General features: G+C 57.9%; 442 protein-coding genes, 4 tRNA genes and 1 other RNA gene (1 of these 447 cut by a window edge). 216 read left to right on the top strand and 231 right to left on the bottom strand.

Annotation, left to right across the window (positions count from 1 at the left end):
- Positions 1-132 precede the first annotated feature (132 nt).
- The gene (locus tag AC2TDJ_RS04665; protein WP_480839700.1) at positions 133-942 is read right to left on the bottom strand and encodes a DUF2059 domain-containing protein; all 810 of its coding nucleotides are present in this window, start codon (positions 940-942) and stop codon (positions 133-135) included.
- Positions 942-1,784, bottom strand: coding sequence for a DUF2059 domain-containing protein (locus AC2TDJ_RS04660; RefSeq protein WP_480839698.1), 843 nt, complete (start codon positions 1,782-1,784; stop codon positions 942-944). The genes AC2TDJ_RS04665 and AC2TDJ_RS04660 overlap by 1 nt, the downstream gene beginning before the upstream one ends.
- 123 nt (positions 1,785-1,907) lie before the next feature.
- Between AC2TDJ_RS04660 and AC2TDJ_RS04655 the strand changes: the two genes are divergently transcribed.
- Positions 1,908-1,997, top strand: a tRNA-Ser gene (locus tag AC2TDJ_RS04655).
- Between the two features lie 228 nt (positions 1,998-2,225).
- Here the strand turns inward: AC2TDJ_RS04655 and AC2TDJ_RS04650 are convergent.
- Genes AC2TDJ_RS04650 through AC2TDJ_RS04630 form a run of 5 tightly spaced genes read right to left on the bottom strand, consistent with a single transcriptional unit; the run spans position 2,226 to position 5,814 of the window.
- Positions 2,226-3,284: a 2Fe-2S iron-sulfur cluster-binding protein gene (locus AC2TDJ_RS04650; RefSeq protein WP_480839696.1), complete on the bottom strand. Its 1,059-nt coding sequence runs from the start codon at positions 3,282-3,284 to the stop codon at positions 2,226-2,228.
- A gap of 7 nt (positions 3,285-3,291) precedes the next feature.
- Positions 3,292-3,777, bottom strand: coding sequence for a hypothetical protein (locus AC2TDJ_RS04645; protein ID WP_480839694.1), 486 nt, complete (start codon positions 3,775-3,777; stop codon positions 3,292-3,294).
- Positions 3,774-4,931, bottom strand: coding sequence for an aromatic ring-hydroxylating oxygenase subunit alpha (locus AC2TDJ_RS04640; RefSeq protein WP_480839692.1), 1,158 nt, complete (start codon positions 4,929-4,931; stop codon positions 3,774-3,776). The genes AC2TDJ_RS04645 and AC2TDJ_RS04640 overlap by 4 nt, the downstream gene beginning before the upstream one ends.
- A gap of 11 nt (positions 4,932-4,942) precedes the next feature.
- Positions 4,943-5,206 (bottom strand): hypothetical protein, encoded by a 264-nt coding sequence (locus tag AC2TDJ_RS04635; RefSeq protein WP_480839690.1) that lies wholly within the window; start codon positions 5,204-5,206, stop codon positions 4,943-4,945.
- Positions 5,203-5,814: a TetR/AcrR family transcriptional regulator gene (locus AC2TDJ_RS04630; RefSeq protein WP_480839688.1), complete on the bottom strand. Its 612-nt coding sequence runs from the start codon at positions 5,812-5,814 to the stop codon at positions 5,203-5,205. The genes AC2TDJ_RS04635 and AC2TDJ_RS04630 overlap by 4 nt, the downstream gene beginning before the upstream one ends.
- 341 nt (positions 5,815-6,155) lie before the next feature.
- Here AC2TDJ_RS04630 and AC2TDJ_RS04625 point away from each other — a divergent pair, with 341 nt between their 5' ends.
- The 8 genes from AC2TDJ_RS04625 to AC2TDJ_RS04590 all read left to right on the top strand — a co-directional run bounded on the left by AC2TDJ_RS04625 (position 6,156) and on the right by AC2TDJ_RS04590 (position 14,522).
- The gene (locus tag AC2TDJ_RS04625) at positions 6,156-6,644 is read left to right on the top strand and encodes a hypothetical protein (RefSeq protein ID WP_480839686.1); all 489 of its coding nucleotides are present in this window, start codon (positions 6,156-6,158) and stop codon (positions 6,642-6,644) included.
- 183 nt (positions 6,645-6,827) lie between these two features.
- The gene (locus tag AC2TDJ_RS04620; protein ID WP_480839684.1) at positions 6,828-7,856 is read left to right on the top strand and encodes an alcohol dehydrogenase catalytic domain-containing protein; all 1,029 of its coding nucleotides are present in this window, start codon (positions 6,828-6,830) and stop codon (positions 7,854-7,856) included.
- Between the two features lie 75 nt (positions 7,857-7,931).
- Positions 7,932-8,807, top strand: a complete 876-nt coding sequence (locus AC2TDJ_RS04615) for a branched-chain amino acid ABC transporter permease (protein WP_480839682.1) — start codon at positions 7,932-7,934, stop codon at positions 8,805-8,807.
- Between the two features lie 4 nt (positions 8,808-8,811).
- Entirely contained in the window at positions 8,812-9,909 is a 1,098-nt protein-coding gene (locus tag AC2TDJ_RS04610) for a branched-chain amino acid ABC transporter permease (RefSeq protein ID WP_480839680.1), read from the top strand.
- Complete coding sequence (locus AC2TDJ_RS04605) at positions 9,906-10,670, top strand: ABC transporter ATP-binding protein (RefSeq protein ID WP_480839679.1); 765 nt, start codon at positions 9,906-9,908, stop codon at positions 10,668-10,670. Before AC2TDJ_RS04610 ends, AC2TDJ_RS04605 begins: the two co-directional genes overlap by 4 nt.
- Positions 10,667-11,440 carry an ABC transporter ATP-binding protein gene (locus AC2TDJ_RS04600; RefSeq protein ID WP_480839677.1) on the top strand — a complete coding sequence of 258 codons (774 nt, stop codon included), beginning with the start codon at positions 10,667-10,669 and terminating at the stop codon, positions 11,438-11,440. Before AC2TDJ_RS04605 ends, AC2TDJ_RS04600 begins: the two co-directional genes overlap by 4 nt.
- A gap of 5 nt (positions 11,441-11,445) precedes the next feature.
- Positions 11,446-13,365 carry an AMP-dependent synthetase/ligase gene (locus tag AC2TDJ_RS04595; protein WP_480839675.1) on the top strand — a complete coding sequence of 640 codons (1,920 nt, stop codon included), beginning with the start codon at positions 11,446-11,448 and terminating at the stop codon, positions 13,363-13,365.
- Positions 13,362-14,522 carry an ABC transporter substrate-binding protein gene (locus AC2TDJ_RS04590; protein ID WP_480839673.1) on the top strand — a complete coding sequence of 387 codons (1,161 nt, stop codon included), beginning with the start codon at positions 13,362-13,364 and terminating at the stop codon, positions 14,520-14,522. The genes AC2TDJ_RS04595 and AC2TDJ_RS04590 overlap by 4 nt, the downstream gene beginning before the upstream one ends.
- Before the next feature lie 70 nt (positions 14,523-14,592).
- On the opposite strand, the gene rpsI is transcribed toward AC2TDJ_RS04590, so the two are convergent.
- Positions 14,593-15,078 carry a 30S ribosomal protein S9 gene (gene rpsI, locus AC2TDJ_RS04585; protein ID WP_424833688.1) on the bottom strand — a complete coding sequence of 162 codons (486 nt, stop codon included), beginning with the start codon at positions 15,076-15,078 and terminating at the stop codon, positions 14,593-14,595.
- A gap of 6 nt (positions 15,079-15,084) precedes the next feature.
- Entirely contained in the window at positions 15,085-15,543 is a 459-nt protein-coding gene (gene rplM, locus AC2TDJ_RS04580) for a 50S ribosomal protein L13 (protein WP_039536983.1), read from the bottom strand.
- Positions 15,544-15,786: 243 nt separating this feature from the next.
- Here rplM and AC2TDJ_RS04575 point away from each other — a divergent pair, with 243 nt between their 5' ends.
- A complete protein-coding gene (locus AC2TDJ_RS04575) occupies positions 15,787-16,167 on the top strand; it encodes a nuclear transport factor 2 family protein (protein ID WP_480839671.1) in 381 nt (126 codons plus the stop codon).
- Here the strand turns inward: AC2TDJ_RS04575 and AC2TDJ_RS04570 are convergent.
- On the bottom strand, positions 16,157-17,560 hold the full coding sequence (locus AC2TDJ_RS04570) for an aminotransferase-like domain-containing protein (protein ID WP_480839669.1): 1,404 nt from the start codon (positions 17,558-17,560) through the stop codon (positions 16,157-16,159). The two genes, AC2TDJ_RS04575 and AC2TDJ_RS04570, sit on opposite strands and share 11 nt — an antisense overlap.
- Before the next feature lie 99 nt (positions 17,561-17,659).
- On the opposite strand from AC2TDJ_RS04570, the gene AC2TDJ_RS04565 reads away from it, so the two are divergent.
- Positions 17,660-17,887 carry a DUF1127 domain-containing protein gene (locus tag AC2TDJ_RS04565; protein WP_480839668.1) on the top strand — a complete coding sequence of 76 codons (228 nt, stop codon included), beginning with the start codon at positions 17,660-17,662 and terminating at the stop codon, positions 17,885-17,887.
- Positions 17,888-17,947: 60 nt separating this feature from the next.
- Here AC2TDJ_RS04565 and AC2TDJ_RS04560 read toward each other — a convergent pair whose 3' ends face one another.
- Positions 17,948-18,391 carry a PaaI family thioesterase gene (locus AC2TDJ_RS04560; RefSeq protein WP_480839665.1) on the bottom strand — a complete coding sequence of 148 codons (444 nt, stop codon included), beginning with the start codon at positions 18,389-18,391 and terminating at the stop codon, positions 17,948-17,950.
- A 30-nt stretch (positions 18,392-18,421) separates the two neighbouring features.
- Here AC2TDJ_RS04560 and AC2TDJ_RS04555 point away from each other — a divergent pair, with 30 nt between their 5' ends.
- From AC2TDJ_RS04555 to gluQRS, 4 genes are all read left to right on the top strand, one after another.
- Positions 18,422-19,234: an enoyl-CoA hydratase gene (locus AC2TDJ_RS04555; protein ID WP_480839663.1), complete on the top strand. Its 813-nt coding sequence runs from the start codon at positions 18,422-18,424 to the stop codon at positions 19,232-19,234.
- A gap of 250 nt (positions 19,235-19,484) precedes the next feature.
- Positions 19,485-20,825, top strand: coding sequence for a methylenetetrahydrofolate--tRNA-(uracil(54)-C(5))-methyltransferase (FADH(2)-oxidizing) TrmFO (gene trmFO, locus AC2TDJ_RS04550; protein ID WP_480839661.1), 1,341 nt, complete (start codon positions 19,485-19,487; stop codon positions 20,823-20,825).
- A 37-nt stretch (positions 20,826-20,862) separates the two neighbouring features.
- Positions 20,863-21,477, top strand: coding sequence for a class I SAM-dependent DNA methyltransferase (locus tag AC2TDJ_RS04545; RefSeq protein ID WP_480839659.1), 615 nt, complete (start codon positions 20,863-20,865; stop codon positions 21,475-21,477).
- Entirely contained in the window at positions 21,474-22,319 is an 846-nt protein-coding gene (gene gluQRS / locus AC2TDJ_RS04540; RefSeq protein ID WP_480839657.1) for a tRNA glutamyl-Q(34) synthetase GluQRS, read from the top strand. The genes AC2TDJ_RS04545 and gluQRS overlap by 4 nt, the downstream gene beginning before the upstream one ends.
- 46 nt (positions 22,320-22,365) lie before the next feature.
- Here the strand turns inward: gluQRS and hisI are convergent, their stop codons facing one another.
- Positions 22,366-22,755, bottom strand: coding sequence for a phosphoribosyl-AMP cyclohydrolase (hisI, locus tag AC2TDJ_RS04535; RefSeq protein WP_480839655.1), 390 nt, complete (start codon positions 22,753-22,755; stop codon positions 22,366-22,368).
- Positions 22,756-22,803: 48 nt separating this feature from the next.
- On the opposite strand from hisI, the gene AC2TDJ_RS04530 reads away from it, so the two are divergent.
- Together AC2TDJ_RS04530 and AC2TDJ_RS04525 are read left to right on the top strand one after the other, a co-directional pair.
- On the top strand, positions 22,804-23,256 hold the full coding sequence (locus AC2TDJ_RS04530; RefSeq protein WP_480839653.1) for an iron-sulfur cluster assembly scaffold protein: 453 nt from the start codon (positions 22,804-22,806) through the stop codon (positions 23,254-23,256).
- A 59-nt stretch (positions 23,257-23,315) separates the two neighbouring features.
- Complete coding sequence (locus AC2TDJ_RS04525) at positions 23,316-23,954, top strand: MarC family protein (RefSeq protein WP_480839651.1); 639 nt, start codon at positions 23,316-23,318, stop codon at positions 23,952-23,954.
- A 185-nt stretch (positions 23,955-24,139) separates the two neighbouring features.
- Here AC2TDJ_RS04525 and AC2TDJ_RS04520 read toward each other — a convergent pair whose 3' ends face one another.
- The 5 genes from AC2TDJ_RS04520 to sciP form a co-directional block, all read right to left on the bottom strand.
- A complete protein-coding gene (locus AC2TDJ_RS04520) occupies positions 24,140-24,262 on the bottom strand; it encodes a hypothetical protein (RefSeq protein ID WP_480839649.1) in 123 nt (40 codons plus the stop codon).
- A 112-nt stretch (positions 24,263-24,374) separates the two neighbouring features.
- On the bottom strand, positions 24,375-26,465 hold the full coding sequence (gene recG / locus AC2TDJ_RS04515; RefSeq protein WP_480839647.1) for an ATP-dependent DNA helicase RecG: 2,091 nt from the start codon (positions 26,463-26,465) through the stop codon (positions 24,375-24,377).
- Positions 26,462-28,714 (bottom strand): NAD-dependent DNA ligase LigA, encoded by a 2,253-nt coding sequence (ligA, locus tag AC2TDJ_RS04510; protein WP_480839645.1) that lies wholly within the window; start codon positions 28,712-28,714, stop codon positions 26,462-26,464. The genes recG and ligA overlap by 4 nt, the downstream gene beginning before the upstream one ends.
- A 125-nt stretch (positions 28,715-28,839) precedes the next feature.
- A complete protein-coding gene (ctrA, locus tag AC2TDJ_RS04505; RefSeq protein WP_480839643.1) occupies positions 28,840-29,556 on the bottom strand; it encodes a response regulator transcription factor CtrA in 717 nt (238 codons plus the stop codon).
- Positions 29,557-29,640: 84 nt separating this feature from the next.
- Positions 29,641-29,934, bottom strand: a complete 294-nt coding sequence (sciP, locus tag AC2TDJ_RS04500; RefSeq protein WP_480840228.1) for a CtrA inhibitor SciP — start codon at positions 29,932-29,934, stop codon at positions 29,641-29,643.
- Between the two features lie 131 nt (positions 29,935-30,065).
- Between sciP and mnmA the strand changes: the two genes are divergently transcribed.
- Positions 30,066-31,211: a tRNA 2-thiouridine(34) synthase MnmA gene (gene mnmA / locus AC2TDJ_RS04495; protein ID WP_480839641.1), complete on the top strand. Its 1,146-nt coding sequence runs from the start codon at positions 30,066-30,068 to the stop codon at positions 31,209-31,211.
- Here the strand turns inward: mnmA and AC2TDJ_RS04490 are convergent.
- From AC2TDJ_RS04490 to AC2TDJ_RS04405, 18 genes are all read right to left on the bottom strand, one after another.
- Positions 31,208-31,789, bottom strand: a complete 582-nt coding sequence (locus AC2TDJ_RS04490; protein ID WP_480839640.1) for a hypothetical protein — start codon at positions 31,787-31,789, stop codon at positions 31,208-31,210. The two genes, mnmA and AC2TDJ_RS04490, sit on opposite strands and share 4 nt — an antisense overlap.
- Positions 31,789-32,946: a lipid-A-disaccharide synthase gene (gene lpxB, locus AC2TDJ_RS04485; RefSeq protein ID WP_480839639.1), complete on the bottom strand. Its 1,158-nt coding sequence runs from the start codon at positions 32,944-32,946 to the stop codon at positions 31,789-31,791. The genes AC2TDJ_RS04490 and lpxB overlap by 1 nt, the downstream gene beginning before the upstream one ends.
- Positions 32,946-33,740, bottom strand: coding sequence for an LpxI family protein (locus AC2TDJ_RS04480; RefSeq protein ID WP_480839638.1), 795 nt, complete (start codon positions 33,738-33,740; stop codon positions 32,946-32,948). The genes lpxB and AC2TDJ_RS04480 overlap by 1 nt, the downstream gene beginning before the upstream one ends.
- A 4-nt stretch (positions 33,741-33,744) precedes the next feature.
- Positions 33,745-34,530: an acyl-ACP--UDP-N-acetylglucosamine O-acyltransferase gene (lpxA, locus tag AC2TDJ_RS04475; RefSeq protein WP_480839636.1), complete on the bottom strand. Its 786-nt coding sequence runs from the start codon at positions 34,528-34,530 to the stop codon at positions 33,745-33,747.
- Positions 34,527-35,000 (bottom strand): 3-hydroxyacyl-ACP dehydratase FabZ, encoded by a 474-nt coding sequence (fabZ, locus tag AC2TDJ_RS04470; RefSeq protein WP_480839634.1) that lies wholly within the window; start codon positions 34,998-35,000, stop codon positions 34,527-34,529. The genes lpxA and fabZ overlap by 4 nt, the downstream gene beginning before the upstream one ends.
- A 72-nt stretch (positions 35,001-35,072) precedes the next feature.
- Positions 35,073-35,651: an OmpH family outer membrane protein gene (locus AC2TDJ_RS04465; RefSeq protein ID WP_480839632.1), complete on the bottom strand. Its 579-nt coding sequence runs from the start codon at positions 35,649-35,651 to the stop codon at positions 35,073-35,075.
- Positions 35,652-35,663: 12 nt separating this feature from the next.
- Positions 35,664-38,024 carry an outer membrane protein assembly factor BamA gene (gene bamA / locus AC2TDJ_RS04460; protein WP_480839630.1) on the bottom strand — a complete coding sequence of 787 codons (2,361 nt, stop codon included), beginning with the start codon at positions 38,022-38,024 and terminating at the stop codon, positions 35,664-35,666.
- 129 nt (positions 38,025-38,153) lie between these two features.
- Positions 38,154-38,297 carry a hypothetical protein gene (locus tag AC2TDJ_RS04455; protein WP_480839628.1) on the bottom strand — a complete coding sequence of 48 codons (144 nt, stop codon included), beginning with the start codon at positions 38,295-38,297 and terminating at the stop codon, positions 38,154-38,156.
- 76 nt (positions 38,298-38,373) lie between these two features.
- Entirely contained in the window at positions 38,374-39,726 is a 1,353-nt protein-coding gene (rseP, locus tag AC2TDJ_RS04450) for an RIP metalloprotease RseP (RefSeq protein WP_480839626.1), read from the bottom strand.
- Positions 39,727-39,731: 5 nt separating this feature from the next.
- Positions 39,732-40,904, bottom strand: a complete 1,173-nt coding sequence (gene dxr, locus AC2TDJ_RS04445; RefSeq protein WP_480839624.1) for a 1-deoxy-D-xylulose-5-phosphate reductoisomerase — start codon at positions 40,902-40,904, stop codon at positions 39,732-39,734.
- Complete coding sequence (locus AC2TDJ_RS04440; RefSeq protein WP_480839622.1) at positions 40,904-41,686, bottom strand: phosphatidate cytidylyltransferase; 783 nt, start codon at positions 41,684-41,686, stop codon at positions 40,904-40,906. The genes dxr and AC2TDJ_RS04440 overlap by 1 nt, the downstream gene beginning before the upstream one ends.
- Entirely contained in the window at positions 41,683-42,414 is a 732-nt protein-coding gene (gene uppS / locus AC2TDJ_RS04435) for an undecaprenyl pyrophosphate synthase (RefSeq protein ID WP_480839620.1), read from the bottom strand. Before uppS ends, AC2TDJ_RS04440 begins: the two co-directional genes overlap by 4 nt.
- Before the next feature lie 9 nt (positions 42,415-42,423).
- Positions 42,424-42,987, bottom strand: a complete 564-nt coding sequence (gene frr / locus AC2TDJ_RS04430) for a ribosome recycling factor (RefSeq protein ID WP_480839618.1) — start codon at positions 42,985-42,987, stop codon at positions 42,424-42,426.
- Between the two features lie 184 nt (positions 42,988-43,171).
- Entirely contained in the window at positions 43,172-44,167 is a 996-nt protein-coding gene (acuI, locus tag AC2TDJ_RS04425) for an acryloyl-CoA reductase (RefSeq protein WP_480839616.1), read from the bottom strand.
- A 56-nt stretch (positions 44,168-44,223) separates the two neighbouring features.
- Complete coding sequence (locus AC2TDJ_RS04420; RefSeq protein ID WP_480839614.1) at positions 44,224-45,318, bottom strand: dimethylsulfoniopropionate demethylase; 1,095 nt, start codon at positions 45,316-45,318, stop codon at positions 44,224-44,226.
- A 1-nt stretch (position 45,319) separates the two neighbouring features.
- On the bottom strand, positions 45,320-45,826 hold the full coding sequence (locus AC2TDJ_RS04415; RefSeq protein WP_480840226.1) for a DinB family protein: 507 nt from the start codon (positions 45,824-45,826) through the stop codon (positions 45,320-45,322).
- The gene (locus AC2TDJ_RS04410; protein ID WP_480839612.1) at positions 45,826-46,530 is read right to left on the bottom strand and encodes a DUF1326 domain-containing protein; all 705 of its coding nucleotides are present in this window, start codon (positions 46,528-46,530) and stop codon (positions 45,826-45,828) included. Before AC2TDJ_RS04410 ends, AC2TDJ_RS04415 begins: the two co-directional genes overlap by 1 nt.
- A 4-nt stretch (positions 46,531-46,534) precedes the next feature.
- Positions 46,535-47,344 (bottom strand): DUF2182 domain-containing protein, encoded by an 810-nt coding sequence (locus AC2TDJ_RS04405; protein ID WP_480839610.1) that lies wholly within the window; start codon positions 47,342-47,344, stop codon positions 46,535-46,537.
- A 70-nt stretch (positions 47,345-47,414) separates the two neighbouring features.
- On the opposite strand from AC2TDJ_RS04405, the gene AC2TDJ_RS04400 reads away from it, so the two are divergent.
- The 9 genes from AC2TDJ_RS04400 to AC2TDJ_RS04360 all read left to right on the top strand — a co-directional run bounded on the left by AC2TDJ_RS04400 (position 47,415) and on the right by AC2TDJ_RS04360 (position 54,417).
- A complete protein-coding gene (locus AC2TDJ_RS04400; RefSeq protein WP_480839609.1) occupies positions 47,415-48,146 on the top strand; it encodes a FadR/GntR family transcriptional regulator in 732 nt (243 codons plus the stop codon).
- Between the two features lie 129 nt (positions 48,147-48,275).
- On the top strand, positions 48,276-49,676 hold the full coding sequence (locus AC2TDJ_RS04395) for a selenium-binding protein SBP56-related protein (protein ID WP_480839607.1): 1,401 nt from the start codon (positions 48,276-48,278) through the stop codon (positions 49,674-49,676).
- Positions 49,677-49,689: 13 nt separating this feature from the next.
- Positions 49,690-50,340: a hypothetical protein gene (locus tag AC2TDJ_RS04390; protein ID WP_480839605.1), complete on the top strand. Its 651-nt coding sequence runs from the start codon at positions 49,690-49,692 to the stop codon at positions 50,338-50,340.
- Positions 50,341-50,401: 61 nt separating this feature from the next.
- Positions 50,402-50,764 carry a DUF4345 family protein gene (locus tag AC2TDJ_RS04385; protein WP_480839603.1) on the top strand — a complete coding sequence of 121 codons (363 nt, stop codon included), beginning with the start codon at positions 50,402-50,404 and terminating at the stop codon, positions 50,762-50,764.
- Positions 50,765-50,800: 36 nt separating this feature from the next.
- Positions 50,801-51,148: a transfer-messenger RNA gene (gene ssrA / locus AC2TDJ_RS04380) on the top strand.
- 98 nt (positions 51,149-51,246) lie between these two features.
- Complete coding sequence (locus AC2TDJ_RS04375) at positions 51,247-51,678, top strand: ester cyclase (RefSeq protein WP_480839601.1); 432 nt, start codon at positions 51,247-51,249, stop codon at positions 51,676-51,678.
- A 132-nt stretch (positions 51,679-51,810) separates the two neighbouring features.
- The gene (locus tag AC2TDJ_RS04370) at positions 51,811-52,626 is read left to right on the top strand and encodes a chromate resistance protein ChrB domain-containing protein (RefSeq protein WP_480839599.1); all 816 of its coding nucleotides are present in this window, start codon (positions 51,811-51,813) and stop codon (positions 52,624-52,626) included.
- Complete coding sequence (gene chrA / locus AC2TDJ_RS04365; protein ID WP_480839597.1) at positions 52,623-53,873, top strand: chromate efflux transporter; 1,251 nt, start codon at positions 52,623-52,625, stop codon at positions 53,871-53,873. The genes AC2TDJ_RS04370 and chrA overlap by 4 nt, the downstream gene beginning before the upstream one ends.
- Before the next feature lie 76 nt (positions 53,874-53,949).
- Complete coding sequence (locus AC2TDJ_RS04360; protein ID WP_480839595.1) at positions 53,950-54,417, top strand: SspB family protein; 468 nt, start codon at positions 53,950-53,952, stop codon at positions 54,415-54,417.
- Between the two features lie 28 nt (positions 54,418-54,445).
- Here AC2TDJ_RS04360 and AC2TDJ_RS04355 read toward each other — a convergent pair whose 3' ends face one another.
- Entirely contained in the window at positions 54,446-55,009 is a 564-nt protein-coding gene (locus AC2TDJ_RS04355) for a hypothetical protein (protein ID WP_480839593.1), read from the bottom strand.
- Between the two features lie 204 nt (positions 55,010-55,213).
- On the opposite strand from AC2TDJ_RS04355, the gene fumC reads away from it, so the two are divergent.
- The 4 genes from fumC to AC2TDJ_RS04335 are packed head-to-tail and all read left to right on the top strand — an operon-like array spanning position 55,214 to position 57,663.
- Entirely contained in the window at positions 55,214-56,608 is a 1,395-nt protein-coding gene (gene fumC, locus AC2TDJ_RS04350) for a class II fumarate hydratase (protein WP_480839591.1), read from the top strand.
- Complete coding sequence (locus tag AC2TDJ_RS04345; protein WP_480839589.1) at positions 56,608-56,784, top strand: DUF4169 family protein; 177 nt, start codon at positions 56,608-56,610, stop codon at positions 56,782-56,784. The genes fumC and AC2TDJ_RS04345 overlap by 1 nt, the downstream gene beginning before the upstream one ends.
- Positions 56,781-57,002 (top strand): ribbon-helix-helix domain-containing protein, encoded by a 222-nt coding sequence (locus AC2TDJ_RS04340; protein WP_480839587.1) that lies wholly within the window; start codon positions 56,781-56,783, stop codon positions 57,000-57,002. The genes AC2TDJ_RS04345 and AC2TDJ_RS04340 overlap by 4 nt, the downstream gene beginning before the upstream one ends.
- Positions 57,003-57,060: 58 nt before the next feature.
- Positions 57,061-57,663: a DNA-3-methyladenine glycosylase I gene (locus tag AC2TDJ_RS04335; RefSeq protein WP_480839585.1), complete on the top strand. Its 603-nt coding sequence runs from the start codon at positions 57,061-57,063 to the stop codon at positions 57,661-57,663.
- A 3-nt stretch (positions 57,664-57,666) separates the two neighbouring features.
- Here AC2TDJ_RS04335 and AC2TDJ_RS04330 read toward each other — a convergent pair whose 3' ends face one another.
- The 4 genes from AC2TDJ_RS04330 to AC2TDJ_RS04315 form a co-directional block, all read right to left on the bottom strand.
- Entirely contained in the window at positions 57,667-58,548 is an 882-nt protein-coding gene (locus tag AC2TDJ_RS04330) for a fructose bisphosphate aldolase (RefSeq protein ID WP_480839583.1), read from the bottom strand.
- 73 nt (positions 58,549-58,621) lie between these two features.
- A complete protein-coding gene (locus AC2TDJ_RS04325) occupies positions 58,622-59,971 on the bottom strand; it encodes a cytochrome P450 (protein ID WP_480839581.1) in 1,350 nt (449 codons plus the stop codon).
- On the bottom strand, positions 59,968-61,176 hold the full coding sequence (locus AC2TDJ_RS04320; protein WP_480839579.1) for a hypothetical protein: 1,209 nt from the start codon (positions 61,174-61,176) through the stop codon (positions 59,968-59,970). The genes AC2TDJ_RS04325 and AC2TDJ_RS04320 overlap by 4 nt, the downstream gene beginning before the upstream one ends.
- Positions 61,177-61,264: 88 nt before the next feature.
- The gene (locus AC2TDJ_RS04315) at positions 61,265-62,017 is read right to left on the bottom strand and encodes a cytochrome c biogenesis CcdA family protein (protein ID WP_480839577.1); all 753 of its coding nucleotides are present in this window, start codon (positions 62,015-62,017) and stop codon (positions 61,265-61,267) included.
- Between the two features lie 106 nt (positions 62,018-62,123).
- Between AC2TDJ_RS04315 and AC2TDJ_RS04310 the strand changes: the two genes are divergently transcribed.
- Positions 62,124-62,354, top strand: a complete 231-nt coding sequence (locus tag AC2TDJ_RS04310) for a sulfurtransferase TusA family protein (protein WP_480839575.1) — start codon at positions 62,124-62,126, stop codon at positions 62,352-62,354.
- 50 nt (positions 62,355-62,404) lie between these two features.
- Here AC2TDJ_RS04310 and AC2TDJ_RS04305 read toward each other — a convergent pair whose 3' ends face one another.
- The 8 genes from AC2TDJ_RS04305 to purC all read right to left on the bottom strand — a co-directional run bounded on the left by AC2TDJ_RS04305 (position 62,405) and on the right by purC (position 72,582).
- Positions 62,405-65,254 carry an Rne/Rng family ribonuclease gene (locus AC2TDJ_RS04305; protein WP_480840224.1) on the bottom strand — a complete coding sequence of 950 codons (2,850 nt, stop codon included), beginning with the start codon at positions 65,252-65,254 and terminating at the stop codon, positions 62,405-62,407.
- Positions 65,255-65,764: 510 nt separating this feature from the next.
- Positions 65,765-67,099 carry a sigma-54-dependent transcriptional regulator gene (locus tag AC2TDJ_RS04300; protein ID WP_480839573.1) on the bottom strand — a complete coding sequence of 445 codons (1,335 nt, stop codon included), beginning with the start codon at positions 67,097-67,099 and terminating at the stop codon, positions 65,765-65,767.
- 12 nt (positions 67,100-67,111) lie between these two features.
- Complete coding sequence (locus tag AC2TDJ_RS04295; protein WP_480839571.1) at positions 67,112-68,890, bottom strand: sensor histidine kinase; 1,779 nt, start codon at positions 68,888-68,890, stop codon at positions 67,112-67,114.
- A 36-nt stretch (positions 68,891-68,926) separates the two neighbouring features.
- Positions 68,927-69,595: a phosphoribosylformylglycinamidine synthase subunit PurQ gene (gene purQ / locus AC2TDJ_RS04290; protein ID WP_480839569.1), complete on the bottom strand. Its 669-nt coding sequence runs from the start codon at positions 69,593-69,595 to the stop codon at positions 68,927-68,929.
- An 11-nt stretch (positions 69,596-69,606) separates the two neighbouring features.
- The gene (locus AC2TDJ_RS04285) at positions 69,607-70,650 is read right to left on the bottom strand and encodes a zinc-dependent alcohol dehydrogenase family protein (RefSeq protein WP_480839567.1); all 1,044 of its coding nucleotides are present in this window, start codon (positions 70,648-70,650) and stop codon (positions 69,607-69,609) included.
- Positions 70,651-70,654: 4 nt separating this feature from the next.
- The gene (gene purS, locus AC2TDJ_RS04280) at positions 70,655-70,885 is read right to left on the bottom strand and encodes a phosphoribosylformylglycinamidine synthase subunit PurS (RefSeq protein ID WP_480839565.1); all 231 of its coding nucleotides are present in this window, start codon (positions 70,883-70,885) and stop codon (positions 70,655-70,657) included.
- Positions 70,886-71,006: 121 nt separating this feature from the next.
- Complete coding sequence (locus AC2TDJ_RS04275; protein ID WP_480839563.1) at positions 71,007-71,675, bottom strand: MarC family protein; 669 nt, start codon at positions 71,673-71,675, stop codon at positions 71,007-71,009.
- Positions 71,676-71,826: 151 nt separating this feature from the next.
- A complete protein-coding gene (gene purC, locus AC2TDJ_RS04270) occupies positions 71,827-72,582 on the bottom strand; it encodes a phosphoribosylaminoimidazolesuccinocarboxamide synthase (protein ID WP_480839561.1) in 756 nt (251 codons plus the stop codon).
- Between the two features lie 187 nt (positions 72,583-72,769).
- On the opposite strand from purC, the gene AC2TDJ_RS04265 reads away from it, so the two are divergent.
- Together AC2TDJ_RS04265 and bmt are read left to right on the top strand one after the other, a co-directional pair.
- A complete protein-coding gene (locus tag AC2TDJ_RS04265) occupies positions 72,770-73,090 on the top strand; it encodes a DUF1476 domain-containing protein (RefSeq protein WP_480839559.1) in 321 nt (106 codons plus the stop codon).
- 123 nt (positions 73,091-73,213) lie between these two features.
- Positions 73,214-74,230, top strand: coding sequence for a betaine--homocysteine S-methyltransferase (bmt, locus tag AC2TDJ_RS04260; RefSeq protein ID WP_480839557.1), 1,017 nt, complete (start codon positions 73,214-73,216; stop codon positions 74,228-74,230).
- Between the two features lie 9 nt (positions 74,231-74,239).
- Here the strand turns inward: bmt and AC2TDJ_RS04255 are convergent, their stop codons facing one another.
- The 10 genes from AC2TDJ_RS04255 to AC2TDJ_RS04210 form a co-directional block, all read right to left on the bottom strand.
- Positions 74,240-75,016, bottom strand: a complete 777-nt coding sequence (locus tag AC2TDJ_RS04255; RefSeq protein ID WP_480839555.1) for an enoyl-CoA hydratase-related protein — start codon at positions 75,014-75,016, stop codon at positions 74,240-74,242.
- Between the two features lie 73 nt (positions 75,017-75,089).
- Positions 75,090-75,545, bottom strand: coding sequence for a cytochrome c-type biogenesis protein (locus tag AC2TDJ_RS04250; RefSeq protein ID WP_480839553.1), 456 nt, complete (start codon positions 75,543-75,545; stop codon positions 75,090-75,092).
- Positions 75,542-77,506 (bottom strand): heme lyase CcmF/NrfE family subunit, encoded by a 1,965-nt coding sequence (locus tag AC2TDJ_RS04245; protein ID WP_480839551.1) that lies wholly within the window; start codon positions 77,504-77,506, stop codon positions 75,542-75,544. Before AC2TDJ_RS04245 ends, AC2TDJ_RS04250 begins: the two co-directional genes overlap by 4 nt.
- Before the next feature lie 75 nt (positions 77,507-77,581).
- The gene (locus AC2TDJ_RS04240) at positions 77,582-78,160 is read right to left on the bottom strand and encodes a holin family protein (protein WP_480839550.1); all 579 of its coding nucleotides are present in this window, start codon (positions 78,158-78,160) and stop codon (positions 77,582-77,584) included.
- Positions 78,151-78,762, bottom strand: coding sequence for a holin-associated N-acetylmuramidase (locus AC2TDJ_RS04235; RefSeq protein WP_480839548.1), 612 nt, complete (start codon positions 78,760-78,762; stop codon positions 78,151-78,153). Before AC2TDJ_RS04235 ends, AC2TDJ_RS04240 begins: the two co-directional genes overlap by 10 nt.
- Positions 78,763-78,908: 146 nt before the next feature.
- Positions 78,909-79,355 (bottom strand): cytochrome c maturation protein CcmE, encoded by a 447-nt coding sequence (gene ccmE / locus AC2TDJ_RS04230; protein WP_480839546.1) that lies wholly within the window; start codon positions 79,353-79,355, stop codon positions 78,909-78,911.
- A gap of 7 nt (positions 79,356-79,362) precedes the next feature.
- On the bottom strand, positions 79,363-80,391 hold the full coding sequence (gene argC, locus AC2TDJ_RS04225) for an N-acetyl-gamma-glutamyl-phosphate reductase (RefSeq protein WP_480839544.1): 1,029 nt from the start codon (positions 80,389-80,391) through the stop codon (positions 79,363-79,365).
- Between the two features lie 94 nt (positions 80,392-80,485).
- A complete protein-coding gene (gene murI / locus AC2TDJ_RS04220; RefSeq protein ID WP_480839542.1) occupies positions 80,486-81,295 on the bottom strand; it encodes a glutamate racemase in 810 nt (269 codons plus the stop codon).
- Positions 81,296-81,303: 8 nt separating this feature from the next.
- Complete coding sequence (locus AC2TDJ_RS04215) at positions 81,304-82,182, bottom strand: lysophospholipid acyltransferase family protein (protein WP_480839541.1); 879 nt, start codon at positions 82,180-82,182, stop codon at positions 81,304-81,306.
- A 78-nt stretch (positions 82,183-82,260) separates the two neighbouring features.
- Positions 82,261-85,680, bottom strand: a complete 3,420-nt coding sequence (locus AC2TDJ_RS04210; protein WP_480839539.1) for an indolepyruvate ferredoxin oxidoreductase family protein — start codon at positions 85,678-85,680, stop codon at positions 82,261-82,263.
- A 169-nt stretch (positions 85,681-85,849) separates the two neighbouring features.
- On the opposite strand from AC2TDJ_RS04210, the gene AC2TDJ_RS04205 reads away from it, so the two are divergent.
- From AC2TDJ_RS04205 to grxD, 7 genes are all read left to right on the top strand, one after another.
- A complete protein-coding gene (locus tag AC2TDJ_RS04205; protein WP_480839537.1) occupies positions 85,850-86,758 on the top strand; it encodes a LysR family transcriptional regulator in 909 nt (302 codons plus the stop codon).
- Between the two features lie 279 nt (positions 86,759-87,037).
- The gene (locus tag AC2TDJ_RS04200) at positions 87,038-89,284 is read left to right on the top strand and encodes a mechanosensitive ion channel family protein (protein WP_480839535.1); all 2,247 of its coding nucleotides are present in this window, start codon (positions 87,038-87,040) and stop codon (positions 89,282-89,284) included.
- A 150-nt stretch (positions 89,285-89,434) separates the two neighbouring features.
- Entirely contained in the window at positions 89,435-90,469 is a 1,035-nt protein-coding gene (locus tag AC2TDJ_RS04195) for a BamA/TamA family outer membrane protein (RefSeq protein WP_480839533.1), read from the top strand.
- Between the two features lie 88 nt (positions 90,470-90,557).
- A complete protein-coding gene (purL, locus tag AC2TDJ_RS04190; RefSeq protein ID WP_480839531.1) occupies positions 90,558-92,717 on the top strand; it encodes a phosphoribosylformylglycinamidine synthase subunit PurL in 2,160 nt (719 codons plus the stop codon).
- Between the two features lie 141 nt (positions 92,718-92,858).
- Positions 92,859-93,095 (top strand): BolA/IbaG family iron-sulfur metabolism protein, encoded by a 237-nt coding sequence (locus AC2TDJ_RS04185; RefSeq protein ID WP_152457878.1) that lies wholly within the window; start codon positions 92,859-92,861, stop codon positions 93,093-93,095.
- Positions 93,092-93,379, top strand: a complete 288-nt coding sequence (locus AC2TDJ_RS04180) for a hypothetical protein (protein ID WP_480839529.1) — start codon at positions 93,092-93,094, stop codon at positions 93,377-93,379. Before AC2TDJ_RS04185 ends, AC2TDJ_RS04180 begins: the two co-directional genes overlap by 4 nt.
- Positions 93,366-93,728, top strand: a complete 363-nt coding sequence (grxD, locus tag AC2TDJ_RS04175) for a Grx4 family monothiol glutaredoxin (protein WP_480839527.1) — start codon at positions 93,366-93,368, stop codon at positions 93,726-93,728. The genes AC2TDJ_RS04180 and grxD overlap by 14 nt, the downstream gene beginning before the upstream one ends.
- An 8-nt stretch (positions 93,729-93,736) precedes the next feature.
- Here the strand turns inward: grxD and AC2TDJ_RS04170 are convergent, their stop codons facing one another.
- The 3 genes from AC2TDJ_RS04170 to AC2TDJ_RS04160 are packed head-to-tail and all read right to left on the bottom strand — an operon-like array spanning position 93,737 to position 95,225.
- Complete coding sequence (locus AC2TDJ_RS04170) at positions 93,737-94,087, bottom strand: MliC family protein (RefSeq protein WP_480839525.1); 351 nt, start codon at positions 94,085-94,087, stop codon at positions 93,737-93,739.
- Positions 94,084-94,479: a cell division protein ZapA gene (locus tag AC2TDJ_RS04165; RefSeq protein ID WP_480839523.1), complete on the bottom strand. Its 396-nt coding sequence runs from the start codon at positions 94,477-94,479 to the stop codon at positions 94,084-94,086. The genes AC2TDJ_RS04170 and AC2TDJ_RS04165 overlap by 4 nt, the downstream gene beginning before the upstream one ends.
- Positions 94,479-95,225, bottom strand: a complete 747-nt coding sequence (locus AC2TDJ_RS04160; protein WP_480839521.1) for a hypothetical protein — start codon at positions 95,223-95,225, stop codon at positions 94,479-94,481. Before AC2TDJ_RS04160 ends, AC2TDJ_RS04165 begins: the two co-directional genes overlap by 1 nt.
- A 236-nt stretch (positions 95,226-95,461) precedes the next feature.
- On the opposite strand from AC2TDJ_RS04160, the gene tkt reads away from it, so the two are divergent.
- Positions 95,462-97,486 carry a transketolase gene (gene tkt, locus AC2TDJ_RS04155; RefSeq protein ID WP_480839519.1) on the top strand — a complete coding sequence of 675 codons (2,025 nt, stop codon included), beginning with the start codon at positions 95,462-95,464 and terminating at the stop codon, positions 97,484-97,486.
- 57 nt (positions 97,487-97,543) lie between these two features.
- On the opposite strand, the gene AC2TDJ_RS04150 is transcribed toward tkt, so the two are convergent.
- Positions 97,544-98,503, bottom strand: a complete 960-nt coding sequence (locus tag AC2TDJ_RS04150) for a DUF808 domain-containing protein (protein ID WP_480839517.1) — start codon at positions 98,501-98,503, stop codon at positions 97,544-97,546.
- Positions 98,504-98,682: 179 nt separating this feature from the next.
- Between AC2TDJ_RS04150 and gap (AC2TDJ_RS04145) the strand changes: the two genes are divergently transcribed.
- From gap (AC2TDJ_RS04145) to gap (AC2TDJ_RS04135), 3 genes are all read left to right on the top strand, one after another.
- Positions 98,683-99,684, top strand: a complete 1,002-nt coding sequence (gene gap, locus AC2TDJ_RS04145) for a type I glyceraldehyde-3-phosphate dehydrogenase (RefSeq protein WP_480839516.1) — start codon at positions 98,683-98,685, stop codon at positions 99,682-99,684.
- 71 nt (positions 99,685-99,755) lie between these two features.
- Entirely contained in the window at positions 99,756-99,899 is a 144-nt protein-coding gene (locus tag AC2TDJ_RS04140; protein WP_480839514.1) for a hypothetical protein, read from the top strand.
- Positions 99,900-99,979: 80 nt separating this feature from the next.
- Complete coding sequence (gene gap, locus AC2TDJ_RS04135; RefSeq protein WP_480839512.1) at positions 99,980-100,984, top strand: type I glyceraldehyde-3-phosphate dehydrogenase; 1,005 nt, start codon at positions 99,980-99,982, stop codon at positions 100,982-100,984.
- Here the strand turns inward: gap (AC2TDJ_RS04135) and coaD are convergent.
- The 3 genes from coaD to AC2TDJ_RS04120 all read right to left on the bottom strand — a co-directional run bounded on the left by coaD (position 100,976) and on the right by AC2TDJ_RS04120 (position 102,953).
- On the bottom strand, positions 100,976-101,467 hold the full coding sequence (coaD, locus tag AC2TDJ_RS04130; RefSeq protein ID WP_480839510.1) for a pantetheine-phosphate adenylyltransferase: 492 nt from the start codon (positions 101,465-101,467) through the stop codon (positions 100,976-100,978). The two genes, gap (AC2TDJ_RS04135) and coaD, sit on opposite strands and share 9 nt — an antisense overlap.
- An 85-nt stretch (positions 101,468-101,552) precedes the next feature.
- Entirely contained in the window at positions 101,553-101,990 is a 438-nt protein-coding gene (locus tag AC2TDJ_RS04125; protein ID WP_480839508.1) for a CBS domain-containing protein, read from the bottom strand.
- A gap of 60 nt (positions 101,991-102,050) precedes the next feature.
- On the bottom strand, positions 102,051-102,953 hold the full coding sequence (locus AC2TDJ_RS04120; protein ID WP_480839506.1) for a LysR family transcriptional regulator: 903 nt from the start codon (positions 102,951-102,953) through the stop codon (positions 102,051-102,053).
- Positions 102,954-103,056: 103 nt separating this feature from the next.
- Between AC2TDJ_RS04120 and AC2TDJ_RS04115 the strand changes: the two genes are divergently transcribed.
- Both AC2TDJ_RS04115 and AC2TDJ_RS04110 read left to right on the top strand, forming a co-directional pair.
- Positions 103,057-104,556 carry a CoA-acylating methylmalonate-semialdehyde dehydrogenase gene (locus AC2TDJ_RS04115; protein WP_480839504.1) on the top strand — a complete coding sequence of 500 codons (1,500 nt, stop codon included), beginning with the start codon at positions 103,057-103,059 and terminating at the stop codon, positions 104,554-104,556.
- A gap of 205 nt (positions 104,557-104,761) precedes the next feature.
- Positions 104,762-105,325 (top strand): L,D-transpeptidase, encoded by a 564-nt coding sequence (locus AC2TDJ_RS04110; RefSeq protein ID WP_480840222.1) that lies wholly within the window; start codon positions 104,762-104,764, stop codon positions 105,323-105,325.
- A gap of 66 nt (positions 105,326-105,391) precedes the next feature.
- Here the strand turns inward: AC2TDJ_RS04110 and AC2TDJ_RS04105 are convergent, their stop codons facing one another.
- Positions 105,392-105,868 carry a fasciclin domain-containing protein gene (locus AC2TDJ_RS04105; protein ID WP_480839503.1) on the bottom strand — a complete coding sequence of 159 codons (477 nt, stop codon included), beginning with the start codon at positions 105,866-105,868 and terminating at the stop codon, positions 105,392-105,394.
- Between the two features lie 71 nt (positions 105,869-105,939).
- The gene (locus AC2TDJ_RS04100) at positions 105,940-106,791 is read right to left on the bottom strand and encodes a class I SAM-dependent methyltransferase (RefSeq protein ID WP_480839501.1); all 852 of its coding nucleotides are present in this window, start codon (positions 106,789-106,791) and stop codon (positions 105,940-105,942) included.
- A gap of 132 nt (positions 106,792-106,923) precedes the next feature.
- On the opposite strand from AC2TDJ_RS04100, the gene AC2TDJ_RS04095 reads away from it, so the two are divergent.
- From AC2TDJ_RS04095 to AC2TDJ_RS04075, 5 genes are all read left to right on the top strand, one after another.
- Positions 106,924-108,039, top strand: coding sequence for a carboxylate-amine ligase (locus tag AC2TDJ_RS04095; protein WP_480839499.1), 1,116 nt, complete (start codon positions 106,924-106,926; stop codon positions 108,037-108,039).
- A 210-nt stretch (positions 108,040-108,249) separates the two neighbouring features.
- Entirely contained in the window at positions 108,250-109,392 is a 1,143-nt protein-coding gene (locus AC2TDJ_RS04090) for an acyl-CoA dehydrogenase family protein (protein WP_480839497.1), read from the top strand.
- Between the two features lie 7 nt (positions 109,393-109,399).
- On the top strand, positions 109,400-110,440 hold the full coding sequence (locus AC2TDJ_RS04085) for an enoyl-CoA hydratase/isomerase family protein (protein WP_480839495.1): 1,041 nt from the start codon (positions 109,400-109,402) through the stop codon (positions 110,438-110,440).
- A gap of 3 nt (positions 110,441-110,443) precedes the next feature.
- The gene (mmsB, locus tag AC2TDJ_RS04080) at positions 110,444-111,316 is read left to right on the top strand and encodes a 3-hydroxyisobutyrate dehydrogenase (protein WP_480839493.1); all 873 of its coding nucleotides are present in this window, start codon (positions 110,444-110,446) and stop codon (positions 111,314-111,316) included.
- A 107-nt stretch (positions 111,317-111,423) separates the two neighbouring features.
- Complete coding sequence (locus tag AC2TDJ_RS04075; protein ID WP_480839491.1) at positions 111,424-111,807, top strand: hypothetical protein; 384 nt, start codon at positions 111,424-111,426, stop codon at positions 111,805-111,807.
- A gap of 6 nt (positions 111,808-111,813) precedes the next feature.
- Here AC2TDJ_RS04075 and uvrA read toward each other — a convergent pair whose 3' ends face one another.
- Entirely contained in the window at positions 111,814-114,672 is a 2,859-nt protein-coding gene (gene uvrA, locus AC2TDJ_RS04070; protein WP_480839489.1) for an excinuclease ABC subunit UvrA, read from the bottom strand.
- Positions 114,673-114,928: 256 nt separating this feature from the next.
- Between uvrA and AC2TDJ_RS04065 the strand changes: the two genes are divergently transcribed.
- Complete coding sequence (locus AC2TDJ_RS04065) at positions 114,929-115,129, top strand: hypothetical protein (protein ID WP_480839487.1); 201 nt, start codon at positions 114,929-114,931, stop codon at positions 115,127-115,129.
- Here AC2TDJ_RS04065 and AC2TDJ_RS04060 read toward each other — a convergent pair.
- Together AC2TDJ_RS04060 and AC2TDJ_RS04055 are read right to left on the bottom strand one after the other, a co-directional pair.
- Positions 115,112-115,261, bottom strand: coding sequence for a hypothetical protein (locus AC2TDJ_RS04060; RefSeq protein WP_480839485.1), 150 nt, complete (start codon positions 115,259-115,261; stop codon positions 115,112-115,114). The two genes, AC2TDJ_RS04065 and AC2TDJ_RS04060, sit on opposite strands and share 18 nt — an antisense overlap.
- Before the next feature lie 112 nt (positions 115,262-115,373).
- Positions 115,374-115,450: transfer RNA gene (locus tag AC2TDJ_RS04055), tRNA-Asp, on the bottom strand.
- Between the two features lie 199 nt (positions 115,451-115,649).
- Between AC2TDJ_RS04055 and AC2TDJ_RS04050 the strand changes: the two genes are divergently transcribed.
- Both AC2TDJ_RS04050 and AC2TDJ_RS04045 read left to right on the top strand, forming a co-directional pair.
- Positions 115,650-115,724: transfer RNA gene (locus AC2TDJ_RS04050), tRNA-Val, on the top strand.
- A 127-nt stretch (positions 115,725-115,851) separates the two neighbouring features.
- Positions 115,852-117,438: an APC family permease gene (locus tag AC2TDJ_RS04045; RefSeq protein WP_480839483.1), complete on the top strand. Its 1,587-nt coding sequence runs from the start codon at positions 115,852-115,854 to the stop codon at positions 117,436-117,438.
- 46 nt (positions 117,439-117,484) lie between these two features.
- Here AC2TDJ_RS04045 and lon read toward each other — a convergent pair whose 3' ends face one another.
- From lon to AC2TDJ_RS04030, 3 genes are all read right to left on the bottom strand, one after another.
- Positions 117,485-119,893: an endopeptidase La gene (gene lon, locus AC2TDJ_RS04040; RefSeq protein ID WP_480839481.1), complete on the bottom strand. Its 2,409-nt coding sequence runs from the start codon at positions 119,891-119,893 to the stop codon at positions 117,485-117,487.
- 200 nt (positions 119,894-120,093) lie between these two features.
- Positions 120,094-121,224: a tRNA guanosine(34) transglycosylase Tgt gene (gene tgt, locus AC2TDJ_RS04035; RefSeq protein WP_480839479.1), complete on the bottom strand. Its 1,131-nt coding sequence runs from the start codon at positions 121,222-121,224 to the stop codon at positions 120,094-120,096.
- A 65-nt stretch (positions 121,225-121,289) separates the two neighbouring features.
- A complete protein-coding gene (locus AC2TDJ_RS04030; RefSeq protein WP_480839477.1) occupies positions 121,290-122,201 on the bottom strand; it encodes a nucleoside hydrolase in 912 nt (303 codons plus the stop codon).
- A 175-nt stretch (positions 122,202-122,376) separates the two neighbouring features.
- On the opposite strand from AC2TDJ_RS04030, the gene AC2TDJ_RS04025 reads away from it, so the two are divergent.
- The 3 genes from AC2TDJ_RS04025 to AC2TDJ_RS04015 all read left to right on the top strand — a co-directional run bounded on the left by AC2TDJ_RS04025 (position 122,377) and on the right by AC2TDJ_RS04015 (position 124,003).
- Positions 122,377-123,267, top strand: a complete 891-nt coding sequence (locus tag AC2TDJ_RS04025) for an SPFH domain-containing protein (RefSeq protein ID WP_480839475.1) — start codon at positions 122,377-122,379, stop codon at positions 123,265-123,267.
- Entirely contained in the window at positions 123,267-123,545 is a 279-nt protein-coding gene (locus AC2TDJ_RS04020; RefSeq protein WP_480839473.1) for an NfeD family protein, read from the top strand. The genes AC2TDJ_RS04025 and AC2TDJ_RS04020 overlap by 1 nt, the downstream gene beginning before the upstream one ends.
- Positions 123,546-123,640: 95 nt before the next feature.
- A complete protein-coding gene (locus AC2TDJ_RS04015; RefSeq protein ID WP_480839470.1) occupies positions 123,641-124,003 on the top strand; it encodes an SUF system Fe-S cluster assembly protein in 363 nt (120 codons plus the stop codon).
- Between the two features lie 236 nt (positions 124,004-124,239).
- Here the strand turns inward: AC2TDJ_RS04015 and AC2TDJ_RS04010 are convergent, their stop codons facing one another.
- Positions 124,240-124,575, bottom strand: coding sequence for a hypothetical protein (locus tag AC2TDJ_RS04010; protein ID WP_480839468.1), 336 nt, complete (start codon positions 124,573-124,575; stop codon positions 124,240-124,242).
- Between the two features lie 205 nt (positions 124,576-124,780).
- On the opposite strand from AC2TDJ_RS04010, the gene AC2TDJ_RS04005 reads away from it, so the two are divergent.
- Entirely contained in the window at positions 124,781-125,146 is a 366-nt protein-coding gene (locus tag AC2TDJ_RS04005; RefSeq protein ID WP_480839466.1) for a HesB/IscA family protein, read from the top strand.
- A gap of 127 nt (positions 125,147-125,273) precedes the next feature.
- A complete protein-coding gene (gene tpiA / locus AC2TDJ_RS04000) occupies positions 125,274-126,023 on the top strand; it encodes a triose-phosphate isomerase (RefSeq protein ID WP_480839464.1) in 750 nt (249 codons plus the stop codon).
- A gap of 9 nt (positions 126,024-126,032) precedes the next feature.
- Here the strand turns inward: tpiA and AC2TDJ_RS03995 are convergent, their stop codons facing one another.
- The 7 genes from AC2TDJ_RS03995 to AC2TDJ_RS03965 form a co-directional block, all read right to left on the bottom strand.
- A complete protein-coding gene (locus AC2TDJ_RS03995) occupies positions 126,033-126,479 on the bottom strand; it encodes a nucleoside deaminase (RefSeq protein WP_480839462.1) in 447 nt (148 codons plus the stop codon).
- A gap of 92 nt (positions 126,480-126,571) precedes the next feature.
- Positions 126,572-126,883: a DMT family transporter gene (locus AC2TDJ_RS03990; protein WP_480839460.1), complete on the bottom strand. Its 312-nt coding sequence runs from the start codon at positions 126,881-126,883 to the stop codon at positions 126,572-126,574.
- A 160-nt stretch (positions 126,884-127,043) separates the two neighbouring features.
- Positions 127,044-128,420 (bottom strand): TRAP transporter large permease, encoded by a 1,377-nt coding sequence (locus AC2TDJ_RS03985; protein WP_480839458.1) that lies wholly within the window; start codon positions 128,418-128,420, stop codon positions 127,044-127,046.
- Complete coding sequence (locus AC2TDJ_RS03980; protein ID WP_480839456.1) at positions 128,420-129,097, bottom strand: TRAP transporter small permease; 678 nt, start codon at positions 129,095-129,097, stop codon at positions 128,420-128,422. The genes AC2TDJ_RS03985 and AC2TDJ_RS03980 overlap by 1 nt, the downstream gene beginning before the upstream one ends.
- 116 nt (positions 129,098-129,213) lie before the next feature.
- Complete coding sequence (locus AC2TDJ_RS03975) at positions 129,214-130,215, bottom strand: DctP family TRAP transporter solute-binding subunit (protein ID WP_480839454.1); 1,002 nt, start codon at positions 130,213-130,215, stop codon at positions 129,214-129,216.
- 365 nt (positions 130,216-130,580) lie between these two features.
- The gene (locus AC2TDJ_RS03970; protein ID WP_480839452.1) at positions 130,581-131,810 is read right to left on the bottom strand and encodes a sigma-54-dependent transcriptional regulator; all 1,230 of its coding nucleotides are present in this window, start codon (positions 131,808-131,810) and stop codon (positions 130,581-130,583) included.
- Entirely contained in the window at positions 131,807-133,573 is a 1,767-nt protein-coding gene (locus tag AC2TDJ_RS03965) for a sensor histidine kinase (protein WP_480839450.1), read from the bottom strand. Before AC2TDJ_RS03965 ends, AC2TDJ_RS03970 begins: the two co-directional genes overlap by 4 nt.
- A 46-nt stretch (positions 133,574-133,619) precedes the next feature.
- Between AC2TDJ_RS03965 and AC2TDJ_RS03960 the strand changes: the two genes are divergently transcribed.
- A complete protein-coding gene (locus tag AC2TDJ_RS03960) occupies positions 133,620-134,801 on the top strand; it encodes a cytochrome P450 (RefSeq protein ID WP_480839448.1) in 1,182 nt (393 codons plus the stop codon).
- Positions 134,802-134,956: 155 nt separating this feature from the next.
- Here the strand turns inward: AC2TDJ_RS03960 and AC2TDJ_RS03955 are convergent, their stop codons facing one another.
- Positions 134,957-135,436, bottom strand: coding sequence for an Lrp/AsnC family transcriptional regulator (locus AC2TDJ_RS03955; protein ID WP_480839446.1), 480 nt, complete (start codon positions 135,434-135,436; stop codon positions 134,957-134,959).
- Positions 135,437-135,710: 274 nt separating this feature from the next.
- Here AC2TDJ_RS03955 and AC2TDJ_RS03950 point away from each other — a divergent pair, with 274 nt between their 5' ends.
- From AC2TDJ_RS03950 to AC2TDJ_RS03920, 7 genes are all read left to right on the top strand, one after another.
- Positions 135,711-136,025 carry a DUF2849 domain-containing protein gene (locus AC2TDJ_RS03950; RefSeq protein WP_480839444.1) on the top strand — a complete coding sequence of 105 codons (315 nt, stop codon included), beginning with the start codon at positions 135,711-135,713 and terminating at the stop codon, positions 136,023-136,025.
- A 65-nt stretch (positions 136,026-136,090) separates the two neighbouring features.
- Positions 136,091-137,755: a nitrite/sulfite reductase gene (locus AC2TDJ_RS03945; protein ID WP_480839442.1), complete on the top strand. Its 1,665-nt coding sequence runs from the start codon at positions 136,091-136,093 to the stop codon at positions 137,753-137,755.
- Positions 137,745-138,506, top strand: coding sequence for a phosphoadenylyl-sulfate reductase (locus AC2TDJ_RS03940; protein WP_480839440.1), 762 nt, complete (start codon positions 137,745-137,747; stop codon positions 138,504-138,506). The genes AC2TDJ_RS03945 and AC2TDJ_RS03940 overlap by 11 nt, the downstream gene beginning before the upstream one ends.
- The gene (locus AC2TDJ_RS03935; protein ID WP_480839438.1) at positions 138,503-138,910 is read left to right on the top strand and encodes a DUF934 domain-containing protein; all 408 of its coding nucleotides are present in this window, start codon (positions 138,503-138,505) and stop codon (positions 138,908-138,910) included. Before AC2TDJ_RS03940 ends, AC2TDJ_RS03935 begins: the two co-directional genes overlap by 4 nt.
- A 108-nt stretch (positions 138,911-139,018) precedes the next feature.
- Positions 139,019-139,852: a ferredoxin--NADP reductase gene (locus AC2TDJ_RS03930; protein ID WP_480840220.1), complete on the top strand. Its 834-nt coding sequence runs from the start codon at positions 139,019-139,021 to the stop codon at positions 139,850-139,852.
- 115 nt (positions 139,853-139,967) lie between these two features.
- Positions 139,968-140,558 (top strand): translation initiation factor IF-3, encoded by a 591-nt coding sequence (gene infC / locus AC2TDJ_RS03925; RefSeq protein ID WP_480840218.1) that lies wholly within the window; start codon positions 139,968-139,970, stop codon positions 140,556-140,558.
- Positions 140,559-140,798: 240 nt separating this feature from the next.
- Entirely contained in the window at positions 140,799-141,908 is a 1,110-nt protein-coding gene (locus AC2TDJ_RS03920) for an aromatic ring-hydroxylating oxygenase subunit alpha (RefSeq protein WP_480839436.1), read from the top strand.
- Positions 141,909-141,923: 15 nt separating this feature from the next.
- Here the strand turns inward: AC2TDJ_RS03920 and AC2TDJ_RS03915 are convergent, their stop codons facing one another.
- Both AC2TDJ_RS03915 and AC2TDJ_RS03910 read right to left on the bottom strand, forming a co-directional pair.
- On the bottom strand, positions 141,924-143,246 hold the full coding sequence (locus AC2TDJ_RS03915; protein ID WP_480839434.1) for an aspartate aminotransferase family protein: 1,323 nt from the start codon (positions 143,244-143,246) through the stop codon (positions 141,924-141,926).
- Positions 143,243-144,040, bottom strand: a complete 798-nt coding sequence (locus AC2TDJ_RS03910; RefSeq protein WP_480839432.1) for a beta-keto acid cleavage family enzyme — start codon at positions 144,038-144,040, stop codon at positions 143,243-143,245. The genes AC2TDJ_RS03915 and AC2TDJ_RS03910 overlap by 4 nt, the downstream gene beginning before the upstream one ends.
- A 64-nt stretch (positions 144,041-144,104) precedes the next feature.
- On the opposite strand from AC2TDJ_RS03910, the gene AC2TDJ_RS03905 reads away from it, so the two are divergent.
- Positions 144,105-145,004, top strand: coding sequence for a MurR/RpiR family transcriptional regulator (locus AC2TDJ_RS03905; protein ID WP_480839430.1), 900 nt, complete (start codon positions 144,105-144,107; stop codon positions 145,002-145,004).
- Between the two features lie 46 nt (positions 145,005-145,050).
- Here AC2TDJ_RS03905 and AC2TDJ_RS03900 read toward each other — a convergent pair whose 3' ends face one another.
- The 5 genes from AC2TDJ_RS03900 to AC2TDJ_RS03880 form a co-directional block, all read right to left on the bottom strand.
- Positions 145,051-145,842, bottom strand: coding sequence for an FAD binding domain-containing protein (locus AC2TDJ_RS03900; RefSeq protein ID WP_480839428.1), 792 nt, complete (start codon positions 145,840-145,842; stop codon positions 145,051-145,053).
- 95 nt (positions 145,843-145,937) lie between these two features.
- Positions 145,938-148,298, bottom strand: a complete 2,361-nt coding sequence (locus AC2TDJ_RS03895) for a xanthine dehydrogenase family protein molybdopterin-binding subunit (RefSeq protein ID WP_480839426.1) — start codon at positions 148,296-148,298, stop codon at positions 145,938-145,940.
- 80 nt (positions 148,299-148,378) lie between these two features.
- Positions 148,379-148,864, bottom strand: a complete 486-nt coding sequence (locus AC2TDJ_RS03890) for a (2Fe-2S)-binding protein (RefSeq protein ID WP_480839424.1) — start codon at positions 148,862-148,864, stop codon at positions 148,379-148,381.
- Positions 148,865-149,017: 153 nt separating this feature from the next.
- Positions 149,018-150,019, bottom strand: coding sequence for a molybdopterin-binding protein (locus AC2TDJ_RS03885; protein ID WP_480839422.1), 1,002 nt, complete (start codon positions 150,017-150,019; stop codon positions 149,018-149,020).
- Complete coding sequence (locus AC2TDJ_RS03880) at positions 150,016-150,984, bottom strand: XdhC family protein (protein WP_480839420.1); 969 nt, start codon at positions 150,982-150,984, stop codon at positions 150,016-150,018. The genes AC2TDJ_RS03885 and AC2TDJ_RS03880 overlap by 4 nt, the downstream gene beginning before the upstream one ends.
- Positions 150,985-151,190: 206 nt before the next feature.
- Here AC2TDJ_RS03880 and AC2TDJ_RS03875 point away from each other — a divergent pair, with 206 nt between their 5' ends.
- The gene (locus tag AC2TDJ_RS03875) at positions 151,191-151,691 is read left to right on the top strand and encodes a hypothetical protein (protein ID WP_480839418.1); all 501 of its coding nucleotides are present in this window, start codon (positions 151,191-151,193) and stop codon (positions 151,689-151,691) included.
- 3 nt (positions 151,692-151,694) lie between these two features.
- Here AC2TDJ_RS03875 and AC2TDJ_RS03870 read toward each other — a convergent pair whose 3' ends face one another.
- Both AC2TDJ_RS03870 and AC2TDJ_RS03865 read right to left on the bottom strand, forming a co-directional pair.
- On the bottom strand, positions 151,695-152,951 hold the full coding sequence (locus AC2TDJ_RS03870; RefSeq protein WP_480839416.1) for a vWA domain-containing protein: 1,257 nt from the start codon (positions 152,949-152,951) through the stop codon (positions 151,695-151,697).
- A gap of 58 nt (positions 152,952-153,009) precedes the next feature.
- Positions 153,010-153,918, bottom strand: a complete 909-nt coding sequence (locus tag AC2TDJ_RS03865; RefSeq protein WP_480839414.1) for an AAA family ATPase — start codon at positions 153,916-153,918, stop codon at positions 153,010-153,012.
- Positions 153,919-154,071: 153 nt separating this feature from the next.
- Between AC2TDJ_RS03865 and pyrC the strand changes: the two genes are divergently transcribed.
- A complete protein-coding gene (gene pyrC / locus AC2TDJ_RS03860; protein ID WP_480839412.1) occupies positions 154,072-155,109 on the top strand; it encodes a dihydroorotase in 1,038 nt (345 codons plus the stop codon).
- Here pyrC and AC2TDJ_RS03855 read toward each other — a convergent pair.
- Both AC2TDJ_RS03855 and AC2TDJ_RS03850 read right to left on the bottom strand, forming a co-directional pair.
- Positions 155,106-156,401 carry an MmgE/PrpD family protein gene (locus tag AC2TDJ_RS03855; protein WP_480839410.1) on the bottom strand — a complete coding sequence of 432 codons (1,296 nt, stop codon included), beginning with the start codon at positions 156,399-156,401 and terminating at the stop codon, positions 155,106-155,108. The genes pyrC and AC2TDJ_RS03855 overlap by 4 nt on opposite strands.
- Before the next feature lie 38 nt (positions 156,402-156,439).
- Positions 156,440-156,883 (bottom strand): type II toxin-antitoxin system RatA family toxin, encoded by a 444-nt coding sequence (locus AC2TDJ_RS03850; RefSeq protein ID WP_480839408.1) that lies wholly within the window; start codon positions 156,881-156,883, stop codon positions 156,440-156,442.
- 73 nt (positions 156,884-156,956) lie between these two features.
- Here AC2TDJ_RS03850 and hpt point away from each other — a divergent pair, with 73 nt between their 5' ends.
- Positions 156,957-157,499, top strand: a complete 543-nt coding sequence (gene hpt, locus AC2TDJ_RS03845; RefSeq protein ID WP_480839406.1) for a hypoxanthine phosphoribosyltransferase — start codon at positions 156,957-156,959, stop codon at positions 157,497-157,499.
- A 5-nt stretch (positions 157,500-157,504) separates the two neighbouring features.
- Positions 157,505-157,678, top strand: coding sequence for a hypothetical protein (locus AC2TDJ_RS03840; RefSeq protein ID WP_480839404.1), 174 nt, complete (start codon positions 157,505-157,507; stop codon positions 157,676-157,678).
- Here AC2TDJ_RS03840 and AC2TDJ_RS03835 read toward each other — a convergent pair.
- Both AC2TDJ_RS03835 and lipA read right to left on the bottom strand, forming a co-directional pair.
- Positions 157,668-158,819 carry an amidohydrolase gene (locus AC2TDJ_RS03835; protein WP_480839402.1) on the bottom strand — a complete coding sequence of 384 codons (1,152 nt, stop codon included), beginning with the start codon at positions 158,817-158,819 and terminating at the stop codon, positions 157,668-157,670. The two genes, AC2TDJ_RS03840 and AC2TDJ_RS03835, sit on opposite strands and share 11 nt — an antisense overlap.
- The gene (gene lipA, locus AC2TDJ_RS03830) at positions 158,816-159,766 is read right to left on the bottom strand and encodes a lipoyl synthase (protein WP_480839400.1); all 951 of its coding nucleotides are present in this window, start codon (positions 159,764-159,766) and stop codon (positions 158,816-158,818) included. Before lipA ends, AC2TDJ_RS03835 begins: the two co-directional genes overlap by 4 nt.
- A 251-nt stretch (positions 159,767-160,017) precedes the next feature.
- Between lipA and AC2TDJ_RS03825 the strand changes: the two genes are divergently transcribed.
- Positions 160,018-160,566, top strand: a complete 549-nt coding sequence (locus AC2TDJ_RS03825; protein ID WP_480839399.1) for a redoxin family protein — start codon at positions 160,018-160,020, stop codon at positions 160,564-160,566.
- A gap of 50 nt (positions 160,567-160,616) precedes the next feature.
- Here AC2TDJ_RS03825 and AC2TDJ_RS03820 read toward each other — a convergent pair whose 3' ends face one another.
- Both AC2TDJ_RS03820 and AC2TDJ_RS03815 read right to left on the bottom strand, forming a co-directional pair.
- A complete protein-coding gene (locus AC2TDJ_RS03820; RefSeq protein WP_480839397.1) occupies positions 160,617-161,540 on the bottom strand; it encodes a LysR substrate-binding domain-containing protein in 924 nt (307 codons plus the stop codon).
- Between the two features lie 59 nt (positions 161,541-161,599).
- Positions 161,600-162,721, bottom strand: coding sequence for a DUF6456 domain-containing protein (locus AC2TDJ_RS03815; RefSeq protein WP_480839395.1), 1,122 nt, complete (start codon positions 162,719-162,721; stop codon positions 161,600-161,602).
- Between the two features lie 252 nt (positions 162,722-162,973).
- Between AC2TDJ_RS03815 and AC2TDJ_RS03810 the strand changes: the two genes are divergently transcribed.
- Positions 162,974-163,261, top strand: coding sequence for a DUF6477 family protein (locus AC2TDJ_RS03810; protein ID WP_480840216.1), 288 nt, complete (start codon positions 162,974-162,976; stop codon positions 163,259-163,261).
- On the opposite strand, the gene AC2TDJ_RS03805 is transcribed toward AC2TDJ_RS03810, so the two are convergent.
- Both AC2TDJ_RS03805 and AC2TDJ_RS03800 read right to left on the bottom strand, forming a co-directional pair.
- The gene (locus AC2TDJ_RS03805; RefSeq protein WP_480839393.1) at positions 163,262-164,806 is read right to left on the bottom strand and encodes a trimethylamine methyltransferase family protein; all 1,545 of its coding nucleotides are present in this window, start codon (positions 164,804-164,806) and stop codon (positions 163,262-163,264) included.
- Between the two features lie 126 nt (positions 164,807-164,932).
- A complete protein-coding gene (locus tag AC2TDJ_RS03800) occupies positions 164,933-165,373 on the bottom strand; it encodes a GNAT family N-acetyltransferase (RefSeq protein ID WP_480839391.1) in 441 nt (146 codons plus the stop codon).
- A gap of 92 nt (positions 165,374-165,465) precedes the next feature.
- Here AC2TDJ_RS03800 and guaA point away from each other — a divergent pair, with 92 nt between their 5' ends.
- The 10 genes from guaA (at position 165,466) to AC2TDJ_RS03750 (ending at position 175,961) form a co-directional block, all read left to right on the top strand.
- On the top strand, positions 165,466-167,025 hold the full coding sequence (guaA, locus tag AC2TDJ_RS03795; protein WP_480839389.1) for a glutamine-hydrolyzing GMP synthase: 1,560 nt from the start codon (positions 165,466-165,468) through the stop codon (positions 167,023-167,025).
- 97 nt (positions 167,026-167,122) lie between these two features.
- Positions 167,123-168,028, top strand: coding sequence for a DMT family transporter (locus tag AC2TDJ_RS03790; protein ID WP_480839387.1), 906 nt, complete (start codon positions 167,123-167,125; stop codon positions 168,026-168,028).
- A gap of 122 nt (positions 168,029-168,150) precedes the next feature.
- On the top strand, positions 168,151-169,317 hold the full coding sequence (locus AC2TDJ_RS03785; RefSeq protein ID WP_480839385.1) for an OmpP1/FadL family transporter: 1,167 nt from the start codon (positions 168,151-168,153) through the stop codon (positions 169,315-169,317).
- Between the two features lie 101 nt (positions 169,318-169,418).
- Positions 169,419-170,315 carry a DMT family transporter gene (locus tag AC2TDJ_RS03780; protein WP_480840214.1) on the top strand — a complete coding sequence of 299 codons (897 nt, stop codon included), beginning with the start codon at positions 169,419-169,421 and terminating at the stop codon, positions 170,313-170,315.
- A gap of 49 nt (positions 170,316-170,364) precedes the next feature.
- Positions 170,365-171,237 (top strand): ATPase, encoded by an 873-nt coding sequence (locus AC2TDJ_RS03775; RefSeq protein ID WP_480839383.1) that lies wholly within the window; start codon positions 170,365-170,367, stop codon positions 171,235-171,237.
- A gap of 38 nt (positions 171,238-171,275) precedes the next feature.
- The gene (gene metA, locus AC2TDJ_RS03770) at positions 171,276-172,193 is read left to right on the top strand and encodes a homoserine O-acetyltransferase MetA (protein WP_480839381.1); all 918 of its coding nucleotides are present in this window, start codon (positions 171,276-171,278) and stop codon (positions 172,191-172,193) included.
- The gene (locus tag AC2TDJ_RS03765) at positions 172,183-173,136 is read left to right on the top strand and encodes an alpha/beta fold hydrolase (RefSeq protein ID WP_480839379.1); all 954 of its coding nucleotides are present in this window, start codon (positions 172,183-172,185) and stop codon (positions 173,134-173,136) included. The genes metA and AC2TDJ_RS03765 overlap by 11 nt, the downstream gene beginning before the upstream one ends.
- 48 nt (positions 173,137-173,184) lie before the next feature.
- Positions 173,185-174,054 carry a polyphosphate kinase 2 gene (gene ppk2, locus AC2TDJ_RS03760; protein ID WP_480839377.1) on the top strand — a complete coding sequence of 290 codons (870 nt, stop codon included), beginning with the start codon at positions 173,185-173,187 and terminating at the stop codon, positions 174,052-174,054.
- A 125-nt stretch (positions 174,055-174,179) separates the two neighbouring features.
- Positions 174,180-175,211, top strand: coding sequence for a sterol desaturase family protein (locus AC2TDJ_RS03755; protein ID WP_480839375.1), 1,032 nt, complete (start codon positions 174,180-174,182; stop codon positions 175,209-175,211).
- 135 nt (positions 175,212-175,346) lie between these two features.
- A complete protein-coding gene (locus AC2TDJ_RS03750; protein WP_480839373.1) occupies positions 175,347-175,961 on the top strand; it encodes a TetR/AcrR family transcriptional regulator in 615 nt (204 codons plus the stop codon).
- 6 nt (positions 175,962-175,967) lie between these two features.
- Here the strand turns inward: AC2TDJ_RS03750 and AC2TDJ_RS03745 are convergent, their stop codons facing one another.
- The 3 genes from AC2TDJ_RS03745 to AC2TDJ_RS03735 all read right to left on the bottom strand — a co-directional run bounded on the left by AC2TDJ_RS03745 (position 175,968) and on the right by AC2TDJ_RS03735 (position 178,307).
- On the bottom strand, positions 175,968-177,026 hold the full coding sequence (locus tag AC2TDJ_RS03745) for an adenylate/guanylate cyclase domain-containing protein (protein WP_480839371.1): 1,059 nt from the start codon (positions 177,024-177,026) through the stop codon (positions 175,968-175,970).
- The gene (locus tag AC2TDJ_RS03740; protein ID WP_480839369.1) at positions 177,023-177,391 is read right to left on the bottom strand and encodes a group I truncated hemoglobin; all 369 of its coding nucleotides are present in this window, start codon (positions 177,389-177,391) and stop codon (positions 177,023-177,025) included. Before AC2TDJ_RS03740 ends, AC2TDJ_RS03745 begins: the two co-directional genes overlap by 4 nt.
- A 223-nt stretch (positions 177,392-177,614) precedes the next feature.
- Positions 177,615-178,307: a Crp/Fnr family transcriptional regulator gene (locus AC2TDJ_RS03735; protein ID WP_480839367.1), complete on the bottom strand. Its 693-nt coding sequence runs from the start codon at positions 178,305-178,307 to the stop codon at positions 177,615-177,617.
- Between the two features lie 181 nt (positions 178,308-178,488).
- Here AC2TDJ_RS03735 and hemA point away from each other — a divergent pair, with 181 nt between their 5' ends.
- Positions 178,489-179,712 carry a 5-aminolevulinate synthase gene (gene hemA, locus AC2TDJ_RS03730; RefSeq protein WP_480839365.1) on the top strand — a complete coding sequence of 408 codons (1,224 nt, stop codon included), beginning with the start codon at positions 178,489-178,491 and terminating at the stop codon, positions 179,710-179,712.
- A 56-nt stretch (positions 179,713-179,768) separates the two neighbouring features.
- On the opposite strand, the gene AC2TDJ_RS03725 is transcribed toward hemA, so the two are convergent.
- The 6 genes from AC2TDJ_RS03725 to AC2TDJ_RS03700 form a co-directional block, all read right to left on the bottom strand.
- A complete protein-coding gene (locus tag AC2TDJ_RS03725) occupies positions 179,769-179,966 on the bottom strand; it encodes a nitric oxide reductase F protein (RefSeq protein ID WP_480839363.1) in 198 nt (65 codons plus the stop codon).
- Positions 179,967-180,061: 95 nt separating this feature from the next.
- Positions 180,062-180,610, bottom strand: a complete 549-nt coding sequence (locus tag AC2TDJ_RS03720) for a cytochrome c oxidase subunit 3 (protein WP_480839361.1) — start codon at positions 180,608-180,610, stop codon at positions 180,062-180,064.
- Positions 180,607-182,529 (bottom strand): nitric oxide reductase activation protein NorD, encoded by a 1,923-nt coding sequence (locus AC2TDJ_RS03715; RefSeq protein ID WP_480839359.1) that lies wholly within the window; start codon positions 182,527-182,529, stop codon positions 180,607-180,609. Before AC2TDJ_RS03715 ends, AC2TDJ_RS03720 begins: the two co-directional genes overlap by 4 nt.
- A 9-nt stretch (positions 182,530-182,538) precedes the next feature.
- Entirely contained in the window at positions 182,539-183,348 is an 810-nt protein-coding gene (locus AC2TDJ_RS03710; RefSeq protein WP_480839357.1) for an AAA family ATPase, read from the bottom strand.
- A 5-nt stretch (positions 183,349-183,353) separates the two neighbouring features.
- Entirely contained in the window at positions 183,354-184,721 is a 1,368-nt protein-coding gene (locus AC2TDJ_RS03705; RefSeq protein WP_480839355.1) for a cbb3-type cytochrome c oxidase subunit I, read from the bottom strand.
- A gap of 16 nt (positions 184,722-184,737) precedes the next feature.
- On the bottom strand, positions 184,738-185,187 hold the full coding sequence (locus AC2TDJ_RS03700) for a c-type cytochrome (RefSeq protein WP_480839353.1): 450 nt from the start codon (positions 185,185-185,187) through the stop codon (positions 184,738-184,740).
- Positions 185,188-185,518: 331 nt separating this feature from the next.
- On the opposite strand from AC2TDJ_RS03700, the gene AC2TDJ_RS03695 reads away from it, so the two are divergent.
- On the top strand, positions 185,519-186,568 hold the full coding sequence (locus AC2TDJ_RS03695; protein ID WP_480839351.1) for a Hint domain-containing protein: 1,050 nt from the start codon (positions 185,519-185,521) through the stop codon (positions 186,566-186,568).
- A 12-nt stretch (positions 186,569-186,580) separates the two neighbouring features.
- Here AC2TDJ_RS03695 and AC2TDJ_RS03690 read toward each other — a convergent pair whose 3' ends face one another.
- Positions 186,581-187,774, bottom strand: a complete 1,194-nt coding sequence (locus AC2TDJ_RS03690; RefSeq protein WP_480839349.1) for an NnrS family protein — start codon at positions 187,772-187,774, stop codon at positions 186,581-186,583.
- A gap of 245 nt (positions 187,775-188,019) precedes the next feature.
- Here AC2TDJ_RS03690 and AC2TDJ_RS03685 point away from each other — a divergent pair, with 245 nt between their 5' ends.
- The 20 genes from AC2TDJ_RS03685 (at position 188,020) to AC2TDJ_RS03590 (ending at position 208,493) form a co-directional block, all read left to right on the top strand.
- A complete protein-coding gene (locus tag AC2TDJ_RS03685; RefSeq protein WP_480839347.1) occupies positions 188,020-189,696 on the top strand; it encodes a cytochrome D1 domain-containing protein in 1,677 nt (558 codons plus the stop codon).
- A 124-nt stretch (positions 189,697-189,820) separates the two neighbouring features.
- Positions 189,821-191,608 carry a NapC/NirT family cytochrome c gene (locus AC2TDJ_RS03680; protein WP_480839345.1) on the top strand — a complete coding sequence of 596 codons (1,788 nt, stop codon included), beginning with the start codon at positions 189,821-189,823 and terminating at the stop codon, positions 191,606-191,608.
- Positions 191,609-191,665: 57 nt separating this feature from the next.
- The gene (locus tag AC2TDJ_RS03675) at positions 191,666-192,073 is read left to right on the top strand and encodes a cupredoxin domain-containing protein (RefSeq protein WP_480839343.1); all 408 of its coding nucleotides are present in this window, start codon (positions 191,666-191,668) and stop codon (positions 192,071-192,073) included.
- Positions 192,074-192,273: 200 nt separating this feature from the next.
- A complete protein-coding gene (cobA, locus tag AC2TDJ_RS03670) occupies positions 192,274-193,035 on the top strand; it encodes a uroporphyrinogen-III C-methyltransferase (RefSeq protein WP_480839341.1) in 762 nt (253 codons plus the stop codon).
- A 10-nt stretch (positions 193,036-193,045) separates the two neighbouring features.
- Positions 193,046-193,378 (top strand): c-type cytochrome, encoded by a 333-nt coding sequence (locus AC2TDJ_RS03665; RefSeq protein ID WP_480839339.1) that lies wholly within the window; start codon positions 193,046-193,048, stop codon positions 193,376-193,378.
- Positions 193,375-194,520, top strand: coding sequence for a cytochrome D1 domain-containing protein (locus AC2TDJ_RS03660; RefSeq protein WP_480839337.1), 1,146 nt, complete (start codon positions 193,375-193,377; stop codon positions 194,518-194,520). The genes AC2TDJ_RS03665 and AC2TDJ_RS03660 overlap by 4 nt, the downstream gene beginning before the upstream one ends.
- A gap of 4 nt (positions 194,521-194,524) precedes the next feature.
- On the top strand, positions 194,525-195,514 hold the full coding sequence (gene ahbB / locus AC2TDJ_RS03655) for a siroheme decarboxylase subunit beta (protein ID WP_480839335.1): 990 nt from the start codon (positions 194,525-194,527) through the stop codon (positions 195,512-195,514).
- Entirely contained in the window at positions 195,511-195,960 is a 450-nt protein-coding gene (locus AC2TDJ_RS03650) for an Lrp/AsnC family transcriptional regulator (protein ID WP_480839333.1), read from the top strand. The genes ahbB (AC2TDJ_RS03655) and AC2TDJ_RS03650 overlap by 4 nt, the downstream gene beginning before the upstream one ends.
- Positions 195,957-196,439, top strand: a complete 483-nt coding sequence (gene ahbB / locus AC2TDJ_RS03645) for a siroheme decarboxylase subunit beta (protein WP_480839331.1) — start codon at positions 195,957-195,959, stop codon at positions 196,437-196,439. The genes AC2TDJ_RS03650 and ahbB (AC2TDJ_RS03645) overlap by 4 nt, the downstream gene beginning before the upstream one ends.
- A 4-nt stretch (positions 196,440-196,443) precedes the next feature.
- The gene (nirJ, locus tag AC2TDJ_RS03640; protein ID WP_480839329.1) at positions 196,444-197,658 is read left to right on the top strand and encodes a heme d1 biosynthesis radical SAM protein NirJ; all 1,215 of its coding nucleotides are present in this window, start codon (positions 196,444-196,446) and stop codon (positions 197,656-197,658) included.
- A 76-nt stretch (positions 197,659-197,734) separates the two neighbouring features.
- Positions 197,735-199,258 (top strand): cytochrome D1 domain-containing protein, encoded by a 1,524-nt coding sequence (locus AC2TDJ_RS03635; protein WP_480839327.1) that lies wholly within the window; start codon positions 197,735-197,737, stop codon positions 199,256-199,258.
- A complete protein-coding gene (locus tag AC2TDJ_RS03630) occupies positions 199,215-199,478 on the top strand; it encodes a hypothetical protein (protein ID WP_480839325.1) in 264 nt (87 codons plus the stop codon). The genes AC2TDJ_RS03635 and AC2TDJ_RS03630 overlap by 44 nt, the downstream gene beginning before the upstream one ends.
- A gap of 89 nt (positions 199,479-199,567) precedes the next feature.
- On the top strand, positions 199,568-200,032 hold the full coding sequence (locus tag AC2TDJ_RS03625; protein ID WP_480839324.1) for a DUF2946 family protein: 465 nt from the start codon (positions 199,568-199,570) through the stop codon (positions 200,030-200,032).
- A gap of 44 nt (positions 200,033-200,076) precedes the next feature.
- On the top strand, positions 200,077-202,200 hold the full coding sequence (locus AC2TDJ_RS03620) for a 4Fe-4S binding protein (protein WP_480840212.1): 2,124 nt from the start codon (positions 200,077-200,079) through the stop codon (positions 202,198-202,200).
- A gap of 15 nt (positions 202,201-202,215) precedes the next feature.
- Positions 202,216-204,123: a TAT-dependent nitrous-oxide reductase gene (gene nosZ, locus AC2TDJ_RS03615; RefSeq protein WP_480839322.1), complete on the top strand. Its 1,908-nt coding sequence runs from the start codon at positions 202,216-202,218 to the stop codon at positions 204,121-204,123.
- 1 nt (position 204,124) lies between these two features.
- Positions 204,125-205,381, top strand: a complete 1,257-nt coding sequence (locus AC2TDJ_RS03610; protein WP_480839320.1) for a nitrous oxide reductase family maturation protein NosD — start codon at positions 204,125-204,127, stop codon at positions 205,379-205,381.
- The gene (locus tag AC2TDJ_RS03605) at positions 205,371-206,264 is read left to right on the top strand and encodes an ABC transporter ATP-binding protein (protein ID WP_480839318.1); all 894 of its coding nucleotides are present in this window, start codon (positions 205,371-205,373) and stop codon (positions 206,262-206,264) included. The genes AC2TDJ_RS03610 and AC2TDJ_RS03605 overlap by 11 nt, the downstream gene beginning before the upstream one ends.
- On the top strand, positions 206,261-207,082 hold the full coding sequence (locus AC2TDJ_RS03600; protein ID WP_480839316.1) for an ABC transporter permease: 822 nt from the start codon (positions 206,261-206,263) through the stop codon (positions 207,080-207,082). Before AC2TDJ_RS03605 ends, AC2TDJ_RS03600 begins: the two co-directional genes overlap by 4 nt.
- Positions 207,079-207,594 (top strand): nitrous oxide reductase accessory protein NosL, encoded by a 516-nt coding sequence (locus tag AC2TDJ_RS03595; protein ID WP_480839314.1) that lies wholly within the window; start codon positions 207,079-207,081, stop codon positions 207,592-207,594. Before AC2TDJ_RS03600 ends, AC2TDJ_RS03595 begins: the two co-directional genes overlap by 4 nt.
- Positions 207,591-208,493, top strand: coding sequence for an FAD:protein FMN transferase (locus tag AC2TDJ_RS03590; RefSeq protein ID WP_480839312.1), 903 nt, complete (start codon positions 207,591-207,593; stop codon positions 208,491-208,493). The genes AC2TDJ_RS03595 and AC2TDJ_RS03590 overlap by 4 nt, the downstream gene beginning before the upstream one ends.
- Before the next feature lie 314 nt (positions 208,494-208,807).
- Here AC2TDJ_RS03590 and AC2TDJ_RS03585 read toward each other — a convergent pair.
- From AC2TDJ_RS03585 to pyrH, 10 genes are all read right to left on the bottom strand, one after another.
- A tRNA-Ser gene (locus AC2TDJ_RS03585) sits at positions 208,808-208,897 on the bottom strand.
- A gap of 165 nt (positions 208,898-209,062) precedes the next feature.
- A complete protein-coding gene (locus tag AC2TDJ_RS03580; protein ID WP_480839310.1) occupies positions 209,063-211,501 on the bottom strand; it encodes a DUF3772 domain-containing protein in 2,439 nt (812 codons plus the stop codon).
- Positions 211,501-212,535: a cysteine synthase A gene (locus AC2TDJ_RS03575; RefSeq protein WP_480839308.1), complete on the bottom strand. Its 1,035-nt coding sequence runs from the start codon at positions 212,533-212,535 to the stop codon at positions 211,501-211,503. Before AC2TDJ_RS03575 ends, AC2TDJ_RS03580 begins: the two co-directional genes overlap by 1 nt.
- 68 nt (positions 212,536-212,603) lie before the next feature.
- Entirely contained in the window at positions 212,604-213,719 is a 1,116-nt protein-coding gene (locus AC2TDJ_RS03570; protein WP_480839306.1) for an NUDIX domain-containing protein, read from the bottom strand.
- 31 nt (positions 213,720-213,750) lie between these two features.
- Positions 213,751-214,191 (bottom strand): TrgA family protein, encoded by a 441-nt coding sequence (locus AC2TDJ_RS03565; protein WP_480839304.1) that lies wholly within the window; start codon positions 214,189-214,191, stop codon positions 213,751-213,753.
- A 16-nt stretch (positions 214,192-214,207) separates the two neighbouring features.
- Positions 214,208-215,416, bottom strand: coding sequence for a class I SAM-dependent methyltransferase (locus AC2TDJ_RS03560; protein ID WP_480839302.1), 1,209 nt, complete (start codon positions 215,414-215,416; stop codon positions 214,208-214,210).
- A gap of 69 nt (positions 215,417-215,485) precedes the next feature.
- Positions 215,486-216,910 (bottom strand): cryptochrome/photolyase family protein, encoded by a 1,425-nt coding sequence (locus tag AC2TDJ_RS03555; protein ID WP_480839300.1) that lies wholly within the window; start codon positions 216,908-216,910, stop codon positions 215,486-215,488.
- A gap of 47 nt (positions 216,911-216,957) precedes the next feature.
- Complete coding sequence (locus AC2TDJ_RS03550) at positions 216,958-218,184, bottom strand: aminotransferase class V-fold PLP-dependent enzyme (protein WP_480839298.1); 1,227 nt, start codon at positions 218,182-218,184, stop codon at positions 216,958-216,960.
- Between the two features lie 189 nt (positions 218,185-218,373).
- The gene (locus tag AC2TDJ_RS03545; protein ID WP_480839296.1) at positions 218,374-219,960 is read right to left on the bottom strand and encodes a BCCT family transporter; all 1,587 of its coding nucleotides are present in this window, start codon (positions 219,958-219,960) and stop codon (positions 218,374-218,376) included.
- A 208-nt stretch (positions 219,961-220,168) separates the two neighbouring features.
- Positions 220,169-220,930 (bottom strand): UMP kinase, encoded by a 762-nt coding sequence (pyrH, locus tag AC2TDJ_RS03540; protein WP_480839294.1) that lies wholly within the window; start codon positions 220,928-220,930, stop codon positions 220,169-220,171.
- 97 nt (positions 220,931-221,027) lie between these two features.
- Here pyrH and miaA point away from each other — a divergent pair, with 97 nt between their 5' ends.
- The 6 genes from miaA to AC2TDJ_RS03510 all read left to right on the top strand — a co-directional run bounded on the left by miaA (position 221,028) and on the right by AC2TDJ_RS03510 (position 230,074).
- Positions 221,028-221,921 (top strand): tRNA (adenosine(37)-N6)-dimethylallyltransferase MiaA, encoded by an 894-nt coding sequence (gene miaA, locus AC2TDJ_RS03535; RefSeq protein ID WP_480839292.1) that lies wholly within the window; start codon positions 221,028-221,030, stop codon positions 221,919-221,921.
- Between the two features lie 340 nt (positions 221,922-222,261).
- A complete protein-coding gene (locus AC2TDJ_RS03530) occupies positions 222,262-223,938 on the top strand; it encodes an ABC transporter substrate-binding protein (RefSeq protein WP_480839290.1) in 1,677 nt (558 codons plus the stop codon).
- A gap of 131 nt (positions 223,939-224,069) precedes the next feature.
- Complete coding sequence (locus AC2TDJ_RS03525) at positions 224,070-225,116, top strand: ABC transporter permease (protein ID WP_480839288.1); 1,047 nt, start codon at positions 224,070-224,072, stop codon at positions 225,114-225,116.
- A 12-nt stretch (positions 225,117-225,128) separates the two neighbouring features.
- Positions 225,129-226,592, top strand: coding sequence for an ABC transporter permease (locus tag AC2TDJ_RS03520; protein ID WP_480839286.1), 1,464 nt, complete (start codon positions 225,129-225,131; stop codon positions 226,590-226,592).
- 94 nt (positions 226,593-226,686) lie between these two features.
- Positions 226,687-228,774 (top strand): dipeptide ABC transporter ATP-binding protein, encoded by a 2,088-nt coding sequence (locus AC2TDJ_RS03515; RefSeq protein WP_480839284.1) that lies wholly within the window; start codon positions 226,687-226,689, stop codon positions 228,772-228,774.
- Positions 228,775-228,892: 118 nt separating this feature from the next.
- The gene (locus AC2TDJ_RS03510; protein WP_480839282.1) at positions 228,893-230,074 is read left to right on the top strand and encodes an MFS transporter; all 1,182 of its coding nucleotides are present in this window, start codon (positions 228,893-228,895) and stop codon (positions 230,072-230,074) included.
- 18 nt (positions 230,075-230,092) lie between these two features.
- On the opposite strand, the gene AC2TDJ_RS03505 is transcribed toward AC2TDJ_RS03510, so the two are convergent.
- The gene (locus tag AC2TDJ_RS03505) at positions 230,093-230,671 is read right to left on the bottom strand and encodes a lytic transglycosylase domain-containing protein (RefSeq protein ID WP_480839280.1); all 579 of its coding nucleotides are present in this window, start codon (positions 230,669-230,671) and stop codon (positions 230,093-230,095) included.
- A gap of 207 nt (positions 230,672-230,878) precedes the next feature.
- On the opposite strand from AC2TDJ_RS03505, the gene ssb reads away from it, so the two are divergent.
- Together ssb and AC2TDJ_RS03495 are read left to right on the top strand one after the other, a co-directional pair.
- Positions 230,879-231,364: a single-stranded DNA-binding protein gene (gene ssb / locus AC2TDJ_RS03500; protein ID WP_480839278.1), complete on the top strand. Its 486-nt coding sequence runs from the start codon at positions 230,879-230,881 to the stop codon at positions 231,362-231,364.
- 18 nt (positions 231,365-231,382) lie between these two features.
- The gene (locus AC2TDJ_RS03495) at positions 231,383-232,453 is read left to right on the top strand and encodes a site-2 protease family protein (RefSeq protein WP_480839276.1); all 1,071 of its coding nucleotides are present in this window, start codon (positions 231,383-231,385) and stop codon (positions 232,451-232,453) included.
- A gap of 10 nt (positions 232,454-232,463) precedes the next feature.
- Here AC2TDJ_RS03495 and aroB read toward each other — a convergent pair whose 3' ends face one another.
- Both aroB and AC2TDJ_RS03485 read right to left on the bottom strand, forming a co-directional pair.
- Positions 232,464-233,576, bottom strand: a complete 1,113-nt coding sequence (gene aroB, locus AC2TDJ_RS03490; protein ID WP_480839274.1) for a 3-dehydroquinate synthase — start codon at positions 233,574-233,576, stop codon at positions 232,464-232,466.
- Positions 233,577-234,164 carry a shikimate kinase gene (locus AC2TDJ_RS03485; protein ID WP_480839272.1) on the bottom strand — a complete coding sequence of 196 codons (588 nt, stop codon included), beginning with the start codon at positions 234,162-234,164 and terminating at the stop codon, positions 233,577-233,579.
- Positions 234,165-234,243: 79 nt separating this feature from the next.
- Here AC2TDJ_RS03485 and AC2TDJ_RS03480 point away from each other — a divergent pair, with 79 nt between their 5' ends.
- The 9 genes from AC2TDJ_RS03480 to AC2TDJ_RS03440 all read left to right on the top strand — a co-directional run bounded on the left by AC2TDJ_RS03480 (position 234,244) and on the right by AC2TDJ_RS03440 (position 245,924).
- Positions 234,244-234,393 carry a hypothetical protein gene (locus AC2TDJ_RS03480; RefSeq protein WP_480839270.1) on the top strand — a complete coding sequence of 50 codons (150 nt, stop codon included), beginning with the start codon at positions 234,244-234,246 and terminating at the stop codon, positions 234,391-234,393.
- A complete protein-coding gene (locus AC2TDJ_RS03475; RefSeq protein WP_480839268.1) occupies positions 234,383-235,909 on the top strand; it encodes a hypothetical protein in 1,527 nt (508 codons plus the stop codon). Before AC2TDJ_RS03480 ends, AC2TDJ_RS03475 begins: the two co-directional genes overlap by 11 nt.
- Positions 235,910-235,911: 2 nt before the next feature.
- A complete protein-coding gene (locus AC2TDJ_RS03470) occupies positions 235,912-236,868 on the top strand; it encodes a tyrosine recombinase (protein ID WP_480839266.1) in 957 nt (318 codons plus the stop codon).
- Positions 236,869-236,931: 63 nt separating this feature from the next.
- Positions 236,932-238,239, top strand: a complete 1,308-nt coding sequence (locus tag AC2TDJ_RS03465) for an HlyC/CorC family transporter (RefSeq protein ID WP_480839264.1) — start codon at positions 236,932-236,934, stop codon at positions 238,237-238,239.
- Between the two features lie 220 nt (positions 238,240-238,459).
- On the top strand, positions 238,460-240,877 hold the full coding sequence (locus tag AC2TDJ_RS03460) for a GcvT family protein (RefSeq protein ID WP_480839262.1): 2,418 nt from the start codon (positions 238,460-238,462) through the stop codon (positions 240,875-240,877).
- A gap of 31 nt (positions 240,878-240,908) precedes the next feature.
- On the top strand, positions 240,909-241,508 hold the full coding sequence (locus tag AC2TDJ_RS03455) for a nucleotidyltransferase family protein (protein ID WP_480839260.1): 600 nt from the start codon (positions 240,909-240,911) through the stop codon (positions 241,506-241,508).
- A 777-nt stretch (positions 241,509-242,285) separates the two neighbouring features.
- The gene (locus AC2TDJ_RS03450) at positions 242,286-243,722 is read left to right on the top strand and encodes a DegQ family serine endoprotease (RefSeq protein ID WP_480839258.1); all 1,437 of its coding nucleotides are present in this window, start codon (positions 242,286-242,288) and stop codon (positions 243,720-243,722) included.
- 158 nt (positions 243,723-243,880) lie between these two features.
- Entirely contained in the window at positions 243,881-244,561 is a 681-nt protein-coding gene (locus tag AC2TDJ_RS03445) for a response regulator transcription factor (RefSeq protein WP_480839256.1), read from the top strand.
- A complete protein-coding gene (locus AC2TDJ_RS03440) occupies positions 244,554-245,924 on the top strand; it encodes a sensor histidine kinase (RefSeq protein ID WP_480839254.1) in 1,371 nt (456 codons plus the stop codon). The genes AC2TDJ_RS03445 and AC2TDJ_RS03440 overlap by 8 nt, the downstream gene beginning before the upstream one ends.
- On the opposite strand, the gene AC2TDJ_RS03435 is transcribed toward AC2TDJ_RS03440, so the two are convergent.
- Genes AC2TDJ_RS03435 through AC2TDJ_RS03420 form a run of 4 tightly spaced genes read right to left on the bottom strand, consistent with a single transcriptional unit; the run spans position 245,921 to position 248,846 of the window.
- Positions 245,921-246,388: a CYTH domain-containing protein gene (locus AC2TDJ_RS03435; RefSeq protein ID WP_480839252.1), complete on the bottom strand. Its 468-nt coding sequence runs from the start codon at positions 246,386-246,388 to the stop codon at positions 245,921-245,923. The genes AC2TDJ_RS03440 and AC2TDJ_RS03435 overlap by 4 nt on opposite strands.
- On the bottom strand, positions 246,385-247,140 hold the full coding sequence (locus tag AC2TDJ_RS03430; protein WP_480839250.1) for a ParA family protein: 756 nt from the start codon (positions 247,138-247,140) through the stop codon (positions 246,385-246,387). Before AC2TDJ_RS03430 ends, AC2TDJ_RS03435 begins: the two co-directional genes overlap by 4 nt.
- Positions 247,141-247,143: 3 nt before the next feature.
- Positions 247,144-248,664: a CHAD domain-containing protein gene (locus AC2TDJ_RS03425; protein ID WP_480839248.1), complete on the bottom strand. Its 1,521-nt coding sequence runs from the start codon at positions 248,662-248,664 to the stop codon at positions 247,144-247,146.
- Positions 248,661-248,846 carry a ribbon-helix-helix protein, CopG family gene (locus AC2TDJ_RS03420; protein ID WP_480839246.1) on the bottom strand — a complete coding sequence of 62 codons (186 nt, stop codon included), beginning with the start codon at positions 248,844-248,846 and terminating at the stop codon, positions 248,661-248,663. Before AC2TDJ_RS03420 ends, AC2TDJ_RS03425 begins: the two co-directional genes overlap by 4 nt.
- Before the next feature lie 123 nt (positions 248,847-248,969).
- Between AC2TDJ_RS03420 and AC2TDJ_RS03415 the strand changes: the two genes are divergently transcribed.
- Positions 248,970-249,317, top strand: a complete 348-nt coding sequence (locus AC2TDJ_RS03415) for a TfoX/Sxy family protein (protein ID WP_480839244.1) — start codon at positions 248,970-248,972, stop codon at positions 249,315-249,317.
- 57 nt (positions 249,318-249,374) lie between these two features.
- Here the strand turns inward: AC2TDJ_RS03415 and ndk are convergent, their stop codons facing one another.
- Positions 249,375-249,797, bottom strand: a complete 423-nt coding sequence (ndk, locus tag AC2TDJ_RS03410) for a nucleoside-diphosphate kinase (protein WP_068334875.1) — start codon at positions 249,795-249,797, stop codon at positions 249,375-249,377.
- Positions 249,798-249,912: 115 nt separating this feature from the next.
- The gene (locus AC2TDJ_RS03405; protein WP_480839242.1) at positions 249,913-251,115 is read right to left on the bottom strand and encodes a multidrug effflux MFS transporter; all 1,203 of its coding nucleotides are present in this window, start codon (positions 251,113-251,115) and stop codon (positions 249,913-249,915) included.
- Between the two features lie 242 nt (positions 251,116-251,357).
- On the opposite strand from AC2TDJ_RS03405, the gene AC2TDJ_RS03400 reads away from it, so the two are divergent.
- The 9 genes from AC2TDJ_RS03400 (at position 251,358) to AC2TDJ_RS03360 (ending at position 259,030) form a co-directional block, all read left to right on the top strand.
- Positions 251,358-251,630: a hypothetical protein gene (locus AC2TDJ_RS03400; protein WP_480839240.1), complete on the top strand. Its 273-nt coding sequence runs from the start codon at positions 251,358-251,360 to the stop codon at positions 251,628-251,630.
- Positions 251,631-251,691: 61 nt separating this feature from the next.
- Positions 251,692-253,545, top strand: coding sequence for an ABC-F family ATP-binding cassette domain-containing protein (locus AC2TDJ_RS03395; protein ID WP_480839238.1), 1,854 nt, complete (start codon positions 251,692-251,694; stop codon positions 253,543-253,545).
- Entirely contained in the window at positions 253,542-253,934 is a 393-nt protein-coding gene (locus tag AC2TDJ_RS03390; protein ID WP_480839236.1) for an ACT domain-containing protein, read from the top strand. Before AC2TDJ_RS03395 ends, AC2TDJ_RS03390 begins: the two co-directional genes overlap by 4 nt.
- Positions 253,931-254,551: a MarC family protein gene (locus tag AC2TDJ_RS03385; RefSeq protein WP_480839234.1), complete on the top strand. Its 621-nt coding sequence runs from the start codon at positions 253,931-253,933 to the stop codon at positions 254,549-254,551. The genes AC2TDJ_RS03390 and AC2TDJ_RS03385 overlap by 4 nt, the downstream gene beginning before the upstream one ends.
- A 44-nt stretch (positions 254,552-254,595) precedes the next feature.
- Positions 254,596-255,177, top strand: a complete 582-nt coding sequence (locus AC2TDJ_RS03380; RefSeq protein WP_480839232.1) for a retropepsin-like aspartic protease family protein — start codon at positions 254,596-254,598, stop codon at positions 255,175-255,177.
- A gap of 59 nt (positions 255,178-255,236) precedes the next feature.
- Complete coding sequence (locus AC2TDJ_RS03375; protein ID WP_480839230.1) at positions 255,237-255,857, top strand: ImuA family protein; 621 nt, start codon at positions 255,237-255,239, stop codon at positions 255,855-255,857.
- Between the two features lie 64 nt (positions 255,858-255,921).
- Positions 255,922-257,136 carry an MFS transporter gene (locus AC2TDJ_RS03370; protein ID WP_480839228.1) on the top strand — a complete coding sequence of 405 codons (1,215 nt, stop codon included), beginning with the start codon at positions 255,922-255,924 and terminating at the stop codon, positions 257,134-257,136.
- Positions 257,133-257,726, top strand: a complete 594-nt coding sequence (locus tag AC2TDJ_RS03365) for a YceI family protein (protein ID WP_480839226.1) — start codon at positions 257,133-257,135, stop codon at positions 257,724-257,726. Before AC2TDJ_RS03370 ends, AC2TDJ_RS03365 begins: the two co-directional genes overlap by 4 nt.
- 80 nt (positions 257,727-257,806) lie before the next feature.
- Positions 257,807-259,030 (top strand): MFS transporter, encoded by a 1,224-nt coding sequence (locus tag AC2TDJ_RS03360; RefSeq protein WP_480839224.1) that lies wholly within the window; start codon positions 257,807-257,809, stop codon positions 259,028-259,030.
- Between the two features lie 33 nt (positions 259,031-259,063).
- On the opposite strand, the gene AC2TDJ_RS03355 is transcribed toward AC2TDJ_RS03360, so the two are convergent.
- Both AC2TDJ_RS03355 and AC2TDJ_RS03350 read right to left on the bottom strand, forming a co-directional pair.
- The gene (locus AC2TDJ_RS03355) at positions 259,064-260,734 is read right to left on the bottom strand and encodes a flotillin family protein (protein ID WP_480839222.1); all 1,671 of its coding nucleotides are present in this window, start codon (positions 260,732-260,734) and stop codon (positions 259,064-259,066) included.
- A gap of 32 nt (positions 260,735-260,766) precedes the next feature.
- A complete protein-coding gene (locus AC2TDJ_RS03350) occupies positions 260,767-261,483 on the bottom strand; it encodes an OB-fold-containig protein (RefSeq protein WP_480839220.1) in 717 nt (238 codons plus the stop codon).
- A 257-nt stretch (positions 261,484-261,740) separates the two neighbouring features.
- Here AC2TDJ_RS03350 and metG point away from each other — a divergent pair, with 257 nt between their 5' ends.
- The 3 genes from metG to AC2TDJ_RS03335 all read left to right on the top strand — a co-directional run bounded on the left by metG (position 261,741) and on the right by AC2TDJ_RS03335 (position 268,058).
- A complete protein-coding gene (gene metG / locus AC2TDJ_RS03345) occupies positions 261,741-263,459 on the top strand; it encodes a methionine--tRNA ligase (protein ID WP_480839218.1) in 1,719 nt (572 codons plus the stop codon).
- A 279-nt stretch (positions 263,460-263,738) separates the two neighbouring features.
- The gene (locus AC2TDJ_RS03340) at positions 263,739-264,917 is read left to right on the top strand and encodes an efflux RND transporter periplasmic adaptor subunit (RefSeq protein ID WP_480839216.1); all 1,179 of its coding nucleotides are present in this window, start codon (positions 263,739-263,741) and stop codon (positions 264,915-264,917) included.
- A gap of 3 nt (positions 264,918-264,920) precedes the next feature.
- Positions 264,921-268,058, top strand: coding sequence for an efflux RND transporter permease subunit (locus tag AC2TDJ_RS03335; protein WP_480839214.1), 3,138 nt, complete (start codon positions 264,921-264,923; stop codon positions 268,056-268,058).
- A gap of 59 nt (positions 268,059-268,117) precedes the next feature.
- Here the strand turns inward: AC2TDJ_RS03335 and AC2TDJ_RS03330 are convergent, their stop codons facing one another.
- Positions 268,118-268,483 (bottom strand): DUF2087 domain-containing protein, encoded by a 366-nt coding sequence (locus tag AC2TDJ_RS03330; RefSeq protein WP_480840210.1) that lies wholly within the window; start codon positions 268,481-268,483, stop codon positions 268,118-268,120.
- 426 nt (positions 268,484-268,909) lie between these two features.
- Entirely contained in the window at positions 268,910-270,499 is a 1,590-nt protein-coding gene (gene glpD / locus AC2TDJ_RS03325; RefSeq protein WP_480839212.1) for a glycerol-3-phosphate dehydrogenase, read from the bottom strand.
- Between the two features lie 193 nt (positions 270,500-270,692).
- Between glpD and AC2TDJ_RS03320 the strand changes: the two genes are divergently transcribed.
- From AC2TDJ_RS03320 to AC2TDJ_RS03295, 6 genes are all read left to right on the top strand, one after another.
- Positions 270,693-271,454, top strand: coding sequence for a DeoR/GlpR family DNA-binding transcription regulator (locus AC2TDJ_RS03320; RefSeq protein WP_480839210.1), 762 nt, complete (start codon positions 270,693-270,695; stop codon positions 271,452-271,454).
- Between the two features lie 110 nt (positions 271,455-271,564).
- Positions 271,565-271,720 carry a DUF5993 family protein gene (locus AC2TDJ_RS03315; RefSeq protein WP_480839208.1) on the top strand — a complete coding sequence of 52 codons (156 nt, stop codon included), beginning with the start codon at positions 271,565-271,567 and terminating at the stop codon, positions 271,718-271,720.
- Positions 271,721-271,730: 10 nt separating this feature from the next.
- Positions 271,731-272,300 (top strand): disulfide bond formation protein B, encoded by a 570-nt coding sequence (locus AC2TDJ_RS03310; protein WP_480839206.1) that lies wholly within the window; start codon positions 271,731-271,733, stop codon positions 272,298-272,300.
- Between the two features lie 28 nt (positions 272,301-272,328).
- Entirely contained in the window at positions 272,329-272,700 is a 372-nt protein-coding gene (locus tag AC2TDJ_RS03305) for a DUF3302 domain-containing protein (protein WP_480839204.1), read from the top strand.
- A 21-nt stretch (positions 272,701-272,721) separates the two neighbouring features.
- Complete coding sequence (locus AC2TDJ_RS03300) at positions 272,722-273,867, top strand: HlyD family secretion protein (protein ID WP_480839202.1); 1,146 nt, start codon at positions 272,722-272,724, stop codon at positions 273,865-273,867.
- Between the two features lie 11 nt (positions 273,868-273,878).
- Positions 273,879-275,429: an efflux transporter outer membrane subunit gene (locus AC2TDJ_RS03295; protein ID WP_480839200.1), complete on the top strand. Its 1,551-nt coding sequence runs from the start codon at positions 273,879-273,881 to the stop codon at positions 275,427-275,429.
- A gap of 3 nt (positions 275,430-275,432) precedes the next feature.
- Here the strand turns inward: AC2TDJ_RS03295 and mprF are convergent, their stop codons facing one another.
- Positions 275,433-278,042, bottom strand: coding sequence for a bifunctional lysylphosphatidylglycerol flippase/synthetase MprF (gene mprF / locus AC2TDJ_RS03290; protein WP_480839198.1), 2,610 nt, complete (start codon positions 278,040-278,042; stop codon positions 275,433-275,435).
- Positions 278,043-278,168: 126 nt separating this feature from the next.
- Positions 278,169-278,597 carry an Lrp/AsnC family transcriptional regulator gene (locus tag AC2TDJ_RS03285; RefSeq protein ID WP_424830805.1) on the bottom strand — a complete coding sequence of 143 codons (429 nt, stop codon included), beginning with the start codon at positions 278,595-278,597 and terminating at the stop codon, positions 278,169-278,171.
- Positions 278,598-278,683: 86 nt separating this feature from the next.
- Here AC2TDJ_RS03285 and rocF point away from each other — a divergent pair, with 86 nt between their 5' ends.
- The 3 genes from rocF to AC2TDJ_RS03270 are packed head-to-tail and all read left to right on the top strand — an operon-like array spanning position 278,684 to position 281,575.
- A complete protein-coding gene (gene rocF, locus AC2TDJ_RS03280; RefSeq protein WP_480839196.1) occupies positions 278,684-279,604 on the top strand; it encodes an arginase in 921 nt (306 codons plus the stop codon).
- The gene (gene ctlX / locus AC2TDJ_RS03275) at positions 279,604-280,524 is read left to right on the top strand and encodes a citrulline utilization hydrolase CtlX (protein ID WP_480839194.1); all 921 of its coding nucleotides are present in this window, start codon (positions 279,604-279,606) and stop codon (positions 280,522-280,524) included. The genes rocF and ctlX overlap by 1 nt, the downstream gene beginning before the upstream one ends.
- Positions 280,525-280,534: 10 nt before the next feature.
- Complete coding sequence (locus AC2TDJ_RS03270) at positions 280,535-281,575, top strand: ornithine cyclodeaminase (protein ID WP_480839192.1); 1,041 nt, start codon at positions 280,535-280,537, stop codon at positions 281,573-281,575.
- A gap of 50 nt (positions 281,576-281,625) precedes the next feature.
- Here AC2TDJ_RS03270 and AC2TDJ_RS03265 read toward each other — a convergent pair whose 3' ends face one another.
- From AC2TDJ_RS03265 to AC2TDJ_RS03255, 3 genes are read right to left on the bottom strand one after another with little or no spacing between them, the layout of a single operon-like run.
- Positions 281,626-283,029: a TRAP transporter large permease gene (locus tag AC2TDJ_RS03265; protein ID WP_480839190.1), complete on the bottom strand. Its 1,404-nt coding sequence runs from the start codon at positions 283,027-283,029 to the stop codon at positions 281,626-281,628.
- Between the two features lie 3 nt (positions 283,030-283,032).
- Positions 283,033-283,662, bottom strand: coding sequence for a TRAP transporter small permease subunit (locus tag AC2TDJ_RS03260; RefSeq protein ID WP_480839188.1), 630 nt, complete (start codon positions 283,660-283,662; stop codon positions 283,033-283,035).
- A 57-nt stretch (positions 283,663-283,719) separates the two neighbouring features.
- Complete coding sequence (locus AC2TDJ_RS03255) at positions 283,720-284,736, bottom strand: C4-dicarboxylate TRAP transporter substrate-binding protein (RefSeq protein WP_480839186.1); 1,017 nt, start codon at positions 284,734-284,736, stop codon at positions 283,720-283,722.
- A 411-nt stretch (positions 284,737-285,147) separates the two neighbouring features.
- On the opposite strand from AC2TDJ_RS03255, the gene acs reads away from it, so the two are divergent.
- The 8 genes from acs to AC2TDJ_RS03215 all read left to right on the top strand — a co-directional run bounded on the left by acs (position 285,148) and on the right by AC2TDJ_RS03215 (position 294,544).
- On the top strand, positions 285,148-287,112 hold the full coding sequence (acs, locus tag AC2TDJ_RS03250; RefSeq protein ID WP_480839184.1) for an acetate--CoA ligase: 1,965 nt from the start codon (positions 285,148-285,150) through the stop codon (positions 287,110-287,112).
- Between the two features lie 7 nt (positions 287,113-287,119).
- On the top strand, positions 287,120-287,803 hold the full coding sequence (locus AC2TDJ_RS03245) for an adenylate kinase (RefSeq protein ID WP_480839182.1): 684 nt from the start codon (positions 287,120-287,122) through the stop codon (positions 287,801-287,803).
- Positions 287,804-287,987: 184 nt separating this feature from the next.
- Entirely contained in the window at positions 287,988-288,272 is a 285-nt protein-coding gene (locus AC2TDJ_RS03240; protein WP_480840208.1) for a DUF4212 domain-containing protein, read from the top strand.
- Between the two features lie 5 nt (positions 288,273-288,277).
- Positions 288,278-290,062, top strand: a complete 1,785-nt coding sequence (locus tag AC2TDJ_RS03235; protein WP_480839180.1) for a sodium:solute symporter family protein — start codon at positions 288,278-288,280, stop codon at positions 290,060-290,062.
- Positions 290,063-290,171: 109 nt separating this feature from the next.
- A complete protein-coding gene (locus AC2TDJ_RS03230; protein ID WP_480839178.1) occupies positions 290,172-291,995 on the top strand; it encodes a DUF294 nucleotidyltransferase-like domain-containing protein in 1,824 nt (607 codons plus the stop codon).
- A gap of 27 nt (positions 291,996-292,022) precedes the next feature.
- Positions 292,023-292,541 (top strand): hypothetical protein, encoded by a 519-nt coding sequence (locus AC2TDJ_RS03225; RefSeq protein ID WP_480839176.1) that lies wholly within the window; start codon positions 292,023-292,025, stop codon positions 292,539-292,541.
- 5 nt (positions 292,542-292,546) lie between these two features.
- Positions 292,547-293,956, top strand: coding sequence for a 3'-5' exonuclease (locus AC2TDJ_RS03220; RefSeq protein ID WP_480839174.1), 1,410 nt, complete (start codon positions 292,547-292,549; stop codon positions 293,954-293,956).
- Positions 293,957-294,043: 87 nt separating this feature from the next.
- On the top strand, positions 294,044-294,544 hold the full coding sequence (locus tag AC2TDJ_RS03215) for a flavin reductase family protein (RefSeq protein ID WP_480839172.1): 501 nt from the start codon (positions 294,044-294,046) through the stop codon (positions 294,542-294,544).
- A 3-nt stretch (positions 294,545-294,547) separates the two neighbouring features.
- Here the strand turns inward: AC2TDJ_RS03215 and AC2TDJ_RS03210 are convergent, their stop codons facing one another.
- From AC2TDJ_RS03210 to AC2TDJ_RS03200, 3 genes are read right to left on the bottom strand one after another with little or no spacing between them, the layout of a single operon-like run.
- The gene (locus tag AC2TDJ_RS03210) at positions 294,548-295,027 is read right to left on the bottom strand and encodes a DUF6505 family protein (protein ID WP_480839170.1); all 480 of its coding nucleotides are present in this window, start codon (positions 295,025-295,027) and stop codon (positions 294,548-294,550) included.
- Positions 295,024-295,722 (bottom strand): biotin/lipoate--protein ligase family protein, encoded by a 699-nt coding sequence (locus tag AC2TDJ_RS03205; RefSeq protein ID WP_480839168.1) that lies wholly within the window; start codon positions 295,720-295,722, stop codon positions 295,024-295,026. Before AC2TDJ_RS03205 ends, AC2TDJ_RS03210 begins: the two co-directional genes overlap by 4 nt.
- Positions 295,719-296,780 (bottom strand): Mrp/NBP35 family ATP-binding protein, encoded by a 1,062-nt coding sequence (locus AC2TDJ_RS03200; RefSeq protein ID WP_480839166.1) that lies wholly within the window; start codon positions 296,778-296,780, stop codon positions 295,719-295,721. The genes AC2TDJ_RS03205 and AC2TDJ_RS03200 overlap by 4 nt, the downstream gene beginning before the upstream one ends.
- 129 nt (positions 296,781-296,909) lie before the next feature.
- Here AC2TDJ_RS03200 and AC2TDJ_RS03195 point away from each other — a divergent pair, with 129 nt between their 5' ends.
- A complete protein-coding gene (locus tag AC2TDJ_RS03195; RefSeq protein ID WP_480839164.1) occupies positions 296,910-297,638 on the top strand; it encodes a c-type cytochrome in 729 nt (242 codons plus the stop codon).
- On the opposite strand, the gene AC2TDJ_RS03190 is transcribed toward AC2TDJ_RS03195, so the two are convergent.
- Positions 297,632-299,587, bottom strand: coding sequence for a 4Fe-4S binding protein (locus tag AC2TDJ_RS03190; RefSeq protein WP_480839162.1), 1,956 nt, complete (start codon positions 299,585-299,587; stop codon positions 297,632-297,634). The genes AC2TDJ_RS03195 and AC2TDJ_RS03190 overlap by 7 nt on opposite strands.
- Before the next feature lie 259 nt (positions 299,588-299,846).
- Between AC2TDJ_RS03190 and AC2TDJ_RS03185 the strand changes: the two genes are divergently transcribed.
- From AC2TDJ_RS03185 to AC2TDJ_RS03140, 10 genes are all read left to right on the top strand, one after another.
- Positions 299,847-300,401 (top strand): DUF3305 domain-containing protein, encoded by a 555-nt coding sequence (locus AC2TDJ_RS03185; RefSeq protein ID WP_480839160.1) that lies wholly within the window; start codon positions 299,847-299,849, stop codon positions 300,399-300,401.
- The gene (locus AC2TDJ_RS03180) at positions 300,398-300,970 is read left to right on the top strand and encodes a DUF3306 domain-containing protein (RefSeq protein WP_480839159.1); all 573 of its coding nucleotides are present in this window, start codon (positions 300,398-300,400) and stop codon (positions 300,968-300,970) included. The genes AC2TDJ_RS03185 and AC2TDJ_RS03180 overlap by 4 nt, the downstream gene beginning before the upstream one ends.
- Positions 300,971-300,973: 3 nt before the next feature.
- Entirely contained in the window at positions 300,974-301,585 is a 612-nt protein-coding gene (locus tag AC2TDJ_RS03175; RefSeq protein WP_480839157.1) for a TorD/DmsD family molecular chaperone, read from the top strand.
- A gap of 61 nt (positions 301,586-301,646) precedes the next feature.
- Positions 301,647-301,835 (top strand): ubiquinol-cytochrome c reductase iron-sulfur subunit N-terminal domain-containing protein, encoded by a 189-nt coding sequence (locus AC2TDJ_RS03170; RefSeq protein WP_480839155.1) that lies wholly within the window; start codon positions 301,647-301,649, stop codon positions 301,833-301,835.
- Between the two features lie 105 nt (positions 301,836-301,940).
- Positions 301,941-304,835 carry a formate dehydrogenase subunit alpha gene (locus tag AC2TDJ_RS03165; RefSeq protein WP_480839153.1) on the top strand — a complete coding sequence of 965 codons (2,895 nt, stop codon included), beginning with the start codon at positions 301,941-301,943 and terminating at the stop codon, positions 304,833-304,835.
- A gap of 12 nt (positions 304,836-304,847) precedes the next feature.
- Entirely contained in the window at positions 304,848-305,441 is a 594-nt protein-coding gene (gene fdh3B, locus AC2TDJ_RS03160) for a formate dehydrogenase FDH3 subunit beta (protein ID WP_170742543.1), read from the top strand.
- A 73-nt stretch (positions 305,442-305,514) separates the two neighbouring features.
- Positions 305,515-306,717, top strand: coding sequence for a formate dehydrogenase subunit gamma (locus AC2TDJ_RS03155; RefSeq protein WP_480839150.1), 1,203 nt, complete (start codon positions 305,515-305,517; stop codon positions 306,715-306,717).
- Positions 306,718-307,980 (top strand): c-type cytochrome, encoded by a 1,263-nt coding sequence (locus AC2TDJ_RS03150; RefSeq protein WP_480839148.1) that lies wholly within the window; start codon positions 306,718-306,720, stop codon positions 307,978-307,980.
- A gap of 13 nt (positions 307,981-307,993) precedes the next feature.
- Positions 307,994-308,119, top strand: a complete 126-nt coding sequence (locus tag AC2TDJ_RS03145; RefSeq protein ID WP_480839146.1) for a hypothetical protein — start codon at positions 307,994-307,996, stop codon at positions 308,117-308,119.
- Positions 308,120-308,992: a substrate-binding domain-containing protein gene (locus AC2TDJ_RS03140; RefSeq protein ID WP_480839145.1), complete on the top strand. Its 873-nt coding sequence runs from the start codon at positions 308,120-308,122 to the stop codon at positions 308,990-308,992.
- A gap of 54 nt (positions 308,993-309,046) precedes the next feature.
- On the opposite strand, the gene AC2TDJ_RS03135 is transcribed toward AC2TDJ_RS03140, so the two are convergent.
- From AC2TDJ_RS03135 to AC2TDJ_RS03095, 9 genes are all read right to left on the bottom strand, one after another.
- Positions 309,047-309,862, bottom strand: coding sequence for an ABC transporter substrate-binding protein (locus tag AC2TDJ_RS03135; protein ID WP_480839143.1), 816 nt, complete (start codon positions 309,860-309,862; stop codon positions 309,047-309,049).
- A gap of 21 nt (positions 309,863-309,883) precedes the next feature.
- Positions 309,884-310,618: an ATP-binding cassette domain-containing protein gene (locus AC2TDJ_RS03130; RefSeq protein ID WP_480839141.1), complete on the bottom strand. Its 735-nt coding sequence runs from the start codon at positions 310,616-310,618 to the stop codon at positions 309,884-309,886.
- On the bottom strand, positions 310,611-311,324 hold the full coding sequence (locus AC2TDJ_RS03125) for an ABC transporter permease (RefSeq protein ID WP_480839139.1): 714 nt from the start codon (positions 311,322-311,324) through the stop codon (positions 310,611-310,613). The genes AC2TDJ_RS03130 and AC2TDJ_RS03125 overlap by 8 nt, the downstream gene beginning before the upstream one ends.
- Before the next feature lie 156 nt (positions 311,325-311,480).
- Entirely contained in the window at positions 311,481-312,470 is a 990-nt protein-coding gene (locus AC2TDJ_RS03120; protein ID WP_480839137.1) for an ABC transporter substrate-binding protein, read from the bottom strand.
- A 60-nt stretch (positions 312,471-312,530) separates the two neighbouring features.
- Positions 312,531-313,376 carry an ABC transporter permease gene (locus tag AC2TDJ_RS03115; protein ID WP_480839135.1) on the bottom strand — a complete coding sequence of 282 codons (846 nt, stop codon included), beginning with the start codon at positions 313,374-313,376 and terminating at the stop codon, positions 312,531-312,533.
- A complete protein-coding gene (locus AC2TDJ_RS03110) occupies positions 313,373-314,305 on the bottom strand; it encodes an ABC transporter permease (protein WP_480839133.1) in 933 nt (310 codons plus the stop codon). Before AC2TDJ_RS03110 ends, AC2TDJ_RS03115 begins: the two co-directional genes overlap by 4 nt.
- Positions 314,306-314,329: 24 nt before the next feature.
- A complete protein-coding gene (locus AC2TDJ_RS03105) occupies positions 314,330-315,127 on the bottom strand; it encodes an ABC transporter ATP-binding protein (protein WP_480839131.1) in 798 nt (265 codons plus the stop codon).
- Between the two features lie 55 nt (positions 315,128-315,182).
- Positions 315,183-316,637 carry a dihydropyrimidinase gene (gene hydA, locus AC2TDJ_RS03100; protein WP_480839129.1) on the bottom strand — a complete coding sequence of 485 codons (1,455 nt, stop codon included), beginning with the start codon at positions 316,635-316,637 and terminating at the stop codon, positions 315,183-315,185.
- Between the two features lie 92 nt (positions 316,638-316,729).
- Positions 316,730-317,980, bottom strand: a complete 1,251-nt coding sequence (locus AC2TDJ_RS03095) for a Zn-dependent hydrolase (RefSeq protein WP_480839127.1) — start codon at positions 317,978-317,980, stop codon at positions 316,730-316,732.
- 170 nt (positions 317,981-318,150) lie between these two features.
- On the opposite strand from AC2TDJ_RS03095, the gene AC2TDJ_RS03090 reads away from it, so the two are divergent.
- Positions 318,151-318,759: a TetR family transcriptional regulator C-terminal domain-containing protein gene (locus AC2TDJ_RS03090; RefSeq protein WP_480839125.1), complete on the top strand. Its 609-nt coding sequence runs from the start codon at positions 318,151-318,153 to the stop codon at positions 318,757-318,759.
- A gap of 58 nt (positions 318,760-318,817) precedes the next feature.
- On the opposite strand, the gene preA is transcribed toward AC2TDJ_RS03090, so the two are convergent.
- The 4 genes from preA to AC2TDJ_RS03070 all read right to left on the bottom strand — a co-directional run bounded on the left by preA (position 318,818) and on the right by AC2TDJ_RS03070 (position 323,150).
- On the bottom strand, positions 318,818-320,122 hold the full coding sequence (gene preA / locus AC2TDJ_RS03085; protein ID WP_480839123.1) for an NAD-dependent dihydropyrimidine dehydrogenase subunit PreA: 1,305 nt from the start codon (positions 320,120-320,122) through the stop codon (positions 318,818-318,820).
- Positions 320,123-320,140: 18 nt separating this feature from the next.
- Positions 320,141-320,977 carry a methyltransferase domain-containing protein gene (locus AC2TDJ_RS03080; protein WP_480839121.1) on the bottom strand — a complete coding sequence of 279 codons (837 nt, stop codon included), beginning with the start codon at positions 320,975-320,977 and terminating at the stop codon, positions 320,141-320,143.
- A gap of 46 nt (positions 320,978-321,023) precedes the next feature.
- Entirely contained in the window at positions 321,024-322,358 is a 1,335-nt protein-coding gene (locus AC2TDJ_RS03075) for an NAD(P)-dependent oxidoreductase (RefSeq protein ID WP_480839120.1), read from the bottom strand.
- Between the two features lie 159 nt (positions 322,359-322,517).
- The gene (locus AC2TDJ_RS03070) at positions 322,518-323,150 is read right to left on the bottom strand and encodes a cupin domain-containing protein (protein WP_480839119.1); all 633 of its coding nucleotides are present in this window, start codon (positions 323,148-323,150) and stop codon (positions 322,518-322,520) included.
- Positions 323,151-323,303: 153 nt separating this feature from the next.
- Here AC2TDJ_RS03070 and AC2TDJ_RS03065 point away from each other — a divergent pair, with 153 nt between their 5' ends.
- The 3 genes from AC2TDJ_RS03065 to AC2TDJ_RS03055 all read left to right on the top strand — a co-directional run bounded on the left by AC2TDJ_RS03065 (position 323,304) and on the right by AC2TDJ_RS03055 (position 326,375).
- Positions 323,304-324,299, top strand: coding sequence for a hypothetical protein (locus tag AC2TDJ_RS03065; protein WP_480839117.1), 996 nt, complete (start codon positions 323,304-323,306; stop codon positions 324,297-324,299).
- Between the two features lie 72 nt (positions 324,300-324,371).
- Positions 324,372-325,664: an O-acetylhomoserine aminocarboxypropyltransferase/cysteine synthase family protein gene (locus AC2TDJ_RS03060; RefSeq protein ID WP_480839115.1), complete on the top strand. Its 1,293-nt coding sequence runs from the start codon at positions 324,372-324,374 to the stop codon at positions 325,662-325,664.
- Positions 325,665-325,667: 3 nt separating this feature from the next.
- Positions 325,668-326,375 (top strand): GNAT family N-acetyltransferase, encoded by a 708-nt coding sequence (locus AC2TDJ_RS03055; protein WP_480839113.1) that lies wholly within the window; start codon positions 325,668-325,670, stop codon positions 326,373-326,375.
- Positions 326,376-326,377: 2 nt separating this feature from the next.
- On the opposite strand, the gene AC2TDJ_RS03050 is transcribed toward AC2TDJ_RS03055, so the two are convergent.
- On the bottom strand, positions 326,378-327,073 hold the full coding sequence (locus AC2TDJ_RS03050) for an SIMPL domain-containing protein (RefSeq protein ID WP_480839111.1): 696 nt from the start codon (positions 327,071-327,073) through the stop codon (positions 326,378-326,380).
- A gap of 164 nt (positions 327,074-327,237) precedes the next feature.
- Here AC2TDJ_RS03050 and AC2TDJ_RS03045 point away from each other — a divergent pair, with 164 nt between their 5' ends.
- Positions 327,238-329,328: a hypothetical protein gene (locus AC2TDJ_RS03045; RefSeq protein ID WP_480839109.1), complete on the top strand. Its 2,091-nt coding sequence runs from the start codon at positions 327,238-327,240 to the stop codon at positions 329,326-329,328.
- Positions 329,321-330,028, top strand: coding sequence for a class I SAM-dependent methyltransferase (locus tag AC2TDJ_RS03040; protein ID WP_480839107.1), 708 nt, complete (start codon positions 329,321-329,323; stop codon positions 330,026-330,028). The genes AC2TDJ_RS03045 and AC2TDJ_RS03040 overlap by 8 nt, the downstream gene beginning before the upstream one ends.
- Here AC2TDJ_RS03040 and hppD read toward each other — a convergent pair.
- Positions 329,965-331,062, bottom strand: a complete 1,098-nt coding sequence (gene hppD, locus AC2TDJ_RS03035) for a 4-hydroxyphenylpyruvate dioxygenase (RefSeq protein WP_480839105.1) — start codon at positions 331,060-331,062, stop codon at positions 329,965-329,967. The genes AC2TDJ_RS03040 and hppD overlap by 64 nt on opposite strands.
- A gap of 147 nt (positions 331,063-331,209) precedes the next feature.
- Here hppD and AC2TDJ_RS03030 point away from each other — a divergent pair, with 147 nt between their 5' ends.
- Both AC2TDJ_RS03030 and AC2TDJ_RS03025 read left to right on the top strand, forming a co-directional pair.
- Positions 331,210-331,665, top strand: coding sequence for an Lrp/AsnC family transcriptional regulator (locus AC2TDJ_RS03030; protein WP_480840206.1), 456 nt, complete (start codon positions 331,210-331,212; stop codon positions 331,663-331,665).
- A gap of 19 nt (positions 331,666-331,684) precedes the next feature.
- The gene (locus AC2TDJ_RS03025) at positions 331,685-333,568 is read left to right on the top strand and encodes a monovalent cation:proton antiporter-2 (CPA2) family protein (RefSeq protein WP_480839103.1); all 1,884 of its coding nucleotides are present in this window, start codon (positions 331,685-331,687) and stop codon (positions 333,566-333,568) included.
- Positions 333,569-333,598: 30 nt separating this feature from the next.
- Here the strand turns inward: AC2TDJ_RS03025 and cobT are convergent, their stop codons facing one another.
- The gene (gene cobT / locus AC2TDJ_RS03020) at positions 333,599-334,612 is read right to left on the bottom strand and encodes a nicotinate-nucleotide--dimethylbenzimidazole phosphoribosyltransferase (protein WP_480839101.1); all 1,014 of its coding nucleotides are present in this window, start codon (positions 334,610-334,612) and stop codon (positions 333,599-333,601) included.
- 79 nt (positions 334,613-334,691) lie between these two features.
- Between cobT and cobS the strand changes: the two genes are divergently transcribed.
- On the top strand, positions 334,692-335,456 hold the full coding sequence (gene cobS, locus AC2TDJ_RS03015; protein ID WP_480839099.1) for an adenosylcobinamide-GDP ribazoletransferase: 765 nt from the start codon (positions 334,692-334,694) through the stop codon (positions 335,454-335,456).
- Here the strand turns inward: cobS and AC2TDJ_RS03010 are convergent.
- The 6 genes from AC2TDJ_RS03010 to AC2TDJ_RS02985 form a co-directional block, all read right to left on the bottom strand.
- Positions 335,453-336,223 carry an ion channel gene (locus AC2TDJ_RS03010; RefSeq protein WP_480839097.1) on the bottom strand — a complete coding sequence of 257 codons (771 nt, stop codon included), beginning with the start codon at positions 336,221-336,223 and terminating at the stop codon, positions 335,453-335,455. The two genes, cobS and AC2TDJ_RS03010, sit on opposite strands and share 4 nt — an antisense overlap.
- Positions 336,224-336,336: 113 nt before the next feature.
- Positions 336,337-336,846, bottom strand: a complete 510-nt coding sequence (locus AC2TDJ_RS03005) for a CarD family transcriptional regulator (RefSeq protein ID WP_170792284.1) — start codon at positions 336,844-336,846, stop codon at positions 336,337-336,339.
- A 283-nt stretch (positions 336,847-337,129) separates the two neighbouring features.
- The gene (fdxA, locus tag AC2TDJ_RS03000; protein ID WP_480839095.1) at positions 337,130-337,468 is read right to left on the bottom strand and encodes a ferredoxin FdxA; all 339 of its coding nucleotides are present in this window, start codon (positions 337,466-337,468) and stop codon (positions 337,130-337,132) included.
- A 66-nt stretch (positions 337,469-337,534) separates the two neighbouring features.
- The gene (locus tag AC2TDJ_RS02995; RefSeq protein ID WP_480839093.1) at positions 337,535-337,900 is read right to left on the bottom strand and encodes an RNA-binding S4 domain-containing protein; all 366 of its coding nucleotides are present in this window, start codon (positions 337,898-337,900) and stop codon (positions 337,535-337,537) included.
- 6 nt (positions 337,901-337,906) lie between these two features.
- Positions 337,907-340,720, bottom strand: a complete 2,814-nt coding sequence (locus AC2TDJ_RS02990; protein ID WP_480839091.1) for a helicase-related protein — start codon at positions 340,718-340,720, stop codon at positions 337,907-337,909.
- 21 nt (positions 340,721-340,741) lie between these two features.
- Positions 340,742-341,311, bottom strand: coding sequence for a tetratricopeptide repeat protein (locus tag AC2TDJ_RS02985; RefSeq protein WP_480839089.1), 570 nt, complete (start codon positions 341,309-341,311; stop codon positions 340,742-340,744).
- A gap of 69 nt (positions 341,312-341,380) precedes the next feature.
- On the opposite strand from AC2TDJ_RS02985, the gene AC2TDJ_RS02980 reads away from it, so the two are divergent.
- From AC2TDJ_RS02980 to AC2TDJ_RS02970, 3 genes are all read left to right on the top strand, one after another.
- Positions 341,381-341,671, top strand: coding sequence for an SCP2 sterol-binding domain-containing protein (locus AC2TDJ_RS02980; protein WP_480839087.1), 291 nt, complete (start codon positions 341,381-341,383; stop codon positions 341,669-341,671).
- Complete coding sequence (locus AC2TDJ_RS02975) at positions 341,671-342,651, top strand: alpha/beta hydrolase (protein ID WP_480839085.1); 981 nt, start codon at positions 341,671-341,673, stop codon at positions 342,649-342,651. Before AC2TDJ_RS02980 ends, AC2TDJ_RS02975 begins: the two co-directional genes overlap by 1 nt.
- An 87-nt stretch (positions 342,652-342,738) precedes the next feature.
- Positions 342,739-344,559, top strand: coding sequence for a M3 family oligoendopeptidase (locus AC2TDJ_RS02970; protein ID WP_480839083.1), 1,821 nt, complete (start codon positions 342,739-342,741; stop codon positions 344,557-344,559).
- Positions 344,560-344,615: 56 nt separating this feature from the next.
- On the opposite strand, the gene AC2TDJ_RS02965 is transcribed toward AC2TDJ_RS02970, so the two are convergent.
- From AC2TDJ_RS02965 to AC2TDJ_RS02940, 6 genes are all read right to left on the bottom strand, one after another.
- The gene (locus tag AC2TDJ_RS02965; RefSeq protein ID WP_480839081.1) at positions 344,616-345,287 is read right to left on the bottom strand and encodes a Crp/Fnr family transcriptional regulator; all 672 of its coding nucleotides are present in this window, start codon (positions 345,285-345,287) and stop codon (positions 344,616-344,618) included.
- Between the two features lie 264 nt (positions 345,288-345,551).
- Positions 345,552-346,451, bottom strand: a complete 900-nt coding sequence (locus AC2TDJ_RS02960) for a DMT family transporter (protein WP_480839079.1) — start codon at positions 346,449-346,451, stop codon at positions 345,552-345,554.
- A 19-nt stretch (positions 346,452-346,470) separates the two neighbouring features.
- Positions 346,471-346,740, bottom strand: a complete 270-nt coding sequence (locus AC2TDJ_RS02955; protein WP_480839077.1) for a DksA/TraR family C4-type zinc finger protein — start codon at positions 346,738-346,740, stop codon at positions 346,471-346,473.
- Between the two features lie 66 nt (positions 346,741-346,806).
- Positions 346,807-347,781 (bottom strand): Gfo/Idh/MocA family protein, encoded by a 975-nt coding sequence (locus AC2TDJ_RS02950; RefSeq protein WP_480839075.1) that lies wholly within the window; start codon positions 347,779-347,781, stop codon positions 346,807-346,809.
- Between the two features lie 166 nt (positions 347,782-347,947).
- Positions 347,948-348,844 carry an RNA polymerase sigma factor RpoH gene (gene rpoH / locus AC2TDJ_RS02945; RefSeq protein WP_480839073.1) on the bottom strand — a complete coding sequence of 299 codons (897 nt, stop codon included), beginning with the start codon at positions 348,842-348,844 and terminating at the stop codon, positions 347,948-347,950.
- 147 nt (positions 348,845-348,991) lie between these two features.
- A complete protein-coding gene (locus AC2TDJ_RS02940) occupies positions 348,992-350,026 on the bottom strand; it encodes an RluA family pseudouridine synthase (protein WP_480839071.1) in 1,035 nt (344 codons plus the stop codon).
- Between AC2TDJ_RS02940 and AC2TDJ_RS02935 the strand changes: the two genes are divergently transcribed.
- On the top strand, positions 350,025-350,327 hold the full coding sequence (locus AC2TDJ_RS02935; protein WP_480839069.1) for a DUF6476 family protein: 303 nt from the start codon (positions 350,025-350,027) through the stop codon (positions 350,325-350,327). The two genes, AC2TDJ_RS02940 and AC2TDJ_RS02935, sit on opposite strands and share 2 nt — an antisense overlap.
- 11 nt (positions 350,328-350,338) lie before the next feature.
- Here AC2TDJ_RS02935 and AC2TDJ_RS02930 read toward each other — a convergent pair whose 3' ends face one another.
- The 9 genes from AC2TDJ_RS02930 to AC2TDJ_RS02890 form a co-directional block, all read right to left on the bottom strand.
- Entirely contained in the window at positions 350,339-351,145 is an 807-nt protein-coding gene (locus AC2TDJ_RS02930) for a hypothetical protein (protein ID WP_480839067.1), read from the bottom strand.
- Positions 351,146-351,206: 61 nt separating this feature from the next.
- On the bottom strand, positions 351,207-352,187 hold the full coding sequence (locus tag AC2TDJ_RS02925; protein ID WP_480839065.1) for a glycosyltransferase family 2 protein: 981 nt from the start codon (positions 352,185-352,187) through the stop codon (positions 351,207-351,209).
- Positions 352,188-352,313: 126 nt separating this feature from the next.
- Positions 352,314-354,308, bottom strand: coding sequence for a hypothetical protein (locus tag AC2TDJ_RS02920; RefSeq protein WP_480839063.1), 1,995 nt, complete (start codon positions 354,306-354,308; stop codon positions 352,314-352,316).
- The gene (locus AC2TDJ_RS02915) at positions 354,305-355,252 is read right to left on the bottom strand and encodes a hypothetical protein (protein ID WP_480839061.1); all 948 of its coding nucleotides are present in this window, start codon (positions 355,250-355,252) and stop codon (positions 354,305-354,307) included. The genes AC2TDJ_RS02920 and AC2TDJ_RS02915 overlap by 4 nt, the downstream gene beginning before the upstream one ends.
- A gap of 5 nt (positions 355,253-355,257) precedes the next feature.
- Entirely contained in the window at positions 355,258-356,241 is a 984-nt protein-coding gene (locus tag AC2TDJ_RS02910) for a glycosyltransferase family 2 protein (protein WP_480839059.1), read from the bottom strand.
- A 114-nt stretch (positions 356,242-356,355) separates the two neighbouring features.
- Positions 356,356-357,492, bottom strand: a complete 1,137-nt coding sequence (gene nagA, locus AC2TDJ_RS02905) for an N-acetylglucosamine-6-phosphate deacetylase (RefSeq protein WP_480839058.1) — start codon at positions 357,490-357,492, stop codon at positions 356,356-356,358.
- Positions 357,489-358,517, bottom strand: a complete 1,029-nt coding sequence (locus AC2TDJ_RS02900; RefSeq protein WP_480839056.1) for an SIS domain-containing protein — start codon at positions 358,515-358,517, stop codon at positions 357,489-357,491. The genes nagA and AC2TDJ_RS02900 overlap by 4 nt, the downstream gene beginning before the upstream one ends.
- A 12-nt stretch (positions 358,518-358,529) precedes the next feature.
- The gene (locus AC2TDJ_RS02895) at positions 358,530-359,285 is read right to left on the bottom strand and encodes a GntR family transcriptional regulator (protein WP_480839054.1); all 756 of its coding nucleotides are present in this window, start codon (positions 359,283-359,285) and stop codon (positions 358,530-358,532) included.
- Positions 359,272-360,159: a glucosamine kinase nucleotide-binding domain-containing protein gene (locus AC2TDJ_RS02890; protein WP_480839052.1), complete on the bottom strand. Its 888-nt coding sequence runs from the start codon at positions 360,157-360,159 to the stop codon at positions 359,272-359,274. Before AC2TDJ_RS02890 ends, AC2TDJ_RS02895 begins: the two co-directional genes overlap by 14 nt.
- 161 nt (positions 360,160-360,320) lie before the next feature.
- On the opposite strand from AC2TDJ_RS02890, the gene AC2TDJ_RS02885 reads away from it, so the two are divergent.
- From AC2TDJ_RS02885 to AC2TDJ_RS02845, 9 genes are all read left to right on the top strand, one after another.
- Positions 360,321-361,244, top strand: coding sequence for an N-acetylmuramic acid 6-phosphate etherase (locus AC2TDJ_RS02885; protein WP_480839050.1), 924 nt, complete (start codon positions 360,321-360,323; stop codon positions 361,242-361,244).
- Positions 361,241-362,494, top strand: a complete 1,254-nt coding sequence (locus tag AC2TDJ_RS02880; protein ID WP_480839048.1) for an ABC transporter substrate-binding protein — start codon at positions 361,241-361,243, stop codon at positions 362,492-362,494. Before AC2TDJ_RS02885 ends, AC2TDJ_RS02880 begins: the two co-directional genes overlap by 4 nt.
- Before the next feature lie 68 nt (positions 362,495-362,562).
- Positions 362,563-363,477, top strand: coding sequence for a carbohydrate ABC transporter permease (locus tag AC2TDJ_RS02875; RefSeq protein ID WP_480839046.1), 915 nt, complete (start codon positions 362,563-362,565; stop codon positions 363,475-363,477).
- Between the two features lie 10 nt (positions 363,478-363,487).
- Entirely contained in the window at positions 363,488-364,327 is an 840-nt protein-coding gene (locus AC2TDJ_RS02870; RefSeq protein WP_480839044.1) for a carbohydrate ABC transporter permease, read from the top strand.
- On the top strand, positions 364,324-365,355 hold the full coding sequence (locus AC2TDJ_RS02865) for a Gfo/Idh/MocA family protein (protein WP_480839042.1): 1,032 nt from the start codon (positions 364,324-364,326) through the stop codon (positions 365,353-365,355). Before AC2TDJ_RS02870 ends, AC2TDJ_RS02865 begins: the two co-directional genes overlap by 4 nt.
- Positions 365,352-366,347: an ABC transporter ATP-binding protein gene (locus AC2TDJ_RS02860; RefSeq protein WP_480839040.1), complete on the top strand. Its 996-nt coding sequence runs from the start codon at positions 365,352-365,354 to the stop codon at positions 366,345-366,347. The genes AC2TDJ_RS02865 and AC2TDJ_RS02860 overlap by 4 nt, the downstream gene beginning before the upstream one ends.
- A gap of 344 nt (positions 366,348-366,691) precedes the next feature.
- Positions 366,692-367,636: a hypothetical protein gene (locus AC2TDJ_RS02855; protein WP_480839038.1), complete on the top strand. Its 945-nt coding sequence runs from the start codon at positions 366,692-366,694 to the stop codon at positions 367,634-367,636.
- A gap of 654 nt (positions 367,637-368,290) precedes the next feature.
- Positions 368,291-368,734: a hypothetical protein gene (locus AC2TDJ_RS02850; protein ID WP_480839036.1), complete on the top strand. Its 444-nt coding sequence runs from the start codon at positions 368,291-368,293 to the stop codon at positions 368,732-368,734.
- A 9-nt stretch (positions 368,735-368,743) separates the two neighbouring features.
- Positions 368,744-369,115, top strand: coding sequence for a hypothetical protein (locus tag AC2TDJ_RS02845; protein ID WP_480839035.1), 372 nt, complete (start codon positions 368,744-368,746; stop codon positions 369,113-369,115).
- 79 nt (positions 369,116-369,194) lie between these two features.
- On the opposite strand, the gene AC2TDJ_RS02840 is transcribed toward AC2TDJ_RS02845, so the two are convergent.
- From AC2TDJ_RS02840 to AC2TDJ_RS02810, 7 genes are all read right to left on the bottom strand, one after another.
- A protein-coding gene (locus AC2TDJ_RS02840; RefSeq protein WP_480839033.1) for an IS3 family transposase occupies positions 369,195-370,546 on the bottom strand; the annotation gives its coding sequence in 2 pieces (ribosomal slippage) (positions 369,195-370,210 and positions 370,210-370,546; 1,353 coding nt in all).
- A 53-nt stretch (positions 370,547-370,599) separates the two neighbouring features.
- Positions 370,600-371,463 carry a TniB family NTP-binding protein gene (locus AC2TDJ_RS02835; protein WP_480839031.1) on the bottom strand — a complete coding sequence of 288 codons (864 nt, stop codon included), beginning with the start codon at positions 371,461-371,463 and terminating at the stop codon, positions 370,600-370,602.
- A gap of 95 nt (positions 371,464-371,558) precedes the next feature.
- Complete coding sequence (locus AC2TDJ_RS02830; RefSeq protein WP_480839029.1) at positions 371,559-373,421, bottom strand: Mu transposase C-terminal domain-containing protein; 1,863 nt, start codon at positions 373,419-373,421, stop codon at positions 371,559-371,561.
- Positions 373,418-374,125: a hypothetical protein gene (locus AC2TDJ_RS02825; RefSeq protein WP_480839027.1), complete on the bottom strand. Its 708-nt coding sequence runs from the start codon at positions 374,123-374,125 to the stop codon at positions 373,418-373,420. Before AC2TDJ_RS02825 ends, AC2TDJ_RS02830 begins: the two co-directional genes overlap by 4 nt.
- A gap of 160 nt (positions 374,126-374,285) precedes the next feature.
- On the bottom strand, positions 374,286-378,596 hold the full coding sequence (locus tag AC2TDJ_RS02820) for an NACHT domain-containing protein (protein WP_480839025.1): 4,311 nt from the start codon (positions 378,594-378,596) through the stop codon (positions 374,286-374,288).
- Positions 378,597-378,873: 277 nt separating this feature from the next.
- The gene (gyrB, locus tag AC2TDJ_RS02815) at positions 378,874-381,291 is read right to left on the bottom strand and encodes a DNA topoisomerase (ATP-hydrolyzing) subunit B (RefSeq protein WP_480839023.1); all 2,418 of its coding nucleotides are present in this window, start codon (positions 381,289-381,291) and stop codon (positions 378,874-378,876) included.
- 125 nt (positions 381,292-381,416) lie between these two features.
- On the bottom strand, positions 381,417-381,989 hold the full coding sequence (locus AC2TDJ_RS02810) for a TetR/AcrR family transcriptional regulator (protein WP_480840204.1): 573 nt from the start codon (positions 381,987-381,989) through the stop codon (positions 381,417-381,419).
- A gap of 98 nt (positions 381,990-382,087) precedes the next feature.
- Here AC2TDJ_RS02810 and AC2TDJ_RS02805 point away from each other — a divergent pair, with 98 nt between their 5' ends.
- On the top strand, positions 382,088-382,654 hold the full coding sequence (locus AC2TDJ_RS02805) for a carboxymuconolactone decarboxylase family protein (protein ID WP_480839021.1): 567 nt from the start codon (positions 382,088-382,090) through the stop codon (positions 382,652-382,654).
- On the opposite strand, the gene recF is transcribed toward AC2TDJ_RS02805, so the two are convergent.
- The 6 genes from recF to mutM all read right to left on the bottom strand — a co-directional run bounded on the left by recF (position 382,651) and on the right by mutM (position 389,264).
- Entirely contained in the window at positions 382,651-383,748 is a 1,098-nt protein-coding gene (gene recF / locus AC2TDJ_RS02800; protein ID WP_480839019.1) for a DNA replication/repair protein RecF, read from the bottom strand. The genes AC2TDJ_RS02805 and recF overlap by 4 nt on opposite strands.
- Positions 383,749-383,807: 59 nt before the next feature.
- Complete coding sequence (dnaN, locus tag AC2TDJ_RS02795) at positions 383,808-384,929, bottom strand: DNA polymerase III subunit beta (protein ID WP_480839017.1); 1,122 nt, start codon at positions 384,927-384,929, stop codon at positions 383,808-383,810.
- 226 nt (positions 384,930-385,155) lie between these two features.
- Positions 385,156-386,541 (bottom strand): chromosomal replication initiator protein DnaA, encoded by a 1,386-nt coding sequence (dnaA, locus tag AC2TDJ_RS02790; RefSeq protein ID WP_480839015.1) that lies wholly within the window; start codon positions 386,539-386,541, stop codon positions 385,156-385,158.
- A 534-nt stretch (positions 386,542-387,075) separates the two neighbouring features.
- A complete protein-coding gene (rpsT, locus tag AC2TDJ_RS02785) occupies positions 387,076-387,339 on the bottom strand; it encodes a 30S ribosomal protein S20 (RefSeq protein WP_480839013.1) in 264 nt (87 codons plus the stop codon).
- 231 nt (positions 387,340-387,570) lie between these two features.
- The gene (locus tag AC2TDJ_RS02780; protein ID WP_480839011.1) at positions 387,571-388,347 is read right to left on the bottom strand and encodes an enoyl-CoA hydratase; all 777 of its coding nucleotides are present in this window, start codon (positions 388,345-388,347) and stop codon (positions 387,571-387,573) included.
- A 65-nt stretch (positions 388,348-388,412) separates the two neighbouring features.
- On the bottom strand, positions 388,413-389,264 hold the full coding sequence (gene mutM / locus AC2TDJ_RS02775) for a bifunctional DNA-formamidopyrimidine glycosylase/DNA-(apurinic or apyrimidinic site) lyase (RefSeq protein ID WP_480839009.1): 852 nt from the start codon (positions 389,262-389,264) through the stop codon (positions 388,413-388,415).
- Between the two features lie 86 nt (positions 389,265-389,350).
- On the opposite strand from mutM, the gene ubiE reads away from it, so the two are divergent.
- Together ubiE and ubiB are read left to right on the top strand one after the other, a co-directional pair.
- Complete coding sequence (gene ubiE / locus AC2TDJ_RS02770) at positions 389,351-390,103, top strand: bifunctional demethylmenaquinone methyltransferase/2-methoxy-6-polyprenyl-1,4-benzoquinol methylase UbiE (protein ID WP_480839007.1); 753 nt, start codon at positions 389,351-389,353, stop codon at positions 390,101-390,103.
- Between the two features lie 3 nt (positions 390,104-390,106).
- Positions 390,107-391,636: a 2-polyprenylphenol 6-hydroxylase gene (ubiB, locus tag AC2TDJ_RS02765; protein WP_480839005.1), complete on the top strand. Its 1,530-nt coding sequence runs from the start codon at positions 390,107-390,109 to the stop codon at positions 391,634-391,636.
- Positions 391,637-391,733: 97 nt separating this feature from the next.
- On the opposite strand, the gene AC2TDJ_RS02760 is transcribed toward ubiB, so the two are convergent.
- Entirely contained in the window at positions 391,734-392,909 is a 1,176-nt protein-coding gene (locus tag AC2TDJ_RS02760; RefSeq protein ID WP_480839003.1) for an acetyl-CoA C-acyltransferase family protein, read from the bottom strand.
- A gap of 117 nt (positions 392,910-393,026) precedes the next feature.
- Here AC2TDJ_RS02760 and AC2TDJ_RS02755 point away from each other — a divergent pair, with 117 nt between their 5' ends.
- From AC2TDJ_RS02755 to AC2TDJ_RS02725, 7 genes are all read left to right on the top strand, one after another.
- Entirely contained in the window at positions 393,027-393,593 is a 567-nt protein-coding gene (locus AC2TDJ_RS02755) for a helix-turn-helix domain-containing protein (RefSeq protein ID WP_480839001.1), read from the top strand.
- 108 nt (positions 393,594-393,701) lie between these two features.
- A complete protein-coding gene (locus AC2TDJ_RS02750; protein ID WP_480838999.1) occupies positions 393,702-394,889 on the top strand; it encodes a glycine C-acetyltransferase in 1,188 nt (395 codons plus the stop codon).
- Complete coding sequence (locus tag AC2TDJ_RS02745) at positions 394,886-395,836, top strand: PLP-dependent cysteine synthase family protein (protein WP_480838997.1); 951 nt, start codon at positions 394,886-394,888, stop codon at positions 395,834-395,836. Before AC2TDJ_RS02750 ends, AC2TDJ_RS02745 begins: the two co-directional genes overlap by 4 nt.
- A 19-nt stretch (positions 395,837-395,855) precedes the next feature.
- Positions 395,856-396,884, top strand: coding sequence for an L-threonine 3-dehydrogenase (gene tdh / locus AC2TDJ_RS02740; RefSeq protein ID WP_480840202.1), 1,029 nt, complete (start codon positions 395,856-395,858; stop codon positions 396,882-396,884).
- A 63-nt stretch (positions 396,885-396,947) separates the two neighbouring features.
- Positions 396,948-397,835, top strand: a complete 888-nt coding sequence (locus AC2TDJ_RS02735; RefSeq protein WP_480838995.1) for a tryptophan 2,3-dioxygenase — start codon at positions 396,948-396,950, stop codon at positions 397,833-397,835.
- 3 nt (positions 397,836-397,838) lie between these two features.
- On the top strand, positions 397,839-398,666 hold the full coding sequence (locus AC2TDJ_RS02730; protein ID WP_480838993.1) for an alpha/beta hydrolase: 828 nt from the start codon (positions 397,839-397,841) through the stop codon (positions 398,664-398,666).
- Between the two features lie 213 nt (positions 398,667-398,879).
- Positions 398,880-399,764 carry an ankyrin repeat domain-containing protein gene (locus tag AC2TDJ_RS02725; protein ID WP_480838991.1) on the top strand — a complete coding sequence of 295 codons (885 nt, stop codon included), beginning with the start codon at positions 398,880-398,882 and terminating at the stop codon, positions 399,762-399,764.
- Positions 399,765-399,956: 192 nt separating this feature from the next.
- Here AC2TDJ_RS02725 and infB read toward each other — a convergent pair whose 3' ends face one another.
- From infB to pip, 7 genes are all read right to left on the bottom strand, one after another.
- On the bottom strand, positions 399,957-402,431 hold the full coding sequence (gene infB / locus AC2TDJ_RS02720) for a translation initiation factor IF-2 (RefSeq protein WP_480838989.1): 2,475 nt from the start codon (positions 402,429-402,431) through the stop codon (positions 399,957-399,959).
- A gap of 8 nt (positions 402,432-402,439) precedes the next feature.
- Positions 402,440-403,063: an RNA-binding protein gene (locus tag AC2TDJ_RS02715; RefSeq protein WP_480840200.1), complete on the bottom strand. Its 624-nt coding sequence runs from the start codon at positions 403,061-403,063 to the stop codon at positions 402,440-402,442.
- A gap of 22 nt (positions 403,064-403,085) precedes the next feature.
- Positions 403,086-404,699 (bottom strand): transcription termination factor NusA, encoded by a 1,614-nt coding sequence (gene nusA / locus AC2TDJ_RS02710; protein ID WP_480838987.1) that lies wholly within the window; start codon positions 404,697-404,699, stop codon positions 403,086-403,088.
- Entirely contained in the window at positions 404,699-405,289 is a 591-nt protein-coding gene (gene rimP / locus AC2TDJ_RS02705; RefSeq protein WP_058282170.1) for a ribosome maturation factor RimP, read from the bottom strand. The genes nusA and rimP overlap by 1 nt, the downstream gene beginning before the upstream one ends.
- Positions 405,290-405,443: 154 nt before the next feature.
- The gene (locus AC2TDJ_RS02700) at positions 405,444-406,070 is read right to left on the bottom strand and encodes a CDGSH iron-sulfur domain-containing protein (protein WP_480838985.1); all 627 of its coding nucleotides are present in this window, start codon (positions 406,068-406,070) and stop codon (positions 405,444-405,446) included.
- Between the two features lie 70 nt (positions 406,071-406,140).
- Entirely contained in the window at positions 406,141-406,962 is an 822-nt protein-coding gene (locus AC2TDJ_RS02695; RefSeq protein ID WP_480838983.1) for an ABC transporter substrate-binding protein, read from the bottom strand.
- Positions 406,959-407,936 (bottom strand): prolyl aminopeptidase, encoded by a 978-nt coding sequence (pip, locus tag AC2TDJ_RS02690; RefSeq protein WP_480838981.1) that lies wholly within the window; start codon positions 407,934-407,936, stop codon positions 406,959-406,961. Before pip ends, AC2TDJ_RS02695 begins: the two co-directional genes overlap by 4 nt.
- A 48-nt stretch (positions 407,937-407,984) precedes the next feature.
- Here pip and ubiG point away from each other — a divergent pair, with 48 nt between their 5' ends.
- Entirely contained in the window at positions 407,985-408,731 is a 747-nt protein-coding gene (ubiG, locus tag AC2TDJ_RS02685; protein WP_480838979.1) for a bifunctional 2-polyprenyl-6-hydroxyphenol methylase/3-demethylubiquinol 3-O-methyltransferase UbiG, read from the top strand.
- Here ubiG and AC2TDJ_RS02680 read toward each other — a convergent pair.
- The 4 genes from AC2TDJ_RS02680 to AC2TDJ_RS02665 are packed head-to-tail and all read right to left on the bottom strand — an operon-like array spanning position 408,728 to position 411,102.
- Positions 408,728-409,168 carry a MarR family winged helix-turn-helix transcriptional regulator gene (locus AC2TDJ_RS02680; RefSeq protein ID WP_480838977.1) on the bottom strand — a complete coding sequence of 147 codons (441 nt, stop codon included), beginning with the start codon at positions 409,166-409,168 and terminating at the stop codon, positions 408,728-408,730. The genes ubiG and AC2TDJ_RS02680 overlap by 4 nt on opposite strands.
- A gap of 14 nt (positions 409,169-409,182) precedes the next feature.
- Complete coding sequence (locus AC2TDJ_RS02675; protein ID WP_480838975.1) at positions 409,183-410,013, bottom strand: carbon-nitrogen hydrolase family protein; 831 nt, start codon at positions 410,011-410,013, stop codon at positions 409,183-409,185.
- On the bottom strand, positions 410,013-410,270 hold the full coding sequence (gene grxC / locus AC2TDJ_RS02670; RefSeq protein ID WP_480838973.1) for a glutaredoxin 3: 258 nt from the start codon (positions 410,268-410,270) through the stop codon (positions 410,013-410,015). Before grxC ends, AC2TDJ_RS02675 begins: the two co-directional genes overlap by 1 nt.
- Positions 410,271-410,307: 37 nt before the next feature.
- Positions 410,308-411,102: a double zinc ribbon domain-containing protein gene (locus AC2TDJ_RS02665; protein WP_480838971.1), complete on the bottom strand. Its 795-nt coding sequence runs from the start codon at positions 411,100-411,102 to the stop codon at positions 410,308-410,310.
- Here AC2TDJ_RS02665 and AC2TDJ_RS02660 point away from each other — a divergent pair.
- Together AC2TDJ_RS02660 and hemH are read left to right on the top strand one after the other, a co-directional pair.
- On the top strand, positions 411,053-411,883 hold the full coding sequence (locus tag AC2TDJ_RS02660; RefSeq protein WP_480838969.1) for a class I SAM-dependent methyltransferase: 831 nt from the start codon (positions 411,053-411,055) through the stop codon (positions 411,881-411,883). The two genes, AC2TDJ_RS02665 and AC2TDJ_RS02660, sit on opposite strands and share 50 nt — an antisense overlap.
- A gap of 56 nt (positions 411,884-411,939) precedes the next feature.
- Entirely contained in the window at positions 411,940-412,989 is a 1,050-nt protein-coding gene (hemH, locus tag AC2TDJ_RS02655; protein ID WP_480838967.1) for a ferrochelatase, read from the top strand.
- A 73-nt stretch (positions 412,990-413,062) separates the two neighbouring features.
- On the opposite strand, the gene AC2TDJ_RS02650 is transcribed toward hemH, so the two are convergent.
- Both AC2TDJ_RS02650 and AC2TDJ_RS02645 read right to left on the bottom strand, forming a co-directional pair.
- Complete coding sequence (locus tag AC2TDJ_RS02650) at positions 413,063-413,245, bottom strand: hypothetical protein (protein ID WP_480838965.1); 183 nt, start codon at positions 413,243-413,245, stop codon at positions 413,063-413,065.
- Between the two features lie 139 nt (positions 413,246-413,384).
- Complete coding sequence (locus AC2TDJ_RS02645; protein WP_480838964.1) at positions 413,385-413,984, bottom strand: L,D-transpeptidase; 600 nt, start codon at positions 413,982-413,984, stop codon at positions 413,385-413,387.
- Between the two features lie 168 nt (positions 413,985-414,152).
- Between AC2TDJ_RS02645 and dalA the strand changes: the two genes are divergently transcribed.
- Entirely contained in the window at positions 414,153-414,668 is a 516-nt protein-coding gene (dalA, locus tag AC2TDJ_RS02640) for a divisome-associated lipoprotein DalA (RefSeq protein WP_480838962.1), read from the top strand.
- Between the two features lie 71 nt (positions 414,669-414,739).
- Here dalA and AC2TDJ_RS02635 read toward each other — a convergent pair whose 3' ends face one another.
- The 7 genes from AC2TDJ_RS02635 to AC2TDJ_RS02605 all read right to left on the bottom strand — a co-directional run bounded on the left by AC2TDJ_RS02635 (position 414,740) and on the right by AC2TDJ_RS02605 (position 419,524).
- Positions 414,740-415,204: a PTS sugar transporter subunit IIA gene (locus AC2TDJ_RS02635; RefSeq protein WP_480838960.1), complete on the bottom strand. Its 465-nt coding sequence runs from the start codon at positions 415,202-415,204 to the stop codon at positions 414,740-414,742.
- Between the two features lie 60 nt (positions 415,205-415,264).
- Positions 415,265-415,828: a ribosome hibernation-promoting factor, HPF/YfiA family gene (gene hpf, locus AC2TDJ_RS02630; RefSeq protein WP_480838958.1), complete on the bottom strand. Its 564-nt coding sequence runs from the start codon at positions 415,826-415,828 to the stop codon at positions 415,265-415,267.
- Between the two features lie 252 nt (positions 415,829-416,080).
- Entirely contained in the window at positions 416,081-416,839 is a 759-nt protein-coding gene (gene lptB / locus AC2TDJ_RS02625) for an LPS export ABC transporter ATP-binding protein (RefSeq protein WP_480838956.1), read from the bottom strand.
- Positions 416,839-417,330 carry an LptA/OstA family protein gene (locus AC2TDJ_RS02620; protein ID WP_480838954.1) on the bottom strand — a complete coding sequence of 164 codons (492 nt, stop codon included), beginning with the start codon at positions 417,328-417,330 and terminating at the stop codon, positions 416,839-416,841. The genes lptB and AC2TDJ_RS02620 overlap by 1 nt, the downstream gene beginning before the upstream one ends.
- Before the next feature lie 3 nt (positions 417,331-417,333).
- Positions 417,334-417,933 carry an LPS export ABC transporter periplasmic protein LptC gene (locus tag AC2TDJ_RS02615; RefSeq protein WP_480838952.1) on the bottom strand — a complete coding sequence of 200 codons (600 nt, stop codon included), beginning with the start codon at positions 417,931-417,933 and terminating at the stop codon, positions 417,334-417,336.
- Positions 417,934-417,944: 11 nt separating this feature from the next.
- The gene (locus tag AC2TDJ_RS02610) at positions 417,945-418,913 is read right to left on the bottom strand and encodes a KpsF/GutQ family sugar-phosphate isomerase (RefSeq protein ID WP_480838950.1); all 969 of its coding nucleotides are present in this window, start codon (positions 418,911-418,913) and stop codon (positions 417,945-417,947) included.
- Complete coding sequence (locus AC2TDJ_RS02605; protein WP_480838948.1) at positions 418,910-419,524, bottom strand: ribonuclease D; 615 nt, start codon at positions 419,522-419,524, stop codon at positions 418,910-418,912. Before AC2TDJ_RS02605 ends, AC2TDJ_RS02610 begins: the two co-directional genes overlap by 4 nt.
- A gap of 130 nt (positions 419,525-419,654) precedes the next feature.
- Here AC2TDJ_RS02605 and AC2TDJ_RS02600 point away from each other — a divergent pair, with 130 nt between their 5' ends.
- From AC2TDJ_RS02600 to AC2TDJ_RS02565, 8 genes are all read left to right on the top strand, one after another.
- Positions 419,655-419,912, top strand: coding sequence for a metal-sensing transcriptional repressor (locus AC2TDJ_RS02600; RefSeq protein WP_480838946.1), 258 nt, complete (start codon positions 419,655-419,657; stop codon positions 419,910-419,912).
- A gap of 3 nt (positions 419,913-419,915) precedes the next feature.
- Complete coding sequence (locus AC2TDJ_RS02595) at positions 419,916-421,235, top strand: MFS transporter (RefSeq protein ID WP_480838944.1); 1,320 nt, start codon at positions 419,916-419,918, stop codon at positions 421,233-421,235.
- A 55-nt stretch (positions 421,236-421,290) separates the two neighbouring features.
- On the top strand, positions 421,291-421,719 hold the full coding sequence (locus AC2TDJ_RS02590) for an Lrp/AsnC family transcriptional regulator (RefSeq protein ID WP_480838942.1): 429 nt from the start codon (positions 421,291-421,293) through the stop codon (positions 421,717-421,719).
- A gap of 73 nt (positions 421,720-421,792) precedes the next feature.
- Positions 421,793-422,491 carry a transglycosylase SLT domain-containing protein gene (locus AC2TDJ_RS02585; RefSeq protein WP_480838940.1) on the top strand — a complete coding sequence of 233 codons (699 nt, stop codon included), beginning with the start codon at positions 421,793-421,795 and terminating at the stop codon, positions 422,489-422,491.
- Between the two features lie 69 nt (positions 422,492-422,560).
- Complete coding sequence (flhA, locus tag AC2TDJ_RS02580) at positions 422,561-424,588, top strand: flagellar biosynthesis protein FlhA (RefSeq protein WP_480840198.1); 2,028 nt, start codon at positions 422,561-422,563, stop codon at positions 424,586-424,588.
- Positions 424,585-425,358: a flagellar biosynthetic protein FliR gene (locus AC2TDJ_RS02575; protein ID WP_480838938.1), complete on the top strand. Its 774-nt coding sequence runs from the start codon at positions 424,585-424,587 to the stop codon at positions 425,356-425,358. Before flhA ends, AC2TDJ_RS02575 begins: the two co-directional genes overlap by 4 nt.
- Positions 425,355-426,443, top strand: coding sequence for a flagellar type III secretion system protein FlhB (flhB, locus tag AC2TDJ_RS02570; RefSeq protein ID WP_480838936.1), 1,089 nt, complete (start codon positions 425,355-425,357; stop codon positions 426,441-426,443). The genes AC2TDJ_RS02575 and flhB overlap by 4 nt, the downstream gene beginning before the upstream one ends.
- A complete protein-coding gene (locus AC2TDJ_RS02565; protein WP_480838934.1) occupies positions 426,440-426,835 on the top strand; it encodes a hypothetical protein in 396 nt (131 codons plus the stop codon). Before flhB ends, AC2TDJ_RS02565 begins: the two co-directional genes overlap by 4 nt.
- A gap of 37 nt (positions 426,836-426,872) precedes the next feature.
- On the opposite strand, the gene AC2TDJ_RS02560 is transcribed toward AC2TDJ_RS02565, so the two are convergent.
- Genes AC2TDJ_RS02560 through AC2TDJ_RS02520 form a run of 9 tightly spaced genes read right to left on the bottom strand, consistent with a single transcriptional unit; the run spans position 426,873 to position 431,406 of the window.
- Positions 426,873-427,373, bottom strand: coding sequence for a flagellar basal body-associated FliL family protein (locus tag AC2TDJ_RS02560; protein WP_480838932.1), 501 nt, complete (start codon positions 427,371-427,373; stop codon positions 426,873-426,875).
- Positions 427,374-427,382: 9 nt separating this feature from the next.
- The gene (flgH, locus tag AC2TDJ_RS02555) at positions 427,383-428,114 is read right to left on the bottom strand and encodes a flagellar basal body L-ring protein FlgH (RefSeq protein WP_480838930.1); all 732 of its coding nucleotides are present in this window, start codon (positions 428,112-428,114) and stop codon (positions 427,383-427,385) included.
- Positions 428,114-428,527, bottom strand: a complete 414-nt coding sequence (gene flgA, locus AC2TDJ_RS02550) for a flagellar basal body P-ring formation chaperone FlgA (RefSeq protein ID WP_480838928.1) — start codon at positions 428,525-428,527, stop codon at positions 428,114-428,116. Before flgA ends, flgH begins: the two co-directional genes overlap by 1 nt.
- Positions 428,527-429,312: a flagellar basal-body rod protein FlgG gene (gene flgG, locus AC2TDJ_RS02545; RefSeq protein ID WP_480838927.1), complete on the bottom strand. Its 786-nt coding sequence runs from the start codon at positions 429,310-429,312 to the stop codon at positions 428,527-428,529. The genes flgA and flgG overlap by 1 nt, the downstream gene beginning before the upstream one ends.
- Positions 429,313-429,332: 20 nt before the next feature.
- A complete protein-coding gene (locus tag AC2TDJ_RS02540) occupies positions 429,333-430,043 on the bottom strand; it encodes a flagellar hook-basal body complex protein (RefSeq protein WP_480838925.1) in 711 nt (236 codons plus the stop codon).
- Positions 430,043-430,315 (bottom strand): flagellar biosynthetic protein FliQ, encoded by a 273-nt coding sequence (locus tag AC2TDJ_RS02535; RefSeq protein ID WP_480838923.1) that lies wholly within the window; start codon positions 430,313-430,315, stop codon positions 430,043-430,045. The genes AC2TDJ_RS02540 and AC2TDJ_RS02535 overlap by 1 nt, the downstream gene beginning before the upstream one ends.
- A gap of 3 nt (positions 430,316-430,318) precedes the next feature.
- Positions 430,319-430,609, bottom strand: coding sequence for a flagellar hook-basal body complex protein FliE (gene fliE / locus AC2TDJ_RS02530; RefSeq protein ID WP_480838921.1), 291 nt, complete (start codon positions 430,607-430,609; stop codon positions 430,319-430,321).
- A gap of 12 nt (positions 430,610-430,621) precedes the next feature.
- On the bottom strand, positions 430,622-431,008 hold the full coding sequence (gene flgC, locus AC2TDJ_RS02525) for a flagellar basal body rod protein FlgC (RefSeq protein WP_480838919.1): 387 nt from the start codon (positions 431,006-431,008) through the stop codon (positions 430,622-430,624).
- An 11-nt stretch (positions 431,009-431,019) separates the two neighbouring features.
- The gene (locus AC2TDJ_RS02520) at positions 431,020-431,406 is read right to left on the bottom strand and encodes a FlgB family protein (RefSeq protein WP_480838917.1); all 387 of its coding nucleotides are present in this window, start codon (positions 431,404-431,406) and stop codon (positions 431,020-431,022) included.
- A 106-nt stretch (positions 431,407-431,512) separates the two neighbouring features.
- Here AC2TDJ_RS02520 and AC2TDJ_RS02515 point away from each other — a divergent pair, with 106 nt between their 5' ends.
- From AC2TDJ_RS02515 to AC2TDJ_RS02490, 6 genes are all read left to right on the top strand, one after another.
- Positions 431,513-432,832 (top strand): FliI/YscN family ATPase, encoded by a 1,320-nt coding sequence (locus tag AC2TDJ_RS02515; RefSeq protein ID WP_480840196.1) that lies wholly within the window; start codon positions 431,513-431,515, stop codon positions 432,830-432,832.
- Between the two features lie 88 nt (positions 432,833-432,920).
- On the top strand, positions 432,921-433,760 hold the full coding sequence (locus tag AC2TDJ_RS02510; protein WP_480838915.1) for a flagellar motor protein MotB: 840 nt from the start codon (positions 432,921-432,923) through the stop codon (positions 433,758-433,760).
- A 97-nt stretch (positions 433,761-433,857) separates the two neighbouring features.
- Complete coding sequence (locus AC2TDJ_RS02505) at positions 433,858-435,153, top strand: flagellar hook protein FlgE (protein WP_480838913.1); 1,296 nt, start codon at positions 433,858-433,860, stop codon at positions 435,151-435,153.
- 32 nt (positions 435,154-435,185) lie between these two features.
- On the top strand, positions 435,186-436,637 hold the full coding sequence (flgK, locus tag AC2TDJ_RS02500) for a flagellar hook-associated protein FlgK (protein ID WP_480838911.1): 1,452 nt from the start codon (positions 435,186-435,188) through the stop codon (positions 436,635-436,637).
- Positions 436,638-436,639: 2 nt separating this feature from the next.
- Entirely contained in the window at positions 436,640-437,647 is a 1,008-nt protein-coding gene (locus tag AC2TDJ_RS02495; RefSeq protein ID WP_480838909.1) for a flagellin, read from the top strand.
- Entirely contained in the window at positions 437,644-438,738 is a 1,095-nt protein-coding gene (locus AC2TDJ_RS02490; RefSeq protein WP_480838907.1) for a flagellar basal body P-ring protein FlgI, read from the top strand. Before AC2TDJ_RS02495 ends, AC2TDJ_RS02490 begins: the two co-directional genes overlap by 4 nt.
- 53 nt (positions 438,739-438,791) lie before the next feature.
- On the opposite strand, the gene AC2TDJ_RS02485 is transcribed toward AC2TDJ_RS02490, so the two are convergent.
- The 8 genes from AC2TDJ_RS02485 to glf form a co-directional block, all read right to left on the bottom strand.
- Entirely contained in the window at positions 438,792-439,439 is a 648-nt protein-coding gene (locus AC2TDJ_RS02485; RefSeq protein ID WP_480838905.1) for a DUF1523 family protein, read from the bottom strand.
- 11 nt (positions 439,440-439,450) lie between these two features.
- Positions 439,451-439,717, bottom strand: coding sequence for a hypothetical protein (locus AC2TDJ_RS02480; protein WP_480838903.1), 267 nt, complete (start codon positions 439,715-439,717; stop codon positions 439,451-439,453).
- On the bottom strand, positions 439,718-441,055 hold the full coding sequence (locus AC2TDJ_RS02475; protein ID WP_480838901.1) for a DUF6638 family protein: 1,338 nt from the start codon (positions 441,053-441,055) through the stop codon (positions 439,718-439,720).
- A 348-nt stretch (positions 441,056-441,403) separates the two neighbouring features.
- A complete protein-coding gene (locus tag AC2TDJ_RS02470) occupies positions 441,404-443,335 on the bottom strand; it encodes an AAA family ATPase (protein WP_480838899.1) in 1,932 nt (643 codons plus the stop codon).
- A gap of 92 nt (positions 443,336-443,427) precedes the next feature.
- Positions 443,428-444,546 (bottom strand): hypothetical protein, encoded by a 1,119-nt coding sequence (locus AC2TDJ_RS02465; RefSeq protein ID WP_480838897.1) that lies wholly within the window; start codon positions 444,544-444,546, stop codon positions 443,428-443,430.
- On the bottom strand, positions 444,539-444,964 hold the full coding sequence (locus tag AC2TDJ_RS02460) for a hypothetical protein (protein WP_480838895.1): 426 nt from the start codon (positions 444,962-444,964) through the stop codon (positions 444,539-444,541). Before AC2TDJ_RS02460 ends, AC2TDJ_RS02465 begins: the two co-directional genes overlap by 8 nt.
- Positions 444,961-446,040 (bottom strand): hypothetical protein, encoded by a 1,080-nt coding sequence (locus AC2TDJ_RS02455; protein ID WP_480838893.1) that lies wholly within the window; start codon positions 446,038-446,040, stop codon positions 444,961-444,963. The genes AC2TDJ_RS02460 and AC2TDJ_RS02455 overlap by 4 nt, the downstream gene beginning before the upstream one ends.
- 261 nt (positions 446,041-446,301) lie before the next feature.
- On the bottom strand, positions 446,302-447,459 hold the full coding sequence (gene glf, locus AC2TDJ_RS02450) for a UDP-galactopyranose mutase (RefSeq protein WP_480838891.1): 1,158 nt from the start codon (positions 447,457-447,459) through the stop codon (positions 446,302-446,304).
- A 474-nt stretch (positions 447,460-447,933) separates the two neighbouring features.
- Here glf and AC2TDJ_RS02445 point away from each other — a divergent pair, with 474 nt between their 5' ends.
- Positions 447,934-449,718 carry an ABC transporter ATP-binding protein gene (locus AC2TDJ_RS02445; protein WP_480838889.1) on the top strand — a complete coding sequence of 595 codons (1,785 nt, stop codon included), beginning with the start codon at positions 447,934-447,936 and terminating at the stop codon, positions 449,716-449,718.
- Between the two features lie 360 nt (positions 449,719-450,078).
- Here the strand turns inward: AC2TDJ_RS02445 and AC2TDJ_RS02440 are convergent, their stop codons facing one another.
- A complete protein-coding gene (locus AC2TDJ_RS02440; protein ID WP_480838887.1) occupies positions 450,079-450,336 on the bottom strand; it encodes a hypothetical protein in 258 nt (85 codons plus the stop codon).
- A 14-nt stretch (positions 450,337-450,350) separates the two neighbouring features.
- Positions 450,351-450,918: the 3' portion of a NapC/NirT family cytochrome c gene (locus AC2TDJ_RS02435; RefSeq protein ID WP_480838885.1), read on the bottom strand. Its footprint extends 134 nt past the window's final position; the window shows 568 of its 702 coding nt (coding positions 135-702); its start codon lies off the right edge, out of view; its stop codon occupies positions 450,351-450,353.

The raw sequence follows: 450,918 nt of genomic DNA, 5'->3' as shown, positions 1-450,918 counted from the left end.
CCCTTTTCGGGCTGTGTGACGACCCCGGAGCGAACCCCTCAGGTCAAATAATAACGAGACCCGGCGCGGAGATTCCGGCCGGGATGCGCGCTTATCCTGAGTTTGCTTGTAAAAGTCAACCCAAAACCCGGGTTAAAGGTCGGATGCATTCAGCGCCTGCGCCACGGCCTTTCCGAGTTCGAACGAGATCGTATCGTACATGTCGTCAAAACCTTCAAAAATGGCGAGGTTCAAAGCCTTGCCCGCCTCGGTTCGTGAGAAGGCGATATTCTCTCGCATCTGTGCTGAGGTCAGTGGTTGATAGGCCAATAGCAAAAAGGAATACACCCACTTTTCTGTCTCCGCCTTGGTGTCGTCTTGTTGTGCCAACAACTCGGCTAACAGGGTGCTTTCGTCCGCTGGGCTACCTTGGCCAGCCGAAACTCCACGATAGAAATTATAGTCGGAGCTGAGCGAATTCTGAACATTCTGTTCGATCAGGTCGTTGACCTGAATATACTCGTCGACCAGCCGATAATTCACAGAGTCCCTGTCGACCTTCCGATAGGCAGTGCGCGCAACTTCTTCGACTGCCTCGTCCGCAAATGCACGGCGCGCCGAGTTTTCCAATGAGACGATCGTTTGCCCAAGGTCACTTTCAAAGAAGATGGCAGCCTGTTCCATCTGAGTGTCTGTCATGGATGCGGCAAAAGCATGCTCAATCTTTTCCTTCATCCACTTGGGATCATACAGATCCTCAACCTGCGAAAGGAAGAAAGCCCCACCCTGCCCGTCCAGCAGAGCCTCATCCAGTTCACGCCCCTGAACCATCCCTTCCTGGCTGAGAATTCCCACGACATCATCCATATGCAACGCGCGCGTCAGACGGCCAACATACTCGTTGGCTTGCAGCGGGCCCACCCAAACCGTCAAAGCAATGGTGAAAGCGATCAACTGCCGCATCAGATGTCCTGAGCCGGCCTCAGCTCGGCCATGCGTGACGCGAGAACTTCGAACCGCATTGCCATGATCTCGTACTGAATGGCGTTCAGCAGTTCATAGACCTCTTGCATAAGGGGTTGTTCCAGAGCCTCGACATACGCATCCACATCGTCGTCAGAAAAGTCCTGATAGGTATAAGCCGCCCCTGCAAGCGCGGACAATTGCAAGGACCGGCGCATGTCACCCTCATTCGCGCGCAACATCTCGCGCAGCTCGTCGCCGTTTAGCTGCAGTTCGATGACGCCCGAAGCACTGGCTGCCAGCAGAAAGCGCACTTGAATTTCCTGCAGTGCCCGCAGCGATGTGCCACTGGCGTCAACCGCGCGATTCATCCGCTTCAGGCTTTCAACCCGCGAAGAGCCTTCCTTGATCAGGCTGGAGACTATTTTCTGGCCTTCAGCTTGCTTGGCATCGTCATCCTCATCCATGTGCGCTGCATTCTCGGCCACGACCAGCCGTTGCCCCAGATCCGACGCATAAAAGTCGACCGCGTGATTGAGCGCTTCATCGCTCAGCGTCTGTTCCAGAATCGATACGGCGGTTTCGTGCATTTGTTCCGTATCGAAAACTTCTTCTGTCAGCCTCGCCCAGTCCGACCCGAATCCATCCGGATCTATCCCCAGCATCTGAGGGGCCGAGGCGGACGCAAACGCAATGCTTTCCAGCGCGACATCAAATCCGGTGGTGGTCAAAAAGGCTTCGATCCGGTCTCGATTGGCAGCCATAGACGGAGCCGCTGCAATGCACATGACAAACGTTGCGAACAGAAGCGGGAAAACAAGTTGGCGCAGATGATAGGTCATGAAACAAAGCCTAGGGGTTTTACGCCCGCTGGCAATGGAAAATGCCGGTGTCGGTGAATTGAGGAATTTTCTGCTTGCACCCCTGCACGTTCCTCACTAAATCCCCCCCTCACAGACCCCCGCGGAGAGGTGCCGGAGTGGTCGAACGGGGCGGTCTCGAAAACCGTTGTGGGTGCAAGCCCACCCAGGGTTCGAATCCCTGTCTCTCCGCCACTTAACTTGCTTCAAGCAAAGTTTCATTAAGCCACGCCCATAACCCTGACGCTCAGCTTGACTGCCAGCACGCAAGTCGAGGGAGTTGGTCCATTCGCCGAAAGCAAAGGTAAAAAACAGCGGCTTGCGCTTAGGTATTGAAAACTGCCCTTCGAGCCAAGACTGTGCCACCATCAGAGTGTTGGTGTTCACAGGTGCTGGGTCGGCAACAGGATGCCAGGCTTTCCACTAACGTTTGACGGCAAAAGCTACTTCGCTGTTCAGAGGGAAACTCTGGCACGTCAGTATTTCGTCGTTCGCGATGTCTTTGTCTTCCAGCGCCATACGGGCAGCCATGTGTACTTTGCCTTTTGTCAGGCTCGCTTTGCAGGCTCCGCAAACCCCGGACTGGCAGCTATATGGCGGTCGCAGACCGGCTTTCAGGGACGCGGCTAGCAGTGTCTCTCCGGCGTTGACGGGCACGCTATGGGTGGCGCCATCCAGCGACACCCGTGCGGTGGCGGCGACACCATAGGGCTGTGATTCATTGATAACAGTGCCACCGAAGCTTTCCATGTGAATGCGGTTGGCCGGTACGTCCAGCGACATGAGCGCCGCTTTCACGTCACTGTTCATTGTACCGGGGCCGCAGATCCAATAGTGCGCATCCTGCGCGACGGGTGGGGTTTCACCAATTGCTTCCTGTATGGCGGATGCGTCGATGCGGCCTGACTTCCACGGGGTAAACCAGCTCCAAATCGAAGGTGCTGACAGTACGTGGCGCACCGTGAGACGTTCGGGATGGGATGAGACCAATGTTTCGAAGTCTTCAGAAAACAGTATGCTCTTTGCCCCCGCGTTTCCGTAGACCAAATGAGCCACGGAGTGAGGTTCGTCGCTTAACACCGCCTTAATCATTGCAAAATGCGGAGTGATCCCGCTGCCAGCAGCAAAGAAATAGTGCGTTCGGCGCTTGGTGGCTCCGGGTGTCAGGGCGAAATTCCCGAACGGTGGCATGACATCGATAAGGTCGCCAACGCGAAGGCTGTCGCCAATATAGTTGGACACCTTGCCACCCTTTATTCGTTTCACCGTGATCCGCAAGGCAGCGCCGGGTGGATTGGATATGGTATAGCTGCGACGTTCTTCATTGCCCTGAAGTGTAAATCGTACTGTCACATGCTGACCTGCCTTCCATGTGAATACATCGCGCAGGTCAGATGGGATGTCGAAAGCTACGCTGGTCGCCGCACCGCTGATTTCGGGGGTGATCTCGGACACGGCCAGAGTATGAAAGTTTCGTGTCATCAGAGCCTCAGCGATAATCTATGGTTGTTTCCAGTGATTTGATTTTGGGAGTGCCGAGCCAGGTCACGACGAGGAACTGGTCCATCTGGCTGGCTTGGCCGGAAACCCCCTGCCAATCATAGTCGATCCGGGAAACAGCCGTGACCAAGGTGCCGTTGTCGACTGTTTCTGACGAGATTACCGGCCCGTTTCGTGCCGTTTCGACATACCCCTCCGTCGCCTCTTCAAGCGATGGTTCCTGGCTCCAAATCGGCAAGCTTTTCCAATCGGAAATAGCGTAACCGAAAGCATCATCCGCTTGCCCCCGGCCATATTTGATTGTGATGGTATGACGCGCACCGGGATGCCAGTCGACCAAATTGACCATGCTCCCGGTCATCTTGATGGTCAAAAAGTAACGTTCAACCAAATCTTCGGGCAAGTCCGCTGGAGCGGCGTAAGACAACCCTGCGGCAAGAGTTGCGCCCAATGCCGTCGCGGAAATACGATTCACGTTTCCTGCGCCTTCATGAAATCGAGTATGGCCCTCTGATGGCCAGTGATCGGGCTTTCACCGGTCGCGGCAGGCCCGATCTCCAGATACGGGCTGGTCAGGGATTTTTGTTGCTGTTCACAGGCATAGATATCCTCGGTGGTAAAATCGCCGGATGCCATCGGGTCGTCTTCACCAGTGGCGTCATGTTCGTCGTATTTTGGACCCCCGAAGCCCTTCCAGAATTGCGAGCTGCTCCAGCCTTGTTTGGTGAATTCCCAGTCCGAAGCATTCGCAAGTTTGGTTCGATTCTCGACACGAGTCAGGTCCGGCCCAAGCGGTGTGACAATGAAGATGTTCCAACTGTCTTCGCTTGCGCCAAGCCCGATACCGGGAAACAGCATGGGTACCCACGTGCCGAAATGCGGTTCGGGGATGACGCGCGGGGTGGGCAGGTTCCTTTCCAGATCTTTGGCGTATTCCGGCGAAGGTGGCTCCCAAAAGTGGTAATGAGGTCCCTTCCAGCCATATTCAGCCTTGGCGTGGTCATACATGTGCAGTGTGTTGGAGTGCAGATGGCTCAGGTGATAGACGTCGATGTAATTCTCAACCACGATCTTCCAGTTGGCCTTGATTTCATAGCTCTTGCGCGCATCCGGGAATTCCACCAGTTCCTCGGGTTTATGGGGTCCCAGCAGCGGATCGACATCCCCGAACCATTCGGCAAGCGTCGGCGCATTCGGATCAGGGTGCACAAACAGCATGCCGCGCCAGACATCCACGGCCGCCGGTTTCAGGCCAAGGCAGGACTTATCAATTCCGTTTGGATATTCACGGGTTTCATCTGGCACCGAAATAAGGTTGCCTTCCAGATCGTAGGTCCAGTCATGATAGGGACATGTCAGCGCTTTTTGAGCTTTGCCGACGGCACGGATCAACTGCGTGCCGCGATGGCGGCAAATGTTGTGGAATGCGCGCAGGCGATGGTCACGGCCCTTGACGATGAAAATGTTGTTCAAACCCGCCTGCACCGAGATATAGCTACCTGGTTCGGACACGTCCTCGGTCAGTCCCGCATAGCGCCATGAGCGTGAAAAAATCAAAAGCTGTTCGCGATCGAACCAGGCTTGCGAGGTATAGGCCTCGGCTGGAAGCAGGTGGTATATGGTTTTCATGAAACAGGTCCTCAGACAAGCAAGGGGGCATATTGCGGAAGGATTGAAGCGACGATCATCAATACTCCGATCAATGCCCAAAGGATGACGACGGCCCAAAACAGGATGGGGTCTTCATCCCTGTTGACTTCGAAGACCAACAGGGTTTGGCCAGCCATAAGTGACGGAACCACCCACCAAAGAAACAGCAAACCCCAAACCCAATAAAGGCCCAGCAGAGCCGCAACCAGTAGGATCGGAAAAGCAACGTAGTTGAGAATTCGCGGAGTGGTCATTTCGTGGCCTCTAGGCTTTCTGCAAGGATCAAAGCTGCCTGTTTCACCTCTTCTCGCCAGGCGCAGGGCGGAGCTAGCGGCGTCAAAGCGTCGAGATTGATGTACGAAGCGGCAATGCCCTGCGTAACGGCGCGCACAAGCGCTTGATCGGCATCCGGTGAAACCCGTTGCAACGTGATCTCGATCATGTCCAGAAAACGTTCCAGGCTCCCCAAAAGGGCAGAACGCATGGCCGGGTGATCTCCCACCGAAGTCGTCAATGCCTGCCATGCAAGCATCAGCCTCGGGTCGGATCCGGAGTTCTTGTCAAACAGCAACTCGACCAGCTCATTTGCGAGAGAGACCTGTTGAAAGGCTGCCTCCATGGCGTCAGTCGCGGCCGCAAATTCCTCAACGACGAGGTTGGTCAGGGCCTGGATCATTTCGTCTTTGTTGCCAAGGTAGTGGCGGAGAAGCGGACGTTTCACACCGGCTTCGGCGGCGATGCGCTCCTGCGTTGCTCCTTCAAGGCCGAACTGGGCGACGCAGGTCAGATATGCGTCCAGAATTTCCTTTGTCCGTTGGTCTTTGAGGCTGGGTCGCGGCATGGTTGTCTCGAATATTGTCATCAATGACAAATAACCATTCCGGGTTAATTGTCAACACTGCCAATTAATTTCCTGATCCCATCTAAGAAACCTCATCGTTTCTTCGCCGTTGACAGCAAGGCTTATCGACAAACCGCCGCGGGTTCATACAAAAGCCACCCAAGTTATGGCCTCGCTTCCGCATCGATCCACGCAGATGACAAGCGGAAAAGATGTGGGCGGCGTGAATCTGCCTGAATGAATCAGCCGGATCAGCACGCAGTGGCTCAAACCTGGATTCTGCAAAGATTGCTCCGGTTTTCCCCTTTGCAATCAGGTAGTTTTTACCCATCTGGGCGGAAGATCTTTCAAAGGAGATACCTATGTCCCGTTTATTGCTTATCATTGTCATCGCCGCCATTGGCGCCGGTGCATATTACTACATGACACAACCCGAACCCACGCCAGCCGAACAGCTACAATCCGCAGCCGAGGATGCGTCGGATGCGGTTGGCGAGGCCGCGTCAGCGGTGCAGGAGGCGGCAAGTGACGCTGCAAATACAGTTACGGAACAGGCCGCCGAAGCCGCGTCTTCGCTGACCGATCAGGCCAACGATGCTGCGGCCGAGGCCGGAGAGCAGGTTGCCGCACTGACCGCTCAGGGGCAGGAATTGTTCAACTCCTGGCTGCAGGAAGGCAAATTGACGGCCCAGCAGTTCGACTATGACGCTATGGTCGCATCGGTTCGGGACAGCGCGCTGACGCAGGAAGTAAAAACGCAGGCCATCGCGATCCTAGACACGATAAAAGCCTCGCCCGAGACCATCGCTTCAGAAATCCAGAAACTGCGCACCCTGTTGACGCAGCAGTAATAAAAGCGGGCCGACCCTTTTGGTCGGCCTGTTCCGTCAGGTCACGGCGGCAGGCGATTGACGCTGACCGAACCATTTGGTTGGCTCGCCTTTAGTCCACGTTTCAGTTCGCCGCCCACTGTCCTTTCATCGATACTTGCGGGACCGGTGGGCTTGAACAACCGATCCACAAAGGAAAAACAAATGCCCGACCTGCCCTCGTCCATGTTTGCCGTCATTCAGAAACACGATGGGTACTCAGGTGCGGCAACTGGACCGACCATTGATGACGCCAAGGATTGGTTGGAAACGGCCGAATTGCCCTTACCTACTCCGGGGCCCGGGCAGGTCCTGATCCGGCTGCGCGCGGCATCCGTGAATCCTTCGGACATCCATTTCATCAAAGGCGAATATGGTCAGCCCCGGATCAAAGGCGCTCCGGCCGGATTCGAGGGGTGCGGAGACGTGGTCACAACCGGCAAGGGTGCAGAGGCTTTGCAGGGCCAGCGCGTTGCCTTCGTGGCGGCTGGTTCGGGGGCCTGGGCAGAATTTGTCGTCACGCAGGCCCAGATGTGTATCCCACTGCGCCCTGACATTTCGGATGATGACGGAGCAGCGCAGATCGTCAACCCTCTGACCGCGATGGCGATGATTGATATCGCCGGTGGCGACGGGGACGCTTTTGTCGTTTCGGCTGCAACCAGTCAATTGGGCAAACTGATGTGCAGTCTGGGTCGCGATTTGGGGCTGAAACCGATCGCGTTGGTACGTCGGGCCGAGGCTGTCGACGCTCTGATGGACATTGGCGCCGCCGTAGTTCTCGATACGACGCAGGCTGATGCTGTTCAGCAATTTGCGGATGTTTCGGCCGGCCTGGAACCACGTGTTTTTCTTGATGCTGTCGCCGATCAGATTTCGGAACAAGTGTTCTGCGCCATGCCAAACGGTGCGAGGTGGATTTGCTATGGCAAGCTGAGCGCCGAACTGCCGCGTCTGACACAGATGGGGCAGCTGATTTTCATGGACAAGCGGATTGAAGGCTTCTGGCTGACGAAATGGATGATGTCTACGCCGCCCGCGGATCAGATGCGGGTAGTGACCGAAGTGCAGGCCCGCTTTGCCGATGGGCGCTGGAAAACCGATGTATCAGAGCGGCTTTCCCTGCGGGACGTTGTGCCAAATCTCGCGAACGCGCTGAAAAAGAGTGACGGAAAGGTGATTATCACGCCATAGTAGATTCACGCCCCGGCAATCAGAGGAGACCGGGGCACCAACGACGCCGGACATACCGGCACAGGGAGGGAGAGTTTGGATAACGCGCAGCTGCTGATCAGCGGTCTGGCCAACGGATGCGTCTATGGCCTGATCGCGCTCGGCTTTGTGCTGATTTACAAGGCGACCGAGGCGGTGAACTTCGCGCAGGGCGATTTCATGATGCTTGGGGCCTTTGTCACCATCGGCCTGACAAACACCGAGTATATGGGCCTGCCCTTTTGGTTGGCCTTACCGATTTCCCTGGGGATCATGGGCGCGCTCGGCTACCTGGTCGACCGTCTGATCATTCGCCGCCTGTTTGGTGAAAGCCAAACCGCAGTGGTCATTCTGACGATCGCTCTGGGGTTTGTCATCCGGTTTGTGGCTGGTTTGATCTGGGGGCATGAGCCGCAAACCCTGCAGAACCCTCTGGCAGGGAAAGACGTTCGGTTCGGAGGGCTGGTGCTGGGGCTTGAGGACGTCGCCGTCATTGTCGTTACAGTGGTTTTGACGTGGGTTTTGTACCTGTTTTTCAGCAGGACGAAGGTGGGGCTGGCCATGCAGGGCGCGTCGCAGAACCAACTGGCCGCCTATTACATGGGCATTCCGGTCAAACAGGTTCAGGGCTTTATCTGGGCCCTTGCAGGTGTTGTCGCGGGGATTGCCGGAATTCTGTTTGCCGCCAAGGGCTCGGTAGATCCCACAACGGGACTGCTGGGCATCAAGGCCTTTGCCGCAGCGGTTATCGGCGGATTCGGCAGCCTGCCCGGCGCCCTGGCCGGCGGCCTGATCGTCGGTGTGATCGAACCGTTCGCGAGCCGCTATATCGCTGCCGGCTACAGCCAGATTGCCCCCTATGCATTGCTGCTTGCCGTTCTGATATTTCGCCCGCACGGGCTGTTCAGTCAGGTTCGGATCAAAAAGGTCTAGGCGCATGCGGATCGTTTTCAAAACCGACTACATGCAGGATATTCGCCCCTGGAAAGATCGGTATCAACTAATCCTCTATCTGATCCTGCTGGCCGTCGTCACAGCAGCCCCGTGGTGGCTGGACGAATTCTATCTGGGAGAACTGACCAACGTCCTGATCTGGGCCATCGCTGGATTGGGCCTGATGATCCTGACCGGGCACACCGGTCAGGCCAGCCTGGGCCACGCAGCTTTTCTCGCCTTTGGGTGTTACGCCAACGTGGTCCTGATCGAGTCCGGTGTCCCGTTTCTGGTCGCCTTCCCGGTTGCCGGAGTTTTGACTGGACTCGCTGGCGTCACAGTTGCGATTCCCGCTTTGCGCCTGCACGGAATATACCTCGCCATTTTTACGCTGGCACTATCGATATTGATGGACGACATCATCGTACTGGCCGAACCGATTACCGGAGGAGTCGCCGGTAAGTATTTGGGTGGCGTCGAGATTTTTGGCGTACTGGTCGATCGCTGGGCCACGCCTGATCAGTTTTTCTGGCTGGTTCTAAGCGTCACCGTTCTGGTGACGTTGGGCTATGTCAATCTTCTCAGAACCCCCTTGGGTCGCAGCTTTATTGCAATTCGCGATTCCGAGGTTTCGGCGCAGGCCATGGGGGTTGATCTCGCCCGGACAAAAGCAATCTCATTTGCATTGTCCTGTGCCGTAACCGGCTGGGCCGGAGCCTTGATGGGCCTTTATGCAGGGGCTTTCAACAACGAAACCTTCAGCGTTCTGATCTCAATTCAATTGCTGATGATGATCGTTATCGGGGGATTGGGATCGATCCACGGCGCCTTTTTGGGCGCCGTTGTGATCGGGTTCCTGCCGCAGTTTCTTTCGATCGCAAAGGAATATATCGGCGCCATATTCGGAGGTAACACCGTCGCCATACCAGGATTGGAATTCGGCATATTTGGCATGATACTGATTGCCTTTATCCTGTTCGAACCCATGGGCATTTATGGCCGCTGGCTGAAAATCCGCACGTGGTTCGAGCTGTTCCCGTTCTACCGCAAAGACATGTTCAAACGGCAAAAGAGCTACCTCAGGACGGAGCGGCTGAGATGAGCCTGCTGGAATTCAAAAACGTCACTCTGAAATTCGGTGGCCTGACTGCGGTGAACGATCTGTCCTTTGCCGTCGAACCGGGTGAAGTCTTTGCCATCGTCGGCCCCAATGGTGCAGGCAAATCGACCGTATTCAATCTGATCTCACGGTTCTACGACCCTGACGCGGGTTCGATCACATTCGACGATCACGATCTGCTGCGGGTCAAACCCTCGGGCGTCGCGGCTTTCGGCGTGGCCCGGACATTTCAGAATATCGAACTGTTCGAACACGCCACCGTGCTGCAAAATCTGCTGGTCGGGCGTCACCGGCATCGGAAAACCAACCTGTTCTCAGACATTCTGTTTACTCGCTCCGCACGCCGGCAGGAGCTTGAGAACCGCGAAAAAGTAGAGGAGATCATAGACTTTCTCGACCTGCAGGCGTTTCGCGACAAAATGATCTCGGGCCTGCCCTATGGCGTGCGCAAAGTGGTTGAAGTGGCGCGCGCGCTGGCGACCGAGCCCAAACTGTTGCTGCTGGATGAGCCGGCCTCAGGCCTTTCCGTAGAGGAAACCACAGATCTGCGCTGGTGGATTGATGATATCCGGCGGCAGATCGGAACCACGGTTCTGATGGTCGAACACGACATGGGTCTGGTCTCAGCCGTTTCCGACCGGGTTCTGGCCATGGCGGACGGGGCGATGCTGGCGCTTGGAACCCCGGCCGAAGTCCAGTCGCACCCCGCTGTGATCGAGGCCTATCTGGGGAAAGCGTCATGACCGACCCCATCCTGAAAATCCGAAATATCGAAAGCTTCTACGGCCCGATAATGGCGATCCGCGGCGTGTCATTGGATGTGCATCAGGGTCAGATCGTTTCGATCCTTGGCGGAAACGGGGCGGGTAAGACAACGCTGATGAAAACGATATCCGGCGTGATGGACCCGGAAAAAGGAACAATCATGTTCGAAGGGCGTGACATTCAGGGGGCCGAGCCTCACAAGATCGTGCGCGACGGTATCGTACATGTTCCCGAAGGCCGCGAGGTCTTTCCCCTGTTGACAGTGGACGAAAACCTCAGCCTCGGGGCATATACTTTGACCGATAGGGCGCAGGTGAAACGGGACCGCGATCTGGTCTTCACGTACTTTCCCGCTCTGAAAGAGAGCCGCAATCAGGAGGCCGGAACCCTGTCCGGCGGGCAGCAGCAGATGCTTGCAATCGGGCGCGGTCTGATGGCCAGCCCGAAAGTCATGTTATTGGATGAGCCCTCGCTGGGCTTGTCGCCGTTGCTGGTGCAGGAGATTTTCGGCATCCTGAAGCGGCTGAATGCCGAGCAGAACATGACCATGATGCTTGTCGAACAAAACGCCAATGCAGCGCTGGAACTTGCCGATCATGGCTATGTCATGGAGGTTGGTCGAATTGTGATGAACGGCGCGGCAGATATGTTGATGCAGGCCGAAGACATCCGGAACTTCTACCTTGGCGTCCAAGAAGATGGCAGCCGCGAAAACCGCCGCTGGAAGCGGAAAAAAACGTGGAGGTAGCGCCAATGGATGCCAGCCCCCTACCTCCGCAGACGATGATCAACGGCGTCCGGTTCAACGCCACACCGGGCCAACGCCCGTTACGGGTGGATGGCTGCATCACGATCAGCGAGTTGTTTCAGAAACGTTGCGCGGAATTGGGCGACCGAACAGCGCATCGGGAAAAAGATCTCGGCATCTGGAAATCCTATTCCTGGACCGACTACTGGCGGCACGCCAAATGGATCGGTCTTGCCTTGCGCAAACTTGGATTGCGGCGTGGTGAGGTCGTCTCGATTCTGTCGGAAGATCGCAAGGAATGGGCCTGGTTCGACATGGGTATACAGGGCGTCGGCGGTATTGCGTCAGGCATCTACACCACAGATGCAGCAAGTCAGGTACAATATATCGTCACCGACAGCGACAGCCGGTTCCTGATTGTCGAAGACGAAGAGCAGTTGGACAAATTTCTAACCGTCGAAAACGCGTTACCGGACCTTCTTAAAGTCATTATCCTCGAAGACGAAGGTCTGCATAACCTGGATCACCCCCGCTGCATGTTGATCGATGATCTCTACGCGCTCGGCCGGCAGGCGGAGGCTGAAGAGCCCGGGGCCTTCGAGGCCGAGATAGCCCTGACCACACCGCAGGACACGGCCTTATTGGTTTATACGTCGGGCACCACGGGCAAACCCAAGGGCGCGATGCTGAGCAATGAAAACATCATGGCGGCCATCGAGGCCGGCGCGCACGCTCTGCCCGCTTTCGAGACAGATGAGCAGCTATGCTTTCTGCCGCTCTGCCACATTCTGGAACGAGACGTCTCGGTTTACTTCCCGCTCGCCTCGAAATGCACCGTCAATTTCGCCGAAAGCCCAGAAACGGTCTTTGCAAATCTTCAAGAGCTCTCTCCCGATACTTTCACGGCTGTGCCGCGGGTCTGGGAGAAGATCTATTCCCACGTTCAGTTCATGGAGAAAGAGGCGACATCGACAGGGCGTTTCGCCTTTCAACGGGCCATCGCGGCGGGACTGCAGCGGGCAGACAGCATCCTGCGTGGACAACCAGTTCCGCTGATCACAGCGGCCCGATACTGGTTTTGGGATCAGATGGTACTTCGCAATCTGCGGCGCATGTTGGGAATGGACAGGCTGCGGCGCGGCGGGTCCGGTGCCGCCCCCATCTCACCAGAGTTGCTGAAATGGTATTGGGCCATCGGCGTTCCGCTGGTGGAAGGGTTTGGAATGACCGAAACCTCGGGCATCGCATCGCTCAATACGCCCAAGATCAACAAAGTTGGCACGATCGGACGACCTGTGCCCGGCAATGACATTCGGATCTCGGATGACGGGGAAATCCAGATCAAAGGGTTGAACGTATTTCAGGGCTATTGGCGCGACAACGCAAAAACAGCGGAAACCTTCACGGCCGACGGATGGCTGTGCACCGGTGACATGGGGCGCATAGACGACGAAGGCTTTGTCACCATCACCGGCCGGTTGAAGGACATCATCATCACCGCTGGCGGCAAGAACATCACCCCGGCCGAAATCGAAAGCCGAATGAAGTTCAGCCCCTACATCTCGGACGCCGTTGTCATAGGCGACCGGCGCAAATTCCTGACGGCTCTGATCATGATCGACCAGGAAAACGTCGAGAAATTTGCACAGGAACAAAAGATACCCTTTTCAGACTTCGCGTCGCTTTGCGCCGCCTCGGACGTCAAAGCGCTGATTGGCACCGAAATCGCGCTTGTAAACCAGGACTTCGCACGGGTGGAACAGATCAAGGATTTCCGCCTGATCGATGTCTTGCTGACGGCGGATGATGACGAGCTGACCGCGACCATGAAGTTGAAACGTAATCTGGTGGAAAAGAAACACTCACATTTGATCGAAGATATGTACCATGAGACAGGGCTTGGCCCACAGGGAGGAGAGATATGAAGAATTTCATCGCAGGACTGGCTGCCGCGACGGCATTGACCGCTACGGCCTCATTGACTTTGGCTGACACCCAAGGCGTTACCGACGACGAAATCGTCATTGGATCGGTCAATGATCTGAGCGGCATATTCGCAGCTGTTGGCGTTCCGGCGACCAAGGGCGCGAATGTGGTGTTCGATCGGGTCAACGCCAATGGCGGCGTTCATGGTCGTACCATTCGCTATGTGGTGGAGGATAACGGTTACCAGATGCCACGCGCGATGCAGGGCTATAATAAGCTGCTGAACCGCGACAAGGTGTTTGCCATGCTGCAGTCGCTGGGTACGCCGATGAACCTGGCCGGGTTCAAGTTGCTGGATCCCAAGGGCATTCCAAACGTTGCCCCCCTGACCGCCGCGCGGCAAATGCTGCAAGAACCGATGAACAACAAGTTTACCTCATTCTCGACCTACTACGACCAAAGCCGTGTCGGCGTAAAATACCTGGCCGAGCAATTCGAGTCGCAATCCGTCTGCACCATGTACCTGCCAACGGACTTTGGTGAAGAAATCCTGGAGGGTAGCCAGGCCGGCGCCGAAGAAGCCGGGATCAAGTTCGTCGCGGAAACCACTCACAAACCGGACGAAACCGATTTCGTAGGATCGCTGAGCAAGCTCAAAGAAGAAGGATGCGATATTGTCACGATGGCGCTTGGGGTGCGTCAGGTGATCACGGTTGTGGGAACTGCCAAGAAGATGGGGCTTGAGGATATGCTGTTCCTCGGCACCTCGGCCAGTTTTCTGACGGTTGTCGCCCAGGTGCCCGGCGGTGTGACGGATGGGCTTTACGCGGCTGCGTCGTGGCAGGATCTCTGGGCACGTGCTGATGAGCCTGCACCTGCGGCCTTTATAGAAGAATACAAGGCGGCCACCGGCGAAGACCCGGTCGGTTTTGCAATGCTTGGGTACTCAGCCGCGGAACTGATGGTCAAAGCACTTGAGGCGGCGGGACCCGACCTGACCCACGAAAGCTTTATCGCCGCAATGGAAACGCTGGATTACCAGGATGATCTGGTGGGCAACCACATGACCTTTGGCCCGGATGATCACCAAGGCGCGGATTCCGTTTATGTCAATGTCGTGGAAAACGGCGCCTGGAAGCTGGTTTACGAAGAATAAGCCGAGGCTTTAGGCAACAATAAAGGGCTCGCAAATGCGAGCCCTTTGAAATTGCGCACTCGGCAGCGAATTAACGCTTCGAGAACTGGAACGAACGACGCGCTTTGCGCTTACCGTATTTCTTACGTTCAACAACGCGGCTGTCGCGGGTCAGGAAGCCAGCAGCTTTCAGAGCACCACGCAGCGACGGATCGTACAGCTGCAGCGCTTTCGAGATGCCGTGCTTGACCGCACCGGCCTGACCGGTCAGGCCACCGCCTTTGACAGTTGCGACAACGTCGAACTCACCTTCCACACCGGCAACCTGGAACGGTTGGCGCAGGATCAGCTGCAGAACGGGGCGTGCAAAATAAGTGTCCTGGTCTTTGCCATTCACGGTAACTTTGCCGGAACCCGGCTTGATCCAAACGCGGGCAACTGCGTCTTTACGCTTGCCTGTGGCGTAGGAACGGCCCAGCTCGTCACGTACGGGTTCACGCACGATGACTTCTTCGGCCACGGTTTCAACGCCTGCGACGGCGCTCAGCTCTTCGAGAGTATTGATCTGATCAGCCATCGGTCATTAGCTCCGGGTGTTTTTCTTGTTCATGGACTTAACGTCCAGAACTTCGGGGGCCTGGGCTTCGTGCGGGTGCTCGGCACCGGCGTAAACGCGCAGGTTGGTCATTTGCTGGCGCGCCAGACGGTTGCCCGGCAGCATGCGCTTGACCGCCTGGGTCACGACACGCTCGGGGTGAGCACCTTCCAGGATCTGCTGTTTGGTGCGCGACTTGATGCCGCCCGGGTGGCCAGTGTGCCAGTAGAAGTTCTCTTCGCGCTTCTTGCCGGTCATCTGGATTTTGTCAGCGTTGATCACGATGACGTTGTCGCCCATGTCCATGTTCGGGGTGAACGACGCTTTGTGCTTGCCACGCAGGCGCATGGCGACGATCGAGGCAAGACGGCCCAGAACAACGCCCTCGGCGTCGATCAGGATCCATTTCTTGTCGATGTCTGCAGGTGTTGCAGAAAAGGTTTTCATGGCAGGATAGTCCTGTTTGATGTGAAAGACCGCCCCAAGTCGGAGCGGTCCGAATTCGATGGATGGGTATTTAGAGACAGTCGATAATCACGTCAAGAACAACAGAGCGTATTTAATCGCTGCTTTTCAATGGCTTACCAAATAGGTATTATTTTACCCCAAAAATTTGCAACATTGTGAAGCACCAAAATTTCTCAGCTTCTTAAATCACACTATTCTTTTAGTCAGATTTGGAGTCCCGCCATGCAAAATCTACAACAAACAATCAACAACTACGAAGCCGCGTGGCAAGAAACCGACGAAGGGAAACGGCTTGATCTGCTGACGTACTGTTTTGCGGAAAACGGTCGCTATGTAGATCCGACTGCAGATGTCAGTGGGCGCGAGGCGCTGTCCGCCCATATTGGCAAGGTTTTAAAAAACTCTGATGGAACTGTCGAGATTACCAGCAACCCAACCAACCATCACGATGTGATCCATTTCACGTGGCACATGGTTGGGCCGGATGGAAATGTATATGTGGCCGGCCATGATTTTGTTCGGCTTGATGTCAGCGGCAAGATTGCCCATCTGGCTGGCTTTTTTGGCGACCCCGTCCCACTGGGGGAAAGCGTCAAACGCTGATCTGTTCCGGCGGATTGTCCAGCAACGCACGTAGCCGCAGCATCGCATCCTCGAACTGGTCCAGCGTCACGTGTCCGTTCATGGCGATGCGAACGGCATTTGGCGCCCTTCCATCCCTTAGCGCGAACTCATCGGCCGAACGTAGCTGAATCCCCTCACGCTCTGCTGCCCGGCTGAAGGCAGCTGATCGCCAACCGGATGGTAGGTTGAGCCAGACAAAAGGTATGTCTGCATCCCAATTCAGATCAAACCCACCTAGCGCATTCACGGCCACCCTTACATATTCGCTCATTTTCGAACGAACATCCCGGGCGAGTTGACGTGACCGGGGATCCATCAGCAGCATTCGGGTCAGTTCTGCCAGAGGCTGCGCCAGGCCAAAATACCCGTATTCTGCGGACCTGCGCAGGTCTCCACTTCGTTCTTTTGGCGCAATCGCAAAACCGACCCGCAAGGCTGGAGTCAGGGTTTTGGAAATCGATGACACATGCCAGCCCCGTTCTGGCGCCAGCGCGCGATAGCTTGGGGCGCGGGCCTCTCCCATCCGGTAGCAGTCGTCCTCGATGATCTGAAGGTCATGGCGGCGGGCGATTTCGATCACTTCTTTGCGGCGTTCAAGTGGCGAATGCCCCCCGGTCGGGTTTTGCACTTCCGGTGACACACAGATGGCCTGAGCGTGTGTGTGGCGTAAAACGTGGTCCAGCGCTTCCGGGTTGATCCCCCATTTATCCAGTTTCACGCCCATCACCTCGGCGCGCATCAATTCCCCGGCCCTGCGGAACCCGGCATATGACAGGTCTTCAACCAGAACGACGGGTTTAGGGCCGGTCAGAACCGTCTGGAACACGACGCACAGGCCGCTTTGCCCGCCATGAGTCAACACAATGTCGTCCGCGTTCAAAGCGCCGAGCGGCAGGTCCGACAACCAGTCCACCACAGCCTGCCTTACAGGCTGATAAGCATCCCGTGTGGGATAATTCATGAACATACGCGGATCGCCCTTGGCGATATTGGACAAGCATTCCCGGATCAGTGTCACCTGCCCTACATCCGGCAAGCGCGGGCTGAACAGACTGACATTGGCGTCATATTTGTCGTCCCGAAGGTGCAATTGCCGTGACCAGACATCGTCCAGGATCGGCGATCGCGGCGGCGCTACGAATGTACCACGTCCGACTTCGGCTTGTAGCAAACCTTCGTCAGTCAGGATCGTATAAGCCCGTGCAACCGTCCCTGGTGTGATTTGTAATCTATACGCAAGCTCCCGCACCGGAGGCAGTTTTGTTCCGACTTCCAGTGTTTTGTTTTCAATCGCTTTTCGGATCGTATCCGCAACCAGCGTATACTTTGGCCCCTTTGCTTTGGGGAGCGCCTCGGGCCAAATTGTATCCATTACAATTCTTCCTTTGCTTTTGACACAATCCTGAATGTATCAAACACATGTACCGAACATTTATACTTTGTGTCAATACAATTTTGAAAGGATGCCCAGATGACACGCTCAATGCACAACCCCGCCCTTTTGGTGCTGAACGACAGTCCCCGACTGCCGCTGATCGCCGCGCTGGCCGTGCGGTTTGCGGCGACGGTCACAAAATGGGAACAACGCCGTCGCAGCCGCGTCAATCTCGGTCGCCTGGATGACAGGCTGCTCCGCGATGTTGGTTTAACAAGCTATCAGGCGCGAGATGAATCCAAACGCTATTTTTGGATGGAGTAAGTAATCCCCAGTCCCATTTTTTGGGACCTCTTCCTGGGCCGGGGCTTGCCCCGGCCTTTTTTATCCAAAGGCAGCCGCTGCCGAGCCTTCGGGTGGGATCGAATAGGTCATGCTTGCCCGCGCCACCGGCTTGTCCGAGCCTTCCGAGAACATCAGGACGTCTCCGACCGCAAGGCTTCGCCCTAGCTTCAGCAGCCGGCATTCCGCAATCATATCCGCCGCACCTTGAGGTTTTCGCAGGAAATCCATCGAGCAGCTTGTCGTAACGGCCAACGATTGCCGTCCCTTGCGGGCAAGCACCATCGCATAGACGCTGACATCCGCCAGCCCGAACATGGACGGGCCGGACACTGTGCCCCCAGGGCGCAGGTGGCGGTCTTCGACAACGAGGCGCATGGTGATCGTGTCTTCGTTCAAATCTTCGACGACGAAATCCTTGTGAACCTGAGGAAAGACCTGAGCGAGATATTCGGTCAATTCTTCTTTGCTCATCGCCAATGACATACTTTCCCTCCCTGCCTTGCCGCCCTACAGTTGGCCGACACTCAGCGGGAGGGCAAGATGGCAATTCTGGAACGTAACGACACGGGCGCAATTGCGCACCTGACCATGAACGCCCCAGAGCGGCTAAATGCCCTGAGTGACGAGATGTTGGCAGCACTCCAAACCGAACTGGATGCCTTGCGAAATGACCGCTCGATTCGGGTTGTGGTGCTGTCTGGCGCAGGCAAGGCGTTTTGCGCGGGCCACGACCTGAAACAGATGACACAGGGCCGACAGGCCGAAGATGGTGGAAAGGCATATTTTCAAGACTTGTTCGCGCGTTGCGCACGGATGATGATGTCGATTCAGGCCCTGCCCCAACCCGTCATCGCCCGGACCCATGGCATCGCCACAGCCGCCGGTTGCCAACTGGTGGCCACTTGCGATCTGGCCGTAGCCGCTGAAGGAACGCGATTTGGCGTGAACGGCGTGAATATCGGGCTGTTCTGCTCGACGCCGATGGTGGCGCTCAGCCGGAATATCCCGCGCAAACAGGCGTTCGAGATGCTGACCACGGGTGACTTTATTTCTGCCGAGCGCGCCCAGGAACTGGGCTTGATCAATCGGGTCGTTCCCGAAGCGCTGCTTGAACAGGAAACTATCGCACTGGCAGAGCAGTTGTCGAAGAAACTCGGCGCAGCCGTCAAAATTGGAAAACAGGCGTTTTATCAGCAGCTGCAAATGCCATTGGACGAGGCATATGCCTATACCGCCGAGGTAATGGCGCAGAATATGCTGCACCGGGACACCGAAGAAGGAATTTCCGCATTTATCGAAAAAAGACCGCCAAATTGGCAGGAGTAACGCAAATATTCCAGATAAATTTAGCCACTGTTCGCATTTTTTCACTTTTCAAAAGGGCGACACTGTGGCAATGGTGGGTCAAGGCTAAGGCCTGAATTGTGCTTTTGGGTCGCCGTGGGCGGAAGGTCCCTCCAAGCTGGTTTCTCTCACCGGCGTTGACATTCCCGCAGCGGCGACCCCAAGACTTCCCGAAAAAACACCGTTGAAACGCGCGTTGCGTATGGCTGCGCTCTGCCCTATTTGGCTGCTCATGACACAGAGATTGCATATCGTTGGCGGCGGCATGGCCGGATCCGAAGCCGCCTGGCAGGCTGCTGAAATGGGTGTGGATGTCGTCATCCATGAAATGCGGCCCAAAGTTGGCACTTTTGCGCATCAGACCGGCAACCTGGCCGAGATGGTGTGCTCGAACTCATTCCGTTCCGACGATGATGAACAGAATGCTGTTGGGTTGCTGCATTGGGAAATGCGGGCGGCAAACGGGCTGATCATGACCACTGCGGATGCGCACCGCTTGCCCGCCGGTGGCGCGCTAGCGGTGGATCGGGATCCGTTCGCCGAAACCGTTACCGCCAAACTGCAGGCCCACCGCCGCGTTTCCGTGACAGCGGAAGAGGTGACGACACTGCCTGACGCTGGCAACTGGATCTTCGCCACGGGTCCATTGACCTCGCCGGATCTGGGTGCTGCGATCCGTTCCGAGACAGGAGCCGAGGCACTGGCCTTCTTCGATGCTATTGCCCCGATCGTTTACGCAGACAGCATCGACATGAGCCAAGCCTGGATGCAATCCCGTTATGACAAGGGCGAGACCGAAGAAGAACGCACCGCCTATCTGAACTGCCCGATGGATCGCGATCAGTACGAAGCGTTCATCGATGCATTGCTGGCCGCCGACAAAACGGAATTTCACGACGGTGAAACTGCGGGCTATTTCGACGGCTGTTTGCCAATCGAGGTTATGGCCGAACGCGGACGCGAAACGCTGCGTCACGGTCCTATGAAGCCGGTCGGACTGACCAACCCGCATCAACCCGATTTGAAACCCTATGCTGTGGTGCAATTGCGTCGGGACAACGCTCTGGGAACGCTGTTCAATATCGTGGGCTTCCAGACCAAGATGAAATACGGCGCGCAAACCGATGTTTTTCGTATGATTCCCGGTCTTGAAAGCGCCAGCTTTGCGCGTCTGGGCGGGATACACCGCAACACATTCATCAACTCTCCGACCCTGCTGGACGCACAAATGCGGTTGAAATCCCGGCCCAACATTCGTTTCGCCGGCCAGATCACCGGTGTTGAGGGCTATGTCGAAAGCGCGGCAATGGGATTGCTGGCCGGTCGGATGGCAGCAGCAGAATTGCTGGATCGTTCCCTGCCCGAAGTTCCGCAGGATAGCGCGATGGGTGCATTGATTCACCACATTACCGGCGGGGCCGAGGCCAAGACATTCCAGCCGATGAACGTGAATTTCGGCCTGTTCCGCCCGGTTGATGGTCTGAAAGGCGGGCGGCGCGGCCGAAAGGATCGTTACAAAGCCTACACTGATCGCGCCAAAGCCGCATGGACCGAATGGCTGACGAATTGCTGACTGGACGCAGCCCCGGGGCTGCGCCTAACATGGCTGAATGAGCGAAAAGTTTCTGAACAACACCTACAATCTGGATAGCGCTGAAGACACTCAGAAGCACTATCAGAAATGGGCAGCGTCCTATGACGACGAAGTCGCGGAAAACGGCTATATCACCCCGACCCGAGCTGCCGAGGCCCTTTGGTCCAAACGACCGGAACCGGAGATTCCGATTCTGGACTACGGTTGCGGAACGGGCCTGTCCGGTGTGGCCCTGAACAAGGTTGGTTTTCGCGCAATCGATGGCAAGGACCCGTCGCCTGAGATGTTGGAAGTTGCGGCGGCAAAGGGCGTCTATCGCACCCTGTCGGGATTCGAGATTTCCGATCCGAACCCGTTGGAACAGAACGAATATTCGATAATCACAGCGATCGGCGTGATCGGAACAGGTGCGGCACCACCCGAAACCTTTGATCTGCTGATGAAGGCGCTGCCACGGAATGGTCTTCTTGTGTTTTCATTGAACGACCACGCGCTGGCCGAGCCGGCCTATTCCGTTCGTCTCAACGACTGGTTGGATATGGGTGCTGCTCGCCTTCTGTTTCGCGAGTATGGCCCGCACTTGCCAGGTATGGACATGAAGTCTGACGTTTATATTGTTGAAAAAGCGTGACATTCATTACACGTTTCGCACCATCACCCACGGGACCATTGCATTTGGGGCACGCCTATTCCGCGTTGTTGGCATTTGACATGGCAGCGGCCCGCAGCGGCCAGTTTCTGCTGCGGATCGAAGATATTGATCAATCTCGTTCGCGTCAGCATTGGGAAGATCAGATATATGATGATCTAAATTGGTTAGGGCTGGTTTGGCAGCAGCCCGTCATGCGGCAATCGGATCGGCTGCAACAATATCGTGCCGCATTGGACATACTGATTGCGAAGGAGCTCGTCTATCCCTGCAGTTGCAACCGCGCGGACATTGAAGCAGCCGCCGGTGCGCCTCAGGAAGGCGTTCCGCAGTTTGGCCCGGACGGGCGCATTTATCCCGGAACGTGCCGACATCGCCTCATGTCCGATGCGGGGCCAAATGATGTCCTGCGCCTGAACGTCAAGAAAGCGCTGGAAACCCTTGATTTAAGGATTTTTCAAGAGACCGGCACGATGCACCTTGGACATCATTCGCTGGATCCAGAATGCCTGTTGCATTCCGTTGGCGATTTCATTCTGGTGCGCCGCAACATGGGCAGTTCCTACCATCTGTCCGTGGTCGTCGATGATGCCGATCAGAAGATCACCCATGTCATTCGCGGCGAAGACCTGTTTGATGCAACACAAATACACGTCCTGCTTCAGACCCTGCTCGGCTTGCCGACACCAGTCTATCACCACCACCGTCTGATCCGGGACCCATCCGGCAAGCGCCTCGCCAAACGGGATGACGCCCGCGCAATCGCCAAATATCGCGCCGAGGGTGCCTCGCCCGCGGATATCAAGGCCATGGTGGAGCTCTGACACCCGTCAATGATGAGCGCACCGGGGGAGCCTGCTGGCGCAAATCTCACCCCATGGGTGACATCAATTCCACCTCGACCCCGTCCCTTATGGCAGTGTAGAAGCAACTGCGCCGGTTTGTATGGCAGGCCGGGCCCGTTTGCCGAACCACAACCAATAGGCAATCCCGGTCACAATCGACCCGAAAGTCGACAAGCTCCTGCACGTGGCCCGAGCTTTCGCCCTTCACCCAAAACGCCTGACGGGATCGCGACCAATAGGTCACGCGCCCCGATGTCAGTGTCCGATCAACGGCTTGCGCGTTCATCCAGGCCATCATCAGAACCTCGCCTGAACTTTCATCCTGCGCGATCGCAGGTATCAGACCCGCTTCGTTGAATTTGAGCGTCGACGGGTCGAACGAGACAGTGTGCGACATGGCAAAAACCTTTTGCATCCCAGAGCGTGGCCACTATGTATGAGGAACAGTCAACGAGGGAAAGCCATGTCCGGCGAAACTGACCTGATCAAGCTTTATTCCGGGCGCATTCTGGCGCTTGCGGCGGATATTCCGCATCTGGAGCGGCTGGATAACCCTGATGCAACAGTGAAAAAGCGTGCCCCGTTGTGTGGATCGACAGTCACTGTCGACGTGAAAGTCCAAGACGGTCACATTTCCGAGTTCGGACAGGACGTCAAAGCTTGTGCACTGGGTCAGGCGTCGGCTTCGGTCGTAGGCAATGCAGTAATTGGCACCACGCGTGCTCAGGTGGAAACGGCCCGAGACCAGTTGTCCGCCATGCTGAAAAAAGGCGGCCCTGCCCCGGATGCTCCTTTCGACGGGCTGGAGGTTCTGATGCCCGCACGCGAGTACAAGAATCGCCATGCGTCGATCCTGCTGGCACTTGAGGCGACTTCCGAGGCGATGGAACAGGCTGAACAGGCCAATTGCGCGTAAACGTGGTGTTTCCCGGCAAACCCGTCTAGTCTCATGACAATTTTGAGGGAGGGACCGGTTTGAACAATCTGCTAGAGCATTTCGTGACGCTCTGGGTTGTCATAGACCCGATTGGAACGATCCCCGTATTCATTGCAGTCACAGCTGGTATCGAAGCGTCGGCACGGCGAAAAACCGCACTGCTGGCCTCTTTGGTCAGTGCCGGTGTGTTGATGTTCTTTCTGGTCTTCGGGCAATTGCTGATTGAAGCATTGGATATCGGCCTCAATTCCTTCCAGGTGGCCGGTGGGATCATTCTGTTCCTCTTTGCCCTCACCATGATCTTTGGTGAAAGCAAACAGGACATCGAACAGCGTCAGGCTGAGGAAGACCTTGAAGACAAGATGCACAAGACCAACCCGGCGATCTTTCCGCTGGCCGTGCCGTCGTTAGCCTCGCCCGGTGCGATGCTGGCAATCGTCATTCTGACCGACAACAACCGTTTCAGTGCTGCCGATCAGGGCATTACTGCGCTGGTGATGCTTTCGGTGCTTGCTATTGCCTTTGTTCTAATGCTGCTGGCAGAGCCGATCATTCGCTGGATCGGCCATTCCGGAGCCGCAATAATCAGTCGGATAATGGGCATGATCCTGGCATCGGTGGCAGTGAATTCGGTTTTGTCTGCCATGCTTGCAATCATGAAAACCGGTCAACTGTAAAAAAAAACCGCCGCTCCTTCCGGGCGAAAGGGCGGCGGCAGGTCATGCGTGTCTCGCGTGGGGTCCGGGTTTCCGCGTGGGGCCGAGGCAGGCCCCTACAAGGGATTTGGGACAGGCAGGTCACCCTTGACTGAAATGGGGATGACAACGCGGGCTTACCGGCACGAGATCGCAGGCAGAAAGGGTCAGAAACCAATCGGAAGGTGCAGGGCAACCATCAGCATAACCACCAAAGACGCGACACCCGCTGCATCCTGCAAAAGCGTGGCCTGCGAACGGCTGAAAGCGAACTTGATCTGGGTCAGCATGGTCTCACCTCCGGTCAGAGCATTAATCCTTTGTTGACCTTTTGTTCTCATATTTTCTTGAGTCGGTAAAGAACTTTTTGAGAACATTTGTGAACTTACGGGAACATATTGACTAACCCACTGAAATCAAACGGATCGCCTGATCCTGTTTCATCAACCACAACAGCACTCGTGCTGCCTGCCCCCGTTCGGAAGTCAGTTTGGGATCACCGGCCAACAAAGCCCGCGCGTCAGATTGTGCCACTGCCATCAACCCGGCCTGACGTTCCAGATCAGCGATACGAAACCTTGGAAGACCAGACTGGGCCGTACCAATCAGATCACCGGCCCCCCGCATCTGAAGGTCAGTTTCGGCGATGCGAAAACCATCCTCGGTCTCGCGCAATACCTCCAACCGCTTTCGACCTCCGTCGCTGAGTGGCGCCTGATACATCAACAGACAAGTCGAGGCATCCTCGCCGCGCCCGACGCGGCCCCGCAACTGGTGAAGTTGAGCAAGGCCAAAAATTTCGGCCCTCTCAATGACCATGATTGTCGCGTTCGGAACGTTCACCCCAACCTCGATGACCGTGGTTGCCACTAGAACCTTCGTCAGCCCGGTCTGAAACGCCGCCATGGCCGCGTCCTTTTCAGCCGGTGGCATCTGACCATGAACCAGCCCGACAACACATTCACCCAGCAATGCACGCAGTCGTTTGAACCGCTCTTCCGCGGCTGTCAGGTCCGACACTTCCGATTCGTCCACCAAAGGGCAAACCCAATAACATTGTTTGCCGTCCTCAATCGCCCGCCGGAGGTGGGCCACGACCTCGTCCATCCGCTGCGTGCTGACGATCGCCGTTTTGATCGGTTTGCGACCGGGCGGTTTTTCATCCAGGACTGAGACATCCATGTCGCCATATTGAGCCAGCGCGAGGCTACGCGGGATCGGTGTTGCGGTCATGACCAGAACGTCCGCGGCCCGCCCTTTTTCGGACAGTTCCATGCGCTGGCGCACACCAAACCTGTGCTGTTCATCGACAATGGCCAGACGCAGATCGTGGAAGTCCACATCCCCCTGAAACACGGCATGAGTTCCCACCAGTATATGGATATCACCCTTCTTGAGCGCCGCCAGTTTCGCCCGCCGCTCGGCGCCTTTGTCGCGTCCGGTCAGAATCTCCAAAACTACGCCGGCCTCTTCCGCCAATGGGCGTAACCCTTCAAGATGCTGTCGGGCCAGGATTTCCGTAGGCGCCATCATGACACCCTGCCCTCCGGCCTCTACCGCAATCAAAAGCGCAAGAAATGCCACAAGTGTCTTGCCTGCGCCCACATCTCCTTGCAACAGACGGTTCATCCGGGCCTCGGACGCCATATCGGCCGAGATTTCGTCAATTGCCCGAGTCTGCGCCCCAGTTGGACGATACGGGAGGCTGGTCAAAACTTTCGACTGCAGCTTTCCGCTGCCGACACTGACAATGCCACGCGCCTTTCGCTCGCGTTGGCGCGCCAGCGCAAGCGTCAGCTGATGTGCAAACAACTCGTCATAGGCCAGCCGCTCGCGCGCGGGCGCGAATAGGGCCACATCGTCCGCGCCTTTTGGATGGTGCGCGGCTTGCATGGCCGAATTCCAATCGAGCCAGCCCGCTCTGTCGACCTGCGCCGGGTCTGCCCATTCCGCCAGTTCAGGGGCTCGGGCCAAAGCGCTTTGCGCCGCTTTGTAGGCTGTTTTCTGGGTTACCCCTTGCGTCAGGTGATATACGGGTTCGAATTCCGGCAACTCGCCTGCCTCTTCAGGCGGTACGATGTGATCCGGATGCACCATCTGCGCCAAGCCATCGAAAAGCTCTAGCTTGCCCGACACGACCCGGCGCGCGCCCTGGGGCAGGATCTTCTGCAGATAGTCGCCCCGGGCATGAAAGAACACGAGCTGGAATTCGGTCTGGCTGTCCTCGACATGGATACGGTAGGCCCCACCGCGATTTCGGGCGGGGCGATGCGCGCCCACCGTCACCTCAACCGTTATCGTCGAGGGCAAGTCTGCCCCTTTGATCGTGTCGCGCCGACGTCTGTCCACCACCGCATATGGCAGCGAGAAGAGTACGTCACGCGGGGTCTCGATTCCCAGTTGCGCCATGTTCTGCGCAGTCTTGGGGCCCACCCCTTCAAGCGTTTCCAGCCCGGCAAAAAGCGGGAACAGTTTCTCGGGGCGGCCCGTCATGCGTCCCCGATAAGCTGCAACCAGCCGTCTTCATCCAGAGTTTCAATCCCCAGTTCGGCCGCTTTCTTGGCCTTCGACCCCGCGCCCGGCCCGGCAACCAGCAGGTCGGTCTTTTGGCTCACCGAACCGGACACTTTGGCGCCCAAGGCCTCGGCGCGGGCTTTGGCCTCGGCTCGGGTCATTTTTTCCAAAGTACCTGTAAAGACAACAGTCTTGCCGGCGACAGGGCTGTCCGTCGCCGGTGCGTCCGGAGCCACAATCGTTAAATTAGCGCGAAGATCGTCAAAGGCCTTCCGCTCATCCTCATTGGAAAAGGCATCGGACAGTGACAGACCGAGCGTCGCGCCAATTCCGTCAATTCCGGTCAGATCCGACCAGGCGCTGGACGCCGCCGCCGGTACGTTCAGCGCCATTGTTGCCGCATCACGAACCTCTTTGACCCGCGCCCGACGGTTCTCGGTCGACGCCGCAATCCTTTCGGCCTCTTCCGCCTCATCGGCGTTTCGATACGCCAACGCAGCAGGACGAGCGGTATCGATGGCCTGCGCCATGGCGTCCCAGTCACGATAATAAAGCGCCAGATCGCGCGCGCCGACCTCCCCAACATGCCGAATGCCGAGGGCAAACAAAAGGCGCGCAAATGGGATTGTCCGTTTTTCATCGATTGCGGCGAACAGGTTACTGGCCGAGGTTTCACCCCAACCATCCCGGTTCTTCAGCCGTGAAAGGTTCCGGGCATCCCGCGCTTGCAATGTGAAGATATCGGCGGGCACTTTTATGGGCAGGTCCGGATCGTCATAGAACATCTCGATCTGCTTTGCGCCAAGGCCTTCGATATCAAAGGCCTTGCGCGAGACGAAGTGTTTCAGCTTTTCCACAGCCTGCGCCGGGCAGATTAGCCCACCAGTGCATCGACGTACCGCATCACCATCTTCGCGAATGGCATCGCTGCCGCATTCAGGGCATTTTTCAAGAAAATCATAGGGCTGGGCGTCATCCGGCCTCTTGCTCAGGTCTACATCCGAGATCTTGGGGATCACATCCCCAGCCCGGTAGACCTGCACCCAGTCGCCAACGCGTATGTCCTTGCCTTCCCGGATCACTCCGCCTTTGGCGTCGCGTCCCGCGATGTAATCTTCATTGTGCAAGGTGGCATTCGAAACAACGACACCGCCAACCGTCACAGGGTGCAATCTGGCCACCGGGCTCAGCGCGCCGGTGCGCCCCACCTGAATGTCGATCGATTCAAGCCGGGTCCAGGCTAATTCGGCCGGGAACTTATGCGCAATGGCCCATCGGGGCGTTGTCGACCGAAACCCAAGCCGGGACTGAAGGCCCAGCTCGTTGACCTTATAGACGACACCGTCGATATCATAACCAAGAGTCGCGCGTTGCGCTTCGATCTGGCGGTAATGATCCAGCATTTGCTGAGTTGTGCCGCACAGGCGCGTCAAGTCGTTGACCTGAAAACCCAGTGCTTTCAGTCGTTGAATCGCCTCCATTTGTGTATTTGCCAAGGGCTCGGACAGCTCCCCCCAGGCATAGGCAAAGAACCGCAACGGGCGCGAACGCGTGATCGACGCGTCCAGTTGCCGCAATGAACCGGCCGCCGCATTTCTGGGATTGGCGAAGGTTTTGCCGCCCGTTTCGTTCTGCCGCGCGTTGAGCGCATCGAAATCGGCGTGAGACATATAAACCTCACCGCGCACCTCTAGCACGTCAGGCGCGCTGTCGATCTGGTGAGGAATGTCCGACACGGTCAGCGCATTGGCGGTTACGTTTTCACCAACTTCGCCGTCGCCACGCGTTGAGGCCTGAACCAGTTTGCCATTTTCGTACCTAAGAGACAGCGAAAGGCCGTCGATCTTCGGCTCGGCCGTATATGACAGAGGCGCATCGTCAGACAGACCGAGATACTTGCGAACAGAGCGATCAAAATCAGCCACATCCGACTCGTCGAACGCATTGCCCAGGGACATCATGCGAACGGCATGCGTGACCTTGGAAAACCCTTCTGCGGCGCGCGCGCCAACCTGATCAGTCGGGCTGTCCGAATGTTTGAGATGCGGAAAACGTTCTTCGATCGCCACGTTCCGACGTTTCAGAGCATCGTAATCCGCGTCCGATATCTCGGGCGCATCTTCCGCGTGATACAGTCGGTTGGCCCTGTTGATCTCAGTGGCGAGCCGCTCCAATTCGGCGCGCGCGGCGTCTTCGGTCAGCTCTGATACCGGAATGGATTCGCTCATGGCCTCGCCCTGTCACGTATTCTTGGACCCCAGTGATAGGGCGAGGCCATGGCTAGGTCCAGTACTGTGCTGAGCCGTGAGTGAGCTTGCCGCCCTGGACCAGAGACGGCAGTCAGTGACTGTAATCAGGCGCCGACCGCCATGCGGGTTTCGTCGACACTATTTGCCTGAGGATCGCGCAGGACATATCCGCGGCCCCAAACCGTTTCGATGTAATTTTCGCCTCCAGTTGCGTTGCTGAGCTTCTTGCGCAGCTTGCAGATGAAAACATCGATGATTTTCAGTTCCGGCTCGTCCATCCCGCCGTAGAGGTGGTTCAGGAACATCTCTTTGGTCAGCGTCGTTCCCTTGCGCAGGCTCAGAAGTTCAAGCATCTGGTATTCCTTACCGGTCAGATGAACTGTCTTGCCTTCGACCTCGACCGTCTTGGCATCAAGATTCACTGCGACACGGCCGGTTTGGATGATGGATTGCGAGTGTCCTTTGGACCGCCGGATGATCGCGTGGATACGCGCAACCAGCTCCTCTCGGTGGAACGGTTTGGTCAGATAATCGTCCGCCCCAAACCCAAAACCCTTGATCTTGCTTTCTGTATCGTCCGCGCCGGACAGGATCAGGATCGGTGTTTCGACCCTGGCAATCCGCAGTTGGCGCAGAACCTCATGCCCGTTCATGTCCGGCAGATTCAGATCCAGCAGTATCAGATCATAGTCGTAGAGCTTCGCAAGATCTATGCCTTCTTCGCCCAGGTCCGTCGCATATACGTTCAGGTTCGCATGTGTCAGCATCAACTCGATGCTTTTGGACGTTGTCGGATCATCCTCGACAAGAAGTATTCGCATTTCACTGCTCCAATTCAGTTCAATCTTTCCAATTAAAATCGAGCCTGAACAAAAATGGTTAATCCGACGTTACCGTTGAATCATTTATTCACTTTCCCCTTTAGGTTGTCGATATTTTTTTAGTGCGGTCACTTTCAACGCATCGACGCCGTGTTCGGCAACCATCGATACCCATGTGTTGAATTCTTCGTCGCTGATACCGTATTGCTTCTTCGCATCCGACAGGGATATCAGCCCGTAAAGCACGCCCCGCACCACCAGGATCTTGCGCGATGCGACCCATCTGCGCGTATCCGCCGGGGGCAGATCTGCGCGCGTCATGATCGATCCATCCGGCAGCGTGATCGACCTTGGCCCTTCCACTTTGTGCAAATACATCTTGTTACCCTTTTCCTGCTGCATCAAAGCTGGCACCAGCCTACTTAAAACAGAGTGAAACCGCCCCTTGAGAGTGTGTAGAATTTTCCTATATTCTGCCGGTCTTTCTTAACCCGGACTGGAACCGCCAAATGGCCCTTGATACCGAGACACCGCTGAACTCGCTTGGCTTCGCCAAACCGCCCTCGGAAACGCGGGTGGTGGTTGCCATGTCCGGCGGCGTGGACAGTTCGGTCGTTGCGGCCCATCTGGCGGATCAAGGCTATGACGTGGTGGGTGTGACGTTGCAGCTTTATGACCACGGCGCGGCCTTGGCCAAGAAAGGTGCGTGCTGTGCCGGGATCGATATCCACGACGCGCGACGGGTCGCCGAAGAGCGAGGCTTCCCGCATTACGTTCTGGACTATGAAAATATCTTCAAGGACGCGGTGATTGACGAATTCGCCGACAGCTACCTTGCAGGCGCGACCCCTGTTCCGTGTATTCGCTGCAATGAACGCGTGAAGTTCAAGGATTTGCTCGAGACCGCCAAGGACCTTGAGGCCGACTGCATGGCAACCGGTCACTACATCCAGCGCAAGATGGGCCCGAATGGGCCAGAGCTGCACAGTGCAGAGGATGCCAATCGCGATCAGTCATATTTTCTGTTCTCGACGACACCGGAGCAGCTGGAGTTCCTGCGCTTTCCACTGGGCCACCTGCCATCCAAGGACGCAACGCGCGAGATGGCCGCGCAATACGGTCTGGCCGTGGCGGACAAACCCGACAGTCAGGACATCTGCTTCGTACCCAATGGCAACTATGCCAGCGTGATCGAGAAACTGCGCCCCGGTGCGGCGGAACCGGGTGAGATCGTCCACGCCGATGGCCGCGTTTTGGCGCAACACAACGGCGTCATCCATTACACGATCGGCCAGCGCCGTGGTTTGGGCATCGGCGGCCTCAGCGACCCGCTTTATGTGGTCAAGCTGGACGTCGACACAAAGCAAGTTGTCGTTGGGCCAAAAGAAATGCTGGCCACGCGCATCGTTCCGGTGCGTGAGATCAACTGGCTGGGCGACGAACCCTTCACTTCGCGCGATGAATGGCATTTGTCTGTCAAGGTCCGCTCGACCCGCCCGCCGCGCGAGGCGATCATCCGGCCTTCGTCGGACACCACGGCCGAGGTCGAACTGCTGACACCCGAAGAAGGCATTTCGTCGGGGCAGGCCTGCGTTTTCTATGCGAATGAAGGCAGCCGCATCTTTGGCGGCGGCTGGATCTGGCGCGGGTATTAAACCGCGTCAGTCCACGAGTTGCTCAGGATATAAAGCCCGGCGCAGATCATGACAAAAGGCACGAGACGTTCCAGTCTTTGCGCTAACACACCGGTCATGAAGCTGGCCCGTGCGCCCATCAAGCCCAAAAGCGCCAATCCGAACGCCGCCAATGTCGCGCCAATCACCCCGGCCGCCCGAAAGCTGGGAACCGAATCCGCCAGCAGTGGAGCCAAAACGGCGAACGTGTCCATCGACAGGCTGATAAACAGCATCATGGTCATGAGCATCGATGCGCTTGCGGACACGCGCGGGGCTTCCTCGGACCGTTGGCCCCAAAATTGTCGGATCACGCCGATCACCCCGAGCGTCAGCGGGATCACTCCAAGATATCCGGCCCATTGCGGTACCACATCCTCGACCCCCAAGGCCAGCAACAGAGCTGCATAGATCACGATAATCTGCGCCAGCAAGAACCCGAGGACCGCACGCTGCGGACCGGAAACCATCATCAGCGCCAACAGAGCTGCCAGATTGTCGAGGTTCGTCAATACCTGCGCCATGAACGCCGAAGCGGCAAAGACCACATGATCCAGCATCACGTACCCATCCGTTCCAGAACCGCGCGGGCGGCGCGCAAACCCGGCGCCTCTCCTCCGCGTCCCAATCGTTCCATCGTCAGGGCCATGGCTTCGCGCTGGTCGTCAGGGTTGGCGGCGACCCGCGTCAGGGCCACAGCGATTTTGTCGGGCTGGCAGTCATTCAGCAGACATTCCGGCACCGCGCGGGTCTCGGACACCAGATTGACCAGTGTGACTGTGTCCAGCTTGACCATCCGCTTCGCAATCTGGTGCGTCAACCAGTTCAGGTTATAGGCAATCACCATCGGAGTCGCTTGCGCCGCCAGCTCCAGTGAAACGGTCCCTGACGCTGCCAATGACAGGTCCGCTGCGGCAAAAGCCGCGCGTTTTTGTGCCTGAGCCTGATCCGAAGGCAGGGACCGCGGGTCGACGACCACAGGTTTGCCCGGCCAGTTTTTCGTGTGTTCCGATACCGTCTCAACCATATGAGAGACCGCCGGTACGACGACACGCGTCGTCGGGCGATCCCTCAGGAACAGGGACAGCGCCTGCCCGAAGACCGGCGCAAGGCGGTCGACCTCTCCCCGGCGCGATCCAGGAAGAGCGAGAAGCAGCGGAGCATCGCCGAGATCATGGGCGGAACGAAACGCCGAGATATCCTTGGCCGTGGCGATGGGTTCGTTCACGACCGGGTGTCCCACAAAGTCACACTCCATACCGGCACGTTCCATATAGGGCGGTTCAAATGGCAGCAGGGCCAGAACGTGATCGATGACCTTTGCCATCTTGTCCGCTCTTCCAGGTCGCCAAGCCCAGACCGAGGGCGCGACATAGTGGACAGTGCGGATAGCGCTGGCGGCCTTGACCAGCTTGGCGACGCGCAGCGAAAAGTCCGGGCTGTCAATCGTGATCAGGACATCAGGTTGGGTATCCAGCACGGCCTGAGCTGTCTGGGAGATCCGGCGTTTGAGATGAAAGAACTTCGGCAGAACCTCGACCAAGCCCATGACACTGAGCTCGGCCATTGGAAACCTGCTTTGCAACCCTTGCGCCTGCATCAAGGGACCACCTACGCCGTCGAACTCAACATCCGGGACGAGAGCCTTCAAGCCCTCCATCAACGCACCGCCCAACCGGTCGCCCGAGGGTTCTCCGGCGACCAGAAAAACGCGCATCAGACAGCCCGCTCGCGAACGGTCAGGAACAGGCCCAGCCGATCACATTCCTCGATGACGCGATCCCGCTGCAGGACTAGAACTCCGCCCTTTTCGATGACGATCCCGGACAGCCCCGCGGCCACGGCACCCGACACGGTATCGGGCCCTATCGCCGGCAAATCCGCGCGCCGATCCTGATCAGGTTTGGGCCCCTTGAACAATACGCCACCCCCTGCGTCCGGTCGCTGGGTCAGGGATTGCAACATCCAGGCCGTGCCGAAAATGCTCTCGATGGCCAGCACCTGCCCTTTCAGGACAACGCAGGCCTGACCGACATCCGCAGCGCCCATTGCGCGCAGTACACCGGCTGCACGGTCGGCGTCTGTCAAATCTGCGTCAGACGGTTGGGCCTCGGTCAGGCAGCCCAAAGGTGGTAAAAGTTCGGGTGCTATCTGATGGGCCGCGCGAACATCCAGGCCCGCGTCCTCGAATATCCCGATGACGGCCCGCAGGGCACCGTCGTCCCCGGACATGATCGCTTTTTGCAGGATTGGAACCAAAGGCATCGTTGCGGCATCAATACGCGCGGGATCGACAACCGGTCGACGCACTGCCCCTGCCATGCAAATCTGCGCTACACCGCGCGACTTCAACTCGGCAATGAAACTGCCGAGTCGTTCAAGCGGAAAGACCAGCTCGGCCTTCAGGTGGTCGGGTTCGAACCCTTCCAATGCACAGATCAGCGGGCGCTCGGGCAAAACGGACACGATTTCATCCGGCAAAGCGCCCGTTCCTGCGATCAGCGCCAGCATGAAGTCATTTCCCCGGTGTCAGGAAAGAACGATCGGTATCACCGGTCACAAATTCGACAATCCGGCGCACATATTCGCTCTCGGCGTCCTCGCCCAGACGCTGCGCACGATCCATGAAAGTTCCCTCACCTTCGGACAGCTCTCGGAACGCTGCGCGCAGGGCCGAGATGTCGGCCCGTGTCACACCACGTCGCTTGAGCCCGACCAGATTCAGCCCATCAAGTTCGCCGCGAGGCGCCTGAACGAGACCATATGGGATCACATCCTTGGCGACCATAGTCAGAGCCCCGATGATAGCGCCCTGTCCGACCCGCACCCACTGGTGCAGGCCCGAGATGCCACCGACGATCACGTCATCCTCAATGATGCAATGCCCAGCTGCACCGGCATGGTTGACCATGATGACACGGTTACCGATCTGCACGTCATGCGCCACGTGAACGCCGGCCATCAGAAGACAGTCATCTCCGATCCGGGTTACGCCGCCGCCGCCCTCAGTTCCGGTATTCACCGTTACGTGTTCACGAATACGGTTGCGCTTGCCGATCTCAAGACGGGTATTTTCGCCGCCAAACTTCAGATCCTGCGGAATCTCACCGATAACCGAGAAGTTAAAGACCACGCTGTCGTCGCCAATCGATGTATCGCCGGTCACCACGACATGCGATTTCAGCTCCACCCGGTCGCCAAGACGCACCTGCGCACCAACGTAGCAGAACGGGCCGATCTTACAGTCCTGACCAATCTGCACGCCGTCTTCAACTATTGCGCTGGGATGGATTTCGCTCATGTCGTCTTTTCCATGTCCCAGTCTACATAGGCCGAGAATTCGGCCTCGGCCGCAACCTCGCCATCGACGGTTGCGCGACCGCTGAATTTGAAGATCTTGCCGCCTTTTTTGCCGCGCACCGTTTCGACGTGCATCTCAAGGACATCGCCCGGAATGACCTTGCGACGGAATTTGCACTTGTCGATGTTCATGAAGTAGATCAGCAACTCGCTGTCGATGACATCCATGCCGACGCCCAGCATGACGCCTGCGGTCTGCGCCATTGCCTCGACAATGGTCACACCCGGCATGATCGGAGTACCCGGGAAATGCCCCTGAAAATGCGGCTCGTTCATGGTGACGTTCTTGATACCAACCGCAGACTGATACCCTTCGATATCCACAACCTTGTCGACCAGGAGAAACGGGTAACGATGCGGTAGAATGCGCTGAATCAACTGAATGTCGGCACTCTTGGTTTCCGTGGTCATGGTGCAGATGTCCCGTTCTGAATTTTTCTGTTCCGCGTGGTTAGCAATACCAGTCCGCAAGGGCAAGCGGAGCTATTCGCTGCGCCCGTTTTCAAGCGCGCTCCCGTCACCGATCGCGGCATTGATCCGTGTAATTGCGGCGTCGGTGATGTCAGACGCGTCCGAACTCAGGAATACGCTGGACCGTTCGATAATGATCGAGGCGCCGGTTTCACGCATCAGCTCGATCAATACCGGCTGTGCCATCTCGACAAAGGTGTTGCGCGCCTCTTCGCTGCGTCTGGCCAAGGCATCAAGTTTTGCACGTTGGCTTTCGCGGTGCTTCTGAACCTTTTCGTCAAAGGCTTCTGCCAGAGGGCGAAACTCTTCAGCCGTCAGTTCAGCCCGCTTTTCTGTCAGTTCCCGTTCTTCCTTGCTGAGTGCCTCGATGATACGCTCGTTTTCCTCAGCCAATTCCGCGCTTTCCACTTCGATTTCGCGAAACACACGCTGTCCAAAGGCAGATCCGGAAAAAAGCCGTTCACCCGAAATCGTCAAAACGCCGGACTGCGGCACACCCAATTGCTGCGCGCTGCCCCCGCCGGCTGCCACCATCGCAAGAAAAGCACACAGGGCCCAGATCGGGCCCTGCAATTTCTTTAGCAAACTCATGAACATACGTCCTTAGAACTGAGCTTGAATGGTCAGGTCGAAGTTCTGCTCTTTGTCAAAGCTTTCTTTTTTCAAAGGTTGTGAGAAGTTGAACCGCAAGGGCCCAAACGGCGTAGTCCACAGAACCGACACTCCGATCACGTGACGGATGGATCCGTTCGCACCAACGATATTGGCTCCAGCCGTGTTGACATTGTCGATGTTGTAAAGGTTGCCGACGTCATAGAACACACCACCACGCAAACCAAGCTCTTCGGGCAGACCCAGCGGGAAATCGGACTCGAACCGGGCAACCCAGTAGTAGTTGCCACCGATAGCGTCATCCTGACCGTTCGACAAATCGCGCGGACCGAGACCGGCAGGTTCAAAGCCGCGGAACGTACTTGGGCCCAGAACAAAGCGGTCAAGAGTACGGCTGAAGTTGTTCCCGGTCCAATTCAGGGCCCCAAGCTCGAGCGTGGCGCGCAAAACCACCTCTTCGTTCAGCACTCTCTGCTGTGCGATCGCGCGGGCCGTCGTCTTGATGTACTCACTGTCGCCACCCAATCCGGCGGCATCGATATTCGCCTCAAGAAGCACACCCGCATTAGGGTTCAGTCCACCCAATCGGCTATCATAGACGTAGGAAAGACCAATTGAGCTGGCAGTCTGCTTACCCTGTGCAATTTCCGAAGCGATCACCGCTCCGCTGGTCTGACCGCTTTGCTGGGTCATTTCGCTGCGGTTCCACCCATACCGCAATCGAAGCGAAGACAATTCACCGATGGCGTAACTTAGCTGTGGATTGAAGAACACGGTTTTTGTGTCGAACGTCGCAAAGCTGGAATTGGTGGATGCCAAACCGGTTCCCAAATCGAACCGCAGCCTTCGTCCCAGAAGATAGGGTTCACTAAAGTTGATCGTGTATTCCTCGGCGTCCTGGGCAGTCGACAGCGTAACGCCAAGGTTCTGACCGCGACCCAGGAAGTTGGACTCGTTCAGACCGATTGCAATCCCGAAACCATCGGACACCGAGTAGCTGCCGCCCAAGCTAAGCGAGCCTGTCGGCTGTTCTTCTACATCCACGTCCACGATCACCTGGCTGGGGGTAGAGCCTTCGCGGGTTTCGACGTCGGCGACTGAAAAGAACCCGAGCGCCCGGATGCGTTCCGCGCTCTGGCGAATTTCGCGCGGATTGAACGGATCACCTTCGACCGTGTCAAACTGGCGGCGGATCACCTGGTCCAGAGTTGTGGTGTTGCCCTCGATATCGATACGTTCGACGAAGATCCGAGGCCCTTTTGTCAGAACAAACTGCACATCCAATGTAAGATTGCGTTCATTGCGGGTGACGCGGGGCTCGACGCGCAGGAAGTCGACACCCTGCTTGATGCCCAGACGTTCCTGACGCGCAATCGAGTTTTCGATCAGCGTTGGCGAATAGACTACATCCGGTTTGATCTTAAGCGCGTCCTGATAGGCTGCCGCGTCGACACCTGGAATCTCGCTGACAGTCGAAATCTGCCCGAACTTGAACTGCTGCCCCTCGGTGACATTGATGACCAGAAAGAAAGCGTCCCGTTCACGGGTCAGTTCCACATTCGCACTGTTGACGCGGAAATCTGCGTACCCGCGCGACAGATAGAAATCGCGCAGAACCTGTTTATCGAACTCGATCCGATCCGCGATAAATGTGTCGCCGCGCAGGAAGGTGCGTAGAAAATTGGCCTGCTTGGTTTCCAGTACGCGGCGCAGACGTCGGTCGGAATAAGCACGGTTGCCGACAAAGCTGACGCGCTCGATCTCGATAGTTGTGCCTTCAGCCACTTCAAAAACCAGATCGACCCGATTGTCGCTGCGGCGGATGATACGCGGAATAACAGTGGCGGCGATTCGACCCTGCGCAGAATACACTTCGGCAATCAAATCGGCGTCAGCTTCGGCCATTTGCGGGGTAAAGACACGTCTGGGCTGGGACGAAATCGCTTCCAGAAGGATATCGTCTTTGACGCGGCGATTCCCTTCGATGCTGATCTGGTTGATTGTGGGGTATTCCTCAACTTCGATGACCAGTGTGCTGCCGCGCGGGGTCAACTCAACTGTCTCAAAAACGCCACTGTCAAGCAAACGCTGAAAAGCGTCGTTTAGCTGCCCAGCCGTCACGGTCTGACCCGCTTCGATTCCCGTTCGCGCGATGATGGTCGAGGTTTCGATCCGGCGATTTCCCTCAACTTCGAAGTTGGTGATCGTGTAGGTTTGCGCCCGAGCCGCTTGCGGCAAAGTCAGTAAACTCAGCGCTACAAAGAGAAAAAGAAACGTTAGTGCTCGCCACAAAATCTTGCCTTGCGACAATTTCAAGCCGCAGGATGTGCCCGTGCCTCTGCTGTCCGCCATTTTATTTTTCTACCCAGAATTTTCAGACTTTAGCAGTTGAGTAGCGGGAATGACCTGTCTTGTCAAAAGACGAAACGGCACATGCGCACATTGATTTGTGCGCGCATCAAACTGACAATTTGGGAAGAATCAAAGACCTGCGAGATACGCACCAGCAGCCAGCGCCAACGCGGTTACACCAAAGCTCAGCAGCGTGTCCCAGTTCAGCATGAACAGGAAACTGAAACTCCGGTATGATTTTTGCAACGCCTTGGTCATTTCGACACGATCCATTGGTCTGACTTCAGTTGAAACAGTAACCCCAAAATGAGGCATTTTTGCGTCCCAACCGTGCAGGCAGCGCCTTAATTTAGCAGAACAGGTCGTTGCTGACCGAAAACAGCATCAGCGAAAGTATCAGAGTTATTCCAATCCCCATCAGCACACGAAGCGCTTTGTCGCTGGGCGGCTTTCCCGTCACTGCTTCATAAGCATAAAACACCAGATGCCCGCCATCCAGCGCCGGGATCGGGAACAGGTTGAGCAATCCGACGGCCGTCGACAGAACAGCGATGAAAAAGACGAAGTTTTGCGCGCCCTGGCTGGCCATCGCGCCTGACGTTTCGGCGATACCAATGGGACCGGATATGTTGCAGGTGCTGATCGCACCGGTGATCATATGCCATATGCCGGAAAGCGATCCCTCGATAATGCGGACCGTCTGACGTACTCCGCCGGTCAACGAATCCCAAACCCCGGCGGGAACCGTCTCTGGTTCCAGCATCATTCCACCGACAATGCCAATGCGCCAATGCGTTACGAATCCACCTTCCGCTTGCGGTTCATCCGTCCTTCTCGGAGCCAGAGCGAACTCGAGTTCGGCCCCGTCCCGCCAGACATTTAACAGCAACGGCCGCCCATCCGAGCTTTCGACATGTTCCTTGAGCTGTCCAAATGCAAATATCGGGTCGCCATCAATCGCGGTGATGACATCGCCCGCCTGCAATTGAATGTCCATCGCCGCACTGCGCGGCGCAACCTGTTGAATCAAAGGTGGAAACAGCCATGGCGCGGCCACGTCCAGGGTCTGCCCATTACGGATAACCGTATAGTCGAGGACTGGTTCGACGGGCAATTCGCTGGTGAACTCGGACCAGGTACTCTGATCATCGAAATCAGGGGTCGTGATGCCGGCAATGGCTACGATCTCGTCCCCTTCCTGAAGGCCCTGAACCGTCCCCGGAAGAGGATGCAGCGAACCAACGGTCAATGGCTCTCGCGACACGCCCTGTGACCAGAAGATCAGGCCAAAGACGAGGACGGACATTGCGAAATTGAACACAGGTCCGGCCGCGACGGTTGCAGTACGGGCCCACAGGGGCGCCCCGTGCATGGTATGTCGAAGCTCTTCCGGGTTTTGCTCGGAAATTTCGTCCATTGCAGCATCGTCTTTCCCGGATGCAGCGTTGGCATCACCCAGAAATTTGACATAACCACCAAGCGGCAACAACGCCACCTGCCATCGGGTGCCGCGTTTGTCGACGCGGCTCCAGAGCACGGGACCGAATCCGATCGAAAACACCTCGGCATGGATACCTGACCAGCGACCCACGATGTAGTGGCCGTATTCGTGCACGGCGACGATCACAGACAACGCCACCACAAAGGCCAGCACGGTATACAGCAAGCCACCAAATTGAGGGATAAAAGAGAATATGTCCAAAAGTCTTATCCTGCTCGTTCAAGTACGGCTTCATCGATCCACTTACGTGCCAGATGGTCCATTTGCTGCACGTTATCAAGGGTCAAAGCGGCGTCAATAAGGCCATCCGCGGCGTCGAACCGGTCGAGAACGGACGACACCATGTCAGCCATGTCCAGAAATCCCACACGGCGGGCAATGAAATGATCCAGAGCCCTTTCCTTGGACGCGTTGAACACCGCTCCGGATAATCCGCCCCGGTCCATCACGTCTTTCGCAAGGCGAAGGGCGGGATAGCGGGCTTCATCCGGGGCGAAAAACCGCAACTGCCCCAGTTCGGCAAGATCCAGTCGCGGAACCGGCAATTCCTGACGCTCGGGCCAATGTAGCGCGTAGCCAATAGCATGGCGCATGTCGGGCGCTCCAAGATGGCTCATGATGGCGCCATCACGGAAGCCGACCAGAGCGTGGACAATGGACTCGGGGTGAACCAGCACCTCGATCCTCTCAGGTTGAATCCCGAAAAATTCTCTGGTTTCTATGACTTCCAGTGCCTTGTTAAACATAGAGGCGCTATCAATCGTGATACGCTGCCCCATGTTCCAGTTCGGATGGCTGGAGGCTTGCTCAACCGTTGCATTTGCAAGATCGCGCAGGGGCCAATCACGAAAAGCACCACCGCTGGCGGTGATGATGATGCGTTCAACCGTGCCTATGTCCTCGCCCACCAATGCCTGAAAGACAGCGGAATGCTCGCTGTCCACTGGTAACAGGCGCGCGCCGTGTTTGCGGGCGGTCTCAAGTACCAGTGGACCAGCGCAGACCAAAGTTTCCTTGTTGGCCAAAGCCAAAGTCGCGCCCTGTTCAAGCGCGGCAATGCCCGGCGCCAACCCCGCTGCGCCGACAATAGCGGACATGACCCAATCTGTCGGGCGCGATGCGGCCTCGGTCAAGGCCGCCTGCCCGGCAGCCGCTTCAATCCCCGTTCCGGCCAACGCGCGGCGCAAATCGTCCAGCCGATCTCCGAAAGCAGTCACCGCCAGACCTGCGCCAAGCCGCTGCGCGTCCTCGGCTAATTGCGCGATGTTCCTGCCACCGGTCAGGGCCACAACATCATAGGAATCCGGATCACGTGAAATCAGATCGATCGTGTTTTGCCCAATCGATCCGGTCGCACCCAAAATCGACACTCTACGCATCACATTCCTCCGGGCGCATAAAACAACCCTGCGAGTAGTACAAACAGCGATGCCCCCATCATACCATCAAAGCGGTCCAGAAAACCGCCGTGACCGGGGATCAGGTTCGAGCTGTCCTTCACGCCAAACTTCCGCTTTGTCGCGCTTTCGACAATATCGCCAGCCTGGCTGGCCATCGACGCAAGAACCGAGATGCCGACAAACAGAAGGCCAAAACCCGTCTGACTTGCGAACACGGCGCCAACGATTGCAGCGGCCACCCAGCCACCTGCTGTCCCCGACCACGTTTTCTTGGGACTGACCCGAGGCCAGAATTTCGGCCCGCCGATCGCTTTGCCAACGAAATAGCCCGCCACATCTGTCGCGACCACGACGAGGATCAACCAGACCATCCAGCCAAAGCCCATGTTCTCGCGGATCGAGATAAAGCCCAGACCGGCTGCCGCGATCCAGAACGCAAACAGTACATATATGCCTTTCGCGCGTTTGATCTGCCCCGCCCCAACAAGCGCAGGAGCCAGAAGAAACGGCAATTTGTAAAGCGGTGGAAGGTGATAGCTCAGAACCACGGCGACACCAGTCAGTATCCCCAACTGGATGGCAACTCCGAACCGATCCGGCTCGATCATCCGCACAAGTTCCCAGGTCATCAGGCCACACGCGGCCGCTATGAACGCCTCGAACCACAGACCGCCCAGCCAAACCTCAACTGCGCCGATTACCACCAGAACCGCTGCAGACAAGACCCTGGTCGTCAGATCAGACCATCGGCCATCGCTCATGCGAGAACAGCCCCGAACCGTCGTTCGCGGGCCCCGAAATTGCGACACAGCCGTTCCAGTTCGGCTGCAGTGAAATCCGGCCACAGGGTATCGATGAATTCGTATTCCGAATATGCCGACTGCCAGAGCAGAAAATTGGAAATGCGCGCCTCTCCGCTTGTGCGGATCACTAGATCCGGGTCCGGCAGGACGCGCGTATCCAGATATTTCGGCAAGGTTTCCTCATCAACATCCTCTGGACGCAACCGACCTTCGGCGACATCGCGCGCAAGACGTTTTGTGGCCCGCGCAACTTCGTCCCGCCCGCCATAGTTCAGAGCAACCGTCAGGTGTACAAGATCATTGTCCTGCGTTTCCCGCTCAAGCGCATCCATCAGCCCGGTCAGCTTGGAATCCAATCGCACGCGGTCGCCAATGAACCGGACGCGAATACCGTTTTCCTTCAGCGTCTGCGCCTCTTTGGTGATGTAGCGGCGAAACAGGCTCATCAGCCCGGCCACCTCGGCCTGGGTCCGCTTCCAGTTCTCGGTCGAAAAGGCAAAAACCGTCAGATATTTGATCCCAAGGCCCGGGCAGGCTTCAACCACCTCACGCACGCGCCGTGCGCCTGCGTGGTGGCCGAACAACCGGGGCCGTCCCCGCGCCTGCGCCCATCGGCCGTTCCCATCCATGATGATCGCCACATGTGTGGGGCCGACGGCCGACGAATTATGAGGGTCCTTGAGCATATCCGGGGGTCAGACCTGCATGATCTCGGCTTGTTTGGTCTCAAGCGCGTCATCGACCGCTTTGATCATTTCGTCTGTCAGATCCTGTACTTCCGCCTCCCACAGTTTCTGATCGTCCTCGGACATACCGTCCGCCTTGGCTTTCTTGATCTGATCCATGCCATCGCGCCGTACGTTGCGGATCGAAACACGTGCGCTTTCTGCGTACTGACCGGCAACTTTGCCCAGCTCGCGGCGGCGCTCCTCGTTCAGCTCGGGGATCGGCAACATAATAATCGTGCCGTTTAGCTGCGGGTTGATGCCCAACCCGCTTTCCCGGATCGCCTTTTCCACCTTGCCGACCAAGGATTTGTCCCAGACATTTACAGTAACCATGCGGGGCTCGGGCACGTTGACAGTGCCGACCTGATTGATCGGAGTCATCGAGCCGTAAGCGTCAACCATGACCGGTTCCAGCATCGATGCCGACGCGCGCCCGGTCCGAAGTGACGCAAATTCGGTTCTGAGATTGGCCATCGCGCCGTCCATGCGGCGTTTCAGATCATCGGTGTCCAGTACGAAATCGTCAGACATTCTGCTCACTCCCCGTCTTCAGGTGCTATTGGGATGGGTCATAAGCCATCACAAATGGGATGTATAGCAATCATGAGCAGGAATTGTGTCATTGACCAGAGTTGTTTCCACTGCGGATGCAAAAACCGCTGAAATCGAAAACCGGCCACTCCGGGGAACGGCCGGTTTTCACGGAATAGGCTGCTCAACTGTTGACGTCCACGACGACGCGCCCTTTCACCTGACCCTGCAAAATGTCAGCGCCAAGCTTCGGTAAGTCGGTCAGAGTGGCCGGTTGCACCATGGCATCCAGCTTGTCCATCGGCAGATCGGTCGCAATGCGTTTCCAGGCGCGAACCCGGTTGTCATAGGGCTGCATCACGCTGTCGATTCCCAGAAGATTGACGCCACGCAGCAGGAACGGGATCACCGAAGCAGGCAGGGCGGCCCCGCCGGCCAGACCTACCGCAGCAACCGAGCAACCGTATTTCATTTGCCCCAGAATGCGCGCCAGCATGGCGCCTCCGACGGCATCGATGCATCCCGCCCATGTTTCGCTTTCCAAGGGGCGCTTGGTGGTTTCGTTCAACTCATCCCGAGGCACAATGGTCGTTGCACCCAGAGATTTCAGGTAATCTGCCGTCTCAGGCCGGCCTGTCACCGCCGCAACTTCGTATCCCAGGTTGGCCAAAATGGCCGTCGCGACCGAGCCAACGCCGCCGGCCGCACCGGTAACCAACACAGGCCCATGGCCGGGCTCCAACCCGTGATCCTCCAGCGCCATGACCGCAAGCATGGCCGTGAACCCGGCGGTGCCGACCGCCATCGCGTGTCGGGTATCCAGCCCATCGGGCAAAGGCACCAGCCAGTCAGCGCGTGCATTCGCTTTTTGTGAATACCCGCCCCAGTGAGCCTCACCCACGCGCCATCCGGTCAAAACAACCTTGTCACCTGCCTTGTAACGGTCATCTGACGAGGATTCGACCGTACCGGCATAGTCAACGCCCGGTATATGAGGGTAGCTTCGCACCAGCCCACCGCCCTTGGGCGACATGCAAAGGCCATCCTTGTAGTTGACCGTGGAATATTCAACGGCAATCGTCACTTCACCGGACGGCAGATCATCCAGAGAAACCTGCTTGACCGTCGCACTGGCAAGGCCGCTTTCTTCATCTTTTTCAACAAGTAGTGCATTAAACATCATGTCGTCTCCTTCGGTCGACCCGGCATCGGGCCATTATCCCAAATCTGCTTGCGTCAGCGCCAGAACGTTTCCTGAACCTCGGCCCATCGCATCCCGTGTTCCGTCAGCACCTCGACCCGCGACCCGGCGGCCCAATGCGCCCGGTCGACCATGCCAATAGCAACGTTGACCTCAAACTCCGGTGAGAACACGGCCGATGCGATCTGACCGACCTGCTGACCATCAGCCAATAGCGGCCAGGATTGGGTGCATGGGCCGATCTCTCCTTCAATCACAATCGGGCGGATCATCCGCGGCGGCCCGTTTTCCGCCTGGTCTGCCAAAGCGGCCTTTCCAATGAAATCCAGTGGAGAATTGCAAAACCGGACCAATCCACATTCATACGGCGTGTTTTCGCGCGTCATGTCGGAACCGAAACTGAGCAACCCGCTTTCAATGCGCTCGATACTGTTCGGACATCCGGCCCGCACTTTCAGGTCCTGCCCGTTGGCAAAGAGACAATCCCACAGCGGCATGCCGTAGTCATGACCTTCGACATAAATCTCGAAACCGCCCTGTTTCGACCAACCGGATCTGGCGACAACGAACTGCGTGTCTTCAAACGCCAGCCGCTTGTAGCGGAAGAATTTTATGTCCCTCACCTGTTCACCGAAAACGCGCGCCATCAGTTCATCTGCCTTCGGCCCCTGAACCGCCAAAGGCGAGACATCGGGCTCGGTGATTTCAACATTCAGGTTCAGCGCGATAGCAAGACCAAGGGCAAACTGCCACAAGTCTCCGTCGGCAACGGACAACCAATAGTGGTCATCCGCCAGTTTGATCGCCACCGGGTCATTCAACATGCCGCCATTGTGATCGACAATTGGCACATAGTAGCACTGATCTGCCTGCATTCGATCCATATCTCGCGGACTTAGCATGCGCATCAGGCGCAGCGCATCAGGACCCTTGATCTGCACCTGTCGCTCACAAGCGACGTCCCAGACCTGCACGTGTGCTTTCAGATGTGCTGCATCCGCCTCGACGCTTTCGAAGAACGTCGGCAGCAGCATATGGTTGTAGACCGTGTACCCACCGACACCGGCCGCTTCCACGCCGGGCGTGAACGGTGTCTTGCGTACGCGACGATTGGGAGTGATGACTGCCATCTCAATAACCCTCAGGCAGAAAAACCAGATCGCTGACCGGAGCTTTGGAACCCGTTTCGGTCAACATTTGATGCAATTGGCCGCGATGGTGCGTCTGATGATTGAACATATGCATGACGCATTGCGCGTAAGGTTTTGTAACATCAGCCTCTTTTGCAGCCGAATACCACGTGAAAGGTCCCGTTAACGGATCATCCCCCAGCGTATCGGCCCATGCGGCAATACGGGCGTCGATCTTCACGCGCATAGGCAGCCACTCCGCCAGGCCCGCGCAGATCGATACACTTTGCGGGATACCACCACCGGGTTCTTCGCCTTTGTCAAAGCGGGAAATCCAGATCCAATCGCCCCAGAGCAAATGGTTGGCCGTGCCCATGATCGATCCGAAAAAGGCACCGCGATCCCGTGTTAGCTCGGCCGGTGCGAGAGCCTGAAGAAAACCCGCCAACTGGTTGTTTTGCCAGCGACCATAACGCGCCATTTCCCGAGCATATGCGCCGGTGATCATCATTTTGGCCCTTGCCAGTCGATAGGGCAGATTTCAGCCGACTTACCGCCAAAGTCCCACACCCGGCCATAGTCGCGGACCTTTGATTTAGTTCCCCGAGCGACGATGATGTCCGGCCCCATCCAGTATTTCGAGTTGGAAACCATCACCGGATGCTCGGGGTCTTTGCCCGCCAGCATTTCGATTTCGCCCTGAATCTTCCGACCGATCACTATCCGGCGCTTGTTACCGTCGCGCTCGATCTGAACCGGAGCCCGTTCGGCACCGATGATCTCGCTGACCAGCATAGTAAACAAACCAGTTGTCCCCCCGGCCTGGCCGCTGAAGATTTGCAGCAGTCCGTTATAGGCTTTGCCGCTGGCGCGCTCATCAACATAGGCCGCCACCTTCCACTGACCTTCCCCCATGCGACCGGGGATATCGACCAGAAGTCCAACATTCAGGCCCGACAAGTCCTCGCCCTCGTAATGGCCTTCGTCGATGATGACCCCCATCCAGGCGTGGCAATGCCCCTCGGTCGGCGGGTGAGCGCCCAGGGACACAACGCAGGGGCAAAAGACATCGCAGGAACAGTTCAGGATCAGTTCACCTTTGATCGCCCAGTCTGTCGGACTCATTTCGCGCCGTTTGGGATTGGGCATGCGGCTGTCGATCCGTTGACTGATGGGCAATCTGTCCGCATCCTGTTTTTTGTTTTTTGCCATCAGGTTATCCTCCGTATATAAAGGGGTAAACAAACAGGCCGACACCGCCCGCGATCAAAGCAAACCCCAGTGGTCGCGTCACAATGTGACCGATCTGGGGAAGTTTTTCCAAGACCATGAACAGGGTCGCCAATCCCATCCACAAAAGGCTCATGACTCCGCCCACAAAGCCAAGCGCCATAAAGCCCCAACAGCAACCGACACAGAATGCACCCAGGCCGAGGCCCATACGCAGACCGCCCGAAAACCCTGTTTGCCAGTGGCCCAGAAAATAGGTCATCGGGGCATGGCACACGCCGTGACAGACCTCCTTCGTGCGGCTGAACTGAAACGCTCCGACTGCGATCATTAATGCTGCTGCAAGCGTCGGCGACTTGGCGATCCCAAGCATGTCAACAGCGCCACCAAAAAGCAGTGCCAGCTGCAAGCCAGCGATAAGGGCCGCAAATCCCACCCAGACGGCGAAGTATCCCAGCAGAACACCCAACCACCCTGCCCGCGTACCATTGGCGCTGCGGATCAGGTCATCATAACTGCGCAGCGTCGGCACCAGCGTCGGCAGCATCATCGCCGCCATCATGATCGCCCACATCCAGAACAGAGGGCCGAATTCCGCCATGGGCATGTACATGTCCATCCGCGGGTCCATCGCCGCCATGGCCTGCCCCATCGGACCCGGCCGACCGATCCAGTCCAGATCCATGTTCCGGCTCATCGAGACCATCATCCACCACGACCACAGGATCGCGAAGTAGAAGCCCAACCAAAGCCCATTGCGGAATATTGTGCGACTCACCTGTTCCTCCCGACTCATCGCCCTTGCTTTTCAAATGTCAGACTTTTAAATGTCAGACAAATAAAAATGTGCTCTGGTATCCGACAAAATGAGACTCGACCCGCAGAACCGCACCGACCTGTCCGCCCAAATCGCACAGGCGATCCGGGATGCTATCATCTCGGGTCAATTGATTGTCGATGAGCGTCTGCCTTCCGAGTCAGAGTTGGCCGATCAGTTTCAAGTGTCGCGACCAACGGTCCGGGAAGCCTTAAAAAGGCTTGCCGCCCAGTCTCTGATCCGCACGCAGCGCGGCGCAACCGGGGGCGCATTTGTCAATCGGCTGAGCTTTCAGGACGCATATTCGCAGCAAATCACAACGTCGACCCTGTTGCTGTCGATGAACGCTGTCAGCTTTGATACCGCATGCGAGGCACGCTATGCGCTGGAACGTGCCTGCGCCCCTCTGGCAGCCGAGCGTCGTACGCCGGACCAGCTTGCTTCGATGCGGGCCGAGATATTCCGACAATCTCAACCGGGACTGACGGATGAGGCTTTTTGCGCGTCAGATGTGGCGTTTCACCGAGCATTGGTGGACGGCGCGGGCAATCCAGTGTTGTCCTATCAACTGGCCGGGGCGGTCGAGGCAATGCAGCCGCTGATGAACATGATCACATTCACGGCACGCTCGCGCGAGGAAATCATCGCGTTGCACAGTAAAATCGCTGACGCACTGGATGCCCGGGACGCAGCAACGGTGGACGCGGCTCTGGTCGAACTGGAATCCTACACACGTCAGTTGGCGCGAGACGTTGCCGAGAAACGAAGAAAACCCGCCTAGGCAAACATCAGAATATGTCTTGACGTAAAGCAACGGCGAAAAGGAAAATCGGGCAGGCAGCATAGCATCCGGCAACAAGATCGGAACTCTCAATACGAATTGAATATCAATTACTTACGGGAGGACGTTATGAACCAAAGACCGGACCCAACCTTTTACCCATCAGCAAAACTGGCAATGGAGGGCCCGACCGAAACACTGGCCTTCACGCTGATGCTAAGCCCAGACTTTTCTCAACCGGACGGATTGGCAGTTGTTAACGTCGATCCGACATCGGACGATTACGGCAAAATCGTCCATCAGGTGATCATGCCGGAGAAAGGTGACGAGTTTCACCACTTCGGCTGGAACGCCTGTTCATCGTCCCTGTCGCCGCTCAGCGGTCATACCTTTCTGGAGCGTCGTTACCTGATCATTCCGGGCATACGGTCCAGCCGGATTTATGTCGTCGACGTCAAAAACCCACTGGAAGCCAAGCTGCACAAGATTATCGAACCCGAGGAAGTCTTTGCAAAGACAGGATATTCCCGCCCCCATACCATTCATTGCGGCCCCGAAGGAATCTATGTGAGCACTCTCGGCGGCGGTGGCAAGGATGGCACCGATGGCCCGCCGGGAATTTTCATCATGGATTGCGAGAGCTTCGAAATCATAGGCCGGTACGAGATCGAACGTGGAGTACAGGACAAGCATTATGATTTCTGGTGGAACCTGCCGCGCGATTACATGGTCAGTTCGGAATGGGCGCTTCCGCCGCAATTCGAAAACGGAATCGTGGCCGAGGATTTGCTGTCCAATAAGTACGGTCATCGCATCCACTTCTGGAACCTGCGCAGCCGCTCCAATATTCAGACCATCGATCTGGGGGAAAACCATCAGATGGCACTGGAGATCCGTCCTGCGCACGACCCTGTAAAACAGCACGGATTCTGCGGCGTCGTTGTGGATACGACCAACCTGCAGGGCGCGATCTTTACTTGGTGGCGCAATGATGATGGCACTTTCGAAGCCAAAAAGACGATCACGATTGACCCGCAACCGGCTGATCCGGACGACTTGCCTGATCTGCTCAAAGGCTTCTCGGCCGTTCCACCTCTGGTCACCGATATCGATCTCAGCCTGGATGACAAGTATCTTTATGTTTCCTGCTGGGGAACCGGCGAGATGCACCAGTATGATGTGTCGGACCCGATGAATCCCAAGCTGACCGGTGTGGTCGAAATCGGCGGTATCGTGAAAAAGACCAAACATCCAAACGGCAAGGACTTTGGTTACGGCCCGCAGATGGTGGAAATCAGCCGGGACGGTAAACGCGTGTACTGGACCAATTCGCTCTATTCCACGTGGGACGATCAGTTCTACCCCGGTGATCGCGGCGCGGCCATGGTCAAAGCCGATGTGGGTGATGACGGAGGGCTGACGCTGGATCCGAAATTCTGGGTCGATTTCCCAAAAGGGTATCGCAGCCACCAAATCCGGCTAGAGGGCGGCGACTGTTCGACGGACAGCTTCTGCTACCCCTCCGTCTGAGTTGGAAATCTTGATGACATCAACGGCCGGCCTCTGGCTGGCCGTTGTTCTGAGTGGCGTCTATCACGGCCTGAATCCCGGAATGGGATGGCCGTTGGCCGTGTCTGCAGCGTTAATGGAGCAGAAACAGTCCGCGCTCTGGCGTGCGCTGGCAGCTTTGGCCAGCGGTCATTTCATCGCCATGCTTGGGGTTTTACTGCCCTTTGCCATGATGGCTGCGCTTGTGGAATACCAGCGCGAAATCCGAATTGGCGCAGCGCTGATCGTCATCGCGATGGGCATTTATATTGCCATGACCCGACGCCATCCCCGGATGCTCTCTCGGGTTCCTCCCAGCAAGCTCGCCCTGTGGTCTTTCCTTGTGGCACTGGCACACGGGGCGGCGCTGATGCTGGTTCCGATCTATCTGGGACTGTGCGGACTGGATGAACTGGATGCGGGTCATCGTGCAGTGTCGCAGATCATGACGACGAACGGTTTTTTGGTGCTTGCTGTCGCTGCCATTCATACCGCGGCAATGATAGTCGGTGGCGGTTTTCTGGCCTTTGCGGTTTACCGCTGGCTGGGATTGCAGTTTCTGTCCAGGACTTGGTTCAATCTCGAATTGGTTTGGGCCCTGAGTTTGATATTGGTCGGAGTTTTAGGACTGTGGTCAGCTCTTTAGACGCTTTTCCTCAGACAACAATGCGCTAGCTTAGCCGGACGGAACGCGAGGACAGGTTTTCATGATAGCAACACTTAACGTGATAGCCGCAATATTGACGATTGGATTTGGCCTATTTGGGTTCCTTGCCCCGGCGTGGACCGCTGCCTCGCTGGACTTGACCCCAACCAACAGCACCATGGGGCTAAGCGAGATGCGTGCATCGGTTGGAGGGTTGTTTGTCGTCACGGGCCTTGCAGTCTTGTGGCTGAACAATCCAATGGCTTACATGATGCTGGGCGTTGTCTATGCGGGTGCCGCACTGGGAAGATTTGTGTCCATCGCCTTGGATAACCCGCCGCTGAGCAAAGCATTGATTTTTGGTGGAATCGAATTGGTTCTGGCGGCCTGGCTGATTCTCGCAAACATGAACAAGTCAGCATAAAGCCCTGATTTGAATACGATCATTTCACTACACTCTGGATTTGCATCTGACCTCCCGCTCGCCTATATAGGGAATGTCCTTCGGGACTATGGACATAAACGCGCTCGTAATAAGCGGATCGGACCCGGGGGCGGTACCCGGCGGCTCCACCAACCATCCTTCGTTTGGGGATCATGGGGCCGAAACAGGATCGACGAACGTCTAAAGGGGTTAGCTTTGTCTCGGCTGTCTGCCACCGTTATCGGCGAAACTAGTACAATTGCAAACGACAATCGTGCTCCGGTTGCAGTTGCTGCGTAAGCAGTAACAAGACCGAAACTTAAGCCCTTTCGCCTAGCCGCGTAAGGCGGGGTCCGCAGGTACCTGGCAACAGAAACCTGCATTTTCCCCAATATGTCTGCATATTTCTGACATCTCACCTGAAATTCAGAGTTTGTTCATTTCTCTGCGCCATCTTCCTGCAGACTGACAGGAGAACAGAGATGACGAAATCCGATAGGTTGCGCGCGTGGTATTCCGAGGTCTGGGAAAAGGGAAACACGGATGCGATTGATCAGTTTTTTGCCCCCGACACGATGGCAGAAGGTCTGATTCCGGAAATGCAGGTCGGCGCGGATGATTTTCGCGATCTTGTGATGGCGTTCCGGCACGTGCTGGGCGATATTTCTGTGGAATTGCCTAAAGTTATCGAAAACGGCGACTGGGTGTCGGGCATTCTGCACGTCCGCACATTTCGGGCTGACAATGGCGCCCCGCTTGAGGTTACGGGTCAGGTCATGGCGCGTTTCAAGGGCGACAAGATGGTCGAGGCGTATAATCAGTTTGATTTCATATCTCTCTTCGAGCAGTTGGGGCAGTTCCCGCAGGATACTCTGCCGGTCTGCATGACCGGGCAGCGGCTGGATTGGGCCTGACGCGGTCTCAGTGCAATCTTGACCCACTGCACTCTTCCACGCTAGCAGGAACGCAAGGGGTCAGCTTGCGAACACCCCGTGAGGCGGCAGCCCAAGTTTCGCATGTATCCGAATTGACGGAGGAAACATGCTATGGCTGCCCCAAATGCAATTACCACCCGACAACTGGCCCGGTTGATAGGCACACCGCACGCGCCTGTGCTGGTCGATATCCGCACCGATCCCGACTTTGACGAAGACCCAAGGGTCATTCCCTGTTCAATACGTCTGCCACGCAACGATATTGACGGTATCCGCGAACTGATTGATGAGAACCCCTGCGTGATAGTTTGCCAGAAAGGCAAAAAGCTCAGCCAGGGCGTCGTTTCCTGGCTTCGCAGTCTGGGGCACCAGGCGGAATACCTGGAAGGCGGCATTCACGCCTGGTCCGATCAGCCGGACGCGCCACTCATACTCATGACTACTGTGCCCCCCGCGGTGAATGGCGGCACATTATGGGTCACACGACACCGCCCGAAAATCGACCGGGTTGCCTGTCCCTGGCTGATCCGCAGATTTGTCGACCCGCACGCGCGATTCCTCTTTGTTGCACCAGCAGAAATATCGGGCGTTGTTGAGCACTTCGGAGCAACCCCGTTCGATACCGAAGAGTCGTTCTGGAGTCATCGTGGCGAGGCCTGCACCTTTGACACAATGCTCGAAGAATTTGGGCTACGATCTCCCGCATTGGGTCGGATGGCGACTGTTATTCGCGCCGCAGACACCAATCGTCACCAACTTGCGCCCGAGGCCGCCGGGTTGCTGGCCATTTCCGTCGGGCTGTCACGCCAATATCGCGACGATCATGCGCAACTGGAGGCAGGAATGCATCTGTATGACGCGCTTTTTCGTTGGGCGCGTGATGGTTTCGAGGAAAGCCACGACTGGCCAGTGGGCCATGGATCATGAGTCCGTCTGCGCAGGAATTGTTCAAAGTCTTCGGCCGCATCGGCCTGCTGTCTTTTGGTGGACCTGCGGCGCAGATCTCATTGATGCATCAGGAATTGGTAGAACGCAGGACATGGCTGGATGAACAGACGTATTTACGGGCGCTGTCACTCTGCATGTTGCTGCCGGGACCCGAGGCGATGCAATTGGCAACCTATGCCGGATGGCGTCTGCGCGGCGTTGTCGGAGGGTTGATTGCCGGCGGTTTGTTCGTGCTGCCCGGAGCCTTGGTAATCGCCATTCTGGTGGGTCTTTACGCAGCTTACGGAGACCTTCCGCTGGTTCAGGCGGCTTTCTTGGGCGTTAAAGCCACGGTAATCGTGATCGTGGTTCAGGCATTGCTCAACCTGTCCCGTAAAGCACTGGTTGGGACCGAGCCCCGTGTGATCGCCGGATTGGCGTTTCTGGCCATATTTGCACTGAACCTGCCCTTTCCGCTGATCATTCTGATCGCCGCGGCTTGGGGATTTGCGACATCTCAAGAACAAGCGGTTGCGGCCAACGCTCCATCCCCCGCTTTGGCACGACCGGGCAGAACTGCAGCCCTCTGGCTGACCCTATGGCTGGCCCCATTGATTGCTCTGGATCTGGGCGGGCAAGAGCTGCTGAGCGATCTCGGATGGTTCTTCGCCAAACTCGCCGTGGTCACCTTCGGCGGTGCCTACGCTGTTCTTGCCTACATGACGCAAACCGTGGTTGAAACCTATCATTGGATCAGCACCGATCAGATGATCGACGCCTTGGGATTGGCGGAAACCACACCCGGGCCCCTCATTCTGGTAACCCAGTTCGTGGCAATGCTCAGCGGACAACTCGCCGGTGGTCCTGCCCTCGCACTGGCTGCTGGGCTGGTCGCACTTTGGGCAACATTTGTGCCCTGTTTCCTGTGGATTTTCCTCGCTGCGCCATACTTGGACAGAATCGCATCCCGCCCCCGCCTGAGTTCCGCCCTGCGGGGAATCACGGCGGCGGTCGTGGGCGTGATTCTCAACCTTTCGGTGTGGTTCGGGCTCAACGTGCTTTTCAAACAGGTCTCCAGTTGGGCCTGGGGGCCGGTATCACTGCCCCTGCCCGATCTATCTACATTGGACTTCCCTGCCCTAGCTTTGACAATTGCCGCCGGACTGTTGATTTTCCGCCTGAAATCCGGTTTAGCAGCGACGCTGACGACGATGATGCTGGCCGGCATGTTTACGCAGGTTTTGTGACCAATACCCCTCATCCCGGCCTTTCGTTTCCGTTGGAATCCCTTATGCTGAGATTAACCACTTTCGAGGATTAACAATGTCGCAAGACATCGACTACGGGAATTTGATGCACACAGCGATGCGCGGTCTGATCAAGACCGTTCTGACTGGTGTGTCGAAAGATGGCCTGCCCGGCGCCCACCATTTCTTTATCACCTTCGACACCAGACAGGACGGCGTCGAACTGGCGGATTGGCTGCGTCAGCGGTACCCCGAGGAAATGACAATCGTCATGCAACATTGGTTCGAAAACCTCGAGGTTGGTGACGACGGTTTCTCGATCACACTGAACTTCGGCGACGCGCCCGAGCCATTGTATATTCCGTATCTGGCAATCAAGACTTTTGTGGATCCGTCCGTCGAATTCGGCCTGCGCTTTGAAAGCCCCGAGGACGAGGACGAGATCGAGCACATTCCCGAAGAAACGGTCGAAGTCGTCGAAGTTGAAGAGGCCGAGCCCCACCACGACGCCGACGTCGTGTCACTGGACAGTTTCCGCAAGTAGTCCCATCAAACGCCGCCCTGAGCGGGGTTTACTCTTTTTCCAAGAATGTCTCGACCGAGCGCGATTTCATACCGTTTCGGAACCGGGAAAAAGACAGATCCAATCCGCCCTCGGCCAGTGTACGGTCGTATTGCTGCAATTCGTACCCGCCGTTTTCATCGATAAACAGGGAAAAAACAGTTAGGGTTTCGCCCTCGATCCGCCCCCAGACAAATGGCTCGCCTTTCATCGGGTCCAAGGGAACCTCGTGCCCAAATACGTTGCGTTTCATCGCGGCCGAAAATACATCTGGCCGTGCGGAGGCCTGAAAATCCACCGAGAACTTCTCTTCCTTGACGCGCCCGTCCAGCTTGTACGTCGTCGTTGTCCAACTGACGTTGAAACCACCCTTGGTTTTGTGAATCGACACACTCATATCTCGTGGAGTTTCGGTTCCGTCTGCATCCACAACGTTGGCCGAACCGACATAGTCGCCAACGAAGGCGTCGATATCGGCAGCAACAGCCTGCAAGGTCAGCGCAGCAAGCCAGATAGAAGCTGCCAGCGCACCAAAGATGAAGTGCATCGGTCTACCGGTAAGTGATGCGCGCATGACAACCTCCGTCGCGGTTACATGTATATTAACTTTAGCCCGATCAGGCACAATGGCACTGTTTTCGCTAACGTCAATTATTTGCGCCAACACGCTGTCTATACCTCTGAGACACATAAGTTTATGGTGCGCGCAACTGGCCGATTGCGTCGCGTCACAGCTGAGGCTAAACGGCATACAACTGCATACCAGACGGAGTGACAGATGTCTCAGACCCGCACCGAATCCGACAGTTTTGGCCCTCTTGAGGTCCCTGCCGACAAGTATTGGGGCGCACAAACTCAGCGTTCGATCATGAACTTTCCGATTGGCTGGGAAAAACAGCCCGTGGCGATCATTCGCGCGCTGGGCGTGATCAAAAAAGCCTGTGCCATGGAAAACAAGGCCATCGGTAAACTGGACGGCAAGATCGCCGATGCGATCATTCAGGCCGCAGGTGAGGTCATCGAGGGCAAATTCGACGACAACTTCCCTCTGGTCGTGTGGCAAACCGGGTCCGGCACTCAGTCGAACATGAACTCGAACGAGGTGATTGCAAACCGCGCCATCGAAATTCTGGGTGGCGAGATCGGCTCGAAGGATCCGGTGCACCCGAACGATCACTGCAACATGGGGCAGTCGTCGAACGACACGTTCCCGACCGCCATGCATATCGCCACCGCGATGAGTGTGCGGGACGTCCTGTTGCCGGGATTGGAGAAATTTGCTTCGGCACTGGAACAGAAAGCCGAGGAATTTGAAGGCATCATAAAGATTGGCCGCACGCATACCCAAGATGCGACCCCTCTGACGCTGGAGCAGGAGTTCGGCGGCTATGCGCATCAGATTCGTCAGGGCATTGCGCGGGTCGAGGCTTCGATGCCGGGAATTTACGAGCTAGCGCAAGGCGGTACTGCGGTAGGCACCGGCCTGAACACCCATCACGGTTGGGATGAAGCCGTTGCAGCAAACATGGCTGAGATTACCGGCCTGCCGTTTGTCACCGCACCCAACAAATTCGAAGCCCTCGCGGCCCATGATGCAATGGTCTTCCTGTCCGGCGCACTGGCGACCATTGCAGGTTCCTGCTACAAAATAGCGAACGATATCAGGCTATTGGGATCCGGTCCTCGTTCTGGCCTGGGCGAGTTGATCCTGCCGGAAAACGAACCCGGTTCGTCAATCATGCCTGGTAAGGTGAACCCGACGCAGGCCGAGGCTCTGACGCAGGTCGCAGCCCATGTGATGGGTAATGACGCCGCGATCAAATTCGCCGGATCGCAGGGCCATTTCCAACTGAACGTCTACAATCCGATGATGGCATATAACCTGCTGCAATCGATCCAACTGCTGGGCGACGCCACCGACAGCTTTACCGAGCGGATGCTGCTGGGCATCAAAGCTAATGAGCCGCGCATCGACAAGCTGATGAAGGAATCCTTAATGCTAGTGACCGCTCTGGCACCGACCATTGGGTACGACAACGCCACCAAGGTCGCCAAAACCGCGCATAAGAACGGCACAACTCTCAAGGAGGAGGCAATTGCGTTGGGTTTTGTGGATGAAGAGACCTTTGACGCCGTCGTTCGCCCCGAGCACATGATCGGCCCCAAAAGCTGATGGGCAAACCGGTTAGCCTGAACCGGTATCGCAAGGCGAAGGCACGGGCCGAGAAAAAGGCCCGTGCGGATCAGAACGCCGTGAAATTCGGACGTTCGAAATCCGAGAAAGAAGCCCTGCGGCTTCGTCAGGAAAAACAACAACGTGACCTGGACAACCACGAGGTCGAGGAATGAGCGGCCGACCCATCAAGCGCTCCCTGACCCTCAAAGGACACCGAACTTCGGTATCACTGGAGGATGAGTTCTGGCAGGCATTCCGCGATATAGCACGTGAAAAAATGCTTCCAATTAACGTTTTGGCGTCTGAAATTGATGTTTCGCGCGATCCCGAGACCGGGCTTGCCTCTGCCATTCGCGTGTTTGTTTTGAACTGGTATCGCGATCAAAACTGACTCCTTGCCAGCCCCACATAGGTTTGGATAGTGTTGCAGAGAACAAAAAGGGTACACAATGAGCCAGACAATACCAGGTCCTGACGGTCAACCACGTTGCTCATGGTGTCAGTCGGCGCCCGAATTCTTCGACTACCACGACAATGAATGGGGCTATCCGGTTGCCGACGATCAGCGATTGTTTGAAAAACTGTGCCTGGAAAGCTTTCAGTCCGGTTTGAGCTGGCGCACAATACTCAATAAACGCGAGAACTTCCGACATGCCTTTTGTGGATTTGATTTCAACGCGATGGCCGACTTTTCCGAAGCGGATGTCGACCGTCTTTTGCAAAACAAGGGCATCATTCGTCATCGGGGGAAAATCGAGGCAGTGATCAATAACGCCTGCCGCGTGCAGGAGCTGATCGCGGCAGAGGGATCTCTGGCAGCTTTTGTTTGGAATTATGAACCCCAAACATCGGCAGCTCCGCAAGCGGCGTCGACCTCACCCGAGTCGGTGGCGATGTCAAAGGACCTTAAGAAACGTGGTTGGAAATTTGTTGGCCCAACGACGATATTTGCATTCATGCAGGCCATGGGGCTGATCAACGACCACGCCGAGGGATGCATTGGTCGAAAAAAAGCGGCGCAATTGCGCCGCTCTTTCACGAAACCCGGCTGAATCTCAGACCGAGGCGCGAAAAATCTTATCGATATTGCTGCCCAGAGCGGAATTGAACTCCGCATCGGATTGCTGTTTCGACAACCCTTCTGTCAATGCACGCGAAAAGGATGCGATCATCTTGCCGTTCTGACCCAAAAGATCGCAGGCCTCATCCGTGGAATAGCCTCCAGACAGAGCCACAACACGCACCACGCGCGGATGATCGGCGACCTCGTCGTACAAGTTCGCCTGACTGGGAAGGGTCAGCTTCAGCATAACCTCCTGCCCCTCGTCCAGTTGGTCGAGGTTTTTTAGCAACTCAGATTTCAGGATGTCTTCGGCCTGGGCTTTGGTCTCCGAGTGAATGTTCACCTCGGGCTCGACGATCGGGACCATGCCGGCGTCGGTTACGACACGGGCAACGTCAAACTGTTGTGCAACAACGGCCGCGATACCTTCGGCATTCGCCTCGTGAATTACAGATCGTTCCTTGGTACCGAAGACACCGTTGGCCTTCGCAAGAGTATCGGCCAAGCCAGGGATCGGCTTCATCATCTGAACACCGTTGGCAGTGTCCTCCAAACCTTTGTCGATCTTAAGAAAAGGTACGATGCCTTTGACCGACCACAGGTAATCCGCCACTTTGCGACCATCGATATCTTCGCCCAATGTGCGTTCGAACAGGATGGCGCCGATCACTTTTTTCTTGGTGAAATCGTCGGCCAGGATGATCCGCGCGCGCATTTTCTGGATTTCGCCGAACATCTCTTCGTCCGAGCTGTAATCCGACGCTTGGACGCCATACAGCGCCAGCGCCTTGGGCGTTGAACCGCCACTTTGATCCAGTGCTGCAATGAATCCCGCACCTTCGGTCATTTGCGCGCGCTGTTCTGCCTTGGACATAACTCTTTCCCGTTCAATATTGATTCCGCTTTTTTCAACCGCATACAGCAAGGGGGTGGACAATGGTAGGTTGTTAGCGCTGAACCAGACGCAGGCGGATGCCTTCTTTGGACCTGACCGTCAGATGTGCAACCGGAACCGGTGTTTCCCCCTCGATTGTTTCCAGACGGTAGTGTCGCAGCAGCATGGACAGGATCAACGGCCCCTCAACCATCGCGAACCCCGCGCCGGTACACACACGCGGTCCGGCCGAGAACGGGATAAAGGCATTTCGCTGACATGCCTTCCCGTTTTCGGTGTTCCAGCGGGTCGGGTCGAATTCATCCGGCATATCCCAGAGACGCTCATGTCGGTGCAAATGCCACGGGCTGAGAACGATTTGCGATCCTTTAGCGATATTGCGACCGCGGAAGTGTTCCGGACAGGTTGCCTCGCGCACCATCATGGGGACCGGTGGATACAGCCGCAACGCCTCGCGAAATACGTCCCGGCTGAGACGGAGTTTGGACATCACCGAGAAGGATGGATCGTCCAGCGCCCTGGCCTCCTCGGCCACTTTCTCCTGCCAGTCCGGGTAGCTTGCGAGCAGGTAAAGAGCCCATGCCAGCGCCGAAGCGCTGGTTTCATGGCCCGCCAGAAAGAAAATCGCGACCTGATCCACCATCTCGCTGGTTTCGAAACAGCGTCCGGTTTGCGGATCCGGTGTCGTCATGATCTTGGTTGCCAGGTCATCAGGTGCGCATCCGGCGGCGATCTGTGCCGCGCGCTCTGCGGTCAGACGGGCAATGAGTGTTCTTATTTCGCCAGCATTTCTGCGGGTCCGGCGAGAATGGAACCGGGGCATCCAACGCGGCAAGGGAACAAAAGCTGCAAGGTTCAACAGCGGCTGCGCCCTTTGATAGGCGCGGAACTTCTCGAAAACCTCTGCCGCGGTCTCATGCTCGATGGGAACCGAGAACAGGGTCCGAAAGATCACATCTGCAGCGACATGGCTGGTGATCTCTTCGCATTCCACGGCAGTTCCGGCCCGTGACTGCAACCGGTTCACGCAGGCCTGCGCGGCAGCCAGCATGGCGGGAAACGTGTCCTTCAATCGACCGCCTTCGAATGCCGGATCGATGATCCGGCGTTGACCTTTCCAGGTATCGCCATTGGTCAGGAACACAGAATTTCCCAGCAATGGCCGCAACCCTTCGCTGATCCGGCCGGATTTAGGAAAGTCATCCGGCCTTTTCTTGAGAACCGTGTCAATCAGGTCAGGTTGATTGATCATGTAGGATCGAAAGAATGGGGTCCGAAATTCGGCCATCCACGCGCAATACAGGCGTTGAGGCTGCGCTGACAGCATGTCCTGACGAAACAACCTCAGATAGCGCCAGAGCGATACCTGATCCGGGCGGGCCTGAGGTTTTGGCGGTCTCACAGGCGCACCGACGTGTATTTCGAAACCGGACGCTCGATCCGCGACGCCGAAGGCGCACGGTTGGCAAACCTCTGCCGTAACGTCACAGGCCCGGCGGTGATGCGGAAGTAATCATAATCTCCGGGATTGTCGAAAGCGCAGAGGTACTGAAAATGCAATCTGAAAAACCGCCAACGCAAGGCGCGCCAGCGCTCTGCTGTCAGGGTTTTCGTAAACGCGGCAGAAAGAACCAGAGGCCAACGCTTGTCGGACCCGGCCACGCCGCTAACCGCTACGGGATCGCACAATGCAAAAGCGCATCCATCACCGGGTGCTGACACATCCACCCATGACAAGTGCGAACACGTGGAAAGAAACCGCAAATCTGTGCGCAGTTGGTTCGCATTGGGCAGGAACGAGACCATAGGCACCACCTGCCCCAAAGTCAGAAAAGACAAAACCGGACCCGCCCCGTTCCGACGGCGCATCAGGTCGGCTAGCACCATAACACCCAGATGCGCGCCGGAACTGTGGCCTACGATCAGAACCTCATCTACATCCGTCTTCATGGCCTGTTCGATCAGGATTGTGAACTGGTCCAACCGTGACTGCAGGTCCGGCGCAACCTCACCGCGAAGCCGTGCCGAATGCGCGTAGTCATGCATCAGATAATAGGCGAACAGCCGGTTGTCGATCCGCCGAAACCAACGCATCACGGCATAGGCCAGAACCACTGCCGGTAACCATGCAACTGCCCCGATAGTCGAAACAAGGACTGCGGCTATCCCCCAGGCCGCCAACAACGCCACAGCAAGTTGCAACAGCAGCATACCGACCGGGTATAGCGCAGCGATGACCGGCCCCTTGCGCAATTGCATCAGGCGCCAAAGCGTACCGGTTGAAATATAGATCCACGCTGTCTGGGCCAGTTGCCAGTAGGTCGCCGGGATCGAACGGGCCATGCTGTCGCGGACGATATCCGACCAGACCAGCACCTCAATATCCGCCTGCACCGTCACCCCGTCCTGAACTGATGTAACGTGCCAACCGTAGGGGCCGTCGCCGGACTTGGCGCAGACCGCAATCTCATATCCAGAAATCTCGGCCTGGTCCTGCCCCTCCTTCCGATACAATTCACGATAACGGCGGGGGTGAATCGGGTCATAACCGGGGATGTAGAATACCCGACGGCGGCGCACCACGTGTTGCGGAGATTGACTGCTCATGCCCTTGCCCTTTGCCGCGCAGATTAGCGCAGCGTGCGGACCAAGGTAAGACCTTGTCGACAATACGTTCGGCTAAAAGCTCAGAGGGTTAACCCAAAGTTGCCAATGCCGGGAATGTTTCAAGCAGCCACCAGCTGAACTCGGTAAACAATCCGGTAATCAGCATGATGCCAACAAATAACAGCAGGCCGCCCATCACCTTTTCGATCGTGCCCATGTGGGGTTTAATCCGGTTCATCACCGCCATCGAGCGGTTCAGGAACATCGCCGCCAGCAGGAACGGAATGCCGAGACCTGCCGCATAGACCCCCAGCAATAGCGTGCCGCGCGCGACCGATGCCTCAGACGCTGCAAGCGAAAGGATTGCGCCCAGTTGCGGGCCGATGCAGGGAGTCCAACCAAAGGCGAAGGCCAGGCCCAGAATATAGGCCCCAAAGACAGAGCCTCCGGAATCTCCTGTTTCGACCCGCGCCTCGCGATCCAGCAACGGAATGCGGAAGACATTCAGAAAATGCAGGCCAAACACGATGACGACTGCGCCGGATATCTTGGCAAACAGCACCTGATTCTGCAGCACAAATGCCCCAAATGCCGATGCCGTGAAACCTAGCAGAAGAAACACAGTCGACAGCCCCAATACGAAGAACAATGCGGACAGCGTCGCCTTGCGTCGTGCCCTCGCCTGATCCTGCATTTCATTGATCGTGACGCCGCTCATATACGCCAGATAAGGCGGTACGATGGGCAATACGCAGGGCGACAGAAAGCTGATCAAACCGCCCAGCATGGCGATGAACATGGCGGGCAATAGCCCTGCGTCGATGATATCAATTCCGAACATGTCTCAGCACATATGTTATCACACGCGCCGCGTCACGGGGCCATTCGGTCACATCCTCGTGGTTGCCTGCTGGACAGTATCGCAAGTTGGACATATCCCGGTTCTCATGACCGAAGTAACCGAAACACTGGATGCATTGGGCCTTTTGTGCCCCCTGCCAGTCCTGAAAGCCCGAAAGCGGCTGAAATCCTTGCCATCAGGGGCGGTCCTTCGAGTGCTGGCCGATGATCCGGCGGCCATCATAGACGTTCCGCATTTCTGTGCCGAAACGGGTCACACCCTGATCGCGCAGGAATCTGAAGACAACCACCAGGTTTACGTCATCCGGAAATCATAGAGCGCAAAGCCGCCGCAAAGAAAAAGGCGGACACAAAGGCCCGCCCTGTCTTATTGACCGATCGACCACCAGCCGCGCCGTTTCGGCTTGGACGGTGCAGGCTCAGATTCCTCCGCGACGGATTCCAGAACCGGTTCGACTGTCTCGGCTTCAGGCGCCTCAGGGGCTGGCTCAGCGATTTCGTCTTCTTCGGCGGCCTCTGCCACCTCCGGCTCTGATGGCGCATCAACCGCTTCTTCGACCACTTCGGCCTCGATCTCCACCGCAGTTTCCTGGTCTTGCACTTCAGGGTCAACTTCAGAAACGGCTTCTGGTGCCGGTTCTTCGGCCTCCGATGTACCTGCATCAGCCTCGGGTGACTGAGCCACCTCGACCGGCGCTTCCGCCTCAGCATCCGTGTCAGCCGCGTTTACCGCCGGAGTATCCTCTACAGTGGGCTCACTCTCGACTGCGTCCTCAGCAGCCTTTTTGCGGCGACGAGGCGCACGGCGCTTCTTGGGCTTCGCCGCCTTCTCAGCGTCTTCAGCCGTCTCCACGGTTTCGTCGCTTTCGGGCGCAGTCACATCATCTTCGGCAACTACCGCCTCACCGCCCTCCGACGCTTCTACGCCCTCGCCATCAGCGGATTCGGGCGCATCTGCATTGCCAGAGGTCTTTTTGCGGCGGCGACGACGGCGTTTGCGCTTGGGTTTGGATTCCTCTTCGGGTTGAACGGTTTCTTCCTCTTCCTCATCCGAAGAATCCACCAGATCCATCAGCGACGCGTCCACGGACACGACAGGCGCAGACGCCTCAGGCACGATCCGGCTGGCCGTCTTGAATTTCTCCATCGAGAAATCGGGACTGACCAGATGCACATCTCCTTCGATCCGAACCGAAAGACCGTAACGGCCTTCGATCTGGGCAATATGTTCACGCTTCTGGTTCATCAGAAAGTTGGCGATGCCGACAGGGCAACGCACCAGCACCTCGCGCGAACGGCGACGGGTGCCCTCCTCTTCGATCTGACGCAGGATCGACAACGCCATATTGTCGTCCGACCGAATCAAACCGGTACCGTGACATGCCGGACACGGCTGCGTCGTGGCCTCGATCATGCCGGGGCGCAGACGCTGGCGGCTCATTTCGAGCAGGCCAAAACCGGAAATCCGACCGACCTGAATGCGTGCGCGGTCGGTCTTCAGCTTGTCTTTCAGGCGCTTTTCAACGGCCGAGTTGTTCTTGCGCTCGTCCATATCGATGAAATCGATCACGATCAAACCGGCGAGGTCCCGAAGACGCAGCTGACGCGCCACTTCCTCGGCGGCCTCCAGGTTGGTCTTCAGCGCGGTTTCCTCGATCGAGCCTTCCTTGGTCGCCCGACCCGAGTTCACGTCGATTGCCACAAGCGCTTCGGTCACCCCGATCACGATGTAGCCACCGGACTTAAGCTGAACGGTCGGGTTGAACATCCCGGCCAGATAGCTTTCGACCTGATAGCGCGCGAACAAAGGCAGCGCGTCCTCGTACCGTTTCACGTTCTTGGCGTGGGACGGCATGATCATTTTCATGAAGTCCTTGGCAATGCGGTAACCGCCTTCGCCTTCGACCAGAACCTCATCGATATCGCGATTATAAAGATCGCGGATCGACCGTTTGATCAGGTCGCCTTCTTCGTAGATTTTTGCCGGCGCAATGGATTGCAGGGTCAGTTCCCGGATTTGCTCCCACAAACGCTGCAAATACTCATAGTCGCGCTTGATCTCGGATTTGGTTCGTTTTGCGCCTGCGGTGCGCACGATCAGCCCGGCGCCAGTCGGGACATCGATTTCAGACGCGATCTCTTTCAGTTTCTTGCGGTCAGCCGCATTGGTAATCTTGCGGCTGATCCCGCCACCGCGGGCGGTGTTCGGCATCAGAACGCAGTAGCGACCAGCCAGCGACAGATACGTGGTCAGGGCGGCACCCTTGTTGCCGCGTTCTTCCTTGACGACCTGCACCAGCAGAACCTGACGAACCTTGATGACTTCCTGAATTTTGTACCGACGCGGGCGCGGCTTGCGCGGAGGACGAATGTCTTCGCTATCGTCTTCCTCAGCGACGGACTCGATTGTGTCATCCTTGGATGCAGCGTCCGTGGCCTTGGCTTCTTCTTTTACGTCGCCATTATCATTGGGATCGTCCTGTTCCGCATCCGAGTCAGTTTCAGCCTCTGGTTTTTCGTCAGCCGGTTCAACATCCGAAACGTCCGAATCCACCTCGTCAGAAGCAACTGCGTTTTCGTTGTCGGGCAGCTCTGTGCCCGCTTCGGCATCTGTCTCCGCCTGTTCGTCAGACGCAGATTCCGCAGCTTCCGCCTCGACCTCTGCAGGTTGTGCGACCGCTTCATCAACCGGTTCTTCCACCGGTGTCTCGGCCACCATTTCCATGGGCGACGTGCCTTCCGGCACGGGGACATCAGCCTCGTCACCTTCATCCAGATCGATGGTTTCCATACCATTCGGTTCGGTCGAAACGTCCATCGTTTCAACCGGGTCGTCGGTCTTGACGTCCTCGGCCTTACTGCGCGAACGCGAGCGGCGCTTTTTCGGCTTGGAGTCCTCGGCCTCATCCCGTGCCTTCAAGGCCTCGGCATAGGCGCGCTCTTCCTCCATCAACGCTTCACGGTCGGCAACGGGGATCTGATAATAGTCCGGATGGATCTCCGAAAACGCAAGGAACCCATGCCGGTTCCCGCCGTAATCCACAAACGCCGCCTGCAGAGACGGCTCGACCCGAGTTACTTTTGCCAGATAGATGTTGCCAGCAAGCTGGCGTTTGTTTTCGGATTCAAAGTCAAATTCCTCAACCTTGTTTCCGTCGACCACCACGACGCGGGTTTCCTCCGCGTGGGTGGCATCGATAAGCATTTTCTTAGCCATGTGTCCTTGGTGCACCGCGCCAAACGCGTTGTCCTTACCCGTCCTGGCGGACAGGCGCATTTGGGGTGGTGTCTTGTCAGGGCGATATCGGACGGCGCGCGGCAGGGTCTGGCGCTGTGGCCCCCTGCCCGGTCTCTCAATCGTTGCGCGCGCGTCATCGCGGTTCTTCTCCGACAGGCGCGGTTGGCCGCTGCCTGCCCATTATATCCTTTCGCCCGGAATTTCCGGGCTCAGGCGCTCTGCTGCCCCGCGTGTGGGGCACAATCGGCCTGCCGCGCAGCGTGGGATTGATCCTCAGCAGCAGCACAGCAGCGAAACTCAAAAAGACGGGACTTGCAGGCTTAATTTTGCCCGGCCCGTTGAGCCACAATAAAAGCAGTCCTGTGGAAAAGACAATGGGCAAACTGCATTGCGCGGTGCAACGGCACCCGGGATCACTTCATCTGGCCATAAATATCCCGGGGGTGAATTGGCCTGAAAGGCCAAGAGGGGGCTGGCCCCCTCCGCACGTTACAAATAATCCGACCGCTGCAGCCCGTATTTGGCCATTTTCTCGTTCAGCGTCCGGCGTGGCAGGCACAACTCATCCATCACTGAAGCAATCGAGCCCTTGTGCCGTCGCATGGTGTTGTCGATCAACATCCGCTCGAACGCCTCTACGTATTCTTTCAGAGGTTTACCTTCAGTTGTCATCACCGGCTGCATCTCTTCGTGATCCGACATCAGAAGCGAGGCGATTGTGCCCGACCCGCGACGCGACTGCAGCACGGCGCGTTCAGCAATGTTGATCAGTTGGCGTACATTCCCCGGCCACGGGGCTTGCAGCAACTGTGCGGCTTCCTGTGCGCTGACCTGAGGGGAATCGCAGCCATATTCCTCGGCAAACTGCTCGCTCAGGCGGGTGAACAGCGTCAGAATATCCTCACCGCGCTGGCGCAGTGGCGGCATGGTGATGCGCAGAGCTGCCAGTCGGTAGAACAAATCCGGTCGCAGCACGTCTTCGCTGGTCTTGCCGGCTTCCTGCAGGTTGGAAATTGCAACGATACGGGTTTCAGCGGGCGTACCTTGCTCGTTCATCACGCTCAGCAGACGGGCCTGCAAGGTGTCGCTGAGTGCCTCGACATCCTCCAGTACCAGCGTTCCGCCGCGCGCTTCCTCGATGGCAGGTAGCTGCGTGTCTTCGGGCATCATCGGGCCGAATAGCCGTTTGGACAGTGCGTCCTCTTCCAGCGCGGCACAAGAAACCAATACGAATTTCTTGCCCGCCCGGCTGCCGACGGCGTGCAACGCATGCGCAACGAGGGTCTTGCCGGTGCCCGTCTCCCCATCGATCAGCACGTGACCGTCCGCCTGCCCAAGATCCAGTATGTCCTCGCGCAGGCGCTCCATAACCGGGCTGGCCCCGATCAGTTTGTTCATGATTTGGGTGCCGCCAGACAGCTCGCGACGCAGGGCGCGATTGTCCAGTGTCAGGCGGCGCACGTTGCTGGCCCGTTTGGCCAGCTCCGACATGCGGTCCGGATTGAAGGGCTTTTCCAGAAAATCAAAGGCTCCGACGCGCATTGCCTCGACCGCCATCGGCACGTCGCCATGACCTGTGATCATGATGACGGGCAGGGTGCTGTCCGCCCCCATCAGCTTCTTCAGCAACTGAATGCCGTCCATCCCCGGCATCTTGATGTCCGAGATCACGATCCCCGGATAGTCCGGCCCCAGAACCTTCAGTGCATCCTCGGCACTGGCAAAGGTTTCCGTGTCATATCCAGACAGCGCCAGCCACTGGCTGATCGACTGGCGCATGTCCTGTTCGTCATCCACAATGGCAATTTTCATGGCCTGTGCCATATTCATTCCTCGTTATTCCGCGGCCTCAAGGCCGTCGCTTCCCAGTATCGGCAGTTGCATCTCGAACACCGCGCCGCCGTGTTGGGCGTTTCGCGCGGTCAGCCGTCCACCGTGGTCGTTCACGATCCCGGACGAGATGGCAAGCCCCAGACCGACACCGTCGCCTGGCTGCTTGGTAGTATAGAACGGCTCGAACAGGTTCTCGATGTCCTCGATTCCGTGACCGTTGTCGCGCACGGTCAACACGGCCGAGTCGCCCGCTGCCAGGATGATCTCGACATCCGGCTCTGCCACTGATTTGGTGGCATCCAACGCGTTTCGCAAGAGGTTTACCATAACCTGTTCGATCCGCATCCGATCCCCCATCACCACGACGGGCTCCTCGGGCAGAATTTGCGTGATCTTCACATGGCGCTGTCGCAATTGCGGCTCCATCATAGATACCGCCGACGCCAACGCTTCGCCAAGGTTTACAGGGGAAAACGCATCCGCCCCCTTGCGCGCATAGGACTTGAGTTGCCGCGTGATCGCGCCCATCCGTTCGATCAGCCCGTCAATACGGCCAAAGCTGGCCAGAGCCTCTTCCGAACGTTCCCGACGCAGCAGCAATCGGGCACCGGCCAGATAGGTTTTCATTGCCGCCAGCGGTTGGTTCAGCTCGTGACTTACCGCTGCCGACATCTCTCCCAACGCCGCCAGTTTCGAGCTCTGCGCAAGCGTTTGCTCGGCAACTTCCAGCGTCTTTTCAACCCGTTCCCGCTCAGCAATTTCCCGCTGCAACCTCGCGTTCAATGCGCGAAGCTCCGCCGACTCTCGTTGGAACAATGTCATCCGCAACGTGGCGCGGCGGCTTAGCGCATAGAAGGCCAGCGCCAGAAGAATCGCAAAGCCCATGATCTCGAGCGCCAGAACGCTGTTCACTTTCTCCCGAATCGAGGAATAGGTCGTGAATGACGTCATTTGCCATCCACGAAACGGTATGCGTGTTTCCATCCGCATCACCGCCTCGCCTTGCAGGTAGGCATCAGGCGGCAACGCCGTCCAGTCGGTCGTGGCCCGAATGGCGCGCTGGATGGCACCGTCCGGTGGCTGACGCAGCATCGCGGCCTGCTCGTCCAGACCACGCCATTGCGGTTCGGTCGCCAGAATGATGGTCCCGGTGCTGTCGGTCACCATCACGGCATCCGAGATCCCAGCCCATGCACGTTCGAACTTCTGAAGATCAACTTCGACAACAATGACACCGAGAATGTCCGAGCCACCCTCGATGCGTCTGGAATAGACAAAACTGTAACCACCGGACTCGCGCGGAATGACGGAAAAGATGGTCGCATTCGATCGGATCGCGTCAATGAAGTACGGGCTGCTTCGATGCCCCTCGCCCAGACGATTGCGATCCGTTGCAGCCACAGTGCGGCCGTCCCGATCCAGCAACACCAGTGAGGCGGCGCCGATTTCTTCCACAAAGGAAATCAACCGCTGCGTCGAAAGCGAGAAGTCACTGGATTGCAACGCTGAAATCAGCGTCGGATCGCGCGCAAGCAGCTGCGGCACAATCGCGTTTCGGCGCAGTTCGCTCAGCAAATTGCCGGAGTACAGGGCGAGCCGCACCTCGGCCCGGTTGCGTGTCGACTCTGTAAAGCGGCTGGTCAGAAGGCTGTTCGTGATCCACACTGTTGCCACTGTCGCAACCAGCAACAATATGATGGTCAGACGCAGCGGCCACCCCAGCGGCGCGGCGCGGAACCGGGCGAAAAACCCGGGCCGGTCTGGTTGAACTTCCGAATTCATGCCAAGACGCTACGCGCCCGAGCCGATGACCTCAAGTCACACTGGCGCCAGCACGCCCGCCAATGCGCGGAAGAGCGCCGTCCCGTCGGTGCCTCCGTGGCCCGAATCCGCCGCACGTTCGGGGTGAGGCATCATCCCCAACACGCGCCGGTTGTGAGATAGAATTCCAGCAATATCGTCGCGCGAACCGTTCGGGTTTTCGGCGTAGGTGAACGCGATCCGGTCTTCGCCCTTCAGTTCGGCAAGCGTTTCATCATCTGCAAAGTAGTTGCCGTCATGATGCGCGATCGGGATGCCGATGACATCGCCTGCATTGTAACCTTCCGTGAAAGCGCTGTCGCTGGTTTCCACCCGCAGCCCCACGGTGCGGCAGATGTACTTCAGACCGGCATTTCGCAGCAACGCGCCGGGCAGAATTCCGGTCTCGGTCAAAACCTGAAAACCGTTGCAAATGCCAACCGCATATCCCCCGCGCTCGGTGTGTTTCGCCACCGCCCTGCAAATAGGAGACTGCGCCGCAATCGCCCCGCAGCGCAGATAATCGCCATAGGAAAACCCACCGGGCACACCCACGATGTCGATCCCCTCGGGCAGCGCGGCGTCCTTGTGCCAGACCATATCGACCTGAAATCCAGCCTGTTCAAAGGCGACTGCGAGGTCTCGGTCACAGTTGGACCCGGGGAAAACGATGACGGCTGCGCGCATGGCGGACCCTCCTACGAGATAAAGTCGGTGACGACCGCGACGCCCGGAGGCGCCGGATTGTCAAAGGCGGCAAGCTCATCGCTTACCTGGTTCAGTGTTATTTTGCGGGTCACCAGTGGGCTCAGCTCCACACCGCCGCCTGCAATCAGTGACAACAGCGACGGATAGCGCCAACTGGGCATACCGCGCGTTCCATAAACGGAAAGCTGCCCGGAATACAGAAGATCCATCGGCAGTGACATTGCGGCATGGTCGCCCGCGGGCATACCGATCTGCACCATACGGCCCATTTTGCGCAAGGACCGCATGGCGGACACCGTGGTGGCCTCGATGCCGAGGGCTTCGATTGCCACATGCGCACCACCGCCAGTCAAATCCCTGACAGCTTGCGGCGCGTCGCAGGTGGCCGCGTTGATCACCGCATCGGCACCAAGGTTTTTGGCATAGGCCAGCTTGTCATCAACAATATCGACCACGACTACGCGCGCGCCCAGAGCCTTGCCCAGCAGAAGGGTCGAGATGCCAACGCCGCCACCGCCAAAGACGGCAAGCCATTCCCCGCCCTGCAACTGTGCCCGGCCAACCAGAGCTTGCCAGGCTGTGGTCACCCGGCATCCCAGTGCCGCAGCAACCTCGGGGGCAAGATTGTCCGGCAGCGCCGTTAGGTTTGCATCCGCGTGGGCAACGGAAATGAACTCGGCAAAGGCACCGTCGCAGGTGAAACCCGGCACGATCTGGTCAGCACAGGTGGTTTGATGGCCCTGCGCACAGTCCGGGCATCGCCCGCAGGCCAGAATGAACGGTGCGATCACCCGGTCCCCGACTCGCCAGCGTTTCACCTGTTTGCCAGCCGCGACCACCTCGCCACAATATTCGTGTCCGGGGGTTATGGGCAGATTGACATCCGGGTCCGAACCCGACCACGCGTGCCAGTCCGACCGGCACACACCGCACGCCAGAACCCGGACGACAACGCCGTCCTCGGTGGGTTCGGGATCGGGAACAGTCGGCACCTCGAGCGGCTGACGATACCCGACCAGACGTGCTGCGCGCATCAATTCAGACCAGTTCGATTTCGTAACGTTCGATGACCGTGTTGGCCAACAGCTTCTCGCACATTGCTGTCACGTCGGCCTCGGTCGAGCCTTCGGCCAGTTCCAGATCGATGACCTTGCCCTGACGGACGCCCTCCACCTGATCGAAGCCCATGGCGCCCAACGCGTGACGAACGGCTTCACCCTGCGGGTCCAGAACCCCGTTCTTGAGCATCACATGCACCCGTGCTTTCATATTCGCAACTCCAACCTGCAGACCCGACGACCAGGGCCTTTTTACGTTGCGCGCGGGATACCCTGCTTGCGATCATTGGACAACCCTTCTTCGGCAGGACGGATGACCGCAGGAGGTCCCTCTACCCACCGATCGTCGAGGACAGCCCCGGATAGTGTTTGTCGATGGCATTGAATGTTCCGGTCAGCACCATCTCGACAGCAACCGCCACCAGCAGAATGGCCATGATCCTGGTCAGAACATTGATCATTGTATCGCCCAGCAACCGCGAAATCTGATCCGCGAACAACAACCCCAATCCGACAATCGCGCAGGCAATCAAGACAGCCGAGCCCAGTGTCACGATCTCCGCGCCGTCCGACAACTGATGCGAGAAGACAATCGTAATCGCGATGGTCCCCGGACCGATGGTAAGCGGAATGGCCAACGGAACCACCGCAAAGTTCAGCTTGCGCTCCTGCCCGTCCGCCAAGGCGGCCTGATCCCCCGGGGGGCGATCCTCGGCGTTCAGCATTGCCATGCCGATTCCGAAAATAATGATACCACCTGCAATCCGGAACGAGGGCACATCGATACCGAAAATCGCCAGCACTTCTTCACCAATCAAAACGGCGATCAAGGCAATCACGGTCACCGAAACCATCACGATTAGGGCAACACGACGCCGTTCCCGCTTCGAGCAGTGGTGGGTCATACTGAGAAAGATCGGAATGTTGTAGAGCGGATTGAATATGGCCAGCACAGCAGCGAGAAATTTCAGGAAAACTGCGTGATCGAATAATTCGCCCATACCGAATATCACCTTGTTGGCAAACCGGGTCAGATATCAGCGCCGAGCATGCTGCATGACGGTTAAAACTGTCAAACACTTAAACGGAATGCAAAAAAGTGCTGCATCCATCGACGCAGCACTTCAGAACAGTTTAGCAAACACGTTCTGATCAGTTGATCAGCGTCGGCTTGGTCACGTTGCTTTTCGGCAAAACGCCGAGGCGCCGGGCAACTTCCGAATAGGCATCCGTCAGGTTACCCAAATCCCGGCGGAACACGTCTTTGTCCAGTTTCTGCCCGGTCTCGATGTCCCAAAGACGGCAGCTGTCGGGGCTGATCTCATCGGCGACGATCAGGCGCTGATAGTCGCCCTCGAAAACGCGACCAATCTCGATTTTGAAATCGACCAGCCGAATGCCAACGGCCAGCATCACACCACTCATGAAATCGTTCACGCGAAGCGCCAGGCTGAGAATGTCATCCATGTCCTGCTGGCTGGCCCAGCCAAATGCCGCGATGTGTTCTTCAGTGACCAGCGGATCACCGAGAGCGTCATCCTTGTAGCAGTATTCCACAATCGGGCGCGGCAGCTGCGTGCCCTCGGCGATGCCCAGACGTTTCGACATCGAACCGGCCGCGTAATTACGAACGATGATTTCCAGCGGTACGATCTCGCAATTGCGGACCAGTTGCTCGCGCATGTTAAGACGGCGGATAAAGTGGTTCGGAACGCCGATCTGGGTCAGACCTGTCATGAAGAACTCGCTGAGACGGTTGTTCAGCACGCCCTTGCCGTCGATGACGTCCTTTTTCTCGGCGTTGAACGCGGTGGCGTCATCCTTGAAATACTGAACGATTGTACCCGGTTCGGGACCTTCATACAGAATCTTGGCCTTGCCTTCGTAGATTTTCTTGCGACGCGACATGAGCGACCTTTCCAGTCCGTGGCGAGGGAATGAGTCCCTTCGCGTTGGCGCCCTCATAGTGCAAGGCCCGCCAACCCGCAAGTTTGGCGGCCCGAGAGGGTTTGACGCAGCGCAAATACCTTGCGCCCGCGCGCCCGTATAGTCATATCATGAGGAAAGAAGATGAAACCCAAGAGGTCCCCAACCAATGACCACATTTGACGAACGTGAAGCCGCGTTTGAAAACAAGTTCGCGCATGACGAAAAGATGCAGTTCATCGCCCGGATGCGCCGCAACCGGTTTATGGCCGTGTGGGCCTCGACACTGAAGGGCGAGACTGTGGAACAAGCCCGGGCATATGGTCAGGAACTGGTACACACCGACCTGCAGAATGTCAGCGAAGACGACGTTGTGGAAGCGGTGAAAGGTTATCTTGGCGACTTGGCTGACGAAGCGAAAATTCGCGAAAAAATGGCAGAATTGCTGGTTGAAGCAAAAGAGCAGGTCATGTCAGAGGCCGAAATCTGAGGCGCGTGCCGCAAGTCTCATGATCTTCATGAGAATTATGAGTTTGATTTGACGCTCCGGTCGTGGGACACGGAGCGTCTAAATTTTTTATCGGCCCTTTGGGCCAAAAATTGGAATACCCCAATGACAAATGCACTCAGCAAGCTTCTGGAAACCAATGACGCCCTTCTGGCGGATGGGGCAACCGGAACAAATCTGTTCAATATGGGTCTGCAATCCGGCGACGCGCCGGAACTATGGAACGTGGACGCCCCCGACAAGATCCGGGCCTTGTATCAGGGGTCTGTGGACGCGGGCAGTGATCTGTTTCTGACCAATACATTCGGTGGCACCGCCGCACGGCTGAAACTGCATGATGCGCATAACCGCGTGGGTGAGCTGAACCGCATCGGCGCAGAACTGGGCCGCGAAGTTGCGGACAAGGCCGGGCGCCCCGTTGTCGTTGCGGGATCGGTCGGGCCGACCGGTGAAATTATGGAACCCGTCGGCAGTCTGACGCATGCCGACGCCGTCGAGATGTTCCACGAACAGGCTGAGGCACTGAAAGACGGTGGGGTCGATGTCTTGTGGGTTGAAACCATCAGCGCACCGGAAGAGTTCCGTGCCGCAGCCGAAGCCTTTGCCCTGGCCAACATGCCCTGGTGCGGCACCATGAGTTTTGACACAGCCGGACGCACCATGATGGGCGTGACGTCGGCCGATCTGGCACAGATGGTTGAAACATTGCCCAACCCGCCGATTGCATTCGGCGCAAATTGCGGCACTGGTGCGTCGGACATCCTGCGCACGGTCCTGGGCTTCGCCGCTCAGGGGACCGAACGACCGCTGATTTCCAAGGGCAACGCCGGTATCCCAAAATATGTGGACGGCCATATCCACTATGACGGCACGCCGGAACTGATGGGTCAGTATGCCGCCATGGCGCGCGACGCTGGCGCAACGATCATTGGTGGGTGCTGCGGAACGATGCCCGACCACCTGCGTAAAATGCGCGAGGCGCTGGATACTCAACCGCGCGCAGAGCGCCCGACGCTGGATCAGATCACCGCGGCGCTGGGCCCGTTCTCTTCCGCCTCGGACGGCACCGAAGGGGATACCGCCGCGCCGGAACGCCGGTCGCGCCGCCGCCGTCGGGCGTAATCACTGCGATCAGCGCCCCTCGAAGACCGGGGGGCGTTTTTCCAGAAAGGCCACGACACCTTCGGCAAAGTCCCGGGTCCGACCACATTCGCCCTGTAAATGAGCCTCGGTCGCTAGCTGCTGCGGCAGGGTTTTTTCATAAGTGCCCCGGATCGCCTGCTTGATCGCGGCAAAGCCTGCCGTGGGACCCTTTGCAAGATAGGCGGCACGCTTGCGCCAGTGGGCCTCAAACGCGTCGTCCGAAACCGCTTCCCAGATCAAACCCCAGTCGTCGGCCTGTCGGGCACTGATCTTGTCGGCGAACAGGGCCGCACCCATGGCTTTTGCAAAACCCATCTGACGCGGCATGAACCACGTGCCTCCGGCATCCGGCAAAAGACCGATCCTCGCAAAGGCCTGCAGGAAATACGCACTCTCAGTTGCGATCACAACATCGGCGCACAGGGCAAGGTTGGCCCCTGCCCCTGCCGCAGGACCATTGACCGCGGCAATCGTTGGAACCGGACAGTCATAGACAGATTCCAGCATCGGTTCGTATTCATCGCGCAACGCTCGCTCAAGATCGATCTTGCCGGTGCTCGATGCATCGCCAAGATCCTGACCCGAGCAGAACGCCTTTCCCGAACCTGTCAGAACCACGGCGCGCGCGTGGCGGGCAGCATGTTTCATCGCGTGGGTGATCTCGGCGCGCATCTGCGTTGTCAGCGCGTTCATCTTGTCTGCCCGATTCAGCGTCAAAACCGCCAAACCATCCGTGATGTCGAGATGGACAGCTTCGTATTCCATGAAAAATCCTCACCTGCGCAGCGTTTGGGGAACCCTGACGCAATTGTGAAAGAAGGGAAAGGTGAACCGCGCGTCAGTCTTCCAGAATTTGACGCAGGCGTTCCTTTTCCTCTTCGCTTAGCGTATCGGTCTTTTCAGCCGTCTGGTGCTTTGCGCGCTTGCGCAGAAAGCTCCACCCCATGGCCGCCGCGATCAACAGCATGATCGGCCCGGCAAGCCACAACATCAGGTTGGCCCCGGTTGTGGTAGGTTTCAGCAGCACATACTCACCGTAACGATCGACGATGAAGTCCACCGCTTCCTGATCGGTGTCCCCGGCAACAAGTCGTTCGCGCAACAGGATGCGCAAGTCACGCGCCAGCTCTGCATTGCTTTCGTCGATGCTTTCATTTCGGCAGACAAGGCAGCGCAGCCCGGTGCTGATATCCCGCGCCCGCGCCTCAAGCGCCGGGTCGTCCAGAACTTCGTCAGGCTGCACCGCCATCAGAGGTGTGGCCAGCAGCATCAGGATCAGGACGAGACGCTTCATTCCGCAGGTACTCCAGATTGCGGGGTCTTGCGGGCACCGGCGGCAACACGGAAACGACGGTCCGACAGGCTGAGGACACCACCCAACGACATCAGGATACAACCGCCCCAGATCCAGTTGGTCAGTGGCTTGATATAGGTTCGCATGACCCATCCACCATCGGCTTGCTGATCCCCGATCACCACGTAGACGTCTCGCAGGAACCGATAATCGATTGCCGCTTCGGTGGTCGGCATCCGGGCGACCGGATAATCGCGTTTTTCCGGATGCAATGTTGTGATTTGACGTCCGTTCTTTTCAACCACAACATCCGCCATGGTCGAGAAGTAGTTCGGCCCCTGAACCCGGCGCACGTCCTGCAAAGTCAACGTGAACTGTCCGACTTCATAGGGCTGACCCTGCTGTGCGACGCGAATGTCCTCGACTTCCCAGGCGGTGAGACCGGCAATTGCGAACATGGTGACACCCAGCCCGGTATGGGCCACCGCTTTGCCCCAATCGGCCCGCGGCAGGCGGAACAGACGGGCCACGCTGCCTTTGCGGCCGGTACGGCTCCAGAGATCCACGATGGCGCCAAACGTAATCCAGGCCCCCAGGAAAAGCCCCACCGGACCCAGCGCACTTCGCCCTGTTTGCATGACCCAGACAAGAATGGCCAAAGCCACAGCCAACACGAACGCATAGCGCAGCGACCACGCCACCCGACGCAGCTTGCCCCGCTTCCAAGGCAGCATGGAGCCAAGCGGCAACGCGATCCCCAGGGCAATCATGAACGGTGTGAACGCGGCATTGAAAAACGGCGCACCGACCGAGAGTTTACGGTCAAATGCCATCTCGGCCACCATGGGCCACATGGTGCCGAAGAACACGACAAAGCAGCTGACCGCCAAAAGGATGTTGTTCAGTACCAGCGCGCTTTCGCGGCTGACCATACCAAAAACACCCTTGGCCTCCATCGCCTGCGCGCGGGCCGCAAACAGGGTCAACGCACCGCCGACGAAGATCACCAGAATAAACAGGATAAATACACCGCGCTCGGGGTCGTTAGCGAAGGCATGTACGGATGTCAGCAAGCCAGAGCGCACGATGAACGTCCCGATCAGCGAGAACCCGAATGCAATGATTGCAAGCAGAATTGTCCAGCTTTTCAAGGCTTCCCGCTTCTCTACGACAATGGCCGAATGCAGAAGCGCGGCCGCCAGCAGCCAAGGCATGAAGGATGCGTTCTCGACCGGATCCCAGAACCAGAAACCGCCCCAGCCAAGCTCATAATAGGCCCACCACGACCCCAATGCGATTCCGATTGTCAGGAAGACCCATGCAGCAAGCGTCCATGGCCGCACCCAACGACCCCAGGCTGCATCAACACGACCTTCGATCAGCGCCGCGATGGCAAAGCTGAAAGCCATGCTCAGACCGACGTAGCCCAGATACAGAAACGGTGGATGGAAAGCCAATCCGGGGTCTTGCAACAGCGGGTTCAAATCTCGCCCATCGAATGGCGGCACCGGAAGACGGTCAAAAGGGTTCGAAGTGAACAGGATAAAGGCAAAGAACGCCACTCCGATAGCGGCCTGAACCGCCAGAACACGTGCTTTCAGCGTCGGAGGCAGCCCGCCGCCAAAAAAGGCTGCCATGGCCCCGAAAATCGTCACGATCAGCACCCACAACAGCATGGAACCCTCGTGGTTCCCCCAGGTGCCGCTGATCTTGTATATCATCGGTTTTGCCGAGTGGCTGTTTTCAACGACAATCCGCAGCGAAAAGTCAGAGGCAGCGAACGCCCAGACCAAAGCGCCAAACGAAAACGTCGTCAGAAGAAACTGGGCGATGGCTGCCGGTTCGGCAAATGCCATCCACCCGGTCCAGCGATTGGCGGCCCCAACCAGGGGCACCACGGTCTGAACAATTGCGACCAGAAAGGCAAGGATAAGGGCGAAGTGGCCAAGCTCGGTAATCATGGGGCCGTTTATACTGCTGCGCCCCGACAAGTGCCATTCACATTCGCGATTTCGCGGGGCACAAAGTGTCGCGCCTTATGCCTTTTGCAGACGACGCCAATCTTCCAAAGCGCGATTCTCGTCCGGTCGAGAAATCCCTTGAGCCAACTCCGCATCCGTCCCCGGGTCTGCAACGCCGGGGCTGTCGCTGCGCATCAACCGCAATGCCTCAAGGTTGGCCATCACGGTCGGTGCGCGCAGCATTGTCGCGCCGATTTCACGCTGGAAATCCTGCACCTTGGCCTGATGCCGCGCTCCGAAATAGAAGGACACAATCACGCCCAGCAACCACCACAAAGGTTCAGGAACCAGCGCGATCCCTTGCATCCGCGCCGCAAACCACAGCGGATCGATCATCGCTGCCACGAACAAGGCCAACGTTCCCAAAGCCAGAGCCGGCCGTGGCAGGCGGTTCAGCCCATCCATGAACCTGTCGTATCGTCCCTTCGCACCGCCTTGAAATTCGGCCCCGAACTGCTGCATCGCCTGCCCACGCAACGCAACGGCGCGTTGAGCCCCCGCATCGGTGTTTTCGCGAAAGACTTCGGCCGTCTCGCGCACCACGTTCCGGCCTGTGCCAAACAGCATGCCCAAAATCCCCGCGATCAAACCCATGCTGCGACCCTTTGCTGAAATTCTTTGGTGGTCAGATGGTACGAGGCGGACAAGAACTCTTCTGCGCGTCGAATCCATCCTCCCTTATTGCCTGTGCGCGTACGCGCATACTTGCGCAACGACGAATGATGATCGGCCAGCTTGAAATAATAGTTCCGACGCGCGACCCCGTAGGCGTCCCGCAGAACAACTGGATCAGGTATTGCTGCAGCATGAGCGGCAGCAGCCGTCTGCTGACCGATCACGCCATCAACAACCACGTCAAATTCCATGTCATGCAGCAAGCGCTGCAGGATTCGCACCGCCTGCGCTCCTGAGTTGACATACATATCGAACAGCGATGCCCGCAATTCCTCGGGCAACAATGCAATGCGCGGTTTTTCAAAATAGTGTTCCAGAAATACTTCGATGGCCTGATCCTTGCTCAATGACTGAACATCGGCGCGAGTGATCCGTCCATCGCCCGTCACATCCAATCCGAGCCGGCGCATGGTGTGAATGGTGACACCGAACTTGGTGGGGCCTCCGGGATCGTCCGGGTCATCCACATAGCCGCCCTCTCGCGCTACTATGCCCATGGCAATCTGCCGAACTGTTTGCATGCGGTCCCCCTTTGACACGTTGCGGAAACGGTCAGGGAAAAACGTTAAACCTGAGAAACAGGAAAGGGCGTTGCGCACCATGTGAATGCAACGCCCTGTTCTTCAGACCCAGTTCGCCTCAGATTGAGGAAGAAAGGAGCCAACGATCAGCTATCGCCCGCCTCTTTGTAGACGCCCTGCTCTTTCAGCGCGTCCACGACTTCTTTTGGCATGTAAGTTTCGTCATGCTTTGCCAGAATTTCAGTGGCTTCAAAGACACCATTCACGTAACTTCCGGTACCGACCATACCCTGATTTTCAGAAAAAAGGTCGGGCAATACACCGGTAAAGGCCACAGGCACACTTTCGCCCCCGTCGGTTACGACAAAACGTACCGTTTCACCCTGCCCGCGAATGATCGAACCTTCTTCGACCAGACCGCCAATGCGGAACACTTCAGTCGGTTTCGGTGGCTCGGCAATCACCTGGCTGGGTGAACGGAAGAAGTTGATGCCATCCCGCATCGCATACCCGATCAACCCCGTCGCAAGCACCAAAGCCACCACGGCCAGCAAAATCACTTGTACACGACGACGTTTCTTGAGCGTTTTCATAGTTTCCTCACGGGAACAGAGGGGCCATCATCAGGCCCGCCGTTTCAGCTTCACCTAACATCAGGTTTGCGTTCTGCAAGGCTTGCCCGCTGCTACCTTTTGTCAGGTTATCCAAGGCCGCTACGACAATCGCGCGGCGTTCAATCCGGTCTTCAGCCACGCCGATATGACAGAAGTTCGAGCCCCGCACATGATGGGTCGAAGGGGTTTCGCCAAACGGCAGTACCTGAATGAACGGTTCGGTTTCATAGGCGGAACACAGCGTCTCAAAGACGCTATGCGGATCGCCCTTTACATAGGTGGTCGCCAGAATGCCCCGATTGGCCGGGATCAGGTGTGGCGTGAATTGCACGTGCACGGTCCGCCCGGCGAGTTTCGAAAATTCCTGATCGAACTCGCCAAGATGTCTATGCGTTCCACCAATGGCATAAGCATTGCAACCTTCGCTCAGTTCGGCATGCAGCAGATTTTCCTTCAGCGCCCGCCCGGCACCGGATACAGCGCATTTCAGATCAAGGATGATGTCCTCCAGATCAATCACGCCCGCCGAAATCAGCGGCCGCAGAACATATTGCCCCGTCGCCGCATTGCAACCCGTTCCGGCCACAAGGCGCGCAGACCGGATCTCATCCCGGTAAAACTCGGTCAGGCCATAAACGGCCTCTTCCTGATGGGCGACGGCGGAATGCGGATTGCCGTACCACTTTTCGTATTCTTCTGGGTCGCTCAGCCGGAAGTCTGCTGAAAGATCGATAATCTTCAACGTCTTCGGCAATTCGCGGATGACTTCCTGACTGGTTTTGTGCGGCAAAGCGCAGAAGCACAGATCAACCTGCGAAAAGTCGATCTCGGAGATTTTGCACAGTTCCGGCAAATCCAAGTGCCTCAGATGCGGAAAGACCTGCGCCATGGGCTGGCCCGCCTTGCGCTCGGCGGCGAGCGCTGTGATTTCCATATTCGGATGCTCGGCGATCAGCCGCACCAGTTCGGCGCCGGTATAACCGGATGCGCCCAGAATTGCGATTTTGTGGGTCATGCGAGACCTCTTTCACTTATATGCCACATCTTACGACCGCCGATGCGACGGTCATCGAACTAATGATTTGGTAAGAGACCGTCCTTGACTTAGGTCAGGCAGCCGCAAAGGTGATTTGTCGTCGGAGGAACTGGGTTGCACGATCACTGACGAAGGCCGGTTTCCCGGTTGTCAGAAACCCGCCTTCGCCCTCGCCCGTCATGTTGGGATGGCGTTGCAGGTAATCGGCCAAGCTTTCGGCAACCAGATCACCCTGGCTGTAGACTTTTACATCAGCGCCAAGTGCCTGCTGAAAGGTCTCCGCCATCAACGGGTAATGCGTACAGCCGAGAATCGCGGCCTGGGGGTCGGGCATCTTGCGCTTCAGCGCGTCGACATGGCTGCGCACCAACGCTTCGGCCAGGATCATGTCTCCATCTTCGATGGCATCGACGACACCGCCGCAAGCCTGTGCTTCGACATCCACACCGATGGCGCGGAAGGCCAGTTCACGCTGAAACGCGCGACTGGATACAGTCGCTGGAGTGGCAAACAGCGCCACATGCTGCACTTCGACCTCGCGCGGGGGCGAATTGTCGCCCCATTGCCGTTCGGTCAGCGCCTCAATCAGCGGTACGAACACGCCCAGAACCCGCTTGCCTTCGGGCACGCCTTCCTCCTGCATTCGGCGCAGGGCGGCGGCGCTGGCTGTGTTGCAGGCCAGAATCACCAGATTGCACCCGCGTGACCACAGATCATGCACGGCACGGCGTGTCAGTTGATAGATATCCTCGGCATCCCGCACGCCATAGGGCGCGTGCGCGTTGTCCGCATAATACAGGAAATCAACGTCCGACAGACGTTGCTGCGCGGCGTTCAGGACGGTCAGCCCACCCAACCCGGAATCAAAGATACCTACTGCCATTTGCCCCTTCAGGCGCGATGCCGTTCCTCGAATTCATAGCCGTAGTCATAAGACTTTAACGGCTTCGGGGACAGCTCATACGTGGCTTTGCGCAAGAAATCCATCATCTTGCGCGTATCCTTTGCCAATGGGTCCAAAACATCGCGCCCAATCGGTTCGCCAACAACAACTTTGACGGGGGTATCAACGCGTTTCTTGAACTCTTTGATCAGCAAACCCATCCGCAGCGTATAGTGTAAATGGCTGGCGATCTGGAACAAACGCGAGGTGTGACCGTCAAAGAAAACAGGCACAACCGTCGCATTCGACTTGGCCACCATGCGGGCGGTGAAACCGCGCCAGCCCGGGTCCATGGGGTGCGCAAACGGCTTGACTGCCGTGCTAACCGTACCGCCCGGGAAAATTCCGATCGCCCCGCCGTCGCCCAAGTAATTCAATGCGGTTTTTCGAGTTTCGAGGTTCAGCCTCATCGCTTCTTTCGTTTCATCGAATGAGATCGGCAGAATGATCCTGTTCAGGTCCTCTGCCTTGCGGAACACGCGATGCGCCAGAATTCGGAAATCGCCGCGGGTTTGGGACAAAATGTGCCCCATCATCAACCCATCCAGAATGCCATAGGGGTGATTGGCGATCAGGATCAACGGTCCGGCTTCCGGAACATTCGACAAGGACCCGCCGACGACATCCAAAGACAACCCGTACCGCTCGACCATCACCGACCAGAAATCGCGGCCGTTCGAAACTTCCCGCTCGTACCCATCTGCCCGTTTGATCAGGCGCAAACGTCCGGTGGTGTTTTCCATCAGCTTGATCATCATGCGCCCGCCTTTGGTTTCAGCGGAATAAGCATAGGAAATGTCACGAGCGACATCACGGGACGAAGGCATTGGATACTCCGCTAACAGGGCCTGTATTATTTATTAGGTAACAATTTTGCCCAAGTAACGTGACAACCTTGTGAAGCTTCACTCTGCCGCAGACTTTACCTGCGATCCGTCGGCACTGATTACTGCCAGAAGTTCCTCGCGTCGTTTGGCTGCTTTCGCTTCGTTTTCCCTCAGAACAGGACCGAACCCGCGGATATCCAGTGGCAAACGAGCCAAAGCTGCAACTGCATCGCGCGTTCCCATCGTCACTCTCGGCAATACCTGTTTCATATCCCTTTCGTATTGCCGGATCAGTGACCGCTCCATCTTGCGTTCTGTGCTGTAGCCGAACGGGTCGAATGGCGTGCCGCGCAGGAATTTCAGCCGCGCCAAAATCTTCAGTGGGCCCTGAAACCATTCCCCGAATGCGCGTTTGCGCGGACGCTCGCCGCTTGCATTGCCACCCAGCGCCGGCGGCGCAAGGTGGAAGGTCATCTTGAAATCGCCGTCAAACTCGGCTGCGGCCTTGCTGCGGCTGTCCAGCAGCAGTCGCGCGACCTCGTATTCATCCTTATAGGACAGCAGTTTATGGTAGCCCTTCGCGACGGCCTCTTTGATTTCTGTGTCTTCGATGCCATCAAGCATCTTGCGATACCGTTTCGCCAGACGTGGACCCTGATAGCTGCGCAGGTGATCCGCGCGGAAATCAATCATCTGGTCCAGCGTTTTCGGCATTTCAGTCACATTGGGCTTGAGGACCTTCGCCACCTCCTCTGGGAACAGAACGGCCCAGCGACCGATCGCAAACGCGCGTTTGTTGCGCTCGACAGCCGCACCGTTCAGTTCAATGGCCTGCAGGATCGCTTCGTGGCGGATCGGAAGCAATCCACGTTGCCAGGCGGCACCGAAGACCATCATGTTCGAATAAATGGAATCTCCCATCACAGCACGAGCCAGATCCGTGGTATCAAACAGGTCGACGCCTTCCTTCAGGCGGGCGCGCAATGCCAGTTCGAGCTGATCAGCCGGAATCCGGAAATCGGTGTCGCGCGTGAAGTCGCCCGTTATGATCTCATGACTGTTGACGACCGCGCCCGTCTGTCCCGTCTGCGTAAGACCCAACGTTTTTGCCCCGGCGGACACCACCAAGTCGCCTCCGATCACGGCATGCGCCTCTCCGGTCGCCACCCGGATGGCGCTGATATCCTCAGGACGATCAGCAAGACGACAATGGATATGAACCGCGCCGCCTTTTTGCGCGAGGCCCGCCATCTCCATCATTCCCGCGCCCTTACCATCAATCTGCGCCGCCTGAGCCAGAACCGCACCAATCGTGACGACACCCGTGCCGCCGACGCCCGTGATCACTACGTTGTGTGTGCCGCTAATCTGCGGCAAATCCGGTTCTGGCAGATCCGGCAGGTCGATTTCGGTTGTGGCTTCTTTCCGGATTTTCGCCCCTTCAAGTGTGACAAACGACGGGCAAAAACCGTTCAGGCAGGAAAAATCCTTGTTGCAGCTCGACTGGTCGATCGCACGTTTGCGGCCAAGTTCGGTCTCTTTCGGAACAATCGAAACACAGTTCGACTGAATGCCGCAATCACCACACCCTTCGCAAACATCCGTGTTGATGAAAACGCGCTTGTCCGGATCCGGGAAAGACCCGCGCTTGCGCCGCCTGCGCTTCTCGGCCGCGCAGGTCTGCACATAAACAATGACCGATACACCCTCAATATCACGGTATTTTTCCTGAACGCGCATCAATTCGGCACGTTCGTGAGTTTCCACTCCTGCCGGCAACGCCTTGAAGTTCACATCTTCCTTTTCGTCATAGACAACGGCCACATGCTTGACACCCATCGCAGTGACTTCGGCAACGATACGTTCTGCGGTCAGGTCACCTTCGTTTTCCTGTCCGCCCGTCATGGCGACGGCATCATTGAACAAAATCTTGAAGGTGATATTCGTGCCAGAGGACAGCGCAGCCCGGATCGCCTGCACGCCCGAATGGTTGTACGTTCCGTCGCCAAGGTTCTGGAATACGTGTTTGGTGGTCGAGAATGGCGCCTCTCCGATCCAATTCGCCCCTTCGCCACCCATCTGGGTAAACCCGGTCGTCTCACGGTCCATCCACTGCACCATGTAGTGGCACCCGATCCCGGCATAAGCCCGGCTGCCGTCAGGCAGTTTTGTCGAACTGTTATGCGGGCAACCGGAACAGAAATACGGCAGGCGGGCCGCGATTTCCTGCGCATTATCCGCACGGCGCGCGTCCGAGAGCTTGGCCAGACCAGCCCGCAGGCCTTCGGTATCGCGCCCCTCTTCAATCAGAATTTCGCCCAGCTTTTCGGCAATCATGATGGGATCCAGCGCGCCGCGAGTCGGGAACAGCTCTTCCCGGTGCAACGTCCCTGCACCGCCTTTGTACCAACCATAAACGCGGCGGCCGCGGCGGTCGTCAAAGATCGTTTCCTTGACCTGAACCTCGATCAGTTTTCGCTTTTCCTCGACGATGATGATCAGGTCCAGCCCTTCAGCCCAGTCGTGGAACCCCTTCATATCCAACGGAAAAGTCTGGCCGATCTTGTAGGTGGTGATGCCCAGGCGTTCGGCCTCGTTCGCATCGATGTTTAGCAGCGACATGGCATGAACGAGATCCAGCCAGTTCTTGCCTGCCGCAGCAATACCAATCTTGGCGCCGGGTTTTCCCCAGACGCGCTTGTCCATCTTGTTGGCGTGCGAGAACGTCTCTGCCGCAAATCGCTTGTAATCGATCACGCGCGCTTCCTGCAGATGCGGGGTATCTCCGAGACGGATATTCAACCCACCTTCCGGCATGTCGAACTGTGGAGTTGCGATTTCCATCCGGTCGGGGCTGCCATCGACCACGGATGTTACCTCGATCGTGTCCTTCATCGTCTTCAGGCCGACCCAGACACCGGCAAACCGGCTGAGCGCGAAGCCATAGATACCGTAGTCGAGGATTTCCTGCACACCCGCCGGGCTGACGACCGGCATATACATGTCCACCAGCGACCATTCCGACTGATGCAGCACGGTTGAGCTTTCACCGGTATGGTCATCCCCCATGGCCATCAGAACGCCGCCGTGTTTCGCCGTACCTGCCATGTTGGCGTGGCGCATGACGTCACCTGACCGGTCAACACCCGGACCTTTGCCGTACCACAGGCCAAATACACCATCGAACTTGCCGTCGCCCCGCAACCCTGCCTGCTGGCTTCCCCAAAGCGCTGTCGCCGCCAGATCTTCGTTCAACCCGTACTGAAAGGTCACGTCGTTTTCCGCCAGTTGCTTCTGCGCCCGCGTCATCTGCAGGTCCACTGCGCCCAGCGGTGACCCGCGATATCCGGTGACCAGACCGGCGGTGTTCAATCCGGCTTTGGTGTCGCGGGCTTTCTGCATCAGCATCAATCGCACCAATGCCTGCGTCCCGTTCAGCAGAACAGGACTTTTGGTCAGATCGAACCGGTCATTGAGCGAGATTTTTGGCTGACTCATCTGACGTCTCCCCTCGTCGGATTAGTGTGCTTCATTTCCACGCATTTTAGGTCATAATTTCTGACCTGTATAGCAATTTTCCCCTTAACTGTAACGATTTCACCGTTTGAATGTGGAATTTGTTACGTGTTTCATATAGGGCTGCGACAGGATAACGAAAGTTGCGAAGATGGATTGGGACAAGCTCAGAATATTTCACGCGGTAGCGGACGCCGGCAGCCTCACGCATGCCGGAGACAAGCTTAATCTGTCTCAATCCGCCGTGAGCCGTCAGATTCGCGCGCTGGAAGAATCACTGAATGCCACCCTGTTTCACCGCCACGCGCGCGGCCTGATTCTGACAGAACAGGGCGAACTTCTATTTGATGCCACCTCGGCCATGTCCAAACGCCTGGATACTGCCGCCGCCCGCATACGCGACAGCGAGGATGAGGTCTTTGGAGTTCTTCGCGTCACAACGACTTTCGGCTTTGGCACCCTGTGGCTGGCCCCGCGCCTGCCCAAGCTTTATGAGCAATATCCAGACCTCAACATCGATCTGATGCTCGAGGAGCGGGTATTGGACCTGCCCATGCGCGAGGCCGACGTGGCCATCCGCATGAAAGAACCCAGCCAGGCCGACCTCGTCCGCAAACGCCTGATGACGGTGCAGATGTTGCTTTATGCCACGCGCAGCTACCTGGATTCCCACAATGCACCTCTGGAAAAGCTTGAAGACATCTCGAAACACCGGCTGATCTGTCAGACCCCGGCTGCACCCCAGGTTGGCGCGAGCGCCGCCTTGGTGCGACGTTTGATGACGTATGAGCCCAGTTCACTGCTGACGGTGAACAATTACTTCGGTGTTCTTCAGGGCGTATTGCACGATCTCGGTCTCGGCGTGCTTCCGGATTACGTGACCGAAGATTTCCCCGACCTGGTGCCCGTTTTGTCCGATACTGAGAGCGCGGACGTTCCGGTTTACCTCGCCTATCCCGAGGAATTGCGCCATTCCAAACGCGTTGCCGCGTTTCGGGATTTCGTTCAGGACGAAATCATAGCCCACCGTAAGCAGTTGAGGCAGATGGGAAAACTCTAGCTATGCATTACGGGCATAGCGGAATTGACCTGATTAACGTGTAAAATTCCTTGATCGCACACAAAGTGATCCCTAAATGACCTCTCGAAGGCGGTGATGCTGAAACGCTCATCATCTTCATACCTCCCTGTTGGACTACGGCCGAGCTTAGTGCTCGGCCTTTTTTTTGGTTTTTTGCTCTTTCGCATCATCGCCCCGTTGAAACTTCTGGGAAAAATTGATGCCTGCCCGTATGATCCGGAAAAACAATCAAATTTTTTGTGATCGAGGGCAAAATCAATGTTCCATCCCTTTCGCTTGCTGATAGCGCTGCTTTCAGTGCTGTTGATTTCAGGGCCACTTCACGCGCAGGACAATGGCGCCTCAGCACCCGCTACTGTTTCCATACCCGAGGATCTGACGCCTGAGCAGGTTGATGATCTGGTTGCCCGGATGTCCGACGATCAGGTCCGCGCCATCCTGCTTGAGCGTCTGGATGCTGTCGCAAAGGAACAGGCGGCAGCCAAGGAAGATCATGAGGATCCGCTGACCGAGATCAACGAGATCTGGGCTGAAATGGTCTCGTCCTGGACTCACGTCCTGACCACGTTGCCAAATATTGTCACCGCTCAGATAACGGCGTTCAGCAATTTCACGGACACATTCGGCTCAGCGGGCGTGTTTGTCCTCATGGGCCTTACCTTGAGCGTGTTAATTGCCGGTTTTGTTGCTGAAAAGCTATTTGGTCTCTTCACTCGCAGGTGGCATGCAAAAGCTGGTGAAGGCGAAGACGCCGATTTGTGGGGCGCGGTTCGATATCTGTTCCGCCGTTTCTGCAATGAAATCGCAGGCCTGGTCGTGTTCTATGTCGTCATCCGTGCGCTTGGACGGGCCGTGCTGACACCTGAACAAATCGTATATGCCGCGCCGTTTGTGTTCTTCCTGATCTGGATCCCTCGTCTGGGCGCCGCCGTTTCCCGGTTTATTCTGGCACCCAATCAACCGCATTTCCGGCTGGTCAATGTAGACAACCATTGGGCGAAGTATCTGCACCGCAACCTGATCGGCCTGCTGATCCTGATCGGGTTCACGATGTTCATCCTCAGGTTCAATGGGCTGAATGGCATTACCGGCGGGGAAACGCGTATCGGTTTCTGGCTGAACGCCGCGATTCACATCTATATCGGTGTCATCGCCTGGACTGCGCGTGAAGGCCTGTCTCAGATGATGTTGGGCACCGATCCCGATCACACTAAATTCGACGAAGAGGTCGCCCAATATTATCCCTATTTCGCCATCGGCGTGTCCGCGGTGATATGGCTGCTGGTCGAATTCCTGGTTGCGCAGCGTGACCCGGCAATCATCGCATTGTTGGTAAACGGACCGCATTTCACTACCATGTTCTGGCTGCTGATCGCACCGGCGCTGGACACTTTGATACGCGGTCTGGTGCGCCATCTTCAGCCGCCGATGTCCGGTGAAGGTCCGCTGGCCGAACGCGCGTATAAATCAACCAAGCGCAGCTACATCAGGATCGGTCGCGTCATAGCGGGTTTGATCGTTGTCTTCATGATCGCGCGGGCCTGGCATCTGGACCTTCGTCACGTCGCCTCGGCCGGTGTCAGCGCCGAAGTTGGCGGGGCGGTGATCGAGTTCCTTCTGATCGTTGCCGTTGGCTACATCTTGAACGAGGTTGTTTCCCTGTGGATCAACCGCCGTCTTGCCAAGGAGCAGACTGCGGCCGAAGAGTTGGACGAAGAGGCAGGTGGCGAAGGCGGAGGAGCCGGCGGCTCGCGCCTGGCAACCGTACTGCCACTGATGCGGGTTACCGCACAGATCACGATCTCTGTCATCTTCGGTCTGTTGGCGCTCAGCGCATTGGGTATCAATATCACGCCGCTGCTGGCCGGTGCGGGTGTACTTGGTCTGGCGATTGGTTTCGGGGCGCAGAAACTGGTGGCGGATGTCGTTGGTGGGGTGTTCTTCCTGATCGACGATGCCTTCCGCGTCGGTGAATATGTCGACGTTGGCGGTACCACCGGGACGGTCGAAAAGATTTCCATCCGCTCGATGCAGCTGCGCCACCACCGTGGACCGGTGCACACCATACCATATGGTGAGATTCAGAAGCTGACCAACTACAGCCGCGACTGGGTCATCATGAAGCTGAAATTCACCGTGCCTTTCGACACCGACCCCAACAAGGTCAAGAAGATCTTCAAGAAGATCGGCGCCGAGATGATGGAAGATGAAACCCACAAGGATGGCTTCCTGCAGCCCTTCAAATCTCAGGGTGTATTCGACTTTGACGATGTTGGCATGATCATCCGGGGCAAGTTCATGGCCAAACCGGGCAAGCAATTCACCTTGCGCAAGGAGATCTTCAACCGCGTCAAGGCCGCCTTCAAGGAGAACGGTATTGACTTCGCCCGCCGTGAAGTGCGGGTTGCGATCCCGGGTCTGGAAGAGGCTGAAAACATTAGCGATGAGCAAAAGGCCGCAATCGGCGCCGCAGCCAGCGCCGAGGTTAACAAGGAACAAGGGTAAGCTTAAGCCCTATCCAACAGCTGGAGCCGGGTTCTGCCCGGTTCCAGTTCGCAAAGCTGAGAGAGTTTGGTCGTGAGACTTTCTGTATTCGTAACCTCTATCTCAGTCGTCAGTATTTCCGCGAAACTAGCCTTTGCCGGCTCCGTCACTGTGGAAACCAATGTCGATCCCTTTGACGAAGCCCAAAAGAAAGAGGCAATTGGCTTTCGAAACGGCTCTTTCATTGCCGTGCCAATACCTTTTTCCGACCCCACAATCGGATCCGGCCTGACGCTGGGCGCCGGGTACCTTTATCAACTTGATGAAGACTCCAAACCGTCCCTTTTCGGCGTCGCCGCTCTTCGGTCCAGCAACGGAAGCACGGCCTACGGCGGTGCGGCCAACTTTGCGTTCGATAGCAATCGCTGGCTGATCGAGTCGCTATACGCCAAGGCTAATATCAACTACGACCTGTTCACATCGGTCGGCCAGTTGCCCGTGACTCAGGATGGCACCCTGGGGCGCATAGAACTGTCCTATGGATTCACACCGCAGATATCCGCAGGCCTTGCCGTTCGCTATTTGGACACATCCGTAAGCCTAGACGGGATTGGTCTGCCGCCCATTCCGCCACCATTTGATCAGTTCCTGAATATGGAGATCGTGACACCGACACTGGTTGGATCCTGGGATCGTCGCGACGACACGATCTATCCGACTACCGGATCGAACCTTGAGGTCGAATTGGCATACAGCCATACGCTAGAGGGGGTTACAGGCGACTATTCAAAAGCCTTTGTGAACTACACGCATTACTTCAACCCCTTCCCCAAAGGCGTTGCCGCTGCGCGGGTTTCCGTTTGCGGGGCATCGCAGGAAACGCCTTTCTTCGACCAGTGCTCGCTTGGCGGCACGGACGCCTTTCGCGGTTTTCCCGTCACGCAGTTTCTTGACTTCAGGCTGATCTCATTCCAGGCCGAGTACCGCCATCAATTCACGAGCCGTTTGGGCGCGGTCGCCTTTGGTGGTGTTGGTCAGACCGGTGACAGTTTCTCGAACCTGTCCGCCGGCGGAACGCATACGGCATATGGTCTGGGTGCCCGTTACCGTGTCTCGAAGAAGTTCCCGGTCGATTTCTCGGTCGATTGGGCACACAACAATCTGGGCGAAGATCAGTTGTATATCTATGTCGGTCAGCGCTTCTGACACCCCTGCGCGGTCTTGACCCTTCCCACCGGCGCGCCCTTGCCCTAAAAGGCGCGCAATCTCGGCCACCTTCGACACAGGACAGACGATGCAAGAGCCCGCCATCACCCCGGATCTTATTGCCGCACACGGGCTGAAGCCCGACGAATACGATATGATCCTCGAGATCATCGGGCGCGAGCCGACATTCACCGAACTCGGCATTTTCTCGGCGATGTGGAACGAGCACTGCTCGTACAAGTCTTCCAAGAAATGGCTGCGTACCCTGCCCACTTCTGGGCCCCAGGTAATTTGCGGCCCGGGCGAAAATGCAGGCGTAGTCGACATCGGTGATGGTCAGGCCGTGGTCTTCAAAATGGAGAGCCATAATCACCCCTCCTACATCGAACCCTATCAAGGTGCGGCGACCGGGGTCGGCGGCATCCTGCGCGACGTTTTCACCATGGGTGCACGCCCGATTGCATCGATGAACGCACTGTCCTTTGGTGAGCCCAGCCACCACAAGACCCGACAACTGGTCAATGGCGTGGTCGAAGGTATAGGCGGTTACGGCAACTGCTTCGGTGTGCCATGCGTGGGCGGTGAAGTTCGCTTCCACCCCGCCTATAACGGCAACTGCCTGGTGAACGCGTTCGCGGCTGGTCTGGCTGACAGCGACAAGATTTTCTACTCTGCTGCCTCGGGCGTTGGTATGCCGGTCGTCTACCTTGGTGCCAAAACCGGTCGTGACGGCGTAGGTGGCGCGACCATGGCATCGGCCGAGTTCGACGACACCATCGAAGAAAAGCGCCCCACCGTTCAGGTCGGGGACCCCTTCACCGAAAAGCGCCTGATGGAGGCGACGCTAGAACTGATGCGAACCGGTGCCGTGATCTCGATTCAGGACATGGGCGCGGCTGGCCTGACCTGTTCCGCCGTGGAAATGGGCGACAAGGGCGGTCTTGGCGTCCGGCTTGATCTGGAGAACGTGCCACAACGCGAAGAGAACATGACTGCCTATGAGATGATGCTGTCGGAATCTCAGGAGCGCATGCTGATGGTTCTCAAACCCGAGCTTGAGGCCGAGGCCCGTGCCGTGTTCGAAAAATGGGATCTGGACTTCGCCATCGTTGGTGAAACAATTGCCGAAGACCGTTTTTTGATCATGCACAATGGCGAGGTCAAAGCCGACCTCGTCCTGTCCAAGTTGTCCTCCACCGCACCTGAATACGACCGCCCATGGGTTCCAACACCGCAGGCCGAGGAACTGGCCGAAGTCCCTCAGATCGATCCGATCGACGGGCTGCGCGCCCTGCTCTCATCGCCCAACTACGCAGGCAAGCAATGGGTCTATGAGCAATATGACACAATGGTCATGGCCGACACTGCCCGCACGCCCGGTCTGGGTGCCGGCATGGTTCGTGTGCACGGCACAGACAAGGTTCTGGCCTTCACCTCTGACGTGACTCCACGCTATGTGCGCGCCAACCCGGTCGAAGGCGGCAAGCAGGCCGTGGCCGAGGCTTATCGAAACCTGACTGCCGTCGGGGCAAAACCCCTTGCCACCACCGACAATCTGAACTTCGGCAACCCCGAAAAACCCGAGATCATGGGCCAGTTCGTCGGCGCGATTCAGGGCATCGGCGCCGCCGTTGGCGCACTGGACATGCCGATCGTGTCAGGCAACGTTTCCCTGTACAACGAGACCGACGGCCAGGCGATCCTGCCGACCCCAACCATTGGCGCGGTTGGCCTGCTTCAGCATGCGGACGAGATCATTGGCAACGAGGTACGCGAAGGACATGTCGCGCTGGTGATCGGCGAGACCAATGGCCATCTTGGCCAGTCGGCATTGCTGGCCGAGGTCTTCAACCGCGAAGACGGTGACGCGCCGCATGTTGATCTGGACGCTGAAAAGCGCAACGGCGACTTCATCCGCGCCAACCGCGAGATGATCAAGGCCTGTACCGATCTGGGTGATGGCGGTCTCGTACTCGCCGCGTTTGAGCTGGCTGAAGCGGCCGGGATTGGCGTTCATCTTGATGACGCATCGACCGAATTCCTGTTCGGTGAAGATCAGGCCCGCTATCTGGTCGCCTGCAACTTCGATCAGGCCGAGGCGTTGATGATCACCGCCGGTCAGGCGGGTGTTCCGCTGGTCTCAGTGGGCCGTTTCACCGGCGACAGTGTCAAGATCGGGGCATCCGAGGCGTCGCTTGATGAGTTGACCGCAATCTTCCGTTCAAGCTTTGCCGAGGCCGTCGCCTGAGCGTCTGATCCGTTAGCCAAACACAGAATCCTGCGTCCATACAGCGGTGCAGGATTTGCTGTTTCTGAGAGCGCAGCAAGCCCTTGCACGGGCTCCTGCATCGCTCTACATCTTGAGAAAGACCTTCAGGAGTAAACCTACATGCCGATGAGCGCCCACGAAATCGAACACCTGCTGCGCGAAGCCTTCCCTGATGCGGAAATCCAGGTCGGCGGCAACGACGGCGTGCACATGTCGGCCATGGTTGTGGATGAGAGCTTTCGCGGTAAGAACCGGGTGCAGCAGCAACGCGCTGTTTACGCGGCCCTGAAAGGCAAGATGGACGGCCCGGATGGCGAATTGCACGCGCTGGCGTTGACCACGAAAGTGCCTGAGTGACACTGATAAACGTAATAATTACGGTTGCGGTTTTGATCGCGGCCGCAGCAGTGATCGAAGCCTATGGGAAGCGGAACCGCAAACGCAACATTGCCGACATGCGCCCCGACCCGGACAAACTCAGCAAGGTGGGCGGCATCGAAAGATACGGGCTGGATCCGCTGGAGCTGGCCAAAGCCGAACATCGGCGACTAGAGGAAGAAGGATGGGCACCCGTCCCGTCACAGACTGAAACGATTGCCCCGGATGCGGGTGAAGAGGACAAGCAAGATGAGCGACGTTAAGACCCAGATCGACGAAACCGTCAAAGCCAACGATGTGGTGCTGTACATGAAAGGCACCAAGGAAATGCCGCAATGCGGGTTTTCTTCACGCGTGGCCGGCGTTCTGAATTATATGGGCGTGGAATTCACCGACGTGAACGTACTGGCCGATGAAGAAGTTCGCCAGGGTATCAAGGACTATTCCGACTGGCCCACCGTTCCTCAGCTTTATGTCAAAGGCGAATTTGTCGGCGGCTGCGATATCATCACCGAAATGACACTCTCGGGCGAGCTGGACACGCTTTTTGACGAAAACGGTGTTGGCTACAACAAGGAAGCGGCCGACAAAATCCGCGAAGCAAACGCGTAAGTGGTCGATTAACGACTCGAACAGTCCTTGAACAAGACCCGTTCAGGGGCTGTTGCACCAACAGCTTGGTAGGATATCGTCGCCTCCCAGCCCTTGGAACGGAGTGTATACGTACCTTCTGCTCCAACAGACTCGTAACGAATGCCAGACCCGCTCGGGGCCTGCCGCATCGCCACAAGTGTCTCGTCTATCAGCATCGCCGCAGCGCCTGATCCATCGGAGGCGTTGAAATACGACACTGGCACAAGTGTGTTGTTTTCACAGGTGAAAGTCACCGACAGAATATCGATCTCGGCCAGCCCTGCTGTGGCCACGACCGAAAAAACAGCGCTGCAAAGCGAAAGCCTCAACACTTTCATTTGCTGGCTTTCTCCTCGACAACCGCCGCAAGCGCTTCGGCGCGGGCTGCCATTTCGGCCAAAGTGTCCGTAACCGACGGAGGCACCACCGCGACTTCGATCCGCTCGGGCTCGGGTCTGGGTGCATTGCGCAGAGTTTGCAACTCGGCCTCTGTTTGCGCCAGCTTGGCTTCCAGCGATTTGATTTTGTCCTCTGTTGCTGCGGACTTGTCGGCCAGCATCAACCCAGCCATCAGCAGCATCCTTGATTCAGGCATGCGTCCGATCTGGTCGGACAGAACCTGCGCCTCCTCATCCAGCATCTTGGCGGCTGCCAGCAGAAATACCTCTTCCCCGTCCTGGCACGAGACGTCAAAGCCGCGCCCACCGATATGAATAGTGACCTCGGGCATTATTCAACCTCTCCTTCTGCCAGTTTGGCGCGCGACAACAGCGGTTCCAGTCGGGCAAGAACCGCGTGCGCTTCGGCCGCATCCGTGGCCTGCGCGGCACGTGTCGCCTCAAGCTCGGCCACCGTTGCGCGATTCAACAACTCGGCATCCGGTACGCCGTCCTGTGTCGCCGCCCTAAGTTCGTCAACCGACGCACGCAGTTGTTCGTTTGCCTTGCGCATGCGCTGCAAATCGTCGTCCAGGCGGGACATTGCCGCCCCATGGCTGCTGCGCTCGGCTCGTAGCATTTCCAGCTCAGCACTCAGTTCCGCCACGCGCTCGCTGTCCGCCAGTTCCGCGCGCAACTGAGTGTTTTCGGCCTTCAGTGCGTCTACCTCTTCGCTGTTGTCCAGCGCCGCTTTTGCATCTGCCAGTTCAGCGCGCGCAGCTTCGACCAACGCCAGCTTCGATGTTACCTCGGCCAGTTGCTCGCGCAGTTTTCCATTTTCCGGATCTTCTTCCGGTTCAGATTGCGCCTTTTCAACCTCGGCGCGAAGATTGTCTATTTCCTGATCGTGGCGCGTTTTCAGGGACTTGATCCGCTCTTCCAATTGCGCATTGGCGACGCGTTCCTCTTCCAAGGCGGCGCGCAAATCCTGTTCTGCAGAAGCTTCCGCCGGGGCAGCGTCTTTCAAAGCTTCAACCCCGGATCCGATCCGCTCCATCGCGGTGATAATACGTCGCTGTAATTCCTCGATCTGGCTCATGCCCCTGTCACCTCTTTACCAAGGTTCGTATTGCTGCGCGTCGGCCCGAATCATGGGCGGCAGCTCTCTGGGCTTAGTCTAACGGAATGTTGCGGAAAATACCCACTCTTTGCTTTCAACCACTTGGAGCACACTCTTGAAGCGAGTGGCCGCAGCGTCGGCCAGTTCCGCTTGCACTTTGAGGGGTGGATGGTATTGAGCGCGCAATCTGCTTGTAATCCAAAGGAACAACGCCCGTGGACCTGACTGCGCTGCGCAATGCCAACCCCGAACACTGGGACAAAGCTGCGGCCATCCGCACCCTGACCCTCGACGCCGTCGCCGCCGCCAATTCCGGCCACTCTGGCATGCCGATGGGCATGGCCGATGTGGCGACCGTGCTGTTCGAAAAGCACCTGAAATTCGATGCCTCGGCCCCGAACTGGCCCGACCGCGACCGGTTCATTCTGTCGGCGGGTCATGGTTCGATGCTGGTTTACTCGCTGCTGTATCTGACCGGGCATGCGGATGTAACGCTGGAAGAAATCAAGAACTTCCGCCAGCTTGGCGCCAAAACCGCAGGTCACCCCGAGAACTTCCTGGTCGAGGGGATCGAGACCACGACCGGCCCTCTCGGTCAGGGCATTTCGAACGCTGTGGGTTTCGCCATGGCCGAAGAAATCCAGCGTGCGCATTACGGCAAGAAAGTCGTGGACCACTATACCTATGTGATCGCCGGCGACGGGTGTCTGATGGAAGGCGTCAGCCAGGAGGCAATCACGCTGGCGGGCCGTCATGAGCTGAGCAAGCTGATCGTCTTCTGGGACAACAACAACATCACCATCGACGGAACCGTTGATATGGCGGACCGCACCGATCAGGTGCGCCGCTTTGCAGCTTCGGGTTGGCACGTGATTGAAATTGACGGTCATGATCCCAAAGCAATTGATGCCGCCATCACACAGGCCAAAAAGTCGAACAAGCCGACCATGATCGCCTGTGAAAGCCATATCGCTCTGGGCCACGCGGCACAGGGCACCTCGAAAGGCCATGGCGCACTGACCGATCTGAATCAGTTGAAAGCGGCCAAGGAAGGCTATGGCTGGCCGCATGACGCGTTCGAGATCCCGGCCAACATCAAATCCGCATGGGAGGCAATTGGCGCCCGTGGCGCCGCCGAGCGCGCGGCTTGGGAAGAGCGTTTCGCGCAGCTTTCCGAGCGCAAGCAGGCCGAATTCAACCGGGCTTATTCGTTCGAAGCCCCCAAGAAGCTGGCCGGAGCCATTCGCGCGTTCAAAAAGCAGATGTCGGAAGACCAACCGAAACTGGCGACCCGCGCCTCTTCGGAAAAAGTTCTGAACGTCGTGAATCCGATCATGACCGAAACGGTCGGCGGCTCGGCTGACCTGACTGGGTCGAACAACACCAAATCGGCAGATATGGGTGTGTTCCTGCCGGAAAACCGCAAGGGCCGCTATATCCATTATGGCATCCGTGAACACGGCATGGCCGCTGCAATGAACGGCATGGCATTGCACGGCGGCATCCGCCCCTATGGCGGCACGTTCATGGCATTCACCGACTATGCTCGCCCCTCGATGCGCCTCGCAGCGCTGATGAAAGTGCCCACTGTCTTTGTGATGACCCACGACTCGATTGGTCTGGGCGAAGACGGCCCGACGCACCAGCCGGTCGAACACCTTGCCATCTCGCGCGCGACACCAAACACTTACGTGTTCCGCCCTGCCGATACGATTGAAACCGCCGAAGCCTGGGAACTGGCGTTGACTTTCAAGGACAGCCCTTCGGTTCTTTCGCTGACCCGTCAGGGCGTGCCGACCGTGCGCACCCAGCACAAGGCCAAGAACCTGACCGCACAGGGTGCGTATGTTCTGGCCGAGGCCGAAGGCAAGCGTCAGGCCATTCTGATCGCTACCGGTTCCGAAGTATCGCTGGCCATGGAGGCCAAGGCCATGTTGGAGGCCGAAGGCATAGGCACCCGCGTTGTCTCCATGCCCTGCATGGAACTGTTTGCCGAGCAGGACGAAGCCTATCGCAAACGCGTCCTGCCCGCAGGCGCCGTGCGCGTCGGCATCGAGGCCGCCGTTCGCGCCGGAGGGTGGGACCGCTGGCTGCTGGGAGAGCGTGGCCGCGAAGCCAAGGCAGGCTTCATAGGCATGTCGGGCTTTGGCGCATCAGCCCCGGCAGGTGAGCTTTACAAGCATTTCGGCATCACCGCCGAGGCGACCGCAGCCAAGGTCAAGGAATTGTTGGGGCTGTAAAACTCAACCCCAATAAACGAGCAAAGGGCGGCACATGCCGCCCTTTTCATTTTGATTTCAATGCGATCCCGACTTTCCCAAAAGCGGCAGAATCACCTTGGTCGCCAGTGGGATCAAGACCAGCCCCCACGCCAAACCGAAGACACCATCCATCGTGGCTTTTGCAACCCATTCAACGATTCCGGTCCACTGCGCATTCACGACATGCCCGACGGTATAGGCCCAATCATGAATGTGATGACCCAGCCAGCCAAAACCCAGTTCCTCTAGCCCATGGATCATGATCGAACCGCCGACCCATAGCATCGCGGCAGTTCCGACGACGGACAGGATTTTCATCAAGACCGGCATGAACCGGACCAGGCCCCGCCCCAATCCGCGACCAATTGGTGTCGGCGCGTTTCTGGCCATGAACAATCCAACGTCATCCATTTTCACGATCACACCGACCGAGCCGTAAACGGCAACTGTAACGCCAATACCCACAACGGCCAGCGTCGCAGCCTGCATCCACAGGTTGGGCGCTTCGATGGCAGCCAGCGCGATCGTCATGATCTCGGCAGACAGTATGAAATCGGTTTTGATTGCGCCCCTGACTTTTTGCTCCTCCAGATGTCCGGGGTCGCGGTTCTTCATGTCCTCTTCTATGGCATGGCTGCCATGCGGGAAAAGCACGTGAAATATTTTTTCAGCGCCCTCAAAACATAAATAAGAACCGCCAATCATCAGCAACGGCGTTATCAGCCAAGGCGCCAGATTGGCGAGCAGAAGAGCGACGGGCAGCAACAGTACGATCTTGTTGAACATTGACCCGCGTGCGATACGCCAGATAATGGGCAACTCCCGTGCAGGTGCAAATCCCTGCACGTATTTCGGCGTGACCGCGGCATCGTCAATGATCACCCCTGCCGTTTTGGCCCCGGCTTTCCCGGCCGCTGCAACGACATCATCTACTGACGCTGCCGCGACCTTTGCTATGCCTGCCACATCGTCCAACAGGGCCAAAAGACCACTCATCGCGCATCCTCTCGTTTCACTGCCGATGCCGACACTACCTGATCCAACCCTTAGCGCAAGCGTTAGCGCAATCGGTCGAAGTTTGCGCTATCACCTTAAAAATATGCCATTTTTGCCCTTTTGAGATTCCATATTCACGGCTATATGGCCTGCGAAGCAAGCGCATTTGGAGACGTCAGATGACCATCAAGGTCGGTATCAATGGTTTTGGCCGGATCGGCCGCTGTACCCTGTCGCACATCGCGGCATCGGCCCGTAACGACATCGAAGTAATCAAGGTCAATGCGACCGGACCGCTTGAGACCTCGGCGCATCTCTTGAAATATGACAGCATTCATGGCCGTTTCCCACGCGACGTTTCCATCAACGGCAACACCATGGATCTGGGCCGCGGCCCGATGCAGATGTTCTCGACCTACGACATGAACGAGCTGGACTGGGAAGGCTGCGATGTCGTTCTGGAATGCACCGGCAAATTCAACGACGGCCTGAAGGCGAAAACTCACCTGGAGCGTGGCGCGCAGAAGGTGCTGCTGTCGGCGCCCGGCAAAAACGTCGACAAGACGATCGTGTTCGGCGTGAACCACAACACTTTGACCGCCAACGATAATATGATTTCGAACGGCTCGTGCACCACCAACTGCCTGGCGCCGCTGGCGAAGGTGCTGGACGAAGGTATCGGCATCGAACACGGCATCATGACAACCATCCACGCCTATACCGGCGATCAGCCGACGCTGGACCGCCGTCACAGTGATCTGTATCGCGCCCGCGCTGCTGCAATGTCGATGATTCCCACTTCGACAGGTGCCGCAAAAGCTCTGGGAGAGGTTCTGCCCAACCTCAAAGGCCGACTGGACGGGTCTGCCATCCGTGTGCCGACCCCGAATGTCTCGGCCGTGGATCTGACGTTCCGGGCATCGCGCGATGTGACTGTCGAGGAAGTCAACGCCATTGTCGAAGAAGCCGCAAAAGGTTCGATGCAGCGGGTTCTGGGTTTTGAGCCTGCACCGCTGGTTTCGACCGATTTCAACCATACCGAAGAAAGCTCGATCTTCGCACCTGACCAGACCCGCGTGGTCGATGATCGCATGGTGCGTGTTCTGGCCTGGTATGACAATGAATGGGGCTTTTCGGTCCGCATGGCAGACGTGGCCGTCGCCATGGGCCGCCTTAACTGAGCCTTCGGACTTCGCTTGTACCCTAATGCCCGCTCAGGTTATCTGGGCGGGCATTTTTGTTCGGGACGGCCATGACCAATCAAATCGCCATCTGGCTCGGAATTCTCATTCTTGGCGGGCTGATGCTGGATGCTGCCTTCTATGGCACCGAACACTTGTTGTTCCTCAGCAAGAAACTCTACGACTTTTTGGATTGGCTCGCTTTCTGGCGGTAACATAGGTTTTTCTTGACTTTTTGACCTGCATCAGGTTGTTAGCGCTAACCATTTTGAACCGTATTTTGGCGGAGCGCATTATGACAATCAAACTGGCAATAAACGGATTTGGAAGGATCGGGCGCGGTGTCCTGCGGGCCGCGATGGAAACCGGTCGCACCGATGTCGAAATCATCGCGATCAACGATCTGGCCAAGCCCGAGATGAATGCCCATCTGTTCGAATTCGACAGCGTTCACGGGCGATATACCAACCCGGTAACCCTGTCCCAAGCTGGTCTGGACGTCGGTTCAGGCCCGATCCGCCTGAGCAGCGAACGCGATCCCGAGGCGCTGGACTGGTCAGATGTGGATGTGGTTCTGGAATGCACCGGTGTGTTCCGAACGCTTGAGGCCGCGTCTCGTCACTTTGCCAATGGCGCGAAGAAGGTCCTGATTTCTGCTCCGGCCCGTGGCAGCGATCCCGTCAAAACCGTTGTGTTTGGCGTAAACGACCGCGAGTTGACGTCAGCCGATCTGGTGGTTTCAAACGCGTCCTGCACAACGAACTGCCTGGCTCCGGTTGCCGCTGTTTTGGATGCCGGTCTGGGTATCAGGCACGGCAATATGACAACTGTTCATGCTTACACGGCAAGCCAGCCCGTACATGATGCTGCAGGCAAAGACCCCTACCTGTCCCGCGCGGCAGCATTGTCGATGATCCCAACAACCACCGGGGCCGCATCGGCAGTCGGTCTGGTGCTGCCGCAATTGGCGGGAAAACTGACAGGTCAGGCCATTCGCGTGCCAACGCCAAATGTGTCAGTGGTCGATCTGGTCGCCGAGGTTTCGCGCCCCACGACCGAAGAAGAGGTCAACACGCTGTTCATCAAGGCAGCTGCCAACACCTCTGGCGTTCTGGCCACCGAAACGCGGCCTTTAATCTCGGTTGATTTCAACCACGACTCGCACAGCTCAACCGTGTCACTGGCAGAAACCAAGGTCACCGACGGCACTCTGGTCCGCGTGTTGGCGTGGTATGATAATGAATGGGGTTTCTCAAACCGGATGCTGGATACCGCCGCAGCGATGGGTGACCTATCCTAAACGCTGCCTCAAAGCCTCGTTGACACGGGGCGTGACGAATTTCGAAACATCACCGTTCAGTCGCGCAATCTCTTTGACCAGCTTGGAAGCAATGGCCTGATGCCGCGCCTCGGCCATCAGGAACACTGTTTCAATCGAGTCATCCAGCGCCCGGTTCATTCCGACCATCTGGAACTCGTATTCAAAATCCGCCACAGCCCGCAAACCTCGCACGATGATCTGCGCGCCGACATCGCGGGCGCAATCGATCAGCAGATTCTCGAACGGATGCGCCACGATCTCGGTTCCTGTCTGTTCGGTCAGATACGCGCATTCCGCCTCAATCATGGCAACGCGTTCTTCCAGCGAGAACAGAGGACCTTTGTCGCGGTTGATCGCCACTCCAATCACCAGCTTATCGACCAGCGCCGAAGCGCGCCGGATGATGTCAATATGACCCATGGTGATTGGATCAAAGGTTCCGGGATACAATCCAACCCGCATCAGGCTCTCCTGCGCAACATTATTTCTGCGCAAGCAAACATAACTTTGCCGCAGGTGCAAGAGGCCCGAACTGGCCTGCGGGCCATCAGTGACCCATAATCATGCCTTCAAGCGCATCTTTTTCCATCGCCAATTCCGACAGTTGCGCCTTTACAACGTCACCCAGCGTCACGATGCCAACAAGCTTTCCGTCTTCCAGAACCGGCATATGGCGAAAGCGGCCTTCGGTCATCTGCGTCATGATATCCTGAACCGTATCCTGACGGCTGGCGGTCACCAGTTCCCGCGTCATATAAGCGCTGACCGGCTTGTCGAGGCATCCGCTGCCGCTGGCGGCCAGCTCGCGAACGATGTCTCGCTCTGACAGAATACCGGCCGCCGTCTGGCCGCCGTCTTCTGACACAATGACCGTACCAATCCGCTTTTCAGCCAGGATTTTCGCCGCCTCGGACACCGTCGCAGCAGGCTCTACAGTCACAACCTCATGAGTGGCCTTTGACTTGAGAATGCCCTGAACCAGCATTTGCAACACCTCCGAAATAACTTCACGTTTTCCAAAGCGTTGCCGGAATGTCAGACCCTGTCAAGCACCTGCTTGACCTTCCAGCCGCGCAACTTCGTCACGGATACCGTGCTTCAATGCGTCGGCAAATCGGTTCAACCGTTCGTTGCGCTGATCGCCCTGGTGGCGCACCAGATAAAAACTGCGGGTCAGACTGACCTGATCCGTCAGGATTTTCTTCAAGCCGGGGTGAAACGGCAGCGTAAAATCGTGGGCAACACAAACGCCGGTGCCCAGCGAAACCTGCCGCAGCTGAACAGAAACCGAGTTTGATGCAAGCGCGACACGGTCAACCCCAATGTCGTTGAGATAATCCAGCTCGCGATCGAAGATCATGTCCGGAATGTAACCAATCATCCGGTGCCCTCGCAGATCGGCCACTGATCGGATTTCATCGTGACGATTCAGATAGTCCTGGGTTGCAACCATATGCAGGCGATAATCTATTATCTTTTGCACCAGCAGTTTGCCGGCAGTGGGCGCGCTGACCGTGATGGCCATATCGGCTTCGCGCCGGGACAGGTTGATGATGCGCGGCAGGGCGAGAATTTGGATGTCCAAATCAGGGTTGGAATCGCTGATCCGGGCGCAGACTTGCGGCAGCAAGTAATTCGCAGACCCATCGGGTGCGCCAATTCTGATCTGACCGCTGAGGGATTTCGTCGGCACCGAAACAACCCCGGCTGCGGCACGCATGGCTTCTTCGGCCTGTAGCCCATGATCCATGAGGCGTTCACCGGCCTCGGTCAGTAAGTACCCCTGCTGCGATTTCGTAAACAGAATCGCACCCACTGCCGCTTCCAACCTGGCAACCCGGCGCCCAACCGTGGCCGGATCGATCTTGAGAACCCGACCCGCCGCCGATAGGCTTTCCTCGCGTGCAACGGCCAGAAAGACCCTCATATCATCCCAGTTCGGGTTCATCCGTTTCCTTTTGCATTTTTGCAAAGCTCTTTTGAGACATTGCCTCTGTTCGCGAGATTTCTGCAAGCCTATTCTGCGCGCAAATTTACCGGAGGAGTTTGCAATGCAAGATCTGACCCACTTCATCAACGGCGAGAACGTGCCTGGCGCATCAGGCCGTTTCGACGATGTTTTCAACCCGGCCACCGGCGAAGTGCAATACAAATGCCCGATGGCCAGTGCCGCTGAAACCACTGCTGCCATCGAACACGCTGCTGCTGCTCAGGTCGCATGGGGCGCAACCAACCCGCAGAAACGTGCGCGTGTGATGATGGCGATGGTTCACCTGATGAACCGCGACATGGATAAGCTGGCCGAGGCGTTGAGCCGCGAGCACGGCAAAACCATCCCCGACGCCAAGGGCGACCTGCAGCGTGGTCTGGAAGTGATCGAATACTGCATCGGTGCACCGCAGATGCTGAAAGGTGAATTCACCGACAGCGCAGGCCCCGGTATCGACATGTATTCGATGCGTCAGCCTCTGGGTGTTGTCGGTTCGATCATGCCGTTCAACTTCCCCGCCATGATGCCACTGTGGCACGTTGGCCCGGCTCTGGCCTGCGGTAACGCCGTGGTTCTGAAACCGTCCGAGCGTGACCCCTCGGTGCCGCTGATGCTGGCCGAACTGTTCGTCGAGGCCGGTCTGCCCAAGGGCGTGTTCCAAGTTGTGAATGGCGACAAAGAGGCCGTGGACACCATTCTCGACAGCGAGATCATCCAGGGCGTCAGCTTTGTGGGCTCGACCCCGATCGCGCAGTACATCTACAGCCGCGCAACCGCCAACGGCAAACGCGCGCAGTGCTTCGGCGGCGCCAAGAACCACATGATCGTCATGCCCGACGCGGATCTGGATCAGGCGGCTGATGCGCTGGTCGGTGCCGGTTTTGGTGCGGCGGGCGAACGCTGCATGGCGATCTCGGTCGCAGTTCCCGTCGGAGAAGAGACCGCAGACGCGCTGATCGAAAAATTGATCCCACGGGTCGAAAAGCTGAAAGTCGGTCCCTATACCGCAGGCGATGACGTCGATATGGGGCCCGTTGTAACCGGCGCCGCCAAGGAACGCATCCTCGGCCTGATCAACTCGGGCGTGGAACAGGGCGCGAAGCTGGTTGTCGACAACCGCGATTTCAGCCTGCAGGGCTATGAGGACGGCTTTTTCGTTGGCCCGCACCTGTTTGACCACGTAACGCCCGACATGGACATCTACAAGCAGGAGATCTTTGGACCGGTTCTGTCGACCGTTCGCGCAGGCTCCTACGAAGAAGCGCTGAAGCTGGCGATGGATCACGAATATGGCAACGGCACCGCAATCTTCACACGTGACGGCGACACCGCGCGCGATTTTGCAAGCCGTGTGAACATCGGCATGGTCGGCATCAACGTTCCGATCCCGGTGCCGCTGGCCTATCACACATTCGGCGGCTGGAAGAAATCCATGTTCGGTGACCTGAACCAGCACGGCCCTGACAGCTTCAAGTTCTATACCCGTACCAAAACCGTGACCGCGCGCTGGCCGTCAGGTATCAAGGAAGGCGGCGAGTTCAACTTCAAAGCCATGGACTGAGCCACCGAAGCCATGCCAATTCAGGAAAACGGCCCGCTTTGGGCCGTTTTTCTTTTGCAAGTGGGCAACTCACAACAAATTCAGAGCGCGACCACTGGAAATCACAAGAAGACATCAATACTTTACCGGCAATTCTAGACCCGAGCAGATCATTTTCCCGGAGGCAGCCTTGTCCCAATCCCGTTTGACCCGCCGTTCTGCCCTGATGGGGGCCGCGTCCCTGCTGGTGACCCCTGCCCTTGTACGGGCACAAAGCGTGGATGCTTTTCCGCAGGACGAAGAAGCCATCAGCACTCAGCTTCCGGTGCGCCGCAACGTATCTTCGTTCTCGCAACAGAACTGGCAGGATCACTTTGACGAATTGGGTGTCGGATGCCTGTTGGCCGACATCACCAGCCGCGCCGTTCACTATTGGGGGCCGGACGGTGCATACAAACTGTATCCCAGTTCCGTCCCGATGAGCGAAGAACTAACCAAGCGCGGCTATACAGAAGTCGTCCGCAAGGCCGAAAACCCAAGCTGGACGCCGACGGCTTCGATGCGGGAACGAGATCCGTCGTTGCCGGTTCGCATGGAAGGTGGCGATCCGGGCAACCCGTTGGGCACACGGGCCATGTATCTGTCATGGCCGGCCTATCTGGTGCACGGCACCCACGATACACGCAAGATCGGACGGCAGAGCTCGTCTGGCTGCATCGGTCTTTATAACCAGCATGTCGAAGAGTTGTATCCGCTGGTTCAGATCGGTACGCAGGTCCGGCTGGTCTAAGCCCAATCTCCAGAGACAAAAAAGCCCCGGTCGCCGAGACCGGGGCTTTGCTGTTTATCGGGTGAGCTATTCCGGAATGATCACCGCGTCGATAACGTGGATGACACCGTTGCTGGCCTCGATATCGGCCTGAACAACCTCGGCTCCGTTTACTTTGACACCGTTTCGGGCATTCACGCTCAGACGGTCGCCCTGCACGGTCAGCACCTTGGCGCGTTTCCCGGCGATGTCTCCGGACATCACCTTGGCCGGCACGACATGATAGGTCAAAATCGAAACCAGTTGGTCCTTGTTTTCTGGCAGCAGCAGCGATTCCACCGTGCCTTCGGGCAGAGCTGCAAAGGCCTCATCCGTCGGCGCGAAAACCGTGAACGGGCCGTCGCCCTTGAGCGTGTCCACCAGGCCGGCGGCCTGTACCGCAGCGACCAGAGTGTTGAACGATCCGGCAGAAACGGCGGTGTCGACGATATCCGCGGCCTGTGCTTTGACAGGCAGGGCAAGTGCAAATGCGGCGGCAGCGCCCATGAAAGTGCGGCGGAACATGGCTGTTATCTCCTCTCCAGCTTGTTATGAAAAGGGTTACGGGCCTTTTCTCCGGCCGGATCACTTTGAGATCATTTTTCTTTGAACTGGATCCAGATGCTCTGCGCCCGACCATCCTTCAGAAACGGCAGGGCTTCTACCGCGTCAGGTCGCGCCTGTTGCAGGTAGTACCCCGGCCAGAGCATTGTAAACGAGCCGGATTGCAGCAACGCGTGTAACAAATACTGTTCGCCCCATCCCGGGCAGTCATAGAAAAAACGCTTGGGGTATTCGTAAGGCAGAAAAACGTCGTGCACATGTATCACGACGCCCGGTTTCAGCGCCGGAATGATGCGGCAGAACAGATGCGCCACATCATTGCTCATACGCACGACATGGCTGGAATCGATGAACAGGATGTCTCCGGCCTCTAGCTGATCAAAAAGCGCGGGATCGACTTCTTCCAACCTTTTCTGCTCGAACTGATCGACAACATGAGCGATATCTGCGCGCGGATAAGGGTCAATGGCAGTTATGGTCGTATCCAGCCCGCCATCGATGATCGCTTGCCGGGTAACGCGGGTCGAGTTGCCACACCCCACCTCGATCACACGCCTGGGCTGAAACCTGCGGATCATCAGGTACAGCGCATCGGCATCCGGGCTGTCATAGTAACCGTTGCCAAGCCGAAACCCTGTTTGATTGCGGGACGGATCTTTCAACGCATCAAGGGCCGCCGAATGCCGGCTGAACTCTTTCACCAGCTGAGTGATATCGAACTCTTCCATCCCCGGAGACAAAGCATAAGCCGGACGAGTCAACCCCCCTGCCTGTTCGAATGCTTGAAGCCGCGCGCGTTCTTCCTGCTCGGTGACTTTGTCGACCAGCTTCACCCCCAACTCATTAAGGGCGGCGTTGATCTTGGGAAATTTCCTTGGTTTCACGAGCGGCTCCACTTTCGTTGCGCCTGTTCCTTACCGTTGCTTGCACGGCCTTCGCAAGCTGCAGCGCGTCAAACCCTTGGCAAAATGGAAAATTCCGTATTCACTGATCCGAATGAAGCAACGAGGACCGCCATGCAGCAGGAATTCACGCTGGGGATCGAAGAGGAGTATTTGCTGGTTGATCGCGACAGCCTGCAACTGGCCGAAGCCCCCGCGGCCCTGATGGAAGCCTGCCAGGCCGATTTCGAGGGACAGGTCAGCCCAGAGTTTCTGCAGTGCCAAATCGAAGTGGGGACGCGCCCTCATACAACCATCAAATCGGCCCGAGAAGATCTGAAACGCCTGCGTTCGTGCGTGTCCAAACGCGCGGCGGACTACAATCTTTCTCCGATCGCCGTGTCCTGCCATCCCTTTGCCAACTGGAAGGACCAGCATCACACCCGCAAGGAACGTTATGACGAGCTGCAACATGCCCTTGGGGGCGTAGCGCGTCGGATGCTGATCTGCGGCATGCACGTGCATGTCGGGGTCGGTGACCCTGCCTTGCGCGCCGATCTGATGCCTCAGCTTTCGTATTTTCTGCCGCACCTATTGGCACTGTCGACCTCCTCCCCCTACTGGAATGGGGAAGACACGGGATTGTCATCCTATCGCCTGACCGTTTTCGACAACCTGCCTCGTACTGGTTTGCCCCCTGTTTTCAGCAGTTGGACTGAGTATGAGCGCACCACCGGCGTGCTGGTCGAGCTGGGCGTAATCGAGGACACAACGAAAATCTGGTGGGATCTGCGCCCCTCTCATCGGTTCCCGACGCTGGAAACCCGCATCATGGACGTGCAGCCCCGACTGGAACATACCTTGTCGCTGGCCGCGATGACTCAGGCGTTGACCCGGATGTTGTGCCGTCTGAAAGACCGCAACTTACGCTGGCGCCAATATGACAGGTTCCTGATCGGAGAAAACCGCTGGCGCGCTCAAAGATACGGCGTTGGCGAAGGTCTGATCGACTTCGGAGATCGCTCGATCAAACCGATGGCCGAACTGATCGGCGAACTGATGGGGATGCTTGCCGAGGATACCGAGGCGCTGGGCACAATGACCGAATTGGCGCGCTTGCGTCAGATTGCCGAGAATGGCACGTCGGCCACACGTCAGCGTCGTGTTTACGCCGAGGCGACGGCGCGCGGCGAAGACCCTGGAAAAGCGGTTGTTCGCCATTTGATCGAAGAATTCCACGAAGACCTATAAACATAACTCTTTCCGCGTTGTTGCCCGAAACGTTTACCGATTGTCACATTGCGTTCAGTGCTCCGCGTTCAGCCCATTTCAGCGGCGCAATCCACCTGAAAATCTTTGGTCCATCGCTGCCTGCAACGTTTGCTACAGCTGCAAAATTTCTGTAAGGATTGAAGAATAAAACGCTTGTTCAATTCTGCAGACAACAAAAGAAGGCCCGCCATGGATTTCGCGCTGACCGAGGAACAGACCGCTATTTTCGACATGGCTTACGCGTTCGGGCAAGAAAACATTGCCCCGCACGCGCGCCAGTGGGAAGCGGACGGCACCATCCCCAAAACACTCTGGCCGCAAATCGGAGAGTTGGGGTTCGGCGGGCTCTACGTCTCGGAAGACAGCGGCGGATCGGATCTGACCCGGCTGGATGCGACGTTGGTTTTCGAAGCACTTTCGATGGCTTGCCCGTCGGTCGCCGCCTTCCTGTCGATCCACAACATGTGCGCCAAGATGCTCGACAGCTTTGCCAGCGACGAGCTGAAGTCCCGCATCATGCCGGATGTTCTGAGCCTGAAGACGGTGCTCAGCTATTGCCTGACCGAACCTGGCTCCGGCTCGGATGCGGCGGCGCTTAAAACGCGCGCAGAACGCACGAACGAAGGCTACACCCTGAATGGAACCAAAGCCTTTATCTCGGGCGGCGGATATTCGGACGCCTATGTCTGCATGGTACGGACTGGTGAAGACGGACCCAAAGGTATTTCCACGGTCTATGTCGAGGACGGCACGCCCGGCCTTAGCTTTGGAGCCCTGGAACAGAAAATGGGCTGGAAAAGCCAGCCAACTGCGCAGGTTCAGTTTGACGATTGCAAAATTCCCTCTGGCAACCTCGTCGGAACCGAAGGGGACGGGTTCAAATACGCAATGATGGGTCTGGACGGCGGGCGTCTGAACATCGCCTCCTGCTCGCTGGGTGCCGCGCAGGCCGGGCTTGACATGACGCTTCAATATATGTCCGAACGAAAGGCCTTCGGGCAATCCATCGACCAGTTTCAGGCGCTGCAATTCCGTCTGGCGGATATGGAGATCGAGATGCAGGCCGCCCGAACTTTCCTGCGCCAGGCTGCGTGGAAACTGGATCAGGGAACGCCCGACGCGACCAAGTTCTGCGCGATGGCCAAGAAATTCGTGACCGAGACCGGTTCCAAAGTTGTCGACCAATGCCTGCAACTGCACGGCGGATATGGGTATCTGGCGGACTATGGCATCGAAAAGCTTGTGCGTGACTTGCGCGTGCATCAGATATTGGAAGGTACGAACGAGATCATGCGCCTGATCGTCGCGCGCCAGATGCTGTCCAATCGCTGAGGTTTCGATGCCCGATATCTACATCCGCACCACTGGCCGCGCCGGGCGTATCACCTTGACCCGACCGCAGGCCTTAAATGCGCTCAGCTATGACATGTGCATGGCCATCGACACCGCCCTTCGCAACTGGCGCGAAGATGATGCGGTCGATCTGATCATTTTCGACGCCGAGGGCGACAAGGCGTTTTGCGCAGGCGGCGATATTGCCGAGCTTTATGACACGGGCACCAAGGGAGATTTCTCTTATGGCCGTAATTTCTGGCGGGACGAATATCGCCTGAACGCCCTGATCTTCGAATACCCAAAGCCCGTGATCAGTTTCTTGCAAGGGTTCACGATGGGAGGTGGTGTGGGCATCGGGTGCCACGGTAGCCATCGGGTTGTCGGAGAAAGCTCGAAAATCTCGATGCCGGAATGTTCAATCGGTCTGGTTCCGGATGTGGGCGGCACGCTCATGCTGGCACTGGCGCCGGGTCGGTCGGGCGAGTATTTGGGCATTACCGGCCATCGCATGGGGCCCGGAGATGCAATCTATGCCGGCTTTGCCGATCATTACGTCCCACAGAAGATTTGGCCGGAATTGATCGAACTGCTCGAGGCATCGGGCCGCGCAGAGTTGGTACAGGAACATGCGCAGACACCTCCGGAAAGCCCACTGGCTGACCAGCAAACGCTGATAAACGCATGTTTCGATGGCGAAACTCTTGGAGATATCCTGAACGCCCTGCGCAACGGCGAAACAGAATTTGCGGCTAAGAATCTGACAGTTATGCGGCGCAATTCACCTCTTTCCATGGCCTGTGCGGTGGAAATGCTGCACAGGCTGCGCGGCGCAAGCCTGACTATGCGCAAAGCGTTGGAAATGGAATATCGCTTTACCTATCGCGCGATGGAGCACGGAGATTTCCTGGAAGGCATCCGTGCTCAGATCATCGACAAGGATCGAAACCCGAAATGGCAATATTCTGACATGAACGTACCGGCCGTGGCGGTTTCGAAGATGCTGCAACCGCTTGGGGCGGATGCGCTGAGTTTTGCAGAGGAGTAAGGGATGAAAATCGGATTCATTGGTCTGGGCAACATGGGTGCTCCGATGGCGGCCAACCTTGCGCGCGCCGGACATGAGGTCACAGGCTTTGACATGGCCGACGTTGCTGTGGAAGGCGTTTCGATGGCCGCATCGGGCGCTGAAACCGCAGCCGGCGCCGAAGTCGTCATCACGATGCTGCCAAATGGCCAGATTCTGCGTGCCGTTGCCAACGAGGTTGTCCCCGCAATGGAAGCTGGTTCGGCGTTGGTCGACTGTTCAACCGTGGATGTCGACAGCGCACGCGCCGTTGCCAAGCAAGCCGCCGCCGCTGGTTTGCTTGCCGTCGATGCCCCGGTCTCTGGCGGGATCGGTGGAGCGGCGGCCGGAACGCTGACCTTCATGGCCGGCGGCTCTGATGCAGCCTTCGCCAAAGCCGCGCCCTTGTTCGAGATTATGGGACAGAAAGCGGTTCATTGCGGGGAAGCTGGCGCTGGCCAGGCCGCAAAGATCTGCAACAACATGATCCTTGGCGTCACAATGATCGCCACTTGCGAAGCCTTTGCTCTGGCAGACAAGCTTGGACTGGATCGGCGGAAGATGTTCGATGTTGTAAGCACATCGTCTGGCTACAGCTGGACAATGAACGCCTATTGCCCTGCCCCTGGCGTTGGACCTGAAAGCCCGGCCGACAACGACTACATCCCGGGATTTGCCGCGGAACTGATGCTGAAGGACCTGCGTCTGAGCCAGCAAGCTGCCGACAGCGCCAATGCCGACACACCGATGGGTCAGGTGGCCACTCAGCTTTACGAGCAATTTGTCGAACATGAAGGCGGTTTGGGCCGAGACTTTAGCGCCATGCTTCCCCGGTTTGAGAAACGCGGCCGGTCCTAAGGTCGACGGCGGGAACCCGCACAAGCCACGCGCACAGACTGGTAAAACCACCTTTCGGCCACTTAATTGTGGTAACAGACCGTGCGCAGCGAAGTTGGAGTGTGCCGATGAAATCAGTTCTGAGCATTGCCGTGATGGCCGCCGTGGCCCTCGGGTCCGTTCCTGCGATGGCGGGAAATGGCAAGGGAAAAGGCAAATCCAAGGATTCGTTCGAAGTCCATCGCATCACTCCGAGCGCCGGGAAGAGCGGTCATTGCCCGCCGGGACTGGCGAAAAAAGCGGTACCTTGTGTTCCCCCCGGTCAGGTGAAGAACCGCTACCGGGTCGGGGACCGGATTGACAGTGACTATGCCTGGATCAACGATCCGTACCGCTACGGTCTGAACCGCGGCGGCAACTATATTCGCGCCGGTGACTATGTTTACCGTGTGGACCCGGAAACGCGAAAAGTGCTGAATCTGATCGGCGCAGTGGCCGACATCCTTTATTGACCCGACCTATTCGGCAGCCACGCGTTCCGGGTTCAACATCGGCTTGAGATACCGCCCCGTGTGGCTGCGGTCGCAACCCGACACATCCTCTGGCGTGCCTTCCGCCACAATCTGACCGCCTCCGTCCCCGCCTTCGGGACCGATATCGATGATCCAGTCGGCGGTTTTTACCACGTCCAGATTGTGCTCGATCACGACAACCGAATTTCCCTGATCGACCAGTTCATGCAACACTTCCAACAGTTTGCGAACGTCTTCGAAATGCAAACCCGTGGTCGGTTCATCCAGAATATACAATGTCCGGCCCGTCGAACGTTTGCTGAGCTCCTTCGACAGCTTTACCCGCTGCGCTTCGCCACCCGACAGGGTCGTCGCCTGCTGCCCGACCTTGATGTATCCCAGTCCAACGCGCGCCAGTGCGTCCATCTTGTCGCGGATTGACGGCACCGCCTTAAAGAACTCCTGCGCATCTTCCACAGTCATATCAAGGACATCCGCGATGGACTTACCCTTGAACTTGATCTCGAGCGTCTCGCGATTGTACCGCGCGCCCTTGCAGGTTTCGCAAGTGACGTAAACGTCGGGCAGAAAGTGCATCTCGATCTTGATCACGCCATCGCCCTGACACGCCTCGCACCGTCCGCCTTTGACGTTAAAGCTGAAACGACCGGGTTTGTATCCGCGCGCCTTGGCCTCGGGCAGCCCGGCAAACCAGTCGCGGATCGGGGTGAAGGCCCCGGTGTAAGTCGCTGGATTCGAACGCGGAGTCCGCCCGATGGGGCGCTGGTCGATGTCGATGACTTTGTCCAGATGCTCCAGCCCCTTGATCGTCTCACATGGTGCAGGCGTCTGCCGCGCGCCGTTCAGGCGCATCGACGCTGTCTTGAACAGGGTTTCGATCGTCAAAGTCGATTTGCCGCCCCCGGACACTCCGGTCACACAGACAAACTTACCCAGGGGAAAATCGGCCGTCACGTTCTTCAGGTTGTTGCCCGTGGCTTTAACCACCGTGACTTTCTGCTTCTTACCGTTACGCCGCTCGGTCGGCACAGGGATTTCCCGCGTCCCCGAAAGATACTGCCCGGTGATCGAGGCCGCATCACCCGCAATGTGATCCGGTGTGCCGTGGCTGACGACCTGCCCACCGTGTACCCCTGCGCCGGGGCCGATGTCGAAGACATAATCCGCGGCTCGGATGGCTTCCTCGTCATGCTCGACCACGATGACTGTGTTGCCTTGATCCCGGAGGTTCTTGAGCGTACCCAATAGCCGGTCATTGTCCCGTTGATGCAAACCAATCGACGGCTCGTCCAGAACATACAGAACGCCGGTCAGGCCCGACCCGATCTGACTGGCAAGTCGGATACGCTGGCTTTCGCCGCCCGAGAGCGTACCACTTGAACGAGACAGTGTAAGATATTCCAAACCAACATTATTCAGGAAACCCAACCGCTCACGAATTTCCTTCAGAATGGCACGTGCTATCTCGTTCTTTTGCGCGCTCAGATGGTTCGGTGCGTCCTCGATCCAGGCCAATGCCTCGCGGATCGACATTTCGACCACCTGCCCAACATGCAGACCTGCAATCTTGACCGCCAGAGCTTCGGCCCGAAGTCGGTAACCATGACACGTGCCGCAGGGGCGGTTGTTTTGGTAGCGTTCAAACTCTTCGCGTATCCAGGCGCTGTCGGTCTCGCGATAGCGGCGTTCCATGTTCGGGATGACGCCTTCAAAGCTTCGCGTGACCTGATAAACTCGCCCACCTTCGTCATAGCGGAATTGAATTTCCTCATCGCCTGATCCGCGCAGAAACACCTGCTGTACCTTTGCCGGAAGGTCTTTCCAGGGCGTGTTCTTGTCGAACTCGTAGTGCCGGGCAATTGCCTCGATCGTTTGCAGGAAATAAGGCGATTTCCCCTTACGCCACGGCGCCAGAGCACCGTCATAGAGTTTCAGCGTCTGATCCGGCACCACCAGCCGTTCGTCGAAAAACAGCTCAACCCCCAGACCGTCACAGTCCGGGCACGCTCCGAAAGGCGCGTTGAACGAAAACAGGCGCGGTTCGATCTCGGGGATCGTGAAGCCGCTGACGGGACAGGCAAAATTCTCGCTGAAGGTGATGCGTTCAGGGTCGCCTTCGCGTGGCGCAGTTTCGAGAACGGCAATCCCGTCTGCCAAATCCAGAGCGGTTCGCAGGCTGTCCGCCAAACGAGTTTCCATGCCTTCACGAACCACGAGCCGATCAACAATCACATCAATATCGTGGCGGAACTTCTTGTCGAGCGTCGGCGGTTCGTCCAATTCGTAGAACTCGCCATCCACTTTCACACGCTGAAAGCCCTGCTTGCGCAGTTCCAGAAACTCTTTTCTGTACTCCCCCTTCCGATCACGTACGATGGGGGCCAGAAGATAGCCACGCGTTCCTTCCTCCATCGTCATGATCCGGTCGACCATGTCCTGCACCTGCTGAGCTTCGATTGGCTGCCCGGTTGCAGGGCTATATGGCGTGCCGGCACGGGCAAACAGCAAGCGCAGATAGTCGTAGATCTCGGTAACCGTCCCCACGGTTGAACGGGGGTTCTTGGAGGTTGTTTTCTGTTCGATCGAAATCGCAGGAGACAGGCCACTGATGTGGTCGACATCCGGCTTTTCCATCATGTCCAGAAACTGCCGCGCATAGGCTGACAGGCTTTCGACATACCGCCTTTGCCCTTCGGCATAGATGGTGTCGAAGGCCAACGAGGACTTGCCCGATCCCGACAATCCGGTGATCACCACCAGCTGATCGCGCGGGATATCCACGTCGATGCTTTTGAGGTTGTGCTCGCGCGCACCGCGTACCTCGATATTCTTCAGTTCAGCCATCGCGGCCCCCAAAATGACAGTGTCCTAGAAATAGGCGAGCCGCTCTGAGTCTCCAACAGAAAAATTAGAACAAAGTGTGAACGGGCGGTTTTTCTCGCACCTATGGCTCAGTCCGGTGATTTGCGGGCTATAACCCACGCGCAAATGGGAAAATCAGGGTCGTTTTCCAAACTTTCCCGATCGGGTCAAAGCCGCATTCCGTCAGCAGATTCACGAGGCCTCTGGCCGACCAGCGTGAAAAACCATTTGGCGCCGCATGAAACGGGACGAAAAACGGGACCGCCAGCCAGAAATACCCACCAGACCGAAGCATTTCGAGAAAGTTGAGCGTGGCCTCAAATGGCCGGTCAAGATGTTCCCGGACCTGATTGGCAAGGATCAGGTCGAACTGTCGAACCTGTCCCTGCTCGTCCAGAACCAGCCCACTGCATATGTCATGCTACGCGTGCCAGAATGAGCTGTAGCTGCGAAACCCGAACTGCTTGCCCCAACTACCTGAAATCTCGGCCACATCCAGCGTGTCGGGCTGAAGCTCGCGAATCCACCGGAGGCTGTGACGGGCGATTACCACGCGATTCAAACTGGCCACATGTCACCTCGGGACTACTAAGTTTTTCGGCTTTACGATGGCAAACGATTCCAAAAACATCGACCAGGCGATGATTGTCTGTGCCATGCTTTGCAATCGTCGTGAAGGGAAATGGCGCGGTTGACGGGGCTCGAACCCGCGACCCCCGGCGTGACAGGCCGGTACTCTAACCAACTGAGCTACAACCGCCCGCTGCCCGTTCGTTGCTGAACGTTGGGGTGTATTATGGCTACGGTCGGGCAGCGTCAAGCGGCGTTTTGAAGTTTTTTCGAACAGTACCGGTTTTTGTTTCCGGCTGAGTAATTTCGTCGCCCTCGCCAACTGCCTTTCAATTATTGCGGCCCCCCACTTGTCGACGGTGGAAAAGCGCTGTAAGAGCCGTCGCTACGGGTGATTAGCTCAGTGGTAGAGCGCTTCGTTCACATCGAAGATGTCAGGAGTTCAAATCTCTTATCACCCACCATTCCCACAAATGTAGACTGGCGCGTGCTAAAGGCTTGAATCTGCAGGGCTTGCCAGCCAGCAATACTGCCGCGTATCGTTCCGGCATCAGCCGTGTGATCAACCGGCGCTGGTGGACGGGGTTGCGCATGGCCAAATTGAAACGGGATATTGGCCTGGTCGGCCTTACGTTCATTTCCGTCGGCGGCATTATCGGATCGGGCTGGTTGTTCGGGCCACTGTTGGCAGTACAGCATGCCGGTCCTGCGGCGACAGTTTCCTGGATCATCGGCGCAGTCGCAATGTTCATTCTGGCGATCACTTTCGCCGAAATCTCTGCCATGTTGCCGATTCCGGGCGGGATTGCCCGCGTACCTCAGTTTTCTCATGGGAACATCGTTGCCATGGCAATGGGTTGGACCGCTTGGATCGGATACAACACAACGGCCCCGATCGAGGTCGAGGCCATGCTGAAATACCTCGCACCCTACGCGCCCTGGCTGCACGCGGCTGACACTGGCGATCTGACCGGGGCCGGTACTGCCGTCGCGTTGTTTTTTATGTTGGTCTTCGTCGCCGTTAATGCCTTGGGCGTGAAGTTCTTTGCTCAGGTAAATTCGGTCCTGACCTGGGCCAAAATCGCCATACCTGTCATCCTGTCCGTTCTACTGATCGCAAGTCGTTTTGACGCGCAGAACTTTGTTCAACCAGACGGGTTTGCGCCTTACGGGTTGCAGGGCATCATGGCCGCCGTTTCCACCGGAGGGGTCATCTTTTCCTTCATAGGCTTTCGCCACGTGGTCGACATGGCCGGCGAGGTTCGGAATCCAAAGTTCGCAATCCCTGCGGCCTTGGTCCTTTCCATAATCCTGTGCGCCGCCATTTACCTGGGCCTTCAGGTTGCCTTCATCGGCGCCCTTGATCCAAAAATGATCAGCAACGGGTGGGCCAATTTGAGTTTTGGCGGACAAGGTCCGCTCGACGGCATCATCATGTCAGTCGGAATCCTGTGGTTTCTCAGTTTGCTAAATGTGGGTTCTGTCATTGGCCCCTTCGGCAATGGATTGGTTGCTACCGGCTCAAATGCCCGTATCGCACTGGCGCTGTCTCAGAACGGATTTCTGCCGCGCCGTCTTCAGATGCTATCGTCATTCGGCGTACCGCTCTGGGCATTGGCGTTGAACTTTCTGATAGGAATCCTGTTCCTGCTTACCGTTCCATTCACCACTGTCATTGCCCTCAACGGCGCTGCAATCGTCCTTTCCTTTGCGGTTGGACCAATTGCGGTGGTCTGCTTGCGCGACCTTTTACCCGACCGCCCACGTTCAATCCGCGTGCCTGCCGTCAAATTGGTCGGGGTGTCCGCGTTCGCCATCGCAACACTCGTCGTGTATTGGAGCGGCTGGGACACGGTGTGGCGGCTCGGTATCGCGTTACTTGTCGGGATGGCGTTGCTGCTGATCCGGTTTCACGGCCGCCTTGACGATATGGACGTGACCGAAGCACTGTGGCTGATGCCGTATTTCGGCGGAATTGGCCTGATCTCGTATCTCGGTCAATTTGGCGAAGGCGCGTTAAAACAGATTCCGTTCGGATGGGATATCGTACTTTGCATCCTCTTTTCCGCGGTGATCTTTGCACTGGCCATTCGGTCCGCACTTGCCGACAAAAAGTTCCAAAAATACATCGAAGAGGAAGAGGTATTGGATCCGGCGAAACCAATTATCGGCCTGTAAAAAAGGCGAGGTAAAACCCTCGCCTTTCTATTCGCAATAAGATGCCTTAGTGCGCTGTCGCGGACTGGCCTGCGCCGTCGCTGGACTTTGCCGCAGCTGCCGCAGCCTCTTCCGCAGCTTCATCCCATTCAACCGGTTCGGGCTTGTGGATCAGGGCTTGTTCAAGAACTTCCGAAACGTGTTTGACTGGAATGATGTCCAAACCGTCTTTCACGTTGTCAGGAATATCCGCCAGATCCTTTTCGTTCTCTTCGGGGATCAGAACGGTTTTGATCCCGCCGCGCAGCGCGGCCAAAAGCTTCTCCTTAAGGCCACCAATCGGCATCGCGTTGCCACGCAGAGAGACTTCGCCGGTCATCGCGATATCCTTGCGAACCGGAATACCCGTCAGCACGGACACAATCGATGTGACCATGGCCAGACCCGCCGACGGACCGTCCTTCGGCGTGGCGCCATCGGGGACATGCACGTGGATATCCAGCTTGTCGAACTGCGGAGGCTTCACACCAATCTGCGGTGAGATAGACCGCACGTAAGACGAAGCCGCATCGATGGATTCCTTCATCACGTCGCCCAGCTTGCCGGTGGTCTTCATCCGCCCCTTTCCGGGCAGTTTCAGCGCCTCAATATGCAGCAAGTCGCCCCCAACCGAGGTCCAGGCCAGACCGGTGACAACACCGACCTGATCATCCTGTTCAGCCAATCCGTAACGGAATTTCGGCACGCCCAGGAACTCATCAAGGTTTTCAGGCGTCACCGTCACGGTTTCCGCCTCTTTCTTGATGATCTTGGTCAGCGATTTCCGGGCAACCTTGGCGATTTCACGCTCGAGGTTCCGCACACCTGCTTCGCGGGTATAAGTGCGGATGATCTTTTGCAGCGCCTCATCCGTCAGCTCAAACTCCTTGGTTTTCAGCCCGTGGTTCTTGATCTGTTTGCCGATAAGGTGCTGCTTGGCTATCTCGCGCTTTTCATCTTCGGTGTAACCGGCCAGAGGGATGATCTCCATCCGGTCGAGCAGAGGCCCAGGCATGTTATAGCTGTTGGACGTGGTCAGGAACATCACGTTCGACAGGTCGTATTCGACTTCTAGATAGTGATCCATGAACGTGTTGTTCTGTTCCGGGTCCAACACCTCGAGCATTGCCGAGGCCGGGTCACCACGGAAGTCCTGCCCCATCTTGTCGATTTCATCGAGCAGGATGAGCGGGTTCGTGGTTTTCGCCTTCTTCAACGCCTGGATGATCTTACCGGGCATCGAACCGATATAGGTCCGGCGGTGGCCGCGAATCTCGGATTCGTCACGCACGCCACCCAGCGAGATGCGGATGAACTCGCGCCCCGTGGCTTTGGCAACCGACTTACCCAGCGAGGTTTTACCCACACCCGGAGGGCCGACAAGGCACAGGATCGGGCCTTTCAGCTTTTTCGAACGCTGCTGAACCGCCAGATATTCGACGATCCGTTCCTTGACCTTTTCAAGTCCATAGTGATCGTCGTCCAATATTTCCTGCGCACGGCCCAGGTCCTTCTTGACGCGGGATTTCGTGCCCCACGGAAGCGACAGGATCCAGTCCAGATAGTTGCGCACCACGGTGGCTTCGGCCGACATCGGCGACATGTTCTTGAGCTTCTTCAGCTCGCCTTCCGCCTTTTCGCGCGCCTCTTTCGACAGCTTGGTCTCGGCGATCTTGGCTTCCAGTTCGGCCACTTCGTTGCTGCCGTCCTCGCCGTCGCCAAGTTCCTTCTGAATGGCCTTCATCTGCTCATTCAGATAGTATTCGCGCTGCGTCTTCTCCATCTGGGATTTGACGCGTGTCTTGATCTTTTTCTCGACCTGCAGAACCGACATTTCGCCCTGCATCAGGCCATAGACCTTCTCTAGACGCTCGCTGACGCTGAGGGTTTCCAGCAGTTCCTGCTTTTGCTCGACCTCAATGCCCAGATGACCAGACACGAGGTCCGCAAGCTTGGCAGGCTCGGCAGTCTCACCGACGGCGGTCAGAGCCTCTTCCGGGATGTTCTTGCGCACTTTCGCGTAACGCTCGAATTCATCCGCGACAGTACGCAGCAACGCCTCGGTCGTTGTGACATCGCCGGGGATCTCGGTCAGGTATTCTGCCCGAGCTTCGAAAAACTCTTCGTTTTCAAGAAATTCCGTGATCTTGACCCGTGCCTGCCCTTCGACCAGCACCTTGACGGTGCCATCGGGCAATTTCAGCAACTGCAGCACATTGGCCAGAACGCCGGTTCGATAGATACCGTCGATTTCCGGGTCGTCGACGCTGGGGTCGATCTGACTGGACAACAGAATTTGCTTGTCATCCTGCATCACCTCTTCCAGCGCGCGGACCGATTTGTCACGGCCCACGAACAGCGGCACGATCATATGCGGAAAAACCACGATATCGCGCAGCGGCAGGACGGGGTATGAGGAATTCAGAGGCTCTTGCATGCTCTATCCTTATTGTTGGCAAGATGGCGCTGGTCCCTGATTCAGGCAACCTTTGGCCATCTCCTGTCTTGGACGGTACAGGTGGGGCGTTTTTGCCGATTTTCAACCTTGCCGCCGATTACACTTTCAAGAATGACCCGAGGTTCAGCCGACTGCAAGGCGCTAAGGTACATATCTGCGGAAATTCGTATTACCGCTTGTCAAAGAGGCTCAATGTCTCCTTGCGCACGCCGCGCATGAAAGCCGGCTTGCCACGCCTCGAAGGTACCTGCGGCGATCGCATCGCGCATGCCCTGCATGATTTCCTGGAAATAGTGCAGGTTGTGCCAGGTCAGCAGCATGCCCGAGATCATTTCGTTTGCACGAAACACATGATGCAGATAGGCGCGGGAGTAGTGCGAGCAGGCCGGGCAGCTACACGCCTCATCCAGTGGGCGCGGGTCGTCGGCGTGGCGGGCGTTCTTGATGTTGACCACACCAAACCGAGTGAAAACCTGCCCTGTGCGCCCCGAACGCGACGGCAAAACGCAATCCATCATGTCGATCCCGCGTGCAACAGCGCCAACAATATCATCCGGTTTGCCTACCCCCATAAGATAGCGCGGTTTGTCCTCCGGCAAAAAGTCCGGGGCATAGTCGAGGCAGGAGAACATCGCCTCCTGCCCTTCTCCCACCGCAAGACCGCCAACAGCGTAGCCTTCAAAGCCGATGTTCTTCAGGGCTTCGGCGCTTTCTTCGCGCAGGTCCTGTTCCAGACCGCCTTGCATGATGCCAAACAGCGCGTGGCCGGGCCGGTCGCCGAACGCCTCGCGGGACCGGTCGGCCCAACGCATCGACAGGCGCATCGACTCGGCAATTCGGTCACGGTCTGCCGGCAACGCCGGGCATTCGTCAAAGCACATCACGATGTCCGACCCTAACAGGCGCTGGATCTCCATCGACCGCTCCGGCGTCAGCTCGTGCTTGGACCCGTCGATGTGAGATTTGAACGTTACGCCTTTTTCCGTCAGTTTGCGCAGACCCGCCAGTGACATGACCTGAAAACCGCCGGAGTCGGTCAGAATAGGGCGCTCCCAATTCATGAACTTGTGAAGCCCGCCGAGGCGGTCGATCCGCTCTGCCGTGGGGCGCAACATCAGGTGATAGGTATTGCCCAACAGGATGTCCGCCCCGGTCGCGCGCACGCTTTCGGGCATCATGGCTTTGACCGTCGCCGCCGTGCCGACCGGCATGAAGGCAGGAGTGCGCACCTCGCCGCGCGGCGTGTGAATAACGCCAGTGCGGGCCTTGCCGTCGGTGGCTTTCAGATCAAAGGAGAAACGGTCGGTCATCTTGATGCCTCAGGGGTCGCGGAACCGGGCAGGATTTGCCCGATCTGCCTCGGCATTGCAACCCGTCAGGGCAGCGAGGAAACCCGCTCGGTAAACAGGCTCACAACCCCTGCCCCATCGACATCGCGACACACCAAAACCGGTGGGCGTGACGGATCGGTTCGGGTCGCCCCAAGCGCGGGGCCATCTGTCGTCACACGCAATCCGGTTTCCACCATCTCGAACATTGTCGCGTGAGTGCAGGCAATCACAGCCGTTGAATCGTGCAGCCCGCACCCTTCGAGGCCGCCGACATCCTTGTAGAACTTCAGGTAGAATCGGGAAATGTCTCGCAGGAACCCACCCATATCTGCCGAGCGTTCCGCCAAGACTTCAAAATCTGCCGGCTCATAGAGGGTTTTTAATGTAACATCCAAGCCAACCAGAACGGTCCGAGCCTGGGCTGCAAGGACCTCATCAGCCGCCTCGGCATCGTGATAGATATTCGCCTCAGCGTGTTCGGTGATATTTCCAGGGCAGAACACGGCCCCACCCATAATCACCAGATTCTTCAGATTCTGGGCGAATTCAGCGTCCAGACGCATTGCATCCGCAATGTTGGTCAATGGCCCGACTGCGCAAACGACCAGCTCCCCGCGGTGCATTCTTGCCATTTCAACCAGAAACTCGGCGGCGGACAGGGGGTGGTTCTCGCCGATTTGAGGAATCTCGGTCAGATCGCCAAAGCCTTCGGGCCCATGTACATGCTCGGAAGGCGCGTGGCGGTCGGCACCCAATGGGAAGGCCGCGCCTTGTGCAACTGGAATGGAAATCCCCAATTTATCCAGCAAAAACCGCGAATTACGGCTGGACTGGTGAACATGGGTATTGCCAAATACGGTCGTCAGACCAATCAGGTCGATTTCGGGCGCGGCTGCGGCATAGGCAATCGCCATCGCGTCGTCGATGCCGGGGTCAGTGTCAATTATCAGCTTCATCCGCCCCCGATAGCGCAATCATCTCGGGATGCAAAGCAGCCACAGGATAGAATTTCCGGCTTTAATTATCACTTTCACCGTTTTGCAACAGGCCCCGCTCAATCCATACCAGAGTTGAAAACGGGCGACTCAATCCCCAAATGTATACCAATGTACACAATAAATGAGGACAGACATGACCGAAGACCAGATTATCGGACTGCTCACGTCGAACATTATTTACCTGTTGGCTGCGGCCTTTATCGTGCTCGTCATCCTGAAGGGCATCAAGATTGTTCCACAGTCCGAAAAATACGTGGTCGAGCGGTTCGGGCGCCTGCATTCGGTGCTTGGTCCGGGAATCAACTTTATCGTTCCATTTCTGGATGTTGCGCGCCACAAGATATCCATACTTGAACGCCAATTGCCGAATGCAACGCAGGACGCGATCACCAAGGACAACGTGCTGGTACAGATCGACACCTCGGTGTTTTACCGTATTCTGGAACCGGAAAAGACGGTGTATCGTATCCGTGACGTCGACGGTGCGATCGCTACCACGGTGGCTGGTATCGTGCGGGCAGAGATCGGCAAGATGGACCTGGATGAGGTTCAGTCCAACCGCGCCCAGCTGATCACGCGCATTCAGGAAAGCGTCGAAACCGCTGTGGACGATTGGGGGATCGAAGTGACCCGTGCCGAGATTCTTGACGTAAACCTGGACCAGGCCACCCGCGACGCCATGCTGCAACAGCTGAACGCAGAGCGCGCCCGCCGGGCCCAGGTCACCGAGGCCGAGGGTCAGAAACGCGCAGTCGAACTGCAGGCTGATGCCGAACTTTACGCGGCCGAGCAGACCGCGAAGGCACGCCGCATTCAGGCCGAGGCCGAAGCCTATGCTACGGGTGTCGTCGCCAAGGCCATTCAGGACAACGGTATCGAGGCGGCGCAATATCAGGTCGCGTTGAAACAGGTCGAAGCGCTGAATGCGCTTGGCAACGGGACTGGCTCGCAGACTATTGTTGTCCCCGCCAACGCGCTTGAGGCCTTTGGCAACGCCTTCAACATGCTGAAAGGAGGCAAATGATGGCTGATCCCTTCTGGTTGACCTGGTGGATCTGGCTGGCCGGCGCTCTGGTACTTGCCATTGTCGAGGTCGCGCTGCCCGGTTTCATCTTTCTGGGCTTTGCGATTGGGGCCGCGATCACGGGGATCCTTCTTCTGATCCCTGGCCTCACGCCCAGCCTTCCGGTCCTGTTGCTGATCTTCGCGGTTCTGTCTTTGGTTGCGTGGTTGATACTGCGCCGGATGTTTGCCCTGCCCCAAGGACAAGTAAAGACCTTTAATCACGACATAAATGAGTAATCTGCGTCGGCGCCCAATACGGGCGCCACTGCACCTCTGGACGCTGCCACGTACTTTCCCTATATAATTCGTCAGGTAACAGACCCGAGGCATCAATGACCCACCCCAGCGAACAGTTTGAAGGCAGCCCGCTGATTGCGCCTTCAACCATCGAGCATCCCCTCTACGAACCCGTAGTGGAAGCCTGCAGGACGGTTTTTGACCCTGAAATCCCTGTCAATATCTATGATCTTGGCCTGATTTACACGATTGACATCAACAATGAGAACGCCGTCAAAGTCATCATGACGCTGACCGCCCCCGGTTGCCCCGTGGCCGGAGACATGCCCGGTTGGATCGTCGAAGCGATCGAACCGGTCGCAGGTGTCAAAGAAGTGGACGTCGAACTGACATGGGAGCCCCCTTGGGGCATGGAAATGATGTCGGATGAGGCCCGCTTGGAACTCGGCTTCATGTAATCTGGGTTTATCCACAGAAAACAAGCTTTTGTCATGAAACGGTAATTTGCCTGTTACCGTTTCGTTGGGCAATCGTCACAAAGATGCGGGAAACATTCGGCGCGTAGACGCCAAGCACATTTCGCACCACAGCTTATGCGTCGGGCAACTGGGCCGAATTCCTGTTTCCCGTCCCCAAACTCTGGCCCAAATCTTGGACCGCTCTTGCCCGAGAGCGGTCCTTTTCCTTTCAACGGTTATTTCACACCGCAGGTTGACTTGATCTCGGCCGCTCGGTCATCCAGCTGCTTGATGTAATCCCCTGACAGCATCTCAAGGCGCTTGTTTTCCGTCCCCGTCACAAGGCCCAGCAGCGCTCCGGCGGGCGTAACGGCAAATACACTTTCTGCCTGTTGCGTCTGGGCATGTTTTTTTTCGGCAGCAATTGCGCGAAGATCGCCTTCGGCGGTGGAACAATTGACCGGATGCCGCTCGGTATCGGCCAATGCGGTATGTGCGAACGCGCCCAGAAAAATGCAGGTCAGACCTGACACCATGCGCCGCGAGGGCTTTCTGAGTGATTGGATAGCCATGCAATACCGCCTTTCTTGAAATACATTACCTTGGCTGACTGCCATGCCTGACACGCTAAGGGCACCAATGGTCTTGTGGCAACCCGGAACCCGCCGCCCATTTAAGCGAGGCTTGGTGCCAATCGAAAAAGCATTAACCGCAATCCCTTGAGCCTGACGCCTCTCGGGCTTAAATTAGAGGCAAGACGCGAGAACGGAGCACACCATGTTTGGTATCCCCGGCAAACAAGCCGTAACCATGACGCCCAAGGCTGCAGAGCAGATTGTGCGCCTGATGACTTCGGGCGGCCATGCCGGCCTGCGCATCGGCGTCAAGAAAGGCGGTTGCGCCGGTATGGAATACACCATGGACTATGTCGACGAGGCTGATCCCAACGACGAGGTCGTTGAACAGGATGGCGCGCGCGTCATGATCGCACCCATGGCGCAGATGTTTCTGTTCGGCACCGAAATCGACTACGAAGTGTCCCTGCTTGAGTCAGGCTTTAAATTCCGCAACCCCAACGTGGTCGACGCCTGCGGATGTGGTGAGTCCATCAAGTTTGACGAGACGCTGTCGGTGCAGCGATAACCGCCATTTCCGATCCTTTTTCTGCCTTCTGAAACCGGCGAGGCATTGCGCCCGGGCAACCGGAATTGTCAGGCGTGACTGACGATGGTATCGGGTTGAAAACACTTCAGGCAGAGAGGGAAACCAGATGCGGCGCAAAATGGCGGCTGGAAACTGGAAAATGAACGGAACCGGGGCCTCACTAACGGAAATCACGGCCCTTGCCGACATGTATCCCGATCCATCAATCGACGTATTGATTTGCCCACCGGCAACCCTGTTGCATCGCGCGGCTCAGGCGGCAAACGGTTCAGGCGTCACAGTAGGTGGGCAGAACTGCCATTCGGCGGTGTCGGGGGCCCATACCGGTGATCTGAGCGCCGAAATGCTGATGGATGCGGGCGCGACTGCGGTTATTCTCGGCCACTCGGAACGGCGCGAAGATCACGCCGAAACGAACGAGGACGTCCGTGCCAAGGCCCGTGCAGCGATGGACGCTGGCCTTACAGCCATTATCTGCGTTGGCGAAAGTCTGGAACAACGCGAAGCGGCAAATACGCTCGATATCATCGGTGGGCAGTTGTCAGGTTCGATCCCGGATCAATCGACAGGAGAAAACCTTGTCGTTGCCTACGAGCCGATCTGGGCCATCGGAACCGGTAAGGTTCCGACACTGGAACAAATCGGCGAGGTTCACGACTTCATTCGCACGCGCCTGGAACGCCGCTTTGGTGAAGGCGTGGGCCGTTCGGTTCGCCTTCTGTATGGCGGCTCGGTCAAGCCGGACAATGCGGCCGAAATCTTTGGCGTTTCGAATGTAGATGGCGCGCTGGTTGGTGGGGCAAGTCTGAAGGCGAAGGACTTCTCGGGCATCGTCAACGCGCTGGAAGGCGCATGACAGCCGCCTTCATTCCGCGATATCTTCGGCCCACAATTCGGGCTTTTCCGCAATGAACCGCTGCATCAGCGCAATGCAGTCGGGGTCTTCCGCCAGTATGACCTCAACCCCGCGCTGGCGCAGAAACTCTTCGTTACCGCCAAAATTCCGAGTGTCGCCGATGACAACGCGTGGGATGCCGAACTGAACGATCGTTCCCGTGCACATCATGCAAGGTGACAGAGAAGTATAAAGCACCGTATCCCGATATGTCTTTTGCCGCCCTGCCCTGCGCAATGCATCCATTTCACCATGCGCAATCGGATCGCCTTGCTGCACGCGTTGATTTCGGCCTTGCGCAACCACTTCGCCATTCCGGGCCAACACCGATCCGATGGGGCAGCCGCCCTCATCAAAGCCTGCCTTGGCCTCATCATAGGCAATGCGCAACAGGCGCGCGTCTGTGTCACTCAACATTACGGGATGCCCTTTGTTGGATAGTTTTCTGCCGCCAGCCTGACGATTGCCCGATAAGGCGTCAACGTCAGGCTGGCGTGCGGCGCGGCGCTTTAGGCCAATTTCATGGTGACGATCCCGGCCGTTATCAGAAGCGCCGCCAATATGCGGGTGGCAGTCAGTGCCTCGCCCATCATCGTAACGCCGACCACGAAGGCGCCGACTGCACCGATTCCAACCCAGATTGTGTAGGCAGTGCTCAGCGGCAGATCCTTCATCGCCAAGGCAAGCAATCCGAACGAGCCGATCATCGATATTCCCATGATCGCAGTGGGCCAAAAACGCGTGAAGCCGACGGATTGCTTCATCGCACCCGCCCAGACAACTTCAAGTATTCCGGCAACAAGTAGCATGATCCATGCCATGAGGTGACCTCGTATCCTGTTCGGGTCGTCCCGAATGATGATCCAGTACGGAGAGGTCGTCCTCACACCTCATCTGGGAACTCGGCATCCCGTTTCAAGAGGGGTAGGCAGAAAAAACCGGGCGGACAACACCGCCCGGCTTTCGACACTTTGACAATGCCTAGTTGGTCACGATCTCCGGCCCCATGAAAGTATTGGGCAGGAAGGTCGAAATCCACGGGATGTAAGTTACCATGATCAGGAAGACAAACAGGACTGCAAGAAACGGCAATGCCGCCTTCACCACGCTCATCATCGGCATCCCGGCTACACCTGAGGTCACGAACAGGTTCAGCCCGACCGGCGGCGTGATCATACCGATCTCCATGTTCACCACCATGATGATCCCCAAATGGATCGGGTCGATACCCAGTTCGATCGCAATCGGGAACACCAGCGGTGCAACAATGACCAGCAAGCCCGAGGGCTCCATGAACTGTCCACCGATCAGAAGGATCACGTTGACCACGATCAGGAAGGTCACCGGACCAAGACCTGCGGACAGCATGGCGCTGGCGATGTGTTGAGGCACCTGCTCGTCCGTCAGTACGTGCTTCAGGATCAGCGCGTTGGCGATGACGAACAACAATGTCACTGTCAGCTTGCCGGCCTCGAACAGCGTATGCTTGGTATCCGGGTGGAAGAACGCCGTCACCAGCGCGTATGGCTTTTTCAGCAGGGGCAGGTTCGGCGTGCCTTCTTCGGTGCTGAGAGGCCCCATGTCCTTGTAGACAAAGCTGGCAATGAGGAACGCGTAGACAGCGGCCACAGCGGCGGCTTCGGTTGGTGTAAAGATACCGCCATAAATGCCACCCAGAATGATCACGATCAGGAACAGGCCCCAGCCGGCCTCGCGCGCCGATGTGAATATTTCGGCCCAGCCCTTCCAGTCGCCTTTGGGCAGGTCTTTGACCTTGGCCATCACATAGATCGTGACCATCAGCATCAGCCCGGCCAACAGGCCCGGAATGACGCCGGCCAGGAACATGCGCCCGACGGAAACCTCGACAGCCGCCGCGTAGACCACCATCACGATCGACGGCGGGATCAGGATGCCGAGCGTACCGGCGTTACAGATCACACCGGCGGCGAATTCCTTGGAATACCCGACTTGACGCATCCCGGCGATGACGATGGAACCGATGGCAACCACGGTGGCCGGGGACGATCCGGACAGAGCTGCAAACAGCATACAGGCAAACACGCCCGCAATTGCCAGACCGCCGGGCAAATGCCCAACGCAAGCAATCGAGAACCGAATGATCCGCCGTGCGACACCGCCCGTTGTCATGAAGGACGACGCCAGAATGAAAAACGGGATCGCCAACAGAGTAAAATGCCCCTCGAACGCCTCGAACAATGTGCCCGCGACCGAGGCCAGCGAACTGTCGGAATAGATCAGCAGGAACAAGGTCGAACTTAGGCCCAGCGAAACCGCAATCGGAACTCCGATCAGAAGCAGGCCGATGACCATCGAGAAAAGAAGTACTACGTCCATCAGTCATGCTCTCCTTGCTGAGCCCGGACCTCTTCGATCTCGTCCTCGACTTCGTGGCTGGCGACAAGCCGGTCGGTTTCACCGCGCCAGATCTGCACCCCAACCTGAGCAAAACGGATCACCAGCAGCAGCATCGACACCGGCAGCACCAGATAGGGCACCACTTTGGGCAATTTCTCGTAGCCCTCGCCGTAGTTGATCAGGTTTTCCAGAAAGCGCAGCGGTGCGACCATTGGGATATCGTCGACCTCATAGAAACTTTGGCTGCGTGCACCGGCATCGAACCCGGTCGGGAACCAACGGCCCGACGTCGGCAGCAAGTCGGCGAAGACAGCCCAATAGTCGTAGGACCCTTTCAGCAACAGCAGCGAAAACACCAGACAACAGGCTACCGAGATCAGCGCCAATATCCGGCGCGGTGCCGGGGCCAGCATGTTCAGGATCGCGTCGACCCCCAGATGAGCATGTTTTTTGACCGCATAGGATGCCCCCAACAGAACCAACCAGCCAAATGTGAATACCGTCAGTTCAAGTGCCCACAGGATGTTGGAATTAAACACAAACCGCGCGATCACGTTGGCGAAGGTGACAACCGTCATCAACCCCAACAGAAGCGCGATCATCGTCTCTTCGATATGGTCGACCAGCCCGCCCTGGCCGGATTTCGCACCAGACATCTCTCTGTCCCCGCATTGTTATTTGATGAGAGTAAAACCGGCGGGCCAAATCGTGGCCCGCCCTGGCCTGCGCGTCCCAAACTCCCCAGTCCCCGGATGCGCGGCCTGTGCCCGGATCAGAATCCGGCGTTGATGGCCTGTGCGGCGTCGATCTTGTCCTGCCCCACATCACCGGCGAACTTGTCCCAGACCGGTTTCATGGCATCGACCCAAGCCTGACGCTGCTCGGGGTTCAGCTCGCGGATGATGCCACCGGCGTCGGTGATCGAGGCTTTGGCCGCTTCGTTCACTGCAAAGGCTTCCTTGTTACGCGTCTCGGTGACTTCGGCGAGAATCGTCAGAAATTGATCGCGCACTTCCGGATCCAGGCTGTCCAGCCAATCAACCGAGGTCACAACCAGATAGTCGATGATACCGTGGTTGGTCTCGGTGATGCCGTCCTGCACCTCAAAGAACTTCTTGCCGTAGATGTTCGACCAGGTGTTTTCCTGTCCGTCCACAACGCCTTGTTGCAGCGCGCCGTAAACTTCCGAAAAGGCCATCTTCTGCGGGCTGCCGCCAATGGCTTCCATCTGCGCGACCAGCACGTCCGATGACTGCACGCGGAATTTCAGACCATCCGCATCCGACGGATCAACCAGCGGCTTGTTCGCCGACATCTGCTTCATACCGTTGTGCCAGAAGGCCAGCCCCTGCAGGCCACGGCGCTGCATGCTGTCCTTCATCGCCTGACCTTCGGCCGAGGCCTGGAAGGCGTCGACTGCGTCGATGTTCTTGAACATGAACGGTAGGTCGAACAGGCGGAACTGCTTGGTGAACTTCTCGAATTTGGAAAGCGAAGGTGCGGCCAGCTGCACGTCACCCTGCAGCATCGCTTCGAGCACCTTGTCGTCGTTATATAGCGTGGAGTTCGGATAGACCTCCATGCACATCACGCCCTGCATCTCGTCATTGACGCGCTGTTCAAGCAATGATGCAGCAATGCCCTTGGGATGTTTATCGGTGTTGGTCACATGTGCGAACTTCACCACAATCTCACCTTCTTCGCAGGCGGCGAACCCAGCGGTGGCGGTGACAGACAGGGCAAGCGCAGTGGCGGCTGTTGTCAGGAATTTCATATGTCTTTTCCTCCCAGACTTCTGTGAAATCTCTGCTGAACGCCTCGTCAGCGATCATTGTGCAAAGTGAAGCGAATCAGGGATTGGCTCTCAACGATTTGTTTAAGTACTGCATCCCTGGTTTTTTATATATTGTTATCAGTATCTTACAGGTTTAGACTGTGAATCGACCGCGAATCCGATCCTAGCGCGTGCGAAAATCCGCACACCACTTTCGTCAGTTGTGCGGAAAACCGCACAGTCATGATTCGCTTAATCGAATCACACCTGCCTCGCATCCGGCACCGACCGCAGCCCGCGTTCGCGGGCTGCCCGGCCCAACGGCACGGGCTGCATGCAATGCAGTCAATGCCGGCGGGAGCGCGCTATCTGCGATAATCCTCCGGACGTATCTGATAGCGCGAAAGTTTGTCATAGAATGTTTTGCGCGGCAATTTCAGGGCCTTGGCCGCATCAGAGGCCTTGCCATTGTGCCGTCCCAAGGCAGCGATCAACAGTGACCGCTCCACGCGTGCCATCTGTTCGTTCAGCCCCAGATCGGCCGCCTTCGCCACCTCTTCGGGCATCCCCAAAACAAATCGCATGGCCGCGGACATCAATGACCGCGCATTCCCCGGCCAGTCCTGCGCCATGAGCGAGGCCAAATGGTCTGATGTGATTTCCGGCTCGACGATTCCTGCCTGCTCTGCCGCCTGCGCAACATAGTGACGGAAGATCACGGGAATATCCTCAGGCCGCTCGGACAGAGCCGGTATCCGCACACGCATGACATCCAGCCGGTAAAACAGATCGGCATTGAATTTTCCGCCAGCGGAAAGATCTGAAAGATCGGCTGTCGTGCCAGCAATAATACGCGCACCGCTTCCCTTCTCGATCACTTCCAATGCAGCGTACTGGGTGGCATCGGACAATGCCGATACCTCATCGAGGAACAGGGACCCACCCGTTGCATCCTCGCACCCCTGTATCAGATCGTCAGGTGTCAGCCCGGACGCGGTACGTTTGACAAACGGACCCTGCCCGCCAGGCGACATCAGATGCACCACCTCGGCAACTTTCGAAATGCCGCTGCCGGCAGGTCCCGTGACCAGGACTTCGGCCCGCGTCGGAGCCACCGCCCGAACCCGTTCCCGTAGCGCTTCGGCCTGTTGCGAACGACCAAAAAGCATGCGCGCTGCCGGATCTCCTCTCTCCATTTCATGCTTCAGAGCACGGTGCTCCAGCACTTGCGAACGTGCTTCAAAGGCACGTTCGAGCACCGCCAGCAGATCGCCAGCCGCGCAGGGTTTTTCCAGAAAGTCGAATGCGCCCTGCCCCATGGCCTGAACCGCCATCGGGATGTCGCCCTCACCGGTCAATAGGACAACCGGCAGTTCGGGATCGGTGTCGCGGGCATAGGACAAAAGATGAAATCCATCGCGCCCCGGCATTCGGATATCCGAAACGACAACACCGGCAAAGTCCTTGCGGATATGGTCCTTGGCCGCGACAAAAGACCCTGCCGTCACCGGTTCGTAATCGGCCAGTTCCAAAGTCTGGGCCAGCGCCTCTCGCACGGCGGCATCGTCATCGACCAATAAAACCTTACGGATCATGCGGCCTTGCCCTCTTTGAAATACTCAAGTTCGACCGTGAAGATCGCACCTTTGTCTGCGTTGACGCCACGGATATTGCCACCAAAACTTTGCACAAGACCGTAAGAAATCGACAAGCCCAGGCCCATCCCCTCGGATGAACCCACGGCCTTTGTCGAATAGAAGGGTTCAAACAGTTTCTCGGGATCTTCGATACCCGGTCCGATGTCCCGCACAGTAACTGCCAACCGTTCGGCGGTCTCGATCACGATTTGAATATGACGTTCATCCTGATTGCTCATTGCATCAGCGGCGTTGTTGATCAGGTTGACGAAAACCTGCACCAGACGCACCTCGCCGCCCCAGGCGAAAACCGGTTCACCGGACGGCCTCCAATCCAAGGAAACGCCATCGGCCCGCAGGCGCGCCTCGGTCAGTTCGACAGCCGTATTGATGACCTGCACCAGATCGACCTTGCCCATGGGTTCGCTTTCATTGCGTGCAAATGCCCGCAGGTTTTTGATGATCCGCGCCATGCGCGCCGCCATGTCCGAAATTCGCCCAAGGTTCTCACCGGCTTTGTCGTCCTTTCCCCTTTCCAGAAACGCTGCACCGTTTTCGGCAAATTGCTGAATCGCCATGAGCGGCTGATTCAACTCGTGACTGATCCCTGCCGACATCTGGCCCAGGGCGCTCAGCTTGCCAGCCTGAACCAGATCGGCCTGAGCCTGTTTCAGCGCCGCTTCCGCCTCTTCCCGTTCGGCCACTTCGCGCCGCAAAGCAGTGTTGGCAGCGGTCAGGGCCCGCGTGCGTTGTTGTACTCGGCTTTCTAGCACGGCATTGGCCTCCGCCAACGTCCTCCGGCGCTCGGTTGCCAGAAACAGAAATGCCCCGAACGCCAAACAGATCGCAGCGACTGCGGCAGCTTGCAAAGCAGCCAGGCGGCGCGCCGGGGCAACATCCATCAGAACTTCCCCGGTCATGCCGATGACTGGCAACTCGCGGGCCAAATGCAACGCAGTGCGTGGCAGGTATGGGCCCCATCCCAAACGCCACAACTCGTGCGAGCCGACACGCACGGATGAGAAAACCAGATCCACCCCCGGCGGCGACACACCGATCTGCCCCGGCTCTCGTTGCCAGAACAAAAGATCCGACCGGTTGGAAATGAATACAAGGCCTGAATGATCCACAAAGAAAACCGCCTCGGTACTGCCGCGCCAAGTTCTTTCGACGTCTTCGACATCGGCGATTACCATGAGGGCACCGATAACCTGCCCATCCGGACCAAAGGCCGGCGCGGCGTATGAATAAATCCGGTTTGCCGTCCCCGGTGGAACCCAAGTGTAGTTCTGGTCTGTGGCCGTAGGTAAAACTCCGTGGGAACTGCCCAAAGACCCCTGCAAAGCCCGCTTGAAGGCGGGGTGATCCGAGACATTGCCATTCAAGACACCCTGAGCCGCAGCAAGGACACGACCATCCCGGTCGGCAAACAGAACATCAACCGCGGCGGTCTTGTCAGCAACCTCCAACAGCAGGGCTTGTGCGCGAGATATGTTGGTCCGATCACCCAGACCCGCCAGATCAGGATGCTCGGCCATCAACACGGCCAGCTCCTGATAAACCTGCAATTGCGAGCTAAGCCGGTCCGAAGCAAGCTCCAGATCCGCCTCAGCCTTTTCGCTCAGCTGCGACAACGCTTGCCGATACCCATAGGTCCAGACTGCAGCCGACAGCAGACCGACCGCGAACAGAAAACCGACAATGACCCAAATTCTTTGCATACCTAGGGTCTTGCATTCAGCGCGCCTCATGGCAAGTCTGCCGCCTATGAAGACGTTATTCCAATCCCCCACCGAACCTGATTTCGTGCAAAACCCCTACCCGTTTTATGACACCGCTCGTAAGGCCGGGGATCTCGTGTTCTGGGAGGATTACGGCATGCCCGCCGCCGTATCCCACAAGGCGGTTCAGGACATTTTTCGGGATCGTCGATTTGGAACCGAGCGCCCAGTTGAAATGGGTTCCGACGAACCGAAGCACCTTGCGCCCTGGCTCGCCATCGAAGCGCATTCACTGCTCGAAGCCGAACCGCCCCGGCACACCCGCTTGCGCGCATTGGTGCTACGCGCGTTCACATCACGCGCAATCTCGGCACTTGCTCCCACGATCGAAAGCCTGTGCCACGCCTTGATAGACGATTTCCCTGACGAACCCTTCGACCTGCTGGAAACGTATTGCACGCCGATCCCGGTCGTCACCATCTGCCGCTTGCTGGGTGTTCCAGAGGAAAAAGCGCCTGATTTGTTACGGTGGTCCCACGCCATGGTGGCAATGTATCAGGCTGGCCGAAACCGCCAGATCGAAGATGAGGCCGCACAAGCCTCCCAGGCGTTTACCGTGTTCCTGACAGAATACATCCGGCAGCGCCGATCTGACCCACGCGACGACCTGATTACGCGATTGATCGCGGCAGAGGAAGACGGAGAAAAACTCTCTAAAGAAGAGCTGATCTCAACCTGCGTATTGCTGCTGAATGCCGGTCACGAAGCGACTGTCCATTCCTTGGGCAATGGCGTGAAAACCCTGCTGGAGACCCACTCTTCACGTGATGTTCTGAAGCCGGATGCCATCGACAGTACAATCGAAGAAATACTGCGCTACGACCCGCCTCTGCATTTGTTCCAACGTTTCGCCTACGAAGATATGACCCTGTTCGGTCATCATTTTGCCCGAGGCGACAAGATCGCGCTGCTGCTTGGCGCCGCGAACCGTGATCCCGCGGTCTGGGACAACCCAAACGCGTTCGATCCGGGGCGGGACATCGTGACAAACTCAAGCTTTGGCGGAGGTGTACATTTCTGCGTCGGCGCCCCCCTCGCCCGCCTGGAAATGCGAATTGGGCTATCGATCCTTTTTGAACGATGCCCGAACCTGCGGCTGGCGGGCGACCCGGTCTACGCAGACAGCTACCACTTTCACGGCTTAACGAAACTAATGGTCAAAACCTGACACCTGCCCGAAAAATCTTGCGTATGATCGCCAAAAGCTTCGGAGCTCATACGCTATCGCCGCAATAATTCCGGATCCCACGTTCATCTGGCCAAAAATATCCTGGGGGAGCCGCCCGTCACGGGCGGCGGGGGCAAAGCCCCCATCGACCGCGCTCACCCTTCCTTCAGCGCGTTCAGCGGCAACATCGTTGTCGATTTGATCTCTTCCATCGACAACAAGGCGGTCACGTTGTGTACGCGCACTTCCGAGATCAGCGTCTGATAGAAGGAATCGTAGGCGCGCGCGTTCTTCACACGTACTTTCAGGATATAGTCGATATCCCCTGCTAACCTATGCGCTTCCTGAACTTCCGGTTGGTCACGCAACGCTTTGAGAAACTTTCGCTGCCACTCCGCTTCGTGTTCCGAAGTACGGATCAGAACAAAAAAGGTCGCCTCGAATCCCAGCGCTTCGGCATCCAGTAGAACAGTCTGCTGTCCTATGACTCCGGCACCCTTGAGCTTGCGGATGCGATTCCAGACCGGTGTCTTGGAACTCCCAACTCTTGCCGCTATTTCGTCCAGGGATTGACTGGCGTCGCGTTGCAGCTCGGCCAGAATTTTCCGATCTGTTTCGTCTATTCGCACTGCCATCCCAATATTTCCCTCAATTTGGAACTGATGTTCCCGGATTACCGCCAATCCGAACATACGTTCTTATTTGCTTCGCAATATAGCGCTGAACCAGGAATATTTCCTATATTGCCGGTTAAGTCAAACAACCCCGGTGCAAACAGATGCCGCCCATTCTGAAACGTTCGCGAAACTGCCTCGCCTATTTCGGCTCTACCGGTCTGTTTTGCGATGCCGCGAACAGAAAGCCCACGCCGGGGTCGGTTGTCATTGAGTTGAAGAAGGAGCACGCCTGATGGCCCGCGCATTTACGCCCAAAGTGGTTACTGCCAACGACCTGTTGGAAGGCGACGTTATCTACCTGACCGAAGACGATCGTTGGTCGCGCGAGCTGTCCGAGGCCGAGCTGATCACCGACGAAGCCCACGCACAGGTTCGCTTGCTGGATGCCGAGCGTCAGGCGAACAAGATCGTCGGTGCCTATCTGGCCGACGCTGTCGCCGGCGACAATGGCCCCGAGCCCACGCATTTCCGGGAAGACTTCCGCCGGACTGGTCCGTCCAACTATGCCCACGGCAAACAGGAAACTTCCCCGCAGCCCCGGGCCTGACCTCTGGCCCTCTCTCTCCCCTTCAAGGCCCCTAGGTTCGGGGCTGCAACTAAGGACAGCTAATCATGTATCGCTACTCCGAGTTCGACACAGCATTTTTGGCAGAACGTAACGCGCAGTTCCGCGCGCAGGTCGAGCGCCGTATTGACGGCTCGCTGACCGAGGATGAATTCAAACCCCTGCGCCTGATGAATGGTCTGTACCTGCAGTTGCACGCCTACATGTTGCGGGTCGCCATCCCCTATGGCACGCTGTCCAGCGCGCAGATGCGCCAGCTGGCCCTGCTGGCCGAGAAGTGGGACAAGGGTTATGGCCACTTCACCACCCGCCAGAACATCCAGTACAACTGGCCGAAACTGAAAGACGTGCCGGATATGCTGGACGCGCTGGCCGAGGTCGGCATGCACGCCATCCAGACCTCGGGCAACACCATCCGCAACGTGACCGCTGACCATTTCGCAGGTGCTGCCGCGGATGAGGTCGCCGATCCGCGCCCCTATGCCGAACTGCTGCGCCAGTGGTCGACCGACCATCCCGAATTCCAGTTCATGCCGCGCAAGTTCAAGATCGCCATCACCGGCTCGGAAAATGACCGCGCCGTGATCAAAGCACACGATATCGGCCTGCAACTGGTCGAACGTGACGGCGTTCTGGGCGCCCGCGTTATTGTGGGTGGCGGCCTGGGCCGTACACCGATGATCGGCAAGGAACTGTCCGAATTCGTCGCCTTTGACGACCTGCTGGCGTATCTGGAAGCCACTGTGTCCGTGTGGAACCAAATCGGCCGCCGCGACAACAAGTACAAGGCGCGCATCAAGATCACCGTGCACGAGAATGGTATCGACACCATCCGTGCCAAGGTCAATGAGCGCTTCCTGCAGGTTCGCCCGCAGTTCAAAGGTGCCGACATGAACCTGCTGGAAGAGATCAAGGGCCACTTTGCGCCTCCGTCCTTCCGTGAGGGTTCGGTTGCGTCATTCGAAAGCGCCTACACCAACGATCCGGTCTTCCGTTCGTGGGTCGATACCAACATCGCGCCGCACAAGAACGCGGACCACGCAATCGTGACGATCTCGATCAAGAAGCACGGCCAGACGCCGGGGGATGCGACTGCCGAACAGATGCGCGTGATGGCCGATCTGGCCGAAGAGTTCGCCTATGACGAGCTGCGCATCAGCCATGAGCAGAACGTGATCCTGCCGCATGTCCACAAGTCGGACCTGCCCGCGATCCATGCGAAGCTGAAGGAACACGAATTGGCGACCGCCAATATCGGCCTGATCAGCGACATCATCGCCTGCCCCGGCATGGATTACTGCGCGCTGGCCACGGCTCGTTCGATCCCGGTTGCCCAGCAGATTGCGACCCGTTTTGACGAGCTGAAGCTGGAGCACGATATCGGTCACCTGAAGATCAAGATCTCGGGCTGCATCAACGCATGTGGTCACCACCATGTCGGTCATATCGGCATCCTGGGCCTGGATCGCGCGGGCGTCGAAAACTACCAGATCACTCTGGGTGGCGACGGCACCGAAATGGCCGCCATCGGTGACCGCACCGGTCCGGGCTTTGCCTATGACGAGATCGTGCCAGCGGTCGAGCGCATCGTGGAAACGTATTTGGAACAAAGGGAAAGCGCCGAGGAGACCTTCCTCGAAACATACCGCCGGGTTGGCATGGCGCCGTTCAAGGCTGCTCTCTACCCCGAGGCGCGTGCCAATGCCGCTTGACCTGATCCAGACGGAACTGGGCCGGGAAAGACGCGAACTGACCGAACGGGTTCAGGAGCTGAACGCCCGGTTCCGACATCACAGCGCGCATGACGTGATGCATGGCGCCATCGAGGAGATCGACGAGCTTGCCTTGGTCTCCAGCTTTGGCGCGGAATCCGTCGTGCTGCTGCATATGGCGGCGGTTGTGAACAAGGCAACGCCGGTGCTGTTTGTTGACACTCAGATGCTGTTCACCGAAACGCTTGAGTATCAGCAGGAGGTCAGCGAGCGTTTGGGCCTGACCAATGTTCGCATCATTCGGGCCGAGGATGAGGACATTCAACGCGAGGATCCATATGGCGCGTTGCGCCTGCGTGATGCGGATGCGTGCTGCAACCTGCGCAAGACCTTCCCGCTGCAAAAAGCGTTGATGGGCTTCGATGGCTGGATTACCGGACGCAAACGGTTCCAGTCCGGTACGCGCGCAGCGCTCGATTTCTTCGAGGTCGAGGATGGCACCGGCAGGATCAAGGTCAACCCGCTGGCCCATTGGGCGCCCGAGGACGTGCGCGCCTATATGGACGAAAACAACCTGCCCCGGCATCCGCTGGTGGCCAAAGGATACCCCTCGATCGGTTGTGCGCCCTGCACATCACCGGTCAAAGAGGGCGAAGACCCACGCGCCGGGCGCTGGCGTGACCAGAACAAGGAAGAATGCGGTATTCATTTTGTCGACGGCAAGATGGTGCGCGCCGGAGAGAGAACATGAACGTAATCGTAACGGATGAAGGCTTCGCCCCCGATGACTGGACCGATGGGTTTGTCACCTTGGAAGACGCGGCGAATGACGTGGTTGCATTGGACGTAACTTCGGACACGGACCCGGACGAACTGTTTGACCGTTTGGGCTGTGCAAGAATGGTCAGGGTCGATTTTCCATCTTTCGCGGATGGGCGCGGCTTTACAATCGCACGCACGCTGCGCCTGAAAGGCTATTCCGGCCGTCTGCGTGCCAAGGGTCATGTTCTGGCCGACCAATATGCCATGGCGCGCCGCAGCGGATTTGACGAGGTCGAAATCGACCACAGCCTGGCCGACCGTCAGCCCGAGGATCAGTGGCTGGCCCGTGCCAATTGGCAGGATAACAACTATCAGGCCCGCCTGCGCGGTTAGGACCGCGCAAAGCCTGTTTGCAACACCAAGGGGGCAATCTGTCCCCTTTTCCTGACTTGGATCAAAGATTAAACGGAGATGTCGGTTAAGCAGACCGATAGTGAAACGATGACAGAGATGAAATCCGTGACCGAAGCCACCGCCGTGAAGGCCCCCGTTCTGCCCGACGCCCAGACTGTGACCGAGGTCAAGCACTGGACCGACCGCCTGTTCTCGTTCAAGGTGTCGCGCCCGGCGTCGCTGCGGTTCCGTTCGGGCGAGTTCGTGATGATCGGCCTGCTGGGTGACAACGGCAAGCCGCTGCTGCGTGCCTATTCCATCGCCTCGCCGTCCTGGGACGAAGAGCTGGAGTTTTATTCGATCAAGGTGCAGGACGGTCCACTGACCTCGAAACTGCAGCATATCCAGCCCGGTGATCAGATCATCCTGCGCCCCAAACCCGTCGGTACGCTGGTCCATGACGCGCTGCTGCCCGGAAAGCGCATCTGGTTCTTTGCCACCGGCACCGGATTTGCCCCCTTCGCCTCGCTGTTGCGTGAACCGCAGACCTATGAGGATTATGACGAGGTCATAATCACGCACACCTGCCGCGACGTGGCCGAGCTGGAATATGGCCGCCAGTTGATTGAAAACATCCGTCAGGACGAACTGCTGGCCGAACTGATCGGAGAAGGGTTCGCTGACAAGATCCGCTATTACCCGACCACTACCCGGGAAGAGAGCCCCAAGATGGGCCGGATCACCAATCTGCTGAAAGACGGCACCGTCTTTGCCGATCTGGGAATCGAAGGCGGCATCAAGCCGGAAACAGATCGCGCAATGGTCTGCGGCAGCCTTGCCTTCAACCACGACATCAAGGCGATCCTCGAAGAATTCGGCCTACGCGAAGGTGCAAATTCCGAACCCAAAGAGTTCGTGATCGAAAAAGCCTTTGTCGGCTGATCCGGTTTTTGGCCGGGCCTCCGAAGGCCCGGTCGGCAAAAACTCCTGACAAAACCCAAGATTTTCGTGCAGGCTCTCGCTTATGCCGCTTGAAACGCCGTGCGTGGCGGTCTAAATTCCGGGCTCGAAATTCTTCAACCATCAAAGGAATGAACCCATAGCCCGCAGACCTCACAACGCGCCGCCTCAGAGAGATACCGGCCCGCGCGTCAATGAAAAGATCCGTGCCCCCGAAATTCGCCTGATCGGCGCCGAAGGTGAAAACGTCGGGGTGGTTCATCCTGCCAAAGCCATGCAACTTGCCGCAGATGCCGGTCTCGATCTGGTCGAGATTTCGCCGAACGCGAACCCGCCCGTCTGCAAGATCATGGACTTTGGCAAATACAAGTACGAACAACAAAAACGCGAAAGCGAAGCGCGCAAGAAACAAAAAGTCATCGAGGTGAAAGAGGTCAAGTTCCGGCCCAACACCGACACGCATGACTATGACGTCAAAATGAAGAACGTCGTCAAGTTTCTTGAAAAGGGCGACAAAGTGAAAGTCACCCTGCGGTTTCGTGGCCGCGAGATGGCCCACCAAAATCTGGGTCGTGAACTGCTGGAACGGGTGGCCGAAGACGTTCAGGAAATCGGCAAGGTCGAGAATATGCCGAAGATGGAAGGCCGCCAGATGGTCATGATGATCGGCCCGCTGCCGCAAAAGTAAGGCCGAACTATTCCCCAAATTCGAACCCTGTCAGAGATGCTCTGGCAGGGTTTTTTTGTTCACCAAGATTTCAATACCCGCGATTTGCATCCCCTTGGTTCAGTCACCAGATGCAGGATGCCTGAAAGCGACGGCATGTCGAATTCAGACGCTCTGATTTCGACGACGCGCTGGCGCAAAGCGGAAAGACGCTGATCTGCTTTTGTTTCAAACTCGTGCAACCTGAAACAGGAGACCGCAATGGGTGAGATGTCATTTTCTGGCGGCGTGTATCAATCGCTTCCGGCGCGGGCCTATTGTGATGAGGCCAATTTCGCACAAGAACACGAGCTGATCTTCCGCCGTTCGTGGCAGCTGGTCGGCCATGTAACCGATCTTCCGAATACCGGCGATTATGTAGTCGAAGATATCAGCGGCATCTCGGTCATCGTGATCCGCGGGCAGGACGACGTCATACGCGCCTTCTACAATGTCTGCGTTCATCGCGGCCACGAGTTGTTGACCGGCAAAGGCTGTGCCAAGAAAATGACCTGCCCCTACCATGCCTGGACCTATGATACGACCGGCCAACTGCGCGCGGCTCCGAACGCATCGGCGTTTCCGGGGTTCGACAAGAACCAATACAAACTCCGCACCGTCCGGGTCGAAGTGTTCTTCGGGTTGGTTCTGGTAAACCTCGATCCAAACGCGCGCGCGCTGGCCGATCTGGCCAAATGTGCGTTGAATGAAATTTCCGAATACGCGCCCAATCTGCCCAGATACAAGCGGGCAGACCGTACCGAACGCCTGGCGCGTGCGAACTGGAAGGTCGTCGCCGAAAATTTCAACGAATGCTACCACTGTGCCGTAGTCCATAAGACTTTGACGACCGGCGTCGTCGACCCCGATCAATACCAAACGCGCGGCTTTGACTATGGTATCCGCCATGCCAGCCCTGCCCGACCGGACTCTCAGAAGTCATACAGCTATGTTGCTGATCCCGAGGCGCGTACAGACAAATTTCTGACCTGGTGGTTTTTTCCTTTGTTCGCGTTGCAGGTCTATCCCGGCGGTATCGTGAACACCTATCGCTGGAAGCCGCTCAGCGTGAACACAACCAAGATCGAGGTCGACTGGTGGCTGCCCGAGGCCGAACCAAACGCGGTGGAACGCGAAATTATTCTACAGCACCGCACTACGACCTTCGCCGAAGACGGCCCGATCGTGGACTCGGTCCAACGCGGGTTGGAAAGCGGTGCGTTGGGGTATGGCGCCCTGGTGGTTGACGACGCCTGTTCGTCTCAGTCGGAACACCCGATCATGGCATTCAATGCACTGTACCAGAGGGCGATGGAGATAACCGCCCCCTGATCGTTATCCCCAGGATCACTCCGGCAGTGACACCTCGATTGCCTTGGTCAGTTTTGAGACCAGCTCTTCGATCTGCGCTTCTTTAATGATGAATGGAGGGGCAAGCAGGATGTGATCCCCGTACCTGCCATCCCGTGTCCCGGACATCGGATAACAGATCAGACCTTCGGCAACAGCGGCTTTCTTTATCTTCCCTGCAATACCCAAGGCGGGGTCAAACGGGGTACGGGTTTCGCGGTCAGCGACCAATTCCAGCCCTCGGAACAAACCCCGGCCCCGAATGTCACCGATATTCGGGTGTTGGCCAAAAGCGCTTTCCAGAGCGGACTGCAATTTTTTACCCATAGTACCGGCACGCGCAGGCAAGCCACGCGTTGTCAGCTCCTGCACAACAGCGAGTGCGGCAGCCGTCGCCACCGGGTGCCCGATATAGGTGTGGCCGTGCTGAAAAAAGCCGGAACCATCCCGGATCGCATCGTAAATCTGCCTGGTGCACAACATCGCGCCAATCGGTTGATAACCGGCACCCAGCCCTTTGGCGATGCACAGAATATCTGGCGCAATATCGTCGTGGTCACAGGCAAACAAATGCCCTGTCCGGCCCATTCCGCACATAACTTCGTCCAGGATCAGAAGCACCCCGTATTTGTCACAGATTTCTCGGATGCGTTTGAAATACCCTTCCACAGCTGGAACAGCACCCAGCGTGGCGCCCACCACCGGTTCGGCCATGAATGCCATAACTGAGTCGGAGCCAAGTCGAAGGATTTCGACCTCCAACTCGTTGGCGACACGCTGACCATAGTTATAGCTGCTCTCGCCCGCAGGCTTTTCCGCATATTCGTAGCAGGGCGCAATGTGGGTCATCTCGATCAGCATCGGAGCAAACTGCGCCCGCCGCCATGCGTTGCCACCAGCCGATAGGGCACCCAAAGTATTGCCGTGATAACTCTGTCGGCGGGCAATTACATGGCGCCGCTTCGGCTGACCGATCTCAAGGAAGTATTGCCGGGCCAGCTTGATCGCAGCCTCGGTTGCCTCGGACCCGCCGGAAACGAAGTAAACCCGGTCCAGGTCGCCCGGCGCGTGTTCAATCAACAGATCGGCCAGCGCCTCGGCCGGTTCCGAAGTCATGAACCCCGTATGCGCAAATGCAATTTGTCCGACCTGATCCTGAACCGCCTTGATCACTGCCGGGTTGGAATGGCCCAGGCAGGACACAGCAGCGTCGCCACAGTCCAGATATCGTTTGCCCTGAGCATCAATCAGGTAACAACCATCCCCTCCTGCCGCGACAGGCAGGACAGATTTGGTATGGCGGGGGAAGACATGACTCATTTCAACGTCCCTTTCAGCAATTCCACAAGTGCCGCAACCGAGGCGGCATTATCTGCCCACGGCGCACCATCGGGGCCAGTCAGACTGTTCTCAAAGCCAACGCGGACGTCTCCTCTGCGCAGCGCGGCTTTGGCGAGGCACGCGTGTTCCTGTGCGCCAAAAGCACAAACCATCCACGGGGATTGATAGTCGGGAAACACATCCAGATCTTCAGGTTTGGACTGTTGGCCTGTCGTGTAGCGCCCCAAAACCAGCAGCCGATCAGACTGGTCTGGGTGAACAACACCTTCAACTTGCCAGCGCGTCAACAATTCCGCGTCAGCGGCATCGTACAGAATGTGCTGCACACGTATGCCCTGATCCCTGCACACTGCATAAACCTGCGCGGATAGGTCGGGGTCACGCGCGATTTCTCGTACAGATATCGACGCCCAGTTGGGCTGAACGCCGCAGAGGCAATCATATTGCGCCTGAACGCCGAATTGGCCCGCTGATTCTGTCGTAATCTGAACGTCCATCTGTGGCACGACCTGCTGCAATTCGGCAATCGTCTCTCGGTATTGTCCGGCGTCCAGCGTATGCTGTCCGTCCTTGTCCCGAATGTGCAAATGCACCCCGTCAGCTCCGGCGGTATGGCAAGCCTTGGCGGTTTTGACGATTTCGTCCGTTGCGACGGGAAGGGCTGCGTGATCCGCATGCCCGCGCCGCGCTCCGTTCGGCGCGACCAGTATGTAAGGAAACGCTGTTCCGGTTTTCATGTCGTCTGACCTGGCTCCACCTGTGACGTTTGACATCGACCTAACCTGCGGCTGGATGTTTTCAATTCCATCTCTTGGAAACATTTGTTTTTATTCTCTCATGCAACACTCATCGTCTCATCTGATCAACCGACTGCGCCGCGATATTGAGGTTTTGCCAAAACAGATGCAGCTAGCAGCCAAATACGTCATCGACCACCCGGCTGATTTCGGCCTGAACCCGATCCGCACAACCGCCGAACGGATCGGCGTCAGTTCAAACGTTCTGATCCGCCTTGCGCAACGCTTGGGATATGACAGCTTCGAGGAATTCCGCCGCCCCTTCCGCCAAACCCTTGTGACCGATCGCGAAGACAGGATGGGTCACGATTGGCTGGAAAGGATGAGCAAAGGCGATGCCTTCAGCGCCGCACAAGCCGGGTTTGCCCGGAATGAACTGAACGTTGTTTCACGCTCCCTGCGCTTGATGGACCCTCGCTTGGCCGAACTTGCAGTCAAACACATGGTCTCGGCCCAGCGGTGCTTTGTAACGGCGACACGTGCCAGCTATGCCTTGGCCTACTATTTCCATTACGCAGGTCGCATGGCGCATCCCGGTTTTCAATTGGTGCCGCGCCACATGGGGTCGGCTATTGATGATCTGATCGAGAGTAGCGTAGAAGACTGCCTGTTTGCCATAACCGTCCAACCATATTCCGCCGATACGATCCAGGCGATGCGCTTTGCCCGCGAGCGCGGACTGCGCATTGTCCTTTTGTCGGACAGTGACGTAATCGCACCGGGTGTTGCGCCGGATGTCACGCTGCCGGTCAGCACGCGAACCTTGCACCAATTCTCAAGCTTCTCGGGCGCGATGGCCGTTTTGGAATGCCTGCTTGGGCATCTCTTTTCTGAGGGGGGTGACGCAGCACGCCAGCGGGTCGATCAATACCAGAAGGCTCGGGAAGATACCGGTGCCTACTGGCGGCCATCGACCCTGCCCAAGCTGCGAAAAAAATAGAAAAGACCGCGATTTATGTCACGGTCCTTCCATTGATTTTTACGGCTTACAGGCAGGCTTCCACCGCTCGCCTGGTCATGACACCCACAAGATGCGCCCGGTATTCCTTGCTGCCATGGAGATCGGCAATCATGTTCATCGGATTGACCCTGAGATCCATCAATGCATCTGTGCGGAACTCCTTGTTCAGCGCTTCCTCGGCCTCGCTCCAGCGAAAGACACCGTCCTCACTGGCGCCGGTAACGGCCACACGGACCCCGTCGGCGAACCGGGCCAGAAACACACCGACCAGCGCAAATCGCGAAGCCGGTTGCAGAAATTTCTGGTAGTTGGCCGCCTGGGGCACCGGAAAGCGGACCGAGGTTATGACCTCACCCTCGTCCAGAGCAGTTGTGAACATGCCCTGAAAGAAGTCGTCCGCTGCGATTTGACGCGCGTTGGTGATGACCGTTGCACCAGACCCCAAAACGCCTGCCGGATAACAGGCGGCGGGATCGTTGTTGGCAACCGAACCGCCAATTGTGCCGCGATTGCGAACCGCAGGGTCGCCGATCTGCCCGGCCAGAGCCGCCAGCGCGGGATAACTGCTGGCTGCCTCAGCTGCCACAGTGGCATGGGTCGTGGCCCCGCCGATGGCGACCGAGCCATCATCCTCAATGCAAACGCCCTGCATCTCGGCAATTCCACTCACCGACACCAGCTTTGACGGCGCTGCCAAGCGCTGCTTCAGCGTCGGGATCAGAGTCTGTCCGCCGCCCAATACCTGCGCATCCTCTGCCCCCAACGCGGCAACCGCGTCGGCGATGGTCGAGGGTTTCTCAAACTCGAAACTGTACATTTCGCTTATCCTTTCCGAAAGACGCGGATCCGCCCTTCATCTGGCTAAAAATATCCCGGGGGTCCGGGGGCTGGCCCCCGGTCCGCCCTCTCCACTCAACCATGCATCGCTGCCCAGACGCGCGACGGGCTCACCGGCATGTCGATATGATCCACTGCCTTGCCGGCCGAATTCAGCGCATCCAGCACCGCATTGACCACGGCAGGCGGAGAGCCAATCGCACCGGCCTCACCACAGCCCTTCACGCCCAACGGGTTGTGCGTGCAGGGTGTCTGGCTGGAATGGTCGACACCATAGAACGGCACATCGTCCGCACGCGGCATCGCGTAGTCCATGAAGGATGCGCTCAACAGCTGACCGTTCTCGTCATAGGCGCAGTTTTCCAGCAGCGCCTGCCCAATCCCCTGACCGATGCCGCCATGGACCTGACCGTCCACGATCATCGGGTTGACGATGTTGCCAAAGTCATCCGCAGCGGTGAAAGCCTCGATGCTTACCTGTCCGGTTTCAGGGTCGACCTCGACCTCACAGGCATACGCACCTGCCGGAAAGGTGAAGTTGGCTGGGTCGTAGAATGCGGTCTCCTCCAGGCCGGGTTCCACTTCCAGCGGATAGTTGTGCGGCACGTAAGCCGTCAGGGTCACATCGCCCCAAGCCACCGATTTATCAGTGCCCGCGACAGTGAACTGGCCATCCTTCAGCTCTATGTCCGCCTCGGAAGCTTCCAACAGATGCGCCGCGATCCGCTTGGCCTTCTCGATCACCTTCTCGGTCGCCTTGACCATGGCCGAGCCACAAACGGCCAGTGAGCGAGAGCCATAGGTGCCCATACCGAACGGGATCTTCGAGGTGTCACCATGCACAATCTCGACCATCGATTCATCGATGCCGATCATGTCGGCCACAACCTGCGGGAAGGCGGTCTCGTGCCCTTGCCCATGGCTGTGCGCACCCACCATCACGCTGATCGAGCCGGTGGCGTTCACTCGCACCGTTGCCGCATCATAAAGTCCCGCGCGAGCCCCCAGCATACCCACGATGTTCGAGGGCGCGATACCGCAAGCTTCGATATAGCAGTTGATGCCAAGACCGCGCAGCTTGCCGTTGGCCTCGCTTGCCGCACGTCGCGCGGCAAAGCCAGCAATGTCGGCAGCGGCCTCGAGCTTGTCCATCGTACCGTGATAGTTACCGGTGTCGTAGGTCAGCGCCACAGGTGTGTCATACGGGAACTCGGTGATGAAGTTCTGACGGCGCAGCGCAATCGGATCGACACCCAGTTCGCGCGCGGCCTTGTCAATCACACGCTCCAACTGGAACGTCGCCTCGGGGCGGCCCGCGCCGCGATAGGCGTCCACCGGCACCGTGTTGGTGAACATCGCTTTCACATTCACCTGAATGACCGGCGTCTTGTAATTGCCCGCCATCAAAGTTCCGTGCAGCCAGGTCGGAACCGAGCTGGAGAAGGTCGAAAGATATGCGCCCAGGTTTGCATAAGTATCGGTGCGCAACCCTATGAAGTTATTATCGGAATCCAACGCCAGCTCAATTTTACTGACATGGTCGCGACCCTGCGCATCCGACATGAACGCCTCGGACCGGCTGGCGGTCCATTTGACCGGACGGTTGCAGGCCTTGGCGGCGAAGGTACAGAATGCCTCTTCGGCATAGTGGAAGATCTTGGTACCAAAGCCGCCGCCCACATCCGGGGCCACCACACGCACCTTGTGCTCGGGCAGGCCCAGAACAAAGGCGCACATCAGCAGGCGGATCACATGCGGATTCTGTGAAGTGGTGTAGAGCGTATACTCATCCGTGCCGCGGTTGTGCTCGGCCACGGCGACCCGCGGCTCCATCGGGTTGGCGACCAGGCGGTTGTTAACAAGATCCAAAGTGGTCACATGGGCTGCATTGGCAAAGACCTCATTGACCTTTGCGTCATCAGCCTCGCCCAGTTGCCAGTCATAACAGATGTTGTTCTTCAGATCGTCATGAACCAGCGTCGCGCCGTCCTGCGCGGCCGCTTTCATATCAAGAACCGGTGTCAGTTCTTCGATATCCACGTCGATCGCTTCAGCCGCGTCACGGGCTTGCTCCAGACTGTCGGCGACAACGGCAGCAATCGGGTCACCCACATGGCGGACCTTGCCTTGCGCCAGAATCGGGTGCGGCGGCTCCTGCATCGGCGCGCCGTGCTTGTCGGTCACTTCCCAGCCGCAGGGCATCCCACCCACGCCTTCGAAATCCTTGCCGGTGAAAACCTTGACCACGCCGGGCATACCCTCGGCTGCCGAAGTGTCTACGGATTTGATCCGACCATGCGCTATGTCGGACCGCAGGAAATGTACGTAAGCCTGACCACGTACGTTAATGTCGTCGGTGTAATTGCCCGCTCCGGTTAGAAAGCGTACGTCCTCGCGCCGCTTGGAACTGGCTCCGATGCCACTGTCTTTGGGCATTGCTTGTTCTCCTCCCATAAACGGGTGCGACTGCGCACCCTCACTTGTCCACGGGCGTATTCCTCACGCCCGCAGTGGCATCATTCGGCAGCGATGCGGCTCACGTCCTGACCGGATGCGGCCATGATCGCCTTGACGATGTTGTGGTAGCCGGTGCAACGGCACAGGTTGCCCTCAAGATACTTGCGGATCTCGGCCTCGGTCGGCCGCGGGTTGTCCTTGAGCAGCGCCGCCGCGCTCATCACCATGCCCGGCGTACAGAAACCGCATTGCAGGCCGTGATGATCCTGAAATGCCTGCTGGATGACATTCAGAGAGCCGTCGGCATTCGCCTGACCTTCAATCGTCCCAACTTCGGCACCTTCTGCTTCAAGCGCAAGCATATTGCACGATTTCACGGCCTCACCGTTCACATGCACCACGCAGGCGCCACATTGCGCAGTGTCACAGCCCACATGTGTGCCGGTCAGCGACAGGTGATCACGCAGAAAGCTGGACAGCAATGTCCGGCCTTCGACATCACCGCTCACGGATTTTCCGTTCACGGTCATTGAGACCTGTGTCATGAGATCCTCCCAATTTTGTGTTTTTCCTTGGGCCCGAGTTAAACACGGGAGTTTTCGTTTGAGAACTAAAATTTTTCCCGAATTTTCCGCAGCTTCGCACTGCAATCCAATAATGATGAGGCATGGGTGTAAAAGGGCAAAAATGCCGTTACGTCACTTGTGCCTGGCCCCGCGTGGTTGCGGTCTGGTCGGGATTTCCTTGAGCAATCCGCCAACCCCCATTGCGGCAATGTCCGCGCCCGTTGTTTCGATCCCGCACGCCACCCGGGACAGCACCCAGTCAGCCCCGTTCAGCGCTGGAGAGCGCGCACACCCCGGCAACCCAATAACAGGTCGATCATCCAAAGCCCCCAAAAACAACAGGTTACCGGGATCGACGGGCATACCGAACCGGTCGACGATGCCCCCGGCTGCCCGGACGGCACCGGGCGCCACGTCGTTCTCGTCAGACGTTGCCGAGCCGGTCAGGATCATCACGACCTCTCCGCCGACTTGCGATACGGCAGTCGAAAGTGCGTCCAAGGTATGTGGAACGATCTCCAAATCTGTGAGTTCCATACCAAGCGCCTCGACCCGCCCCCGGATCGATGCGATGCCTTTATCGTTGGATGGACCGCCCGGAATATCCGTCACGATCAGGCCCGCCGTTCTGTGCACCGGAACAGCCAGACGAATGGCCCCTTGTGCCAGCCGGGCAGCGTGCAAAACGTCTGCACCGGGTACAGCGTACGAGATGACCTTGATCGTGGCCACCATGCCGCCGCTGTTCATCTGCTGATACTGAGGGACGGTCGCAACCGTGATCATCGGATTGACCAGATTGAACCGTTCCAGTGCTTGCGTATCCAGCACGGCAATACCCGGTCCCTCTGCCAGCAAATTTACACGCCCGGTAAAGGCCTCGGTCGCCCGCAGGTTCGCTTGTTTCGGGTCCGGCACAAGCGCCTCTGCCAGCATTCGCGCGGCATCATTCTCGTGGCAATCTCCGGGCTCCAGCCGGGCAACGGTCACGTCTGTTTGACCCGCCTCCTGCAATAGCGTGACGTGCTGAGGGGTCAGCGTAATCCCCTTGCGCAGTTTGCGATCCCCTGCCTTGACCGAATGCGCCAGAATGGCGCCAGCGGCATCAGACACCGGAACAGGGCCGAACTTCACGCCTTGCCCCGCAGAACGGCTGTCATCTGCGCCAGAATGGCCACGGCGATCTCGGCAGGGTCGGCTGCACCAATGTCCAGACCAATGGGACCGTGTATCCTGGCGATCTGATCGGCTGTGAAACCGGCCTGCGTCATGCGATCAACCCGTTTGGCGTGAGTACGGGTCGAACCCAAAGCGCCGATGTAAAACACTCCGGCCTGCAATGCGGCCTCCAGTGCCGGATCGTCCAGTTTCGGATCATGGGTCAGCAAAACAAGCGCCGTGCGGGCATCCAGTCCCAGCTTTGCCACCGCCTCATCCGGCCAGTCGGTCAGTATCTTTTCCCCCGGAAAACGGGCGCTTGAGGCAAAAGCTTCACGTGGGTCGACTATCGACGGATCATACCCTGCAATCCGCGCCATGGGTACAAGGGCTTGCGCGATGTGAACCGCGCCGACCACAATCAACCGCAAGGGCGGATTGTGCACAGCGACAAATGTCTGGCCGTCCGGTTCGAACCCGGATCGGTCCATCCTCAACCGCTCGGCATATGCGTTGCGGCGCAATGCGCGATGACCCGTCTCGACATTGACTTCGTATGCCAGCGGTTCACGATTGGTCCGGGCCGATACCAGATCGGCCAACATCGCCTCGGGCAACACGGATCCGATCGGTTCGACCAGAACTCTGATCGTACCGCCACAAGCCAGTCCTACGGCAAATGCATCTTCGTCACTGACCCCGAATTCCAGCAGGCGCGCCTCGCCCTCTTCTATGGCTTCCAACGCTTCGACAATCACGGCGCCTTCAACGCAACCGCCAGAGACCGACCCCTCGATCCGCCCGTCTGCGCCGATCACCAACTGCGATCCAACGCGACGCGGAGCGCTGCCCCATGTCTCGACAACCGTTGCAAGGGCCGCACCTTTGCCGGCGCGATACCAGTTCAGGGCGGTTTCCGGGCTGTTGTCGAATCGTTCCATGGCGACCTCCGGTCAGTTCCCGTTCCAACATAGGGAGCTTTGGCATAATGAAAAGCATGATGAGTGTTCAATTTCCGGCGCTAACAAGCCGATTTTCCGATCATATTCGCAAATTGTTGATTGTCCTTGCGACAGGTTCTAGCGTGCAGACACATCGGGGCTGGACCCTGATGCGCCCCTGCACATTTCACACAGGAGACAAAGAGTTGAAACGCATTCTTACACTGGGAACCGCCGTCGGCTTGCTGGCTGCGACCGCTGGTTGGGCTGACACATTTCTGAAGTATGGAGAGGTTGAGGGTTGGAAGGTCTTTATTGATCAGGACAAGAAATCCTGCCTGATCGAAGCGGTAGATGATGCCGAAAACGTCGTCCAGATGGGGCTGACGGAAGATCGCGGCGTCGGCTATGTGGGCGTTTTCACCAAAGCCAAGACCGATATCAAACGCGGTGAAAAGGAAGCCGTCGCCATCCTATTGGGTGACAACATCTATGTCGGCGAAGCCACTGGAATGAGGGGGAATATTACCAAGGGTTACTCGGGCGGCTATGTCCTGTCGGACGATCCCCAGTTCGCTGACGACATCGCCAAGAAGAAAGTCATGATCGTATTCCCCGAAAAAGAGTTCGCGTTTACTGTTGATTTGACCGGCACGTACAAGGCCATGGAAATGGCCCGCAAGTGCAACGAAGAGCAGTTGTCATAACATTTAATCGGAAAGCGTGGTCATCAGCCGCGCTTTCTGCCCCTGATCGTCGGTTCGAGAGATTACAGCGGCCAGATCCTCGAGCGACGCAATTGAATGCCCGGCCCGGAAGCTGTCGACATGAGGCAACATGGTCGCCACACCTTGGGCCTTGGGAGCAAACCCGTCCCATCGCAGCAGCGGGTTCAACCAGATCAGGCGCCGCGACGACAAGTGCAGGCGCTCGATCTCTTTTTCAAGCAAGTTCGGATCGCCACGTTCCAGCCCATCGGTGATCAGAAGCACCACCGCTCCCTGCCCCATGACACGCCTTGACCAGTCGCGATTGAACTGGTGCAGGCACTCGCCGATCCGCGTACCGCCTTCCCAGTCTTGCGCTTCTGAACCTGCCGCAGCCAGGGCGGCATCAACGTCCCGTTGATGCAGGTGACGCGTGATATTGGTCAGACGGGTGCCAAAGGTAAAAGCATGCACCCTGGCCCAGCCGGCCCCTTTTGCGTTCGAGACCGTGTGCAGAAAGTGCAGAATGATCCGACTGTACTGGCTCATCGACCCTGAAATATCGCAGAGCGCCACCAGATTGGGCCAGCGTGGTTTGGGTTGAAGACGGGCGATGTCCCGCAATTCTCCGCCGTGACGCATGGCGGCCCGCAGGGTTCGGGCCCGGTCGATACGATGACCCAGATGGCTGGCCTGTCCCCGGCGCGACTCGATGGGTTTCACGGGAAGGGTCAAACGCGCGAGCACCCGTTTGGCCTGAGCAATCTCGGACGTGCTCATCTGTTCGAAATCGAGGCTGCGCAGGCGTTCCTCAGAGGACGCGGTCTGTGTCGCGTCGATTTCGATTTCGCTTTCTGCTTCCTGCCCGACCGTTTCCGACAGATCGCGCTCGACGCCGTCCAGCAGTGCTTCTGCCGCTCGTTTCTCTGCTGCGTCCGCTTTGCGCTCTTCCTGCACGCCCCGAATGGCGGGCAACATCATGGACATCATGTGTTCCAGATAGCGCGGATCCCGCCAGTAGAGACGGAAGACCTGCCCAAAGACAGTGCGATGTTCCGGTCGGCTCACGAAGCAGGCGTGAAGTGTCCAGTAGAAATCGCGCTTTTCGGTGAAACCCGCAGCCTGAACGGCGCGGATGGCGTCAACTACGCGACCCGTACCGATAGGCAGCCCCGCCTTTCGCAGCGCTCGCGCGAAATGTGTGATGTTTTGCACCAGCCGGGGGTTGTCGGGGATATCCATCGGAAGCTGTTCGGACATCAGAATTCATGGGGGCGCTGCCCCCATACCCCCGGAGTATTTGAGAAAAGATGAAGCATCAGGCAGGTTCGAGATCGGCCTTGGCCTGATCGAGGATTCGTTTCGCCTCGGATCCCTGCAATTTCTGGATATCGTCCTGGTACTTCAGAATTGCGCCCAGCGTATCGCCGATCACCTCGGGGCTCAGATTGATGACATCCAGCGCCAACAGGCATTTAGCCCAGTCGATCGTCTCGGCGACACCCGGTTTCTTGAACAGGTCTTCGGTTCGCAGGCGTTGAACAAAGGCCACGACTTCCCGGCTAAGTGCCTCGGCGGCCTCGGGCGCGCGGGCGTGCAGAATTTCGATTTCCCGGTCGAAATCGGGATAGTCGACCCAGTGATACAGGCAGCGCCGCTTCAAGGCATCGTGCACTTCGCGCGTGCGGTTCGAGGTGACGATCACGACGGGAGGTTCAGGTGCCTTTACGGTGCCGAGTTCGGGGATAGTGACCTGAAAATCGCTGAGCGCCTCGAGAAGGAAGGCCTCGAAGGGTTCGTCGGTCCGGTCCAGTTCGTCGATCAACAGCACGGGGGCACCGTTTCCATCCGGACGCATGGCTTGCAGCAGCGGACGCTCGATCAGGTAGTCGTCTGAAAAGAGCTCGGTCTGCAAAGCATCTCGGTCAGCCCCGCCCGATGCTTCGGCAGTGCGGATGGCAACCATTTGCGCCGGAAAGTTCCATTCATACACCGCCGAAGACGCATCCAGGCCTTCATAGCATTGCAACCGGATAAGACGCCGCCCCAACCCTGCAGCGAGGGCTTTGGCAATTTCCGTCTTGCCCACACCTGCCTCACCTTCAAGAAATAAAGGGCGGCCCAATTTCAGTGACAGAAACACAACCGTGGCCAGCGCCCGACCGCAGACATAACCCTGGCCCCCGAGCATTTGCTGAACGGCATCAATGGAATTCGGTTGCGTCATGTTCAATCTCTCCCTCGCCACAACAGGTCATGGCAACGGGCGCGCGTCAAGACCATGATCTTTGGCGGATTTACGACGATCCCCGGCCTTGGCAAGGGTCTTTCACCGATTGAGGGCCTTTCACCGTCAGGGCGGTTGTGCTAGCGGGATCGCATGACCGATACCCTCACGATCCGCCGCCCCGACGACTGGCATCTGCATCTGCGCGATGGCGCGATGTTGCAGGCCGTCCTGCCTGAAACCGCGCGCCACTTTGCCCGCGCGATCATCATGCCGAACCTCGTTCCACCTGTTGTCCGAGGCGATCAGGCCGCCGCGTATCGCGACCGCATCATCGCCGCCCTGCCTGATGGCATGACGTTCGAGCCTTTGATGACCTTGTATCTGACCGAAGATTCCGACGCCGAAGATGTCGCAGCGGCCCACGCAAGCGGTCTGGTCAAGGCGGTAAAGCTCTACCCAGCCGGGGCGACGACCAACTCGGCTTCGGGTGTGCGCGATTTCGACAAGGTGCGCCCGGTTCTGGAAAAGATGGCGGAGATCGGCCTGCCCCTTTGCGTGCATGGCGAGGTCACCGATGCCGAGATCGACATCTTTGACCGCGAGGCCGTGTTCATCGACCGCGTTCTGGACCCGATCCGCAAGGCCACACCCGGCTTGCGTGTGGTCATGGAGCATATCACCACGTCAAACGGCGTCGATTACGTCAAAGCCAACGACGCCGATCTGGGTGCGACGATCACCGCACACCATCTGATCATCAACCGCAACCACATCCTCGTTGGCGGGATCAAGCCGCATTACTACTGCCTGCCGGTCGCCAAGCGCGAAGAACATAGGCTGGCGCTGCTGACAGCCGCAACCTCGGGCGACGCGCGCTATTTCCTGGGAACTGACAGCGCGCCGCATACGGATGCGAACAAGGAAATGGCCTGTGGCTGCGCTGGCTGCTTTACCGCGACCAACACCATGTCGCTGGTGGCCGAGATGTTCGAGCGTGAGGGCGCGATGGACAAGCTGGAAGGATTTACCTCACTAAACGGTCCCGGATTCTATGGACTGCCGGTAAACGAAGAGACGATCACACTGACCAAGGGCGAACCGGTCGAGTACCCGACCAAGATCGACACTGGCGACGGGCCTGTCACGGTATTCGATCCTGGCTTTCCGTTGCACTGGCGCGTGGTCTAGCTGCCCATCCTGTCGGCCAATTCCGCTGCGCGCCCCCCAGTGCGCAGCATTGACCAGACGGCATCGGCACCGTCAGCTCCGATCAGCTTCAGGGCTTTTTTCCGAACCCGATCCTCGCGGTCGGCCAGGGACATTGGCGCAAGCAAATCATGCGTGACTTCGCGCCGCGCACCGTCACGACGCAACAGCGACACGTGCGCCTGAGTTTCGGACAGGCTTCCATCTTCTTCGACGGTTATCCTGTCTCGCAGCGACTGCAAGCGCTGGTTCGCGCAGACATCATCCGAGTAACTGTCGGGCAGAGCTGTGTCGTAGCCCAACGCCAGCATCGCGATTACGGTGCGGTACGAGAATTTCGCGCCCAGCCCCGTCGTCGGGTCCAACTGATTGCACACACTCATCCAGCGAGGATGCGTTTTGACCTTTATTTCAGCCACTTCCGGCTCGGCGATATCCAAATCCCGCGCGGCCTCCAGCGCGGCGTGCAGGCCATGACAGCAAGCGTGAAACTTGTGGCTGACGGATTCGAACAACCACTCGTCGCCCAGACCGTCGAGGGCACTGCCGGTATCCTCTGCACCCAGATGCGTCGCGCCAAACCCAAAAGGGCCTTCGATGGCGTCCGCGTTCGGTTCGAACCCACCTCTGATCAGCAAAGCAGCCTCGATCCCGCTCGAAGCCGCAAGCCCGGCATTGTAGGGTTTGCCCATAGTACCGAATTGCGCCTTTTGCCCAGCCGCACGAGTGGCTGTCAAACCCATCACTTGCCGCATCTGCGCGGTATCAAACCCCATGATGCGCCCAGCCGCAACCGCCGCGCCAAAGGCTCCGGCCGTGGCCGTCTGGTGAAACCCGGCCTGATAGTGTCCGCGTCCCAGCCAGAGACCCATGCGAATCGATAACTCCATCCCGACCAAAGCGGCCTCGAGCAATTCAACAATCGGCTTGTCTTCCCAGGCAGCCACGGCAAGCGCGGCTGGGAAAATGGCGACAGACGGATGGCCGATATGGGCGAAATGCGTGTCGTCGTAATCAAGCGCGTGGGAAATGGTTCCATTGACCAGAGCAGCGGCCCGCAACGGCGCAGCGCCGCCGCCAAACAGCCTGGCCTGCGCCGAACCTCCCTCGGCCAGAATCATGTCTCGTATGATCCGTGACACGGGTTCTCCGGCGCCCGCACATCCAACTGCCAGCCAGTCCAAAGCAGATAACGACGTGACAACACGCGTCTGCAAAGTTGTGGAAACGGGTCCGGCGGCGAATTCAGCGAGTTTAGATGTCAGGCCAGTCATGGCGCGCAGTCTAGCGCGCGCGTCGTGGCCGTAAAGCCTTAGCCGTACAACTCTGCCGCGCGCTGCTCGAATGCGCGTACAATGCGGTGCATAGCTTCGTTGAACACAACACCAATAATGCCCTGTAACACCGCGTTCTTGAACTCGAAATCCACATGGAAGGACACGTTGCACCCGTGATCGGTGTCTTCGAATTGCCAATCGGAGCGCATAAACTTGAACGGCCCGTCAAGGTATTCTGTATCGATCTTCTTTTGGGCTTCAAACAATGTCACGCGGCTGCCAAATCGTTCCCGGAAGACCTTGAAAGAGATGACCAAATCGGCCTCCAGAACCTGCCCGTCGCCAACGGCATAGGTACGGCGGATACGGGCAGCGGCGCACCAAGGCAGGAATTCCGGGTATTTGGCCACATCGGCGACCAGATCGTACATCTGCTTGGCGGTGTATGGCAGGGAACGGGTTTCGGAATGGGTGGGCATGGCTACCGGGTATTTACAGGTGACAATGGCGCGTCATGTCGTATGTTGCGCGCCAAAGATCAAGGGGGCAGAAATGAGCGACCGCGCATATGTGATAGATGAGATGATCTCGGCCAAGGCCATCGCGGCGCGAATTGAAGAACTGTGTCGCGAGATCACGGCAGAATTCGGCGGTACAGACAAGCTTGTGGTCGTTGGCCTATTGCGGGGCAGTTTCGTGTTTATCGCTGATCTGGTGCGGGAACTGGACCTGCCGATCGAGGTGGATTTCCTCGAGGCATCCTCTTATGGCGACTCGATGGAGAGCAGTCGGGAAGTGCGTATTCTCAAAGACTTACGCGGCGCAATTGAAGGCCGGGATGTGCTGGTGGTCGAGGATATCGTCGACACCGGTCACACGCTGAATCACGTGACAAAGCTGCTGCAAAGCCGCAAACCCAAGCGGTTGAAGTCGATCGCCCTGCTGGACAAACCCAGCCGTCGTGAGGTCGATTTTCGCTCTGACTGGATCGGATTCGAGATCCCGGACGAATTTGTCGTCGGATATGGCATCGACTATGCGCAACGGAACCGCAACTTGCCGTTCATTGGCAAGGTACGGTTTGTAGAGGACTGACGCCGATGAGCCTGCGTCACTTTCTTCGCATGTCGAAATGGGCGCGCAACCCGCCTTCGGATCGGCGGGTGAAGATGGTTCTTGCCGTGATCCTGATCTGCCTGCTGGTATTTGGGATCGAATACATGGGCTGGTGGCCGGATTGGGCAGGAAGTCAGCCCGGCAAGCTCAGACCTTGAAACCCAGAACCTTGTCGATTGCTGCAAGGAAAATTTCACTGCCTATCGGGATCAGTGCATCTGGAAAGTCATAATCAGGATTGTGCAGTTGCGGATGATCCCGACCTGCCCCAAGCCAGAACATCGCGCACTTGGCGCCCTTGGCGAACTGACCAAAATCCTCGGAAAAGCGTTGTGGCTCGAAAGTTGACCGGATCGGCACGTTTTGCGCCTTGCATACGTCCGACAGAATCTGAGTTGCTTCTGCATCGTTTGCACAAGCTTCGAAAACGTCCTCGTACGTGACGGCAACGGTCAACCCTTCGGTTGTGGCGACCTGCTCTACCAGGGCCTCGGCTGAATCGACCAGATCGGTCATGCGCCGATCCGAGACGGTTCGCAGCGTAACCCACAATTCGGCCTGTCCGGGTGCAACGCCGAATGTCGCAGCGCCCAAATCAGCATGTGTCACGGTGGTCAGGGCAAAGGATTGATCCAGCGCACCACCCTGCCCCAGATCAGACAACGCAGGAATAAGCGTGGCCAACGCCCCAGCCGGCGACACCCCATCCTGCGGAGCTGCTGCATGGGAGGTTTTTCCAGTCAGCACGATTTTCATACCGCGCGAGGCACAGTTTGCCGGACCTTCGCACAGCTCGACCTTCCCCAGTTCCAGGCCAGGCAGGTTGTGCAGCGAGAATACGTAGTCCGGTGCGAGCTGCGCGAACTGGGAATCCGCGCGGAAAGCAGCAGCGCCCTGCCCGGTTTCCTCTGCCGGTTGATAGATCAAAACGACGCGACCGCTTGCTGGCCGCGTTTCCCCCAGTTTAAACGCCACCCCCAAAACCATGGCCATATGCCCGTCATGGCCACACAGATGCGCCTTGCCCGGATAGCGCGAGGCGTAGGGCGCGTCAGTGATCTCCTGAATTGGCAGGCCGTCCAGTTCACATCGAATGCCGACCGTCGGGCCCGGTTGGCCACTGTCATAAACGGCCGCGACGCCGTGACCACCAATGCCGGTCAGAACCTTGTCAGGGGAACAGGTCTGCAACAGGTTGGCGATACTGGCAGCAGTGCCCCGCTCATCGCCGGACACCTCGGGCACTTCATGTAGTTCGTGGCGTATTTCGGTCAGCCAATCCTGAAGCTCGGGGCTCACGCCTGGTTCAGCTTTTGCTGCCGCGCGTCGCGCAAACGGGCAAAGTCATCGCCCGCATGATACGATGACCGGGTCAGCGGCGTCGCCGAAACCATCAGGAACCCTTTGCCGAAAGCCGCCTTTTCATACGCCGCGAATTCCTCGGGCGTGACAAAGCGGTCAACTCGGTGGTGCTTTGGTGTCGGCTGCAAATACTGACCGATGGTCAGAAAATCGATGTCTGCGGCGCGCATGTCATCCATCACTTGCCGGACCTCTTGTTCTTCCTCGCCCAGTCCGACCATAATACCGGATTTGGTGAACATCGACGGATCCATCTCCTTCACACGCTGCAACAGTCGTAGCGAATGGAAATACCGGGCGCCGGGGCGCACCTGCGGATATAGACCCGGCACGGTTTCGAGGTTGTGGTTGAACACGTCCGGTTTTGCTTCGACCACTGTTTCAAGAACAGACGGATCGCATTTCAGGAAATCAGGTGTCAGAATCTCGATAGTCGTTTTGGGCGAGCGATGCCGCACCGCCCGGATAGTCTGGGCAAAGTGTTCGGCGCCGCCATCCTCAAGATCGTCGCGGTCTACCGAGGTAATCACTACATGGTTCAGACCCAGCTTTTCGACGGCATGAGCAACCCGGCCCGGTTCGAACGCGTCCAGCGCGTCGGGGCGACCGGTCGCGATGTTGCAGAAGGTACAGCCGCGGGTACAGATCTCGCCCATAATCATCATGGTGGCGTGACCCTGGCTCCAGCATTCGCCGACATTCGGACATCCGGCCTCTTCGCAGACAGTGACCAGACCGTTTTCACGCATGATCTTGTGCGTATCCGCGTAACCCTTGCCACCGGGTGCCTTGACACGAATCCACTTCGGTTTTTTCGGCTGATCATTGTCAGGCCGGTGCGCCTTTTCAGGATGACGTTGCTCGGGAATTTTCAGATCACGCACGGGCGGTTTTCCTGACTTCGGGTCAATTTGCTTTGTCCCTAACATAGACCGCCCTGTATCGCCAGACCAGCACTGCATGGCTGCTATGCATAACGGCTTTGCAATCGCAGCATCATGGGTCAAAATTCTCGTATTACCGTGGGAATTCCATAATATAGAATTATTCGCACTTGCAGCACATCTGGCGTTGAAGCGAATTTAGAATCCTTATAAATCGACATCGAAATGCACCAATTCACAAGAGGTTGAACATGAAATCCGGTACCAAACTGCCTGACGTGACGTTTCACACGCGCGTTCGCGATGACGCAATCGAAGGACCCAACCCGTTCCGTTGGGAAGACAAGGCAACCTCCGACTATTTCGCGGGCAAGCGCGTGATCCTGTTCTCTCTGCCGGGCGCCTTCACTCCCACATGCTCGACCTACCAATTGCCCGGATTCGAAAATGGCTTTGCTGATTTCGCTGCAAAAGGCATCGACGACATTTACTGTATGTCGGTCAATGACAGCTTTGTCATGAACAAGTGGGCGCAGGATCAGGGCCTTAAGAACGTCAAGGTCATCCCGGACGGTTCGGGCGAGTTCACCCGTAAAATGGGCATGCTGGTCGACAAGGACAATCTGGGCTTCGGCATGCGCTCGTGGCGTTATGCGGCCATCGTCAATGACGGCGTGGTCGAGGCGTGGTTCGAAGAGCCCGGCCTGATGGACAACTGCCCGGAAGACCCCTATGGCGTGTCCTCGCCCGAAAACCTGATGAAGCATCTGGACGAAGCACGCGAGCCGGCTTTGGCCTGATCCGCGTTCCCGACGCTGCGTTGAGGCCCGCCCACTGCGGGCCTTTTTCTTTACGCGCGGGTTTTTTCGACAATCTCCTCGCCGACCACTCGCATCACCAGCGCCAGTTTCCCGAACCAGTCTTCCCTTTCCGTGGATGACCGGCGCACCAATCCGATCGTTCTGGCCGGTTGAGGCTGACCGAAGCGCAGTAATCGGAGACCAGGCACAGCCTCGGACTCGGCCCGAGCCGCCAGTTCGGGCATCAGCGTCAGGCCAAACCCTTCGGCGACCAACCTCGACAAAGTTGCCAACGAGGAAGCACCCATGTTTATCTGACTGCTGTTCCGGTCTTGACCACAGACTTCAAGGGCCTGATCCGTCAGGCAGTGACCATCTTCAAGCAACATCAACTGAGCGGTTCGCAAGTCCACCGGTCGCAATGCCTCGGGGCTGACGGTCAGACGGTTCAGGCGGGACTGGCTGCCGGCCAAAAGGAATCTGTCCTGAAACAACGGTTCTTCGACCAGCCCCTCTCCGCCAGCCGGCAAGGCCAGAACCGCCGCATCGATCTCACCCGAACGGAGTTGGGACAACAAGCGTTCGGTTCTGGATTCAAGGATCTGAACGCGCAGGGAAACATCGCTGGAACGCAATCCCGCCAGAACGCCGGGCAGCAGGTACGGCGCCACAGTTGGAATGATACCGAGAGACAGGGACCGATGTCCGCCCGAGTGATCACGCGCAAACCTGTCCAGCCGGTCCGCCGAATCCAACACTTGGTTTGCACGATCCAATACATCGCGGCCCAACGGTGTCAGCAGGATGTCGCGGGCCTGACGTTCGAACAATGGGCCGCCGATCGTCTCTTCCAGCGCCTTGATCTGCACAGACAATGCGGGTTGAGATACGTGACATGCCTGTGCCGCGCGGCCGAAATTACGTTGTTCGGCAACGGCGCGGAAATATTGTAGCTGCCGAAGGGTGAAGTTCATAACCCCTGATTATCACTTGCGGCCCTTTTCGCAAGTTCCCCAAATGACCCGGCTGAATTTTAACCGATCATGCGATCCCGCTCGGTCTGATCCTCATAATGACGCTTGAGCCGCTGCAACGCGATGCGTAGCACGATCTTTCCGGATCGCGCAGACCACCCCATCCGTTTTTCAGCCAGTTCCAGCCCCTCAAGATAGCAGCAACACCGCAGAGCGACATCGCTCAAACCCGGACCCAGTTCCGCCAAAGCCTTGGCAACACGGTCTCGCGCGGCAGATGACCCTCGGGACAAAGGTGTTGACGTCTGAACATCTCCACGGCCGCCCCCTGTCAAGAAGCGATCCCAGTTCTGGGCAACCTGTGGACCAATCTGAGCCAGTTCGAAGTCTTCGCGCAGGCGCTCCCCGGCGCTGACGAGGGTTTCGTCCAGAAAGGGCTTTCCGTCCCGGTCACGCCGCCGGGACAATGCAATCAAGGGGCTTTCAGCCGCGCTGTATCGCGCGCGAGCCGGTCGTTTCAGTTGCGTCGTACGAGAATCCAGTCGAATGCCAGGCGCCTGGAAGGGTTTCTGCGCCTCTGCCATACCAAACTCGTTCTGCGTCCGCGCCCGATTTTCGGACTCTGCAATCAGATGGCCTAGCGCCGCGCGCCCTGACGTCGAAATTCTGTACCGTGAAATTCGGCCGGGATTGTCACAGGAAATCCAGTCCTTCAAAGCCAAGGCCTGGGCAATCTTGCCTTCAACGACCGCAGTCTTTGTGGCTCCGTTCTCGCCGTTGTCGCGAACAACAACCGCCTTGTCCATATCTTCGGCCACAGCCAGAACCGCGCCGGTTTCACAAAGACGCCGCAGCACGCGCAGCGCTTCTCGGTGGAATTCTTCGTCCCTTGCAGCCAACGGGTTTTGGACGTCATCCGCGTTGAGCATTGGGAACAACGTCTGAGTTTGTACGTCCTGAGGTTGAAAATGCGTCTCGGCCAATGCCTGCAGGGCTGCATCCACCAATGGGTCGTCCCGGCGCATTTCAATTCTGCGGATCTGGCGCAATATGGTCGAAGCATGGCACCCCGCCGACCGTGCAATATCGCGTATCGACCGGCCCGATTCCGTGTGGGCGAGATATCGTTGCGCCCCTTCGGGAACCCATGCGGGAACGGCGGATGCCAAACTGTTTTCCATAGTTTCATGCCCTCGTCGACAAAACAAACTGCCAATGTTCGTCGTCGGATTCTTAGTTAACCAATTCTAACTAGAGTCGCTTTTGTTACTCGTTCGTTAACCACAGACGACACGAAGCAGAATTGATTCAAAAAGATAAACACTCGTGAAACCATCGTTCGGCACGAAGGCTCACAAAGCAACACCCGCTTAGGTTGTGCCACAACATCAGCGACTGACTGGCATGAAAGGAACGTTCACGTGCAGGACCTGATGAGCATGATCACCACACTCCGTCGCCCCCGCCTGCTGACGCGCGCCGCCAAGTTCGGCGCACAGGATTATGACCGCGAACGGCACTTGCAGCGGATCTTGGGATATGGGTCTCTGCCCGGTTCAGGCGCCGCTCTGATGCGGCTGATGGAGCTGGAGCGGGAGGTCAATCAACAACGGCAAGAGGATGACGCAGCCTATTCTCTGGTTCGTCATCTGGATTTGATGATCGCTCTGATTGGCGAGGCGCAACTGTTTCAGGCCAGCCGCGCCTCGCTTTACGGATGATCAGGAAAAGGCGTCCGGCATGGACGCTTTCTTCTCGGCCACGTAGGCATCCAGTGCTTCTTTGATCGACGGGTCGAGCTGTGGCTGCTGATAGTTGGCCAGCAGGTGTTCGACCCGAGCCGAGGCCAGCGTCCTTGTATCGCGGCCACCCTCTTCTTCCCATGTCTCGAAGGGCTTGTAGTCCAGCACTTCCGTTTTCCAGAAGGCTTCCTTGAAGTTGGCCTGCGTGTGGGCACATCCGAGATAGTGACCACCCGGCCCAACTTCGCGGATTGCGTCCATGGCCTGCGCGTTTTCGTCATACGCAACGCCTTTGGCCAAACCGTGCAGCACACCCAACTGGTCGGCATCCATGACGAACTTCTCGAAATCGGCAACCAGACCACCTTCGAGCCAGCCGCAGGAATGCAGCATGAAGTTCACACCCGCCATCAGACCCATGTTCAGCGAATTCGCCGTTTCATAGGCCGCCTGCGCGTCAGGCAGTTTCGATCCGCAGAACGACCCCGCAGAACGATACGGCAGGCCAAGGCGACGGGCCAGTTGACCGGCCCCGTAAGTCACCAACGAAGCTTCCGGCGTGCCGAATGTCGGTGCGCCAGAGTTCATGTCGATCGACGACACGAAGGCACCGAAAATCGCTGGCGCGCCTGGACGGACGATCTGGCTATAGGATACACCGGCCAGAACCTCGGCCAGAACCTGCGTCAGTGTCCCTGCGACCGATACCGGTGCCATTGCGCCACCAACGATGAAGGGCGAAATGATGCAAGCCTGGTTGTTCTGGGCATAGACCTCCAGCGAGCCCATCATCACGTCGTCGAAAGTCATCGGCGAGTTGATGTTGGTCAGCGAAGTCATCACCGTGTTTTCCTGCACGAACTCTTTGCCGAACAGAATCTCGCACATCTCAACTGAATCCTGCGCGCGGCTGGGGTCGGTGACCGAGCCCATGAACGGCTTGTCCGACAGCGTGATATGCGACATCAGCATGTCCAGGTGACGCTTGTTCACCGGCACGTCGGTCGGCTCGCATACGGTGCCGCCCGAATGGTGCAGCCATTTGGACATGTAAGCCAGCTTCACGAACTTGTTGAAGTCGTCCATTGTCGCATAACGCCGACCACCATTGGCGTCGCGCACAAACGGAGGACCATAGACCGGGGCCAGCACCATGTTGCGCCCACCGACAACCACGGATTTTTCCGGATTGCGGGCGTGCTGAGTAAACTGGCTGGGTGCCGTTTTGATCAACTCACGAGCCAACCCGCGCGGAATGCGAACACGCTCACCATCGACATCCGCGCCTGCATTGCGCCAGCGTTCCAACGCGGCGGGGTTGTCGACGAAGTTGACGCCAACTTCCTCCAACACCGTTTCCGCGTTGTGTTCGATGATTTCCAAGGCCTCTTCATTGAGGACTTCGAAATTCGGAATATTGCGTTCGATGTATTTTGCGGTTTCGATGACAACCGCTGTGCGCTCTGCCCGACGAGCGGCGCCACCGCCGCCCCGAGCTCTGCGCCGGGTGTTTGCCTCTGCCATGAGTAAATCCGGTTTGTCTGGTTCCTTTGGATATTTTGTTACATGAACAGCTTTCGCCGCCGAAGGTAGTTTACGGCGCTATCGGGGGAAAAGCGACATCCGCACCGCGCGCTGAAAGCGCTTAATTCAGTGCACGGGTTTTTCCATCAGAACCTTGTTTCCCCGAGTTTCAAGTTCTTGCCAGCCCAAGTGGCGATACATGGAACGGGTGCCATCCATCAGCCGGTGGGTGCTAAGCCTGAGACGGGACTGGCCAGCTTCCTGCGCGGCAGATTCGGCCACGTTCAAAAGAAGCCGGCCAATACCCCGGCCCTGTGCATCCGGGCTGACGGCCAGGTTGTTTATCATCATAGCACCGGGCACTTCGCCAAATACGATCACGCCCAGGACTTGCGCGTCTTCTTCGATCACAAATACGCTGCGGGTTCTGATTTCTTCGTCAATCCCGCTGGTGACGTCAGGCAGGTCGGGTATATCACTCATCGACCGGGCGTAAGCACTTGCAATACAGTCGCGGACTGCATCGACATCGGCCAAAGTGGCACTTCGCGGCATTATCTGTGTCATTTCGCCCCTTCTCGCTTACCGGTACAGAACTCAGGGGTTTAATTGACGTCATTGCGCTTGCACAAGCAAGACATGCGACCTAATAGCCAAGCATGACCCAAGACACCCATGACCGCCTTCTGATCATCGACTTCGGTAGCCAGGTTACGCAGCTTATCGCGCGTCGCTTGCGCGAGTTGAATGTCTATTGCGAGATTCACCCTTATCAGAATGTCACGATGGATTTCGTGCGAGAATTGGCACCCAAAGCGGTGATCTTCTCGGGCGGGCCGGATAGCGTCACGCGTGAGGGCTCGCCCCGTGCACCACAGGAAATCTTCGACTATGGCGTGCCGATCCTCGGCATCTGTTATGGCCAGCAGGTGATGATGCACCAACTGGGCGGCAAAGTCGAAAGCGGCCATGGCACGGCCGAGTTCGGCCGCGCCTTTGTCACACCGAACGGGTCACTGGATATCCTCGATGATTGGTTTGCCGATGGCGACGAACAAGTCTGGATGAGCCACGGCGATCATGTCAGCGAAATCGCTCCGGGCTTTCAGGTTTATGGCACATCTCCCAACGCGCCCTATGCCATCACCGCCGACCCGGCGCGTCATTTCTACGCCGTTCAGTTCCATCCCGAAGTGCACCACACACCGAAGGGCGCGAAACTTTACGAAAACTTCGTGAAACTGGCCGGTTTCAAGGGCGACTGGACCATGGGCGCCTACCGCGACGAGATGATCCGGAAGATCCGCGAGCAGGTTGGCGACAAAAAAGTAATCTGTGGCCTTTCGGGTGGTGTCGACAGCTCGGTAGCGGCAATGCTGATCCACGAGGCCATAGGCGATCAGCTGACCTGCGTTTTTGTAGACCATGGCCTGCTGCGCAAGAACGAGGCTGCTGAAGTCGTTGGCATGTTCCGCGACAACTACAACATCCAGCTGATCCACGCGGATGAAAGCGAGCTGTTTCTGGGCAAGCTGGAAGGCCAGTCCGACCCCGAGACCAAGCGCAAGATCATCGGCAAGCTGTTTATCGACGTGTTCCAGAAACACGCAGACACCATTGAAGGCGCCGAGTTCCTGGCTCAGGGAACACTGTATCCCGACGTGATCGAATCCGTGTCGTTCTCGGGCGGACCGTCGGTTACGATCAAATCGCACCATAATGTCGGCGGCCTGCCCGAAAAGATGGGCCTGAAGCTGGTCGAACCCCTGCGGGAATTGTTCAAAGACGAGGTTCGCGCCCTTGGCCGCGAACTCGGCCTGCCGCAAAGCTTCATTGGTCGCCACCCCTTCCCCGGGCCCGGTCTGGCCATCCGCTGCCCTGGTGAGATCACCCGGGAGAAACTGGATATCCTGCGCGAAGCGGACGCTGTCTATATCGATCAGATTCGCAAGCACGGCCTTTACGATGAAATCTGGCAGGCATTTGTCGCGATTTTGCCAGTTCGAACAGTGGGCGTAATGGGTGACGGCCGGACATATGATTATGCTTGCGCGATGCGCGCCGTGACCTCGGTCGACGGGATGACGGCGGATTACTATCCCTTCAGCCACGAATTCCTCGGCGAGACCGCCACGCGGATCATCAACGAGGTCAAGGGCATCAACCGATGCACCTATGACATCACCTCGAAACCTCCGGGAACAATCGAGTGGGAATGACCAAAAGCCGGGCACTGACCCGGCTTTTTCATTTTATCTTGCCGGCCAGAACTGTATCAAACCGATAGCTTAACCCCTGAACTTCAAGGAGCAGCTCTTGGACAGCCCCAAGGCCCAGATCGGCAAGGCCGCACTTTGGATGACAGGTGCAATCGCCTCATTCTCTTCCATGGCCGTGGCAGGGCGTGAACTGAGCGTTACGCATGACACCTTCGAGATCATGCTCTATCGCAGTATTGTCGGCCTGGTGATCGTGGCGTTGGTGCTGACAGCCACCAAGAAATGGCATCACGTTACCACCGATCGGCTGGGCCTGCACGCAATCCGGAACGGTCTGCATTTCACCGGACAGAACCTTTGGTTCTACGCCGTTAGTGTCGCCCCGCTTGCGCAGGTTTTCGCGCTGGAATTTACAAACCCGATCTGGGTCATTCTTCTGTCGCCATTGCTTCTGCGCGAGCGATTGACCGCGACCCGCATGACAGCCGCGCTGATTGGGTTCGCAGGCATTCTGATTGTGGCCCGGCCCGGGGCAGAACCATTGAGTATCGGCGTCATCAGCGCTGGAGCCTCAGCCATATTTTTTGCGCTTACAAACATCTCGACCAAATCTCTGACCCGAACTGCCAGCATCGGATGCATCATGTTCTGGCTGACGCTCATGCAGGCGTTTTTCGGTTTGGTTGCAGCCGGTTTCGACGGGCGGTTAACGCTGCCTTCGCTGCAAACCGCACCGTTTCTACTCTTGGTCGGGCTCGCAGGGTTGCTGGCGCATTTTTGTATTACAAATGCGCTTGCGATTGCGCCGGCAACGGTTGTTGTTCCATTTGATTTCGCGCGTCTGCCAACCATCGCCATTGTGGGAATGGTGCTCTATCACGAACCGCTGGACCAGTGGACACTGCTTGGCGCGGCAGTAATTTTCACCGGGATATTCCTGAATGTCTGGTCCGAGAACCGTAACAATTCCGCAACACCCTCTCGTCCCTCCGTCCCAGAGTAACGTTCGGTTACCAGTTGACGATTTCTTTATGTCTAATGTTGTATCAGCCAATCTCATGAGCCGGGGATGTGCGCTGAAACTTTGCGCATAGGCAAATGAACGGACAGTGTAGGGAGGACCTAATGAAAAGAACGCTTTTTCAAGCGTGCGCAATTTGCGTAGGGGCGACAGCAGTACAGGCAGGCGGTCTCGATCGAAGCGGTCAGGGTGTAAACATCCTGTTCGAAGAAGGGTCGGTAGTACAGTTTCGACTTGGCTATACCAATCCCAGCGTCAGCGGCACGATGCCGAATTTGACACCGGGCCCAAGTTTCGGACAGCCGGTCTCATCCGGCAACGTCACCAACGACTTTTTCACGCCACATCTGGCTTATAAAAGAGCGCTGAACGAAACGCTGGATTTCGCATTGATCTACGATCAACCGTTTGGCGCCGACATCGACTATGCGGCCAACTATCCGCTGTCGATCAACCCGATTCCGGGCGGTCGTTCGGATGTGCTGCGTGCAAAGGCCGACACGGACGCAATCACCGCATTGCTGCGTTACAAGTTTGACGGCGGATTCAGCGCCATTGGCGGGGTACGCGCACAGCGGGTGAAGGCCAATGTGGCCGTACCGATTGCCGCCGGTTACGAAGTCGATACGGACGCCGAAATTGATTTCGGATATGTTGTCGGTATTGCATGGGAAAAGCCCGAGATCGCTGCGCGAGTGGCCTTGACGTACAATTCGAAAATCACTCATGACCTGTCACAGACCGAGTCACTGAACCCGCCACCTGTTCCGCCAATTCCACCGGGGACGGTCGCGACGTTCAACACAACAAGCGAAATTGAAACACCGCAGTCCATCAACCTGGACTTTCAAACCGGTGTTGCGCCCAGGACCCTTTTGTTTGGTTCGGTTCGCTGGGTCGACTGGCCGCAACTTGTATACAACCCGCCGAACTATCCGCCGACTTCGAACCTCGTAGACTACCAGGATGCGACCTTCACCTATTCGCTGGGTTTGGGCTACAGCTTCTCAGAGGAGTTTTCGGGCGCAGTCACATTGGGCTATGAATCGTCCGAAGGTAATCCGGTGTCCAACCTGGGCCCGACAGACGGGTTCTGGAGCATCGGTGTCGGTGGAACTTACTCGCTTGAAAACGCTAAGATTTCGGGTGGCATCCGCTATACCGACATCGGAGACGCAACAGCCAATGGCGCTGGCCCCAACGCCCGAGCAACCTTCACCGGCAACAGCGCGTGGAGCGTCGGGTTCCAGATCACCTACGATCTGGGCTGATCCAAGCGAAATCATCATGACAAAGCCTCGCCTCTGCGGCGGGGCTTTTTTTTTCCCAAGATACGGGTCGCTATTGCTGGACGGGGATGAAAAACCAAGGGATGGAACCACAGAAGTCACTCACACTCCGCGCCTGGTCCGAGCTTGTATTGCTCGGAGTGATCTGGGGCGCCTCATTTCTTTCCATTCGCATCGCGCTGGACACCATTCCGGTCATGACATCTGTCCTGCATCGCGTGTTTTGGGCCAGTCTCGTGCTTTGGTTTGTCATTGCTTGGCAGAGACAATCCATTCCCCGTGAGCCGCGAGTCTGGGGTGCATTTCTGGTCATGGGGTTGCTGAACAATGTCATTCCATTTTCGCTGATGGCCTGGGGCCAGCTTTATGTCGAGGTCGGCCTGACCTCGATCCTCAATGCGGCGACAGCGATATTCGGTGTGCTGCTGGCTTCCGTTTTCTTTCGCGATGAACGGCTCAGTGGTATGCGGTTTATCGGCGTCATCCTTGGCTTTCTGGGCGTATCAATCGCGATTGGCCTGACTAACTTCACCCAGTTCAGCCCCGGCAGCCTTGCCCAACTGGCTATCCTGGGCGGTACGCTGTCCTACGCGATGGCCGCTGTCTGGGCCCGCTTCAACCTGAGCCATCTGCCACCACAGATTGCTGCTGCGGGAATGCTGACTGCATCGACCCTGTTGATGTTACCAATAACACTGGCCCTGGACGGCATTCCAAGCCTGTCCCTGCCGTGGCAAACTTGGGGAGCAATCGGGTATTACGCCATCATCGCCACGGCCGGCGCGTATCTGCTGTACTACAGGGTTCTGGCGCAAGCCGGCAGCGGCAACCTGATGCTTGTTACCCTGATCATACCGCCAGTCGCCATCCTGTTGGGGGCGTTCGTGCGAGACGAAGCCCTGCCGCCGAACGCCTATTTGGGCTTCGCGGTCCTGGCCAGCGGGCTAATAATCCTCAGCCGATCCGGCAGACGAGATTGACGCCGCCGACCGCCCGTTTTAGCTAGGGCAAAACAAGGGACAGCGGAACATGATCTACGCCTCAGCTCAGGATTGGCGCAATGCTGCACGCAAAAAAGTGCTGTTCTTCGGCATGTCCGGGTTAGGCAAATCCTATGTCTCGAACCAGCTACGAGACGCGGGCGGGTGGTTCCATTACTCGATCGATTACCGGATCGGCACCCGGTACATGGGCGAGTACATCACCGACAACGCCAAAGCCGAAGCGATGAAAGTCCCCTTTCTGCGCGATCTGCTGTTGTCGGATTCAATATATATCGGCTCGAATATCTCATTTGAGAACCTGACACCCGTTGCTGCCTATCTGGGTAAGCCCGGCAATCCGGAATTGGGTGGGTTGGAGATTTCCGAGTATCGGCGGCGCCAGGAACAGTTTCGGTTGGCCGAAATCCATGCATTACTGGATACCAAGTATTTCATCGATCGCGCGCGGAAACTGTACCAGTATCCCAATTTCATTTGCGACACCGGTGGATCGATTTGCGAGTGGGTGGACCCAAACGACCCAAAGGATCAGGTTCTTTCGGAATTGTCGCGGCATACCCTGATGGTCTGGATCAAGGGGGACGATGCGCATACTGCCGAACTGATCCGCCGGTTCGACAAAGCCCCCAAACCAATGTCTTATCAGCCAGAATTCCTGACACAGGTCTGGGACGAATACCTGTCGCTCAACGATTGCGCGGCTGACAAGGTCGACCCCGATGCCTTCATCCGCTGGACTTATTCGCGCGCTCTGGCGCATCGACAGCCCCGCTACGAGGCCATGGCAACGAACTGGGGCATCACGGTAACCGCCGACGACATCGGCAAAGTCCGCGACGCCGCTGATTTCGATGAGTTGATCGAAGGCGCCCTTGAGGCGCAAGCCAACCCGACCTAAGTTCCAGAATTCATTCGCAGCTTCAACAGCGTGACACCATGCCGATCAAGATCCCATCCGACCTGCCTGCCTTTGACGTCCTGACCCAAGAGGGCGTTATGGTCATGGCCGAAGATCAGGCCGCGCGTCAGGATATTCGCCCCCTTCGGATCGGACTGTTGAATCTGATGCCCAAGAAGATTCAGACAGAAAATCAGTTTGCGCGTCTGATTGGCGCAACGCCGCTGCAGATCGAATTGTCACTGATCCGCATGACAGAACATCAGACCAAGAATACTGCCGCCGAGCATATGGCCGAGTTCTATCATCCTTTTCAGGACGTAAAGGACCAGAAATTCGACGGTCTGATCATAACCGGCGCGCCCATCGAGCATCTGGAATTTCCCGATGTCACGTATTGGGACGAAATCACCGAAGTGTTCGAGTGGACACAGACCAACGTGCATTCCACCTTTGGCGTGTGCTGGGGCGGCATGGCGATGATCAACCATTTTCATGGCGTCCGAAAACACATGCTGGATGCAAAGGCTTTCGGCTGTTTCCGTCACAAAAACCTCGATCAGGCCTCCCCGTTTCTGCGCGGGTTCTCAGACGATTGCGTCATTCCCGTCAGCCGTTGGACCGAGATGAAACAAGATGAAATCAACGCGGCACCAGGCCTGAAAACCTTGCTGGGCAGCGATGAGGTCGGGCCGTGTCTGGTTGAAGATCCAGGCCATCGGGCGCTCTATATTTTCAACCATTTCGAATATGACAGCGACACTCTGAAACAGGAATACGATCGCGACGTGACCAATGGGACGCCCATAAACGTGCCGCTGAACTACTATCCGGACGACGACCCAAGCCAGACGCCGCAGAACAGATGGCGCAGCCATGCCCACCTGCTTTATGGCAACTGGATCAATGAGATCTACCAGACAACCCCATTTGAAATGAGCAAGATTGGCCGCTAAGATCCTGATATCCCTCTGCCTTATTCTATTGGCGCTGGCTGCAGCCACGGCTTGGCGCGTCAATCAGAGGGAAGCCGTGGCCGAGCAGTTTTTTCCTCCGGAAGGTCAGTTTGTCGACATAGGCGGGATTGCTGTTCATGCCGTGGTGATGGGCGAAGGCCCGGATGTGGTTCTGATCCACGGGTCAAGCGGAAACACACGCGACATGACATTTGCGCTGGCGCCTATTCTGGCCAATAACTATCGGGTGATCGCGTTCGACCGACCCGGCCTCGGTTACACTGATAGCTTTAACCCTGACGGCGAAACCATTATTGAACAAGCGGAAATCTTGCAGAAGGCAGCCGCGAAACTGGGCGCGGAAAAACCCATCGTTTCCGGGCAGAGCTATGGTGGCTCGGTCTCGCTCGCGTGGGCAGTGACACGGCCCGAAAACATCTCTGCGCTTGTTCTAATCGCCCCTGCCGCTATCCCTTGGGAAACCCCGCTGGACGCATTCAACACAATTGGAGCGACCTCGGTAGGGAATGCGCTGGCCCTGCCCTTGGTCGCGGCCTTCGTTCCAGACTGGTTCGTGACGCAGGCTTTGGATGATGTTTTTGCTCCGCAAACAGCACCCGAAGGTTACGCCGAGCACTTTGGCCCCGGCCTGACCATGCGCCGGGCATCCATGCATGCCAATGCGAAACAGCGCGCCAATCTGCTGAACGAAATCACCGAACTGCAGCCACGATACGGAGAGATTTCTGTTCCAACAGAAATCGTTCACGGAACCGCAGACACGACGGTGGGGCTCGACTGGCATTCCGAACGTCTGATCGAACAGATTCCGGGCGCCGAACTGATTGAACTGGTCGGTATCGGTCATATGCCGCAGGTCGTTGCCGCCCCCGAAGTCGCCGCCGCAATAGATCGCGCCGCAAAGCGCGCGGGTTTGCGTTAACCCCATCCGTAATCCATATTAAGTTATGGATTTTGTGGCGAGGCGTTCATGACCCGATCAGAAAAAGGCTCTATCGAAAAATACTTTCGCAAAGGTGCCCCGGATGACATTCGCAAGGCCATTGAGGACGCGAAAAAAGACGACATACTGAACCCGACCTACCCTTACTCTGAAAGGATGAAGGGCAAAGACTACGGCAACCAGATGGAGGCACTTCAGGTCGAGCTGGTCAAGATGCAATCCTGGATCAAGGCGACCGACCAGCGTGTCGCCATCGTCTTTGAAGGTCGCGACGCGGCCGGCAAGGGCGGGACAATCAAACGTTTCCGCGAAAACCTGAACCCGCGCGGCGCCCGCAACGTTGCACTCAGCAAACCCTCGGACGCGGAACGCAGCCAGTGGTACTTCCAGCGCTATATCTCGCACTTCCCGTCGGCCGGGGAAATCGTCTTCTTTGACCGTAGCTGGTACAATCGTGGCGTGGTCGAGAATGTCTTTGGCTTCTGTGAGCCTGACGAGCGCGAGCGATTCTTTCGCCAGGTCCTGCCGCTTGAAACCGGCTTCGTCAATGACGGCATCCATCTCTTCAAATTCTGGCTGAATGTCGGGCGCGCGGAACAACTGAACCGCTTTCTGGCGCGCGAAACCGACCCGTTGAAACAATGGAAACTCAGCCCCATTGACGTGGCCGGTCTGGACAAGTGGGACGAGTACACTCAATCGATTGCCGAAACCCTGACACGATCGCATTCCGAGCGTTGCCCGTGGACCATTGTCCGCTCGGACGACAAGAAACGGGCACGATTGGCAGCAATACGAACGGTTCTCAGCGCCCTGGACTACGACGCAAAAGACGCCGAGGTCGTAGGAGCACCCGACCCGAATATTTGTGGCGGGCCAGACATCTGGGAGACTTGAAAGAACTTACAGTTCACGCCCTGGAAGCGAGTTAGCCGTGAGACGTTGCCATATTGTCGCCCTTTTGCTGCCTAGCTCGTCTGATAATTTCAGCAAAAATACTAGAGAGCGGAAGCAGGTTTTAAATGACTGAGGACGTTTTGGCGGTGCTCCGGCACCCAATAGAGATCTTCTTTGACCCCAATCAGCGCTTGTCAGTTTTCTATATGGGCACTGCATTGATTGCAGCAGTTTTCGTGTTTTTTCGCAGCCGGGAACACACCCGCAAAAAGGGCATCAAAGGACTGCTCGACTGGTTACTGCCCTGGGATGTATTAACGCATAAATCCGCCAAGGCGGACTATGTCATGTTTTTCGTCAATAAATCTTTAATCGCAGCCATTTACGCATCAATCCTGATTCAGGCACCCTTCTGGTACCACACAGTCGACGGCATCATTGGCCCTGCACCTGCAGGCCCTGACGAGACATCGTGGGGTGTCACGGCTGTTTACACAGTTAGTATGGTTCTGGCCTTTGATGGTGCTTTGTGGGTTGCGCACTACCTATTCCACAGGGTTCCATTCCTTTGGGAGTTTCACAAGGTCCATCATTCCGCCGAGGTCATGACCCCGTTGACAGCAGCGCGAATGCACCCATTTGAAGAAGCAATTGGATCCATGATCGGCGCTTTTGGAGTCGGCGTAACGATTGCTCTTTTGGATCAGTTTTTCGGTACCGGAGCGCGATTTGTCCAGATCTTTGATCTAAATATTTTCCTTTTCGTATTCTTCCTGGCCGCATTTAACTTGCGCCACAGTCACGTCTGGCTGCAGTATCCCAATTGGTTGCAACACATTTTGGTCAGCCCTGCACAACATCAGATTCACCATTCCAAGGCCCGAAGGCATTGGGACAAGAACATGGGTTTCATCTTCGCTTTCTGGGATTGGAGTGCTGGTACTCTCTACTCGCCGAAGTCCAATGAGAACGTCGAATACGGACTTGGAAATGGAGAAGACGGAACGTGGAACGACCCTGTTGCGCTGTACCTCCGCCCCTTCAAGAACGCATACGCCTTGTTCAAGAAAGATCGGATTAGCGCGTTCGTCAGCTCGCCAGATGAACCGTCCTCCGGAATTGAAGAACCGCAGGCGGAAACCACTGAAGCCGGGTGAAATCACTGCATTGGACAGAAAGGGATATTGTTCTTCAATACCTGCGTCCAATCACACAATCGTTGGACGAACTTACCATGATACTCTATCTCTACTGTTTCGATGTTCTCCACTGCAAAGGCGCCAAAACCTCGGATGACGAAACGCGGGTATCACCATGGAAACCTTAGACAAGCCTTGATCGAGGCCGCCCTGTCGCTTATCGAAGCGAAGGGTCCGACTGGCTTTACCCTTTCCGAGGCCGCCAAGACTGCAGGCGTCACACCCGCTGCCGTTTATCGCCACTTTGAAGGTCGCGAGGATCTGATTGCCGAGGCCGCCCGCCAAGGGTTCGAAATGTTCGCGGACCTGATGCAGTTTGCCTATGACAAGGGTCAGCCGTCGGCACTTGCCGCTTTCGAGGCCACAGGGCGCGCCTACCTGGCCTTTGCCCGCAAGCATCCCGGCCACTACATAGCAATGTTCGAAAGCGGCATTTCGATCAATCGGACACCGGAACTGGCCATCGCCGCGAACCGCGCCAAAAGCGTTCTGGAGAAAGCTGCCGCGGACCTGTCGCAGCACATTCCTCCGGAGAAACGCCCGCCGGCCTCGATGTTCAGCGCGCATATCTGGGCCATGAGCCACGGTGTTGTCGAACTATTTGCCCGCAACACAGGCGCTTCGTCCCCCTTTCCGCCCGAGGAACTGCTGGAATCCGGAATCGGAATATACCTCAGAGGGTTAGGTCTGCTGCCCCAAGATGACTAAAGGGATTTAGAACATCCGGGTTTTCTGCGGCGTGCTCAGCCGGGACGTAACATTGATCAAGTCCATCTGCCCCATGCCCTTGATGTCGACCGGACCCAGATCGGTAATCTGGAATTCGTCAATCAGGGCGTATTTCATCTCTTCCGGCGCTACAATGTGCATCGGATTGGCGAAAACCTGAAGGCGCGATGCGATGTTCACTGCCGGGCCAAACACGTCATAAACATATTTCTGGATCCCGACGACCGAGCCGACTGCTGCGCCCGTTCCAAGCCCGATCCGGGCCTGCCACTTGTGCGGGTGGCTTTCGTTGCGCCGCTCCAGATACCGCAGGAATCGTACGGCGCAATGGGCTACCGCCGTGGCGTGGTCTGGCGTTTCATCCGGCATGCCAGAAACGGCCAGATAAGCATCCCCGATGGTTTTGATCCGCTCGCAGCCGAATTGCTCCACGATGCGATCAAAAGCGGTGAAGATGTCGTTCAGCTCGCTCAGAGTTACGGTTGGGTCAGTCTTGGCCGTAAAATCAGTGAAGCCGACAAAATCCAGCATGACCACCGATACATTTTCATAAAGCTGGGGTGTAACCACTCCGAATGTTTTGAATTCTTCATATACGGCGCGCGGCATCAGGTTCAGCAGCAGGCGCTCGACCCTTTCCTTTTCGCGTTCCAGCTCGCGCGTGTTTCGCTCCACCATGGTCGAATAGCTGTCGATCATGCTCTCCAGTTCGCGAATGCGTGTAATATTCTGGCATTCGACGACCAAAAGCTGTTCTTCGACCCCGTTCGCCAGAGACACTGTGGTTGCAAAAATCAATGTGCGGCGTTTCGGCTTGATCTGCAATTCCGCCGAATACCGAAGACCGGACTGCTTGACATCCTCCAACTCTTTGAGGTCAAGCCCGGGAAGAATATCCAACAAAGTCTGGCCGGGTTCCGGTGTCCCGAACCATTCGGCAAAAGGACCGTTATGAAAAATAAAGCTCATGTCCGATGCCCGCAGGACAGCAACGCCAACACCGATTGCACGAAGCAGGTGCTCGTTGATGGCATGAATGTTCATGCGGCGGTCCGGGCAACGATAATGGAGCGCTTCGATTCAATCGCCTCCATCACGATTTCGATGTCTGCGTCTGCCATACCATGCTGGGACAGGGCCTCGGTAAGCAAAGCGCCCATTTCGTCGAAATCTTCATGCGTGATGTTCAGGTGACGATGAACAGCCTCGATCCGGTCATCGCTGAACGAAGCCGGGCCACCGACAAGCGAAGACACGAATTTTGTCTGGTGATCGATCAGACGCGGCATGTCGATATCATCGAAATGGTCGCCAATCTGTTCGGAATCCAATGCCAAATCATAGAATGACATCACGATGCGGCTGATGGTTTTGAACCCGCCGTATTTATCGTAAATAGTCTGACTCACAACAAAAAAACCAGGATAGTTGGCGTTAACACTGCAACAATATATCAAAATGAAAGCTTTGTTAACTTTTATGCGCAGTTATGTCCGCAAACTGGCACGCCGCCCGGTCCGGGAGTCGTGACGCGGCAGTATTCCAGATGTTCCAGCACTGGATTCGAACCAGACATCAATTGAACTGATTTAAGGATTTCGAAGCGATCTCAAAACTACTCTGCGCCAGCAGTTACTTCTCTGACGGGTCACTCTCAGCATAGTCCCGCAAGTCCTCAACGTCCGAGATGACCGCGTGGTTTCGGTTGATTCTTACCCCCACGGATTTCAGACGAGAGAATGCACGGCTCAGGCTTTCCGGCTTCATGCCCAGTCGCCCTGCGATCAGCATCTTGTCGTAGGGCAATTCCACGTCACAACCGCCGGCGTCGATCTCGCAAAGACTAAGCAGAAACTCAGCCACCCGTTGCGCACCGGTCTGCGCCTTGAGTTGTTCCAACTGCGCGACAAGTGAATGCAGATGCGTAAAGGTCGAGGCCAGAATCGATACTCCGATTTCCGGATCCTCCCGCATTAGAGACAGCAGAACCGGGCTGGGTATGTGCATCACTTCGCAGGGCGAGACCGCCTCGGCGGACACCGGGTAAGGCACGTTTCGCAACGCTACGGCCTCACCAAAACTTTCTCCCTTGGTGAATACACTGACGACAGCTTCGGCCCCTGTCGGCGACATGCGAAACAGCTTGACCCAACCGGCCAACACCACGTGAACAGCTTTGGCCTCTTCTTCCTGCAAAAAGATCGTCTCGCCCCGATCGTATTGCCGCCAGATCGCGTGGCTGAGCAGCGTATCGACATGTTGCTCAGGTAAACTCTTTAGAAGTAGTGACTGCCGCGCAATCGCTTTTTGAACTTCGTGCGCCACGAAGCATCCCCTTTTTTCCCTGTCCGATAGTCTGGACGGTACATCATTGTAGTCTGGCTATGCCAAACCCGAAACCGCTGCACCAGTCTTTTCCTGCGTCAAACTTGACAATTGTCATGTCGCTTGCGTCGCCACGGGCCTAACCTCCCCTTCAAAGCCAGTATTCCGGGGAGCAAGCAAGATGGACTACGAGCGTTATTTCACCCAGAGCCTGAATGACCTGCGCGACGAGGGAAATTACCGCGTTTTCATCGACCTGCAACGCCGTTGCGGTGCGTTCCCGAATGCGCGCCAGACCGATGGGGAAATACAGCGCGACGTGCGGATATGGTGTTCCAATGACTATCTGGGCATGGGCCAGCACCCATCGGTGATCAATGCCATGCATGACGCACTGGATCGCTGCGGTGCGGGCGCTGGCGGCACGCGCAATATCTCGGGGACGACTCATGACCATGTGTTGCTGGAAGCGGAACTGGCCGATCTGCATGGAAAAGAGGCTGCGCTTCTTTTCACCTCGGGATATGTATCGAACTGGGCCGCGTTGGGGACGCTGGCATCGAAAATTCCCGGTCTGATCGTCTTCTCTGATGCGCTGAACCATGCCTCGATGATCGAAGGCATCCGCCACTCACGGGCGCATAAGGTGATTTGGAAGCACAACGATCTGGAAGACCTTGAGGCGAAGCTGGCCGCAGCGGACCCCGACGCGCCCAAGATGATTGCATTTGAATCGGTCTACTCGATGGATGGGGACATCGCCCCGATCAAGGAGATCTGCGATCTGGCCGACAAATACGGCGCAATGACCTATCTGGATGAGGTCCACGCTGTTGGCCTCTATGGTCCCCGCGGAGGCGGCATCGCCGAACGCGAAGGCCTGATGGATCGTCTGACAGTCATCGAAGGCACCTTGGGCAAAGCGTTTGGCGTGGTCGGTGGCTATATTGCCGCCTCGGCCGCGCTTTGCGATTTTGTGCGAAGCTTTGCCAGTGGGTTCATCTTTACCACTGCCCTGCCCCCGGCGATTGCCGCTGGTGCGGCAGCATCCATCCGGCATTTGAAACAGTCGGCCGAAGAACGCGATCTGCAAAAAGCCCGCGTCGCTCAGGTCCGTGCCCGGTTGGATGCCGAAGGCATTCCGCACTTGCCGAACCCCAGCCATATCATCCCGGTGATGGTGGGCGATCCGGTGAAATGCAAATTCATCTCGGACACGCTGCTGGAAGAGTTTGGCATCTACATCCAGCCGATCAACTATCCCACAGTTCCCAAAGGCACCGAGCGTCTGCGGATCACGCCGTCGCCCGTGCATACGGATGAGGATATCGACCATCTTGTCGGCGCTCTGTCGGCCTTGTGGCAAAGGTGTCAGATCGCACGGATGCCGATGGCCGCCCAATAACCAAAGCGTCCCTTCGCTTGGAAAACTGCCGCTCACCCGAGCGGCTTTTTTCCTTTTCAAATCAGGTAAAGGCCAAAGATCAGTAGTGAGAAACCGGTTAGCACCATAGTAAAGCCTCGAAGCCATGCCGGGCTGTGGGCAAGGTCCAGATAGCGTGCAAGGATCATGCGCGACTTGATCGTCGCAAGTAGCAGGATACCGCCTCCGACGATTGCGTCCGGCACCGGCAGCAACGTCAGCAAGGCGGACGCCACGCTGAGTGCGAGCAACCCAAGCCAGGCGAGTGTAAGAGAGTCCGGACGCCTCCGGCGGGAGTATTTGGGAAAAGATGAAGCTGTCTGCATCTTTCTCACCCCAACAGGTAGATCACGGGAAACAGCATGATCCAGACCAGGTCCACCATATGCCAGAACTGAGCTCCAGCCTCGATATTGCGGGGATCGTCGCGCCAGGCGACCAACAGCAGAATAAAGACACCTGCCAGAACGTGGGCCGCATGAAATCCCGTGAGCAAATAATAGAACAGAAAGAACGGGTGAGTTTCGTAAGTAATGCCCTGCCCCGCCTTGCCCGCGTATTCCACACCTTTGACGACCAGAAAGACCACACCCAATAGTGCAGCGCCAATAAGAGCAGAACGGGCAATGCGGCGGTGCGCTGCACGCCGCCAGGCTAGCGCCTTGGCGGCCAGAAAACCGGAAGTCACCAGCACAGCAGTGTTGAGCGCCGCACCGGTGCGATACAAGTGAGATTGCGCTTCTGCGAATCCTGCCGGGTCGGTCAGCCGCACGCCCATGAAGGCAATCAGGCCCGCGCCGAAGACCAGCAGTTCGCTGACGATCAGAACCCACATCAGCAACTCGCCGGGCAATTCGTCGATCAGTGTGGTGTCACTCATGCCCCGACCAGTTGCCGGTAAATCTGAGGCAGCGCCATGGTCAGGCGGTGCGGGTCGGGGATGACGGCAAATCCGCCCTGCCCGAACATGCGTGGGAACCAGCTTTTGCCGGTTTTGTCGATCGTGACGCCAAAGACCGATTGCCCGGCGCGGCGGGCTTCGCGCACGGACGTGCAGGTGTCCTCGATCCCGTGGCGACCTTCATAATGGTCAAGATCGTTGGGCTTGCCGTCGGTGATCACCAGCAGCAGGCGGCGTTTGCGCGACTGCGCGGCCAGATCGGCTGAGCAATGGCGGATTGCGGCGCCGAGGCGGGTGTAATGCCCGGGACGCAGTGAAGCGATGCGTTGTTCGACGATGGTACCCATCGGCTCGTCAAAGCGTTTGCAACGCTGAACATAGACACGCTGACGCTTCAGCGAACTGAAAGCGTGAATTGCAAAATCGTCGCCACAGGCGTTCAGGCCCCAAGCGAGCGCAGCCAGTGCTTCGCGTTCTATGTCGATGACGGCGCGGCCCGTGACGGCGCTCTCAGTTGAGCGACTGACGTCCAACAGAATCGAAACCGCCAGATCTCGGGCTTCGGGTCTGGATTGCATCCAGATGCGCTCGGTGCCTTCGCCATTGGCGCAGCGATCGACTTGGGACCGGACAGCTGCCTCGATATCCAGCTGGTCGCCGTCCAGATGGCCACGGGTCATGACGCGGCCTGGGCGCAGCGCTTCGAACTGGCGTTTGACGGCGCGGATGCGGCGGGCGGTGGCAGGATCCTTGCCGAACTCGGCGGCATCTTCGCGAATATCGGCATCCGACAGCAGGACATTGACGTGGTCGGGCAAGTACCGCCCCGTGCGTACGTCCCATTCGGGATAGAGGATTCGGCCCGACAGACGCTCGCGATTCACGTCCTCGGGCGCAAGATCCAGATGCAGCTTCAGCTTGGTTGGTGGCGCCTTGGAGATCTGGCCAAGTCCGATCTCTTCCTGATCGTCGGCTGCTTTCTTTGCATTGTCGGGATCATCATCGTCAATGCGCCGGTTGATGTTTAGAAACTCGGCCCAGCTGAGGATCGCTTCGAACTTATGCAGGATGAAGCTGTCGCTGCGGGACGCCTGATCCGATTTGCGGCGGCGCGCGCGGTGAGTCTTCTCCCCGGACTCTTCGGGTGGGCCTTCGGTATCTGGGTTCTCGACCTCGTTATGTTCGGAGAACCCAATGGCGCGCAATTCCGGCCACAGTGGAACGGGACGGAAATGCTGATAGCCACGCGGGGCTGTGAGGTCGTCGTCAAGCGCCAGGAAACGCTCGGCTTTCGGTGACAAGGGGGCCGTGTCGCCCAGCATGTGGCGGACGAGCTCTTCGACCGCTGCCTCAACGGGTGGCAGGTCGGGGATGTCGCGGTGATGCAGAATTCCCTTACAGAGCTCGGTATAAAGCGGGCGCAGTCCAGGAGCGCTGTCCAACGTCGCCTCGACCATGTTCTGCGCGGCGATCAGAGCGCGCAGGTCGGCACGCAGCGGATCACCTTCGTCAATTCGGGTTCCGGCGTGGGCAGCAGCAGCGGCCAGCCAGACATAAAGCGCACCGTTTGCTTCGCGCGCTGGGAAAACAGCCAACCGATCCGGCAGGCGCAGAACCTCTCCGTCGAACGAGGCACGCGGCATCAGTTCGGCCTCGGTTGCCAGGCGGCGGCGCCAGCTCAGACGGTGGTGGGATAGTTCGGGCGAGACCGGGCGCAACTCGACGCCCGGGCTACCCCCAAGTCCCCGGAAGAGGACTGCCAGCCGCCCCGCGACCTCAGAGAGGTCGACCGCGGCTCCAACATGCACCTCAGGTGCATCGAGGCGGCTGGCAAGGGTGTGCCACAGTTTCCCGATCGTTTCTTCGGGTTCCCATGGCTCAAAGTCGATCTTGACCATCGGCCGGCCTCACCCAAAGACAGCCGTGACAAGATCGAGGAGCCCGCGTTTGATGTCCTCGTCATCGGTCAGAGGTTCGATCATTGCGGCAAGAATGGCGCGGTCGGTGGACATGCCCTGCGCGATCAGCGTGGCGGCATAGACGACCAGACGGGTGGAAACGCCTTCTTCTAGATCCTGACCCTTAAGACCACGCAGCTTGCCTGCCAGGCGCACCAGCGGCTTGCAGCGCTCCAGCGCCAGACCGCTTTCCTGTGCGACGACTTCTGCCTCCATCTCGGGCGACGGGAAATCGAATTCCAGCGAGATAAAGCGTTGCCGCGTCGAGGGTTTCAGGGTTTTCAGAATATTCTGGTAGCCGGGGTTGTAGGACGCCACCAGCATAAAGCCCGGCGCGGCCTCAAGCTCTTCTCCCGTCCGATCGATCGGCAGGATGCGCCGGTCGTCAGTTAGCGGGTGCAGCACGACGGTCACGTCCTTACGGGCTTCGACGACCTCGTCGAGATAACAGATTGCACCTTCGCGCACCGCACGGGTCAGCGGGCCATCGACCCAGACGGTTTCGCCACCCTTCAGCAGATATCGCCCGATCAGGTCGGCAGCGGCGAGGTCATCGTGGCAAGCCACGGTGTATAGCGGGCGCCCCAGCTTCGCAGCCATATGCGCCACAAAGCGGGTTTTGCCACAACCTGTCGGGCCTTTCAGCAGGACCGGCAAGCTATTGTTGTAGGCGGCGGTGAATACATCGCATTCATCACTTTGCGCCAGGTAGAAGGGGGCGTCAGCCGCCCCCGTCTTCAGTTCCATGGAGCCGTCCATTTTCATCACTCCGCAGGGGTGTCGGCCGCGCCGGGTTCAATGATCTCTTTCCGGGGCACCCAGATCGAGTAAATGAACAACAGCGCACCAAGGACTACTACGAGACCCGCACCAAGGCGCATCCAGTAGAAGATGGCAATCTGATCCTGCACGTCCATGAAGTAGTCGCCCACAACGCGTTGCATGTGCGTTTGAACGGTTCCGGCGAAAGTCAGCACGAAGGTCATGAAGACCATGCCGCTGGTCATCAGCCAGAAGCTACCCATGTTCAGAACCTGATTATAGGGGTCGCGGTTCTTCAGGATAGGCATTGCGTAGGTGAAGATCGCCAGGTTGAGGCAGACATAGGCGCCGTAGAAGGCCAAGTGACCGTGGGCAGCCGTAATCTGCGTACCGTGCGTATAGTAGTTCACTCCGTGCAGCGTATGCAGGAAGCCCCAGACACCGGCACCGAAGAAGGCAAGTGTCGCACAGCCCAGAGACCACAGCAGAGCGGCCTTGTTCGGGTGATCACGACGGCCTTTCCAGACCATGACAAAGGCAAAGGCCATCATCGCGAAGAACGGGATAACCTCGAGGCTCGAGAAGATCGAACCAATCCACTGCCAATACGCGGGCGTACCGATCCAGTAGTAGTGGTGACCGGTGCCCAGAATGCCCGAGAACAGAGCGGCAGCGACGATGACATAGAGCCATTTCTCAACGATCTCGCGGTCAACACCGGTCAGCTTCAGCATCAGGTAGGCCAGGATCGAGGCCATGATCAGTTCCCATACGCCTTCGACCCACAGGTGGACAACATACCACCAGTATTGCTTGTCGAGGCTCAGGTTACCCGGGTTGTAGAAGGCGAACAGGAACAGCAGCGCCAGACCCCAGAGGCCCAACAGCAAAATGTTTGAAATCGCGGTCTTCTTGCCTTTCAGCACCGTCATCGAGATGTTGTAGAGGAAGATCAGTGCAGCAACCACGATGCCTGCCTTGACCCATTTGGGCTGCTCAAGGAACTCGCGTCCCTCTTTGCCCAGCAGCCAGTTGCCTTCGAACAGGTTGAACACATAGGTCACAACAACGCCGAGGGTACCGACCACAAGGATGATCAGCTGCAGATAGGCCAGCTTGGTCGAGTGGATTTCCCGTTCGGTCTCTTCCGGGATCAGGAAGTAGGCCGCACCGAAGAAGCCCAGGATCAGCCAGACGATCAGTGAGTTGGTGTGCAGCATCCGCACGATGTTAAACGGCAGAAACTCGCTCAGAAAGTTAGGCGATACATAGATCAGACCGGCCAGCAGGCCGCCGATCACCTGGATCGCAAACAGCGCCATGGCCACTGCAAAGTAGGCGTAGGCGATTTTTTGGGATTCGTATTTCATTGCTCCGTTCCCCTTCTCAGCCTGCCTCGTTGGGCGGCCAGCCCTGAGCGTCGATGTTGTCCGTCCAGATCAGGAAGTTCGCCAGATCACGGATCTCTTCGTCGCTGAGGTTGAAATTGGGCATCTGCCGACGACCGGGAATGCCGGTGGGTTGCGCCTCCATCCAGCCCTTGAGGGCCTCAAAGGCTGATTCCGGATCGTCAAGGACGCCCCAGCGGGTCATCACATTGCCGACTTCGGGGGCGAAATAGGCGCCCTCGCCCAGAATCGAGTGACAGTTAATGCAGGCGTGTTTTTCCCAAACGTGCTTACCCCGCACCACGCTTTCATCAAGTTTCGCCGCATTCTCGGAATTGACGATATACAAGTGGGAATGGGCCGATAGGGCCAAAAAGATGAGAATGAAGAACAGTGACCCGCCATAAAAGATGTTGCGAGCCATGCTCTTTGTCATGACTTCTCGCATCGCGCTCTCCTTTGCGCCGATTAGCTAGTAGAAGCACAATGGCGATCCGCGCATGGTGTCGCCTTAACGAAAGTCAAGACCAGCCGGTGAATATACTTTAAGGGGATCGGCTTCGCAGTTGGCAGAAACGGATTTTTGCAGGTCTGCTGCACCATGCAGGCCAACGGTTCAGAAACCGGCGCCGTGTGCCCGCATCGCATTACCCAAAAGTTGCCCAGATTAAGCCTTGAAAACCAGTTTTACACCCGGCACTAAACCATTTGAGTGATTAGGCTGTCGCCTGTTGCGCGAACACGCAGAATCGCAGGCGGTCCAAGTAGTTAGGTTAAAGATGGCAATCAAGATATACGGCGCGTTCCGCTCTGACTCAACCATGACAAACAGTCAGGCGCAGCTTTATCAGCCAGGCACTACGTTCCAGATCACGGCATACAGTCAGATCACGATCACGGATGGTGCCGATGCAACGATTATCGACGGCGACAATATCTCGAACGAGGATCCCAATGACCCAACGCAGACCTACCTGGGGAATGCGTTCGCCTGGGATTATACCATTCAGGTCAACGATGGCGTGAACAACTACGAAATCGGCGTGATGGACTGGGACCAAAACGGCGATGGTGATTTTGATTTTCCCTCCGCTGAACAGGGTTTTTTCCTTGGGTTCATCGGGGCTGTACCACCGCTCAATACGACGCTGACGATTGGTGCTCTGACCGACAATGGACCGGACATTCCTGTTAACACCGTGGTGCCATGTTTCACGCGGGGAACGCTGATCGAGACACCCAATGGCCCGCGCGCCATCGAGACACTTTCGGCCGGAGACGAAGTTCTGACTCTGGACCGCGGGCCGCAACGCATTCGCTGGATTGGCGCCCGACAGTTGGGGGCCAACGAGTTGACAGCGAAGCCCAAATTGCGTCCGATCCGGATAAATGCAGGAGCCTTGGGCAGCGCCCTGCCCAAACGCGACCTGCTGGTTTCACCGCAACACCGGATGCTGGTTCGGTCGGCCATCGCCATTCGCATGTTTGACGCCAGCGAAATTCTTGTAGCCGCGCATGCTTTGGTCGGTATTCCAGGTATATCCATTGATGGCACTTCCGAGGCGGTCGAGTACTACCATATGCTGTTCGAACAGCATGAAATCATCTTCGCTGAGGGCGCGCCGTCAGAAAGCCTGTACACCGGAACCGAGGCTCTCAAATCAGTGCAGGCCTCAGCGCGCGCTGAGATATTGGAATTGTTTCCGACTCTGGGAACTCCGGGGTTTGCACCAGCATCGGCGCGCCCGATTCCAGCCAAGGGTCGGCAGGTCCGCAACTTGGTTCGCCGTCATATCAAGAACAGCCGTTCCCTGATCGAACACCTTTGACCGGAAACATGTCTACGCATTCGCCACGCGTGGTTCCGTAAGCGCGGGCCACATGGCGATCAGATACAAAGCGACGGCACAGACCCATGAACCATCCGCAACCAGCATTGCGGTCAGATATCCGTCGCTCAGCCCTGTCCCCAGCCATCTGATGATCGCCGCCACCGCCATCAACCCATAAGCCAGCGCCATCATCGGCGGCGCAACCAGCGGGCGGCCCGAGTGTCCCAGGGCTGCACGGCTCATGACCGCAAGTGTCATGCCCCCTACGCATCCTATGCCCAGAACGTGAAGGGCCGCGATCTCATTTCCGTAACCCAGCACGGCAAACCCCCACAGGATCAATCCCAAAGCCAGCATCCCGAGGCCAAGGTGCAGCGCGATCAGGATGGGCTGGCGCACGGCCCAGCCAGACCGCCAGCCGGTCATGCGCACTATCTGAAGAATGCCCAGACCCAGCGCCAGCGCACCGGACACAAGGCCAACGCCCAACAAAAGAACAGCGAGCGGCGTCAACAGCGCGACGATCATTCCGGCCTTATCCAAGGCCGCGACAGAAACCGGCCAGGTTGCTTCTGGTTCTCCTGCACGTTTCATCGCGTTGCGGGTAAAGGCAGGAGTGATCCGTCCGCCAAGAATGGCAATCATCGAGCATAATGTCAGCAAACCTGCGCGAAGACCGGTCTGGAGCGTATCTCCGGTCGCACCAATCCACTCCAGGTGGGTTAAAAGATTCGCAACCCAGATATAGAGAAGCAGCAGCAGAAAGATCATGTTCTGCGGTTTGGGTCGGCGGATCAGCTGAGACGCTATTTTCGCCGCAAGAATTGGCACGAACGCCAAATCGATCACGGCAACCAGTGTCGGCGACAAAGAGCCCGAATACCACATGGCGACCCGCCCGGCCAACCAAATCCCAGCCGCTATGGTAACAAAGCGTGCTCGCGCGTCGGGTGCTCCGGTCCAATTTGGGACAGCGGTCAGGAAGAAGCCACCCAGCGCCGCGGTGGCATACCCGAAAATCATTTCATGCGCGTGCCACATGGGGGGAGACATGGAATAGGTCGGATCCTCAACCGGAAGCGCTCCGGCCTGGGTGACCAACCACACGCCCCAAGCCCCGCCCGCGAACAGGCCATAAAGCCCCGCCGACAGAAAAAACACCCGAAAGCCCTCGCCCATTACACGTGCGATCGTTGCCGACATGCCTGCTCTCCTTGGCCTCAATGCGTTTCTCCTAGGTCTAGTGGGGGAAGGCGTCGCACCCCTTAACAAAAATCAAGGCCGTGCGGAAAATATGAACTGAAAACACAAGTTTTAGAGCGTCCTTTTTTCGCGAAAATCCCGACCTGACGACCGGTTTGCGACCCTCCCGTTGACTTTGGTCAAGGATGACAACTCTGTGATGTCCCACTCTCCAACCTGCCTCACCACGCATATGGAGAGTGATCATGTCACTTGGAATCAGCTACAATAAAACTGGCCGCGCCTTTGGGGTCGGTTTGGCGATGTTGCTGGGCAGCGTCGCTGCGCCAACATTCGCCGAAGAGCCAACCCTCAGCAAGGAAGCCTTTGAGTCTTCTAAACAACTATACTTTGAACGCTGCGCTGGCTGCCACGGCGTCTTGCGCAAAGGTGCCACCGGTAAAAGCCTTGAGCCGATGGTCGAAACGAAGAACGCCGATGGTACCGTGACCGAATCCGGAACCCTGAAATTGGGTCAGGAACGGCTTGAAAAGATCATCGCCTGGGGGACCGAAGGCGGGATGAACAACTTCTCGGACGTAATGTCCGAAGAAGAAATCCGCGATATGGCGACCTATATTCAGATGGAGCCGCCCAAGCCGCCGGAGATGTCGCTTGAACAGATGATGGCGACCCGCAAGGTTTATGTCGAACCCGAAGATTACCCGACCGAGCCGCTGCATGGCCGAAACTGGGAAAACTTCTTCGTGGTCATCGAACGTGACGTGGGCAAGGTGGCCGTGATCGACGGCGACACCAAAGAGGTGCTGGCGCACATTCCAACCGGTTACGCGGTGCACGTTCTGAAAGCGTCCGAGCACCATAAACTTGAAGAGCCGGAAAACCCGGGTCGCTTCTGGTACACCATGGGCCGCGACGGCAAGATGACCAAGATCGACCTGTGGCAGAACCCTGAGAACATGCTCGTTGCCGAGGTTACCATTGGCTACGACGCCCGCGACGTGGCAGTATCGGGTGACGGTAAATATGTGATCGGTGGGGCCTATTGGCCGCCGCATTTCGCCATCGTTGATGCCGCAACCATGGAGCCGAAAAAGGTCGTCTCGACCCGCGGCTACAACGTGGACGGTGACTATGTGGAAGAGGCCCGCGTGGCCGCCATCTACACCACACCGAACGAACCGACCTGGATCGTGGCTGTAAAGGAACTGGGTCAACTCTGGCAGGTGGACTATACCGACCTGGATAACCTGCGTATCGACAAGATCGACAGCGCCAAGTTCCTGCATGACGGGTTCTTTGATCCAACCGGTCGTTTCTTCCAGATCGCCGCAAACGCGTCGAACAAGATGGTCGTCGTGGACACCCAGACCCACAAGCTGGAAGCCATGATCGACACGGCGCCACTGCCGCACCCCGGCCCGGGCGCCAACTGGGTTGACCCGAATTGCGGCCCGGTTGCCGGAACCACCCACCTGGGTGAAGGCACCGTGACCGTCTGGGGCAACGACCCCGAAGGTCACCCGGATCAGGCATGGAAAACCTGCTATGAGGTCGAAACCGATGGTCCCGGCCTGTTCATTCGGACCCACCCGGAATCCGACTACATCTGGGCCGACCAGACCAAGCACCCTGAGCCTGAGATTCAGCAATCGGTGCAGGTCATCGACAAGGCAACCGGTGAGATCGTGAAAACGATCCAGATCACCGAAGAGGAAGGCAATGTCGCCGTCCACTTCGAGTTCAACCAGGACGGTTCCGAGGTTTGGGTTTCCAAGTGGAACCGCTCGACCTCGAAAGAGCCGAACGGTGAAATCGTGATCTTCGACGCCAAGACGCTGGAAGAGATCGGCCGCGTGAAGGGCCTGTTTGCTCCGACCGGCAAGTTCAACGTCTACAACCGGTCGAACCACGTCACCTGACGGGTTTGCAACCAACACCGGAAAGGGCGGGCCCCTCGCCCGCCCTTTCCTCGTTTGCCCTTTCAGCCAAACGCGCCGGCCTGACACGCCGCGCCAGTCAAGACAGCCATAACGGAGCCCGGATATGACCTCCGAACCGGATAAAAAACCACCAATCTGGCGCCGGTATTTCCTGTGGGGAATGCCCGTGGCCGGCATCGCCGTGGCATTTGCCGCCGGCATCATCTTCTGGGGCGGGTTCAATACCGCCATGGAAGCCACCAACACCAAGGAATTCTGCGTCTCGTGCCACGAGATGCGTGATTTTGTCTATGAGGAATACACCGGCACGATCCACGATGTGAACCGATCCGGTGTGGGCGCGGTCTGTTCCGACTGTCACGTGCCCAAGGACTGGACCCACAAGATGATCCGCAAGATCAAGGCGTCCAGAGAGCTCTATGGCAAGATGGTCGGCTCCATCAACACCCGCGAGAAGTTCGAAGCCAAGCGTGTGCATCTGGCGATGAATGAATGGGAGCGGATGAAGGCCACCGACTCGCGCGAATGCCGCAACTGCCACGATTTCGAGTCGATGATGCCCGAGTTCCAGAAACCCCGCGCGCGTCAGCAGCACCTGAACGCGATGACGATTGGTCAAACCTGCATTGACTGTCACAAAGGGATTGCGCACTCGGATGCCCGCGACCGGGCCGACGAAGAATATCTGGAAGAGCTTGAGGCGCCGAACCCGGCCTTCATCCGTCAGATACCGCCGGAATACCTTGCCAGCCTCGAGAAGATCGAAGCCAAGGAAGCCGCCGAAGCCGAAGCTGAAAAAGCAGCCAAGAAGGCTCAGCAAGAAGCCGTGCAGGCGCAAATTGCATCAGCTGTTGAATCCGCCCTCGCCGAAGAGCGTGCGAACGCAGCAGGTGATGAGGCCGCAGCCCCCGCTGGTGGCGGAGGCGGCGATGTCGGCGGCAATATCGACTGGAACGCAGTGGCCAGCGCTGATCTGAAACTGTTCTACCCTGGCCAGGCCTCGTTTGAATGGGTGCAGAACGGCAAATTCCACGGCGGGGCGCGTCCGCTGACCAAAGGCGGTGACCAATGCACCACCTGCCACGCCAAGGAACTGGACACCATCGGCAACAAGATCGTTGCAGGTGGCGATCTGGAACCGACCCCGATCCCCGGCAAGCGCGGCGTGATCGACGCAACGGTTCAGGCGGCACATGACGACGAAAACCTGTATATCCGACTGCAATGGCCGGATGCGGGCCACAACCCCGCCCCGTTTGTCGACGGCGGCAAAATGGACCCCGACAACCAGATCAAGGTCGCCATGATGATCACGGGCACCGGCATCGAGATGGGTGATCAGGTGGGCTGCTGGGCCTCGTGCCACGCGGATAACACCTACATGCCATTTGATCCGGGCGCCGATGCGATTGCCGCCAACGGTGATTTCACAGGCCGCATGACCGCGCAGGACACGGTGACCAAGTACATCAGTGAAAGCCGCACCGAGATCGACACCAAAGGTCGCCGCGGCAAGCCGATGGGTGGATGGGACAAGCTGCAGGCCGCCGAGCAGATCGAGCAATATCTGGCTGATGGCACTTACCTTGACCTGATGCGTGTCTATGCGGACGGCAGTGCGAGCAACGGCTATCTACTGGAACAACGCGTGGTCAACGATGGTGAGATTGCCGCCTCGGCCGATCTGTCCGGTGGAATGTGGACCGTGGTCTTTACCCGTCCGCTGAATTCCGGTGCGCCGGGGGATGTCCCGCTGGAGCCCGGTCAGACCTACACGGTCGGCTTTGCCATCCACGACGACTTCTCCGCCGCGCGGTTCCACCACGTGACGCTGAATACCAGCCTTGCGCTGGACGACGACACCGCGAATATCAATGTGGTGAAACAGTAACGGATTGGGGGCCGGGTGAACCGGCCCCTGACCACTTTCAGAAAGGAGACATGGACCATGAAGACCCACCGCCTTCTTCCTGCACTTCTGCTTTTGGCGTCACCGGCGCTGGCGGCCGATGAAGACAACGCCGAACTCTGTGCCGAAGCCGAAGAACGCTATGTCGAGATGTTCGGCCAGCCTTCCGAGGCTGTTGACGACGCCGAAGTGGTGCTGATGTACAAATACAATTTTTGCCCACGCGAACTGACGGTCAAGGCAGGCACGACAGTGCGCTGGGTCAACGTCGACAAGCGCACCAGTCACAGCGTGCTGCTGAAAGACGGCAGTGAACCCGAAAGCGACCGGCTATTCCCCGAGGAAACGGTTGATTTCACCTTCCTCTCTCCGGGCCCTCAGGAATACCTCTGCGGGCCGCACTGGGAGACACAGAACATGATCGGAATGATCACCGTCGAACCCTGAGCCGAGGCTGACATACAGGCAGAAGAAAGGAGCGCAGGAGCAATTCCCGCGCTCCTTAACTTATGTCAAGGAGGTTTCTTTGCGATTGCGTCAGTCTGCCTTCATGACACGCCCGGCTCACCCAGCAACGTCCCGTAATCACAGTGGATTCGCGCGGGAAACCCGGGTTCCGAAGACATTCAGAACAAGCGAGTTTGCACATGAGCGGTAAGGTTTTTCTGATCGGAGCCGGTCCGGGTGACCCAGAGCTGATGACCCTTCGTGCCATGCGAATGCTGCAAGAGGCTGATGTGGTGGTCTATGACCGTCTGGTCTCGGACGACATCCTTGCCATGCATGCCGAAGGCGCGCGATTGATCCCCGTCGGAAAGGCCCCCAAGTGCCACACCGTTCCGCAGGACCGGATCAACGAAATCCTGCTGGAAGAGGCAAGGAACGGTCACACCGTCGCGCGGTTGAAAGGCGGAGACCCGATGATCTTTGGCCGCGGCTCGGAAGAGGCTGCCTATCTTTCCGCCCACGGCGTTTCAGTTGAATACGCCCCCGGCATTACCGCGGCTCAAGGTGCGTCCTGTTCCACCGGCGTGCCCCTGACCCATCGCGGACTGGCGACTTCGGTTCAATATGTTACCGGCCACCGGCAGGCGGACAGGGTTCTGGATCTAGACTGGAAACGGCTGGCGGATCCGGACTCGACACTTGTTGTTTACATGGGCGTCGCCAATATCGGCCAGATCGCCATGGGACTAATGACCGAGAACCTGCCCGGTTCGACCCCCGTTCTGGCTGTTGGGAAAGCCACAACACCGGATGAACGTCGTCTTGTGTCCCGGTTGGATCAGCTGGCAACAGACGTGCGCGACGCCGAACTGAAAGCCCCCACGCTGTTCATCATCGGTAAAGTTGTATCGCTTTACGCCGAACGGCCGGTGACCGATTTGCTGGAGCAGGCCCATGGCTAGCGTTGCTCGAATGACAAACGGACACACGGGCTGGACTGCGCGCGCCGTTCTTACAACCGCCGTTCTTGTGGCCACTTCGGCGCTGGCGGCGGATGTCATCGACCCCAACGCGCTGAAACGGCTTGTTCATCAGGATTGCGGCTCGTGCCACGGGCTTTCTCTGAAAGGCGGCCTTGGCCCCGATCTGCGATCCAAAACCCTGGAGCACTATGACGCTGACGTTCTGACCGGCGTCATCCTTGACGGAATCCCTGACACCGCAATGCCCCCCTGGCGGCCCCTGATCAGCGAAGAAGAGGCCGAATGGATCGCCCGTTACCTTCTGGAACCGGAGGCACAATGAAACATCTCGTCCTTGGCCTCGTGGCCACTCTGATGATGACAACTGCACAGGCCGAACCGATGGCCACCGGCGATCTCGGGCTGGTGATCGAACGCGCCAAGGGTTCGGTCCTGCTGGTGGATCAATCCGACCGTGCTGCGCTGGCGCGGATCGAAGGTTTGGGTGATCTGTCTCACGCCTCGCTGGTTTATTCTCCGGATCAACGCTTTGCGTATGTCTTCGGGCGCGATGGCGGGCTGACCAAGGTGGATATCGTCACACGGCAGATCGTGAACCGGGTCGTGCAGGCAGGCAACGCCATCGGCGGTGCAATCTCGGATGACGGCACGCTTGTGGCTGTTTCGAACTATGAGCCGGGCGGTGTACGCGTGTTCGACGCGGACACGCTGGAAATGGTCGCCGATATCCCCACCGACAGCAAAACAATCGGTCTGGTCGACGCGCCCGGACGCCGGTTCGTCTTCACCATGTGGGATACGGGCGAGACCTGGATTGCCGATTTCTCTAATGGCGCGCCCGAAATCACCAAGATCCCCGACATGGGCAAAAACCCTTATGACGCGCTGATCACCGCAAATGGCCGCACCTATATCACCGGCTTGTTTGGCGAGGATGGTCTGACCGCCCTCGATCTGTGGTCGGATAGACCCGAACCCATTCGCGTATTGCCGGATTATGGACGCGGGCAGGAAGAAATGCCGGTCTATAAGATGCCTCATCTGGAGGGCTGGGCTTTGACCGGGCGGGAATTTGTCCTCCCTGCGGTGGGCCATCACGAAGTTCTCTGGGTCGATGCCGAAACACTGACCGAAACGGGGCGTACCAAGACCCATGGCCAGCCGGTTTTTGCCATGGCGCGCCCCGACGGGCGGCAGGTTTGGGTAAATTTTGCCCACCCCCTGAACGACACGATTCAAGTGATCGACAGCGTCAGCAAGGAAATCATTCACGAATTCAAACCCGGTCCAGCCGTGCTGCACATGGAATTCACGCCACGCGGGCACGAGGTTTGGCTGAGCGTGCGCGATGCCAACAAAGTTATGGTCTACGACACGCAAACATTTGAAAAGCTGCGCGAAATCGAAGCGGACAGCCCCTCGGGCATTTTCTTCACCGCCCGCGCGCACAGGACAGGGCTTTGAAACAATGTGTCACATTACCGATCCGATCGATCGTAGCTTGCTGGACGAATTCCAACGCGATTTTCCCATCGTTGAGTTCCCGTTTCAGGTTTTGGCCGACAAACTGAGCCTCAGTGAACACGAAGTGGTTGACCGGCTCGCCCGGATGCGGGCTGCGGGACGGATTACACGTGTCGGGGCCACAATCGCACCTGGTGCCGTTTCTGCCAGCACGCTCGCCGCTGTCGCCGCGCCGGAAGAACGCATTGAGGAGATAGCGGCCCTGATCGACTCCGAGCCGGGGGTGAACCACAACTATCAGCGTGAAGATGATTGGAACCTCTGGTTCGTGGCGACGGGGCCGGATCGCACCCATGTGGACGACACACTGGCCCGTATTTCGGAGCGAACCGGGTTGCGCGTTCTCGATCTGCGGCTGGTGCGCCCGTTCAACGTGGATCTGGGGTTCCGCATGTCCGGCGGCTCTCACCGCGTTCCAACCGCGCGCAAGATCAACCGTTCCGTCATGCAAGACGGTGATCGGGATCTGCTTCAGGCTTTGAGCTCCGGTTTGCCGCTTGTGGCCGATCCGTATGCTGCGCTGGCCCGATCTCTGCGGCGCGATCCGAATGGCGTAATGGAGCGTATTCGTGTGCTGCACGATGCGGGCATTATCTCTCGTCTGGGTGTTATCGTTCGCCACCGCGCGCTGGGCTGGTCGGCCAATGCAATGGTTGTCTGGGATTTGCCGCAGGGTCAGATTGATCAGGCGGGCCCTGCCCTGTCCGCGCATCCAGGCGTAACCCTGTGCTATGAGCGCAGACCAGTAGAGGGCGTCTGGCCCTACCGGCTATACTCAATGATCCATGCCCGCTCGCGCTCTGAGGCCGGCGATGTCCTGTCAGGCGCAATAGCCCTGCCGGAACTGGCCGGGGCACAACACAAAGTGTTGTTCTCGACCCGCTGTTTCAAGCAAACCGGTGCGCTGATCAAACCCAAGGAGGTGGCGGCATGACACTGGATGCAACCGACCGCGCCATTCTGAACCGATTGCAGGATGACCTGCCTCTGACGCCCCATCCCTACGCCAATGTGGCACAGGAATTGAAGATTTCGGAAAGCGATCTGCTGGCGCGTCTGGAACGAATGAAAGAGGACCGCGTGATAACCCGCTTCGGCCCCTTCTTTGACGCCGCGGCCATGGGTGGGGCGTTCTGCCTGTGCGCGATGGCCGTTCCGGCGGACAAATTCGAAGCCGTCCTGACCAAAGTCAATGCGCACCCCGAGGTTGCACATAATTATGAACGCACGCATCGGCTGAACATGTGGTTCGTTCTGGCCACCGAAACCCCCGAAGGGATCGAGGCCACCGCCGATGCCATCGAACAGGAGACGGGAATTCGAGTTCTTCGTTTCCCCAAACTGCAAGAGTTTTTTATCGGCTTCCGGGTGGCGGCATGATCGACACGACAGACAGACAGATCATCGAGGCGCTGCAGAGCGGGCTGCCCCTGACTCCTGCCCCCTATGCGAAGGTGGCCGAAACGCTGGGCCTGGAAGAAGACATTCTTCTTGATCGCCTGTCAGCACTCAAGGCGCGTGGAGTGATCCGTCGCATCGCCGCAGCGCCAAACCATTACAAGCTGGGTATGACGTCGAACGGGATGACAGTTTGGGATGTCGATGACGACCGCATCACCGAACTGGGGGCGCAGATCGGTGCCCTGCCCTTTGTGACACATTGCTATGAACGGCCCCGCGCCCTACCCGACTGGCCCTACAACCTGTTTGCCATGGTCCATGGCACCGACCGGGATGAGGTTGAAGAAAAGCGGGCGCAAATCGCCGATATCCTGGGCAGCGCGTGTCGCGCAAAGGACATCCTCTATTCCACGCGCATCCTGAAAAAGACAGGGCTGCGCCTGAAAGCGAAAGGCTGAGAACATGTTCCGCCTGACCGAATACATGCACCAACTGGTCAATCCGACCCCGGTGCGCAAACGCCGCCCCGGACCAGTAAAACCTGTGGTGATCTGGAACCTGACGCGGCGCTGCAATCTGAAATGCCGCCATTGCTACACCGTTTCGGCGGATGTCGCGTTCCCGGGCGAGCTCAGTCACGAGCAAGCCATGGTAACCCTTGAGGATCTGGGCCAGTTTCGCGTCCCGGCCCTGATCCTCTCGGGTGGGGAGCCGCTGGACCGGTTCGATTTCTTCGACATCGCCAAACGCGCTCGTGAGCTGGTGCCGATGCTGGCGCTGTCGACCAACGGCACGCGGATTTACGACGAATCCGCCGATATGATTGCCGACGTCGGGTTCAGCTATGTCGGCATTTCGCTCGATGGGATCGGAGCAACCAATGACTGGTTCCGGGGCGTCGAAGGCGCCTTTGCCGACGCGCTGCGCGGAGTGCGCGAATGCAAAAAGCGCGGGATCAAAGTTGGCTTGCGGTTCTGTCTGACCGAAGGCACGCAACATCATCTGCCCGATCTGCTGCAACTGTGTGACGATGAGGGGGTCGACAAGTTCTACCTGTCCCATCTGGTTTACGCCGGTCGAGGTGACAAGAACCGTGGCGAGGATGCCGAACACCTGCGTACCCGCAAGGGGCTGGACCTGCTGCTGGAACGCGCGTGGGAGGCTGCTTCGGGCGGGCGGCCACTGGACATCGTGACCGGCAACAACGATGCCGATGCGGGTTATTTCCTGAACTGGGTTCGTGCTCATTTCGATGCCGAAAAAGAAGCGCATGTCCGGGAACATCTGGCCGCTTGGGGCGGAAACTCCAGCGGTTTGGGTGTGGCGAATATCGATAATCTGGGTCGGGTTCACCCTGACACTTATTGGTCCGATTACACCGTTGGCAACGTAAAAACCAAAGCATTCTCAGAGCTTTGGACCAGCGACGACCCGATGCTGGCCATGCTGCGAACACGACCCCGCCCGCTCAAGGGGCGTTGCGGCGCCTGTCAATTGAAGGATGTCTGCGGTGGCAATACCCGAATCCGGGCGTTGCAACTGACGGGCGATCCCTGGGCCGAAGACCCGGCCTGTTACCTGTCAAACGAAGAAATCGGCGTGGACGACGCGGGCGAACGCCTGCAGGTCACACCGTTCCGGGGGAAACGTCATGATCCGGCCCATCAGTTCTTTTGAGACCGCGTTATCGAGTACATCAGCCTGTGTCCCAACGGCAAATGCGGGAGCCTCCGGCGGGAGTATTTTTGAAAAGATGAAGATCGGGGTCCTGTGTTCGCTTCTGACCGTGGGAGCGGCCTGGGCGGATGCGCCGTCGGATTATGCTGAGCATTGTGCCTCGTGCCATGGTGAGAACCGTCTTGGTGGAGTTGGACCGGCGCTGATCCCCGAAACGCTGAAACGGATGCGCGGCCCGCGCGTTGCCGCCGTGATCGCCGAGGGGCGCGCGGCGACCCAGATGCCTGCCTTTTCACACGAGTTGGACGCCCTGCAGATCGAGGAGCTGGCAGGATGGCTGAAATCGCCGCTGGAAACCGATCCTGAATGGGGTGAAGCGGATATCACGGCCAGCCGTACTCTGGACGAAGACTACGTGCCCGTGGATGCGCCGGTTTGGGACAGTGACCCAATGAACATCACGCTGGCGGTCGAGACCGGTGATCACCATGTCAGCGTGTTGGACGGTGACACGTTCGAAGTCCTGGATCGGTTCGAGACGCCCTTTGCCGTGCACGGTGGACCCAAGTTCAGCCCCGACGGCCGCTATGTCTTCATCATGTCCCGAGATGGTTGGGTGCAGAAGTATGATATCTGGGCGTTGAAACAGGTGGGTCGCGTGCGCGCGGGCCTGAACAGCCGCAACATTGCGATGTCGGGGGACGGCAAATGGGTGGCTGTGGCAAATTATCTACCCAACAGTCTGACCTTGCTGTCGACCGAGGACCTTTCGGTTGCCAAAGTCATCGAGGTAAAGAGCAAAAAGGGAAACCCCAGCCGCGTTTCGGCCGTTTACCAGGCCCCGCCGCGCGAAAGCTTCGTTCTGGCTCTGAAAGACGTCCCCGAAATCTGGGAAGTGTTCTATGGCGCCAACCCGCCTCAATTCGGCATCGGTCACGACTTCCGCATCGAAGGCCAGTTCAAGAACCCTGACCCTTTCCCCGTGCGCAAGATCACAACGCCCGACTATCTGGACGATTTCTTTTTCGATCAGAGCTACGAGTATGTTATGGGCGCGTCCCGCGACGGAAAAGGCGGTCAGGTGATTGATCTTGTGATCGGTCAGAAAGTAGCCGATCTGGACCTGCCCGGCATGCCGCATCTGGGCTCGGGCATCACGTGGCAGCACGGCGATACCACAGTGATGGCCACGCCGCACCTGACCGATGGCACCGTATCGGTAATCGATATGGAAACCTGGGAAACCGTCAAGCGGATCAAAACCGAAGGCCCCGGATTCTTCATGCGCAGTCATGAGAATTCACCATACGTCTGGGCCGATGTCTTCTTCGGTCCCAACAAGGATGTCATGCACGTGATCGACAAGCAAAGCCTTAAAATCGTAAAGACTCTGCGCCCCGCTCCCGGCAAGACCGTGGCCCATGTGGAGTTCACAAAGGATGGCAGCCACGCGCTTGTGTCGATCTGGGAAGATGACGGCGCGGTAATCGTCTATGATGCGCAGACGCTGGAAGAGGTTCGACGCCTGCCCATGCGCAAACCTTCGGGGAAATACAATGTCTGGAACAAGATCACCTTCTCGGAAGGCACCAGTCACTGACGATAAATGGCCGGTCTGGAAACTGGCCATTTTGCTTTATCCGGCCACGGCTTTGACCGTGGCCATCAACCTGTTTCTGGCAGGGTTGATCCTGCACAGTGCGGGGTTCGGTGCAATTGGGCCTGTCCCTGCAATTCTTTGGTCGATTCCATTGGGTGTGCCCGCGTCCTGGCTGGCCGGGCGCTGGGTGCGCGGCCTGATGGATGAAGCCGACGGATAGGTGGCAATTTTCCGAGACCTGACCTAAGTCAAGTATCCGTCTGAGAGAATCCCGTACAACTCTGGAAAGACTGCCGAGTTGGATTCTCCATGCCTGCCCCTAGCCCTCTGCTCGCCCTCCCTGTTCGCGCTTTTCGCGCGGCGTGCGCACTGGCAGGTATCTTCCTTCTGTTGTCGCAAACGCTTTCTCCGGTTCTAGCGAGTCCCGGTGAAAGCATTTGGGTGGAGATCTGCTCGGAGGCAGGCGCGGTCTGGGTCGAGGTCGATCTTGAAGAAGGCGGCGATGACCCGACTGCGCCCTGCCCGAAATGTGCCGACTGCGCGCTGTGCGCGGTAACGACAGCAGCACCGTTGCCCGATCTGCTGTTGCTGGCGTCGGCTGAAGATGTTCAAGTCGTGCGCCTGGAACACAGGGACTTGCGTCGTTTGTACGGCTCGAAACGACTGTGGCCCGAGACCCGAGGGCCCCCGTTCGCGCCCCAAGAAAGAACCGAACGCGCCCCGCGCGCGTCCATGGCGTCAATCCAAGTAACCGGAGGTGCGCCGTGGTCGTAAGTCGCGCAATCCATATTCTTCTGGCACTTACACTGTCCTGCCTGATGGCGATCAGCGCGCGCGCAGACAGCCTCGCCAGTTTCCTGCCCGATTTGAACCCCGCCGATCTGGCACCAGGAGCCGACGCTTTTGGCCCGGTGCGCGATGACGTCAAGGTCGCCCCTGTACTGAAGGGTGGCGAGACGATGGCCTGGGCTTTCTTGACGTCTGATTTCGTAGGCACGACCGGTTATTCCGGTAAACCCATTCATGTAGTCGCAGCCATTGATGACGATGCGGTGTTGACCGGCGTTCAGTTGGTCAAACACTCGGAACCCATTGTCCTGATCGGTATCCCCAACTCGCGTATGGTTGAGCTGACCGAAGGCTATGCCGGCCTCGACCTCAAGCGTGAGGCGGAAACCGGCGGTGAGGGGCATGACCTCGACATCATCTCGGGCGCGACGGTGACGATCATGGTGATCGATGACAGCCTCGTGCGCGGCGGTATCAAGGTCGCGCGCGCGCTTGGTCTGGGTGGACTGTCTCCGGTACAGGCTGACGGGCCGAAGCGCGAAGTAGATATGGCTCAGGACGCCATTTATGACTGGACCACCCTGTCCGGAGACGGCTCGGTCCGGCGTCTGACGCTGGATATCGGACAGGTCAACGCGGCCTTCGAGGCCACCGGTGATCAACGTGCTATCAGACGCCCTGAACCGGGCGAACCGGATGACACTTTCATCGACATGCACATGGCATTGGTGTCAGTTCCTTCTATCGGGAAATCCCTTCTGGGCGCGGCCGAGTACCGGAACCTGACCGACTGGCTGGACGAAGGCGAACAGGCCATTCTGGTTCTGGGTCGCGGGGCTTACAGCTTCAAGGGTTCAGGTTATGTACGCGGCGGGATCTTCGACCGAATTCAGCTGATCCAGGGGGACAGCTCGGTTCGTTTCTTTGACCGCCAGCAACGCCGCGTCGGCGAGGTCGCCGCACCCGACGCGCCGAGTTTCACCGAGCTGGACATCTTCAAAATCCCGGCCGATGCCGAGTTCGACCCTGCCGAGCCCTTCCGTCTGCAACTGTTGGTTCAACGCGCTGTCGGCGCGGTCGAGAAAACTTTTCTGACATTCGATCTGGGCTACAAACTGCCAGAGCAATACTTGCTGCCTGTTGCGGCCCCCACGGTGGTTGACGATGCCACCGGCGAAGCCGCTGCCAAGGCCGCACTTTGGAAACGCATCTGGAAGGACCGCACTGTCGAGATCGCCGGACTGGGTGTCATGCTTCTGGTGCTGACAGCAACCTTTTTCTTCCAGTTCCACGCGACGATGAACGCGCGGGTCTTCTACTGGTTCCGCATCGGATACCTGACGCTGACCCTGTTCTTCATCGGGTGGTACGCAAATGCTCAACTGAGCGTCGTCAACCTGATGGCGCTGGCCGGAAGCCTGCGGACGGGCTTCTCGTGGGATGCGTTCCTGCTGGATCCACTGGTCTTCATCCAATGGTTCGCGGTGGCCGCCGCGCTGCTGTTCTGGGGGCGCGGTGCCTATTGCGGCTGGCTGTGCCCGTTTGGTGCCCTGCAGGAGCTGACCAACAAGATCGCGCGTGCGCTGAAGGTGCCGCAATGGACCCTGCCCTGGGGGCTGAACGAGCGCCTCTGGCCCGCGAAATACATGATCTTCCTCGGGTTGTTCGGCCTCAGCTTCGTGTCGATCCCATTGGCCGAGACCTATGCCGAGATCGAGCCGTTCAAAACCGCGATCATCCTGAAATTCATGCGCGACTGGCCGTTTGTGGTCTTTGCGCTGGCCCTGCTGGTGATCGGCCTGTTCATTGAACGGTTCTATTGCCGCTATCTCTGCCCACTGGGCGGAGCGCTGGCTATCCCCGCCCGAATTCGCATGTTCGACTGGCTTCGCCGCTACAAGGATTGTGGTGCCCCCTGTCAGACCTGCGCCAACGAATGCCCCGTTCAAGCGATCCACCCGACTGGAGAGATCAACCCGAACGAGTGCGTCACCTGCCTGCATTGTCAGGTGCTCTACCAGTCCGAGACGAAATGTCCCGTCGTTATCCGCCAGTTGAAACGGCGGGCCAAGACAGGGTCGGTCCAGATGAAGACCCCTCTCGGACAACCACCGGCGAACCATCCGAACGCCAAACCGCAAACCGCTTCCTAAAAAGGAGGAACGATCATGTCGGAACACGATAAGAAACTGAACATCACGCGTCGCGGGATGCTGGGGGCTACTGCCACCGGCGCCGTGATTGCCGGGACCGGTCTGGGCTCGACGCTGATGACCGCGCGCGAAGCCAGCGCCGCCGCCAATGCTCATCTGGAACCCGGTGAGCTGGACGAATACTACGGCTTCTGGTCCTCGGGTCAGACGGGTGAGCTGCGCATTCTGGGCGTACCGTCCATGCGCGAGCTGATGCGCGTGCCTGTGTTTAACCGCTGCTCGGCCACCGGTTGGGGTCAGACCAACGAGTCGCTGAAAGTGCTGACCGAAGGCCTGCTGCCGGAAACCAAGGAATACCTGGCCGCAAACGGCAAGGTCACCTATGACAACGGCGACCTGCACCACCCGCATATGTCCTTCACCGATGGCACCTATGACGGCCGCTATCTGTTCATGAACGACAAGGCCAACACTCGCGTGGCCCGTGTGCGCTGCGACGTGATGAAATGCGACAAGATCATCGAGATCCCGAACGCGCATGACATCCACGGTCTGCGCCCGCAGAAATACCCGCGCACCGGCTACATCTTCGCCAATGGTGAGCACGAAGCACCGCTGGTCAATGATGGCGAAATCCTCGACGATCCGTCGCAATACGTGAACATCTTCACTGCTATCGATGGCGACACGATGGAGATCGCATGGCAGGTGATGGTGTCGGGCAACCTCGACAACACCGATTGCGACTATCAGGGCAAATACGCCTTCTCGACCTCGTACAACTCGGAAATGGGTATGAACCTGGCCGAGATGACCGAGAACGAGCTTGACCACGTTGTCGTGTTCAACCTGAAAGCCATCGAAGAGGCTGTTGCCGCCGGGAACTATCAGGAACTGAACGGTGTCAAGGTCGTGGATGGTCGCAAAGAGGCCGGCGGTAACCTGACCCGTTACATCCCGATCCCGAACTCTCCGCACGGTGTGAACGCCGCACCCGACAAGAAACACATCATGATCAACGGGAAACTGTCGCCGACCGTCTCCGTGATCGATGTGGAAAAAGTCGACGCGCTGTTCTCGGACAACGCCGATCCGCGTTCGGCCATCGTCGCCGAGCCGCAGCTGGGCCTTGGTCCGCTTCACACCGCGTTCGACGGCAAGGGCAACGCCTTTACCACCCTGTTCCTGGACAGCCAGGTGGTGAAGTGGAACATTGCCAAAGCCATCGAAGCCTATGCCGGTGCGGACGTCGATCCGATCGTCGACAAGGTGGACGTGCATTACCAGCCCGGTCACAACTCGACCTCGATGGGCGAAACTGCCGAAGCTGACGGCAAGTGGCTGATTTCGATGAACAAGTTCTCGAAAGACCGCTTCCTGAACGTGGGTCCGCTGAAGCCTGAAAACGAGCAGCTGATCGACATCTCGGGCGACAAGATGAAGGTGGTTCATGACGGACCGACCTTTGCCGAGCCTCACGACTCGATCCTTGTTCACCGCTCCAAGGTGAACCCGGTCAATGTCTGGGATCGCAACGACCCGATGTGGGAAGATGCACGCCAGCAGGCGGCTGCCGACGGTGTCGATCTGGAAGAAGGCGCCGAGGAGCCCATCCGTGACGGCAACAAGGTCCGTGTCTATATGACCTCGACCGCACCTGTCTTCAGCATGGAGAAGTTCACCGTCAAGCAGGGTGACGAGGTGACCATCTATGTCACTAACCTCGACGACGTGGACGACGTGACCCACGGGCTGTGCCTGTCGAACTTCGGCATCGCGATGGAGATTGCACCGCAGGCAACCGCCTCGGTCACGTTCATCGCCGACCGTCCGGGCGTTCACTGGTTCTATTGCCAGTGGTTCTGCCACGCGCTGCACATGGAAATGCGCGGCCGGATGTTTGTTGAGCCGCGGAGCGCATAAGATGCGTTGGTCCCTGCTCATACCGCTCCTGCTCGGCTCGCCCCTTTGGGCGGCGGATTGGGATGTGCCCAACCGGGCGGGGGCCATCAACGAGATACTGGCACAGGCGGCGGATGGGGACACCCTCCGCCTGAGCTCCGGTGTTTACACCGAACAACTGGTTCTGGACCGGCCCGTCACGATTGATGGGCTGGGACAGGCCACAATTGACGGCCAAGGCAAAGGCAGCGTCATCACAGTAACCGGGCCGGGTGTGACCGTGCGCGGGCTGACGGTGATTGGTTCCGGCTCTGACCACGACGGGATCGACAGCGGCATCCAACTGACCAAGACGGCCAAAGCGCCGGTGGTCGAGGATAACGTGCTGCTGGGCAATCTCTATGGCATCGACATCCACGGTGCCAAGGACAGTATCGTGCGCGGCAATCGGATCGAAGGACGGCAGGACCGGCGGATGAACGACCGCGGCAACGGCGTCTATGTCTGGAACGCGCCGGGTGCGGTGGTTGAAAACAACGACATCCGCTATGGCCGTGACGGGATCTTTGTGAACTCGTCCAAAAAGAACACCTTCACCGGCAACCTGTTCCGCGATCTGCGTTTCGCAGTGCACTACATGTATGCCGATGACTCGGTTGTCAGCGACAACGTCTCGATCGGCAATGATCTGGGCTATGCGGTGATGTTCACGACCAATGTGACCGTGGCCAACAATGTCTCGATCGGTGACCGCGAACATGGCGTGATGCTGAACTACGCCAATAAGAGTGTGATTTCCGGAAACGTCGTGAAGGGCGCGAAGGAAAAATGCACCTTCCTCTATAACTCGAACAAGAACGAGTTCACCGATAACTGGTTCCAGGGGTGTGGTATCGGCATCCACTTTACCGCCGGCTCCGAGCGAAACCGCATCGTCGGCAACGCTTTTGTCGGCAACCGGACGCAGGTAAAATACGTCTCGACCAAATGGGTCGAGTGGTCAGAAGACGGTCGCGGGAATTATTGGTCCGATTTCGCCGCCTATGATGTGGATGGCAACGGCATCGCCGACGCCCCATATCGCCCCAACGACTCGATGGACCATGTGCTGTGGACCCAACCCTCAGCCAAATTGCTGCTCGGCTCACCTGCCGTACAGCTGGTGCGCTGGTCGCAATCGGCCTTCCCGGCGCTGCTGCCGGGGGGCGTGATGGACAGCAACCCATTGATGCAAGCCCCTGAACCCCCAGCTATGAAAAAGGTGCCTCATGACGGATAAGGCCCTAATTATCGACCATGTCAGCAAGGACCGGGGAAAAACCCGCGTTCTTGACGATATCACCCTTTCTCTTGCCCCCGGCCAGCGCGTCGCGCTGTTGGGCCATAACGGCGCGGGCAAGTCGACACTGATCAAGTCCATTCTCGGCCTGACGCCGATCCACGGCGGAACCATCCGGATCGGCCAAGCCACACCCGGCAGCGCGCAAGCGCGGCGGGAAACGGCGTACCTGCCCGAGGCGGTCTCGTTCCACCCTGCCCTGACCGGACGGGAACAACTGACCCTGTTCGCCCAGCTGTCTGGTGAGAAAGCCGACGTACCCGGCCTGCTGGAGCGTGTCGGCCTCAGCGACGCGCTGGACCGTCGCATCGGAGCCTATTCCAAAGGGATGCGGCAACGCTTGGGCCTGGCGCAGGTTCTTCTAGGCCAGCCGCAAGTCGCGCTGCTGGATGAGCCGACAAGCGGGTTGGACCCGATCTCGCGGCAGGATCTCTATGCCATTATCGACGAACTGGCTGCACAAGGCACTGCCGTCCTGATCGCTTCTCATGCGCTGACCGAGGTCGAGGCGCGCACCGATCGCTTTGCGATAATGCGTAAGGGCCGGATGGTCGCCGACGACACGTTGAACAATCTTTCAGCCTTGGCAGGCCTGCCGATCCGCCTGCGGGTGCGGGCCAGTACCAACCCCGATGCTGTTGCCGCGGAATTGGGCGGCAACCGGATCAACGGTGCCTCAGTCGAACTGCTCTGTGCACCCGCTGAAAAGATGGAGGCCCTGCGCCAGATCGCAGGGATGGGGGACGCCGTGGCGGATGTTGAGATGACTCCGCCCAAGCTGGAAGACCTCTATCGCCATTACGCACAGGAGGATTTGCAATGACCCGCTTCCTCGCCATTACCCGCACCGAGATGCTGATCCTGCGCCGCAACCGCTGGTTGCTGGTGGCAACGCTGATCATGGTGCTGTTCGCACTGGCCCTAACCTTTGCGGGCAGCGCGCCGACCGGCACGCTGGGCGTCGATATGCTGACTGTCTCGGTCGCGTCGATGACCACGCTGTCGGTTTATCTTGCGCCGCTCTTGGCGCTGATGATTTCCTTCGACGCAATCGCGGGCGACGTGGACCGGGGCAGCCTGTCGCTGCTGCTGTCCTACCCCGCCGGACGCGGAGAAATCCTGTTGGGTAAATTCACCGCCCACCTTGCGGCATTGGCTTTTGCCATGACCGTCGGTTTCGGAACCGCAGGCGCGGTGGCCGCCTTTTTTGGCGGCGCGGGTCCGGAAAGCCTGATGGCTCTGGCGCGCCTGATCCTAACATCCATCCTGCTGGGCGCCGTGTTTCTGGCGCTGGGCTACCTGCTGTCTGCCCTGGCAAGGGGCGCCACGGCAGCGGCAGGTCTGTCGGCCGGGCTCTGGCTGGTTTTTGTCGTCCTCTATGATCTGGGCCTGTTGGGGGCCGTCGTCATGGACAAGGGCGGCACCTTCACTCAATCCGTCTTTCCTTGGGTGATGGTAGCCAACCCGGCCGACGCATTCCGTCTTTGGAACATCGCCGCGACGGAAGGCGTGGCGATGGCGTCCGGCATGACCGGAGCTGCACAAGCCCTGCCCGCATGGGCCGCGCCCGCATCCCTGCTGATCTGGCCGGTTATGGGATTCTTCCTCGCCCGCGCCGCATTCCGGAGGGTCGAGCCATGAAACGCCTGGTTCTGATCGCGCTGGTCGCCTTGACGGCTTGCAAAGAGGAACAGGCCGCCGCACCTGATCCAGTTGATCTGACGCCAGATGCGCTGAGCTATTTCTGTCAGATGAACATCGCCGAACATGGCGGACCCAAAGGACAAATACATCTTGAGGGCTACCCCACGCCACTGTTCTTTGCACAGGTCCGCGATATGGTGGCTTATCTCAAAAGCCCGGAACGGGACGCAAAGATTACGGCAGTGTACGTAAGCGATATGGGCGTTGCGCCAAACTGGCGTCAGCCCGGTATTTCCAACTGGATTGCGGCGGATGACGCCACATTTGTGGTCGGTGCAAACGTCGCCGGCGGTATGGGTGCGCGAGAGGTCGTGCCCTTTGCCGACCCTGCGGAAGCCGACGCGTTTATCGCCCAATTCGGAGGCTCCCCTTTGCCTCTGACTGACATTCCGGATACCGAAGTTCTGGGCCCCGTCGATCTGGATCTGAAATTGGAGACGCCAGCATGACCCACCTGTCCCGCCGCCGGTTTCTGACCATCTCGGCAGCCTGCGCCGCACTTCCGTCAGGCGCAATGGCCGCACCTGTTGCACGTTGGCGCGGCACGGCACTGGGGGCGCCGGCCAGCCTGAGGCTGGAAGGTTTGACCAACGCGCAAGCTGCCCCGATTTTTGCGGCCGTCGAAGCGGAAGTGACCCGGTTGGAAAACATCTTCAGCCTTTACCGGCCCGCTTCAGAGTTAAGTCGCCTGAACCGAAACGGCATCTTGGCCGCCCCTGCCCCCGAGTTGCTGAATGTGCTTAGCCTGTGCTCGGCTCTGCACGAGGCAACGAATGGCGCGTTCGACCCCAGCATCCAGCCCCTTTGGGTTGCACTGGCAACCGGTGCCGACAGAACTGCGGTCCAGTCCGCTCGCAACAATGTGGGTTGGGAAAAGGTCTCCGTCAGAACGGACGCTATCCAATTGCCCCGACCGGGTCAGTCGGCCCTGACCCTTAACGGGATTGCTCAGGGCGCGATAACGGACCGAATTGCGGCATTGCTTGCCTTATACGAACTGCGTGATGTCTTGGTAGATTTGGGAGAAATCGTTGCCAACGGTCAGCGCAGCGATGGGCAACACTGGCGTGTAGGCGTGACTGGCCCTGAAGGCTCGGTCCTGAGGCGTATCTCGCTTCGGGACAGGGCCATAGCAACCTCGGATGCGCACAGCCTTATGTTGACGGACCAGTCCGGACATATCCTTCATCCGAAGGGGCACCCGCTGCACAACCAGCTTCTATCTGTCTCGGCACCGACCGCAGCGCTTGCAGACGGTCTTTCGACCGCCCTTTGCATGCTGCCGGAAGCGCAACAGGTATCGGCCCTTCGAAAATTCGAAGGAGCCGATATTGAGTTGCGCATCTGATCCCTGAAGACGCCAATACAAGAGGAATTTCGACTGATCTGGTGACGTCCGATGCAGCAATCTTGATAACTGCAGAAACACGGCAACGCCCAGCGGAACCTGTTATGAAACGAGGTGCTCACTTCATAACTGAGCACTCTGTTCTCAGCTTTGCGACAGATAAGGTGATTTTCCGGTTCCGACGCCGGGACGCTTGTTGTTCAAGGGACATTCAGCTCCGGCGACCCGAATACGACAACCTGCAATACTAGTTTGCGCGACGCAGCGCGCCTACGATTTCTAAGCAAAGGGAAACGAGGGTCATCCAGCTTGTATGGCGGAGAGACAGGGATTCGAACCCTGGAGACGGTTTCCCGCCTACACACTTTCCAGGCGTGCGCCTTCGACCACTCGGCCACCTCTCCGTGCCGGGGATATTTGGACCAATGAAACCGGATTTGCAAGGCCCGATTGCAATGAAATGAAACGCCTTTGGCAAAATCCCGGATAGCGGATTTCGCAGCTGTTTGTCAGCCATTCATGTGGCTTCCGACAAGACGCCCGACACAACACCGATTTGCTTTGCCGGATCACATTTCGTCGCCGTCACTTGCATCTAGATCTGCTTCGGTCAGATCAACGGGCTTCGATTGGGTTGTGGTTTCGCGACGATCTGGCGCCGATTGAACCGGGGGTTCTGTCGCCTCCTCCGAGTTGCGCAGCACTTCGGCATTTCGTAACCAGATATCGCGTTGGGCGAATGGAATCTCGATACCTTCCTCGACGAATCGTCGGTTGATCTCGTGGTTCATGTCCGACTTTGTACTCAGCACCCAATTCACATCGCGCAGGATGGCCCTGATTTCAAAATCCAGTGAATCCGCGCCAAAACCCTGAAACACGACACTGGGTGCGGGATTGGCCAACACCATGGGATGGGCATTCGCGATCTCACTCAGAATGGTTTCGACCTTGCGCGTGTCCGTGCCGTAGGCCACCCCGACCGGAACGATCACCCGCCCGATTGTGTTGCCGCGGGTATAGTTCGTGACCACACCGCTGATCAGGTCGGAATTCGGTACAATCACGTCTGTCCGGTCAAATGTCTCGATCCGCGTGGACCGAACCGAGATATCGCGGACATAGCCCATCATTCCGTTGACATCTATCCAGTCACCTTTGGAAATCGGGCGCTCGACCAGCAGGATGATGCCGGACACAAAGTTCGAAACGATGGTCTGCAATCCAAAGCCGATACCGACGGACAAAGCGCCCGCAACTATCGCCAGCGACGAAAGATCAAACCCGGCCACCATGATGGCGGCCAGGGCGGCCAGAAAAATTCCGACATAGCCGGTACCCGCAACGATGGCATTCTGGCCTCCGGGATCAATGCTGGTCTTCGGGAGGAGAGAGTTGCGAAGTCCACCCTGCAGCAAGCGCGTCAACGTATAGCCGATGACAAAGACAGCGACGAAAACCAAGAAGTTGCTTGGAGAGATCGTCACACCACCGATGTCGAACCCCTGTAGCAAGCGCGACCAGGCTTCGAGCAGATCCGTCTCGCGCGCGCCCCAGTAAATCGCCAGGATGGGCAGCGCAACAATCGCCAGAGCGAAGCCCACCAGAACAGAAAACAGCGAATCCCAGACGGCCTCACCCTGCCCGGTAATCCACCCGTAAACCTGAGTGATGAAGCGTTGAAAGATTACCAGCGCGCCAATGAGAACAAGCGTTTTGACAGTGGGGAACACGATAGCTTCGGCTGCGTTCGTGTAGCCAAAAACGGCCAGAATCGGCGACGCAATACCGAGGAAGAACAGGGCGCGCCGTAAAAACTCGACAAGCTGGCTGAAACCTGCCGCGCGTGTTGAAACGGCTTGATCGGGCTTGTCTTGCTGACTTTCGTTTGTCCGGACGTGGCGCACCCGCAGCAGCAGAAGCGCCGTAGCGACGATTATCGGGAAACTGACGACGGCGCGTGTTGCATTCGAGATGTTTTCGATCTGCTCGAACAGGATAGCCAACTCGTGCAGGATCAGCATCACCGCCAGAAAGTCGATATATACGCGCAGCTCTTTAATTTTAGAGGCGGACAGGCGCTTGAAGCCCTGGGACTCACCGATGAGGTAAACCTGACGGCCGATCCAGTCGTAAAAAATGACGATAGCGGCCCAGTATGGAACTTTCTCCAAAAGCAAAGTGCCGCGAAGCCCCAGAACCCCGGTGAGGCTAATTGCAACAACAGCTGCCAATACACCCAACCACGGCAGGATGATCCGAAACAAAGAGATCACGAAGGTCCAGACACCGGTGCCAGAGCCACCCAAGCGACGAAGATAAACGCCGCCCTTTTCCGACCAATGTCTGCCAAAGATCAGCAATACAGCCGAAATGCCCAATAGAACGAATATTCCAAGACCGCGTTCGCGGAACTGTTCCCGAGCAACGTCCGTGCGAAAGTTCTCTACGGTTTCATTGACCAGGCTACGTACTGCTTCCTTCACATCCACCCATGCCGGTCCCCAATATGCAGGGTTGATCGGCGAAGGGCCTCTTTCCAACAGCTCTTTCGTCTGGCGCTGCCGAATGATCTGATCGATCTCGCTGATAAGGCCATTGGCGCGGCTATAGGCCTCTTCAGAAATGATGCGTGGGACGCGCAGGCTGTTTAACTGTTCCTCAAGGTGCTTGCGGATATTGGCGATGTCTTCCGGTTCGGTTGCATCGCCTTCGGGGGCTGGACCCAAAGCCTTGATCTGGCTTTCCAGAGTTTGAATTCGGTCCGTGTTCGCCCCGCGAGCTCTGTTGAAGTCTTCGCGGTAAACATTTATTTCCGAACGTAAATTTTCCAAAGCGGCATTCGAGGCCCGATTGGCCTCGATCACGCTTTCTGCACGGTCCGCTGTGCTGATCCATCCCTTGTAGTATTCACTTTGCCGATCCGTCAGCTGGGCAGAGGCCACTCCACCCAGCCCGAACAGGCAAAACGTCAGCAGGATCAGGAACAGGCGGACCTGTCGCAACATCACACGTCCTCGAACACGCCGGGGATGCTGCGGGGGGCTTCCGTCATCCAGTCGGGCACCGGAAGCTCTTTTTCACGCAGAAATTCCGGATTGAACAGCTTGGACTGGTAGCGGGTGCCATAATCGCAAAGGATCGTCACGATCGTATGGCCCGGCCCCAGATCCTTGGCCAGACGCACCGCGCCTGCCATATTGATCGCAGTCGATCCGCCCATGACCAGTCCTTCTTCGCGCAGCAGGTCAAAGATGTAGGGCAGCGCCTCGTTATCGGTCATCTGGTACGAGAAATCCGGTTTGAACCCTTCCAGGTTTTTGGTGATCCTGACCTGGCCGATGCCTTCGGCGATCGAGCTGCCTTCCATCGCGATCTCACCGGTGGTGTAGTAAGAATATAGACCAGCTCCCATTGGATCGACCAGCGCGATCTTGACGCCCTTGGGCTGCAGAGCGTCGGCCACACCGGCCAACGTGCCGCCGGACCCGACCGCGCTGACAAAACCGTCGACCTTACCGCCCGTCTGCTCCCAGATTTCAGGGCCTGTGGTTTCCACATGCGACTGACGGTTGGCGACATTATCGAACTGGTTCGCCCAGATGGCGCCGTTGGGTTCGGTCTGGGCCAACTCCTCGGCCAGACGCCGGGAATAATGCACAAAGTTGTTGGGGTTGCGATACGGTGCAGCAGGCACCTGCACCAGCTGAGCGCCAGCCAGCCGCAGCATGTCTTTCTTTTCTTCCGACTGGGTTTCCGGGATCACGATCACCGTCTTGAACCCCATCGACGCGCCGACCAGCGCCAGGCCGATGCCAGTATTACCTGCCGTGCCTTCGACAATAGTGCCGCCCGGTTTCAGATCGCCGCGCGCGACGGCGTCGCGGATGATGTACAGTGCCGCGCGGTCCTTGACGGACTGGCCCGGATTCATGAACTCGGCCTTACCAAGTATCTCGCACCCGGTTTCCTCGCTGATGCGGCGCAGTCGGATCAGGGGTGTTTTGCCAACTGCGTCGGCCAGGTCTCGTGCAATGCGCATGGCGCCCTCTTGTCGTTTGGTATCATGGAAGATTTACAGCCGCGATTGCGCGACCACAAGCGGGATAGTCAGGCGCGCAGGCGCTGTCGGTTGCGGTCCAACCAATTCGCTAGCGTCAGCAATGGCAAGTCCTTGAAAACATGACGGTCTACCATGTCCATAAATTCCGCAAAGGGCAGGATCTGGCTGCGGATATCCTCGCCTTCCGTGTCCAGACCGCCCGTGTTGGTGGTTTCAGTCAAATCGCCTAATCCGACATAGAGGTAAAGATAACCTGTGGAAGACCCGCTGGAATTGTAGGCCCCTCCTACATGTTCAAGCACGTTCAGGCTGACGCCAGCCTCTTCCATCACCTCACGATGCACGGTCTGTTCGGGCAACTCTCCGGGGTCAATCATCCCGGCAATCGCTTCCCACATCCATGGTTCCGGATCGTCGATCAAAAAGACCGGAGGTCGGAATTGTTCAACAATCAATACCGTGTCACGCACCGGATCGTAGGGCAGAACTGCGATCGCGCTGCCTTGCATCAAGCTTCCACGATGAAGTACCGGCCCCATTGATCCGTCATATTGCCGATGCTGAAGGTCGATTTCCTCCATACCGAAGTAATTGACGTAGGCCCTTGCGTGGCGATGCACGATCACGTCTTCACTGATTTCCCGCGGATCATCCGTTCTGCGTTTCCGCGCCATAAGCTTGGACCAGGCGCGGGTCTGAATTGCCCGTGTACTGCGCGTCAGGGATTGAGGGTCAATGCGACCGAAATACGCCATCTCCTCTTCGGCAGCCAATGAGATTATCGCACCCCAACGCTCGGCCCAGTCGGACAAAGACCATTGGGCACCTGGCTGCCATTTTCCCGGCTCAGGGAAAAATACCAACGCCTGGGCCGTTGTCCCGTTTGCCAGACTGACCTTTTGATCCTGAAGGCCATAGTCAAATCCGCCCTCGTAAAAAGCCAGACGATCCAGATCGGCGGATGAGAGATCCTGCACCAGAATACCTTCGGCTGTGCCACCCGGCTCGGGCAGGATCATCGGGAAGATCTGATCGCGTACCGAGCGAACTGAATGGTCGGCCAGTGTTGCATTGGAAACCGGCAGCGCGTCCGCGCCACGACCAAGCACGCGTTCCAGCAAGGGAACATGTCGCAATGTTCCGTAAAAAAACAGATCGGGCAAAGCTTTGGGCCTCGTTTTTTGGAATGTGGGTTTATCGCCAGCGGCGCCACGCTTCTTCGGTCATCAACCCGGCGACAAGCGCGCCAACGGCAAGTGTCCAGAGAATTTCCGGCGCCAGCAACTGCTGGCCAAATCCTACGCCGAGTTTGAAGATGGCAAGAATAGCCTCGAACGGGCCGTCAAACCGGTTACGCATGGCCATTCGGAACATCTCATACGTGCCCTGAACGAACAGGCCCCAGAACACCAGCGCGGCAATCCCCGTCAGCCCGTTGTTGATGGCAGCCGTCCAGCCCCGGCCCGCCCTTTTGCCCATCACAACCCAACCGCAGGCAAGACCCAGCCCCATGTTCACAAAGGTGAAATAGCCGTAATCCTTGCCCGGCTCGCCATTGTCGATGACCATGCCGGACACGATGAACCCCACCACCATCAGGCAAACAGAGGCAACAAGGCGTGTGGCAGTAGGCATGCGTGAATTCCGTTCTTCAACTCGGTTTTGCTATTGTGATCTGTGTCACATCGCAATTGCCCGTGTCAAAGGCTGCGCCACAAGCGGTCAAATAATAATTCCACATGCGGCGAAAACGCTCATCAAAGCCCAATTCGGCAATCTGGTCCCACTTGTCATTAAACGTGTCGTACCAGCGGCTGAGGGTTAGGTCATAGCTTTTGCCGAATTCCTTTGATCGTACGATATTCAGACCGGCTTGAGTAATATGCTCTTTCAGGACCGTGGGGGCCGGTAACATCCCGCCCGGGAAGATATATTTCTGAATGAAATCAACACCGTTCTTGTAGACGTCCCAACGGCGATCAGCGACGGTAATGATCTGCAACGTCGCCTGCGCTCCGGGCTTCAACCGGTCACGTACCGTTTCGAAATAGGCAGGCCAGTATTTCTGACCGACTGCTTCAAACATCTCGATCGAGGCGATGCCGTCATATTGGCCCCGTTCATCCCGATAGTCCTGAAGCTTGAACTCGACCTGACTAGATAATCCTGCTTTTTCAATACGTTCCTGCGCGAACCTCAACTGCTCTCTGCTGATGGTTAACCCAGTAACACGCAATCCGCGTTCCTTGGCGGCGTATTCCGCGAAGCCACCCCAACCGCAACCGATTTCCAGAACGTGGTCGCCGGGCTTGGCCCCCATCTCATCGATCAGGCTGGCGTATTTCGCTGTCTGAGCGTTTTCCAGGCTTTCCTGCCCCGTATCAAAGATGGCGCTGGAATAGGTCATGGTGTCATCCAGCCACAGCCCATAGAACTCGTTGCCCAGATCATAATGGTACGAGATGTTCTTTTTCGCCTGGGTCCGGCTGTTACGATGCAGCCAAAAGCGCAGCCGCTCATAAGCCCGCACCAGAAAGCGCCCGGTAAAGTCGTCATAGACCGCGTCCGTGCCGCGATGAACGAGATCCATGAAAGCCCGCAGATCCGGAGTGCTCCATTCGCCTTCAAGATATGCGTCCGAAAAGCCCAGCTCGCCCTCGCGGATCAATCGGGCGAACACTTCGGGGTCGTGAATGTCGACGCGTGCCACCGGTCCCGGACTGCCCGTTTCAATCCTGAAGACCCGGCCATCCGGCAAAGCGATATCCAAACGCCCCGCATCCATACGGGTCAGCATTTTGTACACTTGTGCGAAATATCTGGGCAGGTCGTCCTGCCCGTCCGTGGTTGTCAGAACCATCCGCTCTCCCCTTTGCGGCTCGGTGATAAGGCTAAGACGGGATTTTGTTTCTGGCAAGTTTTCAGTTCCTTACTGGTATTTCTTGCTCTGATAGAAGCTCAGAGCGCGCTGCCGGCCTTCTGCCAGATCGACCACCGGATGGGGGTATTCATCCGTGTGTCTCATTCCCCATGACCGCGGAACAGCGTCGAAATAAGCCAAGGCAGTATCCGGCGGATTTTTCTGACCTTCAGCAATCCAGCGCCGCAGGTAGGTGGATTGCGGATCGAACTTTACTCTTTGAGCCTCGGGGTTGAATATCCGAAAGAACGGGGCTGCATCAGGCCCCGACCCGGCGACCCACTGCCAACCCATCGCATTCGCCGCCGGATCCCAGTCAATCAGGCATTCGGCGAACCAGTCCATTCCGATCCGCCAATGCGTCATCAGATGCTTGGTCAGATAGCTGGCCACAACCATGCGCGCACGGTTGTGCATACGTCCGGTCACGTACATCTGGCGCAACCCTGCATCGACCAGCGGCACGCCGGTCCTCGCTTGGCGCCATGCCTTCGCTTCGGGCGAATCGGGATCGGTCTGCCACGGAAAACTGTCCCAATCCTGTTTCCAGTTGTCCGAAAGGATGTGAGGCCAGTTGTACATCAGGTGATAAGCGAATTCGCGCCAGACAAGCTGGCGCAAATACGCTTCGGCACCGGTCGTGCCCAGATTGGCGGCGATCTGAACCCTGTGCCAGACCGTTCGCGGCCCGATTTCACCCAGGGACAAATACTCCGAAAGGCTCGAAGTCCCCTCGACATCCAAACGGTCCCTTCGGTCGGGATAGCCATCTATGCGTTCCAGAAAGTGTTCTAGTTGATCCTGCGCCGCCCCCTCTCCGGCGCGAACAGACGGGCGGACCACCAAACCGCCGCGCTGCATGCCACGGCCCAGAGCCCAGGATTTGAGTGTGTCGGAACTCGGCCAGTGAGACGGGACCATTAGCTTGGCCGGCGATGGTGATGGCGATGGAATGCTCAGGTGCCTGACGGCGCGCCACATGGGCGTGAATACGCGAAAGGGCTGTCCCGCCTTGGTCGCAACCTCCCACGGTTCGAACAGCAGATGACCGGCAAATGACTTGGCCTGAATACCTTGCTCGGTCAGCGCCGATTTGACTCGCCGATCCCTCTGGATCGACATCGGATCGTACGCGCGGGACCAAAAGACAGCGCGTGCTCCGGATTCCGCAATCAGGTCTCGCAACACGGTAAGCGGATCACCACGACGAAGGATCAGGCGACTGCCAAGATGCTCCAGTGTTTTACCGAAGGCTTCCAGCCCCAACCCAAGCCGCCATTTCGGTGCGCTGCCCAGATTTTGCGCCAGATCGTCCAGAATAAAAACCGGTAGCACCGGAAAGCCAGAGCGAACGGCCGCGTCCAATGCCGGATGATCAGACAGGCGAAAATCGCGCCTGAACCACAAAATGATCGGAGATTGATCGACTGCCATTGTGCCCCGCCGCTTTTAGAAAGTTACGAGGCAAAGGAAAAACCGGATCACAAAACGCGATCAAGTGCCTCTAACAACTGATCGATTTCCTGTTGGGAGGTATAGTGCGTGAAACTGAGCCGCAGGACCCCCTGTTCCGGATCCACCCCCATGGCGTGCAACGGGCGAACGGCATAGAAATCCCCGCCACCGGCCATGATACCGAATTTGGCCAGTTCGGCCGCCACGGGCTCGGCGGGTCCGGTCAGGGCCAACGCGACCGTCGGCGCACGCTTGGCAGCATCCGAAGGCCCAATAAGACGCACTGCATTTCGGTCTTTGACCGCGTCCAAAAGCGGTTGCAACAAGGCCATTTCCTGCTTTCGCATCAGATCGTGGACAAAGGTTCCACGCGCAGCGGCGCCGTCCTCGGGGCCGCCGTGATGGTCATTCAACAGCTCGACATAGTCTGCCATCCCTGCGCAGGCCGCGATTTGCGCATGATCAGGACCGGCGGGTGTGAAACGTTTATACAAAACGTTCGCGTTGAAATAATGAGCCTGATTGGGCAGCATCTCCCCCAAAGCGCGACGGATGACCATACATCCCTGATGCGGGCCATAGGTTTTGTAAGCTGAGAACAGGTAAATATCAGGTCCAAGATCGCCGACATTTGGAAATCCGTGCGGCGCATAAGACACGCCATCAACGCATACAAACGCACCGGCCGCATGTGCAATCGCCGTGATCTCGGTCACCGGATTGATTTCCGCCACGACGTTCGAGCAATGCGGGAAGCACACCAGACGAACCCGTTCATCAAGCAGGTTCTCAAGATCTTCCGGGTTCAGGCTGCCTGTTTCTGGGTCAAGCTGCCATTCGCGAATCTCGATGCCGTCTTCAGCCAGACGCCGCCACGGACCGGAATTCGCTTCGTGGTCCTGATTTGTGACGACAATCGCATCGCCCGGCTGCATCCATTGGCGAAAGGCTTGCGCCAGCACATAGGTATTTTGCGTGGTTGACGGACCGAAGCTCAGCTCGTCGCTATCCACACCAAGAAGTGCTGCCAATCGCGCGCGCGCTTCGTCCATTTCCTGCCCGCCCAATCGGCTTGCCTCGTAAGGTGCGTAAGGCTGCACTTTGCGTTGCGTGTAGAATCGGGAGAACCTGTCGAGGACCGGTTTACAAGTATATGATCCGCCAGCGTTTTCGAAAAACGCCTGCCCCTGCAGGCTGGGTTCGGAAAAAGCGGGAAACTGCGCCCGTACAAAATCAATATCCAGACTGCTCATCGCACCGATCTCCTTGCATTTTCCGGGCGTTTTCTTGCCGGCAGTAAGCAGCGCTGATCCCTCAGCGTCAAGCCGGATCGATAAGGTGCCGTTTGTCAAAAGCTGGTCGCTGTTTTGAGGTTCCTGACACGATGACAAAAAAGGCCCCGGGCATAACCCGGAGCCTTTCGCGTCTATTTTCAGGGTCTGTCAGCGCCGACGTCGTTCATTGGCAAGCCCGATGAACAGAGACACACACATGAGCAACAGGACGATTGCAAACGGGAAGCCTGTTGCAATGGCGGCCGCCTGCAGCGCGCCAAGACCACCGCCAAGCAGCAACACCACGGCGATCGCACCTTCCAGAATGCACCAGAAGACCCGCTGCGCCGTCGGTGCGTCGGTCTTGCCACCGGCCGTGATCGTGTCGATGACCAGCGAGCCGGAATCCGAGCTGGTAACAAAGAACACGACGACCAGAATAATGCCGACAAAGGACAACAGCGACGTCATCGGGAATTGCTCGAACATTGCGAACATTTTCAGCTCCAGCGCGGCATCCGACAAGGTCTGACCCGACCCGGACATGACCTGATCCAACGCGGCGCCACCAAAGACGCTCATCCACAGCGCGCCGACGACGGTCGGGATCAGGATGACGCAGGTCACGAATTCGCGAACAGTCCGGCCGCGCGAGATGCGGGCGATGAACATGCCGACAAAAGGTGACCAGGAAATCCACCAGGCCCAGTAGAACGTGGTCCAGCCTTGCAGGAAGTTGGTGTCTTCACGGCCTATCCAGTTCGACAGCGCAGGCAATGCGACGACATATTCGATCATGCTGTCGACGAATCCCGTCAGGATTGCCAGCGTCGGGCCAACAATCAGAACCAACAGCAGCAGAGCGGCCGCAAGGATCATGTTCGCCTCGGATAGGCGCTTAACACCTTTGTCCAGACCTGCCACGACCGAAACCAGAGCGAAGACCGTGATAAGACCGATCAACAGCACCTTCATACCGTCCGAAATCGGCACGCCAAACAGGTAGTTCAGACCAGCCAGCGCCTGTGTCGCCCCCAGCCCCAGCGAAGTTGCAAGACCGAAGATGGTCGCAAAAACCGCCAGGACGTCAACGATATGCCCCAGAGGGCCCCAGGTTGCCTCGCCAAAAATCGGGTAGAACACTGACCGCATGGTCAGCGGCAGACCGCGATTGAAACTGAAGAACGCCAAAGCCAGCGCAACCACCGCATAAACCGCCCAGGGATGCATGCCCCAATGGAAAATGGTGGCGGCCATCGCCAGCTTTCTGGATGCTTCCGGATCTTCAAGCCCGGCGCCCAACGGGGCCCAGTCGGTGCGCACACCGTCTTCGCCCACGGCAACACCGCCCAGCGATGAACCGTAGTGCGAAATCGGTTCCGCCACGCCCCAGAAGACCAGACCGATCCCCATACCCGCGGCAAACAGCATCGAGAACCAGCCCGCGTAGCTGTAGTCGGGCTTGGCGTCATCGCCACCAAGACGGATCGAGCCATATGGCGTGACGATCAGCAGAAGCGAAAACACCACAAAGATGTTTGCGGCGATCATGAATACCCAGTCGAAATTGCTGGTGAGTGCCGGGCGGAGCCAACCAAAGAACTCGGTCGCCTGCTCGCGAAAGACGAGCGAGAAGAAGACGAACGCAATGATGGTTAGCCCGGAAACGGCGAAGACCGGATTGTGGACATCCAGACCCATGATCTGAACATTGTCCTGACCGACCTCGTAGTCGGGTTCCAAGTTTTCGGACATTATTTCCCTCCTAAATGTCGTGGGCCAGTCATCGGGGAATGACGGCAAACTCGGCACTGAGGATGAGACTGTCCGGTCGCTGAAAACGACATTTTGGGATTTTTTGATCCAAAAACGACCCACAAAAAACGACACGACGGCACCGTTTTTGCGACGCCGTCTGGTTATTCGCGGGTTGGCACGCGTAGGAATTTGGCCACTGATTCCTTTAGCCCTGAACCTTGGTATAGGTCCCCTCACCTGCAAGAATGCCACGGAACCCGCCGGGCTCATCCAGACCAAAGACGATTAGTGGCAGGTTGTTGTCGCGCGCCAGCGCAATCGCCGAGGCGTCCATCACCCGCAGCCGTTTTGCCAAGACATCGTCATAGCTTACTGATTTGTATCGAACCGCGTCGGCATGCGTTTTCGGGTCCTTGTCATAAACGCCATCCACGCCGTTCTTGCCCATGAAGATGGCTTCACATGCCATTTCGTTTGCACGCAGTGTCGCCGCGGTATCGGTGGTGAAATATGGGTTCCCAGTGCCGGCAGCGAATATGCAAACGCGTTTTTTCTCAAGGTGGCGCACCGCGCGGCGGCGAATATAGGGCTCGCAGACCTCATCCATACGAATGGCCGAGATCACACGGGTGAAGACCCCAACCCCTTCCAGCGCGGATTGCATCGCCAGCGCGTTCATGACAGTTGCCAGCATTCCCATATAGTCAGCGGTTGTCCGTTCCATGCCCTGAGCCGAGCCTGACAGCCCGCGAAAGATATTGCCGCCTCCGATGACCATGCAAATCTCAACACCCAGATCGTGCACGGATTTGACCTCTTGCGCGATACGCTGAACGGTCGGCGGGTGCAGCCCGAAGCCCTGATCGCCCATCAGTGCCTCGCCGGAAATCTTCAGCATTACCCGGTTGTACTTTGTTTTCGGGGTTTCAGTGGTCTCGGTTATCTCTGTCGTCGGGGAAAGGCTCATGTTGCGCTCCGGGCTGGCACGGGTTTATTTTCCGGCGCAAAATGAAGCAAAACATCCGCAGGTTCAATGCGGATGGTAAGGAATAAGGCGACCGCGCATGGCCGACCACTCTGCGACCCGGCTCTGGGATCGCCTGCCCGGTATTCCGGACGACAAACCGGTACTGATCGCGGGCCCGACCGCATCGGGGAAATCCGATCTGGCCCTGCAGATTGCCGAACGTTGCGGCGGTGTTATCGTCAACGCAGATGCCAGCCAGGTCTACGATTGCTGGAGGGTCATTTCGGCGCGCCCATCAGCGACAGACGAAACCCGTGCGCCACACAGGCTTTACGGCCATGTCGCCTATGACCAGACCTATTCCACCGGCCATTGGCTGCGAGAGGTCACGCCATTGCTGTCCGACGGCCTGCGCCCAATCATTGTTGGTGGAACAGGTCTGTATTTTACTGCGTTGACAGAAGGTATGGCCGAAATCCCGGCCACCCCACCCGAAGTGCGGTATCAGGCAGATCAAATGTCGCTACCAACCCTGATCGAGGGCGTCGACGTCCGCACGTTGCAAGGACTGGACACCAACAACCGGGCACGCGTTCAGCGCGCCTGGGAGGTACAAACAGCAACTGGCCGGCCTCTGGCGGAATGGCAGGCGGACACCCCACCGCCGACACTGGCGTTAGACAATGCGGTGCCTTTGGTCTTTGATGTCGACAAAAGCTGGCTTGAAGAAAGAATCACCCGTCGATTTGATCAGATGCTGTCGCTTGGCGCGCTGGAAGAGGTCGCCGCGATGCGCGACCGATATGACCCCGCACTGCCCGCCTTCAAGGCCATCGGGGTACCCGAAATGATTGCCTATCTGGACGGCCGGATGACCCTGGATCAGGCTCGGGAAAGGGCAACGATTTCGACCCGGCAATTCGCGAAACGCCAGCGCACGTGGTTTCGGGCACGGATGAAAAACTGGAATCGGATCTACGTCGCATCCTGACTGACGGTGCGATAAACAGCAAATTTGGAAAAACCAAATCTACCAACCGGTTAACAGGCGGCTCTTACAGGGAATCGGCGCACATTCCAGTGGCGCATGGATTGCCATGTTCGTCACAAAAACTTAAGACCGCACAAATCGGACTTTCTGCACGAATGTCGCTTTTGTACTCTGAATGACGATTTCGAACATTGACCTCGGCCCAATTCTGGTGCGGAATGTCGGCATGGGGATGTACAGAATCCAAAGAAGAATACCCTCTGCCCTACTTCCCGGATCGGACCGGGGCGAGTAGCGCAAATCTTTACCAACAAAAATGAAGTGTCACAGGGAGACATACATGAGTAATCACAAAACCAACGGAGAACAGGTACACTGGGCGGCCGAGATGCACGCTCAGGAGTATCGTGACGGCAAACTGAGCCGCCGCGAGTTCCTGACCCGCGCGACCGGGCTGGGCGTGAGCGCCGCCGCAGCCTATGGCATGATCGGCCTGACCGCACCGGCCCCGGCATACGCCGAAGGTGAAGACGCCAAGAAGGAAGGCGGCACCTTGCGTGTCCAGATGGAAGTACGCGCGCTGAAAGAGCCGCGCACCTACGACTGGTCGCAGATCGCAAACGTAACCCGCGGCACGCTGGAATATCTGGTCGAATACAATTCGGACGGTACGTTCCGCGGCATGTTGCTGGAAGGCTGGGAAGTCAACGACGATGCGACGGAATACACACTGAAACTCCGTCAGGGCGTCAAGTGGAACAATGGCGACGACTTTTCCGCTGATGACGTGGCCCGCAATATTGCAGGCTGGTGCGACAAGAGCTCGGAAACCAACTCGATGGCCGGTCGTTTCGCGACCCTGATCGACGCGGACAGCGGGCAGGCGATTGAAGGTGCGATCGAGGTTGTTGATCCGCACACGGTGAAACTGAACCTTCCCGTTTCGGACATCTCGCTGATTGCGGGCATGGCCGACTACCCGGCGGCGATCATCCACAGCTCGTTTAGCGAAAACGATCTGCTGAACAATGTTGGCACTGGTCCCTACCTGATCCAGGACCTGGAAGTTGGCGTTAAGGCAACGCTGGTGCGGAACGAAAACCACACTTGGTGGGGCGAAGAAGTCTTTGGCCGTCCGGCATTGGACAGCATCGTCTATATCGACTACGGAACTGACCCGTCGGCCTGGCTGGCGGCGCTGGAATCCGACGAAGTCGACATGTTGTATGAATCCGTTGGTGAATTCATCGACGTGATGGACAGTCTCGGCTATGTAAAGTCCGAAGTGGTCACGATGAACACCATCGTCATCCGCCCGAACCAACTGGCCGAAGTGGACGGCAAACGCGTCTACGAAGACAAACGCGTCCGTCAGGCGCTGCAGATGGCGGTCGACAACTCGGTCTGTCTGGAACTTGGTTTCGGCGGTCGGGGTACAGCAGCCGAGAACCATCATGTGGGTCCGATTCACCCGGATTACTTCGAACTTCCACCGCAAAAAGTCGACCCGGAAGGCGCACGCAAGCTGATGGAAGAGGCCGGCATGGCCGATTTCGAGCACGAGCTGATCTCGATCGACGACGACTGGCGCCGCAACACCACAGACGCTGTGGCTGCACAGTTGCGTGATGCGGGTATCAAGGTAAAGCGGACCGTTCTGCCGGGTAACACCTTCTGGAACGACTGGGCGAAATACCCCTATAGCTCGACCAACTGGAACCACCGTCCGCTGGGTGTTCAGATTTGGGCTCTGGCCTATCGCACTGGCGAAGCCTGGAACGAGTTCGGCTGGTCCAATGCCGAGTTCGATGCGATCCTGACCGAAGCACTGGCAATCGCCGACGCGGATAAACGCCGCGAAGTCGTCGCCAAAGGTGAGGCTTTGATCCAGGAAGAAGGCGTCACGGTCCAGCCGTACTGGCGGGCACTGTATCGTCACATGAAGGATGGGCTTGTCGGCACTGACATGCACGTCTCGTTCGAACACCACCACTACAAGTGGGGCTGGGCGGCCTAAAACCTAAAAAAGTACGGGGCGCTCATAATGGGCGCCCCTTTCCAGCCGCAGACAGGCCGACACGGGGTCGGATGTCCGAGGCCAGCAAATGGTCCAATGATCTGCGGAACACCCGAACAACAGGGGCCATCATGGGACTATTCATCCTCCGACGGTTCGGCGTCATGCTGTTGACAGCATTATGTCTGACTTTCGTGGTCTTTTTTCTGACCAACCTTTATCCAAACCTTGAAAAGCTCGCCAAGACGCAGGGCAACCAGCGGATGTCCGACGAACAGGTCGAAACATGGCTGGGAAATCGCGGATATCTGCAACCGACACTTGTCAAGTACGGCCAATGGTTGGGCGTCATGCCGGGCTTCGTCAAAACGGCGGACGATGGTCAGGTTCAGGGTACGTGTACACGACCCGGCTCGACCATCGAAAATCTGCCTAGATTCTGCGGCATCCTTCAGGGCGACTGGGGGTATTCGACGGTCTTCAAGGACGAGGTCGGCAGTATCGTCGGCAAACGTCTGAGCAATACCGGGTATCTGATGTTCTGGGTTCTGGTCCTGATGGTTCCGACCGCCCTTCTGGTCGGAGTGCTGGCCGGCATGCGTGAAGGTTCTGCGCTGGATCGTTCACTGTCGACCTTCTCGATCATTACGACGGCAACGCCCGAATATGTGTCCGGTGTTATCTTCATCGCGGTCTTCACCTCGTCCACTGTGGGCTTGAAATGGTTCAAAGGCACGGCGACAGAGGCGATGGAGAACCCGACCTTCGAGAACTTCTTCCTGCCGGTCCTGACCATCGCGCTTTATGGGATGGGTTACATCGCCCGGATGACCCGCGCATCGATGACCGAGGTGATGACCGCCCAGTACATCCGCACCGCGCGGCTGAAAGGTGTCTCGTTCCCCAATATCGTCATGAAACACGCGCTGCGTAACGCGCTGATTGCGCCGTTCACAGTCATCATGCTGCAGTTCCCATGGCTGCTGAACGGCGTGGTGATCGTTGAAACCCTGTTCAACTACAAGGGCTTTGGCTGGGCGCTGGTGCAGGCAGCGGGCAACAACGACATCCAGCTGCTTCTGGCGATCTCGGTCGTGTCGGTCTTTGTGGTTCTGGTGACGCAGCTGATATCCGATATCGGCTATGTCTACCTCAACCCGCGCATCCGCATTTCGTAAGGGAGATAGATCATGGAACCTCTTACCTGGACCGGCTCTATCGCCTTTCTCAACCCCTTGCTGATGATCGCGTTGGCGGCGCTTTTGCTGTCCATCGTGGGCTGGATCGTCGGCAGCGTTGTTCTGCCCGAAGAGCAGGTCACCATTAATCCCGACGGCACGATTGCCGCCAGCACCGGCGTTCGCGGATTCACCAAAATGGGCCTGCGGTACAGTTTTCTGGCCTGCATCGGGCTGGCGGTGGCCTATGTGATCCTCGGAATTCTGATGGGAACCAGCGCGGGCATTATTGGGGCAATGTCCCAGCAATTCCTGCCCGTCTGGGTCTCGCTGATCATCATGTTCGCTATGTCCATCGCGTTCAAGCGGCGGCTGGGCCTCTATGGCAAGCTGTATGACAGTCCGATTGGTATGATCGGTTTCGGGCTGGTCATGTTCTGGGTCTTCACCGGAATTTTCGGTGCGCTGGATCTGATCGTGACACACGACCCGCTGGTGCAGCTCTCGGGCATGAAGAACAAAGTTCCCGGTACTCCTTTGCCAAACCTGGAAGAAGGTGAATACGCCTGGTATCTGCTGGGTGGCGACAACCTGGCCCGTGATGTCTTTAGCCGGATGGTCAAAGGGGCGTGGATCGTGGTGCAGATTGCCCCGCTTGCAACGCTTTTTGCCTTTATGGTTGGTATCACGCTGGGTTTGCCAGCTGGTTACTATGGCGGAAGACTGGACACTTTCCTGTCCTTCCTGGCCAACCTGATCCTGGCCTTCCCCGTAATTCTGCTGTTCTACCTGCTGGTTACACCTGAAATCGTCGCAACCGGTGTGCCGAATTACATGGCCGCGGTGCTGTTCGTGTTCCCGATCCTTTTCATCGGTGTCTTGCTGAATTCGCGCTACTATACGCGCCCGAATTTCCGCACGCCGCTGTTGATCGGGGTTTTGGGTGTGGCGATCTGGTTCTATCTGTCGCTGATCTCGACCGGCGGATACATCATCAATACCGAAAGCTATCGGATCTGGGGTCTGCCGACCTATCTGGACCTGTTCGATATCCCCGGCGGTATTCTTGTGGTCTTCGTCTCGGTGGTCTTCGTCAACTCGCCCACGGTGTTCCGTATTGTGCGCGGGCTGGCACTGGACATCAAAACCCGCGACTACGTCGCGGCGGCGCAGACGCGCGGTGAAGGTCCATGGTACATCATGCTGTGGGAAATCCTGCCCAATGCCCGAGGTCCGTTGATCGTCGATTTCTGTCTGCGGATCGGTTACACCACGATCCTTCTGGGAACCTTGGGTTTCTTCGGATTGGGCCTGCCTCCGGAAAGCCCGGATTGGGGTTCGACGATCAATGAGGGGCGTAAGCTTCTGTCGATCTACCTGCACCCTGCCCTTCCGCCTGCTTTCGCACTGTTGTCGCTGGTACTTGGTTTGAACCTGCTGGCCGACGGTCTGCGCGAAGAAAGTCTGAAGGACTGATGTGAGAGAGGCCGGGGGGCCAGCCCCCCGGACCCCCCGGGATATTTTTAGCCAGATGAAGGGGATCCCCGCGATCTGGCGAGGAGATAGCAAGATGAGCAAAATGGCGGAATATGACGGCCCGATCCTTGAGATCGACAAGCTGTCGATCTCGTTCTTTACCCGCCTGCGGGAAATTCCCGCTGTGATGGATTTCTCGGTCAGCGTACAACCCGGCGAAGCTGTCGGTCTGGTGGGTGAATCCGGTTGCGGCAAATCCACCGTGGCATTGGGTGTTATGCAGGATCTGGGCAAAAACGGTCGGATCGTGGGCGGTACGATCAAGTTCAAGGGTCGCGATCTGTCCGAGATGACTACCGAAGAACTGCGCGACATTCGCGGCAACGAGATCGCGATGATCTATCAGGAGCCGATGGCCTCACTGAACCCGGCGATGAAGATCGGCAGACAGCTGATGGAAGTCCCGATGATTCATGAGGGCGTGGGTGCCGAAGAGGCCTATGCCCGCGCATTGGAAGTGGTTACCGATGTGCGCCTGCCAGACCCCGAGCGGATGCTGAACAGCTTCCCGCATCAGCTGTCGGGTGGCCAGCAGCAGCGTATCGTGATTGCCATGGCGCTGATGTCGAAACCGGCGCTGCTGATCCTGGATGAGCCGACAACCGCGCTGGACGTGACCGTTGAGGCGGCCGTCGTGGAACTGGTCAAGGATCTGGGTAAGAAATACGGCACGTCGATGCTGTTTATCTCGCACAACCTTGGGCTGGTTCTGGAAACCTGCGACCGGCTTTGCGTGATGTATTCAGGGGAAGCGGTTGAGCGCGGCTCGATCAAAGACGTGTTCGACGAGATGCAGCACCCCTACACGCAGGCTCTGTTCCGCTCGATCCCGCTGCCTGGGGCCGATAAGAACTCGCGTCCATTGGTGGCCATTCCGGGCAACTTCCCCCTGCCCCATGAGCGGCCTCCGGGCTGCAACTTTGGTCCTCGCTGCGACTATTTCGAAGAGGGCCGCTGTGACGCAAAAGACATTCTGATGGAAGCAGTGCCCGGGAATGACCGGCACCACACGCGCTGTCTGAAATTCCAGGAGATCGACTGGAACGCGCCAATCACGGTTGGTGAGCAGAAAGAGAAAGGTGAAATCGGCCGGACTGTTCTGAAGATGGACAACCTCAAGAAATACTACGAGGTTGCGGCAAACGCCCTTTTCGGCGGCGGCGAGAAGAAGGTGGTGAAAGCCAACGAGACGCTGAGTTTCGAGGCACACGAATCCGAGACACTGGCCATCGTGGGCGAATCCGGTTGTGGCAAATCCACGTTCGCCAAGGTGCTGATGGGCCTTGAGACGGCCACAGACGGGCAGATTCTGCTGGATAACCGGAATATCGAACAAGTGCCGATCGAAGAACGGGACGCCAAAACCGTTGGCGAAGTTCAGATGGTATTCCAGAACCCGTTCGACACGCTGAACCCGTCGATGACCGTTGGGCGTCAGATCATCCGGGCGCTGGAAATCTTTGGCGTTGGTAATTCAGAGGCCGATCGCAAGAAGCGAATGCTGGAACTGCTGGATCTGGTGAAACTGCCTCGCGCGTTTGCGGACCGGATGCCGCGGCAGTTGTCGGGTGGTCAAAAGCAACGTGTGGGTATCGCCCGCGCCTTTGCCGGAGATGCCCGGATCGTGGTGGCGGACGAACCGGTCTCGGCTCTGGACGTGTCGGTTCAGGCCGCCGTGACCGATCTGCTGATGGAAATCCAGCGCGAGCAGAAGACGACGCTGCTGTTCATCAGCCACGACTTGTCCATCGTGCGCTATCTCAGCGACCGTGTCATGGTGATGTATCTGGGCCATGTGGTCGAGCTAGGCACCACAGATCAGGTCTTCAGCCCGCCCTATCACCCCTATACCGAGGCGTTGCTGAGCGCGGTTCCGATCGCAGATACGTCGGTCGAAAAAGAGCACATTGTGCTTGAGGGCGACATTCCTTCGGCTATGAACCCACCACCGGGTTGCCCGTTCCAGACGCGCTGCCGCTGGAAAACCGAGGTGCCGGACGGTCGGTGTGAATCGCACGTACCGCCGGTTCAGACCCTGGCGGACGGGCATCAGGTCAAATGTCACCTGGCCGAGGATATTCTGGCACGCATGGAGCCGGTCATCAAAATCGCAGCCGAATGAGCGAATGAAAGTATGGACAGGGGCGCCAGATAACGTCTGGCGCCCCTGTCACGTTTCTGGAAAACACATTGCATAGCTCAGACGCGCCGTCATTGGCCTGTTTTTGAAATGGATTTAGATGAAAGTATTAAGCGACCGCCGCGCGCGGGCCATTTTGGGCCTGCATTTGTCCGGTACATTTTGCGCAAGCATGACGGCCCCGTTTATTCCATTCTTCATTGTCGAAGAACTGGGGCGCCCGCCGTGGCAAATCAGCGTTTACAGCGCCCTTGGTATCCTGCTGACGGTGTCCATCAACAGGTATTTTGCAGCAAAACTCGACTGCGGGGGACGGTTTGCGCCTTTTGTGGGTCTGTCGATTGCCGGTTACGTGACAGCGCTGGTGTCGGCTCTGCTCTGGCCGTCTTATTGGACATTGATCACCGTGTGCGTTCTGGGCTTCAGCCTCAGCAGTAGCTCCCTCTCCACCATGTACAGTTTTGGGCGCATCAGTGCCGAACGCTTTGGGTTCGAGATCGCACCCTTCAATGCCTGGCTCCGAGCTATGACCTCATTGGGTTGGATGATGGGACCGGCGCTTGCCTTCTTTGTGGCCGGGCAATGGGGGGCAAAATGGGTGTTCGTTGGGGGTTTATTCGCTGCAACTCTGTGGGGTCTTCTTTGGTGGCGAACAATGCCCCGGGACGCACGCGCAGAGATCGCTGTCAAACCCGAGGAAACGGTCGGGGAAACTGACCGGATGCTTTGGCTGGCCGTTACAGCATGTCTGTTGTTCTCGACGGCCCATGTGCTCTGCAGCAGCGCTCTACCCCTGTTCTATGTGCGAGAGGCGGGATTGCCCGCGTTTGCCCCGGGTCTGTCCTTTTCAGTCAAAACCGCAACCGAGATTGTCATTATTTTGGCCACTCCCATTCTGCTGCGCCGTTTATCCGCATTGGCCGGATTGATCCTGGCTGGGGTTCTCGGGCTGTGCGCCTTTCTCATCCTTTCACAGGTCCAGGATGTCAGCTCCATGGTCGCCGGTGCGGCACTTGAAGGCGCGTATTACGGGTTGTTTGCCGGTGTCAGCCTGACCTTTGTGCAAGGCTTTGCGAATGGGCGGATGGCGCGGGCCAACGCACTCTACGTCAACAGCCTTTTCATTGGAGCGCTGTTTGCCGGGCCTTCCGTTGGGGTGATTGCGCAGTTGTCCAGTTTCCAGACCGCAATTCTTGCGGCATGCCTGCCGATGCTTGGCGCCTTGCTTGTCCTGATTATTTCGGCCCGTATCCGAAGCCGGAGCGGCCTGGTCACGACCTGAAGGCATACCAAACGCGAATTAGCCGCCCCAGATGACTTTTACGTAATTCTGCGTTTCTTTGTAAGGCGGGATGCCGCCATGCCGCTCAACAGCTTCGGGGCCCGCATTATAAGCGGCCAACGCAAGGCGCCATGACTTGAATTTGCGATATTGCCACGACAGATAGCGTGCCCCGCCCTCAAGGTTCTGGATCGGGTCATGCGGGTTGACGCCAAGCAATCGCGCGGTCTGTGGCATCAGTTGCGCCAGCCCCAATGCCCCCTTGTGCGACTTGGCGTGCGGGTTCCAGCCGCTTTCCTGCTGAACAAGACGCAGGAACAGCTCCTCGGGCACATTATGCTGGCGTGCGGCCTTTCGCGCATGTTCCAGATATTGTCCCTTATAATTTCCGGTGTAACGCTTGGCGAACGTGCCCCGCTCGGTCTTTGGCTTCAGCCGTTCGGAGTCGCGGTACTGACTGGCCGCTCGGCCATCCAGGACCTTGGCTTGTTTGAGGAAAATCGCCTTGCGGCTTTTGGAAGACAGCGTCTCGGCCGCAACCGGTCCTGACGTCGCAACCAAAAACAGCGCAGCAAAACCACCAACCAGAAAACGCATAAACGCCTGTCCCGCTCGTTCCTAAACCCGACGGATTATAGATATCGCTGCCAGAAATGAAAGCTTGGTTAAGAAGCGGCTAAGATTTTAGCGATGACCGTTGCGTTATCAACCGTGTTTTAACCAAGACGCAGGCCGTATAGGGTCAGCAGAAGAAATCTGCGCCAGATTCGGGCGCACTCCAGTCAGAAAAGAACGAGGGAATACATGGCGGGTTCAGTCAACAAGGTCATTCTGGTCGGAAATCTGGGTCGCGACCCCGAGGTTCGGACCTTTCAGAACGGCGGCAAGGTCTGCAACCTGCGCATTGCGACCTCGGAAACCTGGAAGGACCGCAACACCGGTGAACGCCGCGAACGGACCGAGTGGCATTCGGTCGCCATCTTCAACGAAGGGCTTGTGCGCGTCGCCGAGCAATATTTACGCAAGGGTTCCAAGATCTATGTAGAGGGTCAGTTGCAGACCCGCAAATGGCAGGACCAGTCGGGCCAGGACCGCTATTCGACCGAAGTTGTCCTTCAGGGGTTCGGCTCGACCCTGGTCATGCTGGATGCCCGCGGCGAAGGCGGCGGTCAGTCGGGCGGGTACGGCGGTGGTCAGGCCGGCGGCGGATACGGCGATCCCTATGGTGGTTCGTCCAGCGCACCCGCACCGGCATCCGGCGGGATCGACGACGACGAGATTCCGTTCTAACCAAATCGGAGACGCAATATGGCATGGTCCTTCTCGCTCGGCCGGTTGCTCGGCTCGGAACTGAGGGTCCATGTCACCTTTTTCCTGTTGCTGGCATGGGTTGGGTTCGCCGCCTATTCCAGTGGTGGCTGGCCGGCAGCCATCGACAACATCCTTTTCGTTCTGGCACTTTTTGTCTGTGTCATTGCGCATGAGTTCGGCCACGCACTGATGGCGCGGCGCTATGGCATCAAGACACCTGACATCACCTTGCTGCCGATCGGCGGTTTGGCACGGCTGGAGCGGATGCCGGAAAACCCGATGCAAGAGGTCTGGGTGGCCCTCGCCGGCCCCGCCGTAAATGTGGTGATCTGGTTGATCCTGGTCGTTTTGGGGGCGGGAATGCAGATCGACTCGCTGGCCCAGATCGACTCGCCCCGTGCCGATCTCCTCAGCCGTCTGGCCTTTGTCAATTTGCTGCTGGCTGTGTTCAACATGATCCCTGCGTTCCCCATGGATGGCGGGCGGGTATTTCGTGCGCTGTTATGCCTGAAGATGGATCGTGTCAAAGCCACGCGCATCGCCGCCTTTGCGGGGCAGTTTGTTGCCGTTGGCCTCGGTTTTCTGGGGCTGACCACGGCCAATCCCATTCTCGTGTTGATTGCCGTATTCGTCTTTGTTGCTGCAAATGCCGAAAGCCAGGACGTCGCCATGCGTTCCGTCGCGCGGCGCGTGATGGCGCGCGACGCGATGATTACCGAGTTCCGCGCGCTTTCGCCGGACGACACGCTCAGCACTGCCGCGCAGGCGGTCATTCACACGACGCAACACGAGTTTCCCGTGATCGGTCCCGATGGAGCATTGCTGGGTTTTGTGACGCGAAACCGGCTGTTCACAGCGCTGGCCGAGGATCATCCTCGCTCTGACCGCGCAACTTCCATTATGGAGGCTGACATTCCGCAGGTTGCTTTGACCAGCGGGCTGAACAAGGTACTGGAAGGCTTGCACAAAGGCGCGCCAGCCATCGCAGTCTGTACCGAGGGCGGACATATGGTCGGCTATATTACCCGCGAGAACATTGGCGAGTTGATGGTGATACAGGGGCGTTGACCACCACGCCCTAACAAGTTGCCAAAGCGTCTTCGAGGACAGTTAGCACCGCATCCCGCGGCACGTCGGATGTGACAAAGGCCTGTCCGATCCCGCGTGCCAAAATGAACCGAAGTTGACCATCCACGACCTTTTTGTCTTGTGCCATCAGACCGACCAATGCCTCGGCCCCCGGTAGATCGCCGGGAATGTCGGCCAGATCGGTCTTCATTCCCATGTTGCGCAGATGCGCGCGCACGCGGCTGGGGTCTTCCTGCGAACACAGGCCCAAACGCGCCGACAGTTCAAAGGCCAGCGCACAACCGATGGCGACACCTTCGCCATGCAGCAAACGGTCGGAGTAGCCAGTCGCGGCCTCCAGCGCGTGGCAGAAAGTGTGACCCAGGTTCAGCAGGGCCCGATCGCCCTGCTCGGTCTCATCCCGCGCCACGATATCAGCTTTCATCTGCACCGAACGGGTCACAGCCTGGACACGTGTTGCCATGTCTCCTGCCGAGAGGGACGGACCATTGACTTCAAGCCATTCAAAGAAATCCGCATCGCCCAACAGGCCGTATTTAACGACTTCGCCATATCCAGCGAGGAAATCCCGTGGCGTCAGTGTTCCCAGTACCGACGTATCGGCCAGCACCAGCGAGGGCTGGTGAAACGCACCAATCAGGTTCTTGCCTTGCGGCGCGTTTATGCCTGTTTTGCCGCCGACCGAACTGTCCACCTGAGCCAACAGCGAGGTTGGGATCTGCACAAATCGCACCCCGCGCCGCAACACGGCGGCCGCAAAGCCGGCCAGATCGCCGATCACGCCGCCGCCAAAAGCGACTACAACATCCCGTCTTTCGACCTTTTCCGCCAGCAGCCATTCGACCGCGCGTTCAAAATGCGGCCAGCTTTTGGTGGCTTCACCGGCTGGAAGAGCCAGCGACGTCACCTTGACGCCTGCTGCGCCCAAACCGTCCCGCAATGCATCCAGATGCAGCGCGGCAACCGTCTCATCCGTCAACACAGCCACGCGCGGGCGCGGCAATAGCGGAGCGATACGCGCTCCTGCCTGCGCCAACAGATCAGGGCCTATCTCAACGTCATAGGATCGGTCGCCCAACTCGACATGTACGGTTTGATGCATTTACTTCTGTTCCAAAACATCCGGGCGCGTGACCAGCTTGACCAGCACCCTGTCCACCATTTCTTCAATCGCGGTTTCACCGTCGGAATCGGCCACCAGATCGGCCTGCTCATAAATCGGGACCCGCGCTTCATACAGCGCGCGCAAGGTCGCATAGGGGTCGGCCGTACGCAAAAGCGGGCGCGTGTCCTTGTGACGCACGCGGTTCCACAACACATTCAGGTCGGCGCGCAACCAGACAGATACTCCGCGTTCCGAGATCATCCGGCGATTTCCTTCCGCCAGAAAAGCACCGCCACCCGTCGACAGAATGCCTCGTTCCTCGTCCAGAAGCCGGCTGATGACCTGGCTTTCCTTTGCGCGAAAGAATTCCTCGCCGTCGCGGGCAAAAATCTCGGGGATGGTCATATTGGCGGCCGATTCGATCTCGGCATCGCTATCCAGAAACGGAACACCAAGCCGGGCGGCCAACGCCCTGCCCACCGCTGTTTTCCCAGCGCCCATCATGCCAACCATAACAACGGTTTTGTGCAGATCATACCGTTGCGCTTTGCTTGCCTGACGAGTGTTATGCTTAATTTCGCTCATTTCATCGTGAATGACGTGATCTTGCGAAAAATGCCAGTTATAACTTGGACAAAACCAAAAATTGAGGCAGCGTTTACCCATGGGCCGTCTGTTAAAGTTCCTGCTCTACATCATTTGCCTGTGTTTCATCGGGCTGGTGGGCTATGCCTATCTGGGGCCGTTCTTCGGGGTGGATTTTTCCGCGCCGCAAAGTGAAATCCGTGAACCGGTCATTCTGAATGCCGACTAAAACCGCCATTCTGGCGCTGTTTCTGGCGGGTGCGGCACAAGCCCAGACGCAAGAACCTTTGTCGGTTATCGACTGGCTGTCCGCCCCGCCCGAAAACCTGCCTGGCACTGTTCTGCTTGAGCCCCCTGTGACACAGACCGGGCTGCAACCCGATGTGCATGTCACACCGCTTGAGGCCCTGTCGCCGCCCCTGGGGCTGGTATCTTCGTCAGTCACCGGCCTGCCCGTGAACCTTTGGCAGCGAAGCGATCCCGCGCGGTTGGCCGAGTTGATCGCGCGTGTTCCGGTCAAGGCTAACCCGGCCATGCAGCGACTGCTGTTCACTTTGCTTCTGTCCGAAGCCCGCCCACCTGCAGTGTCTGATGCACCAGACGAACTGCTGATGGCTCGGCTGGACCGTCTAATGCAGTTGGGTGCGGCGGACCCGGTTCAGTCCTTGGTGCAACTCGCAGGACCCACCGACTCGCAAGACCGTTTCAAACGTTGGTTCGATGCCACATTGCTGACGGGTGACGAGGATCGCAGTTGTACGGCATTGATCGCGCAGCCCCACCTGTCACGGGACTATGCGGCCCAGATATTCTGCAAGGCGCGACGCGGCGACTGGACCTCGGCCGCCCTGACACTTGAGGCAGCGCATGCGTTGCAGGTCTTGCCGCAAGAAGAACTGGACCTGTTGGACCGCTTTCTCAGCCCCGAGCTGTTCGAAGGCGCGGCATATCTACCGCAGCCCGAGGACCCGGACCCGCTGACCTTCCGCCTGTTCGAGGCTATTGGTGAACGGCTGCCAACGGCATCGCTGCCCCGCGCCTTTGCCAACGCAGACCTGCGTGACGTGGCCGGGTGGAAAGCACAGGTCGAAGCGGCTGAACGCCTGACACGTATCGGAGCGTTGACCCCCAATCAACTGCTGGGGCTTTACACCGAACGCAAACCCGCAGCGTCCGGCGCAGTCTGGGATCGGGTGGCCGCCATTCAGCGCTTTGATTCTGCGCTACAACCCAACAATCCCGACGGCGTCGCAAAAACTCTGCCCGAAGCGTGGAAGCAGATGCGCAGTATTGGGCTTGAAGTTCCCTTTGCCGAGCTCTTTGCCGACAGACTGTCAAACGTTTCGCTTGAAGATGCCATTGCGGAGAATCTGCGCTGGCGTGTTCTGTTGTTATCCGAGCTTTATGAAGAGGCTGCACTGGCGGAACCCGACGGACCCGAGGAAAACCAGTTTCTTGCCGCACTGGCGCATGGGGATCCCGGGCGGGCGCGCTCTCCTTCTCCTTTAGCAGATGCGATCTCGGAAGGGTTTGCTTGGTCCGCCCCCATTCCGTCAGACATTGATGCGATGCTGAAAAACGAGCAGCTGGGCGAAGCCATTCTGGAATCGATGAACCTGTTTGCCCATGGCGCGCGGGGTAATCTGGTAGACCTGACCGCAGCCATCGCTGCGTTTCGGCGCGTCGGCCTCGAAGATACGGCACGCCGCGCATCATTGCAGCTGATGATCCTGAATGGGGCCTGACCATGACGGCACCTGCTACTCAGGATTTGTGGATATCCACTTTTTTGGAAGCGCAGGCAGCTGAACTTGGCGCGGCCACGAACACGCTGCTTGCTTACGGGCGTGATCTGCGCAATTTCTCAGAGTGGTTGGATCGACACAAATCAAGCTTTGCCAGCGCCGACCGGGATCAGATCGAAAGCTATCTGATTGATTGCGACGCCGAAGGCTTGTCACGCTCGACCCGTGCACGCCGCTTGTCGGCGATCAAGCAGCTTTATCGGTTTGCCTTTGAGGAAGGCTGGCAAGAGGCCAATCCGGCCATTCAGATCAAGGGGCCGGGACGGCAGAAACGCCTGCCCAAGACGCTGGATGTCGTCGAGGTCGACCGGCTGCTTGAGGCCGCGCGTCAAACCGGACGCAGCACGGCGGACAAAGTACGCAATACCTGCCTGATGGAGCTGCTTTATGCCACCGGAATGCGTGTGACTGAACTGGTGTCTTTGCCCGTCTCATCAGCTCGAGGCGATCCGCGCATGTTGTTGGTTCTGGGAAAAGGCGGCAAAGAACGGATGGTTCCGCTGTCGCCGCCTGCACGCGAGGCGCTGGCTGCTTGGTTGATCTTTCGGGATGAATCGGAAGAAGACGCTGTGTCCAAAGGGGCGCAACGGTCTCGGTTCCTGTTCCCCTCACGCGGTAAATCCGGTCACCTGACCCGGCACAGGTTCTTTCTGTTGGTCAAGGAACTGGCGGTTCAGGGCGGTGTTACCCCGGGAAAGGTCACACCCCATACGTTGCGCCACGCTTTTGCGACCCACCTGTTGGCCAATGGTGCTGATCTCAGATCCATCCAGACACTGCTGGGTCACGCGGATGTCGCAACGACCGAAATATACACCCATGTTCTGGACGAACGCCTGTCCGAACTGGTGCTGGAACACCACCCTCTGGCAAAGGATGATCCGGGCGACAAGGGCTAACCCCTTGATCAGACGGGGCAGCGCCCCCATAACGGATGCAGTATCAAGAATAATCAAGGACCGATGGAACCCACAGACTCTCTGCTTGATGGCGCCTTCTGGATCACATCAGGCTCTATCCTTCTCTTGCTCGTGCTGTCGGGCTTTTTCTCTGGCTCGGAAACGGCTCTGACGGCCTCATCCCGCGGCAAACTGCGGGCGCAAGCAGACAAGGGATCGCGCGGAGCGCGCAAGGCACTGGATATCACCGAAGACAACGAACGTCTGATCGGATCGGTCCTGCTGGGCAACAACCTTGTGAACATCCTTGCGGCTTCACTGGCAACGGCCCTTTTCACTAAACTGTTCGGGGAAAGCGGCGTGGCGCTGGCGACGCTGGTGATGACATTTCTCGTGCTGATCTTCGCCGAAGTGTTGCCCAAGACCTATGCCATCACCAATGCGGAAAAGGCGGCGGCCGCCGTTGCGCCTGTTATCGGCATTGTCGTGACGGTCTTTTCACCCGTCGTGGCCGCAGTCCGCCTGTTGGTTCGTGGAGTTCTGCGCGTGTTCGGCGTTCGGATCGACCCGGACAGCAATATCCTTGCAGTGCGCGAGGAAATTGCCGGTGCGCTGCAGTTGGGCCACTCCGAAGGCGTGGTCGAAAAAGAAGACCGGGACCGTATTCTTGGCGCGCTGGATCTGGGCGACCGGGCGGTGGAAGAAATCATGCTGCATCGCTCGAACATCGAGATGATCGATGCAAATGACGAACCCGAGGCGATCCTGAAGCAATGTCTCGAAAGTCCTCACACCCGCCTGCCCGTCTTCAGGGACGAGCCCGAAAACATCGTTGGCGTTGTCCATGCCAAGGACTTGTTCCGCGCAATGTATGCGCAGGTTGGCGGCACAGGGGGCGACACGGGCCGGCTAAAGAAATTTGACATCGCAAAAGTGGCAAATGACCCGTATTTCGTTCCGGAAACCACAACTCTGGACGACCAGATGCGCGAATTTCTTCGAATGCACAGCCATTTTGCGTTGGTCGTGGACGAATACGGCTCGCTGCGCGGGCTGATCACGCTGGAGGACATTCTGGAAGAGATCGTTGGCGAAATCGCCGATGAATTCGATATCGACGAAGACGTGCCGGTTACCCGGACCGAGGACGGGCAATACCTGGTCGAGGGCGCCATGACCATTCGCGACCTCAACCGGGCGCTTGAATGGTCCCTGCCCGATGAAGAGGCCAACACGCTGGCGGGTCTGGTGATCCACGAAGCACAGATGATCCCGATCGTGGGTCAGGTTTTCTCGTTCCACGGGTTCCGGTTCGAAGTCACGGCACGCGAAGGTAACCGGATCACCGGGCTGAAAATACGTCCCCTGTAGCATCTGGATAAGTCTCGGTTTTTTTGGCCGCTGAACTTTGCGGGCGTTGGCATGGTCTCTGCTGCATGTCCTGAAACCTTGGATGTGTGACCGGCCCCGCGCGTCCGTCTCGGTACGGGCTTGGGTGGTGTGCTTCGCAGCAAACGACACTTGTTGTCGCTAACGGAACAGTATTGCGCGCGATCCGGCGACAGGTTTTGCAAAACAGCAGGAGGCCAATGTGAAAAGCACTACCCAAGTCGCAGTGATCGGCGGCGGCGTCGTCGGATGTTCCGTTCTCTACCACCTGACCAAGCTGGGCTGGTCCGATGTGATGCTGCTGGAACGCTCGGAACTGACAAGCGGATCGACCTGGCACGCGGCGGGCGGGTTTCACACGCTGAACGGCGACACCAACATGGCCGCGCTGCAGGGCTATACGATCCGGTTGTATAAAGAGCTGGAAGAGATCACCGGCATGTCCTGCGGGCTGCATCATGTGGGTGGCATCACGCTGGCCGACAATCAGGACCGGTTCGACATGCTGTTGGCCGAACGCGCCAAGCACCGGTTCATGGGGCTCGAAACCGAGATTGTAGGGCCGGACGAGATCAGGAAGATTGCTCCGATTACCAACACTGACGGGATCATCGGGGCACTCTACGACCCACTGGATGGCCACCTTGACCCGTCGGGGACAACCCACGCCTACGCCAAAGCCGCCCGAATGGGAGGTGCCACAATCGAAACCCATTGCATGGTGCGCGAAACCAACCAACGCCCCGACGGTACGTGGGACGTGGTCACGGACAAAGGCACCATACATGCCGAACATATTGTCAACGCAGGTGGCCTGTGGGCGCGTGAAGTTGGCGCGATGGCCGGGGTCTACTTCCCGCTGCATCCGATGGAACATCAATACCTGGTCACGGATTCGATCCCCCAGATCGAGGCGATCATCGACGCGGGCGGTGAGCATCCGCATGTGATGGACCCGGCAGGTGAAAGCTATTTGCGGCAGGAAGGACGCGGGTTGTGCATCGGGTTCTATGAACAGCCCTGCAAACCCTGGGCCGTGGACGGCACCCCGTGGGAATTCGGGCACGAGTTGCTGCCGGATGATTTCGACAAAATCACAGACAGTATCGAATTCGCCTATCGCCGCTTCCCGGTTCTGGCCGAGGCCGGAGTGAAATCGGTAATCCACGGACCGTTCACTTTTGCGCCTGACGGCAACCCTCTGGTCGGCCCGGTTCCCGGCATGCGGAACTATTGGTCCGCGTGTGGCGTCATGGCCGGGTTCAGCCAGGGTGGCGGTGTCGGCCTGACTTTGGCGCAGTGGATGATCGAGGGTGAGCCCGAACGCGACGTCTTTGCCATGGATGTGGCCCGCTTCGGCGACTGGATCAGCCCCGGTTACACGCGACCAAAGGTGATCGAGAATTATCAGAAACGTTTCAGCGTTGCCTACCCGAACGAGGAGTTGCCCGCCGCGCGCCCAAATCGAACCACGCCGATGTATGATATCTTCACCGATCTGGGCGCGGTCTGGGGGCAGCAATTCGGGCTGGAAGTTCCGAACTATTTCGCACGGGGCGATGAGCCGGGCTACGAAACGCCGTCCTTCCGCCGCTCGGACGCGTTTGACGCAACCGGTCGCGAAGTGCGGGCGGTGCGCGAGGGCGTGGGTATCAACGAGGTGCACAATTTCGGCAAGTACCGCATCACCGGCGCCGGTGCCCGTGACTGGCTGGACCGGATCATGGCGGGCCGTATCCCGAAGCCCGGACGCCTGTCCCTGACACCGATGCTGTCATCCCGGGGCAAGCTGATCGGGGATTTCACCATCTCTTGCCTTGGTGAACATGAATTCCAGTTGACCGCGTCCTATGGCAGCCAGGCGTTCCACATGCGCTGGTTCCTGCAGAACGCGCGGGACGGCGTGATCATCGAAAACATCAGCGACCGTCTGAACGGGTTCCAGATCGCCGGTCCCAAAGCGGCAGAGGTTTTAGCCGCCTGTACCCGCGAAGACATTTCGGGCATCAAATTCCTTGACGTGCAGCGCATAACTGTCGGCATGACAGACTGCACGGTCCAAAGGGTCAGCTATACCGGCGACCTGGGTTATGAAATCTACTGCGACCCGATGGCCCAGCGGCAATTGTGGTGGACATTGTGGCAGGCCGGACAGCCGCACAACATGGTGCCGTTCGGAATGCGCGCGATGATGAGTCTGCGCTTGGACAAGTTCTTTGGTTCGTGGATGCGTGAATTTTCACCGGACTATACGGCGGCAGAAGTTGGGCTGGACCGGTTTATCTCATTCGCCAAAAATGCCGATTTCGTAGGTCGTGCAGCTGCCGAGGCAGAGCGTGCGAACGGTACGGCCCGCAAGCTGGTGGCGTTTGAAGTCGACGCTGCGGATGCCGATGTGAACGCATATGAACCGATCTGGCTTGAAGGTCGGGTTGTGGGATTCTGTACCTCAGGCGGATATTCTCACTTCGCTCGGAAATCCATTGCCATGGGCTTTCTGCCAGTTGACCGCGTAGCCGATGGGCTGGAGGTTGAAATCGAGATATTGGGGCAAATGCGCCCGGCCCGCGTGATCTCGACGCCATTGTTCGATGCGAATGGCGCGCGTATGCGGGGATGACTTGTTGCCCGTCTGACGGCATGGTGGCGGTATGATACGAATTCCCGTCATCCTGCTGGCCGCCGGTCAGTCGCGCCGTATGGGTGGTACAGACAAACTGTTGCAGGTGGTCGACGGCATGACTTTACTGCGCCGAACAGCGCTACGGGCAATGTCCGTGGGGCCCGTCATTGTCGCCCTGCCGCCCCCTCCGCACCCGCGTTATGGCGCGCTGGACGGGCTCGAAGTGGAAAAGGTGCCGATCCCAGACGCAGCAGAGGGTATGAACGCCAGCCTTCGCGGCGCGCTGAAACACGTGGCGCCCGACGCCTCGGCGGCGATGGTGTTGCTGGCAGACCTGCCGGACCTGACCGAGGCCGACTTGTTGGCGGTACAGGAATCCATGACAGACAATCCCGGCTGCTTGATCTGGCGCGGAGCGACCAGCGACGACATTCCGGGCCACCCAGTTGTTTTCGACCGGTCACTTTTTGGTCGGCTGTCGAAGCTGTCTGGTGATGGCGGCGCTCAGTCCGTGGTGAAAGCTTGCAAGAACAAAGTGCATGTCCAGCGTCTTCCGGGGCGAAACGCCCTGCTGGATCTGGATACGCCCGAGGATTGGACACGCTGGAGAAATGACCGTTCCGCTTGAAAACATTGCCACAAAACAGGGTCGCAAAATGAACACGGCCCGGTCGATAACGACCGGGCCGGTTGCCCTAAATCAAGACTACCACTTTTCACCAATCCCGAACGCGCGACCGGATCACCTCATGGGTTTTCCGTGATCGCTGCCGAACCTAAACAAGACCCCCTCGTTAACAAGCAGCTCAGCGCCTACGGTAACAGTCATATGCCGTTGACACCCCCTAGTGCCTCAGGCCCCCCTCGATTGGGCAAGTTCATCGTCACCCATAAGATGCGCGCAAACAATGTAAAATTGGAGAAAGCGGCTAATTTTGCTGGTCGCGGCCTTGCTTTTGCGCAACAGCGCGCACCCATTGATTCCCGCTTAGGTTGCGCGCTCGGATAGCTCAAACTCGATCGATTTGGTTCTTTTCAAACGGAAATCTCTCAAAACCACTGTTTTGCAGATACCTGCGCGATGTCAGCCCCAATGCAGAAAAAACTCGTTTCTACCTATACGGGTTCTTGTTGCCAGACTTCGCCGCTGCCGTTTCTTTGTTAACAAAAATGATTCAATTCAACACTTTTGACAACTCCCTGCCCATCTCGGCAACAATCCACCGATTCGACTGACGCGCATCAGCGTGATTCTGTTCATCCGAAACCGGAACAGCCCGTTTAGCGCATCAGAAAGTGGCAAAATTAAGGTTTCTTAATCTTCTGTACAGAAACCCCAAAGACTGATGCGGCATCTCCTGTTTCCAAGCGCGGACTGAACCGCCAAACACATACAGGAGTCATAATGAGCATCCGAAAATCCTCACTGCTTTTCCCGCGTACGTCCAACTGGATCGGCGCTGGCGCCCTGGGCGCGGCCATGTTGGCCACCACGGCCCTCCCCTCGATGGCAGACGAGGCCTTGGCTGATCTGGTCGAGGCGGTGTCGCCATCGGTCGTGACCATCATCGCCGAGCAATCCGCGACCCCTGCGCCCGCACAGGGACAGGATTTCGATTTTGAGGGCCATCCGTTTGGTGAATTCTTCAAGCGGTTCGGTGGTCCCGAAGGCTTCAACATGCCACAACGCGGACCCAGTCAGGGTCTGGGATCCGGTTTCGTGCTGGACCAAGCGGGTTATATCGTCACGAACCACCACGTTGTCGACAATGCCAGCACGATCACGGTTCGCCTGAACGATGACCGCACCTTCGAGGCTGAAATCGTGGGCACCGATCCATTGACAGACATTGCCGTGCTCAAGATCGATGCCGGTGAGAACCTTCAGGCGGTCGAAATGGGCGACAGCGATGTCATTCGCGTTGGCGAAGACGTTGTCGCCATCGGCAACCCGTTCGGACTCAACTCAACGGTCACCACCGGTATCGTGTCGGCCAAGGGCCGCAACATCTCGGAAGGTCCATATGCCGAGTTCATCCAGACCGATGCGGCGATCAACAAGGGCAACTCGGGCGGTCCGCTGTTTAACATGGAAGGGGAAGTGATCGGTGTGAACTCGGCCATCTATTCGCCTAGCGGCGGTTCCGTTGGGCTGGGTTTTGCCGTGACCTCGAACATTGTTGAACACATTGCCGCCGATTTGCGCGATGACGGTCAGGTCAGCCGCGGCTGGCTGGGCGTATCGATCCAGAGTATCAGCCCACAACTTGCGGCAGCCATGGGTATCGACGCAGCGACCGGTGCTCTGGTGTCGGATGTTGTTTCCGGCAGCCCCGCTGATGGTGTGTTGCAGCAAGGCGACGTGATCCTGTCCTTCAACGACGAGGCCGTCAAAACCAGCAGCGATTTACCGATCCTTGTAGGCACGACCAAAGCCGGTACCGATAGCGTCCTTACTGTTTTGCGGGACGGCAAGCAGCAGCAGATCGAACTGACCATTGGTCAGCATCAATCGGCCGCCGCAACCAGCGACACCGTGGTTGAAGACAAGTTCGCGGACAGCGCTCTGGGTGTCACAGTTGCACCGTTGACCGAAGCCGCACGCGCTGAAATCGGTGTGGCCGAGACCGTGGACGGAGTGGTTGTGACCGAATTGCAGCCCGAAGGCCCTGCGGCCAAGGCCGGATTGCAGCGTGGCGATGTCATCATCCGCCTTGGCAATCAGGACACGGCGACACCGGACGCTCTGCAAACCGCATTGGAAAGCGAAAAGACTGATCCGGCACTGGTTCTGATCAATCGCGGCGGCAATCAGATCTTCGTTGCGGTTGAGCTTGCCTAACCCCCCAGCGCGTACCTTTGATGGGGAAATTAGGTGCGCGCCTCCTGGCTGGCATGGTTTGTCCACGTGCCGCCGGGACGGCCGGGTGCGGCTTCGCACCCGGCATGTTTTTTTTAGCCATCATCTGTGCTTAAATCCCGTATGAAAGGACCCCATGTATGAGTAGACGCCTGTTGATTGTTGAGGATGACGCCGACACTCGGGATTTCATTGCCAAGGGCTTTGCTGAAGAAGGCTATGTGGTCGAGATTGCATCGGACGGTCGCGAAGGGTTGTATCACGCCACCGATGGCGGGTTTGACGCCGTCGTACTGGACAGAATGCTGCCGGGGCTGGACGGGTTGTCCCTGGTCAAATCGATGCGGGCGGCCGGATTGAAAACACCGGTTCTGATGTTGACCGCGATGAGCGCCGTGGACGAACGCGTCAAAGGCCTGCGAAGCGGTGCAGACGATTATCTGGTCAAACCGTTCTCGTTCCAGGAATTGCATGCCCGGATCGAAGCCCTGTTGCGCCGCCCGCAAGAGGCGGAAGAAACCCCCACCCTTACCTGCCGCGATCTCGAGATGGATCTGCTGACCCGCAAAGTTACGCGCGGCGGGCGTGAAATCACCCTGACCCCGCGCGAGTTCCAGATTCTCGAGTTCTTTTTGCGCCGCAAGAACCGTGTCGTATCTCGTACCATGCTGCTGGAAGGTGTCTGGGACTACCATTTTGACCCGAACACAAACGTCGTGGACGTGCATATTTCGAAGCTGCGCAGGCAGTTGGACGAAGACGGCGCCGATCCCCTGATCGAGACGGTGCGTGGCGCCGGATACATGGTATCGGATGGCTGAACTGCGCCTGTCGCTCAAAAACGCACGCACGCGGCTGGTTCTGGCCAGCATGGTCCTCAGCACACTGCTGACGGCCACCGTTCTGGCAGTTGTTTATGTGACGGCGAACAGTACCATTTTAGGCGAGACCCGGTCTGTTGTCTCGGCCGAGCTTACTGGGCTGGCAGATGAATATGAGCGGCGCGGATTGATCGGCCTGATGACCGCCATCGAAAGACGCCTCCCAAGCGCACCAGAACGGGACGCGGTGTACCTGCTGGCTGACCGCAATGGCTTAAAACTGGCCGGGAATCTCACGAGCTGGCCGGAAGGTATTGCCGCAGGAAGCGGTTGGGTCGATTTGAACCTGCGAAAGGTCGACACCGATCAGTTTGTTCCGATTTCCGCCGCCTCTGTCCGGTTGCCTGGCGGCGAGCGTTTGCTGGTCGGACGCGATGCGCAAGCCCGGCAGCAATTCGACCGGGTGCTATGGCGCTCGGTCGTACTGGCGTTGGCCGCCGCCTTCGCACTCAGCCTGTTGACCGGCTGGCTGTTGACCCGGCTGGTGTTCTCGCGTCTGAAAGATATTGCTGATACGGCCGATGACATTGTGTCGGGGGACCTGTCTCACCGAATGCCCATTCGAGGTACTGGCGATGAATTCGATCAGATGGCCGGCACCCTGAACAACATGCTTGATCGGATCGAGGAGCTGATCAGCAATTTGCGCACCACGTCGAACTCGATCGCGCACGACCTGCGGTCACCACTGTCGCGGCTGCGTCAAAGGATCGAAGCGCTGGCCGAACCCGGCAAATCCGATCAGGAGCGTGAAGCCGATATTGCCCGGGCGACGGTGGAGATCGACCATTTGCTGCGAGTATTCAGCCAGCTTACCGAGATTTCGCGGGCCGAGGCCGGCCTGGGACGCGAGCAGTTCGAACAGGTGAACCTTCTGCAACTGGTCGGGGATGTGGTCGAGCTGTACGAGCCCGTCGCCGCGGACCAGGGTATTCGCCTTGAGGTGACGGGGACGGCCGAACCGATTCAGGGGCATCGCCCCCTTCTGTCGCAAGCTTTGTCAAACCTTCTGGAAAACGCGATGCGGTATGCACCGGCCGGAACAGCGATTACCATAAATCTTGCTGAGGATGGCCCCAACGCCCTGCTCAGTGTTCGCGATCGCGGCCCTGGTGTACCCGAAGCTGACCTGCCGCGACTGAAACTGCCCTTCGTGACACTGGACCCTGCCCGAACCGGGCGAAATGCCGGGTTGGGTCTGGCGCTGGTTGCTGCCATCGCCCACATGCATGGCGGAACGTTCCTGGCGCGAAATCGCGAACCGGGACTGGAAACCTTCATACAGTTGGCGCGAAAACCTTAGTCGGGCACACCGTTGATCGCCATATTCTTGTTTTTATAGCGTTTGTCTTCGGTCACATCGGCACCAAACCAGTCCGGGGGCGTGAACTCGGTGGCCTCGGCTTCCGTGTCAAACTCAACCTCGACCAGACGCAACGGCGCAAGGTCGCCCTGAAACACATCCAGCTCATAGATCCGCCCGTCTGCGAGTTGCCCTGTATACCGCTCTTTCTCGACACGGCGACCAGATGTCTCGGGCCAGAAGGTTTCGAACTGCTCCGCAGAAATCTCGGTTTCCCGTTCCACACGAACCATTGAACCGCCACCTTTGAGCGTAAGAAAATAGGTGGCGTTTTTCTGTCGCAAACGCAGTTCGGTCGAGTCGTCGGGCGCAGTCAGATAACCCTGACGCACCACCGCCTTTTGCACGTTTTTCAGATCCGGCAACGAAGCCACGAGGAATTTGCGTTCGATCTCCTTACTCATTTCGCTGCGGTCGCTCCGTTCTCTAATTCGTCAAACAGCGCCTGATAGGCCGCGCCCGAAGCGCGACGACCGGCGTAGGCCTGCAAAGGCGCGCGGTGCTGGCCCATGCGTTCAATTTCGGCGGCAAAGGGAATACTGGCTTGAAGGAACCGCTTGCGGTACTGCTTGCGCATGGCCCGCATCGTTTCCTGATGCATTCTCTTGCGTTTCTGCACCATCGAGAAGAAGGCCCTCAGCTTCTTCTTGGGCAATTTGCTGGCTTCGAAGAACCCGACCAGTTGATCGAAAGTCCGCTCTGACAATGTGGTCGGAATCACCGGAACAACGATGACATCCGCCGCCTTGAAAATGTTCTCGGAAAGAGTTGAAAAGTTCGGCGGACAGTCGAGGATGATCAAGTCGTAGTCCCCGCCAACCGACTTCAAAGCTTTTTTTAATCGAGAACGTTTGTTCCGCATCCGTGACAGGAAGATATCGAAATCGCGGAAGGTCAGGTTGGCGGGAAGCACATCCAGCCCTTCATAATCGCTGGCCCGAATGGATTTGGTAAAGCGTTTCACGTCCTCGAAAAACCGCGCCTCGGTCAGCTTCTTTGACGGTTTGACACGCAGATAAAACCCCGAAGCACCCTGCGGGTCCAGATCGCATAACAGCACACGCTTACCAGCTTGCGCATAGGCATGGGCCAGGTTCACTGAAGTGGCCGTTTTTCCGACCCCGCCCTTGTTGCTGTAGCAGGCGATGACCTTCATTTCTTAATCCTCCGACGCATGAAACAGGCTACGGAACAAGTGACGGATCTTTGGACTGTCAAAATGTTCGAAATTCGCGATGACATGATCGCGTTCCGCCATTTGCCGTTGGCTCAGCACTGCAACCAGGCCACCAACGGCCATACCCAATTGGGCATTCGCCTGACCAGAGCGAGATGTCTTTTGCGTCACAAAACTCAACAACGACTCTTGCTGAACCGAGCAGTCATTGAATGCGCCCAAATTATCCTGGAGCTTTTTCAAAGGCTTGATGATCGTTTTAAAGGCTTTCTCGTCAAACAACGGCCCAAAGAATTCCATAAGATACCGTAGCTTCTTGCAGTGGATGCGCAGTTCATGAACGGTCTCGTCCGGGGTGCATGGCGTTATGCTGCGGGCCAGCTTGCAGACTTTACGATAGCGTTTCCAAATGAGCGTTCGGGCATACCCATAAGCACCGACATCCGCATTCGGCCCGGCCGCCAATTGCGTATAGTCTTGAAATCTCGGCGCCAACGCCTGCATGTCTGCGTTATATTTCGCGCTGCGAAGCCGACGGGACAACCGCGCCAATTGCTGGACGCGCTCTGCCTCAAACTGGGCAAACATCTCTTGAAGACCAACATGAAGAGAGGGTGGCACGAGGTTGAAATAGCTGTCTTTCTCCAACAGATAGACATCCAGATCCCGCAAGCGACCTGTCGGTGCCATCAGGTCAGAGAACGCTTTCTTCAGTTGACCGGTCAGGTCGTCAGAATACACGCCTTTGAACAAGCTGAGAACGGACCGGACACGACGCAGTGACACCCGGTAATCATGCAGGAATTCTGTATCGATATCGGCGATGACGCCCGCTTCGTTCTCGCGCGCGACTTCCAGGAATGTTCGGATTATGTCAGTCGCGGCCTGAATGGCTGGTTCTGTTTTTCCCAGCGGAATGTCAGGCTTTGCCCGATAGCGTAGCATGTCCGGATACAACTGCGAAAAAACAGTCTCGTATCCGGTTTCGGCCCCTTCGATTCCGGCCAATCCCGTCAAGGCTTTTGCAAAAGCACGGTCATAGCCACGCAGAGATTGCAATTGAACGATAGTGACCTGACCTGCATTGGACTTCAGCGACAGTGTCTTTCCGCGAACCAGTGTTTTTTGCAGGTCGTCCAGGAAAGTAAGCGCCTTGGTTTCTATCTCTCCCGTTCCAATCTCCGTCAGGGCCCGCAATTTCGGGAAGTCGCTCAGTTTCCCCCGCACAGGACCATTGGGCAAATCCTCAACGAACCGCCTATTTCCCTTGGCGCGTTGCAGCCAGGATCGTCCATCCTCCTGGATCAGGTGCAGGTTTCCACCGCTTTCAATCAGTATGCGCCCCGTCGCCCGCAGTGACTGGTCGTGGCAGTCCAACAGGCTGAATGGCTTGCACATGCCGGTCTCGTGAACCTCTATGGTCAGATCGGGCAAAATCCGAGCAAGCGCAGCCTCATCTAACGTTCCCGGCAGGACAACAAAACCGTCTGATTTCAATGTCATGAACTGCCCTTTCTCGGAGTCTCAAGGTACTCGTCGACCAGAGCTTCCACGATCTTCTGGACACTCGTCCCCTCTTCGATCGCGCGGATTTTCAACGCCTTTAGGGTCTTGCTTTCCAGTCGCAGCGACGTGTTCTTTTTACCTTTGTCCGATTTCTCACCGGCTCCTTTGCCTTTGGACATCCGCGACCCCATGACAGCATGACGTCATGTAATCGTGAATTCGAATGCGTATCAAGCCGCGGATCAAGTGACCCAACGTAATGCGCAGGTGACAGCCCGGATTAGCCCGGATAAGACAAAGCCATGTCCGATCCCGTATCCTCGATCCGTAACCTCGGTCCGGCCTTTGAACAAGCCTGCGCCCGCGCGGGAATCCACTCGGCCCAGCAATTGCGTGAACTGGGTGCAGATGCTGCTTATGCCCAGCTTTTGCAAGCCGGAACACGTCCACATTTCATTGGATACTATGTGTTGGTAATGGGGTTGCAGGGCCGTCCCTGGAACGATTGCAAGGGCGGCGAGAAAAAAGAGTTGCGCAAGAGATTTGATGCTCTCAAGGCCGGGACGACTTCGGCACCGGAATCGCAAATAATCTCGGATCTGGACGCGATCGGAGTGCGCGTGGCGCCGCGAGACCTCAAAGAGATTTGAACAAGAAAACCGCCCCCGATGCCGGGAGCGGCCATACAAGCTGCACCCAATGAGTGCTTAGCCGACGAGCTCGATGCCCGAGAAGAAATATGCAATCTCCACGGCGGCGGTTTCCGGCGCGTCCGAACCGTGGACCGAGTTTTCGCCAACCGACTCGGCGAATTCCGCACGGATGGTTCCGGGGGCTGCGTCTGCTGGGTTGGTCGCGCCCATGACTTCGCGGTTCTTTGCAATGGCGCCTTCGCCTTCCAGAACCTGAACGACGACCGGAGCCGACGACATGAATTCGCACAGTTCGTCATAGAACGGACGCTCGGCGTGTACCTCGTAGAACTTGCCGGCTTGTTCCTTGGTCATGTGGATGCGCTTTTGCGCAACGATGCGCAGGCCGGCTTCCTCGAATTTGGCGTTGATCTTGCCAGTCAGGTTGCGGCGGGTTGCATCGGGTTTGATGATCGAGAATGTGCGTTCCAGTGCCATATCGGCCTCTCCTTAATATATGGCGCGGAATCCACGCCGAAATCCATCGCGCGCCGCCTAACACGGTATCTCGCTCATGAAAAGTGGAATGATGGGCGGTTCCGGCCTTTGTCGACTATATTGCTTCAGGTAGCGGATCGATGCGATCTACCCAACGCACGTAAAGTACGGCCAGCAGGCCGATAAAGCTGCTTGCGCACATCATACCGAGAACCAGAATGGGCCCGTTTTCCGGGCTGACCAACGCGCCGGTCATCGAGGTCAGGACAGCTCCCAACGCGACAATCATCGCGCCTGACAGCCCGGCGGCACTGCCTGCGAGTTTGGGGCGAACCGACATCAATCCTGCGGAGGCGTTGGCATTCGTCAGCCCGTTGCCAAATCCCACGAAGACGGCGGACCCGAAGAAAACCCAGACCGAACCCAGTTCGCTCAGAAAAAGAAGTAGCCCCAGAAACGGCCCGGTCGATGCGCAAATCCGTCCGATCAGGATCATTGTGGTCAATCGAGTGCGGGCTGCGATGCGCCCGGTGATGTAGTTGCCGATCATAAAACCGCCGGTAATGATCCCGATCCCCAATCCAAGCATTGCCGGGCTCAGGTCGAACCAGGCAGCGGCCACCAGCGGTGCACCGGTGATGAAGCTGTAGAAACCGCCAATCGAAAACGCGGCACACAAAGCATACCCCCAGAACCGGCGCGCACGAAACAGGTGCGGGTACTCGCTGAGCTGTGCCGCAAATGTTGACGAGCGATTGGTGTTTGTTTCCCCCATATCCGCCCACAGCAACACCAACATCCCAGCGCCCAGAGCGGAATAGAGTACAAACCCCGCGCGCCAGCCAAACAGCATGTCCAGGGCTCCGCCCAGCATCGGGCCAAGCATCGGTGCCAACGCCATGGCCATTGCGACGTAACCCAGCTTGCTTGCCGCCTCGTTCGGTGGGTACATATCCCGGATCGACGCGCTGGACAGTACCGGTCCCGCGACAACTGCGGCCTGCAACAGGCGAAAACCGAGGAAAACCCAGATCGACTCAGCCAACACGCATCCGAGTGAGGCGCAGGCGAAGATCGCCATACAAATCAACAAGATGGGTCTGCGACCATACCGGTCGGACAGAGGCCCCATGATCAGTTGCAATACGGCAGAAACGGCCAGGTATCCTGCGACAGACAAATTGACCAGGGCGTAGTCGACCTGAAAATCCTCTCCCATCCGTGCAAGGGACGGAAGGAACATGTTCAGCGACAACACCGACAACGCGGTCGCGAAGACCAGGGTAACCAGAGACGGGGGTGACTGAGCCGCGCGCATTGCTAAACCATCAGGACATGACAATCGGATCAGCGCTATCACATCGTCAGGGCCATGCCCATGCCGAACCACGGTATCGCCAGTTGACCAGAGACCCGGTGAGAGGCACCGGGGGTAATCGCAGTTTGGCGACTGACGTGCGGAAGAATGACGCAGCACGGCCATTGGGACTTTTTATTTCCGACTATTTCAATCAGGTATTATCTGCGCGAAAAGGTTGAACACAAAAAAGGGTCGTTCACATGATACCGAGACTTGCAATTGTCACCTGCATCTTTGCCTCAACCGCCACAGCGGACGAGGCGTTGCAAATGGATTACGAACTGTTCGAAACAGCCATCGCTCACACTGATCTGGAAACTTGCCCCGAGAACCTCTCACAACCGGGCACATTTTGCCGCGCGACGCTGCACCATGACGAAATCCATGTCTTCGCCTTCAGCGAGGACGGCGATCATCTGTTGGTTGGGTTCGCCTCCTACCCGTTCGTTGAGGTAACCGCCGAACCTGATTGACGACCAGGCGGCCAACCAACCCCCATTGACAAGCGTCCGGCCGTGCCTCAGTGCTCGGCCTATGCTACGGATCCAGAACATCACATATGCGGTCGAAGGCCGCCCCTTGTTTGACGAGGCCAGCGCAACCATTCCCGATGGTCACAAGGTCGGTCTGGTTGGGCGGAACGGCACGGGCAAGACAACATTGTTTCGCCTCATCAGAGGCGAGTTGTCGTTGGAATCCGGCAACATTTCCGTTCCCAAGCGCGCGCGGATCGGCGGGGTTGCGCAAGAGGTGCCCTCGTCCGATGTGTCGCTAATCAACACGGTTCTGGCCGCTGATACTGAACGCAGCGCATTGATGGCCGAAGCCGACAGCGCCAGCGACCCTACCCGCATAGCTGAAATTCAGACCAGATTGGCCGATATAGACGCCTGGTCAGCCGAGGCACGCGCGGCCTCGATCCTGAAAGGTCTGGGATTTGACGATGAGGATCAGCAAAAGCCCTGCTCCGATTTCTCGGGTGGCTGGCGGATGCGCGTTGCGCTTGCGGCGGTGCTGTTTTCTCAGCCTGACCTGCTGCTGCTTGACGAACCGACCAACTATCTGGACCTCGAAGGCGCGCTGTGGCTGGAAAGCTATCTGGCCAGGTACCCGCACACAGTCATCATCATCAGCCATGACCGAGGGTTGCTGAACCGCGCGGTGGGCTCGATCTTGCATCTGGAAGATCGCAAGCTGACTTACTACGCCGTGCCTTACGACAAATTCGCCGAGCGACGGGCGGAACGTCTGGCGCAGGCGGAATCGGAAAATGCCAAGGCAAAGGCCCGCATTGCCCACCTGCAAAGTTTCGTCGACCGTTTCCGCTACAAGGCATCCAAGGCGGTTCAGGCGCAGTCGCGTTTGAAGATGATCGAGCGCATCCAACTGATCTCGACCCCGCAAGAGGCCGCGCTGCGTGCGTTCTCTTTCCCAGAACCCGAGGAGCTGTCACCGCCGATCATTCAGCTTGAGGGTGGTGTGACCGGCTATGGTGAAACCGAGGTTCTGCGCCGCCTCAACCTGCGCATCGATCAGGATGACCGGATCGCGCTGCTGGGTAAGAACGGTCAGGGCAAGTCGACCCTGTCGAAGCTGCTGTCGGACCGCTTGCCGCTGATGGCAGGCAAGATGAGTCGCAGCTCGAAGCTGCGGATCGGCTATTTCGCGCAGCATCAGGTGGACGAGCTGCACGTGGACGAAACACCTCTCGATCATTTGCGCCGCCTGCGCCCGGATGAGGCGCCGGGCAAATGGCGCTCGCGTCTGGCCGGGTTCGGGCTGAATGCGGATCAGGCGGAAACTTTGGTCGGGCGCCTGTCAGGTGGACAAAAAGCGCGGCTGTCGTTGCTGATCGCAACCATCGACGCGCCGCACATGCTGATCCTTGACGAACCGACCAACCACCTCGACATCGAAAGCCGCGAGGCGCTGGTCGAAGCCCTGACAGCCTATTCCGGCGCGGTCATTCTGGTCAGTCACGATATGCATCTGCTGGGGCTGGTCGCCGACCGATTATGGCTGGTCTCGGGCGGTACGGTCAGGCAGTTTGATGGCGACCTCGAGGCTTATCGCGCCATGCTTCTGGAGCGTGACAAACCCGTCAAGACAAAGCTGCAAACCGCCAAGCCCAAGCGTCCCTCGCGCGAGGCGATGCTGGCCCTGCGCGCCGAGCTGCGAAAATGCGAGGACCGGATCGAAAAACTGACGGACATGCACGAAAGGCTTTCGGCCAAACTGGCCGACCCGGCACTTTACGAGGACGACCGGATCAGCGATCTGGAAAACTGGAACCGCAAGTTCGCCGAAGTGAATGAGGCCATGCAAAAGGCCGAGGCCCTGTGGGTCGCCGCCGCCGAGCGGCTTGAGAAGGCCGAGGCCGCCGCATGACCACACCCGTCAAGGACACCAGGGCAATGATCTCAGGCATGCGACCGCGTGCCGTTGCCGGAGAATTCGCCTTCGTCACCTGGCCCGATGATACCGTCTGGCCACAAGGAACGCGCGCCAGTTGCATTGAAAACGAAGGCCTCTCGCTTATCGTTCCCATCGGTTTTGCCCCCGAGAATGCACTTCCCATGCGGTGCATCACGCTGCAGGTCCATTCCTCGCTCGAAGGTGTTGGTCTCACCGCCGCGGTTTCGGCAGCACTGGCGCAAGCAGGTATTCCGGCAAACATGGTCGCCGGGTACTTTCACGATCATGTCTATGTCCCAGCATCTCAACTGGACGAAGCCATGCAGGTTCTGGAACGTCTGCAAGAGGATGCAGAAGATTGATTGATATCGCTTTCTTCATAACGGCTTTCACTACGCTTTTCGTGGTCATAGATCCTTTTGGAACTACGCCGATATTCGTGGCCATGACGCAGGACATGGATGCGCGCGCACGTCGAAAAGTCGCCTATCGCACCTGTTTGACGGCATCGGGTATTCTGATCGCCTTTGCTGCCTTTGGTGAGGCTGTGCTGGGCTTTGTCGGCATCTCGATGGAAGCATTTCGCGTGGCCGGTGGCGCGTTGCTGTTTCTGACCGCGCTCGACATGCTTTTCGAACGGCGCACCAAGCGGCGTGAGGATCGCGCGGAAGAAGAAGACCACCCAGACCCGTCCGTCTTTCCGCTGGCAATTCCCTTGGTCGCCGGCCCTGGATCGATTGCAACGATCATTCTTTTGGCAGGGCAAAACCCCGGCCTTCAGGGAATCGCGATGGCGTGCGCCGTTATGCTGGCCGTCATGGCTGTGGTTCTATTGTTCTTTCTCTCTGGCGGGCTGATCGCGCGCATTCTGGGAAAAACCGGGCTGAACGTACTGACCCGGTTGCTGGGAATGCTGCTGGCCGCCCTGTCGGTTCAGTTCATTCTGGATGGCCTCAAGGCCTTTGGTTTTGCGTCATGAATTCCCATATTGGGACAGTAAGAGCGATTTTTTTGGACGACGGTATGGATGGTTATGAGATCGGGCGTTTGACCTATCTGGTTTTGCTGGGGGCGGCCCTGCTGATGTGGTTCATCACTCAGAACCGCCAATCTTTGGGCAAAACCATGCAGATGGTCGCCGCCTGGGTGTTTATCTTTATCGGCGTCATCGCAGTGATCGGGTTGTGGGGCGACATCCGCTCGACCGTCAGCACCACGCCGCAAATGACCGTGTCGGATCATCGGATCGAGGTACCGCGATCGTTTGATGGCCATTATTATCTACCGATGCTGGTGAATGGCGAACCGGTCACGTTTCTGGTCGATACCGGAGCCAGTCAGATCGTGCTCAGCCCGCAGGATGCCGAACGGGTTGGGATTGATACGGATCAGCTGAATTATCTGGGACGGGCCGCGACGGCCAATGGCGTGGTCCGTACTGCACCGGTGCGGTTGGACAGCCTGGCGCTGGGACCGATCACAGATCGCGACGTTCGCGCCTCGATCAATGAAGGTGATTTGAATCAGTCGCTGCTTGGCATGGAGTATCTGCATCGGTTTTCCAATATCCAGTTCGCGGATGGCCGTCTGATCCTGTCGCGTTAACCGGGCAACAGCGACGCTTTTCATTTGAGAACAAAAGTGGAACATGCTAGCATCCCGGCATGTCTGCACATCTTCTTGGCCGCAAACCCGCGCGAGAGGCGCCGGGGCTGAAACTGCACCCGCAGATCACACTGCAACTGGGTCGCGTGCACGAGGCCTGCGGCCCCGCCCGGCGCAGCTTTGCCATGTGGCTGGCGGGTCAGGCGCAGGGGCCGGTGCTGTGGATTTCCCCTGCGTGGGAGCCCGGCCAGTTGAACCCCGACGGGATGATGCCCTTTGCCGACCCCGCGCGGTTCCTGTTCGTCCGCCCCACCCGCGCCGAGGATCTGCTGTGGTGCATGGAAGAGGCACTGCGCAGCGGGGCGATCCCTCTGATCATCGGCGATCTGCCGGGTGCGCCGGGGCTGACGCCGGTGCGACGGATGCATCTGGCCGCTGAGCAGGGCGGCGCGATGGGGCGGGCTCCGCTGGGTCTGCTGCTGACCCCCGGCGACGGCGGCGCGCAGGGGGTCGAGACGCGCTGGCACATGGCCGCGACCCATCGGGGCGAGGCAAGGCGCTGGACCCTGACCCGCCGCCGCGCCCGCGCCCTGCCCCCGGTCAGTTGGCAGGCCAGCCAGACCGCCGCCCGGGCCGGTCTGCACTTGCAGCGGATCGAAACGGAAGAGATCCCCGCTTGACGCACCAGACCGATCACGAAACTTGTGACTGGTCAAAACCAGGGGCGCGCCCTAGCGTTGCCGCATGACCCACGCGATCCACGACAGCCGCTATTCCTGGCTTCGCCTTCTGATCACTCTGGCCATAGCTACCGTGATCAACGTAGGCATGTGGGCCGTCATTGTCGTGATGCCTGCCATCGAAACCCAGTTTCAGGCCGGGCGCGCAGCGGCGTCGATGCCGTTTACCCTAACCATGATCGGATTTGCGCTTGGCAACATGGCGCTTGGGCAGCTCGTCGATCGATTGGGCGCGACCTGGTCCCTGATCGGTGCCGCCGTACTGAGCGCTATCAGCTACATTTTGGCTGCATTCGCCCCGACCATAGCCATGCTATCGGCGGCGCATCTGCTGCTGGGTTTGGGAACGTCGGTTGGGTTCGGGCCGCTGATTGCAGACATCTCGCACTGGTTCATGCGCAGGCGCGGGATCGCGGTCGCGCTGGTGGCAAGCGGCAACTACCTGTCCGGTGCGATCTGGCCAACGCTGCTGTCAGGCATTCTGGCGCGCGATGGTTGGCAACAGGTCTACCTGACACTGGCCATCATCACGCTGGCCGTCGTCGTTCCGCTGTCCCTGTTGTTGCGCCGTCAGGTGCCTGCTGAAGCGCACAGCACCGCTGCTGCCGCTGCCCAGATCAGGGCGCAAAGCGTTGGCATCTCGCCGCGTGCGTTGCAGTATATTCTGGGGCTGGCCGGGATCGGCTGTTGCGTGGCAATGTCGATGCCGCAAGTTCACATCGTGTCCTACTGCGTCGGCTTGGGCTACGGCCCCGCCGTGGGCGCTGAAATGCTGAGTCTGATGCTGCTCGGAGGTGTGGTCAGCCGCCTGATTTCCGGCCTTGTCGCAGACCGGCTGGGCGGGCTTCATACCCTGTTGATCGGCTCGGTCCTTCAATGCATCGCCCTGTTCCTGTTCCTTCCCTATGACGGCATGGTTTCGCTGTATATCGTCAGCATGTTGTTTGGCCTCGCGCAGGGGGGCATCGTCCCCAGCTACGCACTGGTCGTTCGCGAATACATGCCGCCGCGAGAGGCTGGCGCGCGGGTGGGGTTCGTGATGATGATGACCATCCTGGGAATGGCCCTCGGAGGCTGGATGTCCGGCTGGATTTATGACGTCACCGGTAATTACCAACTGGCCTTTGTGAATGGCATCCTCTGGAATGGAATGAACATCGCCATCCTGTTGTTTCTGCTCAGCCGGTCGCGGCCACGCAGATTGGAGGCACCGGCATGAGGTGCCTCACCCGTCGCGCCCTGATCGCCGGTCTGGCGACCCTGCCGCTGGCAGGTGCGCGGGCAACGCTTATTCCCTATACTCTTGCCTCCGAAGGAACGTCCGTTGGGTTTTCTTTCGAACTGTCCGGAGTGACGCAATCCGGCACGATGCCGATCCGGTCAGCCAATATTCTGGTCGACACGAAACGCCTGCAAAACAGCCGTGTCGACGTTGTTCTGGATGTGGCAAGGGCGCGAACCAAACTGCCCTTTGCCCGCGGTCCGATGCTGAGCGCAAGTGTGCTGGACGCCGACCGTTACCCAACGATCCGCTTCACCTCGACCAGAATTCGACTTGGGCCTACAGGACGCATTTCAGAGGGCGCATCCGTTACCGGAGACCTCACCGTGCGCGGCGTTACCCGCCCGGTAACGCTCAGTGCAAACCTTTACCGGCCACCAGGCAGCGCCGCGGATGAGTTGGATATTCTGTACATTCACCTGACCGGTTCGCTGAACCGCCACGACTTTGGCGCGTCAGGCTATCCCGATCTTGTTAACGATCAGGTGGGCCTGAACATCCGGGCCGAGATTATTCGCATGACCTGAACTCGGATTGGCAAAAAACGACTTGCGAAAGTCGATTAGGCGCGCGCATTGTCCCTGGATACAGTCAATCTGGCTATATCATGCGCACGATCATTTCATTTGCCGCCCTGTTTCTTTCAGTCATTCTTCTGCAGCTCTCGACGGGCGGCGTTGGCCCACTCGACGCAATCTCGGGCATCACTCTGGAGTTTTCGACCGAACAGATCGGTCTGCTGGGGTCGGCGCATTTTCTTGGGTTCTTTGTCGGGTGCTGGTGGGCACCGCGCCTTATGGGCAATATCGGGCACTCACGAGCCTTTGCCGTTTGCACCGCATTGGGCGCAATGGGTCTGATCGGCCACACACTGACAGATAACCCGTATATCTGGGCCGGGCTGCGTATTGCCTCGGGCACCTGCGTTGCCGGAAGCTATACGGTGATCGAAGCCTGGTTGAATGCCAAGGTCACCAATGAGACGCGTGGGCGCGCGATGGGCACGTATCGGATCGTCGACATGGGCGCATCTCTGGGCGCCCAGCTGATTATCGCTGTTCTGCCACCTGCCTCTTATGTTTCGTACAACCTGCTGGCCATATTGTGCTGCGCGTCGCTGCTGCCCCTTACGTTGACGCGCGCCAGCCAGCCAATTACGCCCGACGCCCCGCGCCTGCGTCCAAAGCTGGCATGGCGCAGTTCGCCGCTGGCGGTGGCAGGCGTGATCGTCGCCGCTCTCAGCTCGGCCTCGTTCCGGATGGTCGGCCCGGTTTATGGGCAAGAGGTTGGTCTGGGCGTAGATCAGATCGCGTTCTTCCTGGCGTCATTTGTTTTGGGTGGCGCGCTGGCGCAGTACCCGATGGGATGGCTGGCCGACAAATATGATCGGCGGTGGGTCCTGATCTGGTTGTCCGTTGCGGCCGTTCTGAGTTGCGGGGTCACGATGGTCGCCAGCGGCACGGGAACGCTCGGCGTCATGCTAGCTGCTGGCGTTTTCGGTTTCACGACATTCCCGATCTTTTCGGTTTCTTCCGCGCACGCAAACGACTTTGCCACTACAGAACAGCGGGTCGAATTGTCTGCAGCCTTGATGTTCTGGTACGCATTGGGAGCAATCGCTTCGCCCTATGTTTCATCCACATTGATCGAGCAGTTCGGACCCGGAGCGTTGTTTGCATTCGTTGCATTGGGCCACGTTTTCCTGATCATCTTTGGTTTGGCGCGGATGCGGTCGCGTCCCACGCCGGAGGAACGAACCAATTATGTCTACGCACCAAGAACCTCGTTTACGATTGGCCGACTGCTGAAACGGTCGCGCGAGGGGCGATAGAAAAAGGGCCGGGAAACTCCCGGCCCTTTCTGGTTAATGCTCGGCGCGTGGTTCCCGTTCGACCAGCTCGGCCCCTTCCACCGGCTCGGTTGTCGACTCCAGCGCGCCGTTCACAATGCCACCGACGCCGTTTTCCATCGACAGGCCCAGCTCTTCCCCCAGTTTCTTGAGCGCGGGCATTTGCACGGCCATACCCATGATCGAGTCGAGGGCCTGATTGACTACCGGTTTGTCGCCACTTGCGGCACTGCCACCATTCGAACCACCGATCCCACCGACCTGATGGATCTTGATCGAGTCGATCTTCTCTGCCGGCTTGACCATTTCCGAGATGATCGAAGGCATGGTTTCGATCCGAGCCAGATCAACCTTCATGCGGATCTGTTCCTGCGACAGGGCGTTGTCGGCCTCGACAATCGCGCGCTTACCTTCCGCTTCGGCCAGCATGTCGTTCTTCTTGGCCTCGGCCCGGATGTTCAACGCGTCCGCTTCGGCTTGCGCCTCTTCCCTGCGCGCTTCTGCACGGTCGGCGGCGGCTTCTTTCTCGGCCTGTGCGGCCAGTCGGATCGCGGTTGCCTGACGTTCTGCCTCACGCGTGGCTTCGATCAGAGCAATCTGCTTCTGGCGCTCGGCCTCAGCCACTTCGCGAGCGGTTGCCACGGCTTCCGTCGCCTTGGTCGCCTCGGCCCGAGCCAGGTCGGCGGACGCACGGGCACGGCTTTCTTCTTCGGATTTCTGCGCGATGATGATCTGCCGCTCTTGCTCGGCTACTTCCAGTTCACGCTCTTTCGAGATTTCGGCCTCGCGGATTTTACGCTCGCGTTCGATATCGGCGGCGCGGATGGCTTCTTCACGAGCGATCCGGGCCCGTTCGGTTTCACGCACCGAGTCTTCCGTCCGCGCAGCAATCTCGGCCTCTTGCGCCACGCGCAGGGTTTCGACCTTCTGGGTCTGTTCAATACGCGCCTGCGCCTCGTCCTGCTCGATCAACAGCTTCTGGCGTTCAGCTTCCATCGCAGCACGACGGACTTCGACCTCGGCTTCGGCATCGATCTGCGCGCGCTCTTTCTTCGAGGTCGCAATGACCTCGGCCAGCTTGCGCATACCCACGGCGTTAAAGGCGTTGTTCTCATCCAGAGCCTCAAACGGTGTCTGGTCCAGCGCAGTCAGCGAGACGGATTCCAGTGACAGGCCGTTCTTCAGCAGATCCTCGGACACTGCATTCTGCACCTCCTGCACAAAATCGGCGCGGTTCTCGTGCAGACCGTCCATGGTCATCTGAGCAGCCACGGCCCGCAGACCGTCGATCAGCTTGCCTTCAATCATCTCACGCAATTGCTCGACGTCAAAGGTGCGATCACCCAGCGTTTGTGCGGCGCGCGCAATGCCCTCTTCGGTCGCCATAACAGAGACATAGAACTCGACGCCTACATCCACACGCATCCGATCCTTGGTGATCAGGGCTGCCTCGCCGCTGCGCTGCACTTCCAGACGCAGGGTCTTCATATTGACCGGGCTTACTTCATGCAGCAGCGGCACGATGATGACGCCGCCATCCATGATGACCTTCTTGCCGCCCGCCCCGGTTTTCACCAGACTGACCTCTCGGGTCGCACGTTGGTAGAGACGGCCTAATACAAGGCCTATGAACAAAAGTACCGCTAAAATGGTCACAACTGTGACGGCCAGGAAGGGAAGTTCCATGCAAATTCCTCCGTATTGGGGTTGAAAATTCGTTAGTCTGACAAGCCGACCAAAACGAACCGGTCACGCCGTCGGTCGCGCAGCACCAACACGTCGGTGCCTTGTTTCAGCGCGTCCTTGTCCTGCAACGGTTCCGCGCGCAGGTAGTGCGAGTTGCCATAACGGTCGGATACGCGCACTTCGGCCGGGCGCCCGCGAGAGGCTGTGCCCTGAGTGATCACGCCACGGCGGCGCGCCAGCATCCGTTCGGACGTCGCCTCACTTTCGGTTTTGGGCAGCAGGCGGGCGAATACAGAACCAAAGCCGCGTGCAAACCACAGCCCAAAGGCACCTGCGGGGATTGCGGCCAACCAGCTTGGCAGGTCAAAGCCCAGTATATCGCGCAGAGCCAGCTGCAGACCCATTCCACTAAGGCCAAACCCGGCCAGCAGTACCACCAGCCAAATCATAAAGGGCACTTTGCCAATTCCAAGCCAGGCCATCGGCCCTGCGGGAGCCACGCCGGGCGCGTCTGCTTCGACCTCGGCTAGTTCAAACTCGGTCAGATCGACATCCGCGTCGATATCCAGATCGAAATCGCCAATGTCCAGATCAGGGGCGTCGACCATGTCCAGATCAACTTCACCCTCACCCGCCATCAGGCTGCCGCCCAGTATCAGCGCGATCAGTTCCAGCACCAAAAGGCCGAACAGAAGCGCAAGCGCAAGGGTAAAGGGCGCAAACGCACCCTCGAGGAGGAAGTTGAACATCAGCAGGTTGCCCTCGTTTTTGTATACTTTGGTATACACTTAAAATGGGAAGCCATTTGTAAGAATTCAAGGGGTTGTGATTCTAAATTGCAACCTATGGGTATTGCAACGCCTTCCGCCTGTGCAATCCGACATGGGTGTTTCAGGCAATATCGACCGGCCAGCGTGTCTAAAATGACATCCAGGCGAAAGGCGGGGTTTTGCTGGACGGTGACATAAGGTAGACGGGCGCGCAGTTAGATATGCGGAAACGGAACATGGCTCGGATTCTCATCACCTCGGCGATCCCCTACATCAACGGGATCAAGCACCTCGGCAACCTGATCGGCTCGCAACTGCCTGCCGATCTGTACGCGCGCTACCAGCGCGGCCGGGGAAACGAGGTCATGTTCCTGTGCGCCACGGACGAACACGGCACGCCGGCCGAGCTGGCGGCGGCCAAGGCGGGCAAGCCCGTGGCCGAGTATTGTGCCGAAATGTATGGCGTTCAGGCCGATATCGCCAAGCGCTTCGGCCTCAGCTTCGATCACTTCGGCCGCTCGTCCAGCGAACAGAACAAGAGGCTGACCCAGCATTTCGCAGGCAAGCTCGATGACGCCGGGCTGATCCGTGAAGTCACCGAGAAGCAGGTCTACTCGAACGCCGATGAACGTTTCCTGCCCGACCGCTATATTGAAGGCACCTGCCCCAACTGCGGCTATGAGCGCGCGCGCGGAGATCAGTGCGAGAACTGCACCAAGCAGCTGGACCCGACCGACCTGATCGAACCGCGCTCGGCCATTTCCGGCTCGACCGATCTGGAAGTGCGCGAGACCAAGCACCTGTATCTGCGCCAGTCAGCGATGAAGGATCAGCTGGATGCCTGGATCGACAGCAAGACGGATTGGCCGATCCTGACGACCTCGATTGCGAAAAAGTGGCTGCATGACGGAGACGGCCTGCAAGACCGCGGCATCACCCGCGATCTGGACTGGGGTGTTCCGGTCAAGAAAGGCGATCAGGACTGGCCAGGTATGGAAGGTAAGGTATTCTACGTCTGGTTTGACGCCCCCATCGAATACATTGCCTGCGCCAAAGAATGGGCTGATGCGAACGGTAAGACGGATACGGATTGGGAACGCTGGTGGCGGACTGACAAAGGTGCCGACGATGTCCGCTATGTCCAATTCATGGGCAAGGATAACGTGCCCTTCCATACGCTCAGCTTCCCCGCAACCATTCTGGGCTCGGGCGAGCCGTGGAAGATGGTCGATCATCTGAAGTCGTTCAACTACCTGAACTATGACGGCGGCCAGTTCTCCACCTCGCAGGGCCGTGGCGTGTTCATGGATCAGGCGCTGGAGATCCTGCCGGCCGATTTCTGGCGTTGGTGGCTGCTGAGCCATGCACCCGAAAGCAGTGACAGCGAGTTCACGTGGGAGAATTTCCAGCAATCGGTGAACAAAGACCTCGCCGACGTTCTGGGTAACTTCGTCAGCCGGATCACCAAGTTCTGCCGTTCGAAATTCGGTGAGGCCGTGCCCGAAGGCGGCACCTATGGCGAGCGTGAGCAAGCACTGATCGATGAACTGACCAAACGCGTCCGCGCCTATGAAGGGCATATGGAAGCGATGGAGGTTCGCAAATCGGCGCAGGAACTGCGCGCGATCTGGGTGGCGGGCAACGAATATCTGCAAGCAGCAGCACCGTGGTCGACTTTCAAGGAAGACCCGGAACAAGCCGCTGCGCAGGTCCGGTTGGGGCTGAACCTTATTCGCCTTTATGCCGTGCTCAGCGCTCCGTTCATCCCGGAAACCTCGGCAAAAATGTTGAGCGCGATGAACACGCTGGATACTAGCTGGCCCGACGACGTGGAGGCCGCGCTCAATACCCTGCCCGCCGGTCATGAATTCACCGTGCCGGATGTAATGTTTGCCAAGGTCACGGATGAGCAGCGAGAAGACTGGCAGACAAGGTTCGCCGGAACACGCGACTGAATCTTCCGGAGCTCCGGATTGAAAGACCGAGGGCTTGATCGGCCCCCGGTGCTTCGTTTTGTACCCAAGACAAAAGGTCAGGCGATGCGCTTGCGCTCAGTTTTTCAGCGTAAGTCAGCCTATCAATGGGAAAAATCCCGGCATATCTATCCTTCTGAACGCATTCAAGAAGCTTGAGATATGCCGCCAAAACGGCCATCCTGCGAGGGAATTCCACGACTCGCCGGGGCTGAACACAACCCTTGGCACTTGATCCAATACTTGAACGAGGCGCCCGCCATGTCCCCAGCATTCCTTACCTCCAAGCTCTCAGACAGCGGGCATCTCAGAAAACTTGGCCTGTCTCTGGCAGGGTCGGCGATATTGGGGATGGCCAGCACGGCATGGGCGCAGGATCAAAGCGAAGCGCCACCACCGAAAGTGTCCATCGCTGCCGCTTACACTGAGGAGATCACTGACGAGGCCATATTCATTGGCCGGGCCGAAGCGATCAACAAGGTAGATATCATTGCCCGTGTCAGCGGCTTTCTGGACAGCAAGGAAGTGGAAGACGGGGCCTTGGTTTCGGAAGGCGACCTGCTTTTTACCATCGAACCTGACCTGTACGAGGCAACGCTTGAGGCCCGCAAGGCCGATCTGGACCGAGCCGAGGCCAATCTGGAACTGGCCAAGGTGGATCTGGCCCGGAAGGAAGAGTTGTATAAGCGTGACGCGACGCCTGAATCCGAGCGTGACATTGCCCGCGCCAACGAATTGGTGGCCGAGGCTGAAGTCAAAGCTGCCAACGCCGCAATTCAGCAGGCGGAACTGGACCTGAGTTACACCCAGATCCACGCGCCCTTCGATGGCCGGATCGGCCGGATCGAAACCAGCGTCGGTGATGTGGTCGGACCCAACAACCCGCCGCTGGTCAATCTGGTCAGCGAAGCTCCGATCTACGTCAATTTCTCGTTGAACGAAAAGATGTTCACGTCGGTCCTTCAGCAATTTGGCGAGAACCCGGCATCGTTGGCCGAAAGCAATCAAAGCCCCAACGTGCATGTCACCTTGCCCAACGGCACCGAATTAGATGAAACCGGCGAAATCGTCTTTGTTGACAACCGCATCGACCCGCTGACCGGCGCGATCACCGTGCGCGCGCAGTTCGACAATGCGGATCGCCTGATTATCGACGGTGCTTTCGTAAACGTTCAGATCGAAGCACTGGAACCCACCTTGCAGGTTTTGGTCCCGCAAGCGGCACTGCAGCGTGATCAGCGCGGCGAATTCGTTCTGGTCGTCAATGACAAGCAGATGGTCGAGCAGCGCTATATCACAACCGGTGACACGGTTGGCACCGCAATCATCGTTCTGGACGGGTTGCGCGAGGGCGAAAGCGTGATTGTCGAGGGCCTGCAAAGGGTTCGTCCGGGTGTGGCCGTCGACGCGGTCGTGGCCTCTGAACAGCCGGGAGAGTAACCGATGTTCTCAGCCCTGTTCATCAGCCGGCCCAAGCTGGCGCTTGTCATCTCGCTGGTGCTGACCATTCTGGGCGGTATCGGCTATCTGGTTCTGCCGGTCGCCCAGTTTCCGGACATTACCCCACCCGTGGTCAGCGTGACGGCGACCTATACTGGCGCCAACGCCGAAACTGTTGAAAACACCGTCGCCGCCCCTATCGAGGCTCAGGTGAACGGTGTGGACGACATGATCTACATGACGTCAACCTCGTCGGATAACGGCTCGTATTCCTTGAACATTACGTTTGAGGTTGGCACCGATCCGGATATCGCCTCGGTGAACGTTCAAAACCGCGTTGCACAGGCAATGTCGTCACTGCCGACCGAGGTGACCTCGTCCGGGGTCGTGACGCAGAAAGCATCGACCAACATGTTGCTGCTGGTCACGCTGACGTCGCCCGATGGCACTTATGACAGCGTGTTCTTGTCCAACTATGCCTCGATCAACCTGAAAGACGCGTTGGCGCGTGTTCAAGGCGTGGGTAAAGCGGACGTTCTGACCAATCTGGAATACGCCATGCGGATCTGGATGGACCCGGACAAGATGGCCGCGCTGTCGATCACGCCCGGCGATGTCATCAATGCCATTCGCGAGCAGAATATCGAGGTTTCCGCTGGGTCCATCGGCGCGCCACCGGTGCCCGAAGGGCAAACCTTTCAATACACGATCAAGACCAAAGGCCGCCTGACTTCTGCCGCAGAGTTCGGTGATATCGTTATCCGCACTGGTGATGCCGGGTCAATTGTACGGGTCCGGGATATCGCGCGCGTCGAGCTTGGTGCCGAATACTACGCCGCGTCTGGCTTTTTCCAAAGCGTCCCGGCGACCGTTATCGGCATCTATCAGGCCCCCGGCGCGAACGCGCTGGCTGTGTCGGACAGGGTGGAAGCCGAACTTGAACGCCTGTCTCGTTCCTTCCCGACGGACGTTGAATATCAAGTGCCCTTCAACACGACGGACTTCGTTGAACAATCTCTGAACGACGTGGTCACGACCCTGATCATGACCTTTACGCTGGTGATCACGGTCGTGTTCCTGTTCCTTGGCAGTTGGCGGGCAACGATCATTCCTGCGGTGGCCATTCCCGTCTCGCTGATCGGGACATTTGCCTTTCTACTGGCCTTCGGCATGTCGCTGAATACAATCTCACTTTTCGCGCTGGTACTGGCCATCGGGATCGTGGTGGATGACGCGATCGTGGTGGTGGAAAACGTCGAACGGATCATCGCAGAGGAAGGGTTGCCCCCGGCCGAAGCGACCCGCAAAGCAATGGGCCAAATCACCGGGCCAGTCATAGCAACCACCCTTGTTCTTCTGGCGGTGTTCGTGCCCGTCACATTTATGCCCGGCATCTCAGGACGGCTTTACTCGCAGTTTGCCGTGACGATTTCAACGGCCGTTGTGATTTCGTCGATCAATGCTTTGACCCTGTCTCCTGCTCTTTGCGGGATGGTTTTGCGTCCGCGGACCGGTCCGCCGAAAGGCGTTCTGGCACTGTTTGAGAAGTTCATTGGCAACGTTCGAAACGGGTACGTTTCGATCGTTCGTAAGCTTTTGGTCCTGCCAGTTATCGCCTTGGGTATCATCGTGGCCCTGGCGATGGGTGGTGGTACGATCATGTCCAATACCTCCAGCGGCTTTATCCCGCTTGAGGACAATGGCTACCTGTTCGTCGATATTCAGTTGCCGGACGCCGCCACGCTGGAACGCACCGAGACCGTTTCTGCGCGTGTGGATGAACAAATTCAGGAAATACCCGGCGTCGCCAGCACCGTTCTGATCAATGGCTTCTCGCTGCTGAACGGAACCACGACCAACGGTGCCGCGATCTTTGTGAACCTCGACAACTGGGACGAACGGCAAGATGATGACCTAAGCGCCGACGCAATTCTCGCCAAGGTGCTTGCCATCGCCAACGGGGAATCCGCCGCATCAATCGTGGCCTTCAACCCACCGCCCATTCAGGGCCTCGGCATGTCCGCCGGTGTTGAAATGGAGGTGCAACAGACCGGAGGCGGTTCACCGCAGGATCTGGCTTCGGCCGTCGGATCATTTGTCTATGCCGCCAATCAGCGGTCCGAAATCGGGCAGGCTTACACCACTTTCCGCGCAAACGTGCCGCAGCTGTTCGTCGATCTGGATCGGGAAAAGGCCAAGACGTTGCAGGTGTCCGTGGCCGAGATTTTCCAAACCATGCAAGCGCAACTGGGTTCCTACTACGTCAACGATTTCAACCTGTTTGGGCGGGTCTACCGTGTAATGATTCAGGCGGACGGGACCTATCGGGACAATGTCGAGGATATCTCGAACCTTTATGTGCGGTCCGAAAAGGGCGAGATGGTACCGCTGGGCACTTTGATCGACGTCGAAAACGTGCTGGGGCCGGTCCTACTGAAACGGCACAACCTGTTCCGTTCGGCAACGGTTACGGCTGTGCCTGCCCCGGGCATGTCAACAGGCGACGCGATCAACGTGATGACCGAGGAATCCGCAAACGCCCTGCCCCCCGGCTATGCGTTCGAATGGACGGGCACGGCACAGCAACAGCTGGCTTCCGGCAGCCTTGTGATCATCATTCTGGGGCTGGCGATTTTGTTTGGCTATCTGTTCCTTGTGGGGCAGTACGAAAGCTGGACAATGCCGGTTTCCATCCTGCTGTCGGTCATCGTTGCCCTGTTCGGAGCAGTTGCGGCTGTGGCGCTCGTTGGCAGTGACATCAACCTTTATACTCAGATCGGGATGATCATGCTTGTCGGGCTCGCATCAAAGAACGGCATTCTGATCGTTGAATTTGCGATGGAACAACGCGCCAAGGGGCTTTCGATCAAGGATGCAGCGGCCGAGGCGGCGCATCAGCGTTTCCGCGCGGTGATGATGACTGCGCTGTCCTTCCTGCTGGGCGTTGTGCCGCTGCTGGCAGCGAGTGGCGCGGGTGCAGCCAGCCAGAGAGCCATCGGCGTGGCCGTATTCGGCGGCATGCTCGCCGCGACGCTGGTAGGTGTGATCGTGGTGCCGGTCCTCTATGCCCTGATGCAGGGTTTGCGAGAGTGGATCAAGGGCACCAAGAATGATCCCGGTCAGTCGGAAGAGGCCGCCTAAAGATTCTGCAGATACAGCAAAAGCCCCGCCTGCTTTGCGGGGCTTTTTCTTTGGAACTGCTACCGCTGCCCTAATGGCGTATTATCAGTTTGCACCGGACGCGCCCGACGACGAGTCGCCACGGCGTGGATCACAGCCTTCGCCTCTGCCGGAGGCTCCCGCTCTACACGTCGGTAGTCAGTTCCATCTTGCCGCCGGGACAGAAGACCGCAGGAAATCATGGTCCGTCGCAGGGTAGCCGGGTCATCAAAGTTATGCTCTTCGGTAAGATATGCGTTGACGTCTTTTTCCCAAAGAGAGGATCCCGCCGGCAGTGCAGACCAGAGCGCCCAGAGTGACAGGTTCTGCACAGATCGTTTCGAAGGCCACTGACGCAATCTGCCGGACGCATCAAAAAGGTGAAGGGTTCGCTCAACCGCCCGCATATCCAACGGTTGTTGCTCTTTTGCAGTGTCCAGCCGTCTTCGGGCGGCGTTGGCAGAGCGCATGTGCTGAACGTTTTGATATCCCGCGGCCCGAGCGACCATGTTCATAAGCGTTAGATGGGACGGGCTTGCTTCACCCAGTTGTCGGGAAAGTGCACGTACGAAACCTGTCAGGTCTTCAGCGTGCAAGGGAACAGAAGTTTTGGTCATCATGCATCCATGTCGGGCGGTGTGCTCGATCGTTGGTCGCTGTCTTGACGAAACTACGCCCTGATGTATGCGATGTCGTTCGTGTCTTCGGGCAGGTTTAGCACTCTGAACAGAGCAGCGACGCCTCGGTGTCTGCCGACCGTATCGGATGGCTAGCACGGTATCGGACGTCCGCCAAGCCGGAAATACCAACGTGCCGGAAGATCGAATGGACAGTCAGGCAACCTTTTCAGGTTGAATACGGCGCGCCATCCATTCTTCGAGCCGCGCAACCTGATCCGAGGTCAGGCGCAGGCCCTGCTTGTTGCGGCGCCAGATCACGTCTTCGGCCTGACGTGCAAATTCCTTGTCCATCAACCATTGAACCTCCCTCTCTGTCAGGGTGGCACCGAAGTCCTCGCCCAGGTCCTCGACGCTTTGTGCGCCCGCCAGAAGGACGCGGGCCTCGGTCCCATAAGCACGGATCAATCGACCCGCCCATTTGGCGTCGAGAAAACCGTAGTCAGCCAGCAACTGATCGACCTGTTGCTGCACACCGTCGACCGGGAAATTACCGCCCGGCAATGCAACCCCGGCGGTCCAGGGGCCGGGTACGTCCGGGAAATGTTCTTTGATCTTATCCAACGCGCTTTCGGCAAGCCGACGGTATGTCGTGATCTTGCCGCCAAAAACGTTCAGCACGGGGGCTCCGCCATCGGCATCCACTTTCAGTGTATAATCGCGGGTTGCCGCTGTCGCGCTGGTGGCGCCATCATCGTAGAGGGGCCGAACCCCGGAGTAAGTCCAGACAATGTCATCCCGTGTAACAGGGCGCTCAAAGTAGTTTGACGCAAAGGCGCACAGGTATTCCTGCTCGGATACCGTGCATTCCGGTTTCTGGTACGGGTCCGGGTGATCCTGATCTGTTGTCCCGATAAGGGTGAAGTCCTGCTCATACGGGATTGCAAAAATGATCCGGCCATCCTCACCCTGGAAGAAATAGCATTTGTCGTGCTCGAATAGTTTCCGCGTCACGATATGGCTTCCCCGCACCAGACGCACACCTTCGCGGGAGTTCGACCGAATCTTGGTCTGGATAATGTCGCCGACCCAAGGGCCGCCTGCATTGATCAGCATTTTTGCCCGAACTATGCGAGTTTCACCGCTGGCACGGTCGCGGATCGTGACCTGCCAGAGGTCCCCACTGCGCTCGGCCGAGACAACTTCGGTCTGCACAAGAATTTTCGCACCACGCGCCTCGGCATCGCGGGCGTTCAGGACCACTAAACGCGAATCCTCGATCCAGCAGTCTGAATATTCATAGGCGGTTTTGAACTTGTCCTTAAGCGGCGCACCTTCAGGGGCACTGTGCAAGTCCAACGAAGATGTTCCCGGCAGGATTTTCCGCCCACCGAGGTTGTCATACAAGAACAGACCTAAACGGATCAGCCAGGCTGGCCGGCGCCCACGCATCCAGGGCATCACCGTGCTCAGCAGGCGCGACGTCGGGGTTTCCGAGTCAAACCGCATATCAGCGTGATACGGCAAGACGAACCGCATGGGCCAACTGATATGGGGCATAGCCCGCAGCAGGGTTTCGCGTTCGATCAAGGCCTCGCGCACCAGTCGAAATTCGAAATACTCCAGATAACGCAACCCACCGTGAAACAGTTTGGTCGATGCCGAAGACGTCGCCGACGCCAGATCGTTCATCTCGGCCAGGGTCACGGACATCCCGCGCCCTGCGGCGTCACGCGCAATGCCACATCCGTTGATTCCGCCACCAATGATGAAGAGGTCCGTAATCTGATCTTGTTGCGCTGACATATCCGATGATTCCCTGATGAGGCCGGTCGCTCGCATTAACCGGAACACCTTTCGCATCGTCAATGTTTTTCTTCGCTATTTTTCCTTTACGCATAGCGACCATGCATTTTTTAGCGAGGCTTGATAGCTTTTTCTTGCCATCAGTCAAAAAAAGAACAAAAACGAACTTAACCCAGTTTTAGCAGAGCGCGCCATGTCACTATCCTTTCGCCAATCCGATATTCTTGAAATCGCCAGCGCCGAGGGCCGTGTTGCCGTCGACGATCTTGCTGATCGGTTCGGCGTGACCGTCCAGACCATCCGCCGCGACCTTTCGGAACTGTCGGACGCAGGCAAGCTGGACCGGGTGCATGGCGGAGCCGTTCTGCGTTCGGGCGTCTCGAATATCGGCTATGATGACCGGCGTGCCCTGAATGAAGTGGCCAAGGTCCGCATTGCCGAACGCTGCGCCGCAGACATTCCCGACGGCAGTTCGATCTTTCTGAACATTGGCACCTCGACCGAGGCCGTCGCGCGCCAACTGCTGGGCCACAAGAACCTGATGGTGATGACCAACAACATGAACGTCGCGAACATTCTGGTGGACAATCCCGACTGTCAAATCGTCGTCACCGGCGGTGTTCTGCGACGGGCTGACGGTGGCCTTGTGGGAGACCTGACTGCATCCATGATCCGTCAGTTCAAATTCGACCGCGCCATCATCGGCTGCTCGGCACTGGATCCAGACGGAGATTTGCTGGATTTCGACTTGCAGGAAGTACAGGTCAGTCAGGCAATCATTGCGCAGTCCCGACATACATGCCTGGTTGCGGATCAGTCGAAATTCCAGCGGGCTGCACCCGGTCGCATCGCCTCGATGTCGGATATTGACACAATCTACACTGAAGCGCCCTTGCCCGGCGATCTACCGAAACTCTGCCGCGACTGGCAGACTTCGGTGGTTTTATGCAACTAAGCGCATTTCGCATTTAACGCGAATTCCAACACCCGCTTCTTGCCAGATACGCACGGGCCTGACACTATCCCCAGCATTGAAACTTGTGCACGGGAGGGGAGAACCGGGCCATGATTGCGCTTTTATTTGCATTACTTACGGCTACCATGGGGTTGAACTATTTCAGACTGACTAGGGCAGCCAACGCGCTGTTTTTTGTCACGCTTGCGTTGAGTGTGTATTGGCTGAAGTTCCACGCCACCAGCGAACTGACCATTCAGTTGTGAGGGCGGCGCGATGACACCGGAACTGTCCAGAACCCTCAATGCTCTTGGAATGCTGGCCGTCAGCGTGGTCCTGACGCTGGCTTATTTCTACCAGTTGAAACTGTATGAACTGCCCTGCCCATTATGCCTGCTACAGCGGGTCGGATTTGTTGCAGTGGGTGTGGGCCTTGGTCTCAACCTGCTCTACGGCGCGCGGCCGCAGCATTACGCGATTGTGCTTATCGCAGCGTTGTTTGGCGGCAGTGTTGCGGTACGACAAATCCTGCTGCATATCGTACCGGGCACCGGTCACTATGGCTCACCTGTTTTGGGCCTGCACTATTACACATGGGCCGCTATCTGCTTTTTCCTGATCTTGCTGGGCACCGCCATCATGCTCATGTTTGATCGGCAATATGCCGATGGTTCTCGTTCCGAACCCCGGTTCGGGGACAACAAGCTCGCCAAGTTCGCCTTCTTTCTCATGTTGGGGCTGGCAGTGCTGAACGCCGGTAGTACGCTGCTGGAATGCGGCCCGGGTATTTGCGCAGATCCACCGACCAGCTACAAATTGATTGACGAAATGGGCAACAACAACTGAGGATGGAGCAACCTTCCCGTAAGGAGGCATGAGCATGGGACTTCTGGGGCAACCACTCGGATATTACGATTATCTTACGTTTGTAGCACTTATCCTGCTGCTGGCGGCTATCATGGCGCTGTTTCTCTTCTTGATGGGATTGCCCGGTCGCATTGCGATCAAGCGCAACCACCCCCATGCCGAGGCCGTCAAGATCATGGGATGGATGGGTTTTCTTGCAGTCGTACCCTGGGTCCACGCATTCATGTGGGCGTTTCACGATGGGGTGACAGTAGACATGCGTCGCGGCCCGGACGAAGAACGCGATGCGATCCGCGATGAGATCAAACGGCTGGGCGGCAAGGTCAAGCCCGAGTACCAGGACCGGCTTGATACCGGCGACGAGACACAACAGAGCTAAGGCCAGGGGAAACCACCAAATATGTTCGTCGCCCTAGGCATCACGCTTTTCTACATCATTTTCGTCTGGTTCATCTTCTTCAAGATGGAATGGCTGAAATTCAACATAGCCTGGGGGATCGTGTCCTTCTGGGTCGGTGCGCATCTGCTTCTGATCTTTCTGGTCGCCCTGCGGTTTTTTCAGCCCTTCTCGGTCGACAGCCACGTCGTCCGGTCGACGATCCAGATCGTGCCCAAGCTGACCCAGCCGACAATTCTGACCGAGGTACTGGTCGAACCCAACACTGAGGTCACGAAAGGTGACCCCCTTTATCGCTTTGATGATACAGTTTTTTCGCTGGCAGTGGACAACGCCAAAGCGCAACTGGTGGCCGCCGAACAGAACGCCAAGATCCTTGAACAGGACGTCATTGCCTCGACCGAGGCAGTAGAACGTGCGAACGCGCAACTTGCCTACGCCCTGACGCAACAGGCAAGGTATGAAAACCTCGTCCCGGCAGGTGGTGCCCGGCAGGACGAACTGGATCGCTGGAACGAACAGGTCACCGAGGATCAGGCACAGGTCAAACAGGCTGAAGCCAACCTTGAAAAGTCAAAACTGGCACAGGCCTCGCAGATCGACGGGGTGAACACCGGTATTCTGCAAGCGCAGGCACAATTGGCCGAGGCCGAGTATTTCCTCGAAAATACGACGATTTACGCGCCAGAAAATGGGATGATCGTCTCTCAGCAGGCGCGCCCGGGGCTGGTCGTCGGCGATATTCGTCTCGGCGCAATTGCCAGTTTCGTCACCGAAGACAACCCTTATATCCTTGCCACGTTCCGGCAACAAAACCTGAAGTTCGTCGAACCAGGCCAACCCGTCGAGGTCGCGCTGGACCTCTACCCCGGCGAAATCCTGACCGGCAAGGTCGAAGCGATCTGGTGGGCAACAAGACAGGGGCAATACCTTCCGTCCGGCCGTCTGCCGGGCTTTGAGTTGCCAAAGTTGCCCGGCCGGATTGCGGTTCAAATCTCGGTCGACGTGCCCGAGGGGCATACTTTCCCGGCAGGCGGACATGCCGCCGTGGCCATCTATACTGGTATGGGCAAAAGCTTTGAGTTTCTGAGGCGCATCAACATCCGTCTCTATACCTTCGCCAACTTCATCCGACCGCTGGATATCTGAGAATGGGCACCATGACACTCCGCCGGTTATTGGGAACGGCCCTTTGCGCGGCCACGCTGGCGGCTTGCGCGCCAGTGGGGCCGGATTTCGTGCGTCCGAATTCTCCGGTTGTGAAGCAGTGGATCGAGGTCAACAGCCCAAGCGCGGGGCAAAGCGGTCTGACCTCACGCAGCGCCCCAGTCGTCAAGTGGTGGGAAACCTTCAACGATCCCACCCTCAACAAGCTGATCGCCGAAGCTTATGCACAAAACCTGTCGTTACAGGTCGCAGGCGCGCGCGTCCTGCAAGCCCGCGCACAACTGGGGATTGCTTTCGGAGAGCTCTATCCGCAATCACAAGCAATCGGCGGTTCGCTGGAACGCCGTCGGCTCAGCGACAATCTGGGGCCGGTCTCGGACATCCGGCGGATCATCCCCTTGGATACCGAGTTTTCAACGTCGCAGGTTGGGTTTGACGCGCAGTGGGAGCTGGACGTCTGGGGCGCGCAGCGGCGTGGAGTTCAGGCAGCGCGCTCGAACCTGGCGCTGCAGGTGGCAAATTACGACGACGCACTTGTGACTTTGACCGGCGATGTGGCAGCGCTCTATATCAATATCCGTTCGCTGCAAGAAGCGTTGGGGGTGGCGCGTGAAAACATCAGACTGCAGCAGGAATCCGCAGACCTGACCCAATTGCGGTTCAACAACGGCGTCACGACCGAACTGGACGTGCAGGAATCCCTCGCCCTGCTGAACAACACGAAGGCGCTGGTGCCCGAGTTGGAGAGTGATCTGCAGCAGGCCAAGAACGCATTGGCCGTACTGCTGGGCAAGACGCCTTCTCGCATGACCAGTCAGTTGGGTAATTCGGGGCGTATCCCCACTGCACGCTCGAACGTGGCTGTGGGCGTTCCGGCTGAACTGTTGCGCCGGCGTCCTGACGTGCGCGCCGCCGAGTTGGCGGCGGCAACGCAATCGGCGCAGGTCGGCATCGCGATGGCCGACCTTTATCCGCAATTCATTCTTTCCGGATCAATTGGCTTGCAGGCGTCGGGCGGACGGGATCTGTTCAGTTCCAGCAGCAACACCGGGCTGGCCAGTGCCGGTGTTGTCTGGAACGTACTGAACTATGGCCGAATTCAGAACAATGTGCGGGCGCAGGACGCGGCCTATCAGGCGTTGATTGCAAATTACCAGAACACGGTCCTGACCGCGTATTCCGAGGTCGAAAGCGCCATGGTAGCCTATAGTGAAGCCCGCAAGCAGGTTGCGTTCTATCAGCAAAGTGTCGATGCGTCGCGCAAGGCGGCCGAGATCGCCGTAGATCAGTACCGGGACGGGATCGCCAGCTATTCCCGAATTCTGAATACGCAGACTGCGTTGCTGAGGTCTCAGGCCAATCTGATCGAGGCGCGTCAGCAGGTGTCCAGCAATCTGGTTGCCGTCTACAAAGGTCTCGGTGGAGGTTGGCAAATCCGACAAAACCAAGAGTTCCTGCCCGAAACCGTGTTGGCCGAGATGGCCTATCGCACGGACTGGGGCGACCTTCTGGAAAAGACGCCGACACGCGCCAGCCTCAACTGATCCTCATTTCGTCAAGCCCCGCAGGCCGCCAGAGATCAGGATATTGACCTCATACAGGATGCGCGGAGCCGCCAGCCCGCCGGGGCTGGCCAGATAATTCGGGCTCCATTCCGGCTCGAACTTCTGTTTGAAAGAACGCAGCCCTTCGAAGTGGTAGAACTGCTCGCCATGCTCATAGACAAATCCACCGATCCGGTTCCAGAGTGAGGCCAGCTGCCGGTTTTCAATGCCCGAGAACGGCGCGGCGCCCAGCGAGAACCAGTGGAACCCCTGCTCAGACCCCCATACCATCATCTCGGCAAACAGGGCATCCATGACAAAGCTCGGGCTGTCGGGTTCGTATCGCATCAGATCCAACGACAATTCGGATTTGTTACCACCCTGAAACAGGTTGGCGAAGGCCATGATCTTGCCGGTCTTCCCATCGCGCAGCACCGCGTGGTCGAAATAGGACAGGTATTGATCGTCGAACCCGCCCAGGGCGAAGCCTTTCTCCTCCCCCGCCTTCCGCGCCAGCCAATCGTCGGAAATCTGTCGCAGCTCCGGCAGCACCGGGGCAAGGTTTTCCTTGGGGATGATCTCGAACACATACCCTTCCCGCTCGGCCCGGTTCTTGGCCTGACGGAATCGTTTGCGCGATTTTCCCTCCAGCGAGAATTCCTTCAGCGAAACCCGTGCCACCTCGCCGATCTTCAGGATCGACAGGCCAAGATCCAGAAATGTCGGCAGGTATTTCGTGGACACACTATAGAAGGCGCATAGCTTTCCCTCGCGGTCGGCCATTTCGCGCAATTGCCAGATCAGTTGCTGCCCTGCCTTTTCATCGCCAACCGGTTCGCCTTTCGAGATCAGTGCGTTGCCTGTATCGGCGTAGGCGATAAACGCGGTCTCATCGGGGGAAATCAGGAACTGTTTGTCACCAGTCAGCGAGATCTGCGCCTCGGTGTCTTCGCTCTCCATCACCAAACGTTCAACAACTTTGGGAATCTCTGTGCGCACCGGGGTCGGAATCTCTCGACCGAACAGAGAGTTCACGGCCACAATGCCAACGATCACTGCCACCACAAGGCTGGAGCGAAGGAACCGTGAGGCATCACCATTCCAGGCGAAATCCCACCACAGGGCATTCTGGTATTCGACATGGGAGTAAGCAAAGAGGCCCACCCAGAAGATCACTGCCAACAACACGACGACGCTGACCAGCCAGGGAATGTTCAACCGAAAAATCGACGCGCCGCTCACCCGATAGAACGCGCCACGAAACATCGCCAGCAGGCCGATGGTAGCCAGCATCGACAGGGCCTCATGCGTGTCCAGCCCCTTGGCAAGCGATGCAAAAAACCCCGCCACCATCAACAGCATGGCCACGACCCAGGCGCGATAGAGCTTTCGGAACAACCCACGCGATACAAGCAACAGCAAAACCCCGACGGCGCTGCCTGCAAGGTGTGATGCCTCGACAAAGGACAACGGCAGAACCTCTCGCAGGACGCTCAGGTTTTGTGATCCGGCGGGCAGCGCGCCCGAGACCAACAGGATTACCCCTGCAACGGCCGCAACACCGGCCGCGACCATGGGAACGATTGGCCGGATAACGCGATACACCCAAGTGGCGGCGCCGCCGATCCGATGCCGCTGCGTCAGGGCCGAGGCAACGGCGATGGACAGGCTGGCAATACCAAACGGCAGGAAGGTGTAGACAACGCGGTATAGCAGCAGCGCAGCAATCACGTCGGATCGACCGGAGGCGCCCAGCCCAGCGATCAGCGTCGCCTCGAACACGCCGATCCCACCGGGGGCATGGCTGAGGATACCAACCGCTATCGCCGCTACATAGATGGTGAAGAAATAGGGATAACCCACCCCAAGGTCGTCCGGCATGAGGACATACAGCGTCATGGAAGCCCCGAAGAGATCCCCCAACGCCGCAAGCGTCAGCAGGCTGGCCAGTTTGCCTCCGGGCAGGTTAAACCCGAACCCCGCAATCGACAGCCGCCGGCCTCCGCTGGACAGCCAGACAAAGAGACCAACCAACCCCGCCAGCAGACACAGGCCGATCACGGTCTCGGTCGTCTCGCTGATGGGCAGCACCTTGGCTATTCCGTCCGGATGGAAAGTCAGCAGGATGCCCAAAATCAGAACCAGCCCCATCCAGAACGCGACCCAGGACGTGGCGATAACACCCGCCACGCGCCCCAGATCCAGCCCAAGCGACGCATAAATTCTGTATCTGATCGCCGTACCGGTTATGTAGGAGAAGCCAAGGCAGTTCGAAACGGCGTATCCGCTTGCTCCGGCCATGCCGGCGACCGGCAACGGAACCTTGCCATCCGCAACGCTCTGCACGGCGAACACGTCATAGAACGACAGCGACACAAAGCTGAAAGCCGTCCAGCAAAGCGCAAAGAACATGATCTTCCAGGGCGTCCCGGCGATGTCCGTTTTCACGTCCGCCCACTTCACATGAGAGGAAAGGTCATGCAAAACCGTTAACGCGATCAGGGTAACCGCTATCGGGATGGCAATGCGCACCCAGGGTTTTTCCAACAGCTCGGTAGCCTTCTCGGCCCAGCGTATGGCACGCGGTTCTTCGCCGGTTTCCTGTGTGCTCATTGTGAACGCCCCTGCTCCTGCGCGGTTATGCGCCCGCGCCCCAACTGCATGACATCAGGGGTGTAATCGGGCCACAGTTGAACCTTGGCACAGATTTCGCCCCGGTCAAAGCATGACCCGACGCGGTCAGTAGCGACCTTTGCGGGTGGATAGCAGCAAATTTGTTTCGGACCGGGTGACACCTTCCATACGCCTGATTTGAAACAGCACTTCATCCAATTCGGCCAGGGTTTCGGTACCGATCTCGGCGATCAGATCCCAGCTGCCATTGGTTGAATGGACTGCCCGCACCTGACGCATGGCGGCAATCCGGGCCATGGTCCTTTCGGTTCCCCGGCCTTCGATTTCCAGCATCATCAGACCGCGTACCGGGCTTTCTGCGACACCCTGCCGGGTCAACACCGTAAACCCAACGATTTCGCCGGACTGTTTGAGACGCTGCAAGCGGCTGCGTACCGTTGTCCGAGTCACCCCAAGCGCCTCGGCCAGTTCGGACAGAGAAGCGCGGGCATCCCTGTGCAGGGCGTTCAGCAATCTGTTATCCAAATCGTCCAAAGTAGCTTCCCGTTTTGCATTTCTGCCTTTCATTTTGAACATTTTGATCTCTTCTCGCAACCCAGCTTGTGTCGCTAGATAGACATATGGAGAAAATGAACCTTATTCTGGCCGGTGTCCCGATGGACGCCGGAAAACAGCGGCAGGGGTGCCGGATGGGCCCGGATGCCTATCGCGTTGCAGGGCTGGCGCAAGCTCTGACGGATCTTGGCCACAGCGTTTCGGATATCGGCGACATTCGCCCAGATCCGGTGGAGATGCCTGAGCATCCTCACTTGTTTTGCCTGCCCGAATGCGTCGGATGGACCGGCGCGCTCAGCCGCACTGCGCAGGAAGCCGCGCAGACCGGAGTTCCGATTTTCATGGGTGGCGACCACGCGTTGTCAATGGGCACCGTGGCCGGCATGGCCGCGCATGCAGAGCATATCGGACGGCCGCTCTTCGTGCTTTGGCTGGATGCTCACAGCGACTTTCACACACCAAACAGCACCGGCAGCGGCAACCTGCACGGCACGCCTGTGGCCTACTTCACCGGCCAGCCGGGGTTTGACGCTTTCCCTGCGCTGGCAGCACCAGTGCCCACCAACCGCGTCGGAATGATCGGGTTGCGTTCGGTCGACCCGGAAGAGCGCGCGGCGCTGGAAAAAGACCACGCCATGCTGGCCGACATGCGCAGCATCGACGAGCATGGCATCAAGGCCCCGCTGATGGCCTTCCTCGACAAAGTGCGCGCCGCAAACGGTCTTCTGCACGTGTCGCTGGACGTCGACTTTCTGGACCCGTCCATCGCACCCGCCGTTGGCACCACCGTTCCCGGTGGCGCGACCGAGCGCGAGGCGCATCTGGTTATGGAACTGCTGCATGAAAGCGGCCTCGTCTGCTCACTTGATCTGGTCGAACTGAACCCATTCCTCGACGAGCGCGGCCGCACCGCCAAGCTCATGGTCGATCTCGCGGCCTCGCTTCTTGGTCGCCGCATTTTTGACCGCATCACTCGGAGCTTCTGATGCTATCACTTCAGGCACCTTCTGCCGTTGTCATGATCCGGCCCCACGCCTTTGCATCCAACCCCGAAACCCGGGACGACAACGCGTTCCAGACGCTGGCGAACCAGTCGGTCGAGGCAACATCGACCGCCGCCCGCGACGAGCACGACCGCGCTGTGAAGCAGTTGCGCGCTGCTGGTGTGACCGTGCATGTGTTTGACGATCACGGAGAGAACGACACACCCGACAGCGTATTTCCGAACAACTGGTTCTCGACCCATCCCGGTGGTCATGTGGCGATCTATCCGATGTTCGTCCCCTCTCGCCGGCGCGAGCGCCGCGCGGACGTGATCGAGATGCTGAAACGCGATTACCGTGTGCAGGACGTGATTGACTACTCGGGCCTTGAGCCGGACAACCTTGCCCTTGAAGGCACCGGAGCCATGGTTCTGGATCACGTGGGGCGCATTGCTTACACGGTCAAATCCAATCGCGCCGATCCGGTGCTGCTCGAACGGTTTTGCACCCATTTCAACTATGAACCCATCGCTTTCGAGGCCCGGGACGCGCACGGCCGGGATGTCTATCATACCAACGTGCTGATGGGCATCGGCACGCACTACGCGCTGATTTGTCTGGATATGATCACCGATCCGGAACGCCGGGCGACCGTGCAGGCCCGGTTGGAGGAATCCGGACGCACAGTGATCGACCTCAGCCACGATCAGATTGCCGAATTTGCCGGCAACGCCATCGAGTTGGCGGGTCGTGACGGTCTTGTACTTGCTCTGTCAAGCCGCGCGCTGGCGGTGTTGAGACCTGACCAGCTAGCCGTGATCGAGGCCAGCGCGTCGCCATTGCCGCTGTCTGTTCCAACAATTGAAACCGCCGGTGGGTCGGTGCGCTGCATGATCGCAGGCATCCACCTGTCACGCCGCTAGGAGAATCCAGATGCAACCTTCAGACAAGGCGCTTGTCCCTTTTGTTTCCGTCGACAACATGATGCGGCTGGTTCACCATATCGGGGTCGAGGCGATGATCACTCAGATCGCCACCCAGATCGAAGCCGATTTCAAACGCTGGGAAAGCTTTGACAAAACGCCCCGCATCCCGGCGCATTCGCCTCATGGCGTGATCGAGTTGATGCCGACCTCCGACGGCGAGGCCTACGGCTTTAAATACGTCAACGGCCACCCAAAAAACACCTCGGAAGGGCTTCAGACGGTGACCGCCTTTGGACTGCTGGCAGATGTCTATACCGGCTATCCCACTCTGCTGACCGAGATGACGATGCTGACCGCCCTGCGCACTGCGGCCACATCCGCTTTGGTCGGTAAGTATCTGGCACCGAAATCCGCAACCACCATGGCAATGATCGGCAACGGGGCCCAGTCGGAGTTCCAATGCCTGGCATTCAAGGCGATGTGCGGGATCGATACGGTTCGACTTTATGATACCGACCGCAACGCAACCGCAAAATGTGCCGCCAACCTCGCAGGCAAAGGATTGACGGTTGTTTCATGCAAAACACCCGAAGACGCGATCGAAGGCGCTCAGATCATCACAACCTGCACGGCCGACAAGAAATACGCGACGATCCTGACGGACAACATGGTCGGCCCTGGCGTACACATCAACGCCATCGGCGGTGACTGCCCGGGCAAGACAGAACTGCACCGCGATATTCTGCTGCGGTCGGACATCTTTGTGGAATACCCCGAGCAGACACGTGTCGAGGGCGAGATTCAGGCACTTGATGCCGACCATCCGGTGACCGAGATGTGGCAGGTCATGACCGGGCAGGCGACAGGCCGAACCGACGACCGCCAGATCACGCTGTTCGACAGTGTCGGGTTCGCGATCGAGGATTTCTCAGCCCTTCGCTACATAAAGAACGCTATAGAAGGCACAGATTTCTTTGAGCCTTTGGACATGCTTGCGGACCCGGATGACCCGCGTGACTTGTTTGGGATGCTGATGCGGGCAGGTTGAAGAACCCGCTTAAGCGACCACCTGGCCCCGGCTGTTCGCCGGGGCCTTTTTTATCCGGCCAATGACGGCAGATAGAGGACGATCCCCGGAAACGCCACAAGCATCGCGATGGTCAGCGCGTCGGCGATGAAAAATGGGGTAACGCCCTTGAAGACATCCTGAACGCTCAAGTCCGGGCGGACACCGGCCACAACGAAACAGTTCAAGCCGATGGGTGGCGTGATCAGGCAGAACTCGGCCATTTTTACAACCAATATGCCAAACCAGATGGCGCACATCGGACCGGACATGCCGAAGGTACTTTCGGCGGCGGACACTGTTTCTCCTCCGTTCAGGGCCATGACTGCCGGGTAGACCACTGGCAATGTCAGCAGGAGCATTCCGATTGCATCCATGAACATGCCAAGCACTGCATAGGCCAGAAGTATACAGATCAGGATCAGCATCGGCGACATCCGCAGCGATGTGATCCAGTCCGAGAACGCGCCCGGAAGATCGGCAAAACCAAGAAATCGCACGTAGATCAGTACGCCCCAGATGATCGCAAAGATCATCGCAGTCAGCTTCGCCGTCTCTAGCAAGGCGGACTTGAGTTCCTTCCAGCGCATGCCGTGGAACAGTGCAAAACAGAAGACGATAAAAGCCCCGATTGCGCCACCTTCCGTTGGCGTACCCCATGCTTTTTCACCGAACGGGTTATAGACAAAGCAAATGATGATCAGGATCACGGCCACAATGGGCAACGCACCCGGCAAGGCGGAAAAGCGTTCTTTCCAGGAAAACCCGGTTACCGGTGGTCCGACGGTTTTGAAAAACACCGCAATTCCGACAATCAGCAGACCGTAGACCACGGCAGAAAACGCGCCGGGAATGAACCCCGCCAGCAGCAGCTTTCCCACATCCTGTTCGACGATGATGGCATAAATCACAAGGATCGCCGATGGTGGAATCAATGAGGCCAGTGTTCCACCCGCCGCGACCACGCCAGCAGCGAAACGTTTGTTATAACCCACGGATAGCATCTCGGGGATGGCGATACGTGCAAACACCGCCGATGTAGCGACCGAGGCTCCGGACACGGCCGCAAATCCGGCGGTGGCAAAAACGGTCGAAACCGCCAGCCCCCCAGGCACCCAAGCGACCCAGCGCTTTGCGGCTTCGAACAGCGCGCGTGTCAGGCCAGCGTAATAGGCCAGGTACCCAATCAGGATAAAAGTTGGAATCAGGCTCAGCGTATGCGAGGCCACCTTGGAATGCGGTACCTGCCCTGCGGTTTTGACCGCAACCGTGAGAGCCTTACCAAAACGACCAGGGTCGTACCCGAACTTGGCCCAGAAGATCCAAACCAGTCCGATAAGCCCCGCCAGCCCGGCGGCAAAGGCCACGCGCATCCCGACCACGACCATCACCAAAAGGCCACCCGTGACCCAAAGTCCGATTTCGATCGTGTCCATGAGTTACGAGCGCCCTTCGAACTGTTCGGCCTCTGCCGCCGCCTGAGCCGCAGCATCCTGAATCAGCGGAATGGCAACCGGTGTATCCAGTCCCAGAACCAATGCGCGGCCGTAGCCCCACGCTTGCAGGACCAGGCGCAGGCTCAACACCGAGAAGGCAATTGGCGCCAGCAGCTTCGCGGGCCAGATCGGGATACCAATATCGATCGAGCTGTCGCGGCTCCATAGTGGTGCACCGAAATCAAAGGATCGGTCGAAATGGGACCAGCTCCCCCAGACCAGAGCCAGCATCAGCACCAGGATCAACAGGATCGACAGCAGTTCGAACAACCACAGCGCCCGTCCCTTCAGGCGTGAGATCACGATATCCATTCGGATATGGCCGCCGCTGCGCTGAACGTACGAAATCCCCAGAAAGGCGATCAGCGGCATGGCTTGCTCGATCCAGTCCACGTAGCCCGGAAGCGGCGCGTTCAGCGCGTTTCGACCGCTGACCGACACGACCGCCAGCACCATCAGTCCAAAAACCGCAATTCCACTGATCAACGCCAGAAAACGCTCGAGACCCAATAGTCGCCGATCCAGACGGCTGATCAGGCTGCCGTCTTCCAACACCGTGGCCTGTCCTGCCATCCCGGTGATCCCCTTTCATGTAAAGGCCGGGCACGAGGCAGCGCCCGGCCCGATCTGTCAGTTTCCGCCGCGCTGCTGTTGCAGGGTCGTCTGAACGAGATCATAGAGATCCTGAGCAGGCAGACCCTGTGCGGTCATGTCCTCAATCCACTTTTCGCGGATCGGGTCCGCCGCCTTGGCGCGGAATTCCTCGATTACAGCGTCGTCGATCGTGACCTTCTGAACGCCTTTTTCATCCAGAACGCTGTCCCATTGCTCCAGCAGGCCACCGTAGTTGGCCAGGTAATGATCAATGGCCTCGTCAATCGAGCTGTCCAGCGCTTCGCGGTGTTCCGCAGGCAGGGCGTCGTAAGCTTCGATATTCACGACGACCGGACAGTTGACCGTTCCCGGATTCAGGTTCGCGGTCCACCAATCGGCTTCGTTGATCGTACCGAAAGACAAATGCGCGTGCTGTGCGAAAGCCACCGTGTCGACCACACCGGATTCCATCGCGTTGAAAGCTTCGGTCGCGGGAACCGACGTCGGTACACCGCCAACGGCCTCAAACGCTTGTCCCAGACCACCGGTCGCGCGCACCCGCATTCCGTCGAAATCAGTCAGCTCGTCACGCGGGTCGCCAGTGCCAACCAGATTGTATTGCGGCATGGGCGACGTCATGATGATCTTGGCATTCCATTGCGCCATCTCATCCTTGACCGCCGGATGATCATAGACGGCGTGGCTGACGGCCACTTCTTCGTCCAGAGTGTTCACGCCCAGAAACGGCAATTCCAGCACGGTGATCGCACGGTTCTTGTCACGATGGTAACCCGCGCAGAACTGCGCCATTTCAAACGCGCCAATCTCGATCCCGTCCAGGTTCTCGCGCGGTTTTGACAGACCGCCATAGCTGACATTGATAGTGAAATCACCGTTGGTTTTTTCACTGACCAGCTCAGCCAGCTTTTCTACATGTTCGGTAAACGCCCGGCGCTTGCCCCAGACCGAGGCATTCCATTCGGTGGCAGCCGCTTCGGTGACAAACGCCATGCTCAGGGCGGCGACAGCTGCACCGCTCAACATCTTGTTCATTATGATTTCTCCCTTTGGTGCGCCCCCTCCCGAGGCGCTTGAACGTAAAGCTAGCGCCAACCATAGGATGTGCCAACCCCCGCGCCGGAAACCGCCTGGATCAGGAGCCGCACGTGGGTTGGGGAACCGATTCCAGATTATCCGCAACCCGAATGAAGATTTTGCACATGCAAACTGCTTACAGGTAGGCCGTTGTTTTTTAGCATATTTTACAAACTGAAAGGGATTTCTTTACACATTACGCAATGAGAAAAAAATTTCTTTACAAACAAATCCAAGGATTACGGCAATTTATTTATTTATTTTCTGAACCACGTATTATCCAAATCGGGGAGGATATGGGTCGACATTGTGTAATCGGCTGGCAAAATCGGTCCATAGAATTTCAATCCTAGAGGGAGGAGCCTCAGAATGACCACCGCTGCCCAGGCAGATGCCAAGGTATATCCGCCATCCGCAGAAACCGTCGCGCGTGCCCATGTCGATGCTGACAAATACGCCGATATGTATACGGCATCGGTGAGCGACCCCGACGCGTTCTGGGGCGAGCACGGCAAACGGATCGACTGGATCAAGCCATATACCCAGGTCAAGGACGTCAACTACAATTTCGGGTCGGTCAAGATCAACTGGTATGCGGACGGAACGCTGAACGTCTCGGCAAATTGCCTGGATCGTCACCTGAAGACACGTGGTGACCAGACCGCCATCATTTGGGAGCCGGATGATCCGAACGACGCAGCCCAGCACATCACCTATGCCGAGCTGCATCGCCGCACCTGCCGGATGGCCAATATTCTGGAATCGATGGGCGTGCGCAAAGGCGACCGCGTTGTCATTTACCTGCCGATGATCCCCGAGGCCGCATATGCCATGCTGGCCTGCGCCCGCATCGGCGCGATCCATTCCATCGTTTTTGCCGGGTTCTCGCCCGACGCGTTGGCAGCCCGGATCAATGGCTGCGACGCCAAGGTTGTCATCACCGCGGACGAAGCTCCGCGTGGCGGCCGCAAGACCCCTTTGAAGTCCAACGCGGACGCGGCCCTGCTGCACTGCAAGGACACAGTGAAGTGTCTGGTGGTCAAGCGCACCGGCGGTCAGACCACTTGGATCGACGGCCGCGACTACGATTACAATGAAATGGCGCTGGAGGCCGACGATTACTGCGCACCGGCTGAGATGAGTGCCGAAGATCCTCTGTTCATCCTGTACACTTCCGGCTCGACCGGTCAGCCCAAGGGCGTGGTACACACGACCGGTGGTTACCTGGTCTATGCGGCGATGACGCATGAGATCACTTTTGACTATCACGACGGAGATATCTACTGGTGCACCGCCGACGTGGGCTGGGTTACCGGCCACAGCTATATCGTCTACGGTCCGCTGGCCAACGGCGCGACCACGCTTATGTTCGAGGGCGTGCCCACCTATCCCGATGCGGGACGCTTTTGGGAGGTCTGCGCCAAGCACAAGGTCAACCAGTTCTACACTGCTCCGACAGCGATCCGTGCGCTGATGGGTCAGGGCAACGAATGGGTTGAGAAACACGACCTGAGCGATCTGCGCCTGCTTGGCACTGTGGGTGAGCCCATCAACCCCGAAGCCTGGAACTGGTACAATGACGTCGTCGGCAAGGGTAAATGCCCGATCGTCGATACGTGGTGGCAGACCGAAACGGGCGGTCACATGATGACGCCCCTGCCCGGCGCGCATGCATTGAAACCCGGCTCTGCCATGAAACCGTTCTTTGGCGTCCAGCCAGTCGTTCTGGATCCGCAATCCGGCGTCGAGATCGAAGGCAACGGCGTTGAGGGGGTGCTGTGCATCAAGGATAGCTGGCCTGGTCAGATGCGCACTGTCTGGGGCGATCATGAACGGTTCGAGAAGACCTATTTCTCGGACTACAAAGGCTACTACTTCACCGGCGACGGATGCCGTCGCGACGAGGATGGCGACTACTGGATCACCGGCCGTGTTGACGACGTGATCAACGTCTCGGGTCACCGTATGGGAACGGCCGAGGTTGAAAGCGCTCTGGTGGCTCATGCCGCTGTCGCTGAGGCCGCTGTTGTGGGCTATCCGCATGAAATCAAAGGACAAGGCATCTATTGCTATGTCACTCTGATGAATGATCGCGAGCCTTCGGACGATTTGCTGAAAGAGTTGCGCACCTGGGTCCGGACTGAGATCGGCCCGATTGCGTCGCCAGACGTGATCCAGTGGGCGCCGGGCTTGCCCAAGACCCGCTCGGGCAAGATCATGCGCCGTATCCTGCGCAAGATCGCTGAGAACGACTTTGGCTCGTTGGGTGACACCTCGACCCTGGCCGATCCATCGGTGGTCGATGACCTGATTGCAAACCGCGCGAACAAGTGAGGATGTGATGGACGCTGCCGCTACCACTACCCCCGCCGTTCTGATCCTTCTCGGCCCTCCGGGCGCCGGGAAGGGCACACAAGCGCGTATGCTGGAAGACAAGTTCGGGCTGGTTCAACTCAGCACCGGAGACCTGCTGCGCGAAGCCGTCGCTGCCGGAACCGAAGCGGGGAAAGCTGCCAAGGCAGTGATGGAGGCCGGCGATCTGGTCAGCGACGAGATCGTCATCGCCATTCTACGCGACCGCATGGCCCAGCCGGATTGCGCCAAAGGTGTCATTCTGGACGGTTTCCCGCGCACCACGGTTCAGGCCGAGGCGCTGGATGAGCTGTTGGCTTCGACCGGTCAAAAGATCAACGCCGCGATCAGCCTCGAAGTTGAAGACACGGAAATGGTGACCCGTATCTCGGGCCGCTACACCTGTGCCGGCTGCGGTGAGGGGTACCACGATCAGTTCAAGCAGCCTTCGGTAGACGGCAAATGCGACAAATGCGGCAGTACCGAGTTCAAGCGTCGAGCGGACGATAATGCGGAAACCGTGGCCTCGCGGCTGGCGGCCTATCACGCGCAAACCGCTCCGTTGATTGAATACTACCAGGCTCAGGGCGTGCTGAAAGGCATAGACGCCATGGGTCAGATCGATGACATCGCCCGCGACCTGCAAGATCTTGTGGGCGAAGTCATGAGTTAAGGGGGAGGAGAAAAGCCCCAAGGCTTTGATCCTAAAACAGAATACTTCAAGGGACCCGCCTTGGCGGACCGGTGGAGTTTTGCCTGACGCCAAGCCGGCGTTCGGCACAATCGAGAAGCGGCCCAACGCCCTGGAGGAAACTGGCAGCGGGCCGCCAAACGAGGAAGCGAAGGAGGAACCCGCGATGGCGGATAATTCGACTAACTCCGCGCAGACTGCCGACGCCGATAAGGGCTATTGGCAGGCCAACCTGCGCCTCATTTACATCAGCCTCGCGATTTGGGCGCTGGTGTCGTTTGGATTCGGCATTCTGCTGCGTCCGATGCTGTCCGGCATCGCCATCGGCGGGACCGACCTGGGCTTTTGGTTTGCTCAGCAGGGATCAATTCTGGTCTTTCTGGTGCTGATCTTCAACTACGCCTGGCGCATGAACAAGCTGGACACTGAACACGGCGTGGACGAGGAGTGATCAGCATGGACCAGTTTACCATCAACCTGCTGTTTGTCGGCGCGTCTTTTGCGCTGTACATCGGCATCGCGATCTGGGCCCGTGCGGGGTCCACATCTGAATTCTACGCCGCCGGTCGCGGCGTTCACCCGGTCACCAACGGTATGGCGACAGCGGCGGACTGGATGTCTGCGGCCTCGTTCATCTCGATGGCGGGCCTGATTGCCTTTACCGGCTACGACAACTCGACCTTCCTGATGGGTTGGACCGGTGGCTACGTGCTGCTGGCCCTGCTGCTTGCGCCCTACCTGCGCAAATTTGGCAAGTACACCGTCTCGGAATTCATCGGCGACCGTTTCTACAGCCAGACCGCACGAGTCGTTGCGGTTGTCTGTCTGATCGTTGCGTCGGTCACCTACGTGATCGGTCAGATGACCGGCGTGGGCGTGGCCTTTGGCCGCTTCCTTGAGGTGTCGAACACGTCCGGTCTGCTGATCGGTGCTTGTGTCGTGTTTGCCTACGCGGTGTTCGGCGGGATGAAAGGCGTGACCTATACACAGGTCGCTCAGTACTGCGTGCTGATCACCGCCTACACCATTCCGGCGATCTTCATCTCGCTGCAGCTGACTGGCACCCCGGTTCCGGCGTTGGGTCTGTTCAGCGATACGGCCAGTGGTGAGCCGCTGCTGACCAAGCTGGACGCAATCGTAACCGAGCTGGGCTTTGCTGACTACACAGCGCACCATTCGAACACGCTGAACATGGTGCTGTTCACGCTGTCGCTGATGATCGGCACCGCCGGTCTGCCGCACGTGATCATGCGCTTCTTCACCGTGCCGAAAGTGTCTGACGCCCGCTGGTCTGCTGGCTGGACGCTGGTGTTCATCGCGCTGCTGTACCTGACCGCCCCTGCGGTTGGCGCAATGGCCCGTCTGAACATCACCGACATGATGTGGCCCAACGGCGGCATCGACGGTGGCGCTGTCTCGCTCGAGGAGATCGACAATGATCCGCGCTACGACTGGATGCAGACGTGGCAGAAAACCGGTCTGCTGGACTGGGAAGACAAGAACGGCGACGGCAAGATTCAGTACTACAACGACAAGTCCGAAGCCATGCAGGCAATCGCGGAAGAAAAAGGCTGGGTCGGAAACGAGCTGACCAAGTTCAACCGTGACATCCTGGTTCTGGCCAACCCTGAAATCGCCAACCTGCCGGGTTGGGTGATCGGTCTGGTGGCTGCCGGTGGCCTTGCGGCTGCCCTGTCCACGGCGGCGGGTCTGTTGCTGGCGATCTCGTCGGCTGTGTCCCACGACCTTGTGAAAGGCGCGATCAATCCGTCGATCTCTGAAAAGGGAGAGCTGCTGGCGGCGCGTATCGCCATGGCCGTAGCCATCGTGGTCGCAACCTATCTGGGTCTGAACCCACCGGGCTTTGCGGCGCAGACGGTTGCTCTGGCCTTTGGTCTGGCGGCGGCCTCGATCTTCCCGGCGCTGATGATGGGGATCTTCTCGACCCGCATCAACAACACCGGCGCGGTTGCTGGTATGCTGGCTGGTCTGACCGTGACGCTGGTCTACATCTTCCTGCACAAAGGTTGGCTGTTCATTCCGGGCACCAACTCGTTCACCGATGCTGACCCGCTGCTGGGTCCGATCAAGTCGACCTCGTTCGGCGCAATCGGTGCAATGATCAACTTTGCAGTCGCATATGTTGTTGCCGGTATGACCAAAGAGACTCCGCAGGAGATCGTGGAATTGGTCGAAAGCGTACGCATTCCCCGTGGCGCGGGCGCAGCTCAGAATAAATGAGCATGATGCGGCATATGGTTAACTTCCATATGCCGCGTTTTTCGATCTACTGTTCCCGCCCGGCATCCCACCGGGCGGGATTTTTCAACCAGAGACCCGGAGACACCTGATGCCCCTGTCCCATGACGAAATCACCCGGTTTCTGAAATCCGTGCATCCCTATGATGCCCTGCCCCATGAGGTGCTGGACGATCTGGCCAAACAGATCGACGTCTGGGAAGTTGACGAAAATTCATCTGTCTACGAGATGGGCAATGCCCTGCCCGGCGTGTTTGTCATCTATGAAGGACAGGTGGAAATCAGCGATGAAAACGGCGCTGTCGTGTCTCATCTCGGGTTGCGCAATTCCTTTGGTGAGCGGGGGCTGCTCAAGGATGGCAAAGCCGCGACACACGCGCGCGCTCACACGCCGGCGGTTCTGATTGTGCTGCCGCCTGATTTGGTGAAGAACCTGATTGACGGGCATGACGTAGTGTCGAAGTTCTTCAATCGCACACGCGGCGAACGCAGCGGACCGCAAAGTCTGGCTACCACGGCCATTGACGTGCTGATGGCGCATAACCCTGCCACCTGCCCGCCGAATACGCCTATTAGAGAAGCGGCTCAGATGATGCGAGACCGTCACATATCGTCGCTTTGTGTTACCGACGGCGACGCGCTGTTGGGTATTGCCACGCTGCGAGACATTTCGGGAAAATTCGTTGCAAACGGAATGCCCAGCGATACCCCGATTTCAGACATCATGACGGCAAATCCAACGACGCTGTCCCCCACGGATATCGGGTCGGATGTCCTGCACGTCATGATGGAACGCGGTATTGGCCATATTCCTATTTCCGAGGGTGGTAAACTGGTCGGCGTGGTAACCCAAACTGACCTGACACATTACCAGGCTGTCAATTCGGCAGAGCTGGTGCGTCGGATTGCCAAAGCAAACTCGGCCGAGGACATGGCTCAGGTGACGGCGGAAATCCCGCAATTGTTGGTACAACTGGTTGCCAGCGGCAATCGGCACGAGATTGTGACGCGCCTGATCACCGACATTGCCGACACCGCCACGCGACGTCTGTTGGCACTGGCCGAGGAAAAGCTGGGTTCGCCCCCGGTGCCCTATCTCTGGCTGGCCTGTGGCTCGCAAGGGCGGCAGGAACAGACCGGCGTATCGGATCAGGACAATTGCCTGATGCTGGATGACAGCGTGTCTGAAGCTGACATGGGCTATTTCGCGAGCCTCGCAAAGTTTGTCTCGGACGGGCTGGATACCTGCGGGTATTTCTATTGCCCCGGCGACATGATGGCGACGAACCCGCGATGGTGTCAGCCGGTGCAGGTCTGGCGCGATTATTTCCAGGGTTGGATCGCGAAACCCAACCCCGAGGCGCAAATGCTGGCCTCGGTCATGTTCGACCTTCGTCCCATTGGCGGTTCGTTTGATCTGTTCACCAACCTGCAGGCTGACACGCTGGCCGCTGCCAACGCGAACTCGATCTTTGTGGCACATATGATCTCGAACTCGCTGAAGCACACGCCGCCGCTGGGACTGCTGCGCGGCTTCGCCACCATCCGCTCGGGCGAGCACCGCAACACGCTGGACCTGAAGCACAACGGTGTGGTGCCGGTTGTCGATCTGGCGCGCGTCTACAGCCTGCAGGGCCAACTGACCGAGGCAAACACCCGTGCACGTCTGAAGGCTGCCGAAGCGGCGGGTGTTCTGAGCCATTCTGGTGCTCATGATCTGCTGGACGCCTACGATCTGATCGCAGAAACCCGGCTGGAACATCAGGTCCGGTTGGTCAAATCCGGCGATAAGCCGGACAATTACCTGCCACCATCCGAATTATCGGACTTTGAGCGAAGTCATCTGCGCGATGCCTTCGTCGTAGTAAAAACGATGCAATCCGCAGTTGGTCACGGCAAGGGAATGCTGGGCTAAAACGCGGTTGAAGAACGGAGAGACGACATGTTTCTGGAATTGATCGGCACGGTCTTTGCTGGCTTTGCCTTTGCCGGCATCGTCATGTTGGTAAACAAGCTGACCGGGGGCCGGTTCCCCAAGTGGGCCGCGCCTGTTGCAGCAGGTGTCGGCATGATCGCCATGACCATCTCCAGCGAATATTCCTGGTACGACCGCACCCGTGATCAACTGCCTGAAGAATTGACCATCGTGCAAGAGGTCGAAAGTCGCGCGTTCTATCGACCCTGGACCTATGCCGTGCCTTTCGTCGACCGGTTTGCCGCCATCGACACGGTATCGGTGCGCACCAACGATAACGTGCCGGAACAGCGCCTGGTCGACCTCTATTTCTTTGGCCGCTGGGCTCCGGTCTCAAAAGTTCCCGTCGCCGTGAACTGTGCGGAAAACAGCCGGGCCAATCTGGCAGACGGTGCCGAGTTTGCCGATGACGGCCGTTTATTGAATGCCGACTGGATTTCCGCCGGCGCCGGCGACCCGGTTGTCGAGGCGACCTGCGGGGTGTGACACGGATGAACCACCTCAGCTTTCGCCTGCGGATCTTTCTGTTCTTCTGCCTGTTGGCTGTTGGCGGGCTTGTGGTCAGCTCGGCCGCACTGTGGTTCAGCTACACACGGGTCGAAGACCCGGATCTGGTCGATGCCTACATCTTTGCCGAAATCCTGATTGCCTTTGGTTTCCTGGGATTGGTTGTCGGGGTCTGGCTGTTGTTTGACGATAATGTCGCGAAGCCAATCGAACGCCTGTCTTCTCAACTGCGCGCCCGTGCACATGCGGGCGTCAGCACGGAACTGGACCTGCAGGCAGCGCGCTATCTTGGCGATCTGGCTCCCGCCGCAGCGGGGCTTGCGGATCAACTGGCCGAAAACGCGATGAACACTGCCCAGGCAGTGGCCGCAGAAACCGCGCATCTGGCCGCCGAAAAGCAGCGCCTGACAGCCCTGCTGACCGAAATCCCGGTCGCCATGTTGTTGGCCGGGCCAAAGCACCAGATTGTTCTTTATGATGCGCAGGCGGCCGACGTTCTGGCGCAGATCGCGCATCCCCGTCTGAATGCCTCTCTGTTTGATTACCTCGAAAGCACGGGCCTGACCGACTCGTACAAGGAAATGATCAAGACCGGGATGGAGGTCGAGTGCGCGTTGACAAGTGTCGACGGGCGTCAGACTTATTCGGCCCGCATGAAGCCATTGGGCAACGCACCGGGCTATATGCTGATATTCGACGAAAGCGCCGCGCAAATGCGGCCCGAAGAAGCGCGTCCACTCGTGTACAACTTCGACCTGCTCGACACCGCAGCCGACGCCGCCTTCGAGCATCGGACGGTGTCAGATCTGACCTTTGTCGTCTTTGATACCGAAACCACCGGGCTGCTGCCGCACAAGGACGAGATCGTGCAAATCGGCGCGGTTCGGGTCGTGAAAGGTAAGATTGTCGACGGCGAACAGATCAACACTCTGGTCAACCCGGGTATCCCCATTCCACCAGCGTCAACGAAAGTGCACAGGATCAACGATGCCATGGTTCAAGGTGCGCCTGACATAGTCGAAGCCGGACGCAGCTTTCACCAGTTTGCGCGTGACGCGGTTATCGTTGCCCATAACGCGCCGTTTGACATGGCCTTTCTGCACCGGCACGCGGCCCGGATGGAGGTCGAATGGACCCACCCGATTCTGGACACCGTCCTGTTGTCCGCCGTGTTGTTTGGGGCCAGCGAAACGCACACTCTGGATGCCGTCTGCGAACGTTTCGACATCACTATTCCGGAGAACCTGCGACATACTGCAATGGGTGATGCGGTGGCGACCGCCGAGGTGCTGGTTTGCATGCTCCCGATGCTGACGGCCCGGGGCATGGTCACTTTTGGCGATGTCATCGCGCAAACCCGCAAACACGGGCGATTGCTGGAAGACCTGAACTAACCAAAAAGATGTAACCTCTACCGAGCTTTTCGTGGACAATCCCGGCATGGCGTGGCACCTGAGACAGGCCCAGTGAACGAGCGTGCGATGACCGAAAAGACCTTTACGCCCAGCCCAGATCAAAGCATGGCCTTCCGCGAGGCCCTGGGGTGCTTTGGCACCGGTGTCACGGTGGTTACGGCGCATACGGAAAACGGTCCACACGCGATCACCGTCAACTCATTCTCGTCTGTTTCTCTGGACCCGCCGCTGGTGCTTTGGTGCCTGGCCCGCGACTCGCACCGGTTCAATACCTTCAGCACCTGCCAGACGTATTCAATCCATGTCATGGCGCAGAACCAGCAGGATCAGGCGTTGAAATTTGCCCGCGACGGATTGGATTTCTCGCACGCGGATTGGCAGCTGGATGATGCCGGGCGCCCGCAGCTGGCAGGTTGCCTGGCCCGTTTCGACTGCAGCCTTCACAACTGCCACGAGGCCGGGGATCACCTGATTCTGGTCGGTCACGTCGACAAGGTCATGTACCGAAAAGGCCAGGGGCTTATCTTCAAGCGCGGTCAGTTCGGCGGGTTCGCAGATCTGTTCTAAGGGCTATTCGTCCAAAGACCCATGCACGGCCAGCGCTTCCAGTTGGGCATCCTGCGGAGCGATCACACGGAACGCCTCGTGTACCCCTGCCCCGGTCAATTCGCGCGACACGGTCAACAATGTGTTCGGCGCGTGGTCTTCGCACAATTCCGACATATGCGCCAATTCTGCCTGAGCCACATCAATCGCAGCCTCGACCGATGGTGCGCCGTAAAACTGCACGAAGTGCTCGGCCAGATACCGGGTGATCTGTTCTTGCTCAGCCGGTTCTATTTGGGTCACGGCCACGAAAGTCGCACGTCCAAAGGTCTCCAACCCCAGCCATCCGTTTGCGAAAGCCTGCCGCGCCTTGCCTTCAAGATCGCCCTCGCCCCAATTCGAAAACTCGAACCCGCCCGAGATGCACCACTCACCGGTGCGGGCCGGCGAGTGGAAGACGTTCATATCGCTTTCATCGAAATGAATGGCACGTGCGAGTTTCATCTCGTGTCCTCCAGCAATTCCGTCAGCGGGCGCAGATGTGTTTCTGCACCGTCGCGGATCAACATACCAAACCGCTCATCGGTGCCAAGGAACACGCCTTGCCCATTGATCGGCTCGCCAACGCCGCGCAGCAGACCCATCCATTCGGCATGCAGCGGCGCGTTGCCGTCCTCCTGCCAGCGGTTGAGCCAGGTCAGCATATGGCGCGACCAGCTTTCGACCAGGTGCGGGGCAGATACGTCGGCGCATCCTTCGTCGTAAAGGGCTGTGACGTCCGGTGCCTCGCCCGGCGCGTCGCTGGTCTGCAACAAGGCAAGTTCCCAACCGATCACCAGCCAGTCCGGCATCGCGTCTGGCGCATTGTTCGATGCAACAGCGCGAAACCGGCCGCACCGCGCACCGTTAACGCATATCAGCCCATCCCAGCCCAGATGCACAGCAACCTCAGGCGGCGCGAGTGCGCCAAGTGCGTTCTGAAATCCCACGGCACACAGTGGCAGCATCGCCATGGCGTCGGCCAGTGGAACCTCGGGCGCAAACACGATGGCGACCCTCAGGCGATCGGCCTGAATGGAATAAACAACGGCGCCAGAGTCGCAGCCCAGCGCTGCCATGGCCTGCGCCCGGTCGAATGGGTCCTCCCCACCCTGAACCGGATGGCCCGTCAGCAAAGGGGGAAAGACCGGTTCGCTCATGCGTAATCTTTGGAGATCATGTCGCGGGCAATCTTTCGGAAGGCCTCGGCCTGCGGCGTGTCGGGCTTGCTAACCACAATCGGCGCGCCACCATCTGCCGCTACCCTGATGTCCAGATGCAGCGGAATTTCACCCAACAATGGAACGCCCAGCGCTTCAGCCTCGGATGCAACGCCGCCGTGACCAAAGACGTGTTCCTCATGCCCGCAGTTCGAGCAGATGTGGGTGGACATGTTCTCGATCATCCCGACGATGGGTGTCTTGAGCTGGTTGAACATGTCAATCCCCTTGCGGGCGTCGATCAGCGCCACGTCCTGAGGGGTCGAGACGACGATGGCGCCGTCCACCTTGAACTTCTGGCTCAGCGTCAGTTGCACGTCGCCGGTGCCGGGCGGCAGGTCCACGATCAGCACATCCAGTGCGCCCCACTGAACCTGGTTCATCATCTGCTGAAGCGCGCCCATCAGCATCGGGCCACGCCAGACGACCGCCTGTCCTTCGTTGGTCATCAGACCCATCGACATCATCGTGACACCGTGGTTGCGCAACGGCAGAATCGTTTTGCCATCCGGGCTGGCCGGACGTCCCGAGACGCCCAGCATCCGAGGCTGCGACGGACCGTAGACATCCGCATCCAGCAGTCCCACACGCCGTCCTTCGGCAGCCAGAGCACAGGCAAGATTTGCCGATACGGTGGATTTGCCCACACCGCCCTTGCCCGAAGCAACAGCGATGATCCGGTCCACACCGGGAACGGCCTGTGGCCCGGTTTGCGACGGCTTTGGCTTCGGCTTCAAATCCGGCGGTGCCTTGTCCGAATGCGCCGTCATCATGGCCGAGACCTTGGTCACCCCATCCACCATCTGCGCCGCCTTTTCGGCAGTGGCACGAACCGGTTCCATCTTCTCGGCTTGTTTAGGATCGATCTCCAGCACAAACCGCACCGTGTCGCCATCCACGTTCAACGCGCGTACGATGCCGGCGCTTACAATGTCCTGACCGGAAACCGGGTCGGTGATCTTTTTCAGGTTCGCCAGAACTGCGTCACGGATGCTCATGCGCCCTTCCCCTTGATCGGCCCGGTGGGGGCATTGCGTATCGACAAAAATCCGTCGCCGCTCATTGCATGTGTCTCCGTCTGATTCAGTTCATTTGACGCATTTGACCGGTGCCCGTTAGGCTGGGCCATGCGCTTTGTCCTCTTGTGCCTGAGCCTGACGCTCTCTGCCAGCCCTTCCTTGTCGCAGGAGGCGCTTGGGCTTGCAGCCCCTGACGAAGTATCAAGCTCCGGTCTTTTGCAACATATCCTTCCGCGCTTCTCTCTCAAGACCGGGATACGCGTTGTCGCAGAAGAAAACGGAGAAATGTCGTTGTCTCCCGCACCGCCCGGCGAACCTGTTTTTGCCCGAGACGGCGTTGTCTACCACTTGCGGACCGAAGACAATGCGCGCCAGATCCGGTTTCGCGATTGGTTGTTGTCCGATATCGGAAAGCGCACGGTCGAAAGTTTCACTCCACCGCAGGGCGCGCCGTTCACCGCAAGTTTTGAGATCGCTGCGGTCGTGGAAAAGGAAAACGTCGACGGCGATGTGACCTTAGGCGAAAAACTGTCGATGACCCATTGCGGCAGATGCCACGTGATCGGACCGCAAAACCGGATGAACGGGCTGGGATCGACCCCGTCCTTTGCCGTCCTGCGCGCGATGCCGGACTGGTCCGAGCGGTTTCAGGCCTTCTTTGCCCTGAACCCGCACCCTGCCTTCACCCAGATCAAGGACGTCACCCCACCGTTTGCCATAGACCGGCCCTCACCTATCCATCCGGTCGAGATGACGATGGACGACCTGGAAGCGATCCTCGCCTTCGTCGCCGCCCTCAGCGCTGCCGATCTGGGTGCACCTTTGCAGTTTCAGTGATCCTTGCGCTTTGAAAAATAATCTTCGGTGGTCACAACGGGCGGCCTTGGTTTCGATGTAAATGGATTGTCCTGACTATGGAACTGCGCGTTCACACGGCAGTTGTCGCACATTTGGATCATCCTTGCCTGTTCCGACGTGGCAAACATAGGATGCGTGCCCGAGAGTTTCTCCATGACCCGTTCGACGGTCGATTTCACTCCGAACAAGGCGCCACATTCAATGCATGCAAAAGGTTCTTCCTCATTCAGCACCCGTTGCGATAGTGCTGCGTCACTCAGGTCAAACTGTGGCACCAGTGTTATGGCCTGTTCCGGACAGATTGTGCGACAGAGGCCGCACTGCAAGCAGGCATCTTGTTGAAAATTAAGCTGCGGCTTGTCCGGGTTGTCAATCAACGCACCCGATGGGCAAAGGGACACGCAGCTCAGGCACAGGGTGCAGGTGTCCGTGTTCACGGCGATTGCGCCGTAAGGAGACCCTTCGGGCAAGGGCAACGGTGCTTCAGCCCCCGGATTCAATGCTTGGGCTGACAGCCGTGCGATTTGTCGCCGGTTGCCCAGCGGCAAGACAGGTTCCGTCAAAGGTGACGGCATGTCCTGCGCGTAAAGAATGTCTGACATCGCATCGGGGTCGTCGACGTCAATCAGGCTCAGTGCCGCTTCCCCGGCAATGGCCTGCGCCAGTGGCAATTCCCGGTTCAGCGCATCGCGTTCGGTTTGAGGAGACAGCAGAACATCCACGCGTGCAAATCCATGCGCCAAACCGGCCAGCATTTCCGCATGCCCGAACCCCGACACACCATTCAGTTCCAGCGGAATGACATCGGCCGGTAAACCCCGGCCAAACCGCGCCGCCATCCGGATCATCTCGGCCCCATGGCCGTCATGAACCAACAATCTCGGTGCCGCCCCACCCGCGCGGCGGTAGGTGCGGGCCAGGATATGCATCCGCGACAAGACGGACGAGACCGGCGGGTCTTCGTATGTGATTGCCGTCGAGGGACACAGGGCGGCGCATTCCCCGCAGCCCGCACAGATCATGGGATCAATCGCAACATGCTCGCCCGCAGGCGTTATCGCTCCGGTCGGGCAGACGTTCAGGCAATTGGAACACGCCACCTGCTCGGCCCGCGAATGGGCGCAGAGGGATTCGTCCAACCGCACGTAAAGCGGTTTTTCGAACGTGCCGACGAGTTGGACGGCTTCAAGGGCCATTTTCGCCACAGCAACCGCGTCGCGAGGATCCGCGCGAAGATAGCCTTCGCGCTTCTCCGGCGCAGAGACCAGAGGCGTGTCACCCGTCAGGTCGACAATAATATCGCAGCGTGACGTGGCGCCGTCCCGGGGTGCGCTCCACCCAAAAGCACCGCGCCCGCCGGGCTCTAACTGCTGAACCTGATCCAGACGTAGGACGAAGCCGCCCAGCGCGCCCGTTAAGTCGCGCAGCCGGCCACGCACGACATCATATGCGCGGCTCATCGGTTCGGCCGCATCTGTGACCAGAACAGTGACAGCCAGACTATCGGAAAGGAGATCGGCCATTTCGAATGCAACGTCGCCCGGTCCGATGATGCAACATGTGCCTTCGCTGATCACATCGACACTGGGGGTTTCGGGCCGAGGCAGCAGAGCTTCCGCGGCGAGGGCCGCCATTTTTGGCGTAGCTTCGCCGCCTTGTTCGGACCATCCCGCCCGATCGCGTAAATCGACAAAACCCGGCAGATCAACATCCAGCTCCTCCGCCAGCTCGCTGAAAACCTGCGTTTCTTGTCCGCAGGCGATCACCGTGGGTTCACCTTGCTGCAACAGGTTCGCCGCCACCTCCAACTCACGCGTGCATAGGGCCGTGTGCACCCTGGTGCAGGTAGTCCCGCAGGCCGAAGAAATCGCATCGGGGTTCAAAGATTGCGTCCCCGCACAATCGCATAGCAAAATCTTCACCGCCATCGTTCTCCCCGCGCAATTACCCCATCCAATGCAGATTAGACCTTATCCGGTTAGTGGCAATGCGAAGGTGGCGAAGAAACCCGAATTTATGCACTATTTTTCATCACGCCTGGCCTCGCTCATCAGAACAGGAGACAAAAACGAATAAATAATTAGTGAACGCGACCTATCCCTGCCTGTGAGGTCTTGGCACGTGACCGTATTGTGTACCATAGTACATCACAGAAAAGGCAGGGGAGAGCCTTTTCGGGGAGGAAGCGTGGCCAAGGCCGCAAGTCAGATCGAAATGCCGATTGGCGTCATCGTACGCAAAACGCCCGGGGTCACTCGCTGGGCAAAGTGGAACTGGCGTGCCGTAGCTGCGTTACCCGGTGCAGGGCCTGCAGACTGGCAGGAATTGCGCCGCGAGGGTGAGGCCGTGGAATACCATGCGGTCACCCTGCCCCTTACCCTTTGGGCAGATGAGACCGAAGCCTACATGGTAAACCTTTCAGATGGGCAGCCCTCAATCTATCTGGTCCTGCGGGATGAGTTGGACGGAGATACTCCGCTGAACGCCGTTCTGATCACGGCTTCTCCATTCGAAGGTCAGGATTACGCCGATACCGGTGAAGAGATCGTCGAGAAGATCCCCATGAGTGACGGGCTCATTGCCTGGGTGCGAGATTTCACCCTGCAGCATCACCGGGATGAGGTTTTCGTCAAACGTCGCCGTGACAAGAAGTGCGTTGATCTGGTCGAAGACGGCCGCGGGGATGCTCGCATCCGGCAGGCAACGGACGTCTATCGCGCGCCGCGGAGGGTCGTGCAATGACCGAAGCCCGCGATTTCTGGTCCCGCCGCAAGGCCGCCGTTCAGGCCGAAGCTCAGGCTGATCGCGAAGCCGTCGAAACGCAAGCGCTGTCCGCCCAACAGGCCGAATTGGAAGAAAAGAGTGATACTGAGATTCTGGCTGAGCTGAACCTGCCAGACCCCGACCAACTGCAAGTGGGCGACGATGTCTCGGGCTTCATGGCAAAGGCCGTTCCCGACCGTTTGCGTCGTCGCGCCTTGCGTCGTCTATGGCGGTTGAACCCGGTTCTGGCAAATGTGGACGGCCTGGTCGACTACGGCGAGGACTATACGGACGCCGCCTGTGTTATCGAGAACCTCCAGACTGCCTATCAGGTCGGTAAAGGGATGTTGACCCATGTCGAAGCCTTGGCGGCCGAAGCGGAGGAAGTAACGCCGGAAGACGAACCCGAAGCGCCGGATGCCGAACTGGAACCGGAACTGGATGAAGACCCAGCACCCGAACCTGTTTTGGTTGCCGAAGCGGAGGAGCCGGACGAGGCCGGACTGCCCCCTGCCCCGCGCCGCATGAAATTTGAATTCGAAGGATAACGTATGAACGCAGATAACGCGCCAAATCTGGATGTCTCGGCCGAGGATCGCCTGCGCGCGGATTTTTACAACTTTCTCGGGCTGCTTCTGGCGACCCCGCCTGATCAGATGCTGCTGGATCAGGTATCCGGTCTGACCGGCGACGACACCGATCTGGGTCAGGCCATTCAGGCCATGTCCCGCGTGGCCAAGGTGACCAAGCCAGCGGCGGCAGAGCGGGAATTTAACGCGCTTTTCATCGGGCTGGGACGAGGTGAGTTGCTGCCCTATGCCAGTTTCTACCTGACCGGTTTCCTGAACGAGAAACCTCTGGCCCAGCTGCGCAATGACATGGCCGCGCGTGGGATCACTCGGGCAAAGAATGTCTATGAACCCGAGGACAACATCGCATCCTTGATGGAAATGATGGCGGGGACGATTATCGGCCGCTTTGGCGCCCCTGCCTCACTGGAAGAGCAAAAAACGTTCTGGAACAAGCACATCGGCCCGTGGGCCGCACATTTCTACTCGGATTTGGAAGCTGCCGAAAACTCGGTCCTTTATGCATCCGTCGGTACCGCCGGACGCATTTTCATGGAGATCGAGAGGGAAGCGTTCCGGATGACGGCAGTGTGATCCGCTGCCATTCGCCAGCGTCTGAACTGACGCTACTTCGCAAATGGGAAAGGAGGAACCCATGAGCAAGACCAAGGAAGAAGGTGCCACGCGCCGTGACTTCCTGAAACTGGCCGGAACCGCAGCTCCCGCTGCCGTCGCCGCAGCCAGCCTGACCGGGAAAGCCGAAGCGGCCGAATCGCCGACGGATGAAACCCGCATTCAGGATACCGCGCACACGCGCGCCTACCTCGACAGCGCCCGGTTCTGACCCGGACGATGTCACTAACCGACGGACGGTTGCGATTGGCCCTGATGTCGGCACCAGCAGTACCAAGCCAGCCATGGCTTACATGGCGAGCAAGGGAGGAAGGAAATGCTTAGGAAAAAGACCAACGGGGTTGCGAGACGCCCCCAGCGGACAAGTATCCTGTCCCAAATCGGCGAGAAAACCGTCGATCGCCGCGCATTCCTGCGTGGCTCGGGCCTGACGATCGGCGGCCTTGCCGCGATCAGCGCCACGGGTGGAACCGTAACGCCAGCCAGCGCCCAGACAGCGGCGAACACCGCCGTTGAGAATATCAAATCCGTATGCACCCACTGTTCGGTCGGCTGTACTGTCGTCGCCGAGGTGCAGAACGGCGTCTGGATCGGGCAGGAACCCGGTTGGGACAGCCCGTTCAATCTGGGTGCGCACTGCGCCAAGGGGGCCTCGGTCCGCGAGCACGCCCACGGTGAGCGCCGCCTCAAGTATCCGATGAAAAAGGAAGGTGGCGAGTGGAAGCGCATCAGCTGGGAAGAGGCGATCAACGAGATCGGCGACGGCATGATGAGCATCCGCGAGGAATCCGGGCCGGACAGCGTGTACTGGCTGGGTTCGGCGAAGCATAACAACGAGCAGGCCTATCTGTTCCGCAAGTTCGCCGCCTATTGGGGCACGAACAACGTGGACCATCAGGCCCGTATCTGCCACTCGACCACTGTTGCGGGTGTTGCGAATACATGGGGCTACGGCGCCATGACCAATTCGTATAATGACATCCATAACTCTCGGGCCATCTTCATCATCGGCGGCAACCCGGCCGAGGCGCACCCCGTCTCGTTGCTGCATGTTCTGCGCGCAAAGGAACAGAACAACGCCCCGCTGATCGTCTGCGACCCGCGCTTTACGCGCACCGCAGCGCATGCGGATGAATATGTGCGGTTTCGCCCCGGCACAGACGTTGCGCTGATCTGGGGTATCCTGTGGCACATCTTCGACAACGGATGGGAGGACAAAGAGTTCATCCGCACCCGTGTCTGGGGCATGGACCAGATCCGCGAAGAAGTTGCCAAGTGGAACCCGGATGAGGTCGAACGCGTCACCGGCACCCCTGGCTCGCAGCTGAAGCGTGTTGCACGCACCATGGCCAACAACCGTCCCGGCACAGTGATCTGGTGCATGGGTGGTACGCAACACACCAACGGCAACAACAACACCCGTGCCTACTGCGTGCTTCAGCTTGCGCTTGGCAACATGGGCACCTCGGGTGGCGGCACAAACATCTTCCGTGGCCATGACAACGTGCAGGGCGCGACGGACCTTGGTGTTCTGTCCCACACTCTGCCTGGTTACTACGGCCTGTCGAACGGCGCATGGGCACATTGGAGCCGTGTCTGGGGTGAAGATGTCGATTGGCTGAAAGGTCAGTTCGCCACGATCAAGGACAAGGAAGGCAAGGACAAGCCGCTGATGAACGAACGCGGCATCCCGGTCTCTCGCTGGATCGACGGTGTTCTGGAAGACCCGGCGAACATGGATCAGGACAACAACGTCCGCGCCATGGTCTTGTGGGGTCATGCTCCGAACTCGCAAACTCGGGGACCGGAGATGAAAACGGCGATGGAGAAGCTGGATATGCTGGTCGTGATCGACCCGTATCCCACTGTCTCGGCCGTTCTGCATGACCGCACCGATGGCGTTTACCTGTTGCCCGCCTGTACGCAGTTCGAAACCCGTGGCTCGGTCACGGCATCTAACCGGTCGCTGCAGTGGCGTGACAAGGTGGTGGATCCGCTGTTCGAAAGCCTGCCGGACGAGGTCATCATGGCCAAGTTCGCCAACAAGTTCGGCTGGGCGGATCGGTTCTTCCGCAATATCGAGATGGACGACCCGGAAACCCCGAATGTTGAAAGCATCACGCGTGAGTTCAACTCGGGCCTCTGGACCATCGGCTATACCGGTCAGTCGCCGGAACGTCTGAAAAGCCACATGGCCAACCAGCACACGTTCGACAGAACCACGCTGCAGGCCATTGGCGGCCCGAACGACGGCGAGTACTACGGTTTGCCCTGGCCCTGCTGGGGAACACCGGAAATGGGTCATACGGGGACACCAAACCTCTATGATATGTCCAAACCGGTGGCCGAAGGCGGCTTGACCTTCCGCGCCCGTTTCGGCGTGGAACGCGATGGCGACAACCTGCTGGCCGAAGGGGTCTATAGCGTTGGGTCGGAAATTCAGGATGGATATCCCGAATTCACGATGCAGATGCTGATGGACCTTGGCTGGGACGGTGACCTGACGGCCGAGGAACGCGCGGCCATTGACGCCGTTGCGGGACCAGAGACCAACTGGAAAACCGACCTTTCGGGCGGCATCCAGCGGGTCGCGATCGAGCATGGCTGTGCGCCCTTCGGGAACGCCAAAGCCCGCGCGGTCGTCTGGACCTTCCCGGATCCGATCCCACTGCATCGCGAGCCGCTCTATACCAACCGGCGCGATCTGGTGGAGGACTATCCGACCTATGAGGACCGTCAGGCCTATCGCCTCCCCACCCTTTATGCTTCGATCCAGAAGAACGACTTTTCAAAGGATTACCCGATAATCCTGACGTCAGGTCGTCTGGTCGAATATGAAGGCGGCGGTGAGGAAACCCGATCAAACCCGTGGCTGGCCGAGCTGCAGCAGGACATGTTCGTCGAGATCAACCCGCGCGATGCCAACAACCTTGGTATTCGTGACGGGCAACAGGTCTGGGTCGAAGGTCCCGAAGGCGGCAAGGTCAAGGTGATGGCGATGCTGACCAACAGGGTCGGTGCCGGTGTGGCCTTCATGCCCTTCCACTTCGGCGGCCATTTTCAGGGCGAGGATCTGCGGCACAAATATCCCGCAGGAGCCGATCCCTATGTCTTGGGCGAAAGTTCCAACACCGCCCAGACCTATGGCTATGACTCAGTGACCCAGATGCAGGAGACCAAAGCGACTCTCTGCAAGATCTCGGCAGCGTAAGGAGGACGATTAATGGCTAGAGCAAAGTTTCTCTGCGACGCTGAACGCTGCATCGAGTGCAACGCCTGCGTCACCGCGTGCAAGAACGAGCACGAGGTCCCATGGGGCATCAACCGCCGCAGGGTGGTGACGATCAATGACGGCAACCCGGGCGAACGCTCGATCTCGGTGGCCTGCATGCATTGTTCGGATGCGCCCTGCATGGCGGTGTGCCCGGTCGACTGCTTCTATCAGAACGAAGAAGGGGTCGTCCTGCACTCCAAGGACCTGTGCATCGGTTGCGGCTATTGCTTCTATGCGTGCCCCTTTGGCGCGCCGCAATACCCACAGGCTGGTAACTTCGGATCGCGCGGCAAGATGGACAAATGTACCTTCTGCGCCGGCGGCCCCGAGGAAAACCACTCGACCGCAGAGTTCGCAAAATACGGTCGCAACCGGATCGCCGAGGGCAAACTGCCCATCTGCGCCGAGATGTGTTCCACCAAGGCCCTGCTTGCCGGCGACGGCGACGTGGTGTCAGCCATCTACCGCGAACGCGTCGTTGCGCGCGGGTTTGGCTCGGGCGCCTGGGGTTGGGGCACGGCCTACGACCAGAAGGACGGCTAAGACCGTTTTCTTGAACCAAACAGGCGACCCGCAATCGTGGGTCGCCTGATCAGGGATTTTGACCGAGGTTCAGATGTTCCGCCTTTTCATCGCTTTTCTGTTCTCGCTAGGGATGACTCAAGCCGCTCTGGCCCAGTCAGAAACCCCAGCGCCGCCCCCAGACGAACGCGCCGCGACAGGAGGCGCGACGACTTTGGAAGATATTCTGGCCCGACAGCGCGGCGAGAAGGTGGACAACAGCTATCGATCCGAAAACACCGGGCAAGGCAATGCAGAGGGTCTGCTGGGCCAGCTTGGAACGCGCGGTGTCGCCTCGGACAGCGATGTGTACCGCGCTCTGCGCTACGGTTCCGCTGATGTTACCGTCTCGTCCAAAGGGCCTGCGGCCAGTGTTTTGATTCAGGACGGTGGAATGTGGTGGTTGAATTTCCGCACGGGTCCGTTGCGTGAATATGGTACATACATTCTGGGCGGAATGCTGGTTGTCTTGCTTCTGTTCTTCCTGATCCGGGGGAAAATCCGGATCGACGGCAACAAGACGGGACGCACAGTTACCAGATTTTCCGGTTTTGAGCGGTTCGGACATTGGTTGTTCGCTGGCTCTTTCCTGATCCTTGGCCTTACCGGGTTGCTGACCCTCTATGGGCGCGATTTCCTGATCCCGATCTTCGGCAAGGAAGGCTTCGCCACCATCGCACAAGCGTGCAAATGGCTGCATAACAACCTTGCCTGGGCCTTTATGCTGGGTCTGATCATCATCACGGTGAACTGGGTCGCCCATAACATACCGAACCGCACTGACCTTCGATGGCTTGCAGCCGGAGGAGGCCTGTTCACCAAAGGCAGCCATCCACCCGCCAAGAAATTCAATGCCGGGCAAAAAATCATCTTCTGGCTGTGCATCCTTCTGGGTGTCTCGATCAGCCTTTCCGGCCTGTCACTGCTGTTCCCGTTCGAGATGCCGTTGTTTGCCAAGACCTTCTCAATCGCCAACGCGACTGGCCTTCCCCAGATGCTGGGCCTGAACCTGCCGGTGCAAATGTCGCCGCAGGAAGAAATGCAATACGCGCAAGTCTGGCACGTGATGATTGCCTATGTTTTCATTGCCATCATCATAGCCCACATCTACCTCGGCTCGGTTGGAATGGAAGGTGCGTTCGACGCTATGGGCTCCGGCGAAGTCGAGGAGCAATGGGCGCGCGAGCATCACGCGCTCTGGCTGGAAGAGGTGCAGGAAGACGAGGCCGGCAAGAGTGCGGCTTCGCCCGCAGAATAAATGCGCACTCTGCTGTGTGTTCTGGCGTTGCTGCCTCTGCCTGCATCGGCCGAATTCTATACCCTGAAGGGGCATGGCGGCCCGATCATGGGGATCGCCACCTCGTCAGATGGGCGAATTGCGACGGCCAGTTTCGACAATTCGGTCGGTATTTGGTCCGAACGCAAACCCGAATGGCTGGAAGGCCACGAGGCAGCCGTCAACACGGTCGTTTTCAACGGAACAGCAGTCTACTCGGCTGGTGATGACTTTACCTTGAGGCGCTGGCCCGGCGGACAGGTCGTTGGACAGCACGCGGGCAAAATTGTCGAAATCGCCGCGTCCAAGACCCATGTCGCAACAGCAAGTTGGGACGGAACCATCGGAGTTTGGTCCATCGACGGCTCCGATTCCAAGTCACTCGGCCCAACCGGCAGCGGTGTGAATGCGGTCGTCTTCTCGCCAGATGGGTCGCAACTGTATTCGGCTGGCATGGACGGGGCTCTGCGCCTTTGGGACGTGAGCACCGGGCACGAGCGCGAAAAGTTGGTCGAGCACGGATTCGGCATCAACGAACTTATTCTGAACCCGCATGACAATTGGATCGCTTACGGGGCCGTTGATGGCGTCACCCGAATTCGCGATCTGACGACCGGAGAGGAACGAGACTTTACCCTTGGACGTCGTCCGATCCTCGCATTGGCGCTCAGCCCGGATCGTCGGATGCTGGCCGTGGGAGATGGCCAAGGGTACATCATGGTGATTGACACGGCAGACTGGCGCATTGCACAGGATTTTAGGGCAACGCTGCGAGGGCCGGTCTGGGCACTGGCGTTTTCAACCGATGGTCAGAATATTCACGCCGGAGGTATCGATGAAGCAATGTACAGTTGGCCTGTTGCTTCGCTCGGGGACCATACACAGATGGCCTCGGACCAACCGGAATTCCTGAAGCAGCCCGAAGAGATGGAGAACGGCGAACGGCAATTCGCCCGCAAGTGCTCGATTTGCCATAGCCTGACCCCCGACGGACAAAGGCGGGCGGGTCCTACTTTGCATGGAGTTTTTGGGCGACCGGCGGGTTCCGTGGCGGGATATTTGTACTCGGACATCCTGCAAGACTCTGATATCATTTGGGATGAAGACACGATAAACGCCCTGTTCGATGAAGGACCGGATCACTACATTCCGGGGTCAAAGATGCCGATGCAGCGGATCACGGCCCCTCAGGACCGGATCGATCTGATTGCCTTTCTGCGGCGCGCCACAGCGCCCGAGGACTGAGCCGGAGGAGACTATGAAAGCCTTTCTTGCCGCCGTCGCAGCGATGGCAGTGATAACCGTCGCAGCCCCCTATGTGCTGAACCAAATTGGTTTCAGCGCGGCGGATGCGGGCACAGGTTCGGCTGTGCGTCTCGACTGAATGTCCCAGTATCTGACCACCCGTGAACTGGCCGATCTGCTGCGCATCGGCGAGCGGAAAGCCTATGACCTCGCTTCCTCGGGTGAAATCCCGTGCGTTCGGGCGATGGGTAAACTGCTTTTCCCCAAGGCCGAGATCGTTGCCTGGCTGAACGCGTCCCGATCCGGGCCACAGGTCGCCGAGCCGCCGTTGCCGCCAATTGTTGCAGGCAGCCATGACCCCTTGTTGGACTGGGCATTGCGCGAAAGCGGGTCGGGGCTGGCGACTTACTATGACGGTTCGTTTGATGGGCTCAACCGATTGAATGACCGCAATGCCCAGGCTGCGGCACTTCACATCCACGAAAGCGACGGGTTCAACACACAATCCTTGCGCGATGCCCTTGGCGAGGCGCCAGTAGTTTTGTTCGAAGTCGCTCAACGTCAGCGAGGTCTGCTGCTGGCGCCGGGTACTGATGGCATTTCAGGTTTTCAGGACCTCAAGGGTCGCAGAGTTATCCTGCGGCAGGACAGCGCCGCCAGCCAGCACCTGTTCGACGCCCAGCTTACGGCAAATGGGCTGAGCCGCGCCGATCTTGACCCCCTGCCCGACTGTGCCCGCACCGAAGAGGAACTTGCCACTGCTTTGCGCGACGGCAAGGCCGAGGCCGGTTTTGGTCTGGGCGCCCTCGCCCGGTTTCATGGCTTAACCTTTGTCCCCACCCACATCGAAAGGTTGGATCTGGCCATCTGGCGACGCGCGTATTTTGACGCGCCCATGCAAAAGCTCCTGAGCTTTCTGCAAAACGACCGCTTTTTGACCCGTGCAACAGAACTTGGCGGGTACGACATCAACGGGTTGGGCCAAATCCATCACAACGGCGCAAGTGGCTGATAAACTCTGTAGCTGCCAAAGCTTTCAGGCAGCGTGCGGGGGAACAGGCCCCGGTCACTGCGCGTTCGGGAAAAACAACTGTTCTCCGTCAAGGCTGTAGGACGCGATTGCATCCTGGCCGTCAGGCCCGGTCAACCAATCGATAAACCGCTGCCCAGCCGCCGCCCGGACACCGGCGTGCTTTTCAGGGTTCACAAGGATCACACCATATTGGTTGAACAAGCGTGGATCGCCTTCGATCATGACATCCAAAGCGCCTTTGTTTCCGAAAGATTGCCACGTCGCCCGGTCGGTCAGCGTATAAGCCCCCATTCCACTGGCGACGTTGAGCGTGGCGCCCATTCCCGATCCCGTCTCGCGATACCAGGTGCCGGATGCTCCGGTCGGATCGACGCCAGTCGCGGCCCAATGGCTCATCTCGGCCTTATGGGTTCCACTGTCATCCCCGCGCGAGGCAAACGGAACCTCGGCCTGCGCAATGGCTGTCAGTGCGGCCACAATATCATCGCCGCCATAGACCTTTGCCGGGTCAGACTTCGGACCGACAAGGACAAAGTCGTTATACATCACATCCAGACGTTCAACGCCCCAGCCATCGGCGACAAACTGTTCTTCGGCCGGTTTGGCATGAACAAGAAGAACGTCCGCGTCTCCGTTGATCGCATTTCGGATCGCCTGACCCGTACCGACGGCAACCACGCGGACATCTATCCCAGTCTCGGCCTCAAACCCCGGCAAGATGTAATCCAGCAAACCGGAGTTCTGTGTCGAAGTCGTCGATTGGACAACGATGAACGGTTCTTCGGCCACAGCCTGCACAGCTGCTAGGCCAAGCGCGATCATGACAGCGCTGAGTGTTGCGCGGAACATCGATTTCTCCGTGTGTTTGAATTACGTGACCAACCCGCCAGCCAGATATCGGCGTGCCGCCGGGCTTGACGGCTTCTCCAGCACCTGTCGGGCCGCGCCGTGTTCGACCACTTGCCCACCTTGCATCATCACCACATCGTCCGCCAATCGGCGGGCTTGCCCGATGTCATGCGTCACCATCACAACCCGCACACCACGCTCGGAAGCCCGCAGGATCATGTCTTCGATCTTTTGCGTCGCACCAGGGTCCAGTGCACTGGTTGGCTCGTCCAAGAACAGCGTCTCGGGCCCGGTTGCCAGCGCGCGCAGAATAGCCAGCCGTTGCGCCTCGCCCCCTGACAACGATCTCGCGGCCTGACGCGCTTTGTCGTCCAGCCCGCCTTCGAACAATGAGTCGGCAATTTTCAGTTTTCGTTCCGCGCGAGACAGCCCCCGACGCTTCAGAACAAAATCCAGATTTGCAGCGACCGACCGACGCAACAACACCGGGCTCTGAAACACCATGGCCTGTCGCGCCTTGTGATCCGCGTTTAACGGCGTGCCGTTCTGCAGCACTTTTCCACGACCCGGCGAAATCAGGCCGTGCAGGCACCGCAGCAAAAGGCTCTTGCCTGACCCGTTTGGACCTAGGATCAATGTCGGACCGGGTCCATCCAGCATCAGCCGAGGGACATCCAGCAAAATCTTGCCCTTACGCGCGATGCGCAATCCCTGAACCTCAAGCCCGTCAGAAATGCCGGTTACCAGATCACGCATGACGCAACCCCTCTTGCTCGGCACGCAGGCTCAAGCTGCTGACCAATGCGTTCACGGCTATGGCAATGCCAATCAGGATGGCCCCCAGCGCAAGCGCCAGTGCCAGATTGCCCTTGGACGTTTCCAGTGCAATCGTCGTCGTCATCACACGTGTGACGTGGTTGATATTCCCGCCAACGATGATCACCGCGCCGACCTCTGCGATCGCGCGCCCAAAACCGGCCAACAACGCAGTCACCAGCGCCAGACGGGCATCCCACAGCAGGACCGGAACCGAGGCCAGACGGGACACGCCCAAAGACCGCAACTGTTCGGCGTACTCCTCGGCGAGCAACTCGACCACCTGCCGAGTCAGAGCAGCAATGATCGGAGTGACCAAAACCACCTGAGCGATAATCATGGCGGTCGGAGTGTAAAGCAGTTCCAGCACACCCAGCGGGCCCGAGCGCGACAGCATCAAATAGACCAGCAGGCCGACAACCACCGGAGGGAACCCCATCAAGGCGTTCATCAAAACGATCAAGACCCGCCGCCCCGGAAACCGGGAAACCGCCAAGGCAGCGCCAACAGGCATCCCGATCAAGGCCGAAATCAGGACTGCAAAGATGGAAACTTCCAGTGACAGCAGCACAATTGCCCACAGCTCTGAGTCGCCATTCAGGATCAGAGTCAATGCCGAGCTGAATTCAGTTGCAAATCCCTGCATTTTCTACCGTTGACAAAGCATTCTGCGTGAAATGCCATAAATTTCAGAATAATACTAACCTGTTTCCACACCAAGTACAGGAACATTTCCGACATCTGAAATGAGAAACGCGGCCCACATTCGGGGCCGCGTTCCCTGGTCCTACTGGGGTCGCTATCAGTTCAGCGCAGCATCCGTAATCTGATGAGTCCAGGCGCCGTCGGGCTGCTTGGTAATAACAGGGTCAGAGCCGCCTGCCAGCAATGTCTCGACCGTACGTTCGAAATCCGCAGGATCAAGCGCGCCGTTTGAACCGGCCGTCAGCTTGGCAATTTCACCCATCATGCGTTTCTGGTGCTCTTCGGTCTGGGCGCCGGTTGCGTCGTTTTCAAGAACGATGTCGGCCGCCTCATCCGGATGCTCCTCGGCGTATTTCCAGCCCTTCATCGAGGCGCGGACAAATCGCTCCATCTTGTCGACAAAGGCGGCATCGCCCAGGTTTTCTTCCAGAACATAAAGACCGTCCTCCAGCGTCGCGACGCCCTGGTCTTCGTATTTGAAGGTGACAAGTTCGTCCGGGCTGACGCCCGCGTCAATGACCTGCCAGTATTCGTTGTAGGTCATGGTACTGATGCAATCGGCTTGACGTTGCAGCAGAGGATCTACGTTAAAGCCCTGCTTCAGGACTTCGACGCCGTTATCGCTCTTGCCGCCTGTGTCGATGCCAAGTTGACTCATCCAGCTCATGAACGGGAATTCGTTGCCGAAGAACCAGACCCCCAAGGTACGGTTCTTGAGGTCTTCGGGAGTGGAAATACCGGCGTCTTTCCAGCAGGTCAGCATCATGCCCGAGCTTTTGAACGGTTGCGCGATATTGACCAGCGGCAGGCCCTTTTCGCGCGCCGCCAGCGCGGCTGGCATCCATTCCACGGTCACGTCAGCGCCACCGCCAGCTATCACCTGTGTCGGCGCGATATCTGGACCGCCCGGCAGAATGGTGACGTCCAGCCCTTCTTCTTCATAGAATCCCTTATCCTTGGCCACGTAATAGCCTGCGAACTGCGCTTGAGTGACCCATTTCAATTGCAGTGTCACCTCGTCCGCTGCCAGCGCCGCGCTGGCTGCCAGGCTAAAGGCGGCAACCGCCCCGCTGAGTAGCTTGTTCATCTTCATTTCTCCTAGTTGCTTGTTGTGCCCCGTTACCGGGGTCTGTTGAATTTCCTTTTCTTATCCACGCTGCGACGGATGCCAGAATGTCACCGTCTTTTCGATGGCCGCGACAAGTCCGTAGAACACTGTCCCGGCCAGCGCCGCCACGGTGATTTCAGCCCAGACCAGATCAATTTCCAGACTGCCGACACCGGTGGAGATGCGAAAACCCATCCCGCGCGTCGGAGAGCCAAAATACTCGGCCACGATAGCCCCGATCAAAGCCAGCGTCGTCGCGATCTTCAGCCCATTGAAGACAAATGGCATCGCGGCCGGCAAGCGCAGTTTCAGCAGGGTTTGCCAATAACCGGCAGCATATGTCCGCATCAGATCACGCTGCATGGCGTCTGCCTCACGCAGGCCCTGCACAGTATTGACCAATATAGGGAAAAACACCATCACCACGACAACCGCAGCCTTGGAATGCCAGTCGAAACCAAACCAGCTCACCAGAATTGGTGCGATGCCGACGATGGGAAGGGCGGCGGCAAAGTTCCCGATGGGCAGCAGGCCTCGGGTCAAAAAAGACGACCGGTCTATGGCAATCGAACAAGCAAATGCAGTTGTACATCCGATGGCAAACCCTGTCAGCGCGCCTTTGAATACGGTTTGCTTGAAATCCTCCCAAAGGATGTGAGAGGACCTGATGAACTCGTCCGCCACGTCGGAGGGCGGCGGCAAGATGACGGGCGACACGTCGAGCCCGCGCACCAACCCTTCCCACAGTACCAGCAGGGTCACGCCGAACAGCACCGGAACAAGAACCCGTGCCCCCCGGGTCGTGCGGTATTTTGATATGGCGACCCGGTAATTGGCCCACCAGGCCAGCCCCCAGAACAGCAAGGAAAACGAAAGCCAGGTCATGTGTTCATCCCCATCCGACGCAGCGCCAGACGCTGCAGGAGGTCCAGCAAAGTGACAAGCAACCCGGCCAGAATAGCCGCCGCCAGCAACGCCGCCCAAATCGCAAGAGGCGTACCGAACTGATCGCCGATCAGTATCCGGGCACCAAGACCCGAGACCGCACCGGTCGGCAACTCGCCAACGATGGCACCAACCAGCGCGGCCGCAATACCAACCTTCAACGAAGTGAACAGGTAGGGCACCGACGACGGCAGACGCAGCTTGAAAAACCCCTGAGCGCCCGACGCGCTGTAGGTTTTCAGCAAATCCAACTGCGGCGGCGATGGTGACCGCAACCCTTTGACCATCCCGACAAGGACGGGAAAGTAACACAGGTAAGCTGAAATGATGGCTTTTGGCACTCCGCGCCCTTCGATACCCACCTGAGAACTGACCACGATGATCATCGGTGCCAGGGCAACGATTGGGACCGTTTGGCTGATGATCGCCCAGGGCATGAGGCTCATGTCCGCCACGCGGGAATAGACGATTGCGACGGCGGCCAGAATGCCAAGCGTTGTCCCCAGAAGGAAACCCCACAGGGTGGATTGAAGCGTTATGCCCGCGTGATAGATCAAGGACCGCTTGGAAAATGCCCGACCCTTGGCGACCATCTCGCCGGTTGTTTTCCACAACTCCTGCCCCACCTGCACCGGAGTCGGCAGACGCGGACGATCCAGCGCGTAGCCCCGTGAAATCTGCGCCGAATTGGTCGCCATCAAGTACCAAACCGAATGTTCGCGTCGCGCGCGCGACGTGTCAGGCGTAACAGTTTCTCCGGACCTCTCTGCCTGATCCAAAGCGATGCGGATATTCATCGGCGCCACCGCCGCGTACCACAGCCCGACGATCGCAGCGAGCACCGCGAGTATTGGCACAAGGTTCTTCATAGCACCCCCGGTTTCACTGTTCCGTCAGTCATCATAGGAATGCCCCGCCCGCAGGCCTTCGCGCACGCGATGGGCAACCTCTATGAATTCCGGCGTGTCGCGAATATCCAACGGCCTCTCCTTCGGAAGAGGGCTGTCGATCACATCGGTGATCCGTCCCGGACGCGGGCTCATCACCACGATCTTGGTGCTGAGATACACCGCCTCGGGGATCGAATGCGTCACAAAACCGATGGTCTTTTCCGTTCGCGCCCACAACGCCAGTAGCTGCTCATTAAGGTGATCGCGTACGATTTCATCCAATGCTCCAAAGGGTTCGTCCATCAGCAGAATATCCGCATCGAACGCCAAAGCCCGCGCAATGCTGGCCCGTTGCTGCATCCCGCCGGAAAGCTGCCAGGGAAACTTACCGCCGAATCCTTCCAAATCAACCAGTTCCAGAACGTTCCTAACCCTCTCATTCTGCTCCGCTGACGAGTAGCCCATGATCTCAAGCGGAAGCTTGATGTTTTTGGCAATGGTGCGCCAAGGATAGAGGCCAGCCGCCTGAAATACATACCCGTAGGCCCGGTTCCGTCGAGCCTCATCGGGCGTCATACCGTTGACGGTCAATGTACCCCCAGTCGGCGCTTCAAGGGCCGCGACGCATCGCAGGAACGTCGTCTTGCCACAGCCCGACGGTCCGATGAAGCTGACGAAATCACCCTTGTCGATGGTCAGGTTGACGTCCTTGAGCGCATGGATTGGCCCGTCATTGGTCTGGAAGGTCAGGTCCAGCTTCCTTGCCTCGATTACAGGCTGGGTGGTACTTTCAGTGTTCATTCCATTGCCTTGAAAAGAGTGGTAATCGGGCCGCCAGTCCAGCGGTCCCAACAATTCAAACGCCCGTCGCCGGAATGCCTGATCGCTCCACCGGCCGGGGCGCGGTAAGCTCTTTCCAGGTGCTCAGTGCTTTGTTGACGTGGCTGTTCGGCTCGCGCGCAACAAATTCACCATGGCCTTCCTGAGTACGGATCTCACCGTCATGCACGGCAACCTGACCGCGTGTCAGTGTAAAGCGCGGCAGTCCTTTGACCTCTTTGCCTTCGAAGACGTTGTAATCGATCGAGGATTGCTGCGTGTCCGCACTGATCGTCTTGGTCTTCTCAGGATCCCAAACCACAAGGTCGGCATCGGAACCGACAAGAACCGCACCTTTTTTTGGATAGCAATTCAATATCTTGGCAATGTTTGTTGATGTAACCGCGACAAATTCGTTCGGCGTCAGACGTCCTGTACCGACGCCATGTGTCCAAAGCATCGGCATACGGTCTTCAAGGCCGCCCGTCCCGTTCGGAATTTTGGTAAAATCGCCCACGCCATAGCGCTTCTGCTCGGTCGTAAAGGCGCAGTGGTCGGTGGCGACAACGCTCAAGGATCCGGATTGCAGACCTGCCCAAAGACTATCCTGATGTTGCTTGTTGCGGAAAGGCGGGCTCATGACCCGACGCGCGGCATGATCCCAGTCATGGTGGAAATATTCGCTTTCATCCAGCGTCAGATGCTGGATCAGCGGTTCGCCCCACACTCGTTTGCCCAGCATCTTGGCACGGCGGATCGCTTCGTGCGCCTCCTCGCAGGAGGTATGCACGACGTAGAGCGGTACACCGGCCATGTCCGCGATCATGATGGCGCGGTTGGTGGCCTCACCCTCGACCTGCGGCGGGCGGGAATAGGCATGCGCCTCGGGGCCGGTATTGCCTTCCGCCATCAGCTTGGCCTGAAGCTCGGCGACCACATCGCCGTTTTCGGCGTGCACCATGGCGATACCACCCAGCTCGGCCAATCGCTTGAAGGATGCAAACAACTCGTCATCATTGACCATCAAGGCGCCCTTGTAGGCCATGAAGTGCTTGAACGTATTGATACCGCGCTGTTCGATCACCGTCTTGATGTCGTCAAAGACCTGTTCCCCCCACCATGTGACCGCCATGTGGAAAGAATAGTCGCAGTTCGCGCGGGTAGATTTGTTGTCCCAACGCTTGAGCGCATCCAGCAGGCTTTCACCGGGATTGGGCAGCGCGAAATCGACCACCATCGTGGTGCCGCCTGCCAACGCCGCTCGCGTGCCGCTTTCGAAATCATCGCTGGAATAGGTCCCCATGAACGGCATTTCCAGATGTGTATGCGGATCGATCCCGCCCGGCATCACATAACATCCGGTGGCATCCAACTCCTTATCGCCCTTCAGATTGGGTCCGATCTCGGAAATGACTCCCTCTTCGACCTTCACGTCCGCCTTGTAAGTCAGATCGGCGGTAACGATGGTTCCGTTCTTGATCACAGTACTCATTTTAAACTCCCTGATGCGGTCTGCGCCGCTTGCTTCATCTGGCCAAAAATATCCCGGGGGAGTCGCCCTCCGGGCGACGGGGGCAGCGCCCCCTATTCGACGATCTCTGCCGTCTCAACGACAGCGTGAAACAGAACGTCAGCACCTGCTGCGGCCCAGTCTTTGCTGATTTCTTCGGCTTCGTTATGGCTCAGCCCGTCGACGCAAGGACACATCACCATCGCCGTTGGTGCCACGCGGTTGATCCAGCAGGCGTCATGACCGGCGCCCGAGATGATATTGGTATGCGAATAACCCAGCCGCTCGGCGGCATCCCGCACGGCCGCCACGCAGTTTTCGTCAAATTTCACCGGGTCAAAGCCGCCGACTTTTTCGAATTCGATCTCCAGCCCCATGTCTTCGACAATATCCTCGGCCGCCACACGCAGGCGGTTTTCCATGTCCTTGATCACCTGCAGTTCGGGCGAACGGAAATCCACCGTGAACACAGCTTTGCCCGGTATCACGTTGCGCGAGTTGGGATACACTTCGATATGCCCGGCCGCGCCAACCGCATGGGGCGCGTGGGACCAGGCGATCTCGTCGACCTTTTCCAGCACGCGGGCCATCGCCAGGCCGGCATTCTTGCGCATTGGCATCGGGGTCGAACCGGTGTGGGCATCCTTGCCGGTTATCGTGATCTGCGTCCAGCTCAGGCCCTGGCCATGTGTAACGACACCGATATCCTTTCCTTCGGCCTCCAGAATTGGTCCCTGTTCGATATGCAGCTCGAAGAACGCGTGCATCTTGCGCGCGCCGACTTCCTCGTCTCCGCGCCAGCCGATGCGCTTGAGTTCGTCTCCGAACTTCTTGCCCTCTGCATCCTCACGTTCATAAGCCCAGTCCTGCGTGTGAACACCGGCAAAAACACCCGACGACAACATGGCCGGGGCATAGCGCGTGCCCTCTTCATTGGTCCAGTTCGTCGCCACGATCGGATGCTTCGTTTTGATGCCCAGGTCGTTGAGCGTCCGAATAATCTCCAACCCACCCAATACCCCCAAAACGCCGTCGTATTTCCCTCCGGTGGGCTGGGTGTCGAGGTGCGATCCGACATAAACCGGTAGTGCCTCGGGATCGGTCCCCTCTCGCCGCGCGAACATGTTCCCCATCTGATCAAGGCCCATGGTACAGCCGGCATCTTCGCACCATTTCTGAAACAAAGCGCGCCCGTCGCCATCTTCATCCGTTAGGGTCTGTCGATTATTCCCGCCCGCGACACCGGGGCCGATCTTGGCCATCTCCATCAGACTGTCCCATAGCCTGTCGCCATTTATCCTGAGATTCTGAGCTGGAGCTGCCATTGTCTTATCCCTGTTGCTTGCGATTTGGCTCGCTTTTGGTGTCTTGATTTGACCATCTGGTCAAACTCACGCTATCACGGGTTCGACATCAGTCAAGAAATTGCATGGCGCCGCCGTAAAATTCGGCATATTTGATGCCCGCTTGGCGGAAAAAGAGACGACCAGGAAACATGCCCAAAGACCGCGCACCGACGAGAATTCAAAAAAAGAACCGCGCCGCGATTCTCGAAGCTGCGCTGAACGTGTTTTCAGCGCATGGGTTTCGCGGAGCGACCGTAGATCAGATCGCGGCCGAGGCGGGGCTGAGCAAACCAAACCTACTGTATTATTTCCCGTCGAAAGAGGCGATTCACACCGCCCTGCTCTCTGGCTTGCTGGAGACTTGGCTGGCCCCACTGCATGATCTGGATGAAGACGGCGACCCTCTTCAGGAGATTCTGTCGTATATTCATCGCAAACTTCAGATGAGCCGCGAATTACCGCGAGAAAGCCGCCTGTTCGCCAATGAACTGGTTCAGGGGGCGCCTCGCATTCATGATGCTCTGTCGAATGATCTGAAACGTCTGGTGGATGAAAAAACCAGGATACTTACCCGCTGGATGGACCAAGGGAAGATCGCGCGAGTGCATCCCTATCACCTGATCTTTTCGATCTGGGCGCTGACCCAGCATTACGCCGATTTTGACGTACAGGTACGGGCGATCCTAGGTGACGAAGATCCCTTTGAAGGCGCCGAGCCGTTCATCGACACGATGTATCGAAAACTGCTGACACCATGAAAAAGGGCTGCCGCACAGCCCTCATTCACTTCCCGTCATAAGCCATTGCAGGCGCTAACTATTCCGCAGCTTTGGCCATCGGGTTGTTTGGATGGGTCGTCCAGTTGGCATAGTGCGGTTGCACCACCTCACCCGTACGCGGGTCAACCTCTCCCGCAGTCATCGGAACCATCGAGATGCAGCCTTCAACAGGGCAGACATCGACGCAGAGGTTGCATGCCACGCATTCTTCGTCTTTCACCTCGAATACGCGGTCGGGAGAAACTGAAATCGCCTGATGGCTGGTGTCTTCGCAGGCTGCGTAGCAACGACCGCATTTGATGCATTGATCCTGATCGATCTTGGCCTTGGCCACGTAGTTCAGGTTCAGATACTGCCAGTCAGTGACATTGGGCACGGCGCGCCCGATGACGTCATCGATGCTGGAATATCCCTTTTCATCCATCCATTCCGACAGCCCCGCCGTCAGCTCGTCGATGATCTTGAAACCATAGGTCATCGCTGCGGTGCAGACCTGCACGGTGCCGCAACCCAACGCGATAAACTCGGCCGCATCCCGCCACGTCGTGACACCGCCAATGCCCGAGATAGGCAGGCCGTGGGTTTCCGGGTCACGCGCGATCTCGGACACCATCGATAGGGCAATCGGCTTGACTGCCGGGCCGCAATAGCCGCCGTGGCTGCCCTTGCCATCAATGGAAGGTTCGGGGCTGAACGTGTCCAGATCGACGCTGGTGATCGAGTTGATCGTGTTGATCAGCGACACTGCATCCGCCCCACCATTCTTGGCAGCTGTGGCAGGCTTGCGGATATCGGTGATATTCGGCGTCAGCTTCACGATGACCGGGCGGTCATAGTATTTCTTGCACCAGCGGGTGACCATCTCGATATATTCCGGCACCTGACCCACGGCCGAGCCCATGCCGCGCTCGCTCATCCCGTGCGGACAGCCGAAGTTCAGTTCGATCCCATCCGCGCCGGTTTCGGCGACGCGCGGCAGGATTGCTTTCCATGCCTCTTCCTCACACGGCACCATGATCGAAGCGATCAGCGCGCGATCCGGGTAATCCGCCTTGACCCGCGCCATCTCCTCAAGGTTCACCTCAAGCGGACGATCCGTGATCAGTTCGATGTTGTTGAGGCCCAGCAGGCGACGATCAGCCCCGTAAATCGCGCCATAGCGCGGACCGTTGACGTTCACGACCGGAGGCCCCTCGGCCCCCAGCGTTTTCCACACGACGCCGCCCCAACCGGCCTCAAATGCGCGGCGGACGTTGTATTCCTTGTCGGTCGGCGGCGCAGAGGCCAGCCAGTAGGGGTTGGGGCTGGAAATACCCACAAAGTTTGTCGTCAGATCGGCCATGGCTTCTCCCTTCCCGGCTCAGCCGGTTTTCTTGAATATCATTTCGGTCGGACGAATGCGCCCGGCCCTGAGGTTTGTGACGTAGTTTTGGAACTTCTCGGGCGCTGTTTCGCCCATCATCAGGTGGATGCCCAACGGGGCCGGACCGGTTTCGGCAATCTTTGCAAAGACTTCCTCGAAGAACTGTATTGCAAATTCGGTGCGGTCGGTCTCAGCCACCAGTTCAAGACCCGCTGCTGTCGCTGCGTTTTTGTAGACCTCGGGCGCGTGAACGAACGACGTCTCTGACACGGTGGACCAGGGAAGTGGGAAAGCCAGCGGCTCGTCCACTTCTCCGCTCATGACATCGAACAAGGCAAAGGTTCCGCCCGTGGACAGCGCCCGCGAGACCTCGGCAAAAAGCCCGGCCTTGTCTTCGATGTTCATCCCGACATGCAGCATGACCGCCAGGTCAAACCCTGCATCCGGCACAGGCATGTCCAGCGCGCTGCCCACATGAAAGCTGGCCTTGTCGGAATGCCCGACCAGGTCGCTCAGCGCAGTGGCGGTTTCGATGAACTCCGGCGTCAGATCGACTCCGGTCACCGTCGAGTCATACCGATCCACAATATAGCGCGATGTACCGCCAATGCCGCATCCAACATCCAGAACGCGGGTCGCATGCGTCGGCGAAAGCTGCGCAAACAGGTTGTCCGTTGCCAGAACGCCGCCAGTATGGAATTCGTCACCGGCCTTGAGGTCGTCGACCGTGGCCGCGTCAGGATCAATCCCGCTTGCCTTGAGCGCTTCGCGCACGCGTTCGGTCAGAGCACCAGTGGTATAGTGTTGGGCGACAGCTTGTTCGATCTGGGACATGAGAATACCTCAGCAGCGAATGGGATGGGGTGAATGCCCCACCCTATCACGAAACGAGCGTTGCGTGGATGTCCATCGCCGCATCTCTCCCTTCGGCCACGGCCGTCACGGTCAGGTCTTCCCCACCCGCGGCGCAGTCCCCTCCGGCCCAGACGCCAGCCAATGACGTCCTGCCGGTGCCATCGACAGCGATCTTGTTACCGTCCAACGCCAATCCTTCTGGCGCACCTTCCAGCGTCTGACCGATCGCCTTCAGAACCTGATCTGCGGGTACGCGGACCGTTTCACCGGTTCCGGTCAGTTTACCGCCCTGGCTCGTCGTGTATTCCAGTTCGATCTCTGCCGCCGCCCCGTTGCCGTGAACTGCCACCGGCTGCACGTTACAGATGATGCGAACACCGTGTGACGTTGCCAGATCCTGTTCATACCGGCTGGCACCCATGGCATCGCGCCCTCGGCGATAGGCGATGGTGACGTGTTCGGCGCCCAGCAGCTTGGATTTCACGGCCGCATCTATTGCGGTCATACCACCACCGATCACCACCACGTTTCGACCCACGGGCAGATCTGCCAAGTCGCTGGCCTGCCGCACATCCGAAATGAAGTCGACCGCCGGGTGTACGCCATCCTTTTCCATGCCCCCAACCCGCAGTGCATTGACCCCTGCCAGTCCAATCGAAAGGAACACGGCGTCATAGTTTTCCACCAAACCATCCAGCGAGATTGTCTCGCCCAAGACAGACCCGGTCTCGATCGCGATACCACCGATTTTCAGCAGCCAGTCCACCTCGGCCTGTGCGAAGTCGTTGGTCGATTTGTACGCCGCGATTCCATATTCGTTGAGACCGCCTGCCTTGGGTTTGGATTCATGGATCACCACGTCATGGCCCAGCATGGCCAGGCGGTGAGCACAAGCGAGCCCGGCCGGCCCTGCCCCGATGACGGCAACTGTCTTGCCGCTGGGGGTTTCCCGTTCGAACGGATGTTCGCCGGAGGCCATGACCGTGTCGGTCGAGTAGCGCTGCAAGCGACCAATTTCGACCGGCTTTCCTTCGGCGGCCTCGCGCACGCAGGCTTCTTCGCAGAGGGTTTCCGTCGGGCAGACCCGGGCGCACATCCCGCCCAGAATGTTCTGCTCAAGGATCGTGCGCCCTGCCGCCTGCGGTTGCCCGGCCTGAATCTGACGAATGAACAACGGAATATCGATATCCGTCGGACAGGCCGTCACGCATGGCGCGTCATAGCAGAAATAGCAGCGATCCGCCGCCACGGCCGCCTCATGCGGGGCCAGAGGCGGATGCAGATCGGAAAAATTCGAGGTCAGCTCATCGCTGGAAAGCCGCCCGGAGACGATACCGGGTGCCATCTGGCCCTGTGCCATCACTCTACTCCCTGTAGATATGTTTGTTATGAGCTCCAGCTTGCCACATTCTGATTTTTTATCAATTGGTAAAATTTGCCAAATGGTCAAAAAATATAAAATCCGGGCAATTCGGCCCGGATTTTCGCAGAAACGCACTGAAAAACGGCGATCCCTGGGTCAGAGCATCCCATCAAGATGCCCGGATTTGATCCAGACACGGGCGCCATCCGCTCCAGCGGTCGCTTCAGACCGCGTTCCCGGAGGCAGGCGCAGCCAGTCCCAAGCCGAAAATTCCTCGCTCTTTTCCGAAAAGCTGCCCTTGATCACGAAAACTTCCATTCCTTTGGCTGCATCAAGTTCGATGATCTCGCCCGCGGACCATTCCTGAACCTGAACCTGCTCATGGTCGTCCTGAAACAGGTGTACGTCGCCCTTGCCGTTGATCGAGCGGCGCACTTCTGTCCGATCCGCCGGGTCAAACTGGTGTAGCTTCACCAAAATGATTGCGCCCTCACTGGCCGAGGGTGTGTGTGACGAGGTCGGCGGATTGCGAACGTAGCTGCCAACCGGGAAATCGCCGGTTTCGTCCTGAAAGACGCCTTCGAGAACCAGATACTCTTCTCCGCCATCATGTGTGTGGGCATCAAAGGCGCTTCCGGGGGCAAAGCGGACAATGGTTGTAGCGCGGGCCACCTCCGCTCCGATCCTGTCCAGCATCTTGCGTTCGACCCCGGCAGCGGGGGATGCGACCCATTCGTTATCGTTGAAGTGAACGGCCACTCGTTTGGTGAAATCTGCGTTGACCCGCATATGCGTTCTCCTGACCTAGCACTCCTGTGTACATGGTTTGTCATTCAGAATTTTCAAACCTCGGCGCGGATCGTGTTTTGACGACCCATGCCCATTATTGTAATTCCGGATCAGCAGTGACCCGACCCACATATTCAACAAGAAAGCACGTGAATGCAGGCCAAGTCCCCGAAATTCAACGTTGCCATCATCGGGCAAAACAATCGTCTGCAATTCGAAGCCGTGCTGTTTGCCGCTTCGCTGCGCTACACCTCGCCGCAGTTTTCCGGCCGTTTGCTGGTGGCCGTGCCGCAACCCGGCCCCCTTTGGCAGCAAGACCCCAGCATCCGAAACGCGGACGTCCTGAAGGCTCTGGATCATCTGGGAGCTGAAATCGTCCCGTTCGAGTCGAAGGTTTTTGGCGACAGCTATCCGCAGGGCAACAAGATCGAAGCCCTGTCAGCCCTGCCCGAGGGGGAGCCGTTCGTTTTCTTTGACAGCGACACGCTGATCACCGGCGAATTAACGGACGTACCGTTTGATTTTGACCGCCCCGGCGCGTCGCTGAAAGTGGATGGCACATGGCCCAAGCCCACACTTTACGGTCCGGGTTATGAAGGCATCTGGCGGGCCATGTATGAACGGTTTGGACTGGATTTCGAAAGCTCGAAGGACACTTCACAACCACTGAACTACTGGCGGCGTTACTTGTACTTCAACGCAGGCTATTTCTTCTACAAATGCCCACGCCGGTTTGGCGAACGCTTTCTGGACTTCGCCCGCTCCATCCGGGATGAGGAAATCCCCGAGTTGACGGGACAAAACCTGGACCCGTGGCTGGATCAAGCGGCGCTGCCTCTGGTCATCCATTCGTTCGGAGGTGGGCGCGATGCATTGCCCGATGGGCTGCTGGACGGATCAATCAGCTGCCACTATCGCCTGTTCCCTCTGCTCTACGCGCGTGAAAGCGATCATGTGATCGAAGTGCTGGAAACGGTCGCAGCACCGAACAAGATCAAGAAAGTACTGCGAACCTATGACCCGATCAAGAAACTCGTCATTCAGGGCAAAGGCGCCAAGATCCGCGCGATGTTCGACCAGAACAACCTGCCCCAGCGTGAGCAGGCAATCCGCAAGGCGATCAAGTCAAAGGGCCTGTGGCAGCGGTAAACGCAGCGTTGTGTGACCTTCGCCAATGGCCTAGAGATTCAACAACACACATTCCAACAGGAGATTATCAATATGTCTGACGGCCCTACTTACGGTTTCGACACGCTGCAAATTCACGCCGGGGCCCGTCCCGACCCCGCGACCGGGGCCCGTCAGACACCGATCTACCAGACCACGGCTTATGTGTTTCGCGATGCCGACCACGCGGCGGCCCTGTTCAACCTGCAAGAGGTGGGGTTCATCTATTCCCGCCTGACCAACCCCACCGTCGCCGTGCTGCAGGAGCGCATAGCGACGCTGGAAGGCGGCGTGGGCGCTGTCTGCTGCTCGTCGGGTCATGCTGCCCAGATCATGGCGCTGTTCCCGCTGATGGGGCCGGGCTGCAACGTGATCGCCTCAACGCGCCTTTATGGCGGCACGGTCACGCAGTTCAGCCAGACCATCAAACGGTTCGGATGGTCGGCAAAGTTCGTGGACACCGACGATCTGGACGCTGTGAAAGCAGCCATCGACGAAAACACCCGGGCGGTGTTCTGCGAATCCATCGCCAATCCCGGTGGCTACGTCACGGACATCCGCGCGCTGGCAGATGTGGCGGATGAGGCCGGTGTTCCGCTGATCGTCGACAACACCTCGGCCACACCATACCTGTGCCGCCCGATCGAGCACGGTGCCACCTTGGTCGTGCATTCGACCACCAAATATCTGACTGGCAACGGCACCGTTACCGGCGGCTGTATCGTTGATTCGGGCAAGTTCGATTGGTCGGCAAACGAAAAGTTCCCCTCGCTCAGCGAACCGGAGCCGGCCTATCACGGGTTGAAATTCCACGAAACCTTCGGCCCGCTGGCCTTTACCTTCCACAGCATCGCTGTTGGCCTGAGGGATTTGGGCATGACAATGAACCCCCAGGCGGCGCACTATACATTGCTTGGCATTGAAACGCTGAGCCTGCGGATGGAGCGGCATGTGGAAAACGCTCAGAAAATCGCGGCCTGGCTGGAAGCTGACGATCGCGTGGAATACGTCACTTATGCGGGCCTGCCCTCGTCGCCTTACTACGACCGCGTGAAAAACCACTATCCTCGCGGTGCAGGTGCTTTGTTCACCTTTGCCGTCAAAGGTGGCTATGACGCTTGTATCAAGCTGGTCAATGCGCTGGAAATCTTCAGCCATGTCGCGAACCTGGGCGATGCCCGCTCGCTGATTATCCATTCGGCTTCGACCACGCACCGGCAGCTGACGCCGGAACAGCAAGAGGCCGCCGGAGCCAGCCCCAACGTGGTGCGCCTGTCCATCGGCATCGAGGACGCGGACGATCTGATCGCCGACCTGGATCAGGCCCTGTCCAAGGCCAGCGCGTGACGCATGACCTCGTGGCACGATATCAACGATTTGGGGCAACCCATCGGCTTTGCGGTACCTGACGTCTTTCCACGTCCGACACCGCCCTATACGCCGATGCAGGGTCGTTTCTGCTCGGTCGTGCCGCTGGATGTGAACCGACATGCGCCCGGCTTGTACCGGGCGTTTGCCAAAGACGTAGACGGTCGCAACTGGACCTATCTGCCCTATGGGCCGTTTGCAAATGAAAGAGAATTCGTCAACTGGGTGCAGGTCAATTGCATGGACGCCGATCCCATGTTTCACACCGTTCTGGATTCCATAGGAACCCCGGTCGGCATGGCCTCGTACCTACGGATCGCACCGGCAGCAGGGGCGATTGAAGTGGGCCATATCCATTTCTCGCCCTTGCTGCAGCGCAAACCGCAATCCACCGAAACCATGTATCTGATGATGCGGCGTGTCTTCGACGAATTGGGTTATCGCCGATACGAATGGAAGTGCGACGCATTGAATGCACCCTCGCGCAGCGCGGCCGAGCGTTTGGGCTTTACCCTTGAAGGTGTTTTCCGTCAGGCCACCCACTACAAAGGCCGCAACCGCGATACGGCTTGGTTCTCGATCATCGACAGCGAATGGCCCCGCATCCGCGATGCGTTCGAAGCCTGGCTATTGCCGGAGAATTTCGATGAATCGGGCCAGCAGTTAAACCCGCTGCGAGCCCGCGAGTAACGTCATTCAGAGATTTCGAACACCATCGAAATATTCACCGATACGGAAATCTCGCCACCAGCCACGGGAATGCCACCAGCGTCGGCCATGGCCATTTCGCGCATTTGCGCGACGGGTCGAATGCCACCGTTCTGATCCGTTATCGAGACGACCGACCCCAGAGTAACTCCGGCGGCTTGCGCAAGTTGCTCGGCCTTGGCACGGGCGTCCGCGACGGCATCCGCGCGGGCCTTGGCTTCCAGCGGTTTTGAATCCTGAACCGAGAAGCTCAGACCTCCGAAGTCATTTGCGCCGTCACGGATGACAGCATCCATGATCTGCCCCAGACTATCCAAATCGCGCACCCGGACAAACACACGATTCGAGGCGACAAACCCGGTGATTTCTGGCGCGCTTCCGTCCGTACTGTTGCGGCCGGACCAAACCGGCGACAACGACAGATCACGGGTCTGGATGTCGCGCGCCTCAAGGCCCAACTCGTTCAGGCGGCTCAGAACCTGCGCAACCGCATCCGACGTCGCTTGCATCGCCGCCGAGGCCTCTTTGTTCTGTTTCGTCACGCCCAGCGTGATGGTGGCCATGTCCGGCTCGGACAGCGCCGTGCCCGTACCGCTGACGGTGATGCGACGTTCTTCCGCATGGGCGGGCATCGCCGCAACGGCAGCGGTCATCGCGGCTAAAAAAGCAAGTGTCTTCAAGATGATCTCTCCTTTTGCCTTTCCTTATACATGGGGTGGCAGGGCTTTGCCGGGCAAGGGGAGAATTTGCCTTTTCCTTTCCCTCGGCGGGTTCCTGCTCTAATCTCGCCGGGCGGATGCCAAGGTGTTTGCATTGAAACTGACAATTGTGGTTCCAACGAATTATGAAACCTGCCTTCGCGCTGTCTTTTTCCGAAAACGGGATTTCCTTGCACCACCAGTCCGATGGCGACTGGTACAGCATCGGATCTGTGCCACTGGATGCGCCGGACCTGAATGACCAGATTCGGGCGCTGCGCGATCAGGGATTCGCAATTGAAAATGATCTGAACTGCAAGTTGATCATCCCGTCGGACCAAGTGCGGATTTTGACCGTCGAGTCAGAGGGGTTGAGCCCGGAAGAGCTGAACCAAAAGGTTCGCGAAGCGCTGGAAGAGGCTACGCCCTATACTCTGGACGAACTGTCCTACACCACAATCACCGAAGGATCGGTCACGAAAGTCACGGCTGTGGCCCGGCAGACGCTGGATGAAGCGCGCGACTTCGCGGCGGATCACGGGTTTATTCCCGGAACCTTTTGCGTCAGCACGTCCGGTGGGGACGCCCTGACTGGTCCATCCATCGATCTGCCCTTCCGGCAGGAAGAGCGTGCCCCTTCATTCCCAACGATTGATCAATCTGAAGCCGACGCAACGCCTGACACTGCGGAAACTGAGGATACCGAGGATACCGAGGATACCGAGGATACCGAGGATACCGAGGATACCGAGGATACCGAGGATACCACGGGCTCCGAAGAACCAACCGTTCCCGTTCACCAAATTGCAGGCGAGGTGGAGCCTGAGGATTTTCGGCCACAGGTCCCGGTGGAAAAGTCCATCGGTGAAAACCTCGATGAGACATCTTTTGATCTGAAGCGAGTTGCGATCCCTGCCATTGCAGCGTCGGTCGTTCTCGGCATGGTCGCTGGAGCCTGGTCGTTGATACGGTCAAACCCGGATAGCGACCTGCCGATTGAACAGGTTCAGCAAGAACCTGCTGCCGTGGTGCCGCCCGAACCTCAGGTCGCCAATCTCCCCGAACCTTCGACAGATCCCGATACTGCGACAGACACAGAATCAAACCTCACACCAACGGACCCGGCCATCCTTGAAGCGCTCGAAGTAGAACCGGAACGGGTCGAAGATATCGTTACCGAAGTCGACCCTGACCCGGCATCAAAGCAGGACGAGGCCCTTACGCCCACGGATGAAGCAATTCTTGAGGCACTTGCGGTTGATCCGGAACAGATCAATCCCGGGACTGATGCCGAAACCGTCTTCCGCGATTTCACAGGGGCTGTACCGGCCCCACCCGATGCGTTGCAGTTGCCCGTGCTGCTTGATGAGGATGAGCTGTATCTTGCATCCGTTGACCGAGCGGATCTGTCTCAGGATGCCGTCGCGCTGCCCTCATTGGATAATCTGGACGGCGACATTCCCTTCGAAACGGTGGCATTGCCCAGCGCTCCGGGCCAGCCTGTCGATCTAGATGAACGCGGGCTTGTCACACCCAGCCCCGAAGGCACCTTGAACCCGGATGGAATTCTGGTCTTCGAGGGCACACCGCCCAAAGAGCCCCCAGAACCTCCGGTACGGTTCGAAAGCGAACCCGAGATCGAAGAGACCGATCCAAGGCTGGCGGGTTTCAGGCCCCGGCCCCGCCCTGAAAATCTTGTGGACCTGTTCGAACGCAGCCAGCTTGGCGGTCGATCGCGTGAAGAGTTGGCGACGCTGCGCCCGAAACTACGTCCGAAATCCATCGAGGAACGACCCGTTGTCGACCACACCCCGACGGCGCTTGCGGTTGTACGTGTGCCCCGTCCGAAACCCAGACCAGCAAGCCTTGCCGCTCGGGCCGCACAAAAGCCCAGCTCGGGCAGCGCGCCTTTGGGCTCCACGGCCAACGTCGTTTCAAATGGGGATGAAGCAGGGTCTTTCGAGCCAAAGTCGGTTGCGCCAAAAATCCCTTCAACTGCGTCGGTTGCCCGCCAGGCCACGATCGACAACGCAATCAACCTGCGAAAACTTAACTTGATCGGCGTATATGGAACGCCGGCCAATCGCCGCGCGCTGGTGCGCCTGCCCAGCGGTCGATACAAGAAGCTCAAGGTCGGCGACAGGATTGACGGCGGCAACGTGATCGCCATCGGAGACAGCGAGTTGCGTTATCAAAAACGCGGCAAGAACGTCACGCTGAAAATGCCGCGTGGCTGACAGGGTTTACGCGGACCAGATCATCGCGGGTTACGAACGGTCTGCGCCCGACCTCATCGCAGCCTACAATGGGTTAAAACCTGGAAGGGTACTGTCGCCGGTGGCGTCCCACTTACCGACCTCCGGCAGCTCGGTGTTGGACGTCGGGGCCGGTGCAGGAGCCAACGCGGCATGGCTGTCTGAACGCGGCAGCCGCGTTACGGCGGTGGAACCGGTAGCCGCCTTTCGCGAGGCGGGTCGGCAAAGATACGCACACTGCAAGATCAGGTGGATCGATGACCGGCTTCCCGATTTGGCGGTGGCAAGTCAGAACGGCACACGATACGATGCCATCCTCGCGATAGGGGTCCTTCACCACCTTTCACCAGAAGATCAGGAAAGTGCTTTAGGAACGGTATCCAAAGCGCTCAAAACCAGCGGAAAATTAATTCTTTCACTGCGCCATGGTCCGTGCGCACCGACGCGACCGGGATTTCCCGTTTCGGTGCCTGACGTACTCCGAACGGCAAACGCTCATGGCCTGCGGTTGGAGCATCTTTCCAACCGGGACTCGGTGCAAGCGCATAACCGGCGCGCCAAAGTCGCGTGGACCTGGATTGTTTTCAGCGCGCCGGGTAATGCGATCAAAACGGAAAGTCAGGCGGCCGAAATTTCGCCGGACTCGATTTGCTCACGCTCAATGGATTCGAAAAGAGCCTGAAAATTGCCCTCGCCAAACCCATCATCGCCCTTGCGCTGAATAAACTCAAAGAAGATCGGGCCGATCACCGTTTTCGAGAAGATCTGCAGAAGAATCTTGGTTTCCCCTCCATCCACGACGCCTTCTCCATCGATCAGAATGCCATGTTTCATCATCCGATCCTTGGGTTCGTCATGCCCCGAGACCCGTTCGTAGGACATGTCGTAATAGGTCTCGTTCGGACCCGGCATGAACTTCAGACCATTTTCGGCGATCGCATCAGTCGAGGCGTAGATGTCATCGCTGCCAACTGCGATGTGCTGAATGCCTTCACCGTTGTATTTCTTCAGGTACGACACGATCTGACCCGTCTCGCCACGATCCTCGTTGATCGGAATGCGGATGCGACCACAGGGTGAGGTCAACGCACGGCTGTAGAGGCCGGTGAACTTGCCCTGAATGTCAAAAAAGCGGATTTCCTTGAAGTTGAACAGGTCCTCGTAGAACTTGAACCACTTGTCCATGTTGCCCTTGAAGACATTGTGGGTCAGGTGATCAAGGTAATAGAACCCCTCGCCGCGCGGCTTGGACTGTTTGAGCCACTCGAACTCTTCGTTGTAGGGCGAGGTGTCGTGGTACTGGTCAATGAAGTAGATCAGCGAACCGCCAATGCCCTTGATGGCCGGCACGTTCATGGTTTTATCGGCGGCGTCATACGGCTCTGCTCCTTTTGAGACCGCATGCTCGTAAGCCTTTTGCGCATCGACAACGCGCCATCCCATCGACGGAGCGCACGGGCCATGTTCCTCCACGAATTTCGCGGCAAAGCTGTCGGGGTCTGCGTTCAGGATGTAAGTGACATCGCCTTGCTGCCACAGTTCGACTGACGGCGTGTCGCGGTGATAACCGACATAGTCGAACCCCATACGTGCGAATACGTCGCGCAGCTCCTGCGGGTCAGGATGGGCAAATTCCACGAACTCAAACCCGTCGGTTCCGGCGGGGTTTTCTTCGCTGATGACGGATTTCGGGGCGTTATGCGGGAATGGACCCATGGCGCGTCTCCTCGGAAAACAGGAATTTCTTTGCTGATTCAAAAATACGCATTATTCGATGCTGTTTCTGCGCGTTGTTTTCGTGTAAACTGCTAAAGTACGCGCAAACACCGCATGTTTCTTTTATTTCACGAGGAATCTCCGCACGTGCTGGATGCAACAGACACACGCCTGCTGTCAGCTTTGCAAAAGGACGCACATCTGACGGCGCATCAATTGGGCGAGATGTTGAACCTGTCGGCCAGCCAGGCCGGACGCCGCCGCCAAAGGCTGGAGGCCGAAGGGTACATCACCGGATATACGGCCCGACTGGATCCGATGAAGCTGGGGTTGCAGGTGCAGGGGTTCATTCAGGTCCATCTGGGCACGCACGGGCCCGACCAATCCGCAAGCTTTGCACGCATGGTCAACGCCCGACCCGAGATAAGCAGCGCCTGGACGATGACCGGAGAGGCAGATTATCTGCTGCACGTCTATTGCGACAACCTATCCGCGCTCAACAGCTTGCTTCACGAGGTGATCCTGCCGCATCCTGCAGTTGCACGGGTTCAAAGCCAGATCGTAATGGATCAACTGAAACGCGACGCGCCTCTGCCGACATAGGCACACAGGAAGGAAAAAGATGAACGAATTCCTCTACCAGGCTTCGATTTACCTGGCCGCGGCTGTGATTGCCGTACCCTTGTCGGCGCGTTTGGGATTGGGGTCCGTGCTGGGTTATCTGGCGGCCGGAATTGCCATCGGCCCGATCCTCGGGCTGGTTGGGGCCGAGACGGAAAACCTGCAGCATGTGGCGGAATTCGGTGTCGTCATGATGCTGTTTCTGATCGGCCTCGAACTGGAGCCTCGCGCCCTGTGGGACATGCGTGACAAATTGCTGGGACTGGGTGGTTTGCAGGTTGGATTGTCAACTGCGGCTATTGCAGCCGTAGCCTTTTATGCGGGTCATCCGTGGTCGGTGGCTCTGGCTGTTGGGTTGACGCTGTCGCTGTCTTCGACGGCAATCGTACTGCAGACCCTGTCCGAAAAAGGGTTGATGCAGACAAATGGCGGGCGGGCGACCTTTTCGGTTCTGCTGACGCAGGATATCGCCGTGATCCCGATATTGGCATTCCTACCCTTGCTGGCCCTGCCCGCAATCGCCCATATCGAAAATGACGGCTCGATAGATCGCGGCACCAGCGCTGCGCATGGCGCGGACTATCACGAAACCTTGTCTTTGGTCGAGGGATTGCCGGGATGGGCCGTTACGCTGGTCACAATCGGCGCCATCGCGTTCGTTGTTCTTGCGGGCATATACCTGACACGTCCCTTGTTTCGCTTCATCCATTCCACGCACCTGCGCGAGATGTATACCGCGCTGGCGCTGATGATCGTTGTCGGGATTTCCTTTCTGATGACTCTGGTGGGCCTGTCCCCTGCTCTGGGCGCGTTCCTCGCTGGAGTTGTTCTGGCCAGCTCGGAATTCCGACATGAGATGGAGAGCGATCTGGAGCCATTCAAAGGTCTGTTGCTGGGTCTGTTTTTCATCACTGTCGGGGCCGGTATCGATGTCGGCTATTTCTTCGCCGATCCGCTGGATCTGATCGGCCTGGCTTTGCTGGTCATTATGGCCAAGGGTATTATCCTGTTCATCGTCGGGCGGGCGTTCAAACTGCGCGGGCGCGATCACTGGCTGTTCACGCTTGGCCTGGCGCAGGCCGGTGAATTCGGATTTGTCCTGCTGGCGTTTTCAACGCAGCAGAACGTCATCCCCCCGGACTTGTCGCAAAAGCTGTTGATGATCATCGCACTGACAATGCTGATCACTCCGCTTCTGTTCATTATTTTCGATGCCCTGAGCCGCCGCATCGGCGATAGCAGCCCAAAGATCGAGCCGGACGAGATAGACGAGAAGGGCCCCGTCATCATCGCCGGAATCGGCCGGTTTGGGCAGATCGTCAACAGGCTGGTACAGGCAAGCGGTTTCAAGACCGTTGTGCTGGATCACGACATCGAAACGATCCAGCTCATGCGGCGGTTTGGCGTCAAAGGATTTCTGGGCGACCCGACCCGGCCCGAACTTTTGCGCGCCGCTGGAATCGAGAAAGCCTCGGTTCTGGTCGCTGCAATGGACGACCACAAGCAGGTGACCCGTCTGGTTGGCTACGCCCGACGCCAGCGACCGGATCTGCATATCGTTGCCCGAGCGAAAGATCGCACCCACGTATACGAGCTGTATCAGGCCGGGGCCGACGATATTGTCCGCGAGATGTTCGATGGCTCATTGCGCGCCGGTCGTTACGTGCTGGAAAACATCGGCCTTAGTGAATACGAGGCCGCGCAGGCTGAGCAGACATTCTATCATCATGACCGGATGTCGGTCCGCGAACTGGCCGAGCTGTGGATTCCCGGCATGCCCACCGCCGAAAACAAGAAGTACATCGAGCGGGCGCAGCAGCTGGAGAAAGACCTGGAAACCGCCCTGCTCGAAATGGCTGAAGAACACGCCAAGAAATCGGCCTGACAGGGGCACAGCTCCGGTCAGGCTTGCAGGTTAACCGTCCGAGACGCCGGCCTCGGCAAAGGTGGCCATGCCCGAGTGGCAGGCCACTGCGCTTTTCAGGATGTTTATTGCCAGCGCGCCGCCCGAGCCCTCGCCGAGTCGCAGACCTAGGCTCAGCAGAGGCTCTTTTCCCAGTTTGTCAAGCAAAGCGGAATGCGCCCCCTCGGCGCTTTGATGACCGGCGACCGCGTGATCCAGCGCGGATTCTGAAACGCGCGCCAAGCAGGCTGCGGCAGCCGAACAGATGAAACCATCCAGAATGACCGGAATCCGCAATACGCGCGCAGCCGCGATGGCCCCCGCCATGGCCGCGATCTCTCGCCCGCCAAGACATCGCAGAATATCCAACCCGTCGTCAGTTTGTCCGTGCAGCGCCACGCCCTCGGCTACGACCCGGGTCTTGTTGGCGAGCCCGGCATCGTCGACCCCCGTTCCCCGACCCGTCCAGTCGGCGGCATCGCCACCAAAGAGGGCACATGCGATAGCGGCGGCTGGGGTCGTATTGCCGATCCCCATTTCACCAACCACCAGCAAATCGGCCTGCGGGTCAACCGCGTTCCAACCCGTGCGCAGAGCCGAAAGCAATTCGTCCTCGCTCAGTGCCGGGGCTTGTGTGAAATCAGCCGTCGGGCGCTCCAGATCCAGCGCGTGCACGTCCATTTTTGCACCTGCAGACTTGGCGAGTTGATTGATCGCAGCCCCGCCGTGCTGAAAATTCATCACCATCTGCACGGTCACTTCCGGTGGAAATGCCGAAACGCCCTGCGCAGTGACACCATGATTGCCGGCAAACACGATCACTTGCGGCGCAGTGATCTGCGGCCGGGCGTCCCCGCGCCAACCCGCATACCAGATCGCAAGGTCTTCAAGACGCCCCAACGCACCCGGAGGCTTGGTCAACTGGCCATTGCGCTCTTCCGCGGCACGATGTGCCTCCTGATTGGTATCGGGCGCGGATGTCAGAGCATTTCGGAAACTTTTCAGATCTTTGAGTTCGGGCAGCATTCAAAGCCTCGTTGCATCAGAGTGGTCCTGCGTGTTTAACCAATGCTGCCAAAGCAACAAGACCGAGAAAGGCCTGGGAGTGCACAAAAACGACACCACCCCGTTTTCATGGTGGGATATACCCCTGGTTTTGGTCTTACTGACCCGCTTGCCGCTTCCTCGCCTGCCAGAACGGGTGTTTGCCAGACAGGCCCGGGCGGCATGGGCATTCCCGGTGGCGGGGCTTGCCGTTGGTCTTCTGGCTTGCGCTGTGGGCTGGGTCGGGTTGACGGCAGGTTTGCCGAACCTGGTCGTTGCCACATTGGTCGTCACTGTTCTGATCGCAACTACAGGGGCGATGCACGAAGACGGCTTGGCGGATACCGCTGACGGGCTGTGGGGCGGGTTTTCTACCGAACGCCGGCTGGAGATCATGAAAGACAGCCATATCGGCACCTATGGCGTCCTTGCCCTGATCCTATCGCAATTGCTGCGGATATTCGCTCTCGCCGTGCTGCTTGAAAGCGGGATGATTGCGGGCATTCTCGCGGCCTGCCTCTTTTCGCGATCGTTGATGCCGGTGGTTATGCGAATGCTGCCGAATGCCCGTCAGGCAGGCTTGAGCCATTCAGTTGGCATCCCGCCGCGTGTGGCAGTCGCCGCAGGCCTGGGGCTGGCCATTGTCCTTTGCGTCCTGTTGCTTGGCTGGGCGGCCCTGCCCGCATTGGTGTGGGCTTGTGTTGCCGCCACGGTGGTCGCCATTCTGGTCAGGGCCAAAATCGGCGGGCAAACCGGTGATATTCTCGGTGCCACTCAGGTCATTTCCGAGATTGCCTTTCTTCTGACGCTGTCCGCGATGATCTAGACGACCCCGCCGGTTTCGATCCGCAGGGTCCCGCCACAATGCTTGCAGTGCACAGCATCCGGGTCGTGCCGATACAGCCCGCAGCTGGGGCATTTGTGCCTTACTTTCTGAGGCATGAATATCGCTTGCGCCAGACGTACAAACAGCGCGACGCCGACCACCATAATGAATACGGAAAACATCTTACCGACCGGGGTCGGCAGGGTGATGTCACCGAACCCTGTTGTCGTCAACGTTGCCATAGTGAAATACAGCGCGTCGATATAAGGGGTCTGGCTGGTGTCCGGGATGAAGAAAACCAATACAGCCGTCGATGTGGCAAAGACAAAGACCAGAAGGTTTATGGCCGCGATAACTGCATCTTCATGCGTGCGGAAAAAGGGGCTGTCGCGCCGCAAGTCCCGCAACAGGTGATACGAGTGGATCAGCCGCAATGCCCGCAATATCCGCAGAAACGCCAGGTTACCTGTCAGAAACGGGTCGAGGACTATCGAGGTAATCACAACGATATCGGCAAGCGTATAGATCTTTCTGAGAAGCTTCCAACGATCTTTAGCGATCCAGAGGCGTGCCAGAAAATCCAGCAGAATTACGAGGCCCACGCCCCAGCTGGCCGCCGTAAGACCCGGTCCGTGCGGAATGTTTGCCGTAGACACGAAAAAAATGATCGATACCGCGTCGAACAGGATCAGGCCATAGCGAAACCAGACCGAGACCGGGTCATGCCCAATATACAGAAACTTGACGAGTTGCTTCAGTCTGACCATCTATCCACCTCTGCACGCACGAAAATTAGCGTCAAATGCAGATTTCACCAAGCGAGCAGGCACGAAAAAGCCGCCCCCAAACGGGAGCGGCCCGAATTTGCAACCAGCTGCGGTCAGGCGGCGCGGGACGTCAGAACCTCATCCACCTGCTTTGCAGCCGAAATCTCATCCGCGCCGGAAACAGCGGCAACTTCGCGGGTCAGACGTTCCAGTGCCGCCTCGTACAACTGACGCTCGGAGTAGCTTTGCTCACGCTGGTCATCGGTGCGGTGCAGGTCGCGTACAACTTCCGCAATCGAAATCAGGTCGCCCGAATTGATCTTTTGCTCGTATTCCTGCGCCCGGCGCGACCACATGGCCCTCTTGACCTTGGCCTTGCCTTTCAGCGTTTTCATCGCCTGGCTGATCACGTCTGGCGAACTGAGCGAGCGCAGACCGGATTCAGTTACCTTGTTGGTCGGTACGCGCAGAGTCATCTTGTCTTTTTCAAAAGAAATGACGAACAGCTCGAGCGAAAATCCCGCCACTTCCTGCTCTTCGATCGAAATGATCTGGCCCACGCCGTGAGCAGGGTAGACAACGTAATCGTTCGGGCGAAACTCAAGCTTTTTTGACTTCGACATTCACATTCATCCTTGGTTACAGACTGTGATGCAGACAAAAATAGCCCAAGGCAGAGCCTCCCTGGGCGCCGCCACTCGGCTATCATGTCACAAAATTAGAACTCCAAAGTGAGCATACTTACGGAGCGCATCCCAGTCTCAGTCATCATTCAGGTAGGAATTATATCACAAAATTGCGACACCCAAAAGGCCACCAACCGATTGGGCGCTTGAAACGCAGTATTATCAAGCGCTTGCGCGCCCCTCCGGCATCAATTGGCCCACACAATGAGCGGCGAATCGCTCAGCCACCTTCGCCGGGTGCTTCCGAGAAATACTTCTCCATCTTGCCTTCTTCGCCGTCGCGTTCCTCGGCTTCCGGCAGCGGATCCTTTTTGGTCACGATCACTGGCCATTGTTCGGAGTATTTCCGATTGAATTCGACCCATTCCTCCATCCCCGGCTCGGTATCCGGGCGGATGGCATCAGCCGGGCATTCGGGCTCGCAGACACCGCAATCGATGCACTCGTCAGGATGGATGACCAGCGCGTTCTCGCCTTCATAGAAACAGTCCACCGGGCAAACTTCGACACAGTCCGTGTATTTGCAGGCGATGCAGTTTTCGGTGACAACATAGGTCATGGGTCAATTCCTGTTTTCGGCTTGGGCGACTAGCTAATTCAGTCTGCCCGCCTCTTCAAGAGAAGATCACTCCTTTGGGGTGCGAGAAAGATCAAGCGCGCGCCGATCTTTCTTGGTCGGGCGACCTTTTCCTTCAAAACCCGGGTTTTGTGGCGATGCGTCCCGCTTTTCGGTCAAATCCGTGTAAAGCGTTTGCGCCTCGGGCGCCGGCCCCCGCCGCTCGCCAAGGGCTTCGATGCGGACAACACGTACCACCCGCCCCTGAGAGAATGTCAGGACATCTCCGGGAGAGACCGCCAGCGCCGGTTTCTGGATTCGGTTTCCGTTGACCCGCACGTGGCCGCCACTGACCTGTCTGGCGGCCAGGCTGCGGGTCTTGAAGAACCGCGCCTGCCACAACCATTTGTCGATCCGCAGCTTGGCCTCGGCCATCGCAGGTCAGTTACCGTCCTTCAGGCCCATAAGCGCGGCTGCAAATGGGTTATCAGGATCAATGGCCTTTTCCTTTTTCGGGGGTCGCGACGAGAAGGTCTTGGTGCCCTGAGGCTTGCCCCCCTTCTTGCCATGAGGTTTGCTGCGACCATCCTGAGCTTTACCACGCGGTTTGCCCTTACCCTGACCTTGCCGCTGTTCACGGCGTGGCCCACGGTTGGCCTGACGCTGACGTCCCCAAGTAAAGGTATAGAAAACCTCGACCTCCGGCTCATCCGTTGCGAGAGCCTCGGCCGCCGCCTCGGTGCCGTCGGTGACCTCGGCTGCCGCCTCGGCGGGAGTGGCGACCTCTTCCGTTGCGACTTCGGGCGCTGGCGCTGCTTCGGCAGCAGGCTGTTCGGGCGCTTCAGTCGCAGGCTTTTCAGCCTCGACCGGTGTCGCCTTGACCTTTTCACGCTCGCCCCGCTCGGCCTTGTAGCCCAAGCCCTGCATCAGATCGGCGAACTGTTCCAGTGTCATGCCAGTGATCGACAGCATGTCGGGTTTGGCCTCAAAGCCGCCCCGGCTGTCTTCTGCGCGCAGCATGTCGGCCAGGCGTTCCAGCATGTCAATCCGGATCGAGCGTTCGCCCGCATCGCGATATCCACACATGGTGTCGTAACCTTCGGGCGCATCCTTGGCGACCGGCACAGTGACCAGACCCGGAGGAGGTGCTTCCGGGAACTCCTGCAAACCACCCGCAAGTGCCCAGAGAACCAGACGCAGACGCGTCGGGGCGGGCTTCAACAGCAGCGGCATAAAGATCGTGAACTGGCCGAACCGAATGCCATGCTTGCGCAGTGCGCCGCGGGCGTCCTGATCCAGATCTTTGACTTCCTGCGCGACGCCGGCTCGTGGCAGCACGCCCAGCGCTTCGACCATACGGAAGGCAAAGCCCTTGGCCAGGCCGGACAGTTCCTCGTCCCGCGACAGGTTCAGCAGCGGCTCGAACAGAGCGGCGACCTTGCGGTCGATGAAGTGCTGCAAGCGACGCTGCACTTTCTGTTCAACGTCCGGCCCTGCGGCCTCATCGACAAAAACCTCGACCACCGGCTTGAGCGGCTCTGCCCCTGCAACCAGTTTGCCAACGGCATATTCGCCCCACATCAGGCCGCCCTGATCGGTAAAATCAATTTCGGTATCGGGTGCATTGTAGAAGCGATCGGCGCGCAGATGGAATTGCGGCGCGAGTGCTTGCAGGGAGGCCGATTTCAAAGCTTTCGCCTCGGTTCCTTGCGCGCTTTTGTCCGGGATAAACCGGAACCCTTCAAGACGACCGACGAATTCGCCTTCGACGGTCACTTCACCCTTGTCATTTACTTCGGCCAAAAGGGCCTCCTTCTGTTTGAGCCGGCGCAGCAAAACCGATGTGCGCCGGTCCACAAATCTCTGAGTCAGACGATCGTGCAACGCGTCCGACACTCTGTCTTCTACAGCGCGGGTTTCGGCGCGCCAATGTGATTCGTCGCGCACCCAGCCATTTCGCTGCGCAACATATGTCCAGGTGCGAATATATGCCAACCTTTTGGAAAGCGCATCTATATCCCCATCCGTCCGGTCAATTCGGCGAATTTGTCGCGCCATGAAGTCGTCCGGGATCGCACCGCGTTCATGCAGGTGACCATAGATCACCTCAAGCAAGCTTGCGTGTTCTGCATGGCTGATACCGCGAAAATCGGGGATTCGGCACACGTCCCACAGCAAACGGATCGATTGTCCGTCGCTGGCACGCGCCGCGATGTCAGCAACTTGCGAGAGCGATTTCAGCACGTTCAGATCGTCAGCGGGCCGCGCCTTGGTCAGGTTTTCGCTGTTCGGGCTGACTTCGAGCGAGTCGATCAGGGCGTCAATCGAGCCGAACCGCAAGGCGGCATTCCGCCAGTTCAGCTTTTTCATCGGCATAAACCGGCTGTCCATGATCGCTTGCGCGACACCGTCGTCCAGCGGAGGGGCCTCACCGGTCACTCCAAATGTGCCGTCCGACATCCCGCGCCCGGCACGGCCGGCGATCTGGGCGAGTTCGTTTGGCGCCAATGGGCGCATCCGGCGGCCATCGAACTTGGTCAGGGCTGAAAACGCCACATGGTTTACATCCAGGTTCAGACCCATCCCGATGGCATCAGTGGCGACCAGAAAATCGACTTCGCCATTCTGATACAGATCCACCTGTGCGTTCCGCGTGCGCGGGCTGAGCGCGCCCATAACCACCGCTGCTCCGCCCTTTTGACGGCGTAACAGTTCAGCGATGGCATAGACGTTTTCGACCGAAAACCCGACGATGGCACTGCGCGGGGGCATGCGGCTGATCTTTTTGGAACCGGAATAGACCAGTTGCGACATCCGCTCGCGCCGGACGAACTGCGCCTCGGGTACAAGGGCCGAGATGGGGCCGCGCATGGTGTCAGAGCCGAGAAACAGCGTCTCGCTGGTGCCGCGCGCCCGCAACAGCCGATCCGTGAACACATGGCCGCGCTCGGGGTCGGTACAGAGCTGGATTTCGTCAATTGCCACGAAATCCGCGCCCATCTCTTCCGGCATCGCCTCGACCGTGCAGACCCAATACTGGGTGCGCGGCGGCACGATCCGCTCTTCTCCCGTCACCAGCGCGACGACCGAAGGTCCACGGATCGCGACTATCTTGTCGTAGATCTCGCGCGCCAGCAGACGTAGCGGCAAGCCGATGACACCAGTTCGGTGCCCCAGCATCCGCTCGATCGCGTAATGGGTTTTACCTGTGTTAGTCGGACCAAGAACGGCCACAATTCGGGACGACCCGTTCACCTTTGCCCCCTGCCCTGAGCCTTACAGAGCCTTGCCTTCGATCTGAGGCTTCAGCCGATTCACGGCATTGGTTACTTCTTCGTGATGGGGATGTATAGCCAGCGCTCGGGAATAGGCGTCGTAAGCTTGTTCAGGCTTACCAACAATCTCGAATATCAGACCGAGCCCGTAGATGGCCTCGTAATGATTGGGGTTCAGCGTCAATGCATGCTCCAGATCAGCTGCCGCCATACCGAACCGGTCCAAGCCAAAAAATGCGGACGCTCTGACATGCCACCCCTCGGCAAATTCGGGCGCGTGGTCCGTCAGCGCCGTCAGGTGTTCAATTGCAGCGTCAATGTCACCGTCATCCAGCGCCTCGCGCCCACGCTCAAGCAAGAGATCGGCCGAAGCTGATCCTGATTGCGACCAAAGTGCTTTCAGTTGGCGATCAATCCCGATCGCAAGTTCCGGCGTGGCCTGCGCCAGTTGTTGCAGCAATGCCGCCTCATCCCGAGAATCAGCCTGTTGCGCAATGCAACTGGTGGAAATCGTGACTAGGAGAGTCGTTGCCGCCACGATACCTTTGAGTTTGATGCTTGCAATGCTCATAACAACGTTCAGTGTAGCGTTGCGACCGGGGATGTCCATTCACGGCGCACAAACAAAACGAGGAAAAGCATGAGCGACATTCTTGAGAAAGCTGCGGCCGCGCTGAACGAAAAACTGGCAGGCGGCGCTTTTGACGCTTCGGCAAAATTTGCAATCGCCGATCTGGGCGCAATTATCCTGGATGCTGACGGCGCACGGGTCAGCGACGAAGAAGCGGACGTTACTCTCAGTGCAGATGCTGATACATTCGAACAGATCCTCAGCGGTGACCTGAACCCCACCGGTGCTTTCATGTCCGGAAAGCTGAGCGTTGACGGAGACATGGGAATCGCCATGAAACTTGCCTCGGTGCTGGCCTGATGAAATTATCGCCGGCCCCTTTCTTTGAAGACGTGGCCGGCGGACCTGCCGGTGGTGTGGCCCATTGGCTGAAAACCGAAGACAGTATTCGCATTCGCGTCGGCCACTGGCGCCCACAAGGTGATGCGCTTGGCACCGTAATGCTGTTTCCCGGCCGTACGGAATACATCGAAAAATACGGCGATGCCGCAACCGAATTCGTAAACCGCGGCTTTGCGGCGCTGGCAGTGGATTGGCGCGGCCAGGGTCTGGCCGACAGATTGCTGGAAGACCCGCGTGTGGGGCATGTCGAAAAGTTTACGGATTACCAGCATGACCTGCGTGCGGTACTGGAATCGGCGGCGAAACTTGAACTGCCAAAACCTTGGTATATCGTTGGTCATTCTATGGGCGGCGCGATTGGTTTGCGGGCGGTCCTGGAAAGCGACTCTTTCGCGGCATGCGCTTTTACTGGACCGATGTGGGGAATATTCTTCACACCGCTTATGCGACCTCTCAGCCGACTGACTGCATATTGGGGGCCAAGAGTCGGTCTTGGCGAGAAGACACCGCCGACGACATCGTTGCAAAGCTATGTTGCTTCGCAACCCTTTGATGGCAATGTGCTGACCCGCGATCCTGTGATGTACAAGATGATGCAGGATCAACTTGCGGCACACCCGGAACTCGCCTTGGGCGCACCATCAACCATCTGGCTACGAGAAGCATTGGACGAATGCGCCTGGCTGATGGATCAACCGGCGCCAGATATTCCCTGCCTGACTTTTCTGGGCAGTCACGAACAAATTGTTGACCGCAAGGCGATCCGTGCGCGGATGGCAAACTGGCCAAAAGGAAAATTGGTCGAGATTCCGGACGGCGAGCATGAGGTGCTTATGGAAGGCCCCGAAGTGCGCGGGCCCGTCTTTGAACAACTCGCCGTCCATTTCCTGGCGGCGCGCACGGATCGGCCTTGCGAGCCGGTCTATTCGGGCGGGTGATCTGCAAGGGCACGGGCATATCAGTCGTCTTGTGATCCGCTTGTCGCACGCCTAGATGTTGGCAAACAATTCTATTTGAGGTGTTCCATGCGCGACCTTCCCTTTCCCGTCCGTGATGCAAATGCAGTCGGAGGTACCGACAACCTGGGCGAGCTGCCGGAATGGGATCTGACCGATCTCTACAAGTCAGAAGACGCGCCGGAGCTGGCCCGTGACCTGGGCTGGCTCGAAAAGGAATGCGCTTCATTCGCTGAGGACTACGAAGGCAAACTCGCCGAATTGGATGCCGAAGGCCTGCTGACCTGTGTGCACCGCAACGAGAAAATCAACACCATCGCAGGCCGCATCATGTCTTTTGCCGGGCTGCGGTATTATCAGCTGACCACGGACGCCGATCGCGCGAAGTTCCTGTCCGACATGCAGGAAAAGATTACCGTTTTCACGACCCCGCTGGTGTTTTTCACCCTTGAAATCAACCGCATCGAAGACGACGCCCTTAAGGCACTCTTTGACGCCAACCCAGCGCTGGCCCGATACGAACCTGTTTTTCGTCGCATCCGCGCGATGAAACCCTACCAGCTGTCTGACGAGCTTGAAAAATTCCTGCACGACCTGGGTGTCGTGGGTGACGCCTGGGAGCGCCTGTTTGACGAAACCATCGCCGGGCTGACATTTACGGTTGATGGCGAAGACCTGAATATCGAAGGCACGCTGAACCTGCTGACAGAACAGGACCGCGCCAAGCGCGAAGCCGCGGCGCGGGAACTTGCGTCGGTGTTTCAGGACAACATCAAAACATTTGCTCGGGTTCACAACACGCAGTCCAAGGAAAAAGAGATCATCGACCGCTGGCGCAATATGCCGACCGCGCAAACGGGACGACACCTGTCGAATGATGTCGAACCCGAAGTGGTCGAGGCCCTGCGCGAGGCCGTGGTCGCCGCCTACCCCAAGCTCAGCCACCGGTATTATGAGCTCAAGCGAAAATGGCTGGGTCTGGACGTCATGCAGGTCTGGGACCGCAACGCGCCCTTGCCGATGGAAGACACACGCATCGTGAACTGGGCCGAGGCCGAGAAAACGGTGATGGACGCCTACAACGCCTTCGATCCTCGTATGGGTGAAATTGCGACGCCCTTCTTTTCAAAGGGCTGGATCGATGCAGCCGTGAAACCGGGCAAAGCACCCGGTGCCTTTGCGCACCCGACCGTGACCGAGGTGCACCCCTATGTGATGCTAAACTATTTGGGCAAGCCGCGCGACGTCATGACATTGGCGCACGAGTTGGGGCACGGCGTGCATCAGGTACTGGCTGCCGATCAGGGCGAGATGCTGTCGTCGACGCCTCTGACGCTGGCTGAAACGGCCTCAGTTTTCGGTGAGATGCTGACCTTCCGCAAAATGTTGGATCAGGCTGAAACACCTGAGCAGCGTAAGGTTCTGTTGGCCGGAAAAGTCGAAGACATGATCAACACGGTCGTGCGCCAGATCGCGTTTTACGATTTCGAATGCAAACTGCATGCCGCCCGGCGCGAGGGCGAACTGACCCCGGATGACATCAACGCCCTGTGGATGAGCGTTCAGGCCGAAAGCCTTGGCCCGGCGTTCGAATTCATGGATGGGTATGAGACATTCTGGGCTTACATCCCCCACTTTGTTCATTCACCTTTTTATGTCTATGCCTATGCTTTCGGCGATGGCCTCGTGAACGCGCTCTATTCAGTCTACGAAAGCGGCGCAGAAGGCTTCGAGGACAAGTATTTCGAAATGCTGCGTGCCGGCGGGTCAAAACACCATTCCGAACTGCTGGCACCGTTTGGTCTGGACGCCAGCGATCCAAAATTCTGGGACAAGGGCCTGTCGATGATCTCAGGTTTCATTGACGAATTGGAAGCGATGGAATCCTGACCGCCTGGAATTCGGGAATAAAAGGTCAAAGCGCCCCGGATCTTGGGGCGCTTTTTTCATTCCACCATTTCTCGTAGACGTTCGACGTCCCGGACGACGACGCATTTTTGCTCGCATGTTACGCCATGCTGTCTGAGCTTGGAAAACGCGCGTGACAGACTTTCGGGTTTCATGCCGAGGTTCGAGGCAAGAATTACCTTGTCAAAAGGCAACTGTACGCTTGTGCCTCCGCCCTGTTTGTCGATCAGCCGGATCAGGAAACTGCACAGCCGTTCGATACCCGTCAAAACCTTCAGTTCTTCGACCTGATGCATCATATCATCAAGGTGATGGGCAGCCGCAGAAAGGATCGCCGACGCGATCTCACGGTCAGCTCCGTTGCAGGAGCAAACAGCAGACAAATCAATGAACAATATCTGACAATCCGAAACGGCCTCGGCATATGACTTCGTGTTTCCACCTCGCAATGCCGAAACTTCATCAAAACTCTGCCCCTCCGACAACACCGCTAACAGCGCCTCGTGGCCGGAAGGCGTGACCCGGAACAGCTTGACCCACCCACGCAGTACGATCTTCAGCGACTCGCATGGTTCATCTTGCAGGCAGATGGTTTGCCCCCGCTCGAAACTGCGTTTCTTCGACCGGGACAAAAGGCATTTACGGACAGAGGGAGACAGCTGATCCAACAGTGGCACTGCGTTCTGGGTATCGTGGCTGAAATCAAACATCGGCTTTCCTGGGGCAGTCAGAGACTCACAGGTAGCGAAAAAAAATCGATCTCAATTTGAGCCAGATCAAATTTTAAGTAACTGTAATGTTTAACAAATTCTTAAATCGGAATATAATTGCCTAACTTTTCGGCTAAATGCAAACAATTCCACAAGGTTTTGTGCCTCTGCCTGATGACCCCGCCGGGTCCGTTTTACCAATTGAATTGGGTTCGATTGATCTGACGTGGAGCGGCAGTTTTGACACTCAGCCATGTCGCCGCGCTAGTTTTCTTCTGACTTTTTCATAGAAGTCAGGAAAATGGCGGACACGATCAGAATGGCACCCAGAATTGCAAGCGGAGTGATGGTCGCACCCAGAAACACGGCAGAGTTGACGAAGGTGAATACGACCGACGCGGCAAACAACAACGTTGCCGTCAGCGTGGAAACCCGTGCGGCGGCCTCATACCACAGGTAATAGGCCAGCGCGGTTGGCAGGATTCCAAGCAGGATCAGGAAGAGCACATCATTGGCGCTGGGAACTTGCAGCGAAAATAACGCCAAGGGCACCAGAAGCACGCCGGAGCACAGGAATATGCCAAACAAGAAATTCAAGCGCTCAGGAGTTGACTGAGATGACCGCATGGCCCGGCTGCTAGAAATAAGGAACACCGCCCAGCTGAGGCCCGCCCCGATTTCCATCAGATCGCCAAACAACGGCTCTCCGCCGCCCTGAAAATCCCGATAAACCGTCAGGAATACGCCGAAGATCGCCAAGGCCGTGGCGAGCACATCCGTACGCCCAACAGATGTGTCGGCAAAGAAATAGAGAAATACCAACACAAAGAACGGAGCCGTGTTTTCCAGCACCATGGCGTTGGCGGCGCCTGTGTGCTCAAGCCCGATGTGAAAAAGGATATAATTCACGACTGTCGCCAGAACGGCCAAGCGAAAGTTCCGGTCACCGAACCGGATCAAGACCGGGGCCTTCATCACCCGAAGCATTCCATAGATGGCCAGTGCCGCGATAAACAGGCGTGTCACGGCGATCTGCAACCCACCCAGATCGCTGGTCAGGTATCGAACGATGACGCTATGCGTGCCCCATAGAAAAGCGGCCAGAAACCCAAGCAGCAGACCATTTTGCAACCAGGTGTGGCCTTTTGCCGGTTCATCCTGCACGGGGCGCTCCTGACCTGTCTTATTTCAGCTGACTGTCCTTGGAGCCGCGCCGGTTGATCCCGGTGCGCGCCTTGAACGCACCGTCTCGTTCCTGTTGGCAATCCAGGCACAACTTAACACCGGGCAAAGCCAGACGGCGCTTTTCAGGAATCGGCTCTTCACATTCGGCACAATGGGTCAGGCTTTCGCCGACAGGACGTTTCTGCGCCTGCATCCGTGCCAGTTCGTCCGAAATGGATGCCTCGATCTGTTCGCTCACCGCGCCGTCGCGCGCCCAGCCACCGGCCATGGGTCCTCTCCTGATTGGGTGAGGAACAGGTTAGACGCGCCGGGGCAATGTTGGCAAGCAGACGCTTTAAAGTGCCACGGCGCCGTCAAAAACCTGGTCGATCGCGACCTGCGTACCACGCGAGAATTCCAGCGGGCACAGATAGTCCTCTCCGTTTCGGGCCGCCCCGCAAAACGCCTCGACCTGCAATTTGTAATGATCGTCTCCTGGAAAGCGTGTGACCTGCACTTCAAGGCCAGGACGATGCAGTTCCACCCTTGCTTCCCCGAATACGCGCGCGTTGAAGGGGGCCGTTAGGCGAATAACGCCCTTTTCGCCGTGAAACACCATTTCCTGATGCGGGTGCATGCGGATTGAGACATAGGCGGAATAGGTAAAATCTGGGAACTGGGCGCGTATCTCGGTGAAGGTGTCGATGCCGTTATCCCAGCGGATCGCGGATTGCACGGTTTCCGGTTCCTGCCCCGTTGCAAACCGCGCGCCACCGATCACGTAAACGCCGATGTCCCGCAGCCCACCGCCGCCAGTTTCGGCGCGATTGCGGATATTCTGCGTTTCGGTGCGATTGTCAAAGCTGAAAGCACCGGTGACATGTACCAGACGCCCGATTGCACCATCCGAGATCAGTTTGCGCGCAAGCTGCCACTGCGGATGATGAACGATCATATAGGCCTCGGCCGCCAGCAACCCTGTTTCATCCCGTTTGGCGATCAGCTGATCAAACTCTTCAGCCCGCATTGTCATGGGCTTTTCACAAAGCACATGCTTGCCCGCCTCCAAGGCCTTCATGCTCCATTCGACATGCAGGTGATTTGGTAACGGAATATAGACAGCCTCGATCGCGGGATCTGACAGAAGGGCACCATAGCTGTCATAGACCGAGAGATCTGGGCAAAAGCTCAGGAAAGGTTCAGCTTTTTTGGAATCAGAAGTGGCCAACCCCGCGAACCGAGCCCCATTGGCCCCATGTATCGCAGGCGTCATGTACTGGCGAGCGAATTTCGAAGCTCCAAGAACACCCCATTGAACCGGTTTTTGCATGAACGCCCCTCCCATAGCCCGTGACGCCGCCTTCGTTAGCGCAAACGCAACCCGGGACTTCTAACAACACTGAACCATCCTGTCATGACCCAAGGCATCGCGCGATTGCAAAAAAACCGGCCCAATCGAGAATTGGACCGGCTTCCGTCAGGTTTAGTCAACAGGCTCAGACCTTGCCCAGCATTCCTTTTTCGCGGGCAAGCTCGCGCATCTTTTTCTGCAGCTTCTCAAAGGCGCGAACCTCAATCTGACGAATACGTTCGCGGCTGACGTTATACTGCGTGCTCAGTTCCTCCAGCGTTACCGGCTGATCCATCAGACGGCGCTGGGTCAGGATGTCCTTTTCACGGTCATTCAGTACGTCCAGAGCAGCCGCCAGCAACTCACGACGTGCTTCCAGCTCGTCCCGAGCCTCATAATCGCCGGCCTGATCGGCGTCTTCATCCTCAAGCCAGTCCTGCCACTGCATCGTGCCTTCGCCGTCGGACCCGACGGTTGCATTCAGCGAGGCATCGCCACCGGACATCCGGCGGTTCATGCTGACCACCTCATCTTCGGTCACGCCCAGATCTTCGGCGATCTTCTTCACGTTTTCCGGTCGCAGATCGCCCTCTTCCAGCGCGCCGATGCGCGCCTTGGCTTTGCGCAAGTTGAAAAACAGCTTTTTCTGCGCCGAGGTTGTGCCGAGTTTGACCATCGACCACGACCGCAGGACATATTCCTGGATCGAGGCGCGAATCCACCACATCGCATAGGTTGCCAGCCGGAATCCTTTCTCCGGGTCGAATTTCTTGACGGCCTGCATCAGGCCTACATTGGCCTCGGAAATCACCTCGGCCTGCGGCAAGCCATAGCCGCGATAGCCCATGGCGATCTTCGCCGCCAGACGCAGGTGCGAGGTGACCATCTTGTGCGCAGCCTCAGTATCCTGTTCTTCGATCCAGCGTTTTGCCAGCATATATTCCTCTTCCGGCTCCAGCAGGGGAAACTTACGGATTTCCTGCATGTAGCGGTTCAGCCCACCCTCGGGTGACGGCGCTGGAAGGTTCGAGTAATTTGCCATATATTTCTGCCCCTTGGACAAATGTTTAAGCCCTTAACATGGGATATGGGTACCAGACCCGATACATTCAAGAGGATCTATTAACAGTCTGAGATTAAGTGCCGTTAAAGAAAAGCTTAGATTGCCGATTTCACAGGTCTTTGCACATTATGTCAACGGCGTTCGCAATTCATCCAGCAGCGTCACCATGTCATCAGGCAGTGGGGATTCGAACCGTAGCATTTCGCCGGTCACGGGATGCTGAAACCCCAGAACCGCCGCGTGTAGCGCTTGCCGCGGAAAGCCCCGAACCGCTTCGGCCGAAGCCTGGCTAAACGCACGGGCGGCCAGTTTGCGTTTGCCGCCATAAACAGGATCTCCGACCAACCCGTGACCGGCATGCGCCATATGCACGCGGATCTGATGAGTTCGACCGGTTTCGAGCCAACATTCGATCAGCGCCAGCGCCCCGGGCGAACCAAATGCCTCCATGACACGGGCACGCGTCACCGCGTGGCGTCCGCCGTGAAACAACACGGCCTGTTTCTGCCGATCCGTCTTGTGCCGCGCCAATTGGGTCGTCAGGCGCATGATGTTGCCCGGTTCGAAGCTGACGCCCTTGATCCCACGCAAACGGGGGTCGTTGGCGTCCGGAACCCCATAACAGATGGCGCGATAATATCTCTCGACGCTATGCGCCTCGAACTGAGCGGCAAGGCCCTGATGAGCCGCGTCCGATTTTGCGACCACCAGCAGCCCGCTTGTATCCTTGTCGATGCGATGCACTATTCCGGGGCGTTTGACCCCGCCCACACCGGACAGATCGTCACCACAATGGTGCAATAGTGCGTTCACCAATGTCCCGCTGGGCGACCCGGGCGCCGGGTGTACAACCATACCTGCCGGTTTGTTCACCACGATCAGATCCGAATCTTCAAAGACGATCTGCAATGGAATATCTTCAGGCCCGATATGGCTGTCTTCGGCTTCGGTCAGCGAAATAACCACCTGCGCGCCTTCGGCAATCCTCGCTTTCGGGTCCGTCGCCACGACGCCATCGACGCTGACAGCGCCATCGGAGACAAGTCGGGCAAGCCGCGTCCGCGACAGGGCCTCACCGTCTGGCACATCCCGCGAAAGCGCCTTATCAAGGCGGGGTGGCGGCGCGGCCGCGATTTGAAACTCAATCAGGCGAGTGCCCATGACTGACCCTTCCGAACCTCTGGAACCGCAGGAAACGCCGCAGCTTAGACTGTTGCGTCGCATGGTCATGTTGCTGACCGCGGTGATGATTGGCGGGGTTCTAGTGACATTCGCTTTGATTGTCATCCGCTTATCGGACCGCACCCCAACCCTGCCCGAGCAAGTCGAATTGCCCGATGGCGCAAAGGCTCAGGCTGTGACCATCGGAACCAATTGGTACGCAGTAGTGACCGACGACAATCGGATTCTGATCTTCGACAAAACGACCGGTCGGCTAAGGCAGGAATACGTCATCGAGTGATGGTGCGCGCCCTAGGTTACCAAGGCATCTGACGGTTCGATCCCGTGCTTCTTGCACATCTCTGCAAGCAACGAACCATCTGGTGGCCTTCCGTCGAATTCGTCAGTCAAAACTTGCCTCAGCCTGGAGGCGTAAAGATGAATTGACTGTATTTCATCCGAGATTTCGATCCAGCCGGGTTCAAAAAACCTCTGCTTTTGACGAGATCGGATCGGGTACAAAACGTCGGCTCTTTCGGATTTCGCGATTTCGCCCGTCTGTGTCAGGAAATGAGCCAACGCGAGGGGACCCAACGTTCCCCATTTCATATACCGGAAATCCAGTGGCAAACCCGAGTTTACGAACGACATTTTCTCTTCTTCATTCCACCAAGGTGGAATCGCCCCTTTTTCGGAAACAAAGTTCTTCAGGCAGTCCAGCGTTGAACTCGATTTCGGCAAGGACAAAACGCCGTTGGGGACCTGGTTTCGTACCTTTGCAAAAAGGTATCCATCTACGGGCCGCAAAGGTTTGAGAGCATAAGCGTCCGTATCGACCCAGAAATGATCCGTCTTCGCCAGAAGCAATATTCGAAAAACATCTGAATGGATCGCCGGGCTACCGATCAGGTGCCTGCGCCCAGCCTTTTGCCGCAGAATTTCGGGTGGGTCGTACACTTCGCGCGCATCCGCGTGGATGACGTAGTCGGGAAGGTTTTCCACCACGTCGTAAGTAAAGAGTGTTACTGGCTGACCAACATCGGCAAAAGACTTCAGACACAGAAGATCCAGAAAGCTCAGCCGTTTGCCAATCCACAAGGAAGCTGGTGTTTTTTGCATGTTCTCGCCGCCCTCTTTCAACCTGCAACATTGCCGCGTGATTTGGCCAAACAACCGCTCGTCAATCGCCGATCATCTGGGTCCAGAGTATGTCGGTGCCCGGCAATGATCGGACTTCCTTCGCAATCCGACGATGCAGGTTACAGCATTCACTATGCAACTCGGCTGTTTCCGGATCGGACATCAGATTGTCGAAACAGCGTTTCTTCTGTTCGGATATTCCATCTATCGAACGTTCTTCGACGTGGTTCAGGTTCATCATGTTCCAGTAGTCCAACCCCATCTCGTTGCCGATATGGTTCGATCGCCCACGCAATTTCTTCACCAGATAGCTTTCGCAGGACTTGAGCGCATAGTGGTTGACCTGGACCAGATCATACCCCACGGAATCCCGCCCCGAGCGCCAGCTTCCATTGAAATACCGCTCGGGCATCAATTGCCCCGACCCATTGTACCAACGACACTCGGCCATAGTTTCGACAGTAGGCTGTTTAGGGCGATGAACGCCCAGCATGTCCCAGTATTCTCTTTTGAACATGGATTTCAAACCCCAAGCCTGGTGGGGTTTGGGAGTGTGCTCCGCCGCTGCTTGGCGAAACTGATCAGACAAGAACTCGTCTTTGTATTCAACGACTCCGCCGTTTCCAAATATCCGCCAGGTCATTGAAATCGTTCGTGCGTCCGGAATGGCATCCGTCAACGCCTTCAATGTGTGGTCACCGGTTTTCACATTGATTTGCTCATCGGCATCGATGACGATGACCCAGTCCTGCGGGCGGGCAACCTCCATTGCAAGAAAGGTACGGAAGGCCCGTCGCTGAGGGCTGGTGCGGCGACGCGGGGAGTTGTTGTCCACATGGATTAGTATTCCGCGGTCGTGCAGTCTTTGCAGCAGCGCGTCCGTACCGTCGGTGCAATCGTTGGTCATGACCACCATTTGATCGACACCTATTGCCTGATTATGCGCCACCCATTCGAGCACAAATGGCCCCTCGTTCTTCATGGGCGTTACGCTGACAAATCGGGGATCCTGTTCTGCCATTTCAGAATGCCTCATTTCCGGCCTTGCTTACGGCCTTGTCTGATTTTTCGAACAGATTAAACACATTGGTCCGGCAAACCAACGGCAATCGCAGCAGGCAGGTGCTTTTCGGCGTCTTGCAGATCGTCAATTCTCAGCTCTTTTCAATTGATTGGCAAAGCGTTTGAATGTCGGGCAAAACTCATTGGCTTTTCGCAGATACGCACGCGCTTTTCCCTTTTTGCCACGGCGCAGGAGCATCTGTCCGGCTGCGCCTTGAATGGCTGCGGTGCCTTCATCCATATCTGCTGCCTGCAAAATCTGGTTTTCGCCCTGTTCGGTTGCGCCAACCCGTTCCAGCAGACGCCCCATTGCAAAAACCAGAAATGGATTCTCGGGATCGCAGGCCAGCGCTTCGGCCATGGTTCGACGTGCGCGTCCGGCGTCGCCCTCAGCTTCGTACATCTCAGCAAGGCGTTTGTGATACAGCGCACTTTCCGGGTTTTCGGCAACGACCTGTCGGGAAATATCGATGGCTTGGGACAGGGAAATCTGCCCCAGCCGCAGTTGAAGAACCGAAGCAAAGCTTTTGTACTGAGGGTCTTCTTGAGAAACGTCCGAAACGCTGTTCAACCCGACCTGCAACGCCGACAGCCGGGGGACGTCGCCCAACAGGCGTCTGGCCCTTTGATCCAACGCCAATTCTGACCAATCCATCAGGACCATGTCAAAGTTGCAGGGCTGGCGCGCGATTACTTTCTGCTGGACCAGATAAAGATTGTTGAACGGCGGAAACCGACGCTGCCGCAAGCTGCGTTGCAGCGCCCAGTCCACAGGCGGAAACAAACGGTACGCGAGTTGATCACGATACAGCATGCGTGATCCCAGCACGACAACATCCGGGCGCAAGGGTTTGGCCCAGAACGCTTTTGCGAATTGCAGGGTGCCGCCCCAGCGCTTTTTCTGCGCCCCCAGAATTGCCCCGCGCAGGGCGCTGAGCACCGCGTGATCCTCGGGCCAAAGATGCGGGTTTTTGAGCCCCTGTCGCGCCAGGGCTTCGCTCTCTTGCCAGTTACCCAGATAGAAGCAGTTCAGTGCCTGAAGCAGCGGTAAAAAGGCGTTATCCGCGCCTGCCTCCAGTATGGGTTTCGCCAGATCATACGCCTCCTGACACCGGTCCTGCGCAACGAGGTACTGAACGGCCTTGGAATAGACATGAGCCGCCTCGGACGTGTTCAAGAAAGCAGCCGGACCCTTTGAGGCGCGTTCAATGACGCGCCCGTTGGCCACCTGCATCTCATCTTCAGTCAGGACGTCGCGAAACACTTTGCGCTGCTGGCCGGAAACGCGCGCGGCGGCCATTGAGAAAGCAGAGATAAACGGGGCAACCACCTGGTCGGCACGTGACATCGTATAGAGTTCCAGAAAATCCCGCTGCGCACGGGTCAGGCCGGATAGATCGGCGATGTCCGACATTTGCATCAGATCGGGAAACCGCTGCTGGAAGCGGGCAATCAGCTCTGGCTGATCGGAAAACATGATCGCCGCCTGCCCCTTGGTCTTGGCCAGATGCGCCTCGTACAGCTCTTCGGGTTCGATCTTGGCAGGCCAGGTCGTATGTTTCCAGGGCAGCCCGTTCAGGATGTCGCCGCGCCGGATGTGATAGGCGGACACCCCCTGCCCCGAAAGTTTGTCATCGGCCCGCTTCATGATCGCGCTGATCCGGTCAGTGAACCCGATCCGATGAATATACTCGCGGTATCGCGGACGGATGGCCTCGATATCCTCCCACGCAAAAGCCAGGACTTCGAAGCCTTCTTCCACCAGAACCGAGCGGCCCGCGGCCAGGTGAACCTTCAGCCGATCGGGCGACGGGTCGCTTTGAAAAGTCCACACCGGCAAGGCGTCCTTGCTGAGTTCGTCGAACGCTTTCTGGTCGAGAAAGTGCCGGTCCATCCAATCTTTCGTGAACAGCTCCTGCGGGTGATCCAGTTCCGGCGCATCCGATCCCTGAGGAAACCAGTTCACCCGGTAATCCGTTCCAAAATCCTCGGCCAGCCGAATGCAGGTGAGCATCATGAGAAGACGAGCACCCATCCGGTCCTTGCGCTGACCGATAAAGACGCCCGCTTTGGCCGTCATTGCGGCTTTGCGGCAGTTTCGGCCGCTCGCTGACGGCGCAACGCCTGAAATCTCTTGCGTGCCATACCAACAAGCTTCGGATGCCGTTCCCCACCGACCGCTTCCAGACCGCGCATATACATGGGCAACGTACGCCGGGTGCGCATCATCCGGTAGTACTCGGTTTTTTCCAACGTTCCATGCATCGCGCCCAGCATAACCGGTTTTAGCAGGTTGAGTTTCCGCAGCATCGGGGCGGCGAAATGGTTGGATGTCCAGGTTTTAAGAAGTGTCGTGTTCGGCGCCTCAAAGCGGGCGGCATGTTTGCGGTCCAGATCAAAAAAGGGATCGTAGAACACGTACGCCCGGCGTGCAGAACCGACCGCTTCGGCCGCATCGCTCAGCGGCAAGTCCCAGTCTTGGACCTGGCCAAAACGGTAACGGGTTTCCCAGGGAACCAGCCGCGTATCCAGTGTTGTCTGCGGATTGAAGGCGATCACGACCGATCCCGGCGCAATCGCCGAAAAGGCAAGCGCACCAAAGCCTCCCATCGAAGCCCCGGCAAAGACGACCTGATCGAAGCCTTCAAAAAAACCCTCGGCGGCCTTGGCCTGAAGGTAAGTTATGATTTCCGGGTCCCGGTACCAGGCCTTGGTTCGTGCGACAACGCCCAAATGAGACCAACCGATGTCCCGAAAGAACTTCCACCCCCAGGGTTCGCGGGCAAAGGACAGGTCGTTGACGTTGGCGATGTTGTCGAAACTGACCACGAGACGGGTCTTGTCCCGCTGATGGTACAGGACCGCGTGACGATCCAGCTTTTGCAGGAAACCGGATCCGTTGCCGCCGGGGTACAGCTCGACAAACCACGGCGGCGCCGGGTCCGTTAGGATACGTTCGTACCCTGTCTTGCGGTCGGGGTGCTCGGGCTGGAGCTGATCTTTGGTAAGGTCGTCGTCTGCCATTGCTCTCAAACAAGATTATCCGCAAGCCACGAACGGAATTCCACCCAGTCCGGACGCATTTTGATTTCCGAAACCTTGCTGCGGTGCCATTCGCAAGCTTGCGCGTGAAGACGCCCAAGTTCAGGGTCTGCCTTCAATTCGGCCAAAAAGGGCGCTGCACGCTCTGCCACAGGTAGGATCGACCGGTCTTCCTCTTTGTTGGCATTCATGTCCAGCCAGTAGGCCTGCCCCTGATCCACCTTGATGTGGTTGGTTCGCCCCCGATCGCGCTTGATCAGAAAACCATCCAACGACCGCACGGAATAGTGATGAAGACGGCCAAAAGAATGGTCAAATCCACGCCAGGCCCGCCACCCAACGTCTTTGGCAGGGAACAGATTACCCCCGGCGTCGGACCAGGCGACTTCGTGTTCCTTGCCCTCTTCCATACCTTTCGGTCGGTGGGGGCCGTAGCGGGTGAATTTACCATTGTTCCGGAACAGTGTTTTTAAACCAAAGGCACGCCCTGAGTGATGCGGAAACTCCAGGTCAGCCATGGAAAACAGTTGCGTCACCGGCTTGTCCTCAAGGCTGATGTTGCCGGAGCTACCGAACAATTTCCATGCGAAGGAAATTGCATCGACAGGCTGCCCTGCCTTGCCCTCAACTGCATCAATCAGCGCCGCAAAGCTATTGTCGCCGCAACGAATATTCCAGAATTCGTCCACGTCCATGCACATCAGCCAGTCGGCCTCTTTGACCTTCAGGTGGCGCCGGGCGCGCCTCAGCATCTGGTGCTGCGGATTGCCCCCCTCGGCGACCGCATTGTCGACAAAAGAGACCAGACCCATCGCCTCGAGCCTTCGGGCGATGTCATCGGTTCCGTCCTCACAATCGTTCGTGAAGATCACAAAGTGGTCGACACCCAACGAACGATGGTAGGCCACCCATTCCAGCATGTAGGGGCCTTCATTCTTCATCGTTGTGAATACGGTGATGGTCTGGGGCATTTATGCTGTTCCGGAAACTGCTTTACTCCCTTTCTTACACAACCCCACGGGCGGCGGCGAGCGGGGATTTCCACGCCGCGCTCAACTGATGCACAGCTACACCCGATTGAGTTCTCAGTGCGCAAAAACCGGTGTTGCACCTGACAGGTCCGGTGCGATCCGGATCATTTGCGACAACTTCATCGGCTGATCATTTTCCCGCTTCGAAATGAACTCGGCCGGGACAATGGTTGCCGCCGCCAGGGCCTCCGCCAGCGGGACACCGACGGCTTCGGTCAGAACCCGGACTGCAGTTGTCAGATCAAGATCGGCCCCTGCCAGGGTTCCGTCCTGCAAGGTCAGCCGACCGCCTTCGCGCCGGATCAGGCGGCCTTCCAGCCGGAATTCACTTTGGGTCGTTCCGGCAACAGCCATTGCGTCGCTGACCAGAAAGATCCGACCGGGCCCTCGTTTCGCTGCCCAGGCCGAGCGCATGGTTTCGGGATGAACATGGACGGCATCCGCGATCAGGCCTGCTGACAACTGGCCACAGGACAGTGCCGCACCGACCAACCCCGGCTCGCGACTGCCAAGTTGGCTCATGGCGTTGAACAGATGGGTCGTGCCACGCGCTCCTGCCTGCGCATAGGCCATGCAAGTGTCGAAGGTCGCATCCGTATGACCCAATGACACGATCACCCCTGCGCGCGCCAGCGTCTCTACCTGTTCCACGGCTACGTTTTCCGGCGCCAGAGTGACCATGAGCGCCGGCAGCACCTGCGCGGCCATCAGAATCTGGGCCAGATCCGCCTCTTCCATAGGTCGGATAAGCGCCGCGTCATGCGCCCCTTTGCGGCGCTCGGACAGGTGCGGGCCTTCCAAATGAAGTCCAGCGATGCCGGATACTTCCGCGTTGACAGCATCGATTGCAGCGTTGATCGCAGCACGAGTCTTTTCCGTCGTATCCGTGATCAAGGTCGGCAGGATCGAGGTTGCGCCCAGCGCACGATGCGCCGACGCTATGCGCGTCAAAGTTTGAACCGAGGGGTCGTCATTGAACATGACACCACCGCCCCCATTCACCTGCAAATCGACGTAGCCGGGGCTCAGGATATCTCCGAACAGGTTTTCGACCACCTCATCCGCAGCAATCTCCGTTTCGGGAACCAGCGCCTGAAGCAATCCATCCCTGAACCGCGCGGCAAATCCGGTACGCAACGTCTTGCCGTCAAAGATTGGTCCGCCGGTGAAGGTTACAGACTGCGCGCTCATACCGTTTCAGTCACTTTTTTCAGGTGTCGCGGTGTATCCGGATTGATCCCGCGTTGCGTTGCCACTGTTTCGACCATGCCGTAAAAGGATGCAATGGCTGTAACCGGGTCCGTCATCCAATGGGGCGTACGGACATGCGGCAAAGGTGTTGCCTGCTGCACCCGATCGGTCGTCGCGAACACCTGCGCGCCCTTGGCGGCCAGAGCGTCAGCAACTTCGGCAATATTGGCCTCGGCCGCGTCACCGGATGAGAAGGCGAGCACCGGAAAACCCTGATCGACAATCGAGACCGGGCCGTGCAGCACTTCGGCCGAGGAATAGCTCTCGGCGTGAATTTGACAAGTTTCCTTGAACTTCAGCGCCGCTTCATTGGATATCGCCCAGGAAGTGCCGCGCCCCAGCGTAAACAGTGACTGACCACTGACGGCTTCGACAATCGGACTCCAATCGCATGCGATCGCCTCTTCCAAAACTTCAGGCAGACTGCGGATCGATGCCAACAGGGACTCATCACGTTTGATTTCTGCAAGAAGCCAAATGCCGGTAACCAGTGAAGTTACAAATGTCTTGGTCGCAGCCACGCTAAGTTCAGGTCCGGCATGGATGGGCAAGGCGGAGGTCGACACCTCGGCCAAGGCGGAACCGGTGTTGTTTGTGATGGCGACGGAATAAGCACCCCCATCCGTCAGCGACTTCGTAAGCTGCACGATATCCGGGCTCTGCCCGGATTGCGAAACTGCGATGCACAACGCTCCGTCACAGCGCATGTCCACGCCGTAGATCGACTTTACCGAAGGCCCGACCGACGCCATCGGCAGACCAAAGAGCAACTCGGACACGTATTTCAGATAGCTGCAGGCGTGATCGGATGAACCTCGCGCGACGGAAATCAAAAAGCGCGGATCGCGCGCCCTGATTTCCCCGGCAGCCTTGGCAATGGCGCCCGCATCGTTGCTAAGCAAGCGGTCCACGGCGCAGGGGATTTCGTTGATTTCCTTGCGCATTTGGGTGGTTTCGCTGGACATGGTCCGAACCTTTCAGTTTGACAGGCGCAGCTCGGCCACGAAATCGTAGGCTTCGCCGTGATAGATTGATCGGGTCAGCTCCGCGACCCGCCCGCTTTCGAGGTATGACGTGCGCTGGATGCGCAACCCCGCCGTGCCTTCCGCGCAGTCAAGAAGCTGGGCTTCGGTTTCTCCAAGATTGATGGCTGATATCTTCTGAATTGCCCGAACCGGACGATGCCCCAACTCTTCGAGCACGGCATAGAGTGACCCTGACACCTCGGTCGGGTTGGGCAGAATGTCGAGCGGCAAAGCCGCGCGCTCCAACGCCATGGGGCGGCCGCCCGCTTCGCGTAGCCGGTGGATACGGGCAACCTGCTCACCCGCCGACAGACCCAATGCCATCATCTCTTCCGGCGAGGGTAGGAAAATCCCACGTTCCAGCCAGGTAGACGTGGTTTTGAGACCGCGCCGCTCCATGTCCTCGGTAAAGGACGTCAGATGTGACAGGGACTGTTCGACCCGCGCAACGGGCTCGCGCACGAATGACCCCGACCCCTGACGCTGTTCGATCGCACCCTTGCGAACCAGCTCCTGAATGGCTTTCCTCACGGTGACACGAGACAGATCGGTCAGCTCAGCGATTTCGCGTTCGGGCGGCAAAGAACTGTTGGGGGGCAGGATACCGTCCTCGATCCCCTGCTCAAGCCGCTGACGCAGTTGCACATAGCGGGGACCAGCGGTCCGGCCCAGCCAACCTTCGGGACGCAGAAAATCAGCAACGCTCATTTTCGATCTCCTCTTGAAATTCACGTGCCAGCGCCAATGCCCCGGCCATTGGGTCGCCAATTGGTTCAGCCAGATCCAATTGCATGTCTGCAGGCAAATATGGCGCGTGATGAGGGCCAATCCCGCCCGTCAGGCAAACCGGTATTCCGGGCACCCACCCCATTCTTATCATCCGATCAGACAGATACTCGGCCGCGTCCCGCATGATTGATATGGCAACCAAGTCCCCCTTCTTGGCGAATTCGGTCACGACCGGAGCCATTTCGCCAAATTCCGTTGGCGACATGCTTGCAGCCACCCGTACAACCTCTGCTGCCCCATCGAGCCGCCGCAGCAGGTCCTCCACCATTTCAGACTGTTCCGTCAGCCCGTCCACCCGCTCCAGCGCCTTCGACAATGCCAGCCGCCCGACCCATTGGGCCGACGCCTGATCTCCCAGAACAGGACCCCACCCACCGGCAAAGCGCATTTCGCCAGCGCGCTGCGCCGCTATGAAAGAACCGGTTCCGCAATGGGCGACAAATCCGTCCATCGGACCCAACGCCCCGCGCAACGCCGACGCCCTGTCATCCGCGATACGAACTCGTTTCAAAGGGAGCGCTGCGACAAGCCGATTGGCCAATGCATCGCCGGTTATCCCGGCCAGCCCCAGATAGGCAGGCGCTTCGGCAAGCTTGCCCACCCTGATCCCAACGCGCGCCGCCAGCATATCCAATCCGCGGATCAACTCGGCGCATGCCGCATCGAAATCGGTGGAAACATTTGCCGCTCCGACCTCAATCTGCTGCGTCTCGTCACCGTCAGTCAGGGCGATACGACACCGCGTTCCACCGCCATCGACAGCCAGACAAATGTTTTCCAGGAAATTAGCCATGGAAGGACCTTTATAATACCTTTCGAAAATTTAGAAGACCTAAATATAACCAAACCCCAAAAAAGCAGCCGAAATGGGCGTGATATTTGCGATTTCAACAAAATGGTAGACTAATGGTATCTAAAAGGTATGATGCCAGAAACCTAGGGAGGGAGAATCACGTGCTCACACCAGTGACGGAGCAGCTGCATCAGGACGCGATCGGACTGGACACCCGACCCCTGACCGATGTCGCCGCACTGCTTGGGCAATCACAGGCCGAGGCAGCCAAGGCACCTCTAGGCGCGACTGATCAAATCAGCTCGGGCGCAAAATCCATGGCCAAAACAATCCGGTCTGGTGGCGTGTTGCGCTATCTGGCGGCTGGATCCTCGGGCTTGATGGCGGCGTCGGACGCGCTGGAACTTGGGGGAACGTTCTCGATCCCGACTGAACAAATTCGCATCCACATGGCGGGCGGACTGCCCACAGGCACTGAAATGCCCGGCGATTCCGAGGATGCCACAAACACGCTGGAGGCGGAACTGGCCTGCATTTCCCCCGTTGACACGATCATCGCCGTCTCGGCCAGCGGGACAACGCCCTACACTGTCGCCGCGGCCAAGATTGCCCGGACCCTGGGTTCAACCGTCATCGGAATTGCCAACAATGCCGGATCAACATTGCTGCAACTGGCCGACCACGCGATCCTGTTGCCCACACCGCCCGAGCTTGTTTCGGGTTCCACCCGCATGGGGGCCGGTACTGCCCAAAAAATTGCGCTGAACATGCTCTCGACCCTCATGGCGGTGGAACTCGGCCACATTCAGGACGGCATGATGATCAACCTGAAGGCGGACAACGACAAACTGCGCGCGCGCGCAAATGGGATTGTGTGTCGCCTGACTGGCGTTACGCCCGAACGCGCGGAGTCCGCTTTGACCGAGGCAGACGGCAACCTGAAATGCGCCGCCCTTTTGGCCGCGGGCGCCGCGTCATTGGAAGCTGCGCGGGCCATGCTGCTTGAGACAAGCGACCACCTTCGCCCCGCGTTGGCGCGATTGAACGACAACAACGAAACTATCAACCTGGGAGAAACCAAATGACACGCAAAGTTCTAAGTCTGGCCTTTCTGGGCACCGCGCTCGTCGCCAGCGGCGCCTACGCGCAAGACGCTACGCTGACCATCGAAAGCTGGCGGAATGACGATCTGGCCCTGTGGCAGGAAAAGATCATTCCGGCGTTCGAGGCAAAGCATCCAGGCATCAAGGTGATCTTTGCCCCGTCGGCACCTGCGGAATACAACGCCGTACTGAACTCCAAGCTTGATGCCGGATCAGCGGGTGACTTGATTACCTGCCGCCCATTCGACGCGTCGCTGGCGCTGTTTGAGGCGGGTCACCTGACCGACCTGTCCGACCTCGAAGCCATGAGCAACTTCTCGGATGTCGCCAAGTCCGCATGGCAGACCGACGATGCCGCGGCCACGTTCTGCGTTCCGATGGCCTCGGTGATCCATGGGTTCATTTACAACAAGGACGCGTTCAACGAATTGGGTATCGAGGTCCCCACGACCGAGGACGAGTTTTTTGCCGCGCTGGACAAGATCAGGGAAGACGGCACGTATATCCCCATGGCGATGGGCACCAACGACCAATGGGAAGCCGCCACGATGGGCTACAATAACATCGGCCCGAACTACTGGAAGGGTGAGGAAGGCCGATTGGCGCTGATCAAAGGCGAGCAAAAGCTGACCGACCCCCAGTGGGTTGCGCCCTATGCAACACTGGCCAAATGGGGTCCTTACCTGGGTGACGGATACGAGGCACAGACCTATCCGGATAGCCAGAATCTGTTTACTCTGGGTCGCGCTGCGATCTATCCAGCGGGCAGCTGGGAAATCGCGGGTTTCAACACTCAGGCAGATTTCGAAATGGGCGCATTCAAACCGCCGGTACAGAATGCCGGCGACACCTGCTACATCTCGGACCACACGGATATCGGCATCGGTATGAATGCCGCCAGCAAAAACCAGGAGGCCGCGCGTACCTTCCTGGCTTGGGTCGCCAGTCCGGAATTTGCCAACATCTTTGGCAACGCCCTGCCCGGCTTCTTTCCTCTGTCCAGCGCACCTGTGGAACTGGAAGATCCGCTAGCAAAAGAAATCGTTGGCTGGCGAGATGAGTGCGAAAGCACGATCCGCTCGACCTACCAGATCCTGTCGCGTGGCACACCGAACCTTGAAAACGAGACCTGGGGCGCATCCGTCGCCGCGATCAAGGGTGCCGATACACCAGAAGCGTTAGGTCAGAAGCTGCAGGAAGGTCTGGCCAGCTGGTATGCGCCGCATCAATAAAACCTGACGGTTGACACTTCCGGACGCGCCCGCTGCGTCGCGTCCGGCATCTTTTCCGGAGTTCCCGCATGCAAACCCGCCGCATCAGATGGCACATTGCCGTATTCCTTGCACCTGCGGTGCTGGTCTACACGACGGTAATGATCTTCCCATTGTTCAACACGCTGCGTCTTGCGCTGTTCACCGAGGTTGATCAGACCCGCGTCTATGTCGGGTTGCAGAATTTCCGCACACTGTTTTTTGACCCGCTCTGGTCCGAGCAATTCTGGAACGCACTGGGCAATAATTTCTGGTTCTTCCTCATTCACATGCTGGTGCAAAACCCTATCGGCATCGCCCTGGCCGCGATCCTGTCTCATCCCCGCCTGCGCTTTGCCGCGCTCTATCGATCGGCGATCTTCATCCCGACAATTCTCAGCTTTGTGATCGTGGGCTTCGCCTGGAAGCTGATCCTTTCGCCACTCTGGGGTATTGCGCCGTCGATGCTGGATGCCATTGGCTTGAAGTCCCTCTTCGCCCCTTGGCTGGGCAAGGAAGAATACGCGCTGACAACCCTCGCGCTGGTCTCGGTCTGGCAATTCGTCGGCATCCCGATGATGCTGATCTATGCCGCCCTTCTTTCGATCCCCGAAGAGATTCTGGAGGCCGGGGAGATTGATGGCATCACCGGCGCTTCGGCCTTCTGGAAGATCAAACTGCCGCTGATCCTGCCTTCGATCGGCATCATTTCAATCCTGACATTCGTTGGAAATTTCAACGCGTTCGACCTGATCTATGTGTCTCAGGGTGCGTTGGCGGGGCCTGATTTCTCAACCGATATTCTGGGCACCTTCATGTACCGCACCTTCTTTGGCTTCCAGTTGCAGCTGGGTGATCCGCATATGGGATCGGCCATCGCGGGCGCCATGTTCGCAATCATCCTTGTTGGTGTGTGTATCTATTTGTTCGGCATCCAGACCCGGATGCGCCGGTATCAGCTGTAAGGGTTTGGACATGAACAAAGCACGCTCAAACCCACTAAATACCGCCCCGATGCATGGCGCACTGATCCTCTACACGCTGATTGCCCTGTTTCCGGTCTTTGTGATCATCATCAACAGCTTCAAGTCCCGTCGCGCCATTTTTCGCGAGCCTCTCGCCCTGCCCGACGCCGAAAGCTTTTCTCTGATCGGCTACCAGACTGTTATGAAACAGGGGGATTTCTTCCTCTACTTCCAGAATTCGCTGATCGTCACCGTGGCATCGCTGGCCTTCATCCTGTTGTTCGGGGCGATGGCCGCCTTCGCGCTCAGCGAATACCGGTTCAAGGGCAACATGCTGATGGGCCTTTATCTGGCCCTTGGCATCATGATTCCGATCCGCATCGGCACCGTCGCCATATTGGAGATGATGGTCGCCACCGGGCTGGTGAACACACTCTGGGCACTGATCCTCGTCTACACGGCGCAGGGATTGCCACTGGCGGTGTTCATCCTGTCCGAGTTCATGCGGCAGGTGTCCGATGATCTGAAAAACGCCGGGCGCGTGGATGGTCTTTCGGAATACACGATCTTCTTCCGGCTGGTCCTGCCGCTGGTCCGCCCTGCCATGGCCACTGTCGCCGTATTCAACATGATCCCGATCTGGAATGACCTCTGGTTCCCGCTGATCCTGGCGCCATCGGAAGAAACCAAAACCCTGACGCTGGGCAGCCAAGTCTTCATCGGCCAGTTCGTCACCGACTGGAACGCGGTTCTGTCGGCCCTCAGCATGGCGATCCTGCCGGTACTGGTTCTCTATGTCATCTTCTCGCGCCAGCTGATCCGCGGCATCACATCAGGAGCTGTCAAATGACACGTGTCATCATTGCAGGCCTCGGCAATATGGGCCTCAGCCACGCGCTGGCTCTTCACAACAACCCGAAAGCCGAGGTCGTCGGGCTGGTCAATCGGTCTGCTGTCGACTTGCCGCCCGAGCTGCAGGCGTATCCATTTTTCAAGACATTCGAGGAAGGCCTTCAAACCAAACCCGATCTGGTGGTTGTTGCGACCTACTCCGACAGCCATGCTGATTATGCCTGCGCTGCGATGGACGCTGGCGCGCATGTCTTCGTGGAAAAGCCACTGGCAACCACCGCAGCTGATGCCCGGCGCGTCGTGACGAAAGCCATTGAGACAAACCGAAAACTGGTTGTCGGTTACATCCTGCGCCATCATCCCTCCTGGATGCGCCTAATCGCCGAAGCGCGCGGCCTTGGTGGGCCTTATGTCTTCCGCCTGAACCTCAACCAACAAAGCGGCGGGCCTGAGTGGGAGACACATAAGGCACTGATGCAGACCACCTCACCCATCGTCGATTGCGGCGTGCATTATGTCGACGTGATGTGCCAGATCACCGACTCCGACCCTGTGCGCGTGCATGGTATGGGCCTGCGACTGAGCGACGAGATTGCCCCGGACATGTATAACTATGGCCAGTTTCAGGTGGTGTTCGAGGACGGCTCGGTCGGCTGGTACGAAGCAGGCTGGGGGCCAATGATGTCGGAAACCGCATTCTTCGTGAAAGATATCGTGTCGCCCAACGGATCGGTCTCGATCACAGACGCCAACAAGGGCGCGTCGGCGGATATTGACGGCCACACCAAGGTCGGCGGCCTTCTGGTCCATCGTCCCGACGGCGATCAGTTGATCGACATGCCCGACGAACCCGGCCACCAGGCGCTTTGCGACGCCGAGCAGGCCTACATGCTGCGCGCCATCGCTGAGGATATCGACCTGACCCGCCACATGAACGACGCCGTCCAATCCCTTGCCATCTGTCTGGCCGCGGATGAAAGCATCCGCACGGGCCAACCCATTTCGCTGAAAGAGGCAAAGCAATGACCGCCCTGACGCTGCAAAACGTAAACAAGTCCTTCGGCAACGTGAAGGTCCTGAAGGACATCAACATTGAAGTGGATGAAGGCGAATTCGTCGTCTTCGTCGGCCCCTCGGGATGCGGAAAGTCCACCCTGCTTCGGGTCATCGCCGGGCTGGAAGATGTCACATCCGGCGAGGTCCGCATCGGTGGCGAGCTGATGAACCTCACCCCGCCTTCAAAGCGCGGAATCGCGATGGTCTTTCAAAGCTATGCGCTCTACCCCCACTTGAACGTGCGAAAGAACATGTCGCTGGCGCTCAAGCAGGAAGGTCAGAGCAAACAGGTGATCGATGAACGCGTCTCCAAGGCCAGCAAGATGCTGAATCTTGAGCCGTATATCGAGCGCTATCCATCCGAGCTGTCCGGTGGTCAGCGTCAGCGCGTCGCCATCGGCCGCGCCATTGTGCGCGAACCCAAATTGTTTCTTTTTGACGAGCCGCTGTCCAATCTCGACGCTGCCTTGCGCATGAACACAAGGCTAGAGATCGCTAACCTGCACCAGCAACTCGATGCGTCCATGATCTACGTGACGCATGACCAGACCGAAGCGATGACCTTGGCTGACAAGATTGTCGTACTACGCGACGGTCGCGTCGAACAGGTTGGCAGCCCGATGGAGCTTTATAACAATCCGGCCAATCAGTTTGTCGCCGGTTTCCTCGGTGCACCCTCAATGAACTTCTTCCCCGCCAGCTTGATTGGTGAAAGTGCTGAAATCACGACGGGCATCCGTCCCGAAGATTTGTATCTGGAAGATGACGGTCCCATTTCGGCCAACGTCACCCACGTAGAACATCTGGGCGGAGACACCAACGTCATTGCAATGGTTCAGGATCACCAGATTACGGCCCGCCTTTTCGGGCAGCATCAGGTAAACGCAGGCCAACCCATTCGATTTGGCTATGCCCCAGACCGCACCTATCGTTTTGATCCGCAGGGCGCGCGCCTAAGCTAGACGCAGAAAGGGTCGCAACACTATCAGGATTTTGGTGCGGTCGAGAAGACTCGAACTTCCACGGGTGTTACCCCACAGCGACCTCAAGTAAACCGCGTGTAAACATTCCGTCTAACGCACTGAAAACTTGGTGTCTTTGACCGCGTGACCTTCTTGGGTTCTTCGCACAGTTAGGTACTGCGAGTACGACTGTTACTGTAACAGAATCCGGGTGGTCAACCCGTACATGTAAGGGTGAGTCAGATTGACTCAGTTTGAGGACGCTGAGTCGAACAGTATAGTTGGTGGTAGCCAGAAGTTTTGAGTTAAGCTCTTACGAGCTTCCTTTAGCGGAGGATAATTAAGTGTCGCAACCACTGGAAAACATTGACCAGGCAATAATTTCCATCCGCTCCTTTTTACGAGAAGGCTATGCAGAAGCGTTTCTTCAAGGGGGACATTTTGAACCAAAAGAGGGCTGGGCACCTATGGTCGAAGCTTGTTCGGTAATCTCGGCAAACGACCAATGTCTAAATGAAGAACAGAGGCAAAATCTTCGACAAGCAGTGGGCACACTCCAAGCGGATTCAAATCGGTTGGTGGAACTACTCAAGGCGTACTCTGCTAACGAAGACATGACAGACGCTGAACTTGAGAGAATGAAATTCCAGATCAGTACTGCTGTTAACACCACACAAAAAAACTTTGGGGAAGCGGCAGCACGACACTATGAGTTGCTAGGCAAGACCAGTCGACAAGAGATTGAAACCGACGACGCCGAAGCCCCAAAAATTGTCAAACAACTCAACTGGATCAAGGCTAACTGGCGAAAATCCCCAGCGGTTCTCTTTTTTGCTGCCCTCATAGCGACTGCCACGGTTGCGTGGAGTTTAAGGTCTGAAATTTGGGGAAAAATATCCGAACCGAAACCGATTGGCGAGTTTGAAATCGAATTCATTAACAACACTGACGAAACTTTCAAAGTTAGCAACCGCGCAGAGCTATACGGTTGTGCTCCCTATGTGCCCGGAACAAATACCCGGGTTGCATCCGGCTTGCTAAGTGTTTTGAACAAAAACGGTCAAATTCAACTCAGCCCTAGCAAATCCCTTAAGGTGAAAGCTCTATTAGCAAATGAACCCAAGTGGCTATCGCTGGTGGATGAAGCGGATCTTTTTCTTCAAGTCTTATTTAGCGCATCCCCCCATCCAGTTGGTCAGGAATTTGTATTGGAGCGTTCACTCTTCGAGAACGGCATTAGATTTACAATTGAGGGACGTCACAATTTGAACCTTTGCGCCGCGCGGTAATGGCATCAGCCGATTAGCGATTCAGTTAAATCGGTTCGAACAAGGCATTCCGGTACAACTCCATCTCCACCCCTAGCACACTCGCCAAAAACCTAAGCTCCCCGCTCTCCCATCCATCCTCAAACGCTTGCATCAATCGACGCTTCTCCGCGTCCGACTTCGAGCAAGGGTAACAAAGACCGACAACATTCTGATACATGTGCCGCGCCCTACTCTTCTCGTCGCAGTAGAAGAACCGCATGTACCCATCAATGGCGTTGAAAAGCATTCCAGAGCGGTTGTTGCCTTCTCGGCTCTGTGGGCGTCGGTTCAGTTCCCTGTTGGCTTGATCAAAAAGCTCAGGGCCAAGAATGGACAAGGCGTCGTTTGGCAATGCGCTCAGAGAAGCCCTGAGAGACTCGCTGAGGGGTGATAGGGGTTTGGTGATAGGTGGGGACTCTTGGTGGGTTTGAGGGAACGCCGAGTCGACAGAGGAGTTTTCGAAATTGGCCGCTGAGTATATCTTGCGCATAATAGCTTTTTGAAAGAGGTGAGAGTTTGCGTAATGGAGTGTCCGTTTTGGGCACTCTTTTGAAGTTGGGATAACAATCCATTTGGCTCGACAAGCCCGGCGATCTATTGTGAAAGGATAAATTTTATTCATAGGTCGTCGACATGCAGATTTATCCACATATAGATCAAGACCGGTTAGCTCATGAGATTTCCGAGATAATCGCCAAAAACGAGGATGCTGTGCGTCCGTTAACAAGGTACCACTCAGCATTTCGTTCGACCGCGAGGAAAATCTTTGAGGACAAACGGTACTCTCAGTTTTCCGTTGCAGAAAACGCAATGTCACCCTTGTTGAAAATCGATTTTAGAGAACTCCAGCCTATAAGTTACACCGAAGAAGACTTCCTACGTCGTGAATTTTATCGTGGGTTAGCAGAAGCTTACATATCGAGGATAATGGAAGGCAGCAGTCAAAGCGCGATAACAAAAAGCGATGTGCTCAGCGCGATGATATCTGTCGGAACAGCCGCTCGATTGGCACCCGAAGACACCTTGCGACAAGTGAACAAGGCACTTCTGGTGAGCATCTGTCCTTACTGCCCCTGAGAACACGAAATGGACTACAAAGGCATAATAGACTTCAATAAATACACCTTGGCACTTGCGACCGGTGGCCTGATCTACACGTTTGAACAGCTTTCGAAATTCAAGGAAGGATTCCCTGTCTTTGTCCTTTTGTCCCTCTTGTCACTGTTTGCAGTCTCGTTGGTTCTTGCAATTGCATTGTTTGCTGCTGCTACCAAAGCGCTCCACCTAAACAGCGACAATAATAAAATGGACAAATCAATAAGGCTCCTTGGATCTTGGCATTCATTTTTGCTGGGAGTCGCCACAGTGGGCTTAGCAATAACTATGTTCATTCACGCTTTGACAGAACTAAAATCGGAAGCGACTGAACCGCTTTGTTGCTGTGTTTCGTGCAACTAATAGGTTGTCCGTCGTCAGGGATTTTGGGACAGATAGCGGCGTGAGCTAAGAGAGGGTCTGGCACATCTGGTTCATGTGATTATGCGGCGGATTTGCGGTGAAGCAAGCGTCGCGTTTCGATGGTCTTTAGTTTGATCCTTTCTCGTTGTTGCAGGATGGTCTGTTCGCGTCCGAAGTAGACATCGGCCGGGGTGAGGTTTTGTAGGCTCTCGTGATAGCGTCGATGGTTGTAATGATCGACAAAGGCATCGATCTGTTGCCTGAGATTGCCGGGCAGATAGTAGTTTTCCAGCAGGATGCGGTTCTTCAAGGTCTGGTGCCATCGCTCGATCTTCCCCTGAGTTTGCGGGTGATACGGAGCACCTCGAATATGATCCATCTGCCGGTCCTCCAGCCAATCGGCCAACTCGCTGGAGATGTAACTGGACCCGTTGTCGCTGAGCAGCCGTGGCTTGTGCAGAACCGTCGCCTGATCACAACCTGAGGCTTGCAGCGCCAGGTCCAGCGTGTCGGTCACATCGCCCGACTTCATCGTCGTGCAGAGCTTCCAAGCGATGATGTAGCGGCTGTAATCATCGAGGATGGTCGACAGGTAGAACCAGCCCCAGCCGATGACCTTCAGGTAAGTGAAGTCGGTCTGCCAGAGTTGGTTCGGCCGAGTGGTTTTATCGTGGAACTCGTCGGCCGCCGACAGAACCACATAGGCCGGGCTGGTGATCAGGTCGTAGGATTTCAGGATGCGATAAACCGAAGCCTCTGAGACAAAGTACTTTTCTGTGTCGGTGAACTGCACGGCCAACTCACGCGGCGACAGATCGCTTTCCTTCAGAGCCAGGTCCTTGATCTTCTCACGCATCAGCTGCGGAATGCGGTTCCAGACCCGTGATGGCTTGGGGCTGCGATCCTCAAGCGCCTCGGGGCCGCCAGCCAGATATCGGTCATACCAGCGATAGAAAGTGGTTCTGGGGATGCCGAGTTTGTCCAGCGTACGCCTGGTCGGAAGATGCGACCCTTCGACGAGGCGAATGATCTCCAGCTTCTCAGATGCGGGATACCTCATTCGTCTTCGCCCCCATCCCCGATCATGCTTTTTTTGAGAAGCCGCAACTCAAGGGCCTGCTCGGCAACAACCTCTTTCAGGTCGCGAGCCTCACGGCGCAGATCCTTGACCTCCGTCGAGGTCGCCGCACGAGCCGTATCGCCAGCAAGGCGTTTCTTCCCAGCTTCAAGGAACTCTTTGGACCAACTGTAGTAGAGGCTCTGTGCAATGCCCTCACGTCGGCACAACTCGGCAATGCTCTCTTCGCCCTTCAGGCCATCCAGCACGATCCTGATCTTCTCTTCCGCTGAATACTGCTTGCGGGTGGCTCGACGGATGTCTTTGACGACCTTCTCGCCGTGGCTCTTACGGGTTCCGGGTTTCTGTCTCATCTCCACTCCTTGGTGGTTACGATGTGCCAGAAACCCTCTCTTATCAAATCGACTCAAACTGCCCCATTGGTGCTGACGTCAGACAGATCCTGAACCAGTTGTCTCGCGGCTCGAACAACGTCCTGAAACGTCATCACGTTGTCTTTCATGATAGCCGAAGCGCCCTTCAAGATACGGAGCACTTGCCCAACGCGACCGCCGGACAACCCGTAGAGCCGAACCGCCATTTCCCCTTCATCGAAATCGATCTTTACGCCGTGCTGCTCCAATAGGCTGAAGATGCCGAAGACAGCCTCCGAATAGGCCACTTGATCATCTTCGTTGCCCCAGGAATATGGTAGGATGTGGACCGTCTTCAGTGATCGCTCGCGGAACTGCTCGTTTTCATCGATGATCTTCTGAAACTTCGGCAGTCCCGCCAGGATCAAAGTAATCCCGGCGTCGTCTATCAGTCGTTTGAAATGGTCGCCCGTCGCGCGCGCCGAGAGGTTGGCACCTGTTTCCGCACAATGATTGCATTCATCCAAAGCGATGATCTCAAGACCCTCGTCGTGCACGTTCTGAATCAATCGCGTTCGAAGATCGCCGATACGCTCACGTGGCCCATAGGAGTAGCCGAATGACCGCAGCATGGTGCGATACAAATCCAGATCATTAGGTTTCGCAGGAATGGCCTCAAGTCCGAAGTTCGGGGATGGGACCGTCTTTCCCGGACCTTGGGTGGTGCGCTTCAGAGCATCCTGGAGATCATGGAGAAGATCAGTCTTGCCGCATCGGGTTGGTCCAAGCAGTGGAATGATTGCACCTGTTTGATGCCGGGCCAATTCGACGGCACTGCGCATCTCATCGAAGCTGTCCTGATATGCGCGATGCCGGATGCGGATATCCAGCAGGCTCGGGTCAAACTTGCTGGTCACGGCTTCGATCTCCGTTCAATTTGCGGCAGTGACATGGGTCGGGCAAGCATGGTTCGAGTGTCATTCGAAATGTCACCAATAGCCTGTTCAATTTCTTACGTGGCTGTATGGGGCGTTTTCGAGTTCTCGATGATCTCTGCGTCCCGCCTACGCTGAGCGTTCATTTTCACACGCTGCTTGCGTTTTGTGCCCAATGGTTTGTCCCCATGGTGAAATTTTTTGGCTATCGCCGCCAGAACCCTCTGCCCCGACAGGAATTCTTCGGGATCCGGCGCTAAAGTTTTTCGGATCCGCTTCAACTCAGATACCGAGATGGCTGGCATGAAGGCATCTTTGGCGGAAACCATGATCATCGTTTTATCACTTGGGTGAATGACCCCAATGGCGCGGACATCTGTTGGGTCATAACGGATGGAAAGGTCATGGCCACCACCGATTTCGTCGAACAGCTTCCGAAGTGCGCTCGACGAATATTGGATGCGCTCAAACTCAATTCCATATCGATGCAGTTTGCGAGTGGCACGGCCACCGAAAAACATCTGATTCATTTGATCGGGTGTGGGTGGCTCGGGGATAAAGAAATCCTCGCTCAACCTTTGAGCACATTTCAGGGGGCTTTCTGTGGTCCTCAGTGCGGACTCAATTCGGCGCTGCGGGGTCGTCGCGAAGACGTCGTGCCGCCATCTCTGCATGACGGTCTCAAACTCCTGAAATGTGAGCCGCGCCTCTTTCATCGCCTTTTTTATCCGGTCTTTACCCTTCATTTCGGCAGTGACGGTTGCTCCTGACAGAGTGGTTAGGAACATATTCAACGTCCTGAAGAACCGCTCGATGAAAGGCTTGCCTTGTGGGGTTCCAGGTAGGTTCGGATTCAACTCGAAAAGAGCAGCTTTGACGGCACTTTCGATAACATCCCCTGAGTTTTCGCTGCCCTGGTCCGTCACGACATTCATTGGGCGCCCGTAATATGGAAACCTGTTTTCGATTTCGAACTCGTCAAAGAACCTGTCTGACTTGGGCAGCATCATTTCCTTCAGAGTCTGGACAGTCAGAACGGACGCCGGTTCTTTCAGGCTGAGTTGCATGCCGACGCACATTCCTGTCGCGCAATCAATGGCCGCACACACCCATGGTCGGCTCACTGTTCCTTTGTCATCGACAACGACAAACAGGTCGACTTGAGTGCTGTCCATCTCCACGCGTTCGAATGGCCTTTCTACTCGCGCAAAGTGACCCGCTTGCAAGAGCCGCATTTTAGCCTCGTGACCGCCGACGCGTGTTTTTACAACATCGGCGTGCGGCAGGCTGCGGATGATCCGATCAACAACCTTTTGGCCATGCGGTTGAGGTTCGATGTCATAATTGGCACAGCGCTCAAGATAAACAGCCCGGGCATCTCTCCAGACTGCCTTCGCTGTTTTGCGGTCCGTTTTCAGATACTGCTCTTCCAGAATATCGAGGACAATTTCTTCAAAAAGCGCATCGTTGCGAGTAGTTCTATTCCCGGATCGGTAACGGCCATCTTCGAGGCCAACGTCACCTTGCTCACGATGTGCCTTTATCCATTTCTGAATTGCCCGGACGCCAGGAAACCTTTCTGCATGCTTTGCGAAACGCAAATCCGCAAGAAAGTGCTTACGCATCAATATGATCCGTTCTTCCCAATTGAAGCCATCTTGCCTCAATCTCTCGGCCATTTTGATGACTTCAGATCGAAACTGAGCGTTCAATCGCTCTTCGATACTTATGTATCGACCAGAAGCTGATGCCTGTTCATCAGGCGCAACATTGCCACGCGATATTTGGAGCCGGAAATCTATGTCGGATATCTCGTGAACCACGCCCTCAGGCGATTTGAGCTGCACTGCAGGCCGCCCGACAACTCGACCGATGACTTCATGCTGAACGCCATCGATACCAATCTGGCGCCCGTCATACTTTTCGATCATCTCTGTCATAGCGCAAGAATCTCCAGATGCGCAGTGCTTCCACCTGCAGCCTTCAGGGTTGTTTTGGGGCCGAGGTCTTGGTTCTGGATGTCGAAAGCAAGGATTCCGGTCAGGATAGATCGGATGATGTCGCTTTGGCTGAGACCAGTGGCACGCATTGCGTCGGCGAAAGTAAATGGACCCTCACCAAGGTTGGCAATCGCAGAGGCAGGTGCTTTTGCCAATTTTTCCCCGGCATACGGTCTCATGTGTTTGGCGTTTAGTGAGAGCGTTTCTGTGAGGATCTGTTCAGTTATCAAAAGCAACTGGTGACCAAGTTCGGCCAGTTGAGCAGGCAATTTGCGGTAGTCAGGATTGTCTGCAATGAAAAATGTGCTTTTCGCCTCGACGAACACGTGACCGCCACAGTTGAGGGTCAACTTGAGATCCGGAGTATACGGGCGTGGCGTAGTGCCGGAGCCTGCATATTCGAGCGTCAGATCCTCTTTCGTCGCGTAGATTCTCCCGGTGTCCAGATCGAAGGTCAGTGGTTGCGGGCGGATCTTCTGCACGCGCGGATCAATCATGGCCAAATACGTCGCTGCTGATTCAAACCGGCTTTCTGTCTGAACAATGCCATCCAGCTTGTGTCCAGACAGGAAGTTCGCCTTTTGGTTCTTGCCGCGTTTGTGAATCCGGCGAGCGGGAGTGAGTGCGTCAGGATCGATCTTCATGCCACGCCAAATGCACAAGCAATGCTGGGAGATCAAGAAAAGAATATTTTACAGTGAGTTAACGAGAGCGAAACGGAAAATTCTGGGCCAGAATTTTCCGTTTCGCCTTCAATATCTGACATTTTTTGGTGTTTTGTCAGAACTATTAGGCTCCAGTGTTTCAAGAATCTGACTTTACACCTCGCGCAGTTAGATCAACAACGATCACCTTCACCTCTTCGACGTTCGGCCAATTCGCGGCGATAGACTTCCAGTAGTTTTGAAGTGCTGCCTCAAGACTCGCAAGAGTCACTCTATTGCCCTCAACCTGCCAAGCACATTCATCTTTGCGTCCTTGCCAAAAGAGAAGGAATACTCCAGCTCCAGCTGCTTCAGCACGTAAATAATCACCTGCAAGTTGATTTCTAAGACGCTCGCAAAGCTTAGGCCCTGACCAACCGTTATCCAGCAGTTTGAGCTCAATTGGCACTGATGCTGGCACTATCGGATTTTGCATCCAGATATCCGGCCTCTGTCCATTGGGCATCTCGTTCTCTTGCGAACAAGTATATCGGCCATTTGCTTTGTCGTTCAGCCAACCAGTGACAAGATTTCTCATCTCGGTCTCACCAGGAACACGCTGCCACGTTTTGTATGGGCTATCGTCTCCCCGCTCGAGCCAATTCCGCAAATCACTTAGGCGACTGACCGATAGGTCAAAAAGTTGACGGTTGGATCGGGGTGTCAGGGCTTGGTCCTGGTTGAAATCATATACTTGTTCGTCAGACCAAGCTTCGATGTCTCCGTCTTGCTCTACGCGACGGTAGGCCTGCACGGCCATCCAAGGCCGTGCTGATCGGTCCGGGTGTTCCTCGGTAAGCTCTCTCAAGGCGATATAAGTTGCCTTGCCGGGAATCTCCGCGAGATGATCAAAGAGTGTGTTTCGCGCAGATTGCGCATCATCCCTCATTTCAGGGCTATAAACCCGCCCATTGTCCCTTTTGATATCATCTGAGGAACGAATATGTTGGTGCATCAGGACATATAAGCGCTTTAGATGGCTCGCTGTTCGAAAGCTTTCAAAACCAGGGCCAAGGTTTGTGCAATGTCTGTCACCGACAAGGTCGGTTAGGACATGTTGTGCGGCAAGAGAGGCTTCATCATCCGGCATGGAATTTAGCCAGTCTTCCAACGCAGGGATACCAGTTTCGGCATTTGTATCCACCCAAAGTGTGAACCATCTTGCTTGCTCGGGCATAGGCAGTTGCTTGGCTGCGTTTTTTTCTGCAAGAGAGCTCAATCGATCACGATCATCGCCGCTTTTTGCGATGAAAAGCGCTTGCCTCAACGCCTCTACATCACGGACTCTGCTTGCTTCCAACCAATCGACAAGCCAATCCGCAATGTGTTCGTGAAACCAGGGTGCGCGATAGACAATATCGTGAAGAATATACGATCGTGGAGCTTCTTCTCTTTCCAGATCCCAACGCAGTTCAGTTTTCAGCGCATCGCTTACGATGATGGGGAAATGGTGGAATGCGCCTTCGACCCATGTTGGAAACCCATTCAGTTCCCAGGTCGCATAGCGCATAGCATGTTTCAATTCATCTTCGCTTAGATTATTGGGGAAGGCTCGAACCTCCGAAGCTTCAATTTCGAGACCTGCCAATCCGAATATGAGCTCCGAAGGCGTTCCATCACTGCAGTATCCCTCAGAAAGCAATGGCGGATCATAGTTCCGCCAATGAGCCATTGCCGCCTCTCGATATTTTGCTGCAACGCTTTCCCCGAAAACACTCGTGAGACTTCTCCAATCATCGCCTCTCCAACGGCTATTGTCGCTTTCCTTCACTTCGTGCATCAGCCAAGCCTGATTTTTAGTCATTTTTCCCGGCTCTATGGAGGCAGGACTAAGCACAAGAGCTGGGTTTGATTTAAGTTGAGCGATCCATCGATTTCTATATTCGGCCTGAACCTTACGTTTTCTCTTAAACCTCTGTTGACGCTTCACCTCTCGTGCTTCCATTGCGCGATGGGCCTTTGGCGGCTTTGCAGCGGACAACTCCTCAAAACGCCGCCGAAGCGTCGGCTTATCTTGCACCTTTGCTCTTAGCGCATCCATCGCGGATGCGGGCATCTCACAATCTACGATCAACCGATAAGCGAGCCAAACAGCCACCAGCTTATCATCTTCCAGACGCTGATCCTCGATAAAACTTAAGACGCGCTCAAAGTCACCTTCTTCAAATCGGAGTAGGCAATTTTGAAAAAGAACCCTCCTGCCGTCCGTTAGCCTATCTTCAGATTGCGCGTTACAGTGCGCGCGTTCTGCTGCAATCCCCGCCCAAAACAAGGCGTCATGAAGCTCAACCCACTCCCGCACATGCTGACCGATGTGCTGAGCTTCCTTGCGAAGCTCAATATCATGCTGCCAATACTTTGTAGCCGATATCATCTGAAGAACCGCAATGCTCGCGGCGTCAAACATGCTTCGAGAGTGAGCGAGGATCAGCGAATTCACCGCACATGCCGCCACGCTCAGCAACCAGGAATTCTCACGAGATACTTTAGTCCGTCCACCTTCTAAATAAGGCCCCCGGTTAAGGCGGTCGTAAAGGCCGTTCACCAGCCTCCGCAACACTTCCTCATCATACGAATCCTCGGAGTCAAGCTGACCGGCAAATTCATGCAGGGCATCATTTAGTCCCGTGACCTCATAACGCTCATAAGGCTGCAGCTTATCAATCGATGCCAGAAGATTATCGACGGAAGCATCATCAGCTTTTTGCATTCTGATAATCTCAGCGAGAACTTGGCGATCAATGGCCGTATCTTTGGCTAATAAGGAACTCCAAAACTCTGCAACTTGATGTTGTGACCCTGCAGTCACGACTGCTCTTGTCGCTGCTACGCGAGCATAGAGACCACGCTCCTCGTCAACGGCGATGTCCATCATCGCCGGAACACAGCTGACCAGCTCTCCCTGCCACACGAAACGCCCAAGGAAGAATAGAGCATCATCATTGTCTCGATACTCATGGATCAATCGCAGAACGTCATCTGAAAGATCACCCTGCGCAATGCGAGCGATTGCATCATTGTGACTCGCAGATTTCGTATCTTCGTCCTGGGCAATACGTTTGACAATATCATCCAAGAAACGTCGCCGCTCCTGAAAAGGGAGACGGGATACGTCACCGCCTTCAATCACGACGCCAGGGCTTATTGCGACCGCTTGTCTACGAATATTCTCGTCGAATAGTATCAACCACGGTAGTAGTGGGCGCAGGCGCGGTGTGATAATATGCTCACCATACTTCTCTCGAAACAACAGGTTTTCAACTGCATAGCGCGAGTTTCCGTTTCTGAGATGATCAAGAAACCATTCTGCAGCGAGTAGCTCACGCACCTCCCGGTGGCGAAATCGAACAACACCGTAGATGGCGTCATCAAACACTCCGCGTTCGAGAAGCGCAGTGACATCACCGGGATCCCAATCCCTCAGGACCATTTTTGCATCGACTCCTTCCTGGTTTGGGCGTCCATCGGGAACACAAATACCTGCTTCCCCAGTTAGAACGACAGCTGCCGCCAACGTTCTGGCACCCTCTCGAGCACGGGTGCGGTTCAATGGCTGTTGCAAAGCCCGATCAGGATTGATTTCGTCCAACCGCTTTTCGATGCCGTGTTGTAGAACATCGAGGCGACTTCCTAATGCTCCTTCGTCCTTCCACTTGTCGATGATTCCGTCGAGATCGAAGGGTCGGCTCGCCACTGAAAGTAAGTTTTTTCTAACAATTTCATCGACAAAGCGGGTGATATCTTCCACGCCGCGCGTTTGAGAAAACAACTGAATGTCCTTCTCGGCGAGTTCGTCAAGCAAATACACTTCAAGAGCATTCTCGGCCTCATCATTTTGGCCGTTCGATGAGGAGAGATCATCAACTTCCGTAGGATCCAACTTCGGTTGGGCAAACGGAAGATACTTGCTCAGCATTGCGAAGTCGGAATGACTTCGCCAAGCGTAAGGTCTGCTGGAGACGAAAATATGTGCACGATGCTGGGCACTTTTTATTCGGTTGGCAAAGCGCCGAATAGCTCTTTCAAAAGCTCGAGGATCAACCAGTCTGGCTTCATCCACCGAATCCAGAAAAAACCAAGCATTTTCAGTCGAAGAAAGCCAACGCTGGAAATCAACTTCGTTGCCAACTTCAAAAGCAAGTTCAAAATCCTGATCTATTTCCTCAATCCGAATAAAGAATGACGTTCTCCCACTTTCCCGAACCTTTTTGGCACGGGACATCATTTCATGCGTCTTGCCAACACCAGCGCCCGCCAAGATTACGCAACGATGTAGTTTTTCAAGCTCGCCCCATCCCGTCGGTTCTCGCCCCGAAACAAAATCCATGATCTCGCGGTTCTCGGCATCTTCTTTAGTCTGGTGGAGGCGGGAAAAGCTACGATGAAGAGGAACAGGGTTGGAAATCGTCATAGCATACCTCCTTAAGGATAATGTGCTCTGAGGGTGGAACGTTCACCGCATTCATTGGAAAGGCAACCCATTGATCTGACAATGAGCCATTCGGAGGTTTCAGAGTGGCAAAAAAGAAGATTTTACAAATAGATATCGGAAATAGATGGAATACTGGGCTCGGACCGTTGGGACTTGGTTGCGGACAATAAATTCCCCGCAACCATTAAGTCAGGATCGAAAATAAACACGAACGATTATGGGCATCGCGAACGATTATGGGCGATCCTACACGCACCTAAAAATCCAGGTTCTCCACACTCAACGCATTTTGCTGGATGAATTCCCGGCGCGGCTCAACCACGTCGCCCATCAGTTTGGTGAACAGGTCATCTGCTTCGACCATGTCGTCCACGCGTACTTGGAGAAGAGTTCGCGCATCCGGGTCAAGTGTGGTTTCCCACAACTGATCAGGGTTCATCTCACCCAGACCTTTGTAGCGTTGCAGCGACAGGCCCTTTTCACCCTCTTCGAGGATGGCACGCAGCAAGTCCAGCGGTCCGTGGATCACCTGGGACCGGTCGCGTCGGACCAAGGTGGCGGGCGTGTTGTAAACTTCTTGCAGGCTTTGAGTAAACGAGCCTGTCTTTCGGGCCTCGCCGGAACGGAGCATCGGGCCGTCCAGCGTGCGAACCTCTTCCACGCCGCGCAGGATACGGGCCAGACGGATGCCGTGGTCTTGCGTGATTCTGCCCTGCCAGCCGCGCTCGTATTCCAAAGCGATAAGGTCCAAACGGGCAGCCACCTTGTCGGCCACACCTTGCAGGTCGGCATCGACCGCGCCGGGAACAAAAGCTCCGGCAACAGCGGCCTGCTCCAGTATGTGACGTGGATAGTGGGTCGGGAAGGCATCAAGAACGCGCTTCAGCTGACGTGCTTCATCGACTACGCGGGTCAGATCCTGACCGATGATTTCCTCACCCGAGCCGAGTTTCAGAACCGCACCCTCAACGCCCTGATTGATCAGGTAATCGTCCAGTGCCGCCTGATCTTTCAAATAGACCTCGGACTTGCCGCGCGACACCTTATAAAGCGGTGGCTGCGCGATGTAGAGATACCCGCCCTCAATCAGTTCCGGCATCTGCCGGTAGAAGAAGGTCAGCAACAGCGTCCGGATATGCGCACCATCCACGTCGGCATCGGTCATGATGACGATCTTGTGGTAGCGCAGCTTTTCGATGTTGAATTCGTCACGGCCAATACCGGTGCCGAGCGCCATGACAAGATTGCCGATCTCTTGGCTCGACAACATCCGGTCAAACCGCGCGCGTTCGACGTTCAGGATTTTACCGCGCAGCGGCAGAACGGCCTGGGTCAGGCGATCCCGGCCAGTCTGGGCCGAGCCACCGGCCGAGTCGCCCTCGACAAGGAAGACTTCCGTCTTGGAGGGGTCTTTTTCGGAACAGTCCTTCAGCTTGCCCGCCAGATAGTTCACATCCATCGCCGTCTTGCGGCGGGTCAGTTCTCGGGCCTTGCGGGCGGCTTCGCGGGCCAGCGCAGCCTCGATGATCTTGCCGACGATGGTTTTGGCCTCGTTGGGGTTCTCTTCGAACCACTCGGCCAGTTTTTCGTTCATCAACCCTTCGACCGCCGGGCGCACTTCGGAGCTGACCAGCTTGTCCTTGGTCTGAGATGAGAATTTCGGGTCAGGCACCTTGACCGACAGCACACAGGTCAGACCTTCGCGCGCGTCGTCGCCCGTAAAGCTGACCTTTTCTTTCTTGGCGATCCCGCTGGATTGCGCATAGTTGTTGATCGTTCGGGTCAGAGCGCCGCGGAAACCGGCCACGTGGGTGCCGCCGTCACGCTGCGGAATGTTGTTGGTGAAGGGCAGAACCGTCTCGTGATAGCTGTCATTCCACCACATCGCGATTTCCACACCGATGTCGTCGCGTTCTCCCTTGATATAGATTGGCTCGGGCATAGCTGGCGTTTTGGACCGGTCCAGATACTTGACGAATTCCTTGACACCGCCTTCATAGAACAGCTCGGTCTCAAGCCGCTCCGCCGGGCGTTCGTCGATCAGGATGATCCGCACGCCTGAATTCAGAAAGGCCAGTTCACGCAGGCGCTTCTCCAGCGTCTCAAACGAGTATTCGAGGTTGGAGAACGTGTTGGTCGAGGCCAGAAACCGCACCTCGGTTCCGGTGCGATCACCGCACTCACCCACGACCTTAAGGTGTTCCGCCGTCTCTCCGCCTTCGAAACGGGCAACGTGCTCGTTGCCGTTCCGCCAGATGCGCAGTTCCAGCCAATCCGACAGCGCGTTCACCACCGAAACGCCCACGCCGTGCAGACCGCCCGACACCTTGTACGAATTGCTGTCAAACTTACCGCCGGCGTGCAGCTGGGTCATGATGACTTCAGCCGCCGAAACGCCTTCCTCGGGGTGGATATCCACTGGAATTCCGCGGCCGTTATCGCTCACCGAAACGCTGGAATCGGCATGGATTTTTACGGTCACATGGTCGGCATGACCGGCCAATGCCTCGTCAATTCCGTTGTCGACAACCTCGTACACCATATGGTGCAAACCCGAACCATCATCGGTATCCCCGATATACATACCGGGACGTTTCCGGACGGCCTCTAACCCTTTGAGAACTTTAATGGAATCAGCGCCGTATTCCTGAGGTGCCTGTGCGTCTTCGGACATTCCGTGAGTACCTATATTATTTTGGTAACTTATACGTTCTCTGGTGGGGATTGTCACGCGATCCCCCAAGATTTTGTGGTGGATTCGGGCGACTTGAACGTGTTCGGCAATCTGCCGCCGCTTGCTCAGAGGCGATCGATATCCGCCGCGATATCCGCAGCAATTGCACTAGCGTCAACGTCGCTGCGGTCCGCCGACAAACGTAGCCCCAACAGGTCGGACTGATAACGCGTCGCCAGTCTCTCAGGATCGTGCCCGGACCCGATTTCACCCGCCTCCTGCGCGCGGCGAAAGAGGTTGGCGAAACATGCTTTCATCTCGGCCATGTGGATGCCCGCTTTTTCGGCCAGTTCATGGTCCTTTGCCTGCAACTCGGCATAGGTTTTGGCAAGCATGCAAGCCTTTGCGGGCATATCGGTAGAATCGACAACCAGCTGCGGTTGCGCCTGCAGGGCTCCCTTGGGGCCCAGTTGCTCCGCCAATGCGGTCAGGCGGGCCACACCGGTGCGTGCATAACGTTCCAACGCCAGCGCATAAAGCGCATCTTTCGATCCGAATGCGGCGTAAAAGCTGCCCGGTTTCAGTTTCAGCTCGTTTTCCAGATCTTTCAACGACGTCCCGGCCCAGCCCTGACGCCAGAAGATATCTCTGGCCCGGTCAATCAATTCGTCTCGGTCGTATGATGGCTTACGGGGCATCTGCATCACCAATTCTTGAACATTCATTCAAATATATACTTGAGCGATCACTCAATAAACCCTATTTTCGAATTACCGCGCCAAAAAAGGAGCTCAATATGACTGACTTCCCCTCTCACGACCTCGAAACCGCCCCGGACGGGTCCAGGCCGCTGCTTGCAAAATCCCTGGCTGCTTTCGGCCGCCTGCCCGGCCTGCACAAAGTAATGGCTGAAAGCCCGCAGCATCTGGAAGGCTATCAGGTGCTGCATCATCTGTTTCTGCAGACCGATTTTGACAACGACGAGAAAACCGTTGTCTGGCAGACCATCAATGTCGAAAACGAGTGCCATTACTGCGTGCCCGCCCATACCGGCATCGCCAAGATGATGAAAGTATCGGACGAGATCACAGACGCGCTGCGCAACGAAACCCCGCTGCCCAACGTCAGGCTCGAAGCGCTCCGCACCTTTACCCTGCAACTGATGAACCAGCGCGGCAATGTCACCGAAGAACAGATGCAGGCGTTCTTCGATGCCGGATACTCGCACCGCGCCGTATTGGATGTGGTTCTGGGCCTCGCGCAAAAAACCATGTCGAACTATGTCAACCACATGGCCCAGACGCCCGTGGACGAAGTCATGCGCGGCTTCCTCTGGGAACGCAAAGTCGGCGAACCCGCCTAAGACGTAACGACCGAGCCTTCGTCACCTTCGGTCACCGTCAATGTCTGGGCGCGATCACTCAGTTCCGCAAACAGCTCAGGTCCGGTACCGGTCATCCAGGCCTGAGCACCCAGCGCGCAGATCTCATCATAAAGCGCCGCCCGGCGCCCTGCATCCAGATGCGCCGCAACTTCATCCAGCAACACAATAGGGGGCGCCCCAATCTTTCCCGCCAGTGCCCGTGCATTCGAAAGGATCAGCGAGACCAGCAGTGCCTTTTGCTCTCCGGTCGAACAATCCTTGGCGGGAACCCCCTTGGCGGTGAATACGCCAAAGAGATCCGATCGATGCGGGCCGACCAAAGTCCGACCCGCTGCCAGATCACGAAACCGGCTTTCAATCAGCGCCTCACACAAATCTTCCGCCGTTTCAGGCATTGCGCCTTCGGTCTGCACCAATTCCAGTTCGGCAGAAGGAAATGCCGTTTCTGCCTGATCCTGCGCGACACGCAGGTGGTCCAGAGCCGCCAGCCGGGCCACATGTATCCGATGCCCCATCTCGGCCATCTGCCCTTCCAGCGCGGCATACCAATGGGCATCACGAACCTGCTCTTTCAGCAGTCGATTGCGTTCCCGCATCGCCTTTTCATAGGTCAGCGACGCTTCGGCATGGGTTGGATCAAAGCTCAGAGCAATGCGATCCAGAAACCGCCGCCGCCCTTCTGCCCCTTCGATCCACAACCGGTCCATCGACGGGATCAACCAGACCACCCGCGCCAGCTTTCCCAGTTCGATCTGGCTAGAGGACTTGTCATCAACCCGCACCTGACGCGGCGCGCCACCTTCGGACCAGGTCTCGATCTCGAATTGCCGACCCTGCGCCTGCAACAGCCCCGTCAATTTCCAGCCCAGCGCCTCGGGCCGCCGCGTCATCTCTGCCGCGCTGGCCCGCCGCATCCCGCGCCCTGGCGAAAACAAAGACACCGCCTCGAGGATGTTGGTCTTACCGGCCCCGTTCGGCCCATGGATCGCCACCGGCCGTCCGTCCAGAGACAAACGCACCAGTTTATGAGACCGAAAATGCGAGACCGTAAGCTCGGTCAGGGCCAAAGCCATGACCCCTCCCTTCATCTTTTCAAAAATACTCCCGCCGGAGGCATCGCGCGCCAGCGCGATCAGACGCGCATCGGCATGACGACGTAAACCGCGCTCTGGTCACTGCCCTCACGCATCAAAGTCGGGTCACCGGCTGAATTGAACAGGAACACTGCATTCTCGCGATCCACCTGTGACGCAATCTCCAGCAGGTATTTGGCGTTGAAACCAATCTCCAGCCGCTCGTCGCCATACGCCACCGCCAGTTCTTCCTCGGCAGCGCCGCTGTCAGGCGCATTCACCGACAGAACCAGTTTGTCGCCATCCAGCTGCAGCTTTACAGCGCGGGACCGCTCGGACGACACCGTGGCGACGCGATCCACGGCCTGTGCGAATTCGGCGGCGTCCACTTCCAGCTTACGGGTGTTGCCCTGCGGAATGACGCGGGTGTAGTCGGGGAATGTGCCGTCGATCACCTTCGACGTCAGCGTGATATCCGGTGTAGCAAAGCGCACCTTGGTTTCGCTGACCGAGACCGCGATGTCCATCTCGTCATCGTCCAGCAACTTACGCAATTCGCCCACGGTCTTCCGCGGAACAATCACACCCGGCATATCCGCCGCGCCATCGGGGCAATCCGCGTCGATCCGGGCAAGGCGGTGGCCGTCTGTCGCCACGCAGCGCAACACCTTGCCGCCTTCGGGCCCATCGGTCACATGCATGTAGACGCCATTCAGATAATACCGTGTTTCTTCAGTCGAAATCGCAAATTTCGATTTGTCGAAGAGCCGGCGCAGCAATGCTGCCGAGGCCGTGAAGTTCGACTGATACTCCGACGACGCCATCACCGGGAAATCCTCCTTCGGCAGCGTCGCCAGCGAAAAATTCGACCGCCCCGCCTCGACGGTCAAACGACCTGCGGCGCTGTCGGCGGTCAGCGTCACCAAGGCCCCGTCAGGTAATTTGCGCACAATTTCATGCAACGTTGTCGCGGCAACCGTCGTCGCGCCGGCTTTCTCGACCTGCGCGGGGGCTTTGTCGACCACTTCGATATCCAGATCGGTCGCCCGGAACTGAACCTGATTGCCTTCGGCCTCAATCAGCACGTTGGCCAGGATCGGAATTGTGTTGCGGCGTTCCACAACGGATTGGGCCTGCGAGACGGCCTTGAGAAGGGTGCCGCGTTCGATGCTGATCTTCATACCCTCAATTCCTCTGACTTGCGTGCCGAAATGGGCGGGACTGGCACGTTAGCGGTTCCACTCTGAGGCACAAGGATTTTTTACGGATTTCTGGGTCGGAATACCCCAAGCGTCAAGAGGCGCGTGGCCGTGCGGGCACAGTTCAGTGCAGACCGTGGACAATAGCGCACAAGAAAATACCCCGGACTCAAGATCCGGGGCATTTCGTGAGTGGAGGTGTCTTAAATCACGCCTCCAGCGAGCGACGCAGCATTTCCACATCCTCGGCAATCTGACCGTCGGTCAGCTTCAGCTCTTCAATGCGTTTGACGCCGTGCATGACCGTAGTGTGGTCGCGCCCGCCAAAACGGCGGCCGATTTCAGGCAGCGAGCGGCTGGTCAGTTGCTTGCACAGGTACATCGCGACCTGGCGCGGACGCGCATAGGACCGCAGGCGCTTTGGCCCGATAATGTCGCTGAGGCGGATGTTGTAGTAATCCGAAACCTTCCGCTGAATCTCTTCCACGGTAATCTTGCGTTCGGACGCGCGCAGCACATCGGCCAGGCAATCCTGCGTCAGTTCCATATCGATCTCGCGACCCACCAGCGAAGCAAAGGCGAACAGACGCGTCAGAGCGCCTTCGAGAACGCGGACATTGGTCGAGATGCGGTGAGCGAGAAATTCCAGCACACCGTCGGCAATGGTCAGATCGGGATAGGTGCTGCTGTATTGCTGCACCTTGTTCTGCAGGATACCCAGGCGCAGTTCGTAATCAGTCGGGTGCAGGTCCACGACCAGACCGCATTGCAGGCGTGACTTCACGCGCTCCTCAAGGTCCTTGATTTCGCCCGGGGCGCGGTCGGCCGAAATGATGATCTGTTTGTTCTGATCCACCAGCGCGTTGAAAGTGTGAAAGAACTCCTCCTGCGTGGAATCCTTGCCGGCGATGAACTGCACGTCGTCGACCATCAGCACATCGACCGACCGGAACAGATGTTTGAAATCCATCATCCGACGCTCGCGCAGGGCTTGCACAAAGCGGTACATGAACTGTTCGGCGGACAGGTAGAGCACATTCAACTCTGGATGCTTGGTTTTCAGCTCCCACGCGATGGCATGCATCAGGTGCGTTTTACCCAGTCCTACGCCACCGTAAAGAACCAGCGGATTGAACGTGACGGGTCCACCTTCGGAGACCCGACGCGCGGCGGCATGGGCAAGTTCGTTGGGCTTGCCAACCACAAAACTGTCAAATGTGAACCGGGCGTCCAGCGGCGCAGCCTGCAACGCCTCAAGCGCGCCGTTTGCGGATTCTGTGGCAGGGGCTGGTTCTTCCGCCTGCTCGAACGTCTGTGGTTCGTCGGCGGAGGGGGCAGGGCGCGCCGGTGAATTGGCGGCCGTGCGGAATGCCAGACGCTGCACCGTCTCACCGGCAGTGTTCAGCTCATAGAGAATGAGGTCCGCGAAGTTCTGGCTGACATAGTTGCCCATAAAATTGGTCGGAACGGAAAACACCGCCACACCGTCCTGCAACTCCTTGAATTCCAGAGGTTCAATCCAGGTGGTGAAGTTGTTCCTACCGACGGCCTTCAGCAACTTGCTACGCAGTTGTCCCCATTTCTCTTGTGTCATTCAGCGCCTCACGCATCCCATTATTTTTTGACCTGACAGCCTTATGAATATGGCCCGGTTCCCCAAAATTATGCGTTCACACACAAGGATACCCTTTCGCCGGATCGCCCGATCCGCCGGGTATTTTTTGAAAGTCAGCGCAACCAACACCCATCCCAAAAGCGGGACATACCGGCCATTCGCGGCGCGCGTCACAATCCAGTTTTTCGACAGGGCTAGAATCGTCGGAAACCCGAGACCCTGAGCAGATCGTCCACCCGGCATTTGCCGGCGTTCGAACATTCGTCCCTGGATCCATCTGATGCCCGTCAGTTCGATCCTTGGAACAGCCTGTCCCCCCAAGCGAGTGAATCGCTGTAACAGTGGTAACAAGAGGGCACGGGTTGCGGCAACGAAACTCTGATATTGACTCGGGTCTGAGAGCGAAAGAATCTCTCGGCTTCGCGAAGACGCGGCATTCCGGCAACAATGAAAAAGGCGCCGCAGGGTGCAGCGCCTTTTCCAAGGATTAACACTTGACGTGTTTTTCGAGAATCAACCCAGCGCCTTCACACGCGCCGACAGGCGCGACATTTTGCGGGCGGCGGTGTTCTTGTGGAAGACGCCTTTGGTGACGCCGCGCATCAGCTCGGGCTGAGCCGCGCGCAGGGCTGCGGTGGCTGCGTCCTTGTCACCGGTTGCGATTGCTTCTTCGACCTTGCGCAGATACGTGCGGATGCGCGAACGGCGTGCTTTGTTGATTGCGAAACGCTTTTCGTTCTGACGAGCGCGCTTCTTTGCCTGGGGCGAGTTTGCCATGTGTATCTCTGACCTTTGTTCGGTACGGTTTTCTAAGCTTGCGCGCCACGGAACAATCCGCACCGGATCAGAAATCACGAGTGTGAGTCGGGCCAAGCGGGCCGCACGCGCATGTATAGCGGCGCTCTCTATCCAAGTTTGCAGGGTTTGCCAAGCCGAATCTTGTGTTTCGGTCTTCGGGAACGAAAAAGGCGGGCAAGACCCGCCTGTCATTCAGTCGCCGTAGCCGGCCTACTTGTCGCGGAACTGTGCCGCGCGCTTTTCGAGGAAAGCCGCCATGCCTTCTTTTTGGTCTTCTGTCGCGAACATCGAATGGAACACCCTGCGTTCGAACAGCATCCCCTCGCTCAGCGGAACTTCGTAGCTGCGATTCACGGCTTCTTTGGCGGCCATTGCGGTCAGCTGCGATTTCTCGGCGATCTTCTGAGCCGCGCCCATCGCTTCCTCGATCAGCTTTTTGGCGGCAACCACCCGGCTGACGAGCCCGGCGCGCTCGGCCTCTTCGGCATCCATGAAACGACCGGTCAGGTTCATGTCCATCGACTTGGATTTGCCCACGAACCGCGTCAGGCGCTGGCTGCCACCCAGACCGGCAATAACGCCCAGGTTGATTTCGGGCTGTCCGAATTTGGCCGTATCCGCGGCGATGATGAAATCGCACAGCATCGCCAATTCGCATCCACCGCCCAGCGCATACCCGGCCACAGCCGCAATAATTGGCTTGCGAATGGCCGACACACGATCGTTGGCGTCGGCAAACAGGTTTATGTTGAACACATCAACAAAACTCATCTCGGACATCTCCTTGATGTCCGCGCCGGCGGCAAACGCCTTGTCCGAGCCGGTAATGACGATACAGCGCACTTTGTCGTTGCTGTCTGCGTCTTCCAGCGCGTCACACAGTTCACCCAGCAACTGGGTGTTCAGAGCGTTCATCGCATCCGGTCGGTTGAGCTTGATTAGGGCGACGTGGTCTTCGATTTCGACGATGATCGTCTCAAATGCCATGAGGTCAAAGTTCCGGTTGTTCCGTTCAGGTACGATTCCTTATCACGCGAGTTGGCTGGATCAAGTTATCTTTGGCATTGCGCGCAATAGAAGGATGAGCGACCGGATTGAGTGATTCTCTTGATCGAAGCGCCGCATCCTTCCGTCCGACAGGGTTCTCCCTCGCGGCCATAAACGTCAAAGCTGTGCTGAAAATATCCAAGCTCTCCATCGGCTTGGCGGAAATCCCGCAGCGATGAACCACCCGCATCAATGGCGTCCTGCAACACCTGTCGAATGATCGGAACCAACGCTGCAACGCGGGCCACGGAAATGTGACCGGCTTTGCGACGAGGCGACACACCTGCGCGATAAAGCGACTCGCAAACGTAGATATTGCCCAATCCGGCAACGATTCCCTGATCCAGAAGGGCGGATTTGACCGGCGTTTTCTTTCCGCGGAACGCATCGATCAGGTGTTGTTCGTGAAAATCGTTGCCCAAGGGTTCCGGTCCCAGCACCGACAGCAGTTTGTGATCCTCGGCGGTCGCCGTCGGCAGCAGATCCATGGCTCCGAACCGGCGTGGATCGTTGAACGTCACCCGCGCGCCGTTGGCCATGTGAAAGACCACATGATCGTGCCTTTCCGGTGCGGGATGGTTATGGGCGAATTGGCCCAGAGGATCGCCCGACACCGTCATCCGCCCGGACATGCCCAGATGGATCAGCAACGTCTCACCACTGCTGAGATCGGCCAGTATGTATTTCGACCGGCGCCGCAAACGATCCACCCGCTGCCCGGTCAGTCGTTCGGCCATCCGGTCCGGGAACGGCCAGCGCAGATCGGGCCGGTTTACCTCTGCCTGTGTGATCACCACCCCTTCCATGGCTGGGCTCAGGCCGCGTCTTACTGTCTCGACCTCGGGCAATTCCGGCATTAGAGGGCTCCTATTCCAAAGGGCCGCATTGTGCCCTGCTACCAGAGCCCTATAACAGAGGCGAAATTCGACAAACGGCAAGGCAAATGTCCGACAACAGCGACAAGACCACTCATTTCGGATTCGAAACCGTCCGCGAGGCCGACAAGGCCGGGCGTGTACAGGGCGTGTTCAACTCGGTCGCCTCGAAATATGACGTGATGAACGATGTCATGTCGATGGGCATCCACCGCGTCTGGAAAAACGCGATGATGGATTGGCTGGCCCCGCGCCCCGGTCAGCGCCTGCTGGACGTCGCGGGTGGTACGGGTGACATCTCGTTCCGCTTTCTCCAGCGCGCAGGCCACGGCCACGCAACCGTTCTTGACCTGACCGAGCCGATGCTGATCGAAGGCCGCCAGCGCGCCGAGGCTGATCAGATGGCCGACAGCCTGAACTGGGTGGTGGGCGACGCGATGGCCCTGCCATTCGAGGACAACACTTTTGACGTCTATACTATCTCGTTCGGCATCCGGAACGTGACTCGCCCGCAAGAGGCTCTGAACGAAGCTTACCGCGTCCTGAAACCCGGTGGCCGCCTGATGGTGCTGGAATTCAGCCAGTTGCCGAATGACGGTCTGCAAAAGCTCTATGACCTCTACAGTTTCAACGTCATACCGCGGATGGGCAAGCTGATCGCGAATGACCACGACAGCTATCAGTATCTGGTCGAATCGATCCGCAAATTCCCCGATCAGGAGACATTCCTGAACATGGTCCGCACTGCCGGGTTCGAAAACGCCAAGTACCGCAATCTCAGCATGGGTATCGCCGCGCTGCATTCCGGGTGGAAAATCTGACATATGCGTGGTCCCCACAACATCATTCGCCTGATCCGCACAGGCGCCACGCTTGAGCGTACGGGCGCCATGAACGTCGTGCTGGACGCGTTCGAAGCCCCGCGCGCTGTCCGCATCCTTGCTCATACCCTGGGTAAGCCGTTCCGATGGCTGGGCTACAAGGGTGACCCCGAAATGCCACCGGCCACCCGCGCGCTGACCGCATTGGGTCCGGCGTACATCAAATTCGGCCAGGTCCTGTCGACCCGCCCGGACGTCGTCGGTGAGGAACTGGCGGAACAGCTGCGCGTGTTGCAGGACAAACTCCCTCCGTTCTCCCGAACCGAGGCCATGGCCGAGGTGGAAAAGGAACTGGGCCAGCCCGTAGCCGAAATATTCAGCGAGTTCAGCGAACCGATCGCCGCCGCGTCCATCGCCCAGGTCCACAAGGCCAAGTTGACAAGCACCGGTGAAGAAGTGGCCGTGAAGGTTCTGCGCCCCAATATCGAACGCGCTTTCCGCAAGGACGTGGACGCGTTCTATTTCGCCGCCCGTATCGTCCAGCTGTTCGCCCCCGGTGCGCGCCGTCTGCGCCCAATGGAGGTCATCGAGCATTTCGACGGCGTCGTGCGCGGCGAACTGGATCTGCGGCTGGAAAGTTCTGCGGCATCGGAATACGCCGCCAACACCAAGGACGACGCCGGGTTCTGGCTGCCGCCCGTTGTGTGGTCCCTGTCCGCGCGCCGCGTGATGACGCTCAGCTGGGCGGACGGTATCCCACTGGGGGACAATGATGCGCTGGATGCGGCCAATCACGACCGCCGCGATCTGGCCGAGCGCGTTCTGAGGATGTTCCTGCTACACGCCCTGCGGGACGGCTATTTCCACGCCGACATGCACCAGGGCAACCTGAAGGTCGCGGCCAACGGCGATATCATTGCCTACGATTACGGCATCATGGGTCATATCGACGAATACACCCGCAGGGTTTATGCCGAGATCCTGTTTGGCTTCATCCGCCGTGACTACAAACGCGTGGCCGAAGTACATTTCGAAGCCGGTTACGTCCCCGCCAACCAGGACGTCGATGAATTCGCTCGCGCCCTGCGTGCCGTGGGTGAACCGATCTTTGGCATGGATGCTTCACATATTTCGATGGGGCGGCTGCTGAACTACCTGTTCGAAGTCACGGAACGCTTTGGCATGGAAACCCGTACCGAGTTGATTCTGCTTCAGCGGACAATGGTCGTTGTCGAAGGCGTCGCGCGTTCATTGGATGACCACATCAATATCTGGGAGGTGGCGCGCCCTGTGGTCGAGGATTACATCAAGCAATCCATTGGTCCTCGTGCAGCGCTGCGGGATTTTGGCAAAACCGCATTGGTCCTTGCCCGTTTCGGTCCTCGCCTGCCCGTTCTCGTCGAGAATGCCCTGATCGCACAGACCCATAAGGACGAGACCCCAAACTCCGGTCTCCCGTCCTCGATCCTGCCTGCTGCCATCGGCGCAATCGCGGGTGCCGCAATCGCGGTCATAATAATGGCATTCAGCTAACTTCGATCCCGCAGCTTCATCTGGCCAAAAATATCCTCGGGGGGAATCGCGTGACAGCGCGATGGGGGGCAGACAGCCCCCCTTTCCCGGCGTCTACTCAAAGTCGTTCGATCGCGATGGCGATCCCCTGACCGCCGCCGATGCACATGGTGACCAAACCTTTGGACCCGCCCGTGCGCTCCAATTCATACAGAGCCTTCAATGTGATGATTGCCCCCGTCGCCCCAACCGGGTGGCCCAGGGCAATCGCGCCACCATTGGGGTTCACACGGGCGGCATCCAGGCCCAGCTCCTGATTGACGGCCAGCGCTTGCGCCGCAAAGGCTTCGTTACTTTCGATGACGTCAAACTCTTCGACCGACAGACCAGTCTTCTTCAACAGATTCTGAACCGCTGGCACCGGACCGATCCCCATCACCTCTGGGCGAACACCGGCATGGGCGTATCCCAGAATGCGTGCCTTCGGTTTCAGACCTGCCTTCTCGGCCGAGTCAGCCGTCGCCAACACCATCGCCGCGGCCCCGTCATTGATGCCCGAAGCATTGCCCGCCGTGACCCGGCCGTCCTTCTTGAACACGGGCCGCAGCCCCGACAACGCCTCGGTGGTCGTGGCCTTGGGATGTTCGTCGACTTTGAAGTCGACCATGTCCCGCTTGATTTTGACCTGAACCGGTGTGATCTGGCTGTCGAAATGCCCGGCCTCGATGGCCCCTGCCGCTCGGGTCTGACTGGTCAGTGCAAACTCGTCCATCTGCTCACGCGTGATCTGGTGTTCATCAGCCACGTTTTCCGCGGTCACACCCATATGCCCGGTGCCGAACGGGCAGTTCAGCGCACCCAGCATCATATCCAGCGAAGCCACATCGCCCATCTTGGCACCCCAGCGGGCCTGCGGCACGATATAGGGGCTGCGCGACATGCTTTCGGCCCCACCGGCGACGGCAAACTCTGCATCTCCCAGCATCAGAGACTGAACCGCCGACACAACGGCCTGGGCGCCAGAACCGCACAACCGGTTGACATTCATCGCCGGGGTCCCGTTCGGTATGCCCGCCTGCATTGCTGCGACCCGCGAAAGGTACATGTCCCGCGGCTCGGTGCTGATCACGTTTCCAAACACCACGTGACCGATCTGACCACCTTCGACGCCCGAACGCTCCAGTGCCGCTTCGGTAACAACGATTGCCAGATCAATTGGCGCCGTCGATGCAAGCGCGCCGCCAAATGTGCCAATCGCCGTGCGGGCTCCGTCAAGTATCACGATGTCGGTCATGTCTCTCTCCTCCTGGATTTGGCGACAGTATGCACCCGCAGCATCCGCCTGTCCCACAGGACGTTCCGTCACGGCCGGAATTGACAAAACGGCGCCGAAGGCGCATGAAATTCCGTCATGACGGAAAGCACAGACGATATCCTGACGCTCCTGCCGGCCCGCCTGAAAGAGGCACGTCGCGCCAAGGGGCTGTCGCTTGAAGCCGTGGCCAATCTCAGCGGCGTGTCCCGGTCCATGGTCAGCCAGATCGAACGGGGTGAAAGCAGCCCGACGATTTCGACCCTGTGGAACCTGACCCGCGCATTGCAGGTGGATTTCGCGGGTCTATTGGAAGAAAGCAGCGGCACCGACCGGATCGAGGTCCTGCGAGCTTCCGAAGTGCCCAGCATCGACAATATGGGGCAGAACTGTCGTATTCGTATCCTGTCCCCTCCGGAAGAAGCGGGCGGGCACGAGGTCTACGACATCCGTTTTGACCAGGATGGCACGTTGAACAGCCAGCCTCATACACGCGGCGCGCAAGAGCAACTGACAGTATTGGAAGGTGCGGTCCGGGTCACATCCGGTACGGCCTCAACAGATCTAAACCAGGGTGACACGGCACGGTACGCAGCCGACGTATTACATTCTATTGCCGCGATGCAGGGTGCCGCTCGCGTGTTTTTGATCGTCAAAAACGCCTGATATCGGCAGATTTCCGCCTTCACGGAAAATTTTCCTTCATATTGCATTCCCCTATTTGGGAATTTATTCCGTTATGTTAGATATGCGACTCAAAGCAAGGAGATCGCCATGGCAGATGCATTCCTGTCCCATATCACGGACACCCTCGCGCAGATCGAAGCAGAAGGTCTTTACAAGCGCGAGCGAATGATCACCTCGCCTCAGGGCGGTGAGATCACGGTGGGCGACAGGCAGGTGATCAACCTCTGCGCCAACAACTATCTGGGCCTTGCAGACCACCCTGCCCTGATCAACGCCGCAAAAGGCGCGATGGAACCAAAAGGGTTCGGAATGGCCTCGGTCCGCTTTATCTGCGGGACGCAGGACATCCACCGCGAGTTGGAACAGACGCTGGCCAAGTTCCTGAACAAGGACGACGCAATCCTGTTTGCCGCCTGTTTCGACGCCAATGGTGGGCTGTTTGAGCCTTTGTTAGGGCCTGAAGACGCCATTATCTCAGACAGTCTGAACCATGCCTCTATCATCGACGGGGTGCGGCTGTGCAAGGCCAAGCGTTATCGCTACATGAACAACGACATGAACGACCTCGAAGCCTGGCTGAAACAGGCGCGCGAGGATGGCGCACGGCATATCATGATTGCTACCGACGGCGTGTTCTCGATGGACGGCTACCTGGCCAACCTGCCGAAAATCCGCGAGTTGGCCGATAAATACGATGCCATCGTCATGGTTGATGACTGCCATGCGACCGGCTTCATGGGGCCGAACGGTGCAGGAACGCCGGATCATTTCGGCGTTGACGTGGACATCCTGACGGGAACTTTGGGCAAGGCACTTGGGGGGGCAATCGGCGGTTACATCGCCGGGCCGCAGCCAGTGATCGACCTGCTGCGGCAGCGGGCGCGGCCCTATCTGTTCTCTAACTCGCTGCCGCCTTCGATCGTCGCCGCGGGGATCGAAGCAATTCGCCTCGTCGAAGAAGGCGACATGCTGCGCGCTCAACTGTTCGGAAACGCCAAATACTGGCGCGCCGGATTGGAAAAGCTGGGCTTTGACCTGCTGCCCGGCGAACATCCGATAATACCGGTGATGCTGGGCGAGGCGACATTGGCACAAGACATGGCCTCGCGGTTGTTCGACGAAGGCGTCTATGTCTCGGGCTTCTTCTTCCCGGTCGTTCCACGTGGGCAGGCGCGGATCAGAACACAGATGAATGCGGCTCTGACAAAGGACGAGCTTGACCGTGCACTGGTAGCCTTTGGCAAAGTTGGCAGGGAACTGGGGATAGTCTCTTGATTCTGCCGTCGGTCATTGACGCGATTGGAAACACACCTCTGGTGGAGCTGTCACGCCTGACTCGGAGGCTGGAGCTTGAGGGGCGCATTCTGGCCAAGCTGGATCACCTCCTTCCCGGTTTTTCCAAAAAAGACCGGGCGGCAAGATCCATCATCGAAATGGCCAGAGCGGACGGAACACTCTCACCCGGACAAACAGTGGTCGAATTGACCTCGGGCAATATGGGGACCGGTCTGGCGATTGTCTGCGGTATCCTCGGGCATCCTTTTGTCGCCGTGATGAGTGCCGGCAACTCGGTCGAACGGGCGCGCATGATGCGTGCACTCGGAGCCGAAGTCGTCATTGTTCCGCAAGCTCCGGGCAGCAATCCGGGCGAGGTTTCTGGTACCGACCTTGCACTGGTGGATGATGAGGCCCAGCGCATCACAACCGAACGCGGGGCGTTCCGGGCTGATCAGTTTGGACATCCCGGCAATCCAAATGCGCATGAGACAGGCACCGGCCCGGAAATCTGGGCGCAGTCGGATGGTGCGTTAACCGCCTTCTGCGACTTCGCTGGATCCGGAGGAACGCTTGCCGGTACAGCGCGTTTTCTGACCCCGCGCGGTGTGCGATGCTATGCTGTTGAACCCGAAGGGGCGCAGGCTCTGGCCGGTGAAGTTGTCCGTCAGCCTGATCACCCCATTCAGGGCGGAGGATATGCGATGAGCGATCTGGTTCACCTGCACGACGCACCGCTTGAGGGCTACCTGTCGATCTCGGGCAGCGGCGCGCGTGAACATGCGCGGCTTCTGGCCCGGACCGAAGGAATATTTGCCGGGTATTCGGCCGGGGCAAATCTGGCGGCGGCCGCCAAGCTGCTTCAAGGGCCGGAACGCGGCGGCTGTATCGCCATAGTTATGTGCGACAGCGGTTTGAAATACCTTTCAACCGATTTGTGGGAGTGATCCGATGCGTGCAAACACGATGAAGGCGCTTGAAAAATCGAAACCCGAAGAAGGGTTGTGGATGGTGCAGGCCACCGTTCCCGAGATCGGTCCGGATGAGGTTTTGATCCGCATAAACAAGACCGGCATCTGCGGTACGGATATCCATATCTGGAATTGGGACGACTGGGCTACGGCGACGGTTCCGGTCCCGATGATCACCGGGCACGAGTTTGCCGGTGAAATTGTCGAGGTCGGTCGCAATGTCGCCGGGCTGGAAATCGGTCAACGTTGTTCAGGTGAGGGGCATCTGATCGGAACAGACAGTCGCCAGAGCCGGGCGGGAAAGTTTCACCTCGATCCCGGCACGCGTGGCATCGGAGTGAATGAACAAGGCGCCTTTGCCGAATACCTGAAACTGCCTGCATTCAACGTCGTGCCCCTGCCCGACGACATCCCGGATGAAATCGGTGCCATCCTCGATCCGCTGGGCAATGCCGTTCACACTGCGCTCAGCTTTGATCTGTTGGGCGAGGATGTGTTGATCACCGGTGCAGGCCCCATTGGCATCATGGCCGCAGCGGTTGCCCGCCATGCAGGTGCGCGGCACGTTGTGATCACGGATATCAACCCGGATCGCCTGCAGCTGGCAGAACACGTGGTGCCAACCATCCGCCCGGTTGATGTCAGCCGCGAAGATCTGCAGGACGTCATCACCGAATTGGGCATGAAAGAAGGCTTTGACGTAGGGCTTGAAATGTCGGGCTCGCAAGCAGCACTGGATCAGATGGTCGAGGCCCTGGTCATGGGCGGTAAGATCGCCCTGCTGGGGATTCCGCCCGGTAAATCTCCGGTCGACTGGAGCCGGATCGTGTTCAAGGCCATCACCATCAAAGGCGTCTATGGGCGCGAGATGTTCGAAACCTGGTACAAGATGATCGCCATGTTGCAGAACGGTCTGGATGTCAGCCGGGTCATCACCCACCGCTTTGCGGTCGATGACTTTGCCAAGGGTTTTGCGGCCATGAAATCGGGGCTTTCCGGCAAGGTTGTCCTGGACTGGACCTAAGGCGCTGGAAAGTTGCAAAATTAGCCCCTACACAGGTGCAAAACGGCACTCGGGAGGGGTGATATGGGCGACAAGAACAAGGAAAACCGTTTTCTGGAACGGGGGATCGAGGATACTCTGGTCACCGACTTCGCCAAGACGCATCGCAAAAGCTATGGCGATTTTTTGCAGCTCAAGACCCTGCTGAACCTGCAGAAAACCTTTCAGGACCCGGCGCAGCCCGATGAGATGCTGTTCATCATCATCCATCAGGTCAGCGAACTGTGGCTGAAGCTGATGCATCACCAATTGGTCGAGGTTCGCAAGTTCCTGCAACAGGACGATTTCGGCCCGGCGATGAAGAACCTCGACCGGATCAAAGCGATCCAGCGTCAATTGATCGCCGCCTGGGAAACCCTTCTAACCATGACACCCGCAGATTACATGACATTCCGTCACGCCTTGGGCAGTTCTTCCGGCTTTCAAAGCTACGGCTACCGTCAGATCGAGTTCATTCTGGGTAACAAGGATGCCTCGACCCTGAAAGTGCATGAACACGATCCGGAAGTCATGGAGATGTTGAATGCGGCACTGACCAAGCCCTCGCTTTACGATGAGGTTCTGCACATGCTGTCGCGGCAAGGATTTGACGTACCGCATGACCTGCTGGAGCGGGATTATGCGCAGCCCTATTCCGGCGACCCACGCATCGTGAAGATATGGGTCGAGGTGTTCCGCGATACAGACAGGTATTGGGACCTTTACGCGTTGGCGGAAAAACTGATGGATGTGGAATCCCTGTTTCAACGCTGGAGGTTCGATCATGTCACGGCGGTGGAACGGGTGATCGGCAATCAACCCGGCACCGGAGGGTCCAGCGGCGTGGCCTTTCTGCGCAAAGCCTTGGAATTGCGGTTCTTCCATGATCTCTACGACATGCGCACCGAATTGATGTATGCCGAGCAGGAGTAAGCGATGCTGTACCGGGGGTTTTCTCAGGAAGAGCTGGATCAGGAATACTCGCCCCGATCGATGATCGGCGGCGATCTGACGCCCTATATCGACAGCTACGCAGCGCTCAGTGCGCAAAACCGGGCTCGGATGGAAGTGAAAGAGAACCTCGCCTACGGCCACAGTCCGACGCAGGTTCTGGATTTTTTTCCCGCGAAAGGGGCCGGCGCACCATTGCATGTCTTTATTCACGGTGGCTATTGGCAGGCCCTCAGCCAACACGAGTCGGCGATGATGGCCCCGGCGCTCGTCGAAGCCGAGCAGTCCTTTGTAACCCTGAATTACACGCTCGCCCCGGATGCGCGGCTGGATCAGATGATCGAGGAATGCCGCGATGCGCTGCTCTGGCTGGCCGCCGAAGCCCCGTCACTTGGGTTCGACCCGTCGCGGATCACCCTGTCCGGTCATAGCGCCGGGGCGCAACTGGCGAGTATGGTCATGGCGACCTCGGCCGATGCGCTGGCCCGCGCCGGGCTGCGGGTGCGGGACGTAATCCTGATCAGCGGCATCTACGATCTTGAACCGATCAGCCTGACCCCGGTCAACGACCCGCTGCAATTGACCCCGGTCGAGATACACGACCTGTCGCCGATCCTGCACTTGCCCGCCCCCGGCCCCCGTTACCACGTCACGGTAGCCGAGCGGGACACGCCTGAATTCATCCGCCAAAGCCGTGACTATGCCGAGTTGTTACGCAAGGGCGGGCATTCGGTCAGTTTCGGGCTGAAGAAGGGAATGCAGCATTTCGACATTATCATGCACCCCGAAACGTTCCTGCCCGCAATTCGGTAGTCACAAGCGTTGGACCTCAGACTGATTTGGCCTGTGCTTTGCAATCCAACCCACCATTATGAACCACACGTTTGTGACGGAACCGGGGATGTCCACTTCGAGCCCGACGCGGACGCAATCCGGTGCTAATCCAACCTAGTTTTGGCGCAGTACGTACTAAGTGCTACACTTCCCCAATCAGAAACTCTGAAACGAGGAGGCCACGATGCAATTGTGCTTCTTCCGGCGATTTCGTTTGTTTTTTTGGTTGTATTCTTACCCGGCGCTGCTATCGCGAAGGATTTGGTTTCCATAGCTATCTCGGGCGACATTCCCGCCCTGAAACAAGCCCTTCCCGAAGGCTCGCAACAAGACCCGGAAACGTTAGTGAGACCTCTCTACTTTGCGTCCCAGCGTGGGCAAGCCGAGGTAGTGATTCACCTTTTGTCAGTGGGCGCTGAACCTGACTCTGAGACGGATTTGGGCACTGCGTTGGGGATCGCCGCTCGAAATAACCACACCGAAATAGTGGCAACACTGCTAGCTGCCGGAGCTGATCCAAACCTTCGCGGCGGTGAGTATAAGTTTATGGCGCTCCACCAAGCGGCGGAACGTGGATCAATCGAAGCTGCTCGCTTGCTGCTCGAAAACGGCGCAGACATTAACGCGCAGGATCGTTTTGGGTGGCCTCCAATTCAGTTTGCGGGGACTAAGGGTCGAACCGAGATGGTTGCGTTCTTGCGGGAGATGGGCGCTGGTGCCGCAGCGGTAGACGCTCTGAAGCAGGGGGAACTTGAAGCAGCCGACCTTGAGGAAGGCCGACTATTGGCGTTCGAGTGCGGCGGATGTCATGGCATGACGCCAGGTGAAATCGGCGCAGGTCAGCATCCTGGTCCCAACCTTGTCGGCGTTGTCGGGAGGGCCAAAGCATCAGTCGAAGGCTTTCCATATTCTGATGAGATGCGAACACAGACAGGATACTGGACGCCTGAAGAATTGAACCTTTTTCTTGCCGATCCATTCAATATCGTTCCCGGCACCGACATGACCCGTGGCAGTCAACCTGATCGAACAGCGCGGGTTGCCATTATCGCCTATCTCACCCAACTTACACCCTAGCGACGGGCGAACGGCAACTTTGTCCACACAGCCGACGTCCAGTCCGATTCACCTCGTCTTCAGGCCAGGATGCATGATGCGAAGGATGAATTAGACGCCGATATTCTCGAAAAGGGCATTGAAGGTTCACAACGTTCAAAAAAAAAGCGGCCCGAAGGGACCGCTTTTTTTCTATTTCTGTTCTGGTCCGTATCAATCCAGTGTCCGAGTAACCTCTTCGCGTTCGAAGATTTCGATCACGTCGCCAGCGCGGATGTCATCGTAGTTCTCGAACGCCATACCACATTCCTGACCCGACTGAACCTCGGCCACTTCGTCCTTGAAGCGTTTCAGTGTTTTCAGCGTGCCTTCGTGGATCACCACGTTGTCGCGCAGCAGACGCACACCTGCGGAACGGCGCGCAACGCCTTCGGTAACCAGACAGCCGGCAACCTTGCCGACACCCGAGACCTTGAAGACTTCCTTGATCTCGGCGTAACCGATGAACTTCTCGCGAATCTCGGCACTCAGCAGGCCCGATGCGGCGGCTTTAACGTCATCCACCAGATCGTAGATCACCGAGTAGTAGCGGATCTCGACACCCTTCTGGTTCGCGGTATTCCGGGCCGAGGCATTGGCACGCACGTTGAAGCCGAAAACCGGCGCTCCCGAGGCTTCGGCCAGGCCAATATCCGTCTCGGTAATCGCACCCACGCCCGAATGCAGCACGCGTACACGTACTTCATCGTTACCGATTTTCTCCATCGCCTGAACGATGGCTTCGGCCGAGCCCTGCACGTCGGCTTTGACGAGGATCGGCAACTCGGCCACATTCTCGTCTTCCTTGGCCTTCTGCATCAGCTGCTCAAGGGTGGTCGCGGCACCGGCGGCGGCGCGTTTGTCCTTGGCGGCTTGCTCACGATAGGCGGCGATCTCACGGGCCTGCGCTTCGGTCTCGGTCACGTTCAGAACGTCACCAGCCTCGGGCGTGCCGTTGAGACCCAGAACCTCGACCGGAACCGATGGGCCGGCTTCCTGTACGCGTTCGCCCTTGTCGTTGATCAGCGCACGGACCTTACCGTACTGCTCACCCACAACGAAGATGTCGCCCTGATGCAGCGTTCCGTTCTGAACCAGAACGGTGGCTACGGGACCGCGACCCACATCCAGCTGTGCTTCGATCACGGCACCTTGGGCAGCCCGGTTCGGGTTAGCCTTCAGTTCCAGAATCTCGGCCTGCAGTGCGATCGCTTCCAGCAGGTCGTCCAGACCCTGACCGGTGATGGCGGACACTTCCACGTCCTGAACCTCACCCGACATTTTCTCGACGATGACTTCGTGCTGCAGCAGATCGGTGCGGACCTTGTCCGGGTTTGCATCCGGCTTGTCGACCTTGTTGATCGCCACGATCATCGGCACCTCGGCCGCTTTCGCGTGGTTGATCGCCTCGATCGTCTGCGGCATCACCGCGTCATCCGCAGCAACAACCAGAACCACGATATCCGTAACCTGAGCCCCGCGCGACCGCATCGAGGTAAAGGCCGCGTGGCCCGGTGTATCCAGGAAGGTCAGCGTGGTGCCGCCATCGGTTTTCACCTGATAGGCGCCGATATGCTGGGTGATGCCACCGGCCTCGCCAGCCACAACCCGCGCATCGCGGATCGCATCCAGCAGCGAGGTTTTACCATGGTCGACGTGACCCATGATGGTGATAACCGGCGGACGCGGCTGCAGATCGCCTTCGTCGTCCTCGACCTCTTTGATGACGTCTTCAACGTCCGAATCAGAGACGCGGGTCACCTTGTGGCCAAATTCTTCGATGATCAGCTCGGCAGTGTCGGCGTCGATGGTCTGGTTTTGCGTCACCATCATGCCCATTTGCATCAGCGATTTGACAACGTCTGCCACACGCTCGGCCATACGGTTGGCCAGTTCCGAGACCATGATCGCCTCGGGCAACTGAACGTCGCGGATTACCTTTTCCCGCTCGACCGGGCCACCCATGGCCTTCTGACGCGCACGCTCCTGCTTGCGCTTCATCGACGCCATCGAGCGTTGGCGGTTGCCTTCGCCACCGGTGGCCTGACCCAGTGTCAGCTTGCCCGAACGGCGGTTGTCGTCACGACCTTTGCCACGGCCACGCTGTTCGCGTTCGCGCTCCTGCTTGCGCGGCGCCGCTGCGGGCGCAGGCTTGCTGGCCGGACTACGGGCCGCTTTGGGCTCTTCCGGCGCGGGCGCTGCAGCGGCACGCTTGGCAGCTTCTTCTGCTTCCTTGCGCTTACGCTCTTCTTCTTCCGCCTTCTGGCGCGCCCGCTCTTCGGCTTCACGCTGTTCGCGTTCCTTGGCCTCTTGCTCGGCACGGCGGCGGGCGCGTTCTTCTTCACGCGCCTTTTCCTGTGCCTCACGGGCTGCGGCCTCTTCGGCCTCGCGCGCTTTGGCGGCCTGCAATGCCTTCATCCGGCGGGCCATTTCGGCATCAGAGATACCAGCTGGACGACGCGAAGGATCACCCGACGGCGCAGCTCCGCCGCTCGGTTTGGTCGCACCCGGCTTGGGGACCACCACGCGTTTGCGTTTGGTTTCCACCACGACATTCTTGGTGCGTCCGTGGCTGAAACTCTGTTTCACATTTCCGGGGCGTGCCCCGCCACGAAGACCCAATGTCTTTTTGCCGTCATTATCGCTCATAAAGCTACTTACCCTTCCGTGCGGCCCTTGCCGCCGTCATCCGTTTCGCGCAAGCCACGCAGGCGCTGCGCTTCCTCTACAACACGTTTGGCGAGTCCGCCAGAGGCCAGCGCCGCATGAATCACGGTTTGGCGCCCAAATGCCTGTCCTAACTCGTCCGCGGTCAGCCAACCGATGTATTTGCCAAAGTGCGGCGTACTGAGTTTCGACTTACCGCGCCCCGACCCATCAGTGGCCTGAAGCAGCACTTGCGCCTCTTCCCGGTCCAGCCACGTCTTGACCTTTTCGTAGCCCGCAACCGCGTCACCGGATTTGCGCGCCAGGCTGAGCAGTTCGATCACGCGGCGCGAGACCTGCTTTTCGACCTCACTTGCCAGATCCTGCGGCACCGTCACCTGCGCCTTGAAGCCACGTGCGAACAGCTTCTTGCCCACGGCCTTGTCCAGCGCAGCACGATCCGCCGCCACATAAACCCCACGTCCAGGCAGTTTCGCTGCGACGTCGGGATATACCTGACCGTCCGGCCCCGTCACAAAGCGTATCAACCCATATTTAGGCTGAACTTCGCCCGTGGCGATGCACTTGCGTTCAGGTCCCTCGGACCGATCCTTATGGACGCCACCGCGACCCATGTCAGCCACCCGAGGCCTGAGATCAGGCCTCGGCCTCCTCTTCAGCGATTTCGCCGTCTTCTTCGGCTTGCTCAAGCTCGGCCGGATCGACCCAGCCCAGCATGATCCGAGCTGTCATAACCAGATCCTGCGCTTCTTCCAGCGTTACGCCGAAAGGCTCCAGTACACCGTCATCCTTGATACGCTCGCCATCGACCGTGGTCCAGCCGCCTGCCAGTTCCCAGTCGGCGCAGGTCGCGAAGTCTTCCAGAGTTTTGACATCGTCCTTGGCCAGCGCCTCAACCATCTGGGGTGTCAGGCCTTCGAATTCAATAAGGCTATCCTCGGCGCCCAGCGCGCGCGCGGCGTCCAGAGCGGCCTTGGCCTGCGCCTCGAGGAATTCACGTGCGCGAGTCTGAAGCTCCTGTGCAGTGCCTTCGTCGACGCCGTCGATAACCAGAAGTTCTTCAATTTCCACATAGGCCACCTCTTCGAGGTTGGTGAACCCTTCCGAAACCAGCAGTTGAGCAAAGAACTCGTCCAGGTCCAGACTTTCCATGAACAGCTGGGTGCGGGCTTCGAACTCCTTCTGACGACGCGCCGATTCCTCGGCCTCGGTCATGATGTCGATGTCCAGACCGGTCAGCTGGCTGGCCAGACGCACGTTCTGACCGCGGCGGCCGATGGCCAGCGACAGCTGTTCCTCGGGCACCACAACTTCGATCTTGCCGGCTTCTTCGTCCAGAACCACCTTGGAGACCTCGGCGGGCTGCAGCGCGTTCACCAGGAAGGTCGGCTGATCTTCGTTCCACGGGATGATGTCGATTTTCTCGCCCTGCAATTCGTTCACAACGGCCTGCACACGGCTGCCGCGCATACCAACGCAGGCACCGACGGGGTCGATCGAACCGTCATACGAAATCACGGCAATCTTGGCGCGCGAACCGGGGTCACGGGCCACGGCCTTCACCTCGATGATGCCGTCATAGATTTCCGGCACTTCCATCTTGAACAGCTCGGCCATGAACTCCGGTGCGGTGCGCGACAGGAAGATTTGATGACCACGCACTTCGCGGCGGACTTCTTTGATGTAGGCACGCACGCGGTCGTTCGGGCGATAGCTTTCGCGACCGATCTTGTCATTGCGGCGCAGAACGGCCTCGGCACCGCCCAGATCGACGATGACATTGCCGAATTCTTCGCGCTTGACCGCACCGTTGATGATGGTGCCGGCACGGTCCTTGAATTCTTCGTACTGACGGTCGCGTTCCGCCTCGCGAACTTTTTGCAGGATCACCTGCTTGGCGGACTGGGCAGCAATACGGCCCATTTCGACCGGAGGTACTTCTTCAACGAAGACGTCACCAACTTCGGGCGATTCCATGTACTGACGCGCCTGCTCGACGGTCATCTCGGCCTGGTAGTTTTCCAGTTCCTCTTCCTCGACCACGGTGCGGACGCGGGTAAAGGTCGCCTTGCCGGTCTTGCGGTCGATCGACACGCGGATGTCCATTTCCGCGCCGTAACGGCTCTTGGCGGCACGGGCGAGCGATTCCTCCATCGCTTCGACAACCAGACCGGGGTCGATCATCTTTTCGCGGGCCACGGCCTCGGCGGTCTGCAGCAGCTCCAGCTGGTTGGCTGAGGTGATTGCCATCAGTTCGTCTCCTCTTCGGACCCTTCGGTCTCAATCTCGTCGAAAGCGTTTTCGTTCAGGGCACCGGCGTCTTTGCGCTGGCGCAGCATTTCCTTGATCAGATCATCGGTCAGGACCAGCTTGGCATCGCTCAGCCAGTCGAATTGCAGACCGATTGTGATCGTCTCATCCCCCTCGGGGATATTGATCAGAACCTCATCCCCTTCAATCCCGGCCAACTCACCCTTGAAACGGCGGCGGCCGTCGATCAGTTCAGCGGTTTCGATCTTGGCCTCATACCCCTCGAACATCTCAAAATCCTTGAGACGGGTCAGGGGGCGGTCGATGCCCGGGCTGGATACCTCAAGCGTATAGGCGTCCAGGATCGGGTCCTCAACGTCCAGCGTGGCGCTGACCGCGTTCGAAATCTCGGCGCAGTCATCCACTTCGATGCCGCCATCAGGCTTGTCCGCCATGATTTGCATCGTGGTGGTCTTGCCGCTCATCAGGCGGATACGGACGAGTTCATACCCCAGATCCTCGATCACGGGGGTGATGATCTCGGCCAGTCGCCGGTCGATGGCCGCTTTGGCTATCAGGTCGTTTGTCATCTGGTGCTCTACCCTTCGAACGGGCACAAAAAAACGGGCGCGCGGCCCGTCGATCTTTTCCGGTGGAGCCCCGGACCGAAGCCCGACACGCCGCTGTTGAAACTGCATATACGCAGGATGATCCGAGTCTGCAAGGCGAATGTCCGATATTGTTTTATTCCGCGTCAGACCACCCTTCGTCACGATGCGTTCCATCGCAGAACGGCTTGTTGCCTGACTTGCCGCATCGGCACAGTACAAACTTGCTCTGACACGCGCCTTTCGCTTTCAGCTCCTCAGGGGGTTCGACACCCAGTACCCAATATGGACCATCCTTCTGTACCTCGATCTGCGCACGATCCGCGTACAGATGTTCCCGGATTTCGCCATCCCCTATCGCCAGCGCACCCGACGGGCAGGCCGAAACGACCTCGCGCACCTCGTCAATTGTACCTCGGTCGGGTTGAACCCATGGTTTTTGCGAAGGGCTGAAAATATTCGACGCCAGACGGCCGCACTCCGCCGCATGGGAGCATAACCGAGGATTGAAACTCACTGTCACGGCTTCACCGCGATATCCGATAATCTTGTCAGGTCCGGCCGGTGTTCCACCGTGGCTTTCAAATCCAACCTTGGCATGCGTCCCGTCGCAAAACGGTTTGTTCCCCGAATGCCCGCAGCGACACAAAGCCATGACCTGCTTGATTTCGACCTCCGCTCCGGCGGCATCGCGCATCGAATGAAGGTGTTTGACAATCAGTGGGCCGTTTTCACGTTCTTCGATCGTGGTTGTCTCGGACATGTGCATATCCTCCCCTTACAGGCTGAGGGTAGTGAAGTGCACCTGCTTGTCAAATTTGTATGCAGAGGCTTTAGACGAGCCACCATCTTTCGGCCAGTCGCCCATCGTCCAGCGCGCGACCTTGTCCCAACTGGCGCGGCATCCCGACGTTGGAAGAAACCGCGATGGCCATCTCGACCTCGGAAGGGTGAAATCGCAATCCGCGTGTGCCAACCAGACCTGTCTGGTCAGGAAAGGCCGCGACGTCCACATAACCGTCACGCAATGCTTCAGCGCGAACACGCGCATCGGGGATAACGATCACCTCAAATGTATCGGCCCAGCCAGCCTGACCGTCCTTGTAGTGTCCTTCGACCCTGCGCCCCAGGAAATGGCGGTCGTCTTCGGCACGCTCAACGCGATAGCAGCCAGTGCCATTGGCCGTATGCAGCGGAGACACATCCTGACCCGCGCGGGTGATGACAAACCGGCTGTCGGCCAACTGGAAGGGCAGACCCGGATTGCCGTCGGCCAGTTCCAGACGCAAACGATTTGGCGCCAGCGGCTCGGCCTGTCCGACTTCGGTCAGAACGGCCATGACATCGGCGATCTCCAACGGCGCGCCATCATGAAACACGGGTCCTTCGCGCAGATCAAAACTCCAGACCCGTGCCTCAGAATCTGTTTGCCAACCTGTCGCCAATTCCCCGCGCAGTGTTCCGTCGGGTGCAATCTCGGTCAATGTATCGAACACAGCGCCGCGCGCGACCTGATCCAGACTGTCGTCTCGCGGCACGGCCAGGCGCAAGGTACCTCCGGTCTTTGGCGTGTCGGCCAAAGAGGCACCGGTCGCCGCCAGCAGTGCTGCGGCAGCACCCGATGCAAACAAGGCACGACGGTCGATCCGGGTCATATCACACCCTCCGCCACACGATCCATGATACGCACCAGTTCGGCACTGATGCCCGGTTCGGACAAAGCGTGCCCGGCATGGCGCACCATCTTCAACTCGGCATACGGCCAGCGATCAGACAAATCCCATGCGGCCTGGGGCGGGCAGATCATATCATAGCGTCCCTGAACAATATGTCCCGGGATATGCGCGATTCGGTCCATTTGGTCCAGAATCTGCCCGTCCTTTTCGAGAAATCCGCCATTGATGAAATAATGGTTTTCGAGTCGCGCAAAGGTGCGCGCATATTCGCCCGGACTTTCGCCAATGGCACCGTTGGTATGGATCGACGCCAGCGAGTTTTCCCAATGTGACCATGCACGGGCGTAGAGAATCTCGGTCGCGCGATCTCCGGAAAACAAGCGTTTGTTATAGGCGGCTATCGTGTCGGACAGTTCGGTTTCTGGCAGCAGCGAAGTGAACTTTGCCCACTGTTCGGGCCAGAACCTGCCGGCGCCGCCGCCGTAGAACCATTTCAGCTCGGCTTGCGTCATCAGAAACACGCCGCGCAGCACCAGACGGCTCACCCGGTCCGGATGCGTCTGCGCATAGATCAGCGCCAGCGTCGCACCCCAGCTGCCGCCAAAGGCAATCCATTTCTCGATCTTGAACAGTTTGCGAAGCCGTTCGATATCCGCGACCAGATGCCAGGTCGTGTTGTCCTGAACCGAAGCCGTCGGTCGTGAACGCCCGCATCCGCGCTGATCGAACAGAATCACCCGATAGACCTGCGGATCAAAATACCGCCGCATCGCCGGGCTGCATCCACCGCCGGGACCGCCATGCAGAATGACAACGGGAATGCCGTCTGGGTTTCCGCACTGTTCCACATAGATACGATGCCCATCGCCCATATCGACCATGCGCTGATCGAACGGGTCGGTCGGCGGGTAAAGATATTGAACTGCGCGCTTTTGGTCCGGGTACTTGTCCATTATGGCCCTATATAGTCCTTAAGCGTAAAAGAGCACACGGAGACAGGAATGCAAGCGCATCCGAACACGGTGGACCCGTCCGAGATCGCAAAATTCGAAGCGATGGCCGCGGAATGGTGGGATCCGCACGGAAAATTCAAGCCCCTGCATATGCTGAATCCCTGTCGCCTGGACTATATCACACAGCAGATCGCGGGCGAATTTGACCGGGATTTAAAGGCTCCCAAACCGTTCGAGGGCCTGCGCCTGCTGGATATCGGCTGCGGCGGCGGGTTGCTGAGCGAACCGATGGCGCGCCTGGGCGCGACGGTGGTAGGAGCTGACGCGGCCGAAGGTAACCTGCCCGTCGCCCGTATCCATGCCGAGCAATCGGGGCTTGAGATCGACTATCGCCACACCACCGCCGAGGACATGGCCGCCGCAAGCGAACAATTCGACGTGGTTCTGAACATGGAAGTGGTCGAGCATGTGGCCAACCCCCTTGGCTTTCTGACCGCATCGCAGAACTTGCTGAAACCGGGCGGATTGCTGATCTGCTCGACCATCAACCGCAACCCGAAATCCTATGCGATGGCTATATTCGGGGCCGAGGTGGTGATGCGCTGGCTTCCACGTGGCACGCATGAATGGGACAAATTCATCACACCGGATGAGCTGTTCGACCTGCTGAGACAGGCCGGCCTGGAGCCCGTCGACCGCAAGGGGTTCGTGTTCAATCCGCTCCTCTGGAGCTGGTCGATTTCAGATCGAGATTTAAGCGTGAATTATGTAACCGCCAGCGTGAAGCCGGCCTAGTCGTCCTCGAGCTGCAACCGAAGGTCGCGCAGCACCGGCAAGGTGCTGCGGACGCGCTCGATCCCGAGCTTTCCGACCACGCGGTTGATCAGCGGCGCAATCGACGAAATCGCCTGATCCCGCGCGCGGCGACCGGCGGGGCTGATCGCGACCATCTTGCGGCGGGCGTCGTCCCAGTCGGGGCGGATGTGGATGTATCCGGCCCATTCCAGCTTGGCCAAAGTGTTGGTCATCGCCCCGCGCGTGACGTGGAAGGTGCTCGCCAGTTGCGCCGGGCTGCGTTCATCCCCGACAAAGGCCAGATGATTCAGCACCGAGAAATGAGAAATCTCCATGCCCTTGGGCAGCACTCGGCTCAGCCGGTTTCGCAATAGCTGATCGGCGGTCAGGATCTCGCTGAACAGCGTGACCGCAAGGGCATTGGTGTCGTCAGTCATGGTCCGGTTCTGGATCAGGGCCCGTCGAAAGGCCGCACGTGAGTCAGTGATGGCACACGACGGCGTGCCTCTGTCACAGAACTATCATCCAAATCGAAAAAGTGAATGCCCGGATCGGTGCCTGCGTCGATCAGCACCTCCCCCCAGGGGGCCACGACCATGCTACGGCCGTAGGTATATCGCGTCTTTCCCCGCGTTTTGGGGTGTTCCCCTGTCTGGGCCGGGGCAATCACCCAACAGCCGTTTTCAATAGCCCGGGCGCGCAACAACGATTCCCAATGCGCCGCGCCCGTAACCGGGGAAAAGGCCGCCGGGACGGTCAGGATGCGCGCACCTGCCTGCGCCAAAGCGGCATAGAGGTGCGGAAACCGGATGTCGTAACAGACGCTCAAGCCCACCTTGCCGAAGTCGGTTTCAGCTATCACCGCTCTGTCACCGGGGCGGTAATTCTTCGATTCGCGAAAGGTCTCGGATTCGGAAACCTGCACATCGAACATGTGGATCTTGTCGTATCGCGCCACGACCTGACCCTGCGGGTTGATCATAAAAGACCTGTTTGCAAAGCGCCCATCCGCATCGTGGGTCTTGATCCCAAGCGAGCCGATCAGCAGCCAGACGCCGAGCGCTGCGGCCTGATTGCGCAGACCTGCCAGCGTTGCGTCATCCTCTTCGTGCTGCAGGACCTGCCGCTGTCGTGTGGTGCTGGTCGACACGCAATTGGTCACTTCGGGCGTCAGGATGAAACGCGCACCCTTGTCAGCCGCCTCGGCCATCATCGCGCAGACCATAACCAGATTCCTGGCCGGTTCGTCCGACGATGTGATCTGCAGCAGCGCGGTTTTCATCAGGCGGCCAGCAGGCGGTCCAGCTTGCCCTGACGCTCCAGCTCATAAAGATCGTCGCAACCGCCGACATGTGTGGTGCCGATGAAGATCTGCGGCACGGTGCGTTTGCCTCCTGCGCGCTGAATCATCTCAGGCTTGCGTTTTGGATGCATCAACACATCGACTTCCAGATATTCGATGCCCTTCTGTTTCAGCAAGCGCTTGGCAGCGTGGCAATAGCCGCAAAGCGGCGAGGTGTAGATTTCAACCGGCTTCATATTCCGTCCCTTTGGGTTTCGCGCAATCTTCCGCGAATTAGGCATCCTTGGCAACGCGCGCCAGTGCCAACACGAAAATATGATTTGCCCCCGCTGCCTGACAGACACGGGTGCAGGCCGCCAGTGTTGCACCCGATGTCATGACATCGTCAACCAGCAGGATGTCCCGCCCCCTGATCCGGTCCTTCCGTTTTGGATGCGTGGCAATGGCATTTTGCAGTATTGCGTCTCGTTCCAGCGCCGATTTGCCGTCCAGTACCGGTGTGCGGACCTTGCGCACCAACAGATCCGGAACACACTCCTGACCAGTCTCCCGCCCCAGATGTTGCGCCAGCAGCGCCGACTGGTTGTACCGACGCTCGATCAGGCGCGACCAATGTAGTGGTACCGGCGCAATCAATATGTCCGGCCGGAAGATCTCACGCCCGACCCGTGCCATCCAGCGGGCGGCCGGACGCGCCAATTCCGGGCGATCACCATGTTTCAGCGCCAATACCAAAGTCCGCGCACGCCCCTGATACAGCAGCGCCGCGCGCCCCTCCTGCCATGGTCGTGGCGTCCGCAGGCAGTCATCACACTCGATCCGAAAATCATCCCGATCGCCAACAACGGGAATACCGCAGCTTTCACACACCGTTCCGCCGATAAATGGCGTATCGCGCCAACAAAGTCCGCAGAGGCCGAAGTCGGAGTCGGTCAGCCCACCGCAACTTAGACAACGCGGCGGATAAACCAGCTCTACAATGGTTTGAATCCCGCGCCGGATGCGATACTTGCGGCTTATGAAATTGCCTGCGTCCAATGCACCCTCATTGTTTGACCGATCTGTCATCCAGCAACGCCGCGCCCGCGTTCGGGACGAGGCCCTGTTCCTTCATCGCGCCGCCGTGGACGAGGTTCAGGATCGACTCTCCATGGTTAACAGAACCTTTACGGCGCCTGCGATTGTCAGCCCCTTTCCACAGGTTTGGGCCAATGTCCTGCCTGACGCACAGTTTGTTGCGGACGAAGACACGCTGGCGCTGACGCCCGGCGCGCATGATCTGGTGGTCCATGCGATGGCATTGCACTGCGCCAATGATCCCGTCGGTCAGCTCATTCAATGCCATCGTGCACTGCGTCCGGACGGGTTGCTTCTGGTTGTTTGTCTGGGAGGTGAAACCCTTAACGAATTGCGTGCGGCACTGGGGCAGGCCGAGATCGAGGTTTCCGGCGGTCTCAGCCCCCGAATCGCCCCCATGGCAGAACTGCGCGATCTGGGGTCGCTGCTGCAAAGGGCCGGACTGGCTTTACCGGTGGCCGATTCCATACCTCTGAAAGCCGAATACCGCGATATCTGGCATCTGATGCACGATCTGCGCGCGATGGGGGAAACCAACACCCTCTCCACACGCCTCAAACGGGCTACAAGGCGATCCGTTTTCGAAATGGCGCAGCAGGTCTACGCCTCTCACTTCACGGCACCCTCAGGCCGCCTGACGGCAACGTTCGAGCTGATCTGCCTGACGGGATGGTCGCCTGACGACAACCAACCCAAGCCGCTGCGACCAGGATCGGCCCAGATGCGTCTGGCCGACGCGCTTGGCACAAAAGAAGGCAAACTGTCCGATTGACGACCCGCCAATTCCCGTTATCTGAGGCCGGAACAGGATAAGTCAGGAAGCCCGACATGTTTGACGCCACACGCCCAACGCACGCGCCAGCCGATCACGCCAAGGTCAAAATGGGCCGTGTCGGTATCCTGTTGGCCAATCTGGGGACACCGGATGGCTTTTCGTATTGGCCGATGCGGCGGTATCTGAACGAGTTTCTGTCGGATAAGCGCGTGATCGACTACCCGGCGTGGAAGTGGCAACCGATCCTTCAGGGTATAATCCTGACCAAACGCCCATTCAGTTCGGGCGAGGCATACAAATCGATCTGGAATCACGACAAGGGCGAAAGCCCGTTGATGACCATCACCAAAGACCAGACAGCCAAGCTGCGTGATGCGATGCAATCGCGGTACGGCGACAGGGTCCTGGTGGATTTCTGCATGCGCTACGGCAATCCGTCGACCAAATCCAAGGTCCGGGAAATGGTGGCCGAAGGCTGTGATCGTATCCTGTTTTTCCCGCTTTACCCGCAATACGCCGGTGCCACGACAGCCACCGCAAACGATCAGTTCTTTCGCGCGCTAATGGAGGAAGCCTGGCAACCCGCCAGCCGAACGGTACCAGCCTATTTCGACGAACCCGCCTATATTGATGCGCTGGCGCAGTCTGTCGAACGGGCCTATGCAACCATGAAGACGCAGCCGGATATTCTGGTTTGCTCGTATCATGGCATGCCCGAACGCTATCTGCAGCAAGGTGATCCCTATCACTGCCAGTGCGTCAAGACGTCAAGGTTGCTGAAGGAGCGCCTCGGGTGGTCTGACGATCAGCTTGTCTCGACCTTTCAATCGCGGTTTGGCCCTGAGGAGTGGCTGAAACCGTACACGGTCGATCATGTGGCCGAACTGGCGCGTCAAGGTAAGAAGAACATCGCCGTGATCGCCCCGGCCTTTTCCGCGGATTGCATCGAAACATTGGAAGAGATCAATGAAGAGATCAAAGAAAGCTTCGAGGATGCGGGTGGTGAAACCTTCACATATATCCCGTGCCTGAACGACGAAGACACGCATATCGCGGCACTGGGCAAGGTGATCGAGAATAACCTGCGGGGCTGGTTGGACTGAACCCGCCCCGATCGGGCAAGAAAAAAGGCGGTGGATTTCTCCACCGCCTTTTTAGTTGATGAGTCTCGTCGACTTAGCCAGCTGCAACGGCTGCGGCAACAACAACCAGCAGGATCAGCGGCAGGAGAATACCCTGCGACGTGCCCTGGGTCTCTTCGACAACAACAGGTGCTTCAACAACCGGCTCTTCCAGGTTGCCTGCATATGCGGTCGAAGCAGCAGCAGTCAGAGCAGCAGCGAGAACGAGTTTCTTCATATTAACCTCCAGAATTTGCACGATTCCGTAAATCGAAACCGCACATCTAAGACTTACCTCGTGAGTTTTACTAATCAGCTATGCCCATGGATTGCAAATATAACTTGCAATGTAAGCAGGTTCGCGCGCGAAAGTGTCGTCAAATAAGCAACACTTGCGTGCCTACTTTCGCCATTCCGAACAGCTCGGCGATGTCTTCGTTGAACAGACCGATACAGCCATTCGACGAACGGCGACCGATTTTGCGCGTGTCATGGGTGCCATGGATGCGGTAGTACTTCCAACTCAGATATAAAGCGTGCGTTCCCAATGGGTTATCCGGACCCGGCGGAATATAGTCCGGCCATTCGGGGTTGCGCTTTTTCATCGAAGGTGTCGGTGACCAGCTTGGCCCCTCCACTTTGCGAATGACGCTGGTGCGTCCACGACGCGTCAATTCCTCGGTCAGCGGCACCGACGAGGGATAGAGTTTGTACACAGTTTGATCATCTGACCAATAATGCAGCGCCCGTGACACCGTATCGACCAGAATTGCGCCATTCTTGGTGTTCGAGAAATAAGGCTCCCAGCTCAGCGCGCGGAAACCCGAGATATTGCGGCGCACTTGCGGCTCCGGCTCTGGAGCGGGCCGCAATGGATCACCCGGGATGTATTGGGCCAAGGCCGGGGACGCCAGGCCCGCCGCCGCGCCTGCGATAAAACCGCGGCGTGTCGGTGAAATAATGCGCTTTTTGACCATGTCGGACGGTCCTTTGTATGTTCCGGTGCGAAATCCGGGTCATTTTATGGCCAGAATGCTTCAGTCGCAAATCAAACCGGCAGAATTATGCAAGGTTGCGCCAATGCACATTTGCCCCGGGCGGTCAGGCAAGCTATTTCCGGTATCGACACTAATATTGAGCCAAACATGACGCGTATTTTATCCATTCTCCTGCTGTGTTTCGCCACTCTGGCCGCCTGTACTGATTCGCGTGCGCCAACTCTGGGCGTCGATGGACAACCCTTGCCCACCGTTTACAAGATCCGCGGCAACCCTGAAAAGCTGCAGTTCCGAATGCTCGATTCGGTTAACGCGTTGCGTCAGGCGCAGGGTTTGCAGCCAGTGCAACTGAATGCGCAACTGAACGCAGCCGCGGCGACGCATTCCAAGGACATGGCCCGGCAAAACCGCCCTTGGCATTTCGGATCGGACGGATCGTCGCCGTTGGATCGGGCGGTCCGGGTCGGATACTTCGGAACATTCCTGGGCGAAGCAATTTCGGAGACCTATGAGACCGAAACCGAAACACTGGCCGCGTGGATGCAGGAACCAGGTCCCCGGGCCGTCATTCTGGACCCGAAGGCAACTCAGATGGGGTTTGCCTGGCATCAGGAAGGTGGCGGCAAGATTTGGTGGACCCTGGAAATGGGTGCGGGCGGTTAAGCCCAGAGCACTTCAAAATGACAAAGCCCCCGAAAAACGGGGGCTTTTTCGTTGGAAGGTTTTCTGGCTGATCAGGCCGCTTGCATGGACTGCGCCTCAGTCAGGATCGCGTACAGTTTGACCGGATCAGGGTTGGCCCGCAATTTGGCGCAGACCGTCTGATCGCGCAACGTTCGGGACACCAATGCCAGCGCCTTTAGATGGTCAACCCCGGCCTCCTCAGGCGCAAACAGAGAAAACGCCAGATCCACAGGCTGCCGGTCAACCGAACCGAAATCCAGCGGCTTTTCGAGAAGAACGAAAACACCGGAAACCGCGTCCAACTCGGTCAGGCGCGCATGCGGCAGGGCCACCCCATGCCCGACACCCGTCGGCCCAAGGCTTTCACGTTCAAGCAGACTATCGACGATTATCTGCGCATCCAATCCAAGGGTTGCCGCGCCGACATCGCCAATTTCCTGAAACAGCCGTTTCTTGCTGGAAGCCGCAGACAATACACGCACTGCTTCGGGCTTCAGTATGCTCGAAAGCTCCATGATTACGCTCCTCGGCTATGCCCCCGCTGTACGCGAGAGCGTGCCGTTCTTCCTTGCCTATTACGGATCGATCCAGCCGATATTGCCGTCATCCCGACGGTACACGACATTCAACCCATCCTTGTTCTCGTTCCGGAACACCAGCACCGGGGCACCCGCAAGTTCCATTTGCATCACGGCCTCACCAACACTCAGCGATGGGATCTTGGTTTCCATCTCAGCCACAATCATAGGCTGCAGAGAATCGGGCTCGTCAGCCGTCTCCGACTCGTCAGAGGCGAGGATATAAGAGGACGCGCCAAAGAGTTCAACCGGCTCGGACCGGTCCTTGTGGTGATCCTTCAGGCGACGCTTGTAGCGGCGCAACTGTGTTTCCATTTTATCGCAGCATGCCTCAAACGCCGCGTAAATTTCGGTTGCGTGGGCCTTGGCCTGAGCGGTCAGGCCGGTCGACAGATGTACGGTGGTTTCGCATACATATTCATGCGCTGAACGGGAAAAGACGACGTTGGCGTCCGTCGGGCGCTGGGCATATTTGCCAACAGCCTCGTTCAGCTCGGACTGCACATGAGTCTGCAGGGCTGTGCCGATGTCGATCTGTTTTCCGCTGATTTGGTAACGCATGTGATCTCCTTCACAATTCACACCCATTCTGACGCCGCGATGCGCGACTGACTTGTTTTTATCGGGTGGGGGGTAACGACATTTTTTGCGGTTGTCTCCGAACTGGCCCTTCAAAGAAGGGACATCGAGATCCAGACTGGAACCGAAGAAATGCCATGGACCAATTGAGACAAGAGCCGGGGGAAGAGTCAATCAAAACAGGTGTGTATATACGCGATTTCCGGCATGCGCTGGGCGCATTTCTGCGTAACATCATGAAATACGGAAGTTTTCGCCCAGATAAACCCGGCGTACGTTTTCGTTTTCGACCACTTCGTCCGGGGTGCCGGACATCAATACCTGACCGTCGTGAAGGATATAGGCGCGATCCACAATTTCGAGCGTTTCCCGGACGTTATGGTCGGTGATCAGCACACCGATACCGCGTTTTTTCAGATCGGCGACCAGATGGCGGATGTCACCCACGCTGATCGGATCAACACCCGCAAACGGTTCGTCCAGAAGCAGATATTTCGGATCGGCCGCCAGGCAACGGGCGATTTCGACCCGCCGACGTTCACCCCCCGACAGCGCAAGCGCCGGTGCTCGCCTCAGATGCTCGATCGAGAAGTCCGACAACAGCTCTTCCAGCCGTTCCTTGCGGCGGTGTGTGTGTTTGACGGTGATGTCCAGTACGGCCGCAATGTTGTCTTCGACGCTCATGCCGCGAAAGATCGACATTTCCTGTGGCAGGTATCCTATTCCCATGCGCGCACGGCGGTACATCGGCAAAGTCGTGACGTTCTGACCGTCAATGGTGACAGTCCCGGCCTCGGGAAAAACCAAACCCGCGACCGAATAGAACGTTGTTGTCTTCCCGGACCCGTTCGGTCCCAGCAATGCCACAACTTCCGAACGGCCCAGCGTCATGGACACATCGCGGATGACGGTTTTCTTGCGGTAGGACTTTCGCAGCTTCTCGATCTTCAGACCGGAAGTGCCCTCGGCAATGGACAGGTTCGGGCGGTTCATCAATTGCCACCCGGTTGCAGAATGGTTTTGACCCGGCCTGACATTGTCGCAGTCCCCGTGGTCAGATTCGCGATCATCTGATCGCCGCTGATAACACTTGGTCCCTGGGTCAAAAGAACGTTGCCGTTCATCCTGATCACGCCGGAATCGATGGTGTATTCTGCCCAGTCACCTTCGGCCGCGTCGGGGGGGCTGACAAGAACCACGTTCTCGGTCGCCTCCAGCCGATCGATGGCCGAGCGGTCGTTGTTGTAGATAACCAGCACACGTTCGGCCGTCAGACGCATTTCCCCCTGAACGACAATGACATTACCCTGAAACTCGGCTGATCCGTCCGCTTGATTCATGTTCAGCGTTTCGGACGTAACCTCGACCGGCAAAGTGGGGTCGGCCTTGACCGCCCCGAAGGCCACCTGCGCCTCTTGCGCCGATGCCGGGACTGCGCCACTTGCCAAAGCGATACAAATTGCAGCTACACGTAAATCAAACACAGGTTATCTTTCAGCTTTCTGTGGCTCGTATATCAGCTTCACGCCGTCTGTAAAAAGAATATGGACCGGCCCGCCTTCTTTTTCCGTCCCAAAAGTCATGCGTCCGGCGGTAAAGTCTCCGATCGGGCCGGTTCCATCGATCTGTCCGGGCGTGTCGCCGCGAACTTCGTCCAGCGACGTGTTGAGCAAGTCCGTCGTGACCCGGATACCATCCGCCGTGGTGATCACGACTTCCCCGACAAAAGTCGCGGTGCCCTTGTCCGGGCGGATCGATCCCGAATTGGATTCCAGCACTATGGCGCCACCGTTGTTCAGCCCATAACGTCCGTGAAGCTCTGACGCCGTCGGGACGGAGTTTTCGTTGCCCTGCGTGGCACGCTCGGCCACAACCTGGATTTCTTCGCCTTTGCTGGTCACACCCTTGTAGTTCGGGTTCGTGACTGCCTGATTGGCCAGTCGATCATCAATCGCTTCGCGCGAAAACGGTACCGAGACGTTGGTCTCGATACTGCGCGACAGCAGGAAGACCGTGGACAGCAAGATGATCGCCGTCAGTGGCAGCACCACTTTGAGGAACTGCACCCATCTGGAATGGCGATCCACGGCGACCTCCCTCAGCCCAACCCGACGCGCAGGCAGTCGTGGATGTGCAGCAGGCCCTGCGCCTGCCCCGGCATGTCAGCATCGACAACAAAGAGCGAAGTGATTTTCCGGTCATTCATGATTGCCACGGCCTCTTCGGCCAGCGCACCCGGGGCAATGGTGGTCGGTTTCTCGGTCATGACCTGTTCTGTGGTTTTTTCCAGCAGACCGTCCATATGGCGCCGCAGGTCGCCGTCGGTGATGATCCCCACCAAATGCCCTTGCGCGTCTGTCACCCCGGCTACACCAAATCCTTTTTGGCTGATCTCGATCAGGGCATCACTCATAGCGGTATGGGCTTGTACCAGTGGCAACGCTGCTCCGGAATGCATCAGGTCGCGCACAGTGCTCAACCGCGCTCCAAGCTTGCCGCCAGGGTGGAAGGCGCGGAAATCTTCAGGTTTAAAATCGCGGTATTTCATCAGCGCAATCGCCAATGCATCCCCCATCGCCAATGTCAGCGTTGTCGAGATCGACGGCACCATGCCAAACCCACAGGCTTCCCCCATAGCAGGAATCAGCAGATGTACGTCGGCCTGTTTCATCAACGTGCTTTCAGGCTTGCTGGACAGGCCAATCAACGGAATGCCAAAGCGGCGGGTGAAAGCCAGCAAGTTTGCCAGCTCTGGCGCTTCGCCCGAGTTCGAAATGGCCAGAACCACATCGCCCTTGGACACCATTCCCAGATCACCATGGCTGGCCTCGGCCGGATGCACGAAATAGGCCGGCGTACCGGTGCTGGCCAGCGTGGCGGCAATCTTGTGGCCGATATGGCCTGATTTTCCGATACCGCTGATGATGATGCGCCCGGTTGCTTGCAGGATCAGCTGCACGGCCTTGGCAAAGTGCTCGTCCAGGCTGTCGGCCAGCACGTCCAGCGCGCGGGCTTCATCGGTGACGACCTGACGGGCAGTTCGCAGGAATGCTTCGGTATCGGTCATGAGTGCGCAAAGATATCCGTTTCGGGCCAACCGGCGAGGTCGAGTTTCGCACGCATCGGCAGGAAGTCAAAACAGGCCTGAGCCATCTCGGTCCGGCCTTCGCGTTCAAGACGCGCATTCAGACCGTCGCGCAGCTGGTGCAGGTAAAGCACGTCGGACGCGGCATATTCCAGTTGCGCCTCGGACAGAGTTTCGGCGCCCCAATCGCTCATCTGCTGCTGTTTCGAGATATCGACGCCCAGCAATTCCTGGCACAGGTTCTTCAGCCCGTGCCGGTCGGTGTAGGTGCGCACGAGACGGCTGGCAATCTTGGTGCAATAGACCGGAGCTGCCAGCGCACCGAACGTATGGTACATGGCGGCGATGTCAAAGCGGCCAAAATGGAACAGCTTCAACACGTCCGGATTTTCAAGCATGGCGCACAGGTTGGGCGCTTTGGTCTGTCCCATTTCCACCTGAATGATATGGCTGTCGCCGTCACCACCGGACATCTGGATAACGCATAGCCGATCCCGGTGAGGGTTCAGACCCATGGTTTCGCAATCGATGGCCACAACAGGACCCAGGTCCAGCCCGTCCGGCAGGTCGTTTTTGTACAGATGGTTCGCCACGGAAATATCCTTCAAACACTTTCGCCCCGAAATAGGGGGTTTGGAGATCAAACTCAACGCCATCCGACCATTGAAGGGGGGCAGGTGATGTGATCTTGACTCGATCCTCTAGGGGGGGATAGGGATAATCATGACTAAACGCACCCATCAATCCCATCCCAGGGTGGCCGCACGGCTGAAGCGCGCGCACGGGCATTTGGCCAAGGTCCTTGCGATGCTGGACAATCACGCGCCCTGTGCGGACATCGCGCAGCAGCTCTTTGCCGTGGAAAAAGCCATAACCAACGCAAAACGCGTCCTGATTCACGACCACATTGAAAACTGTCTGACGTCCGATACCGAAAGCGGTGGGATCGAAGACTTCAAGACCATCACAAAGTATCTCTGAACGATGCTCAGCATTCTCAGCAACCGAGTGTACCGTCACCTTCTGGCCGCGCAGGTTGTTGCGTTGACCGGAACAGGGCTGGCGACTGTCGCGCTGGGTCTGCTGGCATTTGATCTGGCCGGCGACGCCGCGGGTCTGGTGCTGGGTACGGCGCTGACCATAAAGATGGTCGCCTATGTCACCGTTGCTCCGGTTGCTGCTGCCTTTGCCGAACGACTGGACCGGCGCAGGATGCTGGTTGTGTTGGATCTGGTGCGTGCTGCAGTGGCGTTGTGTTTGCCCTTTGTCACCGAGGTCTGGCAGGTCTATGTGCTGATTTTCATGCTGCAATCGGCATCGGCAGGATTCACACCGACCTTTCAGGCCACCATCCCCGACGTCCTGACGGACGAGAGGGACTACACCAAGGCTCTGTCCCTCTCGCGACTGGCCTATGACCTTGAAAGCCTGCTCAGCCCGATGCTGGCGGCGGCTGTGCTGCTGATTGTCAGTTTTGACAGTTTGTTCTGGGGAACAGGCATTGGGTTTGTCGCCTCGGCGCTTCTTGTGGTTTCGGTCGCGCTGCCCTCTCCCAAGCCGGGCAAACCGCGCGGTATCTATGACCGCACCACCCGAGGAATTCGCATCTACCTGAATACGCCCCGTTTGCGAGGGCTTCTGGCCCTGAGCTGGAGCGCGGCGGCACTCAGTTCGATGGTGATCGTAAACACTGTGGTCATTGTACGAAGCGATCTGGGCCTGTCCGAAAGCGCCGTTGCCATCGCACTGGCCGGGTTTGGGGGCGGCTCGATGCTCGCTGCCTTTGCACTGCCAAACCTTTTGGAGCGGTTCGAGGATCGCAAAGTCATGATGACTGGTGCCGCCTTTGGCATTGCGGCCATGGCTGCGGCGGCCATATTGGCGGCGGCAGTACCCTTGTCGCTTGGTCTTTTGACAATTCTCTGGGCTTGCACCGGGTTTGGCTATTCGGCCACACTGACCCCTTCCGGGCGGTTGCTGACACGTTCGGCCCAGCCCGAAGACCGGCCGGCCGTTTTTGCCGCCCAGTTCACTCTTTCTCACGGATGCTGGCTGGCGTTGTATCCACTGGCCGGTGGGCTGATGACCGGGCTCGGCGCCACTGCGGCGCTGGCGTGGATGACGACCTTTTCTATCCTGGGATTGGTCGCAGCTCTGATCATTTGGCCACGCCGTGATGATGCGCCTGTCGAGCACGAACACCCCGACCTGCCGCGGGATCATCCGCATATCGCCGGCGACAGACCGCACTCTCATCCAATCATCATCGACGATTTGCACCCGCGGTTTCCGCACAAACCTTGAGCCCGGATCGCGACCTGTTCTAAACAGCGAAAACCCCGCCCGAAACGGAGCACGCATGGACTCGCTTGACCGCCGTATCATTGCCGCACTGCAAAACAACGCTCGCGCTTCGACGACGCATATTGCCGCGACGTTGGGTGTCGCGCGCACGACCGTTCACGAACGTATCAGCCGGATGGAAGAACGTGGCGTGATTGCCGGCTATTCAGTGATTTTGGGCGAGACCGAAGATACGCCACGGGTTCAGGTCGTTGTCCTGCTGGAGGTGCAGCAAAAGGAAACCAACCGCATCATAAAGCGGCTCGAGGCTTACCCGGAGGTCAAACTATGCCTGTCGATCAATGGCGAGTTCGACCTTCTTCTGTCAGCGGAAGCCCCCCGTATCGAAGATCTCGACATTCTGGTGGATGACCTCGCCCGGATACCCGGCGTTCTGCGCACCAATACAAGCGTGGTCTTTGGTCGCCGGATCGACCGAAACTGAGGCCGCGCTAACCCTCTGTAAACCGAAAACTGGCTAGCTTGTCCCGGATTGATCAAAACCCCGGACCGGCAGAATGCCCCACGCAAAGACCTTGATATTTCTCATGCTGGCGCAGGTATTTGCGCCGCTTTGTGCGTTGGCTGCTCCTATTTCTGATTCGGTCGGTATCTGCGATCAGGCCGCGAGACGCGCGGCACAATCCGAAGGGGTGCCTCTGGATGTGCTGAGGGCAATTACCCGCGTTGAAACCGGGCGCGTGCAAGGCGGACGGCTGGAGCCCTGGCCCTGGGCCGTCAATGTCGAAGGGCAAGGGTATTGGTTCGGGTCCGAGGCTGAAGCCAAAGCCTACGTCTTCGACATTTTCAGATCCGGCACACGCAGCTTCGATGTCGGCTGTTTTCAGATCAACTACCGCTGGCACGGCAAGGCGTTTCAATCGATCGACGCCATGTTTGATCCGGCGGAAAACGCAGGCTACGCTGCCCGCTTTCTCAAGCAGCTGCATACCGAGCTGGGATCGTGGGCTGCTGCGGCCGGGGCCTATCATTCCCGCACACCAAATCTGGCCGCCGCGTATTCCGGCCGGTTTCAAATGGTTCTGACGCAGCTGGACGGCGCACCTACGGAGCATTCCACTCAGGCTTCGCGCGACCCGTTCACACAGCCAGCCACGCCGTTGATACCCGAGTGGGGCGCCGAAACCCGACAGAGCACGCTCGGCTCTCTGGTACCCGCATCTGGTTCTGTTGCCGCCTTCATCGCCTTCAATTAGGAGCCGCACGTGCCCCGGATCGACATCCGCACCCTGTTCTCGCCAACAGTCCTTCTGGCCATAGCCCTGATGACAGTCATCGTGATGATGATCCTCCCCATGCCGGCCTGGGTTCTGGACGTCGGGCTGGCGGCCTCGTTCGCGCTGGCGATCCTGATCTTCACCCTGACCCTGTTTATCGAACGACCGCTGGATTTTTCGTCCTTCCCGACAATACTGCTGGCCTCTCTGATGCTGCGCCTGTCGCTGAACGTGTCCTCGACCAAGCTGATCATCGGTCAGGGTCACACAGGCACCAATGCGGCAGGCGACGTCATCGAAGGCTTTGCCCAGTTCGTCATGGGCGGCAGCATATTCCTCGGTCTCGTGGTGTTCGGCGTGCTGCTCATCGTGAATTTCATGGTGATCACCAAGGGTGCCGCCCGCATGGCCGAGGTCGGGGCCCGCTTTGCACTGGACGGGATGCCCGGCAAACAGTTGGCCATCGACAGCGACATGTCCGCCGGAGCGATCGATCACCAGCAGGCCAAGGAACGGCGCGAGCGCGAGCAACAGGAGACGACCTTCTTCGGCTCGCTCGACGGGGCGTCGAAATTCGTCAAGGGCGATGCAGTCGCGGGGCTGTTGATCACCTTGCTGAACCTCGTAATGGGTCTGGTAATGGGGGTGATCGTGCACGGCATGCCGGTCGCGTCGGCCTTTGAAACCTACGCGATCCTGACGGTCGGTGACGGGTTGGTGTCACAAATCCCGGCCGTGATCATCTCAATTGCTTCGGCTCTCCTGCTGGCCCGTGGGGGAACACAAGGGGCAACCGACAATGCCATTTTCTCGCAGCTTGGACGGCACCCGGCGGCGTTGGGCACGGTTGCCGTTCTTATGGTGCTGTTTGCACTGGTCCCCGGGCTGCCCTTTTTGCCTTTCATTCTGGGGGCGGGCGTGCTGGGTTACGCCGCCTATTCTGTACAACGCGCTCAAAAAGCGCAGGAGCTGGCCAATCAATCGCCCGAGGCGGAAGCGGACACATCTGTCTCGCAAGCGATCGGCGATGTTCTGGATCTGGACGATGTGCATCTGGAATTTGCGCCAGATCTGGTCAGCATGGTGCTGGATCCGGGAACGGGGCTGGACGCGCGGATCGCCAATATGCGGACCTATGTTGCATCCAGCTATGGGCTGATCCTGCCCGAGATTCGCCTGACAGATCGCGCCGAACTGCCCACTGGCACCTACGTGATCAAGGTTCAGGGTGTGGAACAGGCGCGCGGTGTTCTGAATTCCGATCTGGTTCTGGCCTTGGTGCAGGATGGCCATGAGCTGCTACCAGACGGAACCGATGTAACCGAACCGGTCTATGGTGCCCCAGCCCGTTGGATTCTACCCAAGGATCAGGAGGCCGCCGCCCTGAACGGTGCCACCATCGTCACACCGCCCGAGATTCTGGCGACCCATCTGCTGGAAATCATCAAACAGAATTTCTCGCGCCTGCTGACGCTGAAGTCACTGCGCCGCCTGCTGTCCGAGATGACCCGCCTCAGCGATCCGATCCGGGCTGAAGCCAACCGCAAGCTGCTGGACGAGCTGATCCCCGACAAGGTGCCAATCGATACGCTGCACGCGGTGCTGCGCCTGCTGCTGGATGAGAGGGTCTCGATCCGCAATATGGCCCTGATCCTGGAAAGCGTGGCCGAGGCGCGCCTGACCACCACACAGCCAGAGGGCATTTGCGAACTGGTGCGCCAGCGGCTGGGTTTTCAACTCGTTGCCGATATGAAACGTGAGGACGGGTCGATCCCGCTGATCCAGCTGGCCCCAGAATGGGAGGATACGTTCACCACCTATCAGATCGACGCGCCCAATGCCGGTCTTGATGTTGCCCTGCCGCCCAACCTGTTCAACAAACTGGCCGATGGCGTTGTCGCCAGTGTTGCGCAATCTGCTGATCACGGGCTGTTCCCGGCGATTGTAACGTCAACCCGGCGGCGCCGGTTACTGCGCACGATCATGCATGCGCGTGGGGTGTCAAACCCCGTCCTGTCATTCGAGGAAATAGGCCTCGAAGCGCGGCCCGCGCTGGTCGGAACGGTGCCTGCATGATTGCCTTGCCGACAGAGTTGCTGGCTCAGTTGGGGGATGGCCTCTTGCATGTCTTTACCGTGTTTCTGCGGATCTCTGCACTGGTTTCGGTACTGCCGGCCTTTGGTGAACGCAGTATCCCGCGGCAGGTGAAACTGGGAATTGCGGCGGCTTTCACACTGATCGTGACACCGGCAATTCCATTACCTGTCAGCCAACAGAATTTGATTTCGACGGTCGGCTTGATCGGCACCGAGATACTGATCGGTTTGGCGTTGGGCATCGGATTGCGCTTGTTTGTGCTGGCCCTTCAGACTGCAGGTTCGATCGCGGCGCAAGCCACATCGCTGTCCCAGATTCTGGGCGGGGCGGCGGCCGATCCGGTTCCGGCGATGGGATATTTGCTGACTTTGGCTGGCCTGACTTTGGCCGTTTTGATGGGTCTGCATATCCGCGCGGCACAATTCATGGTGTTCAGCTACACCTTGTTTCCGGTCGGAGCCACACCCGCAGCCCCGGATCTGTCGCATTGGGGCGTTCAGCAAATCTCACGCAGTTTTGGCCTGGCCTTCTCCCTGGCGACCCCGTTTGTCATCGCCTCGCTGATTTACAACCTTGCGCTGGGGGTCATTAACCGGGCCATGCCACAGCTCATGGTGGCCTTCGTCGGCGCCCCGGCCATTACCTTTGCGGGCCTATTTCTTCTCTTTGCCGGAACACCTCTTATCCTGTCCGTCTGGTCCGATGCGCTGATTGTGTTTCTCCAGAATCCGTTGGGACGACCACGATGAGCGGACAGGACGATGACAGTGACAAGTCATTTGAGCCGACGCCACAAAAGCTGCAAAAGGCTCGGAAGAAGGGAGAGGTGGCCAAGTCCAACGACCTTTCTGTGGTTGCCGCCTATTCCGGATTGTTGATCGCGTTGCTGGCAGCAGGACATTATTCGGTAGAACGCCTTGGATCAGTATTCGTGGCTCTGGTTGACCAGCCCGAGCAGTTTTCCAACCTGCTCACCACTGGGCCTTCCTTCGGCCCGGTTGGTGGCTTGTTGAAGGCGACGCTTGTCCCGGTGTCCCTGTTGTTTGCGATCCCGGCTGTGGCTGTCCTGCTAAGCCTGATCGCCCAGCGCGCGCTTGTCTTTGCGCCCGACAAGCTCAAGCCGCGCGCATCACGAATTTCGATCCCATCAAATGCCAAAAACAAGTTTGGTCGGGGCGGTCTGTTCGAATTCGCAAAGAGTTTTGTCAAACTGCTGATCTATGGCGCTTGCCTGACATTTTTTTTGCACGCGAACCTTTCCGAGATCCTGTCAGCCAGCGCTGCGCCTGCTCGCTCTTCGATCCTGCTGATGATGAACCTTCTGTTTCGCTTCCTGTTCATCGTGATCGCCATTGCATTGGGAATCGGTGCTGTCGACTATCTTTGGCAGCACGCCGAACACATGCGCAAGAATCGGATGTCACGAAAGGAGATTCAGGACGAAACCAAGGATGCCGAAGGCGATCCTCACGTCAAACAACATCGCCGTCAGCGGGCGCAGGACATCGCATCCAATCAGATGATGGCCGATGTTCCGAAGGCTGACGTCGTTATTGTCAATCCGACGCACTACGCAGTCGCGCTGAAATGGTCGCGCGCCGCCGGCACTGCGCCAGTTTGTGTTGCCAAGGGGCTGGATGAAGTTGCGGCCGCCATAAGATCATCTGCCGGCGAGGCAGGTGTGCCCATTCATTCCGACCCGCCAACCGCACGAGCGCTGCATGCCACTGTCGAAATTGGGCAGGAGATCGCCGAAGAACACTATCGCCCCGTAGCCGCTGCAATCCGGTTTGCCGAAGCAATGCGAAAACGGGCAAAGGAGCAGATCGCATGACCCGCGCCCGGATCTCCGACCTCGCCGCAGTGACCGAAGCCGCCTTTCAGAAAGAATTTCAACAGCTTCGCCCGCTACTTCAAAAAGAGGCGAGCGTACAGCGGGAATTGGCGCGCCTGAGCGCTCAGCTTTCTCAGGTGCGATCAGAAGGTGATCAGACGGAAGGTTATCGGGTCACGGGCAGCGACATGCTCTGGCATGGATGGGAATCGGCAACCCGTCGCCAGCTGAATATCGAACTTGCCAGGCTGCGCGCGCAAAAACTGGCCGCGATCGAGAACTTGCGTAAGGCATTTGGCCGGAAACGGGCTGTCGATGATCTATTGCAGCAGGAGCTCGTCAAGAGACGGCTGTCACAACAGGGCACGTGGATATCGCAAATCATCGAATAGATCGACAGAACTAGGGGTGCAATCAGTGCAAGGTGATCTACGTATCCTGTCTGGCAACGCTCATGATCAGAACGCGGGAAACGTCTTCGCCCAGGTCTTTGCGGGCAACCTCCAGCAATGCATTGCGCAGTGTGGTCAGATTGTCGGACTGCGTGAACGCACCGTCAAAACCGCCGATATTGGCGTGGTCGAACAGCACTTGTAGAAACCCGTCCCGCAGTTTGGGCTCTATCTCGTAGAAGGATTCCGCAAGACCTGGGCTCACTTCGAGGCTGAGGGACATCGTGACCAACGCGGAGATCTCGTCATCTGCTACGACAGGAACCACGAATTGCTTTGTTAGCTTCAGGTATTCGAACTGGGCGGATTTTTCGTTTTCCTTGAACTTTGCAGAGTTACCTTTTCCCGGCTTGACTTCGGCAGTGTCTTTACCGGCCGCGGCCAGCGCCTTGTTTGCTGGCTTCAGCACATTCCCTGCACCGACACCAACGGCGAGGCCTGCGGTCAGAAAGACAATAGGTACAAGCTTTTTCAGCACGTCGGCACCTCAGAACGGGAGCAATGAGTCAAGAATCTGCTGACCGTATCGCGGTTGCTGCACATCTGTGATCTGCCCACGACCGCCATAGGACACCCGCGCCGACGCGATCTTGTCATAAGTGATCTCATTCTGGCGCGAGATGTCCTCGGGCCGAACATATCCGGACACAAGAAGCTCTCGCAGTTCGAAATTCACCCGCAGCTCCTGCGTGCCCGAGATCGACAGAACACCGTTTGGCAAGACGTCAATGACCGTTGCTGCGACCCGGAGCGTCAGCTTTTCTTTGCGTTTGACCGAACCTTTTCCCTTGCTGGACGATTCCGAGTCGATCGAAACAGCCTCGTCCAGGGACGCGCCGGTCGGCAATCGGTCCGCGGCGCGTTGCGGCAGGCCAAAAAGGCTGGGCACGGCGAGGCTTTCCGACCCGACCCGTGACCGGTTTGTGTCATTTGATATCTCTGCCTTCTCATCCAGCTCGATCACGACGGTCAGAATGTCCCCTTTTTTTATCGCGCGTTGATCACCAAGCAGCGAGTGCTGCCCGCCGCTCCACAACGAGGATTGATCGACCGTCCGTTGGGATTGCGTGTGCAGCGGTAGCCCTGGCCAAAGCATCGCAACATGTTCGGGGGATTCGGTATTGGGTGTCAGGCTCGGCGGCTTACCCAAGTGATCCATGCGCCCGCAGGCGGAAACGACAACCAAAGACAATAGCAGGAAAGCGGGAAAATAGGGCATTACTGAACCTCGATTTGACCGTCGGCCCGGATAAGGCCCGTTACTGTGGTACGCGATGACAGATTCATCACGCGGATCCGTTCGCCGACCGCGCCACGCCCAAGGGCCCGTCCCTCTGTCGAGATGGACAACAAGGCGTGACCAAAGACCAGTGTCACCAGATCGTTGCGGTTGACGATTGCAGGTGGGCCGAAATCCGCGGGGCGAATGGGACGACCCGGATAGAGGGCCACGCGCGCCTCCTGCCCGATCAGATCGGACGGCGTTGTGATGGCTCCCGCCGCATCCAGGGCTTTGGTTTCCAGATCCTCTGCCTGAATCACTTCCTTGGCGCGGATGGTTCGGGTTGGAACGACAATCTCGGCCAGCGCGTTTGTGGGAACCATTGCCAGAAACAGAACCAGTCCCCGCATCAGCGCACCTGCGTCGTTGCGCCCATCATCTGATCAACGGCAGAGATGACCTTGGCATTCATTTCATAACCCCGCTGCGCTTCGATCAGTTCGGTGACCTCGCGCACGGCATCGACCGAGCTGTCCTCCAGATACCCTTGCCGCAGCGTGCCCAGCCCGTCTTCACCGGGGGTGCTCACCACAGGTGCGCCCGAAGCCTCAGTTTCCTTGAACAGGTTGCTACCGATAGCCTCGAGACCCTTGGCGTTCGAAAAACTGGCCAACGTGAACTCACCCAGCAACTGGCCCTCGGCAGTGTCGTCGAAATAGGCATAGACCTCTCCCGCCGCATTGATCGATATGGATCGGGCGTCGTCGGGAATGGTGATCTCGGGTGCCACCGCAAAACCGTCCGAAGTCACGATCAACCCTTCGGCTGACCGTTTCAAACTGCCGTCGCGGGTAAAACCGGACTGACCGTTTGGCAGGGTCACTTCCAGGTATCCGCGCCCCTCGATGGCGATATCCAGATCGCTGCCCGTTGCGGACAGAGCGCCCTGTGACAGCTGAACCGTCACCGCTGCGGGGCGAACGCCCAGCCCCAGCTGAACGCCAGTCGGCAGTACCGTCCCATCCGAGGCGTTCACTGTCCCGGCCCGGGCCATTTGCTGATAATGCAGATCGGCAAACTCCGCCCGCCGGGCGTTGTAACCCGTCGTGTTCATGTTCGCGAGGTTGTTCGAAATCGTCTCGACCCGCATCTGCTGCGCGGTCATGCCGGTGGCCGCGATCTTCAATGCACGCATAACCTAATCTCCTTTTCTAATCAGCGCATCAGGGCCTTGAGCGCCCCACGAACCCGTTCATCTTCGGTTTCCAGAAAGCTTTGGCCCAGTTCATACGCGCGTTGGATTTCAACCAACCGGGTGACCTGCTCGATAGCGTTGACGTTCGACCCTTCCAGAAAGCGGTGCAGGACGACAGGTTCTTCGACCGGTTCCACATCGCCCGTCGTGCGGAAGCGCGTATTGCCTTCGCGCACCAGGTCTTTGGGATCAACCACGCGGTAAACGCCGATCTGGCCCAGTAGCTGTCCATCAACGCTCAGCGTGCCGTCGCTGCCGACGTCTATCGTGGCTGCGTCCGGGGGAACGAAAACCGGCGCACCGTTGGTGTCCAGCACGCGCGCGCCATCCATCGCGACCAGATCGCCTTCGGCATTCGGCGAGAAGCTGCCGGCACGGGTCAGACGATTGCCGGCTGGCGTTTCGACCATGAAGAACCCGTTGCCCTCGACAGCAAAGTCGAACTGGCCGCCGGTTTCTGTCAGCACCCCCTGATGCAGCGATGTATTGCGTGCCTCAGCACGGCTCATGGACAGGGACGGGTTACCCGGCATGTCCCGGACGAATTCCGAGAAGACCAGCCCCTGCTGCCGGTATCCGGTGGTGTTGGCATTGGCGATATTGTTCGCGACCAACCTCATTTCGTTCAACAAGCCGGATTGGCGAGAGAGGGTGACATAGGTGGTGTCCATCAGCGACCTCCTGCGATCAAGGGGATGAGGGTCGTGGTGAAAAAGGTCACCAGCGTCTGGGTCATGAATCCCATCGAGATCCAGAACACGATAACAATGGCGATCAGTTTCGGAACGAAGGTCAGTGTCATTTCTTGCACCGAGGTCAGGGCTTGAAACAGACCCACGGCGAGGCCGGATATCAGCGCGACCGCCAGGATCGGGACCGAGGTGATCACCGCGACCCAAAGCGCCTGTCGCACAATGTCATAGAACAGACCTTCGCTCAGCATGGCTCAGACCGGCATCCGCAGGATTTCCTGATAGGCCTCGACCACTTTGTTGCGGACGATCACGGCGGTTTCCACGGCCAGTTCGGCCTGGGCCAGCGCCTGCACCAGCGCATGCGGATCGGCCTGTCCGACCATCGAGCTTTGCGCCGCCTGTTCACTGTGTTTCAGCGTGGCGGCAAAGTCCTGGAAAGTGGAGCGCAACCCTTGAGCCATCCCTTCGTGATCGGGATTGGCCTGCGTTGCGGGGCGCGCGACGGCATAATTCTGTGCCGCGGTCAGCGATCGGATATCCATTCTGGCTGTCCTTTATTTGCGAAGTAGGTCCATCAGACTCGACGACATCTGCCGGGTCTGGTCGAACATCTTGAGGTTGGCTTCGTAGCTGCGTTGCGCCTCACGCGCATCGGCGATCTCAATCATCAGATCGACATTCGAACCGCGGAAATGGCCGCTTGCATCCGCCATCGGATGACTCGGGTCGTAGATGCGCGTCAGGTCGCGCCGATCCAATCTGACCCGCCCGGCCTGCACAGTCATGCGACCGTCCCGCTCGACCGCTTCGAAGGGGACGGTCTTGCGCCGGTAGCCCGGCGTGTCGGCGTTCGAGATGTTTTCGGAGACATGGCGCAGCCGGGTCGCCTGCGCCCGCAACGCGCTGGCGGAAGCAGACAGGGAATGGGAAAAATCGCTCATCTCACCCTCCCTTACCCGCGACCCAAACTGGTGCGCAGCATGCCGATCGAAGATTTGTAGATTGCCAGAGCGCGGTCATGCTGGCGTTTCACCTCGACCGCTTTCAGCATTTCCACTTCCAGCGAAACCCCGTTGCCGTTGGGATCACTCTGCGGGGCAGCGACATATTCTGCCCAGGGCTGAGCAGCGGAGGCGCCGTGCAGGTGACCCTGCCGCGTGGCGACCATTTCGGCCCCGCGCTTAGTATCTTCGAAAGCCGTCTGAAAGGCCTCGATATCCTGCGGGCGGTAAACCGGAGTATCCGCATTGGCCATGTTGCGCGCAATGACAGCTTGCCGTTGTCCGGCATGGGTTGCCATTGCGTACGCTGTCCTAAAGACGTTCAGGTCATTGAACATCGGGGCTTCTCCCTCGATCGATTTCAATCAAGGCTTAACCCCGATTCCTTTAGAAACCGTTTTCGACAAACCAGTTGGAGAACCCGCGATGTCCGATCTCGATCCGATGATTCTGAAATGCGAATTCGACAGGATTTCTGCACTGCGCCATATGGGATGCGTGGCGGGCGTGGCGCATGGGGTGATCGAAATCGACGGTCTGTCCGACACGGCGCGGATCGGGGATCACCTGATTCTGCGTCGTCGCAAAGGGCGGGACCTCGCGGGCGAGGTGTTGCACGTCGAATCGGACAGGGTGCATATGCTGCCCGGTTCTGCGCCAGACGGGGTATCTCTGGGTGATCCGGTGGTGTTGCAACCTGTTGCGGCATTTGCTCCGGGGATGCATTGGCTCGGGCGAGTCGTTGATCCATTTGGTCGACCACTTGACGGTAAACCGCTGTTAGGTGGCCCGCAGGAGGGTGACATGTTGCGCGCGCCGCCGCCTGCTGTTGCGCGCAGACCGCTGGGTGAGCGGATGGAAACCGGGTTGGCGGTTCTAAATACCATGCTGCCCATCGTACGCGGACAGCGCATCGGCCTGTTCGCTGGCTCTGGCGTTGGCAAGTCCACTCTGCTGGCCACGCTGGCGCGCGAGATGCAGGCAGATGCTGTGGTTGTCGCATTGGTTGGTGAACGCGGGCGCGAAGTGAATGAGTTTGTCCAGCGCGCTTTGGGGACTGAAGGGATGAAGCGGTCGGTGGTCGTGGCCGCGACTTCGGATCAGTCGGCGCTGGCGCGTCGCCGTTGTGCCTGGTCGGCGATGTCCGTGGCTGAGTATCTGCGCGATCAGGGTCTGAATGTCCTGTTCCTGGCCGATTCGGTGACACGGTTTGCCGAAGCGCACAGGGAAATCGCTGCGGCCATGGGCGAGGCACCTTCGCTGCGTGGCTATCCTCCATCCGTGACACCGATGATTGCCAACCTGTGCGAACGCGCGGGACCGGGCACAGCGGATCAAGGTGACATTACGGCGGTATTCAGCGTTCTGGTTGCAGGCTCAGACATGGATGAGCCCGTTGCAGATATCCTGCGAGGGGTTCTGGACGGTCATATCGTCCTGAGCCGCGACATTGCCGAACGCGGGCGGTTTCCGGCGATTGACCTCAGCCGATCGGTTTCGCGCAGCCTGCCGGAAGCAGCAACCGACGAGGAAAACCGCATGATCTCGGAAACCCGCAAACTGGTCGGCAGTTACGAACAATCCGAAGTGATGATCAAAGCCGGTCTTTACGCCGAGGGCGCCGACCCGTTGCTGGATCAGGCGGTTCGGGTGCATGAGGAATTGGATGCGTTTTTCGGCAGACCTGAATCGGACGGGATCGAAAACAGTTTCAACAGGCTGTCACTGATCCTGCGTCGGGCACATGCAGGGCTGGCCAGATAATGCGAAAAACGAGACAGTTTTAAGTGTTAAGTCCACCTTAAGACCTGCCCTGCTACCCCGGTAGACGGGTGATATGAAGGTGGTGGAGATGGGTGCGCAATCCAATGCGGCGCCAATCATCATCAAGAAGAAGCGTGTATCGGGTGGCGAAGGCCATCACGGAGGTGCGTGGAAAGTCGCGTATGCTGACTTTGTCACGGCCATGATGGCTTTCTTCATGTTGATGTGGCTGCTGAACGCAACAACGGAAAAGCAACGAAAGGGGCTGGCCGACTACTTTTCGCCCACGATTCCGGTCAATCCGGTTTCGGGCGGCGGTGACGGCGCCTTTGGCGGCAACAACATGTTTTCCGAAAAAACTCTGGTCATGGACGGATCGGGTGCCACCAAGCGCAACCCGACCAGAGCCAGGGAGGCCCGAGGTTCGACCGGCGTTGACGACAAAGGCGGAGGCCAGCACGTGTCCGAGGATTTTTCGTCGCTCGAGGCGCACCTGCTGGGTCGCACGGGAGAGAGCGTGGTTTCTGACAAATTGCTGAAACACATCATTACGCGCGTCACGGATGAGGGGTTGGTAGTCGAGATCTTCGATACCGAAGATCAGCCATTGTTCGCCTCAGGCTCAGACAAGCCGACGGACATGCTGCGGGCATTGGCGTTGTTGATCACTCGATCGTCGGACCTTGTGACGAACGCTGTCGCAGTGGAGGGGCATGTGCGGTCTGAACCGCTGGTGCTTGCAAAAAACCCGTCCTGGGATCTGTCGACATCGCGCGCTCGGGTGGTGCGTCAGATGTTGCAGAACAAGGGAATGGCGGCACAGCGGTTTGATCGCGTAGCCGGTCATGCGGACCGGGAACTGGTGGCGGAAAACCCGATGGCACCACGCAACAACCGGATTGAAATCATCTTCCTGAGAAACCCGTGATCCAAAACTATATTGCGCATTTTACCTGTTAGCGCGCTGTTAAGGCCCAGCGCGTTACCTGTTGCAGCAACGATTGACGCAACAGAAGGGCGTGCCGATGACCATTTCCTCTTCGCTGAATGCCGGTGTGGCGGCGTTGAAAGCCAATGCCAACAGGCTGGCCACCATTTCAGACAACATCGCCAATTCGTCGACATTCGGGTACAAGCGGGTCGAGACCGACTTTCACTCCATGGTCACTTCCGGCCAGGGCGGCAGCTATTCCGCCGGGGGTGTCAGAACCACGAGCCAGCGCATGATCGATCAGCGCGGATCCTTGGTGACCACAAACAACTCTACCGATTTGGCCGTCCGCGGGCGCGGTATGCTGCCGGTGCGGCCCAGCTCCCAAATCGGGACCGGGTCAAGTGAAATGCAGCTGACCACCACCGGGTCCTTTCGCACGAATGAAGAAGGGTATCTTGTGACAGAATCCGGTCTTGTGCTGTTGGGTTGGCCCGCAGCAGCAGACGGATCGATCCCCAGCGTGCCCCGCGATACGCCTGCTGCACTGGTGCCAATTCAATTGAGCGTCAATCAGCTTTCGGGTTCCCCCACGACCGGTATGAACTTGCGGATGAACTTGCCCGCCACTGCAACCGAAGCCGGCGCCCCAGGCGACGTTCAGCCATTGTCGGTGGAGTATTTCGACAATCTGGGCAAATCCGAGAGCGTCAACATAGAGTTGACTCCCACAGTTCCGGCAAACGGGTCCAGCAATGAATGGACCCTGACCATGCGGGATTCAGCCTCGGGCGGCGCGGTAATTGGCGAATACACCCTGACTTTTACCGACAGCCGGACAGCAGGCGGAACGCTTGCCAGCGTCACGGCCGTTTCCGGGGGTGCATATGATCCGGCAACCGGCAGTTTCGTCGTGAACGTGGCGGGCGGGCCGATGGAGGTCAATATCGGCCAGATCGGTGATACGGACGGCATCACGCAGTTGTCGGATACGTTCGCCCCGGTTTCGATCACCCGCGACGGCTCGGCCGTCGGGACGATGACCAGCGTTCAGGTTGATGAAAAGGGCTATGTTTACGCCTTCTATGACACTGGCGTCAGCCGCCGCATGTTCCAGATCCCACTGGCCGATGTGCCGAACCCCAACGGCCTGACGGCGTTGGACAGCCAGACCTATGCCCCATCGCGGGAAAGTGGGACGTTTTTTCTTTGGAATGCCGGAGAAGGCCCAACGGGTGATCTGGTTGCCTTCGCGCGTGAGGAATCGACCACGGATGTCGCGACGGAACTCACTTCGATGATCCAGACACAGCGGGCGTATTCCTCCAGCGCCAAGGTAATCCAGACAGTGGATGAGATGCTGCAGGAAACAACCAATATCAAACGCTGATCCAGGGCTGACCGGCGGAAAGGAACTGATCCATGAACATGTCGACGGCACTGAGCAACGCACTGGGCGGGTTAAGCGCGGCCAGCCGCGGCGCGGCGGTTGTTTCGGGCAACATCGCCAACGCCCTGACGCCAGGCTATGCGCGCCGGACCCTTGAATTGGCGACCAGCCCTGTTTCCGGCAACGGGGTTCGCGTGGTCGGAATCACGCGCCACCAGGACCCCGTGCTTTTGGCCAACCGCCGCGCGACGGATACTGACATGGCCAACAGGTCAGCCATATCAGGGTTCCAGTCGGGGTTCGAAAAACTGGTTGGCAGCGCGACGGAACCAACCTCGATCGCCGCCCGCCTTGCGGGTTTTGAAGGCAGCCTGATCACGGCTGCCAGCCTGCCAGGTTCTGCCGAGCGTCTGGATCAGGTTGCGCGCGCGGGCAGTGAATTGTCGAAAGCGCTGAACGCATCCTCGGAGGGATTAAGGCAAATGCGCTCTGACGCCGACAGAACCATTGGCGATCAGGTCAAAACGCTGAACCAGAGACTCAAGGATATCGAAGCGCTGAATGCAAAAATTCCCTCTGTGCGAAATTCCGGAGGCGACGTCGGCGGATTGCTGGATCAGCGGCAGGTGTTGATCGACAAAGTGAACGAACTCATACCCGTCAACGTCATCGCCCGCGAAAACGACAGGGTTTCACTGTATTCGGATGGCGGCCTCATCCTGTTGGAAGGAAAGGCAGCCGAGTTTTCGTTCTCCACTACCGGTGAGACGATGCCTCACATGACAGTCGGCAACGGGCTGTTGTCCGGCCTCGAGGTCAACGGCCAGCCTGTTCGGGTCAGTGGAGATTATGCCCAGATTCGGGGCGGTGCCCTTGTGGCACAATTTGAGATTCGTGATGAGTTGGCCGTTGAAGCGCAGGCAAATCTGGACGCCGTTGCCCGTGATCTGATCGAGCGGCTTGAGGCACCGGGTCTGGATCCAACGGTTACAGCGGCGGATGCAGGCCTGTTCACCGACGGCGGTAACAGGTTTAACGCGGCAGCTCAAATTGGTCTGGCATCACGGATCGAACTCAATGCGGCCGTTGATCCGGACACGGGCGGCGCAAGTTGGAAACTGCGTGACGGACTTGGCGCCATAACTCCAGGTGATCCGGGCAATGCCTCTCTACTGCAAGCGTTCAGAGCGATTCTTGACACCGGCCGCGCGGTGACAGGTGCCAGCTTTGGAACCGGTAATATGCGTGCGGCAGAAGTCTCTGAAGCGTTGTTGTCTAAAGCGGGGACAGATGCGCATGTTGCCAACCAACGCAAAACTTTTGCCGCCAGCGCCCAGCTTGAGATGGAAAAAGTCGTGGCCGAGCAGGGCGTGGACAGCGATCAGGAGCTCCAGCGCATGATGCAGATCGAACAGACATACGCGGCAAATGCGAGGATCATCGCGGTGGTCGATGAACTGATGGAAACTCTGCTGAGGCTTTGATCATGACACTGAATTCTATTGGCGATCTGGCGCGGGGATTGACCCTGAGAGCGCGCAGCACCGAAATCAAATCCCAGATCGAAACCCTGTCATATGAAATGTCCACCGGACAGGTGCAGGACGTCTCGGGCAGATTGGGTGGCGATTTTTCACACTTGCTCGATCTGGATCACAAGCTGGCGCGGCTGGACGCCTTTGGCGTTGCAACCGCCGAGGCGCACCTGTTCACCGATGCGATGCAACTCAGCATGACGACGTTCAGCGATTCCATCGGTGAGCTGTCCGCCTCGCTGCTGGCGTTTGGGACCGCAAACCAGACGGTAACCCATGAGCAAGCCTCGGTTCAGGCTCGCAATGAGCTCGACACACTGGTCTCGGCTCTCAACACGCGGGTCGGCGGGCGCAGCCTGTATTCTGGCACAGCGACCGATGTGTCACCCTTGCCGCCGGCCGAAACGCTACTGAACGCCCTGCAAACCGAATTGACAGGTATTACTACCGCAGCGGGCATCCGTCAGGCTGCTGAGAACTGGTTCAACAATCCAGCCGGGTTCAACGCCGTCATCTATCAAGGGTCCGCGACATCGCTGACACCCATGCAGATCTCGGACAAAGAAAGGATAGACCTTCCGATCACGGCGATCGATCCCGCCTTCAAGGCAGCTCTGCGCGATGTCGCTGTCGCCGCGCTTGTGTCTGACAGCGCGCTCAACCTGGCGCCAGGCCAAAGGACCGCGTTGTTCACTCAGTTGGGTGTAGGCCTCGCGAACACCCAGGACGAAACTGTCAAACTGCGTGCACAAGTTGGCGTGGCAGAGGCCCGTGTCGAACAGGCGGCCACGCGAAACGCAGCGGAACAAACCAGTGCGAAACACGCCCGTAGTGCATTGATCGAGGCGGATCCATATGAAACTGCCGCGCGATTGCAAACCGTACAGTTTCAGTTGGAAAGCCTCTATTCCGTAACGGTTCGCAACGCCAGTCTTTCGCTGGTGAATTTCCTGAGATGAGAGTTCTTCTATTCCTATTGATGCTGTTGCCCTGCCTGGCCAACGCCGGCGCGATCCGATTGAAAGATCTGGTGGATTTCGACGGAGTGCGCGGTAACGATCTCGTCGGTTACGGACTGGTTGTCGGGCTGAACGGGACCGGGGATGGGTTGCGCAATTCACCTTTCACCGAAGAAATCATGTCCAATATTCTGGAAAGGCTGGGCGTAAACGTGACCGGAGAGGACTTCCGGCCAAAAAACGTTGCTGCAGTGCTCGTCACCGCGACTCTGCCGCCTTTTTCCCGGGTCGGCAGCCAGATCGACATAACGGTTTCCGCCATCGGAGACAGCAAAAGCCTGCTGGGTGGTACGCTGGTCATGACACCGCTGAACGCCGCCGACGGGCAGATCTACGCGGTGGCACAAGGCACGGTTCTGGCCGGTGGCGCCGTAGCCGAAGGCGAAGCGGCCTCGGTCACGCGCGGTGTTCCGACATCGGGTGTCGTCCCCTCCGGCGCGCGGGTCGAGCGGGAAATAGACTTCGAACTGTCCGCACTCACCCAGCTCAGGCTGGCGCTGCGGGAGCCGGATTTCACAACGGCAGGCCGCATTGAGGTGGCAATCAACACAGAATTCAATCGCGCCGTCGCAATAATGCGGGATTCCGGCACGGTCGAACTGAACATCTCTGCGACCCAGTCCATTTCAACCGCGCATGCCATCGGCCGCATTGAGAATATTCTGGTACAACCTGAAAGCAAAGCCCGAGTGGTGGTTGACCAAAGGTCCGGCACTATTGTCATGGGGCAAGACGTGCGGATCTCGCGTGTGGCTGTATCGCAGGGCAACCTGACCCTGACGGTCGAAGAAGCGCCGATTGCTGTTCAGCCCAATCCCTTCGCTCGCGGCGAAACAGTTGTCGTTCCGCGCACGATCGCCGGCATCGAAGAGGATGAGGGCACCGGGCTGGCCGAGATACCCGAGGCCACCACCCTGTCCGAAGTTGTTGCCGGTTTGAACGCACTTGGGGTGTCACCCCGCGACATGATCGACATATTGAAAACGATCAAAGCCGCGGGTGCATTACATGCCGAGTTCGTGGTGCGGTGACAAATCCGGCATCGAATAAACGCGATGGCGGGAAAAATACCCCCGCTCCGTCATCACTTTGATTTCCAGCTGTCCAGCCACCGCCGGACCCTACTGCCACGCTCTTCGATCGCGTCACCGGCGGCGTACAGACCGTCTTCGACGCTTTCCAACATCGGGTCAATGCGGCGCTGCCGGAACCGGCGCCACCGCACCCAAAGCGCCCAGACGATGGCAAAGAACACCGTCAGGAAGATGATGTTGAACCACGGGATCAGCCGCACGTCAGGGCTGTCCACTGGTCGCACAGACACCACGTTGGGAAAGATCGACATAAGCTGATTGCGCCAGCCATAGTGGCGCAAAACTACCCATTGCGGGCTGTCTGCGGTCGACACAAGATTGGTTAGTTCCGCCTGCAGATTCGAGCTGTCGAGCTTGAAATAGGGCGGCCAACCCCAACCGGTATCCTCGTTCCGATAGACGCGCGGCTTTCCGTTGGGGCGGAAGGTTTCGACAAAGCGTACATCACGGTTGACTGCTTGGGCGGTTTCCTGCCCCGTGTCCTGCTGCGCCCAGAAGATCGAATTCTCACCGAAATCAACCCTCCGCACCTCGGTCTTAACGATCCGCACCACATCCTGCTGCGGCAGCGTGTATTCCAGCACTGAGGCGACCAAGCCCCAGAAAATTATGATGAACGCCCACTTAACATAGACCATCTATCCGGCCCTCATTTGAAATTGGTAATGTAGATCAGCAGGGCAATTGCCCCAAGCGGGACAACGTAAACACCCAGCAACAGCTTTTTGCGAAAGGAGTTTTCATACTTCCTCAACCCGCGCGCGACAAAGGCGTCACGATCGCCTGTCATCCCTTTTTTTTCCCAATGCGCGATCAATTTACGCCGCCGCACCAAGCGGGAATAAACCGATAAGCCGAAATAGATCACCGTTAAAATGATCAGCAGCGGGATCAGAAAGCGGAGTGCGACGAACATTTAGTTTCTCCCTACAGCGCCCCAGGGTCCGACGCGGGCGATGATCTCATCGCTGACTCTGTCGTTGCCGCTCATGTCCGGCTCATGACCGAACAAAGCGGCGCGGGCGCCTGCCTTGTCCACCTGATACTCGCGCGCGAGGAAGTCGGCAACATAGGCTTTCTTGGTCTCGGGCCACGTTTTGTAGGTGTTGTAGAACAGTTCCTTATGGCAGATGAACATCTGGCGCGGGTCCAGGGGTGCCAGCTCGGCCAGCAGCATGTTCACCAGATCGCGGTTCGGCGTATCGGACGCCCGCAGCGTATAAAAATATGCCGGATGATCTGACGTGATGCGCGGCCATGGCCCGCCATCGGTGGCCCAGCGCAGCAGTTGCGCGAGGCCGTGATAGGCCTCGGGTAAACGGTCAGAGTGGTTGCGGGCCAGGCGCCGCATATCGCTGCGATCCAGTTCCGTCAGATCGAGATCAGCATCCGCGGCCGCGTCAACAGTCAGAAAGTCCATCTTCTGCTGCAAGATTGCGGCTGCATCCACACCACGAGCTTTCACAATCGGTTCGACCAGATCGTTGTAGGTCAGGAACTTGGCGATCTGGTTCCGCTGCGACGGGGCAAAAACACACTTGATTGGCAAGTCGTCGGGCTTGTCGCCCATGCAGATCGCTGCCGGGTGATCCAGATCCGGGAACAGGTAGAGCCCGCCGAAATGCGCCGTCCAGAAATTGCGCTGTTCGAACGCCGTGTGGCGAAGACGGACGGGATTGCGGGTGACGTCTCCGGTTTCCTTGGCGGTTTCGATCATCTTCGCGATCAATACATCGTCAAACCAGGCGTCCTCTTTTGTCTTGAACCGCTCGACCATGCCTGCGAGTTGCTGCGCCTTGCGCAGGGTGCCGCCTGCGGTATCCGCTTCGATCTCGATCTTGCTCAGGTTCAGCAGATCGCGCGGGGTGGTGAGTTTGAAGACCGAGTTCACCAGCTCTCCGGCCACCGCATCGGTGGCGGTCAGGGCAAATAACTGCGCCTCGTTCATCTCGATGAATTCGCGCAGAATATCGCGCGAGGTCGAGAATTTGACGTTTAGCAAAGGCGCGCGTTTCTGCTCGGTCGTCAGCAGAATGAACTGCCGGTTGACCCCGTTGGGATTGAGGTAAAGCTCGTCCTCCAGCTCAATCCCCACCTCCGGCGAATAGCCCGAGATATCGACATGGAAATCCGTCAACGCCGTGGTCTTGCCCGCCAGATGCTGCAACGCGCGGTTATACCGCTCGACCAGAGCCGGGCTGGAGATGTGGACGAGGTTGCCGAACATCAGGCCTTTTTCGATGAGGCGGATCATCGCTCAACCCGACCGTCGCTGCGAATCTTGTTACTAATCACGATTGCACCACTTTTGTTGCGCGCCGTCTCTCAGAATACGCGATTTGTACGATCCTGATCAGCAACAAAGGCACCCAATAGAATGCCGTCCCCAAGACCAGAATAAGGAAGTCCCTGGGGAGTAGAACGCGCGCACCTACCAAACTAGATGCAATTTGGAGAACAGATAGACCAACGCCCACGCTTAAGCTTCCCAGCAAGAACCTTTTTAACCCTAGCCATGACTTTCGTTCATTGTTAACAATCCAACCCGGTGCAAAAAAGCAAAGTAGGAGTATGGTCAGCCCTGTAAGAACTCCAAACACTGTCACCCCTTTCCCTCCAGATACCGCCGCTTGGCCTCTTCCATTCGGCCCATCTCGCGCACCGCGTTCTCGATGGCGACCTCGTCGCTCTTGTCGGCATAGCGGAATTCGCTGTCGGCGTAGCGGTTGATCTCTTGCATCACCATTTCCACCGTGATCGGCTGGCGCAGGTCCTCGATCATCGCCTTCTTGGTGTCGTAGTCGCGGAACAGGAACAGGTCAGGGTTCTCCATCCATTCGTCAGGCAGTTCGAAATCCATCGCGCGGACCTTGACCGCGTCGGTGATGTTCTTGATCGCGCGACCAGTAAAGCGCTCATCCGCCTGCTGGATCGCCTTGAGGTAGGTGCCCAGTTTGGCGATGGTGTCCATCTGGCCGATATCGCCGGAGACCCGGTCGTAAACCTGCAGCAAGGCGTCCTCATGCGGGCGGGAATGACTTTCGAAGCTGGCGGCAACGGCCTTTTTGATTTCCTGCGCGGCGTAGGCTTCATGCTCGCCCAGCGGAATGTCGTGGTTGCGGCCCATCAGCAGGTGCAGGATGTCGATGTAATCCTCGCGCGTCTGCGGCCCGTCCACCAGGAACCGCGCGCCGGCGCGCTGACGCAGGGCGTCGTCCACATTCTCGGGATAGTTCGAGAACATGCCAAAGGTGCAGTTGCCGCGCACGACGGTGTTGGCACCCGCAAAGCTCTCCATCAACACAGCTGTGATTTCCAACTGCCCGGCTGACGACTGCCGGTCGCCGCGTTTGCCCGCCAGTTGGTCGATATCGTCGATGGTGCCGAAACCGATGACCGAGGGGTCGATGATCGTGTTGATAAAGGCCTTGGCGTTCTGGCCGGATTTGCCCTGATAGCTGTCGATATTGTCGGTGCTCAGGTTCTGATAGCGAAACGGATAGCCCGCGTTCTGGCAATAGTCGTTGATCAGCCCGGCCATCATCTGGATCAGGGTCGTCTTGCCGGTGCCCGGCTTGCCGTCGCCCATGAAGGTGAAGATGAAGCCACCGAGTTCCGCGAACGGGTTCAGGCGGCGGTCAAAATCATAGGCCATCACCATCTTGGCCAGCTTCATGGCCTGATACTTGGCGATATGGTTGCCCACCACCTCGTTCGGTTTCTTGAATGTCATGGTCAGGGTGGTGGATTTGGCTTTTGAGGCCGGTTCAAAGCCCCGGATCGTCAGGTCATCGGCCTCGATATGCCAGGCGGCGTTCTGGAACGGGGCCAGATGGCCTGCCGTCTGCGCTCGCAGGGCGGCTTTCTCCATCAATTGCTCGGCATAAGCACTGGTCGCCGCAATCAGATGGGCGTCGTCGGGGGCGTGTTTGGCCAGCGTTTGGTCCAACTCCCACAGCGCGCCGTGCAGGGCGAGTTGGCCGTTGTCGGTCAGAACCTCTTCGATCTCACCGATATCGGCAGTCGTCTCGCCCAGATGCGACGACATCAGATAGGCCAGCGCATTGCCGAAAGCGTGCGAGGTGATCAGGGCCTCTGCCGTCAGCAGTTCCGAGAACTCAGCCTTGCGGGCGGCAGGCAGATCTCCGGCCAAATTCGCACGTTTGAGATCGGCCAGCGGGGTCTGTTCCGCATATGCCTCGGCTACGGCCAGAGCGATGGCTATGGCACGGCGGATTGCCTGCTGCGTTGTCGCCTGAGGCGGCGAGACCAATGCATCCCCATCATCCGAGGCCTCGATCCGTTCAACCAGATGCACTCCGTCAGCGCGCACCGTGCGCCGCGTCACCAACCCCGGTGTCGTCGACCGAAACCGCCGTCCGGTCGATACACCCGGTGACCGTTCAACAGCGGCCTCAACAGGCTTCGCAATCCGTGGCGCATGTTCGAACCCATTCAGCAAGGCCGTCGCCGCCGGATAATGCTTGCGAATGTCGTCTTCGCGCAATTCCATCTGATCTGACGTCAAACTCATCTCAAAACCGCCCTTGCTTCATCTTTTCAAAAATACTCTCGTCCCACTGCCCGACAGGATCCTGAAAGGGTCTGTAAGGGAAGGCGAAAATCTCAATACCTCAACACCTGGCCGGTCTTGCTGACCACGAACTTGCGCACATCGGCAAAGCCCGGCGGGTTACGCTCGGCCAGCACCTGAAACGGGCGCTGGGGCAGGATGATCGACCGCTGGGTACGGGTGGCCCCGGTCTCGGCCCCTTGCCCGCCGAACGGGTCCAAAGCGAACACCTCGCGCTCTACGGTCGAAAACCATCCGGCGCGTTCCTCGATCACCTCTTCGCTTTCCAGTTCCTCGGTGGTCCAGGCCAGCGCCCAGTCCTGACCTTGCGGAGATTGCGCGTCCTCCAGCACCTGCCGCAGCGGACCGGATTGTTCGGTATAGGCCGAGGAATACATCGGACCCACATGGATGCGGCGCAGGTGTTTGGGGTGCAGGTCGTCGAAATCCTGATCGAAGCCCTTGGCAATCGTCACCAGTTTAAGCCCGCCCAGAGATTGCGCCATCAGATGTGCCTGTACCTCGGGCCAGCGACGCTGGTCCTTGGGCAGGGCGGTCTTGCCGCTGTCCTCCAACTGCATCAGGTAGATCACCGGCAGATTGATCTGGCTGTCATAGACCGCCCAATGGATCAGGAATTTCCGCCGCTCGCCCTCATTCCCGATCCAGTGGCATTCGGGATCGTTGCGGGCCCAGAACAGCTGACCCTTCAGCAGTTCTTCGTAATAGAGCCTTTGGGACAGCGCGAATTGCAGTTTGGTGGGGATTTCCTGATCACTGATGATCGTCCGCACCATGTCCGTTTTCAGATCATCCTCCGAGGGCATATTCGCCAGATGCACCTGCGCCTGCTGCGCGTCATTAGCCATGGTCAGCAGCTCGGCCGCCACCGGAAACCCGCTGTCACGCTTGTCCATCGCAAGGCTGCCAAAGAACCGCCCCGTATCGCGCCCGACCAGCAGGTATTTCATGCTGAGCGCACGAAAGGTATAGAGCAGCCCCGAAAGGTAGCGCGACACGATCCGCACCTCTTGCTTGCTGATCGCGCCCTCTGCCTCCATCGTCGCAGCCACGCGCAGTAGGTGGACGGTGATCACCTCGAATTTACGGAAATAACGGCGCGAGGCGAAGGTGTCGGTCAAGCCGACATGGTCTTGGGTTGGGTTAGTCATTGGGCGCTTCTGGGCGTTCAATTCTCATTCTACAGTCTTCTAGAGCGCCAACAAAAACGAGACAGTAGAGACCAATCACACCACTCCACGGCAACCCCATAGAAAAAACCAAAGAGCTACCGAGCAGCATTCCCAATAATGGAAATATCCACCGGCTTCTAAATTGGCGCCAGAGTAGTTTGGAACCTATTGCTTCCAAAAAATTCATCTGACGTTCCGGCTCAACATAACGTCCCCACTTCGGCTTGATGAACAAAGCCACATACAAATAGACAGCCACAAAAGCCCAAACTGACACCACACTTAGGATAGGTTTTTCAGACACCAACCCTACGACAAAGACAACTAAGAAAACGGTGTTTAGCACAAGCGGGATCGTGTTGAGCAGTTCTCGCCTTGTGTACTGCAAAACCCTCATCCCCCATACAAATTCTTATCATGCTTCTCTACAATCGAGGCAAAGCGGCGGGCAAAGCGTTCGTCCGCCTTGGCCTTTTTCTCCAGCACGTCGCGGGCAAAGACCATGTGGTCCTCGTGCGCCTCAAGCATGTCAGCCATCTTCTGGTTGGTGGCGGTGCCGATGGCGGCCATGGCGGTTTGCGCCTCTTGGTCGGTCTGCACGCCGATCTCGTTGATGCGGTGGGCCACGTCCTGCTGCTGCGCGGTCTTCAGCGACTTGGTCAGAGCGTCATACAGCACCACGCGCTGCTGGGTGTCTGTCTGCAGCTTGTTGATCAGCACCATCTGCGTCGCCGCCTGATTTTGCAGTGAATCGACCCAGGTTTTGCCCTTTTCGATATAGCGCTCCAGCGTCTGGGACTTGGCCAGCTTGACCTGCTCCTCCTGAACCTTGGCGTTGTATTGCTTGTTCAGTTCGGCCAGTTCGGTTTCAAGCTGGGTCCGCGCGGCGGCGTCCTGTTCGACGCTGATCTTGTTTTCCAGAGTGATGATCGTCGGGTCCATCCCCTGAATCTCGGCCCGCAGCGCTTCCAATTCGGCCACGGTTGCCTCACGATCGTCCAGCGTACCGCTCAGGTTGTCCTCGACCTTCACGCGCTGTTCTTCCAGAACGGCCAGTTGCCCTTCCAGCAGCTTCACGATCACGTCCGATTTGGCGATCAGGTCCTGCAGCTTGTCGTCGATGTTGGCGGTGCGCATCCGCTCCTGCCGCATCGACTCTGACTTACCCTTGGAAAAGATGCCGACAAACGATTCCCACCCGGTTTTCGAACGCATCTCGTCGAAATCCTTGGAAAAGGCACTGGTGACGTCGTCCAGACCCATGATCAGCTCGGCGATGTTGGCGTTCATCACCTCAGTATGGGCGTGTACGTCCTCGAGCGTGGCATTTTCGATGTCGATATCCGCCTCGGCGGTGCCGATCTTGGCGCGGGCGGCCTCGATTCGCGAGGTCAGCCCTTCGATCTGTGACTGGCTTTCGCGGACCTTCGCCTGAGTCTCTTCGATCAATGCTTCGAATTGCTGGTTCGACATCTGTGCTATCCCTGTTTTCCTTATGTACCCAATAAGATAGGAGATGTTACAATTATTTACATCCCCATTGGGTGCTGAAATCCTGCAAAGATTGGCAAACTCGCGCGGAAAAAGATAGGTGCAGAGACCTGTCCTTATCAGTCATTTTCACTACGGCGACAGATAGTGCGACGAGGAACCGCCACCGCCAGTCTTGGTGCGTATCTGACGGTCGAACGAAAGATGTGACCTTTTCGAATGCGGGGTGTCGTGCCGCCAGTCTTACAAGACCGAAACAAAAAACGGTTTGATTGGACCTCCCTCGGACAGGGCTGCAAGAGTTGCTTCTGCTGTATGCAGCGCCTCCTTGATCGTCACGTCCATATCCAGATAACGATAAGTTCCCAAGCGACCGACGAACGTTACGTTCTGCGTCCTGTTCGCCATTTCAACATATTCAGCAAGCAGCGCTTTTTCCTTCACTTGTCGGATCGGGTAATAGGGGATATCGCCAGGATCCGCCGCCCGAGAGTATTCACGGTAACACACTGACATTTCGTGCGTTTCCCAGGGTGCAAAGTGCTTGTGCTCGGTGATGCGCGTGTAGGGCACATCCTCATCGCTGTAATTCATCACCGCGCATCCCTGATAATCCCCTTTGTACGTGAAGGATTCAAAGTCCAAGGTTCGATAACCCAGGCGGCCCAGCTCAAAATCAAAATAGCCGTCCAGCGGCCCGGAATAGAAGACGTGGTCGAATGTGTCGACGGTCGTGCGGTCAAAGGTGGTGTTCAGATGCACCGAAATTGACGGATGATCCAGGATTGCGGCGACCATTTCGGTATACCCGTTTTCAGGCATGCCCTGGAATCTGTGAAAAAAGTAGTTGTCGTCGTAGTTGAACCGTACCGGAAGACGCTTGAGGATCGAGGCAGGCAATTCAGACGGGTGGCAGCCCCATTGCTTGATTGTATACCCTTTGAAGAACGCTTCGTACAATTCACGACCGACGAAACGCATTGCCTGCTCTTCGAAACTTTGCGGATCGGATATCGACGTATCCGCTTGCTCATGAGCGATAAAGGCGCGCGCTTCGTCCGGCCGCAGTACTTTACCGAAAAACTGGTTGATCGTGTGCAGATTCACGGGCAGCGAAAAAACCTGACCCCGTGACGTGGCTTTCACCCGGTTCTTGTACGGCAGAAAACTGGCGTACCGGTTTACGTACTGCCAAACCTCCACATCATCCGTGTGAAAGATGTGCGGACCGTACACGTGGACCATAACGCCGGTTTCGTCATCGCGATCCGTATGACAATTGCCCCCGATATGGTCGCGGCTGTCTATTACCGAGATTTCATGACCGTGCTCGGCCAGTTCCCGTCCGATTACCGCCCCGGATAGCCCTGCACCAACTATCAGAAATCGACATGTTTCCACTCGGACACCTTTTGGATATGGCAATCTTTGTCGGGATGTTCCGCATTCGATTTCCACTAAAACGCTCGAGTTTCAATATTCATCTCAACTGGACACGGATGTCCACCAGGTTGGCATAGAGCGTCGATGTAAATTGTGATGTGCCTGGACACCCCGGTTTCAACAAAAACCGAAACGAAAGAAAGAGCTTTCCAAACAAGTCGGGGGTCGCGCCAAGTGTCCTGGGCAGGCCAGCCTTATTGCCAACCGTTGCCAGGGCTGCCGCAACACCATGCGCCAGTGCGAATTTTGGCATGTGTTTTTCGTGAAGGCTTCTGTAAGTAAAACCTTGCGGCCTGGAAATCCGGTATTACTTGCCAGCAACACCGGGCAGCCGGCTTGGGTGAAACCCCATTAAATGTTCATCGGCACTTTTGGCGGAAACAATTATGGGATATCTGAGCGGGCGCAGGGTTTCATGATCTGGAGTTTGCAATGATAAAGCGCGCCTGGAATGAATGGCGGTCAGGCTATATGGGCCGCCTCATCGGTGAGAGCTTCTATGCGCAAGGTGGGCTTTACGGGATCGCGATTATTGCAATGATTGCCGTTGCGGCGACCACGGCCGGCTCTGCCTACATGATGGAGTATATTGTCGATGCCATGACCAGCCCCGATATGCGCGGATGGGTTCCTATGATTGCGTTGGGGGTTGTGGGCCTTTTCCTTGCCAAAGCGATCGCGACCTACATTCAGGCCGTATTTCTCGCTCGGGCCGGAAACCGGATCGTTGCGGCGCAGCAGGATCGGGTTTATCGCAAGCTTCTCAGGCATGGCATTTCTTTTTTTACAGCAAACGAGTCTTCTGACCTTTTGATGAGAACCACTCACGGCGCACAAGCGGCGCGACAACTCATTGATGTAATTGTCACCGGGTTCGTTCGTGATGCGCTGACACTGGTGGGTCTCGTCATTGTCATGGTCTATCAGCAACCCGTTCTTTCGATAATGTTCTTTGTCGTGGGGCCGGTGGCATTGCTGGGTGTGCGCTACCTTCTGAAAAGCGTGCGCTCAATCATGCAGGCAGAGTTCAAATCACTGGCTGAAATCATCCGCGTTTTGCAAGAGACGTCGGCTGGGATCAAAGTGATCAAGGTCTTCTCGCTGGAAGATCGCATGGTCACACGCATGGACACTGCCATTCGCAAGGTCGAGGAACGATCGAACGACATTGCGAGATTGCAATCCATCGCCAGCCCGCTGATGGAGTTTTTGGCCGGGCTGGCGGTCGCTGGCGTCCTTTTGGTCAGCACAATGGGAATCGCTGGCAGCGAGCAGCCCACGGCGGGTCAGTTGATGTCCTTTATTACTGCGCTGCTGATGGCGTACGAGCCCGCCAAACGGTTGTCGAGGATGCGCGTCCAGATAGAAACCTGCATGGTCGGTGTCGGCATGTTGTTCGGCTTGCTCGACCAGGAAGACACGATGCAGGAAAGCCCGGATGCGCGCGAGCTATTACAGGGCCCGGGCGAGATCACTTTGCGAAATGTCACATTCGGATATCAAGGTGCAATGCCGGTAATCGAAAACATGAATGTGACTTTTGAAGCGCGAAAAACCACCGCCTTGGTCGGGCAATCGGGTGGGGGCAAGTCGACTATATTCGGTCTGATCATGCGGTTTTATGATCCTGACGACGGAATTGTAGAGATCGACGGACAGGACTTGCGTGAAGCCAGTTTCGCCTCGCTGCGCCGAAAGATCTCGTATGTCAGTCAGGACACATTCCTGTTTTCGACCTCTGTGATGGAAAACCTGCGCTGTTCCGCGCCCGATGCCACGGACGAGGAAGTGATGGAAGCGGCACGCGCTGCGCATGCGCATGATTTCATCTGTGCCCTGCCTGACGGGTATGAAACGCAAGTTGGTGAAAACGGTACGTTTCTGTCTGGTGGGCAAAAGCAACGTATTGCGATTGCCCGCGCGATTTTACGCAACGCCGAGATCCTGTTGTTGGATGAGGCAACCAGCGCGCTTGATGCTGAATCGGAATCTCTGGTCAAGAGCGCCTTGGATGCACTTACAAAGGACATGACAGTGATCGTAATTGCGCACCGCCTTTCCACCGTCCTGGAAGCGGATAGAATTATAGTTGTGCAGGACGGAGCCGTTGTCGAACAAGGCAATCTGGACGAGCTGATGAAGAAAAACGGCAGCTTTCGTCAACTGTTCGATCAGCAGTTCAGAAAGCACGAACCGGGCGTCGAGGTCGCGGACTAACGAGATTTCCAAATCCGCCAGCGCTGTCGCCCTTCGGTAAACCCGGAGAAACATTGGCAGCGGAATCTTTGAGCGCGGAGAGGGCTGCTTTTGTGCTGCCACAAAAGCTGCTCACCAGTGCCTTACAGCTCTGTCTTCATCAGGGGCTCGACGGAACTGACGCCCCTGACCTTTGAATTTCAATTTTTGAAGAAGAGTTTCATCGGATTTCAGTCAAGAAAGCTCTGCTCAGGATCGGGTTGCCAGCATTCCGAATGAGATCCGGTTCGTTCACCACAAAACAGTGGCGCGACCCCACTGAAACACAGTGTTGGTCGCGCTCACCGAGATAGTAAGTTTTTCCGTGCGGTCGAACGGGTTTCAGGCCGTCGTTCCCTTGCGCCGGATGGCAGTACCAAGGCTGCCCGCGCAGACGCCGACGACGATGGCGATGATCAGTTCCATGCCTTCAACATTGGCGAACTGCCAGCCTGCAAACACCAGTGTCTCCAGAACGCCGACAAGACCACCCATTGCGGCGCCCAGCCACAACTGACGGGTCATCATGCCCAGCGCAAGGCCAAGGATTCCGGGCAGGCTCAGGATGTTGCCGCCGATGGTTCCGAGTAAATCCAGCATCTCAACCCCCAACTTTAATCTTTACTACCGCTCAGGAACGAGCGGATATCGTCACCGGAGGCTGCCGCGTGTTTCTCAAGCGGTTCGCCGGACTCGGCATTCAGGGCTTCGGTAATGCTCTGGTATTCTTCCAGATATCCGGGCGGCAATCTGTGGGCGATGCCCTGGTGGCAGTCGATACAAGTCATGTTCTCGTCAATCGCGCGTTGGTGTTCCGCGGCGGCACGGGCTTCCTGAATAGTGAAATCCATATAGTCGAAGTTGTGGCAGTTGCGGCATTCGCGGCTATCGGATTCCTTCATCTTCTTCCAAACGGCCGATGCCATGCTCAGACGGTGCGCTTCGTATTTTTCCGGCGTGCTGATTGTACCGGCCAGCTCGTGGTAGACGTCCTTGACCGCCATGATCTTGGCTTTGATCTTGTGGTTCCATTCATGCGGCACGTGGCAATCGGAACAGATCGCACGCACACCGGAATGGTTGTTGTAGTGGATGGTCTCGCGATACTCACCCAGGTTGGTTTCCATCGTGTGACACGAGACACAGAATTCTTCGGTATTCGTCAGTTCCAGGGTCCAGTGG

Source organism: Ruegeria sp. HKCCD6647-2, assembly GCF_057221075.1.
The sequence above is the reverse complement of the archived record's forward strand: the minus strand, read 5'-3'. Positions and strand labels throughout refer to the sequence as shown.

What these genes read in the sequence shown, in the direction of transcription:
- AC2TDJ_RS04665 (WP_480839700.1), bottom strand. Translation starts at nt 942, where the DNA reads ATGCGGCAGTTGATCGCTTTCACCATTGCTTTGACGGTTTGGGTGGGC.
- AC2TDJ_RS04660 (WP_480839698.1), bottom strand. Translation starts at nt 1,784, where the DNA reads ATGACCTATCATCTGCGCCAACTTGTTTTCCCGCTTCTGTTCGCAACG.
- AC2TDJ_RS04650 (WP_480839696.1), bottom strand. Translation starts at nt 3,284, where the DNA reads ATGACACGAAACTTTCATACTCTGGCCGTGTCCGAGATCACCCCCGAA.
- AC2TDJ_RS04640 (WP_480839692.1), bottom strand. Translation starts at nt 4,931, where the DNA reads ATGAAAACCATATACCACCTGCTTCCAGCCGAGGCCTATACCTCGCAA.
- AC2TDJ_RS04635 (WP_480839690.1), bottom strand. Translation starts at nt 5,206, where the DNA reads ATGACCACTCCGCGAATTCTCAACTACGTTGCTTTTCCGATCCTACTG.
- AC2TDJ_RS04630 (WP_480839688.1), bottom strand. Translation starts at nt 5,814, where the DNA reads ATGACAATATTCGAGACAACCATGCCGCGACCCAGCCTCAAAGACCAA.
- AC2TDJ_RS04625 (WP_480839686.1), top strand. Translation starts at nt 6,156, where the DNA reads ATGTCCCGTTTATTGCTTATCATTGTCATCGCCGCCATTGGCGCCGGT.
- AC2TDJ_RS04620 (WP_480839684.1), top strand. Translation starts at nt 6,828, where the DNA reads ATGCCCGACCTGCCCTCGTCCATGTTTGCCGTCATTCAGAAACACGAT.
- AC2TDJ_RS04610 (WP_480839680.1), top strand. Translation starts at nt 8,812, where the DNA reads ATGCGGATCGTTTTCAAAACCGACTACATGCAGGATATTCGCCCCTGG.
- AC2TDJ_RS04605 (WP_480839679.1), top strand. Translation starts at nt 9,906, where the DNA reads ATGAGCCTGCTGGAATTCAAAAACGTCACTCTGAAATTCGGTGGCCTG.
- AC2TDJ_RS04600 (WP_480839677.1), top strand. Translation starts at nt 10,667, where the DNA reads ATGACCGACCCCATCCTGAAAATCCGAAATATCGAAAGCTTCTACGGC.
- AC2TDJ_RS04595 (WP_480839675.1), top strand. Translation starts at nt 11,446, where the DNA reads ATGGATGCCAGCCCCCTACCTCCGCAGACGATGATCAACGGCGTCCGG.
- AC2TDJ_RS04590 (WP_480839673.1), top strand. Translation starts at nt 13,362, where the DNA reads ATGAAGAATTTCATCGCAGGACTGGCTGCCGCGACGGCATTGACCGCT.
- rpsI (WP_424833688.1), bottom strand. Translation starts at nt 15,078, where the DNA reads ATGGCTGATCAGATCAATACTCTCGAAGAGCTGAGCGCCGTCGCAGGC.
- rplM (WP_039536983.1), bottom strand. Translation starts at nt 15,543, where the DNA reads ATGAAAACCTTTTCTGCAACACCTGCAGACATCGACAAGAAATGGATC.
- AC2TDJ_RS04575 (WP_480839671.1), top strand. Translation starts at nt 15,787, where the DNA reads ATGCAAAATCTACAACAAACAATCAACAACTACGAAGCCGCGTGGCAA.
- AC2TDJ_RS04570 (WP_480839669.1), bottom strand. Translation starts at nt 17,560, where the DNA reads ATGGATACAATTTGGCCCGAGGCGCTCCCCAAAGCAAAGGGGCCAAAG.
- AC2TDJ_RS04565 (WP_480839668.1), top strand. Translation starts at nt 17,660, where the DNA reads ATGACACGCTCAATGCACAACCCCGCCCTTTTGGTGCTGAACGACAGT.
- AC2TDJ_RS04560 (WP_480839665.1), bottom strand. Translation starts at nt 18,391, where the DNA reads ATGTCATTGGCGATGAGCAAAGAAGAATTGACCGAATATCTCGCTCAG.
- trmFO (WP_480839661.1), top strand. Translation starts at nt 19,485, where the DNA reads ATGACACAGAGATTGCATATCGTTGGCGGCGGCATGGCCGGATCCGAA.
- AC2TDJ_RS04545 (WP_480839659.1), top strand. Translation starts at nt 20,863, where the DNA reads ATGAGCGAAAAGTTTCTGAACAACACCTACAATCTGGATAGCGCTGAA.
- hisI (WP_480839655.1), bottom strand. Translation starts at nt 22,755, where the DNA reads ATGCAAAAGGTTTTTGCCATGTCGCACACTGTCTCGTTCGACCCGTCG.
- AC2TDJ_RS04530 (WP_480839653.1), top strand. Translation starts at nt 22,804, where the DNA reads ATGTCCGGCGAAACTGACCTGATCAAGCTTTATTCCGGGCGCATTCTG.
- AC2TDJ_RS04520 (WP_480839649.1), bottom strand. Translation starts at nt 24,262, where the DNA reads ATGCTGACCCAGATCAAGTTCGCTTTCAGCCGTTCGCAGGCCACGCTT.
- recG (WP_480839647.1), bottom strand. Translation starts at nt 26,465, where the DNA reads ATGACGGGCCGCCCCGAGAAACTGTTCCCGCTTTTTGCCGGGCTGGAA.
- ligA (WP_480839645.1), bottom strand. Translation starts at nt 28,714, where the DNA reads ATGAGCGAATCCATTCCGGTATCAGAGCTGACCGAAGACGCCGCGCGC.
- ctrA (WP_480839643.1), bottom strand. Translation starts at nt 29,556, where the DNA reads ATGCGAATACTTCTTGTCGAGGATGATCCGACAACGTCCAAAAGCATC.
- sciP (WP_480840228.1), bottom strand. Translation starts at nt 29,934, where the DNA reads ATGTATTTGCACAAAGTGGAAGGGCCAAGGTCGATCACGCTGCCGGAT.
- mnmA (WP_480839641.1), top strand. Translation starts at nt 30,066, where the DNA reads ATGGCCCTTGATACCGAGACACCGCTGAACTCGCTTGGCTTCGCCAAA.
- AC2TDJ_RS04490 (WP_480839640.1), bottom strand. Translation starts at nt 31,789, where the DNA reads ATGCTGGATCATGTGGTCTTTGCCGCTTCGGCGTTCATGGCGCAGGTA.
- lpxB (WP_480839639.1), bottom strand. Translation starts at nt 32,946, where the DNA reads ATGCGCGTTTTTCTGGTCGCCGGAGAACCCTCGGGCGACCGGTTGGGC.
- AC2TDJ_RS04480 (WP_480839638.1), bottom strand. Translation starts at nt 33,740, where the DNA reads ATGCTGGCGCTGATCGCAGGAACGGGCGCTTTGCCGGATGAAATCGTG.
- lpxA (WP_480839636.1), bottom strand. Translation starts at nt 34,530, where the DNA reads ATGAGCGAAATCCATCCCAGCGCAATAGTTGAAGACGGCGTGCAGATT.
- fabZ (WP_480839634.1), bottom strand. Translation starts at nt 35,000, where the DNA reads ATGACCACGGAAACCAAGAGTGCCGACATTCAGTTGATTCAGCGCATT.
- AC2TDJ_RS04465 (WP_480839632.1), bottom strand. Translation starts at nt 35,651, where the DNA reads ATGAGTTTGCTAAAGAAATTGCAGGGCCCGATCTGGGCCCTGTGTGCT.
- bamA (WP_480839630.1), bottom strand. Translation starts at nt 38,024, where the DNA reads ATGGCGGACAGCAGAGGCACGGGCACATCCTGCGGCTTGAAATTGTCG.
- AC2TDJ_RS04455 (WP_480839628.1), bottom strand. Translation starts at nt 38,297, where the DNA reads ATGGATCGTGTCGAAATGACCAAGGCGTTGCAAAAATCATACCGGAGT.
- dxr (WP_480839624.1), bottom strand. Translation starts at nt 40,904, where the DNA reads ATGCGTAGAGTGTCGATTTTGGGTGCGACCGGATCGATTGGGCAAAAC.
- AC2TDJ_RS04440 (WP_480839622.1), bottom strand. Translation starts at nt 41,686, where the DNA reads ATGAGCGATGGCCGATGGTCTGATCTGACGACCAGGGTCTTGTCTGCA.
- uppS (WP_480839620.1), bottom strand. Translation starts at nt 42,414, where the DNA reads ATGCTCAAGGACCCTCATAATTCGTCGGCCGTCGGCCCCACACATGTG.
- frr (WP_480839618.1), bottom strand. Translation starts at nt 42,987, where the DNA reads ATGTCTGACGATTTCGTACTGGACACCGATGATCTGAAACGCCGCATG.
- acuI (WP_480839616.1), bottom strand. Translation starts at nt 44,167, where the DNA reads ATGTTTAATGCACTACTTGTTGAAAAAGATGAAGAAAGCGGCCTTGCC.
- AC2TDJ_RS04420 (WP_480839614.1), bottom strand. Translation starts at nt 45,318, where the DNA reads ATGGCAGTCATCACTCCCAATCGTCGCGTACGCAAGACACCGTTCACG.
- AC2TDJ_RS04415 (WP_480840226.1), bottom strand. Translation starts at nt 45,826, where the DNA reads ATGATCACCGGCGCATATGCTCGGGAAATGGCGCGTTATGGTCGCTGG.
- AC2TDJ_RS04410 (WP_480839612.1), bottom strand. Translation starts at nt 46,530, where the DNA reads ATGGCAAAAAACAAAAAACAGGATGCGGACAGATTGCCCATCAGTCAA.
- AC2TDJ_RS04405 (WP_480839610.1), bottom strand. Translation starts at nt 47,344, where the DNA reads ATGAGTCGGGAGGAACAGGTGAGTCGCACAATATTCCGCAATGGGCTT.
- AC2TDJ_RS04400 (WP_480839609.1), top strand. Translation starts at nt 47,415, where the DNA reads ATGAGACTCGACCCGCAGAACCGCACCGACCTGTCCGCCCAAATCGCA.
- AC2TDJ_RS04395 (WP_480839607.1), top strand. Translation starts at nt 48,276, where the DNA reads ATGAACCAAAGACCGGACCCAACCTTTTACCCATCAGCAAAACTGGCA.
- AC2TDJ_RS04390 (WP_480839605.1), top strand. Translation starts at nt 49,690, where the DNA reads ATGACATCAACGGCCGGCCTCTGGCTGGCCGTTGTTCTGAGTGGCGTC.
- AC2TDJ_RS04385 (WP_480839603.1), top strand. Translation starts at nt 50,402, where the DNA reads ATGATAGCAACACTTAACGTGATAGCCGCAATATTGACGATTGGATTT.
- AC2TDJ_RS04375 (WP_480839601.1), top strand. Translation starts at nt 51,247, where the DNA reads ATGACGAAATCCGATAGGTTGCGCGCGTGGTATTCCGAGGTCTGGGAA.
- AC2TDJ_RS04370 (WP_480839599.1), top strand. Translation starts at nt 51,811, where the DNA reads ATGGCTGCCCCAAATGCAATTACCACCCGACAACTGGCCCGGTTGATA.
- chrA (WP_480839597.1), top strand. Translation starts at nt 52,623, where the DNA reads ATGAGTCCGTCTGCGCAGGAATTGTTCAAAGTCTTCGGCCGCATCGGC.
- AC2TDJ_RS04360 (WP_480839595.1), top strand. Translation starts at nt 53,950, where the DNA reads ATGTCGCAAGACATCGACTACGGGAATTTGATGCACACAGCGATGCGC.
- AC2TDJ_RS04355 (WP_480839593.1), bottom strand. Translation starts at nt 55,009, where the DNA reads ATGCGCGCATCACTTACCGGTAGACCGATGCACTTCATCTTTGGTGCG.
- fumC (WP_480839591.1), top strand. Translation starts at nt 55,214, where the DNA reads ATGTCTCAGACCCGCACCGAATCCGACAGTTTTGGCCCTCTTGAGGTC.
- AC2TDJ_RS04345 (WP_480839589.1), top strand. Translation starts at nt 56,608, where the DNA reads ATGGGCAAACCGGTTAGCCTGAACCGGTATCGCAAGGCGAAGGCACGG.
- AC2TDJ_RS04340 (WP_480839587.1), top strand. Translation starts at nt 56,781, where the DNA reads ATGAGCGGCCGACCCATCAAGCGCTCCCTGACCCTCAAAGGACACCGA.
- AC2TDJ_RS04335 (WP_480839585.1), top strand. Translation starts at nt 57,061, where the DNA reads ATGAGCCAGACAATACCAGGTCCTGACGGTCAACCACGTTGCTCATGG.
- AC2TDJ_RS04330 (WP_480839583.1), bottom strand. Translation starts at nt 58,548, where the DNA reads ATGTCCAAGGCAGAACAGCGCGCGCAAATGACCGAAGGTGCGGGATTC.
- AC2TDJ_RS04320 (WP_480839579.1), bottom strand. Translation starts at nt 61,176, where the DNA reads ATGAGCAGTCAATCTCCGCAACACGTGGTGCGCCGCCGTCGGGTATTC.
- AC2TDJ_RS04315 (WP_480839577.1), bottom strand. Translation starts at nt 62,017, where the DNA reads ATGTTCGGAATTGATATCATCGACGCAGGGCTATTGCCCGCCATGTTC.
- AC2TDJ_RS04310 (WP_480839575.1), top strand. Translation starts at nt 62,124, where the DNA reads ATGACCGAAGTAACCGAAACACTGGATGCATTGGGCCTTTTGTGCCCC.
- AC2TDJ_RS04305 (WP_480840224.1), bottom strand. Translation starts at nt 65,254, where the DNA reads ATGGCTAAGAAAATGCTTATCGATGCCACCCACGCGGAGGAAACCCGC.
- AC2TDJ_RS04300 (WP_480839573.1), bottom strand. Translation starts at nt 67,099, where the DNA reads ATGGCACAGGCCATGAAAATTGCCATTGTGGATGACGAACAGGACATG.
- AC2TDJ_RS04295 (WP_480839571.1), bottom strand. Translation starts at nt 68,890, where the DNA reads ATGAATTCGGAAGTTCAACCAGACCGGCCCGGGTTTTTCGCCCGGTTC.
- purQ (WP_480839569.1), bottom strand. Translation starts at nt 69,595, where the DNA reads ATGCGCGCAGCCGTCATCGTTTTCCCCGGGTCCAACTGTGACCGAGAC.
- AC2TDJ_RS04285 (WP_480839567.1), bottom strand. Translation starts at nt 70,650, where the DNA reads ATGCGCGCAGCACGTCTGGTCGGGTATCGTCAGCCGCTCGAGGTGCCG.
- purS (WP_480839565.1), bottom strand. Translation starts at nt 70,885, where the DNA reads ATGAAAGCACGGGTGCATGTGATGCTCAAGAACGGGGTTCTGGACCCG.
- AC2TDJ_RS04275 (WP_480839563.1), bottom strand. Translation starts at nt 71,675, where the DNA reads ATGGGCGAATTATTCGATCACGCAGTTTTCCTGAAATTTCTCGCTGCT.
- purC (WP_480839561.1), bottom strand. Translation starts at nt 72,582, where the DNA reads ATGTCGCGTCGCAAGAAAATCTACGAAGGCAAGGCCAAGATTCTGTAT.
- AC2TDJ_RS04265 (WP_480839559.1), top strand. Translation starts at nt 72,770, where the DNA reads ATGACCACATTTGACGAACGTGAAGCCGCGTTTGAAAACAAGTTCGCG.
- bmt (WP_480839557.1), top strand. Translation starts at nt 73,214, where the DNA reads ATGACAAATGCACTCAGCAAGCTTCTGGAAACCAATGACGCCCTTCTG.
- AC2TDJ_RS04255 (WP_480839555.1), bottom strand. Translation starts at nt 75,016, where the DNA reads ATGGAATACGAAGCTGTCCATCTCGACATCACGGATGGTTTGGCGGTT.
- AC2TDJ_RS04250 (WP_480839553.1), bottom strand. Translation starts at nt 75,545, where the DNA reads ATGAAGCGTCTCGTCCTGATCCTGATGCTGCTGGCCACACCTCTGATG.
- AC2TDJ_RS04245 (WP_480839551.1), bottom strand. Translation starts at nt 77,506, where the DNA reads ATGATTACCGAGCTTGGCCACTTCGCCCTTATCCTTGCCTTTCTGGTC.
- AC2TDJ_RS04240 (WP_480839550.1), bottom strand. Translation starts at nt 78,160, where the DNA reads ATGGGTTTGATCGCGGGGATTTTGGGCATGCTGTTTGGCACAGGCCGG.
- AC2TDJ_RS04235 (WP_480839548.1), bottom strand. Translation starts at nt 78,762, where the DNA reads ATGCAAACAGTTCGGCAGATTGCCATGGGCATAGTAGCGCGAGAGGGC.
- ccmE (WP_480839546.1), bottom strand. Translation starts at nt 79,355, where the DNA reads ATGAAAACGCTCAAGAAACGTCGTCGTGTACAAGTGATTTTGCTGGCC.
- argC (WP_480839544.1), bottom strand. Translation starts at nt 80,391, where the DNA reads ATGACCCACAAAATCGCAATTCTGGGCGCATCCGGTTATACCGGCGCC.
- murI (WP_480839542.1), bottom strand. Translation starts at nt 81,295, where the DNA reads ATGGCAGTAGGTATCTTTGATTCCGGGTTGGGTGGGCTGACCGTCCTG.
- AC2TDJ_RS04215 (WP_480839541.1), bottom strand. Translation starts at nt 82,182, where the DNA reads ATGCCTTCGTCCCGTGATGTCGCTCGTGACATTTCCTATGCTTATTCC.
- AC2TDJ_RS04210 (WP_480839539.1), bottom strand. Translation starts at nt 85,680, where the DNA reads ATGAGTCAGCCAAAAATCTCGCTCAATGACCGGTTCGATCTGACCAAA.
- AC2TDJ_RS04205 (WP_480839537.1), top strand. Translation starts at nt 85,850, where the DNA reads ATGGATTGGGACAAGCTCAGAATATTTCACGCGGTAGCGGACGCCGGC.
- AC2TDJ_RS04200 (WP_480839535.1), top strand. Translation starts at nt 87,038, where the DNA reads ATGTTCCATCCCTTTCGCTTGCTGATAGCGCTGCTTTCAGTGCTGTTG.
- purL (WP_480839531.1), top strand. Translation starts at nt 90,558, where the DNA reads ATGCAAGAGCCCGCCATCACCCCGGATCTTATTGCCGCACACGGGCTG.
- AC2TDJ_RS04185 (WP_152457878.1), top strand. Translation starts at nt 92,859, where the DNA reads ATGCCGATGAGCGCCCACGAAATCGAACACCTGCTGCGCGAAGCCTTC.
- grxD (WP_480839527.1), top strand. Translation starts at nt 93,366, where the DNA reads ATGAGCGACGTTAAGACCCAGATCGACGAAACCGTCAAAGCCAACGAT.
- AC2TDJ_RS04170 (WP_480839525.1), bottom strand. Translation starts at nt 94,087, where the DNA reads ATGAAAGTGTTGAGGCTTTCGCTTTGCAGCGCTGTTTTTTCGGTCGTG.
- AC2TDJ_RS04165 (WP_480839523.1), bottom strand. Translation starts at nt 94,479, where the DNA reads ATGCCCGAGGTCACTATTCATATCGGTGGGCGCGGCTTTGACGTCTCG.
- AC2TDJ_RS04160 (WP_480839521.1), bottom strand. Translation starts at nt 95,225, where the DNA reads ATGAGCCAGATCGAGGAATTACAGCGACGTATTATCACCGCGATGGAG.
- AC2TDJ_RS04150 (WP_480839517.1), bottom strand. Translation starts at nt 98,503, where the DNA reads ATGAGTGGTCTTTTGGCCCTGTTGGACGATGTGGCAGGCATAGCAAAG.
- gap (WP_480839516.1), top strand. Translation starts at nt 98,683, where the DNA reads ATGACCATCAAGGTCGGTATCAATGGTTTTGGCCGGATCGGCCGCTGT.
- AC2TDJ_RS04140 (WP_480839514.1), top strand. Translation starts at nt 99,756, where the DNA reads ATGACCAATCAAATCGCCATCTGGCTCGGAATTCTCATTCTTGGCGGG.
- gap (WP_480839512.1), top strand. Translation starts at nt 99,980, where the DNA reads ATGACAATCAAACTGGCAATAAACGGATTTGGAAGGATCGGGCGCGGT.
- coaD (WP_480839510.1), bottom strand. Translation starts at nt 101,467, where the DNA reads ATGCGGGTTGGATTGTATCCCGGAACCTTTGATCCAATCACCATGGGT.
- AC2TDJ_RS04125 (WP_480839508.1), bottom strand. Translation starts at nt 101,990, where the DNA reads ATGCTGGTTCAGGGCATTCTCAAGTCAAAGGCCACTCATGAGGTTGTG.
- AC2TDJ_RS04120 (WP_480839506.1), bottom strand. Translation starts at nt 102,953, where the DNA reads ATGAACCCGAACTGGGATGATATGAGGGTCTTTCTGGCCGTTGCACGC.
- AC2TDJ_RS04115 (WP_480839504.1), top strand. Translation starts at nt 103,057, where the DNA reads ATGCAAGATCTGACCCACTTCATCAACGGCGAGAACGTGCCTGGCGCA.
- AC2TDJ_RS04110 (WP_480840222.1), top strand. Translation starts at nt 104,762, where the DNA reads ATGGGGGCCGCGTCCCTGCTGGTGACCCCTGCCCTTGTACGGGCACAA.
- AC2TDJ_RS04105 (WP_480839503.1), bottom strand. Translation starts at nt 105,868, where the DNA reads ATGTTCCGCCGCACTTTCATGGGCGCTGCCGCCGCATTTGCACTTGCC.
- AC2TDJ_RS04095 (WP_480839499.1), top strand. Translation starts at nt 106,924, where the DNA reads ATGCAGCAGGAATTCACGCTGGGGATCGAAGAGGAGTATTTGCTGGTT.
- AC2TDJ_RS04090 (WP_480839497.1), top strand. Translation starts at nt 108,250, where the DNA reads ATGGATTTCGCGCTGACCGAGGAACAGACCGCTATTTTCGACATGGCT.
- AC2TDJ_RS04085 (WP_480839495.1), top strand. Translation starts at nt 109,400, where the DNA reads ATGCCCGATATCTACATCCGCACCACTGGCCGCGCCGGGCGTATCACC.
- mmsB (WP_480839493.1), top strand. Translation starts at nt 110,444, where the DNA reads ATGAAAATCGGATTCATTGGTCTGGGCAACATGGGTGCTCCGATGGCG.
- AC2TDJ_RS04075 (WP_480839491.1), top strand. Translation starts at nt 111,424, where the DNA reads ATGAAATCAGTTCTGAGCATTGCCGTGATGGCCGCCGTGGCCCTCGGG.
- uvrA (WP_480839489.1), bottom strand. Translation starts at nt 114,672, where the DNA reads ATGGCTGAACTGAAGAATATCGAGGTACGCGGTGCGCGCGAGCACAAC.
- AC2TDJ_RS04065 (WP_480839487.1), top strand. Translation starts at nt 114,929, where the DNA reads ATGAAACGGGACGAAAAACGGGACCGCCAGCCAGAAATACCCACCAGA.
- AC2TDJ_RS04045 (WP_480839483.1), top strand. Translation starts at nt 115,852, where the DNA reads ATGGCCAAATTGAAACGGGATATTGGCCTGGTCGGCCTTACGTTCATT.
- lon (WP_480839481.1), bottom strand. Translation starts at nt 119,893, where the DNA reads ATGCAAGAGCCTCTGAATTCCTCATACCCCGTCCTGCCGCTGCGCGAT.
- tgt (WP_480839479.1), bottom strand. Translation starts at nt 121,224, where the DNA reads ATGACCGACCGTTTCTCCTTTGATCTGAAAGCCACCGACGGCAAGGCC.
- AC2TDJ_RS04030 (WP_480839477.1), bottom strand. Translation starts at nt 122,201, where the DNA reads ATGAAGCTGATAATTGACACTGACCCCGGCATCGACGACGCGATGGCG.
- AC2TDJ_RS04025 (WP_480839475.1), top strand. Translation starts at nt 122,377, where the DNA reads ATGACCGAAGACCAGATTATCGGACTGCTCACGTCGAACATTATTTAC.
- AC2TDJ_RS04020 (WP_480839473.1), top strand. Translation starts at nt 123,267, where the DNA reads ATGGCTGATCCCTTCTGGTTGACCTGGTGGATCTGGCTGGCCGGCGCT.
- AC2TDJ_RS04015 (WP_480839470.1), top strand. Translation starts at nt 123,641, where the DNA reads ATGACCCACCCCAGCGAACAGTTTGAAGGCAGCCCGCTGATTGCGCCT.
- AC2TDJ_RS04010 (WP_480839468.1), bottom strand. Translation starts at nt 124,575, where the DNA reads ATGGCTATCCAATCACTCAGAAAGCCCTCGCGGCGCATGGTGTCAGGT.
- AC2TDJ_RS04005 (WP_480839466.1), top strand. Translation starts at nt 124,781, where the DNA reads ATGTTTGGTATCCCCGGCAAACAAGCCGTAACCATGACGCCCAAGGCT.
- tpiA (WP_480839464.1), top strand. Translation starts at nt 125,274, where the DNA reads ATGCGGCGCAAAATGGCGGCTGGAAACTGGAAAATGAACGGAACCGGG.
- AC2TDJ_RS03995 (WP_480839462.1), bottom strand. Translation starts at nt 126,479, where the DNA reads ATGTTGAGTGACACAGACGCGCGCCTGTTGCGCATTGCCTATGATGAG.
- AC2TDJ_RS03990 (WP_480839460.1), bottom strand. Translation starts at nt 126,883, where the DNA reads ATGGCATGGATCATGCTACTTGTTGCCGGAATACTTGAAGTTGTCTGG.
- AC2TDJ_RS03985 (WP_480839458.1), bottom strand. Translation starts at nt 128,420, where the DNA reads ATGGACGTAGTACTTCTTTTCTCGATGGTCATCGGCCTGCTTCTGATC.
- AC2TDJ_RS03980 (WP_480839456.1), bottom strand. Translation starts at nt 129,097, where the DNA reads ATGTCTGGTGCGAAATCCGGCCAGGGCGGGCTGGTCGACCATATCGAA.
- AC2TDJ_RS03975 (WP_480839454.1), bottom strand. Translation starts at nt 130,215, where the DNA reads ATGAAATTCCTGACAACAGCCGCCACTGCGCTTGCCCTGTCTGTCACC.
- AC2TDJ_RS03970 (WP_480839452.1), bottom strand. Translation starts at nt 131,810, where the DNA reads ATGATCCGTAAGGTTTTATTGGTCGATGACGATGCCGCCGTGCGAGAG.
- AC2TDJ_RS03965 (WP_480839450.1), bottom strand. Translation starts at nt 133,573, where the DNA reads ATGCAAAGAATTTGGGTCATTGTCGGTTTTCTGTTCGCGGTCGGTCTG.
- AC2TDJ_RS03960 (WP_480839448.1), top strand. Translation starts at nt 133,620, where the DNA reads ATGAAGACGTTATTCCAATCCCCCACCGAACCTGATTTCGTGCAAAAC.
- AC2TDJ_RS03955 (WP_480839446.1), bottom strand. Translation starts at nt 135,436, where the DNA reads ATGGCAGTGCGAATAGACGAAACAGATCGGAAAATTCTGGCCGAGCTG.
- AC2TDJ_RS03950 (WP_480839444.1), top strand. Translation starts at nt 135,711, where the DNA reads ATGGCCCGCGCATTTACGCCCAAAGTGGTTACTGCCAACGACCTGTTG.
- AC2TDJ_RS03945 (WP_480839442.1), top strand. Translation starts at nt 136,091, where the DNA reads ATGTATCGCTACTCCGAGTTCGACACAGCATTTTTGGCAGAACGTAAC.
- AC2TDJ_RS03940 (WP_480839440.1), top strand. Translation starts at nt 137,745, where the DNA reads ATGCCGCTTGACCTGATCCAGACGGAACTGGGCCGGGAAAGACGCGAA.
- AC2TDJ_RS03935 (WP_480839438.1), top strand. Translation starts at nt 138,503, where the DNA reads ATGAACGTAATCGTAACGGATGAAGGCTTCGCCCCCGATGACTGGACC.
- AC2TDJ_RS03930 (WP_480840220.1), top strand. Translation starts at nt 139,019, where the DNA reads ATGACAGAGATGAAATCCGTGACCGAAGCCACCGCCGTGAAGGCCCCC.
- AC2TDJ_RS03920 (WP_480839436.1), top strand. Translation starts at nt 140,799, where the DNA reads ATGGGTGAGATGTCATTTTCTGGCGGCGTGTATCAATCGCTTCCGGCG.
- AC2TDJ_RS03915 (WP_480839434.1), bottom strand. Translation starts at nt 143,246, where the DNA reads ATGAGTCATGTCTTCCCCCGCCATACCAAATCTGTCCTGCCTGTCGCG.
- AC2TDJ_RS03910 (WP_480839432.1), bottom strand. Translation starts at nt 144,040, where the DNA reads ATGTCAAACGTCACAGGTGGAGCCAGGTCAGACGACATGAAAACCGGA.
- AC2TDJ_RS03905 (WP_480839430.1), top strand. Translation starts at nt 144,105, where the DNA reads ATGCAACACTCATCGTCTCATCTGATCAACCGACTGCGCCGCGATATT.
- AC2TDJ_RS03900 (WP_480839428.1), bottom strand. Translation starts at nt 145,842, where the DNA reads ATGTACAGTTTCGAGTTTGAGAAACCCTCGACCATCGCCGACGCGGTT.
- AC2TDJ_RS03895 (WP_480839426.1), bottom strand. Translation starts at nt 148,298, where the DNA reads ATGCCCAAAGACAGTGGCATCGGAGCCAGTTCCAAGCGGCGCGAGGAC.
- AC2TDJ_RS03890 (WP_480839424.1), bottom strand. Translation starts at nt 148,864, where the DNA reads ATGACACAGGTCTCAATGACCGTGAACGGAAAATCCGTGAGCGGTGAT.
- AC2TDJ_RS03880 (WP_480839420.1), bottom strand. Translation starts at nt 150,984, where the DNA reads ATGGAACGATTCGACAACAGCCCGGAAACCGCCCTGAACTGGTATCGC.
- AC2TDJ_RS03870 (WP_480839416.1), bottom strand. Translation starts at nt 152,951, where the DNA reads ATGTCCGAACAGCTTCCGATGGATATCCCCGACAACCCCCGGCTGGTG.
- AC2TDJ_RS03865 (WP_480839414.1), bottom strand. Translation starts at nt 153,918, where the DNA reads ATGACGCAACCGAATTCCATTGATGCCGTTCAGCAAATGCTCGGGGGC.
- pyrC (WP_480839412.1), top strand. Translation starts at nt 154,072, where the DNA reads ATGACCGATACCCTCACGATCCGCCGCCCCGACGACTGGCATCTGCAT.
- AC2TDJ_RS03855 (WP_480839410.1), bottom strand. Translation starts at nt 156,401, where the DNA reads ATGACTGGCCTGACATCTAAACTCGCTGAATTCGCCGCCGGACCCGTT.
- AC2TDJ_RS03850 (WP_480839408.1), bottom strand. Translation starts at nt 156,883, where the DNA reads ATGCCCACCCATTCCGAAACCCGTTCCCTGCCATACACCGCCAAGCAG.
- hpt (WP_480839406.1), top strand. Translation starts at nt 156,957, where the DNA reads ATGAGCGACCGCGCATATGTGATAGATGAGATGATCTCGGCCAAGGCC.
- AC2TDJ_RS03840 (WP_480839404.1), top strand. Translation starts at nt 157,505, where the DNA reads ATGAGCCTGCGTCACTTTCTTCGCATGTCGAAATGGGCGCGCAACCCG.
- AC2TDJ_RS03825 (WP_480839399.1), top strand. Translation starts at nt 160,018, where the DNA reads ATGAAATCCGGTACCAAACTGCCTGACGTGACGTTTCACACGCGCGTT.
- AC2TDJ_RS03820 (WP_480839397.1), bottom strand. Translation starts at nt 161,540, where the DNA reads ATGAACTTCACCCTTCGGCAGCTACAATATTTCCGCGCCGTTGCCGAA.
- AC2TDJ_RS03815 (WP_480839395.1), bottom strand. Translation starts at nt 162,721, where the DNA reads ATGGAAAACAGTTTGGCATCCGCCGTTCCCGCATGGGTTCCCGAAGGG.
- AC2TDJ_RS03810 (WP_480840216.1), top strand. Translation starts at nt 162,974, where the DNA reads ATGAGCATGATCACCACACTCCGTCGCCCCCGCCTGCTGACGCGCGCC.
- AC2TDJ_RS03805 (WP_480839393.1), bottom strand. Translation starts at nt 164,806, where the DNA reads ATGGCAGAGGCAAACACCCGGCGCAGAGCTCGGGGCGGCGGTGGCGCC.
- AC2TDJ_RS03800 (WP_480839391.1), bottom strand. Translation starts at nt 165,373, where the DNA reads ATGACACAGATAATGCCGCGAAGTGCCACTTTGGCCGATGTCGATGCA.
- guaA (WP_480839389.1), top strand. Translation starts at nt 165,466, where the DNA reads ATGACCCAAGACACCCATGACCGCCTTCTGATCATCGACTTCGGTAGC.
- AC2TDJ_RS03785 (WP_480839385.1), top strand. Translation starts at nt 168,151, where the DNA reads ATGAAAAGAACGCTTTTTCAAGCGTGCGCAATTTGCGTAGGGGCGACA.
- AC2TDJ_RS03780 (WP_480840214.1), top strand. Translation starts at nt 169,419, where the DNA reads ATGGAACCACAGAAGTCACTCACACTCCGCGCCTGGTCCGAGCTTGTA.
- AC2TDJ_RS03775 (WP_480839383.1), top strand. Translation starts at nt 170,365, where the DNA reads ATGATCTACGCCTCAGCTCAGGATTGGCGCAATGCTGCACGCAAAAAA.
- metA (WP_480839381.1), top strand. Translation starts at nt 171,276, where the DNA reads ATGCCGATCAAGATCCCATCCGACCTGCCTGCCTTTGACGTCCTGACC.
- ppk2 (WP_480839377.1), top strand. Translation starts at nt 173,185, where the DNA reads ATGACCCGATCAGAAAAAGGCTCTATCGAAAAATACTTTCGCAAAGGT.
- AC2TDJ_RS03755 (WP_480839375.1), top strand. Translation starts at nt 174,180, where the DNA reads ATGACTGAGGACGTTTTGGCGGTGCTCCGGCACCCAATAGAGATCTTC.
- AC2TDJ_RS03750 (WP_480839373.1), top strand. Translation starts at nt 175,347, where the DNA reads ATGACGAAACGCGGGTATCACCATGGAAACCTTAGACAAGCCTTGATC.
- AC2TDJ_RS03745 (WP_480839371.1), bottom strand. Translation starts at nt 177,026, where the DNA reads ATGAACATTCATGCCATCAACGAGCACCTGCTTCGTGCAATCGGTGTT.
- hemA (WP_480839365.1), top strand. Translation starts at nt 178,489, where the DNA reads ATGGACTACGAGCGTTATTTCACCCAGAGCCTGAATGACCTGCGCGAC.
- AC2TDJ_RS03720 (WP_480839361.1), bottom strand. Translation starts at nt 180,610, where the DNA reads ATGAGTGACACCACACTGATCGACGAATTGCCCGGCGAGTTGCTGATG.
- AC2TDJ_RS03715 (WP_480839359.1), bottom strand. Translation starts at nt 182,529, where the DNA reads ATGGTCAAGATCGACTTTGAGCCATGGGAACCCGAAGAAACGATCGGG.
- AC2TDJ_RS03710 (WP_480839357.1), bottom strand. Translation starts at nt 183,348, where the DNA reads ATGGACGGCTCCATGGAACTGAAGACGGGGGCGGCTGACGCCCCCTTC.
- AC2TDJ_RS03705 (WP_480839355.1), bottom strand. Translation starts at nt 184,721, where the DNA reads ATGAAATACGAATCCCAAAAAATCGCCTACGCCTACTTTGCAGTGGCC.
- AC2TDJ_RS03700 (WP_480839353.1), bottom strand. Translation starts at nt 185,187, where the DNA reads ATGCGAGAAGTCATGACAAAGAGCATGGCTCGCAACATCTTTTATGGC.
- AC2TDJ_RS03695 (WP_480839351.1), top strand. Translation starts at nt 185,519, where the DNA reads ATGGCAATCAAGATATACGGCGCGTTCCGCTCTGACTCAACCATGACA.
- AC2TDJ_RS03690 (WP_480839349.1), bottom strand. Translation starts at nt 187,774, where the DNA reads ATGTCGGCAACGATCGCACGTGTAATGGGCGAGGGCTTTCGGGTGTTT.
- AC2TDJ_RS03685 (WP_480839347.1), top strand. Translation starts at nt 188,020, where the DNA reads ATGTCACTTGGAATCAGCTACAATAAAACTGGCCGCGCCTTTGGGGTC.
- AC2TDJ_RS03680 (WP_480839345.1), top strand. Translation starts at nt 189,821, where the DNA reads ATGACCTCCGAACCGGATAAAAAACCACCAATCTGGCGCCGGTATTTC.
- AC2TDJ_RS03675 (WP_480839343.1), top strand. Translation starts at nt 191,666, where the DNA reads ATGAAGACCCACCGCCTTCTTCCTGCACTTCTGCTTTTGGCGTCACCG.
- cobA (WP_480839341.1), top strand. Translation starts at nt 192,274, where the DNA reads ATGAGCGGTAAGGTTTTTCTGATCGGAGCCGGTCCGGGTGACCCAGAG.
- AC2TDJ_RS03665 (WP_480839339.1), top strand. Translation starts at nt 193,046, where the DNA reads ATGACAAACGGACACACGGGCTGGACTGCGCGCGCCGTTCTTACAACC.
- AC2TDJ_RS03660 (WP_480839337.1), top strand. Translation starts at nt 193,375, where the DNA reads ATGAAACATCTCGTCCTTGGCCTCGTGGCCACTCTGATGATGACAACT.
- ahbB (WP_480839335.1), top strand. Translation starts at nt 194,525, where the DNA reads ATGTGTCACATTACCGATCCGATCGATCGTAGCTTGCTGGACGAATTC.
- AC2TDJ_RS03650 (WP_480839333.1), top strand. Translation starts at nt 195,511, where the DNA reads ATGACACTGGATGCAACCGACCGCGCCATTCTGAACCGATTGCAGGAT.
- ahbB (WP_480839331.1), top strand. Translation starts at nt 195,957, where the DNA reads ATGATCGACACGACAGACAGACAGATCATCGAGGCGCTGCAGAGCGGG.
- nirJ (WP_480839329.1), top strand. Translation starts at nt 196,444, where the DNA reads ATGTTCCGCCTGACCGAATACATGCACCAACTGGTCAATCCGACCCCG.
- AC2TDJ_RS03635 (WP_480839327.1), top strand. Translation starts at nt 197,735, where the DNA reads ATGAAGATCGGGGTCCTGTGTTCGCTTCTGACCGTGGGAGCGGCCTGG.
- AC2TDJ_RS03630 (WP_480839325.1), top strand. Translation starts at nt 199,215, where the DNA reads ATGTCTGGAACAAGATCACCTTCTCGGAAGGCACCAGTCACTGACGAT.
- AC2TDJ_RS03625 (WP_480839324.1), top strand. Translation starts at nt 199,568, where the DNA reads ATGCCTGCCCCTAGCCCTCTGCTCGCCCTCCCTGTTCGCGCTTTTCGC.
- AC2TDJ_RS03620 (WP_480840212.1), top strand. Translation starts at nt 200,077, where the DNA reads ATGGCGATCAGCGCGCGCGCAGACAGCCTCGCCAGTTTCCTGCCCGAT.
- nosZ (WP_480839322.1), top strand. Translation starts at nt 202,216, where the DNA reads ATGTCGGAACACGATAAGAAACTGAACATCACGCGTCGCGGGATGCTG.
- AC2TDJ_RS03610 (WP_480839320.1), top strand. Translation starts at nt 204,125, where the DNA reads ATGCGTTGGTCCCTGCTCATACCGCTCCTGCTCGGCTCGCCCCTTTGG.
- AC2TDJ_RS03605 (WP_480839318.1), top strand. Translation starts at nt 205,371, where the DNA reads ATGACGGATAAGGCCCTAATTATCGACCATGTCAGCAAGGACCGGGGA.
- AC2TDJ_RS03600 (WP_480839316.1), top strand. Translation starts at nt 206,261, where the DNA reads ATGACCCGCTTCCTCGCCATTACCCGCACCGAGATGCTGATCCTGCGC.
- AC2TDJ_RS03595 (WP_480839314.1), top strand. Translation starts at nt 207,079, where the DNA reads ATGAAACGCCTGGTTCTGATCGCGCTGGTCGCCTTGACGGCTTGCAAA.
- AC2TDJ_RS03590 (WP_480839312.1), top strand. Translation starts at nt 207,591, where the DNA reads ATGACCCACCTGTCCCGCCGCCGGTTTCTGACCATCTCGGCAGCCTGC.
- AC2TDJ_RS03580 (WP_480839310.1), bottom strand. Translation starts at nt 211,501, where the DNA reads ATGTTGCGACAGGTCCGCCTGTTCCTGATCCTGCTGACGTTTTGCCTG.
- AC2TDJ_RS03575 (WP_480839308.1), bottom strand. Translation starts at nt 212,535, where the DNA reads ATGCGCATTGCACGAGACCTGGCCGACGCAGTTGGCAAAACACCCCTG.
- AC2TDJ_RS03565 (WP_480839304.1), bottom strand. Translation starts at nt 214,191, where the DNA reads ATGCCTACTGCCACACGCCTTGTTGCCTCTGTTTGCCTGATGGTGGTG.
- AC2TDJ_RS03560 (WP_480839302.1), bottom strand. Translation starts at nt 215,416, where the DNA reads ATGGTTCTGACAACCACGGACGGGCAGGACGACCTGCCCAGATATTTC.
- AC2TDJ_RS03555 (WP_480839300.1), bottom strand. Translation starts at nt 216,910, where the DNA reads ATGGCAGTCGATCAATCTCCGATCATTTTGTGGTTCAGGCGCGATTTT.
- AC2TDJ_RS03550 (WP_480839298.1), bottom strand. Translation starts at nt 218,184, where the DNA reads ATGAGCAGTCTGGATATTGATTTTGTACGGGCGCAGTTTCCCGCTTTT.
- AC2TDJ_RS03545 (WP_480839296.1), bottom strand. Translation starts at nt 219,960, where the DNA reads ATGTCCGAAAACTTGGAACCCGACTACGAGGTCGGTCAGGACAATGTT.
- pyrH (WP_480839294.1), bottom strand. Translation starts at nt 220,930, where the DNA reads ATGAGCCTTTCCCCGACGACAGAGATAACCGAGACCACTGAAACCCCG.
- miaA (WP_480839292.1), top strand. Translation starts at nt 221,028, where the DNA reads ATGGCCGACCACTCTGCGACCCGGCTCTGGGATCGCCTGCCCGGTATT.
- AC2TDJ_RS03530 (WP_480839290.1), top strand. Translation starts at nt 222,262, where the DNA reads ATGAGTAATCACAAAACCAACGGAGAACAGGTACACTGGGCGGCCGAG.
- AC2TDJ_RS03525 (WP_480839288.1), top strand. Translation starts at nt 224,070, where the DNA reads ATGGGACTATTCATCCTCCGACGGTTCGGCGTCATGCTGTTGACAGCA.
- AC2TDJ_RS03520 (WP_480839286.1), top strand. Translation starts at nt 225,129, where the DNA reads ATGGAACCTCTTACCTGGACCGGCTCTATCGCCTTTCTCAACCCCTTG.
- AC2TDJ_RS03515 (WP_480839284.1), top strand. Translation starts at nt 226,687, where the DNA reads ATGAGCAAAATGGCGGAATATGACGGCCCGATCCTTGAGATCGACAAG.
- AC2TDJ_RS03510 (WP_480839282.1), top strand. Translation starts at nt 228,893, where the DNA reads ATGAAAGTATTAAGCGACCGCCGCGCGCGGGCCATTTTGGGCCTGCAT.
- AC2TDJ_RS03505 (WP_480839280.1), bottom strand. Translation starts at nt 230,671, where the DNA reads ATGCGTTTTCTGGTTGGTGGTTTTGCTGCGCTGTTTTTGGTTGCGACG.
- ssb (WP_480839278.1), top strand. Translation starts at nt 230,879, where the DNA reads ATGGCGGGTTCAGTCAACAAGGTCATTCTGGTCGGAAATCTGGGTCGC.
- AC2TDJ_RS03495 (WP_480839276.1), top strand. Translation starts at nt 231,383, where the DNA reads ATGGCATGGTCCTTCTCGCTCGGCCGGTTGCTCGGCTCGGAACTGAGG.
- aroB (WP_480839274.1), bottom strand. Translation starts at nt 233,576, where the DNA reads ATGCATCAAACCGTACATGTCGAGTTGGGCGACCGATCCTATGACGTT.
- AC2TDJ_RS03485 (WP_480839272.1), bottom strand. Translation starts at nt 234,164, where the DNA reads ATGAGCGAAATTAAGCATAACACTCGTCAGGCAAGCAAAGCGCAACGG.
- AC2TDJ_RS03480 (WP_480839270.1), top strand. Translation starts at nt 234,244, where the DNA reads ATGGGCCGTCTGTTAAAGTTCCTGCTCTACATCATTTGCCTGTGTTTC.
- AC2TDJ_RS03475 (WP_480839268.1), top strand. Translation starts at nt 234,383, where the DNA reads ATGCCGACTAAAACCGCCATTCTGGCGCTGTTTCTGGCGGGTGCGGCA.
- AC2TDJ_RS03470 (WP_480839266.1), top strand. Translation starts at nt 235,912, where the DNA reads ATGACGGCACCTGCTACTCAGGATTTGTGGATATCCACTTTTTTGGAA.
- AC2TDJ_RS03465 (WP_480839264.1), top strand. Translation starts at nt 236,932, where the DNA reads ATGGAACCCACAGACTCTCTGCTTGATGGCGCCTTCTGGATCACATCA.
- AC2TDJ_RS03455 (WP_480839260.1), top strand. Translation starts at nt 240,909, where the DNA reads ATGATACGAATTCCCGTCATCCTGCTGGCCGCCGGTCAGTCGCGCCGT.
- AC2TDJ_RS03450 (WP_480839258.1), top strand. Translation starts at nt 242,286, where the DNA reads ATGAGCATCCGAAAATCCTCACTGCTTTTCCCGCGTACGTCCAACTGG.
- AC2TDJ_RS03445 (WP_480839256.1), top strand. Translation starts at nt 243,881, where the DNA reads ATGAGTAGACGCCTGTTGATTGTTGAGGATGACGCCGACACTCGGGAT.
- AC2TDJ_RS03440 (WP_480839254.1), top strand. Translation starts at nt 244,554, where the DNA reads ATGGCTGAACTGCGCCTGTCGCTCAAAAACGCACGCACGCGGCTGGTT.
- AC2TDJ_RS03435 (WP_480839252.1), bottom strand. Translation starts at nt 246,388, where the DNA reads ATGAGTAAGGAGATCGAACGCAAATTCCTCGTGGCTTCGTTGCCGGAT.
- AC2TDJ_RS03430 (WP_480839250.1), bottom strand. Translation starts at nt 247,140, where the DNA reads ATGAAGGTCATCGCCTGCTACAGCAACAAGGGCGGGGTCGGAAAAACG.
- AC2TDJ_RS03425 (WP_480839248.1), bottom strand. Translation starts at nt 248,664, where the DNA reads ATGACATTGAAATCAGACGGTTTTGTTGTCCTGCCGGGAACGTTAGAT.
- AC2TDJ_RS03420 (WP_480839246.1), bottom strand. Translation starts at nt 248,846, where the DNA reads ATGTCCAAAGGCAAAGGAGCCGGTGAGAAATCGGACAAAGGTAAAAAG.
- AC2TDJ_RS03415 (WP_480839244.1), top strand. Translation starts at nt 248,970, where the DNA reads ATGTCCGATCCCGTATCCTCGATCCGTAACCTCGGTCCGGCCTTTGAA.
- ndk (WP_068334875.1), bottom strand. Translation starts at nt 249,797, where the DNA reads ATGGCACTGGAACGCACATTCTCGATCATCAAACCCGATGCAACCCGC.
- AC2TDJ_RS03405 (WP_480839242.1), bottom strand. Translation starts at nt 251,115, where the DNA reads ATGCGCGCGGCTCAGTCACCCCCGTCTCTGGTTACCCTGGTCTTCGCG.
- AC2TDJ_RS03400 (WP_480839240.1), top strand. Translation starts at nt 251,358, where the DNA reads ATGATACCGAGACTTGCAATTGTCACCTGCATCTTTGCCTCAACCGCC.
- AC2TDJ_RS03395 (WP_480839238.1), top strand. Translation starts at nt 251,692, where the DNA reads ATGCTACGGATCCAGAACATCACATATGCGGTCGAAGGCCGCCCCTTG.
- AC2TDJ_RS03390 (WP_480839236.1), top strand. Translation starts at nt 253,542, where the DNA reads ATGACCACACCCGTCAAGGACACCAGGGCAATGATCTCAGGCATGCGA.
- AC2TDJ_RS03380 (WP_480839232.1), top strand. Translation starts at nt 254,596, where the DNA reads ATGGATGGTTATGAGATCGGGCGTTTGACCTATCTGGTTTTGCTGGGG.
- AC2TDJ_RS03375 (WP_480839230.1), top strand. Translation starts at nt 255,237, where the DNA reads ATGTCTGCACATCTTCTTGGCCGCAAACCCGCGCGAGAGGCGCCGGGG.
- AC2TDJ_RS03370 (WP_480839228.1), top strand. Translation starts at nt 255,922, where the DNA reads ATGACCCACGCGATCCACGACAGCCGCTATTCCTGGCTTCGCCTTCTG.
- AC2TDJ_RS03365 (WP_480839226.1), top strand. Translation starts at nt 257,133, where the DNA reads ATGAGGTGCCTCACCCGTCGCGCCCTGATCGCCGGTCTGGCGACCCTG.
- AC2TDJ_RS03360 (WP_480839224.1), top strand. Translation starts at nt 257,807, where the DNA reads ATGCGCACGATCATTTCATTTGCCGCCCTGTTTCTTTCAGTCATTCTT.
- AC2TDJ_RS03355 (WP_480839222.1), bottom strand. Translation starts at nt 260,734, where the DNA reads ATGGAACTTCCCTTCCTGGCCGTCACAGTTGTGACCATTTTAGCGGTA.
- AC2TDJ_RS03350 (WP_480839220.1), bottom strand. Translation starts at nt 261,483, where the DNA reads ATGTTCAACTTCCTCCTCGAGGGTGCGTTTGCGCCCTTTACCCTTGCG.
- metG (WP_480839218.1), top strand. Translation starts at nt 261,741, where the DNA reads ATGGCTCGGATTCTCATCACCTCGGCGATCCCCTACATCAACGGGATC.
- AC2TDJ_RS03340 (WP_480839216.1), top strand. Translation starts at nt 263,739, where the DNA reads ATGTCCCCAGCATTCCTTACCTCCAAGCTCTCAGACAGCGGGCATCTC.
- AC2TDJ_RS03335 (WP_480839214.1), top strand. Translation starts at nt 264,921, where the DNA reads ATGTTCTCAGCCCTGTTCATCAGCCGGCCCAAGCTGGCGCTTGTCATC.
- AC2TDJ_RS03330 (WP_480840210.1), bottom strand. Translation starts at nt 268,483, where the DNA reads ATGCGGGCGGTTGAGCGAACCCTTCACCTTTTTGATGCGTCCGGCAGA.
- glpD (WP_480839212.1), bottom strand. Translation starts at nt 270,499, where the DNA reads ATGTCAGCGCAACAAGATCAGATTACGGACCTCTTCATCATTGGTGGC.
- AC2TDJ_RS03320 (WP_480839210.1), top strand. Translation starts at nt 270,693, where the DNA reads ATGTCACTATCCTTTCGCCAATCCGATATTCTTGAAATCGCCAGCGCC.
- AC2TDJ_RS03315 (WP_480839208.1), top strand. Translation starts at nt 271,565, where the DNA reads ATGATTGCGCTTTTATTTGCATTACTTACGGCTACCATGGGGTTGAAC.
- AC2TDJ_RS03310 (WP_480839206.1), top strand. Translation starts at nt 271,731, where the DNA reads ATGACACCGGAACTGTCCAGAACCCTCAATGCTCTTGGAATGCTGGCC.
- AC2TDJ_RS03305 (WP_480839204.1), top strand. Translation starts at nt 272,329, where the DNA reads ATGAGCATGGGACTTCTGGGGCAACCACTCGGATATTACGATTATCTT.
- AC2TDJ_RS03300 (WP_480839202.1), top strand. Translation starts at nt 272,722, where the DNA reads ATGTTCGTCGCCCTAGGCATCACGCTTTTCTACATCATTTTCGTCTGG.
- AC2TDJ_RS03295 (WP_480839200.1), top strand. Translation starts at nt 273,879, where the DNA reads ATGACACTCCGCCGGTTATTGGGAACGGCCCTTTGCGCGGCCACGCTG.
- mprF (WP_480839198.1), bottom strand. Translation starts at nt 278,042, where the DNA reads ATGAGCACACAGGAAACCGGCGAAGAACCGCGTGCCATACGCTGGGCC.
- rocF (WP_480839196.1), top strand. Translation starts at nt 278,684, where the DNA reads ATGGAGAAAATGAACCTTATTCTGGCCGGTGTCCCGATGGACGCCGGA.
- ctlX (WP_480839194.1), top strand. Translation starts at nt 279,604, where the DNA reads ATGCTATCACTTCAGGCACCTTCTGCCGTTGTCATGATCCGGCCCCAC.
- AC2TDJ_RS03270 (WP_480839192.1), top strand. Translation starts at nt 280,535, where the DNA reads ATGCAACCTTCAGACAAGGCGCTTGTCCCTTTTGTTTCCGTCGACAAC.
- AC2TDJ_RS03265 (WP_480839190.1), bottom strand. Translation starts at nt 283,029, where the DNA reads ATGGACACGATCGAAATCGGACTTTGGGTCACGGGTGGCCTTTTGGTG.
- AC2TDJ_RS03260 (WP_480839188.1), bottom strand. Translation starts at nt 283,662, where the DNA reads ATGGCAGGACAGGCCACGGTGTTGGAAGACGGCAGCCTGATCAGCCGT.
- AC2TDJ_RS03255 (WP_480839186.1), bottom strand. Translation starts at nt 284,736, where the DNA reads ATGAACAAGATGTTGAGCGGTGCAGCTGTCGCCGCCCTGAGCATGGCG.
- acs (WP_480839184.1), top strand. Translation starts at nt 285,148, where the DNA reads ATGACCACCGCTGCCCAGGCAGATGCCAAGGTATATCCGCCATCCGCA.
- AC2TDJ_RS03245 (WP_480839182.1), top strand. Translation starts at nt 287,120, where the DNA reads ATGGACGCTGCCGCTACCACTACCCCCGCCGTTCTGATCCTTCTCGGC.
- AC2TDJ_RS03240 (WP_480840208.1), top strand. Translation starts at nt 287,988, where the DNA reads ATGGCGGATAATTCGACTAACTCCGCGCAGACTGCCGACGCCGATAAG.
- AC2TDJ_RS03235 (WP_480839180.1), top strand. Translation starts at nt 288,278, where the DNA reads ATGGACCAGTTTACCATCAACCTGCTGTTTGTCGGCGCGTCTTTTGCG.
- AC2TDJ_RS03230 (WP_480839178.1), top strand. Translation starts at nt 290,172, where the DNA reads ATGCCCCTGTCCCATGACGAAATCACCCGGTTTCTGAAATCCGTGCAT.
- AC2TDJ_RS03225 (WP_480839176.1), top strand. Translation starts at nt 292,023, where the DNA reads ATGTTTCTGGAATTGATCGGCACGGTCTTTGCTGGCTTTGCCTTTGCC.
- AC2TDJ_RS03220 (WP_480839174.1), top strand. Translation starts at nt 292,547, where the DNA reads ATGAACCACCTCAGCTTTCGCCTGCGGATCTTTCTGTTCTTCTGCCTG.
- AC2TDJ_RS03215 (WP_480839172.1), top strand. Translation starts at nt 294,044, where the DNA reads ATGACCGAAAAGACCTTTACGCCCAGCCCAGATCAAAGCATGGCCTTC.
- AC2TDJ_RS03210 (WP_480839170.1), bottom strand. Translation starts at nt 295,027, where the DNA reads ATGAAACTCGCACGTGCCATTCATTTCGATGAAAGCGATATGAACGTC.
- AC2TDJ_RS03205 (WP_480839168.1), bottom strand. Translation starts at nt 295,722, where the DNA reads ATGAGCGAACCGGTCTTTCCCCCTTTGCTGACGGGCCATCCGGTTCAG.
- AC2TDJ_RS03200 (WP_480839166.1), bottom strand. Translation starts at nt 296,780, where the DNA reads ATGAGCATCCGTGACGCAGTTCTGGCGAACCTGAAAAAGATCACCGAC.
- AC2TDJ_RS03195 (WP_480839164.1), top strand. Translation starts at nt 296,910, where the DNA reads ATGCGCTTTGTCCTCTTGTGCCTGAGCCTGACGCTCTCTGCCAGCCCT.
- AC2TDJ_RS03190 (WP_480839162.1), bottom strand. Translation starts at nt 299,587, where the DNA reads ATGGCGGTGAAGATTTTGCTATGCGATTGTGCGGGGACGCAATCTTTG.
- AC2TDJ_RS03180 (WP_480839159.1), top strand. Translation starts at nt 300,398, where the DNA reads ATGACCGAAGCCCGCGATTTCTGGTCCCGCCGCAAGGCCGCCGTTCAG.
- AC2TDJ_RS03175 (WP_480839157.1), top strand. Translation starts at nt 300,974, where the DNA reads ATGAACGCAGATAACGCGCCAAATCTGGATGTCTCGGCCGAGGATCGC.
- AC2TDJ_RS03170 (WP_480839155.1), top strand. Translation starts at nt 301,647, where the DNA reads ATGAGCAAGACCAAGGAAGAAGGTGCCACGCGCCGTGACTTCCTGAAA.
- AC2TDJ_RS03165 (WP_480839153.1), top strand. Translation starts at nt 301,941, where the DNA reads ATGCTTAGGAAAAAGACCAACGGGGTTGCGAGACGCCCCCAGCGGACA.
- fdh3B (WP_170742543.1), top strand. Translation starts at nt 304,848, where the DNA reads ATGGCTAGAGCAAAGTTTCTCTGCGACGCTGAACGCTGCATCGAGTGC.
- AC2TDJ_RS03155 (WP_480839150.1), top strand. Translation starts at nt 305,515, where the DNA reads ATGTTCCGCCTTTTCATCGCTTTTCTGTTCTCGCTAGGGATGACTCAA.
- AC2TDJ_RS03150 (WP_480839148.1), top strand. Translation starts at nt 306,718, where the DNA reads ATGCGCACTCTGCTGTGTGTTCTGGCGTTGCTGCCTCTGCCTGCATCG.
- AC2TDJ_RS03145 (WP_480839146.1), top strand. Translation starts at nt 307,994, where the DNA reads ATGAAAGCCTTTCTTGCCGCCGTCGCAGCGATGGCAGTGATAACCGTC.
- AC2TDJ_RS03140 (WP_480839145.1), top strand. Translation starts at nt 308,120, where the DNA reads ATGTCCCAGTATCTGACCACCCGTGAACTGGCCGATCTGCTGCGCATC.
- AC2TDJ_RS03135 (WP_480839143.1), bottom strand. Translation starts at nt 309,862, where the DNA reads ATGTTCCGCGCAACACTCAGCGCTGTCATGATCGCGCTTGGCCTAGCA.
- AC2TDJ_RS03130 (WP_480839141.1), bottom strand. Translation starts at nt 310,618, where the DNA reads ATGCGTGATCTGGTAACCGGCATTTCTGACGGGCTTGAGGTTCAGGGA.
- AC2TDJ_RS03125 (WP_480839139.1), bottom strand. Translation starts at nt 311,324, where the DNA reads ATGCAGGGATTTGCAACTGAATTCAGCTCGGCATTGACTCTGATCCTG.
- AC2TDJ_RS03120 (WP_480839137.1), bottom strand. Translation starts at nt 312,470, where the DNA reads ATGAACAAGCTACTCAGCGGGGCGGTTGCCGCCTTTAGCCTGGCAGCC.
- AC2TDJ_RS03115 (WP_480839135.1), bottom strand. Translation starts at nt 313,376, where the DNA reads ATGACCTGGCTTTCGTTTTCCTTGCTGTTCTGGGGGCTGGCCTGGTGG.
- AC2TDJ_RS03110 (WP_480839133.1), bottom strand. Translation starts at nt 314,305, where the DNA reads ATGAAGAACCTTGTGCCAATACTCGCGGTGCTCGCTGCGATCGTCGGG.
- AC2TDJ_RS03105 (WP_480839131.1), bottom strand. Translation starts at nt 315,127, where the DNA reads ATGAACACTGAAAGTACCACCCAGCCTGTAATCGAGGCAAGGAAGCTG.
- hydA (WP_480839129.1), bottom strand. Translation starts at nt 316,637, where the DNA reads ATGAGTACTGTGATCAAGAACGGAACCATCGTTACCGCCGATCTGACT.
- AC2TDJ_RS03095 (WP_480839127.1), bottom strand. Translation starts at nt 317,980, where the DNA reads ATGGCAGCTCCAGCTCAGAATCTCAGGATAAATGGCGACAGGCTATGG.
- AC2TDJ_RS03090 (WP_480839125.1), top strand. Translation starts at nt 318,151, where the DNA reads ATGCCCAAAGACCGCGCACCGACGAGAATTCAAAAAAAGAACCGCGCC.
- preA (WP_480839123.1), bottom strand. Translation starts at nt 320,122, where the DNA reads ATGGCCGATCTGACGACAAACTTTGTGGGTATTTCCAGCCCCAACCCC.
- AC2TDJ_RS03080 (WP_480839121.1), bottom strand. Translation starts at nt 320,977, where the DNA reads ATGTCCCAGATCGAACAAGCTGTCGCCCAACACTATACCACTGGTGCT.
- AC2TDJ_RS03075 (WP_480839120.1), bottom strand. Translation starts at nt 322,358, where the DNA reads ATGGCACAGGGCCAGATGGCACCCGGTATCGTCTCCGGGCGGCTTTCC.
- AC2TDJ_RS03070 (WP_480839119.1), bottom strand. Translation starts at nt 323,150, where the DNA reads ATGCGGGTCAACGCAGATTTCACCAAACGAGTGGCCGTTCACTTCAAC.
- AC2TDJ_RS03065 (WP_480839117.1), top strand. Translation starts at nt 323,304, where the DNA reads ATGCAGGCCAAGTCCCCGAAATTCAACGTTGCCATCATCGGGCAAAAC.
- AC2TDJ_RS03060 (WP_480839115.1), top strand. Translation starts at nt 324,372, where the DNA reads ATGTCTGACGGCCCTACTTACGGTTTCGACACGCTGCAAATTCACGCC.
- AC2TDJ_RS03055 (WP_480839113.1), top strand. Translation starts at nt 325,668, where the DNA reads ATGACCTCGTGGCACGATATCAACGATTTGGGGCAACCCATCGGCTTT.
- AC2TDJ_RS03045 (WP_480839109.1), top strand. Translation starts at nt 327,238, where the DNA reads ATGAAACCTGCCTTCGCGCTGTCTTTTTCCGAAAACGGGATTTCCTTG.
- hppD (WP_480839105.1), bottom strand. Translation starts at nt 331,062, where the DNA reads ATGGGTCCATTCCCGCATAACGCCCCGAAATCCGTCATCAGCGAAGAA.
- AC2TDJ_RS03025 (WP_480839103.1), top strand. Translation starts at nt 331,685, where the DNA reads ATGAACGAATTCCTCTACCAGGCTTCGATTTACCTGGCCGCGGCTGTG.
- cobT (WP_480839101.1), bottom strand. Translation starts at nt 334,612, where the DNA reads ATGCTGCCCGAACTCAAAGATCTGAAAAGTTTCCGAAATGCTCTGACA.
- AC2TDJ_RS03010 (WP_480839097.1), bottom strand. Translation starts at nt 336,223, where the DNA reads ATGGTCAGACTGAAGCAACTCGTCAAGTTTCTGTATATTGGGCATGAC.
- AC2TDJ_RS03005 (WP_170792284.1), bottom strand. Translation starts at nt 336,846, where the DNA reads ATGTCGAAGTCAAAAAAGCTTGAGTTTCGCCCGAACGATTACGTTGTC.
- fdxA (WP_480839095.1), bottom strand. Translation starts at nt 337,468, where the DNA reads ATGACCTATGTTGTCACCGAAAACTGCATCGCCTGCAAATACACGGAC.
- AC2TDJ_RS02995 (WP_480839093.1), bottom strand. Translation starts at nt 337,900, where the DNA reads ATGGCCGAGGCCAAGCTGCGGATCGACAAATGGTTGTGGCAGGCGCGG.
- AC2TDJ_RS02985 (WP_480839089.1), bottom strand. Translation starts at nt 341,311, where the DNA reads ATGAGCATTGCAAGCATCAAACTCAAAGGTATCGTGGCGGCAACGACT.
- AC2TDJ_RS02980 (WP_480839087.1), top strand. Translation starts at nt 341,381, where the DNA reads ATGAGCGACATTCTTGAGAAAGCTGCGGCCGCGCTGAACGAAAAACTG.
- AC2TDJ_RS02975 (WP_480839085.1), top strand. Translation starts at nt 341,671, where the DNA reads ATGAAATTATCGCCGGCCCCTTTCTTTGAAGACGTGGCCGGCGGACCT.
- AC2TDJ_RS02970 (WP_480839083.1), top strand. Translation starts at nt 342,739, where the DNA reads ATGCGCGACCTTCCCTTTCCCGTCCGTGATGCAAATGCAGTCGGAGGT.
- AC2TDJ_RS02965 (WP_480839081.1), bottom strand. Translation starts at nt 345,287, where the DNA reads ATGTTTGATTTCAGCCACGATACCCAGAACGCAGTGCCACTGTTGGAT.
- AC2TDJ_RS02955 (WP_480839077.1), bottom strand. Translation starts at nt 346,740, where the DNA reads ATGGCCGGTGGCTGGGCGCGCGACGGCGCGGTGAGCGAACAGATCGAG.
- AC2TDJ_RS02950 (WP_480839075.1), bottom strand. Translation starts at nt 347,781, where the DNA reads ATGCAAAAACCGGTTCAATGGGGTGTTCTTGGAGCTTCGAAATTCGCT.
- rpoH (WP_480839073.1), bottom strand. Translation starts at nt 348,844, where the DNA reads ATGGCAAATTACTCGAACCTTCCAGCGCCGTCACCCGAGGGTGGGCTG.
- AC2TDJ_RS02935 (WP_480839069.1), top strand. Translation starts at nt 350,025, where the DNA reads ATGACTGACCCTTCCGAACCTCTGGAACCGCAGGAAACGCCGCAGCTT.
- AC2TDJ_RS02940 (WP_480839071.1), bottom strand. Translation starts at nt 350,026, where the DNA reads ATGGGCACTCGCCTGATTGAGTTTCAAATCGCGGCCGCGCCGCCACCC.
- AC2TDJ_RS02930 (WP_480839067.1), bottom strand. Translation starts at nt 351,145, where the DNA reads ATGCAAAAAACACCAGCTTCCTTGTGGATTGGCAAACGGCTGAGCTTT.
- AC2TDJ_RS02925 (WP_480839065.1), bottom strand. Translation starts at nt 352,187, where the DNA reads ATGGCAGAACAGGATCCCCGATTTGTCAGCGTAACGCCCATGAAGAAC.
- AC2TDJ_RS02920 (WP_480839063.1), bottom strand. Translation starts at nt 354,308, where the DNA reads ATGACGGCCAAAGCGGGCGTCTTTATCGGTCAGCGCAAGGACCGGATG.
- AC2TDJ_RS02915 (WP_480839061.1), bottom strand. Translation starts at nt 355,252, where the DNA reads ATGGCAGACGACGACCTTACCAAAGATCAGCTCCAGCCCGAGCACCCC.
- AC2TDJ_RS02910 (WP_480839059.1), bottom strand. Translation starts at nt 356,241, where the DNA reads ATGCCCCAGACCATCACCGTATTCACAACGATGAAGAATGAAGGCCCC.
- nagA (WP_480839058.1), bottom strand. Translation starts at nt 357,492, where the DNA reads ATGAGCGCGCAGTCTGTAACCTTCACCGGCGGACCAATCTTTGACGGC.
- AC2TDJ_RS02900 (WP_480839056.1), bottom strand. Translation starts at nt 358,517, where the DNA reads ATGTCCAGCGAAACCACCCAAATGCGCAAGGAAATCAACGAAATCCCC.
- AC2TDJ_RS02895 (WP_480839054.1), bottom strand. Translation starts at nt 359,285, where the DNA reads ATGAGCGTTGCTGATTTTCTGCGTCCCGAAGGTTGGCTGGGCCGGACC.
- AC2TDJ_RS02890 (WP_480839052.1), bottom strand. Translation starts at nt 360,159, where the DNA reads ATGGCTAATTTCCTGGAAAACATTTGTCTGGCTGTCGATGGCGGTGGA.
- AC2TDJ_RS02880 (WP_480839048.1), top strand. Translation starts at nt 361,241, where the DNA reads ATGACACGCAAAGTTCTAAGTCTGGCCTTTCTGGGCACCGCGCTCGTC.
- AC2TDJ_RS02875 (WP_480839046.1), top strand. Translation starts at nt 362,563, where the DNA reads ATGCAAACCCGCCGCATCAGATGGCACATTGCCGTATTCCTTGCACCT.
- AC2TDJ_RS02870 (WP_480839044.1), top strand. Translation starts at nt 363,488, where the DNA reads ATGAACAAAGCACGCTCAAACCCACTAAATACCGCCCCGATGCATGGC.
- AC2TDJ_RS02865 (WP_480839042.1), top strand. Translation starts at nt 364,324, where the DNA reads ATGACACGTGTCATCATTGCAGGCCTCGGCAATATGGGCCTCAGCCAC.
- AC2TDJ_RS02860 (WP_480839040.1), top strand. Translation starts at nt 365,352, where the DNA reads ATGACCGCCCTGACGCTGCAAAACGTAAACAAGTCCTTCGGCAACGTG.
- AC2TDJ_RS02850 (WP_480839036.1), top strand. Translation starts at nt 368,291, where the DNA reads ATGCAGATTTATCCACATATAGATCAAGACCGGTTAGCTCATGAGATT.
- AC2TDJ_RS02845 (WP_480839035.1), top strand. Translation starts at nt 368,744, where the DNA reads ATGGACTACAAAGGCATAATAGACTTCAATAAATACACCTTGGCACTT.
- AC2TDJ_RS02830 (WP_480839029.1), bottom strand. Translation starts at nt 373,421, where the DNA reads ATGACAGAGATGATCGAAAAGTATGACGGGCGCCAGATTGGTATCGAT.
- AC2TDJ_RS02825 (WP_480839027.1), bottom strand. Translation starts at nt 374,125, where the DNA reads ATGAAGATCGATCCTGACGCACTCACTCCCGCTCGCCGGATTCACAAA.
- AC2TDJ_RS02820 (WP_480839025.1), bottom strand. Translation starts at nt 378,596, where the DNA reads ATGACGATTTCCAACCCTGTTCCTCTTCATCGTAGCTTTTCCCGCCTC.
- gyrB (WP_480839023.1), bottom strand. Translation starts at nt 381,291, where the DNA reads ATGTCCGAAGACGCACAGGCACCTCAGGAATACGGCGCTGATTCCATT.
- AC2TDJ_RS02810 (WP_480840204.1), bottom strand. Translation starts at nt 381,989, where the DNA reads ATGCCCCGTAAGCCATCATACGACCGAGACGAATTGATTGACCGGGCC.
- AC2TDJ_RS02805 (WP_480839021.1), top strand. Translation starts at nt 382,088, where the DNA reads ATGACTGACTTCCCCTCTCACGACCTCGAAACCGCCCCGGACGGGTCC.
- recF (WP_480839019.1), bottom strand. Translation starts at nt 383,748, where the DNA reads ATGGCTTTGGCCCTGACCGAGCTTACGGTCTCGCATTTTCGGTCTCAT.
- dnaN (WP_480839017.1), bottom strand. Translation starts at nt 384,929, where the DNA reads ATGAAGATCAGCATCGAACGCGGCACCCTTCTCAAGGCCGTCTCGCAG.
- dnaA (WP_480839015.1), bottom strand. Translation starts at nt 386,541, where the DNA reads ATGACACAAGAGAAATGGGGACAACTGCGTAGCAAGTTGCTGAAGGCC.
- rpsT (WP_480839013.1), bottom strand. Translation starts at nt 387,339, where the DNA reads ATGGCAAACTCGCCCCAGGCAAAGAAGCGCGCTCGTCAGAACGAAAAG.
- AC2TDJ_RS02780 (WP_480839011.1), bottom strand. Translation starts at nt 388,347, where the DNA reads ATGGCATTTGAGACGATCATCGTCGAAATCGAAGACCACGTCGCCCTA.
- mutM (WP_480839009.1), bottom strand. Translation starts at nt 389,264, where the DNA reads ATGCCGGAATTGCCCGAGGTCGAGACAGTAAGACGCGGCCTGAGCCCA.
- ubiE (WP_480839007.1), top strand. Translation starts at nt 389,351, where the DNA reads ATGTCCGACAACAGCGACAAGACCACTCATTTCGGATTCGAAACCGTC.
- ubiB (WP_480839005.1), top strand. Translation starts at nt 390,107, where the DNA reads ATGCGTGGTCCCCACAACATCATTCGCCTGATCCGCACAGGCGCCACG.
- AC2TDJ_RS02760 (WP_480839003.1), bottom strand. Translation starts at nt 392,909, where the DNA reads ATGACCGACATCGTGATACTTGACGGAGCCCGCACGGCGATTGGCACA.
- AC2TDJ_RS02755 (WP_480839001.1), top strand. Translation starts at nt 393,027, where the DNA reads ATGACGGAAAGCACAGACGATATCCTGACGCTCCTGCCGGCCCGCCTG.
- AC2TDJ_RS02750 (WP_480838999.1), top strand. Translation starts at nt 393,702, where the DNA reads ATGGCAGATGCATTCCTGTCCCATATCACGGACACCCTCGCGCAGATC.
- tdh (WP_480840202.1), top strand. Translation starts at nt 395,856, where the DNA reads ATGAAGGCGCTTGAAAAATCGAAACCCGAAGAAGGGTTGTGGATGGTG.
- AC2TDJ_RS02735 (WP_480838995.1), top strand. Translation starts at nt 396,948, where the DNA reads ATGGGCGACAAGAACAAGGAAAACCGTTTTCTGGAACGGGGGATCGAG.
- AC2TDJ_RS02730 (WP_480838993.1), top strand. Translation starts at nt 397,839, where the DNA reads ATGCTGTACCGGGGGTTTTCTCAGGAAGAGCTGGATCAGGAATACTCG.
- infB (WP_480838989.1), bottom strand. Translation starts at nt 402,431, where the DNA reads ATGAGCGATAATGACGGCAAAAAGACATTGGGTCTTCGTGGCGGGGCA.
- AC2TDJ_RS02715 (WP_480840200.1), bottom strand. Translation starts at nt 403,063, where the DNA reads ATGGGTCGCGGTGGCGTCCATAAGGATCGGTCCGAGGGACCTGAACGC.
- nusA (WP_480838987.1), bottom strand. Translation starts at nt 404,699, where the DNA reads ATGGCAATCACCTCAGCCAACCAGCTGGAGCTGCTGCAGACCGCCGAG.
- rimP (WP_058282170.1), bottom strand. Translation starts at nt 405,289, where the DNA reads ATGACAAACGACCTGATAGCCAAAGCGGCCATCGACCGGCGACTGGCC.
- AC2TDJ_RS02700 (WP_480838985.1), bottom strand. Translation starts at nt 406,070, where the DNA reads ATGTCCGAGACAACCACGATCGAAGAACGTGAAAACGGCCCACTGATT.
- AC2TDJ_RS02695 (WP_480838983.1), bottom strand. Translation starts at nt 406,962, where the DNA reads ATGACCCGGATCGACCGTCGTGCCTTGTTTGCATCGGGTGCTGCCGCA.
- pip (WP_480838981.1), bottom strand. Translation starts at nt 407,936, where the DNA reads ATGGACAAGTACCCGGACCAAAAGCGCGCAGTTCAATATCTTTACCCG.
- ubiG (WP_480838979.1), top strand. Translation starts at nt 407,985, where the DNA reads ATGCAAGCGCATCCGAACACGGTGGACCCGTCCGAGATCGCAAAATTC.
- AC2TDJ_RS02680 (WP_480838977.1), bottom strand. Translation starts at nt 409,168, where the DNA reads ATGACTGACGACACCAATGCCCTTGCGGTCACGCTGTTCAGCGAGATC.
- AC2TDJ_RS02675 (WP_480838975.1), bottom strand. Translation starts at nt 410,013, where the DNA reads ATGAAAACCGCGCTGCTGCAGATCACATCGTCGGACGAACCGGCCAGG.
- grxC (WP_480838973.1), bottom strand. Translation starts at nt 410,270, where the DNA reads ATGAAGCCGGTTGAAATCTACACCTCGCCGCTTTGCGGCTATTGCCAC.
- AC2TDJ_RS02660 (WP_480838969.1), top strand. Translation starts at nt 411,053, where the DNA reads ATGAAATTGCCTGCGTCCAATGCACCCTCATTGTTTGACCGATCTGTC.
- AC2TDJ_RS02665 (WP_480838971.1), bottom strand. Translation starts at nt 411,102, where the DNA reads ATGACAGATCGGTCAAACAATGAGGGTGCATTGGACGCAGGCAATTTC.
- hemH (WP_480838967.1), top strand. Translation starts at nt 411,940, where the DNA reads ATGTTTGACGCCACACGCCCAACGCACGCGCCAGCCGATCACGCCAAG.
- AC2TDJ_RS02650 (WP_480838965.1), bottom strand. Translation starts at nt 413,245, where the DNA reads ATGAAGAAACTCGTTCTCGCTGCTGCTCTGACTGCTGCTGCTTCGACC.
- AC2TDJ_RS02645 (WP_480838964.1), bottom strand. Translation starts at nt 413,984, where the DNA reads ATGGTCAAAAAGCGCATTATTTCACCGACACGCCGCGGTTTTATCGCA.
- dalA (WP_480838962.1), top strand. Translation starts at nt 414,153, where the DNA reads ATGACGCGTATTTTATCCATTCTCCTGCTGTGTTTCGCCACTCTGGCC.
- AC2TDJ_RS02635 (WP_480838960.1), bottom strand. Translation starts at nt 415,204, where the DNA reads ATGGAGCTTTCGAGCATACTGAAGCCCGAAGCAGTGCGTGTATTGTCT.
- hpf (WP_480838958.1), bottom strand. Translation starts at nt 415,828, where the DNA reads ATGCGTTACCAAATCAGCGGAAAACAGATCGACATCGGCACAGCCCTG.
- lptB (WP_480838956.1), bottom strand. Translation starts at nt 416,839, where the DNA reads ATGAACCGCCCGAACCTGTCCATTGCCGAGGGCACTTCCGGTCTGAAG.
- AC2TDJ_RS02610 (WP_480838950.1), bottom strand. Translation starts at nt 418,913, where the DNA reads ATGACCGATACCGAAGCATTCCTGCGAACTGCCCGTCAGGTCGTCACC.
- AC2TDJ_RS02600 (WP_480838946.1), top strand. Translation starts at nt 419,655, where the DNA reads ATGACTAAACGCACCCATCAATCCCATCCCAGGGTGGCCGCACGGCTG.
- AC2TDJ_RS02595 (WP_480838944.1), top strand. Translation starts at nt 419,916, where the DNA reads ATGCTCAGCATTCTCAGCAACCGAGTGTACCGTCACCTTCTGGCCGCG.
- AC2TDJ_RS02590 (WP_480838942.1), top strand. Translation starts at nt 421,291, where the DNA reads ATGGACTCGCTTGACCGCCGTATCATTGCCGCACTGCAAAACAACGCT.
- AC2TDJ_RS02585 (WP_480838940.1), top strand. Translation starts at nt 421,793, where the DNA reads ATGCCCCACGCAAAGACCTTGATATTTCTCATGCTGGCGCAGGTATTT.
- flhA (WP_480840198.1), top strand. Translation starts at nt 422,561, where the DNA reads ATGACAGTCATCGTGATGATGATCCTCCCCATGCCGGCCTGGGTTCTG.
- AC2TDJ_RS02575 (WP_480838938.1), top strand. Translation starts at nt 424,585, where the DNA reads ATGATTGCCTTGCCGACAGAGTTGCTGGCTCAGTTGGGGGATGGCCTC.
- flhB (WP_480838936.1), top strand. Translation starts at nt 425,355, where the DNA reads ATGAGCGGACAGGACGATGACAGTGACAAGTCATTTGAGCCGACGCCA.
- AC2TDJ_RS02565 (WP_480838934.1), top strand. Translation starts at nt 426,440, where the DNA reads ATGACCCGCGCCCGGATCTCCGACCTCGCCGCAGTGACCGAAGCCGCC.
- flgH (WP_480838930.1), bottom strand. Translation starts at nt 428,114, where the DNA reads ATGCCCTATTTTCCCGCTTTCCTGCTATTGTCTTTGGTTGTCGTTTCC.
- flgA (WP_480838928.1), bottom strand. Translation starts at nt 428,527, where the DNA reads ATGCGGGGACTGGTTCTGTTTCTGGCAATGGTTCCCACAAACGCGCTG.
- flgG (WP_480838927.1), bottom strand. Translation starts at nt 429,312, where the DNA reads ATGCGTGCATTGAAGATCGCGGCCACCGGCATGACCGCGCAGCAGATG.
- AC2TDJ_RS02540 (WP_480838925.1), bottom strand. Translation starts at nt 430,043, where the DNA reads ATGGACACCACCTATGTCACCCTCTCTCGCCAATCCGGCTTGTTGAAC.
- AC2TDJ_RS02535 (WP_480838923.1), bottom strand. Translation starts at nt 430,315, where the DNA reads ATGCTGAGCGAAGGTCTGTTCTATGACATTGTGCGACAGGCGCTTTGG.
- fliE (WP_480838921.1), bottom strand. Translation starts at nt 430,609, where the DNA reads ATGGATATCCGATCGCTGACCGCGGCACAGAATTATGCCGTCGCGCGC.
- flgC (WP_480838919.1), bottom strand. Translation starts at nt 431,008, where the DNA reads ATGAGCGATTTTTCCCATTCCCTGTCTGCTTCCGCCAGCGCGTTGCGG.
- AC2TDJ_RS02520 (WP_480838917.1), bottom strand. Translation starts at nt 431,406, where the DNA reads ATGTTCAATGACCTGAACGTCTTTAGGACAGCGTACGCAATGGCAACC.
- AC2TDJ_RS02515 (WP_480840196.1), top strand. Translation starts at nt 431,513, where the DNA reads ATGATTCTGAAATGCGAATTCGACAGGATTTCTGCACTGCGCCATATG.
- AC2TDJ_RS02510 (WP_480838915.1), top strand. Translation starts at nt 432,921, where the DNA reads ATGGGTGCGCAATCCAATGCGGCGCCAATCATCATCAAGAAGAAGCGT.
- AC2TDJ_RS02505 (WP_480838913.1), top strand. Translation starts at nt 433,858, where the DNA reads ATGACCATTTCCTCTTCGCTGAATGCCGGTGTGGCGGCGTTGAAAGCC.
- flgK (WP_480838911.1), top strand. Translation starts at nt 435,186, where the DNA reads ATGAACATGTCGACGGCACTGAGCAACGCACTGGGCGGGTTAAGCGCG.
- AC2TDJ_RS02495 (WP_480838909.1), top strand. Translation starts at nt 436,640, where the DNA reads ATGACACTGAATTCTATTGGCGATCTGGCGCGGGGATTGACCCTGAGA.
- AC2TDJ_RS02490 (WP_480838907.1), top strand. Translation starts at nt 437,644, where the DNA reads ATGAGAGTTCTTCTATTCCTATTGATGCTGTTGCCCTGCCTGGCCAAC.
- AC2TDJ_RS02485 (WP_480838905.1), bottom strand. Translation starts at nt 439,439, where the DNA reads ATGGTCTATGTTAAGTGGGCGTTCATCATAATTTTCTGGGGCTTGGTC.
- AC2TDJ_RS02480 (WP_480838903.1), bottom strand. Translation starts at nt 439,717, where the DNA reads ATGTTCGTCGCACTCCGCTTTCTGATCCCGCTGCTGATCATTTTAACG.
- AC2TDJ_RS02475 (WP_480838901.1), bottom strand. Translation starts at nt 441,055, where the DNA reads ATGATCCGCCTCATCGAAAAAGGCCTGATGTTCGGCAACCTCGTCCAC.
- AC2TDJ_RS02470 (WP_480838899.1), bottom strand. Translation starts at nt 443,335, where the DNA reads ATGAGTTTGACGTCAGATCAGATGGAATTGCGCGAAGACGACATTCGC.
- AC2TDJ_RS02465 (WP_480838897.1), bottom strand. Translation starts at nt 444,546, where the DNA reads ATGACTAACCCAACCCAAGACCATGTCGGCTTGACCGACACCTTCGCC.
- AC2TDJ_RS02460 (WP_480838895.1), bottom strand. Translation starts at nt 444,964, where the DNA reads ATGAGGGTTTTGCAGTACACAAGGCGAGAACTGCTCAACACGATCCCG.
- AC2TDJ_RS02455 (WP_480838893.1), bottom strand. Translation starts at nt 446,040, where the DNA reads ATGTCGAACCAGCAATTCGAAGCATTGATCGAAGAGACTCAGGCGAAG.
- AC2TDJ_RS02445 (WP_480838889.1), top strand. Translation starts at nt 447,934, where the DNA reads ATGATAAAGCGCGCCTGGAATGAATGGCGGTCAGGCTATATGGGCCGC.
- AC2TDJ_RS02440 (WP_480838887.1), bottom strand. Translation starts at nt 450,336, where the DNA reads ATGCTGGATTTACTCGGAACCATCGGCGGCAACATCCTGAGCCTGCCC.